Here is a 390,909-nt window from a genome sequence, read left to right on the forward strand (position 1 = left end):
GGGGGTGACGTCTGTCTTCGGGCAGGACGGATCTGCGCCAGCACTGCCACTGGCAAGGAGACGGCCGACCTTGGGATGGAAAGACCTCTGGACAGTGTGACGGACGACCAAGTCGAAACGTGTCCGGCCTATTCGCTTGAGGCTCCCTTCCCATCGCCTTGGGACTTTAATTCGCGATCGGAGCGTTCGTCGAGGCAAAGTGCAAGCAACCGAAAAAACACCGCAGGCGGAACGTCGGGCAATCGCTCGGCGCCTCCGAAAGTCCTGATGCACTCTAGATTGCGGAAGACCGCATCGCATCAGGCCCAAGGGTGCAACGGGCACCCGGCGTTCCGCACGCCCTCTCACAAGGGGCGGGAATGCAAGCGACAACGGCGCCCCCGCGCCGCAAACAATGGGGGCGATGTCGTATGCCTGAAGAGCAGTGGCTGTTTGACAGTTGAATCAGCGATGACGCACAGGCGCCAGAGGCATCCTTCCCCCAAGCGCGGCTACGCCGCGCTTGGGGGAAGGAAAAGATAGAGCGCGCTACTGCTTGAACGGATAGGCCAGTTGGCCGGTGAATTCGGTCGGCAACGGCTCGCCGTCGACACCGTAATTGTCCGGCAGTTCACCCTTCGGCATGCGGAAGGTCCCGAACATGATGTCCCAGATCGGAAACGTGCCGGCGAAATTGGTGTTGCCGCCGCGCTCCTGCGAGGTGTGGTGCCAGCGGTGAAACACCGGCGTCGCCAGCACATATTTGAACGGCCCGAGGGTCCAGTTCAGATTGGCGTGCACGAAAGCCGAGTGGAAGGTCGTGAACGGTCCGACCCACAGCATGATGTTCGGCGAGATACCCGCCATCAATAGCAGCACGTCGACCGCGACGGTGCCGAGAAACAGGTTGACCGGATGAAAACGTGCGGCGGAGATCCAGTCCACCTCTTCCGACGAGTGATGGATCGCGTGGTATTTCCAGAAGCCGCCGCCGTGATACATCCGGTGCAGCCAGTACAGCATGAAGTCGGACACCACGAGGAAGAAGACCGCCTGTACCCAGAGCGGCATCTGCGCCAGCGGCCCGTGGCCATTGTCGTAGAAGGCGATCAGTTCATCGGCATCGTGAATATTGAAGACGACGGCAGCGCCGACCACGAGGAGTCCGATTCGCACGACGCGGGTGATCAACGGCACGAAGAACCAGTAGACCACGTCGGTAACGATCTCCGTCTTGCGCCACCAGTGCTTGCCGGGATTGCAGGCCCAGAAATGCGTCAGCACCGTAAAGACCACGGCCAGAGCCAGTGTGATCGGGACCACCTTCATGATGGTCTCACCGAACATATTCAGGATATCGAAGGGGAGTGTCGTCATCGCGGCCTCGCGGTATTCGAAGGCCAAGAGTTACCGCGGTATGCTTAAGGAGCAATGAAGCGAAAAGGACACGCATGGTGTCATCAAACCCAAGTCATTCTAAAATCGTCTTAAGTAGGTATTTACCGTGCAAAAGAAGAGACAAATGCGACCGACTTTCATCAATCGAATTAACCGCACTGCAATTCCCCACTCCTAGTGTTCCCTCATGGTCACGGTGCTGAGAACGCCGGGGAGACCAGGCATCACGATCGACAGCCACGTGCACATATGGAGTTTTGTATTATGAAGAACCTCGTTTCGCGTTTCATGAAGGATGAGTCCGGCGCCACCGCTATCGAATACGGCCTGATTGCTGCCGGTATCTCGCTGGCCATCATCGCAGTCGTTAACGGCCTCGGCTCGAACCTGAACGGCAAGTTCACCTCGATCAACACCTCGCTCAAGTAAGCGACAGTTACGAGTGCATCAAAGGCTCCGGTGTCCGGAGCCTTTTTTGTTTCGGAATGCTGCTGAGCCGCCGTCGTCAAAAGTGTAATGCGTATGAGACACCCCGACATTCCCCGCTCCGTCCCGCAGGGACTTCAGATCTCGCTCCGCGACCCCGCCGGCCTGGTCTGCGCCGCATTGATCCTCGCGCTGGCCGCCGTCGCGATTCGGATCGCCAGCGTTTGGTAAGTTCTTTCTTGTTGTCCGATTGTTCATTTCTGCTGGCTAGGTTTTCCGTCGTCACCGCTACGGGCCTTTGAAGCCATGATTCTCGATTTGATGCGCCTTCTGCTGTTCCCGGGCCTGATGGCCTATGCGGCGATCAGCGACCTTTTCACGATGACCATTTCGAACCGCATCTCGCTGCTGCTGGTGGCGGGCTTCGCCGTATTGGCGATCTTCGGCGGAATGGGTATTCAGGATGCGCTGTCGCATCTCGGCGCAGGGGCATTGGTGCTGGTGGTCGCTTTCACCTGTTTCGCGTTCGGCTGGATCGGTGGCGGCGATGCCAAGCTCGCCGCAGCTGCAGGGCTGTGGTTCGGCTTCGACCATCTCCTGAACTACCTCGTTTACGCCTCGCTGTTCGGCGGCGCGCTCACGTTGCTGCTGCTCCAGTTCCGGCAGTGGCCGCTGCCCTATGCGCTCGGCGGCCAGGCCTGGCTGATGCGTCTGCATCACAAGGAAACCGGCATCCCTTACGGTATTGCCCTCGCCCTCGGCGCGCTGCTCGTTTACCCCGACACCGGATGGGTGAAGACGATCAACCTGGCGCGTTTCGCGCTTCACTAAAATCGGAACTTTCTATTAACGCGATTTAGATACCGCTCATTAACCATGCTTTGACGAATAACTGGTCAACTCCCGTTACAGCGGCGGCAGCGTCGCGGCGTAATGTGGAAAGTGAAGCGTATGAATACCGCACGCATTGTGGTCCTCGCCATTGCACTCGGCGCTGGCAGTGTGGCGCTATATCTTGCGAGCACATCGGACGCACCGCCGCCTCCTCAGGTCGCCGAAGCCCCGACAACTGACGTTCTCGTTGCCAAGGCCGATATCGCGCTCGGTCAGGCGCTCGGTCCCGATGATGTCCAGTGGCAGTCCTGGCCCGCATCAGCGGCGAGCACTAACGTCATCAGCCGTAACAGCCGCCCGGACGCGGCGACGCAAATCGCCGGCTCCATCGCGCGTTCGGCCTTCATTGCCGGCGAACCGATCCGTGAGCCGAAACTGGTGCGCGCCAATGGCGCTGGCTTCATGGCCGCCGTTCTGCCGACCGGCATGCGTGCCGTTTCCACCGAAATTTCGCCGGAAACCGGCGCCGGCGGCTTCATTCTGCCGAACGACCGCGTCGATGTGATCCTGTCGAAGCGCGAACGCGGCGGTGATCGCGGCGGCATGGAGGTCATAAGCTCCGAGATCATCCTGAACAATATCCGCGTTCTCGCCATCGATCAGGCGCCCAAGGAAAAGGACGGGCAGAATTCAGTCGTCGGCAAGACCGCAACGCTCGAATTGAAGCCCGAACAGGCCGAGTTGCTCGCCCGCGCGCGGCAGAGCGGCACGATCTCGCTGGCGTTGCGGGCTCTGGTCGACGCCAACGCGCCTGCGCCGGTTGAAGATCCCAATGGCGGCAAGCGCGACAGCATTAACATCGTGCGTTACGGCATCCCGTCGACCGCGACCGTGACGAAGTGATCGAGAGGACGCAGGCGATGAAGCGCATCACAACAGGCGGATCGATGCGGGCTCTTGCAGCCCGCGCGCTGTCGCTCACCGCCATCACGGTGCTCACGATCAATCCGGTATTGGCGCCAGTTTTCGCGGCCGACTCCGCGTCCATGCAAGCCGGCAGCGCCGGCGCCTTGAACGCGAAATTCCTGCCGCTCGGCATCGGCAAGTCGATCGTCATCGACCTGCCGCGCGACATCAAGGATGTGCTGGTCGCCGACCCCAAGATCGCCAACGCCGTCGTGCGTTCGGCACAGCGCGCCTACATCATCGGCGCGACCGTAGGCCAGACCAACATCGTATTCTTCGACGTCAACGGCCAGCAGATCGCCGCCTATGATATCGCCGTCACGCGCGACCTGAACGGTATTCGGGCCGCGCTCAAGCAGACCATGCCCAATACGGATATTCGCATCGAAGGTCTCGGCGATGGCGTGATGCTGTCGGGTACGGCATCGAGCCAGGTCGAAGCGCAGCAGGCCGCGGACCTCGCGGCGCGCCTCGTCGGCGGCATGGACAAGGTCGTGAACAGCATCTCGGTGCGCGGGCGTGATCAGGTCATGCTCAAGGTCACCGTCGCGGAAGTCCAGCGCAACATCGTCAAGCAGCTCGGCGTCGATCTGTCGGCATCGATGAGCTACGGCACGTCCGTCGTCAACTTCAACAATAGCAACCCGTTCACGGCGCGCGGCAGCAGCCTGGTCGGCGATAATGCACTCAAAGCATCCTTCGGATCGACGCCATCCGTCACGGCGACGCTGAAGGCGATGGAAAACGCCGGCGTCATCCGAACGCTCGCCGAGCCCACGCTGACCGCGATCTCCGGCGAGACCGCCAATTTCCTTGCGGGCGGTGAATTCCCGGTCCCCGGCGGCAATACCTGCGATCCCACGACGCGGATCTGTACGACGCAGATCACCTTCAAGAAATTCGGCATTTCGCTGGGCTTCACGCCTGTGGTTCTGAGCGAAGGTCGTATCAGTCTGCGTGTCGGCACCGAAGTCTCCGAGCTATCGCAGGAAAATTCCGTCACGATCAGCGGAACGTCGATCCCGGCGATCAAGGTCAACCGTGCGGACACGACGCTCGAGATTCCGTCCGGCGGTTCGATGGTGATGGCCGGCCTTATCAAGCAGCAGACCAAAGCGGCCATCAGCGGCCTGCCGGGCATGTCGCAATTGCCTGTGCTGGGCACGCTGTTCCGCAGCCGGGATTACGTCAACAACAACACCGAGCTGATGGTCCTGGTCACGCCCTATGTGGTCCGCGCCGTCGCGCAGAAGGATCTCTCGCGTCCGGATGACGGCTTCGTGGATGCATCCGATCCGCAGGCCGATCTGCTCGGCAACGTCAACCGCATCTATGGCGCACCGCACCGCACCGAGCCGACCCAACCGACGCGCAGCTATCGCGGCGTTTTCGGCTTCATCACGGATTGAGACGGGGCAAGTATCCGATGACCATGAACAATCACACAGCGATACACTCTTCGCGCACACGGACCGCCACTGGCGCGCTGCTGTTCCTGGCGCTTGCGCTCGGCGGCTGCAAGACCGTTGCGCAGGACACCACGTCGAGCATACCGGACGATTACCGGCTGCGGCATCCCATCGTTGTCGAAGAAAGGGCCAAGACCACCGAGGTCTTCGTCGGCAGCCAGCGCGGCGGCCTGTCGGCCACACAGCGCGCGGATGTCGTATCGCTTGGTCAGGACTGGTTGCGCGAAGGCACCGGCGTCATCACTGCGGAGGTGCCGGTCAATACACCGAATGCACGCGCCGCCAAAGAGTCTTATCGTGAGGTTCATTCACTCCTGATGGCGATCGGCGTACCGCAGAACGGCGTCCTGATGCGCAGCTATCAGCCGAGTGATCCGCGTATGTTGCCGACCATCCGCGTCAGCTACCCGCTGATCGCGGCTTCGGCTGGTCCGTGCGGCACCTGGCCCGACGACCTTGCGTCGTCGATCAAGAACAAGGGCTATCTCGCGAACAAGCCGTATTACAATCTCGGCTGTGCACAACAACGCAATCTCGCCGCCATGGTCGCCAATCCTTCGGATCTGGTTCAGCCGCGCGCCGAAACCCCTGTCTATGCCGGCCGACGTACGTTCGTGTTGGACAAGTATCGCAAGGGTGAGAGCACCGCGACGACCTATCCCGAAGACAAGACCAAAATCAGCAATGTGGGCCAATGATTAGCTACGCGCAGAAAACCGCAGACGAGCAGCCCTCCGCCGCAACACCCGCGGCAGAGGAGCATATTGCGCCGGCACCGCGGGTGTCGGTGCAGGCGTTCTGCGAGACGGTGGAAACCGCTACCGCTGTGCAGGCCGCCGCCGAGGACAGGCGCCTGGGCAAGGCTCACATCAAGATCCAGATGGGCGGCATGCCTGCGGCCATCGAGGCCTATCGGTCGGCACCGACGCCGAACGTCATTGTTCTCGAGACCGAACCGCGCGGCGACATTCTCGCTGGCCTGGATCAACTGGCGACGGTTTGCGATTCCGGCACCCGCGTGGTGGTGATCGGCAAGGTCAACGATGTCACGCTCTACCGCGAGCTCGTTCGTCGCGGTGTCAGCGACTACGTGATCGCGCCTGTTGCGACTATCGACGTCGTTCGTTCGATCTGCGGACTGTTCTCGGCGCCGGAAGCCAAGGCGGTCGGCCGTATCATTGCCGTAGTCGGCGCCAAGGGCGGCGTCGGCGCGTCCACCATCGCTCACAACGTCGCCTGGGCGATCGCGCGCGATCTGGCACTGGACTCCGTTGTCGCCGACCTCGATCTTGCCTTTGGAACCGCCGGGCTGGACTACAACCAGGACCCGCCGCAAGGCATCGCCGACGCAGTGTTTTCGCCGGATCGTGTCGACACCGCCTTCATCGATCGTCTCCTGTCGAAGTGCACCGACCATCTCAGTCTGCTGGCTGCCCCCGCCACGCTGGACCGCGTCTACGATTTTGGCGCCGAGGCCTTCGACTCGATCTTTGACACGCTGCGGTCGACAATGCCCTGCATCGTGCTCGACGTGCCGCATCAATGGTCGGGCTGGACCAAGCGGGCCCTGATCGGCGCGGACGACATCCTGATCGTTGCAGCACCGGATCTCGCCAACCTGCGCAATACCAAGAACATGTACGATCTGATCAAGGCCTCACGCCCCAATGATCGCGCACCGCTGTACTGCCTCAATCAGGTCGGCGTTCCAAAGCGGCCCGAAATCAGCGCCAGCGAATTCGCCAAGGCCATCGAGACACCGCCGATCGTCACGATCCCGTTCGATCCGCAGATGTTCGGCTCGGCCGCCAATAATGGTCAGATGATTGCCGAGATTGCGGCCAGCCATCGCACCACAGAACTCTTTCTGCAAATTGCGCAGCGGCTGACGGGCCGCGGCGAGGCCAAGAAGCCACGAGGATCCTTCCTGGGTCCGTTCCTGGAGAAGTTGCGGTCGAAATAATCCGCCGCATGGAGTGTTGTCGTGTTTGGTAAGCGTAGCGGAACAGATACCGATGTCCGGGCCGTCAAGCCCGCCAGCGCGCCGGAGCCCTCTCCCGGCGCGATGGCTGCGTCTGCGCCACCGGCTGTGTCATCGCCGCCGCTGTCACCCGCTCGCGCCGCACCTGCCCCCGTCATCGCAGAGCGCCGCTCCGAAAATTACTATCAGGTCAAAGCGACGATTTTCGGCGCCCTGATCGAGGCGATCGACCTCGCGCAGCTCGCCAAGCTCGACGGCGAATCCGCGCGCGAGGAAATCCGCGACATCGTCAACGAGATCATCGCGATCAAGAACATCGTGATGTCCATTGCCGAGCAGGAAGAACTGCTCGACGACATCTGCAACGACGTGCTCGGTTACGGGCCGCTCGAGCCGCTTCTGGCGCGCGACGACATCGCCGACATCATGGTCAATGGTGCCGGCACGGTGTTCATCGAAGTCGCCGGCAAGATCCAGAAGACCGGCATCCGCTTCCGCGACAATCAGCAGTTGCTGAATATCTGCCAGCGCATCGTCAGCCAGGTCGGCCGCCGCGTCGATGAATCCTCACCGATCTGCGACGCTCGTCTTGCCGACGGCTCGCGCGTCAACGCCATCGTGCCGCCGCTGGCCATCGATGGTCCTGCGCTGACGATTCGTAAGTTCAAGAAGGACAAGCTGACGCTCGAGCAGCTGGTCAAATTCGGCGCGATCTCGCCGGACGGCGCCCAGATCCTTCAGATCATCGGCCGCTGCCGCGCCAACGTGCTGATCTCCGGCGGTACCGGTTCGGGCAAGACCACGCTGCTGAACTGTCTCACCAACTATATCGACGACGACGAGCGCATCATCACCTGCGAAGACGCCGCTGAACTTCAGCTGCAGCAGCCCCACGTGGTGCGGCTCGAAACCCGGCCGCCGAACATCGAGGGCGAAGGCCAGGTCACGATGCGCGAACTGGTGCGTAACTGTCTGCGTATGCGTCCGGAGCGGATCATCGTCGGCGAAGTCCGCGGACCCGAGGCATTCGACCTGTTGCAGGCGATGAATACCGGCCATGACGGCTCGATGGGCACCCTCCACGCCAACAATCCGCGTGAAGCGCTGTCGCGCTGCGAATCCATGATCACCATGGGTGGCTTCTCGCTGCCCTCGCGCACCATTCGCGAAATGATCTGCGCGTCGATCGACGTCATCGTACAGGCCGCCCGTCTGCGCGACGGCTCGCGCCGCATCACGCACATCACCGAGGTGATGGGCATGGAAGGCGACACCATCATTACGCAGGACCTGTTCGTCTACGACATGGTCGGTGAAGACGCCAACGGCAACATCATCGGACGGCACCGCTCGACCGGCATTGGCCGCCCGCGGTTCTGGGATCGTGCCCGCTATTACGGCGAGGAGAAGCGGCTCGCGGCGGCGCTCGATGCTGCCGAAGTCATAGCGCCGAACTGAGGAGCGAATGATGAACATGCAGGCGCTCGCATTGGCATTCATGGCCAGCATCGCTGTCGGCGGTCTGGCCTGGGTTTTTCTCTATCCGCTGTTGTCCGGCGAGAAGAAGGCCGAAACCCGCCGTGCATCGGTCGCGCGGACGGAGCCCGTGGCGCGCCAGGTCGACAGAAACCAGCGGTCCCGGCGCGAGCAGGTCGAAGGATCTCTCAAGGAAGTCGAAGCACGTCTCCAGAAGGAAAAGAAGATCCCGCTCGGAATCCGGATCGCGCAGGCCGGCCTCGACTGGAGCGACCAGAAATTCATGGTGATCTCCGGCATTCTGGGAGGCGGAAGCTTCCTAATGACCATGATGTTTGGCGGCGGTCTGCTCGCGGCCGCCGGTCTCGGATTCGCCGCCGGCTTCGGCCTGCCGCGCTGGATTCTCAGCTTTCTCAAGAAGCGGCGCGAAGCCGCATTCCTCAAGGCGCTGCCGGATGCCGTCGACGTCATCGTTCGCGGTATCAAAGCCGGCCTGCCGCTGTTCGATTCGATCAAGGTTGTCGCCGCCGACGCGTCCGAACCCCTGCGCAGCGAATTTCTTGCCATCATCGAAACTCAGACCATAGGTATGCCGCTCGGCGATGCTTGTGCGCGGCTCTATGAGCGCATGCCGCTTCCGGAGGCCAACTTCTTCGGCATCGTCATCGCGATTCAGCAGAAGTCGGGTGGCAACCTCTCGGAAGCTCTTGGCAATCTCTCCAAGGTGCTGCGCGACCGCAAGAAGATGGCCGAGAAAATCCAGGCCATGTCGATGGAAGCCAAGGCGTCCGCCGGCATCATCGGCTCGCTGCCGCCGATCGTGATGTTGCTCGTCTATCTCAGCACGCCTGAATATATTTCGCTGCTGTGGACCCATCCGACAGGCCGCCTGATGCTGGCGGCCTGCGTGGTCTGGATGTCCTGCGGCATCTACGTCATGAAGCGCATGATCAACTTCGACTTCTGATGGTGCCAGCATGCTCGATCTCCTGATAGCAAAGCTTCACGACATCCGTTTCATGACGATGCTGCTGGCCGCGATCGCGGTTGCGGCAACGGCCTACAGCCTGCTGACGCCGCTATTCGCCGGCGATGGCCTCGCCAAGCGAATGAAAGCGGTCGCCAGCGAACGGGAGCGGCTGCGGCAGCGCGAGCGGGACCGCATGGCGAAAGGCGAGAGAGTGTCGCTGCGCCAGACGCCGAAGCAGTTGGTCTCCAAGGTCGTGACCGAGTTCAACCTCAGCAAATGGCTGGCGCAGGAAGCCGCGCTCGACAAGCTGGTCATGGCCGGCTATCGCGGCCAAGCGCCCTATATCACCTTCCTGTTCTTCCGCGCCGTCACGCCGATCGTGTTCCTCGTCTTCGCGATCCTCTATGTGTTCGTCATCTCGCGCATGGAACAGTCGATGCCCATCAAGATCGGCATGTGCCTCGGTGCCGCCTATCTTGGCCTGCAGGCGCCGATGATCTTTCTCAAGAATGCAATCACCAAACGCCAGCTTTCGATCCGCCGCGCGTTTCCGGACGCTCTCGATCTGCTGCTGATCTGCATCGAATCCGGCATGTCCATCGAAGTCGCGTTTCGCCGCGTGTCCATCGAGATCGGAACGCAGTCGGTGGCGCTGGCCGAGGAATTCACACTGACCACGGCCGAACTGTCCTATCTGCAGGATCGCAAGGTTGCATATGAGAACCTCGCAAAGCGTACCGGATTGGAGGGCGTCAAATCAGTCTGTCTGGCGCTAATGCAGTCGGAACGCTACGGCACTCCGCTCGGTCAGAGCCTTCGCGTGATGGCGCAGGAAAACCGCGACATGCGCATGAACGAAGCCGAGAAGAAGGCCGCCGCGCTGCCGCCGAAGCTGACGGTGCCGATGATCCTGTTCTTCCTGCCGGTTCTGTTCGTCGTCATTCTCGGCCCAACGGGCATCAAGGTCGCAGCGATGCAGTGAGGCCGGTGAGCTTGGCCTTGCTCAACGCCATTGCGAAATTTGACCTGCGAGAAATTACGACCGACGCGGCGCGTCGTCGTCCCGGGCGCCCAGGCGGGGCTGACCTTTACTGCTCAGCATCTGCTTGAGATAGGCGACATTCGCCGCTGCTTCGTCTGGGGGCAGGTCAGCCCTCACGATAGATTCCGCTTCACCGAACCGGCCCTGCAGGCCAACCACGAGACCGAGATTCTGGCGAACGCGCGGATCGACATTGCCGCGGCCCTGCGCGCGGCGCAGCGTCGCCTCGGCCTGCGGCAGATCCTTCGAGAGCATGTAGGACAGACCGAGATTGGAGAGCACGGACGACTCCTCCGGCCTGATCTTCAGCGCGCTGTCGTAGTAACGGCGGGCTTCGTCATGCCTCCCCATCTGGTCAAGGACGGCGCCCTGTGCCGACAGGATACGCCAGTCCGGATTGGCTGGGCTATGTGCGGTGGTCAGCACATCGAAGGCGCGCTGGAAGCTGCCGGCGTCGGCCAGCGCGCGGCCGTAGCCTGCCAGCAGCGGCCTGTTGCCGGGATTCGTCAGCGTCGCCTGTTCGAACACCGAAACGGCCTGGGCCCGCTGGCCGTTGGCCCGGAGCGCCTGGCCGTAACGCAGGGCAGCGTCAGCATCCTTGGGATTGGCGCGATAGCGTTCGCCATAGACTTCGGCAGCACGCGCGGGATCGGTATCGCTTGGTGCTTCCGCCCGAGCGCCAAGGGAACCGGTGATATCGGACATGCCCGCCGTCTTGCAGCCGGCAAGGCCTGCGGCCAGGATCGCGGTCACCGCCGCGGTCGTCAAAAGCCGGGCAAGACAAGGGGGCTGACGCATGACAGGTTGACTCAACAATGGCGCGAACGGGCGGGCCGGACGCCTTCAGCAATAGAGTGTTAACCCTAATGGCTGGTTAATCGGTGCAGACCGCGCCATATCCTCCCATACCGTCGCTTGACGCCCTTTGCGCTTCGGGTGTCATTGCCGCTCCCTTTCGCGAGATTCCGCATATGCATTCCGCCTTCGAGACCGCTGCCGCCGCATCCGCCATACCGATCACCTTCGCGACCAAGACGACCTGGCCCGAAATCAGCGCGGCACTCCCCGCGCGGGCGAGAGCTTTCGCCGCGGCCAACGGTTTTGCGGCGAAGCCCGGCGCGTGGCTGGCGCTGCCAGCAGAGGACGGCGCCATTGCCCAGGTGATCTTCGGACTGGAAGACGACAGCGCGACCTTCCGTGACCTGTTCCGCCCCGGACAGTTGCCTGGCCTGCTGCCGCCCGGCACCTACCGTTTCGCCAACGCCCCCCACGACACCCGCCTCGCCGTACTGGCTTTTGCGCTCGGCAGCTATCGTTTCGGCCGCTATCGCAAGAATGATGAGCCCAAGGCGAAGCTGGTGCCGCCGGATGGTATCGATGTCGCCGATATCAGCCGCATGGCCGAGGCTGCAGCACTGGCGCGCGATCTCATCAATACGCCGTCGAACGATATGGGACCGGAAGAACTCGCCGCGGCCGCCAGGGATCTCGCCACGCGTTTTGGCGCAGAGTTCAACTGCATCGTGGGCGACGACCTCGTGCAACAGAATTTTCCGCTGATCCACGCCGTAGGCATGGCCTCGACGCGCGTGCCACGACTGATCGATTTCTCCTGGGGTGATCCGTCGCATCCTAAAGTGACACTGGTCGGCAAGGGTGTCTGCTTCGACACCGGCGGCCTCGATCTCAAGCCATCGAGCGGCATGCTGATCATGAAGAAGGATATGGGCGGTGCGGCCAATGTTCTCGCGCTGGCGCTGATGGTAATGGACGCCAAGCTGAAAGTGCGGTTGCGCGTGCTGATCCCTGCTGTCGAGAACGCCGTGGCCGGCAATGCCTTTCGTCCGCTTGATATCTTCAAGTCGCGCAAGGGGCCGACGGTCGAAATCGGCAACACCGATGCCGAGGGGCGGTTGGTGCTGGCCGATGCACTGGCCTATGCCGACGAGGAGAAGCCGGACCTGCTGGTCGATCTGGGCACGCTGACCGGCGCTGCACGCGTAGCGCTCGGACCCGATCTACCGCCCTACTACACCAATGACGAGACGCTGGCACTGGACATCGCGCGCTGTGCGAAGGAGCAGAACGATCCGCTCTGGCGACTGCCGCTCTGGGCTCCCTACGATGCCTGGCTCGACTCCAAGGTCGCCAATATCAACAACGCGCCCTCCGGCGGTTTTGCGGGCTCGATCACCTGCGCGCTGTTTCTGCAGCGTTTCGTCGAAGCCGCGAAGAGCTGGCTTCACGTGGATATCTATGGCTGGACGCCGTCGGCGAAACCGGCGCGCCCCGAAGGGGGCGAGTGCCAGGCCGCACGCGCAATCTATCAGCTCTTGAGCCAACGCTATGGATAAACGAGATCCCAGGCTCACACCCGCGCGACCAGACGTGGCCGCGCGATATCTTGAAGGTCAAGTCGAGGCCGCGCGCTTCGTCGACGGCGAAGAATTCGAGGTTGCCGATGGCGTCGCCTCCATGCGGCTCCAACCATTCTCCGGCGCAGAAATGAATACGCAGGCCTTGAAGGGCGAGCGCTTCACCATCTACGACCGCAACGACGAAGGCTGGGCCTGGGGCCAACTCAATGGCGACGGCTATGTCGGCTGGCTCTCGGATCTCGCACTCTATCCACCCGGGCCGACGCCAACACACAAAGTGACCGCGCTCCGGACGTTCCTTTTTCCTGGGCCCTCGATCAAGCTGCCGCCGACAGATACGCTGCCGCTGGGCGCGAGCCTGGCCATCGTCAAGATGACCGACGCATTTGCCATGACGAGCGCCGGACATTGCGTGCCAAAGCAGCATATCGCGGAGATCGATGCGTTCGAGACCGACTTCGTTGCCGTGGCCGAGCGCTTCATCGGCACGCCCTATCTCTGGGGCGGCAAGAGCAGCCTCGGTATCGATTGCTCCGGCCTGGTGCAAATCGCACTAATCGCCGCGGGAACCGGATGCCCCCGCGACAGCGACATGCAGGAGAGTGGCCTCGGCCGCGCCTTGTCAAACGCCGAGATGCAACATCTGAAGCGCGGCGATATGATCTTCTGGAGAGGGCACGTCGCCATCGTTCGCGATGCCGGCACCATCGTGCATGCCAATGCGCATCACATGGCGACGGCCATTGAAGACACGAAAGGCGCCATTGCGCGGATCAAGGCGGCAGGCAGCGACGTGACCAGCATCAGACGACTGGGCTAGGCACCGCGCGCTCGTAGTAATCCCGCAGTCGGTCACGATGCAGCGCCAGCCATTGCAGGGCGCTAACCATCAAGCCGTTGTAAACTGCGCCGCTATCCAGCGCCGCGATCGCCTCGTCGATGGAGACCACGAAAGGCCGGGTATCCTCCGTCTCTCCGACGAGGCCGCCCCGAACAGGCACCTTGCTGCTGTCGACGAAGCCGAGAAAGAACGTGATATATTCGTCGGTACAGCCTGGCGTCGGCAGCACGCTATAGAGTTCAAACAAACGCTGCGGCGTTACGCCGATCTCTTCCGCGCATTCTCGCGCAGCGGCAGCGAGCGGCGTTTCATCGCCATCGATCCGCCCGGCGACGATCTCGACCATCTCGCCACGCCCCGTGGCTAGATGCGCCGGCAAACGGAACTGGTGGATCAGTACGATCTTGCCGCGCTCCAGATCGATGGGAATTACTGCTGCCACCTTGCTCGCACGCAGCACGTCGCGCTGCTGCCGCAACGTCTCATCGTCCGCGCGAATGATCGCGATATCGTACCGTTCGTAGGTCATGAAGCCGCGTCCGACCACCGTCGGGGCCGAGACAGCGACATCGGCAGCACGGTCCGTAATGGTGGGACGGTGATCGTTGTCTTTCGTCATCGTGTCCTACTGCGCAGCATCCCCGCCCGGTGCCGTTTCGATCCTGAACGCTGCGGCAAACAGCGCGCGGGTGTAGTCGGTCTTCGGATTCTTGAACAGCTCGGCCGCCGGCCCTTCCTCGACCACCTTGCCATGGCGCATCACGATGAGATGGCTGGCCAGTGACGCGACCACGCGCAGGTCATGCGAGATGAACAGATAAGTGAGATCGCGCTTGCGCTGCAGCTCGCGCAGGAGGTCCACCATCTGCGCCTGGAACAGCATGTCGAGCGCACTGGTCGGCTCGTCCAGCACAACGAAGCTCGGCTCAAGCACGGCTGCGCGCGCGATGCTGATGCGTTGGCGCTGGCCGCCGGAGAACTCATGCGGATAGCGGAACCGCGTCTTGGGATCGAGCCCGACATCCTGCAGCGCCTTGACAACACGCGTCTCACGATCCTCCGACGAGAGGGAAGGCTGATGCACGCTGAGCCCCTCGGCGACGATATCGCCGACTGACATACGCGGCGACAGCGCCCCGAACGGATCCTGAAACACGATCTGCATGTCACGCCGGATCGGCCGCATGTCCTTGAACTGCAGGCCCTGGATATCCTTGCTGAGGAACACAATCGGCCCCTGCGAGGAAATTAAGCGCAGTAGCGCAAGACCGAGCGTCGTCTTGCCGGAGCCGGATTCACCGACGACGCCGAGCGTCTCGCCTTGCCGTACCTTCAGGCTGACACCGTCCACGGCCTTCACATGACCCACCGTCTTGCGCAGCAATCCACGCTTGATCGGAAACCAGACCTTGAGATCGTCCGTGGACATCACCACCGGCGCTTCCGGCCGCGGCGGCGCGGGGTCGGGCTTCGGTTCGGCGGCAAGGAGTGCCTTGGTATAGGGATGCTGCGGCGCCGTGAACACCTGCTCCACCGGCCCCTGCTCGACGATCTTGCCGTTGTTCATCACGCACACCGTATCGGCGATACGGCGGACGATGCCGAGATCGTGGGTGATGAAGAGGAGACTCATGCCGAGCCGCTGACGAATGTCAGCCAGCAATGCGAGAATCTGCGCCTGCACCGTGACGTCCAGCGCAGTGGTCGGCTCATCGGCGATCAGGAGATCAGGTTCATTGGCGAGCGCCATCGCAATCATCACGCGCTGGCGCTGACCACCCGACAATTGATGCGGATAGCTAGCGAGGCGTGTTTCCGGGTCGGGAATGCCGACTTGCGTCAGCAATTCCAGCGTTCGTTCGCGCGCCTTGTTGCCGCGGATGCCGTTATGGAGTTGCAGTATCTCGCCGATCTGCGTACCGATCGTGTGCAGCGGGTTCAGCGAGGTCATCGGCTCCTGGAAGATGATGGAGATATCGTTGCCCCGGATGCCGCGGATCTCACGCTCCGACATGCTCAGGAGCTCGTGGCCCTTGAAACGGATATGGCCGGACGGATGTGATGCCGTCGGATAGGGCAACAGTCGCAGGATCGACATGGCGCTGACGGATTTGCCCGAGCCGGACTCGCCCACAAGCGCCACGCACTCGCCCCGTTTGATCTCGAACGACACCCTGTCGACCGCGACCGATGTATTGCCGCCATGGTGGAACGCGACCGAAAGATCGCGCACATCGAGCAGCGGCTGGTTGATGGCATCCATGCTGCGGCCCTACCTGAACGTCTTGCGCGGATCGAAGGCATCGCGCACGCCCTCGCCGATGAAGATCAACAGCGACAGCATGATCGCCACCGCGAAGAAACCGGTGAAGCCGAGCCAGGGCGCCTGCACATTGGCCTTGCCCTGCGACAGCAGTTCGCCAAGCGACGGCGAGCCCGGCGGCAAGCCGAAGCCGAGGAAATCCAGCGCGGTCAGTGTCATCACCGAGGACGAGACGATGAACGGCAGGAACGTCATGGTCGCGACCATCGCGTTCGGCAGCAGATGCCGGATCATGATCTTGGCGTTGGACACGCCAAGCGCCCGCGCCGCCATGATGTATTCGAAGTTACGACCGCGCAGGAATTCAGCGCGCACAAGGCCCACCAGCGACACCCATGAGAACAGCAGCAAGATGCCGAGCAGCACGAAGAAGCCGGGCACCAGAACCGATGACAGGATCAGCAGCAAATAGAGCGACGGGATCGCACTCCAGATTTCGATGAAACGCTGGAACGCCAAATCGACCCAGCCGCCGAAATAACCCTGCACACCGCCTGCGGCGATGCCGATGATTGACGAAACGATGGTGAGCGCGAGGCCGAATAGCACCGAGATGCGGAAGCCATAGATCAGCCGCGCCACGACATCGCGGCCCTGATCGTCGGTGCCGAGCCAGTTATATTCGAGATCGCGGCAGCTCTTGAGGCCCTTCTTTTCAACCACCGGCTTGCACTGTTCCTCGGTGAGCATCCATGTCGGTTTAGACGGTGCCGGCGTCGGCAGATCGAGATTATGCGTATCGTAGGAATAGCGGATCAGCGGCCAGAGGATCGTGCCGTTCTTCTCGGCGATCAGCTTCTGCAGGAACGGGTCGCGATAATCCGCGGCCGTCTCGAAGTCGCCGCCGAAGGTCGTCTCCGAATAGGTGACGAAAGCCGGGAAATACATCTTGCCGTCGAACTTGATGAAGAACGGCCGGTCATTGGCGATCACCTCTGCGAACAGCGAGATGAAGAACAGGGCCATGAAAAGCCAGAACGACCAGTAGCCACGGCGATTGGATTTGAAGTTCTGCCAGCGGCGCTGGTTGAGTGGCGAGATGCCGAGCGGATGCCGCGATGGCGGCACGGCTTCGCCGAACGGCGACTGTGTGGTGCTCTCCACGGGAAGGGGCGCGGTGATGGTCATCAGACTTCTCGCGCCTCAAAGTCGATCCGCGGATCGATCCACATATAGGCCAGATCGGACAGCAGGTTCACCACCAGACCGACCAGCGAGAAGATGAACAACGTGCCGAACACCACGGGATAATCGCGGTTGAGGACGCTCTCGAAGCCGAGCAGGCCGAGGCCATCAAGCGAGAAGATCGTCTCGATCAGCAGAGAACCCGAAAAGAAGGCGTGGATGAATGCGCCCGGGAATCCGGCGATCACGATCAGCATGGCATTGCGGAAGATGTGATTGTAGAGCACCTGCCGCTCATTGCAGCCTTTGGCGCGCGCCGTCATCACATATTGCTTGCGGATTTCATCGAGAAACGAGTTCTTGGTCAGCAGCGTCATGGTGGCGAAGGCGCCGAGCACCATGGAGATCAGCGGCAGCGTCATGTGCCAGAAATAATCGATGATCTTCCAGTACCACGGGAACTGGCTCCAGCCGTCTGAAGTCAGGCCGCGTAGCGGGAAGATGCTCCAGAACGATCCACCCGAAAACAGGATGATCAATAGGATCGCGAACAGGAAGCCGGGAATGGCGAAACCGACAATGATGACCGCCGAGGTCCAGGTGTCGAAGCGCGAGCCGTCCTGCACTGCCTTGCGAATGCCGAGCGGAATCGAGATCAGGTAGGTGATCAACATCATCCAGATGCCGAGCGACATCGAGACCGGCAGCTTCTCCTTGATCAGCTGCAGCACCGTCGTGTCACGGAAATAGCTCTTGCCGAAATCGAAGCGCGCGAAATTCCACAACATCAGCGCGAAACGTTCAGGCGCAGGCTTGTCGAAGCCGAACTGCTTTTCCAGGCTCTTGACGAAATCCGGATCGAGCCCCTGCGCGCCGCGATATTTCGAGTTCACCGCATCGCCTGCGGCACCCGGCTGCGCACGGTTACCAAAGTCACCGCCGGACGAGCCGGAGACGCGTGAGGCACCGGTATCGGCGCCGCTGAGTTGCGCGATCACGCGCTCGACAGGACCACCGGGCGCGAACTGCACCACGACAAAGGAGACGAACAGGATTCCCAGCAGTGTGGGAAACATCAGTAGCACGCGCCGTGCGATATATGCGCCCATGCTATTTGGCCTGCTCACTTGAAGGTTTTGCGGACGCCCACCACAGATCGGGGGCACCGACGCCGATATATTTCGGCAGATTGGCGGGATGGCCGAACACATCCCAATAGGCCACGCGATGCGAGGCCGCATACCATTGCGGCACCCAGTAGCGCCCGGCACGGATGACACGATCCAGCGCTCGCGCCGCGAAAACCAGCTTGGGTCGCGTATCGGCGGCGATGACTTCGTTCATCAGGGCATCGACGACAGGATCGGAAATACCGGCGAGATTGTTCGAGCCTTTGGTGGTGGCCGACTGCATCGAGAAGAACGAGCGCAGGGAATCGCCGGGAATCGTGGAAAAGCTGAAACGCTCGATGGCCGCATCGAAGTCGAAATCGTCGCGGCGTGCGCGGAACTGCACGGGATCGACAAGGCGCACACTGGCCTCGATGCCGAGCGTGCCGAGATTCTTGATATAGGGCATGTGATGCGCCTGGAAAGCAGGCTCATCAAGCAGAAACTCGATCTTGAACGGCTCACCCTGCGACGTCATGCGCTTGCCGTCCTTCATCACGCAGCCGGCGTCGTTCAGGAGCTGGATCGCCTTGCGCAGCAGCGCACGGTCCTGACCTGATCCATCCGATGTCGGTGGCAGATAGGGCGCTCCGAAAACCTCGGCCGGCACCTTGTCGCGGAACGGCTCCAGCAATGCGAGCTCTTCCGGCGACGGCGCACCAGTCGCCATCAGGTCAGAGTTCTGGAACGGCGACACCGTGCGCACATAGGCGCCATACATGATGGTTTTGTTGGTCCATTCGAAATCGAATGCGTTACCGAGCGCCTCGCGCACACGCGGATCCTTGAACTTGGCGCGGCGTGTGTTGAGGAACCAGCCCTGCGCACCGGACGGTGTATCGTCGGGCAGCATCTCCTGCTTGACCCGGCCATCCTTCACCGCCGGGAAATCGTAACGCGTGTTCCAGATGCGCGAGGTGAACTCCTCGCGATACAGATAATTGCGACCGGTGAAGCCTTCGAAAGCCACGTCGCGGTCGCGATAGAAATCGAACCGCACCGTATCGAAATTGTAGCTGCCCCGGTTGACCGGAAGGTCTGCGCCCCACCAGTCCTTCACGCGGTCGAATTCGATGTAACGCCCGACCTCGAAGCGCCCGACCTTGTAAGGCCCGCTACCGAGCGGCGTCTCCAGCGACGTCTCATCGAATGCGCGCTTATCGTAATAGGCCTGCGAGAAAATCGGCATGCCTGCAACGAACAACGGCACGTCGCGGCCGCGTTTCTCGGCGAAGGTCACCACCAGCGTCACGTCATCGACAGCCTCGGCCTTCACCATATCACGCATCTGCTGCGTGATGATGGGGTGGCCCTTAGTCTTAAGCGTCGTCAGCGAGAACGCCGCATCGCGCGCGGTGAGCTTGCTGCCATCGTGGAAGCGCGCTTCCGGCCTCAAAGTAAAACTGTAAGTCAGACCATCGGCAGAGATCTGCACGGACTTCGCGACCAGCCCATACATCGCGTCTGGCTCGTCGCCCGCGCGCACCATCAGCGGGGCGAAGGTCATGCCCATGCCCTGCGCGCCGTCGCCTTTCAGAACATAGGCGTTCAGCGAATTGAAGGTCTGGAACGATTGGTTGAATGCACGGCTCGACGGCACCGTCGAGAAGGCGCCGCCCTTCGGCGCCTTGACGTTGACGTAGTCGAAATTCGGAAAATCGGCCGGATATTTCAGATCGCCAAAGGCGGAGATGCCGTGGGCTTCGCTCGGCGCTTGCGCCAAAGCGGGGCTGAAGCGTGACGCCGCGATAGCGCCGATCCCGAGACCCAGCACGTGCCGACGATTGAGCTGCGCCATGCGCGATGTGCTCCTCAAGAGCGCTTGCCGATCTTTGCGGCCTTGTCGGCGTCGTACCACCAGATGGCTGGGAAACCCGACTGCCCGTATTTCGGCGGCTCAGGCGGACGACCGAAGCGATCCCAGCGCGCGGTGCGGACCTTGTTGTAGGTCCATTGCGGCACCACGAAGTTGTTCCACAGCAGCACACGATCCAGCGCCTTGGTCGCAGCGACGAGATCGTTGCGGTCCTTGGTGAAGATCACGCGATCGATCAGCTTGTCGATCGCAGGATTCTTGATGCCCACGATGTTGCGCGAGCCGGCCATATCGGCTGCCTGCGAGCCCCAGAATTCACGCTGCTCGTTACCAGGCGACAGCGACTCCGGCCAGGACGACACGACGACGTCAAAATCCCAGGTCCGCAGCCGGTTCTCATATTGCGTGGCATCGATGGTGCGGACCGACACGCCGATGCCGAGACGTTCCAGCGACGGCTTGAAGAACAGCATCACGCGCTCGAAAGAGGGATCCTCACCGAGCAATTCCAGCTCAAACGGCGCACCGGTCTTGGCATTGACCAGTTTGCGATCACGGACTTCGTAGCCCGCTTCCTTGAACAATTGTAGCGCTTCGCGAAGATTGCTGCGCACATTTTCAGCACTGCCACCGACCGGATTCGTATAGGGCTTGGTGAAAACCTCCGGCGGCACTTCGGCACGCACCGTCTCCAAAATCTCCAGCTCCTTGCCTTCCGGCAGACCTGACGATGCCAGTTCGGTGCCATCGAAATAGCTGGAGATGCGCTTGTACTGGCCGAAGAAGATCTGCTTATTCATCTCCTCGAAGTCGAACGCATAATTCAGCGCGCGGCGAACGCGCGGATCCTTGAACTTGTCGCGGCGGATGTTGAGCGCGAAGCCCTGCATGATGCCCGACGAGCGGTTGAGGAATTCTTCGAGGATAACGCGCTTCTCGGCAACTGCAGGAAAGTCATAGGCCGTCGCCCAGTTCTTGGCGCTGTTCTCGGTGCGCCAATCGACCTGATCCCCCTTGAAGGCTTCGAGCGCGACGGTGCCGTCACGGAAATACTCGTAGCGCAGCTCGTCGAAATTATTGCGACCGACATTCACGTTGAGGTCGCGCCCCCAATAGTCTTTCACGCGCTCCACCGACACCGAACGGCCCGGCACGAAATCCTTGATGCGGTAGGCGGCGCTGCCGAGCGGCACCTCCAGCGTGGTGCTGCCGATGTCGCGCTTCGCGCCGGAAGCGTTCGTGCCCTCCCACCAGTGCTTGGGCAGCACGGTGAGCTGGCCGACGATCTGCGGCAATTCGCGATTGCCGGGCGCATCGAAGGTGAACTTGATCTCACGCTCGCCGACCTTCTCGGCCTTCACCACATGGCGGTAATAGGCAGAATATTGCGGGTGATATTTCTTGAAGGACTCAAGCGAGAAGATCACATCCTCCGGGGTCACCGGCTTGCCATCATGCCACTTGGCATTCGCCCGCAACCGATAGGACACCCAGGAGTAATCCTCGGGATGGCTGACGGCTTCCGCGAGCAGGCCATATTCGGTCGAGACCTCGTCCAGCGATCCTGTCGTAAGGGACTCGTAGATCAGCCCGACGGCGCCGGCGATGTTGCCCTTCACGCCGGCCACCGCGATGTTGAAATTGTCGAAGGTGCCGATGGCGATCTGGCGGACGGTGCCGCCCTTGGGAGCTTCCGGATTGACGTAGTCGAAGCGCTTGAACTCCGCCGGATACTTGATCTCCCCGAACAGGGACAGCGCGTGGCGCCACTCTGCACCTTTAGCCGTAGACTGGGCACTTGCTGCATCGATGACGGAGAGGCTGCCCGTACCACCGATGACAGGGGCAAGTGCGGCGAAGGCGCTGGTCTGGAGAAGGCGGCGTCGGGAAATCGTCAATGTGCTGAATCCTGTGAACCGAAGCAGTCTATTAGAACGGTCATATAAGGCGAGGGTTCGACCGATTATGCCGGCTTTTCCGCAGGATACCACCCGTCACGCTGGTTGCATCCTAACGCGTTGCGGCCAAACGTCCCGCTTAAGCTTTGGTAATGCAGATACGAAAACGGCCAGGCTGAGCCTGGCCGTTTAATCGATGATAAATTACCAAGGAACAGCGTTACGACACCGTCCTCATTTCGCTGCAGTGGGCAGCGGCACCGGCTTATCGGCGAGAGTTGCCAGATAGGCGATCACGTCGGCGCGCTCGCTATCCTTTTGAATGCCGGCGAAGCCCATGGCCGTGCCCGGTACGGTGCCCTTCGGATTGGCGATGAACTTGTTCAGCTCCTCGAAGGTCCAGGTGCCGCCCTTGGCCTTCATGCCCGCCGAGAAGTTGAACCCGGCCTTGCCTTCGCCCACCTTCTCATTGACGACGCCGAACAGGTTCGGGCCAACGCGGTTCGGGCCACCCTTTTCGAATGTATGGCAGGCAGCGCACTTCTTGGCTGCGGTTGAGCCCTTCTCGACCGAAGCGGTCTGCAGCAGCTTCTCGATCGGTTCGGACGGCGCGGCAGCGGCCTTGGCACCACCGGCAGCCTCTTCCTTCACGGCGATATCAAAGCCGGGCTTTTCCATATGCTTCGGTGAAAACACGGCCTGGGCGGTGAAATTCGTCACCATCAGAACCAGGCAGGTGCCGAGAATGGCGCCCATAATCTTGTTAAGTTCGAAGGAGTCCATAGTCGAAAAGCCCCACGCCGTTTTAGGTCATTGGAAGGCCGCTCCAACGGCCTCGACACACTCAGGAATCACGTTCCTGCGGCCCTCAGGCCTGCCGTTTTGAGATAACGGTTTGCCCATCCTCTGGCAACCCGTATAAACGCCGCGCCCTTTGATGTGCATCATACTTTTCGGGGGGAAGATCACTGGAATCCAAGCCGATTTTGACATGACAGACACACGCACCCTGGTGCTCATTCCCGCCCGCATGGCGGCCACCCGCCTGCCCGGCAAGCCGCTGCTCGATATTGGCGGGTTGCCGATGATCGTGCATGTGGCGCGACGCGCCAAAGAGGCCGGTCTGGGCCGTGTCGCCATCGCCACCGATACGGCCGACATCGCGGACGCCGTTAAAGCCCACGGTTTCGAGGCGGTCATGACCTCCCCGGACCATCCATCAGGGTCCGACCGGATATTTGAGGCCCTGTGCAAGCTCGATCCGGCCGGGCACGTCCAGACCATCGTCAACGTCCAGGGCGACCTGCCCACTATTCCGCCGGGCGACATAAGCGCCGCGGTCCGCCTGCTCGACGACCCCGCGGTCGACATCGCGACCCTGGCGACCGAGATCCACAAGGATGACGAACATACCAATCCGAGCGTGGTGAAGCTGATCGGCTCGCCAGCCGGACCCGACAGGCTGCGTGCGCTGTATTTCACCCGAGCCACGGCGCCCTATGGCGACGGGCCCCGCTACCATCACATCGGGCTTTATGCCTATCGGCGCGCCGCGCTCGAAGGCTTCGTCAAACTCGCGCCGTCGACGCTGGAGCTGCGCGAAAAGCTCGAACAGCTCCGCGCACTGGAAGCCGGCATGCGGATCGACGCCGCCATCGTCGATAGCGTCCCGCTCGGCGTCGATACGCCCGCGGATCTCGAAACCGCCCGCCGGCTACTGGCAAAAACCTGAGTGACTGATACAAGGCCCGCCATGACCATTCCCCAAAATCAGATCATGAAGATCGCATTCCAGGGCGAGCCCGGCGCCAATTCCCATATCGCCATCGTCGAGGCGTTTCCGAATGCCGAGCCGCTGCCCTGCGCCACCTTCGAGGATGCGCTGGCCGCGATCACCTCGGGCGAGGCCGATCTCGGCATGATCCCGATCGAGAACTCGATTGCCGGCCGCGTCGCCGACATCCATCATCTGCTGCCGCAGTCGGGCCTGCATATCGTCGGCGAGTGGTTTCTGCCCATTCACCACCAGATGATGGCGCTGCCCGGCGCGAAGCTCACCGACATCAAGACGGTGGAAAGCCACGTCCACGCGCTCGGCCAGTGCCGCCGCATCATCCGCAAGCTCGGCATCAAGGCCATCGTCGCCGCCGATACCGCCGGCTCGGCCCGCGCGATTGCCGAACGCGGCGACAAGAGCTGCGCCTCGCTGGCCTCCCGCCTCGCTGCCGATATCTACGGACTCGAAATTCTCGCCGAGGACGTCGAGGACGAGGATCACAACACCACGCGTTTCGTCATCCTTTCCAAAGACGCCAAATGGGCGCCACAGGGCTCCGAACCGCTGGTCACCAGTTTTGTATTCCGCGTCCGCAATCTTCCTGCAGCGCTCTACAAGGCACTCGGCGGCTTCGCCACCAACGGCGTCAACATGACCAAGCTGGAAAGCTACATGGTCGACGGCGAGTTCTTCGCCACGCAGTTCTACGCCGATGTCGACGGTCATCCGGATGACCGCAACCTCGCTTTCGCGCTCGAAGAGCTGAAGTTCTTCTCACGCGAATTCAGGATCGTCGGCGTCTATCCGGCGCATCCTTTCCGCGCGACCTTCGGCGAACCGACCTCGTAACTGGCAAGTTCAGGACGACGCCGGCCGGACGTGATCGGTCAGCGCATGCGTCGCCGCCATGGGCGATCCGGGCAGAAATAGCTGAACCGGACGGATTTCATAGACCGCAGTCGGATTGACGCGGCGCAGATCGCGCGCGGTTGCGACGGCGTCCTCACGGGTCGCACAATCGACGACATAGAAGCCGAGCAACTGCTCCTTGGTCTCGGCAAAAGGGCCGTCGATGATCACGCCAGCGCCGGGTCCGCGCAAGGTGAATGCACCCTTGGTACCTCCGAGACGCGCAGCCGGCCCCATCCGGCCGTCGGCCGTCAGCTTCTCGTGAAGCTCATGAAGATTGGCCATCACCGCAGTGTCTTCGTCGGTCGTCCAGGACACGACGACGTCTTCGACGTGATAGGCCAGGATTGCATAGAGCATAGGTTTTACCTCGTGTGGTGACGGCGCCGATCCAAGGACGTTTCGGTAGTCCCGATCCCGACATTGCCTTTCGAAACTTTACGACGCCTCGCAAATTGACGCGTCCACCGCAACCAACTCGACAATATTGCCGTCCGGATCGGTGACGTAAATGGAGCGCCAGCCGATCCATCGGTGTTCGTAGGTGTTCGGCTTGAAACCCGCCTTCGTCAGGGCATCGAGAGCAGGCTGATAGTCCGATAACGCAATCTCCAGCGCAAGGTGATGCAGAGTGGGTGCCCGCAAATCGGGAGCGGACCATTTCGTGTCGTCACGATTGGACGGCTGATCGGCCCTGAAAAGACCGATAATCCGGTGATGGCCTTCAAAGCCATCTTCCACCTTGAGAAACACGATCCGATCGTCGAAGGCGCGCAGCACACTGAGGCCAAGGACATCTCGATAGAAACTGACCGCGCGCGGCATATCGCTGACACGCAGAACAACTTCGCCAAGGCCACGCGGTGTTACCAGAGGCGCCATCATCCCCTCCCATTGTCGCGGCGCTCGCTAACCTCGCTGCGCCTAGGCTGCTGCTCTCTGCAATTGAAATACATCCGCCAACAGATCATAGGACCGCTTCCGCGCCTCATGATCATACATCGCAGTAATGACCATCAACTCATCGGCCTGGCATTCGCTGATGAGCGGCTGCAGCTTCTCCATGATTGCCGATGGACTGCCGACGAACAGCCGTGAACGATTGCGCGCGATCTTCATCTTTTCGCTGTCGCTATAGGGATAGGCCAGCGCCTCTTCGACGCTCGGCAGCGGCGCGTATTCGCCGCGGTCGCGGCGGAGGCGATTGAGGTCGGCCGACGAGGCCAGACGCTCGGCCTCGGCATCGGTCTCCGCACAAATCACCGCGACCGCGAGAATCGCATGCGGCGCCTGCCGCCAGCCGGAGGACTTGAAGCGCGCACGATAATGCACCATCGCGTCGGCGGCGTCGTGGGATGCAAAATGGTGGGCGAAAGCGAAGCCCATGCCGACCTGCGCAGCGAGATCCGAACTGTAGTCGCTGGAGCCGAGCAGCCAGAGCGGCGGCAGTGGCACGTCATTCGGCATCGCCACGACGTTGTTATAGGGATGACCTTCCGGGAATTGGCGCGTCTCCCACAGTACCAGCTCGCTCAGTCGCTCGAGGAAATCATCGCCTTCACGGCCGGCAAGACGGTTGCGTAACGCATAGGCTGTGGCGCCATCAGTGCCCGGCGCACGGCCAAGGCCGAGATCGATCCGGCCGGGAAACAGCGCCTCCAGCATCTTGAAGCGCTCGGCCACCATCAATGGCGCATGGTTCGGCAGCATCACGCCGCCAGAGCCGACGCGGATATGCTGCGTTACCGCGGCGATCTGCCCGATCATGATCTCCGGTGCGGGGCTCGCCACCGAAGCGAGGTTGTGGTGCTCGGCCAGCCAGTAGCGGACATAGCCGAGGCGATCGGCATGTTTGGCCAGATCGATGCTGTTACGGAGCGCGCCCGCGGGCGGCGTGCCTGACGTGACGACCGAGAGGTCGAGAATGGACAATGGGATCATGGCGCCAAGCTAGTGCCTGCGCTGGAGAGCGCAAAGAGCGTTTTGGGCCACCGACGCCTCCCCCAAACGCCGATGGCAGCAAGGGCCGCCCCTCGTGGGACGAATTCTGATATAAGAATAATTACACGACATCTGCCCACATACACCGTCCATAGATCGAAGTGGCTCGATTGGCTATTTAAAGCCATATTATGGTAGTTTTGCGGGAAACCGGCGCTGCCCACTTATATTCTAACGAGGAAAATTACGCGAGATATCTGCCCTTAGTTGGGCCAATTCCCACCCTAAAACCGCTCCAGATGGGCTATTTCAGTCACCGACCATAGCCTATCTTTGTGCAGTGCAGCCAAAGTCCCCAGGGCTTGGCGCCAGAGACAACCGGTACCGCTTCATGCGGTGGAGTTCGACGCGATGACCGAGATCAACCCGGCCACCCCCACCAAGCTTCCCAATATCTCCTTCGAGTTCTTCCCGCCGAAGACCGAGGAGATGGACCGCACCCTGTGGGACACCATTGAGCGCCTGGCGCCGCTGAACCCGTCCTTCGTGTCGGTGACCTATGGCGCCGGTGGGTCGACGCGCGAGCGCACCCACGCCACCATCGTCCGCCTGCTCAAGGAGACCGCCCTCACCCCGGCGGCGCATCTGACCTGCGTCGGCGCGCCGAAAAGCGAAATCGACGATGTCGTGACCCGCTATCATGAGGCCGGCGTTCGCCACATCGTGGCCCTGCGCGGCGATCCGACCACAGGCATCGGCACGGAATATATACCGCACCCCGACGGTTACAAGACCTCCGCCGATCTGGTCGCCAGCATCCGCAACCGCTATCCCGATATCGACGTCACCGTCTCCGCCTATCCGGAGAAGCATCCCGAGAGCGCCGACTTCGATGCTGACATCGATACGCTGAAGGCCAAAGTCGATGCGGGCGCGACCCGCGCCATCACCCAGGTGTTCTTCGATAACGACCTGTATTTCCGCTACCTCGACAAGGTCCGCTCCCGCGGCATCGATATCCCGGTGCTGCCCGGCATCATGCCGATGCATAATTTCAAGCAGGCGAGAACTTTCGTCACCCGCGCCGGCACCACGGTGCCATCCTGGCTCGCCGCCAAGTTCGACGGCCTCGATAACGATGCCGAGACACGCAAACTGGTAGCTACCACCGTGGCCGCCGGCCAAGTGCAGAAGCTCGCCAAACAGGGCGTCAGTGACTTCCATTTCTACACGATGAACCGCGCCGATCTCGTTTTCGCCATTAGTCACCTGTTGGGCTTCCGGCCGAACGGCGCGCAGAAAGCTGCCTGATCTCATGTCCGTACCCGTTTCGCCGAAGCGTACCGAACTGCTTGCCGCCGCTGCCGAGCGCATTCTCGTGCTCGACGGTGCCATGGGCACCATGATCCAGGGTCTGCAATTCGACGAGGCCGCATTCCGCGGTGAGCGCTACAAGAATTTCCACCGCGACCTCCGCGGCAATAACGACCTGTTGATCCTGACCCAGGCCGACGCCATCGAGGACATCCACGCGCAATATCTGCGCGCCGGTGCCGACATCGTCGCCACCAACACCTTCTCCTCGACCTCGATCGCGCAGGCCGATTACGACCTGCAGGACATCGCCTATGAGATGAGCCGCGAAGGCGCGCGCCTCGCCAAGAACGCTGCCATTACCGTCGCTGCCGAGGACGGCAAGCCACGCTTCGTCGCCGGCGCCATCGGCCCGACCAACCGCACCGCCTCGATCTCACCGGATGTCGCCAATCCCGGCTATCGTGCGGTGACCTTCGACGATCTGCGCATCGCCTATAGCGAGCAGATCAACGGTTTGCTTGACGGCGGCGCCGACCTCCTGCTGGTCGAAACCATCTTCGACACGCTGAACGCCAAGGCGGCGCTCTATGCCATTGCCGAAATCTGCGAGGCGCGCGGCATCGACGTGCCCGTGATGATCTCCGGAACCATCACCGACAAGTCCGGACGCCTGCTGTCCGGCCAGATGCCCGAAGCGTTCTGGAATTCGGTGAAGCACGCCAGGCCCGCGACCATCGGCTTCAACTGCGCGCTCGGCGCCGAAGACCTGCGCGCGCATATCGCCGATATCGGCCGCGTCGCCGATACCCTCGTCTGCGCCTATCCGAATGCCGGCCTGCCCAACGAATTCGGCCAGTATGACGAGAGCCCGGAATTCATGGCGGGGCTGATCGGCGAGTTCGCTGCCAGCGGCCTCGTCAATGTGGTCGGCGGTTGCTGCGGCACCACGCCGGACCATATCGCGGCCATCGCCAAGGCCGTCGCGCCGCACAAGCCGCGCGTCGTGCCAGAGATCGCACCGCTCCTGCGCCTGTCAGGTCTGGAGCCGTTCGAACTGACCTCGGCGATTCCCTTCGTCAATGTCGGCGAGCGCACCAACGTCACCGGCTCGGCTAAATTCCGCAAGCTGATCACCGCCGGCGACTACACCGCCGCGCTGCAAGTGGCGCGCGACCAGGTCGAGAACGGCGCACAGGTCATCGACGTCAATATGGACGAAGGCCTGCTGGATTCCGAAGCGGCGATGGTCGAGTTCCTCCATCTGGTCGCCTCCGAGCCGGACATCGCCCGCGTGCCGGTGATGGTCGACTCGTCGAAATTCAACGTCATCGAAGCCGGCCTGAAATGCGTTCAGGGCAAGCCGATCGTCAATTCGATCTCGATGAAGGAAGGCGTGGAGAAGTTCATCCATGAGGCCAAGATCGCGCAGCGCCATGGCGCCGCCGTGGTCGTGATGGCGTTCGACGAGGTCGGCCAGGCCGACACGTTCGCGCGCAAGACCGAGATCTGCAAACGCGCTTACGACATTCTGGTAGGTGAGCTGAACTTCCCGCCGGAAGACATCATTTTCGATCCGAACATTTTCGCCATCGCGACTGGCCTCGAAGAGCACAACAATTACGGCGTCGACTTCATCGAGGCGACGCGCTGGATCCGGCAGAACCTGCCGCATGCGCATATCTCCGGCGGCGTCTCCAACCTCTCCTTCTCGTTCCGCGGCAACGAGCCGGTTCGCGAAGCGATGCATTCGGTGTTCCTGTATCACGCCATCAAGGCGGGCATGGATATGGGCATCGTCAATGCCGGACAGATGATCGTCTATGACGACATCGATCCCGAGCTGCGCCAGGTCTGCGAGGACGTCATCCTCAACCGCGATCCCGGCGCCTCCGAACGGCTGCTCGAACTCGCCGAGAAGTTCCGCGGCCAGACCAAGCAGGCCAAGGAGCAGGATCTCACCTGGCGCGAATGGCCGGTGGAGAAGCGGCTGAGCCACGCGCTGGTGCACGGCATCACCCAATATATCGACGAAGACACCGAAGCCGCACGCCTCACCGTGGCACGCCCGCTGCATGTCATCGAGGGCCCGCTGATGGCCGGCATGAACATTGTCGGCGACCTGTTCGGCGACGGAAAGATGTTCCTGCCGCAGGTGGTGAAGTCGGCCCGCGTGATGAAGCAGGCGGTGGCTTACCTGATGCCGTTCATGGAGCAGGAGAAGGCCGACAATCTCGCCGCAGGGATCACCGGCGATGGCCGCAAGAATGCGGGCAAGATCGTGCTCGCCACCGTGAAGGGCGATGTCCACGACATCGGCAAGAACATTGTCGGCATCGTGCTCCAGTGCAACAATTTCGAGGTCATCGATCTCGGCGTCATGGTGCCGGCCTCGAAGATCATCGATACCGCCAAGGCCGAAGGCGCCGACATCATCGGTCTGTCCGGCCTGATCACGCCGTCATTGGACGAGATGACGTTCCTGGCCGGCGAGATGGAACGGCAGGGTCTGAAGATGCCGCTGCTGATCGGCGGCGCGACGACCAGCCGTGTGCATACCGCGGTGAAGATCGATCCGAACTACCGCGCCGGCGCCGTTGTGCATGTCAACGACGCCAGCCGCGCCGTGGGCGTTGCCTCGTCGCTGCTGTCGCCGGAGAAGAGCGTCGCCTATGCGGCCGAGGTGCGCGCCGATTATGCGAAGATTTCTGCCGCGCATTTCCGCGCCCAGCAGGACAAGAAGCGCCTCTCGCTCATCGCAGCGCGCGCCAATGCGCATGTCGCGGACTTCAGCAAGACGGTGCGCAAGCCGACCTTCCTGGGCATCCGGACTTTCAGCGATTATTCGCTCGAAGAGCTTGCTGCCTATATCGACTGGACGCCGTTCTTCCAGACCTGGGAACTGTCCGGCCGTTTCCCCGGCATCCTCACCGACAGCGTGGTCGGCGAAGTCGCGACGTCGCTCTATGCCGATGCGCAGAAAATGCTCAAGCAGATCGTCGAGGAAAAGTGGTTCACGGCGAAGGCAACCATCGGCTTCTGGCCGGCCAATGCCGTGGGCGACGACATCCGCCTCTATGCGGATGACACCCGCTCAACCGAGATTGCGACGCTCTACACGTTGCGCCAGCAGCTCGAGAAGCGCGAGGGCCGCTTCAACGCAGCGCTCTCCGACTTCATCGCGCCGAAGACCTCGAATGTGCCGGATTATATCGGCGGCTTCGTCGTCACCGCGGGCATCGGCGAGGATATCATCGCCGATCGCTTCAAGAACGCCAATGACGACTATTCGTCGATCCTGTGCAAAGCGCTGGCCGACCGTCTCGCCGAAGCCTTTGCAGAACGCATGCATGAGCGCGTGCGCAAGGAGTTCTGGGCCTATGCGCCGGACGAGAATATCTCGACCGACGATCTGATCCTTGAAAAGTATCAAGGCATCCGCCCTGCCCCCGGCTATCCCGCACAGCCCGATCACACCGAGAAGGCGACGATCTTCAAATTGCTCGATGCGGAGAACACTGCGGGCGTAACACTCACCGAAAGCTACGCCATGTGGCCGGGCTCGTCGGTGTCCGGGCTCTATTTCAGCCATCCCGAGAGCTATTATTTCGGCGTCGGCAAGATCGAGCGCGATCAGGTCGAGGAATATGCCGCGCGCAAGAACATGAGCGTGGCCGAGGTGGAACGTTGGCTGGCGCCTGTGCTGAACTACATTCCGGGTGCCGGTGCCGAGCCTGCGCCGGTCGCCGTACCCGCGCCTGCCAATGACGAACTCGCGACCCATCCGCCGGGATGTAACTGCGCGGTGCATCTGATGTATCGCGGCAAGAAGGTCGGAGCGAAGTAGCGCTTTGCAAGTCGCAGGATGTGCTTGTCAAACAGCCAAGCTCTCGCATTCTCGCGGCGCTTGCGCGTCCGAGGTATGAGCAGTGCCCCTCGAAACATGAGGGGCGGCGGCGCGCCGTGAGGCGCAAAGGGTGGTTTTATCGCGATCCGCTCCACCGGAACGCCGGCAAGCTGCAACCGCGCAACGCCTCACGGCGCGCCACCGCGGCGATTTCTGTCCCCGGGACCGTTCTTCCGGGCAAAGGCGCAGAGCTCCGCACTCCGCTGATCCCGACGGTTTCCCGCCGTTCACCAATGCCACGTCCAGCCAGCATGAGTGGCAGACCCCCGTAGTGGGGTCGGACGGTGACCCAAGGCCTCCCGAGTGCGCGGGGTACGTCACCCCACACCCGCAGGCGCCGCATCCCTGTTCCACTTCAAGACGCCTCTAGAAGCGCCCCTCGCGAACGGGATAGAAGGCATATAGACCTATATAGGATTTTCGTCAATAGGGCGCGAGGGATTATTTTCTCTCTACCACCGCCGCGACGAATTCCGCTCCCGGCAAAGTTATCGTTTCAATCCCGTGGCGACGGAACGATCAGGAAGGCCGCAGCTTGTCGTATGCGCAATATTTGCGTTTGGAGGGTTGAAATGAAACGTACCATGATCGCGACGGCAGCCGCGGCACTCCTGGGTCTGGGCCTGATGCTTCCAGCGAACGCCATGCCGGTCGGTGGGCTTGCACCTGCGAGCACCGCCAGCGACATCATCCAGATTCGTGGCCATGGCGGCGGACATCACGGCATGCACCGCGGCGGGCGTGGACATCATTACGGCTGGGGCCGCGGACGCGGCCATCATTATGGCTGGTCGCGCGGACGGCATCGCGGCTGGCGCTAACAACCAACAACAGGCACGGTCAGCCTGACATGACCATTATAGGAGCCGCCCGCACAGGCGGCTCTTTCTGTTTGGTGAGCAAGCTTTCAATCTTTCCCCGGATCGCTCGCCAATACGCCCTTCACTGCCTGCGCCCAGCCCTTCAGTTTTCGTGTCCGTGTGGCTTCGCTCATGGCCGGCTTGAAGCGGTGTTCGAGCCGCCAGTTGTCGGCGAATTTGGCAGGCTCCGGAAATACGCCGGCCGTGAGACCGGCGAGATAGGCAGCACCCAGCGCGGTGGTTTCCTGGATCATCGGGCGATCGACTGGTGCATTCAGCAGATCCGCGAGACGCTGCATGGTCCAGTCCGATGCGGTCATGCCGCCATCGACGCGCAGCACGACAGTCGCAGCGGAGACATCGGGCCAGTCGGCACGCATCGCCGCATAGAGATCCCTCGTCTGATAGCAGACGCTTTCCAGCGCGGCATGGGCGAGTTCGGCCGGGCCGGTGTTGCGCGTCAGTCCGAACAGCGCTCCGCGCACATCGGGATTCCAGTAAGGCGCACCGAGCCCGACAAAGGCCGGGACCAGATAGACCGATTGCGAAGAATCGTTCTGATCAGCGAGCGGCCCGCTTTCGGCCGCGCTCTTGATGATGCCGAGCCCGTCACGCAGCCACTGCACGGCGGAGCCGGCAACGAAGATCGAACCTTCCAGCGCATAGGTCCGCACGCCGTTGAGTTGATACGCCACGGTTGTGAGCAGCTTGTTCTTCGATTGCACCGGCGTCGTCCCGGTATTGAGCAGGGCAAAGCAGCCGGTGCCGTAAGTGGACTTGATCATGCCCGGCGCAAAACAGGCCTGCCCGATGGTTGCAGCCTGCTGATCGCCGGCAATACCGCCGATGATGATCGTGCCACCAAACAGATCGGTGCTGCCGAAATCGGACGATGAATCCTGCACCCTGGGCAGCATAGCCTTGGGCACGCGCAGCAGCTTCAGCAGTTCGTCATCCCACTCGCCGGTGTGGATGTTGAACAACTGCGTGCGCGAGGCATTGGTGGCGTCGGTGGCGTGCACCCTGCCCGCCGTGAGCCGCCACAGCAGATAGCAATCGACGGTGCCGAACAGCAATTCGCCGCGCTCGGCGCGGTCGCGCGCGCCAGGAACATGATCGAGAATCCACGCCACTTTGGTGCCGGAGAAATACGGATCGATGATCAGGCCGGTCTTTTGCGTGATCAACGGCTCATGGCCGTCGGCCTTCATCTGGGCGCAGATCTCCGCGGTGCGGCGGTCCTGCCAGACGATGGCACGGTGCACGGCCTGCCCCGTGACGCGATCCCACACCACCACGGTCTCGCGCTGATTGGTGATGCCGATGGCGGCAATATCCTTCGCGGTAACGCCCGCCTTCGTCATGGCCTCGTGGCAAACGGCCAACGTCGAGGTCCAGATATCCTCGGGCTCATGCTCGACCCAGCCGGAGGCCGGGAAATGCTGCGGGAATTCCTGCTGCGCACTGGCCGCGATCGAGATGTCGGCGCGAAAGATCATCGCGCGCGAGGATGTGGTGCCTTGATCGATGGCCATCACGAAAGACATGACGTTTCTTCCCGAAAGATTGTGGTCGCGTTGTGTTGGGAGGCGCAGGCAACCGGATTAGCGCGGGCGCGTCAAGCGGCAGCGCCGGCGGTCAAGTCGCCGAGTCGATCATCATGACCAGAGCGGACGCGACCATCGCCAGTTCGCGCGGCAGCGTCTCGCGGGCCCGCCGCACCATGCCCTCGCCCAGCCGGCCGAAGAAACGTGCCCAGCGCTGTGCGCGCCAATACAGCGAATTCTCTGTTGTCACCGAGCGCAGCTTGAACGCCTTGCCGTTGGCCCAGGCGTCGCATTCCAGTTTCAGAGGATCGGCGTAATATTGCGCGATCTTGTCGGCGCCCATGCCATCGGTCGCGAGCCAGTTCGGGATGTGTACGCTGCAAAGCTGCGCGACATCGGTGAACACCTTGTCGGTGCCGGTGCCGCTGCCCGGGCACGGCGAAGCAAAGGCATCGCCCACCAGCACGACGCCAGGCTGGACCACATTGTCGCTCTCATAGAGATCGATGGGGCGGATCTTGATATCGCCGGATATCTTGTAGTCGCCGATCAGCGCGCGCAGTTTCGGCAGGCAGGCATCCAATGCTGCCTCCGGCGTGCGCCGCATCTGGCGAATCCAGGGATCGTCGGTCTCGCGATAGACGAACAGGTTGCCGCGCATGGTCTTGCCAATGGGAAACAGCGTGACATAGGCGGTGCGATGAACCGTGGTTTCCGCGAAATAAGTGAGCGCCGGAAAGGCAAAACGTTCACGGCCGACGGGCGCGATATCGAAACCCACCGAGATCGAATGATTGGCCGAGATGACCGGGCGGCCGATATTGAGTTGATTGCGCAGGCTGACACTGGCGCCATTGGCGAGGACAACGAGACGCGCGGAAATCTCCTCGCCATTGGACAGGCCGACGGTCTGACGGTCATCCGATGTGGCGATCGAGGTCGCCTTGGCGTGAATGGTCTCGACGGTGGATGGAATCTGGCCACGCACGGTATTGACCAGCGTGTCGTAGAGAAAGCCGTGCTGCTGGCTCGGGCGCTTGTCGATCACGCGGCCGAAACGCGCGATCCAGATCTCGTCGTCATGGGTGGCGGCACCGAGCACCGCATCGACGAGACCCGTCTTGCGGAGCCGCTCGAGCTGGACGCCGCCGCTGATCTTCTCGCAGCGGAGTTCGGGCGGATGGACCTGATGCGGCTCGATCAGGATCGCAGACACACCGGCGCGACCGAGCATCGCCGCAGCCGTCGACCCGGCGAGGCCGCCACCAATGATCGCGATATCCGTCTGCCGCACGGGAACTCTCCAGCTGCGGCTATCCGTGCGCCCTAAGTGTTAAAAAACGGGAAAGGATTGAGGCAGGCGGCAAGTGGCTACCGCCGGAGGTTTGTTTCGCGGGATTTCTTACCCTTCCCTGCAGGGGGAGGGTCGGCGATCATCGCGCACAGCGCGGTGAGAGGCGGGATGGGGTGAAGCTGCGGGGGACAGCGTCTGTGGCTTCACCCCACCCCGACGAACGCTACGCGTTCATCGACCCTCCCCCTTCAGGGGAGGGTAAGGACGTCACACCGATGCGGTCGTCACGCCGCCGTCGATGACGATGGTCTGGCCGGTCATGAAGGTGGAGGAATCCGAGCCGAGATAGGCGACGGCACCGGCGATCTCGTGGGGCTCACCGATCCGGCGCAGCGGCGTGGTCGCGGTGCGGCGCTTGAGATTGGCCTCGTCTTCCCACAGCGCTTTCGCGAAGTCGGTCTTCACCAGCCCAGGCGCGATGCAATTGACGCGCACGCCCTTCGGTCCCCATTCGCCGGCGAGGCTGCGACACAGGGAGAAGTCGGCAGCCTTGGAGATGCCGTAGGCGCCAATCACCGTGGACCCGCGCAGACCGCCGATGGATGAGATAATGACCACCGAGCCCTTGCCGCGCTCGGCCATGGCCGGGATCGCCTTGGCGCAAAGCCAGATATTGCTCTTGACGTTGGAGCCCATGATCTTGTCGAAGGCCTCATCCGCAATATCGAGCAGCGGCCCGTAATAGGGATTCACCGCGGCGTTGCAGACCAGAATATCGATCGGGCCGTAATGCTTCACCGTGCCGTCGATCAGGGCTTCGACTTCATCGCGGCGCGAGATGTTGCAGGGAATGACATGGGCATCGCCGCCATTGGCCTTGATGCCATCGACCACGGCCTGACAGGCATCGGCCTTGCGGCTGGAGACGACGACCTTGGCACCGAGTTGCGCCAGCAGTTCCGCGGAGGCCTTGCCGATGCCGCGGCTGGAGCCGGTGATGACGGCGACCTTGCCGGTGAGATCGAAGGGATTTTTCACGGGCGGTCTCCTTGTTGTTGATTGATTTTAGCGATGGCGCATTCCTTCTACCCGCATGCGGGGAGAAGGTGGCTCGAATGCGCGTAGCGCGTTCGAGTCGGATGAGGGGGACTCTCCACGAGTTCATGAGCGCGTGGAGAGTCCCCCTCACCCGGATTGCTTCGCAATCCGACCTCTCCCCGCAAGCGGGGAGAGGTTAAGAGCAGAGTTACTCCGTGATCCCGCCCGCCTGCGCGACGCGGCGCAGGTGATAATCGGCATCGCCGAACTGCTGCTCGATCATGGTCAGCCGCTTGAAGTAGTGGCCGATCTTGTACTCCATGGTCACGCCGACGCCGCCATGCAGCTGCACGCCGCCCTGACCGACGAAGCGCGCGGAGCGGCCGATCTGCACCTTGGCGGCGGCGACCGTCTTGGTGCGTTCGTCAAGATCGGTGAAGCTCGACGCCATCGAGGCCAGGAACGACATGCTGCGCGCGGTTTCCAGCGCGGTGAACATGTCGGCTGCGCGGTGCTGCAGCGCTTGGAACGAGCCGATGGCGACGCCGAACTGCTTGCGCTCCTTGATGTATTCGACGGAGATCTTCAGCGCTTCTTCCATCGCGCCGACCGCTTCGGCGCACAGTGCGATGCGCGCGTCATCGACGACCTGATTGACGATCGACAAGCCATCCTCGGCATTGCCAATCGCAGCATCTGCGCCGACCTCGACATTGTTCAGCTTGATATCGGCGGCGCGGCTGCCGTCCTGCGTCTCATAGCCCTTGATGTCGACGCCCTTGGCATTGGCGGGCACCAGGAACACGCCAACGCCCTTGGCATCGCGCTGGCCACCGGCGGTGCGCGCGGTGACGATCAGCGTATCGGCGGTGTCGCCATGACCGACGACGAACTTCTCGCCGGACAACGTGTAGCCCGAACCGCTCTTCTTGGCCGACGTCTTGATGTCCCCGAGGTCATAGCGTGAATCACGCTCGACCTGTGCGAAAGCCATGGTCTTGGAGCCGTCGATGATCCCGGGCAGATGCGCAGCACGCTGCTCCGCCGAGGCGCGGCGCAGGAAGCCGCCGCCGAGCACCACCGTGTCGAGATAGGGCTCGACCACGAGATTGCGGCCCAGCGCTTCCATCACGATCATGGCCTCGATCGGACCGGCACCGAAGCCGCCGTCGTCCTCGGAGAACGGCAGACCGAGCAAGCCCTGTTCGGCGAACTTGCCCCAGACATCGCGGCTCCAGCCGCCCTTCTCGGCGCGATACTTCTTGCGAGCCTCGAATTCGTAGGACGATTTCAGCAGGCCGTCGACGCTGTCCTTGAGGAGGCGTTGCTCCTCCGACAAATCAAAATCCATGGTCTTTCTCTCTCGGATCGCGCGTAACGCGCGTGTGAATGTGTTTAAGCTCCCTAACCTCTCCCCGCTTGCGGGGAGAGGTCGAGGGCGAGCGAAGCGGAGCCTTCGGGTGAGGGGGACTAACCGCGGGCACCGAGCCGGCGGAGGCTCCCCCTCATCCGGTCCGAATGCGCTACGCGCAATCGGACCACCTTCTCCCCGCAAGCGGGGAGAAGGAAGACATCACAGCCCCAGCACCGCTTTCGCGATGATGTTGCGCTGAATCTCGTTGGAGCCGCCATAGATCGACACCTTGCGGTAGTTGAAATAGGTCGGCGCGATCGGCGAGGCCCAGTCACCCTCTTCGTTCTGCCCCTCGCCTTCCGGCATGAACGGCAGTGCGAACGGCCCGGTGACTTCGAGCAGCAGCTCGGTGAGCGTCTGCTGGATTTCCGAACCCTTGATCTTGAGGATCGACGAGGCCGGATCCGGCTTGCCCTTGCCGTGCTTGCCTTCAGCGGCGACGACGCGCATCTGCGTCAGTTCGAGCGCCTTGAGCTCGATCTCGGTCGCCGCGAGCTTCTGGCGGAACTGCGGATCCTCGATCAGCGGCTTGTCACCGGACATCACGCTGGACGCCAGCTCCTTGATGCGGCGGATGCGCTCCTTCGACATGCCGACGCGCGCAATGTTGACGCGCTCGTTGCCAAGCAGGAATTTGGCGTAATCCCAGCCCTTGTTCTCTTCACCAACCAGATTCTCGGCCGGCACCACGACCTCATCGAAGAACACTTCGTTGACTTCGACGCCGCCATCGATGGTCTGGATCGGGCGGACGGTGATGCCCTTCGACTTCATGTCGATGAGGATGAAGGAGATGCCCGACTGCTTCTTCGCATCGGGGTCGGTGCGGCAAAGGCAGAAGATCCAGTCGGCATGTTGCGCGAGCGTAGTCCAGGTCTTCTGGCCGTTGACGATATAGGTATCGCCCTTCTTCTTCGCCGTGGTCTTCAGCGAGGCAAGGTCCGAACCCGAGCCCGGCTCCGAGAAGCCCTGGCACCACCAGTCGTCCATATTCGCAATGCGCGGCAGGAAGTGCTTCTTCTGCTGCTCATTGCCGAAAGTGTAGATCACCGGGCCAACCATGTTGACGCCGAACGGCAGCGGCGGCGGCGCGGGGGTCTTCTGCAGCTCTTCCAGGAAGATGTACTGCTTGGCGGCGCTCCAGCCGGTGCCGCCATATTCCTGCGGCCAATGCGGGACGGCCCAGCCCTTCTTGTTGAGCGTGCGCTGCCAGTTCACCAGGTCGTCTTTGCTGGTGTGGTGACCTTCCTGCAGTTTCTTGCGCACCGCCGGGTCGAGGCTTTCGCGGAAAAAGGTGCGCACCTCGTCGCGGAATGCTGTTTCTTCTTTGCTGAAGCTCAGATCCATCGGATCCTCCTTGTGAGCAGATTTGTAATTACTGAACGATTTCGAGCAGGCCGGCGGAGCCCATGCCGCCGCCGACGCACATGGTGACGACGGCATATTTCGCCTTGCGGCGACGGCCTTCGATCAGTGCGTGACCAGCGAGACGTGCGCCCGACATGCCATAGGGATGGCCGACCGAGATCGCGCCGCCATTGACGTTGAGCTTCTCCGGATCGATGCCGAGCTTGTCGCGGCAGTACAGAACCTGCACGGCGAAGGCTTCATTGAGTTCCCAGAGATCGATGTCCTCGATCTTGAGGCCATGACGCTTCAAGAGACGTGGCACGGCGAACACCGGACCGATGCCCATTTCATCCGGCCCGCAGCCGGCGGAAACGAAGCCGCGGAAGATGCCGAGCGGCTTAAGGCCCTTCTGCGCAGCGAGCTTGTCGCTCATGATCACGGTGGCGCTGGCGCCGTCCGAAAGCTGCGAGGCATTGCCGGCGGTGATGGTGAAGCCATCGCCGCGCACGGCCTTCAGACCGGCGAGGCCTTCGGCAGTGGTTTCTGGACGCGGGCCTTCATCCTTGGACAGCGTGATGTCCTTGAACGAGACTTCGCCGGTCGCCTTGTCGACGACCCCCATCTTGGTGGAGATCGGCGCCAGTTCATCGTTGAACTTGCCGCCCTGCTGCGCGGCTGCGGTGCGGCGCTGGCTCTCCAACGAATACTCGTCCTGGCGTTCGCGCGAGATGTTGTAGCGCTTGGCCACCGTCTCGGCAGTGTCGAGCATCGGCATATAGACGTCGCCCTTGATCTTCATCAGTTCGGGATCGACGGTGTGGAACTTGTTGGCATGCTCGTTCTGCACCAGCGAGATCGACTCGCCGCCGCCGCCAACCGCGATCTCGACGCCGTCGAAGATCACCGAACGCGCAGCCAGTGCAATCGCCTGCAGGCCCGAAGCGCACTGACGATCGATGGTGGTGCCGCCAACCGTGACCGGCAGACCGGCGCGGAGCAGCGCCTTGCGTGCGATGTTGCCGCCGGTCGCACCCTGCTGCAGGGCTGCGCCCATCACCACATCTTCGACTTCCTTGGGATCGATGCCGGCGCGCTTGACGGCATGCTCGATGGCATGGCCGAGCAGCGTCGCGCCTTCGGTGGCGTTAAGGGCACCGCGATAGGCCTTGCCGATCGGCGTACGGGCGGTGGAAACGATAACGGCTTCGGTCATGGGCGGGGTCCTCCAGAGGCGGTTTGTTGTTGCGAGGTTGTTTCTTGGTTCATGATGGGCGTGGGTTGCAACCCGCGCAAGGCGTGGCGCGAGAGTTTTCCGACCGCAGTGCGCGGCAAATCGTCGACGAAATCCAGGGCGGCCGGTAGTTCATGCTTGCCGAGCTTGCCGGTGAGAAACGCGCGCAGCTCGTCGATGGTGAACGGCGCCGCGCCATTGCGCAGCCTGATAAAGGCCTTAGCCGCTTCACCGCGATATTGATCGACGACGCCGATCACGATCACTTCCTGTACGGAGGGATGTTCGTAAATCGCCTGCTCGATCATCTGCGGATAGACGTTGAAACCGCCGGAGATGATCATGTCCTTCTTGCGATCGACCAGATAGAAGAATCCGTCTTCATCCATGTAGCCGATATCGCCGGTGAGGAAGCGATCGCCGACGAATGACTCGGCACTCTCCTGCGCGCGATTCCAGTAGCCTTTGGTGACGTTCGGCCCCTTGATGCGAATTTCGCCGGTTTCGTTGACGCCGAGCACCCTGGTCGGGTCATCGAGTGACACCACGTCAATGTCGATCCCTGGCAGCATCAGGCCGATCGAGCCCGGCTTGTCGAGGCCACCGGGTGGATGACTGGTGCCGGGCGAGCAGGTCTCGGTCATGCCCCAGCCGCTCTTCAGCGACAGGCCGGTCTTGCGCTCGAACAGACGCGCCACTTCATCGGGCAACGGCGCGCCGCCAGAGGCCGCCGACACCAGCGACGACAAATCGCGGGTCTCCAGCGACGGATCGGCCGCGATGGCGATCCACATGGTGGGCACGCCGGGAAATACGGTGGCCTTCTTCTTCTCGATATCGTCGAGCACGCGGCTGACATCGAAACGCTGATGCAGCGAAATGGTGTCGCCGAGGCTGATGCGGCTCAGCAGGATCACGGTCAGTGCATAGATATGAAACAGAGGCAGCACGCAGATGACGCGCTCGATCCGATTGCGCCCGGCGCGTGCCGGCGCGCCCCATAGATTGTAGATCGAGACCGCCGAGGTGAGATTGCCGTGGCTCAGCATCGCGCCTTTCGGCAGGCCGGTGGTGCCGCCGGTATATTGCAGCAATGCGACGTCATCGGCAGAAATCTCGGGCCACTGCGTCGGCGGCGTGGCGCCTGCGGTAAAATTGCGGAAAGTGACGATGGCGGGATTTTCCGGCAGCGGCAGCTGCGGATTGTTCACAGCGCCCCAGTCGTCGTCCTCGCAGACGATCAGCCTGTCGAGCAGGCCCTTGTCGAGAAACTTGAGCGCCATCGGCAGCAACGCCGCGAGGTTGCTCGTCACGAGCACGCGCGCGCCGGAATCCTTGAGCTTGTGCGACAGCGCGATCTCGCCATCGAGCGGCGACAGATGCACGAGCCGCGCGCCGGCCTTGAGACCGCCGAAGAAATGGACCGGATGATCGGGCGTATTGCCGAGGAAGATACCGATGGAGGAGCCCTTGCCATAGCCGGCGCGCATCAGCGCGGCAGCTACGATATCGACACGCGCCTGCAGATCGTTGAACGAGATCGGCTGATCCCGAAATTCGATGGCGGTGCGGGTGCCATGTTTTGCAACGGAGTCGGCAAGCAGACCCGGCAGCGACCCACGCGCGATCGGCGCGTCCCATGTGACGCCCGGTGGGTAGTGCTGTTCGCCGGGATGGGTCATGGCGTGGCCTGCTTACATAAGGAGCGCACGGCGCCAATGTTCCCTCCCCCCTTGCGGGGGAGGGTCAGGGAGGGGGGTAAGCCACAAGTGACGTCGCCCGGGGACCCCCGCCCCCGGCCCCTCCCCGCAAGGGGGAGGGGAGCACATCGTGCTCGCGTCACCACAACTAGCCCTTCGCCAGCGAAGCAAACGTCTTGCCTTCATCTGCCAGCTTCTTCAGCAGCGCAGCCGGCTCCAGCGACGGATCGTTGGTCTGCTTGGCATAGAACTGCAGGCGCTCGACGATCTGCTTGAGGCCGACCTGATCGGCATAGAACATCGGGCCGCCGCGATAGATCGGCCAGCCATAGCCATAGAGCCAGATCACGTCGATATCGCTCGGACGCGAAGCGACCTTCTCTTCGAGGATGCGGGCACCCTCGTTGATCATCGGATACATCATGCGTTCCAGGATTTCCTGGTCGCTGACGGCGCGACGGGTCAGGCCCAGGCTCCGGCAGGTATCGTCGATGAGCTTCTCGACTTCCGGATCCGGCACCGGCGCGCGGGAGCCGGCTTCATACTTGTAATAGCCCTTGCCGGTCTTCTGACCGAAGCGGCCGGCTTCGCAGAGCGCATCGGCGATCGGCGAGGTGATGCCGCGGTCCTTGCGCGAGCGCCAGCCGATATCGAGGCCGGCGAGATCGCCCATGGCAAACGGACCCATCGGCATGCCGAACTTGGTGACGACGGCATCGACCTGCTGCGGCAGCGCGCCTTCGAACAGCAACTTCTCGGACTGCTTGGAGCGGGCCGCGAGCATGCGGTTGCCGACGAAGCCGTCGGAGACGCCGACCACGGCCGGGACCTTGGCGATCTTGCGGGCGACAGCGACAGCGGTGACGAGCGCGTCCGGCGCGGTCTTGTCGGCGCGGACGATTTCGCACAGCTTCATGACATTGGCCGGCGAGAAGAAGTGCATGCCAAGCACGTCCTGCGGACGCTTGGTGACGGCCGCGATCTCGTCGATGTTCAGATACGAGGTGTTGCTGGCGAGGATGGCGCCCGGCTTGGCATAGGCATCCAGCGCGGTGAACACTTCCTTCTTGATCGCCATGGTTTCGAACACGGCCTCGATCACCAGATCGACATCCTTGACGTTCTCAAGGCCAACGACTCCGTTGATCAGCGCCATGCGCTTGGCCGGCGCATCGGCAGGAATGCCACCGCGGGCTGCAGTGGCTTCATAGTTCTTCTGCATGATGCCGAGGCCGCGCTTGAGCTGCTCCTCGCCGGTCTCGATCAGCGTGACGGGAATACCGGCATTGGCGAAGGACATCGCAATACCGCCGCCCATGGTGCCGGCGCCGATGATGGCGACGCGCTCGACCGGACGCGGCTTGACGCCTTCCGGCACGTTCTGGACCTTGGCGGCTTCGCGCTCGGAGAAGAAGGCATAACGCTGCGCCTTGGACTGGTCGTCGGCGACCAGCTTGAGGAACATCTCGCGCTCCTTCTTGAGCGCCTCGTCGAACGGCACGTCGAGCGTCCAGCTCACGGCTTCGGCGCAGGCCAGCGGCGCATTCATGCCGCGGTTCTTCTTGTTGGCGGCTGCAGCGGCATTGGTGAAGATGGTGCGATCGGCGCGGGCGGCGGCAAGCTTGGAATCGTCGTTGCGCAGCAGGCGCAGCGGACGCTTCTCAGCGATGACCTTGCGCGCAAAAGCTTCTGCGCCCGAGGCCGGACCTTCGACGATCTCTTCGATCAGACCGTTCTTCAAGGCTTCAGATGCGCTGATCGGATCACCGGTGACGACCATCTTGACGCCGAGTTCAGGACCGACTGCGCGCGGCAGGCGCTGCGTTCCGCCGGCACCCGGCAACAGGCCGAGCTTCACCTCAGGCAGGCCGAGCTTGGCTTCTTTTGTCGCCACGCGGAAATGACAGCCGAGTGTGAGCTCGAGGCCGCCGCCCAGCGCGGTGCCATGGATCGCGGCGATCACCGGTTTGGAACAATTCTCGATTTCCGCAATGACTTCGCTCAATCCGGGCGACTGCGGCGGCTTGCCGAATTCGGTGATGTCGGCGCCGGCAACGAAGGTACGGCCTGCGCATGCGATGACGATCGCCTTCACGGCAGGATCGGCAGCGGCCGTTTTGACGTTCTCAAAAATGCCGCGGCGAACCGCCGCACTCAGCGCATTTACAGGGGGAGAGTTGATCGTGACGATGGCGACTTCATCATGACGTTCAAGCTTTACGACATCGCTCACGGCATTCTCCTTGGCTACGTTTACCGGTCTGATTTTCTTAGTTTCGCACTGCGAAATTTAATTCCACATCTTGACACGGAGGGTTATTTTGAAGAGCGTCCCTTGTCAACGAGGGCCGTGGTGCAATCGTATGAAACTGACAAAACCAAATTTTGGGAAGCATGAAACGTCCAGCGAAGAATGTGGCGACAGATCGCAATTTCGTCGTCGCATTGGCTCGCGGCCTGGATGTCTTGCGTGCATTTCGCCCCAATGACGGGCTTCTCGGCAATCAGGAGATTGCCGCCCGCACCAAATTGCCGAAGCCAACCATCTCGCGATTGACTTACACACTCACGAAGTTGGGCTACCTTACACCTGTGCCACGCTTCGAGAAGTATCAACTCGCGCCAGCAGCCATGGCCCTGGGGTATGCTGCACTTGCGAACTTAGGCGTTAAGCATCTCTCGGAATCATTTCGCGACGAATTGATGCGGCAAACCGGCGGTGCCTGCGCAGTCGGCGCGCGCGATCGATTGAGCATGATCTATTTCGGGCAGAGCCGCTCCAGTCTCACTGTCGGCGTTCAACTCGACGTCGGCTCGCGCATCCCCATTGCAACCACGGCGATGGGCCGCGCTTATTTCTGGGCGTTGCCGCCGGAAGAACGTGCCCAATTATTGCGCGAATTCCGCGAGCACTACGGACATCGCTGGTCGAAGATGCGCGACGGGCTTGAGCGCGCAGGCGAAATGGTCGCGCGCCACGGCTTTGTCATCTCGGCAGGCGAGTGGCAGGACGATGTGCACGCTGCCGGTGTCGCGATGACATTGAATGACGGCACCGGTCCATATGCCTTTAATTGCGGCGCGCCCGCGTTCCGTTTCACGGAAGAGCGCTTGCTCAACGATATTGGACCTCGGCTATTGGCGATGGTAAGAAACATCGAAGCGGCGCTCGGGGGAACAGCTGCACCACAATCCAAAAAACTCGACAGCAAAAAAATCAAATCAGGAGGGAAAGTTGCACGCATTGTTGAAGGGCTCTGACAGCCTTCATCGTCGTGACCTGCGCAAGACTTCGCCGCAGCCGACGATCGAGGGGCGCCGCACATGACGCAGGCACAACTCGCAGAGCGCGCGCCCGTCGCATCGACGGCGCCGCTGCTTTCGGTTCGCGACGTCAGCGTTGTGTTCGGTGGCATCATCGCGTTGAACGGCGTCTCGTTCGACATGCAACAGGGCCACATCCTTGGCCTCATCGGACCGAACGGCGCCGGCAAGACCACGCTGTTCAATTGCCTCAGCCGGCTCTACCAGCCGAGCAAGGGCGATATCCTGATGGACGGCCAGACGATCCTGAATCGTCCGGCGCACAAGATTTCCGAGATCGGCATCGGCCGCACCTTCCAGAATGTTGCGCTGTTTCCGAACCTGACCGTGCGTGACAATGTCCGCGTCGGCAAGCATGCGCGCACCAACAGCGACATCATCAGCGACTCGCTGAAGCTGCCATGGGTTCGATCAGGAGAAGCTGCGATCAACAAGGACGTCAACGACATCCTTGATTATCTCGACCTGCATAGCGTGGCCGACACGATCGTCAGCGGTCTTCCCTTCGGCACGCAGAAGCGCGTCGAACTCGCGCGTGCGCTCGCCGCCGAACCGAAGATCCTGCTGCTCGACGAGCCCGCAGGCGGTCTCAACCATGAGGAAGTCTACATCCTTGGCGACCTGATCCGCCGCATCCGCGACGATCGCGGCGTGACGGTGCTCCTGGTCGAGCATCACATGGGTCTCGTGATGTCGATCGCCGACCATGTCGTCGCATTGAATTTCGGCAAGAAGCTCGCTGAAGGCACACCCGCTGCCGTCCAGAAAGACCCTGCTGTGATCAAGGCCTATCTGGGAGACAAAGACTCATGACCGCGATGCTTCACGTAAAAGACCTGCGTGCGTATTACGGCCAGGTCCAGGCACTGCACGGCCTCGAATTCGAACTGCAAGAAGGCAGCCTGACCACCCTGCTCGGCGCCAATGGTGCCGGCAAGACCACCACGCTGCGCTCGATCTGCAACATGATCCGCTCCACGGGCTCGATCGAGTTCGAGGGCAAGAAGCTCGACAACAAGTCGACCGAAAGCATCGTGCGGCTGGGCATCGCCCATGTGCCGCAGGGCCGCGGCACCTTCACCACCATGACGGTGGAAGAGAACCTGCAGCTCGGCGCGATCAGTCGCAAGGATACCAAGGCGATCGGTGACGACATCGAGCGCATGTATGCCCACTTCCCGGTGCTCAAGCAGCGCCATACCCAGCAGGCCGGCACACTCTCCGGCGGCGAACAGCAGATGCTCGCGGTCGCCCGCGCACTGATGCTGCGTCCCCGCCTGATGCTGCTGGACGAGCCGTCCTTCGGCCTTGCGCCGCTGATCGTGCGGGATCTGTTCAAGATCCTCGGCAAGATCAACCGCGAGGACAAGGTCAGCATTCTTGTGGTCGAACAGAACGCGCAGCTCGCGCTCGAACTCGCCGACAAGGCCTATGTCATCGAAACAGGACGCATCGTGATGTCCGGCACTGCCGACGAGATCGCGAACAACGAAGACGTCCGTAAATCGTATCTGGGATATTGAGGGGGCGGCCATGGAACTCTTTACCAACCAAGTCCTGGCTGGCATCGCCACCGGCGCGATCTACGCCTGTATGGCGCTCGCCGTGGTCATGATCTACCAGGCGATCGACCACCTGAACTTCGCCCAGGGCGAAATGGCGATGTTCTCGACCTTCGTCGCCTGGCAGATGATGCAGTGGGGCATACCCTATTGGGGCGCATTCGCGCTCACGCTGATTTTCTCCTTTGTCGGCGGCATCGTCATCGAGCGGGCTTTGTTCAAGCCGCTCGCCAAGGCGCCGGTGCTGACCCACGTCGCCGGTTTCATCGCGCTGTTCGCCATCATCAACAGCGTCGCGGGCCTGACCTGGGACTTCACCATCAAGCAGTTTCCCTCGCCGTTCGGCTCGTCGCCCTTCTTGGGCAGCCAGCTGATCTCGACGCATCAGGCCGGCATGATCGGCGTGACGATCATCCTGCTCGTCCTGCTGTTCATCTTCTTCCGCTACACCCGCGTGGGCCTTGCGATGCGGGCAGCGGCGTCGATGCCTGAATCGGCGCGGCTGGTCGGCATCAACACCTCATGGATGATTGCACTCGGCTGGGGCATGGCAGCTGCGATCGGTTCGATCGCCGGTATGCTGATCGCCCCCGTCGTGTTCCTCGAGCCCAACATGATGGGCGGCGTGCTGATCTACGGATTTGCCGCGGCCGTCGTCGGCGGACTCACGAGCCCACTGGGTGCTGTCATTGGCGGGTTCCTCGTCGGCGTCTTCGAGAACCTCGTCGGCACCTATATCCCGGGTGTCGGCAATGAGCTGAAACTGCCCATCGCCCTGGCGCTGATTATCACCGTGCTGGTCGTCAAACCCAATGGCCTGTTCGGCCGTGCCATCGTGAAGCGAGTTTGATCATGAGCACCGTTCAAGACGTCTCCGCCGCTCCCGCGGTCGCTGCCGTTCCCAAAAAGGCAATGGCGCTCGGCCCGCTCGCATCGCTGATCATCCTGGCGCTGCTCATCGTCACACCACTGTTCGTGAAAAACTTCATCATCTTCCAGATGACGATGTGGCTGATCTACGCCATCGCGGTTCTCGCACTGAACATCCTGACCGGCGCCAGCGGCCAGTTCTCGCTCGGCCAGAGCGCGTTCTACGCCCTCGGCGCCTATACGTCGGCGATCCTCATGGAACATGTCGGCGTCAACTACGCACTGACGCTCCCTGTGGCCGGCCTGGTCTGCTTCATCGCCGGCTTCCTATTCGGCCTGCCGGCGCTTCGGCTCTCCGGCATCTACCTCGCGCTGGCGACCTTCGCCCTCGCGGTGGCGATGCCGCAGCTCCTGAAGCTCGGCGTGTTCGAACACTGGACCGGTGGCGTGCAGGGCCTTGTCGTCACCAAGCCTGATGCACCGGAAATCCTGGCCTCGCTGGGTCTGAAAGTGTCGCAGGACATGTGGCTGTACTTCTTCACCCTCGCGGTCACGATCCTGATCTACATCCTCTCGGTCAACCTGCTGAAGTCGCGGTCGGGCCGGGCCATGATGGCGATCCGCGACAACGAAATCGCCGCCTCGGCGATGGGTGTGGACGTCTCGCTCTACAAGACGCTGGCCTTCGGCGTCAGCGCCGGCATCACCGGCGTTGCTGGCGGTCTCGGTGCCATCGCCGTGCAGTTCGTGGCGCCGGATGGCTACACCATCCAGCTCGCTATTGCGCTGTTCCTGGGCATGGTGGTCGGCGGCGTCGGCTGGCTGCCGGGCTCGCTGGCCGGTGCGGCTTTCATCGTCTTCGTTCCGAATATTGCGGAACACGTCTCGAAGGGTCTGTCTGGCGCCGTGTTCGGCGTCATTCTGATCATCATCATCTTCCTGCTCCCGAATGGGGCCAGGCAACTCGCCTATTTGGCACAGGGCTTGATAGGCAAACTACGTAAACACTGAGGACCTATGAACTGCAGAAACTTTCTGCGCACCGCCGCGCTCTCGAGCGCGGCGTTTGCGTTTCTCGCCTTCTCAACTTCCGCGAATGCCCAGAAGAAATACGATACCGGGGCGAGCGATACCGAGATCAAGATCGGCAACATCATTCCCTATAGCGGCCCGGCTTCGGCCTACGGCATCATCGGGAAGATGGAAGAAGCCTACTTCAAGATGATCAACGATCAGGGCGGCATCAACGGCCGCAAGATCAATTTCGTCAGCTATGACGACGCCTACAGCCCGGCCAAGGCCGTGGAACAGACCCGCAAGCTGGTCGAATCCGACGAAGTTCTGTTCGTGTTCGGTCCGCTCGGCACGCCGTCGAACACGGCGATCCTGAAGTATCTGAACGCCAAGAAGGTGCCGCAGCTGTTCGTCGCCACCGGCGCGACCAAGTTCGGCGAATACAAGACCGCGCCATGGACGATGGGCTGGCAGCCGGCCTATCAGAGCGAAGGCCGCATCTTCGCGCAATACGCGATCACCGAGAAGCCGAACGGCAAGATCGCCGTGTTCTACCAGAATGACGACCTCGGCAAGGACATGCTGAAGGGCCTCAAGGACGGCCTCGGCGAGAAGGCCTCGATGATCGTGGCTGAAGACAGCTATGAAGTATCCGAGCCGACCATCGACTCGCACATCGTCAAGATGAAGGCATCGGGCGCCGACATCTTCGTCTCGATCTCGACGCCGAAATTCGCCGCGCAGGCGATCAAGAAGGTGGCCGAGATCGGCTGGAAGCCGATGTTCTTCCAGAGCAATGTCGGCTCCTCGGTCGGCGCAGTGATGCGTCCCGCCGGCATCGACAACGCGCAGGGCGTGCTGTCGCTGGCCTATGCCAAGGATGCCATCGATCCGCAGTGGAAGGACGATGAGGGCATGAAGAAGTATCTCGACTTCCTGGCCAAATACGCCCCCTTCGCCAATCCCGCCGAAAGCTCGGCTGCTTATGGATACGGCCAGGCACAGACCGTGGTTCAGGTCCTCAAGCAGGCCGGCGACGACCTGACCCGTGCCAACATCATGAAACAGGCCGCCAACCTGAAGGACTTCGCACCCGACACGCTGTTGCCGGGCGTCAAGATCAACACCTCGGCGACCGATTTCTATCCGATCGAGCAGCTGCGCATGATGCGCTTCACCGGCGAGAAGTGGGATGTGTTCGGCCCGCCGATCGACAGCAAGCTCGGCGGGTAATCGTTCACAAAAATGCGACCGTCTTACGCTTCGTCACGGCCGGGCTTGTCCCGGCCATCCACGCCTTCTTAGCTTGTAGCCAAGACGTGGATGCCCGGGACAAACCCGGGCATGACGACTGGGAAGACAGCGACAAAGCGCGTTGCAACAACTCGCGCTGGAACATTAAAACTGCTTAATAAAACAGCCCCTTACGACGAAAGTCGTGAGGGGCTTTTTCTTGCTAGTTGCAGCGGAAAAGTATTCAATCCGACGCGCCGCAGCATTCAATAAAAACAAGAATACGCGCGGTTTATCCAGAGATCAGGGAGATCAGAAATGCCTTCGTTCAGCTCGCGTGCAATGACGTTCACGGTTGCCGCAGCCCTCAGTGCGGCCTTTGGCGGTACTGCCTTCGCCCAGAAAAAATACGACACCGGCGCCAGCGATACCGAGATCAAGATCGGCAACATCATGCCCTATAGCGGGCCCGCATCCGCCTATGGCGTGATCGGCAAGATGGAAGAAGCCTATTTCAAGATGATCAACGATCAGGGCGGCATCAACGGCCGCAAGATCAATTACATCACCTATGACGACGGCTACTCGCCGCCGAAGGCTGTGGAGCAGGCCCGCAAGCTCGTCGAATCCGACGAAGTGCTGTTCATCGCCAGCTCGCTCGGCACGCCATCGAATTCCGCGATTCAGAAATACATGAACGCGAAGAAGGTCCCGCAACTGTTCGTGGCCACCGGCGCCACCAAATTCGGCGACTACAAGGACTTCCCCTGGACCATGGGCTGGCAGCCTGCCTATCAGAGCGAATCCAGGATCTATGCGGCCTATCTGCTGAGAGAAAAGCCCGACGCCAAGATCGCGGTCATGTACCAGAACGACGATTTCGGCAAAGACATGCTGAAGGGTCTGAAGGATGGTCTCGGCGCCAAGGCGGCATCGATGATTGTCGCCGAGGAAAGCTATGAAGTGTCGGAGCCAACCATCGAGTCCCACATCGTCAAGCTGAAGTCGACCAATGCCGACACCTTTGTCAGCTTCACCACGCCGAAATTCGCTGCGCAGGCGATCAAGAAAGTGGCGGAGCTCAGCTGGAAACCAACCTTCATCCAGAGCAATGTCGGCTCCTCGGTCGGCGGTGTGATGAAGCCGGCGGGCTACGAGATCGCCCAAGGCATCCTGTCGGCGAACTACGCTAAGGACGGCGCCGATTCCAGCTGGGACAATGACGAGGGCATGAAGAAATTCTACGCTTTCCTCGCCAAATATGCGCCCACCATGGACAAGAGCGACGGCTCGGTCGTCTATGGCTATGGCCAGGCGCAGACCATCGTTCAGGTGCTCAAGCAGGCCGGTGACAACCTGACCCGCGCGAACATCATGAAGGAAGCAGCCAACCTCAAGGAATTCGCGCCCGACACATTGCTGCCCGGCGTGACCATCTCGACCTCGGCGACCGACTTCTACCCGATCGAGCAGCTGCAGATGCAGCGCTTCAAGGGCGAGAAGTGGGAGCTGTTCGGCCCGATCATCGCGGGCAAGATCGACGGTTGATGTTCTGATCTCTCCCCGCCGGTCGAAGCCAAGCTTCGCCAGGCGGGGAGAGGTCGCGATCAGTAATAATCCCGGAACGCATCCGCGAGACTGTCGGGCTGCCAGTCGATCTGGTCCGACGCGATCGGATCGTCCGAGAGCAATGCGCTCGCCTGCGTCTTGTAGTCCGGCGCCACATAATCCGCCTGCGGCAGGCCACGGCGCACGATATCCTGATAGTTGAGATAGTTGTCGCGATTGCCGACGAAGGTGCACATGCATTTGGCGGGATCGGCATAGAGATAGCGCGGCCCGTTCGGCGTGGTGTGCACGACGAAGCGATAGGCCGGTAATTTGCTTAAGGCCGCCTTCCCTGCGGCATCGTTGGCAAAGCGCGCCTTGAAGCCGGCGGACTCCATGTCGAAGCCGACCTTCTGCAGCACGGGCACGCTCGGCAATTCGCGCGCCACCAGCAGCGTGACATCGAGCAGCGCCAGCACCGCGATAACAGCAAGCGCCGTGCTGCGCGGGCGCAAAGGAGAAAACGTCGTGATCGTCAGTGCGCGCATGTCGCAAAACCCCGGCTATGAGCGCGCATCGCCGCGCTCTGTTGCGGGCGACACTAACGGACCCCGCAGGCGGTGTCACGGTAGCGCTACCGCAGCGCGCGATGCCGGTTAACAAATCCATCACGCCGCCTCGCTGGCGACGAGCGCCTCCAGGATGCGCCAATACATCTCGTCCAGCATCGCTTGCTGTTGCTCTGCATTCAAAACGCGCCGTCGTTGAAACAGCAGACAGATCGGCCGACTGCCTGTGCAATGGTGCGCACGACGACAGGCCTTGATGAAGCAAGTGCGATAGGTGCGAAGGATGTTCGCATTGCCGCGCTCGATCTCCTCGATGCAGGCGGCGACGATCATATCAGACAGCCGCTTGGCCGCCAGGTCGCTCTTGTCCCTGGCGCGCTGCGCGAGATGCCAGGCGTCGTGTTGCGAGATGATCATGTGAACTCCCGTTGTGACGATGATGACTGGATATGAGTGACTTGGGTGACGGTCACGCGCCGTCCTTGCCCGCGCCTGTGCGCGTGCGTGGCGGTCCCCGTGGTCTCCCTCGAAAATGAGGGAGATGAAGCGCCGAAAGGCGCGACTTGGTAACAGTGCCGCAGCGTAGTGTCCGGATCGCCGGACAGCAGAGGCCGCGGAAACGCCTTTCGACGCTCCATCGTGGCGATTTCTGTCCCCGGGACCGTTCTTCCGGGCAAAGGCGCAGAGCTCCGCAGTCCGCTGATCCCGACGGTTTCCCGCCGTTCACCAATGCCACGTCCAGCCAGCATGAGTGGCAGACCCCCGTAGTGGGGCCGGACGGTGACCCAAGGCCTCCCGAGTGCGTGAGGAAACGTCTCCCTCCCGCCCGCAGGCGCCACATCCCGCCCCGCGCTAACAAGCGTCCCTGGCAACGCCCCTCAAAGTGGGACGGGATGCAATGGAATATAATCTCTTCGAAAACAACGTCAAGGATTATTTTCAGAATTCTTCGGAGGCACCCGCCAGAGAGCCCACCTCCTGAGAGAGCGACGCAGGTGTACAGATGAATGTCGAGGCGTGATAGAAAATGGACCCGCTAACGCAGATCATGACGAAATACCTGGTTCAACATCGGGGCGCCGTTACGCCCGACGATATATGTCGCGGAATATACTCCGCCTGGCCAAGGTTCGGTGGACCGCTTTTTTCCGATGAAGAGAAGCGTCTGGGCCTGATTTTGCGCAACTGCAACTGGACCCTTCTCGGCGATGATCCTGCCGTCGGGATCGCGCAGCGTCAGTGACTGTTCGTCGCCCGTCTTCAAGCCAATTGTCCGAACATAAACGACAAGGGCTTCAGATTTCGTAGTTGGCTTGCGCTGAGAGACAGCGTCAACCTCGATCATATCGTTCGTGACTGCTTCGGTAGCGAATCCGAAGTTCAAGACTGCGCGCGGTGAATAGGCCAGACGAACCCGAGCATCGTCCGTCCATTCACTTTCAGTATGACTGCCGCAAGCGCCAGGCATCAAGCCTGCTCCAAAGGGATCGATGACCTTCCCTTCTCGCCGCACAATAAAGTGTAGATGCGGATACTCAGTTAGCCCCGACATGCCGACGGCACCGAGAACTTGGCCGGCGCGGACTGTATCTCCAGCTCTTACCAAGATGCTGTCTTTGGCCATATGGCAGTACTGGGTTTCGCGATCTCCGGAATGTCTGACAACAACGCCATTGCCGCATTCATTTCCTTTGGCTGCATCGCGCCTGTCGCCTTTCACAGGGCTGTCCGCAAGGCCATCGCGAGTTCGCAGCACCGTGCCCTCGGCGGCTACGACGACGTGAACCGGCTTCTGCTGTCCGCCATGTGACGTTAATCGAAAATCGACGCCGTTATGGCCGTCATAGGTCAATGTCCCGCACATGTAGTCCTTGGCCGAGGGACTATCGTCGATGTCTACGTAATTCTGGATGAAACACGTGCGACCAATGTCGCACGATAACGGTATGATCAAATCTCCAGCAGTCGCCGCGTGCGATATTCCTATAACGAGGGGCAGCGCTAACAATATCCCAATCTGTTGCCGATGCGCCATCTGATCACGTCTGGATGCCCGCGGGAACTCCACGATTTTACATGGATGAAGATGTGGTGATGTAGGGTGCCCCGGGCTGTCGCAACTTGAACGGTGAGAATGTTCGACTATGCAGAACGAAAAATTCCGATTGGCGATTGATTCCAACTTTCAGCATGACGCGTTTGATGTAAGTCCGTACGGTTTCTTCCGTGAAACCAAGTTCCAATCCGATGGCGCGTGGACAGCGCCCGCGGAGAATACAGCGAACAATCCGCGCCTCCACCCAACTCAAGCCAAACGCGAGAGCAATGCGCTGGGCACCGGCCTCCTCATTGAATTGAGGAACGTAGATGAGAGCAAGATTGGGATCGGTATTTCCAGGGATTGAACCGATCACAGCAAACAAAAATCGCTGCTCCTCTTGCGAGATGAGCACGGTCGATCCGACGTTCTTTTGGTTTGGATCCGAAATGATAGCGGCTCGAACAGCGTCCCTGAGCTGGGTGGTGATGAGGGGGGTCGATCCCGAGAGCGTACCACCGTCGAGAGTGATGACACCTTCGCCGACAAGTCGCCGAAACCCGCTGTTCATGCTCCGAACGATCAGATTTTCGTCAATGGTCAGGGCGGGTGACTCAATGTCATCCAGCCACATTTGATGAGACTGCAGTGTGGTCTTTGTCAGATCAGCGACCGCATCCCATAGGAGCTCGATCGCGCGCCTAGCGGTAGCGAATTCTGCATCAGGAATCTGCACCTGCCACCATCCCGCAATAAAGATGGCAGTATCCCCAGAGACCGTACATACACGTCCAATGACCGAGTGGTGCCCGTAGACCGGGCGCGTTCCGATCAGCCGGCGTGCAAACCCGTTTGGCGACGTAGACGACTGATATATGAAATTGCCGTCTCCGTTGAAAGTCTCCGAGATGGATCTCGCCAACGCATCCGATGCGGGACTGGGCGCGGGTAATCCAACTGAAGTCTGATCGAGTAGATCTCCTTCTGGAGACAAGAACGCAGCGTAGCAGCGTTTGCATTCGAGCAGTCGGGCTAAGGATCGCGCAAACCACAGGTTTTGTGGCGCACTGGAATTGCGGCTGGGGCGGGGCAATGGATTCGCCGGAGTAGCTCGAAGTCTGAAGGCCAGTGAGCCGATGGTGTCAGAGCGGTCGTTTTCCTGTTGGTATCCTTGCTGCATAAATGCCTCCCAAAGAATTTGTGTGTTCAATATTCCGCCAAGGCGTCAACTCTCCCGGAAGGCACGGTGGACGCGTAGGCGCAGCGGCTGAATTAAGTACTCCGCAAATGTTCTTATGCCTGTTTCAACAAAGACTTCGACCGGAAGGCCGGGCTTCAAAGTCGTGAGATGAGGTTCGACCTCCGGTGATCGCTGCAAATCAATTTCTGCCATGTAGGATGTGACGCCGCTCTTCGTGTCAGTGAACGCATCCGCCGCGACAGCAGTCACCTGGCCTTCCAGCATGGGTCGGCGGCGAATGTTGAGGGCAATGATGCGGATACGAGCGTTCTGCCCCGCCATGACTTCCTCGCGATCCTGCGGCCGCAGCGATGCCTCGATGACGAGGCGATCCTCGATGGGCACGATCTCCATGAGTGTCTCTCGAGGCGCTAACACAGTGTTCAATTCCCTGCTGTTGAGGCGAACAACCCGTCCCGACTCCGGTGCGCGTAAATCAGTCCGCGCCAGTTGTTCACGCAATGCGCCAATCCGATGTCTGAGATCGCCGATCGATTCTCGCGTTGCGTGACTCTGTTTTGCGATATCCTGACTTTGGTTGAGACCCAGCTGTTTTCCACGATCGACGAGTTCTGCGATTTTCCCGCGTGTTTCTGCTTGCTGGGTCAGATTGCGCGTGAGTTGGGCCTGCATGTCCGCTTCCGCCCTCTTCAACGCAAGTACGCGTGGCTTTCGTGCGAGCCCTTTTTCCAATAGCGATGCTGTATCTCGTATTTCTTCCTGAAGAAACTGAAGTTGCTCTTGCAGGCTTGTCCTGCTGTTTTCGAGGCCATGGGCCGTTTCCATGAGTTGTCGGGTCTGCTGATCGATCAATTTCCGCTCGCCGGTCAATGCACTTGATCGCGTCGCGAACTCCGTCTCCTGGGTCTGAATTGCCGTCTTTGCTTCGGAGCGAGGAGAATTCCGTAATTCGTCAGGAAATGAAATAGCGGTGGACTGCATTTGTTCAGCGAGTAACCGTGCATCCAGCGAGAGATCAGCAAACAATTTTGTCTCTAATACGCCAAGGCTTCCCTCAACTTGGGTCGTATCGAGTTTTGCAACGATCTGACCGGCCTCGACTTGCTCGTTCTCGCGGACATAAATGGTCTTCAATATCCCACCGTCGAAATGTTGCACCGCCTTCCGCTTGGATTGGACCTTTATGATACCGGGAGCGATGACGGCGCTGCGCAGCGGGACGAATGTAGCCCAAAGGCCGAATCCGCCGAATTGAATCGCTAAAAGGAAGGCTCCCCATTTTATGAGTCGTCGGGCATCGGACCTGGGTTTCTCCAGGATTTCGTGGCTGCTCGTTGCACCGAGTAAAAGTTCGTGGACGTGAGTTGTCACAATTCCTGCTCCTAGCCAGATAGCAGTTGCGGGCGGTCGGGCTGACGCGGACCCCGGCGTAAAGGGAGCCCCGCTGTGTTGCTGGGTAGAACTTCCGAAACGGGACCGAAGGCGACCTGCGTGCCGTCGCGGAGCAGCAATACGTGATCCGCAATCGTCAGGAGGCGTGGCCGGTGGGTCACGATCAGGAAGGTTGCGCCCTGCGATCGTGCGCTCAATATCGCAGTGCACAGCGCTGCCTCCCCATCCGGATCGAGATTTGCGTTGGGCTCGTCGAGCAGTATCAGTTTACGGTTGCCGAAGAAGGCTCGTGCCAAGCCGATGCGCTGTCGCTGGCCACCAGAGAGGCGATGACCGTCGCGACCGATCTGCGTTTGATACCCGGCCGGCAGTGCCAGAATCATCTGATGCGCGCCAGCCAGAGTTGCCGCCATGACGATATCTTCGTCGCGCGGACTCTCCTCAAATCCCGAGATCGCTTCAGCAACGGTACCGGCGAGCAATTCGACATCCTGAGGAAGATAGCCGATGTAGCTTCCGAGCTGATCGGGGTGCCAGCTCTCCAGCAACGCGTTGTCGAGCCGGATTTCACCGACGCTGGGCTTCTCCAAGGCGGCCGCCATCCGCAAGAGAGTGGACTTGCCCGCGCCGGTCGGACCAACGACCACGACGATCTCGCTGGGCCTGCATCGGAAGGCAATACCTCTCAGGATCGAACGTCTCGCCTGCGGAATGGTGAAGCCGACACCATTGAGTTCCAGTAAGCCATTTGGGGCAGTGAGGCGGGTCCGATGAGGTTGCTTCAACACCCATGTCGCCGCGGCGCTGACGCGTTTCCATGCCTCCTGCGCCGCGGTCACCCCGCGCCAGGCAGAGATAAGGCTCTCCATCGGTTGCAGGGTTCGGCTGACCATGATCGAGCTCGCGATCAGGCTGCCGGCGAGTACCTCGTTTTGCAGTACAAGCCAGGCACCACATCCGATAGATAGTACTTGCAGGGTAGACCTCACCATGCGTGCCGCCGATGCGATCGCGGCGACCCGTTCACTGGCGCGAACGACAGGAGATAACGCCTCATCATTGGCGCGCATGAAGGCGCGGATGGCGCCTCCAGTCCAGCCCATGGCCCTGATGAAGTTGCCGTGTCGTACGATGCCATCCATTAGCATCTGACAACGTGCGGCTGCACCGCTCGCTTCATTGACCTCCGCCCGGGCAATACAGCTACTCACATATCCCATGATCGACAGAACGACCGCGCCAGTCAGCGCAATAGCACCGTAGTAGGGATGGATGAGAAAGAGGATAAGTATGAAGACGGGAAGAAACGGGGCATCGACCAACGTAATGACAGCGCCGCCTGAAAAGAAGTTCCGTAGCTCCCGAACTTTCACCAGATCATGCGTCGAGCCTTCGCGGCGTCGCGCCGGATCGGCAATGGTTGCCTCCAGGATTAGCGGTGCGATGCGCTGTTCGAAGGTGACGGCGAACCGGCTGAGCAATCGAAATCGAATGACGTCGAAGAAGGCGCTGAAGATCAACGCCGCAATTCCGAGGGAGGTCAGGCCGATGAGAGTCTCGATGCTTCCGCTGCTGATGACCCGGTCGAAGACCTCGATGGAGTAGAAGGGTAACACAAGCAGAAGGATGTTGGCCGACACGCTGAAGACGACGACCCACACGAGCGTGGTTCGCCCTGGAACGGCGCTGACAACAGATTCTGCTCGGGCCGAGTGAGCCAGACGCATAGTGACTGCCTAATTGCGCAAAATGCGTAGGGCGGCAACGTGCCGCCCTACGTCGTCAATAATCAGACAACTTCGATAGCGGTGTAACCCGCTGCGTTATTTATGTCCTCGATCGAGGCATAGGGGGTTCCTCCGCCCGTAATGCCATCGAGGGTGATGGTTCCGAAGCCGAAATCCAGCGTGGTATTGGTACCATCGTCGTCGACGACCACCGTTGTCGGGTCATAGCCAGGCGCCGCATCGATGCTGATGGTGTCACCGTCAGCGAAACTAAGATCGGTAACTTCGTCATCACCGAAGTCCGCGCCCGTACCATCGCCAGCGTTGATCGCGTCGGTTCCGGCGCCTCCTGTAAGCACGTCATCACCGATACCGCCGTTCATCGCGTCAGCGCCGTTACCGCCGCTCAGCTCATCGTCGCCCGCTGCGCCGTTGAGCGTGTCATTTCCTGCACCGCCGGCCAGCGTATCGTCACCGTCGCCGCCTTCAAGCGCATCCGCTCCGTTGCCGCCGGCAAGCGTATCGTCGCCTGCATCGCCGTTTAACGTATCGACGCCGGTGCCACCGGACAGTTCGTCTGCCCCGTCGCCACCATTAGCGACGTCATCGCCAGCGCCGCCTTCGATTGTGTCGTCACCGGCGTCACCTGCCAGCAGGTCGTTACCCGCACCGCCATCCATGACGTCGTCGCCCGCTCCACCATTAAGTGTGTCGTTTCCGGCGTCGCCGTTCATGATATCGTTCCCGTCATCGCCATTGAGGGTGTCGATACCATCGCCTCCGTTCATGGTGTCGTTACCGGCACCACCATTCAGCGTGTCATCACCGAGACCGCCATTCACCGTATCATCACCCAGGCCGCCACTGGCGGTATCATTGCCGTCGCCGCCTTCCAGCGTGTCATTGCCGAGCCCGCCGGTCAGGGTATCGTCGCCGGCATCACCATTGATGGTATCATCGCCCACCCCGCCAGACAGGACGTCAGCACCATCACCACCATTCAATGTGTCATCGCCAGCAGCGCCTGCGAGTGTATCATCGCCTGCGCCCCCCGAGAGAACGTCATTTCCAGCACCGCCGTCGACGTTGTCATTTCCGTCGCCGCCATCGATCGTATCCGCCCCGGCGTTGCCGGAGAGATCATCATTCCCTGAGCCGCCATTGATCGTATCGTCCCCCGCGTCGCCGCTAGCCGTATCATCTCCAGCGCCACCGTCGATCGTATCAATGCCAGCGCCGCCACTGATCTGGTCGTTTCCGTCTCCTCCGAGAATGGAGTCGTCTCCCGCGTTGCCGTTCAAGGTGTCGTTGTCGACGCCACCATCGATCGAGTCGTTACCGGCTCCACCGTTGATCGTGTCATCACCGCCGAGGCCTGAGAGAGTGTCATTACCCGGGAGCCCATTGATCGTATCCGCAACTGGGGTTCCGTCCAGAATGTCGTCACCTGGTGTACCATTGATCAGTGCCATGATTGCCACTCCATGATGATGTCGCGCTTCTAACGCGACTACGCTTCGCGCTGAACATAGATGCATGATCCTAGCTATCCCCTCGACAACCGGAGATCGCTGACACCGAGCGTGTCGATCGAGCGAATTTTGCGCAATCCCCATGTGGGGACAAAATGCAGCGCGTGATAGGGAAAGCTATTGCGTAAATGTTCGCTCAGGATTCATCTGAAGGACAGCCCTGCTGCCGTAACTCAAGTTCGACAATAATGCTCCTGAGGCCATGATTAAGCGCGTCGAGCGTGCAATCTGAAGATGAAGGGCAGAGCAAAACTCTAACTATCCGGTATTCTTACGGATTACAGAGTGCTCTCGCGCGTGGCTCGTGACGACTGCTCCATCTAGCCGAGTGCCTTCGTCTACTTCAGCCATAATCTCGTTAATCGTCTCAATAGGTCTTGCAGAAAGGAAGGATGACGCGAAGCTCATGTGCGTGAAACTGGCTTAACGCCAACAATGTGCAACGCCCGTCCCAAGTATATTATCCTGGAATCGATCTATCCTACGAGTGTCACATGTAATCGGCATCGTGTCGCACATCGACGAGCTGCTCGACCGCAACATCGGTGCCGGGTATCCAATTGGTCGATTTGAAGCCGCTCACGCATGCGGCAATCCCTTGCGACATTAAGATAGCTCACGTCCGCTTCTGGTGCCAAACCGACAATCGGTAACGGACGATGTCGGCCGCTTGCCATGAGCGAGACAAGACCTTTGTGGCGGTCAACTTACTCTGAACTACACTTTCGAGAGGTTTTTGCAGCGGCTCCTTTTCGAATCTGCAGCGCTCCTGTCGACAGGTGACATCAATCCAGAGCGACGCAGCCCCTAGAAGCCGCATTTCCCGCGGCATCCGGGTCGCTCTGCACGGTTGATCTGAGAGATCAAGCGCGTACTTCGAAGATCATATTGAAGGGTGTCTCAGTCGCGCGGCGGAAGCGCTTGAATCCTGCCTCAGTCGCGACCTGACGCAATTTGCTTTCACCTGCCTGGGCACCGAGCCCCAAGCCCACCTCCTGAGAGAGCGACGCGGGTGTACAAATGAATGTCGAGGCGTGATAGAAAATGGACCCGATCGGGTTGAGATTATCCTTGAGATTGTCATGAGCAAATGGCTCGACGATCATCCACGACCCGTCTTTGGCCAGTGTTTCCTTGACATGCTTGCCCGCACCAACGGGGTCGCCCATGTCATGCAGGCAATCGAAGAAAGCGACCAGATCGTAGTCTTTTGCCGGAAAATCCTTGGCACTGGCCTGCGCGAATTCAATTCGGTCTCCGACCCCCGCTTCCTGGGCCAGGACCTTCGCGCGATCGATCGAAGGTTTGTGGTAATCAAACCCGAAGAACCTGGATTTGGGGTACGCCTGCGCCATCACGATGGTAGAGGCGCCGTGGCCGCATCCGACATCGGCCACCTTGGCGCCAGCTTTCAATTTGGCTTCGACGCCTTCGAGCGTCGGAATCCAGTTTGAGACCAGATTGGCGTTATAGCCCGGCCTGAAGAAGCGTTCGGTGCCCGAGAAAAGGCACTTCGAATGCTCATGCCAGCCAACGCCCTTCCCTGTTCGAAATGCTTCGGCGACCTTGGGTTCGTCGAGATAGGTGGACTGCACGACATCGAATGCACCGGCGAAGAAAGCTGGCGACCCTTCCTCGGCGAATGCCATCGCTTGTTCGGCCGAGAGCGAGAACGCGTTCTTTTCAGGGTGATAATCGATGTAACCAGAGGCGGCTTGGCCGGAGAGCCACTCGCGGACATAACGCTCATGCAGGCCGGTCTTCTTGGCAAGCGCCGACGGCGTGAAGATATCTCCATCCGCCATTGCCTTGTAGAGGCCGAGACGATCGCCGAGCAGTATACTGGCACCGCCGAGTGAAATGCCGAGGTCGTTGACCAGCTTTCCTACGAGTGCGTTCAGCTTTTCAGGATTTGGTTCACGCATTGCAGCATCCTCCACTTTGTGAAGAACAGCCCTCGTTCTAGTTAAGCACGACTGGCGAATTACAAGTGGGCGCCGAGCGCCACGCGATGTCAGATTGAGAATTATGCGGAATTGTCCGCTGCTGGCGCAATACCCGCGTTCTCTCTAGACTTGCTTCCGCGAAGTTTTGAAATTGCCGCTCAATTTTCACGAATTTTCGGGGGAAATTATCCTTGGCCGAAAGTGGGATTGCGAATATTCGCGCGGTACTGTTGTCAAAGCCCCGCCCGGTCGGGTGGGATCAGCGCCGGCAGCGACTTGATGAAGTCGGGTCGATCTGGCCGGTGGCCGACGATGTCGCGTTGCGGACTGTCGATTGCGGAAATGTCGCGGGGGAATGGTCCTTCTCACCGGGGGCAGATACGACGCGCGTGCTTCTGTATTTTCATGGCGGCGGTTTTTGTTCGGGATCAATCCTCAGTCATCGACGCCTCGTGACAGAGGCAGGGCGGGCTGCTGGCATAAGCACCCTGGCGATTGACTATCGGCTCGCGCCGGAAAACCCGTTTCCTGCCGCTCACGACGACGCGATGAGCGCTTGGCGATATCTGCGCCAGCAGGGCATAGACGCCGGCAATATAGTAGTTGCCGGTGACAGCGCTGGCGGCAATCTTACAATTACCCTGATCAACGCCTTGCGCAGAGCCAATGAAGAGTCGCCGGCATGCGCTTGGCTTATTTCGCCCTGGACCGATCTTTCAATGTCCGGGACGACGCTGCAAAGCAAGGATCAGATCGATCCGATCATCCACCGTGGCTACCTCGAGGAACTGGCTGACGCCTTTGCTCCGGCATCGCTCGACCGCAGGAGCCCGTTTCTGTCTCCGCTGTTCTCGGACCTCATCGGATTTCCACCAACACTCATTCAGGTCGGGTCAGCCGAAACTTTGCTCGCAGACTCGACGCGTTTCGCGGAGGCTGCCGCAATAGCCAACGTCGCGACGACGTTGGAGGTATGGCCCGACATGATCCATGCATGGCCTCTGTGGAATGGCGGTCTTACAGACGCAAGGTTGGCGCTCAGGTCAGCTGGACAATTCATCAAGCATCAATTGTCTGATCTAGTTCAAATCAGTTCCAAGTCTTCGTGATTCATGATTCTTCACTCTGACATCGGAGGGAGTTCGCCGCATCGCAGGACATCAAGGCGCCATTGCCGCCACGACACTACGGACGGCACTGCGTGCATTCGGAAGGCGGCATCGCAACCTCAGCTCTGATGCGGGCCTTGCATGATTTTCATGGCATCCTTCACGTGGCGCCACTCGTTGGCTTCTTCCACCTGCCCCTTTTGCTCGCATGTCAGTGCATTCTGAGCGGCATGAGCGATGGCCACGGCGCCGTGCCGATCAAGCATCTGCCGGGCGATGGTGTGGACTTGAGTTTCGGACATCATTTGCTCTCTCCTGATTTACCCGAGCCAAGGAGAACCGGTGCTGCTGGAACAGAACCGGCCCGGTGTCTCTGAAAACGGTGGAACAGCCAATCTCGTTCCCGGAAAAAACAACCGGCCGCGCGCTGGCATGGGCCGGCCATCTATCGCCACCGCTTTGCCACGAATTTCAAACTCGAATTGCGATCAAACAAAGCATTGTGCACCGCAAATCAATCATCCGATGTTAAACATCGGATGATTGCATTCATTCCAAAAACGTGAGATAGGCCACAGAGGAAACAAGCGGGGAAAGAACACTCGTGGCACGAAGTCCTACGAAATCGTTGGAGCGGGGAAGCAAGCCAGGCCGTATCAATTCGGTCTTGACCACGCTCGGCTGCGAAATCGCGCAGGATATTATCCCGATTGGCGCAACCCTCCCCCCCGAGCCGGAATTGGAGGCGCGCTTCGGTGTCGGGCGCGGCGTCATCCGGGAAGCGATCAAGACCCTTGCTGCGAAAGGAATGGTCAGCGTGCGTCCACGTTACGGTACGCACGTCTTGCCGCGCCGCGACTGGAGTCTGCTCGATCGCGATGTGCTGGGATGGCTGGTCGGCGGCGGCGAACCGGACCGCGATCTTCTGATGGCCATTCAGGAAGTCCGCCTGATCATCGAGCCGGCAGCAGCCGCCCTCGCCGCAACGCGAAGCACCAAGCAGGACAGGTTGCGCATCGAGGCCGCGCTGGTCGGCATGGAAACCTCGCACGATCAGGAAAGCGCCATTAAGGCGGACAAGGCATTCCACCTCGCCATTCTCGATGCGACACATAACCCCGTGTTGCAGGGTTTTCGCGGCGCCATCGATACCATTCTGAGCGCGGTGTTTCTTGTCGCGGTCGGCAGCCCCGGCTGGTTCGAAGACAATCTGCCAAACCACGCGGCCGCTGCGCGCGCGATCGCCGCAGGCGATGCAAAGAAGGCCAAGACCGCCATGGAACAGGTGCTCGGCTACACGCAATTCAAGCTCTCGAAGCGTCGCGCGACTGCGACGCCTGAAGGCATAACGCGGGTCTCAACCGCGGCGACGAAAAAAACAAAGAGGAAGCCCCATGTATCGTGACATGATCGGATCGACGCACGTTCTTGCATCGCCGGAAATCGCCGTCGTCGCCATTCCCGAGGACGAACGGGTCTGGGTGCCGCAGGCGCCGGATGTCTGGTTTCGTCCGCTGATGCTGAACACACGACAAGGGCAGTGGTGCAATCTGCTGCGCGTGCGACGCGCCGGCGTGCTGTCGCGGCATCTGCATCCCAATCCGGTGCATGGCTTCGTGTTGCGCGGCAAATGGTTCTACCGCGAACACCAGTGGGTGGCGACGGAGGGCTCCTATGTGTTCGAGCCTCCGGGCGAGATCCACACGCTGATCGTTCCAGAAGACGTTCCGGAGATGATCACGTTCTTCAACATCCAGGGCTCGATGCTGTATCTCGATGAGAGCAACAAGCACGTCGGCTATGAGGACGTCTTCACCAAGATCGATATGTGCCGCGCCCACTACGAGTCCGTCGGCCTTGGCCGTGACTACGTCGACCAGTTCGTGCGCTGATGGCAGACGGTGCCAACATGATCGAGGAGATGCCGTCGGCCGCATGGGCGTCGATCTGGTACGCAGGAAAACGCGTGCTGGTGACGGGCGGAACGTCAGGGATCGGCGCGGGCCTCGCGCGCGGCTTCGTTGAGGCCGGCGCGGAGGTCATCGCGACCGGCGTGAATGCTGCGGAGATCGAGCGGGCACGTTCGGATTCGGTGCTGCGCGAGGCTCAGGCGCATCAGCTCGACGTCCGCGACGACAGCGCGATCAAGTCCCTTGTCGGCTCGCTCGGCGAACTCGATGTGATCGTCAATTGCGCCGGCGTCATTCGTCGCAGCGAAGAACTCGACCCCGCGGTTTTCCAGTCGGTGGTCGATATCAATCTCAACGGCACCATGCGGATGTGCGCCGCCGCGCGGCCACTGCTGGCACGCTCCAAAGGCGCGATCGTCAATCTGGCATCCATGCTGTCGTTCTTCGGCGGCGGTCTCGTTCCCGGTTATGCCGCCAGCAAAGGCGGTATTGCACAACTGACGAAATCGCTGGCGATCGCCTATGCGAATGACGGCATTCGCGTCAACGCGATCGCGCCAGGCTGGATCGCGACGCCGTTGACGACCGATCTGCAGGCCAGCCCGGAACGTAGCCAGGTCATTCTGGGGCGCACGCCCTTGGGCCGTTGGGGCAAACCATCGGACCTCTTGGGTGGCGTGCTCTATCTGTGTTCGCCGACGGCATCTTTCGTGACGGGGACGATCCTCGTCATCGACGGCGGATATGCCGTGACGTGACTAGGACGGCGGCGAAGTGCCGCCGTTCGCAGACGAGACTTGAGTACTAAACTGCGTAGCCGAGAGCCTCGCAGATAAAAATAAAACGGCCAGAACGCTGGTCAAAGGGAGGTCGCGTGCTCGTTGCGCCCGGTCAAAAAGTGCGGTCCCGCGTCGCCTGGCGCGGCATGAACTCGCTGGTGGGCGCAGCCTTGTTCGTGGCGCCCTTGCTGGTGCTCGTCGCCATCTGGGCGATCGTGGTCCCGCTGTTCAATGTCAATCCGCGGATTTTTCCGTCGGTCGGCTCGGTGGCCGAAGCAGCGATTGCCGCGATCGGCGATGGCTCGCTCATCCGCCATATCGGCGCGAGCATGCTGCGTGTCGGACTGGGCACGTTTCTCGGCGTACTCGTCGCTGTTCCGCTTGGCGTCGCCATGGGCGTGAGCCCTGCGGTCTCGGCGTTCCTGACGCCGCTGTTTCGCTTCTTCTCGGTGCTTGCCGGCATCGCCTGGATACCGATCGCAACGTTGTGGTTCGGCTACGGCTTCGGCGCCATCATCTTCGTGATCTTCAACGCCGTCTTCTTTGTGGTCGCCTACAACACGCTGCTCGGTGTCTCCACCATTCCGATGACGATCCGCAATGCCGCCGCCTCGCTCGGTGCCGGACGATGGGCCTTGCTCACCGAAGTGCTGCTGCCGGGTGCGCTACCCAATATCGTGACGGGCGTGCGCACCGGGCTCGGCTTCGCGTGGCGCGGCCTGATCGCGGCGGAGATGATCGCGACCAATGTCGGGCTTGGCTACATGCTGTTCGTCGCCCGTGACTTCTATCGCACCGAAGTGATCGTGCTCGGCATGATCGTCATCGGCGTGTTGTGGCTATTCATCGACCGGTTGCTGCTCGTTCCGCTGGAACGCGCGACGATCGAGCGATGGGGACTGGTGAGGCGCACATGAACATTGCACTGAAATTCTGGAGCGGTTACGTGCGCGCTACGCATCGGTGGCCGATTATCGCGACCATCGTGCCATTTATTCCCGTGGTGGCGATCTGGAGCATTGTCGCCAATTCAGGCATGTTTCCGCGCGCCTTCTTCCCGGCGCCGGTGGATGTGATGCGGTCGTTCATCTCCCTCACCTACAAGGGAATTTTGCCGGACTATCTGCAGGACAGTCTGATCCGGCTGTTGTTCGGCGCAACCATCGGCGTCGCACTGGGTATTCCGCTCGGCATCCTGATCGGCTCCAGCCGCCTCGCGCATCGCATCTGCTGGCCGGTGCTGCTGTTCTTTCAGGCCATCGGCGATATTGCGTGGCTTCCGATCTTGCTGATCTGGTTCGGCTTCGGCCTCACCACCATGACCTTTGTCATCGTTTACACCGTGCTGTTCCCGATCGTGCTGAGCACCGTGCTCGGCGTGCAGTCGGTACATCGCGATCTGGCCCGTGCGGCGCAGAGCCTCGGCGCATCACCGATGCGGGTGTTGTGGGAGGTGACGCTGCCCGGCGCCTTGCCGAATATCATTACCGGCCTGCGCAACGGCCTCGGCTATGGCTGGCGCGCGCTGATCGCGGTGGAGATCATCGTCGGCACCAGCGGCATCGGATTCATGATGTTCGATGCACGTCGTGCCGGCTCAACGGTCGAGATCCTGCTCGGCATGATCGTTCTCGGAATTCTTTGGTACATCGTCGATGCCTGGATCCTTGCGCCGATCGAGCGCGCAACGGGCCAGCGGTGGGGATTGGTTACGTCATGAAAACACTGTCGCTCAAAAATCTTCGCAAGACCTATTTCGATCCCTATGCGGGATCGCAGGTCACCGCCGTCCAGGACGTATCGCTCGACGTCGAGCAGGGCGAATTCGTCTCCGTCGTTGGTCCCTCCGGCTGCGGCAAAACGACGATCCTGAACATGATCGCGGGCTTCATCCCCTATACGGGCGGTGAGATCCTGATTGACGGCAATCTCGTCAAGGGACCGGGTCCGGATCGCGGCGTGGTTTTCCAGTCGTTCGCCCTCTTCCCGTGGAAGACGGTGCTGGAGAATGTCGGCTTCGGCCCGAAGATGCGGGGCGTGCCAAAGGACGAGCGCGACCGCACTGCGCGGGAATATCTCGCGCTCGCCGGTCTCTCGCATGCCGCGGATCGCTACCCGAACGAATTGTCCGGCGGCATGCAGCAGCGCGTCGGCGTCGTCCGCGCGCTGGCCAACAATCCGGCCGTGCTGCTGATGGACGAGCCGTTCGCCAGCGTCGATGCGCAGACCCGCATGACACTGCAGGAGGAGCTGACGCGTATCTGGCAGGAGCGCAAGCCGACCGTCATTTTCATCACACATGATGTGGCGGAGGCCGTGTTTCTTGCGAACCGCGTCGTCGTGCTGTCCAAGGGCCGCGTGCTCGATCAGATCAAGGTCGATCTTCCGCGTCCGCGCGTCTGGGATCAACTGATCGAAGATGAAACGTTCAAGCGTCTGTCGGCGCAGGTTCTGCAAATGGTGCGGGCCGCATGAGCATCGCGCGAGATGTCATTCGTTCGACACGCGGGCGTGTGGTGCTCGCTGTCGTTGCCGTGTGGGCCGCGTTTCAGGGCTGGCTGAGCATCGAGGCGCCGGGCAAGATTTCCAAGGAGCTCGCCGGCGCGTCCGACAAGGTCAATATCCAGATCGATATGCCGTTTACGCCGGAGCGTTTTCACGTTCTGGCGTTTCAGAAGTATGGGCGGATCGCCGGAGCCGACGATCATTCCATCGGATTAAGGGGTGTGAAACGAACGGACCTCAACGCGGTTGCCCGGCCTTACTGGGTCACGAGCGTGGGGCCGATCAAGGAGGAGGACTGATTTTGAAACGCATACTATGGGCTTTAACTGCCGTGATGCTGGCTTGCGTGCCGGCACAATCGCAGACATTAACGAAACTGAATGTCGGCATGGTCAGCGCCATCGACATGCTGGCGATCCCGGTGGCACTGGAGCGTGGTTACTTCGAGAAGCAGGGCCTCGATGTCACCATTGCGCGCCCCTACGCGACCGGCGTTGATGCGCTGAACGCGCTGCAGGCCGGCGAGACGGAGATCCTGCAGGTCGGCGTTCCGATGATCGGCGCCGTGCTACGCGGCATGGATCTCGTGGCGCTCGGCAATTACAGCGGCAGCGCCACCAAGTCCGGTTCGGACGCGACAATGGCGATCATCGCCCGTGAGGGATCGGGCATCGTCAAGGGCGACCTCAAGAGCCTCAAGGGCAAGAAGATCGCGACCTCCTTCGGCACCATCAACCATCTCTATATCCTGGCACTGCTGGAGAAGGCCGGGCTCAAGCCCGACGACGTCCAGCTGGTCAACACGCCGCCGCCGGATATGACCGTCGCGCTGCTCGCCAAGGGCATCGATGCGTTTTCCGGATGGGATCCGTGGCCGATCATCGCGCAGAAGGACGTCCCCGGTGCCTTTGAAGTGATCCGCGGCGGCGATGTCATCGCCTATCTCGGCTATGTCGTCTCGCTTCGGTCCTGGGTCGAGAAGAATCCGGAATCGACGGAGAAATTCCTGGCCGCGACCTCACAGGCCGACCAGTGGATGCGCAAAAATCCCAAGGCCGCCGCGCAAATCGGCACCCGCTGGATTCCCGGCCTGAAGCCGGAGATCGCCGAAGCCGCAATGGAATTCAATGTCCAGCAACTTGATCGACGTCTTTCGGCAAATAGCTACAAGGCACTCTGGAGCGCGCAAGACCGGCTTCAGCGGCTGGGCGTGCTGAAGGCGACATTCGACGTCAACAAGAACATCGACGCCAAGCCGATGCTGAACGTCATGAAAAAGCATCCCGAACTATTCGCCGATCTACCACCCATTCCGGCTGACGTTGCGCTCGGACCGGACTTCACGTTCAAGCCATGAATAAAGGAGGCGGTCTGCCCAATTGCGGACCGCCTTTTTTCTGATCGATGCATCAATCGAAAACACTAGCTAGCAGCGTCGTGCTTTTGCGACTAGCTCACCTTTATCCGCAACGCCAACTGCGACTAAGCCAGTCCCAGGCCGCCATCGATGGCAACAACCTGGCCCGTCATCCATTCCGAAGCGGGACTTGAAAGCCTCACGATCCATTCCGCCAGGTCGTCAGGAACGCCGCGCCGCCCGAGCGGTATGCGCGCACGCTCCTGTTCCTTGATTGCCGCAGCCTGTTCCGGGGAGAGCCCCATCATGCCAGTCAGCGCGCCTGATTCCGTAGGTCCTGCCGCCACGGCGTTCACGCGTATGCCGAGTGGTGCAAGCTCCAGCGCCCAGCAGCGGGTCAAATGCTCCAAGGCCGCTTTGCTGGCGGCGTAATGAGACAGTCCAGCCACCGGCTTGTGACCGAAAGTGCTCGAGACATTAACGATCGTGCCCCGTGTTGCACTCAGGTGAGGAAGAGCAGCGGAGGCGAGGAGACTCGGGCCGAGCACATTGACGGAGAAAATGTCCCTGATCCGATCGGCTGTCGCGTCTGCCAGCGGAAGGATTGCACCTGCGCCCGCGTTGTTGACCAGGGCATCGACCCTGCCCCAAAGATCGACCGTCTTGGCGATTGTGCGCTTGGCATCTTCGGCGGAGGCTGCATCCGCCACCATGCCGGCTATATTCGCATGCTCGGCAATCGTTTCTTCGATAGGGCCGGGACGGCGGCCGGTCATGAACACCTTGTTGCCTTCCCTTGCGAAGCGCAGCGCCGCCGCCTTCCCTATGCCGGAGCTGCCGCCCGTTACAATCACGACCTTTTCACTCTGCATTTTCAATCTCCTTCTTGCCAAGATGACGCGGCTTGGCTCCACGACTCTGCAGTCCTTCTGAATCGACGCTGCTAAAACCAGGGCGCGCACTCACAAGCGAAGAGAACGCGCCCCGGTCCTAACCCGGCAAACGATCAGTAGTCCCAGGAGATCGGAACCCAGCGAAACGCGTCGCCATCGATCGCCACGTGACCGGCGGACGGGAATGGCAGATGGGTCGCGACCAACAATTCGCCTGTTGCCGCCAGCTCTCGCAACAGGCGGGTCCGCACGCGCGCGGCTTCTTCGGGGTCGTGCTCGAAACCGTTGTGCCAATCGGGTTGGTCAAACCCGACCGTGAACACGGCGTCGCCGGCGAAGGTCAGCGCGTCACCGCCGGATGCCAGGCGGACGACACTATGTCCGGGCGTGTGGCCGCCGGTCCGACGCACGATGACTCCCGGTGCCAGTTCGTGCTCGTCCGTGAATGTCCGAAAATGCTTTCCATATTCGGCCATGAACCGCTTGGCGGTCGCCCGCAGCGCATCCGGGAATCCCGGCGGCATTTGGGTGTGAGAGAAATCGGGCGCTTTCCAGAATTCGACCTCGGCGGCAGCCACGTGGATTCGCAGATCCGAACGTAGTTGATCCTTCACCCCTTCGACGAGCAGTCCGCCGATATGGTCCATATGCAAGTGCGTCAGCACGATATCGGTGACGCATGCAAGATCGATCTCGGCAGCTGCCAATCGCTGGATCAGTTGTCCGGCCCGCGGCAAATGCAGGTCCGGGTCCAATCCCAGCCCGGCGTCGACAAGAATGGTCTGCTCGCCACTCTGCACGACGACCACGTTCAGCGGCCAGTCGAAAGCGTCCGGCGGCAGGAACATGTCGCGCATCCAGGCGGCCCGGACGGCGGGGTCTGCGTTATGTCCCAACATGGAGGTTGGGAGTGGCAACACGCCATCGCTGACCACCAGCACGTCGATGTCGCCGATCTTCACTGCATAGCGCGAGGGGACCAGTTCGTTACGCCCCGACTTGACGGGGGCTGATGTCGTATCAAGGTTCATGTGTTTCTCCTTCTGGGCATTTTGCGGAGTGTCTTTCCGAGTTTTTTGAATCGTCTGTGTCATCTGTGGGTCCTCCTGGTTGATCGATGGTGAGAGCTGGCCGCGCTCCTGCATGGAGCGCGGTCCTTTCTTGTGTGGGGTGGCTAGACTTCGGTCACATGCTCCGGATCGGCCGAGGCGAGAGCGGCAGCACGCTCGGGCTTCGGCGGATAAATCCAGACGGTGTTGATTTCCTGCTTGGTCTTCTTGGCGACGTCGCCAACCATCTCGACCTTGCGGTCCCAGCCGCGCGTGAACAGTGCGCCGGCTTCGCCGAGGTCGAGACAGGTGACGTAGCCCTTCTGGTGATATGGCCTGGTCGCCATGCGCAATAATTCGGCGGCGGCATTGTTGCCGGCAAAGGCGCCCATCCGCGTCGCATGCTGACACGACATCAGCGCGTAGTTACCGACATCGTCGCTGGCCGCTCTGGCGGCGTCACCGGTGGCAAAGACGCCAGGTACCGAGGGTACGCGCAAATCGCGGTCGACCAGCAGCCGGCCGAAATTGTCGCGCTCGGCGGGGATCTGCATGGTCAGCGGCGCAGCGCGAATGCCTGCCGCCCAGATCACGGTCTCGGTTTCGATACGTTCGCCGTCGGACAGTGTGATCCCGGATGCATCCAGCGAGGCAACCCCGGCACCGAGCCGGGTCTCCACACCGAGCTTGCGCAGCGCCTCCTCGATGATGGGACGCGGACCCTCGCCCATGTCGGGAGCGATCGCACTGTTTCGTTCGACAATGATGACGCGCGGCCGGGCGTCCTTGCCGAGGATCGCGCGAAGCCGCGTCGGGATTTCGGTCGCTGCTTCGATTCCCGTGAAGCCGCCGCCAGCTACGACGATGGTGTCGCGTCCGTTCGATGCCGGCCGATCGGCTAGGCCGTGCAGATGCTTGTCGAGCGCGATCGCATCGTCGAGATTGTCGACGCTGAAACCATGCTCCGCGAGGCCGGGAATATTCGGACGGAACAACCGGCTTCCAGTCGCCACGACCAGCCGATCGTAAGACAGCGACTGTCGCTTATTGTTGGCGGTCGCGACCTGCACGATGCGGGATGCGGTGTCGATCGTCTCGGCGCTGCCTTTGATATAGACGACGTCGACGGCCTTGAGGACATCCAGCAAAGGCGCCGTCAAGGTTTCGGGCTTCGGCTCATAGAGCCGCGGGCGAATGACCAGTGTCGGCTCGGGTGCGACCAGCGCGATCTCGAGCTCTTCGGGCGAAACACCCTTGATGTCGCGCAGGCGGGCTGCGGACAATGCGGCGTACATGCCGGCGAAGCCGGCGCCTATGATGACTATTCGCATGTGATGTTCTCCTTGGGTTTAAGTTGCTCGGCAGTACGCGCGTCACCGCCGCCGCTTCTCACCTGCGGCAAATTTGTTGCGATCAACGATGACGCGAAGACGGGAAACGACGAGGTGAGCCCCTATGGAGGGGTACAGTCCAGCATCGACGCCAGTTGCATGGGACGTTCACATTCGGCGCGGCAGATTCGCGGAACCAGCGGCCGGTCACGGTGAAAGATGATCGGCTGTGCGAACGTCAGCGGCCGGTCGTTCAACGCCTGGATGTCATCGCTCACGATGATGGACAACGAAGGGGTGCTGTCTTGGGCGGGCTGCGCTGGCTTCTCGGCCTCTTCGCCCGTCGATGTCGTCAGTCGAATGGTCAGTGAAAGTCCATATATCAGAGAGCTCGTGACGACTCTCCGTCGCGGTATCATTGCAAGTGGGTCGACGAAGGTCTTCCAGGCCATTGTTTGTCTCCGTCCGTTATCGGCGTGGGCACGGTGATGATCTAGCTGATCGGATCTGCAACTGCCCCAGAGCGATTGACGTACCTGTCGAGAGATTGCGGCTAACGCGTCCGTCGGCGCCAATCGCTTGGACTTTCGCCGGTCAGCTTTCTGAACGCCGCTGCGAAGGCTGTCTGCGAGGCATAACCAAGCGCCGCTGCCACCGACACGACCGATGCGTCGGTGTCGCGCAGCATGTTCATGGCCTGCTCGAGCCGGTGTTGGCGCAACCAGGCATGTGGCGAAAGCCCGGTGCTTTCCTTGAAGGCACGGCAGAAGTGAAAGCGCGACAGGCCGGCATCCGAGGCCAGGGCGGAAAGAGAGACGTCCGTATCGCTGTCCGAGCGCAAACGTTCGATGGCACGTAGCAGCGTCTTCGGCGCCAGGCCGCCCATGGTCTGCTGGAACGTGGTTGGCGCGCCGGTGTGCGCAGCCAGCAGGCGCGTGGCCAGTAGATCCGTCACTTGCTGCCTGAACAGGGCATCCAGGGCCGCATTGCCCTCCAGGACGTCCGCCGCACTTATAAGCAACCGCGATGTGATGGGATCGGGATGCGCCGTTCGCTCCAGAAGGTCGCCAGGAGCGGCGATGTCGGCTTCGTGGGCAACGCGCTCGAGTATTTTGTGCGGAAGATAGAGCTGAACGACATCAACAGGCTTTGGAATATCCCATCGGGAGCTTGATCCTTCTGGAATGATGATCACAACACCGGGACGAAACGTTCCGATCGCAACCGATCTTCCTGACCGCCGCTCCATGCGCTGCATCGAACCGTTGTAAGCCATGATGACGTGATGGGTCATGGGCTCGACGACGTCGTGCAATGGCTCGTGTTTCCAGTGGGTGATTCCGGCACCGGAGGAATCCAAAGCCATATGAAATGGTGTGGTCCCGAGCACGCGGGACATCTCCGCACCGGCAGAAGGCCGCTCGGCATGGGACGGAGCTTCCTGGGGCGCCTCTGATGCGGCTGCCGGATCGTTCAAACGATCGTGAGGTTTGGTCATGGACGTGCACCCGCATCAGGCATTCGTGTGCGTCCGATGAGACCTGTACTGCCCATGACGATAATCCTCATGACTTTTCTCCGATCGTTCGGGCCATCTGTGGCCTTGCTCCTGAAAGCACTGCCAGAATGCGCGCGGACGGGCCGGAAAGCCTTGTAGGCACCTTGAATTGCCGTTGAGTTTTCCTTGGCTTCTTGTGCAATCGACGCGCGGACGTGCAGTTTTCATTCAAAAATGATTGCCTGGACGCCGATCAGCGCGAGCTCAAGCGAGGCGCCCGAACTCGTCGCTGCTGGACCGAAGCCGTTCGATCTGCTGCTCTTTCCGGTCCCGAACAATGACCCGAAGCGGAAACCGAGGATCCAATCATCGCTGATGAACTATTTGATCTGCGACCCCGACCAAGGGACAAATGAGCGTCCGGGGAATGGCGGTCGGGTATCCCGGCTGCTCCGGACAACGTGCGGAGACCACATGCGATGCAGATGCGCTTCTCAACATACCGGTTGTTCGCATGCATGGGCGTGGTGCTTCTCGCCGGGTTGCCGGGAGTGGCCGCCGCAGACGAGTCGGATTCTTGCATAAAGCTGTCGGATGACCTCGCGGTCGCGGGGTGCACGCGCACCATCGACTCGCACCAATACACGGGTCGAAGCCTCGCGCGGGTCTATGCGCGTCGCGGCGGGGCGTACCGGGCACAGGGCGACCTCACCCACGCCATGGCGGATTACAACGAGTCGATGCGGATCGATCCGACCTATCCGTCTGCCTACAACAATCGCGGCAACGCTTGGTACCACAGCGGAAAATTCGATCGGGCCATCGCGGACTATAACCAGGCGATCCAGCTCGATCCGAAATCAGGGCTCGCCTACGCCAACCGTGGCAGCGCCTGGGGCGCCAAGGGCGACTTCAACCGGGCCATCGAGGACTTCGACCGGGCGATCCAGCTCGATCAGAAAGATGCTGACGCCTACTACAACCGCGGCAGCGCCTGGAGCGGCAGGGGTGACCTCGATCGGGCCATCGCGGACTACGATCAGGCGATCCAGCTCGATCCGAAACATGGGGCTGCCTACGTCAACCGCGGCAACGCCTGGGGCACCAAAGGCAATTTCGACCGGGCCATCGCGGACTTCAACCAGGCGATCCGGCTCGATCCGAAAGATACCAAAGCCTATTACAACCGCGGCATGGCGTGGGAGAAGAAACGCAGTCTGAAAGAGGCATTGGCTGACTTCAGGATGCACGCGCGACTGGCTCCGTCCGATCCAGAAGGCCTGAAGGCGTTGAAGCGCGTATCGAAAGAATTGAGCGCAATATGACGGGCCGGCGCTGACATGGCTTGATGTCTGGAAGCGGCACATTCCAAGCGTCATGCCTCCGACGTCTCCCATTCCCCCACCACCGATGTCCCGCGTCTCGCGATGCCTGATCGACATCGGGCGCATGATCGTCGGCCTGATCGCGGCGATCATCATCGCGCCTTTGGCCATGGGAATTCTGCTGCAGCTCAGCCTTCGGCCCACCGGCGGACTCGCCGCGCATCTCGGCGCGGTCGTCACGACGGCTCTGCTGACTCTCGTTTTCGGCGTGGCGGGTTCGTTCAAGGCCACCGTTTTCATCGCCCTGCCCGGAATCCTCTTTGCGCGATGGGCCGGCATCATGTCGCCGGTAATGTGCATGATCGGCGGCGCCATCACCGGCGGCGGCTTCTTCGGCATCAGCGCCTCCGTTGGCTCCTCACTGCCGACCGAATGGGGGCTGATCGGCGCAGCGGCCTGCGGCGGAAGCGTTGCGGCGCTCGCTTACTGGTGGCTCGCGGAGCGTCACATCCGGTGACCGTCGCGGCACCGCCAATGAGAACAATTGGCCTGTTTTGGGATCGCCCGACATAGCGAAGCCTGTCGCGCCGCCCATTGCTCACATCACATCTGCTTCCGAGCGATGCATGCCGATCAACGCCCGTCGACATAAGGATGACGCGAGAGGATATCATCGAGTCTGGCGCGGCAGCGATCCGCCCATGCAGGATCAAGCCGGCCCAGCAATGCGAGCTGATGCGCAAAACGCAGGCGCCTGATATCGTCGGCGTTGGAATTGCGGTGCATGAGTTCATAGGTTCCGGCCATCGCCGAGGTGATGGTCTCGAAAGTCCAGTACATCAGCTCATCTAGATCGTCGGTGGTCCGCATGTCGTATCGCTCGCCGCGTTCGACGAACATGTAGTGGAAGTGCCCGTCATGCTCGATCAGCGCACGGCCGGAATCGACATGCCGATACCCCGGCAGCAGCTCCTCGGGCGCATGGATCCGTGCGGCAAGCACGCGCATGCGGTGATCGACTTGCTCAAGGGGTGTCAAGGCAGCGGCCTCGTGATTGGCCAATGCGGCCGTCGGTGGCGATAAGTCGGGATAACTGCGCACCAGGTTCACTCAGACAGAGGGCACCAGACGGCAGCAGCACGCCTGAACCCGATCTTCGTGCGCGCCGACATATGGGACGAGGTGCCGTAGTCGATGTCCGAGCCAAGTCCCCTTCTGGAATTCATCATGCAGGCGCTGGCATCGAAGCCGGAAGAGCGTGGCGGCCTGTTCTACGCCGTGCTGACACTCACCGTCGGCATCGCCATTGCCGCGGTATGGCCGTTTGGCGGCACGCCGGGTGATGTTCTGACCGGCTATGGGATCGTGGTGGTGGCGGTCGGCAGCGGCGTGTTGCTGGTGAAGTGGTTCTTTCACAGTATCAATTAAGTAGTACCGGCACAGCTGCCCTCTCGCACATTCGCAAGCCGTTGCACCAAGGCCTCTACGAGCGCCTTCAGCTCGCCCAGCGCGACGTCGGGAGGCGCCACGTCGATGTCATGTACGTGCCAATAGGTCACGCGATCTTCCCAACCCGGAAAGCGCGTCACCAGCAAGGTGCGGTGCTCGGCCTCCTTCACGGCCACGATCATATCGGACGCTGCAAGCGCATCATGCGTACAGACCGCCGGCATCCGCGACGCGCCAAGGGGCGCAATGCCATCGATGGTCAGAGCGTCGATGGTCTGCCGCGCCATCGGGCCGACATTGTCCTTGCCCCGCTCGATGGCCAGGGCGTGAGACGCCGCCTCCCAGTCCAGACCGGCACGGCGCGCCAGGTGATTGAAGAGTTCTTCCGCATAGCGGCTGCGATAGTAGTTGCCGGTGCAGAGGAAGAGGACGGTCCTGGCCATGGCCGAGGTGTTTGGTGGGGCCTGCATTTGTCAATTGCAGCGCCCTCGCGGCCCGCGCAGCGCCGAAGGCCCATGGACCCCGCGGCCATTTTGCTGAATTGTGCCGGCCTCGCCTTGCGCCAACGAATCATTCCTCGGAGGACATCCCCATGTCGCGCTCGCTTTTCCGCACCACCCTCGTCACCGCCCTCGCCTTGATCGGCGCAAGCCTGTCCTCCGCGGCTTTCGCCGATAGCGGCACGATCCGCATCAATGTGCTGAAGGGCGGCTGGTTCATCGGCGCGTCGGGCGGTTCGGGCACGCTGACCTTTCGCGGGCGGACCTATCCGCTGTCGATCGGCGGCTTGAGCGCGGGCCTCGTCTTCGGTGCGTCGCAGACCTATCTGTCCGGCCGCGTCAGCCGCATCAACAGCCCGGGCGATGTGGCCGGCGTCTATGGCGCAGGCGGCGCGGGGGCTGCCGTCGGCCGCGGCGTCAGCGCCATCGTGCTCACCAACGAGAAAGGCGCGCTGCTGGAACTCAGCGGCCGCCAGACCGGATTGATGGTTAATGCCGATCTCTCGGGCCTCGCCATCTCGCTGAGGTAAGCGGCGAGCCCATAAGCGGAGCGCTACGGCGCGTTTCAAACATGGCGGGCCGTTCTTTTGCGGGATACCGGACCGTGGCCGGCGACCGCGTGCGCTGGCTGCGCGCCGACGGCAACTGCCGCGCAACGCGGATGCTTGATTCGATGGTGGATATCTCGCGGCGGAAGCCCGATCAGCGGGCGACCGTCCGCCAGTCCGTAATCAGCCCGGTCGCCTGTGGCCCGTTCCGAACGCACATGGGCAGGTCAGCTGGCAATACCTTCGCAATATACGGCGCTCCGCCAACCTGTTACTACGGGGAATGACCATTCCCGCGCCGCGGTCGATCGAGAACGAACCCGACTATCTCAAGGAACTGCTGGCCAAAGCCGGCGTCGACGCGCAGGCGCTCGCCCTCGCGGCGAAGCTGCAGGAAGTGGTGATCGGGGAACTGCATCACCGCGTCAAAAATACGCTCGCCATCGTGTCGGCCATTACATCGCAGAGCCTGCGCACAGCCGGCAGCCTCGAAGAAGCTGCCAAGACCATCGGCGATCGCCTGCAGGCGCTGGCGGTGGCGCAGGATTTGCTGATCCGCGAGACCTGGACCGGTGCGAGCTGCCGTTCGCTGATCGAGAGCGCGGTGCGCGCATTCCAATCCAAGAGCCTCGATCAGTTCACGATCACCGGCGACACCCTCGCCATCTCGTCCGGACCTGCCATGTCGCTGTCAATGGTGATCCACGAGCTTTGCACCAATGCCACCAAATATGGCGCGCTGTCCACGCCGGCCGGCCGGGTCACGATCTCGTGGTCAACGACGCAGGATACGCCGAAGCGCTTCATCCTGCGCTGGATCGAAAGCGGCGGACCGCCGGTGATCGAACCGTCACGGAAGAGTTTCGGCAGCCGTCTGATCGAACAGGCGCTGCCCGGGCAACTGCAGGGCGAAGCACGCCTGCGCTTCGATCCCGATGGCCTCAGTTGCGAGGTCAACATTCCGCTCAGCGTCATGCAGGAACGCTAGGCGCGAGTGCCACGCCGCAAGCCTGCGCAAGAATGACCGAGCGTTAGTTAAACACCACATTCAGAAAGCCGCAGCGTCATCGATCGCGCGAATGTGCACGCGATGTCACGCCGGTTTCACAAATCCTGAAGATTTTTGCACTGCGTTTTATTCGAATGCGCAAGTCGTACTGCGCGTGGCGGGATGTCGCGCAACACCGCGTGAAGGTTCACGCCCGCACTTCAAAACAATGTCACCAGCCGTCATCCACGTTTCATCGCACGGGCCAAGATACGCCCCAATGCGCCAGCATGGTCCGCGCAGCTCGAGACGACGGAGTGTATCATGACAACCGACCCGACACCGAAGTTCGACGCAAACTATGTGGCCACGCTGCGCCAGGTGCTGGATATCGCTGTGCAGCAGATCGCCGTGCAGCATCGTACACCGGCGACGAAGGCAATGATGGCGGAGACCATCGTGCGCCATGCGGCCGGCGGCATCACCGATGCCCATGCGCTCGTGTCGCATGCCGTGACCGCAGGCGCCAACGGCGCGCCGTAACATTGCTGCGCAATCTTTCGCAACGCGAAAAGCGGGAACTGCCATGTATTTGATGGCATGCCGCCACGTCTTCGCCAAACCGGACGGCGAAGTTCCATCGAAGCCGATGGAAAAAGATACCGATGATTATGTCAGAAAATTATTTCAGAGACCGCGCGGACGATTGCAACCGCCTCGCCCGCGAGGAGAGCGATCTGGAAATGCGCGGCATGCTCTGCGATCTCGAACTGGATTATCGCGCCAAGGCGCTCCATGCTGCAGCCCATGGCTGGCGCGACGCGCCGCGATATTTCGAATTGGCTGAGGCGTAGGCCTGTCGCGCGCGACAGCAGACCGGCCGAAATCTTTCTCGACCTTACGCTTTCACGAGCCTCACCTGAGTGCCCCATGGATCGGCGATCGCAATGCCATCTGCGATCGACTCGCCTGACAGGCCCGCTGCCGTGAGGCGGCGCTTGCGGTCGGCCATCACGGCATCATCGGCAATACGGAGCGAGAACCAGGCCAGCCCGGTCTCCTGCGCATTGCGCGGACCGCTGCCGGCGCTCTGCCATGTGTTGATGCCTATGTGATGGTGATAGCGACCTGACGACAGAAAGGCGACACCCGGCCGCCCGAGCCGCGTCGGCTCCATCCCGATCAGCCCCTCATAAAAATTGCGCCCGCGCGCGACATCGCCGACGCGTAGATGCATGTGGCCGATACGCAGCGCCTTCGGCGCGGTGTGATACTGATCGCGGGTTGTGTCCGTCTGCGCCACGATGTTGTCGATGTCGAGCTGGTCGGTTCCCATAGTGACCATGTCGCCGGTCCATTTCCACGCCGATGGCGGCCGGTCCGAATAGACCTCGATGCCGTTGCCCTCGGGATCGGTGAGATAGGAGGCTTCGCTGACGTGATGATCGGCAAAGCCATCGAACGGTGTGCGCGCCAGCGCGGCATGGACCAGCCAACGCGCGAAATCGGCGCGGCTCGGCATCAGGAACGCGGTGTGAAACAGCCCGGCGGTGGTCTGCGCCTCCAGCGGTGCATCGGGCCGATGGATCAGATGCAGCAGCGCCACGCCATCGACGCCGAGCACGACTTCGGTTTTGTCCGCGCGGATGGTGTCGAGCTTCAGCAGGTCTGTGTAATAGGTCCGCATCTTGCCGAGGTCGCGGACGCGTAGCGCCGCGGCGCCGATACGCATCGGCGTCTGCTGCGCGAAGGGGAGCTGTGACGATGCGGCCGCGCCGGGATCGACTCCACCCTCGGCACGCACCGCGCCCATCAGCGCGGTCTGGCTGGCAGCAAAGGCGGCGAGCTTCATCACCTGTCGACGCGTGGTCATGCGGGGGTCCATGGCGGCAGAAGGGGTTCAAGAGCGGATCATTGTGGATAGCAGGCGATCGCACGGGGTCAAATCACATCGCTGTAGGCCCAATCCACGGGGCCTTTTTAACATAATGTTACGTTCCGACATCGTTTTGGTAGTTGATCGCAGAGGCGAAGTGAGGAGAACTCACCCCAACTCAAAAATAAAACAGACGGGAAACGCCATGTCGACAGCCCCCCACATCATCCATGATGACAGCCGCACGCGTGCCATCGTGACGGCGATGGCCTTGTTTGCTGCGCTATGCGGCGGCACCGCGCCCGCTTCCGCACAGCAGCTCGCCTGCGACGACGGTATCAAGACTGCATTTCATCCGGATGAGGCCACCACCGTGGTGGCCGTGCGGGCGATCAAAAAGGGCGAGGACCTGGTCGCACAGGATTCGCCCCGCCCGATCACCATGGCGGCGGACATGTGCCTTGTGAAGCTTCTGGTGGGGCCAGGCTTCACGGCGGAAAAGGACAAGACTGCACGCTCCTGGTCCGAGGGCATCGGCATCGAGGTCTGGCTGCCGACACCGTCGAACTGGAATACGCGCATCCGCAATTACGGCGGCGGCGGCTGGGTCGGCGGTGGCCATCGCACTGTCGACAAGATCGGCAGCAAAGTGCCCGCCCTCGTCAACGCCAATATGGGTTATGCCTCGGGCACCACCGATGCAGGACAACCCTGGTATCAGGACGGCTCCTTCACATTCCTCTCCGACGGCAAGGTCAATGCCGAGGCGTTCCGCGACTTCTCGGTCCGCGCCATGGTGGAGCAGGCCGTCAAGACCAGAGCGCTCGTCACGCTCTATTACGGCAAGGCGCCGGCTTACGCTTATTACGATGGCCACTCGCAAGGCGGCCGGCAGGGCATGAAGATCGCCCAGGACTATCCCGAGCTCTATGACGGCTACATGATCGCGCAGCCGGCGCTCAACATCCCGCAATTCGGCACGGCCGCGCTGTATCCGCAGATCGTGATGAAGACCGAACTCGGCTTCACAGCGCTCGACAAGCCGAAAGCCACCGCCTTCGCCGCCAAGATCGACGCCGCCAACAAACGTGCCCTCGCCGCCTGCGACAAAGCCGGGATCGGTTTCCTGCTCGATCCGTTCGCCTGCGATTATGATCCCGCACGCGATGCCGCGACCCTCTGCAGCGGCGAGGCTGGCCAGGGCGTTACCGGCAGCAATGCCGATCCGGCAACCTGCATGAGCATCAAGGAAGCGATGGCACTCGACAGGATCTGGTTCGGCGCAACGCCCGATGGCAGCTATGACGCCGCGCAAAGCTCCGACAGCCGCAGTGGCAAGGTGCTCGGCACGAAACAGGTGTGGTGGGCCTTCACCAGGACCACGGCGATCGGCAGCCAGATCACCGGTACAGCCGCCGGCAGCGTGGCCCTGGCCCTGCAGGACGTCCGCTACGCCGCCGATGCCAGCGCCACCAACCCGTCGGACATTCCGTTCAACAACGGCTCGACCACCGAACGCAACAAGTGGCAGGAGCTCAGCTATGCCGATCTGGCCGATACGGTGAACAAGAACCTTGCCTTGCAGCCCACCCTGTTCAGCAATCTCGGCACAGACAAAGCGGATCTCGGCAAGTTGCGCGATCTCGGCCGCAAGATCATCGTCTATAGCGGCCTTGTCGACGACGCGATCCCTCCAGCGGGCAACGTCAACTATCACGAGCGCGTCGCCGCACAGGTGGGCGGCCATACCGAGGTGCAGAGGTTCATGCGGATGTATCTGCTGCCCGGTTCGGCCCACAGCTCGCAGGGCCGCGCCTATACCGTGGGCGGCCAGAACGACTCCGTGCCGCTGCCGAAACTACCCGGCAATGCCAACCAGACGCCGACGCGTGAGCAGGATCAGTTCTTCACCGCGCTGACGGACTGGGTCGAGAAAGGTGTGGCTCCCGGCGAGATCGCACTGACGTCGCGCGACAGCAAGTTAAGCTATCCGGCTTGCGTCTATCCGTTGCGGACAGTGTGGAATGGTGGAGCAGTGACGCAGGCGGGGAGCTTCGGCTGCAAGTAGCTGTCATTCCGGCGGCGCGAGAGCGAAAGCTCTCGCCTCTCGTTCGTCATGGCCGGACTTGATCCGGCCATCCACAAATTTCCGCTCGGCACACTCCTGCGATTTTAACGGTTCTAGTGTGTAGAGGTTCTAACTTGGCGGGTAATGCCATGCGCGATTTGATGTCCTAGAGACCACGCAGGAATCGGGCTCGGTCAGCTCGAACGACATGCGGGGCGTTAATCGGTGGGGATCGTCGAAAGAAAAGTCACCAAGGCAATGTGTCTTGGTGCAGCGAGTTCTATTGTCTTGTTGATGGGCCTGTCAGCGCAGGCAAGCGCACAAATGCTGGCGCAAGCCACCGGCACGGAGACGCCTTCAGCGCGGGCCACGCAGCTGGATCCCGTCATCGTTCAAGGCAGCGCAGACCGGCGCGCCAAACCCAAGAACACTGCGCGCAGCAGCGCGTCGCGCACCGCCGCGCGGGCGGCGCGCACAGCCACGCGTCAGGGAACAGTCACTCCGAGCAATGTGCCGGGCGCCCGCGCAACGGAATCCGCATGGGGCCCCGTTCAAGGCTATGTGGCCACGCGAAGTGCCACGGGCACCAAAACAGATACGCCTCTGATCGAGACGCCGCAGTCGATTTCGGTGGTGACGCCGGAGCAGATGCGCGACCAGGGCGCGCGAACCGTCGGTGAGGCGCTGGCCTATACGGCGGGCGTGCAAACCCAACCCTATGGCTTCGATCCCCGCTACGATCAGTTCCTGATCCGCGGATTTGCGGCCAACCAATTCGGCGAATACCGCGACGGTCTGCGGCAGGGCAACGGTTCCTTCGCCCATTTCCGCAACGAACCCTATGGCGCCGAACGCATCGAGGTCATGCGCGGTCCGTCCTCGGTGCTATACGGCGCCAACGAAGCCGGCGGCATGGTGAACTTCGTCAGCAAGATGCCACTGGAGACGCGGCTCAACGAAGCCGGGCTCGATATCGGCAATTTCAATCGCTATCAGGGCCGTTTCGATTTCAGCGGGCCGACGCTCGACAACGACAAGCTGCTCTATCGCTTCACCGGCCTGGTGCGTGACAGCGGCACGCAGATTCCCGGCACCTCGGACGATCGCGTGTTTCTCGCACCGAGCTTCACCGCAAAGCTGGGCGAAGACACGACGCTCACGGTGCTGGCCGAATACGAGCGCAGCAAGACGTCGATGTGGCCGTATTATTTGCGCAACCCGGCGACGGGCGTGGTGACCAATATTCGTCTCGGCGATCCGTCATTCGATGCGCTCACGCAGTCGCAGGCCTCGGTCGGCTACAGGCTCGAACATCGCTTCAATGAGGCTGTGACGTTCCGGCAGAACGTCCGGCTCGGGCACCTGTCGTTCGAAGGCAACATGATCGATGCACTCAGTCTCTCTCCCGACGGCCGCACGCTGAACCGTTACGCGTCGACCTATAAGGAAAGCCTGAACACCTTCAATATCGACAATCAGGTCCAAGCCAGGTTGGCGACCGGCCCGATCAAGCATACGGTCCTGGCCGGAGTCGATTACTTCCGGCAGGGAACGACTTTTGGCTACTATGCGGGCGCCGGTCCGTCGCTCGACCTGACAAATCCTGTTTATAGCACTTCGGCGCCGACATTGCCCTTGTCGCTTCTAGGCGCCAACAGCCAGACGCTCGGCCAGCTCGGACTTTACGCACAGGACCAGATGGCACTGGGCGGCTGGCGGCTGACCATCGGCGGCCGGCAGGACTTTGCCGAACTCTCGAACCACGACGACCTGTCAGGCGTGACGACCACGAGCGACCCAAGCAAGTTCACGGGCCGCGCGGGATTGCTGTATCTGTTCGACAACGGGCTCGCGCCTTACGTCAACTACGCGACGTCATTTCTGCCGCAGAGTGGCACGACGGCGCCCGGGCGCGGCGCGACGCCCTTCGCGCCGACGACCGGTGAATCGTTCGAAGCCGGTATCAAGTATCAACCGCTCGGCTGGAATAGTTACTTCACGGCAACCTGGTTCAACCTGACCAAGGACAACGTGCTGACCACCGATCCGGTCTTCGGTTCGCCGTACTCGGTGCAGACCGGCCAGATACGCTCACGCGGAACCGAACTGGAGGCGGTGATGGCGCTGATGCCGGGGCTGAAGGGCATCGCCTCCTACAGCTACACCGACGCGACCGTGACTCGCAGCAATGGCTTCGATCTCGGCAAGGTACCGATCGGCGTGCCCACTCAGCAGGCGGCGATCTTCCTCGACTACACCTGGCAATCCGGCCCGCTCGCGGGCTTCGGTGTCGGCGCCGGCGCACGCTGGATCGGACAGACCTGGGCTGACGACATCAATACGCTCAGAAACCCTGCGATCACGGCGTTCGATGCGGGTGTGCATTACGATTATCGCGGCATGCGCCTGGCCGTGAATGCGCGCAATCTGTCGGACGAGCGTGTTCCGATCTGCAACGGTGGGACCTGCACCTTCACACAGGGGCGCACCGTTCTCGGCAGCGTGGCAGCACGATGGTGAGAGCGCGGCTGCGAAACCTCTGCTGAAGCAGTTCTGGCTGCAGGAATGACGTGAAACGACGGCGCGGTGGCGCAGGCGGGTAGCTTTGAGGGCAAGTAACCGTAGCCTCAACATCGATTTGTTGGTCCAGGCAATGCACTCTCATTCGTCATGGCCGGGCTTGTCCCGGCCATCCACGCCTTCCTTTGGCACGGCTCAAGACGTGGATGCCCGGCTCAAGGCCGGGCATGACGTGGAGAGATCGGTGCAGATCACGAGCGGCTGACCAGCGCGCTTGATCTGTTACTCGCCCCAGGCCGCGAAGGCATCGTTGAAGGCACGCTCGCCGGGCGAGCCCTTCTCGATGGCGATGATGGCGCGGCGCTGGTTGGCATAGACCAGCGGGATATCGAACCATGACCGCTCCTTCAGGAGCTGCAGGTTGCGCGCGCGATCGCTTTCGACATTGCTGAGACCGACCAGGAAGAAGCCGTCGGTGACCTTGACCGCGAGGCCGGCCAGCGGCGTGCCCCGTGCCTGCTCGTTCGACTTCATCAGCACGCCCGGAACATTGGCGATGCCGCCGCCGGCGAAATCGGGCGGCAGCACGAAAGTGAGTTCGGCCGTGTGGCTGGCAGGCAGCGACGTGTCGGTGTTACGGCGGAACGACATGGTCATCTTGAACTTGCGTTCCGGAATCTCGATGTCCGCGCGCACGGCGATGTCACCAGGCTTGCCGCCGGTGCCCTTGATCTGCTCGGTGCGCCAGACCACCGTGCCGACATATTGCCGGCCCTTCGGCTCAGCCGGATCCTCGTCATACAGAACGACGCGCTGCGCGACCGGCGCGATCTGATCCGACGACGACGGCTGACCGACGCGATCGGCGATTTTCGGCCGCGGCGCCAGCGGCGCATCCTTGTTGTCGGTGACGACGGGCGCCGAACCGCCAGCGAAACCGCGCACCATTTTGTTGATCGTCGGCCATCCCAGAATCACGGCGCCGATCAGGATCATCACGATGCCGATGAGGAGCGCAGTCTTGAACGGGAAACCGCCGCTGACGCGCTTCGGCTTCGGAGGCTTGGGCGGCTTCGCCTTCTTGCCCTTGGAATCCTTGATGCGCGACGGCGGCACCTGCGACTCGTCGCCGTCCTGGTCGTCGTAAGCCGTTTCGTCGTAGCCGAAAGCTTCGCTCCGCGCTTCCATGCTGGGTTCGAGACGATCGAATTCCGGCGTCGGAGACGGCACGTTGGCGTAAGTCTTGCGCGCCGCGCGGTTGGCCTGCGCGGCGGCGCGACCGAGATCATCGACATCGGCGGTGACATCGCGGAAACCGCGCATCGCGGCATCGCCCTGGTCGCCGCGGTCGTTGCGGGCCGGCGGGGGTGCCGCCGGATTGTTTTCGAAGCGGCGCGGCGTGCCTGATCGTTCGCGGGTTGGTGGACCGTTCGGATCCTGCGCGCCGGCATTGGGCGACTGCTGCTTCGGAATCGGTGGCGGATCGACGCGCAAGGTGCGCGGCGGGCGCGGCTCTTCCGGCCCGCGGGGAGACGCCGGCGTCGGCGTAATCGGCTGGCGGCCGCGCGGCGACGGCTCGGCCGGCGTGGCACCGGCACGCGGCCCGGCATTGCGGAAAGCATCGCCGGCGCGCGGCTTGCCGTCGCCCGTCGTTCCAGCCGCCGCAGGCCGCGACGCATCGCGGGCGCGCTGGGCCGCTTCGGATTCGACCTTGCGGACGGCCTCTTCGAGCGACAGCCGCTCCCTAGTGATCTCTGACTCGCTGAGCGGCGGCTCGACACTGCGCAACTGGGCAATCAGAGCCGTGCGGGCGCGCTCATAGAGCGCGCGCCGCTGCTCACCGGGAGCACTGGGGTCCAGTCCGGCGATGGCACGGGCGATCAACGGGTAGTAATCAGCCATCTCGACTCAATGTTGCGGGTGCATCAATTTGGAGGCTATCCGGTAACAGTCCGTTAAGCCTCGAACGGGTTTTGCACCAGAATAGTATCTTCGCGTTCCGGGCTCGTGGAAAGCAAAGCAATCGGACAGCCCACCAGTTCCTCGATCCGGCGCACGTATTTAATCGCCTGTGCCGGCAGATCGGCCCAGGAGCGGGCGTTCGCGGTCGGCTCTTTCCAACCCTCGATGGTCTCGTAGATCGGCTCGATCCGGGCCTGGGCGCCTTCACCGGCCGGCAGATAGTCGATTTCCTTGCCGTCGAGCTTGTAGCCGACGCAAACCTCGATGGTGTCGAAGCCGTCGAGGATGTCGAGCTTGGTCAGCGCGAGGCCGTTGATGCCGCAGGTGCGGACAGTCTGTCGCACCAGCACGGCATCGAACCAGCCGCAGCGACGCTTGCGCCCGGTATTGACGCCGAATTCCTTGCCGCGACGGCCGATCTCTTCGCCGATCTCGTTGAGCAGTTCGGTCGGGAACGGACCCTGGCCGACGCGCGTGGTGTAGGCCTTGCAGATGCCGAGCACATAGCCGACCGCGCCCGGGCCCATGCCGGTGCCGGTCGCTGCCTGCGCAGCAACCGTGTTGGACGAGGTGACATAGGGATAGGTGCCGTGATCGACATCGAGCAACGCGCCCTGCGCGCCCTCGAACAGGATGCGCTTGCCTTCGCGGCGCTTGCTGTCCAGCAGCCGCCAGACGGCCTCAGCATAGGGCAGCAGCACCGGCGCGAATGCGGAGAGCTCTTTCACGATGTCAGCCGTGTTGAATTCTGCGAGGCCGAGACCGCGGCGCAGCGCATTGTGATGCGTCAGCAGGCGATCGACCTTGTGCGGCAGCGTGGCGAGATCGGCGAGATCCATCAGACGGATCGCACGGCGGCCGACCTTGTCTTCATAGGCCGGGCCGATGCCGCGCTGGGTGGTGCCGATGGCCGTAGCCTTGTTGGCATTCTCGCGCAGTGCATCGAGTTCGCGGTGCAACGGCAGGATCAGCGTGACGTTTTCGGCAACGCGCAGATTGTGCGGGCCGACATCGACGCCCTGGCCGCGGAGCTTGGCAACTTCATCGACAAAGGCCTGCGGGTCGAACACCACGCCATTGCCGATCACCGAGAGCTTGGACTGGCGCACAACGCCGGACGGCAGCAGCGCCAGCTTGTAGGTCTGGCCATTGATGACCAGCGTATGACCGGCATTGTGGCCGCCCTGATAGCGGGCGACGACATCCGCCTGATCCGACAACCAGTCAACGATCTTGCCCTTACCCTCGTCGCCCCACTGGGCGCCGACGACGACAACATTGGCCATTTGGCGCTAGTCCTCTGAAAATACACGCGTCGAAGCGTGATCAGCGCGGAAAACGGTCTGCCGTTTGCCGGATCACGCCCAGGCATCCGCCTAAACGCGGCCAATGATCTTGGTCACCCAAGTCTTCCAGGACGCTGTCTGCGATGCAAAACGGGAATAAAGGAAGCGCGGGGGGAAAACAAGCACGAACGCCCCGAAAATGGCCTCGTTAGCCTCATGCAAACCTTTGATATCCCCTGAAAATCCGGAGCGTTGTGGCGAGATTGCGGCAGCGCTCGCGGCCCGATTACTGAGAATGCCTCTCAATCTCACATGGTCGTGAGATCGGCCATCCCGGTTGGATCTGCCCTCGTTGTGCCGCTGCGTCGCCCTATATGGGTACCTCCAAGCGTTAATCGCGCCGCTCGCCCGCTGACGTTGAACGGAATCGCCCGCCGCCCGCCTTACCGATGTGGCGTTCAGGAGTAACCAACATGACCCATTCAATCAGGCTGGCGGCGGCCATCGTCGCTGCGGCGTGCCTGTATGGCAGCGCTGCATCGGCGCAGCAGGCCGGCCCGGGCTGTACATCGAGCCAGCCGGTCGGCGGCCCACAAACCCTGCACTGCGGCGGCGTGACGATCATTGCTGAAAACGGCGCGCGTTTCACGCTGCTCGACCGCGACCGCAACGGCCGTGTCGACGGCGTCGACCTGCAAAGCAAGGCCATTTTCATCGAGGCCCCCAAACAGAAGGCCGGCAAAACCTTCGAGGTGATGACACCGCAAGCAATCGCCGCCGTGCGTGGCACCAAATGGGCGGTGGACGCCGAGGGCAGCAAGACCTCCGTCTTCGTCGAGACCGGTCGTGTCGGCGTCAGGCGCGTGACCGGCCCCGGCAGCGTAACCCTCGGCCCCGGTGAAGGCGTCGATGTCGACACCTCGGCGACGCCACTCGACATCAAGCGCTGGCCGGCGCCGCGCGTCACCGCGCTGATGGCAAGGCTTGGACGTTAGCGGCCCGGATACAAACGATGATGAAGGCCAACAGATTGCAGACACCGCTCGCCATGATCCTGGCGGGCGTGTGGGCGGCAGCGCTGGCCTTTGGACATAACCGCGGCGATGTCGGCTTTCTCGACAGGTTAGAGGCGACGCTGACCGACCTGCGCATCCAGATCCGCGGCGTGAAGAAGCCACCCGATCTCGTCACCATCATCGCCATCGACGACCGGGTCGCGCGCGAACAAGGCAGCTATCCGCTGCCCCGCGCCACGCTGACGACGATCATCGAGGAGATCGCACGCTACAAACCGAAAGTGCTCGCTCTCGATCTGCTGCTGGTCGATGCCAGCGCAGCAGAGAGCGATGCCGCACTGGCGCAGGCGCTCGGCAAGACCAACACCGTCATCGCCGCGGCGGCGCTGTTCAGCGAGTCCAAGCAGACCGTGGCCACCAAGGAGGCCGGGCCGCTTGCGGATCTGCCGGTGGCGTCGGGATTTCTGCTGCCGCTGAAAGTCTTCGCCGATCAGGCCACGGTCGGCGTGGTCAATCTCAACACCGATAGCAGCGGCGTGCCGCGCTCGATGCCGATGCTGATGCGCTCGGCCGACCGCGTGATGGTGTCGATGCCGCTACGCGTCGCATCCGCCGCCTCGCGCGACGATGCCCAGATTGGCGAGTATAATTTCTCCCTCGCCGGCAACCATGTCCCGACCGATGTCGGCCATTTGCTGCCGATGTCGTTCTATGGGCCGCGCGGCACGATCCGGACGATCAGCGCGTCGGAGGTTCTGGCGGGCAAACTGCGCCGCGCCGATGTCGAGGATCGCGTCGTCGCCATCGGCGTCACCGTCAGCGGCGGCGGTGACTTCTTCTCCACGCCGTTCGACCCGGTGATGCCTGGCGTCGAAGTCGTGTCGACCGCAATCACGCATCTGCTCGCCAAGGACACCTTGCTACGCAACTCCTCCATACGGCTGTTCGATGCCGGCTTTGCGATCGTCCTCGCGATGCTGTGCATCGCCCTGCTCGCATGGCGGCGCAATGCCGTCGGCCTCATTGCGATTGTCGCCGTCGTCGCATTGTGGGCCGTGATCAACACCGTCGCCTATGCCCATGGCATCTGGATGAGCGCTGCATTGCCGCTGGCCGCGGCTGTGCCGCCGGCCATGGCGTTCGGCGCGCTGCAGATCTGGAGCAGCCGGCGCAGCGTGCAGCATTTCGCCGCCCGCAGCGATCTGCTGCGCCAGTTCCAGGCGCCGGGCCTGCGCGACTGGCTGATCAAGGATCCGGACTATCTGTTGCAGCCGGTGCATCAGCATGCCGCCGTCATCTTCATCGATATCTCGCGCTTCACCGCACTCAGTGAGACACGCGACGCAGATGCGGTGCGCGAATTGCTGAAGTCCTTCCACGCCATGATCGATCAGGTGACCCTCGCCCATGGAGGTGTGGTGACAACCTTCATGGGCGACGGCGCGATGATCCTGTTCGGATTGCCTGTGGTCGCCGATGACGATGCCGCCCGTGCCGTGCGCTGCTGTATCGAACTGACGACGCGCACCGGCACATGGATCGCCGGTCTTCCGCCTGAGATCGCCAGCCAGATCGGATTCAAGATCGGCGCACATTTCGGCGATATCGTCGCATCGCGTCTCGGCGGCGCCAGCTACCAGCACATCACCGCGACCGGCGATACCGTCAATGTCGCCAGCCGGCTCATGGAGGTCGCCGCGAGCCACGGCGCCAAGGTGGCCCTGAGCGACGACCTGCTGCGCGCCGCCGGAGCGGACTGTGCGGTGCGCGCGACGGGGGCGCTGAGCGGCCCGACCGAAGTCCAGATCCGCGGCCGCAGCGGCGCGGTCAGCGCGTGGCTCTGGCACGACGGCAGCGCGGCGGAGGCTATATGGACCTCAGCGTAAATCGACGCACGCGGCATCGCCGCGATTGAGCCGGAACCCGGTCTGGTCTGGCACGTTTGCTCGAAGACCTGTTAGCGTACATCCGCAACCGTATCTGTTTGCGGCCGTATTTCGTTGCAGCGTATTTTTGCGATCGGAGCCGCAGCTCCCGGGGTATTCGTGGATCAATCGTTAGGACCTATTCAGGACGCCAATTCATTCTTGCGAAGTTTGCTCGAAGCATCGGGCGACTGCATCAAGGTTCTCGATTTCGACGGCAACCTCATCTTCATGACCGAGGGCGGCCAGCGCATCATGGAGGTTACGGATTTCGGCGCGATCGAGGGCCGCTCATGGCCGGACTTCTGGCAGGATCAGGGCAATATCGACGCCAAGGCGGCTGTTAGAGCCGCTCAGCTTGGGCGTACCGGACACTTCCAGGGTTTCGCCACCACGATGGCCGGCACGCCGAAATGGTGGGATGTCACCGTCACTGCCATTCCCGGCCCCGATGGGAAACCGCATCAGCTGCTTTCGGTGTCGCGCGATATCACTGCATCGCGTGCCGTGGATGTGGCGCTGCAGGCAAGCGAAAGCCAGCTACGACTTGCACTCGACGCCGCCGACACTGGAACCTGGGATCTCGACCCGCGTACCGGCGTGCTGCAATGGGACCGGCGCTGCTACGAATTGTTCGGCCTCACCTTCGGCAAGCCGATCTCGTTCGACGTCTTCCTGCAAGGGCTTCATCCCGACGATCGCGACGTCACTGAGAAGGCCTGCCTGAACGCCATGAAGCTGGACGGACCGCAGGCCTATGACATCGAATACCGCACCATCGGCCTCGATGACGGCATCGAGCGCTGGTGCTCGGCCAAGGGCCGTGCGGAATTCGAAAACGACGAAGTCAGTCGCTTCATTGGAACCATTCGCGATATCGGCAAGCTGAAGCGCGCCGAAGCGCAACAGCAAATGTTGACGCGCGAACTCGAGCACCGCATGAAGAACACCATGGCGATGGTCGGCGCCATCGCCAGTCAGACGTTCCGGACTGCCGCGACCAAGGAAGATGCGCGCACGATCTTCGATGCGCGTCTGGCCGCGCTCAACCAGGCGCATGACATCCTCACGCAATCGAGCTGGACCAGCGCGTCGATGCCCACGGTGATCGCTGGCGCGCTCGCGCCGCATCGAACGGGCGAAAAGCGCATTCGCGTCTCGGGCCCCGAGGTGGAACTGACGGCCAAGCAGGCGCTGTCGCTGGCGCTCGCGCTGCATGAACTCGCAACCAATGCCACAAAGTATGGTGCATTGTCCGTTCCGGACGGAACGATCACTATCGACTGGGCTTGTCACACCGGCAGCGACGGGCCGGCGTTAGGTTTCGTGTGGCGCGAATCCGGCGGCCCCGTCGTGGCGCCGCCGACGCGACGTGGATTTGGCTCACGACTGATCGAAGGTACGCTGTCTGCCGACTTCGGCAGTTCCGTCAAAATCGAATTCTTGCCCGAAGGGCTCACATGTCGGTTCGAAACCAGATTGAGCGATCTGGCTTCGGTGCCCGACGAAAGGTGACACCAATTTTGATGGCATCACTCCAAGAACTTAATGCACGTGACATGCAGCGGCCCGCCGTCCTCATCGTCGAGGACGAGCCTCTGCTCCGCATTCACGCCGCCGACATCGTCGAGGAAGCCGGGTTCTTCGCCATTGAGGCCAACAATGCCGACGAGGCGGTGCGAATTCTGGAAACGCGCGATGACATCGTTCTGCTGTTCACCGACGTACAGATGCCTGGAAGCATGGACGGGTTGAAACTGGCCCACGCGGTACGCAACCGCTGGCCACCGATCAAGATCGTGATCGTTTCCGGCCATTTGCAGGTCGCCAAGAACGATCTGCCCGACGACAGCCGCTTCTTCGGCAAGCCGTTCGAGACGACGAAGATGATCGCGGAACTACGCGCGCTGATCGGCTAGAGCCGGCGCTACTGGACGGGTTGCTCACCGGTGATGGCGCGATCGATAGCGTCGACCACGTTCTGAATCTCGACAAACTTCATGCGAGCCCGTTCCGCATTATCGCGATTGAAGGGCGCCGCCAGCACTTTTGCGTGCGCATCACGTTCCTCGATCATGCGCATACGCGCCGCCTTGAGCGTATCCAGACGTTCAATCATCTTGATCGATCCTCATATCGGACGCTGAAATCGGGCGTATGATCATGCGTATAGCATGAAGCCCGCCGGTGATGATCACCGACGGGCTTCAGTCATTCAAAATCTATCAGGCGACGCAAAACTTGTTGGTCGAGAAATCCCAGTACATCCGTGGAAATTTCAGGACCTTCAAGCTTAGATCGCGCGGAGATCTTCCGCGCTGGTCTTGCCGCGCATCTTGTCAGCCTTGGCTTCGAAAGAAACCTTCTGGCCTTCATTGAGCGAACCCAATCCAGCGCGCTCGACTGCACTGATGTGAACGAACACATCCTGGCCGCCGTCATCAGGCTGAATGAAACCGAAACCCTTGGTCGCGTTGAACCACTTAACTGTACCGACTGCCATAACTATTCTCCAAGATGTGCGAATGCGCGAGCCCTACGCGACATCGCGTGAGCCCGATCCGATTTCAACGATGTCTTGGGGAATGGAGCCGATTACGGCGCGGTCAACAAGCCAGAGCATATATTCGAATAACTGCGATATAGATGATTTCAGCCGAATTACAAGAACAATGATTCCAGAGCGTGTTTAACGAGCATTTACAACGGTGAACTTCAGATCGAAGCTGGCTGTGGAACTCTGATTTACCGTTGCTGCAGCGGGCACACGAATGGACAGATCGAGGCGACGCACACCGGTTCTGGCCGAACTTCGCTTCGCCGAGCGACGCTGCGAATTCGACGGGCTCGATCTCACCACGCGTTTCGAGCTGATCTATCGCACCAATCTGTGGGGCGCTGAAAAATCGCAATCCGGCCTCGGCTCCGAACTCGACGCAACAACGTCACTCCGCCGCGACCTCACGCAATTGCTGCGACGATCGCGGGTGCAATCCATCCTCGATCTGCCCTGCGGCGATTTCACCTGGATGGCGCAGATGGACCTCGGTGGTATCCGCTATCTCGGCGCCGATATCGTTGCGGATATCGTGGCAGCCAATGCCGCGCACCATGGCAATGCAGGCCATATCCATTTTGCCCGCCTCGATCTCGTCAGCGATACCCTGCCCGCTGTCGATCTGGTGTTGTGCCGCGACTGCCTTGTGCATCTGTCATTCGCCAACATCCACCGCGCCATCGCCAATCTGAAACGCTCCGGCACCCACTGGCTGCTGACCACGACATTTCCCGACGCATCAGCCAATCGCGATATCGAGGACGGTGACTGGCGCGTACTCAATCTGCAGCACGCACCGTTCCTGTTTCCTGCTCCCTTAGCCGTGATCAACGAAGACTGCACGGAAGCCGGCGGTGACTATGCCGACAAGTCGCTGGCCCTGTGGCGCGTGGGAGATCTGCCGGACGCGGCGTGATTCAGCTTACAGGTCGATACGGCCCTGCATCACCGGCACGCAACGGCCAGAAATGCGAACGCTCTCGACATGTCCATCACGCTTCCGCACCTCGACCTCAATGAGGCTGCGGCGCCCCATCTCAACGCCCTGCTCGATGGTGATGCCACAGACTGCATCGCGGCGCGGGTCGAGCGTGACGAGATAGGCCGCGAGCGCCGCCGAGGCGCTGCCGGTGGCCGGATCTTCGGGCACGTTGCTGAGCGGCGCGAACATGCGGGCGCGCAAATGATCGATGCCGTCGCCGGTGCGGACATAGATGAAGGCCGAGAAGCGATCGTCGCGGTGCCAGCATGTCTTTCCCGCTACCTCAAAGGCAGATGTATTCGGACGCGCGGAGGCCAGTGCATCGAGACCCGACAGTTCAGCGACAGCGAAAGGCAGGCCGACGGAAACGATGCGCGGCGGATGCGCGTGTGACACGACCGCATCCGGCGGCAGCGAGATGCAGGCCGCCAGCGTCACCACATCGACGACATCACCGATCTGAACGGATTGCGGCGCGACAAAGCCGGCGCCGATGACCTCCCCGCCATCGCGCAGCAGATCGAGATGGACGAGGCCTGCCTTCTCTTCAAACACCATGTGATCGCCGACAGGCCTGCCGAAGGCCCTGCCCTGGCGGCCAAGCACGAAGGCGGTGCCGACATTGGGATGACCGGCGAACGGAATCTCATTGGTCGGCGTGAAGATGCGAACGCGTGCGGTATGCGCGGGATCACCCGGGGGAAACACGTAGGTCGTTTCCGAATAGTTGAACTCGGTGGCTATCTTCTGCAGCAGCGCATCGTCGATGCCGCGCGCATCGGGAATAACCGCCAGCGGATTGCCGCCGAAGCGGGTATCCGTGAACACATCCACGGTGACGTAGTCGATCATACTGCAGCCCTCACCATTCCGTTACCGCTGGGTTCGCCGACGTAACAGTCGGCGCCGGCCCTGCGTATTCGTAGCCATAAACCTAGGTATGCCGGCTGCACACCACCGTCCGATTCACCGCGGCCTTGCCATCCCATAGACCAGATAATGTCATGCCGATCCGCTCCCGTTCGAGCTGACCGGCGCGAACTCGTCAAGTGCAACATCCATGCTTCCCTTGTCCCTCCGGCCGAAACAATCGCCGGGCAACCGAATGGTGATATCATGCTGATGAACTCCCTCTCCAAGATGACGCTGCGTGCGATGCTGATGGCGACCATGTGTCTGCTGACGGCGCCGATGGCGCAGGCTGCAACCGCAGCGCCCGTGAAAGCCAAGAACGTGGTTCTGGTGCACGGCGCCTGGGCCGACGGATCGAGCTGGGCCGGAGTCATTCCGCTGTTGCAGAAGGCAGGCCTCCATGTGACGGCCGTGCAAAATCCGCTGAGCTCGCTGGACGACTCCAATGCCGCGACCCGCCGCGCGCTCGCCTTGCAGGATGGGCCGACCGTCCTCGTCGCGCATTCCTGGGGCGGCACCGTGATCAGCGACGTCGGCACCGACCCGAAGGTCTCGGCGCTGGTCTATGTCGCGGCCCGCGCGCCGGACGCCAATGAGGACTTCGTCGCGCTGTCCGGAAAGTTTCCGACGGGTGAAGTGCGTGCCGGCATCCAGACCCATGATGGCTACACCCAGCTCTCCGAAGACTCGTTCCTGAAATATTTCGCCAATGGCGTTCCGCGCAAGCAGGCCGAAGTGCTCTATGCCGTGCAGGGCTCGACCGCCGCATCGATCTTCGCAGGCCGCACCACCGCAGCCGCGTGGCATGACAAGCCATCATTCTATGCGGTGTCGAAAGAGGACAAGACGATCAATCCAGATCTCGAGCGTTTCCTCGCCAAGCGCATGAATGCGACGACGATCGAACTCAATGCCGGCCACCTCTCGCTGGTGTCGCACCCGAAGGAAGTCGCCGACCTGATCCTCGCGGCCGCAGGCGTCAAGAAGTAGAGCTGTTTCTTTTTCCCTGACAGCGCGCGTCGGGATACCCGGCGCGCAACGCTTTCATCGATCCGACAATCATGACGCAGATCTGCGTCGCAACAGGAGGACGTCCCATGTTCTCACGGAGAGATCTCATGGCCGCAACAGCATCGGGCATCGTGATGACCGCCGCAGCATCGGCACAGGCCGCGACATTCGGCAATCCGGATCTGCCGCCGCAGGGCGCGATCAACGCCAAGGGGCCGAACAATCTGAGCGATCCCGGCCCGCAGAATCCCGTCATCGCCGGCCAGTTTCCATCCTCGCAATTGCCGCCGGCGACCGATATCGGCGGCATGGCGCTGCCCTGGGCCACGTTCAACAATGCGCCGCGGCGCATCCAGAATGGCGGCTGGGCACGGCAGGTGACGCAAGCAGACTTTGCTATCTCGACCACGATCTCCGGCGTCAATATGCGGCTCACCGCCGGTGGCATCCGCGAGATGCATTGGCACCAGGCCGGCGAATGGGCGATCATGACTTACGGGTCGTGCCGGGTGACCGTGCTCGACAATCAGGGCCGGCCTTATGTCGCCGACGTCAGCGCGGGCGATCTCTGGTACTTCCCCTCCGGCGCGCCGCATTCGTTGCAGGGCCTGGGCCCCGATGGCTGCGAATTCGTGATCTGCTTCGATGACGGCCAGGCCAACGAGTTCAATACGCTGCTGCTGTCGGACTGGATCGCGCATACGCCGCCGGAAATCCTGGCCAAGAATTTCGGCGTGCCGGTCGAAAGCTTCGCGAAAATCCCGCTGCAGAATCTCTGGATCTTCCAGGGCACGGTTCCCGGTTCGCTCGCGGCCGATCAGGCCTCGTCCTATCGCGATGCGGATGTTGCGCTCTATCCGTTCACCTATTCGCTGGGATCGTCCAAGCCGGTCAAATCGACACGCAACGGCGAGATCCGGATTGCCGATACCAGCAACTTCACCGCTTCGGCGACGATTGCGGTGGCGCTGGTGACGGTGAAGCCCGGCGGCATGCGCGAGATGCACTGGCACCCGAATGCCGACGAGTGGCAGTATTATCTTGCGGGCCGCGCGCGGATGACCCTCTTCAATTCCGGCCCGAACGCCACCACCATCGACTTCACGCCGGGCGATGTCGGCTACGTGAAACGCAACTTCGGCCACTATATCGAGAACACTGGCGACACCGACCTGCAATTCATCGAGGTGTTCCGCGCGGCGCATTACGAGGAAGTGTCGCTGTCCGACTGGCTAACGCACACGCCACCGGATCTCGTCGCGCAACACCTCAACGTGGCGCCGGAAGTCATCGCCAAATGGCCGCGCCGGGCGCCAGGCATCATGCCGGCCTGACGCCGCAACACCGCACGGGAAGCGTCCGAGCTTCCCGTGCCTTTCGGCGATCAACCGCCCGACTGTCCGTCGATTGCGACATCGACACCTTCATAGTTCTTGCCGCGAAGACTGACCTTGTCGCCATCGAATGACAGCGTCCATATCCGCGACAGTTCGCTCGCGCCGATATTGATGCGTTCGACTTCGAACGCGCGATCATCCAGCCACCGTCCCTTCACCGCAAGCGGCCCATAGGGCGTGTCCTTTCCCTTGCGATACAGCCCGTCGAGCCCGATGGGGCCGCTGATCATCTCGGGCGGCCGTGCCGAATTGCGGCTGTAGAGTTCGAAATCATAATGCGGGTTCGGGCCGACCAGTGTCAGCGTCAGCGATTTCACGCCCAGCGGATTGCGGGCGAACGCATAGGTCTTGCCAGAGATCGTCGATGCGATCTCCGGCGTCGGTCCGACCTCTGACGGCTTCTCTGTCGATATGGCGCGGAGGGCGCTCGCCAGTAATTCTGTGCCGGCCGTGTCCGGCTGTATTGCAGTCTCGGATTTGATAGATGCCGCGATGGACGGCAGGAGATTCGTCACGGCGCAGCCGTTTCTGCCTGTGGTCACCGCCACGAGATCCAGCGCTGGATAGACCACGATCAACTGACAATGATAGCCACTCGCCCAATAGACGTTGCTGTCGGGAAGAGCCCAGAAGAAATTCGAATAACGCCATGCCGGAGCAAATGAGAGGTGCATGCCCACCGTGGCGTGGTTCACCTTGTCGATCCAGTCCCGCGGCACCAGCGGTTTGCCCTCCCACTCGCCATTGCGCAGGTAGAGATAGCCGAACTTCGCCATATCGCGTGGGTGCAGCGCCAGACCGTATCCGCCGGTCGAGATGCCCTGCGGATCGCGACGCCATTTCCATGCCGTGATACCCAGCGGGCCGAACAGCCGCGCCTTGGCGTAATCCTCCGCGCTCATCCCCGTTACTTTGGTGAGGATCGCGGACAGCAGATGCGGATTGCCGCTATTGTAATTGAAGCCGTCTCCGGGCGTCGCGGCCATCTGTCGGTTGAGGATGAACTCGATCCAGTTCCGGCTTCGCTCCATGTCGATCACCGACAGCGGTGGTCCTTCGCCGAGCCCTTCTTCCCACGTCAGTCCGGAGGTCATGTCCAGCAGACCTTGAAGCGTGATGGCTTTCTTTCTATCATCGAGGTTGAGGATGCTGCGCTCGCCAAAGAATGGCAGCACCGGCTGATCGGTGCCGGTCAGCAGACCATCCTTCAAGGCGAATGACGTCAGCGTGCCGATCACGGCCTTGGTGACGGAGTTGACCACGTGAGGCATGTCCGCGCTGTACGGTGCGTAATAGGCATCCAGTACGATCTGGCCGTGGCGCACGATCAGAATGCTGTCCATGCTTTGACGAGCACCGGACTCAACCAGCCTGGCGAGCGCCGCGGACTCCATGCCCTGCTCTTCGGGCGTGGATGTCTGCCAGCCCTGGGTCGGCCACAAGACAGCCCGTCCCTCCTCTGCGATGACGCCCGCACTGCAAAACGCAACGGCGAATATGCCCAGGCCAAGCACAAACTTCAGAACGGGAATTCGTGAAGATCGCATGACGGCCTCACTGTGAGTTTTAACGCTGCGCGAGAACCATATCTCCAGCTACAGATTGTTCAACCGAATTGCAGCTTCATTCCGTCCGCGGACTTGCAGGTGCGCGATCGCCTACACGGCAACAGGAACAAGCTTCGCGACGGCGCTGAGCAAATCGGTCTGGGTGATCAGCCCCTGAATCATGCGGTCCTGATCGACGATGATGACGGCGTGTGTTCGTCCATCGGTCAGCGTCGGCAGCAAGGTCACCGCGGGCGTCTGCATCGTCGCCGTCGCTGCAGGCGACATGGATTTTCCGACATCGCCCGATTCTTTCATCAGCTCGCGGAGGCCGACCGTTCCGACGAGCTGTCCCTGCTTGCCCAAGACGGGAAGCGTGCGGACATTGTGCAGGAGCAGCCGCGAGCGGGCCAGTTCGGCACTATCCCGCAATCCGACCGTGACGACATCGCGCGACATGATGTCTCCGCACAGGATCGTGCCGTGCGAGCGCAACATGGCTTGCAGTTCGACCTGCCGCAGCAGCGTTTCGAGATCGTCGGGGCTGATATCGAAAGTCTCGCTGAGCGCTTCCAGCGCCTTGTCGATATCCTCGGCGCGAAAGCCGACCCGCAGCTCCGGGCTGATGTCCGACGTCTGATGCGGATTTGCTGATGGCACCGGCGCCCTGTGAGGATAGGTCCGCCGCGAGATCTTGTGGAACAGATAGCCGAGCCCGACCAGAAGCACCGAGTTCAGGCCAACGGGCACGAATGGAAACAGATATCCCGACGCGGTCACGACAGGCCCGCCAATGATCGCCGTCAGCGCCGTGGCGCCGCCGGGCGGATGCAGGCAGCGCGCAAAAGACATCGCCGCGATGGCGAGCGATACGCCGAAGCCGATCGCCAGAATCTGATCAGGAATGAGATGCGCGATAGCAACACCGATCAGAGCCGAGATGGTGTTACCGCCGATGATCGCCCATGGCTGGGCCAGCGGACTCGTGGGAACCGCAAACAGGAGCACAGCAGATGCGCCGAGCGGCGCCACGATCAGCGGCAGGCTGGAGCTGTCGCCCAATACAGATCGGCAGATCAACCCTGTGAGCACGATGCCCAGCAGTGCACCCAGGCAAGCGATCATGCGCTCGCCAAGCCGTGCCCCCGCCAGGATGGGAACGAATAGTCGAATACCTGTCTTGCGAGGTGCAACGTCGCTCGAAACGTTCCTTGGATCTTCTCTTTTTGTCATTGAATCGAGACCGGCGCATGGCCCCGCCAGAATGACGGGCCCCCCTTTGACCACTATGCGCAAGCGCCTGCAATATTGAATACGACACGCAGGCCTGACGATCGCGATCTGGCAGAGCTATCCCTGCTCGGCTACAACGGCACGGCCATTCGCCCGAACGCGCCCCATCAGGAGGGCGCGACGGCGATCTCAAGGGAGGACCCATGGCCCGCATCGACTACAGCGATCCCGCCGCAGCCAGCGAACGCACCCGCGAGATCCTCGGCAAGAACCGCAATGCCAACATCTTCCGCATGATGGCGCATTCGCCCAGCTATCTCGAACAATATTGCCGGCTCGGCGGCGCCATCCGCAACAAGGGCGAGCTCGATCCCGTCATCCGCGAACTGGCCATCACCCGCACCGGCATTCTCTGCGAGGCGCCCTATGAAGTCGCCGCGCACAAGCGCATCGGTGGCTATGTGGGCGTCACCGAGGAGCAGAACGCCGCGCTGGAGAACTGGCAGGCCGCGACTTGTTTCGACGACACGCAGCGGGCGGCGCTGGCCTTCACCGATGAGATCGTCGCGCTGCATCGCCCAACCGACGCGACCTTCAAGGCGATCGCAGCCAAGCTGACGCCGGGCGCGCTGGTGGAATTGCAGCTCTCGGTCGGCTTCTACATCATGACCTCAAAATTCCTCGAAAGTTTTGCTATCGACATGCAGCCCGTGTCCGAGGTCGTCTGAATTCACCACTGCTTGAGCGTCCCAATTCCCTTGAGTCTGACATGTCCAAAACCACCCGTGCCACGCAGACGCTGAGCAAGCTCGGCGCCGCGTTCACTCTGCACACCTACGATTACGATCCCGACGCGGAGAGCATCGGCCTGCAGGCAGCGGAGGCGCTTGGCATTGCGCCGCAGCGCATGCTGAAGACGCTGATGGCCGAGGTCGATGGCAAGCCGGTTTGCGTCGTCGTGCCCTCCGACAAGGAGGTCAGCATGAAGAAGCTGGCCGCGGCCTTTCGCGGCAAGAGCGCGAAGATGATGCGCCCGGCCGATGCCGAACGCATGACTGGCTATCACGTCGGCGGTATCAGCCCGTTCGGACAGAAGAAGCGCGTGCCCGTCGCGATGGAACAGGCGGCATTGTCCGAAAATACGGTCTATCTCAATGGCGGCCAGCGCGGGCTGCAGATCGAGATTGCGCCGGAGGCCGCACGGGCAGCGCTGGATGCGATGGCGGCCACACTGACGGACTGATGCGCATCACCGCGGTTTGAAGCCCCGGCAGGGTGCTGTGATCATGATGCGCTGTCGCAGGCGGGAACGGCCATGTAAGCTGCGCATTATCGATTTCAGACCTCAAGGGAGAATCGACATGCGCTCAATCCTGGCAGCAGCTGCACTTCTGGTCGTGATGGGCGCCACGCCCTCCATGGCCCGCGAATATCCATGGTGCTCGCGCACCTCGGCCACTGGCTTCAATCCGAGCTGTACGTTCACCTCCTATAACCAGTGCATGGCCACCGTGAGCGGCCAGCGCGGCGACTGTATGCAGAACCCGATGCTGGCCTACGGCGACCAGCGCCGCGGCAGCCGCGCTATGCGTGGTCAGCAGGACGGTTGGGACAATGGATGGAACAACGGCTGGAACAATAACTGGGATCGGCGCTGGTAGCCTCATAGGCCAATAACGGATTCGCCGAAGGCGTAATCCGTTATTGGCGTTACTATGCCGGAGACGTGGCAGATTACGCCTCGCTCATCCGCCCTGCTTTCTCGCGTCACTTCCGGCCATACGCCCACACTACGATGGCGATCGGCAGCCCGACGCCGAACCACGCAAAATAGCGACCGGGATCGCCGGCCAGCAGCGCCGACAGCAAGCCTGCCAGCGACAACACGCCGACGACGATCGGCGCACCGAACACGCGCCACCAGCTCGCTCTGTGCTGCGGCGCCTCGCTCATGACGATCGTCCGATTGCTGCCGTCGCGCCGGCAGACAGCCGCGCCCCGCGCCTGACCTTGCTGCGCTTGACCGCCCACAAATACAGCCCGCTGCCGAGCACGATGATGGTGAAGACCGTCAGCAGCGCCCAGATGATCTTCAGCGGCATGCCGCCATAGTCGCCGAAATGCAGCGGCTGCGAGACCAGCACGGCTTTCAGATAGGTCGGCAGCTCACTGGTGTCGGACACCTCGCCGGTCTCGCCATCGAGCAGCACCGGCTTCACCAGCCGCGACGTCAGCGGGGTATCGCCGCGCAGAAAGACGGCGAAGTGATGCGTCGATGTGAACGGCGTGCCGGGGAATGCGATGAAGGCTGGATCCATGCCCGGCGTCGTCTTCATGGCATTGCCGACGACCTTGTCCAGCGAGGCGAGCTGCGCCGGTGTCGGCTTGCCGGCATAGGGTGCGGCCATGGCCGCCAGCTCATTACGCTGCCAGATGCCGAGCATGACTTCGGCATAGGCATTGATGACGCCGGTGCCGCCGACCACCAGCGCCCAGACGATGGTGACCACGCCGAGCAGATTGTGCCAGTCGAGCCACAACACCCGGCGCGATTTCTGTTTGCGGATCGCCGCGAAATTCAGCCGGCGGGTGAACGGCCAGTACAGCACCACGCCGGAGATGATGGCGATCATGAAGAGGAAACCCATGACACCCATAAACCACTTGCCGGGGAGACCGAGATACATGTCGGTGTGTAGCCGCAACATCACCAGCATCGGGCCGGTGCCGAGCAGACCCACCGGCTTCGCCGTATAGGCATCGAATGCCTTCACCACCGTGGTCTGCGGATCGGAGGTCACCGACGTGTTGGTGAAGGTCGAGACCATGCCGGGCTCGTCCTTATCCCAAGCCATATAGAGCAACACACTGCCGGGATGATCCGCGATCGCCGCGCGGCCGATGGCATCGAGACTGAGCTTCGCCGCGCCGGGCACATGCACATCCATCTTCGGCGCATAGCCGAGCGCCTCGTCGATCTCATGATGAAAGATCAACGGCAGGCCCGTGAGGCACAGCAGCAACAGGAAGACGGTCGAGACAAGGCTGGTCCATTTGTGGATCAGCGACCAGATGCGGGCAGTACGCGCTTTCAGGGGATCGATCCTTCTTCAACTACTAAAAATGTCGTCCCCGGCGAGCCGGAGACGACATGAGCAGATCATTTTGACGTGGCGACCGTGCGGCGAGCGTGACGTACAGCGACCTACTGTCGTGTGGTCTCGCTCGCCCGTACCGTTACCACTTGTAGCCGATGCTGCCGGTCACGCGGCGGCGATCGCCGTAGAAGCAGGAGTTCGGATCAGAACAGCTACTAACATAGATCTCGTCCGCGACATTCTGAAGATTGACCGCCAAGCGCCAGTTCTGCCACTCGTAGTGAACTGCAAGGTCACCGAGCACACGCGACGGAACCGCTTGCTGATTGGCAGGATCGGCATAGGACGCACCGACATAGCGTACGCCGCCGCCGAAGCCGAAGCCAGCGAACGCACCTGACTGGAACGTATAGTCCGCCCAACCCGATGCCAGCTGACGCGGCGCAGCGGTCGGGACCTTGCCTATCAGCAGCGGATTGAGATCCTGACTGATGAAGAGATTATAGGACGTGAACGAGCCGACCACCTTGAAGCCCGGCGCCAGATTGGCGACGGCCTCAAGCTCGATACCCCGCGACGTTACCTCGCCAAGCTGCGCTGGCAGGTTCGAGTTGGGAAAGTCAGTCGATGGCGTGTTCTGTCGCTTCAGGTCGAACAGAGCCACGCCGAAATGACCGTTGAAGCCATTGGGCTGGAATTTGACGCCAACCTCGGTCTGCTGTCCGGTCTCCGGCAACCGCAGTGCTCCCGTTGAGAACACCACACCGGTCAGCGGATTGTAACTGGTCGCGTAGGAGACATACGGCGCGAGACCGTTGTCGAAATTGTAGATCAACCCGGCGCGTCCAGTGAACTTGCTGTCTTCGCGGGTTGCGCTGGATCCAGCGCCCAGCCTGCTGACATCGTCCGTCGTGACGAAGTCGTTGCGGCCGCTCAGCACGAGCGTGAAGCGATCGAGCTTGATCTGATCCTGGGCATATACGCCGAGCTGCTTCTGCGTCAGGGTGCCATCGCGATAAGGCACTCCAGCGAACTGGGCGTTCGGCGTGTAGACTGGATTCACGACATTGATCGAGGTGGCAGGAAACAGCGAGGCCTGAAAATCGCTGATCTGGTAGTAGCGCATGTCGAGACCGAACAGTGTCGTGTGCTGCACTGCGCCGGTGTTGAAGCGATATTCAACCTGATTATCGAGGTTGGCCTGGTTAGCGATACCGCGGGTCGCAAAATACAAACGCGATAGATCGCCGGTCGCATTGGTACCAAGTCCCTGCAGCGTCGATAGATTGACGTCCGTGTGTGCGAAACGCGCATTCTGGCGGAAAGTAACACTGTCCGACAAGCGTCGTTCGAACAGATAGCCAAGCATTTCCTGTTCGCGCGTGAAGCGATCGGCGCTCGGCTCGCTGGCGAAGAAGCCGGTTCCGATGCGGCCGTAGGGCGCGGCGACCACGGTCCCGGTATAAGGCAGGAAGCCCTGTACCCGCGAGTCGTTCTTCGAAGCAGATGCCAGAACTGTCAGCGACGTATCCGCGTCCGGCTTCCAGGTGATCGACGGCGCGATGAAGTAGTTGTTGTCGGAAATATAGTCAGTCTGTGTGTCGCCGCCCTTCACCTGCCCGACCAGTCGGGTGAAGATCTTGCCGTTTTCGATCGGCGTTGCGACCGGGCCACCGACATCGAATGACAGATAGCTGTTGCCATAATTATTGACGCCGACCTCCATATAGCGGATCGGCTCGGCCGGCGGCATCTTGCTCACTACGTTGACGATACCACCAGTGCTGCTGCCACCGTACAGCACGGACGACGGCCCGCGCAGAACCTCAACGCGCTCCATGTTGAAAGGCTGCAGCTTCCATGTCGCGAACGCCGTGGCGAACAACTGCATGCCGTCAAGGAACACGCTGTTGTCGTCGGCCTTGAAGCCGCGGATCAGGAACCAATCATTGCGGGTATCGGAGCCGAACGTGCCTGCGAAAACACCAGGCGCGTAGCGCAACACTTCGTCGAGCTTGGTGGGCTTCTGATCGCGGATTTGTTCCGCACCGATGACCGAGATCGACTGCGGCGTCTCGTTGATCGGCGTATTGGTCTTCGTGCCGGTGGAGCTGCGATTGGCGACGTAGCCCTGGATAGGGCCGCGCGGGCTTTCCACGAACACGTTGCTGCGCGGGGGCTGCGCCACCGGGCGCGGCGCGACGGCGGTGCGGGCGCGGGGCGTGCGGCTTGGAGCCGCCGTCGCACGGCGACGCTGCTGCGGTTGATTAACGACCACGGGTGGCAGCGGCTGCGCGCCGCTCTGCGTGGAACTGGACTGCGCCAGCGACGTATCGAGCGTGACAACGCTGAGCACGCAGACCGACGACAAAAGTGCGAAACGCGACAGACGAATGATGTTGTTCAAGGTGATCCCCGAAATCTCATCCGCATCGACATATTCGATGATGGATGCCTCATATGATGGATCGGGGTTAGAGGGACGGCAGCGTCACCGCCAATAGAAGCATTCCAAACAACAAGCATTCTGCGGCAGTGTGACATCACTGCCGCAGATTTTAATGGTTCTAAATTTAGCGGCTATTTCTCAGCGAGATGCAGCCAGGGCGCGACGATTGTCTCTGCCCGGAAACATCTGGGGCGCCGTCGCGCGCGCGATTCTTGTCTTTCCCGGTGGATAGTTACGCGGCGCGCACCGAGCGCAGGAAGTTGCCGACCTCCTGCTTCAGTCGCGTGCTTTCGCTGGACAGCGACTGTGCCGCGGACAGAACCTGCGATGACGCCGAGCCTGCTTCTTCGACGCCGCGCTGCACGTCGGTGATGTTCGCGCTCACCTGCATCGTGCCTGCTGCGGCCTGCTGCACGTTGCGCGAAATCTCCTGTGTGGTGGCGCCCTGCTCTTCAACGGCCGATGCAATGGCGGAGGCGATCTCCGACATCTGGCCGATAGTCATGGAGATCTCCTTGATGGCCGATACCGAATCCTCGGTCGCCTTCTGGATGCCCGAGACCTGCTGGCTGATTTCACCCGTGGCCTTTGCAGTCTGCTCGGCCAGCGCCTTCACTTCCGCGGCAACCACCGCAAAGCCGCGACCGGCTTCGCCGGCGCGCGCGGCCTCGATGGTCGCGTTGAGCGCCAGCAGATTGGTCTGGCCCGCGATATTGTTGATCAGCTCGACGACATCGCCGATGCGTGCCGCGGCCGTCGCCAGTTCGCCGACGCGGTTGTTGGTATTGTCAGCCTGCGCAACAGCCTCGCTGGCAATGCGCGCGGCGCCCTGCACCTGACGGCTGATCTCGTGCACGGACGACGACATTTCCTCGGTGGCGGATGCGACCGACTGCACGTTGGTGGCAGCTTCTTCCGATGCCGCCGACACAGCGATCGCCAAAGCCTGCGAGCGATCCGATGTTGCCGTCAATGTGGTGGCCGAACCTTCCAGTTCCTTCGAGGCGGATGACACGGTCTCGACGATCTGCCCGACGGCGCCTTCGAAATCGGCGGCGAGCTTCATCATATCCGCCTTGCGCTGTTCGGCCGTGCGGCTTTCCGTAGCGATCTGCGCGACCTTCATGCGCTCGACTTCGAGGCCGTTCTCCTTGAATACACTCAGCGCCGTCATGATCTCCCCGATCTCGTCGGCGCGCTTGCTTGCCGGAACGTCGACGGTGAGGTCTCCTTTGGCGAGCTTGTTCATCGTGGCGATGCTTGCCTTCAACGGACGCACCACGCTGCTGCGCGCCACAACATAGCTGACAATGATGGCGAGCAGCATCACGCCGAGCGTCGCATAGATAATGGTCCAGAGCGTGTCGTTGGCGGTTTCGAGAAACTCGACCTTCTTGATGCCCACATAGAGAATGCCGATCACGTTGCGGCTGGCGTCGAAGATCGGATCATAGACAGTCATATACGGCTCACCGAGGATAGCCACTTCACCACGGAACGCGGTCTTGCCATTGAAGACCGCGTCATAGGCCGGCCCTTTCGCCAGCTGCGTGCCGATGGCACGGGTGCCATCCGGCTTCATCACATTGGTGGAGATGCGGGTATCATTCATGAAGATCGTTGCGGTGCCGCCGACCAGCGTCTTGATCTTGTCGACCGCTGCGAAATTGCCGTTCAGCGGCTTGCCATCCGCCAGCAGCTTGCCATCCGCGATACTGTACTTGTCGCCGCTCTCACGCAGCACGTTCCAGGCGACGCGCATATTGGTCTCGACCCGCTCCGTCGCGGATTTGGCAGCGCCCTGTTCGAGCACATATTTGGCGACCAACGTGATGCAGATGCCGAGGATGAGAATGCCGGAGACCGTCATCAACATGATGCGCGGGCCAAGACCGAGACCCCGGCGGCCGGGTTTGGGTTGGGAGGCGGACAATGGCATTGCGATCTCCTGTCGCGCCGACCCCTCGGTCGTGCGCTCAAAGCCGAACGGCTCCAGACACACTCACTGCACAACGTCGACGAGGTATCCGGACCCGCAATTCAAGAAACAAGTTCCATCATTGTGATTCAGTTCTATCGGCTAGCCGTTCGAAAGCAGTTAATGTTCGCCTGGCGGAAAAGGTATAATCGTCTGATTTTGCGTGTTTTTCGGCATCTAAATACCTGAATCGAGGCTCATTCCTGGCGTCCATTCGACGCATCTACCGATGCGCGCTCCGCTGCCGCGCATGGTGCCCGCGCGCCAGCGTGGCTTGTGCCACCCGGCGAACTGCCGCCTATGGAAGGCTGCATTGACCATCGAGCCGATGACCCCTTCCGCTCCGCCGCGACAAACGATCGTCGGCTGGTTCGCCAACCAGCCTTATCTCCTGCTCAGCCTCACCTCGCTGTTCTGGGCCGGAAATATCGTGCTCGGCCGCTATGTCGCCGGCGACGTCCCGCCGGTGACACTGGCCTGCGTGCGCTGGATCGGAGCCTTTTTCCTGTTGCTGCCCTTCGCCTGGACGCATCTGCGCACGGACTGGCCGGTTCTCCGCGCCCAGCTTTCTCTCATGACCATGCTGGCGCTGACCGGCTTCGCCGCCAATACGGTGCTGGCCTATTGGGGCCTGAAATACACGCAGGCCCTGAATGCGCTGCTGATCCAGTCGTCGGGCCCGCTCTGTGTCGCGCTGTGGACGCTGATCCTGTTCGGCGTGAGGCTGACGCTGGCACAACTACTCGGCATTGTGGTCTCCATGGCCGGCGTGCTGATCATCATCCTGCGCGGCGATCTCACCGCGCTGGCCAGTATCCAGATCAATAAGGGCGATGCGATGCTGTTCGCAGCGCTCCTGGTGTTCGGCATCTATTCGGCGCTGATGCTGCGGCGGCCGGTGACGCACCCGATGTCGCTTATTGCTTTCACCACCGCCGGCGGCGCGATCCTGACCCTGCCGGTCAGCATCTGGGAACTCAATTCCGGTTCACCGCTGATCTTCGACACCGTAACGCTGCTGACGCTCGCCTATGCCATGATCTTTCCGTCAGCGCTGGCCTATCTGTTCTTCAATCGCGGCATCGCACTGATCGGCCCGAATCGGGCGGCACCATTTCTGCATCTCATGCCGGTGTTCGGATCGGTATTGGCCATCGCGTTTCTCGGCGAACAGCCGCAACTGTTTCACCTTATCGGCTACGTGCTGGTGCTGTCGGGCGTATTCATCGCATCACGGCGATAGGCCGAACATCCGCTCCGGCCAGCCTGACATCGGGAGTAGAAACATCACATGACCGTTTTCTCGCTCGCCCACCTCACCGTGCTATCGCTGGCGCCGCCAGAGATGATCGACGTTGCCGCGCGCTGCGGCTACCGGAGTGTCGGACTGAGACTGATAGCCGTGACCGTGGAAAGCCCTGGCTACCCGCTGATGAACGACAAGGCGATGATGCAGCAAACCAAGGCGCGTCTCGCCGATACCGGACTGCACGTGCTCGATATTGAACTCGTCAAGATCACGCCCGGGATCGACGTCGCGGCGCTTGAGCCGATACTCACCGCCGGCGCGGAGCTCGGAGCCCGCCATGTCATCGTCGCGCCCTATGATCCCGACTTGTCCCGCCTCGCCGACCGACTGGCGGCCATCGCCGATCTTGCGGCGCGATACGGCATCATGCCGGTGATGGAGTTCTTTCCCTGGACCAATGTGTCGAACCTGCGCAAGGCGCGCGCCATCGTCGAGACCGCAGGCCGCGCCAATGCGGGTATCCTTGTCGATACGCTGCATTTCGACCGCTCCGACAGCAGCCTCGCCGAACTCGACGACATGCCATCGCACTTGCTGCCGTTTTTCCATTTTTGCGATGCTCCGGCGGAGAAGCCTGGCACGGTGGAAGGACTGCTGCACACCGCGCGCGCTGAACGGCTGCCACCCGGCGACGGCGGCATCGACCTCTGCGCCATCGCCGCGCACTTGCCGAAGCATATTCCGGTCGCGCTCGAAGTGCCGATGGATGCGCTGACCCGGGAGCGCGGCCCCGAAGAAGTCGCGCGCCGCGCAATCGCCGGCGCGAAGCGCCTGCTGGGAGATTGAGAATCTAGCGAGTAATCTACGCGCACATGCCACCGCCCGGCATAGCGCCTGTCCCGCGCGCGTTATGCCAACGTATGAACAATAACCGGCCCGGCTATCGCTGTGGCTGGTCCAATCAGCAAGGGCGCCAGATTCTGTTCGCTCCACGCGAGCCCGCGTCGGTTCGACTCCTCGGCGCCCGCGAAATTGTTGAAGATGCTGATCGCCGTCACCGTATCGTCGGACGCATAGACCACATAATAGGCCATGAAACCTTCGACATCACTGATGATCGGAATGGCACCTTCCTTGATCCTGCGCGTCAGTTCCTCAGCCATGCCGGTCTTTGCCTTGCTCTGACGAATGGCAGCATACATGGGACGCTCCTTCACCCGTAAGCTGCCCGCGATCGCACCTGCCGCGATCATGCATCGCACACACTCATCATCGGCGGGACGAGCAGCAGGGTTTCCCGCGCATAGAACCTACGCCATCCCGCGCAACGACGCCATCTGACGCCTCCCTACCCACTACGCGCCTCCGATCAATATTCCCACCGCCAGAACGATGACGCCGCCAAGCACCACCTGAAAGACGGCCTGCAGGAACGGCGTATCCATATAGCGCGCCCTGATATAGGCGATGGCCCAGAGTTCGAAAAAAACGACAACACCCGCGATGGCCGTCGCGATCCAGAATGCATTCGGCCAGCTGTCCGGCACGAGATAAGGCAGAGTATGGCCGAGACCGCCCAGCGTCGTCATCAGCCCGCAGATGCCGCCACGCAACCACGGCGAGCCGCGTCGGGTCATGGAGCCATCGTCCGACAATGCTTCGGCGAAACCCATGCTGATGCCGGCGCCGATCGACGCGGCGAGGCCAACAAGGAATGTCTGCCAGTTGTGATGTGTTGCAAACGCGGCCGCAAACAGCGGCGCCAGCGTCGATACGGAGCCGTCCATCAAGCCCGCAAGACCTGGCTGGACATATTGCAGGACGAACATCCGGTGGCGGGTGTTGTCCTCGATCGTACGAACGTCGGACGTCAGGATGGCATCCGATAATTTGGCCGCGAGATGCTCGTGTCCTTTTTCCAGCTCGGCCAGATCGCCCAGCAACTTGCGAACGCCGACATCCGTCGCCTGCTCGGCAGCCCTGGCGTAAAAACGCTCGGCCTCAAACTCCATCCTCTCGGCTTCCTTGCGGATAGTGTCGAGCGACAGGTTACGCGTGAGCCAGATTGGTCGGCGGCGGATGAAGCCCTTGACGTCTTCGCGCCGGATCGGCGGAAGGTTCGGTCCGAAGCGCTCCTCATACATCTGCAACAGCAGATGTCGATGGCCCTTTTCCTCTTCGGCCATCTCGCTGAAGACTTTCGCGGAATCGGGATAGCGCTCTGCCAGATCCTCGGCGAAGCTGAGATAGATCCGGCTGTCCTCTTCCTCGCTGGAGATCGCAACCGCCAGCACCTCGCGTTCGGTGAGGTCAGAAAACGCTTTCATATCAATATCTTATATAATTTAGAATTATTCTAATTTATATAAGAGCTGCCTTGCCTTTGTCAAAGAGCTTTGTCCCTGGGCGGCGCTGAACCTGTCACTGGGCGGGAAGTAATAGCGGCGACGAGCAGCACCGCGACGAAACGACCGCGCGTGCTCCAGACGCCCCGGCATTCGCATCGACCCCGACGCGGAGACGCTGCGGATCAGCGGCCGTCTGCAGGTGCTGTCGCTCACGAACGCGATAAGGTCGACCCGGTGCAGCAGAAATCGATGCATGGCCTACACCATCGACAGCGCGCTCACCTGAACGGCATACCTTTCCGCTTCCGTGCGTCACCGACCTCCGCTAGTTTGCCCGCAACAAATATGGGCTACCAAGGCCGATTCAGGGAGAAAAGCGGAATGCACGGACTTTCAGTTCTTCGCGGTGTGGCGAGCGCATCGTTTATCGGAGCGCTGCTGTTGGCGACGCCGAACGCCATTGCACAGACCGCGAACTATCCAAACCGGGCGATCACGCTGGTTCTCCCTTTCGCCGCCGGCAGCGGCACTGACACCACGACGCGCCTGATCGCCAAGGAGCTCGGCACCGCGCTGAACGCCAACACCGTGATCGACAACAAGGCCGGCGCCAATGGTTCGATCGCCGCCAGTTTCGTCGCTCGCGCCCCCGCCGACGGTTACACGCTGTTCGTCACGACCAACACGACGCATTCGGCCAATCCTTTTCTGCTCAAGACCATGAGCTATGATCCGATCAAGGATTTCACGCCGATCGCGCGCACCGGCGACCTGCCCTTCATGCTGGTGATCAATCCCGAGATTCCCGCCAACTCCGTGGAAGAGCTGATCGCGCTCGCCAAGAAAGAGCCGGGCAAGTACTCCTACGCATCGGGCAGTTCGTCGGCGATCGTCTCGGGCGCGACCTTTGCCCGCCTCGCCAAGCTCGATCTCCTGCACGTGCCTTACAAGAGCTCACCGCCGGCGCTCACGGATGTCATCGCCGGCCGTGTCAGCATGATGTTCGTCGACGTTCCGACCGGCCTGCCGCATGTCAACGCCAAGGCGTTGAAGTCGCTCGCGGTGACCACCAAGTATCGCTCCAAGCTCCTGCCGGATCTGCCGACCATGGACGAGGCCGGTGTGAAGGGCTTCGACATCACCTCGTGGCAGGGCTATCTCGGCCCGGCCAACATGCCGAAGGACATCATCGTCAAGCTCAACGCCGAAATCCGCAAGATCGTCGAACGCCCCGAGATCCAGAAAGACCTCGCCAACCGCGGCATGGAAGCCTTCTCCGGTACGCCGGAAGAGTTCGACACCTTCCTGAAGGATCAGCTCAAGGTGTGGGAGAAGCTGATCACGGATGCGGGGATCGAGAAGCAGTAGGCGCATTTCAGATAGAACCGCACGGCAGCTATGTTCGTCATACCCGGCGAATGCCGGGTATCTACGTCTCGGTCACAAAGAAGACGTGGATGGCCGGGACATCCAGCGAAGCCGCGCTTCGCGCTTTGCCCGGCCATGACGATGGTTTTGCGTGGGTTGAACGAAGAGGAACCGCGCCTAACCCGCAGACTCGGCGACTGCATGTCGCAGGGTTTTCCCCTCTCGTCATTTTCTTGTCACGGAACTGTCAGCGCAGCGTAACGCCCGCGCCCCAGAACACGCCGCATGGTCACCACAAAGGAGACAACCATGCGCAGCACATTCCTCTGCTCCGTCGCTTCCCTCGTCATGCTTTCTTCCGCAGCCTTTGCGCAGTCGGAAGGCGAATTTCCAGCCAAGCTCGCCGGCCATGCCGTGCTGCCGGCGACGTCGACCATCGATGCGCCTGCAGATGCGCCGAACGACCTGAAGACCTCGGGCAAATACACGACCGGCAAGCGCGTCTACGCGCTCGGCACCGTGATGGGCAAGTCCTATGAGCGCGCCACCGGCATCTCGCTGCCGATGAAGGGCCAGCCGCTGCAGGGCCATTCCGGCATCAAGGTGATGCCCGACGGTTCGTTCTGGGTGCTGACCGACAATGGCGCCGGCTCGCGCTACAATTCGGCCGACTACATGATCTATCTCAATCATCACAAGATCGACTGGAAGAACGGCAAGGTCGAGCGTCAGGCCACCGTGTTCCTGCACGATCCCGACAAGAAGGTGCCGTTCCGCATCGTCCATGAAGACACCGCCAAGCGCTACCTGACCGGCGCAGATGTCGACACCGAAGGCTTCCAGATCGTCGGCGACAATTTCTGGATCGGCGAGGAATTCGGCCCCTACATCATCAAGGCCGACAAGACCGGCAAGGTGCTGGCTGTGTTTGACACCGTCGCCGACGGCAAGCCGGTGCGTTCGCCGGACCATTGGTCGGTGCAGTCGCCGGGCGCGCCGGGCGCCACCTACACCACGGTCAACCTGCGCCGCTCCAAGGGCTATGAAGGCTTCGCCTCCTCGAAGGATGGCAAGTTCCTCTACGGCCTGCTCGAAGGCCCGATCTGGGATGCCGAGAAGAAGGATTGGGAGAAGGTCGACGGTAAGGAAGCTTCGCGCATCCTGGAATTCGACGTCGCCAACGAGAAGTTCACCGGTCGCTACTGGCAGTACGTGTTCGAACAGAACGGCAATGCCATTGGCGACTTCAACATGATCACCGCCGACAACGGCCTGATCATCGAGCGCGACAACGGCGAAGGCACCAAGGACAAGGCCTGCGCCGACGGCAAGCGCGGTGAAGACTGCTTCCCGGATCTCGCCAAGTTCAAGAAGGTCTACAAGATCGAACTGAACGACGCCAATGTCGGCAAGCCCGTTCGCAAGATTGGTTTCATCGACCTGATGAAGATCCAGGACCCGAACAAGCTGGCCCGCAAGCCGCTGAACGACGGCGTGCTGACCTTCCCGTTCTTCACCATCGAGAACGTCGACCAGGTTGATGCCACCCACATCATCGTCGGCAACGACAACAACCTGCCGTTCTCGTCGAGCCGCGAGCCGAACAAGGCCGATGACAACGAGTTCGTGCTGCTCGAAGTCGCCGACTTCCTGAAGGCGAAGTAAGCAACGCGAGCAGGCATCAGCCTGAACGACGAAAGCCCTCCCGCAAGGGAGGGCTTTTTACGTTCGAGCGCGATCTACTTTCCTCTCCCACAAGGGGAGAGGGGAAGAAGAGCCTCTACGCAGCCCGCACCTTGGTCAGGAACTCGTCCACCGCCGTCCGCAACATGCCGGACTGGGTGTCAAGCTCCCTGGCATTCGACAACACCTGCGAGGCCGCCGTCCCGGTCGCTTCTGCTGCGCTGCTGACGCCGCCGATATGTTCGCTGATTTCACTGGAGCCCGCCGCAACCGACTGAATGTTGCGCGCGATTTCCCGCGTGGCCTCGCCCTGCTCCTGGACGGCCGTGGAGATGCTGGTGGTGATCTCGCTCATCTGCGCAATGGTGCCTGTAATGGCGCTGATCGAAAGCACGGCTTCGCTGGTGGACGCCTGCATGGCGGCGACCTGGGCGGAGATCTCTTCGGTAGCCTTGGCGGTCTGGCTCGCCAATGCCTTCACTTCAGAGGCGACGACCGCAAAGCCGCGGCCGGACTCGCCGGCGCGCGCCGCTTCGATGGTCGCATTCAGCGCGAGCAGATTGGTCTGGGAGGCGATGCTGTGGATCAACTGAACTACTTCGCCGATCTTCTCCGCGCCGCTGGACAGCAGCTGAACGGTCGCATTGGTGCGTTCCGCATCGCCGACTGCCTTGCTGGCAATTTGGCTCGACTGCGAGACCTGCCGCAAGACTTCGCTGACCGAAGCCGACAATTCCTCAGCGGCGGCTGCAACCGTGCTGACATTGTCAGACGACCGCTCCGACGCGGCTCCGACCGTCGATGCACGCGAACTGGCATCGCTGGCGGTCGCCGTCATGGATTGCGCGGTGGTCTGCATCCCTGCCGCTGCCGTCGATACCGAGCGAACAATCCCGTTGACGCTGCGTTCGAAATCATCGGCGATGCTCTCCATGGTCGAACGCCGTTCGGCAGATGCACGCGCCTGCGTCTCGGCTTCGATCTTGTCGAGCCCGCGAATCCGGACCGCATTGTCCTTGAAGACCTGAACGGTCGATGCCATCGCACCGATCTCATCGCCGCGCCCGGACCCGGGAATGTCGTCTTCGAGCGCACCATCGGCCAGCGTGCGCATCCGCGCACCGAGCTGACCGAGCGGGCGGCTGATGCTGCGACCGATCATCCAGGCGATGCCGCCCGCGACCGCACCAATAGCAAGGATCGCCAAACCGAGCGCCCAGACGATCGGCTTCAACCTGGCGTCGAGGTCTTCCAGATAGGCTCCGGCGCCCACATACATGTTCCATCCGGGGATCGCAGCGGCATAAGCAACCTTGCGCAGCGGCTCTGTCTGGCCAGGTTTGACGTAGTCGTAGAACATCGTGTGCTCGCCCTTGGCAGCAACACTGTCGCGCCACTCGCGACCGATCGCCTTGCCATTGGTCACCACATCGAGACGGTTCTGACCGATCTGCTTGGCATCCGGCGACAACACCGTCACGCCGTCCATCATGGAGCCGAACAGGTAGCCCGCGCCGTTGTCGTAGGTCATCGTGTTTGCACGACGACCGAATTCAGCCATCGCGGCTTCCTTGGTGAGCTGGCCAGCGTCGACTTGTTTTTGCAATCCGATCGCCACGCTGCGCGCGGCATCGACGAAGTGGCGAAGCTCCTCGATCCTTGAGGTCATCATCTCGCGCTGAACGAAATATCCCGCGAGAACGCCAGACGCGCACAGACCAAGCAACATGACACCCACCAGAATACCTAGCTTGGGCGTGATCGTCAGATTACTTATCTTCACAATGAGTTCTCCAAAAAAGGTCGCGGGTGCAAATACCAATTGAGGAGAAGAATACCGACCAGACCTTTTTTTGTTCTTTACAAACCAAACCCGCAAATCATCGAGCCTGTGATACTTGATGATGAGCAACGATTGTAGCGCTACAAGAGCTCGCTCTCCGCGAGAGAGAGGAAAGGCCTTACGCTGCTCGAACCTTCGCGAGGAATTCATCCACCGCCTTGCGCAGGATGCTCGACTGGCCGTCCAGCTCTTTCGCATTCGACAGCACCATGCCTGCCGCCTGCCCCGTTGCCTCCGCCGCTGCGCTGACGCCGCCGATATGAGCGCTGACCTCGCTCGAGCCAGCGGCAACCGACTGGATGTTGCGCGCGATCTCCTGCGTGGCCGAGCCCTGCTCTTCCACTGCCGACGAGATCGTCGTGGTGATCTGGCTCATCTGCGCGATCGTACCCGTGATGGCGTTGATCGAGTTGACAGCCTCCTGTGTCGACGCCTGCATCGCCGCAACCTGCGCCGAGATTTCCTCGGTCGCTTTGGCCGTCTGGCTCGCCAGCGCCTTCACTTCCGACGCGACGACCGCGAAGCCACGGCCGGATTCACCGGCGCGTGCCGCTTCGATGGTCGCGTTGAGCGCAAGCAGATTGGTCTGCGAGGCGATGTTGTGGATCAGTTGCACGACCTCGCCAATCTTCTCGGCGCCGCTGGAGAGCTGCTGCACCGTCGCATTGGTGCGCTCCGCATCGCCCACGGCCTTGCTGGCGATATCGCTGGAGGCTGCGACCTGACGCAGCACTTCGCTGACCGATGCTGATAATTCTTCAGCCGCGGCGGCAACCGTGCTGACATTGTCAGATGAGCGCGCCGATGCCGCACCCACCGTCGATGCGCGCGAGCTCGCGTCGCTTGCTGTCGCCGTCATCGACTGCGCGGTGCTCTGCATACCAGCCGCGGCGGTGGAGACGGAACGCACGATGCCGTTGACGCTGCGCTCGAAATCATCGGCGAGGCTTTCCATCGTCGCACGGCGTTCGGCAGCAGCACGGGCCTGCGATTCCACCTCGATCTTGTCGAGCCCGCGAATGCGCACCGCGTTGTCCTTGAACACCTGAACCGTTGCGGCCATGGCGCCGATCTCGTCGCCGCGGTCGACGTCGGGGATCGCTTCATCCAGCGCGCCATCGGCGAGACCGCGCATGCGCGCGCCGAGCCGGCGAAGCGGGATGGTGATGCTGCGGCCAATCATCCAGGCAAGCGCGCCGAGAATGACAATGACCGCGAGTGCCGCGATCATCACGGTGCGCGCACTCTCCCAGAGCTGTACCTGCAAGTCGTCGATATAGACGCCGGTGCCGATGACCCAGCCCCAGGGCTCGAAACCGACGACATAAGAGAGCTTCGGCTGCGGTGCGTCCTTGCCGGGTTTCGGCCAAAGATAATCGACGAAGCCGGCCTTCTGCTTCTTCACGACATCGGAGAATTCGACAAACAGCCGCTTGCCGTTCGGATCCTTGTTGCCGGAGAGATCGCTGCCGTTCATCTCGGGCTTGATCGGATGCATCACCATCCGCGGCTGCAGGTCGTTGATCCAGAAGTAATCGCCATTGCCGTAGCGCAGTTTGCCGATACGCGCCGCTGCGGTCTTGCGCGCGGCTTCGTCCGACACACCGCTGCGCTGGATCGTCGCGTATTCTTCCTGCGCGATGCCGAGCGCCAGCTCCGTAAGATGGGTCAATTCGCTCTGGCGCTGCTGCTTGAGCGAGTCGCCGAGGGTGTTCAGCTGCATCCAGGCCAGCCCGGCGAGGCCAAGAAAGCTCAAGCCAATGATGCTGTAGAGGCGAAGGCCGATCGAAATTTTCAAACGATTCATGGGAAGTATCCCTGTAAGGCGCGCTGAAATAAGCGAGTCACCATCGCAGGGTGTAGTTTCGAGTTCGTGAAGTGGTGTGTAGTTCCGCTTTTGCAACCGCGGTTATAGGTTACCTCGAATGCGCCAAAAATCCCGCCACAGGTAGCTGCGCACCACCATGAACTATCATTGTGCAGATTTAAATTTGGTGGTGCCGCGATACGACGCAGCGGCCGAAACTCAATAGTTCAGGCAAGTCCCAGCCCTGTAGCTCCCCGAGCGCAGCTAAGCCGCGCTCGGGGAAGGATTTGACTCAGGCTGCTCTCACCTTGGCGAGGAATTCATCCACGGCGGTGCGCAGCATGCCGGACTGGCTCTCCAGCTCCTTTGCATTCGACAGCACCTGTGACGCCGCCGAGCCGGTGGCCTCGGCTGCGCTGCTGACGCCGCCGATATGATTGCTGATCTCATTCGCGCCGGCCGACACCGACTGAATGTTGCGGGCGATTTCCTGCGTCGCCGTGCCCTGCTGCTCCACCGCCACAGAGATCGTGTTGGTGATCTGGCTCATCTGGGCGATGGTGCCGGTGATGGCGCCGATCGATGCAACGGCCTCGCTGGTCGATGCCTGCATGGCGGCGACCTGCGCCGAAATTTCCTCGGTGGCCTTGGCGGTCTGGCTGGCCAGCGCCTTCACCTCGGATGCCACCACCGCGAAACCGCGGCCGGACTCGCCGGCACGTGCGGCTTCGATTGTCGCGTTCAGCGCCAGCAGATTGGTCTGGGAGGCGATGCTGTGGATCAGCTGCACGACTTCGCCGATCTTCTCAGCGCCGCTCGACAGGATCTGAACAGTCGCATTGGTGCGCTCGGCATCGCCCACCGCCTTGCTGGCTATCTCGCTGGAGGCCGATACCTGACGCAGCACTTCACTGACTGACGCCGACAATTCCTCCGCAGCCGCCGCAACCGTGCTGACATTGTCGGACGAGCGCGTCGAAGCTGCACTGACCGTCGCGGCGCGCGAGCTTGCATCGCTTGCCGTCGCCGTCATCGACTGCGCGGTGCTCTGCATGCCGACCGCGGCGGTCGAGACCGAGCGGACGATGCCCGTCACGCTACGCTCAAAATCCGTGGCCATCGCCTCCATGGCAGCGCGGCGCTCCGCAGCGATACGGCCCTGCGCATCCGCCTCGACCTGTTCCAGCGAGCGGATACGCAGCGCATTGTCCTTGAACACCTGAACCGTCTTGGCCATCGCACCGACTTCATCGCTACGGCCAACGCCGGGAATTTCCTCATCCAGCGCACCATTGGCGAGCGACTCCATGCGCGATCCCAGCATGCCGAGCGGCTTGGTGATGCTACGGCCGATCAGCCACGCGATCGCACCCGCCACTGCGGCAATGGCCAGCATGGCCAGGCCGAGCGCCCAGATGATCGGTTTCAGATGAGCGTCGAGGTCATCGAGATAGGCGCCGGTGGCAATGAACATGTTCCAGCCGGGAAGCGCCGCGGCATAACCCATCTTGCGCGACGGGACCTGCTCATTGGGCTTCTGGAATTCGTAGGTCAGAATCTTCGTGCCGTTGGCTGCGACGCCGTCGCGGAATTCACGCGTAATGGCAACGCCACTGACCTTGACGTCCAGCCGGTTGGATCCCGGCTTGAAGCCCGGCAGATGAACCACCTCACCGTCCATCGTGTAGATGAACAGATAGTTGCCGTTGTCATAGGTCATCGGCTCGATGCGGCGTACCAGCTCGGCGGTCGCGGCTTCCTTGGTGAGCTTGCCTGCTGCGACATCCTTCTGGATGCTGGCCGCTACGTTGGTCCCGATTTCGACGATCGACTTCAGCTGCTCGGTTCGCGCGGAGAGCATCTCGCTCTTGACCATATAGGCGGCCAGAATGCCCGCGGCGCAGAGGCCGATCATGGTGACGGCCACCAGAACGACGAGCTTGTACGTAATACGGATATTGGCGAGCTTCACGGCTGTATTCCCCCGGGCGTGCGATTTTCGATCGCTGATTCCTCGGAGTAAAATGTATCGGGGTAGTGTTCCCAAATCCTTACACGTGCGGGGCGGGGGCAAACCTGCCGCGCCGACCTGAATGTGAACATTTTCCGCAAAACGAAAAAATCCCCGCCTTTCGGACGGGGATTTCGGCAATGTCAGTTCGGGTAAGAGACACTCAGAATGTCAGCGCCTTGGCCTGTTTCACCTGCGGCAGCGCCTGCACCTTGCTCAGCACATCGGCCGGCACAACGCCGTCGATCTCCACCAGCGCGATGGCGTCACCACCCTGTTCGTTGCGGCCGAGATGGAAGGTTGCGATGTTGACCTTGGCATCGCCGAGCAGCGAGGCAAACTTTCCGATGAAGCCCGGCTTGTCCTCGTTGGTGACATAGATCATCGACTTCCCGAATTCGGCATCGACGCGGATACCCTTGATATCAACCAGCCGCGGTTTGCCGTCATGATAAACAGTGCCGGACACCGAGCGTTCCTGCCGTTCGGTGATAACAGTGACGGTGATCAGGCTTTCGTAATCGCTCTGCGCCGCGCGTACCACTTCATCGACCACCATGCCGCGCTCCTTGGCAACGGCCGGCGCGGAGACGACGTTGACGTCGCCGAGCATCGGCCGCAGCAACCCGCTCAGTGCTGCAGAGGTCAAGGCCTTGATTTTCATTTCGGCCACCGCGCCTTCATAGGTGATCTGCACCTTGGCAATGCCGGTCTCGGTGAGCTGGCCCGCGAACGAGCCAAGCTTCTCGGCGAGTTCGATGAACGGCTTCAGCTTCGGTGCTTCTTCCGCGGTGATCGACGGGAAGTTGACCGCGTTTGAGATCGCGCCCGACAACAGATAATCCGACATCTGCTCGGCGACTTGCAAAGCGACGTTCTCCTGCGCTTCGGTGGTCGATGCGCCCAAATGCGGCGTGCAGATCACATTGGGATGGCCGAACAGCACGTTCTTGGTGGCCGGCTCCTCGACGAACACGTCGAAGGCAGCGCCGGCGACATGCTTGCTATTCAGCGCATCGACCAGCGCTTGCTCATCGACCAGACCGCCGCGGGCACAGTTGATGATGCGCACGCCGGGCTTCATCTTGGCGATGGCAGCGGCATCGATGATGTTCTTCGTCTTCTCGGTGAGCGGCGTGTGCAGCGTGATGAAGTCGGCGCGCTTGAGGAGGTCGTCGAGCTCGACCTTCTCGACGCCGATGTCCTTGGCACGCTCCGGCGACAGGAACGGATCGAAGGCAATGACCTTCATGCGCAGGCCGAGCGCGCGGTCGGCGGCAATGGCGCCGATATTGCCGCAACCGATCACGCCCAGCGTCTTGCCGGTGATCTCGACACCCATGAAGCGGTTCTTCTCCCACTTGCCGGCCTGCGTCGACGCATCGGCCTGCGGGATCTCGCGGGCGAGCGAGAGCATCAGTGTGATCGCATGTTCGGCGGTGGTGATCGAATTGCCGAACGGCGTGTTCATCACGATGATGCCCTTGGCGGTCGCCGCGGGAATTTCGACATTGTCGACGCCGATGCCGGCGCGGCCGATCACCTTCAGGCGCGTCGCCTTTTCAAGGATCTTCGCGGTCGCCTTGGTGGCCGAGCGGATGGCGAGGCCGTCATAGTTGCCGATGATCTCGGCGAGCTTGTCCTTGTCCTTGCCGAGGTTCGGCTGGAAGTCGACGTCGATGCCGCGATCCCGAAAGATCTGCACGGCGGCGGGAGAGAGAGCGTCGGAAATGAGAACTTTGGGGGCGGTCATGGATGTGATCCTCGAAATGGGAGCCGGTGTAGGCGCGACAAACGCAGCAGGCTCCTTCTCCCCGTTCTTACGGGGAGAAGGTCGGGATGAGGGGCCGCTTTCGACCCGAGAATGCAGGAGTGAGGAGAGTTGAGTGCCATGCCCCTCACCCGAACATCGCGCTCGCGCGATGTCCGACCTCTCCCCGCCCGCGCACAGCGAAGCTGTGCTAGGCGGGGAGAGGTTAAGAGCAACTACGCCGCCTTGGCGAGCGAAGCCTTGGTCTCGGCAAAGGCCCAGTCGATCCACTGCGTGAGGATCTCGACGTCCTTGGCTTCAACTGTGGCACCGCACCAGATGCGCAGACCAGCCGGCGCATCGCGATAATGCGCGAAGTCGAAACCGGCATTTTCCTTCTCGACAGCCGCGACCAGCTTCTTGGCGAAGTCAGCCTGCGCGTCCGGCGATAGCGCGGTGATCGCGGGATCGATCACCTTCATGCACACCGACGTGTTGGAGCGGATCGCCGGATCAGCTGCCAGGAAGTCGATCCACGGCGTCTTCGCTTTCCAGTCGGCGAGCGCCTTGGTGTTGGCATCGGCACGCGCAATCAGCGCCTTGAGGCCGCCAACCGACTTGGCCCAGCCGAGCGCATCGAGATAGTCCTCGACACACAGCATCGACGGCGTGTTGATGGTCTCACCGACGAAGATGCCTTCATTCAACTTGCCGCCCTTGGTCATGCGGAAGATCTTCGGCAGCGGCCACGGCGGCGTGTAGCTCTCCAGACGCGCCACAGCGCGCGGCGACAGCACGAGCATGCCATGTGCGGCTTCGCCGCCGAGCGCCTTCTGCCAGGAGAAGGTGACGACATCGAGCTTCGCCCAGTCGAGCGGCTGCGCGAAAGCGGCCGAGGTCGCGTCGCAAATGGTCAGGCCTTCGCGGTCAGCCTTGATCCAGTCGGCATTCGGTACGCGCACGCCGGAAGTGGTACCGTTCCAGGTGAAGACGATGTCCGAGTTCGGATCGGCCTTCGACAGGTCGGGGAGTTCGCCATAGCCGGCATGCAGCTTGGTGACGTCCTTGAGCTTCAGCTCCTTGACGATGTCGGAGACCCAGCCCTCGCCGAAGGATTCCCAGGCGATGGTGGTGACGGGACGCGGCCCGAGCAGCGACCACAGCGCCATCTCGACAGCGCCCGTATCCGATGCCGGCACGATACCGATGCGGTAATCTGCGGGCACTTCAAGCACTTCACGCGTCAGATCGATCGCGAGTTTGAGCTTGTTCTTGCCGATCTTCGCACGGTGCGAACGGCCAAGGGCTGCGTCGGTGAGTTTTTCGGGGGTCCAGCCGGGGCGCTTGGCGCAGGGGCCGGAGGAGAAATGCGGCACGTTGGGCCGCGAAGAAGGCTTCGCTGCAGTCATAATCTATCCTTCCAGATAGCTAGCCTCCCGTTGGGGGGAGGTGTCCCGCTGGCGTGGATATGGGAACCGACCCGGAGCGTCAAGCGACTTCCGGGCTATCACGCGTGATTGATGGCCGGATGACGTCGCCCGTCCCGGCGTACCACCGCCGGTTTTGCTGATGCCTTGCAACGAACGGCGCCGCGCGGCGTCCGCCGGACGACATGATGATGACGCGTTCTAGAACCGCAACGTCATGCCTACATGGCTGTCAGCAAAACCGAGCCGCTTGTAGAAGCGCTGGGCATCGACCCGGGTCTGATGCGTCAGCAGCTCGACGAGTTTGCATCCACTCGCCTGTGCCTCGCCAATGGCCCATCGCACCAGCTGTTCGCCGGTGCCCTGGCTGCGCAGCGTCGTCGACACACGAACATCCTCGATGAGCGCTCGCGAGGCGCCCTGCGAACTCAAGCCCGGCAGGATGCAGAGCTGCAGGCATCCGACCACGCTGCCGTCGCCGCCTTCTGCAACCATCAACCGGATATTTGGATCATGCGCGAGTTTATCGAAGGCCTCGTAATAAGATTGCGGCAGCGGATCCTCGATACGCTCGCGGCCACGGCCGAGCGCATCATCGGCCAACATCGCCACGATTGCAGCGACGTCCTGGCGCTGCGCCGGCCGCAGTACGACCTTCGTGCTCATACGAGGCCCAATGCCTTCTCGCTGTCGGCGATCCAGCGCCTGATCGACGCGTAACCGTCGAGATGGAAGCCCCCCTCATGGGCCACGCGCGTATAGGCCAGCAACGATGCGTCAGCCAGCGAGACGCGATCTCCCACAAGGAAACGCGATGTCGTCAGGTGATGCTCCATACGCACCAGTGCGAAATAGCCGCGCTTGAGCTTCTCAGGATCGAGATCCGAAATCGCCCTGCCGAGATAGACGATCTGATAGCGGCACACCGCGATATAGGGCTCGTGGCTGTATTGTTCCCAGAACAGCCATTCATCCATCTTGGCGGCATCATAGGCATCGGTCGGGATCAGATCGCTGCCACGGGCGAGATAGCGGATGATGGCATTGGACTGCGCGAGCGGACGGCCGTCATCGAGCACAACGGTCGGCACCTGGCCGGCGCCGTTAAGCGCCAGAAACTCCGGCGTCCGGCTCTCGCCCTTGCTGGTGTCGATATCAATCCACGTATAGGGAAGTTTAAGGTGATCGCTCACCCACTTCACCTTCAGGCAATTGCCGGAATTCAGATCGCCGTAGATTTTCATGATGACTGCCCCGCATCCTCAGACACGGTAAGGCAGCATTCGTCAAACGGCATGTCAACAGAGATCAAACTCGTGCCAAACGTGCGCGACCTTGGCCGGTCAGAACTTGTAGCCGACGCCGGCTCGCACGGTATTGATATTGGTATCGACCGTTGAGGTGAAGCGGATGTATTCCCACTCGGCGCGCATGAACAGCCCACCGATCAGGTTCACGTCAACGCCGAGGCCAGCAGAGTAGCCGTAGATGAGATGGCTGTATTGGCCTTCGGTCTTGCTGTAGTCGAACGGGAGGTTCTGGAAGCCCGGTGCTGCGGCTACATTGACGGCGACCCCGTGAATACGTGCTGACCGAACGATATCGGCCTGTCCGAGCGCGAGACCTCCGAACATGTAAGGCAAGAACGATCCCACGGCATAGCCGGCGCGGGCACGCAGCGTGCCCATATCCGTAATCGACATCTTCGCAGCGGCATCGTAGGTGACGCCGTTGGTATAGCCGAGAGCATCGATGAAAGAGCGCCCCATCGAACCGCTTGCGTCGCCGCCGAACTTGCCGTGCATGTAGCTCATTTCGACGCCAATCACGACGTCGTCCCACTGGCTATTGTAGCCGATGAAGCCACCCCAGCCCTCGCCTCGCCGCGACGTCTTGCCGAGCAATGGCCATTGCGAGACCTGGCCGGCTGATTCCATTGCAAGGCCATCCAGCAGGCTGCCTGCGAGGGTACGTGTCGCCCCGGTGAAATTCATGTCGGACTGTCCGACGCCAGCTTGGGCGCCGATATAGTAGCCCTCCCAGACCGAGCGCGTTGAGCTTAGTCCTTCGGGGAACGAGCCGCGCAGCGCCGGGAATTCTGGCATATCGGCGGCTTGAGCGGTTTGCACTGCGCCCAGCAGCGCTGCAGCGATCAGAAGTCTACGCATCACGACAATTCCTCAACTCACCGAACTGTCCCGATCATCCGCTGTTAACCTTAATCATTGGTTGCGATGATACTACCCGTGCAAAACAAAACGGCGCGGGAATCTCCCGCGCCGTTAAGGTCTCTTAAGATAGTTGAGGCAATCCGCTTAGCTTTAGCCCTTGCGGATCAACGGCGGCGGCGCATAGGCCGGCGGGCTGTCGAGGTTCCAGCGCACGCCGAGCTTCAGGTCATGCGAGGTGATGTCCTTGAACTGCATCGCCACGCCGCGGGTGAAGCCGTCATAGGTCGAGACCGGTCCGGTCTGGCCATCGCCGAGGTTCATGTAGCTGTAGCCGAGTTCGACGGTCATTGCCGGATTGACCTTGTAAGCAAGACCGGTGTGCAAGGCCCATGCGAAGTTCCACTTCGATGCTGCCGGCGCGCTGGCATAGCTCGGGAACGGGCCGCCGATGAATGGCACGCCGCCGGCGGAGCCGACATTGATCGCACCGTTATCCGTGTAGTTCCCGATATTGACGCGAGCCATGCCGACGCCGGCGCCGACGAACGGGGTCACGCACCACCAGGTACCGAGATCGACGTAACCATTGGCCATCACCACCCATTCGGACTTGGTGGCGTTGTAGTTGTTCACGCCGGTACCAACGAGGCCGCTCGACGGGAACGTCACGTGATCGGTGCCCTTGAAGTTCGAATTGCCGCGATATTGGCCGGTGATGTCACCGCGGAACCAGTTGTTGAACTGATAACCGACGCCGAGCTGGAAGATGCCAGCCGTATCAAAGGCAGTGGTCTGCTGAAGCGAGAGGAGATTGGCGTTGCGACCGTCACCCATCTCGATGTTCTTGACGCGCTGGTTGCTGAAACCAATATCGCCGCGCAGGTACCAACCGCCGAAGTCTTCGACCGGCGGCGGCGCGTACATCTGAGGCGGTGGAGCAATGGGCATGTCGGCAGCGAGAACGGCGGTCGACATCAGGGAAGCCGCGCCCGCGGCCAGAATGAATTTAACGCTACGCATTGGCTTCGTCCTTTTGGGCCAAAGAGGCAACTAATGGAGGCCTCACACTCGGAAACTCACAAACGGACGATGACACCAACTCCTTAAGCGGCGCTTAACCCTAACTTTTAAGGTTGATATTTGGTGACGAAAATGCACGCAAATTCCTTCACGCCACTGCGTCGCCACAGTTACTAACAATGTCTTGCTATCAAAACGCGCTGCAATGCACCGGCATCGCCAGGTGTTAACGAGGACTTACCTGCCCGGAGATTTCGGCTCTGACCGGATCAGAACCGAGGCTCCGGCTTTTTTGAGACGCGTTTCCTTGATGCGAACCGGTGCCCACTTCGCTCGAAAGCGCTCCAACGCGAACTATCAAAACGCAAAAAGAGCCGCCTCGCCCGATCAAATTCGGACAAGACAGCTCTTCATGTCAGCTCGGCAGTCATCGTGCTGGCGCCTTGGCCAGAGCGAACGAACAGGAATCTTACGCGGCGGCTGCGTGGCCCAGCGCGTCAACGATGGAATCCACCACTTCCTCGACCATCACGCGGTCATCGCCCTCTCCCATCACGCGGATGACCGGCTCCGTGCCCGACGGGCGGATCAGGAGACGACCATGGCCGTTGAGGCGCTGTTCACCGGCAGCGATGGTGGACTTCACTTCCGCATCATCCAGCGGCTTGCCGCTGCGATAACGGACATTCTTCAGAATCTGCGGCAGCGGATCGAACAGGTGGCAGACTTCCGACACCGGCCGACCGAGCTTGGTCACCACGGCCAGCACCTGCAGCGCAGCTACGAAACCGTCGCCTGTCGTCGCATGGTCCGACATGATGATATGGCCGGAGGGTTCGCCGCCGACATTGTAGCCGTGCTGCAGCATCTGCTCGAGCACATAGCGATCGCCCACCGCCGTACGGATGAGATCGATGCCCTGCGCCTTCAGGAAACGCTCCAGACCGAGATTCGACATCACGGTGGAGACAATGCCTGGCTTGGCGAGCCGTCCGTCTTCCTTCCAGCTCTGCGCGATAACGGCGAGCAACTGATCGCCATCAACCAGATGGCCACGCTCGTCGACCATGATCAGCCGATCGGCGTCGCCATCCAGCGCAATGCCAATATCGGCGCGCATCTCGCGCACCTTGCGGCTCAGCGCTTCCGGTGCGGTCGATCCGCATTCCTTGTTGATGTTGAAACCATCCGGCTCGACACCGATGGAGATGACGTCCGCGCCGAGTTCCCAGAGCGCCTCCGGCGCCACCTTGTAGGCGGCGCCATGGGCGCAATCGATGACGACGCGCAAACCATCGAGGCTGAGATTTCGCGGCAGCGTGCGTTTGGCAAATTCGATGTAGCGATCATGCACCCCGTCGATGCGGCGCGCCCGACCGAGGCTGGCGCTCTGCGACAGTCTCTTGTCGAGATTCTCGTCGAGCAATTCCTCGATCTGCTTCTCGACATCATCCGACAGCTTGTAGCCGAGCGGTCCGAACAGCTTGATGCCGTTGTCCTCGAACAGATTGTGCGATGCGGAAATCATCACGCCGAGATCGGCGCGCATCGACTTGGTCAGCATCGCCACGGCGGGCGTCGGCATCGGCCCGACCAGCAGCACATCCATGCCGACCGACGTGAAGCCTGCCACCATCGCATTTTCGATCATGTAGCCGGACAACCGGGTGTCCTTGCCGATCACGACACGATGACGATGTTCGCCGCGCTGAAACACCAAGCCTGCCGCCTGCCCAACCTTCAGTGCCAGTTCCGGCGTGATCAGACCATTGGCGCGGCCGCGAATGCCGTCTGTCCCGAAATATTTACGGCTCATGGTAACCCCCAATGCCCTCACGCTTCGCGCGAGGGCTCAAAACCCTGTCTCAGGCGACTGACCCATTGGCAGCGCCATATATGTGACGGACTTATAAGGCTCGGGCCCCTAAAATCGCTTCAAAAAATATGATGAATCATTACCAAGGCCCGGAACACGTAATTAACGACAAGCCATTGATATTACTTATATACCTTACCTTCCATGTAATGCCTTCGATGGAGCATCGACTGACCGGAACCCGGCCCGCTCAGCCCTTTCGCTTGATATGCGCGTCCGCCTTTGAATGGGCAGGCTGGGTCACACTGACCGGATCGGAGCCCGGAAAAGTCTCCTCCAGTCCTTCGTCCAGCGCAACTTCCAGCTGTCGCTTTTCTTCGTCCTCGGCTGCCTTGCCGGGAGCCTTGCCGGCCCCGTGGCCTGCTGGATTTGTCTTGGAGCCGGACATTCTGGCCTCCTTCAATTTCGACGACATTCCAATGACAAGGATGATATGGCGGACCGCCTAACCATGCTAGATGACACCGAAACAAGCAAATACAAGCAAAGACAAGAACGGCTGGGACATCTCATGAAGCATATCACCTGCATCGAAGATCTTCGCCTCGAGCACAAGCGCAACGTGCCGAAGGCGTTCTTCGATTATGTCGACCATGGCTCCTATAGCGAAGACACGTTCCGTGCGAATTGCGAGGATCTGCAGAAGCTGAAGTTCCGCCAGCGTATTCTGGTCGACATCGCCAATCGCGACACCTCGACGACCATCCTCGGTGAGAAGGCCACCATGCCGCTGATCTGCGCGCCGGTCGGCTCAACCGGCTTGCAATATGGCGACGGCGAAATTCACGCCTGCCGGGCGGCGCAGGCGGCGGGCATTCCCTATACGCTCTCGACGATGTCGATCAATTCCATCGAAGACGTCGCCGAGAATGTCGAAAAACCGTTCTGGTTTCAGCTCTATGTCATGAAGGATCGCGGCTTCATCAAGGAATTGATCGAGCGCGCCATCAAGGCGAAGTGTAGCGCGCTGGTGCTGACCGTCGATCTGCAGGTGATCGGCCAGCGTCATGCCGACATCAAGAATGGCCTGTCGGTGCCGCCTCAGATCTTGAATGTGAAGAACCTGATCGATTTCATGAGCAAGCCCGGCTGGCTAATGCGGACGCTGAAAGCCAAGCGGCGCAACTTCGGCAACATCGCCGGCTTCGTGAAGAACACCAACGATCTCGGCTCAGTGGCGGAGTGGACGGCATCGCAATTCGATGCGTCGCTGAACTGGAAGGATCTCGACTGGATCCGCAGCATCTGGCCCGGCAAGATCGTGATCAAGGGCATTCACGATATCGAGGATGCCCGCGAAGCCGTGAAGGTCGGCGCGCAGGCGATGGTCGTCTCCAACCACGGCGGACGTCAGCTCGACGGCGCGCCATCGTCAATCTCGGTGCTGCCGGGGATCGCCGATGCCGTCGGCTCGGAGATCGAAGTGATGTTCGACAGCGGCATCCGCTCGGGGCAGGACGTGATGCGTGCGCTCGCCCTCGGCGCCAAGTCCTGCATGATCGGCCGCGCCTATATCTACGGTCTCGGCGCCTATGGCGGCCCCGGCGTGACCAAGGCGCTGGACATCCTGCGCAACGAACTCAGCGTGACCATGGGCCTGTGCGGCGTGAATTCGATCGCCGAGATCGACAGGCACGTGCTGGTGCAGTGAGGACTCGTCAGATCGCCGCGTCGATCCACGCGGCGATCGTATCGACGACTTTTTGCTCGATGCCGTAATAGCCGTGCGGAGACAGCGATCCGCAATCCGTGGACGAGCGCTGATCTCCGCCTCTGACCCTGAGGACCTTGACGCGCGGCGCGCCGCTCATCGCTGCTGCGATCTTGTCGGCGTCTTCCGGCGGTGCGACATTGCAGCGATCGTCTGAATTGGCAACGACGAGTGCGGGCACATTGACTCGTTCAGGATGCGCGTCGAACACCGTCTCGTGGCTACCACCAAGGCGCGACACCGACTCAGTGAGCACGATACCTGCGATCTGACCGTCACGCAGATTCGCTGCGCCGTTCATCGCCGCAATCGAGCCTTGGCTGGTCCCGAGCAGGAAGACCGGTCCCGGCGCCTGCGCGTGAGCCGCAGCGACGAGATCGCCCACAAGTGCTGCATATTGCGGCGAGCTGCGCAGCCCGCGCAAGTTCTGACTATCGACGGCGTCGGGGATCAGCACCGCGAAACCCGCAGCATTCCAGAGCATGCGCGAGCGGACGACGAAGTTGTTACCGTGCGCTATTTCGCCATCCCGGGCGATACCTACATCGCCTGCTCCGCCGGGCAGCATCACGATGGTCGCGCGTGGATGCGATGGACTGACGTAGAGCGCGCGCTGCTGATCGCCGCCATGAACAGGTAGGTTCAGCACGCGCTCTGTCGGAGCAAGTGTCTGCGCAGCAACGAATTGCAGCGCAGAGAACAACAGAGATCCGAGGATTAGGCACGGTGTGAGGAATGGCCTGCGCAAGAGCTCCTCCGCTGTTTCGACTTCCTACATCGGCGGCGTCAACCCATCCAGCCCAACATTGACCCGCGCCGTCTCGAAGGTGCCGTCATCCTTCTTGGTAGCGCCCATGATGATGATCTTGGCGCCAGGCTTGAGTTCATCCTTGTTGCCCGGCACGAATGTCACGATGGGTGTGTCAGGCGTCACGGTCACTTTCTTTTCCCCGTCCTTGTACTTCACCGTCACCGTCTGGCCATCGGAGGCCTGGACCTTCTGATCGACGGTGGCATTGGTCATGCTGCTGTTGGGGCGCAGATCCCAGGGGCGCGAGCCTTCGCCGGTGCCGCGCATCGCTTCTGGAAAGATATGGATCGCGATGGCCTTCTGCGACCCATCGGCCTGGGGCATGCCGGTCACGCCGATATAGGAGCCGGGCTTCACCTCGGCCATTGTCGTTCTGGCAATGCCGGTGACGGTGACATTGTCCGTCATCTTCACTTTGCGCTCATCGCCTTCGCGCGTCTTGATCGTCAGCACAGCGCCATCGACGGCTTCGATGGCACCACGGATGCGAAGGGGTTGCGACTGCTGCGCCGATGCGGCGGAAATCAGCAATGAACCAGCAAGAAGTGAGCCCGCGAACAAGCGAGCCGAAGTCGATACGATCTGAACCATAGGGGAATTTCCTTTGAAGGCAGCGCCCACCGCTGCAGATGGAAACCCCAAGGCCAAATAGCTATTCCCCGCTCACGCCACTGTGAGGTCGGCCTCGACGAGGCGACGCAGTTCCGGCGTCACGTCGGGGCGCTGCCCGAACCACAATTCGAAGCCACGCACGGCCTGATACAACAGCATGCCGAGACCATCAGCGGTGCGGAGGCCCCTCGTGCGGGCGCCGGCGAGCAGCGGCGTATCGAGCGGCACGTAAACGAGATCGGCGACGACCGCCTGGTCAGGCAGCTGATCGAGATCGATGGTCAGTGGCGGCTGGCCGCTCATGCCGAGCGACGTGGTGTTCACCAGCAAGGATGCGCGCGGCAACATGCTGGCGACATGCTCCCACGCCAGCGGCACGACCCGCGACCCGAATTGCGCAGCCATCGCCTCGGCACGATCGAGACTGCGATTGGCGACATAGATATGCTTGATGCCGCGTTCCAGCAGCCCGAACACCACCGCGCGTGACGAACCGCCGGCGCCGAGCACCAGTGCATCGTCCGTGTGGTCCCAATCGTGAGCTGCATGATCGAGATTGTCGATGAAGCCTTCTATATCCGTATTGGTCGCGCGTAGCGTGCCGTGGTCGTACCATAACGTGTTGGCGGCCCCGACCGCGCGCGCGCGGCGATCCGGTGAGGTCAGCTTCAGCACACGCTCCTTGTGCGGGATCGTGACATTGGCGCCGATGTAACCGTGCTTGGAGAGGTTCATCACGAATTCGGCTACGCCTTCCGGCGGGATCGACTCGATGCTGTAACCGCCCGGAATATCCATGCTGCGCAGCCAGTGATGGTGGATCAGCGGCGAGCGCGAATGCGCGGCAGGCCAGCCGATCAAACAGGCGGCGCGGGGCGTGGTCTCGTTCGGCATCATTCATCCTTCGCTTCAAGCGGAAGCGTGCGTAGCATAAAAATCATGCAGGGGCTCTTAATCATCAGACAGTTTGCAGCGCACAGCAAGTCCGACAACCATGCAGACGATCAATACTGCAGCTGCGAGCAATTGCCGATGCCATCAGCTCGACGCCTCCTGGATCGCTGCAGCGCGTCGGGTCTTGATCTCGCTGACGGCCGCTGCAACATCAGCACGGTATTTGACCAGTGGCGGTCGCGCGCCGTGGGTCAGCAGCGCCCGGCGCACGCCCTGCGAGGTGCCGGTGAGAATCACGCGGACGCCCTGTCGCTTTGCCTTCTCGGCAATGCCCTTGATCGCATTCGCGGCAGTGGAATCCAGGAAGGGGACCGCGGCAAAATCGATCACGAAAGCCTTGTGGCGATCCGAGAAGCCGTCGAGCACCGAACCAATGGTCGAGGCCGCGCCGAAAAAGAACGCACCGGTGATGCGATAGACCAGCACGTCCGGATCGCTCGCCAACATCGCATCGTATGGTGCGCGATCGCCATTGGCATCATCCGCGCGATCGGCAGCGACCAGCGGCCCATCAGCCTCTATCCCCGTGATCTCCGCCATGCGGTTGATGAACAGCACGGCGCCAAGCGCGAAGCCGACCAGGATGCCCTCGGTGAGATCACGGAAAATGGTCAGCAGGAACGTCGCCAGCAGGACCAGCGCATCGCCCCATGACGAACGCAGCAGCGTGATGAACTCATGCTTCTCTGCCATATTCCACGCCACTACCGCCAGCACGGCGGCCAGCGACGCGAGCGGAATGTAGCTCGCCAGTGGCGCTGCGATCAGGATGAACGCCAGCAGGAACACAGAATGCAGCATGCCCGAGACCGGCCCATGCGCGCCAGCCCGGACATTGGTCGCGGTCCGCGCGATGGTGCCGGTCACGCAGATTCCTCCAAACAAGGCTGAGCCGATGTTGCCGACGCCTTGCGCCACCAACTCGCAGTTCGACCGGTGCCGCCGCCCGGTCATGCCATCGGCAACAACCGCCGACAAAAGCGATTCGATGGCGCCGAGCAGCGCGAAGGCAATGGCATCGGGCAGGATGGCCTGCAATTTGGCGAAGGACATCGCGGGCAGCGTTGGCAACGGAAACGATTGCGGAATGCCCCCGAAGCGGGTGCCGATGGTTTCCACGGGCAACGCCAACGAAGCTGCCGCGACGGCGCTCACGACCACCGCGATCAGAATGCCGGGCCATGATGGCCGCAGCGTCCGAAGCCCGACAATGATCGCAAGCGAGACGATGGTAACGGCAACGGCCGCAGCGTTCACCGTCGGCAACGCTGCACCCAGTGCCTCCAGTTTGGGAATGAGATCTCCCGGCTCCTTGCCAGTCAGCGTCAACCCCAACAGATCCCTGATCTGGCTGGCGAAGATGATGACGGCAATGCCCGCTGTGAAGCCGACCGTGACCGGATAGGGAATGAACTTGATGTAGGTGCCAAGCCGGAGATAGCCGGCCGCCATCAGAAAAACGCCCGACATCATGGTCGCGAGGATCAGTCCGTCGATGCCATGGCGGCTCACGGTGGCAGCCACCAGCACGATGAAAGCGCCGGCTGGACCGCCGATCTGAAAGCGGCTTCCACCCAGCGCAGACACGAGGAAGCCGCCGATCACAGCGGTGATGAGGCCACGATCCGGCGACGTCCCCGAGGCTATGGCAATCGCCATGGACAACGGAAGCGCGACGATTGCCACCGTCAAGCCGGACAAGATGTCGGCGCGCAGATCGGCGATGCCGTAGCCTTCGCGCAACACCGTGATCAATTTCGGCGTGAACAGTTCGGCGAAGGTCGGCTGATGCGGCCCCCACGCGCGATTTCTGGACATGTCCATTCCCGACTCGCCCCTGTCACCTGCCGCGGATCTCGATCGAGGCCGCGGCCCGTTCTCAATCCGTCAGCTTTGGCTCTTCAAGTTTCGGTGGTGGACCGGGCTGTTTCAGCCTCACCCCTCGTCCGCCGGAATCGCTGCGGACGTTCTCGCCGATCAAATCGACGCCTGAGCGATCGAGGGCATCGACAACCTTGATCAGCGAATCCACCACGCCCCTGACATTGCCTTCGCTCGCTTCCATCCGCTGGATGGTCGGTAGCGACACGCCGGCCATTTCGGCCAGCCGTTTTTGATCGATACCCAGCAGCGCACGGGCGGCCCGCATCTGAAACGATGTAATCAAGGGCGGTTTCCAGTTTCACGAGTCTTATATCATATTTGAGATATCTTCAATGATGTATAAAACATCACTCGATCGGCGAAGCCGCCATGGTCGCCATGAACTGGGCGACAGCGGCGCGCGATGTCAGGCGTCGTTTGACGCCGCCGAAGTCGTCGAACAGCGCCAGGTGGCCAGCGAACGAACTCGACGTTTTGCGCTGCCAGTAGGCCTCGGCCCAAGCCAGAAAATCTGCATGTTCCTCGGCCGTCGCGCCACGCCAAGGGCCCCGGAGAGCGAGGCTATCACGACAAACCTCCGGGCTCATGTCGAGCCAGATCAATGCTGTGGCGCGCGGCAATGCCGCTTCGACCAGCCAGCCGTAAACGCCTTCGATGATCCAGTTCGACTTCACGGCAAGGGCGGCCACCAGTTCTTTGGCCTGCCCCTCGTCGCGCTTCACACCGACCCTGTCCAGCCAATGGATATGATCGAGATCCGTGCGTTCGCCGCCGACGCGGCTTTCAAGCTGCCGCGCCAGCGTGCTCTTGCCCGAGCCGCTATTGCCAATGATTACAACCCGCGGTCCAAGCGTCATGGGCCACTGTACTAAGCCGCCACCCGATGCGCCGCAACGATCTGGTCGGCGGCGCGGCCCGAGACTTCGGCCATGTGGTCGAAGCTGCGGGTGAAGCTGCCGGCACCCGCGGTGGCCGAACGTAGTTCGACGATCAGGTCGCCGATCTCCGCTTCCGGCAACATCGCGCGCACCGTATCCCAGCCCGGCCAGTTGTCACGGGTATCGAAGCCGAGGATCTGGCCGCGCCGTCCTGACAGGATGGCGTTGACCTTGGCCGTGGCCTCGGTGGGACAGACGATCTCCACCGTATGGATCGGCTCCAGCAGCACCGGCTGGCATTGCGGCAGCGCCTCGGTGAAACCGATCCGGGCAGCCGTCCGGAACGCCTGATCGGAAGAATCCACGCTGTGATACGACCCGTCGGTGAGCGTCACCTGCACGTCGATGACAGGAAAACCAAGCGGGCCACGCTGCAACCCGTCGACGACGCCCTCCTGCACCGCGGGAATGTAGTTGCGCGGCACCGCGCCGCCGACCACCTTTTCCTGGAATGCAAAGCCCTCGCCGCGCGGCAACGGGCCGATCTCCAGCACAACGTCGCCAAACTGGCCGTGACCGCCGGACTGTTTCTTGTGCCTGCCGCGCTGGGTGATCGGTTTACGGATGGTCTCCTGATAGCCGATCACCGGCGCATGCGATTTGACGTTGATGCCGAAGCGTTCGTGCAGGCGCTCCATCGCCACGCGCAGATGCATCTCGCCCTGCCCCCACAACACCACGTCATGGGTCTGCGCATTATTGACCACCGCAAGCGACGGATCTTCCTCGGTCAGCCGCAACAGCGCCTGCCCGAGCTTGACGTCGTCCTTGCGATCGGCGGACGCTAGCGCCATCGCCAGCACGGGCGATGCAGCTATGACACTCACGACAGAGGCCGGCGCAGTCTTGCCGGTCGAGATCGTGTCGCCGGTCCTGACATGATCGAGCTTGCCGAGCGCGACGGTCTCGCCCGCTTCGGCCGATGCGCGCTTGCTGTCATGTCCGCCGCTCGCCGCAAGAATGCCGGAGACACGCCCGCTTTCGCCCGACGAGGACAGCAATGTTGCGCCATCATCGAGATGACCACTCAGCACGCGCGCGTAAGACAGCTTGCCGCCATGCTGTAGATGGCTGCTCTTGAACACGTAACCGATCGCATCCTTGCTGTCAGGCACGCCGAGGCGCTTGGCCGTCTCGGCCACGCCGGGTGCCTCGTGGCGTAGCGCCTTCATCAGCCGCAGCACGCCATTCTCGCGCATCGCCGAGCCCAGCAGCACCGGACAGATCAGACCTTCGCGCAATTCGCGCGCGAGATCGTCGAACACGGCGTCGGCCGGCGGCGCGATGTCGTCAAGCAACTGCTCCATCAGCGCGTCGTCATGATCCGCAAGCTTCTCCAGCATGGAGAAACGCGCCTCTTTCTCGCGATCGAGATCGCCGCCTTCGAGCTTGATGACTTCGGACGCCTTGTGCTCGCGATAGACGAAAGCGCGCTCCAGCGCGAGATCGACGAAACCGGCGACCAGATCGCCGTTCCAGATCGGGATCTGCCGCAGCACCAGCGGCACGCGCGAGGCCGGCTGCAATGTCGCCAGCGTCTCGCGCACGCGCTTGTGGGCGCGGTCGATCTTGTTGAGAAACAGAAATCTGGGAATGCCGAGGTCTTCGAGTTCGCGCAGGATCAATTGCAGCTGCGGCAATTTTCGCGCATCCGCCTCGCAAACCACGATGGCTGCATCGACGGCGGGTAATGCCGCGCGCATGTCATGCGCGAATTCCACCGAACCCGGACAGTCGATGAATGTGTAGCTGTCGCCCATGAAGGTGGTGGTCGCCGCCGTCAGGCCGACGCCCATCTTGTGGGCTCTGGCTTCCGCATTGGCATCGCCGATGCTTGTCCCATTGTCGACGCTGCCGGCCCGCGGGATCGCCCCGGTGCGGGCCATGATCGCTTCAAGCAGTGTGGTTTTTCCGCTCTGGAAAGGGCCCACCAGCGCAATGCACTTTGCGGCATTGCCTTGTGGACCGCGGGGACTTCTCAGGTCTTGTCCCATTGCCGCCTCCTCATGTGGAGCTCGGCCCATGATTGGGTCGGCGGTCAATGCTCCGCCCGGTCCGGATATTTGGCAAGATGGAAAAGTTGCTGCGCTGCGATGAACGTGATCGGATTGCGCCATAAAAAATCCGGCTCCGCCATGGGCGAAGCCGGATGAATTTGTGCGAGCGATCGCCGCGGGATCAGCGACCGGGGCGCAACTCCAGGCTCTGCAGGCCGGCGGCGACATTCAGTCCCACCGACCCCTGCAGACTGAGCGGCTGCAGGGAGAAGGCGTTTTGCGAACCGCCAACCAGGACATTCGCGCCGACGCCGACACCAACCGACGCGCTGCCCTGCGCGCCCGCATAGTTGCCGGACAGATCGCCGGGACCGCTATAGTTCACCGGCACGAACACGGCCCAGGATAGCGCGGTCTGTTCGGTAATACCAAGATCGATGCCCACCTTGCGGATCGTGGCGACATAAGGCTGATCCGGACGACCGGTACCGGTGAGCACGCAGCCGAGATTGGTCACCGAGCCCACGACGAATCCGACGCTGGCTCCGCCCCGGCAATTCAAGACACCGACCTGCACGCCTTGCTGCGACTGCGCTTGCGATGCAGTGAAAAAGGCGGCGGCAGCGATACCGAGAACGAGCGATGAGAGGCGGACCATCAGGAATCTCCGGGTGATGAACGGAAGTAAGGATGTGGATCGACTATCCATAGCTAATGATACCGCCCAATGACAGCGGCGCACGCGTAGCGCGCGCAACAAAAAAGGCCCGCTCGCGCGGGCCTTTTCGTTAACCTTGCCGGATCGCTTACGCGATCACAGCGATCGCTGGCGATCGTAGCGATCGCTTAGCGATGGCTGCGATGACGGCGCTTCTTGTTGTAGCGATGACCGCTGACCGGACCGGTCGCTTCCAGTTCGAGCTGAACGATGCCGCTGGCGACGTTCAGACCGGTCTGGCCCTGCACCGAGATCGGCTGCAGCGAATAGGTGTTGCCCGGACCGCCAACGAGGAAATTGCCGCCGAAACCGAGGCCAACCGATGCGTTGGTACCGACGCCGCCGTAGCTGCCGGCCAGCGCGCCACGTGGCACGCGGGTGGTCGGAGCGAAGGCAGCCCACTGCACCGTGGTGTTTTCGGTGAAGCCGAGATCAAGGCCGAAACGGCGGATGTTGGCGACGTAACCTTCGGCGCGGCCACCGGCGCTCTGGAAGACGCAGTTGAGGTGCGCATTCGAACCGACCACGTAGCCGACGTTCTGGCCGCCACGGCACTCCAGCACGCCAACCTGAACGCTGCCAGGCTGCTGTGCATTTGCGGTCGCAACCGACGCCGCAAAGGCCACGGCCGTCAGGCCGAACATCTTGGAAAGTCGCATAGTGTTACTCCACCTTGGGGATTTTGATAGCGAGGGGACAAGAAGGAAGCGCCGTGTCGAAAACAAGGCGCTTCCCGGAATAAGCCCCGAAACCGTCAAAAGTTTCGGAGCGGGTTTTGTTACCGAAGATTTCCGCAGAAGCGCTGGATGCGCTTGCAGGCATCTTCGAGATCGGACGTCTTCGTCGCGTAGGAGATGCGGAATGCCGGGCCAAGGCCGAAGGCCGAACCCTGCACCACCGCCACGCCTTCGGTTTCCAACAGTTCTGTGACGAAGTCTTCGTCATTGGCGATAACCTTGCCCGAAGGCGCAGTCTTGCCGATGGTGCCGGCGCAGGACGGATAGACGTAGAATGCGCCTTCCGGACGCGGGCAGTTGATGCCCGAGGCCTGATTCAGCATTGCCACCACGAGATCGCGGCGCTCCTTGAACACGGCATTGTTCTTCGGGATGAAATCCTGCGGACCGTTCAAGGCTTCCACCGCCGCCCACTGCGCGATCGACGACGGGTTCGAGGTCGACTGCGACTGGATCGTCGCCATTGCCTTGATGAGCTCGGCGGGACCACCGGCGTAACCGATGCGCCAGCCGGTCATGCAGTAAGCCTTGGAGACGCCGTTCACGGTCAGCGTGCGATTGAACAGGGACGGTTCGATCTGTGCCGGCGTGGTGAATTCGAAGTCGTCATAGACGAGGTGCTCATACATATCGTCGGTCATCACCCAAACGTGAGGATGCTTCACGAGGACATCGGTGAGCGCCTTGAGCTCCGACTTCTTGTAGGCGGCGCCCGTCGGGTTCGAAGGCGAGCACAGGATGATCCACTTGGTCTTCGGCGTGATCGCTGCTTCCAGCGCGGAAGCCTGCAGCTTGAAGCCGAATTCTGCGGTGCAGACCACGGACACGGGCGTGCCGCCGGCCAGCGCCACCATTTCCGGATAGCTCACCCAATACGGCGCCGGGATGATGACTTCGTCACCCGGGTTCAGCGTCGCCATCAGCGCGTTGTAGAGCACCTGCTTGCCGCCGGTGCCGACGATGATCTGGTTCGGCTTGTAAGTCAGGCCATTCTCGCGCTGAAACTTGCCGATAATGGCTTCCTTCAGTTCGGGAATACCGTCCACGGCGGTGTACTTGGTCTTGCCGGCCTCGATGGCGTGAATCGCTGCCAGCTTGATGTTCGCCGGGGTGTCGAAATCGGGCTCGCCCGAACCAAGACCGATGACGTTGCGGCCGGCTGCTTTCAGCGCACGTGCTTTATCCGTCACCGCGATCGTCGCGGACGGCTTCACACGGTCGAGCGCAGCGGACAAAAACGACATCATCTTCTCCTGAGAAAGGTCGCGGACCCGCGGTCGGCGACGTCAAAATGGCTGATCCTGCTGGGATCGGCGCACCCTAGTGCGTGCGACGTTGCATCGCAAGAAGCTTGGGCAAAAACACATCTGGAAGTGATGCAATTCAGCAAGCGTTAAACGGGGGACGGTAGCGTCAACCGCACGTCGCAATCGACGATTTGGGCCAAAATGCACCCTTAAAATGATCTGGATCTGGCAGCACATTGAAAGCGGCGCATGGCTGACCCTCGAACGCGTGCGGGCTTACAGCCTGATCGTGCTCGCTTTGGGCACATTGGCCTTCGCCGGCTGGATTGCGGTCTCGGACGGCGTGATCGACCGCAATGGCAAGCCGATCGGGACCGACTTTTCCAACATCTATGCGGCGGGCCGGCTCACCCTCGAAGGCAAACCCGCCGACGCCTATGATCCCGCCCTGCAACATGCCGCAGAACAGAGGGTGTTCGGCCGCGTTGTGCCGTTCTACGGCTGGCACTATCCGCCGTTCTTTCTCGGAATTGCCGCGCTGGTGGCCACGGTACCCTATGGATGGGGGCTCGGTCTGTGGCTCGTCGCCAGCTTCGCCGCCTACCTCGCCGCGATCCGCACGATCCTGCCCCGCCGGGAAACGCTGCTGGTGGCCGCCGCCTTTCCTGCCGTCTTCATCAATGTCGGTCACGGCCATAACGGATTTCTAACCACCGCACTGCTGGGCGGCGCATTGCTTCTGCTCCATCGCCGGCCGTGGCTGGCCGGCGTGTTGATCGGGCTATTGGCCTACAAGCCGCAATTCGGTGTGCTGATTCCTCTCGCCCTGCTCGCCGATAGACGCTGGATCACGATGGTATCGGCCGCGCTCACCGTCGCTGTCCTCATCGTATTGAGCACGGGGTTATTCGGCGCCGGCATCTGGCAGGCCTTTGCCGACTCCACTGCTTTCACTCGCGATGTCGTACTCGAACAAGGCGGCACCGGGTGGCAGAAAATCCAGTCGATCTTCGCCGCGACACGGATGTGGGGCGCCGGTCTTCCTGTCGCTTATGCCGCACAGTTCGGTCTCGCAGCCGGCATTGCCATCAGTTTGATGTGGCTATGGCGCAGCCATGCAGCGTTCGAACTCAAGGCAGCAGCACTCGCGATCGGCAGCCTTCTGGCGACGCCCTATGTGCTCGACTACGATCTCATGGTGCTCGCCATCGCCATCGCCTTCTTCGCGCGGCATGGACTCGATCATGGCTTTCACGCGGGCGAGATCAGCCTGCTCACATTGACCTGGATCATGCCGCTGCTGACGCGCAGCATCGCTGGCGCCATCGAACTGCCGCTCGGCTTTCTGGTGATGATCGCTTTTTATATCATCGTGCTGCAGCGCGCACTCGCTGATAACAGCACATCGCGGCACCTTCACACACAGATCGCGGCAGCGTGATCTTCCATTGCCGAATGCTGCCTGACATACATTTTTCTCAATCCAGACTGCCGCAGCCGTTTTCGACTTTTTCCATTCCGTGGGCCTTGCGACAGGCTCGCATCAGCATCATTGTCTAACCGCGATCTGCGCTGGCCAATCGCGCAGTTGCCTTGACCTGAAATGAATTGAACATCTGCGAATGTACAAACTCTATTCGATGCAGCGCTCTGGCAATAGCTACAAGGTTCGCCTTGCGCTGGCGTTCCTGGACGCGCCTTATCGCGCCATCGAAGTGGACATTCTGCGCGGCGAGAGCCGTACCCCGGAATTTCTGGCCAAGAACCCCAGCGGTCAGGTGCCGCTGCTCGAGATCGCCGAAGGCCGCTATCTCGCCGAATCCAACGCCATCCTGTGGTATGTCGCCATCGGTACATCTCTGGCGCCGGAATCGCGGATGGACCGTGCCGAAGCCATGCAGTGGATGTTCTTCGAGCAGCACGCGCTGGAGCCGAATCTCGGTGCCGCCTATTTCTGGCTGTGCCTGGTGCGCGGCGGCCGCGACCTGCAGACCCACGCGCTGGAAGACTGGATGGAGCGGGGCTATGCCGCGCTGCAGGTGATGGAGAATCACCTCAAGATCCATGACTTCTTCGCCGCGGGCCAGCTGACCATCGCCGACATCGCGCTATACGGTTACACCCACGTCGCCGAGAAGTGCGATTTCGACCTGTCCAGCTTTCCGTCGATCCGCCGCTGGCTGCGTCTGGTGGAAACCCAGCCGGGCTTTATCTCCATGGACTGGCACCCGACGTCGTCGGAATACGATACTTTGGACGTGGTTGCCGACGCTTAAGTCCTGAAATAGCGGGCATAAGCGCTGTGAATGCCATTTTCCCGCCATAGTTACGGCCAATCCCGCCCAAATCTCGCCTGCCGCAGCTGCGAATTTGTAGCACGCGGGTGATTCGCCCGCGATTTGAAGGATTTACGGCCATGATACGGTCGCTTCGCGTGGGTGCAGGATTTCAGGCGGGCCCCACGTCCATCGCATCCACCCGGTTGACCCACGCCGTCGCGGCGTCGCTCGCGGTTGGCTGTCTGTCGCTCTGCGTCATCCTCGCCCTCACCGTGATGTCGATCCCGGTGGCGAGTGCGATGCCGCTCTGACGGTCCCCACAACTCATAAACACTCAGCCGCGATGCCGCGCATCGCTTATGCAACCTGCGACTCCGTGATGGAGCCATACCGATGAAAAGGCCCGTGATCTGGGTCACTGTCACGTTGACGGCGGCTATCGTCGTGACCGCGACCCTTCTGATCGCCACGACCACCCGCGGCGAAAACACCTCGTTCGGCTCGTCGGCCGGCAGGCTCGAAGTACAGACTGTCGCCTCCGGTCTCGCTTATCCATGGGCATTGGCCTTCCTGCCCGAGGGCCGCATGCTGGTCACTGAACGGCCCGGCCGCATCCGTATCGTCTCGCCGCAGGGACAGTTGTCGCCTGCGGTGAAAGGCGTGCCCGAGGTGATGGCCATCGGCCAGGGCGGTTTGCTCGACGTCATCACCGACAAGAACTACGCGCAGAACAACACGATCTACTTCTGCTACTCGGAACGTTCGGGCAGCGGCGGTCGCACCGCCGTGGCGCGCGGCAAGCTCATCGACGGCACTGCGCCGCGTCTCGACGACATGAAGGTGATCTTTCGCCAGGACGGCCCGCTGTCGTCGGGCAATCACCACGGCTGCCGTATTGTTCAGGCGCCTGACAGCAACCTGTTTGTTACGCTCGGCGAACACTATAGCGGCCGCGATCAGGCACAGAATCTCGATAATCATCTCGGCAAGCTGATCCGCATCGCGCCGGATGGATCTGTACCGAAAGACAATCCGTTTGTCGGCCGCGACGGCGCCAGGCCGGAGGTCTGGAGCTACGGTCATCGCAACCAGCAAGGTCTCGCCATCAATCCGGCGACCGGTGAGTTGTGGGAGACCGAGCACGGGCCGCGCGGCGGCGATGAAGTGAACATCATCGGCAAGGGCAAGAATTACGGCTGGCCTGTGATCGGCTACGGCATCGACTATTCCGGCGCGAAGATCCACGAAACCACGTCGAAGGCAGGCATGGAGCAGCCGGTGAAATACTGGGTGCCGTCGATCGCCCCGTCCGGCATGACGTTCTATACCGGCGATCTCTTCCCGCGCTGGCGGGGCAGCCTGTTCACCGGCGCGCTGGCAGGCCAGATGCTGGTGCGGCTACAGCTCAACGGAAACACGGTCACGTCCGAAGAGCGCGTCCTGCAAAATCTCAACGAACGCATCCGCGACGTCCGGCAAGGACCGGACGGCGCGCTGTGGCTGCTGACGGATAGTTCGGCAGGACGAATCTTGCGGATTACGCCAGCCGGGAAGTAAGCGGTCGCTGCTACGACCACTTGTGGAAAATGAAGAACGCCCCGAGCGCGATGAAGGCAAAGCCCAGCGCGTGATTCCAGCCGAGCGGCTCCTTCAGATACAGCACCGAAAATGCAGCAAACACGACCAGCGTGATGACTTCCTGCATCGTCTTCAACTGGGCGGCATTGTAGACCTCGCTGCCCCAGCGATTGGCGGGCACCGCCAGCCAATATTCGAAGAAGGCAATGCCCCAGCTCACCATGATGACGAGGGGCAACGAGTGATCCTTGAATTTGAGATGGCCATACCAAGCGAAGGTCATGAAGATATTCGAGGCTAGCAGCATCAAAATCGGCAGCAGCAGCGGCGGAATGGTGAAGGGCATTCGATCGGGGTCCTTTTTAAATCCCGGCGCTAACATTCAGGGGCCGGCGCCGGTTCCGGTGGCATCGATAGCATTTGAAGCGAACAAGGGGAAAATGATGCCGGGCTCTTCACGCGCCGTTAGCTATACCGCCGGGAAATTGTGGGCCTTTTTGCAACCAGAGGCCAACCTGCGTTTCTTACCTTTGTACGGACACAGGTACGACCGATGCAGTACGATTGGCGACTGATTCTCGATCCGGGAATTGAAACGGCGATCATTGTGATCGCAGCCGTCGGGATTACTTTGGCAATCCGCCTCTTCCGGCTGCGACGCGCGGCACGGGCCCGCGAGAACGAGCAGCACGCCACTGCCCAGCGCCTTTCGGCTGCACTTGACCAGATCGATATCGGTGTCGTGCTTCTCAATGCCGACACCCGCGCCGAATTCATCAACCGCGCCTTCCGCGACTACTTCACGCTCCCCGATGAGAAGGCCGACAGCAAGCCGCCGCTGATCGCGCTGATGTATCACGCGCGCGATATCCACGCTTACGCCCTCCCCGACGACGAGGTCGACAGCTTCATCGCCAGGCGCGTCGAGATGATCCGCGCCGGCACTTCCACGCCGACGACGTTGCGCCTCGCCAATGGCCGGGTGCTGCGGATGAGTTGCGCCGTGCTGCCCGATGGCGGGCGGATGCTGAGCTACACTCCGGTGACCGACCTCATTCGTCACACCGACGAGCTCTCCGAGCGCGACTACTATCTGGCGCTGCGCGAGGGCGACGTGTTCAGCTCCCACCGGCTGGACGCCGCCGAATAGGGCACAACGCCGCCTGTGGATATCCCGGGTTGTCATGGCGATGTCACTCGCCCCGGCTAGGCTCCTCATGCAGCCGGTTGCTTCCCCCCGTCGCCAATCGGGTGCTTCCCCAGCGGTCTCCGTCAGTTGCCGCGCTGACCGGGACCGCTTCTTTTTGCCGTGGTTTCTCTTAATTCATGCAACTGACTTTGCCTGCGGAAGTCGGCCCCGGTATAATAAACCCATGATCCGTTTCGCCGCCGTCCTGATCTCCTTGACCATGCTGACGCTGCTGCTGGCGCCGTTTCAGCTGATCGCACTGGCCTTCGGCCTGCGCTGGCAGCAGAGCATTCCGCATCTGTTTCACCGCGTGCTTTGCGCATTGATCGGGGTGCGCATTCACGAGGTCGGCAAGCAGACGACGGACACGCCGGTCCTGATCCTCTCCAATCACGTCTCATGGCTCGACATCATCATCATCGGCGCCAGGGCGCCCGTGGTGTTCGTCGCCAAGAGCGAAGTTGCCAAATGGCCGGTGTTCGGCTGGCTTGCCAAATTGCAGCGCACGATTTTTGTCGAGCGCGAACGCCGGCAGAAGACCGGCGCGACGGCGCAGGAAATCGGCGACCGCATGCTATCCGGCGACGCGGTGGTCCTGTTCGCGGAGGGTACCTCCAGCGACGGCATGCGCGTGCTGCCGTTCCGCTCGGCGCTGGTCGGCTCGGTGCATCACGCGCTCGGCGATTCCACGCATCACAAAGAGATCACGGTGCAGCCGATGTCGATTGCTTATGTCGGCTTCGGTGGCTTGCCGGTCGGCCGCGCCTTTCGCGAAAACGTGGCATGGTATGGCGACATCGATCTGATCCCGCATTTCATCGGCATCCTGTCGTCGGGCGCCATCGACGTCGTCGTAAGCTGGGGCGAAGCCGTCGCCTATGACATGTCCGCTGATCGCAAGACCATCACGCGTAACGCGGAAAACGCTGTGCGGCGCATGACGTCCACAGCCTTGCGCGCCGGGCCGCCGCGGAAGACCCCGACCGCCCTGCCCGCGCCCGAAGTTCAAACGCCCGAGTCCGCTTCCGCCATCGCCTGAGCGCCCGCGCGACTGCCATGATGCAGAGCGTCTTGCTGCGCGACGAGGTGCGCGCCATAACCTTGGTCCGCGCTTCCCTCACAAGGCACACTCATCATGGAAACCCGCAATCTCGGCCGCTCCGGCCTTCGCGTCTCCGCCGTCGGTCTCGGCTGCAACAATTTCGGCCAGCGCACCGATCTGGAGACCGCGCGCAAGGTCATCCACAGGGCCATCGATCTCGGCATCACGCTGTTCGACACCGCCGACATCTATGCCGGCATGGGTGGCTCCGAGACGGTGCTGGGCGAAGTGCTGGGCGATCACCGCAAGGACATCGTGCTGGCGACGAAATACTGCAAGCCAATGAGCAATGACGGCAGCAAGCAGGGCGCCTCGCGCCGCTACCTCATGAGCGCCGTCGAAGCCAGCCTGAAGCGGTTGAAGACCGACTATATCGATCTGTATCAGCAGCACGATTACGACGCGCTGACGCCCATCGAGGAGACGCTGCGCACGCTCGACGACCTCGTCCGCCAGGGCAAGGTGCGCTATATCGGCAATTCCAACTTCCCGGCCTGGCGCATCGCCGAAGCCGAGATGGCCGCGCGCCAGATGAGCGTTGCGCCCTTCGTGTCGTGCCAGGACGAATACAGTCTCGTCGTCCGCGACATCGAGAAGGACCTGCTGCCAGCCGCGCAGCATTTCAATCTCGGCCTGCTGCCGTTCTTCCCGCTCGCCGGCGGCATGCTGACCGGTAAATATGCCGGCCTGAAGAACGTCCCCGCCGATACGCGCTTCGGCAAGACCCCCTATATGCAGGAGCGCTATCTGAACCCGCGCAACATCGCCTTGGTCGATCAACTGCAGGCCTTCGTCAGCGCGCGGGGCCATTCGATGCTTGAGCTCGCTTTCTCGTGGCTCGCCGCCCGCCCGCAAGTCTCCAGCGTCATCGCCGGCGCATCATCGCCCGAGCAGATCGAGCAAAATGTGAAGGCGGCGCAGTGGAAGCTGACGGCGGAGGAGATGAAGGAAATCGACGGGATTACGCTGGGGTAGGAAGCGCACAGACTCTTCCCCTCTCCCCCAGCGCGGCAACGCCGCGCGCCGCGGGAGAGTGTGGATCGACCGCGACAGCGGTCGAGACGGGAGAGGGCCCTGTCGTGCTTGCGGCCAGACCCTCTCCCGCCTTCGCTTCGCTCAGGCACCCTCTCCCACTGCGCGCAGCTTCGCTGCGCTGGGGGAGAGGGGAAAGTAAGAGCTCCCTCTAGCCGTCGGTTAAGCCACCAATCCCTTCGCCGGCTTCACCAGCGCACTGTCAGGAAACACCTGCTCAGCCAGTGCACGCTCGCTGATGCCGAGATGATCGTGGAGCACGCCCTTGAAGATCGCGCGCAGATCCGTGGTGGGGGCGAGATCGCGGGCTTCATAGAGTTTGCCATTCGCAAGGCCCGGCCAGTCCGCAATCACACAGCCGCCTTTGACCGCGCCACCCGCAAGCAACGCAATCGTGCCGGTGCCGTGGTCGGTGCCGGCCGTGCCGTTGATCTTGGCGGTGCGGCCGAACTCCGTGGCCACGACCACCACCGTGTCGCGCCAATGCGGCCCAAGCCCGCTCTCGAATTCCGCCAGCGCGCCATCGAGACCGCCGAGCAATTGCGCGAGACGCCCGACCGGCCCGCCTTCCTGCGCATGGGTGTCCCATCCATCGAAGGCGAGCGCCGCGATGCGCGGTCCGTCATCCGCGGCCATCAGCTTCGCTGCGCCGCGTGCGACCTGGCGCATCGCCGCTACGGCATTGCCGCCGCCCTTCGGTTTCATCTCGTCGCCAACGGCAATCTTGTCGAGCTTCAGGCCCTGCGACAGTGCCGTCGCCAAAGCGGGATCGCGGTCCTGATAGAGTTGCATCAGCCGCATCGCCGTATCATCGGCCGCATTGGGCAGATTGACCGGCGCCCAGCCAACCGTTGGCGCGGCGCCGCGCAGCACCAGCGGCGTGGTCGGTCCGATCGCAAGACCGGACGAGACGCGTTCGCCACGCGGTAGCGCTTCGATGGCGCGATTGAGCCAGCCCGACTGCACGCGGCCGGGGCCGGCATAGCCGCTCTCCAGTACGTCCTGGCCGTCGAAATGCGAACGTTCGCGATAGGACGTCGCCACCGCATGGACCACGGCAGCTTTCTTGTCGCCATACATCCGCGCAAATTCCGGCATCGCTGGATGCATGCCGAAGAACGAGTCCAGCGCGATGGCTGCGTTCGGGCCATCCTTCGCCAGCGCGATCGAGCCGTGCAGACCGGCATAATCGGGGTCGCCGAGCGGCGCGACGGTGGCCAGACCATCGAGCGCGCCGCGCAGGATCACCACGATCAGGCGCGGATCGCGCGCGTCGGCGGCCCTAGCGAATTTCGGCAGATAGGCCCAGGCGGCAAAGGCCGCGCCTGATAACAGAAGCGAGCGGCGTGTGGGGCCGAGCATGCGGCTTTCACAGCAGTCCATCGTCATCTCCTCTGAAATTCCGGCGACATCAGCAGCAGCGTCAGTGCCTGCTGCCGCGTCTCCGCGCGCGCGATCGTCTGTCGTGTTTCGGATGAGGCCGCCTCGCCGGCGACCACGTCGAGCATCTCGCGCGGATCGATACTGTCGGGAATGCGCGACGAAACCTGTGCGGCGAGATCGAGCCGCAGCTTCATGCCTTCGGGCACGGCCCAGGCGGCATTGCCGTCCGGAAAGCCGTTCGGCCCCGGCGGTGTCCAGAGTGGCTGGCCAAGCGTCTGCAGTCCCGCAAAGTAACGGCCGGGATCTTCGGGGATGCGCGCCAGCAGGCGGCCGGTGGAGATCAGATATTCATAGGGCGTGCGGAGCTTGGCCATCGGCATCTGCCAGGCTTCATTGGAATCAAGCAGCGCCAGCGCCAGCGCCTTCAGATCGCCGTCGGTCTTTTTGAACACCCCTTCCAGCCGCGCCAGCAGTGCCGGCGGCGGCGCATCAGCCACGAAATGCTGCGCGAATTTCCTGGCGATGAATGTCGCCGCCGATGGATGGCGTGCGAGATCGGCGAGCGCGGCTTCGCCTTGCGCCACGCCGGTGTCGTCATAGGTCTTGCCCAGCAATTGCTGCGGCCCCGGTTCATGCGCATTGGCGTTGAAGGCAAAACTGCCGGGCGTGCCGATCTTTCCTTCGCGGCCGGCAAAGGTCCAGCCGGTGATGATGCGCGCCAGCGACGTCACATCGGCCTGCGTGTAACCACCGCCGACGCCGAGCGTATGCAGCTCCATGATCTCGCGTGCGAGATTTTCATTGAGGCCGCGCTTGCCCCTCTCACCGGCTTTTGAATTCGGGCCGATCGACTGCTGGTTGTCGAGAAAGAACAGCATCGCCGGATGCTGTTCGACGGCTTTCAGCATGTCGGCAAATTTGCCCAGCACATAGGGGCGGATCGCCTCGCGTTCGAAGGAGCCAGCCCACATCCGCGCCGGGTCGCCCTTGCTGGCCGAGATGCAGAAATGGTTCGACCAGAACACGACGAGGCGTTCGACAAAGCCACCCTCGGTAATGGTCGCGCGCTGGATCCGCGCCAGCGCTTCTGCACGATAGGTCTTCTGCACCACATTCGGCGGCAGCGCGACGGCCGGCGGCGGCTTCGGTGCGTCAGGCTGCACTGTCATGGTGGTGTTGCCGGTCATCGCGGGAGCTTCCGGCTTCCTGTCCATCGCAGCCGGCGGCGCTTCGACCGGCACCAGCCCCGGCGTCTTCAGCGCCGCCTCGCGTGCCGTTTTCACTTCGAGCTGATAGGCGAACATCGCCTGCCCCAGCTCGGTCGTGGATTGCAGGCCAGGCAATTCCAGCAGCGCCGCATTGGGGCGCGCCAGCTCGGCCTTCACGAAGCCGCGGGGATCGGAGGCCGCATTGACGATGTCGCCGGAAGCGCCACCCCGCGCGCCAAAACCGAATCGGTTCAGCGCGATCAGCGCACCTTGCGGGTCGCGGGCCATCGGGTTTCCCTCACTCTGCCTTCGTCCTATGATGCATTGGAACATCAAAGGCGACACCCCAGATATACGGGTGGAACAGATGAACCCGGCATGAAGATCGCGCTGAAATTTGGGCTGCTTTCATGAATTATCGGACAGAAACTGCACAGCCGCTCAGCCGCCGCCTCACCTGTTCGGACTGCGGGACTGAATTCGGCTGCGACCTGTCCGGCAATTGCTGGTGCGCCGAGGAGACCGCGAAACTGCCGATGCCGACCACAGGCGGCGATTGCCTGTGCCGCGACTGCCTGCGCGCGAAGGCAGCGGCAGCGCACGCCACGACCTGACGGACGTGGTGCCCCGGCGCCACCCGTTCGTTCAAACTTGAGCGGAACGGTCACGAGACGATTAAGCCTGAGAACATCGCAAGGCACGCGGTTACCTCACATTAAAGCCGCCTCGGTCTATGCAATTTCCGATTGAAACCCGTGCGGGATTGCCATGAACCGTATTGCCCTTTTCGTGGGCGTCGCCGTCAGCACCTTCGTCATCGGCGTCTGGGCCGCGCGCGGATTTCCGACGCGCTCCCCGTTCACGTCGCCCGCCAAACCCATGGCGGCGACGGTCGATGCCACATTCGGCAACGACAAGACCGAGCAGGTACCTGAGCGGCGGACCCAGGAAGCGATCAACGATCCGGACAACGCCAAACGCAATCCGTTGCGTATGGAAGCGCTGCAGGCCGCCACCGGCTATGCGCTGTCCCCCTGTGATGCCAGCATGAAGGCCAATCTCGTGGCAGCCACTACGGCCTATGCAGCGGGCTATGCTTGGCGGGACAAATGCAATCCCATGTTCGGCAATTGCGAGGCCGTACTGGAGCGCGCCAATGTCATGTACTCCTCGCCGCTCGATCAGCGCGTACGCGCCGCCCTCAACGAGGCCTTCGAGAAGGGCGGAATCAGCAAAGACGACTTCCCACCGAAACTGCAAATGGAGGTGATGACGCTGGCAAGCAGCCAGGGCAATCCGGTCTCCGCCTGTACACGGCCGACCGAACGGCCGCGCCGATGAAACTCCTTTACGTCATAGCGGCCATTGTCCTCTGGCAGATCGCCGGCTGGGCCTTTACGCCCGCTCGGCCGCCGAAACAGTTGCCGAACAGCGACCGTGCTTACGGCTCCGACGAGAAATACCTTGTCGAGGGCCGCGAGAAACAACGGCAGAGTGCTTTCCGGGCCCTCGCGCGGCCGACCGGCAGCCTGTGCATCGAAGAAAGCCGCAAGGAGTTCATCAGTGGTCTCGGCGAATACTACTATCACCGGCAGAACCAGATGGAGCGTTATCCTGAGAATTTCGGGAAACTCGGCGCCGACTACATCGCCAAGCAATGGGCCAGCACAGATGACAAGCGCATCGATCGCCTGACCCAGGAAGCCTATAGCAAGGGCTATTTAAAGCCAGACGAGTTCCAGGCCGTTGCCCGCAAGATGATCCAGACCGTGGTGAAGGGCGAGCGCGTTATCGCCAAAGGCTGCGCCTGAGATCACCGACCGAGGTAACGCGAACGCAGTGGCGTCTGCGTGGTGCACGACGAAATCATCGTTCCAGTCGCGATGTCACCGACACAAGCGCGCCGATTGCCGCGATTGCCTACACCATGCCCGCGCTGCGCCGGTCACGATCGGGTTGCGCATAGTAGCTGCGCTTGGCTTGCAGCATTTCCATATCGGCGCGCTTGACCACGGCTTCGAGTCGCTCGCCGGCCCGGCTGGTGGCAATCCCGGTGGAGAGGCTCAGCGTCAGATCAGGATAGTACTGGTTGTTGACCTCGATCAGCCGCGCCAGCGAGGCAAGCACAGCTTCGCCGCCGGCGGCATCCACTCCGGGCAGCAAGATGGCGAATTCGTCGCCGCCGATGCGCGACACCGTCGCCGGCTTTTCGACCAGTTCGCCAAACACTTCACCGGCCCGGCGCAGCAACCCGTCGCCGGCGGCATGGCCAAGATCGTCATTGGCAGTCTTCAGCGCGTTAAGATCAGCAACGATCACGGTGACCGGTTGCGATCCCTTGCGTTCGAGCCGGTTGAGTTCGTCCACGAAGAACGAGCGGTTCGTGGTGCGCGTCAATACGTCGTGGGTGCCGAGATATTCCAGATAGGCTTCCGCCTTCTTGCGCGCGGTGATGTCGGTCAGCGCGACCTGCACCTGTGACCAGTCGCGCTCATGCCCGGGCAACACCGAGAACTGCAGCAGCAGATGCAGCTTGGTGCCGTCGAGCGCGTAGTTGACGACCTCGCGCTGCTGGAACAGCTTGCCCTCCCACAGGTCGATAAGTTGTTCGCGGAAATGCGGCTCCATCTCGTCGCGAAACACATCCGACAATTGACGGAGCAACGTGTCCTTGTCGGGCGCTCCGAACAATTCCAGCGTACGGCTGTTGACATCGAGCACACGGATCTCGCTCATGCAGCGCAAAACGAATTCCTCGTGCACATCCGTGAACACGCGAAAATCCTCGATGCCCCGCGCGCGAACGTCGTCCACCAGGCGCTTGACGCCGCTGAAATCCTCGACCCACAGCGACACCGGCGAATGCGCGAACAGGCCGAACGCATAATTCTCGCTCTCCGCGAGGCGACGACGCGCGCCTTCGCGTTCGGTCACATCCTCAATGGCGATCATTACGCGATCCCAGCGCTCTTCATGCCCGGGAAGAACAATGCCGTGCAGCTGGATGTCGAGGCGCTCGCCCTTCAGCGTGTAGTTGACCGTATGGCTGGAAAAATGATTCCGGCCGCTCCAGAGCTGGGCCAGTTCCGACACATGGCTCTTGAACGTATCGTCGCGCATCACCAGACCGAGACTAAGCGTCAGGTGAGACAGGTCGCGCGCGCCGAACAGTGACAGCGTCTTGCGATTGACCTTGAGAATGCGGATGTGCTGCGAGCACTCACGGACCCGTTCAGGATTGGCGAGCAGGAATGTCTCGATGTCGTCGACGCCCTGCGCCTGCCACTGCTCGAACAGCGCCTTCACATCGCTGTAGTCCTCGATCCAGAGCGAGACCGGGGCAAGATCGAACATCACGGCATCGTCGGCGAGATTGGTAGGCGGAACGGACATAGAGACCTTGGCGCGTGAGACAGCGTGAATCGTTGAGGTATTCCCTTATAGCGAGAGTTACAGGGAATATCCTCGGATTTTCACGAAGACACCAAGCACCATCGAGAACAACGCTGGTATGCGGACATGAATACCAGCGTTGCTCAATTCATCGCCCGTAGAGAGTGGAACTCAGACCGGATAGCCCGCCGAGTTCCGCGCCATGCCGTTAAAAGCATCAAGCATTCTTTCGCGCCATGCATAGATCGCGTCGTCTTCCGCCAGCAGCTTGAACGGCGAGATCGCGCGCGCCCACTGGAACGGACCGAATACGATGTAATCGGCATAGTTTGGCGCGGCGCCACCAAGGAACGGCTGCGTCTTCAGGGTAAGGCGCATCGGATCAAGCGACTTGCGGAAGGCATCTACGCCCGTGTCGCGATTGGATGCGACCTCTTCCAGCGACTTCTTGAACCGCGCCTCGCGGCTCTCGCGGAAATAGGCCTGATCGACCGGACGCAGATGACCATGAATATCCGCGACGATGAACGGAAACATGCCGGCAACCACAACCGTGTCGCCCCACCAGTTCAGCATCCGCCCCATGGCGCGGCCGCCCTCGCCGCCGAACAGTGACGGGCGATCCGGATAGGTGTCTTCGAGATAATTGGCGATCGCCCAGGAGTCGTTGACCGCGCGCTCACCATCGAGCAGCACCGGCACCTTGTCGGATTTGTGCTTGTTGATCGCGTCCTTCTCGGTGAAGCGCCAAGGGATCGATGTGGCGTCGAGGCCCTTATGTGCCAGCGCCATCCGGATGCGCCAGCAGAACGGGCTGAAGGGACGATCTTCTTCGGTGCCGACCAGTTCGAACAGTTGCAGCGCCATGATTGCTTCTCGTAACTCTGAGCTAACTCTTCACCACAGCCGAGGTCTGGCCGAACAGCAGCTTGCGCTCTTCGTCGGTCCGGATCGGCGGCTGGCCGAAATTGGGGTTGACCTCTTTGGCGATCTCGTAAGCACGCTTCACCGCCGGCCGCTCGGCGATGGTTTCGAGCCAGCGCTTGAGATGCGGGAAGTCGTTGATGTCCTGGCCCTGGTTCTTGTAGGGCACGATCCAGGGATAGCTCGCCATATCGGCAATCGAATAGTCGCCGGCGATGAACTTGCGATCTGCAAGGCGCTTGTTGAGCACGCCATAGAGCCGGTTGGTCTCGTTCACATAGCGGTCGATGGCGTAAGTGATCTTTTCCTGCGCGTAATTGCGGAAGTGATGGTTCTGTCCGGCCATCGGGCCAAGGCCGCCCATCTGCCAGAACACCCACTGGATCGCATCATAGCGCACAGCGAGATCATCGGACAGGAACTTCCCGGTCTTCTCGGCGAGATACATCAACATCGCGCCGGACTCGAACACCGAGATCGGCTTGCTGCCACTCTTGGGCGCGTGATCGACCAGCGCCGGAATGCGGTTGTTCGGCGCGATGGCCAGAAACTCGTCCTTGAACTGGTCACCCTTGCTGATATTCACCGGAATGATCTTGTAGGGGAGCCCCGTCTCCTCAAGAAAGATCGTGATCTTGTGGCCGTTCGGCGTACTCCAGTAATAGAGATCGATCATCGTTCAATCCGTTTTGCGTGATGAGGCAACCCGCAAACCCGACCGAAGGCCGATTGAATGCGACTGCATGAAATGTTGCCGGATCATCGGATCAAGTCAATGCAATTTGCTCCGCCTCCGATGATCTTCGAAAGATCATTCCCTGCCAGTGGCGCATCCGGTCTGTTATCAAACGGAAACTCCGCACAGGCGGATGATTTCCGGGAGACATGCCATGACCGCAGATATCCGCCGCCGCGACTTTCTCAAGACCTCGGCAGCCTTTGCTGGCATGGCTGCGGCCGGATTTTCCTGCGTGGAGGTTGCCAACGCGGCGCCGATCCAGGTGCCGACGGTCGATCGGCTCTCGATCCGCGTGCTCGTCGATCAGCAGCACGATCAATTCCTGCGCGGCAGCACGGTAAATGGCGTGGTGCATGAGGGGCCAGGACCGGCTCGCAGCGCGGATGCGCGCAACGTGCTGCACAATGAGTGGGGCCTGTCGCTGTTTCTGGAATCGCAGCGTGAGCAGGACAAGCGTAATATCCTGCTCGATTTCGGCTATACCTCGCCGGCGATCATCAACAATATTGGGCTGCTTAAGGTCGATCCGGCCTCGCTCAACGCGCTGATCGTCAGTCACGGACATATCGATCATTACGGCGGACTGATCGGCTTCCTCGAGCAATATCGCAGCGTATTGCCACCCGACATCAAGCTCTATGCCGGCGGCGAGGATAATTTCTGCCACCGCGTCAGCCGCGCATCGACCGGTCAGTTCGGCGAAGGCGGCATCCTCGACCGCAAGCAGATCGCCGCGCAGAAGGTGCAGACCGTACTCTGCGAAACCCCGACGGTGATCGAGGGCCATGCTTTCACAACAGGCAAGATCAAGCGTAACAGCGTCGAGCGCGTGCTGCCGAACACCTTCGTGGACTACAAGCCGGACAGCGCAGGCTGCGACTACGGCCACTATACGGCTGCCGAACTGCAGGGCAATTTTGCACCGGACGAACACGTCCACGAACACGCCACCTGCTTCAACATCCGCGGCAAGGGGCTGGTGGTGATCAGCTCCTGCGGCCATGTCGGCATCGTCAATTCGGTCCGGCAGGCGCAGGAGATATCGGGCGTGCAGAAGGTACACGCCGTCGTCGGCGGCTTTCACCTCGGTCCTGCCCCTGCCGACTACCTCAAGCAGATCGTCGGCGAGATCAAGAAGCTCGAGCCCGATGTGGTCATCCCGATGCATTGCAGCGGCCTGAACTTCCTGCTCGAGGCGCGCGCGCAGATGCCGGACAACGTCATCAACGTCTCGACTGGCAGCCGCCTGACCTTCAGCGCGTGACCTCGCGCGCCGCACGCGCCTTCTGGTATCGGACCGGCATAGCTGCCATGGCTGCGCTGTGGCTCGGGTGCTGGAGTGCGGTGCCCGCTTCAGCGCAGGGGTCGTCCCGTTCGGCAGCCGAATTGATGGACGCAGTGATGTGGAATCGCGAGCCGATCGGCGGCGCGTTCCAGCTTATCGACCAGTCGGGCTATGCCCGCAGCGACCGCGACTATCGCGGCCGGCTGTTGCTGGTGTATTTCGGTTTCACCTATTGTCCGGACATCTGCCCGACCGACCTGCAGGCCATCGGACTGGCGATGGACCGGCTTGGCGCTGACGCCGCTCATGTGCAGCCCCTCTTCATCACTCTGGATCCCGAGCGCGATACACAGGAGCAACTGGCGCAATATGTGCCGATGTTTCACCCGAAGCTGATCGGCCTGACCGGCAGCACTGCCGCGATTCATGCCGCCGCCGAAGCGTATCGCGTTTATTACAAGCGCATCGACTTCGACGACAGACCGGCCGACTACACCGTCGATCACTCGGCCTTCGTCTATCTGATGGACCGCGACGGAAAATATCTCGGCTTCTTTCCGCCCGGCATCTCTGCCGAGAAGATGGTCGATATGATCAGACCGTATCTGGGAATCGGAAAATAGAGATGCCGCGCCCTTGCGAGCGCAGCATCGTGATAGAAGTGATCGACTGAAGCTTACATGCCCATGATCGCGATATCCGTCACCTTGCCGGTGACGCCGGAGATTCTGGCAGCTTCGGTGGCCTTGCCGGTGGCGAGATCGACCGAATAGAGCGTACCATCGGCCATCAGCCAGGCTTCGTTCCTGCTGCCATCCGACCAGATATCGAAGGCGATAGCCGCCGGCTTGATGCCGAGCTTGCCGACGGCGCCGAGGATGCCGTCATTCGGTGGCGCCTGCTTGACCAGCGCACCGATGGTGCCGTCGATGTTGAACAGCGCCGTCTCCTTGGTACCCTTCACCGAATTGGTGTAGGCGCCGGCAATGACATTCGGTTTTTCGCCCTTGTGCATGTCGGTCTCGGCATATTTGTGATCGCCGTCCTTCGTCACCTTGCCGTCGTCGACATTGGCGCGCAGGCTCATGCCGTCCGAGCCCATCACGCGCAGACGATCGGCCACGGGGTTGAAGTCGACGGTGGCGGTGACGCCCTTGGCCAGCATGGTGTCGAGCTTCGACTTCACCGTCGCCTTGCCGTCGGCGGCAATGGTAACCACGGTGCCGTCATCGACCAGACCGTAGAGCATGCCATCGGCCGGACGGACGTCGATGCCGACCAGCGCACCGGAAATGCCGGTGACCTTGACGGACCCGGTCGCCTTCTTTTGCGCGGTATCGACGGTCGCAATGGTGTCGCTACCAACCAGGGCTGCGACCTGGGCAGCATTGGCGGCGGCGGATGTCAGCAGCAGCGCAGCGGAGGCGGCGAAAAGCGAACGAAATGACATGAGTGGCTCCCTGTGTGTCCGCGGTCCCCTCGGGACCGACACAAGGACTACCGGCGGGCCCTCCCGACTGGATGCACGCCCCTGAAAATAAATTCATTTGGGTGCATCCAATTGCGCGCAGCAAAGGTAGACTGACCATGCAAGGGCATGGACATGACTGGGAATGGCACCATCACCGAGACCCGGCGCGACGAGGCGGGCCTCGACCACGCGCGCGAGGCGCAGCTGTCGGCAGCGCTGGCGCGATGCGCCGCCGGCGATCGGGCGGCTCTGCAGATGATCTACAACAGCGAAGCCCCCAAGATGATCGGCGTCGCCCGCCGCATCCTGTTCCGGCAGGATCTGGCGGAGGAAGCCGTGCACGATGCCTTCGTGCGTATCTGGGGTTCGGCCGCGTCGTTCGATCCGCATCGCGGCTCGGCGCGCGGCTGGCTGTATGCCGTCGTGCGCAACCGCGCGCTCAGCATTCATCGCAACGAGCATCGCTATGACGCGTCCGACGACAGTGCGCTCGATATCGACTGCGAGGCGACCGTGACGCGGATGCCGGAGACATCGGCGCTGCGCAAATGCCTGGAGCGCATCGACCGTCCGCGCCGCGATGTCGTGGTGCTGGCCTATGTCCACGGCATGAGCCATGGCGAGCTGGCCGGACGGCTGAAGGTGCCGCTCGGTACAGTGAAGAGCTGGGTCCGCCGCAGTCTGTTCTCGCTGCAGGAGTGCATGGGATGAGCATGCACGACGACAACACGCATTCCACCGACGATCTCGCCGCCGACTATGTGATGGGCCTGCTGGAAGGCGCAGAGCTCACCGCTGCCGAAACGCGCATGACCGACGATGCCGATTTCGCCAGGGCCGTCAGTACCTGGCGCGAGCGATTGGCCGATCTCGACGCCACAGCCGAAGCGCTCGCCCCCAGCGCTGCACTGTGGGACCGCATCGCCGACTCCACCAAGGTGAAACCGGCGATCCCGCTGCCCGGCGCCCGCGCTGCGCTGCGGGGCGCGACGCTGTGGGACAATATCGGCTTCTGGCGCGGCACCGGGATCGGCGGGGTATTCGCGGCCTTGATGCTTGTGGTGATCCTGATCGGCGCGCTCGCGACCTCGCGCCAGCTCCGCCGCGAACTGATCGCGCTGGCGCAGCGCAAGCCGATCTATGTCGCCGTGCTGGTCAACGACGCCACCAGGGAAACCGGCGCCATCGTCAACACCTTCTCCGACGGCCGCGTCGAACTGATCCCGCTGCGCCCGATCGACGTGCCCGCCGGCCGCACGCTGCAGGTCTGGACCCTGTGGGATCGCGACATCGGCCCGAAGTCCATCGGTCTCACCGGACAGTCGCGGACATTGCAGCTCGATCTGGAAGCATTGCCGGATACTGTGGCAGATCAGTTGTTCGAGATCACGCTGGAGCCAGAAGGCGGCTCGCCGATCGGAAGACCGACGGGGCCGATCCTGTTCAAGGGCAATGCGGCAAGGGCGTTGTAAGTCCGAGGGGCCATCTTTATTGCGCCGGTGAAGCCGGGACAGATGAACGCCCGATCGCGCCTGTAGACGTTGGATCTGAGAGCGGCGGCCCTGCCTTTGCCGGCTTTGGCTTTGTGAGTGCGAACATGGTGCGCGGAAACAAGGAGGCTGTGAATTTGCCAGGAGGCTTCGTGTATGCATTGTTGGTAAAGAGATCGGTTTTCTCAACCGCGTACCTCAGAACCAGCTTGCATTCCTGCTCGTTCAGGATCGCGAGGCACGACCGGCCGATCAATCGGCTTACAACATAGAAATGAGGTCGATAGGCTTCAACCTTCACCGGCACTTGGTACATGAAGTGGATAAACGCCCTGAGATTAGCAGGTTCTGCATTCCCTTCTTGAGCCATATAGACTGCATAGCGATATGCGTCACACGGATTTGTCTTATCAAAATCCAATGCTCCCGATTTGGGAATCGCAGGCAGCGCAAGCGATCCGTTTTGATTGGCTAACACGCAAGCCCTTGCCATTGAGTCGATGATGATCCAGGTATTCAACTCCAGAGCATCGCGATATAGTGGAAGCAATGTTGTTACCGGTCCAAGGCTCGCAAAGCTGAGATTTAGGAGATCGTCTATCAACGTCGACGTTTGGTTGATCACGCGATTGGCCGAGATTGCGGTTTTCAGCGTGTCGCTGAGCACAGGCAATCGTCCGACCATACGGTCTCTGATTTCAGCAAACTGATTTCGATCTTGCTGTCCGAATAACGTGACCGTCGCAAGTCTAAAAATAGCATGATCGAGACGGGCCATCTTTTCGTCGAAGAATTGGCACCATCTCGGATACATGTGAGTAGTCGTCAACGCGGCCGGACTAGCATTCCAATCTATTATCTCCAACTCTGGCGTCTCCGAAACATACTCGCTGTCGAATGTGCCAGGATACAAGCAACTGAATGCTTCGTTTGCGACGCGCAATGCTCCTTCAAGGCTGCCTTTGATGGCGCCACGATCGACGTCGTTCACGCCCTGGCGCTGCGCAACAGCCAGCAACGCACCGACCAAAAGATACGACCTCAACAGACGATGTGATTTGCTATCGGCTTTAAACAAGTAATCTTCTATCTGATCAGCAATTCCGCCTCTCCGATCGATCTCCGCACACCCCGTCAGCATCGACGCCACTAGAACAAGCGCCGTCATTCGCGCAGTAAAGCGCGTCGCGAATCCTGAAAACATGATCGCCCCCAAGCAAATCTTCGATTTGTAATGAGGTGAAGCTCGCCAGATTCGCGGCACATCCCGTAGTTGATATTTATCAGGGCATTTCCTTTGATTGATTTATCCACATCAATCGCTTTTGGGTTGAGTGTCCATTCGCGCACCTGGCGCAGCACGGCGGCGCCCGTCGCTTCGTCGAGGTCCCGACTGTCGCCGGAAATCGTCGCCGACCAGCTGTTCGAGATCACCCTGGAGCCCGAAGTCGACTCGCCGACCGACCGTCCGACCGGGACTGTACTGTTCAAGGGCAATGCCGCGCGGGCGTTGTAGTGTCGCGGCGATCGGTTTTGGCACTTGAACGCTTCGGCCCGTGTAAGCGACAAAGGGCCAGTGTTCGGCGTCGAATGGCGCGTTGCGGAGAGAGTGCATGCGATATTCGACCGATGATCTGCGCGCGGCTGTCACAGCCGGCGTGCTTCCTTCCACGCAGCTCGACGCCCTGCTGACTTTCCTCACGGCGCGGGTGCCGGAGCAGCCGGCGGCCGGTCCCAAATTCGATGTCGTCCACTTGCTCTGGTATGCCGGCGCGCTGGTGGTGATATCAGCCATGGGGCTGTTCTCGACGCTGGCGTTTTCGCAAATGGGCGGGCCGGCGCTGACCGCCACTGCCCTTGTCTATGCCGGCCTGTTCACCGCCGCCGGTCACTATCTCTGGACGGTCAAGAAGCTGCGCACGCCGGGCGGACTGCTGATTGCGGTGGCCGTGGCGATGACGCCGCTCGCCGTGTTCGGCATACAGGATGCCTACGGTGCATGGACCGAATTCGGCAAGCCGGCGGCGATGCGCGATTTCTATGTCTGGATCAAAGGCAGCTTCGTCTTCATGGAGCTTGCGACCATCGCCGCGGCGATCGTGGCACTGCAATTCTATCGCTTTCCCTTCATCGTCTTCATCATGGCGGTCGCGCTGTGGTTCCTGTCGATGGATGTCGTGCCCTGGATCGCGGGCACCAGCTACGGCAACTGGGAACTATCGCGCAAGGTGTCCATCTGGTTCGGCCTTGGCATTCTGGTTGCTGCGGTGATCGTCAACCTGCGCCAGCGCAGCGGCGATTTTGCATTCTGGCTTTACCTGTTCGGCGTGCTGACATTCTGGGGCGGCATCACCGCCACATCGAACGGCACCAATTTCGACAAGGCGCTATACTGCCTGCTGAACGTCGGCTTCCTGCTGATCTCGGTCGCGCTCTCACGACGGGTGTTCGCGGTGTTCGGCACCATCGGCATTGCGATCTATCTCGGCGACCTCGCCGAGAAGATCTTCAAGGATTCGATGCTGTTCCCGTTCGCGCTGTCGCTGATCGGCATCGGCATCATTGCGCTGGGGCTATATGTCCATCGCCACCAGCGCGACATCGGCACCTGGGTCGATGCGCGCCTGCCCGAATCGCTCAAGCGCCTGCGGGCGGAACCGATCGCCGGACAGGCGTGATGAAGCCGGCCCCCTGCAGGCGGGAAGCAGGACAGCAACTCTCGTCCCTTGAATCGACTATCCCCTTCAGGCATCCTTGCAATCAAGGATAGTATTCAAGGGAGGCTGCCATGGCGTTGTCGCGTCGGACCGTTCTGTTGTCGCTCGCCCTGTCGCTCGCCGCGGTGCCGGCTTGGTCGGCCTCTTTCCTGGCGCAGCTCGATCCCGACAAGGATGGCACCGTCGACCTCGCCGAGGCGAAGGCGGCCGCCGGCAAACTGTTCGACAAGCTCGACCGCGACAAGGACGGCACGCTGGACGCCCGGGAGCTGCGTGGCCGCATGAGCAAGAGCGAATTCGCTGCCGCCAATCCGGACAATGACGGCACGCTCGACAAGGCGGAATATCTCGCCGTGGTGGAAACCCGGTTCCGCGCGGCAAACCCCGATAATGACGGCACCATCGACGCCAGGGAATTCGCCACGCCGGCGGGCAAGAAGCTGTTGAAGCTGCTGAAATAGGGCCCTTTTATCGCCACCGGACTCGCCCCATATTCCGCCCATGGCGAAGAAACCCGACTCTCCGAAAAAGCCCGCAAAATCAATCAAGACCCCCGCCGCCAAGCCTGGCGCCGGCCGTCCCGACGTCAAGCCGATCGGGCCTGCGCTGGCGGAACTGCTGAATCCCGCGATCAATCGCGGCGATGCCGGCATGGGCTCGGGCACCGGGTTGCAGCCGCCGCCGAGTAATTCCTTCGAGCGTCGTTCCGGCGGCGAGGCGGCGGTGCATCGCGCGCGCAAATCGACGCCTAAGAAGTTCGAGGGCGATGAAGGCATGCGCCCGACGCCGCTGCAGCCGTTTCCCCAGCCGGTGGTCGCGCCCTATGCGCCGCGGCTGAGCGAGCAGAAGGGTCTCGAGGAAGCGCCGCAGGCCAATTACAACACCTCGGCCTCGATCCCGACGCTGGATCCGGAACTGGCCAAGCAGCTCGGCTTCACCACCGAGGAAGAAGACGCCGAGGCACTGACGGCGCGCCCGCCGCGCAACAAGATGGAAGCACTCGGCGTGCAGGCCACCGCCGACGCGCTGGAAGCGCTGGTGCGCGACGGCCGTCCGGAGTTCAAGGACCAGAAGGTGTGGACGCCGCACCGTCCGCCGCGCCCGGAGAAATCCGAAGGCGGCGTGCGCTTCGAGCTGAAGTCGGAATATGAGCCGAAGGGCGACCAGCCCACCGCGATCAAGGAACTGGTGGAAGGCATCGACCGCAACGACCGCACCCAGGTGCTGCTCGGCGTCACCGGCTCCGGCAAGACCTACACCATGGCCAAGGTGATCGAGGCGACGCAGCGCCCGGCGATCATCCTGGCGCCGAACAAGACGCTGGCCGCGCAGCTCTATGGCGAGTTCAAGAACTTCTTCCCCGACAACGCCGTCGAATATTTCGTCAGCTATTACGACTACTACCAGCCGGAAGCCTACGTCCCGCGTACCGACACCTATATCGAGAAAGACTCGTCCATCAACGAGCAGATCGACCGCATGCGCCACTCGGCGACGCGTGCGCTCCTGGAACGCGACGACGTCATCATCGTGGCCTCGGTGTCGTGCATCTACGGTATCGGCTCGGTGGAAACCTATACCGCGATGACCTTCGCGTTGAAGAAGGACGAGCGCATCGACCAGCGCCAGCTGATCGCCGATCTCGTGGCGCTGCAATACAAGCGCACCCAGCACGATTTCACCCGCGGCACATTCCGCGTGCGCGGCGACGTCATCGACATCTTCCCGGCCCACTATGAAGACCGCGCCTGGCGCGTGAACCTGTTCGGCGACACCGTCGAGAGCATCGAGGAGTTCGATCCGCTCACCGGCCACAAGCAGGACGAGCTCGAATTCATCAAGATCTACGCCAATTCGCATTACGTGACGCCGCGGCCGACGCTGATCCAGGCGATGAAGTCAATCAAGGAAGAGCTGAAATGGCGGCTCGACCAGTTGCACAATCAGGGCCGCCTGCTCGAAGCCCAGCGGCTGGAGCAGCGCACCACCTTCGATCTCGAAATGATGGAAGCCACGGGTAGCTGCGCCGGCATCGAGAACTATTCGCGCTATCTCACCGGCCGCCGGCCCGGTGAGCCGCCGCCGACCCTGTTCGAATATGTGCCGGACAATGCGCTGGTGTTCGCCGACGAGAGCCACGTCTCGGTGCCGCAGATCGGCGCCATGTTCAAAGGCGACTTCCGCCGCAAGGCGACGCTGGCGGAATACGGCTTCCGCCTGCCCTCCTGCATGGACAACCGGCCGCTGCGCTTCGAGGAATGGGACATGATGCGCCCGCAATCGATCGCGGTGTCCGCCACGCCGTCCGGCTGGGAGCTGCAGGAATCCGGCGGCGTGTTCGTCGAGCAGGTCATTCGCCCCACCGGCCTGATCGATCCGCCGATCAACATTCGCCCGGCCCGCACCCAGGTCGACGATCTCTTGGGCGAGGTCCGCGCCACCGCGGCCCAGGGCTATCGTTCGCTGATCACCGTGCTGACCAAGCGCATGGCGGAAGACCTCACCGAGTTCCTGCATGAGCAGGGCATCCGCGTGCGCTACATGCACAGCGACATCGACACCATCGAGCGTATCGAGATCATCAGGGATCTCCGCCTCGGCGCCTTCGACGCACTGGTCGGCATCAATCTCCTCCGCGAAGGCCTCGACATTCCCGAATGCGCGCTGGTCGCCGTGCTCGATGCCGACAAGGAAGGCTTTTTGCGCAGCGAAACCTCGCTGATCCAGACCATCGGCCGCGCCGCGCGTAACGTCGACGGCCGCGTCATTCTCTATGCCGACCAGATGACCGGCTCGATGACGCGCGCCATTGCCGAGACCGATCGTCGCCGCGAGAAGCAGGTCGAATACAACACGTTGCACGGCATCACGCCGGAGAGCGTGAAGAAGTCGATCGGCGACATCATGAACTCGGTCTATGAAGGCGACCGCGTGCTGGTGGATATCGGCGGCGGCATGGCCGAAGATGCCATCACCATCGGGCACAATTTTGAAGCCGTGCTGGCCGATCTGGAAGTGCGGATGCGCGAGGCCGCCGCCGACCTGAACTTCGAGGAAGCCGCCCGCCTCCGCGACGAGGTCAAGCGCCTGCGCGCCACCGAGCTCGCCGTGGTCGACGACCCCACCGTCAAGCAGCGCGGCGTTGCCGCTCGCGGCGGCGGTTACAAAGGCGAGAAGAAATATGGCGATGCCGCCAACCTGCCGGCGCGTCTCGACAAGGCCGCGCAAGGCAAGGCGCGCGGCAAATACGGCAAGAGTTCATCAGCGGGCGGCGCGTCGTCGAAAGTGCACAAGCCCGGGCTCGACGAGATGGGCATCGCGAACTGGCATGAAGTGAAGCCCGCGCGCGGCAAAGAGGTGGAACGTCCGCGCAAGCCGACGCTGGACGAAATGGGACCGGGCACCGAGAGCAAGATCTTCCAGCCGAAGAACAGCCGCGAGTCCGGACCGGAGTTTGGCCCCGCGCCAAGGTCAACCGGCGGTGCGCCGGGGCATCGGGGTGGGTGGAAGAAGAAATAACAGAGCCGCTGTACATAACTTAAAGAAGCTGTGACGGTGAATGTACACAAGCGATCTGCTGCATCCCACGAGACACACGGCAATAGTGGTTTAATTTGTCAAAGCTCGTCCATAATTTCCCGGAGATCTGAATTCAACGGGCCCAGCAACAACTTTATCAGCAGCTGCCTTTCGCTGTCTCGCTAGAGCATTCTGCAGGATTTCCCGTTGTAAACGAACGAAGCCAATATCCCCCCGCGCCACCGAAATAACCCGTGTCGGGATCCACACTATAAGCACGCCAAGAAGACCAGAGCAGATACTTGCAACAACGGTATAGTAACCGAAGATGGAGCCTTTGTACGAAGACACGACTATCGCAGCCAACGTAATGAATATCGCTACGATTGACTGAAGAAATATCCAGAAAAGTCGTCGGTTCAGTTCCTCGAGCACATCGAAGAATCGTTTTAGGTCCTCTTCATCGAAAGCTGTTGGGGCGGTAATCGGCGCATTTCGCGCTAAGCGAACGAGTACGGCTGCGCCTAACATCGATAGAGCAACGAGCATGCCGGAAAATACCGGCTGCCACACTGAGAGCGGAATATATCGCGCCACAATCCAGCCAACCGCCAGCGCAGCAAGAAGACTGCCGACGGAAACGGGATTTATGGCCCTCAGCTTCACTCGATCTTTCCATCTTCAATAAAGCGCTGATAAACGCGCATCAATTGCGTGCGTGCGTCTTCCAAGTCTAACAGAGCGCCATGTTCGCGAAGCAACTCAAACGGCATGGTCATACTAAGCCGTAGATCGTCACCAATTTGCTTACCATCTTTGCCAAAAGCGGTCACTTCACCATCCGGTAAATTCCGGGCTGATCGCGCAATATCCGCCAAGGCTGCCCTCGAAACACCGCGCCTTCGAGTCTTATAACCAAACCGAACATCAACCTCGAGCTCGGCTTCTTTAGGGATATCCCGAAGGATTCTTTCGGCGTCAGGCTCACCGAATACCGCCTTCAAGACATCAAGCGCCTTGTCAAATCGACTAGTCGTGCGACCTATCGTCTCTTGCTCTTCGACGATCTTAGCTTCGGTGGATATAATCTCGGGCATTCCCTGACTCAAGATGCCGCCGACTTCCACCACCATGATCTCTTCTAGATCACCGCCAACGATCGCTTTATTGAATATTGCTTTTAGCCCGAAGGTCTCAGCTTCGGTCGTTATGCCAGTAACGTCGAAAAGAGCCTTAAAGTATTCTTCGAACGCTTTGGTCTGTATTGAAGTGTGTTGAACGACGAACAAATGATTCCCAGCGACTAGCCAATAAGCCACACCGCGCAGATAATCTTCTCCATCAAGTGGCGGGCGCTCCGCGATCTCGACGGCACGCAACGCGTCGTCGAGCGATTGATGCGTACCGTTTGCCTCCTCCCGAATAAGTACGGGAGCCCAATCATTCGGCGAGAACAAACACATTGTTCCAGCGATATCTGTAGCGGCAGAGGTGATATTGTGAGCAAAGCGCTTCAACTGAGGCTCACCAGGTACAGCAAGAGTTCGAGCGCTCCAATCATTGCCCACTGTGAGACCGGATGCCGCTCCGCGCCCAAGCGCTGCGGCCAACATTGATTGCAACGTGCCTTTCGACCAATCGTCGATCGTCGGATCAAAACGACGATAGTGAACCCTCTTGGTAACTTTTGGCATAGCTTCCCCCATTTGTGCTCCCCGCCATAAGTCAACCAACGGTAAATAACAACACGCCACACAACCTTAGAACAAAATAGGAACAAATGCAAATTGTTCAAGGGCTATCCAACAATGAACAAACCGCGCACAGCCCGTTGACATCATTCCTATAAGATTATATACCTCCTCTCGTCCTGTTCGCGAGGGGCGCTTCTCGAGGGCGTCTTGAGAGTGGAACACGGATACGGCGCCCGCGGACGTGCCTCGCAAGCACGGACTCGGGAGGTCCGGGGTCACCGTCCTGGCCCACTACGGGGCTGCGCCGGAAACGGCTGGACGGGTGCGGGTGAAGGCAGGCGAAAGCCTGTCCGGAACGGAGGGCTTTCATTAGCCCTGCCCAGTACCCGGAAGCACGGTCCCTGGAACAGAAATCGCCGTGATGGAGCGCCGCAAGGCGTTGCGCTGTGGACGGAACGGTGTCGCAACCGGACTGGACGCAGCGACTGACTATCAAGGTGCGCCTTGCGGCGCTCCATTCCCCTCACTCTTCGAGGGGAGAACGACAGCTCACCTCGGGGCTTTCGCCCGCGAGAACGATGTCATGTGGCTGTTTGACAATCACATCCGATCGAAGACCGCAGGCTACAGCCGCGGCACTACTTCCCCGCCGGCGGCGCGACGTCGGCGACCTGGCCGCTGCGCTTCAGGGCGTCGGCGACGAAGCCCGAGGCCTTCATCTCCTCGACGAAGGCGGCAAGATAGACAACGCCAGCCGTGCGCGGTCTGTCGGCAATGCGCGGCATAGCCATCGCCTGCTGGATCTCCTGGAAATGGCCAGACATCACGCGCATCTCCGGATGGTCCTTGGCATAGGCATCGAGCTGCTGGCGCACGCCGGCGGCGGCATCGAGCTTCTCGTCGAGAAACTTGCGGATCATCGCGCTGCCGCCGCCGGCATCGGCGCGCAGCACGGTGGCGTGCTTGATGGTGCGGGTGAGATAGAGGTCATAGGCCGAGCCGAGGCCGACCGACATTCTGACGCCGTCCTTGTCGACGTCGTCGACACTCTTCAGCGGCGAATTCACGGGCACCATGTAGGTACCCTCGATGATCACATAGGGCGCGGTGAAGATGATCTCCTGCGCGCGCACCGGCTCGATGGCGATGAAGCCGACATCCCAGGCGCCGGCCTTGGCGCCTTCGAACACCTTGCCCGCGGCGTCATAGGGTACATAGTCCAGGGGCACGTCGAGGCGCTTGGCGAGTTCGGCGGCGAGATCCGCCGAGACGCCGCGCGGCGCGCCGTCGGGACCCTTCTGGGCCAAGACGCTATTCCCGTAATTGATCGCAGCGCGGAGTTTGCCGGTGGGGGCGAGATCGCGCAGCACCTCGGGCGACGGCGCAGGCTGGGCGAAAGCCGGGAGTGCAGCGGTCATGAACAGCACCATCCATCGTAAAACACGCATCATAGGCCTCCCCGATTTCGGCGCGACCATGCCCGCAAACCCGCCGCGCGACAATCGGCGACCAGGGGCTTCGACGAGAGCGTGATCAGCCCGGCGCGACCAACCTCCGTTCGTCACGCGGACGGGATGGCTGATATGCCCGGCCGGGAATGCCTGTTATCGCGTTGCGCGAACGTCTACACTGGTGCCCGTTGGCGCAGTGGGTGGCTTAAGGTGTTCGACGGTTTTTACAAATGTGACTACCGGGCGGGCGACGTGGTCGGCCGCAGTGTCATGTATTGCAAGGACGGCCGCATGCTGGGCGGCAATACCGCCTTCGCCCATATCGGCACCTATGAGGAAGCCGACGACGGCATCCATGCGGAGATCCATGGCCAGCGCCATCATATCGGCTCGCAGTTCCGTACCCTCTATGGCGACGACGACGGCGCGATCCGGGTCCGCGGCATCCACGACGGCAAGAACTACAGGTTCACGGGCGGCGACGCGCAGGGCAAGGGGCCGGCCTTCGAGTCCGTGATGACACGGCTCGACGAAGAGGATTTCCCGGACACCGGCACCGTGGGCGATGGCGGCATCGCCAACGGGCTGTATTCGCTGCACATGAAAACCCTCGACGGCGTCGAGGATGGGCTGACCGGCGTGATGCTGCTGTTCGACGGCCGCATTCTGGGCGGCGACGCACGCTTCTATTATCTCGGCGCCTATGGCTCAGCCGGCGGCCGCTGGAAGGGCGAGATCGTCAATCAGGAACACACGCCCGCAGCCGGCGGAAGTTCGCTCTTCGCCGGCTATGAAGTGGGCATCGGCTTTTCCGGCAGCTGCAGCGACGGCTGCGCGGCATTCGAAGCCACCGCCCTCGCCGGCAAGCGCAGCCTGCGCCTGAAGGCCGAACTGTCGCTGCTGCACAAGGCCTGATGGTTAGGCGCGCGCCAGCACCTTGCGTTCGACGGGATGAATGTCGATGGCGCGCAAGCGGCCCATCCGCAGCACGTCGATCTCGATCGTCCGATCGATACGGTCGCGATCCAGAATGCGGATCAGATCGTCGACGCCATTCACCGCCACGTGATCGAGACTGACGACGACATCGCCAGGCAACAGACCAGCCTTGAACGCCGGACCATCGGGATCGATCTGGTCGAGCAGCGCGCCCATGGTGTTCTCGATGCCGGCGAGCACCGCATGGCGGCGCGGGATCGGCGCGGTCTGGCCGGACACGCCGATGAAGGCGCGGCGGACATAGCCGTGCCGGATGATCTCCGACAGCACGAATTGCGCAGTGTTGCTGGCGACCGCAAAGCAGATGCCCTGCGCGCCCTGGATGATCGCGGTATTGATGCCGATCACCTCGCCGCGCGACGACACCAGCGCGCCGCCGGAATTGCCGGGATTGAGCGCGGCATCAGTCTGGATCACATCCTCGATATTGCGCCCGCTCACCGAGCGGATCGAACGGCCAAGCGCCGAGACGACACCGGCGGTGACGGTGGATTCGAAGCCGAGCGGATTGCCGATGGCGACCACGAGCTGGCCGCGCTTCAGGTTCTTTGAATTGCCGAGACCCGCATAGCGCAATTCGCGCGCGCCATCGGCCCGCAGCAGAGCGAGATCGGTATCGGGGTCGGCGCCGAGCACACGGGCATCGGTGACAACGCCTTCGGTGTCGCGCAGGCGAATATGCCTGGAATCGCCGACGACATGGCTGTTGGTCAGCACGAGACCGTCCGGCGAGATGACGATGCCGGAGCCCAGCCCGCCGCGTTCGCGGGCATTCGGCGTCCTCGCTCCGGTCTCGACCCGCACGACCGCGGGGCCGACGCGTTCGGTGACATCGATGACGGCGTTCGAATAGGCATCAAGCAGCGCAGTATCGTTCGGCACTGCGGCAACGGCGGGTGTCGCGGGATCGTCATCTAAGGGATGTGCGGTGATATCAAGCATAGCGATGCTTCCTTTGTCATTTAAATGGCCCCGGCGCGCACCACTGCAAGTGCAGCATGCGCGGTGGACATGGCGGGGCTGCGCCGCGGTTTAACCGTAGCTCTGTTCAAACCGTGACTTTACGCCGCAGCTCAGCGCACCTATGTTTTGCGCGCGGCTGTCGATGGTGATGAGCGCTTTTCAAGGGACGAAACCACGATGGCCAAGCAACCCTGGTATCGCATTCTCTATATCCAGGTGCTGATCGCGATCGCGATCGGCGTCACCGTCGGCTACTTCTACCCGGATGCCGGCAAGGCCCTGAAACCGCTCGGCGACGGCTTCATCGCACTGATCAAGATGATGATCGCGCCGGCGATCTTCTGCACCGTGGTGCACGGCATCGCCTCGATCGGCGACATGAGCAAGGTCGGCCGCATCGGCGGCAAGACGCTGCTGTATTTCGAGACGGTTTCCACCCTGGCGCTGCTGATTGGCCTGCTGGTCGGTCACTTCCTGCAACCCGGCGCCGGCTTCAATATCGATCCCTCCACATTGGACGCGAAATCCGTCGCCAGCTATGTCAGCCGCGCCAAGGAGGAAAGCTTCGTCAGCCATCTGATGGGAATCATTCCGACATCCTATTTCGACTCGCTGGCCAAAGGCGATCTGCTGCAGGTGCTGCTGGTGGCGATCCTGTCCGGCTTCGCGATCTCGCATATGGGAAAACCCGGCGAAAAGATTGCTGAAGGCGTTGATCTCGCCGGCAAGATGTTCTTCCGCATCATCGGCATGATCGTGCAGCTCGCGCCCATCGGCGCCTTTGGCGCGATGGCTTTCACCATCGGCTCGTTCGGCCTCGGCGCCCTCGTCAATCTCGGCTATCTCATCTTCACCTTCTATCTGGCGTCGCTGCTGTTCGTGCTGCTGGTCCTCGGCGGCATCGCGCGTGCCTTCGGTTTCTCGATCCTGCGCTTCATCGGCTATATCAAGGACGAGCTGCTGATCGTGCTCGGCACTTCGTCGTCCGAGACCGTGCTGCCGCGCATGATCACCAAGATGGAAGCCCTCGGCGCATCGAAGCCGGTGGTCGGCCTCGTGATCCCGACCGGCTACAGCTTCAATCTCGACGGCACCAATATCTACATGACGCTGGCCACGCTGTTTCTGGCGCAGGCCACCAACACGCATCTCACCGTCGGCCAGATGGCCGCGGTGCTCGGCGTGGCGATGCTGACATCGAAAGGCGCATCGGGCGTCACAGGTGCGGGCTTCGTGACACTGGCGGCGACGCTATCGATCATCCCCGATATTCCGATCACCGCACTGGCCATCATCGTCGGCATCGACAAGTTCATGAGCGAATGCCGCGCGCTCACCAATCTGATCGGTAACGGCGTCGCCACCATCGTCATCAGCCGCTGGGAAGGCGAACTCGATCGCCATCAGCTCCACGAAGCGCTGCTGCATCCGATCGATTTCGGCGAAGAGATGGAGCGCCGCCCGCTGGAAGAACTGCCGGCAAAATCCGCCGCCTGAGCCGCGCGCGCCTAACGCGTCTCCTCCGGCATCAATGCCATCGCAGCCTCTGCGCTGGCGTCCGCACCTGACAGCAACAGATACTTCCCGTCCTGCAAAGTCGCGGCGCTCGCCACGACGACGGCGCGCTTCGGGCAGATGCCAAGGCAGCTCGTCAGCACTACGCGTGGACTTTTCACGTCCTGCTTCGCGCTGCGGCGTTTCAAGTCCGACTTGAGCGATTTGCGCAGCGCCTTCCCATCATCAATGCGACCAAGGCATTTCTTGCAGACGAGAACAGGCGACGCGCGGCGCAAGCGCGCGGTGACGACGGGTTTACTGGCCATTCCCCTATATAGACACCGCCCGCTGCATTGCGATCACCCCGACCGGCGGTTGCTGGTGTTCTGCGTGAGATTGCCGTGCGCCGCCTGCTCGCGAATATTGTGCTTCTCGTCGTCGCGATGACCCTTGGTGTTATCGAGCGTGACCTTCGGCGCGCTGCCGGGTCCCTTGTCGCTACAGTTATCCTCGGGTACGGGCTGGATGTGCTTGGTCATCGGGAATCTCCCCTTGCAGGTCGAGAGCAACGCAGCCGCTCAAACTGCGTTCCTTAACCAGGCTCCAGCACATGAAATCCCCACCCGCCGTTGAACCTTCTGGCGCCGTTGTTTGACGCATAAAATGTTGAGTGGGGGCGCTGCATGAAAATCGCGTTGCTGATCTTGCTGGGTCTGGTTCTGGGGTTGCTCGGTGGAGCGGCTGTGGGGATCGGCGCCGGCGTTGCCTGGGTCGAATTGTTCAAGACCAGCAATTTCGAGGGCTATAGCGCCATGCTGGTGTTTTTCACCTTCATGCCCATTGGCGCACTCCTCGGCGCCGTCGGCGGGGCCCTTCTGTTTGGCATCATGGCCGCCCGCAACGGCGATGTCGCCGTCGAACGACTGCCCCTGCAGGACCGCGACCAATCCTACCGGTAAGGTTATGCCGGCCGCATAATGCAGCTTAACGTTTTGGTGAGCAGCTCCTCACCACGAACATTTGTGCATTGCAAAATAATCCATTGAATTTTAGCGAAATTATATTACTTCAGGTCTCAAGCAATTTGTGCAGACCGCCCGGGCGACGTTGCCCCGGCGCGCAAGTGTTTTCAGCCATTTTCAGGACAATCCCAATGACAGAGCACAGCCTCTGGCGTTTTTCGCGCGCGTTGCATCGCGCCATCAATGAACGCCAACTCGACCACCTCGCTGACATCATCGACGACAATATCGAATGGGCGGTCTACGGCCCGATCGACATGTTTCCGTTTCTCGGCGCACGCCACGGCAAAGCTGCCGTGCTCGATGTCTGCAAGCAGATCGCCGACAATGTGCGGGTGCATCGCTTCGAGCGGGAGTCGATGATCCTTGGTGATGAGTCTGGCTCCGCAATGATGCGCTTCTCGCTGACCGCGCTGGATTCGAACCGCCCGATCAGCCTCCGCCTCGCGCAATTCGCACAGTTCAAGGCTGGCCGCCTGACCAGCATGCGGGTGGTCGTGGATACGTTCGACCTGGTCGAGCAGGCATTGGGCCGGCCTATCCATCTGCCGAAGATCGCCTGAGCAGCACGGCGATTGCCAATCGCCAACATCCATCCCCAGCGAAATGTTGCGACGCCACAATTCCGCCGGGCCTGATGGTATTATGTGCCAATCGATCCGCGATCTTGCTGGGCGGTGGCACGATGGCTTCAATCAAACCGACATATTGGGCGCTCATCACAGCACTCGGCGGAGCCGCGTTGGCCTTTCCGGCTCACGCGCAGAATCCGTGGCGTGGTCTCGTCGATATTGCGCCGCCTCCCGGTGAAATAGAGTCGGTCGACACGGCAGCCATTCCTCCTGCAAACACCCCGGAACCCGACTGGAGCCTCTTGAACGCCGACGATTCGCCGACGGCGAAGGCATCGCTCCGCGAGAAGCGCTCGTCGCTGATCGTCGGCAGCCCGTCGTCCAGCTGGACCAACAATGAGAGCAACGGCGCGTCCGCCCTCTCGGTCAAGCAGTCGGTTACGCCGTTCTGGGATACCCGCGTCGGCGCCGACATCAATGTCGCGCGGCAGACCGCACCACGCAGCGCAGCCGATGCCTATCGCAATCAGTTCGGCGACGGCACGGCGCAGGCCCAATCAGGCGGCGCCGCCTGGGCGGCAGCGACTGCTCCCGGCGTGGGTTCGATCTGGGACAAGACGGCGATCGAAGCGCGCGTCGATCCGGGCGCGGATCAAACCAAACTGGGCACTTCGCTTAGCAAGTCGGTACCCATTGCCGGCGATCAGTATTCACTGACGCTGCAGAGCGGCTACAACGTGATCCAGCAAGGCAACATTCCGGCCATTGGCTACAACGGTCGCCCGACGCGCAGCTATGAGACCGACCAGCTCGCGCGCTTCAACATCACCGATACCGGCACCAGCTTCATCGCCGGGCAATCGCTCGCAACCACCGACGACAAATGGCTGCGCAAGTTCGGCGCCGAGCAAAAGCTGTTTGGCGGCGTCAACGTCTCCGGATCGATCAGCGAGACCGTTCAGGGCGTGACCAACAAGACGTTCTCGGCCGGCTTCAAGCATAGTTGGTAAAGTAAGTTTTAATACACTTTGCCAGACGATTGCCGGCAAAGATCGGCGCCTTGCCGCATATTCGCCGCGATCTCGTCAAAATCCACTGCGCAGATGTACACGTAAATTTGTCATGCGGGGGACCGCGCTCGCTCATTGTGAAGTTCACTTCACACAAACAAGGAAGAGCTGATGAGTGCCATTCGTTCAGAACAGACAGAAGCCAAAGATGACGACAGCAACCTCGCCGCTGTGTCTGAAGTCGAAGCGGGCATCCGCGACTTCGTGCGCAACGATATCGCTTACCTCCGTCGTCCGGTGCCTGGCATGGTGAACAATTCAAGCGAAACCACCACGAGCAGCACCGATGCGCTGCTGGAAACAACCACCGAAGCGACCGTCAACAGCGTCAATTCGCTGATCCAGCGCGTCGCCGGCACCTCGCTCGGCGAGATCGAGAAACTGGTCTCCGAACTGGAGAGCCTGCGCGACCTGCTCCACGCCGAAGGCCAGCGCGTTCAGCGCGAGATTTCCGGCTACGCCCAGCTCAGCCAGGCCGCGATGAAGTCGACCCGCCTGATCGCCGACAATGTTGCTCAGTGGAAGCGTACCGCTGACGGCCTGCGTCACGATTGATCGGCACTAGACTGCCCGAATCGAAAGCCGCCGCCCTTTCGGGCGGCGGCTTTTTCGTGAGCCCGTTCAATTGAACTTTATTCGTTTTGTTCCCGACCAACGGTTACGCAGCACCTGTGGACTGCTTTTGGGGGAATCGATCCGTGGAGACCATTCGGCCGAACAAAACCGATCCTATTCCGGCGCGCAACAACGCGCCCAGGATGGGGACCATTATCTTGCGTTTTGTCGGATTGCTGTTGGTGACCGTGGCGTTGCTCGCCTGGGCCTGGAGTCGCTGAGGTCGCGGTCATCGACCCCACTCACGAAAAACCCGCGCAGTTCGGCGCGGGTCTGGTTAGCAAATCGTAAAAATTACTGGCTGACGACTGCGCTGCTCTCGAGCGTATAGGCGCCATCGGCATAACCCTTGACCACCATGCAAGTGGCCAGCATCACCGCAAGCGTCACGCTTGCAAAGATGAAGCCCACAAATTTCAATCCGGTGCGGTCAGCCATTGTCGTCCCCAAAATCGTCCTGCGAAGTGTCGTCTCAGTCGTCATACCCGTGAGTCGCAGATCACGCTCACAAGGTTCAGAACCCCTTAACACCGCCGGGGTTCCATCGATAAAATTTGAAATGGTTAAGCCGCGTCGCCCCGTTGCGGCAGGAAGACCGAACCGAGGAAGCTGTAGACCTCCTCGCCGCGCTGATTAACGGCAACGTTCTTCGACTGCAAGATCCCCCAACCCGGACGCGTCGCGGTCGCGCGCACGGACACGACCTCGCTGCGATAGGTCAGCGTATCGCCGGCGAGAACAGGCCGGGTCCAGCGCAAATCACGAAAACCGGGAGATGGGCCGCCGACTGGAGGCTCTTCGCCACGCGCCTCTGCCTCCGCCTTTGCGCGCTGGCCATCGGCGACCAGCAACTTCATGCACACCGACGCCACGTGCCAGCCCGACGCAGCGAGACCACCGAATAGCGATTTGCGGCCGGCCTCTTCATCGAGATGGAACGGTTGCGGATCGAATTGCCTGGCAAACGCCTTGATCGACTCCGCCGTGAACGTGAACGAGCCGAGCTCACGGCGCATACCGATTTGGATGTCTTCCAGATAGCGCATGCTGCGACCCTAGTTCCCGGGGGCGGGTTCACGCACCCCGATCATGATCGGGGTGATCATCTCGGAAATCGTCTGCCCCTTGGCATTGCGTGTGCTGAACTTGAATTTGACGATGCCCAAGGTTGGCCGGCTTTGCGAAGCACGTGCCTCGATCACTTCGACATCCAGCGTCAGATCGTCGCCGGGGCGAAACGGCGCGAGCCATCGCATCTGATCCACGCCCGGCGAGCCCATCGATGCGGTCTTGTGCAGAAATCCGTCATAGATCATCCGCATCATCAGCGAGCACATGTGCCAGCCGGAGCCGGAAAGTCCTTTGAGCATCGATGCGCTTGCGGCAACTTCATCGAGATGCATCGGCTGCGGATCGTATTCTTTCGCATAAGCGATAATCTCGTCGCGCGTAATATAGCGCGGCCCGAAGGTCCCGAAGTGGCCGGGCTTAAAATCTTCAAATGTCAGGGTCATAATGGGGAATGCCGTCGAGGAAGCCTGATTGTGGCCGTTATTTGCAGCAATCTCAACCCGGTCGCTTGCATGGCTTTCCCGCGATCCTGCCCGTCAATGTGGTCGGGCCGGGATATTTGAAGCCGTTTCTCAATGCAATTGAATTTGTCACTCATCTACACGGCGGGGGATTTCACCGATGTTCGAATTTCGCGATCTGTTTCAGTGGGACCGTTTCATCACACCCACCATCATCAAGACGTTCTACTGGCTGGTGATCGCACTGATCATTCTGTTCGGCATTTCCGGGATCTTTTCGGGTCTCGCCGCAATGGCCATCAGCCCGTTCGGCGGTTTCGTCCTCGTGATGTCGAGCCTCGCCAGCGTGATCGTCGGCATCATCTTCGCGCGCATTGCGGCTGAGTTCGTTCTGATCGTGTTCCGCATCAACGAACACCTCGGCGCGCTACGGGATCAGGGGCAAAACCTCGGGCAGGATCACGGCCACGGCCAGCAGTACTGAGAACTACCGCGCTCTCAACCGTCATTGCGAGGAGCCCTTGCGACGAAGCAATCCAGTCTTCGCTTGTGGCTGCTGGATTGCCGCGTCGCTTCGCTCCTCGAAACGACGGGGAGAGGACTGAGAATATCTTACGTGTTGAACCGGAAATGCAGCACGTCGCCGTCAGCGACGACATATTCCTTGCCTTCCAGCCGCAGCTTGCCGCCATCGCGCGCGCCGGCTTCGCCGCCGAGCCTGACATAGTCTTCATAGCCGATGGTTTCCGCGCGGATGAAGCCCTTCTCGAAATCCGTGTGGATCACGGCTGCAGCTTGCGGTGCCTTGGTGCCCTGGGTGATGGTCCAGGCACGAGCTTCCTTGGGGCCGACGGTGAAGTAGGTGATGAGGTGCAGCAGCGAATAGCCTGCACGGATCAGGCGATCGAGGCCCGCTTCTTCAAGCCCGAGCGTATCCAGGAATTCCACGCGTTCGGCACGTGACAGCGTCGCGATCTCGGATTCGATCTTAGCGGAGATGGCGACCGCAACAGCGCCCTCCTTCGCAGCATGTTCAGCAACCCGCTTCGAGTATTCGTTGCCTTCGCCCGCCGCACCTTCTTCGACGTTGCAGACATAGAGAACAGGCTTGGAGGTCAGCAAGCCGAGCATGCCGAACGCGCGCTCTTCCTCGGGCTTGCGCTCGAGAAAACGCGTCGGCTTGCCGTCGCGCAGCAGCACCAAAGCGCGCTGGACCAGATCGAGCTGCTCCTTGGCGTCCTTGTCGTTGCCCTTGGCCTTCTTGGTCAGGTTGTCGATGCGCTTCTCACAGGAATCCAGATCCGCGAGCATCAGTTCGGTCTCGATGATCTCGATGTCGGCGAGCGGATCGATCTTGCCTTCGACGTGGGTGATATCGTCATCGATGAAGCAACGCACCACATGCGCGACGGCATCGACTTCGCGGATCGTAGCGAGGAACTGGTTGCCGAGGCCTTCGCCCTTCGACGCGCCTTTCACCAGGCCCGCGATGTCTACGAAGGTCAGGCGCGTCGGAATGATCTGCTGCGACTTGCCGATCTCGGACAATTTGTCGAGCCGTTTGTCCGGCACCGCGACTTCACCGACATTCGGCTCGATGGTACAGAACGGATAGTTCGCAGCCTGCGCAGCCGCGGTTTCCGTCAGTGCATTGAACAGCGTCGATTTGCCGACATTCGGCAATCCGACGATCCCGCATTTGAATCCCATGACCCTGTCCTAATTCTTCGACGGCTTCTCAGCGGAGCCGTTGTCGTCCTTCGACGTGAAACCCTTGGCCTGCATCGTCAGATGCACCTTGTTCTGAAACGACGAGTCCTGACCACCGACCAGCAGGCCGACATGGTCGGACACCGCATCATTGAACGCTTCGAGCTGAGGTCGTTCGGCCTTGGCGAAATCGCTCAGCACGTGATTATGCACCAGCTCCTTGGCACCGGGATGTCCGATGCCGAGGCGCACGCGCCGATAGTCGTTGCCGATATGCGCGGAGATCGAGCGCAAACCGTTATGTCCGGCAATGCCGCCGCCGATCTTCACGCGCACTTTCGCGAATGGCAGTTCGAGCTCGTCGTGAAACGCGGCGATGTCGCCGAGTGAAATCTTCAAATAGGCGGACGCTTCCTGCACCGAGCGGCCGGAGTCGTTCATGAAGGTCATGGGCTTCAGCAGGATGACGCGCTCACCAGACAGCGTGCCTTCCGAGGTCTCGCCCTGAAAGCGACGGCGCCACGGTCCAAAACCGTGACGCCGCGCGATATCATCGAGAACCATGAACCCGATATTGTGCCGGTTGCCCTGGTATTTGGCACCAGGGTTTCCGAGTCCAACAAAGAGAAGCATGACGCGGAGCTCCGCGCCGGATTACTTCTTCTTCGCCGGAGCGGCGGCAGCAGCCGGAGCCTTCGCGCCAGCGGCGGGGGCCTTGGCGCCGGCAGCCGGAGCCTTGGCACCAGCAGCGGCGGGAGCCGCAGCAGCAGCCGCAGGGGTCGCAGCTTCTTCACCGTAGCCCGACGGAGGCACGATGGTGACCAGCGTCAGGTCGGCATCGCGCGCCAGCGTCTTCACGCCCTTCGGCAGAACAACGTCGGTGATGTGCAGCGACGTGCCGATATCGAGCTGGCCGACATCAACTTCGAGGAACTGCGGAATGCTCTCGGCTTCGGCTTCCAGTTCGATCGTGTGGGTCACGATGTTGATGGTGCCACCACGCTTCACGCCCGGAGCGCCTTCAGCGCCCTTGATGTGCAGCGGAACGCTGACGCGGATGGTCGCGCCTTCGCCGAGGCGGAGGAAGTCGACGTGGAGCGGGAAGTCCTTGACCGGGTCGAGGTGGAAGTCGCGCGGAATCACGCGGTGCTTCTTGCCCTCAAGCTCGATGTCGTAAATCGTGGTGAGGAACCGGCCTGCCAGAATGCGCTGACGCAGTTCGGCATCATTCACCGAAATCGCCACCGGGGGCTTGTTGTCACCATAGATCACTCCGGGCACTCGGCCGGCGCGACGCTCTGCCCGTGCGGCCCCCTTGCCGCCGACCGGACGTGAGGTCGCCTTCAATTCCTTGACGGTCGCCATCGTTTAAGTCCTTGTTTTCTAAAAGTTAAAGGCCGCAATGCGGCCCGTTTTCACGCTGCAGCAAGCCTCCAGGGGTGCGGGGGCTGCGGACGTGGGCGGCTTCTACCGCCGAAACGCCAAAAAGACAAGGAAATGACAGGCTTTTTCTTCGTCGGCGGGCCCCTTCCAGGGGCTTATTTTGGTCGTCTATGCATGGGTAGCCGATGTCCGGCGCGCCGTGCAGGGCACCGACAGGGCTTCCACTCAGCCGCCGAGCTTGGCTTCCAGCGCTGCGATCCGAGCCTTCAGCGCCTCGTTCTCCTCGCGGGCGAGCCGGGCCATATCCTTGACCGCCTCGAACTCCTCACGCTTCACGATATCGAGGTCGCGCAGGATCTTCTCAGCCTGGTTGCGCACAACCGTATCGACCTCGCGCTTGACGCCCTGGGCCGCGCCGGCGGCATCGTTCATCAGGCGGCCGATCTCGTCGAAGAACCGATTGTTGGTCTGGGTCATGGCAAGAACTCCGGTCGGATGAACAAACACGCTAGATTGATGTGTAGATCGACAATGGCGATCCCGGGCGCGCAGTTCAAGTATCGCCTGCGTTTCGCGTTCACAACTGCTCAGGTCCCTTAATTCGTCACAAGCCAATGCTTTACTGGCGGCATCGGGAGCCGTAAGCCCACCACATGCCATTCCTGACCATCGCCTTCCCCGTTTTCGATCCGATCGCCATCGCGCTCGGCCCGATTGTCATTCGCTGGTACGCGCTGGCCTATATTGGCGGCATCGTGCTCGGCTGGATTTATGCCCGCGCACTGATCAAGAGCACGAAACTGTGGGGCGGCCCCTCACCGATCTCGCTTCTCGATTTCGACGACTTCATCCTCTGGGTGACGATCGGCATCATTGTCGGTGGCCGCACGGGCTATGTGCTGTTCTACAATCTCGATTTCTTCATCGCCCACCCCGCCGAGATCTTCGAGCTCTGGAAGGGCGGCATGTCGTTCCATGGCGGCTTCATGGGCTGCGTCTTTGCCGTGTTTCTGTTCTGCTGGAAGCGCGGATTGTCGGTCCTGTCGCTCGGCGACATCACCTGCGCAGTCGGCCCGATCGGCCTGCTGCTCGGACGCCTCGCCAATTTCATCAACAGTGAATTGTGGGGCCGCCACGCCGACGCCAGCGTGCCTTGGGCGATGGTGTTCCCCAATGGCGGGCCGCTGCCGCGCCATCCCAGCCAGCTCTATGAAGCCGGGCTCGAGGGCATCGTACTGTTTCTGATTCTGGCCCTGATGATCCGGGCCGGTGCGCTGAAGCGGCCTGGCCTGATCCTCGGCGCCTTCATCTTTTTTTATGCGCTGGCGCGTATTACGGGAGAATTCTTCCGCGAGCCGGACCCGCAACTCGGATTTCTGTGGGGTGGGCTCACCATGGGCATGCTGCTCTCCGTGCCGATGATATTTGTGGGACTCGTTTTGATGGTGCGCGCCTGGCGAAAGCCGCAGGAATCGCTCGAATTGAGCCCGGGCAAGAAGGCCTGATGTGACCGACCAATCGCCGCTGCAGGATGAAATCAAGCGCCTGATCAAGTCCACCGGACCCATGCCGGTGTGGCGCTACATGCAGCTGTGCCTGACCCATCCGCAACACGGCTACTACATTTCCCGCGATCCGCTCGGTCGCGAGGGTGACTTCACCACGTCGCCGGAAGTCAGCCAGATGTTCGGCGAGCTGCTTGGCCTTTGGTCGGCCTCGGTCTGGCGCGCGATCGGCGCGCCGCCCTTCGTGCACCTGATCGAACTGGGCCCCGGCCGCGGCACCATGATGGCCGACGCGCTCCGCGCCCTACGCGTGCTGCCGCCGCTGTATCAGGCGCTCAACGTGCATCTCGTTGAAATCAATCCGGTGCTGCGCGAGAAGCAGAAGGCGACGTTATCCGGCACCCGCAACATCACCTGGCATGACAGTATCGAAACCGTCCCCGCGGGCCCGTCGATCATCCTTGCCAATGAATATTTCGACGTGCTGCCGATCCATCAGGCCGTGAAGCGCGAAGGCGGCTGGCACGAGCGCATGGTGGATATCGACAGCGACGGCCAGCTGATGTTCAGCGCGTCAACCGATCCGCTGCTGCGTTTCGATGTGCTGCTGCCACCGCTGGTGCGTGCAGCCCCTGTCGGCGCGGTGTTCGAATGGCGCCCCGATACCGAGATGATGAAGATTGCCAGCCGCGTCCGCGACGAAGGCGGCGCAGCTCTGATCATCGATTACGGCCATGTCCGCAGCGATGCCGGCGACACCCTGCAGGCTATCGCACAGCATAGCTATGCCGATCCGCTGAAGAATCCCGGCATGGCCGATATCACCGCGCATGTTGATTTCCAGGCGCTCGGCCGCGCGGCGGAGGATGTCGGCGCACGCGTCCACGGGCCGGTGACGCAGGGCGAATTCCTCAAGCGCCTCGGCATCGAGACGCGCGCGCTGACCTTGATGGCCAAGGCCACGCCGGAAGTTTCCGAAACCGTCTCGGGCGCACTGAAACGCCTGATCGACAGTGGTCGCGGCGGCATGGGCTCGATGTTCAAGGTGGTCGGCATCTCCGATCCCAATATCGACACGCTGGTGGCGCTGAGCGACGACACCGGCATCGAGGCCCCGACATCATGACTTTCACATCGCCTTTGCTGTCAGCCATTCCCGGCCTGCGCCACGCGTTCTTCACGCGCGACGGCGGCGTCTCCGAAGGCATCTATGCCGGCCTTAATGGCGGGCTCGGATCGAACGACGATCCTGCGCATGTGGCCGAGAACCGCCGGCGCATGGCGGCGGAGATGGGCGTCGCCCCCCTGCACTTCCTCACCGCCTATCAGGTCCATTCGCCCGATGTCGCCGTCGCCACGGCACCGTGGAATGGAGATTCACGACCGCGCGTCGATGCGATGGTGACGAAGGTCGAGGGCCTGGCGCTCGGCGTCACGACGGCCGATTGCGGTCCCGTATTGTTTGCCGACCCCAAGGCGCGCGTCATCGGCGCCGCCCATGCCGGCTGGAAGGGCGCCTTCACCGGTGTGCTCGAAGCCACCATCGCAGAGATGGAAAAACTCGGCGCCGATCGTTCCGACATTGTGGTCGCGATCGGTCCGCTGATCCGCCAGCCAAGCTATGAGGTTGGTGCCGAATTCGTCGAACGCTTCACCCAGGCCGACGCTGGCTTCGCCCGGTTTTTCATTCCCTCGACCCGCGCCGGTCATGCCATGTTCGATCTCGGCGGCTTCATCCGGATGCGGCTGGAGCGCGCCGGTATTGCCATTGTCGATGACACCGGCATCGACACCTATCCCGACGAGAATCTGTTCAGCTATCGCCGGTCAGTCCACCGCAAGGAGCCTGACTACGGCCGCCAGATCCACGCCATCGTGCTCGAAAGCTAACCTGCGCGTTAACGCACCGGTATCCTTAACGCAGCCGAACTGCCTCAAACTGAACGCGAATTGTCGGGGAGCGGTGACCGTTTCGGTCACCCTGGAAAGACCTGTGGCCGCGCTGCCCTAGACCTTAACGCATTTTAACGATATCGCTCGACCTGTCCGGCGCCGCTTGCGGCAAACGGACGGAAGTCGGGACGCCCTATGCGATTTTCTGCCCTTACGACCGATCGAGCCAGACCGCGCCTGATCCAGGCTGCGCTGTTGCTGACCGTAGCGTTTGGGCTTGCCGGCTGCGCCAATGTCCCCAATTCGGGCGGCGCCATGAACGCGCAGGCCAGCCTTTCCACCGCCTCCGGCCCGACGATCGCGTTCGAATCCATCGACGGGCCGCCGCCGCAGGTCTTCGACCGCATGGTCAACCTTCTGGATAGTGAAGCGCGCCTGCGCAACCTCGCGGTTGTATCGCGCAAGGACAGCGCGGCTTTTCGGGTCCGCAGCTACCTCTCGGCCCAGGTTCGCGGCGGCCAGACCTCGATCGCCTGGGTGTGGGATGTCTATGACCGCGACCAGAACCGTGCTCTGCGCCTGAGCGGCGAGGAACAGGCCGGCAAAGGCGGCCGTGACGCCTGGGCCACTGCCGACGACCTTGTCTTGCGGCGGATCGCGCAAGCGGGGCTCACCGGCCTCAACGGCATGATCAACGGCACCACGCCCGGTGAGCAGCCGCCTGCGCCACGTGGCAACGGACCCGCCATCGCCAGTACCGATGAATTGCCCGTGCAGGCCACCGCATTTGCCGAGACGCGCTGACTTCAGTTCACGTTAAGCAGAGGCCCGTTTTTACGCAGGAAAACAGCGGCCCACGGGTTGCCAGCGGACGGCCGTCCTTGATATCACCTCGCTCAGCTAGACGAGTTCTTGTGGGTAATCCGATATGCTGAACGTTGTATCCACCAAGCCGCGGGGAGACGCGTCGATGTCGGCCAAGAACGGTTCGATCAAACTGGTCGCCGGTAATTCCAATCCTGTCCTCGCGCAGGAAATCGCGACCTCGCTGAATATCCCGCTGACCAAGGCCAGCGTCCGGCGCTTCGCCGATATGGAAATCTTCGTCGAGATCCAGGAAAACGTCCGCGGCTCCGACGTCTTCATTCTTCAATCCACGTCGTTCCCGACCAACGACCATCTGATGGAACTGCTGATCATCACTGATGCGCTGCGCCGCGCTTCCGCGCGCCGCATCACCGCGGTGATCCCCTATTTCGGCTACGCTCGCCAGGACCGCAAGGCCGGTGGCCGCACCCCCATCTCGGCCAAGCTGGTCGCCAACATGATCACCCATGCCGGCGCCGACCGCGTCATGACGCTCGACCTGCATGCCGGCCAGATCCAGGGCTTCTTCGATATCCCGACCGACAACCTCTATGCCGCGCCGTTGATGGTGCGCGACATCAAGGAGAAGTTCGATCTCGCCAATGTGATGGTGGTGTCGCCCGACGTCGGCGGCGTCGCCCGTGCCCGCGGCCTTGCCAAACGCATCAACGCGCCGCTCGCCATCGTCGACAAGCGCCGCGAACGCCCCGGTGAATCCGAAGTGATGAACGTGATTGGCGACGTCGCCGGCTACACCTGCATCCTGATCGACGACATCGTCGACTCCGGCGGCACGCTGGTGAACGCCGCCGATGCGCTACTCAAATACGGTGCCAAGGACGTCTCCGCCTATCTCACCCATGGCGTGCTGTCCGGCGGCGCCGCCGCGCGCATCGCCAATTCCAAGCTCAAGGAATTGGTGATCACGGACTCGATCCAGCCCACGGAAGCCGTCAGCAAATCGCCGAACATCCGCGTGCTCTCGGTTGCCTCGCTGATCGCCGAAGCGATCGGCCGCACCGCATCGGAAGAGTCGGTATCGAGCCTGTTCGACTAAGGCTCGCGCCTCTACACGATCCCGGCCGCGACCTGACCGCGCAGACGTTCCAGACTGAGCAGCGTCTCGGCGCAGGCGGCGGCAACCTTGAGGCCGCTCTCCGCAAAGTGCTTGCGGAAGAATGCCACGCGCTCTTCGGTCTCGTGGAAATCCTCCGGCGCCGTCACGGCCGAGAATACAGGGATCTCGGTACGTAGCTGCACATCCATCAGCGCACGGATGACCGTGTCCGCCACAAAGCCGCGGGTGCCGCTGTCGACCACGAGGCCGGCCGCGACGATGGCCGTATAACGCCGCGTCTTGGCCAGCACCTGGACATGCAGCGGGATCTCGAACGAGCCGGGCACTTCGAACAGATCGACCTGCGACGGGCCGATATGACGCGCCTCGATCTCGCTCAGAAACGATTCCCAACACGGTGCAACGATGTCGCGATGCCAGGATGACTGCACGAAGGCGACGCGCTGCGGCTTGGCGAAGCGCGGATGCCGGACTGCGGATGACTCGGAGGTGGTGTCGTTCATGGCCTGATACTTTCGTTACGGCCAAACTATGCCGAAACCGAACCAGCCCAGCAAGGCCGTCCACAGGCTGTATCGGGCCCCAACAGGACTCCTGCGAGGCCGGGAAAGCTTTCGGGCCCCGCGGCGGAATCAATAGTTACCACCCCAACCGGACTCGCGGCGCGCGAGGGCGCACCGCACAGACTCTCAATCCGGGAATCCGATTCCGGTTTGTTCTCATTGCGGCGAGATGACCTGTGGATGAGGGCCGGTTTGTCTGTGGATGGATTCGTGGTGCCGTTGCGCAGATTCAGCAAATCACATCACTTCAAACTCGCAAGGTCTGGACGAATAGAACTTGCAGCCTGCAGCGACGCTCCGACATTTTCGCGTACCGGCCAGCTGTTTGCATCATCACATTTCAAGAGCAAGGTCGCGACGGCATGTCACTTCTCGAAGGTACTATCGATTCACGGCTCAACCCGCTCGCCGTTGTCGAGGATATTGCCGCCGATCATAACTGGGCCTTCGAGCGCTCCGGCGAAGACGAAGTCACAATTGTTTCTAAAGGTGACTGGATCGATTACCAGCTCTCCTTCACCTGGATGAACGAGATCGAGGCCCTGCATCTGGCTTGCGCCTTCGACATGAAGATTCCACCCGCTCGCCGCGCGGAAGTGCAGCGCCTGATCGCCGCGATCAACGAACAGATGTGGGTCGGTCATTTCGATATCTGGACTCACTCAGGCATGGTGATGTACCGGCAGGCACTGGTGCTGCCCGATGGCCTCACCGCAACGACCGCGCAGTGCGAAGCGATGCTGGTATCGGCGATCCATTCCTGCGAGCGCTACTATCCGGCATTGCAGTTCGTGGTGTGGGCCGGCAAGACCGCAGCCGAAGCGATGTCTGCTGCGATGTTCGACACTGCCGGCGAAGCATGACCGACGCGCCGGTCATCACCGTGCCGGATGCGCCCGGCGAGGCCGAACGGCTGGTGGTCGCAAATGCGTTGCTGGCCTACAATACCAAGACCGTTGGCCCCAACAATCACCAGCCGCTCTCGATCCTGATCCACGATCCTGCGACCGGCGAGCCGATCGGCGGCATCTGGGGCAAGACCGCGTTCAACTGGTGTTTCGTCGAACTGTTCGTCGTGCCCGAGCAGTTTCGCGGCCAGGACATCGGCTCGAAGGTCCTCGCCAAGGCGGAAGAGATCGCGCGTGAACGCGGCTGCATCGGTCTGTGGCTCGATACCTACTGGTTTCAGGCGCGGAGCTTCTACGAGAAGCAGGGCTATGAAGTGTTTGGCGAAATCCCGGACTATCCGCGCGGCGGTCCGCGCTACTTCCTGAAAAAAAGCTTCGTCTAGGTCCGTTCGGGCTGTGCGGCCTGCCCCGCAATGTTATGGTCCCGGCCGTTCTGACAGCCGGGATTTTGCGATGACCTCCTCCACGACCTCACGCGCGCTCAACACCATCGACGGCCATATCGTGCTGGCCGGCGCCGGCAAGATGGGCGGCGCAATGCTGACGGGCTGGATCGCCGGCGGCCTCGATCCCAAACGCGCCATCGTGATCGACCCGTATGTCTCCGACGAGATCAAGGCGCTCGCAGCCAAAGGCGTCCGCCTCAATCCGGATGTGAAGGACATCGGCGCCGTCGCCGCACTGGTCCTCGCCGTGAAACCGCAGATGTTCGCCGAGGTCGGGCCGACACTGCGCACAATCGCGAGATCATCCCTCGTGGTCTCGATCATGGCGGGCACAACCATCGCCGGCATCGCCAAGGCCTGCGGCGGCAAGGTGGTTCGCGCGATGCCGAATACGCCGGCCGCCATCGGCCGCGGCATCACCGTGGCGGTTGCCGCGAGCGACGTATCGCCGGAGCAACGCGGCCTGACCGACGCGCTGCTGCGCGCCACCGGATCGGTGGAATGGGTCGAGGACGAGAGCCTGATCGATGCTGTGACGGCCGTCTCCGGCTCGGGTCCTGCTTATGTGTTCCTGCTGGCCGAAGAAATGGCCCGCGCCGGCATCGCTGCAGGTCTTCCGCCTGAACTCGCGATGAAACTTGCACGTGAAACCGTATCCGGCTCAGGCGAATTGCTGCGCCAGTCCGATCTCGACGCGGCAACGCTGCGCAAGAATGTCACCTCGCCCGGCGGGACCACTGCAGCGGCGCTCGCCGTGTTGATGGCCGATGACGGCTTCGAGCCGTTACTGACTCGCGCAATTGCTGCGGCAACCGCGCGGTCGAAGGAACTGGCGAAGTAACTAGACGGGCACCCGCACCACCGCCCTCAATCCGCCCATCGGACTCTCGGCCAGCGTGATATCTCCGCCATGGGAGCGCGCGATATCGCGGGCGATGGCGAGGCCAAGACCCGTGCCGCCTTCGTCCTGATTGCGGGCGTCGTCGAGCCGCAGGAACGGTTTAAACACTTCCTCGCGCATGTCGGCGGGGATGCCAGGGCCGTCATCATCCACAGTCACCGTCAGATAGCGATGATCGCGATGGCCGGTGATGGCGATGTCGTTGGCATGGCGCGCGGCATTCGAGACGAGATTGCCGAGGCAACGCTTGAACGCGGCTGGCTTCACCGTGACGATCGGCAGGCCGTGGAACGTGACCGTCGCCTTGTGTCCGTTGCGCTCGGCATCGCTGCGCAATTCTTCCAGCGCAGCCGCCATGTCTGTCGGCTGGGCCTGCTCGCCGCTGTCGCCGCGTGCAAAAGCGAGATAGGCCTCCAGCATGCCCGACATCTCGTCGATGTCCTTGCGCATGCCATCGATTTCCGGACCGTCCTCGATCAACGCCAGTTCGAGCTTGAAGCGCGTCAGGATGGTGCGCAGATCGTGCGAGACGCCGGCCAGCATGGCCGTGCGCTGCTCCATTGCGCGTTCGATACGCGCCTTCATCTCGATGAAGGCATTGGCGGCACGACGGACCTCGCGTGCGCCGCGCGGCCGGAAATTCGGCGCTTCGCGGCCCTTGCCGAAACTTTCGGCGGCGTCAGCAAGTTTGAGGATTGGGCGGATCTGGTTACGCAGGAACAGGATCGCGACGATCAGCAGGATCGAGGACGTCCCCACCATCCAGAACAGGAAGATTTCCGAATTCGATGCATAGGCTGCGCTGCGCTGGGCGAAGATGCGCATTACGGCATCATCGAGCTGGATGCGGATTTCCACGAGATTGGAGCGACCGACCGTATCGATCCAGAACGGCCGCGTGATCTGCCGACCGATCTGGACGGACAGCGCCTGATCAAGCAGTGAGAAGAACGGCTTCGGACCGGGCGGCGGCATGTCGCCGAGCGGCAGAAAATCCACCACGAGGCCAAGGCGCTGCTGCGCGATGGCTTTAATCTGCGTGCGGTCCTTATCCTGCGGATAGACCTTGTAGACGTCGATCAGCGTTGCGATGTCCTGTACCACGGCCTGCGACAGGCGCCGCGTCACCGTGTTCCAGTGCCGCTCCATGAACACGAAGGCGACCACCGACTGCAGCAGCACCATCGGCACGATCATGATCAGCAGCGTGCGGGCATAGAGGCCCGTGGGCATCACACTCTTGAAGCGCCGGCCCATCAGACTGTGCGCCGCAGAGACGCGGCCCGCCGCAGAGCGGAGGATGGTGATGCCGGTGTCGAGTGTGGTCATCGTGCAAACTTCATCGAACTATGGCGACGCGACGAGGCGATAGCCGATGCCACGCACGGCCTGCAGGAAGAGCGGATTGGCCGGATCGGTCTCGATCTTGCGACGCAGGCGATTGATCTGCACGTCCACCGCACGCTCGTTCACGGTGCCACCGCCGCCGGTGAGTTCACCGCGTGGCACGGTCTCGCCGGGCGCTGCGGCGAGCACGCGCAGCATGTCACGCTCGCGGTCGGTGAGATGGATGATCTCGTCGCCCTGGCGTAGTTCGCCACGCGCGAGGTGATACACATAAGGCCCGAACTGCAGCGACTCCGCGCGCTCGACCGGGACCGGCGCACTGCGCTTGAGAATGTTCGCGATGCGCAGCACCAGTTCGCGCGGCTCGAACGGCTTGGCAACATAGTCGTCGGCGCCGATCTGCAATCCCTCGATCCGGCTTTCCGCCTCGTGCCGCGCCGTCAGCATGATGATCGGCACGGCCGAAGACGTCCGAATGAAGCGCGCGAGCTCGAAGCCGGTCTCGCCTGGCATCATCACATCGAGGATCAGGAGGTCGAAATGCAGACCGAGCAGCTTGGCGCGCGCTTCCTTGGCGCTCGGCGCCGTGGTGACGCGGTAGCCCTCGCCCGAGAGAAAGCGCGAGAGGAGATCGCGGATACGGCGGTCGTCATCGACCAGCAACAGATGTGGCGCATCGTCGGCCAATGGCACCGGCATACGTTTGGCGGCCTGAGCTAACATCATGTCTTGTTTGTCCTGCCGTCAGTTTTGGCTGATGCCTGTCCCAAGATGACCTGCAGCACCTTGTCGGGATCATTGCGGTCAATCATCGCCGAGAGAAACCTGCCGATCGCTTCAATTTCGACCGGCGTAAAATCCTTGAGCGCGCGGTTGATGCGATCGGTCTGCAAACCCGCGAGCTGCGCAACGAGAGCTTCGCCCTTGGCCGTGGCGAAAAGAAGCCGTTGCCGCCGATCGGCCTCGCCGGATTTCTGAACGATATACCCTTCATCGAGCAATTGCTTGAGGACACGGCCCAGCGACTGCTTTGTAATACGCAAGACATCGAGCAGATCGGCAACCTTCAGGCCGGGATAGCGATGCACAAAGTGTACGACCCGGTGATGGGCGCGCCCGAAACCGAACTGATCGAGCACATCGTCGGGATCGCCCACAAAGTCGCGATAGGCAAAGAACAACAGCTCGATGATGTCCCAGCGGGGCGGTTTCGCAGGATCGCCGCTGGATTGCCGCTGGATCGTCTCAAGCGATCGTGACGCCGCGTCCTTGGAATTTACGTCAACCATATTGACATATCTTGGGTTCAATCTTACAAAACTGACCATCGCGACGAAACATTAGAACTCTCGCCGCATGGCCCAATAGGGCCGATCTGAGAACCATACCGGACTTCGGCATGGCGCTAAAGCCTGTCCTCGGTCATCCACCGGGGCCGGAAACGCTTTTGCCGTGGGTCCGCTTGACGTAGAACAACATCGACGCTGCCGCCCCCAGGAGCTGCGCCGTAAGCAGGAGTGAGGTCCATGGGAGTTTCGTTTGATAAAATCGATGGCGCAGCTTTGCTGAAATTCGACATTCAGCCCGCGGCGAACGCAGTGTCCGAGGTGGACCGCGCAGCAAAGCTCAAGGATCCGGGCTTCGGCCGGGTTTTCACCGATCACATGGCCATCGTCCGCTATAATCAGACCGACGGCTGGCATGGCGCGCGCATCGAATCCCGCGCGAATTTCCCGCTCGATCCCGCAGCAGCCGTCCTGCATTACGCCCAGGAGATTTTCGAAGGGCTCAAGGCCTATGTGCGTGAAGATGGCGGCGTGAATCTGTTCCGCCCCGATGCCAATGCAAGGCGCTTCCGGAATTCTGCCGATCGTATGGCCATGGCCCCGCTGCCCGAGCCCGTGTTTATCGATGCGATCGAGCAACTCGTGCGCATCGACCGCGCCTGGATTCCATCAGGCGAAGGCAGCCTCTACCTGCGCCCCTTCATGGTTGCGAGCGAGATCTTCCTCGGCGTGAAGCCCTCCGCGGAATACATTTTCGCTGTAATCGCCTCGCCGGTTGGCTCCTATTTCAAGGGCGGACCCGCCCCGGTGTCGATCTGGGTGTCGGAGAACTACACACGCGCCGCGATCGGCGGCACCGGCGCCGTCAAATGCGGTGGCAACTACGCCGCAAGCCTCCGTGCGCAGGCCGAGGCCATCAGTCACGGCTGCGATCAGGTCGTGTTCCTCGATGCGGTCGAGCGCCGTTACATCGAAGAACTTGGCGGCATGAACATTTTCTTCGTGTTCGAGGACGGCTCGCTGCTGACACCGCCACTCGGCACGATCCTGCCGGGCATCACGCGCGATTCGATCATCGCGCTGGCGAAGGACAAGGGCACGCAGGTGCGCGAAGAACCCTATACGCTCGACCAATGGCGTGCCGACGCTGCCAGCGGCAAGCTGAAGGAGGCTTTTGCCTGCGGCACGGCGGCGGTCATCTCGCCGATCGGCCAGGTGCGCTCTGCGAGCGGTGATTTTACCATCAATGGCGGCGCCGCAGGCCCCGTTGCGATGGGACTGCGCAAACAGTTGGTCGACATTCAGTACGGCCGCGCGCCAGACCAGCACAACTGGATCCGCAAGGTTCTGTAAGCGCAGGCGCTTCAAGGCGACAAATGCCGCAGCCTTTCGAGGCTGCGGCATTTTTATTTGGCTCAAGTCGCCGGCACGAGCCCGAGTTGCTCGCGCCGGGTCCAACGCCAGAGCATGACCGGTGCAACGACCGCGAGACCCGCTGCCAGCCCAATCCAGATGCCGACGCCGCCGAAACCCAGCTTGAATGCGAACAGCAGGCTGAGGCCCATGCCGAAGCCCCAATAGCCTAATGCGGCAAAGATCATCGGCACCCGCGTATCCTGCAATCCGCGCAGCATCCCTGCTGCAACCGACTGCGCGCCGTCCGCAATCTGGAACACCGCCGCACAAAACAGAAACGACATTGCCGTATCGATGACGACGGCATTGGCGGGATTGCTGAGATCGATGAAGGCGCCAATCAGGAGACGCGGCGCAGCCAGCAACAACATGCTCATCGACGCCATGAATGCCACCGCAAGGCCGAATGCAGTCCATCCTGCTCGCGTGATGCCATCGCGATCCACGGCGCCTTTGGCCAATCCAACGCGGACAGTTGCCGCCTGGCTCAGTCCCATTGGCACCATGAAGGAGATCGATGCGATCTGGATTGCAATCGCATGCGCCGCGATGGCGGCCGTTCCGAACTGCCCCATCAGGAACACCGCCACATTGAAGACGGTAATTTCGAATGCGAGCGTCGCGCCGATCGGCAGACCGATGCGCCATAGCTTTGCGAGGCGTGGCCAATCGGCGCGCCACCAGTTGCCGAATAGACGATAGCGCCGAAACTTCGGATGCCATGCGACGACGAATGCAAAGACAGTGAACAAAAAGACGTTCGACAGCGTGGTCGCAAGACCGGAGCCGCGCAAACCCATCTCCGGAAACCCGAGATGACCGAACACCAGAACACAGTTTGCAGCAGCATTGAACAGAATGGTGACGCCCGTCACCACCAGTGCCCAGAGTGGGCGTTGCACGGCGGCAACGAATGAGCGCAGCACGATGAAGCCTAGCGCGGGCAGGAAGCCCCATTGCAGCATATGCACGAAGCTCTGGGCGTCGGCAGCCGCCTGTGCCTCCTGACCGAACAGCAACAGGATCGCTTCGGTATGCCAGAGGAAGATCCATGCCGGCACTGAGACGATCAGCGCTGTCCACAAACCCTGCCGGAATGTTCGCCGGACATCGCGCGCGGCATGCAGTTTGCGACCAATCGCTTCCGCCATCATCGGCGATGTCGCCGTAACGAGGCCGATGGCGAAAATCAGAAACGCGAAATAGAGATTCACGCCGAGCGCCGACGCAGCCAATGCCTCCGCGCTCACGCGGCCGAGAATGATTACGTCGGTCGTCGTCAGTGCGATCTGTGCCAGATTGGTCAGGATCAGCGGCCAGCCGAGCGCCAGCGTCGCTCGCAATTCGGCGAGCCATTGGTTGCGCGTGAGACTGCGACGTGATTCATTTGCGGACATTACGAGCTTGTAAGACGGGATGAACGGCTGTGAAACCCGTCAAACGTCAAAATGCGCGTAACACAGCTGAATCCATCCATATCTTCGCAAAGCATGCATCATTCAGCATCGTAGCGCCATCAGAGCAGGGCTCGGCAGACTGCACTGCGATCTCAGCGCAGCCTGCTGCGCCTCGCTCATGTCTTGAATCCTGCGGACTTGTCTTGGACCACCTTCACCCAAATCAATCGCTGGCCGGTAATGCCGCCCCTTTGCATTCCCCATTCGACGACCTTGGATATCGCAAAATCAAATCCCGTCCTTCCCGGAATTTGATCGTGGGCCGCAGACAATGCCTCGTCGAGCGTCGTACCGAGGCCTTCGAAGATGACTTCCGTGGGTCGTGGCTTGGCGTTCGACATCGTCGTCTCCGTCTTACCTATCGGCACGTGCCATCACGCACCCATCGTGCATTCGCAGTCTCGGCGGCGCACAAGGATGGATAGGTGCGCGGATAGCCTTTGACGGGATCGATTGCACAGACGGGATTCAAGTTGAAAATACATATGGGTCCAAGGCACATGCCTGGATGCAGAACGCGGGCATGGTCGAGCTTCGCCCAGCAAGCGTTCGAATAGGTCTGCCGTGATCCGTCCTTCTTCACAGCACAAACTGGTATGACATCGGTCGTACAAATCGATGCTTGTGCCCGCGCAGAGTCGGTAGCTGAAGCCGCGACGGTGAGACCAAAAAGAAAAATCCAGAATACGCGCATCTGCAAATCCTTCTGCCTAAAATCAATGGCTGAAGGATTGCACAACTATAGATTGAAAACAAGAATTTTGAGGCTGCCCTGCTTGCTGCGGCTCAACTAGCCGGCGCCGCGACCTTGCAGCGCAGCAGCGGACACCCAGAACACCTCGCCTTCGGAGTCTTCGGTGTCCAGCCAGATCAGCGGCAGATCGGGAAAGGCTTCATCGACATTGGCGCGGCCGCGACCGATTTCACACAACAAACCGCCATGCGGGTTCAGGTGATCGCCAGCCTGTTCAATGATCTTCCTGACGATGTCGAGCCCGTCATCGCCGCCATCGAAAGCCATAGCCGGTTCGGCCAGGCATTCATCCGGCAAATCCGCCATGCCCTGCGCATCGACGTAAGGCGGATTGGTGATGATGAGATCGTAACGGGTATCCCCGAGCGGTTCGAACAGATCGCCCTTGTAAAGCGTCAGTCGCTCGTCGAGACCGTAGTCAATGACGTTGCGCATGGCGACGGCGAGTGCCGCGGGCGACAGATCGACGGCATCGACCTGCGCGTTGGGGAACGACTGGCTGGCCAGGATCGCGATGCAGCCGGAGCCGGTGCAGAGGTCCAGCACGCTTTCAACGTCCATGGGATCGTCGATCAGCGAGCCGCCTTCACCGTCATCGCCGCTGAAATGAGAATCCAGCAATTCGCCGATGAAAGACCGCGGCACGATGGTGCGCTCGTCCACATAGAACGGTAGGCCGCGCATATAGATCTTGTTGAGCAGATAGGCCGCCGGTTTGCGCGTCGTCACGCGGCGATGAATGATGTCGAGGATCTGCTTGCCTTCGGCCGCAGTTACCCGCGCCATGGCGAAATTCTCGAACTGGTCGGGATGCAGATGCAGGACTTCGCAAACGATGAAGGCGGCTTCGGCCACGGGATCGGTGGTGCCGTGCGCAAAAGAGAGCCGGGCCTCGATGAAACGGCTGGTAGCGTAGCGCACATAATCGAGCAATGTCGCTAGCTCGCCCGGCGCCACCTTCGGCAGGGTCGCAGTCGCGATCTTCTTCACGGAAGTCTTTGCCTTTGCAGGAGCCTTGCTCGCAGATTTCCTGACCACCTTCTTCGCGGTTGTCTTCACAGTCTTCTTTGCCATCAGTTTTTATCCCAGCGCGCCGCGGCGTCGTCATCGTCGGTCTTCGCAGCAATCCAGCTGCTGCCACCGGCGGTTTCCTCGCGCTTCCAGAACGGAGCATGCGCCTTGAGGTAATCCATCAGAAACTCGGCGGCCTGAAACGCGGCCTGGCGATGTGCCGACGCGGTTAGCACCACCATGATATTCTCGCCGGGCAGGATGCGGCCGACGCGATGAACGATTGTCACGCCTGTCAACGGCCAGCGTGTCATCGCTTCCTCGGCGTGGCGCGCAATCTCGGCTTCGGCCATGCCCGGATAGTGCTCCAGCGTCAGCGCCGTGGTCGCGTCGCCACTGCCACTTAAGTTTTCTTGGCCGCCACGGCAGATACCACTGAACGTAACGACCGCGCCGATGTCCGTACGGCTTGCCGTCAGCGCCGCGATTTCGCTGGAAACGTCGAAATCGGCATCCTGGATGCGGATGGTCACGTTGGAGGTCATGAGATCAACGCAGTCGTTGCTAGAATCAGCCGCCGGTCATCGGCGGGAAGAATGCAATCTCGCGGGCGCCAGCAATCACGGTGTCGGGCCGCACATGCGTGTGGTCGATGGCGGCGCGGATCACTTTCGGCGTTTCGAACGCATAGGCATATTCGTCGCCGCGCGTGCTCAGCCATCCGATCAGATCGCCGACGGTGCGCACGGCTGCTGGCGGCTCGACCGTCTCTTCGGCCTTGCCGATGCGCTCGCGCACCCAGGCGAAGTAGACGACCTTCATGCATCCTCCGCAATGAGGTGGTGAATGCCAGCCCTGAAATAGTCGTAGCCCGTATAAATGGTGACGAGCGCGGAAATCCACAGCAGCAACAGACCGAGCTGCGTGGTGATCGGGATCACCTGATCGCCGGCCTCGCCGGCCAGCAGGAAGCCGATGGCGATCAACTGGGCCGTCGTCTTCCACTTCGCCACTCTGGAGACCGGGACGCTGACACGGAGTGCGGCGAGATATTCACGCAGGCCCGAGACCAGAATTTCGCGGCACAGGATCACGATGGCGGCCCACAGGGTCCAGCCATGGATGATGCCATCGGCCGCCAGCATCAGCAGGCAAGAGGCCACCAGCAGCTTGTCGGCGATCGGATCAAGCATCCGGCCAAAGGCCGACTGCTGATTCCAAATCCGGGCGTAATAGCCATCGAGAAAATCCGTGACCGCGGCGCCGATAAACACGGCCAGCGCGACCCAGCGCAGCCATAGCGGGCCATCCATGATCGACTGCGAATAGATGCAGCCGACCACCACCGGAATGGCGGCAATGCGGGCCATGGTCAGGATATTTGGCAGGGACATCGCGGAATTCGCGGCCCGTCTCGTGGTCACTGTCATCCGTCTTACCAATACTGCCAGAGAGCAGAGGTCAACCGCCAGCGAAGCGGCGCGGCTTAGTTTACCGCAAAACTGCCCCAAGGCATGCGACAGCCAGATTACGTCTCGTCCATCTTTGCGGTCATCTGGCCACCGGCTGGGGGTGAAAAAAGTCGAAAATCTTGCGGGCGCTCTCGGCCGAGATGCCGGGAACCTTGCCGAGGTCGCCTACGGAGGCCCGCTCGATCTCTTTCAGCGTTCCGAAATGGTGCAGGAGTGCCCGCTTGCGGGTTGGGCCGATCCCCGGGATTTCCTGCAGTCCGGCCTCGCGGATGTCCTTCTTGCGCAGTGTGCGGTGCGATCCGATGACGAACCGATGCGCCTCGTCGCGCAGCCGCTGGATAAAATACAGAACGGGATCCCGCGGCTCGAGCTTGATAGCCTCGCGGCCGGGAATGAACATGGTCTCGCGGCCGGCGTCGCGATCCGGCCCCTTGGCCACCGCCATCAGGGTCACATCGGTCAGTTTCAGCTCGTCGAAGATCTCCTTGACTGCATTAAGCTGGCCGCGGCCGCCATCGATGATGACCAGATCCGGCCAGAGCGGCACGTCATCGTCCTTCGGCTTGACCACCTCGCCCTCAACCGGCGGCGCCAGCAGACGCTTGAAACGGCGCTGCAGCACCTCCTTCATCATCCCGTAGTCGTCACCGGGCGTGAGCCCTTCGGACTTGATGTTGAACTTGCGGTACTGGTTCTTGATGAAGCCATCCGGCCCCGCCACGATCATGGCACCGACCGCGTTGGTGCCCTGGATATGGCTGTTGTCATAGACTTCGATGCGCTTCGGCACGGTGGACATGCCCGCCATCTTTGACATGCCTTCCAGCAGACGCGTCTGCGTCGCCGTGTCGGCGAGCTTCCGGCCGAGCGCCTCCCGGGCGTTGGTCAGCGCGTGGACGACCAGCTCTTTCTTTTCGCCGCGCTGCGGTGTCAGCACCTCGACCTTGAAACCTGCCTTGACGCTGAGCGCGCTGGCCAGCAGCTCGCTTTCCTCGATAGCGTGCGACAGCAGTACCATCTTCGGCGGCGGCTTGTCCTCGTAGAACTGCGCCAGGAACGAGCCGAGCACTTCCTCCGGCGTGTATGATTTCTCGGCTTTGGGGAAGTAGGCGCGGTTGCCCCAGTTCTGGCCGGTGCGGAAGAAGAACACCTCGACGCAGGAATAACCGCCTTCCTGATGGATGGCGAAGACATCGGCCTCTTCCACGGTGCGGGGATTGATGCCCTGCTGCGACTGGATGGCAGACAGGGCTGCAAGGCGGTCGCGATACAGCGCCGCGCGCTCGAAGGCGAGCTCATCCGACGCCTTCTCCATTTCACCAGCCAATAGCTGCTTCACGGCGCGGCTGCGACCGGACAGGAAGTCCTTCGCTTCACGCACCAGTTCGGTATAGCCGGGAAAATCGATCTCGCCGGTGCAGGGGCCAGAGCAGCGGCGGATTTGATACAGCAGACACGGGCGCGTGCGGCTCTCGAAAAAGGAATCCGTGCACGACCGCACCAGAAACGCGCGCTGCAGTGCCGTGATGGTGCGGTTGACCGCGCCCACCGACGCGAATGGACCGAAATAGCGACCGGGCCGCGATTGCGCGCCACGATGCTTCAGAATCTGGGGCGCCCAGTGATCGCCTGAGATCAGAATATACGGAAAGGACTTGTCGTCGCGCAGTTGCACGTTGAATCGTGGGCGCAGCTGCTTGATGAGATTGGCCTCAAGCAACAATGCTTCGGTCTCGGTCGCAGTCGAGATGATTTCGACCACCACGGTGGCCGCGATCATGCGTGCGATGCGCATCACCTGCCCGGTCGGCCTTGCATAGGACGACAGCCGCTTTTTCACATTCTTGGCCTTGCCGACATACAGCACGTCGTTGGCCGCGTTCAGCATCCGGTAGACGCCGGGCGAAGTCGGGGCGTGGCGTACCGCATGTTCGATCGCCGCGCGGCCGAGCGCCAGTGGGCCCTCGGCAACCACGTCGCCGACATCGTCATCGCCAGCATCCGGGAGCGCGCCGTCTTCCTCGTCGTCGGCCGCCGCGGGTTCCGGTTCGATGTCGGGTGGTGCCTGCAAGGTGGCCTGGGTGTCCTGCCCGGAACTAGGGCTGTCGGAACCTGGCTCTGCTGCGGGCTCGGATGATGTCTCGTGCAGCGGCTCGGTGGGGTCTTGAATCATGAGGTCAATTTAAGCGCTGCAGCGGGTCATCGCCAGCATTCGTGCGACCGGAAATGCCCTCGCAACGGCCGGTTTTCCGGCTGCTCGCGGCAGGCCACAGGATTTTGGCCGCCCGCCCGGGAAACTCGCGGATTGCCAAAAGTAAGACTCTTTTAACGTCAATACGGCGCCGCAGCGGCCCGTTAAGGACCGCTTAATCTAAAACTCTCGATAAATCGTCTCGATAAAAGATGGAATTCCGTAACCCTAAGGCTTCGTTCGGCAGATCCCGGGCGCGCTCCCATGGGCCGGCAGTAACGCGTATTTTGGAGAGTTGAGATGAGTAAGTTTGCGTTCGCAGCAGTCGCCCTCGTGGCTGCAGGTGCGACAACAGCACATGCGGCGGACATGCCTTACCGGTCGCGCGCGCCCTATACCGTCGCGCAGCCGCTCAACGCCTATAGCTGGGCCGGCCCGTATCTCGGCGCCACTCTCGGTTACGAATGGGGCAGCGTCTCCAACACCGGTGCGAAGCCCTCGGGCATCGCCGGCGGCGTGACGGGCGGCTACAACTGGCAGAGCGGCAACATCGTGTTCGGTCTCGAAGGCGATCTGCAGGGCACTGGCGCAGATGACCGCTTCGCCACCTACAAGTTCTCGAACCCCTGGTTCGGCACCGCGCGCGGCCGCATCGGCTACGCCTTCAATAACGTATTGCTCTACGGCACCGCCGGCCTCTCCTTCGGCAGCCTCGAAGCCGAGCTCAACGGCCTGCAGCAGTCGCAGACTTCGGTCGGCTGGACCGCGGGTGTCGGCGCCGAAGTCGGCATCTACCAGAACTGGACCGCCAAGATCGAATATCTCTATGTCGATCTGTCCAAGAACACCTACACGCTCACCGGCACCGACAGCGCGCTCAGCTTCGGCACCGTGCGCATCGGCGTGAACTATCACTTCTAAGTCCGGCTCCGGACGCCTCGCGTCCGGACTTCGTCTTCAAGTACTTCATCTCCAAGTACTTCATCTCCAAGTACAAGAAACCATCGCCATCCACTCCCGGCCGCGCTGCGGCCGGGATTTTTTTATGGCCCACTCCCAAGCTGGATCCGCCGCTATCCTGTGATGACCAGATTGACCGCTTTGGGGCCCTTGCCCTTCTTGTCGGGCTCGACCTCGAAGGTGATCCGCTGTCCTTCGATCAGGTCCTTCAGGCCAGCGCGCTCGACTGCGGTAATGTGCACAAACACGTCCCGTCCGCCATCGTCCGGCTTGATGAAGCCGTAGCCACGCTCGCCATTGAAAAACTTGACCGTACCGCTCATGCCCATCGGGTCCCTCCCCGCAATGCTCCGCCGCGGCGCTTTCGCGCTGCGACCGACCGGACATTCACTCCACGGAAGCTAGGCCTTGTTTCAATATCGATTTGGGCCACGTCACTCCGCCGCAACCATTCGCGGAAGCGGAACGTAAAGCCAGTCATAATGCCAGCAGCTTAATACGGTTCCGCCGGGATTGACTACCGTTTTTGGCGGCGCCGTTTGATAGTTGGAGTTTGCGTAGTTCAGCGCAGGCCGTGCGACGTCAGGGTTTGGCCGTCTCAAGCCGGAAGCGTCCGGCACCGCCAAGGCCAAGCGGCTTCTCAAGTTGCGGCAGGATTTCCTTGAGCTCCGTAGCGAGCTTCCACGGCGGATTGACGATCAAAAGTCCCGTCGAGGTCAGCGGACCATCCGCCGTTTGCGGTGCAACGCTGAATTCGAGGCGCAGACATTTACCGGGCGTGGCGGATGCAGCAGCCGTCGCGGCGACGTGCTGCGCCAGCTCATCGGTGGCGCGGCGGCTCTTGGCGGGATACCACAGCATGTAAATGCCGGTCGCCCATTTGGCATAGACCTGCTCGAACACCGCCGCCATCCGCGCGAACTCGTTCTTGTCTTCATAGGGCGGATCGATCAGCACCACGCCGCGTCGTTCCTTCGGCGGCACATAGGCCGGCAGACCGATCCAGCCATCGATATCGACGACGCGCGCCTGCTCGTCCCTGCGCAGCGCGGAGATCAGCTTCTTGCGCGCCTGCGGCTCGACCTCGCAGCACACCATGCTGTCCTGCGGCCGCATCAAGGCGCGCGCGATCAGCGGCGAGCCGGGATAGGCTTTGAGTTCGCGCGGCGCATTGAATGACCGGACAATGTCGAGATAGGGCGCGACCAGCGGCACACTGGCTTCGCTGAACCGCGCCTGCAGGGCGCGCGCGATGCCGGTGGTCCATTCGCCGGAGCGCGTGGCTTCATCGCCGGTCAGGTCATAGAGCCCGGCGCCGGCATGACTGTCGATGACGCGGAACGGCGCCGGCTTCTCCTGCAGATGGGTCAGGATGCGGACCAGCACGATATGCTTGATGACATCGGCAAAGTTGCCGGCGTGAAAGGCGTGTCGATAATTCATGCGCCAGCAGTACGCTAGGAATGCCGGTTGAGCTAGCCGCCTCGCATCGGCGGCATCACCACCTGATCGCGGCGGCAGGCGCGGCGATCGATCTCCTCGCAAGCGCGGAACTGGAGATCCTTGCTCATGCAGACCCGGACCTCGGTCAGGCGGTTACGATCGCAGGTCACGGCGATGGCCGAATTACTGAGACCCGGATTGACCTTGATGAAGGCTTCCTCGATTGCGTCCGGCGCAATCGTCTTGGCCTGCTGCAGATCGAGAAATTCGTCGGGAATTTTGACGCCGGCGCGCGCCTTGCGGATGGCTTCGAAATAGGCGCGCTGGCCGAGGCCGGAGCAGGTGCCGTGCTTGTCCCATTCATTGAAGATCAGGCCGGGCGCCGGCATCAGGTCGAGCATCGACTGCATGATATTGCGTGCCAGCCGCGGGGCCGGACGCTCGCAGTAATTCGGGAAGCCGCGGTCATATTGCGGCCACAGGCCATGAACCACGAAAGAGTAAGGCCGGCCGCCGCATTGCATCTGGGCCGAGCGGTTGTTGCCACCGCGCTCCTGGGCCGCCTCGCAGAAACTCGGCGACCATGACAGCGACAGCACGTAAAAATCGAATTCGCCCGGCGCATTCTGCCGGCGGTCCTGTGCTGAGGCCGGATCGACGCTCAGCGCCGCGAGCACCAAAAACCCAAGCGAAATGACAAGTCGAAATGCCTGAAACATGACGCGCCCCACCCCTGAGAAGGGCAAACCTAATCAGGCATCAAGAACAATTCAAGAACAAAATGGGTTGGATCCGCAAACGGAGCTTAGTGCTTCGCCGCCCGGCAACGCGGGTTATAGGCCCAGTCGCGGTCAAGACCGACGACGCACCATTCCACGCCCTGGCCGTAACCGGCAAAGCCGCCATCCTCGATGATCGAGTAGTGCACCTGGCGCGTCTTGCCATCGGTCAGCATCGCGTCGGCGGTGCAGTAGCGGCGCGGAATGTTGTCGGAGGTCCAAGGACGGAAGGCCGTCTCATGAACGCGGCTGAAACCGGTGATCTGCAGCGCAGAATTCCAGAAGGTGCTTTCCTTGTCCTGGAACTGCGACGAAATCGTCGAAAGACCAGCCTCGCACTCCGCCAGGCGGCCCTCGTAATTCGGCCCGGACAGCCAGAAGTTCAGCTCGAGCAGGTTCGCAGCCTGTGCGCCAGGAGCCAGGGTCATAAGCCCGAGAACGGCGCCGGTGACGGCAGCCAGGACGGCTTTCTTCCAGGATGAAATGAGGTCGCGCATGGGGAATCCGCCGTCTGATGATTGTTCCCGGAACGTGCCGCGAAGCCCGTGCAGGGTCAAGTGCATCGCGGCCACACCCAGCGCACAACTCTGTCAGAACCTGGACGGCGTTCTTTTCAGCGTCGCCGATGCCCTCTAAGGTGCCCATAACGACGATGGAGACGGTGATGCGAATGATTCGGTTGGCGATTTTGGCTGCAGGTCTGAGCGGTGCGATCATGAGCAGCGCGGCCAAGGCCGACTGGGTGCCGCCATTCAAGGGCAACGACACCGGCGGCATCATCTCCACATCCCTGATCAGCCAGACCGACATTCGCGCCCTGGCGATTGATCATTGCGCGCGTTACGGCAAGGTCGTGAAGTTCCTGAGCGCCCCGCAGGAATATGGCGCCTACGTCTCGTTCGCCTGCCGCTGGGTGCCCTATGGCGCCTCGGATCGGCCGCTCCGCGTTCGCTACTGAACCTCTTTACGCGACACAGCGTCTCATCGGCTTGGGGAGAACCAGGCATGATGCGACGCTATGTTTCACTGTTGAATGTTTCCGTTTTGAGCGCGACTGCGATGTTGTGGGCAATCCCCGCCATCGCCGATCCCATCGAGTTGCCGGCACGCAAGGCTGGGCTTTGGGAAATGAAGATGCAGGGCAGCGCCGGGATGCCCGGCATGACGATGCAGCACTGCACGGACGAGACCACCGACAAGTTCATGAACACGACCTTCTCGCCGATGGCGAAGGACATGTGTTCGAAGAACGAGATGAAGAAGACCGCGACGGGCTATGTCACGGATTCGGTCTGCAATATCGGCGGCACCACCAGCACGTCGCATGCCGAGATCACAGGCGATTTCAATTCTGCCTATACGATGAAGATCACGTCGCAGAGCTCGGGCGCCGCCAAGGCCAATGCGGGCGACAACACCACGCAGCTGGAAGCAAAATGGCTCGGCGCCTGCAAGCCGGACCAGAAGCCCGGTGACATCATGATGCCCGGCGGCATGAAGATGAATGTCAAAGACATGGAGAAGATGAAGGGCATGCACCGGCCGCAATAGAGCCGCGCGCCCGCTGACTGGATGTTTCCCGCCGCAGCGTTCCCCGCTATAGATGATGGTAATCATCCCAATGGCGTGCGCAACGCAGCGACAGGAAACTCCGAAGGGCAGCTCCATGACCGAATTCACCGCATTGATGTCGTCCATGACGCGCTCCGGCGACGGCTGGGCCGCCCATGTCAGCGACGATTGGCTACAGGGCCGTACCGTCTATGGCGGTCTGGCCGCGGCACTGTGCATGCAGGCTGCGCTCAATGAATTCGGCGCCGTGCCGCCGCTTCGCTCGGCGCAGATCGCCTTCGTCGGCCCGGCCCCCGGTCCATTGCAGTTGCGCGCCAGCGTTCTGCGCAAGGGCAAATCGACCTTGTTCGCCAGCGTCGATCTTGTCGGCGAAGCAGGCCTCGCGACCCGCGCCATGTTCTGCTTCGGCGCCGCGCGTGAATCGGCTTTTGCCCATGTGGTGACCGGAACGCCGGAACTGAAAGCACCGGAGGACTGCCCGGACTTCTTTCACCGTGCGCCGCCGACGCTGCGTTTCCTGGAGCATATCGAAGGCCGGCATATGGGGGGCTCGACGCCGTTCAGCGGCAGCGAAGATCCGCAGATGATGCTGTGGCTGCGCCACCGCGAGCCCGGCATCCAGCCGTCGCTGGTGGCGTTGCTGGCCTTGGCCGACGCGCCGCCGCCGGCAGCTTCCGTCCGATCCACAAAGCCCTCGCCGATCAGCACGATGACCTGGTCGATCGACATGCTCACCGACGAGATCACCACCGATGACGGCTGGTGGCTGATCCGCAATGTCGCCGAGCAGATCGCCGGCGGTTATTCCAGCCAGGCGATGACGCTGTGGAATCAAAACGGCCGGCCCATCATGGCCAGCCGTCAGAATATTGCAGTGTTTGGATAGAGGCTTACTTCTTCGCCGCGGCGGCTGCGCGCTCGACGAAGGTCTGGCCACCCTTCATCTTATTGTTGAGCGGCGCTTCGTTGATCTGGATGACGACGGCATCGGCGGTGACGCCGAGATTCTTCACCAGCGCCTGGGTAATGTCGAGCATCATGCCCTTCTTCTGCTCGTCGGTGCGGCCGGCCGCCAGGTTGATCGTGATCTCAGGCATTGATGTCTCCTTTTATGATTTCACTCTCGTCATGGCCGGGCTTGTCCCGGCCATCCACGACTTCGTATCGACCGCATCAAACAAGACGTGGATGCCCGGGACAAGCCCGGGCATGACGATCAACTGATGGTTATGAGCTCCACTTCACGCCGTGCTTGTCGAGAATCTTGCGGACCTCGCTCACGAGATCGTTTTCCGCGATTTTGGTCTGCGCCTCTGCCTGCTTCTGCAGATAGGCGTCGCGATCGCCTTCCAGATCCGACAATCCGGCACCGAGGATCAGATCCTTCAGCATCACTTCGCCGGTCGCCTTTTCGTCGGAGCCTTGAATGATCACACAGGGTGAATTGCGCCGGTCGGCATATTTCAGCTGGTTGCCCATGCTCTTGGGGTTGCCAAGATAAAGCTCAGCGCGGATGCCGGCATTGCGCAGGCTCGCAACCATCTTCTGATAATCGGCGACACGGTCGCGATCAAACACGGTGACGACGACCGGGCCGAAATCCGGCGTGGTGTCGATCTTGCCGAGCAGCGTCAGCGCCGCCTGCAGGCGCGAGACGCCGATCGAGAAGCCGGTTGCGGGCACCGGCTCGCCGCGGAAGCGCGAGACGAGACCATCGTAACGACCACCGCCACCGACGGAGCCGAAGCGAACGGGACGGCCCTTTTCGTCTTTGGTTTCGAGCGTGAGTTCAACTTCGTAAACGGGGCCGGTATAGTATTCGAGGCCGCGCACGACAGACGGATCGATCTTGATGCGATCGGTTTGATAGCCCGCCGCAGTGATTAGCTTTTCGATCTCGGCAAGCTCGGCGCGTCCCTGCTTGTATGCATCGGAGCTATCGAGCTTCGCAGTCGGCTCGCTCGCTGCGTCGAGACTGCGCAGTACTGTCTCAGAATCGTCCGGCGAGAGTCCCGCACCCTTAGTGAAATCGCCCTTGCCTTCCTCGCCGCCATCCCAGCGGCCGGGGCCGAGCAGCTTCTTGATCTCGTCGACCGGAAACTTGTCCATCTTGTCGATGGCGCGCAGCACCGTGAGGCGACGTCCGACGTTCTCGTCGCCGCCGAGGCCGATGCTCTCCATCACCCCATCGAGCACCTTGCGGTTGTTGACGCGCACCACATAGCTGCCACGCGGAATGCCGAGCGCTTCCATCGCATCGGCCGCCATCATGCACATTTCGGCATCCGCCGCCGGCGAGCCGGAGCCGACGGTGTCGGCGTCGAACTGCATGAACTGGCGGAAGCGACCGGGGCCCGGCTTCTCGTTGCGATAGACGTAACCTGCACGGTAGCTGCGATATGGCTTCGGCAGCGCGTCCCAGTGTTCGGCGACATAGCGCGCCAGCGGCGCCGTCAGGTCGTAGCGCAGCGAGATCCACTGCTCGTCATCGTCCTGGAACGAGAACACGCCCTCGTTCGGCCGGTCCTGATCGGGCAGGAATTTGCCGAGCGCATCGGTGAATTCCATGGTCGGGGTCTCGACCGGCTCGAAGCCGTAGCGCTCATAGACCTCGCGGATGGTGTCGGTCATACGCCGGGTCGCGGCGATATCGGCCGGTCCGCGGTCGCCAAGGCCGCGCGGCAAGCGCGCGCGCAGTTTCTGGGGTTTTTTGGGCTTTTCAGACTTTTCGCTCATAGCGGCGTGGTACCAGCGCAGGCAGGAACCGGCAAGCGTTCGGCCCCGCGATCACTTGAGGTTGGCCACGCGCGACGCCACAAGGTTCGCCACGGCGGAACCTTCGTCATGCCTCCCCGTTCAATTTCAAATGCCGGCCGCGATACCATTTCAGACATCTGCCGGCGCAGAACGAGGCTTTCCATATGCCACCGCTCGCAAGCGCCCTGGTGCGAACAGGGCTCGCGCTCAAGCTCAATCAGGTCAAGCGCGCCACATCGTCCTATATCCGTGACCGCAGTGAGCAGACCCAGGGCATCGCGGTCTCTTATGCGGTCGCTGCCGGACTTTATGCTGCCGCAGGCGTCTTTCTGATCGCCACCCTGCTCGTCGGCGCTGCCGCGCTGTTTCGCTGGGTCGAACTGCGCTACGGGCTGTTTCAGGCCTTTGGCGCAACCGGCGGATTGCTGCTGGTGCTCGCTGCCCTGTTCGCTGTCCTTGCGGCAAGCCGGCTGAAACGTCCCTCGAAACAGTTTCCCAGTCTCGGCAGCCGTTTGCGCGTCGCGATCAATGCGAGCCCCGGCAAGCATGAGCAGGTCACGTCGGCCGCACCGCATCGCGCGCCCGCGCCGAACGAATTCAGGCCGAGCACACGCTCCGCACAGCCCCCGCAGAGCAGCGGCCCGGTGAAAGCCGGACTGGTGCTCGCCGCGACGCTTGCCGGCTGGGCTTTCGCCCGGCGCCGCAGCCTTGCGCAGCCGGCCCCTGCCCGCAGACCCGCGAGCAAAGCGAACGCCTGATGGTCGTCCGCCGATCCGACACGGACAGTCTGCTGCTGGTGGCAGCGACGACCTTTGCCGTACTCGCGTTGCAGAGCTTTTTCTCGGCACGCAACACCGAGAGGTCCGTTGTCGATGAGCCGCAACCGATCGGCGACACCGACGTCCCGCCACCAGCGACATTCACCCGCGAACTCGCTCAGTCCGGACGCGGCCGCCATTCGTCCAGCCCGCTGCAGATTCCATGGACGGGCTGGAAGGACGTGCTGTGGCGCACCTACGAGCAGATCAACGAGGATCGGCTGCTGGCGATAGCGGCCGGGGTCGTGTTCTTCGGCCTACTCGCCGTGTTTCCGGCAATCACCGCACTGGTCTCCTGCTATGGCCTGTTTGCCGATGCTTCCACGATTTCGGACAATCTGCAGACGCTGGCGCTGATGCTGCCGGATGGCTCGTTCCAGATCGTGCAGGACCAGATCGCGCGCGTACTCGCCAATGGCCAGGCCAAACTCGGCCTCACCTTCCTGTTCGGCCTTGCGCTGGCGCTGTGGAGCGCCAATGCCGGCGTGAAGGCCGTGATCGATGCGCTCAATGTCGTTTATGGCGAACGCGAGAAACGCAGCTTCATCAGGCTCAATATGCTCTCGCTCACTTTCACCGCCGGTGCCATTGCCGCCCTGCTGCTGATGGTCAGCGCGGTGGTCGCTTTGCCGCTGACGCTGGACCGGATCGGTCTCGCAACCGACAGCAAGACGATCATCAGCCTCGCCCGCTGGCCGCTCTTGCTGCTTGTGGTCGTGCTGGCGCTCGGCATTCTCTACCGCTTTGGTCCGAGCCGCCCCGGCGCGCGCTGGGAATGGCTCAGCATCGGCACCCTCGCTGCGGCACTGCTCTGGCTTGCCGGCTCGGCGCTGCTGTCTTGGTACCTGTCAAATTTCGGCAATTACAGCGTCACTTACGGCTCGCTCGGCGCCGCCATCGGCCTGATGATGTGGATGTGGATGTCCGCGATCATCGTTCTGTGCGGGGCCGAGCTGAATTCCGAGATCGAACACCAGACCGCCGTGGATACCACCGTCGGACCTGGACGGCCGATGGGCGCACGTGGCGCCGCCATGGCCGATACGCTCGGCCGCGCCAGCGCCTGAGGTGCAAAAGCACCGGTGGGCAAGTTCTCCCAGCCCTGCTTTCCGAATCAACAATAATGCTAAGGTTGGCCGGGTACTTAGCGCCGGGAGCGCTCGCGGCCGGACCTTTGTCGTGCCGTGCAGGAGTTTGGATTTGAGGATGTTGCGCGCGTTATGATCCGCATCTCCACGATTTTTGTCGGCATTTGCATGGTGCTGGTCTCAGCCTCGCTTGGCCTGGTGCTGTATGCGATCGCCGGCATCAGCGGCTACGAATCGGCCATCGTCGCACTGACTGCGCTGACCGTGATGATCCTCTACAACGCGGTGTCGATGCGCATCAAAGACCGCGCCGAATCCACTGGCCAGATCACCGATCTGTCGCGTGGCACCGCCGACCTCGCCCGGCAGGTCGCCGAGTTCGGCCGCCGGCTCGCCGTGGTCGAAAACAAGATCGCATCCGCCGGCACAGCCAATCAGGACCGTATCCAGACCGTCGCCGGGGAGATCGGCGAATTGGGTGCGCTGGTGAAGCAACTCGCCACATCGGTCGCCACCCACGAAGACATGCTGACAGCGATGCCTGCGCCGGCGACTGCTTCGGCGGCGATCGCGCCGCCATCGCCACCGGTCAAACCCGTGACCGCTGCCGATGTGCCGCTCGCTGTCGAGGTCGCTGAAGACACCGTGACGCCGACGGCGCCTGCGATCATCGTCAAGCCGGAGGCAGCGCCAGCGCGCGATAATGCGCAGTTCACCGCCATGGTGAAGAGTGCCATCGCCGACAACCGTATCGACATCTATCTGCAGCCGATGGTTACGCTGCCGCAGCGCAAGGTGCGCTTCTACGAGGCGATGACGCGGCTGCGCGACGACAAGGATCAGGTGATCACCGCCGACGAGTTCATCGGCCCCGCAGAAGCCGCCGGCCTGATGGGCCAGATCGATCACATCGTGCTGCTGCGCTGCATGCAGGTGCTGCGCCGCCTGATGGTGCGCAACAAGGATGTCGGCGTGTTCTGCAACATGGCTGGCGCGACCCTGTCGAATGCCGAGACCTTCGCGCAATGCATCGATTTCCTCGAAGCCAACCGCGCGCTGGCGCCGTCCTTCGTGCTGGAATTCAAGCAGAACGTGTTCCGCAATCTCGGCCCGATCGAGAGCGAGCATCTCGCCGCCCTCGCCCAGCGCGGCTACCGCTTCTCCATCGATCACGTCACGGATTTGCGGATCGAGCCGCGCGACCTCGCCGATCGCGGCGTGCGCTTTATCAAGGTACCGGCAGCACTCCTGCTCGACCCCAAGCAGACGTCGAATTCCGACATTCATCCCGCCGATCTCTCCGACCTGCTCGGCCGGTTCGGAATCGATCTGATCGCCGAGCGAATCGAGGGCGAACGGGCCGTGGTCGACCTGCTCGACTTCGACGTCCGGTTCGGGCAAGGCTTCCTGTTCGCGGCGCCCCGCCCGCTCAGGCCGGAAACGCCGGCCAATGGCGGTGCGCCAAATCCCTCCGCCAAGGACCCCGCAAAGGCAACCACGGACCCCAATGGCCTAGCGAGATCCGCCCCAACCACGCCTGCGCGGCCTGAGCCGCCGCGCACCACCGGCAATGCCGCGCTGGCGCGCCGCGCCACCGGCCCGAACTGATCGGCACTCAATTCATGACCACACTGCGTTTCGTCGAGCGCTTGCGCGACCTCACCGAACATGTCGACGTCGTCCTCAGCGACATCTGGGGCGTCGTCCATAACGGCCTCGAATCTTTCCCCGAAGCCTGCGAGGCGTTGCATACGTTTCGTGCCAAGGGCGGCACGGTGATCATGATCACCAATGCGCCGCGCCCCGCCGACTCCGTGCAGCGCCAGTTGCGCAAGCTCGGCGTCGCTGACGACACCTATGACGCCATCGTCTCGTCCGGCGACCTCACACGCAATTTCGTCGCCGGCCGACCGGGTCAGGCGATGTATCTGATCGGGCCGGACCGCGACAGTTCGATCCATCGCGGCCTCGATGTGAAGCTCACCCAGCTCGAACAGGCCGACTACATCGTCTGCAGCGGATTGTTCGACGACGAGACCGAATCCGCCGACGACTATCGCGACATGATGAGCCAGGCGCTGGCGCGCAAACTGACGCTCGTATGCGCCAATCCGGACATCATCGTCGAGCGCGGCGACCGCTTGATCTACTGCGCCGGCGCGGTCGCTGAACTCTATCGCGAGATGGGCGGCGAGGTGATCTTCTACGGCAAGCCGCATCGGCCGATCTACGATCAGGCCATGGCGCTGGCCAAGGCGAAGCGCGGCAAGGACACGGCGCTGGATCGCGTGCTGGCGATCGGCGATTCCGTGCGCACCGATCTCGCCGGCGCGCATGCCTATGGCATCGACCTGCTGTTCGTCACCCGCGGCATCCATGCCGGCGATTTCGAAGGCATCGAACAGATGGGCGCCTCGGAAGTGAAGGAACTGTTCGGCCATCCACCGAAGGCGCTGATGCGTGAATTGAAGTGGTGAGCTGACGTAAGGTGCGATCGTAGGATGGGTAGAGCGCAGCGAAACCCATCGCTTTCTTCGTCTGCAATTGATGGGTTTCGCTCCGGCGCAAGCGCGCCTGCGCTCTACCCATCCTACGATACTCATCACTCTCCACCGTCATGGCCGGACTTGTTCCGGCCATCCACGCCTTGCTGTGGACGTCGCCAAGGCGTGGATACCCGGCATGCGCCGGGCATGACGGCAGTGTTTGGGACGTCCACGTCGCGCCATCGCAGATTCAACTGTCAAACAGCCACGGCTCTTCAGACATGCGTCATCGCCCCCATTATTTGCGGCGCGGGGGCGCCGTCGTCTGTCGCATTCCCGCCCCCTGTGAGAGGGCGTGCGGAACGCCGGGTGCCCGTTGCACCCTTGGGCCTGATGCGAATGCGGTCTTCCGCAATTGAGAGTGCATCAGGACTTTCGGAGGCGCCGAGCAAGTGCCCGACGTTCCGCCTGCGGTGTTTTTTCGGTTGCTTGCACTTTGCCTCGACGAACGCTCCGATCGCGAATTAAAGTCCCAAGGCGATGGGAAGGGAGCCTCAAGCGACTAGGCCGAACGCGTTTTGACTTGGTCGTCCGTCACACTGTCCAGGGGTTTGTCCATCCGAAGGTCGGCCGTCTCCTTGCCAGTGGCAGTGCTGACGCAGATCCGTCCTGCCCGAAGACAGACGTTCCCCCATGAACCGCGTGACGCCGCATCTCCGGCGTCCACCGCATCCAGCCCCGCGAACGTGACGATCGCGATCGCCCCTCTCGGTGGGGCAGGACGTGGGGGGAATATAAACCTGATGGGGATGGTGTCAACGAGATATAGGAAAAAATGTTTGGGCGCTGTCTTGCCGCCCCAAGCTCGTCATTCCGGGGCGGGACCGACGCCGGAGGCGACGGGACCGAATCCGGAATCCCGACCTGTTTTGCGCTGAACATGTCGGGATTCCGGGCTCAGTCCAGCCCGCTCCGCGGCCCGTCCTGCCCCGGAATGACAGGGGGAGCCGAAACGCAAAATGCCCGGCACGAGGCCGGGCATTGCGAAATTCGAAAGCTCTGAGCGAAGCTGCGCGGCTTACGCCGGCACGGTGTCCGGGAACACGGCTTCGATCTTGGTCTTCAGCGTCGCCGCGTTGAATGGCTTGACGATGTAATTGTTCACGCCGGCCTTCTTGGCGGCAATCACGTTCTCGGTCTTGGATTCTGCCGTGATCATGATGAAAGGGGTCTGCGACAGGTTGGGGTCGGCGCGGACTTCCTTGAGCAGGTCGTAGCCCGTCATCGGCTCCATGTTCCAGTCGGAAATCACCAGCCCATACTTCTTGGTGCGCATCTTTTCCAGCGCCATCGAACCATCGCTGGCATCGTCGATGTGTTCGAAACCAAGCTGCTTCAGAAGATTGCGAATGATGCGGATCATGGTGTTGTAATCGTCCACCACCAGCACCGTCATCGACAAATCAACCGCCATCTTCATTCCCCCTGAGGCACGATACGCAAATGCAAAAAATGATATTTGCCGTCAGGCAAACCGTTCCAACCGGGATTGGCGAGTATTGCTGTCCGCGGCTTGGGCCAAGAATTAGCAGGGTGGGTTAAATTTCCAGTTAACCGCCCCATGGCGCGAAATTCGTCAAATTCGAGAAGAAAGCCGATTTTACCTTCGCTTGACTTCGACGTGGTGGGCGCGCCACGGTCCCTCACCCGCCAAAACCACCAACGAATCCAATCATGACGACTGCTTTCAGCGTGATCCGCGACACAACGCCTGCCAATGCCATCCCGCGCGGATGCGTCGTGGCAATGGGTAATTTCGACGGTGTCCATCTCGGCCACCGCGCCGTCATCGGTGCTGCGTTACGCATGGCGGAACTGCATAAAACAAGCGCTTTGGCGGTGACCTTCGAGCCGCATCCGCGCAGTTTCTTCAGCCCCAACACGCCGCAGTTCCGGCTCTCCGACGAAGCCGCCAAGCTGCGCCTGCTGGCAGGAACCGGCCTCGCCGGCGCCGTCGTCATGACCTTCGACAAGGGACGCGCCAGCACCACGGCGCAAGACTTCATTCACCACGATCTCATTGAGCGTCTCGGCATCAGCGGCATCGCCGTCGGCTACGACTTTCATTTCGGCAAAGGCCGCGTCGGTTCGCCCAGCCTGCTGGCCAACGAAGCGCCGCGCCTCGGCATCGAGGTCGACATCCAGCCGCATGTCGATATCGATGAGCGCCCGGTGTCTTCGACGGCCATCCGCATGGCCTTGGCTGAGGGCCAGGTGACCGAGGCCACGGAGATGCTGAACGGGCCGTGGTTCATCACCGGCGAAGTGATCCACGGCAAAAAGCTCGGCCGCGACCTTGGCTATCCCACCGCCAATATCCGCCTGAATAACAATTGCGGCCTCAAGCACGGCATCTACGCCGTGCGGGTCGGCCGCGGAAACGAGCGCTTCGACGGCGTTGCATCCTTTGGCCGCCGCCCGACCTTCGATAACGGCGCGCCCTTGCTCGAAGTGTTCCTGTTCGACTTCAAGGGCGACCTATACGGCCAGGCACTGGACGTCGCCTTCATTGCCTTCATCCGCGATGAAATGAAATTCGAGGGCATCGAACCGCTGATCCGCCAAATGGACGACGACAGCGCCAAAGCGCGGGCCGCGCTGGCGGCTGCGCCGGATGCGTTTCCGAAACTGGGAGACATCGACTGACCAGGACCGAAAAGCAGAAAATGCTCGCCGGCGAACTCTATCGCCCCGGCAGCCCCGAACTGGTCGCTGACGAGAAGGCCAACAAGGCCTGGCTCGCGAAATACAACGCGCAGCTGGACCGGCCCGTGGCCGAACGACGGACGTTGCTCGCCGAGCATTTCGGCAAGGTCGGCGCCGACTGCGTGATCCGGCCGCCGTTCTTCTGCGACTACGGCTACAACATCCATCTCGGCGACAACGTTTTCCTGAATTTCAACTGCGTGATCCTGGACATCGTCGCGGTCTCCATCGGCGACCGGACGCAAATCGGCCCGGCCGTGCAGATCTACGCCGCCGACCATCCCCGCGACGCCGAGACCCGCCGCAACGGACTGGAATTCGGCCGGCCGGTCAAAATCGGCGCCGATGTCTGGATCGGCGGCGGGGCCATTATCGTGCCCGGCGTGACCATCGGTGACGGCGCCGTGATCGGCGCCGGCAGTGTCGTGACCCGGGACGTTCCGGACGGCGCCACCGTGGCCGGCAATCCGGCCCGGGTGATTGGCAAACGGGGCTAATCCGACCCTTTGCGATCGTCTCCCCGGCTGCTATTGAGTGCCGGATGTCTGCACGGCGCCCCATCATAAGCATTATCGGCCCGGCTTCCGCCTGAGCTTTGCTCGGCGCAAGACCGGGACCGTCCAGTTTCATCGCGTTTTCACGCGTTTCAGCGCCATTCGAGCAAGCCAGAGCCATTATGTCCGACAAGCCCGCCAAATCTGACACCCACGACTATTCCAAGACCCTCTATTTGCCGCAGACCGAATTTCCGATGCGCGCAGGCCTGCCGACCAGCGAGCCGAAAATGCTGGCGCGGTGGAACGAGATCGACCTCTACGGCAAGCTCCGCGAGACCGCCAAGGGCAAGCCGAAATTCGTGCTGCATGACGGCCCGCCCTATGCCAATGGCAACATCCATATCGGGCATGCGCTCAACAAGATCCTCAAGGACGTGGTGACCAAGAGCCAGCAGATGCTGGGCTTTGACTCGAACTACGTGCCGGGCTGGGACTGTCACGGCCTGCCGATCGAGTGGAAGATCGAGGAAGAGAACTACCGCTCCAAGGGCAAGGTCAAGCCGAACTTCAAGGACGGCGCGGCGATGATCGCGTTCCGCCAGGAATGCCGTGCCTATGCCAACAAGTGGCTCGACATCCAGCGCGAGGAATTCAAGCGACTCGGCATCATCGGCGACTGGGCCGGCCGCTACGCCACCATGGACTATTTCGCCGAGGCGCAGATTGCACGCGAGCTGATGAAGTTCGCGGCCAACGGCACGCTGTATCGCGGATCGAAGCCTGTGATGTGGAGCGTGGTCGAGAAGACCGCGCTGGCCGAAGCGGAAGTCGAATATGAGGACTACACATCGGATGCGGTGTGGGTGAAATTCCCGGTGGCCGCCGAATTCGGCCGGCTCGCCAAGGCCGCAGTGGTGATCTGGACCACCACGCCCTGGACGCTGCCGGCCAATCGCGCCATCTCGTTCTCCAGCAAGATCTCTTACGGCCTCTATGAAGTCACCGAGGCGCCGGCGGATAACTGGCTGAAGACCGGCGATCTCCTGGTCCTCGCCGACGCGCTGGCCGTGAGCGTGTTCAAGCAGGCGCGCGTGGCCTCCTGGAAGAAGAGCAGCGAGCTGTCCTCCGACATCCTCGAGGATCTCGAATGCCGTCATCCGCTCAAGGGTCTCGCCGGCGGTTATGATTTCATCGTGCCGCTGCTCGACGGCGATCACGTCACCGACGATACCGGCACCGGCTTTGTGCATACCGCGCCGAGCCATGGCCGCGACGACTTCGATATCTGGACGTCGAATGGCCGCCAGCTCACCGAGCGCGGCATCGCGACCACGATCCCCTACACGGTTGATGAGAACGGTGCGCTGACCGAACAGGCACCGGGCTTCGCCGGCACCCGCGTAATCAACGACAAGGGCGAGAAGGGCGACGCCAACGAGGCCGTCATCAAGGCGCTGGTCGAGCGCGGCATGCTGGTGGCGCGTGCGCGCCTGAAGCATCAGTACCCGCATTCCTGGCGCTCGAAGAAGCCGGTGATCTATCGCAACACGCCGCAATGGTTCATCGCGATGGACAAGGACATTTTGGAAGTGAACGCTCCCGGCAAGCCGGGAGCTATGGCGGACGACGGCAAGGCGAAGCCCGGCGACACGCTGCGTCACCGTGCCCTCGAAGCCATCAAGGTCACGCAATGGGTGCCGGCCACCGGCCAGAACCGCATCAACGGCATGATCAACACCAAGCCCGACTGGGTGATCTCGCGCCAGCGCGCCTGGGGCGTGCCAATCGCGGTATTCGTGCGCGAGAAGGGCGACGGCTCCGCAGAGATCCTGCAGGACGAGGCCGTCAACAAGCGCATTTCCGACGCGTTCGAGAAGGAAGGCGCCGACGCCTGGTATGCCGAAGGCGCGCGCGAGCATTTCCTCGGCTCGCTTGCCAATGAGGAGTGGAAGAAGGTCGACGACATCTGCGACGTCTGGTTCGACTCAGGCTCCACACATGCCTTCGTGCTCGAAGACCCCGTGCACTTCCCCGGCCTTGCCGGCATCAAGCGCAAGGCCCAGGGCGGTGCGGACACCGTCATGTATCTGGAAGGCTCCGACCAGCACCGCGGCTGGTTCCAGTCGTCACTGCTGGAGAGCAGCGGCACCCGCGGCCGCGCACCGTTCGACATCGTGCTGACCCACGGCTTCACGCTCGACGAGAACGGCCGCAAGATGTCGAAATCGATCGGCAACACCATCGAGCCGCAGAAGATCATCAAGGACTCCGGCGCCGACATCCTGCGCCTGTGGGTCTGCGCCACCGATTACGCCGACGACCAGCGCATCGGCGCGGAGATCATCAAGAATACCATCGAGACCTATCGCAAGCTGCGCAACAGCGTGCGCTGGATGCTCGGCAGCCTCGCGCATTTCCACGACGAGGATCGCATCAAGGCCGACGATATGCCGGAGCTCGAGCGGCTGATGCTGCATCGTCTCGCCGAAGTCGATGCGGTGGTGCGACAGGCCTATATCGATTTCGACTACAAGACGGTGGTGGCCACACTCGCCGCCTTCATGAACACCGAACTGTCGGCCTTCTACTTCGACATCCGCAAGGACACGCTGTATTGCGACGCGCCGTCGTCGGTGACACGCAAGGCGTCGCTGACCGTGATCGATTACCTGTTCCGTTCGATCGTGACCTGGTTCGCACCCATTCTGAGCTTCACCGCCGAAGAAGCATGGCTGTCGCGCTATGGCAGCAGCTCCGTGTCGGTGCATCTCGAAACGTTCCAGAAGACGCTGCCGGCATGGCGTAACGAGGCGCTCGCCGCGAAGTGGGAAACCATCCGCAATGTGCGCCGCGTCGTCACCGGCGCGCTGGAAGTCGAGCGCGCTGCCAAGAACATCGGCTCGTCGCTGGAGGCCTCACCGCTGATCCATGTCACAGACCCCGCGATCTTTGCCATACTGGCCGACGTCGATCTTGCGGAGATCTGCATCACCTCGAATGCGATGCTGACCAATGCCGAAGCACCCGCAGGCGCCTTCGCGCTGAACGACGTGCCCGGCGTTGCCGTGGTCGTGGAAAAGGCCGTCGGCACCAAATGTGCGCGGTCGTGGAAGATCCTGCCGACCGTGGGTGAGGACAAGGAGTATCCCGACGTCACCCCGCGCGACGCGCAAGCACTGCGGGAGTGGAAGGCGCTGGGAGTGGCTGTTTGAAACCAGCCGTCCGCTCCGGGCTGATCGCAGCCATCGTCATCCTGATCCTCGATCAGGCGACGAAGCTGTGGCTGCTCTATGCCTTCGATCTCGGCCATCGCGGCGTGGTCCCGGTCACGCCGTTCTTCGATCTCGTCCTGGCCTGGAATACCGGCATCAGCTACGGCTGGTTCTCCGATTCCGGCCCGACCGGCCAGGTCGTGCTGGTGGCCATCAAGGCGATCGCGGTGGTGGCGCTGGCCGTCTGGATGGCGAAATCGGAGACCAAACTGGCCACGATCGGGCTTGGACTGATCATCGGGGGCGCAATCGGCAATGCCATCGACCGCTTCGCCTATGGCGCCGTGGTCGATTTCGCGCTCCTGCACGTCGAGATCGCCGGCAAGACCTACAACTGGTACGTGTTTAACCTTGCCGATGTCGCCATTGTTGCCGGTGTAGCGGCCCTGTTGTATGACTCTTTCTTCACGGTACCCGCCGCAAAAGCGCCCTGATCCCAGCCGATACGCAAGGCCAAGGGCGATACCAGCGGAACCGCACCAGGATTCTCGGATTCTTGCCGATCCGCCAGATATTTGAACAGGATGAACACGATGCGCGAGACCGAAACCGGTTGGGCTCTGCACACTTCATCGGGCGCCTGGACGCGCGCCCTGCGGCTCACCGCCGTTGCCCTTAGCGTTGGTCTCGTGATGTCGGCAGGCGCTGTACGCGCGGCCGATGACGATGACGATGACTCCACCGTCGAACAGAAAGTGATCAAGCAGATCATGACTGGCCTCGGTGGCACCAACATGGAAAACACCGGCATCGACTACCGCGAGCGCTCGCCGCTGGTGGTCCCGCCGCGGATCGACCTGCCACCGCCGGCCGCCGCCGGTCCCGCACCGGTTGCGAACTGGCCGAAGGATCCCGACGTGCAGCAGCGCCGGGCGGCTGCCGTCGCTGCGCAGCGCGGGCGCCCCGAAGAAGTGCTGGAAGCCGCGCGTCCGTTGACCCCGCGCGAGATGGCGCCGAAGCGCGCACGCGGCGCGTCTGCTGCCGTCGACAATTCCTCGCCGGGCGATCCGAACAAGAACATCGTGTTGAGCCCGAAGCAGCTCGGCTATGAAGGTGGCCTGTTCAAGAACATGTTCGGTGGCAACAAGGGCGAGACCGCCGAGTTCAAGGGCGAGCCGACACGCGATTCGCTGACCCAGCCGCCTGCCGGTTACCAGACCCCCGCCGCCGGCTATGCCTATGGCACCGGGCCGAAGGAAGTCATGAAGAACGATTACAACCTGAACCCGATGACGGGTAAGTTCTGATCGCAGCGCTCCCTTTGCGCTGCCATTCCAAAGACGTCCTTTCACTGCGATCAGCCTGTACGCGCGGATGTGTTCCGCGCGATGGCTTGGTCACGCCTTTCCCCATGCTTTGGAGCTGCTAGCCCCGCCATGACCTCATCATTCCGACTTGCCGCACGATCCGTCGCAGTCGTCGCTCTACTGCTGGCTCCTGCCCTCACAATATCGGGCGCCCGTGCACAGACTGTGACGGCGAAGCCGCCGACCACGTTCAAGCTCGATAACGGCATGCAGGTCGTGGTGATCGAGGATCACCGCACGCCCGTGGTCACGCAGATGATCTGGTACAAGGTCGGCTCGGCCGACGAGACGCCTGGCAAATCGGGCCTCGCGCATTTCCTCGAACATCTGATGTTCAAGGGCACCGCGAAACATCCGGTCGGTGAATTCTCGCAGACCGTGCAGCGCGTCGGCGGTGAGGAGAACGCTTTCACCTCAACCGACTATACCGGCTACTACCAGCGCATCAGCAAGGACCAGCTCGGCAAGATGATGGAATTCGAGGCCGATCGCATGACGGGCCTCGTGCTGAAGGACGAGAACGTGCTGCCCGAACGCGACGTCGTGCTGGAAGAATACAACATGCGCGTCGCCAACAGCCCGGATGCAAGGCTGTCCGAGCAGATCATGGCCGCGCTCTATCTCAATCATCCCTATGGCCGCCCGATCATTGGCTGGCATCAGGAGATCGAGAAGCTCGACCGCGAGGACGCGCTCGCCTTCTACAAGCGCTTCTACGCCCCCAATAATGCGACGCTGATCATTGCCGGCGATGTCGACCCGCAGGAGATCCGCCCGATGGTGGAGCGCACCTATGGCGTGATCCCGGCGCAGCCGGCGATCCCCGAACGCCGCATGCGTCCACAGGAGCCGACGCCCGCCGCGCCGCGCACGGTGACGCTGGCCGATCCGCGCGTCGAACAGACAAGCGTGCGCCGCTATTATCAGGTGCCATCGGCTACCACCGCTGCGGCCGGCGAAAGCCAGGCGCTCGATGTGCTCGGCCAGCTGATCGGCGGCGGCGCGAACTCATATCTCTACCGCGCCCTCGTCATCGACAAACAGCTCGCGATCAATGCCGGTGCCAGCTATCAGGGCACGGCCCTCGACAGCGCACAGTTCATGATCTCGGCCTCGCCGAAGCCCGGCGCCGAATTCGCCGATATCGAAAAGACCATCGACGCCGTGATCGCCGACCTCGCGACCAACCCGGTACCGGCTGCCGACCTCGAACGCGTCAAGACGCAGCTCGTCGCCGAAGCCACCTATGCGCAGGACAGCCAGGCCTCGCTGGCGCGCTGGTACGGCGCCGCACTCACCACGGGCCTCAGCGTCGAGGACATCCGTAGCTGGCCCGACCGCATCAAGGCGGTTACCGCCGAACAGGTGCGCGCAGCCGCACAGACCTGGCTCGACAAGAAGCGCTCGGTCACCGGCTATCTCATCAAGGATACATCTGCGCCGAAGCGCGAGGAGAAGCGGTCGTGAGCATCATCTTCAACGCCGGCCGCCTCGGCATTGCCGTCGCCTTCTCGCTCGTCACCCTGACGGTGACGCCATCCTTCGCCGCAGCCAAGGTGCAGCGGCTCGTGACGCCAGGCGGTATCGAAGCCTGGTTCGTGCAGGATGCGACCGTTCCCCTGATCGCGATGGAATATGCGTTCGGCGGCGGCGCGGCACAGGATCCGAAGGATAAATCCGGTACCGCCAACATGGTGGCCAGCCTGATGGACGAAGGCGCGGGAGATCTCGATTCCTCGGCCTTCCGCGATCGCATGGAACGCCGCGCCATCGAGCTCAACTTCAACGCCCAGCGCGATTACCTGCGTGGCTCGCTGCGCATGCTGAAAGAGCATCGTGACGAGGCGTTCGACCTCGCCCGCCTCGCCCTGACGTCACCACGCTTCGACGCCCCCGATGTGGAGCGCATCCGCGCGCAGATCATGTCCGGCCTGCGCCGCGAAACCTCGAACCCGAATTCGCTGGCGACGCGCAAGTTTCTGCAGGTGGCGTTCGGCGACCATCCCTATAGCCGGCCGTCCAATGGCAACCTGACCGACGTGCCGACCATCAATGTCGACGACATCAAGGCCTACAAGCAACGCATCGTCGCGAAGGACACGCTGAAGATTGCCGTGGTCGGCGACGTCGATCTCGACACGCTCGCGACATTGCTGGACAAGACCTTCGGTGCCCTGCCCGCAAAAGCCACGCTGACGCCAGTCCCTGAAGTCACAGCGGCCAAGCCGCCGCAGAAGGAATCCGTGACGCTGGACGTGCCGCAGACGGTCATCACCTTCGGCAGCCCCGGCGTCAAACGCGACGATCCGAACTTCATGGCCGCCTATATCGTCAATCACATCCTCGGCGGCGGCACGCTGTCGTCGCGGCTGTATCACGAAGTGCGCGAGAAGCGCGGCCTGGTCTATTCCGTCAGTGGCTCGCTGCTGTGGATGCAGCATTCCGGCATCTATATCGGCAGCACCGCGACCCGCGCCGACCGCGCCACCGAGACGGTCGATACCGTGACCAGCGAAGTGAAACGCATGGCCGAGCAGGGTCCGACCCAGCGCGAGCTGGACGAGGCTAAATCCTATCTCAAGGGTTCGCAGATGCTGGCGCTCGACACCTCGTCGAAACTGGCCGGCGCGCTGCTGCAATACCAGCTCGACAAACTGCCGATCGATTACATCGAGAAGCGCAATGCCATCGTCGATGCCGTGACGCTGGACCAGGCCAAGGCTGCAGCGAAGAAGCTGTGGGCGGACGGGCTCCTCACCGTGGTCGTCGGCCGCGCGCCGCAGGCAGCCGCAGCGCCTGTGGCCCCGGCGCCGAAGGCGAACTGAGGCCATACCTCCGGGGGCACGATGCAGATCGCAGTGATCGGGGCCGGCGCAGTCGGCTGCTACTACGGCGCCAAGCTGCTGCGCGCCGGCCATGACGTGACATTGGTCGGACGCCAGATCCATGTCGATGCCATCAATACACGCGGCCTGAGGTTCGAGAGTGCCGAGTTCGACGGTTTCATTCCGGCGAAGGCGGTGACGCAGATCGCCGATCTCGCGCCACCTGACCTCGTTCTGTTCGCCGTGAAGTCCGGCGATACCGACAGCTCGGCAACAGCGCTGAAGCCTGTGCTCAAGCCCAACTCCATCGTGCTGAGCCTGCAGAACGGCGTGGACAATCCGCAGCGCCTGCGCGCCATTCTCAGCCAGCCGGTGATCGCAGCAGCGGTCTATGTCGCCTCCGAAATGCCGGGTGCCGGCCATGTGAAGCACAATGGCCGCGGCGAGCTGATCATCGGCGTATCGCCGCATAGCGGCGCACTGGCGAAGCTGCTGTCCGATGCGGGCGTGCCGACCACCGTCGCCGACGACATCGACGCGGTGCAGTGGTCGAAGCTGATCAACAACTGCGCCTATAATGCATTATCAGCCGTGGCCGGCATCGCCTATGGCGAGATGTTCAAGGTCGAGGGCGTGCCTGATATCGTCACCAATGCCGTCATGGAATGCATGGCAGTGGCAGGGGCCTGCGGCGTATTACTGCCGGCCGACCTCCTGGCCAAGACGCTCGCCCTCGCCGCCAGCATGCCGCTTCAGCAATCCTCGACATCGCAGGATCTCGCCCGTGGCAAGCCATCGGAGATCGACTTCCTCAACGGCTTCATTGTCCGCAAGGGCGCAGAACACGGCATCCCGACGCCAACCAACCATGCCTTGCAGGTGATGGTGAAGCTGGTGGAGCGCAGCGGATCGCGCCGCGCCTAGCGGCGTTTCACGGGCTTCGGTGGATCCCAGAGCCGGAAGCCGCCTTTGAACGCATTCGCGTTGTCGCCGCGCCGGGTCTTGCGCGGGAGTTTGTCGAGCATCTCCACATTGCCACCGCCGAGCACCGTATAATCGGGCTCAAGCGCTGCCGTGAGATCGGCAATGACCTCGGCCACGCAATGGCGCCACTTCTTCTTGCCCAATCGCTTGAGGCCGGCCGCGCCGACATAATCCTCGAATGTCTTGTGGCGATACGGCAGATGGCCCAGCTCCATCGGCTCCAACACGCCATCGATGATCATGGCCCCACCGAGCCCGGTGCCGAGGCCGAGAAACAGCATGCGCCCGCCATCGTAACTGCCGACGGCCTGCATCATGGCGTCGTTTACGAGTTTGACGGGCTTACGGAATGCCCGCTCGAAATCGAACCCTTTCCAGCCCGCACCGAGATTATGTGGCTCCTTGAGCGGACGATTGCCGGCCACCGGACCGGGATAGCCGGCGGAGACGACGTCATAGCGCCAGTCTTTGGTCAGTGCCTTGACCTTGCGCACCATTTCCTTCGCGGACAGGTCCGGGCCGGATTCGAATTCGCGTTTGATCCCTTCACGGCTGGTCATCACCTTCACATGGGTACCGCCGATATCGATGGTGAGAATATTGCGGGGGGTCTTGGTCATGAGACGTCCGGATTGACTGATGGTGCAACGATAAGCGTCGGCAGGGCGCCAGTTCCAGCATTGCCGCTATGTCCCGGGCATATCTTTGCGATCTGCGGTCAAGCGCACGGGGGCACCAAGCAAAACGCGGTATCCTGTGCTACGGAGACAGAATGCTGCTCCGGATCACCCGCTCCATCGCCATCGAGGAAGACGATATCGAGATCGTCTATGTGCGCGCGTCCGGTCCCGGCGGTCAGAACGTCAACAAGGTCTCCACCGCCGCGCAATTGCGCTTCGACAGCAAGAGACTGACGATCCCCGAAGACATGGAAATCCGGCTGCGCACCCTCGCCGGCCAGCGCATGACCAAGGACGGCGTGATCGTGATCCACGCCCAGCGCTTCCGCACCCAGGAGCGCAACAAGGCCGACGCCATCGAGCGGCTGGTGGAGCTGATCAAGGAGGCCGCCTATCGCGAGCCCCCGCGGCGGCCGACCAAACCGACGCTGGGCTCGAAGATGCGCCGCCTCGACGGCAAGAAGCGCCGCAGCGAGGTCAAAGCCGGCCGCGGCGGTCGCTTCGACCACTGAGCCGCGCCCTGCACAACAAGCCAGACCACTTCTTCAAGGAATTTCCCGATGGCCAAACCCGTTCACTCCATGATCCGCGTGCTGGACGAGGCGCGCTCACTGGACTTCTACAGGCGCGCCTTCGGCCTCGAGATCGCTGAGCGCTTTGCATTTCCTGATTTTGCGCTGATCTATCTGCGCCACCCCTCCTCGCCCTTCGAGCTCGAACTGACGGTGAATTTCGACCGCACCGAGCCCTATGTGCTGGGTGACGGTTACGGCCATCTCGCTGTCGTGGTGGACGACGTCGCTGCCGAACATGCCCGCTTCGAGGGCGAGAATCTGGCGCCCGGGCCGCTGCGCGATTTCAAGCATGAGGGCCGCACGCTGGCGCAGTTCTTCTTCGCCACCGACCCCGATGGCTACAAGATCGAGGTGATCCAGAAGGGCGGCCGATTCGCTTAAAAGCGTTTTCGAGCAAAGTGGATACCGGTTCGCGTCAGGAAAACGCGTCAAAACGAAAAGCCAGAACCGGGGAAAAGCGGGTTGCGGCGGGGACATCAGGCGCCCGGGGCCATAGAATGGCGCTTCCGGTTCCCTACATAATCCCGACCCGTCACCGCGCCCCGAGATCCATGCCCGTTCGCCAGCTCCCAGAAACCATCGTCAACCGCATCGCCGCCGGCGAAGTGGTGGAGCGGCCGGCCAGCGTGGTGAAGGAGCTGGTGGAGAACGCCATCGATGCCGGCGCCTCCAGGGTCGAGATCTTCACCGATGGCGGCGGACGGCGAAAGATCGCCATCACCGACGACGGCGGCGGCATGACCCATGCCGACCTGCAACTGGCGGTGGATCGCCACGCCACCTCGAAGCTCGATGACGAAGACCTGCTGCAGATCCGCACCCTCGGTTTTCGCGGCGAGGCGCTGCCCTCGATCGGCTCGGTCGCGCGGCTGAGCATCACCACGCGCCACGCCTCCGAGCCGCATGCCTGGTCGCGCACGGTCGATGGCGGCGAGAAGTCGCCGATCGCGCCCGCTGCGCTGTCGCAGGGCACCCGCGTCGAGGTCAGCGATCTCTTTTACGCGACCCCTGCCCGGCTCAAATTTCTCAAGACCGACCGCACCGAAGCCGAAGCGATCCGCGAAGTCGTCCGCCGCCTCGCCATGGCGCGGCCGGACATCGCCTTCACCATGGCCGGCGAGGAGCGCGCGCCGGTGACATGGGCGGCGGCCCTGCCCGGTCCGGCCGGACAGTTGACGCGGCTCGGCGACATTCTCGGGCCAGAGTTTCGTCTCAGCGCCATCGAAGTGCGCAGCGAGCGCGAAGGTGTGGTGGTCGAAGGTTTTGCCGCCGCGCCATCGCTGACCCGCGCCAATGCGCTCGGGCAGTATCTGTTCGTCAATGGCCGCCCGGTCCGCGACAAGCTGATCATCGGCGCCGTGCGCGCGGCCTATTCCGACTATCTGCCGCGCGACCGCCATCCGATCGTCGCGCTGTTCGTCACGCTCGATCCGCAGGAGGTCGATGCCAATGTGCATCCGGCCAAGACCGAGGTGCGTTTCCGCAATGCCGGGCTGGTGCGCGGGCTGATCGTGCATGCTTTGAAAGAAGGCCTGGCCCGCGAAGGACGCCGCACCGCGGCCAATAGCGACGGCGCCGTGCTGGACTCGTTCCGCCCCAACTTCGCACCCAATTTCGCGCCGCGCACGAATGCGAACTGGGATTGGCAGCGCTCGCCGGCCTATCCCGTCAATCCAATGCCGGGCTTCGATGGTTCGGCGGCGTTTGCCGAACGCAGCCAGGCGGCTTTCGATGTCGGCACGCCCACGGCCGATGTGCGTTTTGAAGAGACGCCGCAGACCGATCTGGTCGACCGGCCGCTCGGTGCCGCGCGCGCACAGGTGCATGAGAACTACATCATCGCGCAGACCCGCGACGGCATGATCGTGGTCGATCAGCATGCCGCGCATGAGCGCATCGTCTATGAACGGCTGAAGGCATCGCTGGCCGCCAATGGCGTACAGCGCCAGATCCTGCTGATCCCCGAGATCGTCGAAATGGACGAAGCCATCGTCGAGAAACTGTTCGACCGCGCCGAAGAACTCGCAAGCTATGGCCTCGCCATCGACAGTTTCGGCCCCGGCGCCGTCGCCGTGCGCGAGACGCCGTCGCTGCTGGGCAAGACCAATGCGGCATCGCTGCTGCGCGATCTCGCCGAACACATGGCGGAATGGGACGAAGCGCTGCCGCTGGAACGCCGGCTGCTGCATGTGGCCGCGACCATGGCCTGCCACGGCTCGGTGCGCTCAGGCCGACGGCTGCGGCCCGAGGAAATGAACGCCCTGCTGCGCGAGATGGAAGACACGCCGAATTCCGGCCAGTGCAATCACGGCCGGCCGACTTATGTCGAGCTGAAGCTCAGCGATATCGAGAAGCTGTTCGGGCGACGATAGACCCTCAGCCGTCATTGCGAGCGCAGCGAAGCAATCCAGAGCCGCAAGCGAAGACTGGATTGCCGCGTCGCTTCGCTCCTCGCAATGACGTGGACGGGCTGGTGCTCGACTCACGTATATTTCGGATCGCGTTCCAAAAGCTCGATCGACACGCCCTGCGGCGCGCGGATGAAGCAGATGCGCAGGCCGGGCTTGAGCGTATGGGGCTCCTTGGTGAATTCGACGCCCTTGGCCTTCAGCGACGCGGCCACCGCATCGATGTCTTTCACCTTCAGGCCGAAATGATCGAGGCCCTGATAGGGCGTGACCGGCGGCGGGTTGACGCCCATCTCCGGCGTCACGGGGGCGAGGAAGATCATGCCGCCGCCAAGCCTGATATCGATGCGGCCAGGGGCACGCAGGATCTCGGCGCCGAGCATATCGGCAAACCACTGCGCGGTCGCTTCGGTGTCCGGCGTGCGGATATGGACGTGATCCCAAGTGTATTCGATTGCAGACATCGGCGGCTCCTTTTGAAGTCTTTTTACACAGATCGCAGAAACGTAAACTCGGTATCGTCATAGGCGCGGCGCTCGAGTTCTTCGAACCCTTCCGGCACCGCAAAGCCAGCATCCTTCGCCTCTTCCACCACCAGCAAAGCGCCCGGCGTCAGCCAGCCACCATCGCGCAGCGAGGCCAGCGCCTTTTCGGCAAGCTTCATGCGATAGGGCGGATCGAGGAACACCAGCGAGAACGGCTCGACCGGATGCGCGGGGCCGAGATCGGCAGCATCGCGGCGATACACTTTGGTCACGCCGCCGAGGCCGAGCGCCTCGACATTGTTGCGGAGCAAGGCGCGCGCCTCGGACCCGTTGTCGACGAACAGCGTGAACTTTGCGCCGCGCGACACCGCCTCGATGCCGAGCGCGCCAGTGCCGGCAAACAGATCGAGCACGCGCGCGTCCTCGATCGGACTTTCGTAAGCGTGGATCAGGATGTTGAACAACGACTCGCGCAGTCGATCCGCCGTGGGACGGATCGCCTGCGTCGTGGGCGACGCGATGTTGCGGCCCTTCAGCCGGCCACCGACGACACGCATGGCTTACGCGTCCCGCGGCTTCAGATCGCGCTTGCCGTGATAGCCGCGCTTCGGCTTCTTCGGCGGGCCACCGAACGTGGCCGCGTCTTCATTGCGGGCACGCGACTCTTCCGAGCCGGCGCGCTGCACCAGAATGCGACGGCCCTTGCGGTCTTCCACCGTGGAGCGCTTCAGAACCGGCTTCTTCACGATCACCGGATCGAGCGAGACGTCACCCTTGCTCGGCAGTTGCCGGCCGAAATCGGCGCCCGAGGCATCCGCTATCTTCTCGCCGAGCTGCTCGCGCAGCACGCGGGTCTTCACCTCGTCGACCTGGCCTTCCTCGATCTCGCCGAGCTGGAACGGACCGTAGGAAATTCGGATCAGGCGGTTCACCTCGAGACCGAGATGCGCCAGCACGTTGCGCACTTCGCGGTTCTTGCCTTCGCGGATCGCGAACACGATCCAGACATTGGCGCTCTTGTCGCGCTCCAGCGTCGCATCGATCGAGCCATATTTGACGCCGTCGACCTCGACGCCGTTCTTGAGCTCGTTGAGCTGCGCCTGCGTGACTTCGCCATGCGCACGCACGCGGTAGCGCCGCAGCCAGCCGGTCTCCGGCAATTCCAGCGTGCGCGCGAGGCCACCGTCATTGGTCAGCAGCAGCAGGCCTTCGGTGTTGAAATCGAGCCGGCCGATGGAGATCAGACGCGGCAGGCCTTCGGGCAGATGATCGAACACCGTCGGCCGTCCCTCGGGATCGGCATGGGTCGTCATCAGGCCGCGCGGCTTGTGATACAGGAACAGGCGCGTGCGCTCCGGCGCCGGCAACGGCTTGCCGTCGACGGTGATCACGTCGTTGGTGCTGACGTCCAGCGCCGGCGAATTGATCACGCGGCCATTGACGGCAACACGGCCCTGCGTGACCCATTCCTCGGCATCGCGGCGCGAGCACAGGCCCGCGCGCGACACGACCTTGGCGATACGCTCGCCGGCCTTCTTGGCCGCGGGAACGCGCGCCGGGCGGCGCGCTTCCGGATCGCGCTCACGATATTCACCGCGACCGCCGAATGCAGGACGCTTGGCGAAAATCCTGCTGTCGTCCTCATTCTCGCGACGCGGACGCTCGTCGCCGTCGCGAGCCTCGCTGCGACCATGCTCCTGCCAGTCGGTGCGGCCACGCGGCTCGCGCGGACGATCGAAGCTTGGACGGTCCTCACGCGGACGCGAGAAACGCGGACGCTCGCTGTCGCTGCGCTCGGGGCGATCATCGCGCGGACGCTCGAATTTGGGCCTGTCGAATTTCGGCCGGTCGAAATTGCGCGCGCCATCGCGCGGCGGACGCGCGCTGCGGCTGCCGCGATCATCCGACCCGCCTTCGCGCTTCTGCCAGGGCTTCTGCTCGCTGCGATCAGGGCCGCGCTCGAAATCACGCCCACCACGATCGGGACGATCGCCAAAGCTCTTGCGCGGGCCGCCGCGATCCGGCGCACCGCGGGAGAATTTCTTGTCGCCGCCAAACTTCTTCTCGGCGCTGAAGGGCCGGTCACCGCGCGGACGATCGCCGTCGCGCGACGGGCGCGGGCTGAACGGACGATCGTTGCGATCGCCATCGCGCGAGGGACGCGGGCTGAATGGGCGATCGCCTTGCGGACGATCACTGCGATCACGCTGTGGGCGATCGTTGCGCGGACGCGGACGGTCACCATCGCCGCCTCGGAAACCTTCGCCGCGCGGCGTATAGGGGCGCTTCTCGCCGCCGCCATCGCGCGACGCGTAGGGCTTCTTGTCGCCAAACTTCTTGTCGGAGAAGCGTCCGGCCGGACGCGCATCGCCGCGGTCGCCACGCGGGGCGCGGTCATCCCTGTTGAAATTCGGACGGTCGCCGCGCGGTGCCTCTCCGCGCGGGCTATAGGGACGCTTGTCGCCGCCACCGGCGCGCGGTGCATAGGGCCGCTTTTCGCGGTCACCGAAATCCTTGCGCGGCCCACGGTCTGGACGATCGCCACCACCGCTGCGCGCGGGACGGTCGTCGCGGTTGAAGCGGGCCGGACGCGCATCGTCACGATCGCGGCGCGGCGCTCGGTCGTCATCGCGCTTGCCCGCGTAAGGCTTGGCGCCAAAAGATTTGCCGCCAGAAGGCTTGCCACCGAAAGATCGCTTCTCGCCGCCACCAGCACCGGGCGGCTTCGGGGCATATGTGCCGTCGCGCTTGGCGAATTTCTTGTCGGGTCCACGTGCGGCGCCGGAGCGGCCCTTGCCGGCTCCGCCTTTGCCACCGGGTGGCCGGCCGCGCGAGGGGCCGTTGTTTTTGTCGTTGTCGCGGGGCATGAAGGGTCTCACTGCAGCGGAAGCTGAATTGGGTTGAGCGGTGCGGACAGGGTTCGCGGGCCGAAAATGCGCGCTCATTGGGGCGCATTCTCACGCAAAACCAGTATCCACTTTTGCTGAATGCAACTCCGTAGCAGAGTTTTGCGCAGGAAACGAGCCGTTGACCGCACCTTCTTTCATGGATCTGGCGCTGAAAGCGGCCGAAAGCGCCGGAAATGCCGGTGAAGTCCCCATCGGCTGCGTCATCGTCGGGAATAACGAGGTGATCGCCACGGCCGGCAACCGGACCCTCCGGGACCGCGACCCGACCGCCCATGCCGAAGTCCTGGCGATCCGGGAGGCCGCCGCCAAGCTCGGCAGCGAGCGGCTGATCGACTGCGACCTGTATGTGACCCTGGAGCCCTGCACCATGTGCGCGGGCGCAATCTCCTTCGCCCGGATCCGGCGGCTGTATTACGGCGCAGCCGATCCCAAGGGCGGCGGGGTCGATTCCGGCGTGCGCTTCTTCGCTTCGCCGACCTGCCACCACGCGCCGGAGGTCTATCCGTCCGTGGGCGAAACCCAGTCCGCCGCGCTGTTACGAGAGTTTTTTAGAGCGCGGCGCTGAGGCTTTGCTGACAGCCAAGTCAACGGGAACGCGGGTCACTTCGTGCCCGTCTTCGTGGATGACGCAAATATGGCGCTCATGCTCCTGATGCGTCGCCGGCCGGGCGCTGACTTCGTCGGCGATCACATAAGCCTGTGCAATCGCTTCGGCGTCACTGCGTAGCTCCCGACCAGCGTGGTCTCGCTGCGTCGTGCCGTTCTTGAGGTCGAAATAATAGTGCGCCATGGGTACCTCACAGCCCCATCAACGCGTTCCACAACCTTCGGTTCCCCAAGAGGATCACCCGAATACCGTTACTTGCCTTTGCGTTCCCGCGCCACCGCCTGCCAGCCGATATCGCGCCGACAAAAACCTTCGGGCCAGTTGATCAGGCCGATGGCCTCATAGGCGCGGCGCTGGGCCTCAGCGACGGTCTTGGCGGAGGCCGTCACGTTGAGGACACGCCCGCCATTGGCGAGAATCCAGTCGCCGGATGCCTTGGTGCCCGCATGGAAAATCTCGATGCCCTCGATCTTCTCGGCGCGGTCCAAGCCGGCAATGCGCGTACCCTTGTCGTAGTCGCCGGGATAGCCCTTCGTGGCCATCACCACCGTAAGCGCCGGATCCGGGAACCAGCGCAGATCGAAATTCTTGAGCTGCCCGTCACAGCAGGCAATCAGCGCCGGCAGCAGATCCGACATCATACGGACCATCAGCACCTGACACTCCGGATCGCCGAACCGGGCATTGTATTCGACGAGTTTCGGCCCCTGCTCGGTCACCATGACGCCGGCATAGATCACGCCCTTATAGGGCGTCCCCATCGCGCTGAGCGCGCGCAGGGTCGGCATGATCATCTCGTCCATCACCTGCGCGCAGAGCGCCTCGGTCATAACAGGCGCCGGCGAATAGGCGCCCATGCCACCTGTGTTCGGGCCCTTGTCGCCGTCGAAGGCGCGCTTGTGGTCCTGCGCCGTTGCCAGCGCCAACGCGTGCTCGCCATCGCACAGCGCGAAGAACGAGGCTTCCTCGCCCTGCATGAACTCCTCGATCACGACTTCCGCACCGGCCTCGCCGAAGCCGCCATCGAACATCATGTCGACCGCGTCCAGCGCCTCGGCTTCAGACATCGCCACCACAACGCCCTTGCCAGCGGCGAGGCCATCGGCCTTGACCACGATCGGTGCGCCCTGGGTCCGGATATAGGCCTTGGCAGACTCTGCATCATGGAAATGGCCGTAGGCCGCAGTCGGGATGTTGTTGGCCCGGCACAGTTCCTTGGTGAAGCTCTTCGAGCTTTCCAGTTGGCCGGCGGCTCTACTGGGTCCGAATGCCTTGATGCCGACGGCAGCAAGATCGTCGACGATGCCTGCCGCTATCGGGGCATCCGGGCCGACCACGACGAAATCGACCTTGTTCACCTTACAGAAATCAATCACGGCCGCATGGTCGGTGATATCCACCGCCACGCATTCGGCCTCCCGGGCGATGCCGGCATTACCTGGCGCGCACCAGAGTTTGGTCAGCAGCGGAGACGCGGCAAGTTTCCACGCCAGCGCGTGTTCGCGACCACCGGAACCGAGGAGGAGAATGTTCATAACGAGCCAGACCAATTGCAATCAAACACGCCCACCGTTTAGCACGGCGCGTCGGGACAGCAATCAGTGGTCTGAGTAATCAACCGGCCAGGCGGCCAACCCGTCAAGCGACGGCGACACGTGTTTCCGCGCGATAGCGGCGGATCAAACCCACCGTCCAGCCAAGGAAATAGCCGGCGCATGCCCCCGACACCAATTGACCGATCAGCGGGACCCCAGCACCCGAACCCAGCTTCATCGCAGTTGCGACCGCCACGGCATATTGCAGGAGGAAGACCGACAGGTTGCGGATCAGGGGCAGCCAACTCCCGGGGCGCAGAATGGTGCCGTCCTGCCGATCGACCGTCATCTCGCCGGGACCGATCCACAGAGCGACGGCCGCCATCACGATTGCCGCTGCCAGCCAGACTCCGATCAGATGCAATTGGCCGCCGGCAAAGATCAGCCGCGACAACCCCATCAGGAGAAACACCATCGGAACGATCAGCAAGCGGCGCAGCTCTGTCTTTCGCGGCCGGAGCGACAGGCTTCCCAGCCAGATCAGCAATGCCAGCAACGCGAACACCCAGATCGGCGTGTTGGTCAGAATGCGCCACGCGATGTCCATGACAATCTCCCAGGCTTTGCTCTACTTGCCTTCCGCAGTTGCGATGATCTCACGCAAGGTGGCGACGTGCCGCGCGAAGGCACCACGCCCGGTCGCGGTGGCCGTCACCGTTGTCTGCGGCTTCTTGCCGACAAAGGCCTTTTCGACGCTGACATAACCGGCTTTCGCCAGTGTCTCGATATGAGCGCCGAGATTGCCATCGGTGGCGCCGGTCAGTTTCTTCAATCGCGGGAAATCCAGCCCCTGTGTCGGATGCAGAGCGTTCAGCGCTGCCATGATCTTGAGCCGCAGAGGCTGATGGATGATGTCGTCGAGTTCAGCCATGTCAGCTGCGCCGCATCCAGAGGCCGCCGAGCAACAGGCCGCCGCCATTGACGACAGCCATCCAGAGCGTGAACCACGGTCCGGCGAAGAAGTAACCGAGCAACGTCAGCGCGATCACGCTCATGCCGATCACGACAAAGACGCGGCCGAACCAGAACCCTGTCATCACGTAAGGCAACATGAAGTAAGTCGTCCAGAACGCGCCGATCTGCCGCGGCGCCATATTCCCGAAAACGATGCTCCACAGACAGCCGAAAGCCACGAACGCGATAAACGCTGCCGTTGCGCGAGCATCGAAGGTGCTGACGCCTTCCCGCTTCTTGTTGAGGGCCCCGATGATGATCGCGCAGATGACACCCGCGACAATGACGACCGACCAGATGACGGGAGCCGCAGCAGGCGCGAAGAACGAGAGCAGATAACCGATAAAAGTCGCAACGCCCCATAGAATGAGCATCGTGCTGGCGTGCCGATAGAACACCGACTGCCGGACCAGCCGACTGAGGCTCTCGATCTCCATCAACGCAGCACTGGCTTCCTGGCTGTTGATCACGGTGTCACCTCGTTGCGAGATCGTCGGCAACGACGGCGACGAAACTTGCCGTGCTGACGACGTCCATATGATTTGCGTTGTCGAGGACACGCACGTCGATATTGGCTTTCGACTGCATCGCCTCGCGATATTTGTCGGCGAACATCAGCTCGTCATTGCGCCCGGCGATGACCGATATGGGCCCGTTCGCCGGATCGAGATCCAGACGGTAGTCGCGATGCGTGCCGAAATTCTGCAGCAGCCGAAACGAATATTCGGACGTCAGAATGCGTGTCGAACCCGGTTGCACGGCAAAGGCAACCACCGGGAGCTGCGAACAGCATGTCACCCCGAACGACTGCAGCACACTGAGCGCGATGATGCGCGGCACACTCGGACTGGCCCATCCGCCTGCATTCTCGCGTGTGGATGGCGACTTCAGGCCGAGATAGGGTGACAGCAGAACGGTGCGCGCGAAAAGCCCCTGATTGATGGATCCCGCCACGCGCAGCGCAAACCCGCCGCCCGACGAATGCCCAGCGAGCGTCAGTGGCGACGCCAGCCCCTGCCCGCGCAAATGGCCGACGAGATCTGCGAGATCATCGTCGAGCTGGCCGAGATAGGCGATATCGCCGCGGGTCCCCGACGCGCCATGGCCGCGCATGTCGGGAGCGATGCTTTCGACGCCCCGCGCGGCAAGCGCTTTCGCCAGGGCGTGCACCGCGATGCTCGATCCCGACGAGCCATGAATGAGCAGTGCGGCACGGTTCACGGACGGTCCGGATGGCGTGTAGCGCCGGTAGGCCAGATTCGAGCCGTCTCTCGCCTGGAAATACTGCAGTGGCGGAACGTCCCCGCGATACGCACTGCGCGCCGTGTCCGCAATGGAGGCCAGTGCCTTGGGCCGGGAAACCGGCACCGCAATCATGCCGGCCAGCACCAGGGCCGCCAGACCCACCGCAGCAAGGAGCCAAACGATGCCACGGACCGCGAAGGTCAATATCGACGCCATAATACCCGCCATTCTCTGAATACAGACTACTCTGTATAACAGAGTTATCTGTAAATCAATATCTGATTGGCGTTTTGCGACCGACATCCCTACTTTGCGACGATCCTGAAAGCCGAGATTCGATGCCCAAAGCCGCTGCCCCCCTTACCAATTCCCCCGAATTCACCGTCTCCGAGCTGTCCTCAGCCCTGAAACGGACGGTGGAAGACACATACGGGAACGTGCGGGTGCGCGGCGAAATCTCGGGTTTTCGCGGGCCGCATTCGTCCGGCCACTGCTATTTCTCGCTCAAGGACGAGAGCGCCAAGATCGAGGCGGTGATCTGGAAGGGCGTCCATGGCCGGATGCGGTTCAAGCCGCAGGAAGGCCTCGAAGTCATCGCCACCGGCAAGCTGACCACCTATCCAGGCTCGTCGAAATACCAGATCGTCATCGAGGCCATCGAACCCGCCGGCGTCGGCGCGCTGATGGCGCTGATGGAAGAGCGCAAGCGCAAGCTTGGCGCCGAAGGCCTGTTCGACGAAGCGCGCAAGCAGCTGCTGCCATGGCTGCCGGAAGTCATCGGCGTAGTGACATCGCCCACCGGCGCTGTCATCCGCGACATCCTGCATCGCCTTGAAGACCGCTTCCCGCGCCGCGTGCTGGTCTGGCCCGTCAAGGTTCAGGGCGAAGGTTCGGCGGAGCAGGTCGCGGCCGCGATCCATGGCTTCAATGCGCTGCCGGTGGGCGGCGCAATTCCGCGGCCGGATCTGCTGATTGTGGCGCGCGGCGGCGGCTCGCTGGAAGACCTGTGGTCGTTCAACGAAGAGATCGTGGTGCGCGCCGCGGCCGAGAGCATGATCCCGCTGATCTCGGCCGTGGGCCACGAGACCGACATCACCCTGATCGATTTCGCCGCCGACAAGCGCGCGCCGACGCCGACGGCGGCCGCCGAAATGGCGGTGCCCGTGCGCGCCGAACTGATGGTGGAGATATCCGGCTTCGAGCGCCGCATGATGCTCTGCTGGCAGCGCGGGCAGGAATCCCGCCGCAACGAACTACGCGCCGCGGCGCGTGCCTTGCCGGATCTCAGCGAATTGCTCGCCATTCCGCGCCAGCGTCTCGATGGCGCAACCGCATCGCTGCCGCGTGCGTTGAAGGCCAATACGCATGCGCATCATCGGCGCTTCGCTCAGGCAAGCTCGGGTCTCACGCTGCGCGTGCTGCGCGCGCAGATCGCCCATGCGACGCAGCGGCTGACGGTATCGGGCGAACGCCTGAGCCTCTCCGCGCGCGCCCTGCTTCGGCAGCGCCGCGATCGCTTCACTGGCCTTGAAGCACGATTGAAGGCCTCCAAGCTCGCCAATGCGCAGGCACAGCGCAATGCCATCACGCGCGATCGGGAGCGCGCTCTGCGCCTCACTGAGCGCGCGCGCCGTGCATTGACGACACTGGTGCAGCGCCAGCAGGCGCGCGTACAGGCGTCGAGCCAGTTGCTCGGTGCCCTCTCCTATCGCAGCGTGCTGGCCCGCGGCTTTGCGCTGGTGCGCGACGAGCAAGGCGCCGCGCTGCATGCCGCCGCCAACATCGGAGCGGGCGCGCGCCTGAGCATCGAATTCGCCGATGGCCGCGTCGGCGTGACTGCCGATGGCGACCGCCCGGCACCTGCCCCGCGCGAGGCCAAGCCTGCGTCGCCGGCCGCGCCGAAAAAGGCGACGAAAATCGATCAGGGCAGCCTGTTCTAGAGGTTGCGCGGCCGCCTTTATTGGGCGACGCCGCGGCCCTATTTATGCTACGAGATGACGACATTCAGGGCCGGTGACCGATCCGGCAAGACGACTTAGTGACGATCCAGGAGACCAGCCGTGCTGAACAAATTTGGCCCCTCGGGCCACGGCGAAGCCCAGTTGCAATATCTCGACGGCGATTTCCGCGTGGTGTCGCCCGGCACCTATGTGACTTGCGCCATCACAGGCGAACGCATTCCGCTGGATGAGTTGAAATACTGGAGCGTCGATCGGCAGGAAGCCTATGCGGTGCCGAATGCGGTGCTGGCGCGGCATTATCCGGACGCCGTGAAGGGTCAGAAATAAGCTCGTATCGGTCGTTCCGTAGGTGAGCACGCTTCGCTTTGCCCACCTTACATTCTGAGCGTCTTCACTCTTGCCCGATTGAGCTTCTCGACCACGAAAGCCTGCAGCGCCGCCTTGTCCTCGAAGGCCAGCGTGACGGCGAATGGCACGATCTCCACTGCCGCCGGCATGTTGCCGATCTTGACGAAATCCTTCTCCGTCGTCGCCAGCGTCAGGCCATCACGCTTCGCTCGCAGCGCCAGCGCATCGATCTCATTGGACGTATACGGATGATGGTCGGCGAAGGCCTTCTCCACAGCCACGTCCACACCTGCATGACGCAACGTCCGGAAGAAGCGTTGGGGATCACCGATTCCCGCAAAGGCCAGCACGCGCTTGCCGCGCAAGGCTGCCACTGACGCCTCATCCGGCACAAGGCGCGCCGTCAACACCGGACCGCCCCGGCCCGCGACCAGCGCCGCCACGCCCGTCGCTGCAACACCATCGCCAATCACGACGAGCGCATCGGTGCGTGCGATCTGCAGATCGAGCGGCGCGCGCAAAGGTCCCGCGGGCAGCACACGGCCGTTGCCGAGACCGCGATTGCTGTCGATCACAATGAACGACGCGTCTTTGGCGATGGCCGGATTCTGGAAACCGTCGTCCATCACGATGACGCTGGCGCCGGTCGAGCGCGCCAGCGCGGCGCCCGCCACACGATCCCCGGAGATCACGACCGGCACCTGCCGTGCCATCATCAGCGGTTCGTCGCCAACATCTGCCGCCACATGCCGCGACGGATCGACTTTCACCGGGCCGCGCAATCTGCCGCCATAGCCGCGGCTGAGCACCACCGGCGTCTCGCCGAGATCGCGCAGCACTTGCACCAGCGCTAACGTGGTCGGTGTCTTGCCGGCACCGCCGACGTGATAATTGCCGACGCAGAGAACGGGAATGCCGACATCGACGCCCTTGCGCGCCATGCGGCTGCCTGCGACTTCGCCATAGATGGCGCCAAGCGGCATCAGCAAACGCGACAACCATGTCGATGGCGGCCGCCAGAACGCCGGCTCACGCATCCTGCGCTCCCGCTTCGAGCCGGAGCTGCATCAGATAAGGCTCCAGCGCATGCAGGGTGCGATCGAGCGCACCGCCAAGCCGTTCAACCACGCGACGCCCAGACTCGATCGCAGCATCGCGCGCTGCCTCGTTGCCGAGCATCTGGCCGAGCTGTTTCACCAATTGCTCGGAGGAGTCGGCAAGCTTTGCACCGCCGGCGCCATCCAGCGCCTCGTAAACGTCGGTGAAATTGAAGACATGCGGACCATGCACCACGGACGCACCGAGCTTCACGGCTTCAATCGGATTCTGCCCACCATGCGGCACCAGCGAACCGCCCATGAACACCACCGGTGACAGGCGATAGAACAGGCCGAGCTCGCCCATGGTGTCGGCGACATAGACGTCAGTGCCTGCATGCGGCAATTCCTCGCGCGAGCGCAAGGCAACCTGCGCACCTGCCACTGTGATCATCTGCGCAATATCGGCGCCGCGATGGGCGTGGCGCGGCACGATGACCGTCAGCAATTTCGGGAAGAAACTTGTCAGCGTCTTGTGGGTCTCGAGGATGATTTCTTCTTCGCCGGGATGCGTCGAGGATGCGACAATGATGGGGCGACCGCGCGTCACCGCAATGAGCTTGTCCAGCTTCACGGCGTCACCGGGCGGCGCCTGCACGTCGAGCTTCAGATTGCCCGTAACGACGACGCTGCGCGATCCCAATGCGCTGAAGCGCTCGGCGTCGGTTTCGGACTGCGCCAGGCAGATCTCGAAACGGCCGAGCAAGGCGCCGATGGTTGCCGAGAATTTCTGCCAGCGCGGGAACGAACGCTGCGACATGCGCGCATTGATCAGCACCATCGGCAGCCGACGCTTGGCGGCGGAGATGATCAGGTTCGGCCAGAGATCGCTTTCGATGAACAGTGCCAGGCTCGGCTTCCAGTGATCGAGGAAGCGCGCCACGAAGCGCGGTGAATCATAGGGTATGTATTGATGGATGATATCGGTCGGGAATCGCTTGGCGATGATCTCTGCGGAAGTGACCGTGCCCGACGTCAGCAGGATGCGCATGCCCAGCGCGCGCAGCCGCTCGATCAGCGCTGCCGCCGCCAGCACTTCGCCGACGCTGGCGCCGTGAATCCAGACCAGCGGCCCGGCGGGGCGCTCGATCTGCGAGATGCCACGGCGCTCGTCGAGGCGCGTGGGATCTTCCTTGTTCTTCTTCAGCCGTTGCCTGATCAGGACCGGCGCAAGCGGCGTCAGCGCCGCCGACAATCTGCGATAGGCGCGCAGCGTGATCGGCAGCGCGTTAGGCACGACGCGCACCTTCCGGCCGACCTACCGCGTCATAGGCACGCTGCGTGGCCTCGTTCAGCGTGGCTTCGAGCTGCAGGCGCAGCGCCTCCATCGTGGCAGCGTCGGCATCGGCAGGAACGCTCAGGGGTTCACCGCCGACCAGCACGCCGCGACCGAAAGGCAGATTGATCGTGGTGCGGTCCCAGTTGTTGAGCTGCACGTAGCGGCTGGTGGCCATGGCAAACGGCATGATCGGCCGGCCGCTTTCGCGCGCCAGCATGATGATGCCCATGCCGGCGACACGCGAGCGCTTCGGCACGTCGGCGGTCAGCGCCATATTGATACCGCGCTCCAGCACCCGCACCATCTCCTTGAACGCACCGACGCCGCCCTTGCGGTGAAACGCGCCGCCATGATCGCCGGAGCCGCGAACGGTGGCGATGCCAAGGCGCTCGGCGGCCAGCGCATTGAACTCGCCGTCGCGATGCTTCGAGATCAGCACCGCGCCGCGATAGTCCTTCTGCCGGATGAACGGCGTCATGAAGTGCTGGCCATGCCAGAACGCCAAGATGACCGGCATCTGCGGTTCGACAATGTCATAGACATCGACGGGATCGAAGGTGAAGGTGTTGGTCTTCCAGACCAGACGCAAAAATTCGGCCGCGAGAAACCCCGCGGCGCGCTGAACCCAGCTGCTGCGCAGCGTGTTTCGGAGCAGTCGTTTCAAGCGGTCGGCTTCGCGTCTTGACCCGGATCGAGCAGCCGATGGAGATGGACGATGAAATAGCGCATGTGGGCGTTGTCGACGGTCTGCTGCGCCTTGGCCTTCCAGGCGACAAATGCCGTCGCGTAATTCGGATAGACGCCGACGACTTCAACCTGGCTGAGATCCTTGAACGTCGTCTCTTTCAGGTTGGTCAGCTCGCCCCCGATGACCAGATGAAGCAGTTGCTGTGGTGTGTCCGACATGAATCCTGTTCCTGCAGCGACCGGCTGCGATCCGATAAGTCAAAGATAGTGGTGCAGCCGGTTAAACCCGGCGGTTCTGGAATTGCTCGACGATGTAAGCATGGCGATCGGCCCCCGCTGCCACCAGCAACCCGTGCGTGACTTCCCGGCGATTATAGAGGATGGGATCGCCCGAAAGCTCGGTCATCCTACCATTCGCTTCGTGCACGATCAAATCTGCGGCGGCCAGATCCCAGTCCCGGCTCTGCCCCCCGGCAAAGGCCGCATCCAGCCGGCCATTGGCGATCCAGCACAGCCGCAGCGCCAGCGAGCCGATTCGCGGATAGAGGGTAATGTCCTGCCCGGGATGGACCATCCGCTCGACCAGAGGCTTCGGGCCCGCCACGCGCGAAAAGTCCATCGCGGAACCGGTCGTGGCCCGAACCGGGACGCCGTTGCAGGTGGTGCCCTGCCCGCGGATCGCCAGAAAAAATTCATCTGTGGATGGCGCGAATACCGCGGCCATCACCGGCCGGGCGTCCTCGACCAGCGCGACACAGACACACCAATCCTCGCGACCGGCGAGATAGCTGCGGGTGCCGTCAATCGGGTCGATGATCCAGGTCAGGCGCTTGCCGAGACGGGATTCATCATCGGCGCTCTCCTCCGAGAGCCAGCCGTAATCGGGCGTCGCGGCGCGAAGCCGCTTCTCGATCAGATCGTTGACGGCGATATCCGCTTCGGAGACGGGCGAGGATTCGCCCTTGGTCCATTTCTTGAGTTCTGTACCGAACATTGCGAGGCCGAGCTCGCCGGCCGCCCGCACCGTGTCCGCCATCAGGGCAACATCGTGCGCGAGCCGTTTGTCGATGTCGAGATCAGCGTCCGGCAATCGTCAGTCCCTCGACGCGCACGGTCGGCGCGTTGACGCCGTATTTGAACGTAAGGTCGTTGGCCGGGATCATCGACTTGAAAATCTCGAACAGATGACCGGCGATGGTGATCTCGCTGACGGCATAAGTGAGCTTGCCGTTCTCGATCCAGAATCCGCCGGCGCCGCGGCTGTAGTCGCCGGTCACGCCATTAACGCCCGAGCCGATCAGATCGGTGACGTAAAAACCTTCCTTGATATCGGCGATCAGGTCTTCGGGGCTCACGTCGCTCGCTTCCATATGCAGGTTATACGCGCCGGGCGATGGTGACGACGACACCCCGCGATGCGCGTGGCCTGTCGTGGTCATGCCGAGTTCGCGCGCGGTCGCGCAATCCAACAGCCAGGTGGTGAGCACGCCGCCGTCGATGATGGCCTGCTGCTTCGTCGCGACACCTTCGGCATCGAAGGACTGCGAACGCAGGCCGCGCACGCGCAGGGGATCATCGATGATGCGGATATTGCTGCTGAACAGCTGCTTGCCGAGACTGTCCTTGAGGAAGGTCGTCTTGCGCGCGACGGACGCGCCATTGGCGGCACCGATGACATGACCGACCAGCGAGTTCGAGACGCGCGGGTCGTACACCACCGGCACCTTGCAGGTCGGCACCTTGCGCGGATTGGCCCGCGCCACCGTGCGCTCGCCCGCGAGCTTGCCGACGCTGGCCGGCGAGTCCAGATCGGATGCATGCAGCGCCGAGGTGAAGGCGTAGTCGCGCTCCATCTTGGTGCCGTCGCCGACGATCGCGGTCATGGACACGCCCTGGCTCGATCGCAGATAGGAGCCGTGGAAACCGGTCGAGGTGACGAGCACCATGCCGCCGATGCCGGTCGAGGCCGATGCGCCGCCGGACTTGGTCACGCCCTTCACCGCGAGCGCCGCCGCTTCGGCTTCCACTGCGCGGCGTTCGAGCTCTGTGACCGATGGCACGACGGGATCGAGCAGATCGAGATTGGCAAAGTCGCGCGCAAGCAGCACTGGGTCCGCAAGGCCGACATATTGATCATCGGGTGCGACGCGCGCCATCGCGACTGCTCGTTCGGCCAGTTGCGCGACATTGTCGCCGGACATGTCATTGGTGGAGATCACCGCCTGACGGCGACCGACGAACACGCGCAATCCCATATCGTCGCCTTCCGAACGCTCGGAGGCTTCGACCTTGCCGTCACGCACTTCGACGCCATGCGACACGCCGCGCACCGCGACCGCATCCGCGGCATCCGCACCGGCCTTCCTGGCAGCCTCGACGAGACGCTGCGCCAGCGTGGAGAGTACGGACTGATCGAGCAGATCGGAATTGTCGGATTTCGTGGAGACAGACGACGATGCGTTTGGTGAAGAGTTCACGAACAAAATCCCAACATTGAGAGACGATTTCAACAGGTCCGAAGCGGCGATGGCCGCTGTTAGAGATGTGCTTATTTCGCAGGGACTTCAAGCATTTGCCGCGCCGAAAAGGAAAGAATTTCAGGGCTCTCGCAACGGTTCGTCAATCATGCCTGCCAAGCTTCTGTCAATCATGAAGGGCAGTCGGATTCGATTAACCAGCCTTTTTAAGCCGATTCCGAACCGGCTCTGGCAAGGTCTCCCCATCGACCGGGAACATAATTCCGGCGGGGAGATAAAAGGCCGTGAGGCATCAAACAGCGACAGGTGGGGCCCATGCCCCGGGATCGGGCAGCGCATTGCGGCTCGATCCCCATTCACTTCCGGTTCGTTTCGAGGCGCATGACACCCGCGCCGACGGAGCGATCCGCCATATCGAACTGCATCGCACCCGCGTCGTCCTGCATCGTGCCGTCGGCGGCATGCGTATGGCGATCAATGTGCGCGTCAGCGATTTTCTCGGCGTCACCTTGCGCGGTCTCGACGACGGCAAGATGCTGATGCTCGCGCATCGCGATCCTTCACTGTCGATTCCATTGCTGGTCAGTTCGGATCGCGAGGAAATCGACATGGCCTGGCAGATGTGGAGCGAGATCTTCGCGCTTCCGCAATTGCCGGAAGAGAAGACTTACGAACCGTCTCAGCGCCGCCGTCGCCGCAATGCGATTCGCGAACGTCGCCCGAAATTTCTGGTACGTCGTCGTCCGGGCGCTTTGCTCGGCGAAGCCGGCAGCTACAAGGGTGAACGCGAGATCATCGCGCGACACTAAGAAGACAGGCAGGAGCCTCCTGCCGTCTTACTCTCCCGGCAACCGCAACACCTTGACCGGATTCATCATCCGGTCGGGATCGAGTGCGAGTTTCACGCGCCGCATCAGATCGAGCTCGACTTCCGACGTGTAGAGCGGAAGCCGGTCGATATGCATGCGGCCGATGCCGTGCTCGGCGCTGATACTGCCGCCACAGGCGACGCTTTCCTGATGCACAATGGTGTTGGCCTCGTGCGCCGCAGCCTCGCGGACCTGCGCATCGCCGATGTCGTAGGGAAACACGACGATCACATGCACATTGCCATCGCCGACATGCCCGCAATGCGCGACCTGCGCATTGGGCAGTTCGCGCTGCAGCCGACGCGTGACGCGGTCGATGAATTCCGGCAGCGCCGAGATCGGCACCGACGTATCGTTCGACACCGTAAAACCCTCGCGCTTGTTGGATTCAGAAATCGTGTGACGCAGGTTCCAGATCCGCTCGGCCTTGGCCTGATCGGTCGCAATCACCGCATCGCCGATGAGCCCTTCCTCCATCGCTGCGGCCAGTGCGGTCTCGAGGCTTTCCACGGCATTCCAGTCCGCGGCGCTGTCGGCCAGTTCGAGCAGCACATACCATGGCGCTTCGCCCGCCATCGGGCTGCCGCTCGCCGCGCCATGGCGCAAAACGATCTGCAATTGGCTCTGCGACATCAGTTCAAAGGTTTCGACACGACCGCCGGTGGTGCGCTGGAGATATTGCAATAGCTCAACCGCCTGGCCGACCTCGTCCATCGACACCATCGCCGTCGCTGACACCATGAGCTTTGGATACAGTTTCAGCACAGCGGCGGTGACGATGCCGAGCGTGCCTTCCGCGCCGACGAAGAGCTGCTTGAGATCGTAGCCGGTATTGTCCTTGCGCAGCGCCCTGAGGCCATTCCAGATGCGACCGTCTGCCAGCACCACTTCCAGCCCGAGCACCTGCTCGCGCATATTGCCATAACGCAGCACACCGGTGCCGCCGGCATTGGTGGATATCAGCCCGCCGACCTCGCAACTGCCGACGCTGCCGAGCAACACCGGAAATTGCCGGTCGTGCTGGTCTGCCAGTCCGCGCACATCCGCCAGAATGCAGCCGGCTTCCAGCGTCACCGCATTGTTGAGCGGATCGACATTGCGCACGCGGTTGAGCCGCGAGACATTGACGATCAGACAATCCAATTCATCCGGTGCGATCGCTCCGCCGGTGAGCCCGGTATTGCCGGCTTGCGGCACGACGGCCACACCGAAGCTGCGGCAGACGCCCATCAGTGCCGCAACTTCCTGCGTACTTCCCGGCAGGGCTACAGCGACAGCAGCCCCGCGATAACGGGCGCGCCAGTCTTGCTGATAGGAATCGGCATCCGCACCAGTACGCACATATTTGCCGCCAATAACTGCGGCCACGGCAGCAAGAAATGCAGCAGGATCGGCTTTCAGAGACCTCAACTCGCTATCCTTCCGCAGAGCTACTCAGCCTTCAGACCGGCGGCCTGGATGATCGGGCCCCACTTCACGCCCTCGGCCTTGACCTGTGCCTCGAGCTCGGCGCCGGTCGAGCCCACCGGATCGCCGCTCAGCTCGCGCAACTGCTTCGCCACCTCCGGATCGGCGACGGCCTTGCGGAACTCTGAACTCAACCGCTCGGCCAGCGCCGGCGCCATGCCGGGCGGGCCGAACACGGCGTTCCAAGTATAGGTTTCGTAGTCAGGCAGGCCGGACTCTGCAACGGTCGGGATATCAGGGAAGGACGGCGACCGCTTCTTGGTCGTGACGGCCAGCGTGCGGATCGAGCCCGCCTTGATGAACGGCGCCGCACCACTCAGCACGTCGAATAGAACCGGGATCTGTCCGCCCATCAGGTCGTTCATGGCCGGCGCGCCGCCGCGATAGGGCACGTGCTCCATCTTCACGCCGGCCTGCACCTTGAACAACTCGCCGGACAGATTTGGTGGCGTTCCCACGCCGGACGACCCGTAACTATATTTGCTCGGGTCGGCCTTGAGCAGCGCGATGAGTTCCTTCACGGTGGTCGCTTGCACCTGCTTGGACACCATCAGCACATTGGGCACCGTGACCAGCATCGAGATCGCCGTGAAATCCTTGACGGGATCGTAAGGCGGCACCTTCGCCATTAGAGGATTGATGGTGTGGGTGGAGATCGTGCCCATCAGCAGCGTCAGCCCGTCGGGCTTCGCGCGCGCGACCCGCGTGGCACCGACCACACCGCCAGCGCCGCCGACATTTTCAATGAGGATCGTTTGCCCTATCTGATCGGAGACCTTCTTGGCGACATGCCGACTGACGATGTCGGTGGCCCCGCCAGCCGCGAAAGGCACGACCAGCGTAATCGGGCTTTTCGGCAGGTCCGCCTGGGCCCAGACACTGGTACCTGGAATCATCATGCTGGACGCCGCGACGGCTGCCGAGCGGCAGAACGTGCGGCGCGTGATCTTGCTCGCCATTGTTTCCCTACCCTTGATGATGTTTTTGTTTCCCACACTGGTTTTCCAGCATTGGGTCTCCAGACGATCGTCAGAAGGGCGCCGCATCCACATGGATGAGCGCCCTTCCGTTTGTTCAGAGCGGCGCGTGTCCCAGCGCTGCACGGAATCGGTTCTTCACATAGACACCATCACGCGGCGGCAGCACGCGGGGCGGGTTTTCCGCTTTCACTTTGATCGTCGCGAGCTTGACGCCATCGCGCGACGACAGGCGAGTGCGCAGATCGTCCACGCCCGCCATATCGCGAATCTCGCGCGTCCAACCAAAACCGCAGGCTTGCGCCACGCGATCGAGATTGACGCCGAGCCCAGCGTGGCTGACCTGCATGCCGGTTTCGCCGAAATGCCCGTTGTCGAGAATGGCGATGGTGAGATTGGCAGGTTTGCGGGTAGCGATGGTCGCGAGTCCACCCATACCCATCAGCATCTCGCCGTCGCCGGTGATGACCAGCACCGAATGATCGGGCTTCGCCGTGGCCAGCCCGAGGCCGACCATGGCCGCGCTGCCCATCGCCGCCCAAAGATAGTAGTTATTGTCGTGATCACCGGCAGCCATCACATCATAGGACGGTGAGCCAAGGCCAGTGACCACGAGCAGATCCTTGCGGCCGGCCAGCAGCTTCTGCACGACCTCACGACGATCGAGCGCGCCGCTTGCGTTTACTTGACCCACTGCTTCTCTCCGATCAAACGCTGCCCCAGGAGCAATGCACAGGCTGCATCGCCATTGAATGCCATCGATGCCGCACCATGCAACAGCGGTGCGACATCCTGCGGCTCATCGGCGCGCCAGGTCAGCACGCCCATCAGGTTGAGTGCCTTCTCGGTCGCCTGCCCCATCGGGTTCTGCCACGCATTGAACTCCGCCCAGTCGCCGCGCATGGTCACGACCATCAGAAGCGGGAAGCGCGTGCAGGCCTGCAGCGCCAGCGTGTTGATACAGTTGCCGACGCCGCTCGACTGCATCAGCAGCGCGCCGCGCTCGCCGCCGAGCCAGGCGCCTGCGAGATAGCCGATACCTTCTTCCTCGGTCGTCAGCACAACGGAATTGATCGCATTGTCCTCGTCGGCGAGACGGATCGCCGTGGAGTGTCCGGCATCGGGCACATAGACGATGTGCTTGACGTCGGCCTCCTTCAGGATGCGGAACACATCGTGCCGCCAATCCACCTGTGAACCGGGCGTGGGCCCTGCATCTGACATTCCAGTCTCCGTTGCTTGCAGCATAGCGCTGACTCACGCTTAGCCCAAAGCAGACGGCCCGACGCATACCGATTTGCTCGAAGAGATATGCCGAGATTTGATCTCTGGCGTTGCAACATCAGCAGCGCGCGAATGGTGCGACGCAGCTACGTTTTTCTGGGATCGATCATGTGTCCAACCCAGATATTCCGGGCGACGAGATCGGCGGCGATCTCCGTGAATGTATCGCCGACGAAGCGCGCCGCCGCGCTGACCGAACGGTCTGCCGGATAGGCCAGCACCAGCTTGCGCGCCGGTGTGGGATCGATTAGCGGCGCCGCACAGAGCACGCCGCTCTCGACCAGCGCGTGGATCGGCGCGAGCGGCAAAGCAGTGGAGCCAACACCGTTGCGCACCAGATCGATCATCGCACCGAAGGAGTCCGCTTCGACACTGCCACGTAACTGGATGCCGGCTTGTCGCGCGCATTCCTCCATGATTCCGCGCAAGCCATGGCGGAGGCTCGGCAGAACCAGTTCTTCATGGGCCAGTGCCGCGAACGGAACGGGCCGATCCATGCGCAATCCCTTGCTGCCGGCGCTGACGAACAGCAGGTTCTCCATCATCACCGGCACGATGCGCAGTGAACGTAGCGGCTGCGGATCGTAGGACACGGCGAGTTCAAGCTCGCCGCGCTGCAGCCAGTCGAGCAAATGGCCCGTGAAGGCCGATGACAGCCGGATTGAGAGCTGCGGATGCACTTCCTTGATCTTCTTCACCAGCGGAACGGTGACGATCTCCGCCACGGTCGGCGTCGTGCCAATGGAGACGAGCCCCTTGAACGACGCGCTCTCCTCCGAGGTGACATTGCGGATGGCATCGAGCTCGGTCATCACGCGGGTCGCGTGGTTGAGAACGTCGCGGCCGATCTCAGTGATGACCATGCCGCGCCCGTGCCGTTCAAACAGCACGGCGCCGAGCTCCTTTTCCAAAAGTCTGATCTGCCGGCTCAAGGCCGGCTGCGCGATGCGCAGGCGATCGGCGGCCTTGCTCAGGCTACCCAGTTCGGCCACGTGGATGAGTGTCTTGAGCTGCGCGACGTCCATCTCTGTGGTCCACCAGTGCTTTGGAAGGCGCGATTACGCCGCCCGCATGATGGCATCCACAAGCAATCCTGCAAACAGCAGCAGCCCCGCGTCACGGTTGGACTTAAACAGCCGCAGGCATAATGCGGAGTCGCTGATATCGATGCGGGTGATCTGCCAAGCCAAGTGCGCCGCGAACGCCGCGAGGCCGAGCCATGCCGGCCAGCGCGCGCCAGCCAGTGCTAGCGCCGCGCCGATCAGCAACACGGCAAGCCCGTAAAACAGCGTCAGCGCGGCCTGCGTGCGTTCCCCAAACAGCAGCGCCGTCGACTTCACGCCGATCAGCGCGTCGTCCTCGGTGTCCTGATGAGCGTAGAGCGTGTCATAGGCGATCACCCAGCAGATCGAACCCGCGTACAAAGCCAGCGCTGTTGCATCGATGCGGCCGAACACGACAGCAAAGCCCATCAGCGCGCCCCACGAGAAGGCGAGGCCCAGCACGCTCTGTGGCCAATAGGTGATGCGCTTCATGAAGGGATAGGCGGCAACGATGCCAAGCGAGGCGATACCGGTGGCAATGGCGAAAGTGTTAAACTGAAGCAGCACCACGAGACCGATGAGGGCCTGCAGCACCAGAAATGCAAAAGCCTGTTTCGCCGTGACCTGCCCGGCCGGAATCGGCCGCGAGCGTGTGCGCTCCACCTTGGCGTCGAGGTCGCGATCGGTGATGTCGTTCCAGGTGCAGCCGGCACCGCGCATGACAAAAGCGCCGATGAAGAACAGCGCGATCATCTTGGGCAATTGATGGATATCGTGCGCCATGCCGGAGGCGAGCGCCGCCGACCACCAGCACGGCATCAGCAATAGCCATGAGCCGATCGGACGATCGAAGCGCGACAGCCGCAGATAGGGTCGCGACCACAACGGCGCCGAGCGATCGACCCAGTTGCCGGTCGCATCCGCAACGCGGGCGGCCGCGTCGCTCATTGGACCAGAATGATCTGCCACCCGATCATCGGGTGAGCACGTTGCCGTTCAGCGTATCGAAGGTGGTGCCGCCGCTCTTGCGCGCATTGTTCGCTTCCGGCAGCGATGCCGAGGAGCCCAGCACGTCGCTGAGGCGCGGCGCTGCCACCGGGCCGCCACCACCGCCACCCCGTTGCTGCTGCGCGACGCTGCAGACCTTCTGCCGCATGCCTTCAGTGTTCTTGTGGCCGGTCTTCATCTGTTCGCCGACATTGGGCGGAATGCCGCACTTCTGCGCATTCGCCTCGATGTATTTGATCATCTTGACTTCGGTCTGCGAGAAAGAGGTGATCAGCTTGCAGGCCTCGTCCGGAGGCGCGCGACGCTCGCTCGCAGCCTTGATGGCAGCGCCCTTCTTTTCGGCGTCCTGACGCAGGGGCAGAAAGCCCTTCATGCAATCTTCGCCGCCGGGCGGGCCCGCCTGTTGCTGCGGAGGAGCGCCGAAGCCGCCACCACCGATCGGCGCAGCGCCATTGGAGGGAAACGCGCTGGGCGCAGCCGCCGCACCATTGACCGGCGGAAATGGCGATGCGCTGGCAGGCGCACCGTTCACCGGCGGAAACGGCGACGAACTCGCAGGCGCAGCCGAGCTGTTGCCCGGCAGCGGCGCGGGAAACGCGCCCTGGGCATGAACTTCGATAGCCTGCATGGCGAACACGGCCATGGACAGCGGCACAATCAAACGACGGATGATCACAGATATTCCTCCGGCAGCTCAGTGCCCCGATTGATCGGGGGCGAAGCCCATCCTGATTCAGGACTTTCTACGATTCCTGCCAAGCCTTAACAACCCACCAACAGCACGCGGATTCGGGCGGCAGCGCGGCGCAAACCCGCGTTCTCGCATGATAATTCGTCGCAGTTGGGCTAAAGCTCGCCCTCTGAATGGAACATGAACGATGCCGCAAGCCGATTTCCGCAGTCCCCGCCTGTTTGTCGATGCGCCTTTTGCAGCCGACGCAACCATTTCGCTCGACCGCAACCAGAGCAATTACCTCGGCAATGTGCTGCGGCTGGGCTCCGGCGCCTCGGTGCTGGTGTTCAACGGCAAGGACGGCGAATGGCAGGCCGCCATTTCCGGCGGCAAGCGGGCAGACCGCCTGACCCTGCTGACCCAGGTCCGGCCGCAGGACCGCTTGCCCGACGTGACCTATGTATTCGCACCGCTGAAACACGCCCGGCTGGACTACATGGTCCAGAAGGCCATCGAAATGGGCGCGGCGGCACTGCAGCCGGTGATGACGCGCTTTACCCAGGCCAGCCGGGTGAATACCGAGCGGATGCGCGCCAACGTGGTCGAGGCGGCCGAACAATGCGGAATTCTGAGCGTGGCCAGCGTCGCCGAGCCGCTGAACCTGCCCAAATATCTCGACCAGCGGGATGCCAAACGGCTGCTGATCTTCTGCGACGAAGCCGCCGAGGTGGCCGATCCCGTGGCCGCGTTGACCGGTGCCCGCACGGCCGCCTCAGCCGGAATCGATGTGCTGATCGGCCCGGAAGGCGGCTTTGCCGAGGAAGAACGGGCTTTGCTGCTGAAACAGGCCAATATTCTCCGGCTGGCGCTGGGTCCGCGGATCATGCGCGCCGATACGGCGGCGGTGGCTGCGCTGGCACTGGTGCAGACGGCCCTTGGTGACTGGAATGGTAACCAAGTAGGCAAATAGCCCGCTGCCATGACCCGACATTAAGGCCACCGGGTGATGGTGGTCGAAACGTCGCAACCGCCATGCTATGGGCTGCGCCAACGACCACTCTGTTGAGATTGCTGGACTTCGAGATGACCAAACCCGCCGCCCCTCGCGCGACCGGATCCGCCGCCTGGGCGGATGCGCTGCTGTTGTCGTTTGCCGAGGCCGGCTACGCCCATGCCGAGCCGGCGATCCTGCAACCCGCCGATCCGTTCCTCGATATGTCCGGCGAAGACATCCGCAAGAGCCTGTATCTGACGACCGACGCGTCGGGCGAAGAGCTGTGCCTGCGGCCGGATCTCACGATCCCCGTGGCGCGCGATTATCTCGCCTCACCGCAGGCTGGCCAGCCTGCGGGCTTCAGCTATCTCGGCCCGGTGTTCCGCTATCGGCAGGGCACGCCCAGCGAATTCCAGCAAGCCGGCATCGAATCCTTCGGCCGTCAGGATCGCGCAGCCGCCGATGCCGAAATGCTGGCGCTCGGCCTCGAGGCGACGGCTGCCTTTGGCCTCAGCGATATCGAAATCCGCACCGGCGACGTCGCCCTGTTCGCGGCGCTGATCGAGGCGCTCGACCTCTATCCGGTGTGGAAGCGCCGGCTGATGAAGGACTTCAACCGCAAGATCAGCCTGACCCACGATCTCGACCGGCTCACCCTCGCGGAGTCGCCGGTCCGCAACGAATATGAAGGCGTGCTCGCCGCGCTCGCGGGCTCCGACCGCAAGGCAGCGCTGGCACTGGTCACCGACCTGATGTCGATCGCCGGTGCCACCAATGTCGGCGGCCGTTCGGTGGCGGAAATCGCCGATCGCTTCCTCGAACAGTCGACGCTGAAAGGCGGCGCACTGCCGCGCGATGCGCTGGTGCTGATCAAGCGCTTCCTCGCGATCTCAGGCGATCCCGACGATGCCCTGCAGCAACTGCGCAAGCTCGCCTCCGATGCCAAACTCACCATCACGGCCGCCATCGACGAATTTGAAAGCCGCATCGGCTTCATGGCGGCGCGCGGTATCGATACCACCAGGACGCGTTTCTCGACCTCATTCGGCCGCGGCGTCGACTACTACACCGGCTTCGAATTCGAACTGCACCGCAAGGGCAATGGCACCGAGCCGCTGGTCGCCGGTGGCCGGTATGACGGACTGCTGACGCAGCTCGGCTCCGCTACGCCGATCCCTGCGGTCGGCTTCTCGATCTGGATCGAAGCCCTCACTCAGAACGCGTCCTCGGCGCTGGTTTCCGGGAGCGCGTCATGACCACACCATTCGTCCTTGCCGTTCCGTCCAAGGGACGCCTGCAGGAAAACGCCGAAGCCTTCTTCACCCGCGCCGGCCTGACGTTGGCGAAGCCGGGCGGCGTGCGCGATTACCGCGGCACCATTGCCGGCTTCGACAATGTCGAAATCGCCTATCTCTCGGCCAGCGAGATCGCCTCGAACCTGGCGCGCGGCGCCGTGCATCTCGGCATCACCGGCGAAGATCTTTTGCGTGAAAGCATCCCCGACGCCGACAAGAAGGTCGCTTTGATCGATGGCCTGGGCTTCGGCAGCGCCAATGTGGTCGTTGCCGTGCCGCAGGCCTGGATCGACGTCCGCACCATGGCCGATCTCGATGACGTCACCACCGGCTTCCGCGCGCAGCACAATCGCCGCATGCGCGTCGCCACGAAGTATATCAACCTGACGCGCAACTTCTTCGCGTCTCACGGCGTGGTCGACTATCGCATCGTCGAAAGCGCCGGCGCCACCGAGGGCGCACCGGCCACCGGCACGGCCGAACTGATCGTCGACATCACCACCACCGGCGCGACCCTCGTCGCCAACGGCCTCAAGGTACTCGATGACGGCGTCATCCTGCGCAGCCAGGCCAATCTCGTCGCCTCGCGCGCCGCCGACTGGTCGGCGCAGTCTCTGGAAACTGCGCGCATCATTCTCGACCACATTGCCGCGCGCGCCCGCGCCAGCAAATACAAGGAAGTGCGCACCCGCTTCGCCGGCTGCAATCAGGCGCTCCTCACCGAGGCCCACAACCGCTTCGGCGTGGTGTCACCGTTTGGCGGCCCGACCTCGTCGGGCATGATCACGCTGCACTGCCCGCCGGCGCAGCTTTACGCGCTGAGCAGCTTCCTGCGTGCCAACGGCGCAGATACCGTCTCGGTCGCCTCGCTCGACTATGTGATGGATCGCGAGAATCCGCTATTCGCCAAACTTGAGGCGTTCTTGCGGCAGTAACGCGCAGCGCGGCGTTTCGCCTTGCTGGCGGACGCACTGGCTGATTACCATATGATTCATGAGCATATTTTGGATATCGGAATCTGATCGATGATGCTGGGCAGCGACGTATCGAGCCTGTCGACCGATGCCGCGACCGCCGCGGCACAAGGCCTGTCGATCGTTGTGCCTGTTTACAACGAGGCGCCCGGCCTTGCTTTGTTTCATGAACGGCTGGCGACGCTTGCGACGACACTGAAAGAACGCCACGGCCTCGCCTGCGAAGTCGTCTATATCGATGACGGCAGCGCCGATGGCACGCTGGCGGTTGCGCGCAGCCTGCAAGCCACGTCGCTCGACGTTCAGGTCGTGTCGCTGTCGCGCAATTTCGGCAAGGAAGCCGCGCTGATGGCGGGGCTCGACCATGTCACCAAGGGCGCGGTGCTGTTCATGGATGGCGACGGCCAGCATCCGCCGTCACTGGTCGAACAGTTGGTGCGTCACTGGATCGTCGAAGGTTATGACGTCGTCTATACCGCCAAGGCCCATCGCGACAACGAGTCCTTCCTGCGCCGCCAGGCTGTGCGCGGCTTCTATGCGCTGATCAACTGGGGCGCGCGGCAGAAGATCCCGGAAGACGCCGGCGACTTCCGTCTGCTGTCACCGCGTGCGGCTGCGGCGTTGCGCCAGTTGCCGGAGCGCAACCGGTTCTTCAAGGGACTGGCGACCTGGATCGGCTTCCGCCAGCTCCGCGTCGACTACGAACCGGCGGCACGCGAGCACGGCGTGACCTCGTTCAATCCGAAGCAGTTGATCGGCCTGTCGATCGAAGGCCTGACCTCGTTCTCGGTGGCTCCGCTGCGTTTCGCCAGCCTGCTCGGTCTTCTGCTCGCCTTCGGCGCGTTCCTGTTCGGCCTGTCGATCCTGTGGGAGACATGGGTCTCCGGCAAATCGGTACCGGGCTATCCATCGCTGGTCGTCGGCCTGATGACCCTCGGCGGCGTGCAGCTGATCATGATCGGCGTGCTCGGCGAATATATCGGCAAGATCCTGTCCGAACTGAAGGCGCGGCCGATCTATTTCGTCGCCGAACACAGCGTGAAGCGCAACACCCCCGATAGTGTGACGCAAACCACCGACCGGACCGCTGCCGAATGACCGGCGCAGCCCTGCGCCGCATCACACTCTGCGCCGACGATTACGGCATCAGCCCCGGCGTCAATCAGGGCATCCGCGAACTCATTGCGCTCGGACGCCTCAACGCCACATCCGTGATGGTGGTCGGTCCTGCAATTTCGCGCGATGATGTGAGCGCGTTGCAGGACGCCGTCGCCAAGAATCCGAATTGCGAGATCGGGCTACACGCGACGCTGACCGCCCCGTTTCATCCGCTGACGATGCATTACCGCCCGCTGCTCGACGAGCTGTTCCTGCCGCTCGGCAAGATGCTGCGCTTCAGCCTGTTGCGAAAACTCGATCGCGAGGCGATCGAAACCGAGCTGACGACGCAGATCGCGAAGTTTGTGGCCCTGTTCGGGCGCGCCCCCGACTATATCGACGGACACCAGCACGTGCAGACCTTCCCGCAGGTGCGCGATGCCCTCCTCGCCGCAGTGAAGAAAAATGCGCCGAAGGCCTGGGTTCGGCAATCCGGCCGCGTGCTGCCGTTAGGCCAACGCCTCGATAATCCGAAGGCGCTGTTGCTCGACACGCTCAGCGCCACGTTCCGCCGACGTGCGACGCGCGCCAGCGTGACGTTCAATCCGGGCTTCGCCGGCGCCTACGATTTCACGAAGCACGCCGACTTCGGCACGCTCATGGCCGGTTTCCTCAACGACCTTCCGGATGGCGGACTCGTGATGTGCCATCCCGGCCATGTCGACGATATTCTGATCGACCTCGATCCGTTCACCGACCAGCGCGAGCGCGAATATCAATATCTGGCAAGCGATGCCTTCGCGCAGTTGCTGGTGGCAAATAACGTCACGCTCGCACGCTAGTCCGCGAACTGTCCGCTCGCCTTGATGATCGGCGCCCAGCGATCGACCTCGCTGTCGAGCTGCTTCTTCAATGCCTGCGGCGTCGCCTGATCCTGTGGCACCGGATCGGTGTTGATGTCGTTGAAGCGCTTGATCAGCTCGGGATCGCGCAACGAATCCTGCAGCACCTTCGCCAGTTTCTGCACGATATCGTCAGGCGTTCCCTTTGGCGCATAGATGCCGTGCCAGGCGCCAGCCTCGAAACCCTTCAATCCAGCTTCGTCCGCAGTGGGCAGATCCGGCATCGACGACAGGCGTGTCTTGGTGGTGATGGCGTAGCTCTTCACCAGCTTGGCTGCGATCGGGCCGGTGGTGTTGGTGGTCTGGTCACAAGTGAGATCGATCTGGCCGGCGATCAGGTCGTTCATGACGGGGCCGTTGCCCTTGTAGGGTACCGACAGGATCTGCTTGTCGATGGCATTCATGAACATCAGGCCGCACAGCTGCGAGGCCGCGCCGAGGCCGGCATTGCCGAAGGTCATCTTGTCGCCGTTGGCCTTGATATAGGTGATCAGCTCGGCGAGCGTGTTCGGCGGCAGGTTCGGCCTGGAGATGATGGTCATCGGCGCATTGGTGACGAGGCCGATCGGCGCGAAGGCGGTCTTGGTGTCGTAAGGCAGTTTGCGATACAGCGTCGCCGCGGTGGAAATCCCGATGTGATGGATCAGGATCGTGTAGCCGTCCGGCTCGGCACGGGCTGCGCGGGCCGCCGCGATGGTGCCGCCGGCGCCCGTGGCGTTTTCGATGATGATGGTCTGGCCGAGGATCTTCGACATTGTCGCAGCGGTGACGCGCGCGACGGTGTCGGTGGCACCGCCGGCCGCGAACGGCACCAGCATGGTGATTGGCCTGTTGGGATAGCCCTGTGCGAAGGCAGCGGAGCTTGCCAGCGTAATCGCAAACGCAAGTGTAGCTGTGACTTTCATGAGATCCTCCCTGAATATTGTTTTGATTTATTGAAAGCGAACGCCCCGGTGAGGCCGGGGCGTTCGGAAATCGCGTCAGACGTTCGAACTATGGATCGCGTCTACCACGGCGTCGGTCACTTCTTTCGTCGTGGCCTTGCCGCCGACATCCGGCGTGATAATGCCGGCTTCGCAGACCTTCTCCACCGCACGCATCAACCGCGCCGAGGCATCGGGTTCGCCAAGGTGATCGAGCATCTGCGCTGCGGTCCAGAAGCTGGCCACGGGATTGGCGATGCCCTTGCCGGTGATGTCGAAAGCCGAGCCGTGGATCGGTTCGAACATCGAAGGGAAGCGGCGCTCCGGGTCGATATTCGCCGTCGGCGCGACACCGAGGCTACCGGCCAGTGCGCCGGCGAGGTCGGAGAGAATGTCGGCGTGAAGATTGGTGGCGACGATGGTGTCGAGGCTCTGCGGCTTCAGCGTCATACGCACGGTCATGGCGTCGACCAACATCTTGTCCCAGGTGACGTCAGGGAAGTCCTTCGACACTTCGTCGGCGATCTCGTCCCACATCACCATGCCGTGGCGCTGCGCGTTCGACTTGGTGACGACGGTGAGCAGCTTGCGCGGACGTGACTGCGCGAGCTTGAACGCGTAGCGCATGATCCTGATCACGCCGACGCGGGTGAACACCGAGACCTCGGTGCCGACTTCCTCCGGCAGCCCGCGATGTACGCGACCGCCGCAACCGGCATATTCGCCTTCGGAATTCTCGCGCACGATCACCCAGTCGAGATCGCCGGTTTCGACACCGCGCAGTGGCGAGGTGATGCCGGGCAGGATCTTGGTCGGGCGTACATTCGCGTATTGATCGAAGCCCTGGCAGATCGGCAGCCGCAGGCCCCACAGCGTAATGTGGTCGGGCACATCAGGCGCCCCGACGGCGCCGAAATAGATCGCGTCGAACTTCTTCAGCTTCGGCAGACCGTCGGCCGGCATCATCACGCCGTGCTTGCGGTAATAGGCTGAGCCCCAGTCGAAGGTCTCGACATTGAAGGTCACGTCGCCGACCCGCTTCTGCAGGGCTTCGAGCACACGGGTGCCGGCGGCGATAACTTCGGGGCCGATCCCGTCGGCCGGAATGGCCGCGATGGAATATTCGCGCATGGTGAGGTCTCTGCTGGGCTGAACTGGCTCTCCCCACCCTGCAGGCGAGCTACGCCCGGCTCAATCGAGGTTGTTTATATAAATAAATGATATAATAACTTCCGAGGCGGCCGAAGGGCGCCATCGGGAGGCTTGATGGATCTGCACCAGTTGCGCTGTTTCGTGACGGCGGCGGACGAATTGCATTTCGGCCGCGCGGCGCAGCGGCTCGAAATGATGCCGTCCGCACTCGGCCGCTACATCCGCCTCCTCGAGGACGATCTCGGCACACGCCTGCTGACGCGCACGACGCGCAGCGTCGCCCTGACCGATGACGGCGTCGAGTTTCTGAAACAGGCACGCGACCTGCTCGCCCGCGCAGATCAGATCGCGTCGTCCTTCCGCGCACGCGTGCGGGCCCGTGCAGCCACGATCCGGGTCGGTGCAATCGACAGCGCCGCCGCTGGGCTTCTGCCGGCGCTGCTTCACGATCTTCGCGAACGCGCCCCTGACCTTGCCATCAAGCTTGATGAGGACAAGACGATCCGGTTGCTGCCGCGCCTGCTGTCGGGCCGGCTTGATCTCGCTTTTGTCCGGCCGCCCGAGAGTGCCGACAAGCGGTTGGAATTCATGTTTCTGTTTCACGAGACAGCCGTCGTGGCCGTCTCCGAGCGCCATCCGCTGGCCTCGCGCGCGCATCTGACGATCGCAGACATCGCCGAGGAGCCTCTGATCGTGCCGGAGCGACGGTCGCGGCCGCACAGTCACGACCTGACGATGAAGCTGTTTGCGGAATCCGGGCTACAGGCGAATGTCGTGCAGATCGCCGACGAGAAGCAGACCATCGTCAATCTCGTCGCCGCCGAAATCGGGCTGGCGATCGTGCCGCGCTGGACGTCTCGCATGCCCGCACGCGGCGTTCGCTATATGCCGCTAGGCATGGCGGCAATGAACAGGCTTCCGCTCGCCGCGGCGTGGGTCAGAGGGACCCGCGATCCGGCACGGGATCAGATTCTTGACATGCTGAAGGCCAATCTGGCGCGCTACGCGCTGGAAGCATGACAAGAGGAAGCACGACAAGGCCTGCCGGTCGTTTTGTCGCATAACTAAATTTAATCCAGGCGGCACTTATTGCGACACAAAGCGTCACTACATCTCCAGCGCGCAAAGCAAGCGCGCTTTGAAGACAGAGGACGCCATGACACCGCAAGAACGCCAACTGGTTGACGATCTCTTTGACCGGCTCAGCAAGGTCGAAGGCGCGCCACGCGATCCAGACGCGCTCGACGCCATTGCGCAGGGCCAGCGCCGCGCCCCCAATGCGCTGTATGCGCTGGTGCAGACCGTATTGCTGCAGGACGAAGCGCTGAAGCGCGCCCATGAGCGCATCCAGCAATTGGAAGGCAACGGCGCCCCCGAACAGGCCGCTCAGGGCGGTTTCCTCGATTCGATGCGGGACGCCCTGTTCGGTCAGGGTCAGAACCCGAACCAGCCGCGCGGCTCCGTGCCGAGCGTTCGCCCGCCCGAGCCGAGCCGTCCTGCCTGGAACACCGGGCAGGTCATCGGCCAGCCACAGCCACAGGGTGGCTATGGTCAGGGCGGATACGGCCAAGGTCAGGCGCCGGGTCAGTTCGGCCAGCAGCAACCTCAGGCTGGTGGCGGCGGTTCGTTTCTGGGCACCGCAGCGGCAGCCGCAGCCGGCGTGGTCGGCGGCTCGCTTCTGCTCGGCAGCATCCGTTCGATGATGGGCGGCAGCCATCAGCAAGGTTTTGGCGACGCCGCCAATGCCAGCGAGAGCAAGAACCCGTGGAGCTCCGGTTCGGATTCGTCCGGCGGCAACCTGGGCAATCAGGCCGGCGTCAATGATATCGGTTCGTCCAGCGGCTCCCGCGCCGGATCCTTCGATCAGGCGCAGGCCGATGCCGACCAAGACCAGGATCAAGACCAGGACGACGGCGATTACGACGCCATGGACATGGATTCCGACGACAGCGATTTGGCATAATTGTCGGGCGACGCAGCCTTAACCTCTCCCCGTTTTTTACGGGGAGAGGTCGGCCGGCGAAGCCGGACGGGTGAGGGGCATCGCGCGATATGAGCCTCGGTCGCTCAACTATCGGATCGGATTTTAGCAGCAAAAGATGGCCGGCCGCGTAACGGTGGGATTCGACAGTCCCTTCGTGATGAGAGCGCATGCCCCGCCCCTCACCCGGCGCTGCGCGCCGACCTCTCCCCGCACAGCGGGGAGAGGTTAAGTAAGATCAGATCACGACGACCCGGGCGCCGACGCCGACGCGGCCATAGAGATCGATGACGTCCTCGTTGCGCATGCGGATGCAGCCTGAGGAAACGTTGGTGCCGATCGTCCATGGCTCGTTGGAGCCGTGAATACGATACAGGGTCGAACCGAGATACATCGCGCGTGCACCGAGCGGATTTTCCGGACCGCCTTCCATGTAACGCGGCAGATCAGGACGGCGCGCCAGCATTTCCTTTGGCGGCGTCCACGACGGCCATTCCTTCTTCGCCGTGATCGTCTTCACACCGGACCAGGTGAAGCCTGGACGGCCGACGCCGATGCCATAGCGCATCGCCTTGCCGCCACCCTGTACCAGGAACAGAAATTTGTTCGGCGTATCGACGACGATGGTGCCCGCACTTTCGCTGCCCTGATACTCGACCATCTGCGGCTGATATTTGGGATCGAGCGCGGGGCGCGCGGCATCTGCCGTCTCCTCCTGCTGATAGACACGCTGTTGCGGATCCATGGGCGGCAGCAGCGAACGTCGCTGCTCGTAAGAGTAATCCGGCTGTTGCTGATAACGCTGACCCTGCTGCGCCGGACCATCGCTGAACAGAAACTCGATGAAGCCGCCGCCCATGCGCGAGCGTTCGGCGTAAGCCGTCCGCTGCATGGGGCGTTGCGGCTGCTGCGCGTACACCACCGGAGGCTCGGCGAATTGCGCCGCGGCTTCCACCGCAAGCGTCTGATGCGATCCAGCGGCGATGAAAGATGCGCTGGCAAGAAGCGTGAGAGAGAACTTTTTGAACATCGACGTACTCTGCACTGTTTCGTCGTGCGCGTTCTCACCTGAGAAGCGCTTTGCACACTCCGACTTAAGGTTAAAATCGCCTCGGTTTGGTAAACACAATCGCCGTTTGGATTCACCACGTCGTCAAACGGCTCAGTTCTATTTGGTAGCGTTTATTTTGAATGAACGCCAAAGCCCCATGGTTAACTAACAGTTCTCTCGCGGAAATTTCGACTATAGGCGCGATGTTCCCGCGTGAACTTCACGTTAAACTCATGGGTATACGAATGGGGGATTGATTGAACGTTGGGGGACCTGATGTCTGTTCGTCGCAAGCGATTTCGCATTGAAGAAGTTTTCGGTACCGCGCCTATGCCCAATGAAGTGGTGGGCAGCAGCGAGCCGATGCCAATGCATCGCGAAATCATGGCTGAGCTCCGCGCGATCCGCGCGCAGATGGGAGCGCCGGCCCGCAACGCCGTGACAGATCAGGTCGGCGCCGCCGCCGATCAGCAGGTTGCGGAAGCACAGGCGCTGCTGGCCACCTACCGCGCTCAGATCGAGCAGTGCGAAAAGCTCAAGATCGAACTCGATCTGATCCACGACGCCATTACGCGCACCAAGATGGAAATCGCAGTTCTTCACGGCAAGAGCTTTGAAGGCGACGAAATGGCGAAGGTCAACGGTGAGCTCGGCGCCGTCGTCGGCGGCACCGAAGAAGCCACGCAGCAGATTCTCGCCGCAGCCGAAGCCATCGATAATGCATCGACAGCGCTCGGCAAGGTGACCTCACCCGATCAGCAGAAGCAGATGCTGGAAGAGATCGGCGATAACGTCGTCGCGATCTTCGAAGCCTGTAACTTCCAGGACCTCACCGGCCAGCGCATCAGCAAGGTCATGACCACGATGAAGTTCATCGAGAACCGCATCACCGCGATGATGGACATCTGGGGTGGCGTCGATGAGATCAAGGCGCATGCGCCGGCCAAGGTCGATGACCGCAGCGAAGACGACAAGCTACTCAACGGCCCGAAGCTGGACGGCGACGTCGGCCATGCTTCGCAGGACGATATCGACGCGCTGTTCGGCTAAGATAATTTTCGACCACAGTTAGAGATCGTTTAACGCCGGGCAGCAATGCCCGGCGTTTTTATCATCACGAAACAGAGCAGCACCGCGAGTGCCAGCACGGTCGCAAGCAGCAGCACCATGCGGTCCGACAGCGTCTCGACCGCGGAAGCCACCACGAACGGCGCAAAGGCCTGCACGAACAAAGCCGGCCGCGCGATACGGCCGATCACACGGCCATACCCCACCGGGCCAAACATCAGAAGCGGCAGCGCACCGCGCGCGATGGTCATGACGCCATTGGCGGCGCCGAATCCGATAGCGAACAAGGCCGCCAGCGGAAACGAAATCCCTGCAAAGGCCAGCATTGCGAAGGCCGATACTACAAGCACCACCGCCCCGCGCGCGATCCACAGCGGATGGGTGCGCCCCGCCAGCATGAAGTCCGCCAGCCGCGATGCCACCTGCGCCGGTCCGAACATCGCACCGATGGTCACCGCCGTTGCAGCACTGAGCCCGCCGCGCTCCAGCAGCGCCAGCAGGTTCGAGGTCACGCCCGACAGAATGAAGCTGTAAAGCGAGAACGCCGCCGCCAGCAGGATGAACGGCCAGCCTTCCGGGCGCTGGGTTGCCTGCTGGGGGACGACAACGGCGTCCACCACGGGCAGAGGCGCGACGGCGACGTGGCGCGGCAATGCAAAAGCATGAAGCGGCGCAACGACAAAGGCGAAGATCGCTGCGAAGGTCAGATAGGTCCCGCGCCAGCCGACAGCCTCAAGCAGAAGATGGGTCGCCGGCCAGCCGACCGTCGAGGCGAAGCCGCCTGCAAAGGTCACGAAGGTGATCTGCCGCCGCGCCGAGGCACCGAAGATACGCGTCAACGTGGCGAAGGCGGGATCGTAGAGCGACGCAGACATTGCAGCGCCGAGCAACAGCCAGCAGGCCAGATAGGTCGCGGGATGATCGGCGACTGAAAACAGAGCGAGACCCAAGGCACCGGCCAATGCGCCCGATGCCATGACGACATTGCCGCCGTGGCGGTCGATCAATCCACCAACCACCGGCGACAGTAGTCCCGATACGATCAACCCCAGCGAAAAGCCCGCCATGCCGAAGGCCAGCGACCAGCCATGCGCCGCCGTGATATGCGGCATGGTCAGCACAGGTGGATAGATCAGGATGCCCCAGGTCAGGATCTGGGTGAATGCCAGCACAAGGACCGCGCGGCCCGGTCCGAAAACAAGGTCGCGCAATCGGTGCATGGGCTCACGTCTTCAAGGGAGTGGCGGGACCCGCGTTACGCCTCAGGTCGGGCCTTGTCAGGTCAGGCCTTGGGTGCGCAACGGACATAGACCATGTTGCCGTAGCGAACCGCAGCGTCCTTGTCGATGAAGCGCGTGACGAGAATCCGGCCGTCGAAGGAGACGATCTCGCGATCCTTCTCGCCACCGGCGGGACCGGGCGGGCCGATATAGTTCTTGCCGCTCGGGCTACCCTTCAGGCGCAGTTCCTGCGGCGTCGCCTCGTCGGCGAGATGCATGATGACCCCTCCGGTGGCGCCCTGGCCGATGATATAGGGCTGCTTGCACTGGCCGCGCGCGGCGTTCTCGGTGCGAACGCGATCGTTGGGATTCATGTAGGACGCCAGACCCCAGCGGCCGACGAGTTCTTCCGAGCGGATCGAGGCTGGCAGTTCCGGCGCCGGCGGGGGCTCCGGCGGCGGTGTCGGCTGCGAGTTCCCAAAGCTGAACCCGCCCAATCCACCAGACGTGCCGCACCCGCCCAATGACAGCGCCAAAGTTGAAACGATCGCCAGATGGGCAACCGTGCGGGCGTAGCGTGACCTGATCATATTATCCCCTAGAGCAAATTCCCCGGCTGCCCGTCCCGGCAGCCAAGCGCAAAACACCTGACGGCGCAATGAGGTCGGCAGAATTACGCCGACTCTCCATTATGGTTTCCAGATCATCCTATATTGGCCTCACCAAGGCCTTAAGGCCTCGCTTGACTCAAAAAGCGTCTGGCCATATTTCCCGGACGCTCAATTAGCACTCCCGGAGCGCGATTGCTAAGGGAATGAGCCGGCCGCCTTGAGCGTTCCGGCTGGATTCCCGCCCGCCTCCGAGATGGCAACCAGATCGCAAACCCTAAAGGGACACTCCCATGGCCAAGACCAAATTCCGCCCGCTGCACGACCGCGTCGTCGTCAAGCGCATCGTCGCCGACGAGAAGACTAAGGGCGGCATCATCATCCCGGACAGCGCCAAGGAAAAGCCGTCTGAAGGCGAAGTCGTCGGCGTGGGCCCCGGCGGCCGCGACGAAGCCGGCAAGCTGATCCCGATCGACATCAAGGTCGGCGACAAGGTTCTGTTCGGCAAGTGGTCGGGCACCGAGATCAAACTCGACGGCGAAGAACTCCTCATCATGAAGGAGTCGGACATCATGGGCGTGATCGCCTAAAGGCGGTCCGCTCTCCAAACACTCGGACGTCATGCCCGGACTTGATCCGGGCATCCATCTGGCTTCTTCGCAGGAAGATGGATGGCCGGGTCAAGCCCGGCCATGACAGCGTTTTAATTTCAAATTCCCATCACTTGGAGCACCATCAACATGGCAGCCAAAGACGTTAAATTCTCCGGAGACGCGCGCGATCGCATGCTGCGCGGCGTCGACATTCTCGCCAACGCCGTCAAGGTCACGCTCGGTCCGAAGGGCCGCAATGTCGTGATCGAGAAGTCGTTCGGCGCTCCGCGCATCACCAAGGACGGCGTCACCGTCGCCAAGGAGATCGAGCTCGAGGACAAGTTCGAGAACATGGGCGCGCAGATGCTGCGCGAAGTTGCCTCGAAGACCAACGACACCGCAGGCGACGGTACCACCACCGCCACCGTGCTGGCCCAGGCCATCGTCCGTGAAGGCGCCAAGTCGGTTGCCGCCGGCATGAACCCGATGGACCTCAAGCGCGGCATCGATATCGCCGTCGCCGCCGTCATCAAGGACATCACCAAGCGCGCCAAGCCGGTTGCGTCTTCGGCTGAAGTCGCCCAGGTCGGCACCATCTCCGCCAACGGCGACGCTGCCATCGGCAAGATGATCGCCCAGGCAATGCAGAAGGTCGGCAACGAAGGCGTCATCACGGTTGAAGAGAACAAGTCGCTCGAGACCGAAGTCGACATCGTCGAGGGCATGAAGTTCGATCGCGGCTACCTGTCGCCCTACTTCGTCACCAATGCCGAGAAGATGACCGCCGAGCTCGAGGACGTGTACGTCCTGCTCGTCGAGAAGAAGATCTCCAGCCTGCAGGCCATGCTGCCGGTGCTCGAAGCCGTGGTGCAGTCGGGCAAGCCGCTGCTGATCATTGCTGAAGACGTCGAAGGCGAAGCGCTCGCCACCCTCGTGGTCAACCGCCTGCGCGGTGGCCTCAAGGTTGCTGCCGTCAAGGCACCAGGCTTCGGCGATCGCCGCAAGGCGATGCTGGAAGACCTTGCGATCCTGACCGGCGGTCAGCTCGTCTCGGAAGATCTCGGCATGAAGCTGGAAAGCGTCACGCTCGCCATGCTCGGCCGCGCCAAGAAGGTCGTGATCGACAAGGAAAACACCACCGTCGTCAACGGCGCTGGCAAGAAGCCGGCGATCGAAGCCCGCGTCAACCAGATCAAGGCGCAGATCGAGGAAACCACCTCGGACTACGACCGTGAGAAGCTGCAGGAGCGTCTGGCCAAGCTGGCTGGCGGCGTTGCCGTCATCCGCGTCGGCGGCGCGACTGAAGTCGAAGTGAAGGAAAAGAAGGATCGCGTGGATGACGCGCTGAACGCCACCCGCGCGGCCGTTCAGGAAGGCATCGTCCCCGGTGGCGGCACTGCGCTGCTGCGTGCCAAGAAGGCCGTCGGCCGTCTCACCAACGAGAACGCCGATGTGCAGGCCGGTATCAACATCGTGCTGAAGGCGCTGGAAGCTCCGATCCGCCAGATCGCCGAAAACGCCGGCGTTGAAGGTTCGATCGTGGTCGGCAAGATCCTGGACGAGAAGTCCGAGACCTTCGGCTTCGACGCGCAGACCGAAACCTATGTCGACATGGTCGCCAAGGGCATCATCGATCCGGCCAAGGTGGTGCGTACTGCACTGCAGGACGCCGCCTCGGTTGCCGGCCTGCTGGTCACCACCGAAGCCATGGTCGCCGAACTGCCGAAGGAAGCTGCACCGGCGATGCCGGGCGGTGGCGGCGGTATGGGTGGCATGGGCGGAATGGGAGGCATGGGCTTCTAAGCCCTGCTTTCACGCTCAACTGCATTGTGATCGAAGGCCGCCTCCGGGCGGCCTTCTTTTTTGCCCTGATACAATGCACCTGCGACTTATGGCCTTTCGCCTTGGTCGCGGTTCTGATTCAATCCCGTGATTAATCTCGCATGGGCGGAATCAGATAAATCCGCCCGGAGACACGTCGATAACGTCCAGGGACTTTTGAAATGCGCGCGCTTCATCTTTGTCTGCTCGGCCTTACGGTCACCGCCTCGGTTGGGACCGTCCACCACGCCTTCGCGCAGGTGAAAGCCGCGCCGAAGAGCCAGCCCGCAGGCCCCGAGACGCGCTATTTCACCTCGATCGACGGCGTCATGAACGGCAACGCCGACGTCATCCTGCGCGAGACACGGCAGGGCAAGGCCGTCACGGCCGCGACGCTTGATGTCTGCTATCCCGCCGAGAAGGGCAGCGACCGCAAGGATCGCTTCGTCGCCAATCTCACGGTCAGTGGTTCGACGCTGACCGGCGCAACGCAGACCCAGGTCGACAAGCTGCCGGTGACCATCAAGCTGAACCGCCGGCCGACCGGCGACACGTTCGAATTCAAGGGACAGATCTCGGTCGGTCAGACCAACAACAACGTGACGTCTTCGGACAATTCCGATCAGAGCGAGAAGGAATTCCAGGACAATCAGTCCACCGACGACAATATCGCGCCCGCACCGAAGGACTTCACCGAAGTGTCGCCCGAAGCCATCGCGGTCAAGATCAAGCTCGAAGCCGCACTCGATTTCGTCCGCACGCTGCGCGGGCAGAATGTCGAAGTCGCGTTGAACAGTCTGACCGTGTCCTGCGATGCGCTCCGCGCCGGCGAGCAGGTCATCAGCCTCGCCATCGATCCGGAACGCGCCGCGGCGTTCGTCGCTAAAACCAAGACCTATCCCGGCGTCGTCAATGTCGGCTGGACCACGGGCGCTATCGACATGGATCGTACCGTGCGCTTTGCAGCCGCCGATTGGCGCGATGGCGACAAGATCAATCGCGACAAGGTTGCGACGGCGCTGGCGAATGTGCTCGCCAGGACCATGTCGGGCAAACCTGCCGCTGCGTCATGGGACGACGAGACCGGAAAGCTCAAGCTGACCTTCAAGCGCCCGAGTCAGGTTCTGCCCGCGCTCGAATTGACGGAGACGGTCGAGGTCAACGCGATCATCGCTCCCGACAAGCCCGGCACGACGGATAAGCTGATCCTGTGGGTCAGCACGCCGTCAGTAACAACCGCGGATGAGAACTCGGGCGCGAAGCTGGCTCTCGCGGATTCGCCGACCGCCGATGAAGAGAGCGATCCGCGCGATGACAACGGCGCGGTTGCAGCTGTCGCGGCGGAGTTCAAGGCACAGCGTTGGGATGCGGACAATTCGAACTGGAAGTAGCACGTAAGACTACGCTCTTTCTTCCCCTCTCCCCCAGCGCAGCAAAGCTGCGCGCCGCGGGAGAGGGTGCCTGAGCGCAGCGAAGGCGGGAGAGGGCCGGAGTTCGTGGCGCCCCCTCTCCCGTCTCGAACCGCTTTGCGGTTCGATCCACCCTCTCCCGCCTGGCGGAGCTACGCTCCGCGGGGGAGAGGGGAAGTGGAGCGCCTTCGCAGCTTAAGCTATCAATTCGTATTCAGCCGAAACCGCAGCGACTTCGGCCCGACGAACGTCACTGCATCACCGCGCCGCTGCCAGTTGGTGGCCGCGCCGAGATCGGCGATCAACTGATCGTCCATCGCGGCCTGTGCGTCCGAGCAACTGCGGTTCTCCATCGCGCCGGCGACGAAGACGACGGTGTTGCCAGCGACCGAGAACTGACCCTTGCCGCCCTTGCACCACAACTCCACCCGCGCCTCGCCGGCCTCGCCGATTTCCAGATTTGGAATCCGCTTCGAGCCGGGCTGACGCTGTGCATCCAGAGTCATTTCCATGCCGAATGGAAACTCGTCGGCAGCATGCGCAGGGACTACAATCAGAAACGCAGCACTTGCAAAGGCGGCCCGCAGCAAAGTGGTCATGGCAGTCATATGAATTCTCGGCGTGATCGTGGATGGCGACAATGGCCGCGGTTCTACGCGCGGCCGCGACGGTTGACCAGAACCGTCGGGAAACAATATGGCGCGACAACGAAAAATCCCCGCGGCCTTGCAGCCGCGGGGATTCGTCATTGGTTCGTTGCGTGCACCCTACGGCGCCAGGACCATCACCGTGAACGGATAGACATAGGCCTGCAGCATCACGAGCAGGCCGACCATGCAGGCCAGCACGATCGAGTGCCAGAACACGAAGCGCAGGATCGTGCCCTCATGCCCGAACCAGTTGGTTGCGGTGGACGCCACAACGATCGATTGCGCGTCGATCATTTTGCCCATCACGCCACCGGACGAGTTCGCCGCGCTCATCAGGATCGGCGACAGACCGAGCTGTTCGGACGTGATCCTCTGTAGGTTGCCAAACAGCACGTTCGATGCGGTATCCGAACCGGTGAGCGCCACGCCGAGCCAGCCAAGCAGTGTGCCGAAGAACGGGTACAGCACGCCGGTGGCAGCGAAGGCCAGACCGAGCGTCGCGTCGACACCCGACAGACGCGTGAGCGTGCCGATGGCCAACATCGCCGAGATGGTGATCAGCGAGTAGGCGCAGATCTTGATGGTGCGGCCATATTCCACAATCATCTTCGCAGGCGAGAAGCCCATGATGAAGCCGGAGATGATCGCAGCCAGCAACATGCCGCTGCCGGTATAGGAAACGTAAGTGAACGCGAACACCGCGCCTTCCGGCGTCGGCTTGGCGGCCACCGGCGGCACCTTGTTGATCATGTTGTGCAGCTCAGGCACTGGAAAATTCCAGGAGAAGATCGGATTGACGATCCCCTTGAACCAGTTGGTGCCCCAGACCAGCAGGATGACGCAGAGGATGATCCATGGCGTCAGCGCGCTCCAGACCTGAGCCGAGGTCAGCTTCTCCGTGCTCATCGGTTTCACCGGCGGCACGGTGGACGCGGAATCGTCGTGCTGGCGCAGCGCGGCCGAGGTCCAGATCGTCTTGGGCTGCCAGACCTTTAGGAACAGGATCAGCGCGCCCATCGAGATCAGCGAGGCGCCGATGTCGACGATCCACGGATTGATGAAGTTCGAGATTACGAATTGCGGGATCGCGAAGGATAGTGCGGTAACGAGGATGGCAGGCCAGACTTCCTTCATGCCCTTCCAGCCGGCAAAGGCCCAGACCACCCAGAATGGGACGATCATCGAGAAGATCGGCAACTGGCGGCCGACCATCGCGCCCAGGATGAAGGGGTCGAAGCCGGTGACGGTGGCGAGGCCCTGGATCGGCGTGCCGAGTGCGCCATAAGCGACGGGCGCAGTATTGGCGATCAGCGACAGGCCGGATGCTGCCAGCGGCGAGAAGCCGAGGCCGATCAGCACGGCGCCGGTGACGGCCACCGGCGTACCGAAGCCCGACGCGCCCTCGAAGAATGCGCCGAACGAAAACGCGATCAGCAGGATCTGCAGACGGCGGTCATTGGTGACGCCGCCGATGGCGCGCTGCAGCACCTCGAAGCGGCCGCTATCCACCGTGAGGCGATACATGAAGATGACGTTGAGGACGATCCAGCCAATCGGGAAGAAGCCGGTGACGACGCCGAGCGCCGATGCGCGAAGCGACATATTGGCGGGCATCGTGAATGCGTAGATCGCCACAAGATTGGCGAGCACCAGCGCAATGATCGCTGCGATATGCGCCTTGACCTTGTTGGTGGCGATCAGCACCAGCAGGACGACCACCGGTATCGCGGCCACAAGCGTCGAGATCGTCGAGCTATTGAATGGATTGTAGACCTGATTCCACATGGCCGTTTTCCCCCTTTATATTATTGCAGCGGCTCGATCGTTATCGATCGGCAAATTGCTGATTGTTCACTTGCGAGGGCATCCACGATCGGTCAAAGCCGATAGCGCCCATAGGCTACGCGAATGCGAGGCCCCCATGCCTCGCTTTTCGTCATGCTAGGGTGAATCACAGTTTCGCGACAAGCTGCCGCAGGCCATCAAACCAGCTACTTTAGTCTAAACGCTGGAATTCATTTTTGATCTTAAGGGCTTAGGGCCCTCCTCCCGGAGACGACCTGTGAATAACATCCGCTCCACGCTCGCGACCGTCTGGCGGATCGCGGTTCCTTATTTTCGTTCCGAGGACAAATGGGCGGGACTCGGACTCCTCACGGCGGTGATCGCCATCGAGCTGGCGGTGGTCGGTCTCAGCGTTTTGTTCAATCGCTGGAACAATACCTTCTACAACGCACTGCAGGACAGAAACCTCGACGTCTTCACCTATCAGCTCGCTTACTTCAGCGTGCTTGCGGCGATCAACATCGCACTCAAGGTCTATCAGCTCTACCTCAACCAGTGGCTCCAGATCCGCTGGCGGCGCTGGATGACCGAGCGCTATCTCGGCAACTGGCTCGCCGACGCCAACCACTATCGCATGCAGCTGCAGGGCGACGCTGCCGACAACCCGGATCAGCGCATCGCCGAAGACGTGAAGCTGTTCGTGGAGAAGACGCTCGACATCGGCATCGGCCTGTTGAGTTCGGTCGTCACACTGTTCTCTTTCGTGATCATCCTGTGGGGCCTGTCCGACGCGGCGCCGCTGCATGTGTTCGGCCGGGATATCCCGATCCCCGGCTATCTCGTCTGGGGCGCGCTCGTCTATGCCGTGATCGGCACCGCGCTGACGCACTATATCGGCGCTCCATTGATGGCACTGAATTTCCAGCAGCAGCGCTATGAAGCGGACTTCCGCTTCAATCTGGTGCGTGCGCGCGAAAATGCCGAGCAGATTGCTCTGCTGCGCGGCGAACCGGTCGAGCGCCAGCGACTCTCGACCCGCTTCCAGCTGGTCGTCGGCAACTGGATCGACATCATGCGCCGCACCAAGAAGCTGACATCCTTCACGGTCAGCTATCAGCAGATCGCGATCATCCTGCCCTATGTTCTGGTCGCGCCAGCCTATTTTGCGGAGAAGGTCCAGCTTGGCGCCGTGATGCAGACCGCGGATGCGTTCGGCACCGTGCAGGGTGCGCTTTCATTCTTCGTCACGGCCTATCGGACACTGGCGGAATGGCAGTCCGGCGTGATGCGCCTTGATGGCTTCGAGACAGCCATTGCCAACGTACAGGCGCTGACGACCAAGCCCGATATCGTTCACGCCACCGAGACCGGCACCAGTGACATCGCGCTGAGCGATCTGACACTCAGCCTGCCCAATGGCGCTCCCATGGTGCAGACGCCGGGCTTCAGCTTCCGCCGCGGGGAACGCACGCTGTTTACGGGCCCATCGGGCTCCGGAAAATCTACGCTGTTCCGCGCCATCGCCGGCATCTGGCCATTCGGCAAGGGCAAGATCTCGATCCCCGCGGATGCGGCGATCATGATGCTGCCGCAGCGGCCGTACTTCCCGGTCGGTACATTGCTGGATGCGGTGGCTTATCCTGCCGGGACCGACGCGTTCAGCCCACAGGAGGTCGCCGATGCCGTCAGGGCCGTGGGTCTGCCTGCGCTGGCGACCCGACTTGACGAAGATGGCCACTGGAATCGCATGCTGTCGCTCGGTGAACAGCAGCGCCTCGGCGTCGCCCGCGCACTGCTGCAAAAGCCGCAATACCTCTTCCTTGACGAGGCTACCGCATCGCTCGACGAACCATCGGAAGCGGCTTTGTACCGGCTGCTGGAAGACAAGCTGCCTGGCACGACCATCGTTTCGATCGGCCACCGCAACACGCTCGATGACTTGCATCAGCGCAAGGTGTCGCTAACGCGGTCCGGCGATCACTTCGCGCTGGGAGATGCAAAGGCCAGGACGGAAACTGCCTGAGGCGTGACACGCCCCCCGCTAAAGCCAGTGCCGCGGCCAGTCGCGGCCTGCCGCATAGCGATGCCAGACAAACGTGAAACTCGCGAGCAGCAGCGCGCCGACCAGCACCGGCGCGAGCAGGAACGTCCACGGTAGGGCGTGAGACACGACCAGCAGCGGGTTGATCCCGGCGGGCGGGTGGAATGTGCCGGTGACATACATCGCCAGCACAGCGAGGCCGACTGCCATGGCGGCGGCCCAGGCATGGGGGCCGGTCAGCTTGAGCACCGCGAGCCCTACCAGCGTCGCGACGATGTGTCCGCCGACCAACGCGCGCGGCTGCGCCGGCTCGGCTTCGGGTGAGCCGATCACGAGGACGATCGAGGTCGCAAAGGGGATGATGACCAGCGGATAATGCGCAACGGCCGAGAAGAACTCCATCACACCGATGGCAATCCCCGCCCCCAGCCCGGCAACGGCACCAGCCAGCGCATTGCGATGATTGTTGCGACGGATCGTCTTCGCTGCCCGTCGCAACCAGTCCCGATTCATGGAAGCTCTATCCCAAAAGAAAAGGGGCGGCAGATCGCTCTGCCGCCCCTTCGATCTCAGTCGAAGTTCTTACTTCAGGTTGGTCATCGCGGTCAGGTCAGCCGACAGCTTGACGATGCCGGTGGCGCCGCACCAGCTCGAGCCAGCGCCCGACGGGTTGATCGCGGTGAAGTTGGTGCCGGCGGCAGGAGCCGTGAAGTCCGAAGTGAAGGCGTTGCAATCACCCTTGGACAGGTTGGTGTCCGAGTAGCGCAGGTCAAGCGTGAAGACCTTGTAGGTGAAGCCGATGCCGATGTTCCAGGTGTTGTAGTCGGCGTACTTGATGCCGTTCGGGAAGGCGACGGTACCGTAGAAGGAATCCGAAGTGCCGAGCCACTGGCGACCGAACTCGCCCGAAACGTAGGAGCCGATGCCGGTCGAACCGAACCAGGTCGACGGCGCGATCACCTTACCGGTGATCGAAGCATAGGTACCTTCGGCGCCGGTGTTCAGGAAGTTCGGTGAGTAGAACGCGTTGCCGCCCAGCGAGAAGTAGTCGTTGAAGGTGTAGTTGAGCTTGGCATAGCCTTCGTAGAAGCTTGCGTTCTTCTTGGCGACGCTGCCGTTGGGCAGCGCGACAGCGGAGAGATCACCACCGCAGAAGGCGGGGGTGTTGAAGCACTGGCCGCCCGGATAGCCGTAATAGAAGAAGCCGAAGTCGAACGCTGCTGCGCCCCAGGTCGGGCGGATACCGAAGTAGCCATCGAGTTCCATCGACGCGCGGTTCGGGAAGGCGATGCTCTCACCGGAGACACCAGCGTAGATCTGGACGTCCTTGGTGATGTTGTAGCGCGGCTCGAAATAAGCTGCGACCGAACCCTTGTTGCCGTTCGACTGGGTGATACCGCGGAACACGTAGTTGCTCATGACGGCAGCGCCGAAAGCGATGTCCCAAGGATCGTAGGCAGCCACGATCGGCGGCGCCTTCTTGTACATCTTCGCGCCCAGATCGGCTGCGGAAGCCGAGCTCATCCCCATGGCGAGCACCGCAGCAGAGGCGACAACAATCTTCTTCATGACATTCCCCATCACTTTTGAAACCAGAGGCAGTTCCGTGTCCGAAAGACGGCGAGACCGCGAAATTCATCGACTGAACGCAACTTTGAGGCGCAAAGCCGGAGTGGTGAAGGAAAAAAAACGAGCAACTGCCGCCTAAATAGGCGTTCTGACGTTTCCGTGAGAGGTTGTGGCGCGGTGTTGCAAAAGCACAACGTTTTTGGAGGGATTCCAGCCCGAAAATACCACCACGGGGAATTACCACTGACTGGGAATTGTGGATTGCCGTCCGTGGAGCGGTTAACAGCTGCCCGTCAGCGCCTCCGGGCCGACGATCACTCGAATCGCCTGCAAATTCAGGACACCCGGGCATCGGTGGAAATACGCATGCGCGACAGAGCCTGACCAAGCAAAAACCGCAGCGGCGAGCGCTGCGGTTTTCCGGAGTTTATTGGCGTGTCAGGAACGCGGACTTGATCCGGTTCGACTATCTGGTTTCGTCGTGATCGGGCGACGTATCGCCAGGAGATTCGATTGCCGTCGTCTCGCCTGAAGAATGCCCTTCGACCGGTGACGGATCAGGCTCCGGCGTCGCCCAGCTCGGTGTCTCAGCGATTGCCGGTGCGACCGGCTTGGGCTTGGGAGCACGCGGCTTGCGCGGCGGCTTCGGCGGCAGCGCAACCGGCGCTGGAGCTTCTGTTACAGCGGGCGCGGGCGCCGTGCTCGACAACAGCGTAGAAGGAACCTTCACGGACTTCTTGGCAGCTTTCTTCGGTGTTGCTTTCTTGGCGGCCTTTTTCGGCGCCGCCTTCTTCACTGCCTTCTTGGCGGGAGCTTTCTTCGGCGCCTTCTTGGCAGACTTCTTCGCGGCTTTCTTGACAGTCTTCTTGGCCGCCTTCTTCACCGTCTTCTTGGCTGATTTCTTCGCAGCCTTCTTGGCCGCTTTCTTCACAGACTTCTTCGCGGATTTCTTGACTGACTTCTTGGAGGACTTCTTCGCGGGTTTCGCCGCCGTCAAAAGCTTCTTCTGCTTTTTCTTGTCCTTCTTCGACTTCTTGCCTTTAGCCATCGTGGTCCTCCTGTTGGCGCCGATCCAAAAGGGACCGGCGTTTCAAGTCTTCCGCGCCAGCGCGGGGCCAGTTTAACGCGGGGCCGTTGTCACAATTAGATCAGTTCAATCCTGGCCTGGGACCGCCTGTCGCCCAATCGAGTAGCTCAATCGTATGTACGACCGGGACTGACGTCCCTCCGGCGATCTGAACCATGCAGCCGATGTTGCCGGCAGCGATGATATCCGGCTTGACCATCGCGATGTTGGCGACCTTTCGATCGCGCAACCGGCTCGCAATATCAGGCTGGAGAATGTTGTACGTCCCCGCCGAACCGCAACACAAATGGCTCTCTGGGATATCTTTCACCACGAATCCATTCTTGGAAAGCAATTCTTTGGGAGCCTGTGTGATTTTCTGCCCATGCTGCAGCGAACACGCCGAGTGATAGGCAACGACAAGGTCGCTTTGTTTGTCAGGCTTCGGCAGATCCATGGCGCTGACATACTCGCTGATATCCTTCGCCAGCGCAGAGACCTTGGCGGCCGGCGCGGCGAACTCCGGGTCCTCGCGCAGCATGTAGCCATAGTCCTTGATGACGGTTCCACAGCCGGACGCCGTGACCAGGATGGCGTCGAGACCGCCCCGGTCCGCCTCCCCGAGCCAGACGCCGATATTGGCCCTGGCCCGCGCCAGCGCATCCCCGTCGCGGCCGAGATGATGGGTCAGCGCACCGCAGCACTGTTCGTCCCGGACCAGCACGACCTCGACGCCATGGCGGGTCAAAAGGCTGATGGCGGCCTGGTTGATCCGCGGCGCCAGCACCTGCTGGGCACAGCCCTGCAGCAGTGCGACCCGGCCCCGGCGAGCGCCAACGGCGGGAAAGACGCTGCCACCTGATGGACCGGCGGCGGGTAACTGCTTCGGCGCCATCGTCAGCATCGCCTTCACGCGGCTAAGCAGGTTCGGGGTGGATTGCTTGCTGGTCGAGGGCAGCAGCGCCGCCAGCGGCCGCGCCAGCCGGGCCATGGTCATGCTCAGGCGAAACAGACCGGGGCGTGGCAGTACCCAGGCCAGCACGTCACGCAGCAATCGCTCGGAGAGCGGCCGGGTGTAGTCCTTCTCGATCTTGACCCGCGCCTGATCGACCAGATGCATGTAGTTCACGCCGGACGGGCAGGTCGTCATGCAGGCGAGGCAAGAGAGGCAACGATCGACATGCTTGACCACCTCCTGAGTCGGCTTCTGATCCTTCTCCAGCATATCCTTGATCAGGTAGATGCGGCCGCGCGGACTATCGAGTTCGTCGCCGAGCAGCACATAGGTCGGACAGGTCGCCGTGCAGAATCCGCAATGCACGCATTTGCGCAGGATCTTGTCGGCCTCGGCAATATCCGGATCGGCCAGTTGGGTCGGAGTGAATTCGGTTTTCATGTCGCAAGTCTTTCAAGTACCAAGGCCACGCGACATCCGGCCGCGATTGAGAATGGTCTTCGGATCGAAACTGTGACGCACACGCTCGCCGAGCGCCGCGATGCCTTTGGGCTGCGGATGAAACACATCAACGGCACGGCGCACATCTTCCGGCGCGCGGATCAGCGTCGCATGGCCACCGGCTGCATTGACCAGCTTGCGGAGTTGCGCTGCCTGCGCATCGGCCGATGGCGGTAGTGCCGCCCAGATCAACCCGCCGCCCCAGTCATAGATGACCTCGCCTTGCGAGCCCTGGGCGATAGCTTGGCCAAGCGCACCGCCGGATGCCGGCGGCGTCACGATGCGCCATACCGGCCACATCGCGCGCGGACCGCTGGCTGCGAATGGCGTTACATCACGGACAGCCGCCCACAATACCGCGGACGCAGCGTCTTCAAGTATCTCGGCCACGCCGAATGACTTCAGCGTCGCGCTCAGTGACACCGCGCGCTGCGAAGCGGACGCGGTGATACCTTCAAGGCGGATCAGCGTGACCGACTGGTCGGGCGATGCTATTTCGCCAAGCGCGCCCTGCGTAGTGCGCAACGCCGAGCCCGGCAAATGCGCGGCACCTGAGACATCGAAGGGCGAGCCAAGTGCCGCCGTCATCGCCTTGTTGGCTGCGATATCATCGAGCCCGCGCAGCACCAGCGTGCGCTCGCTCTCCGCCCGCGGCATGACCTTGAGGGTCACCTCCGTCATCACGGACAGCGTGCCCCACGCACCGGCGAGCAGCTTGCAGACATCGTAACCGGTGACGTTCTTCACCACCCGGCCGCCGGCCTTGTAGCTGTCGCCGAAGCCGGACACCGCATGCACGCCGAGCAAATGATCGCGCGCGCCGCCGGCCTGAATGCGCCGTGGTCCGGCGAGCCCGGCGGAAATCATGCCGCCAATGGTGCCGATATCCGGCGTGCCCAGGAGCTGTGACGTGTTCATCGGCTCGAACGAAAACTGTTGATTCTTGGAATCGATCAGCGACAGCACGTCGGCCATGGGAGCGCCGACCTGCACGGTGAGGATCAATTCGTTCGGCTCATAGGACGTCACCGCATTCAGCGCCGACAGATCGAGCACCGCATTGGTCGCAATGGGCTGGCCGACCATGCGCTTGCTGCCATGACCGATGATTTCCAACGGCTGCTCGCTGGCAATTGCCGCGCGCACCGCCTGCTCGACGTCCTGAGCGTCTCTGACTTTCAAAATATCCACGGATGCGTCCAACTAAAATCGCGGCAGATCGGGAAACGCCAGCTTGCCGCCATGCACATGTACGCGGCCAAGTTCGGCGCAGCGATGCAGTGTCGGAAACACCTTGCCCGGATTGAGCAGACCCTGCGAGTCGAAAGCGCATTTGATACGCTGCTGCTGATTGAGATCGACCTCGCTGAACATCTCCGGCATCAGGTCGCGCTTCTCGATGCCGACGCCGTGCTCGCCGGTCAGCACGCCGCCGACCTCGACGCACAGCCTCAGAATATCTGCGCCGAAGTCTTCAGCTAGCTGCAACTCGCCGGGCTTGTTCGCATCGTACAGGATCAACGGATGCAGATTGCCATCGCCGGCGTGAAACACATTGGCGACGCCAAGACCGTATTTGGCTGACATCTCCTTCATGCGGCGCAGCACCAGCGGCAAGGCCGCGCGAGGAATGGTGCCGTCCATGCAGAGATAATCCGGCGAGATACGACCGACGGCAGGGAAGGCCGCCTTGCGGCCGGACCAGAATAGCAGGCGTTCCTGTTCGGAGGTCGATATCTGGCAGGTGGTCGAGCCGCAGCCGAGCGCGATTTTCTCGACGCGCTTGATGAGTTCGTCGACTTCGACGCCTGGGCCGTCGAGTTCGATGATGAGCAGTGCTTCGACATCGAGCGGATAGCCCGCATGGACGAAGGCTTCGGCCGCATGGATCGCCGGCTTGTCCATCATCTCCATGCCGCCGGGAATGATGCCGGCGCTGATGACATCGGCAACGCACTGGCCGGCCTGCTCGACCTCGGCAAAGCCGATCATCAGCGCGCGCGCCGTTTCCGGCTTCTGCAGGATGCGCACGGTGATTTCGGTGATGACGCCGAGCAGACCTTCGGAGCCGGTAATGATCCCCATCAGGTCGTAGCCCGATGTCTCTGCGGTCTTGCCGCCAACGCGAATGACTTCGCCCGACATCAATACAATCTCGCAGCCGAGCAGATTGTTGGTGGTCATGCCGTATTTGAGGCTGTGCACGCCGCCGGAATTTTCCGCGACATTGCCGCCGATCGAACAGGCGATCTGGGACGACGGATCCGGCGCGTAATAGAAGCCGGCATGCGCGACCGCCTGGCTGATGGCGAGATTGGTGACGCCGGGCTCGACAACAACGGCGCGGTTGTCGAAATCGATCTCGCGCACGCGCTTGAACTTGCCGAGACCAAGCAGTACCGCGTCGGCCAGCGGCAGCGCGCCGCCGGACAGCGACGTGCCCGAACCGCGCGGCACCACCTTGACGCCGTTCTCGTGACAATATTTCAGAACTTTGGAGACTTGCTCAGTCGTATCGGGCAACACGACGACCATCGGCGGTTGGCGATAGGCCATCAGCCCATCGGACTCATAGGGCAGCATTTCCGCAGCACTGGAAATCACGCCCTCGCCCGGCACCAGCTTGTGCAGCGCAGCGACAATGGCCTCGCGCCTTGCGAGGACAGCCTGATCCGGCGCGGGCATCATGATGGTCATTGAACGCGCACTCCCGAAGATCGCAGCGATTACTCGGCTGCTTTGCCATGAATCAACCACGTCCGTGTGGCTTTGGGTAGCTTACCAAAGCATGACGCGTCGCCTGGTGCCGGGACGCGCGGCAGCCGCCATCGCACTTGTGGACTACTCGGAGCGTGTGCAACAAACTAAGCTGGAAAGCCAACCAACAAAAAGAGCCATCCATGAAGTCTGTCACTTTCGGCGCCCTAATCGTCCTTGCCGCCTCGACCGCCTCCTCCTTCGCACTTGCACAGGACGTCGCCGCCGGGAAATCCTCCTTCAACAAATGCCTCGCCTGCCACGCCGTCGGCGAAAACGCCAAGAACAAGGTCGGTCCGGAACTCAACGGGTTGAACGGCCGCAAATCTGGAACCGCCGAGGGCTATTCCTATTCGGACGCCAACAAGAATTCCGGCATCACCTGGGATGAAGCGACGTTCAAGGAATACATCAAGGACCCGAAGGCCAAGATCCCGGGCACCAAGATGGCCTTTGCCGGCATCAAGAAGGAATCCGAGGTCAACGACCTCTGGGCCTTCCTCGCGCAGTTCGACAAGGACGGCAAAATCAAGCCGTAAGCGCTGAAGCCTTTTGGTTTGGCGCGTTTTCTTGATGCGAACCGGTGCCCACTGCGCTTGAAAACGCGCTAGGCGCCGGCCGCCATCTTGGTCGGCAGCACGGCCTGCACCACAAGCCCGCGTGCGCGGGCATCCATCACGCCGACGGCGCGCAGCGCCAGCAGCGTGACGGTCTGCACCGCGTCGCGCAGCTTGGCCTGATCTTCAAGATTGTCAGGCGCCATCGGCCCGACCAGCGCTTCATGCAACGCGCCGAGCAGTGCGGCGGCTGCGAGCGCCGTATCCTGCGCCGGCAAATGACCGGCGCGAATGGCTGCCGCGATGCGGGATTCGATCTCTCCAGCGATCTCGCGGCGACTGGCCAGCCGCGATTCCGTCACATCGACCTCGACCGGCTCGGCCAGGATGCCCCACGACAATTTGCGGTGTGACACGACATGCACGGCGACCGTGGTCACCGCAGCGGCGAGCGCCGATGACGGACCCGGCGCGGCATCCGCAGCCCGGCGGATCGCGGCGAGTTCGTCGCGCGAGACGTCAGCGATGAGTTCGGAAATCAGGTCGGCCTTGGACGGGAAATACCGATAAACCGTGCCCGCCGCGACATTGGCGCGAACCGCAACCGGCGCAATCTGAACCGCCGCCATGCCACCTTCGGCACAGGTTTCGCGTGCCGCCGCCAGAATGGCGCTGCGCCGCGCCGCAAGCCGCTTCACGACTTGATGGGTCCGTCGGTAAACCATGAGCGTCTCATCCCCGGCACCCCTTGGCCAACCTGACGGCTGTCACAAATAAGGCGCGTAACTTCAAGGTTTTGAGCGAGCTTGAGGGTGCCCGCGATAAGAACTGAACACTAGTTCAGACTCGTTGACAAGGTGTTTTGCGCATGGCGGGATTCAACTTTTCGGGTAGATCTAGCCGCCAAAACCGAGCGCGCGGGCGGCCGCGGCTACCGCCATGCCGGTGATGACGGCAATGAAGTCGTTGCGGCGGATGATGGTCACCGCCATCGCGGCGAGGATCGCAAAAACCACCACCGGCCCGCCATTGACGGCCACGGGCAGCGCGGCGGCGACGATGATCGAGCCCGGCAATGCATCGAGCATCCGGCGAACCCGCGGCGTGACGTTGACATAGCCCATCAACCAGTAGCCACCGAGGCGCGAGGCCACTGTGACCGCGGTCATGACCGCGAAGGCGATCATCACGTCGCTGCGCAAAAATTCCGTCATGCGGACACGCCCGCCGGATGCTGCGGTTCGGGTTCGTCCATGAGCCCGGCACTGATCGCTCCCGATAGCGCGCCGGCGATGATGAACCACCAGCCCGGCACCAACCAATGCACCGCGAGAGCAACGATGCCCGACACAATCCAAGGAATGGCACGGCGGGGGCCCTTCCATGCGGGCACCAGCATCGCGGCATAGAAGGCCGGCATCACCAGATCGACGCCATACTTTCTCGGGTCAGTGAGTTGTTCGGCCAGCAGGAAACCGGGGATGGCCGAGAACAGCCAGGTAAAATACAGCACGATACCGCCGCCGAGATAGAACGACGCATCGGCCCCGCCATGATCGCGATAGCGCATCGCGGCGAGCCAGCCGCCATCGGTGACCAGCAGCATCGACGGATAGGCCTGCCATGCGGGCAACGTGCCGAACCACGGGCGCAGTGTCGCGCTCATCAGGAAAAAACGGATGTTCACGGTGAGCGTCAACAGCGCCAGCGTCGCGATCGCACCCGGCGTCAAAACATCAGGCCATGATTGCACCGCAACAAATTGCGATAGCCCGCCATAGACCGTCGCCATCATCACTTCGACTTCGGCAAGCGTGAGGTTCTTCTGCGCACACAGCGCACCGAATGCCATGCCGAAAGCGAGCGTGCCGGGCAGCATCGGACCGATGGCAATGATGCCAGGCACGATGGCGGCCTTCGACCAATAGGCTGGTGCTTTCGGGATGTGGCTGGAATGCATCGACTGATCCGCGTGACGCCCGCAGGCCAATCATGCCTGCGGGTCTCACGCGATCAGGTCAAGCGATGCGGATTCATATGCGCCATGCAGCGGCGGATATGAGACCAAAGACTACTCCCAATTCAGCGCGCCGCCATTCTGGTACTCGATCACCCGGGTCTCGAAGAAGTTCTTCTCCTTCTTCAGATCCATGGCTTCTGACATCCACGGGAACGGATTTTCCGTCTCGTTGAACACCGGCGCGAGACCTATCTGCGCGCAGCGGCGGTTGGCGATGAAGTGCATATAGGTTTCGCACAGCGCCGCATTCAGCCCGAGGAAACCGCGCGGCATGGTGTCCCGCCCATAGGCGGCTTCAAGCTCGGCCGCAGTGCGGATCATGTCGCGGATTTCCTCCTGGAACGCTTTGGTCCAGAGATGCGGATTCTCGATCTTGATCTGGTTGATGACATCGATGCCGAAGTTCAGATGAATCGATTCATCGCGCAGGATGTACTGATACTGTTCGGCGATCCCGACCATCTTGTTGCGGCGGCCGAGCGACAGGATCTGCGCAAAGCCCGTATAAAACCACATGCCTTCGAAGATCACATAGAACGCCACGAGATCGCGCATGAAGGCCTGATCGGTCTCCGGCGTGCCGGTCTTGAAGTCGGGATCGTCGAGATGCTGGGTGTGCTTGAGCGCCCAGGCGGCCTTCTCGGTGATCGACGGCACCTCGCGATACATGTTGAACAGCTCGCCCTCATCGAGGCCGAGACTCTCGACGATGTACTGGAAGGTGTGCGTATGCACCGCCTCCTCGAACGACTGCCGCAGCAGATATTGCCGGCATTCCGGATTGGTGAGGTGGCGATAGATCGCCAGCACGATATTGTTGGCGACGAGGCTCTCTGACGCTGCGAAGAAGCCGAGATTGCGTTTGATCGCACGGCGCTCGTCTTCGGTCAGGCCATCGCGCGACTTCCACAGTGCGATATCAGCCTGCATCGAGACTTCGGTCGGCATCCAGTGATTGTTGCAGCCGGCGAGATACTTCTCCCACGCCCATTTGTACTTCAGCGGCAACAGCTGATTGACGTCCGCGCGGCAGTTGATCATGCGCTTCTCGTCCACCGAGACGCGGCCGCCAGAGCGATCGATGGTGCCGAGACCGGTGGCGTCGGTGGGAGATTGCGGGATCGGGATGAAGGCGGGGGTTTTGGGAGCGGATGAGGTATCGGACCAGTCGAGCATGGGTGTTCCTTGCGTATTTGTTCGGCCCTCATGGTGAGGAGCCCGCTTCTTCAGCGGGCGTCTCGAACCATGAGCGTGGGGCCATCCTTCGAGACGCGGCCAAGAAGCCGCTCCTCAGGATGAGGTCAGTGTGTTTGGCGCACCCTTACTGGCACGCCTCGCATTCGGGATTGTCGATCGAACAGGCCATCGCTCCGGACAGATCCGGTGCAGTGACGGCGGAGGACTGAACGAGGATCGGCGCACCCGCCGTCTTCGCCGCAGCGACTGTCGCTGACACGGCATTGAGCTTGCCGTCAGTCCCCTTCAGCGTCGACTTCTCCACATGCGTCGCGCTGCGCGAGCGCAGGTAGTAGGTCGTCTTCAACCCCAGCGTCCAGGCCAGGCGATAGAGCTGATCGAGCTTCTTGCCGGATGGATTGGCGATATAGAGATTGAGCGACTGCGCCTGATCGATCCACTTCTGACGGCGCGAGGCCGCTTCGATCAACCACGCGCTGTCGATCTCGAACGAGGTCGCGTAGAGCGCCTTGAGATCGTAGGGCACGCGATCGATCGATCCGACGCTGCCGTCGAAATATTTGAGGTCGGAGACCATCACCTCGTCCCACAGGCCCCTCTTTTTCAGATCGCGCACGAGGAAGGCGTTCACCACCGTGAAATCGCCCGACATGTTCGATTTCACATAGAGGTTCTGATAGGCCGGCTCGATCGACTGCGCGACGCCGCAGATATTGGAGATCGTCGCCGTCGGCGCAATCGCCATCACGTTGGAATTGCGCATGCCGGTGGACTTCACGCGGTCACGCAGGCCGTTCCAGTCGAGCGTGGTCGAGCGATCCATCTGCACGCCACCGCGTGCCTCCGCTAGTATCTCGATGGAGTCGATCGGCAGGATGCCGCGGCTCCACAGGGATCCCTCGAAGGACGGATAGCGGCCGCGCTCGGCGGCGAGATCCACCGATGCCGAGATGGAATGGAAGGCAATCGCTTCCATGCTGGTGTCGGCAAACGCCACGGCCGCATCCGACGCCATCGCGATGCCCTGCGCCTGCAGTGCATCCTGAAAGCCCATCAGACCCAGACCCACCGGACGGTGCTTGAGGTTCGAGCGGCGCGCTTCCGGGATGGTGTAGAAATTGATGTCGATGACATTGTCGAGCATCCGCATCGCCGTGGTCACGGTGCGCTTCAGCTGTGCGTGGTCGATGCCATCCTTGCCGATATGATTGAGCAGGTTGACCGAGCCGAGATTGCAGACCGCGACTTCGTCGTCCGACGTATTCAGCGTGATTTCCGTGCAGAGATTCGACGAGTGGATGACGCCGGCATGCTGCTGCGGCGAACGCAGGTTGCAGGGATCCTTGAAGGTGATCCAGGGATGGCCGGTCTCGAACACCATGGTCAGCATGCGACGCCACAGATCGGTGGCCCGCACCTTCTTGAACACGCGGATCTCGCCGCGCGCGGCCTTTTCCTCATAGACCGCGTATCGTTCGGCAAACGGCTTGCCATAGAGATCGTGCAGCTCAGGCGTCTCGTCCGGCGAGAACAGCGTCCATTCGCCATCGGCCTCGACGCGCTGCATGAACAGATCCGGCACCCAGTTGGCGGTGTTCATATCGTGCGTGCGGCGGCGATCGTCGCCGGTGTTCTTGCGGAGATCGAGAAACTCCTCGATGTCGATGTGCCAGGTTTCCAAGTAAGCGCAGACCGCGCCCTTGCGCTTGCCGCCCTGATTGACGGCGATGGCCGTATCGTTGGCAACCTTCAGGAACGGCACAACGCCCTGGCTCTCGCCATTGGTGCCCTTGATATGCGCGCCGAGACCGCGCACGCGAGTCCAGTCATTGCCGAGACCACCGGAATATTTCGCCAGCAGTGCATTGTCCTTCACCGACTTGAAGATGCCGTCGAGATCGTCGGCCACCGTGGTGAGGAAGCACGACGACAGCTGCGGCCGCTGCGTACCCGAATTGAACAACGTCGGCGTCGAGGCCATGAAGTCGAACGACGACAACAGATTGTAGAATTCGATGGCGCGGGCTTCGCGGTCGATCTCGCGCAGCGCGAGGCCCATGGCAACGCGCATGAAGAAGGCCTGCGGCAGTTCGATGCGATTGCCCTGCACATGCAGGAAGTAGCGGTCATAGAGCGTCTGCAATCCCAGGAACTGGAACTGAAGGTCCCCTTCCGGCTTCAGCGCGGCAGCGATTCGCTTGAGATCGAAGCGCGCGAGTTCGGGATCGAGCAGCTCGGCCGCAATGCCGGTCTTGATATAGGCGCCGAAATATTCGGCGTAACGCGTGGTCATGTCGGCCTGCGACGCGTGGGTCGGCGTGCCCCCGACAAAGGACAGGACTTCGGTACGCAGTTTGTCGAGGAGCAGGCGGGCGCTGACAAAGGTGTAGTTCGGCTCCTGCTCCACCAACGTGCGCGCGGCCATGATGCCGGCCAGTGCCAGCTCATCCAGCGTGATGCCGTCATAGAGATTGCGTCGGGTTTCCTCGAGCACCGGGGCGGCATCGACGCCATCAAGGCCGGCGCAGGCCTCGTTGACGATCAGCGCGAGACGCGCCGAATCGAGCGGGGCGCGGGTGCCGTTGGCGAGCGTGACATGCAGCACCGGTGCCGTGGAGACGAGCGCCGGCTTGGCTGCCAGTTCCTCGGCGCGGGTGCGAGCGCGCTCCTCGCGGTACAGCACATAGGCGCGGGCGACCTTGTGGTGCTCGCTGCGCATCAGCGCCAGCTCGACCTGATCCTGGACGTCCTCGATATGGAAGGTGCGGCCTTCACCGACGCGGCGCGTCAGCGCCGCCGCGACTTCGCCGGTCAGCTGTTCTACCGCCTCATGCACGCGGCGCGACGCCGCTGCCGTGTGGCCCTCGACCGCGAGGAAAGCCTTGGTCATGGCCACGGAAATCTTGCCCGCATCGAACGGCGACACCGTGCCGTTGCGTCGGATGATCTGCATCGAGGGTTCGCGCGCAGGCGCAGCGAGCGTTTCCGGCGACAGTTGAATCAGCGGCGCATGAGCCGCATCGCGTCCGTTGGACAAAACAGAAGATGAAGTAGGCATCGGCAAGACCCCGTGTGATGCATCAAGCAATGGGGGCTGGGGCCGAAAGGACGCTGCAAAATACACGGCGGAGATCCGCCGGCATTGCCTGCAAGCGACCGCTGGGACACCCCGCCCATGGACGTTCTGGTGTCGCGGCAGGTCTCCTGGCTCGCAGGTCAATGTCTGTTTCAGCCTTCCCGATGCTTGCGCATCAGTGACTTCAATCGAAACAGACTCACTGCTTACAGTTGCGGGGGCAGCGCCGGAATATGACGAAAAACAACGTCTTTACCGGCTTCCCTCTTAGCCACCAAGTCTTGCGACAGGGCGGACCGTGACATCTACATTTGGTGTGACCCGCGGTGTAGTGTCAAGCGGGCATTGGAGCCGAACGCAACAAATTCGGTAGGGCTGTTGGTTCAGTGGACAACCGCTTGCGTGGCGGAAACCGCGGGGTCGTTGACGGTTTCTGCACGATGCGATTCGTTGCCGCCGAGCACCGCGAAGCGCAGAACATCGTGATCAACCGATGGAGGATGCGATGCGCGACCTGATGACGACCACTGAAAGGATCAACTTCAACGCTTTCGTGGGGCACGCAGGCGCGGTCACGGCGTTCGAGACGACGGATCAGATCGCCCGGCGCCGCCTCGACGAGATGCTGAACGAAGCGCTGATGGACAGCTTTCCTGCGAGTGATCCGATTTCTTCGCTGCAGCTCGCCTGAGCAGAATCAGACCGCGCGAAAGCTGGCCCGATAGTGGCTGGGCGTCAGGCCCAGGCGTCGCACGAAGACCTGACGCATATGTTCGGCGGTGGTGAAACCGGATTCATAAGCCACCACCTTGAGCGGCAGATCGCTGCCTTCGAGACGGTTACGCGCCGTGTCGATCCGGGCGCCCTCGACAAAATCTGCCGGCGTCATCTTTGTTTCCTGCTTGAATGTCCGCGCGAAGGTGCGCGCGCTCATGCCCGCCACATCGGCCAGTTCATCCACGCTGTGTGCGTCACGCAGATGCGCCATCACATGGGCATGGACTCGCGCGATCGGCGAGTCCGGCTCGGCCGGCGGTACCAGATACGGACTGAATTGCGACTGGCCACCCTGGCGCTGCGCCACCACGACCAGACGCTTGGCCACAGCCAACGCAACGTCCGCGCCATGATCTTCCTGGACCAGCGCGAGACCCAGATCGATGCCTGCGGTGACGCCGGCTGACGTCACCAGCGCACCGTCACGACTGTAGATGCGATCGAACTCCACATGCGCTTTGGGAAAACGCAGCGCCAATAGCGGCGCGTTCTGCCAGTGCGTCGTCACCGTCTTGTCGTCAAGCAAGCCTGCATGGCCGAGCGCGAATGCCCCGGTGCAGACCGAGCCATAACGCTCCGCATGGAGCGCCGCATTGGCCAGCCACTCTGTAAGCTGCGGATCCGCCTCTGCCGTCGGCAGCCCAGGCCCGCCGGCCACCAGAACCAGATCCCAGGGTTTGTTCGCATCACTGAACGCCAGATCGGCAGATATCCGCAGGCCGTTCGATGCACGCAGCGGCGCGCAGTCTGCAGCGACAAGTGTAATGTCGTAGCCGTCGCCCGGTGCAACGAAGCCATTGGCCTCCATGAACACATCAAGCGGACCGGCTACGTCCAGCGACTGGACGCCCGGAAAGATCGCAAGAGCAACGGTCTTCATGGTGATGCTTCATTCCGACGGCGAGGACAGGCCCAAGTCATTCTGAATAGATAGTCGTCTTGCGGCAGGAAATCACGGGCGAATGGCAGCTTTGCAGGGCGCGGCGCGATTGCGAGGACACCGCCCGCCGGCGACAACGGATGCATCACAACACCCCCGCAAGGAGCATCTCATGAGCAAGACCATTGCCGGCATCAAAGTCCCTGACAGCGCCCTCGCCCGCCAGGTCGATCAGCTGGTGCGCGATACCGAAAGCGATCTTCTGTATCATCACTCCAATCGCGTTTTCCTGTTCGGCGCGCTCGCCGGGCAGCGCAAGGGTCTCAAGGTCGATTCCGAGTTACTTTATGTCGGCGCGATGTTTCACGACCTGGGCCTGCAGGCGCCCTATGCGAGCAAGGATGAACGTTTCGAAGTCGATGGCGCGAATGCTGCCGCGGACTTTCTGCGCAGCCACAGTATCGATGAGCGCGACATCGACGATGTCTGGGACGCCATCGCGCTTCACACGACACCGGGCATTCCCAAGCACAAACGGCCTGTCGTCGCGCTGGTGACCGCAGGCGTCGAGATGGACGTCTTGGGTCTGGAGTATGAGGCCTTCACCGAACACCAGCGCCACGAAGTGTGCACGTGCTATCCGCGTGGCCATGACTTCAAGAACGGGATCATCGATGCGTTCGCTGCGGGGACGATCCACAAGCCGGACACGACCTTTGGCAACGTGAAGGCTGACGTGCTCGACCTCCGCGACCCCACCTACAAACGCGGGAATTTCTGCAGCATCATCCTGAACTCGGCGTGGAGCGAATAGACTCCCGGACGCGCATGGCGATCAACGCTGCCACCAGCAGCGTTGCGCCAAAGCCCGTGGGAGCGCCGAAGAATGGATAGGAAATCAGGAGCACAGCTGCGAGGCCGAGCACCGGCAGTTCGTGACGGCGAAAGCCTTCGGCGAGACCGATACGGGCGATGAAGCCGATGGCAATCGCAAGCACCATCACGTCGTACAGGAAAAGGTAGGGCGTCGTGAGCAAGGCGCCGACCGCCAGTGCAGCGGCTTTCAATTCATAGCGCACGCTGCTGCGCCAAAACGGCACCAGCACCGCTACGACGGCACCAATCATGATCCACTGAAACGTCCAGGCCAGCGGCTCGCTGCCGTCAAAATAGCGCACCAGTGCGAAGATGCTCTGCATCTTGCCCCATGGCGCGCGGCCTTCGGTGAGGAAGGCCTGCGAGAACATCGGCATCCAATGAATAAAGGCCTGCCAACTCTCGGTGCCGAAAGCGAGCCACGACACCGCGGCCAGCAGCACGGTGGTGATGCCTGCGCTGACAAACGCCTTCCATTGCGACGCTGCGATCAGCATCAGCGGAAACAGGAAACCATATTGCGGCTTGTAGCTGAGCAGACCCAGACAGATTCCCGACAGGATCGGCCGCGTCGGCAGCAGCACCAGCATGCCGCCGATCAGCGCCGCGGTCAGAAATCCATTCTGCCCGACAAGGCCGTTGGTCATCACCACCGGAAAAGCCGCAGCCAATAAAAGGCCGAAGGGACGACCGACGATCGCACGCATCGCCGCCAGATACGGCACGAAGCTGACCGCAGCCCAGCCGGCAAAAGCTACAGCATAAGGCAGCTTTGCGAGCAGTGCCGCGATGAACAGGAACGGCGGCGGATAATGCCAGGCGAAATTGCCGGGATAGCTCTGACCGAGAACCGCAATCTGGACCTTTTTCTGGATGTCCCAGTCATAAGCCCACGCCGGATGACCATCGAGCACCAATCGCCCGGCAGACCACACATTGACGAAATCGGTGGGCGAGCCGAGGCCGTCTTCATAGATCCAGCCGCGACCGTAGAAGGTCGGGAAGAAGGCGAGATGCAACATCGCCAGGATGATGCAGACAATCAGCAGCGCCGGCGGAATTGGGCCACGCTCGGGTGTCGAAGTCATGGTGAGCGGCGCTGGCATAGGGTCCCCAATGCGCATCAAGGGCGCCGGGCGACAGTGCCGAGGGAAGTTTGAGGAAGGTTTAAGTGGGACGTGGTCCCCAGATCGAGCCTCGCTCCATTTGAGCTACAGATAACAAAAAACGCGGCCTTTCGGCCGCGTTTTGCATATTTGCGTGTGAACGACTTTACGCCTGCGGCTGCGGCTCCAGGCCACCGTCCGGACGCGGGCGCGGCTTGCCAGCGGGCGGCACAGCCGAAGTGCGCGGACCCGACGGCTCCAGCACCGACTCGCGGTTCGGCTTCTTGCCGTTCAGCAAATCCGTGATCTCGTCGCCCGAGAGGGTTTCGAATTCGAGCAAGCCCTTGGCCAGCGTTTCGAGGTCATCGCGCTTCTCGGTGAGGATCTTGGTCGCTTCGTCATAGCCTTCGGCGACCAGACGCTTCACTTCGGAGTCGATCTTCTGCGCCGTGGATTCCGAGACCGCCTGGGTGCGGTTCATCTGCATGCCGAGGAAGACTTCGTCGTTGTTCTCGCCATACGACACCGTACCGAGTTCTTCCGACAGGCCCCAGCGCGTCACCATCATGCGAGCCAGCCGCGTGGCCTGCTCGATATCGGAGGACGCACCCGAGGTGACCTTGTTGCGGCCGAAGATCAATTCTTCAGCAACGCGGCCACCCATCATGATGGCGAGGCGCGAGGTCATCTGCTCCAGGGACATCGACATCTTGTCGCGTTCCGGCAGCTGCATGACCATGCCGAGCGCACGGCCGCGCGGAATGATAGTCGCCTTGTGGATCGGGTCGGTGGCGACGACGTTGAGGCCGACGATGGCGTGGCCGCCCTCGTGATAGGCCGTCAGCATCTTCTCTTCCTCGGACATCACCAGCGACTTGCGCTCGGCGCCCATCATCACCTTATCCTTGGCCTCTTCGAACTCGCTCTGCGTCACCATGCGCTTGTTACGGCGCGCGGCGGTCAGGGCGGCCTCGTTGACGAGGTTCATCAGGTCCGCGCCGGAGAAACCGGGCGTGCCGCGGGCAATGGTCTTGAGGTTGATATCCGGCGCCAGCGGCACCTTGCGGACATGGACCTTGAGGATCTGCTCGCGACCGACGACGTCCGGATTCGGTACCACGACCTGACGGTCGAAACGGCCCGGACGCAGCAGCGCGGGATCCAGCACGTCAGGACGGTTGGTGGCGGCGATCAGGATCACGCCTTCATTGGCTTCGAAGCCGTCCATCTCGACCAGCAACTGGTTGAGGGTCTGTTCGCGCTCGTCATTGCCGCCGCCGAGACCGGCGCCACGATGACGACCGACGGCGTCGATTTCGTCGATGAAGATGATGCAAGGCGCATTCTTCTTGGCCTGCTCGAACATGTCGCGGACGCGGCTGGCACCGACGCCGACGAACATTTCGACGAAATCCGAACCCGAAATGGTGAAGAACGGCACATTGGCTTCGCCCGCGACAGCACGCGCGATCAGCGTCTTACCGGTGCCGGGGGGGCCGACCAGCAGCACGCCGCGCGGGATACGTCCGCCGAGGCGCTGATACTTGCCGGGGTCGCGCAGGAATTCGACGATTTCCTGCAGATCCTGCTTGGCTTCGTCGACGCCGGCGACGTCCTCGAAGGTGACGCGGCCGTGGGCCTCCGTCAGCATCTTGGCGCGCGACTTTCCGAAGCCCATCGCCTTGCCGGCGCCGCCCTGCATCTGGCGCGACAGGAAGATCCACACGCCGATCAGCGCGATGAACGGCAGCCATGACACGAGCAGCGACACGAACCACGGCACGTTGTCGCCCGGAGCCTTCGCGGTGATCGAGACCTTGGCGTCATACAGACGCTTGATCAGGGTCGGGTCGCTCGGGGCATAGGTCTGGAAGCTGGAGCCGTTGGTGAAGGTGCCGTGAATCTCGGGACCCTGGATTACGACATCGCGAACGTGATTTTGATCAACTTCGGTGAGGAGCTGCGAGAACGAAATGTCCTGCGAGGCGGTGCGCTGACCAGGATTCTGGAAAAGCGTGAACAGCGCCAGCAGCAACAAAACGATAATGACCCAGAGGGCAAAATTGCGCAGGTTCGCGTTCATCGATCTTCCTTCGTCGCCGCGCGAAATCGCGGCCTTATTCCCTTGTGGGTCGCCACAAGGGTTCACCCTGGGTCGGTCGGATACAATCTAGGTGCGACTGAGGGCGCTGCCAAGGGAACTGGGATGGACTATTTAACGCATCTACGCGCATTTCCGGTTCAAATAATGGCAGTGCTGACAGGGTTTTCCCACGGTGGTTAAGGTACTGTGGGGCCACAGGTAGCTCTTTGCACTCAATCGGCGCGACGACGCCTGGGCGGCGCCGGAACGATTCTCAGGCGGTCCTGCGTCAGCGTGATCATGGCACCGGCGAGCGTCTGCTTCAGCAGAGTACCTTTCCCGCCCGATCGCGTGGCCTGAACCATGGCGAATACAAGCGTTTCGACCTTGCCGAGCTCGGCCGGCCCTTCGTGCCCGACCTGATCGATCATCCGCAGCAACAACCGAACGCGAATTTCCTCCGCCAGCCCCGCAAATGCTCCCGCATCGATGGCTTCGGGCACCCTGCCTGGGCTGTGCAGTGCCAGAAACCGCTCTGCCCCGTCGACCATCAGTTCCAGCGCAGCATCGGCACGCCGGAGCCGCGTCGCCAGCCGGGCGAGGTTGCGCGAATCGAAGCCCTCGGACGCCAGCGCCGGCATCAGCGCCCGCAGCCGCGGGCGGGTGTAGCTTGGGTCGGAATTACTGGGATCGGTCGCGAAGTCGATTTTCGCTTTGGTCAGCGTAGTAACAAGCTGCGCCTTCGCGATGTGCAAAAAGGGACGCGCGAGCTGGATGCCGTCACGCTCGGTCAGCCGCGCCATGCCCGCGAGGCCGGCAATGCCGCTGCCGCGCGCCATCCGCATGAGGAGGGTCTCGGCCTGATCGTCGCGGGTATGGGCAGTCAGTACATGGAATGCTCCGACGCTGCGCGCGGCCTTGGCGAGCAGCAGATAGCGCGCATCGCGGGCCGCGGCAGGCAGTCCGGTTTTCGGCTTGGCGCCAGTCCAGCGGAGAGTGCGGTGAGGAATATCGAGAGATGCCGCGAGCCGCTTCACGTCGCGGGCCTCGCGGGCCGCTTCCGGCCGCAAACCATGGTCGATGGTCACCGCAATAAGGTCGGGGCCGCGTTTGAGCGCACGCCGCCAACGCGCGGCGAGCCACATCAGGGCGACGGAATCAGGACCGCCGGACACGGCCAGGACCAATGCTGGCGCGGACGCCCAGTCAGCGAATAGCTGCTTCGCCATCTGGACCGAAATCGGCGACTGGTCGTCGTCGGACATGCGCGTCAGAACCGGTTGCGACCCAGCTGATTGTCCGGGTCGATTTGCCAGGGCGTGATCTTGTCCGAAAACCGGGCTCCACTTTTCGGGATCATGCCTTAGCACTTAACGCGTTTTTGCTCGCGGTCCACGCCCTGTTTCACGCCGGCCGAGGCACGGGGATATTTCCGTGTCACTTCACCGAAGGCGGCACAGGCCGCTTCCTTTTCCTTCAGCGCGGCCAGCGACTGGCCAAGCCGCAGCAAGGCATCGGGCGCCTTGGCGGAGGTGTCGTATTTCGTGGTCACGCCCAGGAATGTCTCGGCGGCATCGCGATATTTCTGGCGCTGGAAGAAGCTCTCGCCGAGCCAATACTGCGAATCCGCAATCATTGGATCGCCGGGATATTTCTGGGCGAAGTTGCGCATGGTCTCTTCGGCCAGCGCGTAATCACGACGCTGCATATAGCCGATGCCGAGATCGAACTCGTCCTTCGGGGTCGCGCCCGGCGGTAAGGTCGTCAGTGCTGGCGCTGCTCCGCCCGGGGCGGCATTGCCCAGCGGGAGCGGCTCGCCGGCCCCACGACCGCCCTGCGCACCGACCGGTGCGTTTGCGGGCATCGGCTGTTGGCCACCGCCGAGTGCACGCGGCACGCCCGGCGCGTTCGGGTTCGCATTGGGATCGAACGCATCGTTACGACGGCCAGCGCGAGGAGCTGGCGCGGGATCCTGAGCAATTGGTGCAGGTGCCGTGATCTGCGGCTGTTGCTGATTGTAGCCCGGCTGCTGCACGGGAGCCTGCTGCATCGGCGGCTGCTGGACCGGCGCGGCAGCGACATTGGGACGGCCTCCTGCGCCCGCTGGGGCGCCGCCGGCCTGCAACTGCCGGAGCTGATCCTCAAGCTGCCGATTGCGGAACTGCAGTTCTTCATTCTGGCCGGTGAGCTGCCGCAGCTGGTTCTGCAACCGCTCGATCTGCAAGCCCTGATCGGCATCGTCGTCGCCCGACTGCTGGCCGTAGCCCTGCTGACGGGGAGCCGGTTGACCGAACAACTGCGCCCAAACCGGCGAAGCCGTGACGAGCAGCATGGAGACGAGTGCAGCGCCGGCGAGCGAATGAGATCTGGATGACATTTGAGCCTGAAAATGACCGGTTTCGCACCCCATTGGCGCGCATCACGATGAGGATTTCACTACGCCAAAAATGTGACTTTCGACAGCGACAAAGGCGCCCGTTGAAAACAAAAACGGCGCCTGCCCCGGGGCAGACGCCGTTTTGTTTGATATCAGACGTCGCTTACGCGCCGGCGTTCAGCACGGTGACCGCACGGCGGTTCTGCGACCAGCACGAGATGTCGTTACACACTGCGACCGGACGTTCCTTGCCGTAGGAGATGGTGCGCATCCGGCTGGCATCGATCCCGCGCGAGGCCAGGAAGGTGCGAACCGACTGGGCACGGCGAGCGCCGAGCGCAATGTTGTATTCGCGGGTGCCGCGCTCGTCCGCATGACCTTCGATGGTGAAGGAATAGCGGCTGTACTGCTGCAGCCACTGCGCCTGCTTGTCCAGGGTCGCGATCGCCTGCGGCGACAGTTCGGTCTGATCGCTCTCGAAGAACACGCGATCGCCGACATTGACGACGAAGTCCTGCTGGCTGCCCGGCGTGGCGGCATTGGCCATCGCGCCATCGGCACCCAAACCATTCTTGTTGGCGCAGGCGCCCATCGACAGCGCCACGGCCAGCACTGCAGCCAGTTTTAATCCCTGGAGGATACGCATCTGATGCTTCATTCCCGGAGCCTCCACGCTCACGCTTTACCCAACTGTCATTCGGTCTACAGGGCGTTGGTTAAGCGAACGTTCCGTCAACCTTGATGAGGTGTTGCCAAAACCGATCAAAAGCCACAGGCCGCGAAAAAGCAACGACGTGGTTAATGGTTGGCAAATGTGGCGCGACGGTGAAGGTTCTGAGAAAGCAGCTGGTTTTAGGCAGAATCCCGCTGCAGGGACTGCGGAGAAGTCAGCAATGACCGACGACGGGACTGTCGCCCCCTTCCCCCTCAGGTGCGGGGCAACACCGCGGCCTGGGCGATATGGAACTCGGATGAATGGAGATCCGGCGCCAGAGGCTCGCTCTTGCGCTCGAACAGAGCCCGCTGCTCGAAGAGACTGGAGCGGAAATGTGGGTAGCGCATGAAAATGCGTTCGCGCACCGCGGCGTAGTCGGCCGCCATCAGGCATAGCGGCTTGGTCAGCGTCGGATAGGGCCGCGGCTCGCACATCGGCGTCTGCAGGAAAACCTTGCGATAGAACGCGCGATGCTCGGCGCGCACGGTCGCCGTCCCGATATCGGCTTTGAAATAGCCGCAGGCGACATAGCCCAGCCGAACCGTCATATAGGGCAGTTCAGGAAACTTGGTGCGGTTGTTCGGGTCGGCCACGAAGCGGTTCGGGTCGACGATGATCTTCCCCTTGTCCAGCTCGGGACGCAGCAAGTCTCCGAATGCATCGACGGCAGGCGTTTCCGGATTGTCCGGCGTCGCTACGCTAACGCGCAGCGAACTGGCGAGCTCGCCATCAACGAATATCCCGAAAGTCCATGAATTCGGCAAATCGTCGAAACGGTCGGCGAGACGGCGATCCGCGCGAGGCTCGATGGCTCCCTCATGGAGATAGGCTCTATAGCGCAGGCTATAGATCGCCTCTTTCTCAGCTTCGGTTTCGGCAAGACGGTAGTCAACCCGGTCGAGAATATCGCTGCGCTTCGAAGCTTCAGTCGCTTGATCGGCCGAAGCCATCATTCCGTCTCCTACGCACCAACGCCATGACTACGCGAGTAAGGAAAGGTTAAAGCTTTCTTAAAAGTTGTCAAAGGTTCTGCCACAATGTGGTTAACCCTTTTGGCCTATTCGGCGTGCGAAACGAATGGAAATGGAAATTCGAGAGTGTGGCCCGCGGCTGGTCAGGCCGGCGCGCGCGTGGCCTCGACATTGGCGCCGGGCTCGATCACGCGACGTCCGTGGGATGCGTCCAGGAGCTGCCTGATCCGGGTCGCAGGCACCGGGCGGCTGAACAGATAGCCCTGCGCCTCGCTGATCGTGCCGTCGGCACTGATCAGCTCGAGTTGCTCGTTGGTCTCGATGCCTTCGACGACAACCGTCATTCCCAGATCGGCACTGAGGCGCGCGACGCCGCGCAGCAGCGTCAACGGACGGTCCGTATCGATCCCTTCGAGGAATGAGCGATCGATCTTCACCTTCTGCAGCGGGAAATTGTGCAGATAGCTCAGGCTCGAATAGCCGGTACCGAAATCGTCGAGCGAAATCCGGCAACCTGCTGCGTGAAGCTGCGCGAGGGCATCGTGGGTCCACTGCGTATTACGCAGCAGCGACGATTCGGTGATCTCGATCTCGAGACGACGCGCCGGCAGCCCGGACACATCGAGGGCGTAGCGCACCTCGCTCAACACATCGCGCTGATGAAACTGCTGCGACGAGAAGTTGACGGCGACGCTGACCGCGTCCGGCCACTTCATGCATTCGATACAGGCCTTGCGCAAAATCCAGCGGCCAAGATCGACGATCAGGCCCATGTCTTCTGCGACGGGAATGATATCGACCGGCGAAACAGTGCCGCGGACAGGATGATTCCAGCGCAGCAGCGCTTCGCAGGTCGAGATGCGTCCCGACTTCAGGTTGACCAGCGGCTGGTAGTAAATCTCGAATTCTTCATTGGCGAGCGCCTGGCGCAGATCCAGTTCGAGCACGCGGCGCGCCTCGACCGTCTGGGCCATCTCGTCGCGGAAGAAGCAGAAGGTGCCACGGCCGGAGGCCTTCGCACGATACAACGCCATATCGGCGTTCTTCAAAAGGTTGTCAGCGCTGACGTCGGGTTCCGTCAACGCGATGCCGACGCTGGCGCCGATCTCGACCTGATGATTGTCGACCTCGTAGCGCTCACTAAGCCGTTCGACGATGCGACGCGCCAGATCGGCTGCATCATGATTTGTCTTGATGGCACGTTGGAACACGACAAATTCGTCACCGCCAAAACGGGCCACGAAGTCGTCCGCGCGCAACATTTCGCGCAGCCGATCGGCGACCATGCACAACAGCTGATCGCCGCATGGATGACCAAGCGTATCGTTGACCTGCTTGAACTGATCGAGATCAACGAACAGCAGGGCCGACAGCGTGGATTGGTCCGAGCTCTTCAGCATGCGGCCGATTTCGTTCCGGAAACTGACCCGGTTCGGCAGCCCCGTCAATTCGTCGAAACGCGCCATGTGGCTGATACGCGCTTCGGAATTGCGGCGCTCGGTAATATCTTCAAGCAGAACGACCGTGCCGCCGCCGACCATCGGCTGAAACTTCCACGACAATGCACGTTCACTCTCGTGGGCATGATCAAGGGTCGTGATTTCGGCTGCCTTCGAGCTTTCAATCTCGGTGATGATGGTCATCGCGCTGGCCGATGACACTGTCCCTGCATTGACGCAGAGCGAGACGACTTCGCGAGCAGTCACGCCGCGCTGCACGAGATCCTCTGAAATCTCCATCATCGCGGTAAAGCGATTGTTGAGCACCGCCAACCGACCATCGGCGCCGAACATGCACAGGCCGTTGGGCATATTGTTCAGCGCCGTATCGAACTGGCCGGCGATGGAGCCGACCCGCTCGGTGGCCAGCAGCGCTTTGACGTAGACGTCATGCAGACGAAGCGTGATCCGGCGCAGGCCGACAAAGAACAGGACGTTCAGAAACGCAAAGCCGATATAGTAGAAGTCACCGTGGATAATCAGCGCCAGCGCCATCGGACCGCACGCCAGCAGCACCTGCAACTGCGCGATCTTCGGACGGCCATAGGTTCGGCCGGCACCGGCCGCGATATAGGCGACGGTGACTGCCGTACCCAGCATATGCGCGACCGGATCATCGCTGCCGAGCAGAACGACCCAGCACCACAGGCCCAACGCGGCTGCATAGAGCGAGCCGCCAACCATGTAATTGAATTCCCAGCGGATCGCCTCGTCAGGCGTCAGCGCGGTCTCGCGCTTTTCATAGCGGCTAAGCTGAAGGGCCCGCAAAGCGCCAATGACGATGATCAGGGCGGCGCATGGCCACAGCAAAGGGTTGCCGGTCTTCACCGCAGTCATGACTGCGCCGGTCCCGGCGCAGACCGCACCGGCCAGCATCGGAATCGGGTTTTCGAACAAGGAATCGACGAGCGCCGTGTAGATCGACGGCGACATCGATTTGCTGTTCGTCCGGTTGTGGTCGGCGAGCTGCATCGGGCGTAAATGCGTCCTGTTCAGGCGCACATTGGTACCGGGTCCTGATGAAGTCTTTCTGAGGGAACATCGTTAGCGAACTGTTTACGCATTCGCATAAACAGCAAATCTGCTCGTGATTTCAGCGCGGTGGGCAAAGTTTGCCGGGAATAGCCGGTAATCCGCCGGTCGCCGCCAATCGTTTGTTTACGATAGCAACGGCGACCAGGCCGGGTCGGACGCGAAGCCGGGCGTCGGGACCTTGAGTTCGTTACGACCCGAAACGTCGACCGTAAACAGGGACGGGCCCCCGCCCGTATCGCGGAAGAACATGATCACGCGGCCATTGGGCGCGAAGGTGGGACCCTCATTATGATAGCCGGACGTCAGCAGCCGTTCGCCGGAGCCATCGGGCTTCATGATGCCGATCGAGAACTGACCACCACCCTGCTTGGTAAAGGCGATATAGTCGCCGCGCGGCGACCAGACCGGGGTCGAATAGCTGCCTTCGCCGAACGAGATGCGCTGGGCACCGCCGCCGGTTGCCGCCATCGTATAGATCTGCGGTTTGCCGCCGCGATCGGATTCGAAACAGATCCGTGCCCCGTCCGGCGAATAGGACGGCGAGGTATCGATCGCCGGCGTATCGGTGAGCCGCGTCGTGGACTTCGACCGCAGGTCCATGACGAAGAGGTTGGAATTGCCGCCCTGCTGCAGGCTCATGATGACGCGCTGGCCATCCGGCGAGAAACGCGGCGAGAACGACATGCCCGGGAAGTTGCCGACAACCTCGCGCTGGCCTGTCTCGATATTGAAGAGATAGACCTTGGGATCACCCTGACCGAATTCCATATAGGTGATCTCTTGCGTGGACGGCGAGAACCGCGGCGTCAGCACCAGATCCGCCCCGCGCGTCAGGTAACGCACATTGGCGCCGTCCTGATCCATCAGGGCCAGTCGCTTGACGCGGCGCTCCTTGGAGCCCGTCTCGTCGACAAAGACCACGCGGCTATCGAAATAGCCCTTCTCGCCGGTCAGGCGCTCATAGATTTGGTCGGAAATGATGTGGGCGATACGACGCCAGTATTCCGGCGAGGTGAAATATTGCTGGCCAGCCAATTGCTGACCGGTGGCGACGTCCCACAGCCGGAATTCGGCCTTCAGGCGACCATCGCCCTGTCGGGTCATGCGGCCAGTGACCAGCGCCTGCGCATTGACGGTCTTCCAGTTCACGAAGTTCGGCGGCGCGTCGATATTGATCGCCTTCTCGACGAAGGCGGCCGGATCGATCGGCGCGAACAGACCGCTGCGCTTGAGATTGTTGGTGATGACCTGCGAGACGCCGACGCTCACCTCATTGTCCGCGCCAGTGCCGGCGGAGAAATTGGGGATTGCGATGGGCAGCGGCGCGACATTGCCTTCCGTGATCTGCACGCGCGCCTGCCCGAAGGCGGTTCGCGCGCTGGTGCCCATCAGCAGACCGGTCGCCGCCATTCCTGTGATGATCTGTCGGCGGCTTGGGCGAAACAACATCGGGGGCAATCCATTCTTGTCGGTCATTATTGCGGGCTTTGCTCGGTATTCGTGATCGTCAACAGGAGTGACGTGCTCATGACCGTCGTTCGGTGAAAACGGGTTCGAAAAACTTCCACTCGTCAAAAAACGCCGTGGGCAGCTTATACGGCGCACATTCGATGATCGCACGCAGTGCGCTCTCCTGATAGACGCGGAAATACGGCGTCGATGGATTGCTGATGGCAACCGGCGTCGTTTCCAACGACCCATCACGCCTCAGCTTGACGCTGAAAATCGACTCGGTCATCTGCGCTTCGATGCCGCCATAGGGCTTCTTCCAGCAGCGCTCGACCTGCGACTTGAACATTGCGCCCCAAGTGGCAACGTTGTTGCTCGCATTGCCTTTCGCCAAACCCAGAGCCTCGTTCGGATTGAGGTCGGACCCCGTCACCGAATTCCGGGTCGGATCGCGCTTGTCGATCAGCGCCGCGATCTTTGACTGATCGAACACGCGCTCGGCCTTCTTGGCCTCTGCTGCCTTGGCCTGTGCTTCGGCCTTGGCTTTCGCTTCGGCGTCAGCCTTGGCTTTGGCCTCAGCCTTCGCTTTGGCTTCTGCTTTAGCCTTGGCTTGCGCTTCGGCCTTCGCCTTGGCTTCTGCCTGCGCCTTGGCGTCAGCCTCGGCCTTCGCTTCAGCCTCTGCCTTGACGTCGGCAACCGCCGCCGCTTTGGCTTCTGCCTTTGCCTTGGCATCGGCCGCGGCTTTCGCTGCAGCCTCGGCTTTTGCCGCAGCCTCCGCCTTCGCTGCTTCGGCCGCCGCTTTCTCGTCAGTCTTCGGCTGTTCCTTCGGCGCCGTCTCGGTGATCACCGGCGGCTTCTTGTCGTCGATCTTGCCGACGGTATCCTCGACCGGCGGCTTGGCCTCGGCGACCTTCTCCACCTTCGGCTTCGGATTTTCCTTCTTGCCGGTCTTTTGACCGACCATGGACTGGCTTTCGACGCTGATGTCGACCCCGACGGAATCCTCGGGCATCACTTCCAATGCCTTGGAAGAGAACGTGAGAAGTCCCCACCCGATCACGATGACGTGCAGGGCTACCGATGCGATGAGTGTCTTGTCGACCTTCACGATCAGATTTCCAATCCTGCTCCTGCCCAGATCAACCGGCTGTTCCACGAGCTTACGTCCCCTGCTCCGGCAGGATCACGATATTGGCCTTGAATCCGGCAGAGCGAACGGTGCCGAGCAATTTCATCATGTCCGTGTAACAGACGTCCTTGTCACCACGGAGAAACACGGTGTTGTCTGTCTCCGAACGCGTCGCCCGGATCGCCTTGATCTTGGCGTCGAGCTCACTCACCGGCACCAGGGCGTCGCCGACATACATTTCGACCGCCGAATTACAGCCACCGCCGGTGCGCTTCACCGACACGGTGAGTGGCGGAGCATTCTGCGATATCGACTTGCCGCCGCTCGCGATCGGCAGGTCGATATCGATGGTCGAGGTCATCAGCGGCGCCGACACCATGAAGATGATCATCAACACGAGCATGACGTCGACCATCGGGGTGACGTTGATCTCGGCCATGACGGCAGCACGCCGGCGCCCGCGCCGACCTCCGCCACCACCGCCCGAGCCCATATTCATCCCCATGACAGGGTGCTCACTTCAAGGTTCAATTCGTCACCCATCAGACGCGCTCGTCGATCTGGCGCGACAGGATCGCTGAAAACTCGTCGGCAAACCCCTCCAGGCGCTGGGCCTGTTTGTTCACTTCTGACGTGAATTTGTTGTAGAAAATAGTCGCCGGGATGGCGGCGATAAGGCCGATGGCCGTGGCAAACAGCGCTTCCGCGATGCCTGGTGCGACCACCGCCAGCGATGTGTTCTTCGAGGCGGCAATCGCCTGGAAGCTCGACATGATGCCCCAGACGGTGCCGAACAGACCGACGAAGGGGCCGGCCGAACCGACCGTTGCTAGCACCAGAAGCCGGCGCTCGAGCCGCTCAACCTCGCGGGCGATGGAGACGTTCATCACCTTGTCGATGCGCATCTGCAGACCGGTGAAGGAGCGCGCCTGGCTTTCGAACGACCGCTTCCACTCGCGCATCGCCGCGACGAAACACGCCGCCATCGACTGCGTCGGCTTGGCGGACAGCGCGCGGTACAGATCCTCGATGGACTCGCCGGACCAAAAGGCCTGCTCGAACCGGTCCATGGCGCGGCGTGTGCGCGCATACAGGAACATCTTGTCGATCGCGATCGCCCAGACCCACACCGAACAGCCCAGCAGTCCCAGCATGACCGCTTTCACGATCCAGTGGGCCTGCAGGAACAGCGCGATCAGCGAAACGTCGGATGAAGCCAGCGGCAGGGCTGACTGCGCCACATCGGCCGGGTTCATGAACGGTATCCTCTCAACGCAAAAATCCTCAATTTGCCAGCGACTTGCTCATCGCTGGTGTCGCGGCCACGCATCGCGCGCGGCGCGGAACGCCAGTGCAATGTTCTTGTTGTGTCGCATGGAGGGCTTGTCCGAAGCCGGGCCCTAAATTCCCTGCCAACATGTCAAAACAAGGGCTTGCACGCGTTTCTGCGGCTTTTACCAGACGCCAGTCATGGTTAATGCGGAGTTACCAAAGCGTGTTTTGGCCGAGAAATGAAGCGGTATTCGCTTGTTCGTGAAGGGCCCGTGACAAAGCAAAACCGCCCGCCTGAATGATCAGACGGGCGGCGATGTCGGCATCGGGCGAAGGGCGCGCTACCGCCTGACGCCTATCAGTTCCGGGCTGTTAGCCCTGCGGCTGATTGTTATCCGATGGCGGGGTCGGCTTTGGACGGTGTTGCGCCATGAACTGGTCGAACTCTTCCTTGTCCTTGGCGTGACGCAGACGATCGAGGAAGTTCTTGAACTCGTGCTGCTCTTCCTCAAGGCGGCGCAGGGTTTCGACGCGATATTCGTCGAAGGCGCGGTTGCCCGAGGTCGGCGGGCCGAAGCCGAAGCCCGACCCGAAGCCTGAGCGCTCCATGCGGTTGCGCATGCGCTCCATCTTGTACTGCATCCGCTCCATCTTGTTCTCGAAACGGCCGTTACGATCCCAGCAACCCATTTTTCTGCTCCCGAGTGTGAAGAAGAGAAGTGCGAGGCCAACCGGCCACCAGATGATAAAACCGAGCACGATCAATACGATGTGCCATGGTGAGCGCATCTGGTAGGACACCCGATCATCGGCGGGTGGACCCCATCGATTGTAATCTGCAGCGTTGGCCATTTTCCTCTCCATCAGCGGCACCATGCCGCTTGTGAATGTAAATAACATTTACATACCTAGCTCACAGCCGGATTTTGTCAAGACGACCGCAAGGGGAGCGCCGCGAATTATTTTGGGGCGGTTCCCCAAGGACCCGATTTGGGCGATGTAGATGTGTCGGACTTGTGGACGTTTTGGTCGGTTGGAAAGCCCAGTCCGCGCAAATAAATCAGCGCACCGGCCTCCAGCAGGTCGTCCGGCGACATCGGCAATTTGCGCCGCGCGGCATCGCCGCGGCCGAACAGCGAGGCCACGCCATGCGCCAGCGACCAGATATGCAGCGCCATCATCATCGCCGGCGGACGCGTCACACCGGGCGGCGTCAAGGCGGCCAAACGTTCTGCCGCCGCACGGATCACACCGAAGGCACGTTCTCCCGCCGCGGCCAGTTCAGGACTGGAATCTACGGGGATTCCGGATTCGAACATCGCCGAATAGAAGGCCGGTTCAGTGCGGGCGAAAGCGAGATACGCCTTGCCGATCCGCTCGAAGGCCGTGACCGTATTCGGCCGGCCATCGTCCCACGCCGCCGTCAGCACCAGCTCGAACTGCTCGAAGCCACGCTGCGCGATGCTGGCGAGGAGGTCGTCGCGATCGCGGAAATGGCGATAGGGCGCGGCCGCGCTGACGCCGGCCGTGCGCGCGGCATCGGCGAAGGTGAAGCCCGCAGGCCCCTTCTCCGCAATCAGCCCCAGCGCTGCCTGCAGCAGGGCCTCTTTCAGATTTCCGTGGTGATAACCGCGCTCGCCGCGGCTGTCTTTGCGCCAGCTCATGTGAAGGGCTTTAACATGAGCCGGGCCAAAAGGTCACACCAAAACGGTGTGACCGGCGCAAATTCCCTCAACAAATCAACGCCCGCCGCATGCGGAAATCCTGCGGCAGGCATGCGGCCGTGTTGCGACACGACCGTTTCATCCCCGTCGCAGTGATTTTGCCTCAGCCGAGCCGCTTTGCGGTGGTCTGCATCTCCTCAAATCCCGAGGCGACGGCCTGCACGTCCTCCGGATAATCGGCCATTTCCTGCACCTGGCGGATCTCGATCACCTCGTTGGGCGTCGCCGGGCAGCGACTGGCCCAGGCGATGGCCTCATCGCGCGAGGCGACGTCGATCATCCAGTAGCCGCCGAGCACTTCCTTGGATTCCGCAAACGGCCCGTCGGTCACCACCGGCTTGCCGGATGGAAAGGACACCCGCGCGCCCATCGATGGCGGGTGCAGTCCATCGCAGGTGATCAGCACACCGGCATCCATCAGCGCCTTGTTATAGGCCATCATCGCGGCGACGCGCTCGACATCCTCCGGCACGGTGCCCGGCGCCGCAGTCTCATAGCCGCCGGGGATCATCAGCATCATGAATCGCATGGTCACTATCCCTATTGATCTCTTTGCTTATTTCTTCGCGGCTTGCGCGCGCAGACGCTCTTCCTTCTCGCGCAATTCGGGCGTGAGGGCGTCGCCGAAATCCTCGGCCGCAAACACCTGACGGATCTTGATCTCGTCGCCGGCCGCAAACGGCGCGCGCTTCATCCACGCGATCGCCTCGTCCTTCGAGGCGACGTTGATCAGCCAGAAGCCCGCTATCAGATCGCGCGTCACATCGAACGGCCCCTGCTTCACCACTGGCTCACTGCCGGTAAAAGCGATGCGCGCGCCCTTTGAGGTCGGATGCAGCCCCTCGCCGGCCTGCATCACGCCGGCATTGCACATCTCTTCATTGAACTTGCCCATCGCGGTCAGCAGTTCCGTCGTCGGCATCACGCCGGCTTCGGTGTCCTTGTTCGCATGCACAATCACCATGAAACGCATCGGTCTCTCTCCGTTGGAAGGTTCGACTGCAAATATGACGATTGGCTCTTTGCCTGACCGACATGACCGGTGAAATTATTTCAGACGTCATGACCAATGGATTTTTTCCTTCAACCATGGTCAGCGGCAATCCCGCTGCGAAGTTGGGCTATGCCGCTGCCCAATCGGCCTGGTCCAGGCTTCTACAATTACAGGATCAAAACTGGCCGCCCGTGTGGCTCTCCCGGAAACGCAATTATCGCTCAACAGCATTTCGAATGATCGACTAGCGCGACGCCCGATCATCTTTCAGCGCATCTGCGAATTCGGTCACGATTGCCTTTATCAGGCGGCCGCTGAATCTATCCTTTTGCCACAGCGCCGTCATTTCGACAGGAGATGGCTCCCAACCTGTCAGGACGCGGACAAGCGCACCGGATGTCAGTGCGGCTTCAACCAAAAAGAATGGCAGGTTGGCAATCCCGAGGCCCGCAATTGCGGCGTCCACCAATATCGTCTGCCGGTTGGCCGCAAAGCTGATTTTGGGATGGATAGTCGCGGTCACGCCTTTGTCGTTTCGCAGATCCCATTCGACCAGATCGCGACGGATCGCAAGCGCGGGAATTTCCCTGAGGTCCTGCGGCTCGTTCAAACCGGGGTGTGCCGATAAAAAGCCCGGACTCGCGACCAGCACTCTCGGCAAGGTGGCAATTCTCCTGAAGATGAGTTCGGAGTCCGCGACCGGCCCCATCCGAACCACCAGATCATATCCTTCCTCAATCAGCGACACTCTGCGATCGGCAAGCGTTATCTCAATCGTGACATCGGGATGTCTGACTCCGAACCGGATCAACGCAGGCGCAAGCACTGCAGTGGCGATATCGGGCGGCAAGGAAAGACGAATGTTGCCCGACAGGGCTGCGCGCTCGTCCTGAACCTCGGCTACGGCCTCTTCAGCGAGCGAGAAGGCCGCACGGCTTCGTTCGAAAAGTTGCTGCCCCTGCTCTGTGAGCACGACGCCCTTTTTCGTCCGCCGGACGAGTCGGACGTTCAAGGTATTTTCCAGCACCGACAGTCGCCGGGACAGCGTCGCTTTCGGAATGCCCGTCGCACGCTCGGCCGCCGCGAGCCCTCCCGCCTGGACGATGCGGGTGAATAGCGCAAGGCCGTCGAAATCTCCGAAGACTGTCATGTTCCATTTATGAAACATGATGAGGTCATTTTTCAAGTCTGCCGCGGGCTTTGTTTCATTTCTACACTTATGGACGAGCAATGACGCTCTTTGAGCCAAACGAGGTCAGATCATGCCCAATTACTTCACCCCGGAAAATTCCGCGCTTCTGCTTATCGATCATCAGATCGGCACGATGCAGTTGATCAAGAACATCGACGTCGCCCGGGCCAAGCGCATGTCGCTGGCACTGGCGAAAACAGCGAGCATCCTGAACATTCCGACCGTCCTGACGTCGAGCCAGGAAGATCGCCTGCAGGGGCCGCTGTTGCCGGAGCTGCAGGAGATCCTGCCAGACGCCTTCAAAGCGCGCGTCAAGCGCGAAGGCATCGTCAATGCCTGGACCGACGTCAACTTCAAGGCGGCGGTGGAAGCGACGGGACGAAAGAATCTGATCATGGCCGGTGTCACGACCGACGTCTGCCTCGTCTTCCCAGCGATCGATGCGGTGACCGAAGGCTACAGCGTCCAGGCGGTCATGGATGCTTCGGGGTCTCCATTCGAGCTCTCCGAGGATATGTCCCGCCGGCGCATGCAGGATGCTGGCGTTGTTTTAACAGCGACCAACACGATGATCGCCGAGCTCGCTCAGAACTGGGGAACGCCCAATGGGCAAAAACTCATCCAGTTGCTGTTCACCGAAGTGCTTCCGCCGATCAATCCGTAACGCCGTCGCGCCCGCCGAAGCTGGAGCCTCATTGGTTCTGATTGAAGCAGAACCGGGCTCCAGCTTTTTGTTTGACGCGTTTTCTTGACGCGAACCGGCATCCACTTCGCTCGAAAACGCGATAAGGAGAAAAAACATGACCTCAGTACCAACCATCGAAGGGATCGGCGTCGTCTCGCCCGAAAGCCATCAGGTGCGGTCGCAAGGGCCATTCCAGTTGCGTCGAATCCATCCCGGCATCTCTCTGGGACAGCCAAATGACGCAGGCTTCGGCGGGCTTGGCGTTATCGACCACGCCCGGCTGCAACCCGGCCTCGTCGTGAGGATGCACGAGCATCGCAATGACGAGATCATAAGCTACATGCGCGCAGGCCGCATGCAGCACACCGACTCCGCCGGAAAGAGCGAACTTATATCGCCCGACCGGTTGATGGTGATGAACGCAGGCCGCGGCTTTCATCACGAAGAGCGAGTTGTCGGAGACGACCAGATCGAAATGCTGCAGATTTTCGTTCGGCCTGAGGCCGCAGACGAAGAGCCGATCGTTCAATTTGTTGAACTCGATAAAATCAAGCGCAACGATCAATGGCGGTTGCTGACCGGACCGAAAGGATCGGGCGCGCCGACCTTCGTACGTCAGGCCATCTATTTGTACGATACCCATCTATCGGCAGGTCGAAGTATCGACCTCCCGTCCAAACCCGGGTTTGATCGTTGGCTATATGTTTTTCAGGGCAGAATATCTGCGGGACAGCACGACGTCGGAACGCACACCGCGCTGATGCTTGCCGCGGATCAGGCCGAGATGAATGTTACCGCTGTCCAGGAAACAGATCTTGTTGTTTTCCTCGTTGATCGGAGCGCTAAGTTCTCGCGTGGAGGAACTATCAGTGGCTGATCCGAATGGATGGTTCGGATCTTGTCCGCACTCGTATGATTACGCCCTTACGACGCCTGCTTCTGAAACACCCCGTTCTTGTAACTCGCGCCGAAATACACATCGATCGACCGGATGAGATCGCCCTCGAAGCCGAAGACTTCGGTGTTGCGAAAACTCTTGCCGTCCTTCGCCACGCAACGATAGGTCACGAAAGCCGTATCGCCATCGACGGCGATACGCTCAAGATCATGCTGCGCGATCCAGTCGGCGACACGCCAGCAGCGGGCGAAATAGGTAGGCTTGTCGATCCCATCATCGAACGGGCTCGTAAAGGTGAAGTCGTCCGTGAACGCATCTTCGACGGCCCCGCGGTCATTGCGCAGATAGGCTGCAAACAGGTCTCGAATGATCCCCGCCTTGTCGGCACTCATAATGCTCACTCCTCCGGAAACATGTGCGCGTACGGCTCCGCCTCCTTCACCACCCGCGCGAATGATGGACGCGCCAGCAACCGGCCAAGATAGGCCGAGACGTTGCGATGTGCGTCTCCGAACGGATGCACCTTGTTCGCGTAGTACAACGCCGGAGCCGCGGCGCAGTCGGCGAGCGTGAACGCTGCGCCCATCGCCCACGCGTTCGTCGCCATCTGCTTGTCGATCATGCCGTAGGATGTGGTGAGCAACGCACGCGCCATGGCCACACCATGCGGATCCTTCTTGTCGGCCGGCACCAGACGGTCGCCGACGATCTTCTGCGTCGGCGTGTGCACATAGAGATCATAGAAGCGGTCGCGTAACCGCATCTGCAGGCCGGCGTCGCCATCGGGGATGAAACGCGTGCGGCCGGGAAAATGCCGGTCGAGAAACTCGATGACAATGGAGGACTCCGGCACGATCGCGCCGCGCTCATCATCTTCCAGCACGGGGAATTTGCCGATCGGCCACAGTTTCAACAGCGCCGCGCGCTCAGCTTCGTCGCCGAGATTGACCATATGCGGCGTAAACGGCGTGTCGTTCTCGTACAGCGCGACCAGCGTCTTCCAGCAATAAGACGACAGCGGATGGAAATGCAGTGTGAGGGACAAGGGAACCTCCTGTCGGGATGGATGAAATACATCGCCGCTGCATGAGCCTGGCGAATGACGTCGACCAAGGACGAATGAGCTCTACGCGTTCCGACAAGTATCGGCCCATTTTCGCGACAGGGGAGCCAAAATCCTTCCATGCGGGCCTTGGACATATTCAGAGCTCGAAAAGTAGAACGATACTAAGCTGGCAACCTGTGGAAATGGCCATTTGCCGTTCACACCGCTTCACGCGCGCGTTACCGACTTAGCTGAAAATTAGCTAAGGAGCGTAAGCGTGGCCATTTCCCAAACCTCACAGCGACTCTTCGGAGCGTCTATCGCAGTTCTTATGACCTTCGCGATCGAAGCTCCGGCGCAGGCGCAGAGCCAGCTTCCGCCCGTCGTTGTAGAGCAGGCCAAACCGCGTGCCACGCCGGCACGTCCGCAGCGGTCGCAGGCGGCGCGCTCCGCCGCCAGCCGTCGGACTGCCGCCCGGGGACCGGCAGCGCCGGCCGCGACCGCCGCTCCGGCTGCTGCAGCTTTCGAATCCGGCACGGGTCCGGTCCAGGGCTACCTCGCCGGGCAGAGCACCACTGGCATGAAGACGGACACGCCACTGCGCGAGACGCCGCAGTCGATCACGGTGGTCACGACCGATCGCATGGCCGATCAGGGCGCGACGAGTGTTCAGGATGCCCTGCGCTATATCCCGGGCGTCTTCGCCGACGCCTACGGTGTGGACTCACGCGGCGACTATCCGCGCATCCGCGGTCAGGACCCCAATATCTATCTCGACGGTACACGCGCGGCGGACGCCTATCGGTTCAACGAATGGCGGCCCGATCCCTATACGGCCGAGCGCATCGAGGTGATGCGCGGACCGGCGTCCGTACTGTACGGCGACACGTCCACGGCGGGCCTGATCAACCTGATCTCGAAGCGCCCGCAGGCGGAAGCGGCGAGCGAGATCGGCGTTCAATTTGGCAGCTTCAACCGCAAGCAGGTGCAGATCGATACGACCGGCAAGCTGACCAAGGATGGCGAGTGGTTGTATCGCTTCGTCGGCGTCTTCCGCGACAGCAACATGCAGACCGACTTCACCAAGGACGACCGCATCGTGCTGGCACCGTCGCTGACCTGGCGGCCGACCAACAACACCAGCTGGACTGTGCTCGGCACCTATCAGAAGGACACGAGCGGCAGCTCTACGGCGTTCCTGCCGCATGAAGGCACGCTGTTCGCGGGGCCGAACGGCTTCGTTCCGGTGAATCGCTTCGCGAGCTATCCCGGCTACGACAAATACCAGACCGAGACCGGTGCTTTCAGCAGCCTGTTCGAACACAGCTTCAACGATGCCGTGAAAATCACCCAGAACCTGCGCTTCACGCATGTCGAAGGCATCTATCGGACGGCCTACCCGGATTCCTACTCAAATCCCTCGAATCCGTTTCTGGATCCCGAGCACCGAACGGTGGCGCGCTACATTTCCAGCCAGGAAGTGGCCAAGGACAGCCTGACCATGGACAACAATGTCCAGCTCAAGCTGCTGACCGGACCTGTTTCACACAAGATGCTGTTCGGCCTCGATTATCGCGACCTGAACCAGCGCACACGTTCAGGCGGTGGCTTTGATCCAACACCGTTCGATCTCTATGCTCCCGTCTACACCAGTCTTACGGCGCCTGTGTTGTCCGACACCCCCGCGGTGCGGCAAAGCCAGCTCGGCCTGTACGCGCAGGACCAGATGCGGCTCGGCCCCTGGCTCGCCACGGTCGGCGTTCGACAGGACTATGTCAGCAACCGCGTCGCAGGCAGCCCCGACGAAGACACCAAGGCCACAACGGGCCGCGTGGGCCTGATGTATGAAACGCCTGTTGGCTTCAACCCCTACGTCACCTACGCGCAGTCGTTCAATCCGATCTTCGGCGCCAATGTCTGCGCCGAGATCTGCAAGGCGCAGCGCGGCGAGATCTACGAGGTCGGGTTCAAGTACAATCCATTCCCGGGCACCGCGATCAATGGCGCTATTTTCGACACAGTTGAGAAGAACCGGCTGGCCTCGGGATCCGTGCCCGATGCAAATGGTTTCATCGCTTCGATCCAGACCGGACAGGTGCGTATCCGTGGCGTGGAGCTCGAGGTCATCACCCAGGTGACGCCCGACCTCAGACTGATTGGCAGCTACTCCTATCTCGATGCCAAGGTTGAAAGCGGCGACAATGTCGGCAAGCATGTGGAAACCGTGCCGGATCACCAGGCATCGCTGTGGGGCACCTATCGCTTGACGTCGCTGGGTCTGCGCGACGTCACCCTCGGCGGCGGCGTGCGTTATATCGGCCAGTCCTGGGACGGCACGGATACGCTCCGCACGCCGGACTACACGCTGTTCGACGCCATGATCAAATACGAGACAGGCCCTTGGCGTTTCCAGGTCAACGCCAGCAACATCACCGACAAACGGCACCTCGCCACCTGCCTCGCGCGTGGCGACTGCTTCTACGGCATCGGGCGCACAGTGTTGGGGTCAGCGACCTACCGGTTCTGAGTGGTCAGACCTGCCACAACCAGTTCGCGGCCGGGCTTGTCCCGGCCGTTGTCGTTCTCTAAACAGCCCTGAAGTGATCAAGACACAGGGCAGGACATGACCAAGGCTGACGGCAAGGAACAGATTCGCAAGGTTGCACTCGTCACCGGCGCCGCGCGCGGCATCGGCCTTGCCGTGGCCAAGCGCTTTCTTGGCGAAGACTATCGTGTCGCGCTGCTGGATATCGAACGCGAGCTGCTCGACGCCAGCGTCAAGGCGCTGAACGATCCCGACAACACGCTGGCGCTGCATACGGATGTCTCCGACGCTGCTGCTGTCGACAAGGCCTTTGCTGCCACGCAGGCCCGCTTCGGCCGGCTCGATGCACTGGTCAACAATGCCGGCATCGCGAATTTCAAGCCTCTGCTCGAGACGACGCTGGAGGAATGGGAACGCATCATGGCCGTGAACCTTACCGGCCCGTTCCTGTGCACCAAGGCGGCGGCCCCCTTGATGCGCGAGCATGGCGGCGGCGCCATCGTCAACATCGCCTCGATCTCGGCGCTACGCGCGTCCACGCTGCGCGTCGCCTACGGCACCAGCAAGGCCGGCATCATTCACTTCACCAAGCAGTCCGCTGTCGAGCTCGCGCTGCTCGGCATCCGCGTTAATGCGGTGGCGCCGGGCCCGGTGGAAACCGCGATGGCCAAGGCCGTGCATACGCCGGCAATCCGCGCCGATTATCACGATGCGATTCCGCTCAATCGCTACGGCGGCGAGGACGAACTCGCCGACGCCATCTTCTTCCTGTGCAGCGACCGGTCGAGCTACATCACCGGCCAGATGCTGGCGGTCGACGGCGGTTTCGACGCCACCGGCATCGGCCTGCCGACGCTGCGGCGCGAGGGCATCAACGGCTAGCGAAGGTCCGTGCCCGGATGACGTGCAGCATCATCCGGATTGCGCGGCTGCCGATTCGATCGCGCAGCTTTGCCAACTTAGAGAGATACTAATTCCAGACTAATTGTATGACGCCCCGGACGTCTTTCGGCTGCGTCGCTGCGTGATAAGTCGCCTGCATCACTTGGTAATGGGGGTGCGGGCAAATGACATTCAAATCTTCCACACATCTGGGATGGCTGGTCGGGACGGCACTGCCGATGCTGGCGTTGATCACGACGCCATCGCAGGCTCAATCGCCGCAAGGCAGCACCGCATTGCCAGCCGTGGTGGTGGATCAACCCGTTCGCCCGGCCGCGCGTGCGCGCGCGACCCGCCCATCGACCGCTCGCGCGCGTGCAACACGCCAGGCTGCGGCACGCAACAATGCGCCGGTTGCGGCCGTCACCGCGGCTCCCGGGGTTCGCGCGGAAACCGCCACCGGCCCGGTGCAGGGCTATCTCGCCAATCGCGGCATGGGCGGCACCAAGACGGACACGCCACTCCGCGAGACTCCGCAGTCGATCTCGGTCGTGACAGCCGATCGCATCACCGACCAGGGCGGCCTGTCCGTCCAGGAAACCCTGCGCTATGTGCCAGGCGTGACCGCCGATCCGTTCGGCGGCGATGCCCGCGGCGACTACACGTTGATCCGCGGCCAGGAGCCGAGCCGCTATCTCGATGGCATGCAGGGCTCGCGGCTCAGTCAGGTGCTGGAATGGCGCCGCGATCCCTACGCGCTGGAGCGCATCGAGGTACTGCGCGGGCCATCGTCCGTGCTGTATGGCGGCTCGTCCACTGGCGGCGTGCTCAACGAAGTGTCGAAACGCCCGCAGGCCGAATCCCGCAACGAGATCGGCGTGCAGTATGGCTCCTTCGACCGCAAGCAATTGCAGATGGACTCCACCGGCAAGCTGACCAAGGACGGCGAGTGGCTGTATCGCTTCGTCGGCGTGCTACGCGACTCCAACTCGCAGGTCGACTATGTGCCGAACGACCGCATCCTGCTGGCGCCGTCGCTGACCTGGCGCCCGACCAATGACATCTCCTGGACCGTGCTCGGCAACTACCAGAAGGACAGTTCCAGCTCGTTCAGCGCCTTCCTGCCCATCGAGGGCGTGCTGAAGCCCGGCCCGAACGGCTATATCCCGGTTAACCGCTTTGCGGGCGAGCCGAATTACGATCGCTACAACATCACCACCGGCGGCGTCACCAGCCTCTACGAGCAGAGCTTCGGCGATGCGCTGAAGATCAAGCAGAGCTTCCGCTACAGCCACACCGACGGCGATTACGCCATCATGTATCCGGACCTGTATTCCAACCCCACCAATCCATTCCTCGACGCCGGCCGGCGTACCGTGCAGCGGATCTATTATGCCCGTCAGGCCGCGAAGGACGCCTTCACCTCCGACAGCAATGCCGAAATCAAGCTGCAGACTGGCGCGGTGTCGCACAAGGTGCTGGTGGGCATCGACTATCTCGGCCTGCACGAGAAAACCCGCAGCGGCAGCGGCCTCGATCCGCGGCCATTCGATCTGTATGCGCCGGTCTATAGCAGTTTCTCCGCGTCGCTGACCGACGATCCCCAGGCACAGCAGGGCCAGACCGGCTTCTATGCCCAGGACCAGATGCGGCTGGGCCCGTGGCTGGCGCTGCTCGGCGTGCGGCAGGACTATGTCAGCTATAGTGTCGAGGGACTGCCCACCCAGAACGACAGGGCCACCACCGGCCGCGCTGCGCTGATGTACGAACTGCCGTTCGGCGTGACGCCCTATGTGTCCTGGGCGCAATCGTTCAACCCGGTATTCGGCGCCAACACCTGCGAAAGCGGGTTCTGCAAGCCGGTGCGCGGCGAGCAGTTCGAGGTCGGCTTCAAGTACAATCCGTTTGCCGGCACTGCGATCAATGCGGCGATCTACGACACCACCGAGCGCAACCGGCTGTCCTCCGGACCCGGCGTCTTCTCGATCCAGACCGGCCAGGTGCGGATCAAGGGCCTTGAGCTGGAAGTGCTGACCAGCGTCACACCCAATCTCGACCTGATCGGCGCCTATGCCTATACGGACGCGCGGATCGAATCCGGCGACAATGCCGGCAAGCGCGTCGCCAGCGTGCCGCAGCAGCAGGCCTCATTGTGGGGAAAATATCGCCTGGCATCGCTCGGCCTGCCCGACGTCACCGTCGGCGCGGGTGTGCGCTATATCGGCGAATCCTGGGACGGCATCGACGTGCTGCGCACGCCGGACTACACGCTGTTCGATGCCATGGTGCGCTGGGACAACGGCCCGTGGCGGCTGCAGTTCAATGCGACCAATATTGCCGACACCCGCAACATCGCCACCTGTCTGTCGTTCGGCGACTGCTTCTACGGCATGGGCCGCACGCTGCTCAGCACCGCGACGTATCGGTTCTGAGGCCTGGCACCCGCTTCGCTCGAAAACGCTCTAGAGAACGCGGAGCCCCAGCATAAAAAAGGCCAGCGCGCCGGTGGATGCCACCGTGCGCACGTGGTTCCAGCCGGTCCAGACCGACAGATAGCGCGTCCACAGACTTGCAGTCCCGGCGCTGTCGGCGGGCGCGGCAGCGAGCGCGTCGTTCAGCGGCACGTTGAAGACAACGGTGACGAGGAAGGTACCGACGGTATAGAGCAGCGCACCCGTGACGAGATAGGGTGACGCCGGATGCGACCAGTTCAGCACCGCAATCACAGCGATGATGACGCAGAGCAGCACGGTGCCCATGAAAGCGGTGAGGAACGGCGGGCTGAGAATCGTGCTGTTGATCGACTGCATCGCGGCAATACCGGCCGGTGCCGGCAACTTGCCGAGCGCGGTCATCACCGTGACCGAGAATACGAAGAACAGCCCGGCCATCAGGCCGGAGCCTATCGCTGCTACAAATGTCAGGCCGAACGACATTCGTCCCACCCTCACCTCGACCCTGTCGGTGCTCAGCCTAGCAGTTTTACTACTCCGCGAGCTGCGACGAAAGTTCGCGCGGGCGTAGCGTGGCGATACTGACGGCAAGCGCACCAACCGCCGTGCAGGCGATGGTCGCAACCATCGGCAGCGAGGTGCCGTCGAAGAACAGGCCGGACACGCCGATCATCAGACCACCGGTGACCATCTGCAGCGTACCGCCCAGGGCGGAGGCGATGCCGGCGATGGGGCCGTGGTTCTCCAGCGACAGCACCATGGTCGACGGGATCACCAGACCGAGGAAGGCGAAGGACACGAACAGCAGCGGAATCAGCACGGCAAGGCTGGTGAAACCGGCCAGCGTGAGCGCCAGCAGCACGACTGCGAAAAACGCATAGGCCGACACCGCCGCCATCACCACGCGGCCCATGCCGAAGCGGCCGCCGAGGAAACCCGCGAATTGCGAGGCGCCGATGAAGCCGATGGCATTGACCGAGAAGGCCAGGCTGTACTGCGTCGGCGTCAGGCCGTAGTGCCCGATATAGACAAAGGACGATGTCGCAAGAAACGCGAAGAAGCTCGCCATGCCGAGGCCACCGATGAAGGTGAGCCCGAGAAAGTGCCAGTCGCGCAGCAGCTCGCCGAAGCTGCCGAGCACATTGCGCACACTGCCCGAGATGCGCTCATGCGCGGGGCGCGTCTCCGGCAGCAGCGAGGCCACCAGCACAAGAGCAATGACGGCTGCGATGGTCGTTGCAACGAACACGGCGCGCCAGCCGAATGGCACGATCAGCGCACTTCCGCCGAGCGGCGCGAGGATCGGTGATACCGAGAATACCAGCATGACCAACGCCATCAGCCTGGTCGCCTCAGGGCCGGTGTGCAGATCCCTGATGATGGCACGCGGGATCACGCCCATGGCGGCGGCGCCGAGACCCTGGACAAAGCGGAACGCAATCAGCCAGGCCACACCCGGTGCCAGCGCGCAACCGATCGAGCCGGCGATGAACAGCGTCAGACCTGCATAAAGCGGCGCCTTGCGGCCATAGACGTCGGACAGCGGTCCATAAGCGATCTGGCACAGGCCGAAGGCGATGAAGAACGCAATCAGCGTCATCTGCGTCGCCGAGGTCGTGGTTTGCAAATCGGCGGTGATCGCGGGCAGCGCCGGCAGATACATGTCGATGGCGAAGGGACCGACGGCGGACAACAGGCCGAGCACGACGGCGTTGCGGGTAAAGGCGGACATGGGATCTTCTTTTCTTATTCAACGTGGCCGCGACGCATCTTCGATCGCTGATCGTGACACGCCGGCTGAGATGAGGAGCAAGGCACAGCCTCTCACAACACCAATGATCTGACGGGGCGCCTTGTAGCGGAAGAGAACCCTACACGCCAATCAAGCGGTTGGCATCGTGCCCCGCCCCTCACCCGCCGCGACCTCTCCCCGCGCAAGTGCGGGGAGAGGTAAGAAAGCGGCGTACGCCTCACATCACTCCATCGCGCAGTTGATCATCCAGGGCGCACCGAATTTATCGACACACATGCCGAATCCCTTCGACCAGAACGTGGGCCCGAACGGCATCTTGATGGTGCCGCCCTCGGACAATGCCGCGAACACCTTGGCGCCATCAGCAGGATCCTTGATCTGCAGCGCTACCGACATGCCCTGCATCTTCTCGAAATAATCCGGCGGCGCGTCCGAAGCCATGATGACCTCGCCATCGACCGAGATCTGGCCATGCAGCACCTTCTTGGCCATCGACGGCGGCATCTGTTCCGCCGCGGGCGAGCCTTCCACATGCATGATGACGTCGATCTTGGCCCCGATTGCCTTCACATAGAAATTGAGGGCCTCTTCGCAATTGCCGTTATAGTGAAGATAGGGATTGACCTGCATCGTTCTTTCCTCCGGTTAAAGACTCTGGTTTCGGATCGGGATCATCGCGCGCATAGCGGGATCGCGCAGGTACAGCCCACCCCATGCCATCACGCCGATGTAAAAGCCAAACAACAGATGCGTGAACAGCGGGCTGTCGACGCGCAGATGTGTCGCCATCGCGCCACCGAGCAGCCCGGTGAGCAGAATGGCGCCGAAAACGGACGTGCGCGGGGTCGCGTAAAACAATGCGCAGAGCAGCGTGAGAACGCCAAGGCCGCGCGCCTGCGCCATACTGCCGCTATAGCCGAGCTGCTGCATGGTCTCGGTAACCTCCTTGATCGGCACCAGCTTGATCCCGCCATCCATCACAAGAAAGAGAATGACGAGGCCGCTGAGAATGCGGCCGATCCAGAGCGCGGTACGGGAAACGGGCATGAAATGGGTCCTGTGGTTCGAATAGAGAGCGCTGTCTCCAAGACGAACGGCATCGGCGTCATCCGACAGCGCCATAAAAACTATTTTGGAGCAGCCGCCTTGTTCTTCGCCTGATTCTTGGCCTTGTTCGTGACCTTCGGTCGCGGCTTGCTCTCCAGCATCAGCCGGTCGAGATGCATCCGGATGTGATCCGCCTCCGTCGAGGTATTAGCCAAAGCGATGGCGCGGTTGAAGCTTTCTCGCGCTTCATCGTTGCGGCCGAGTTGCATCAGATATGCGCCTTGCACGCCGAAAAAGTGGAAGTAATTTGAAAGTTTCGCGGCCAGCGGCGCGATCATCTCCAACGCCGCTTCGGGACCGCGCACTTTCGAGACCGCTACCGAGCGGTTGAGCGTGATCACCGGCGACGGCTGCAGGATTTCCAGCGAGCCATAAAGCAACTCGATCTGCGCCCAGTCGGTGTCTTCCGGCTTGGCCGCGCGGGCATGCAACGCGGCAATGGCAGCCTGGATCTGATAGGCGCCGGTGCGGCGATGCCGCATCGCCTTGTCGATCAACGCCAGGCCTTCGGCGATCATCTTGCCGTTCCACAGCGTACGGTCCTGATCGTCGAGCAACACGAGCGCGCCATTGGCATCGAAGCGCGCCGCCGAACGGGCATATTGCAACAGCATGAGCGCTGCGAGGCCCATGATCTCCGGTTCGGCCGGAAACAGCTTGAGCAGCAGCCGTCCCAGGCGGATCGCCTCCTCGCATAATGGCGCGCGCAGATCGATGCTCTCGCCTGACGCCGAATAACCCTCGTTGAAGATCAGATAGAGCATGGCGGCCACGGCAGCGAGACGCTCGCTGCGTTCCGGCGCGCCGGGCGTCTCGAACGGCACATTGGCCTTGGCCACTGCCGCCTTGGCGCGCGTGATGCGCTGTTCCATCGCGGCATCCGAGACGAGGAACGCGCGGGCGATCTGCTTCACTGTCAGGCCCGAGACGATGCGTAGTGCGAGCGCGATCTGCTGCGTCGCCGGGAGCTGCGGATGGCAGCAGATGAACAACAGCCGCAGGATATCGTCGCGATAATGCGATCCATCGAGACGCTCGGCGAGCTCGCTCTCGGCATCGTCCAGATCGGATATCGCGTGGTCGTCCTCCGGCAGCGGCTGCTGCTTCGCGCCGCGGCGGATATCGTCGATAGCCACATTGCGACCGACCATGATCAGCCAGGCGGCGGCATCGCGCGGCGGGCCATTTTGCGGCCAGGTCTTCAGCGCGCGCAGGCAGGCGTTCTGGAACGCCTCCTCCGCGGTGTCGAGGTTACGGAAATAGCGCAGCAACGCACCGAGCGCCTGGGGACGCGCCGAGGTCAGCGCCGCATCGATCCAGGCGACATCGGTCATGGCTGGAACGCTCCGTGGAAGACGCCGATCGGGCGAATTTCATAGGCGCCGCCGGGATTGGCGCGGCCGAGGTCCTGCGCAATCTCCAGCGCGCCGTCGAGATTTTCTGCCTCGACCACATAGAAACCGAGCAACTGTTCCTTGGTTTCAGCGAAGGGGCCGTCCAGCACCACCGGGGGCTCGTCCTTACGCAACGTTGTCGCCGCGGTGGTCGGCAGCAGTCGCGCCACGGGACCGAGCCGGCCCTGCTGCGCGAGCTTGCCGTGCACAACGGCAAGCTTCGCCATCACGGCGTCGTCTTCGTCCTTCGACCAGCCGCCGACAACGGCTTCATCATGGTAGCAGAGGATGGCGTAAAGCATGGGGTCTCCTTGGATGAAAGACGGTCGACATCGTGCGATCCCGACAGGTTAGCGGAAATTATTGTTGGGAGCGCGGCGACGTGGAACACGTCATGCGGAGGACCGGCATAACAGGCCGACCGCCTTCTGCACGAACGCCTCCAGCTCTGCGCGCGGAACACCGGCACGGGACCGGATCGAGAGCATATTCAGTATCGCAGACGCCATCTGCGACAGCGTGGGAACATCGATCGTCTCCGGCAATTCGCCGCGCGCGACGGCGGTCTTGAAACACCAGCCAAAGGCGTCATCGAGCTCGACAAAATTTTCGCGCATCATCGCGCCGATCTCCGGATCGGCGATAGCGTCGGACGCCACCGTCATGACAGCAAAACAGCCGCGCGGCGCGGTATCGCCTGTGGTGTAGATGTCGAGTGCCGCATCGAAGAACCGGCGCAGCCGCTCCCGGACGTCGATATCGGCCTTGAAGATCGCGATGACCCGGACGGTGTAGTCGTCGCGATAGCGCTGGTAGCTCTTGATATAGAGCGCGCGCTTGTCGCCGAAGGCGCCGTAGAGCGACGGCCGGTTCATGCCGGTCACTTCGCTGAGATCGTCGAGCGACGTCGCCGCATAACCGCCTTTGCGAAACAGCGCCAGCGCCTGCCCGATCGCCACATCGGGCTCATAGGCGCGTGGCCTGCCGCGGCGCTTCGGCTCGGTGGCCACCTCCGGCTTCGCCACGACGACGGGCTTTTTCTTTTTTTGTACCATTTCGCATTAAATTCCTTGACCGAATTTATATTATGCGAGACGGTACGAAAATCAACCGGCGGACCGGTCGTAACAGTCCGCTATCTCAAGGAGGCTTCCATGGATCTGTATTTCTCCCCGATGGCCTGTTCGATGGCCACTCGCATCGCGCTGTATGAGGCCGAAGCCGGCGCCGACGCGCGATTCTTCGAGGTCGATCCACTGAACAAGGAAGTGCGCAACGACGGTTCGGATTTCCGCGACGTGAATCCGCTCGGCCTGGTGCCGACACTGCGCACCGACGATGGCGTCATCCTCACCGAGAATGCCGCGATCCTGCAGCATGTCGCCGACTGGTTTCCGCACTCCCCCATCGCCGCGGGTTCGGGCATCGACCGCAGCCGGCTGCAGCAGTGGCTCTGCTTCATCGGCACGGAACTGCACAAGGGGCTGTTCGTCCCGTTGCTGGCCAAGAAGGCGCCCCCGGAGATGAAGGCCTATGCACTACAAAGCGGGTTGTCGCGGCTGACCTATCTCGAAAACCATCTCACCGGACGCAACTTCCTGCTCGACAGGTTCAGCGTCGCCGACGCCTATCTTGTCACGGTGCTGAACTGGACGATGGTGTTGCCGGAGATCGATCTGAACAACTGGCCGGCGATCAAGGCCTATCACAAGCGCCTGCGCGAGCGGCCGAGCATCGTGCGCGCGGTTGCCGAAGAGTTCGAACTGTTCAAGGCCGAACAGGAACGTCACAAGGCGGCGGCGTGATCACGCCACCGCGCGGCGGCCGATGATGGCAAAGCGCAGTCGGCTGGAAATCCAGTCGATTGCCGCCACCGCGACCAGGATCATCAGGATCAGAAACGAGACCTTCTGCCATTCCAGCACGCGGATCTGCTCGGCGAGCTGAAGACCGATGCCGCCCGCGCCAACGATACCGATGATGGTGGCGGAGCGGGTGTTGGACTCGATGAAATACAGCACCTGACCGGCAATCACCGGCAGCACCTGCGGCATCAAGCCGAAACGAATCTCGTGCATTGCGCTGCCGCCGGAGGCCCGAATGCCTTCGACCTGCTTCTTGTCGGCGGCTTCAATGGCTTCCGAAAACAATTTGCCGAACGCGCCAAAATCCGAAATCGCGATTGCCAGCACGCCGGCAAACGGGCCGAGACCGACGACATTGATCCAGACCAGCGCCCAGATCAGCGTATCGACGCCGCGAATCGAATCCAGAAAACGCCGGACCGGAAAGCGAAGCCACGCGGACGGAATGACGTTGCGTGCCGCGAGCAGACTGACCGGCAGCGCGAACACTGCAGCAAGGGTGGTGCCAAGCAGCGCGATCGACAGCGTCTCGCCCATCGCGTGCAGATAGGCAGGCAGTGACGAGCCGGGATCCGGCGGGATCATCATCATCGTGATCCAGCCAAGTTCGCGCAGGCCGGTCCACATCCGCGCCGGCGAGAAATCGAGTTCATTGAGCCCGAAGATGAAAAGCGCCAGCGCCGCGACCAGGATGGCGGGCACACCGGCGCGCGACGCCATCGGGCGGTTGAAGACATCAGGATAGCGCCCGCGCAACGCGGGGGTATTGACGTCAGGCTGCCTGCTCATGATCTGGCTTCCTTGCCGAACAGACGGCCGCGCAGCCAGCCGGTGCCGATATCGATGATGAACACGGTAACGATGATCATCAGCAGGATCGCACTGACGTCGGAATAATAGAACTTTCTGACAGCAACGACGAGTTCCTGGCCGATACCGCCGGCGCCGACGAAGCCCATCACGGAGGCACCACGCACATTGATCTCGAAGCGCAGCAGCGTGTAGCTCGCAAATCCGGCCGCGACCTGCGGCAGCACGGCAAAGCGCATGCAGTCGACCCAGCCTGCACCAGTGGAGCGGATGCCTTCCACCGGCTTCATATCGATATTCTCGACGATCTCGCCATAGAGCTTGCCGAGCGCGCCGATGCAGTGGATCGCAATCGCCAGCACGCCTGCCATTGGGCCGAGACCAAAGGCGATGACGAAGATCAGCGCGAACACGATATCCGGCACGGTGCGGCAGAATTCCATGAAGCGGCGCACGGCAAAGCGCAGCGGCACTGAGGGCGCAGTGTTCTCGGCCGCGAGAAAATTGAGCCCGAAGGCCAGCACGGCACCGATCAGCGTGCCGACATAGCTAATCAGCACGGTCTCGCCGAGCAGCGACAGCCACTTCTTCCAACCCCAGAACCATTCATTGACGTCTGTCCAGACCCGGGCGCCGGCTTCGAGCGTGAAGATGCGATCGAAATAGCTGCCGAAGTTGCCAATCTTCTCGATGAAGGTCCTGAGATTGACCTCGGCGCCGAGCCCCGCGACGAACAGCGCTGCAAAGCAGGCCACCACGACGAACAGCGTGCGCAACCGCCGGCGTGCCACCGCCTTGCGGTAGGCATCGTTCAGCGCAGCAAGCTGCGGAGCCGGAAGAATGGAAACGGCGGCGGACATGATGTGCGGGCCTATCTGGGATCAAACACAGAAAAGGAGCCGGACCATTTCTGATCCGGCTCCCTTCAATGGTCGGGCAATCAGGACGCCTTCTTCTTGCGAAGCGCGTCGACGAACTTGATCAGGTCGATGGTAGCGTCCCAATCCTTGGTGGTCGCGGCATGGAAGCCCTTCTTCTGGCCGTCCGACAGGCGATCAAAAGCCGCCTTGTCCTTGGTCGGTGCATCGACGAAGGCCTTGGCGATGGCGACCTTCAGCTCTTCCGGCAGGTCGGAGCTATAGGCATAGGGGCCGTTGATGATCGGGGCCGACTTGTGGATGATGCGGAAGTCTTCCTTCTTCATCGGCGTGCCGTCGGCATTCTTCAGCATGCCCTTGGTCAGCATTTGCTGCAGCGTCGAGTCGTTGTCGTTGGTCCACTGGTTGGCGGCGACATCCACCGTGCCCTGCGACAGCGCCAGCAGCGCATTTTCGTGGCTGCCAGTGAACACGACCTTGCTGAAATAGGTGTCGGCATCCGAGATGCCCATCTTGTCCAGCTCGAAGCGCGGCACGTTGTTGCCGGAGGTTGAATTCGGATCGACCAGACCGAGATTCTTGCCCTTCAGATTGTCGACCGACTTGTAGGGGCTCGACGCTTTGACGAAAAACACCGAGTAGTAGCCCGTCGAGCCATCGATGTTGATGTCGTTGGCGAAGGCATCGGTCTTGACGCCGGTGAGGCGGGCGCGCGCGAACGAGGCCGAACCATAGCTGGCGATGTGGATGTTGCCGGAGCGCTGGCCTTCGATGACGGCTGCGTAGTCATTGGCGATGCGCAAATTGACCTTCACGCCGAGTTCTTTCGACAGATAGGCGACGAAGGGCGCCCAGCGCTCGGTAACGCCCGAGGCGTTTTCTGCCGGGATGATGGCGAAGGTCAGTTCCGGATACTTGGCCTTGTAATCCTGGGCCGAGGCCGAGGTGGCGGCGAAAGCCAGCGCCGCAGCGCTGAGCAGAATGGAGCGACGGTTGATCATGACAGTCCCTGTTTTGATCTGAGGTGAAACGTTTTTTCTTGGTAGAAGGCGCGTCTATCGCGGCGATGCCATCGTTACGATGACGTCACCGCGATAATTTCAACGCACTGCAATCACGCGACGGCAGCAACACCGTATTCGGGAACGCGGACAGGCGTCGGCATATGCGCCGATCCCATCACCTCATCGGCTTCGAGATCGTAGAGTTCACGGGCGATATGCTCGGTGAGCGCGGACGGCGCGCCATCGAACACGACGCGGCCGGCGGACATGCCGATCAGGCGATCGCAATAGGTGCGCGCCAGATCGAGCGAATGCAGGTTGCACATCACGGTGATGCCGAAGTGCTTGTTGATCCGCAGCAGCGCATCCATGACGATGCGGGTGTTGCGCGGATCGAGCGAGGCGATCGGCTCATCCGCGAGAATAATGTCGGGCTGCTGCACCAGTGCACGGGCGATGGCGACACGCTGCTGCTGACCGCCGGAGAGCTGATCGGCGCGTTGCGAAGCATATTGCGCCATGTCGAACTGTTCCAGCGCCGACATCGCCAGCGCGCGGTCGTCCTCGGGCCACATCTGGGTCAGCGAGCGCCACTGCGGCATCTCGGCCAGACGGCCCATCAGCACATTGGTCAGCACGTCGAGACGGCCGACGAGATTGAACTGCTGGAAGATCATCGCCGAGCGCGCGCGCCACTTGCGCAGATCGCGGCCCTTGAGCGCGGTGACATCCACGCCATCAAATACGATACGGCCTTCGGTCGGCTCGCACAGGCGATTGATCATGCGCAGCATGGTCGACTTGCCGGCACCGGAACGGCCGATCACGCCGACGAATGCGCCCGGCTTGATCTCGAACGACGCATTATCGACGGCAGCCTTGGCGCCGAAACGGCACGTCAGCTTATCCACCACCAGCATGAGGCACTCCAATGACAATAGACATCGCCACCGGTAACGCCCGCGTTTAACAATGATGTGACATGTGCCCTGCGCATACGGGTTATCGTCGTTGCGGGAAAAGGACGCCCGAATTCATGTGAACGTCACGACATCGTCACGAAACCGACCGAAGAGGTGCCCGCGCGCCAGCGCACACTCTAATATATCACCCACCGATTCCTCTTCCGTCGCACGAGCGTCACATGGCCGGAAAACAACTCTCGCTCACGCCAGCGGTCGATCCCACCGCGAAACTCGTCGATACCGAGCTCGGCGCCTATACCGAAGTCGGCGCGCGCACGATCCTCAATGAAGTGACGATGGGCGACTATTCATATGTCGTGAATGACGGCCAGATCACCTACACGACGATCGGCAAGTTCTGCTCAATCGCGGCGATGATCCGGATCAATCCCGGCAATCACCCGATGCACCGGGCGACACAGGCGCACTTCACCTATCGCGCCAGTGCCTACTTCCCCGGCGAAAGCGACGACGCCGACTTCTTTGCCTGGCGACGCGAACATCATTGCACTATCGGCCACGATGTGTGGCTCGGCCATGGCGCCATCGTGCTGCCCGGCCGCAATATCGGCACCGGCGCGGTGATCGCCGCCGGGGCCATCGTGACCAAGGACGTCGCCCCCTATACGATCGTCGCCGGCAATCCGGCGCGGCCGGTGCGGCGACGATTTTCGGAAGCCGTGGAAGACGGGCTGATGGACCTCGCCTGGTGGAACTGGGACCACGAGATGCTACGACAGGCGCTACCGGATTTCCGCAAGCTCCCGGTCGAGGATTTCCTGAGCAAGTATAAAGGCGTCAAGGCGCCCAGGCAGATGGCAGTGACATGACTGGACTTTTCATCGACGGCGGACGCACTTTGCTCGGCCAGGACATCGCCGAGACTTCGCTGCAGATTGGGGATGGCGTGATTGCGGACATCGGATCGGATGCGCCCCATGGCGCGCTCGGCCTCGATGCCTCCGATCTGCTGGTGCTGCCGGGAATCGTCGACCTGCATGGCGACGCCTTCGAGCGGCAGTTGATGCCGCGCCCCGGCGTCGACTTCCCGGTCGATGTCGCCTTGATCGACAGCGACCGGCAGGCCATCGCCAATGGCATCACCACAGTGTTTCACGGCACCACGTGGTCCTGGGAGCCGGGCCTGCGCGGCGCGGAGAACGCCCGCAAGCTGCTGGATGCCATCGAGACGCTGCGGCCGAAGCTCGCCTCCGACACGCGCTTCCATCTGCGGCAGGAAACGTTCAATCTCGACGCCGAAGATGAGATCGTCGGCTGGCTGCAGGCCGGCCGCATCGATCTGCTCGCCTTCAACGATCATATGGACATCGCCGGCATCTCAAAGCCGGCAAAGCGCGCGCGGATGGTCGAACGTACCGGGCTCAGCAGCGATGCCTTCGACCAGCTGGTCGATCGCGTGCTGTCGCGCGCCGATGAGGTGCCTGCCTCGATTGCCCGCCTCGCCAAAGCGGCGAGCGCTGCCGGCGTGCCGACGCTCTCGCATGATGACGCAACGCCTACGATGCGCGATGACTTCCGCAGGCTCGGCGTCAATATTGCGGAATTCCCGATCAACGAAGAGACCGCGAAGGCCGCGGCGGCGGCCGGCGATTTCATCGTGTTCGGCGCACCCAATGTGGTGCGCGGCGGCAGCCATACCGGCTGGACCAAGGCGTCCGACATGATCGCCAAGGGCCTCTGCTCGGTGCTGGCGTCGGACTATTACTATCCCGCGCAATTGCTGGCCGCGTTCCGGCTGCTCCATGATGGCATTCTGTCGCTGCCGCAGGCCTGGGCGCTGATCTCGTCCGCACCGGCCAAGGCTGCCGGGCTCACCGACCGCGGCGAGATCGCGGGCGGGCGCCGCGCTGATTTGCTGCTCGTCGATGACAGCATCGCAATGCGTCCCCGCATCGTCGCCGTGATCGCACAGGGCAAGCTCGTGCATCTCACCGATGCCACGCGCCTGCAGCCGGCGCGTGCCGCGCAACGCAAAGCTATTGCCGCAGCGTGACGCGGCTTTATGGTGCGGCCATGAATGAATTCCCGCGCTACGCGATCTATTACGCCCCCGACACCGACAGTGCCCTCTCCCGCTTCGGCGCCGAAATCCTCGGCTACGATCCTTTCACCGGCAATGACGTGCTGGTTCCCGGTGACCTCATCATACAGGCGCCGGACTGGCCGGCTGTCATCAAGGACCCACGCAAATACGGCTTTCACGCCACGCTGAAGGCACCGTTCTCGCTAGCACCAGAAGCCACCGAAGCCGACCTGATCGCAGCCTTCGATGACTTCGCGCGAATGCCCCGCGCCATTCCGAAAATCTCGCCGGTGGTTCGTATCATCAGCGGCTTCACGGCTGTGGTGCCGGATGCGCCCTCTGCTGAACTTTCCATACTGGCTCAGGCCTGCGTTGAGGGATTCGAGGTGTTCCGCGCACCGATGACGCCCAACGATCGCGCGCGCCGCAAACCGGAGAACCTGACGCCGCGGCAGGTCGAGCAGCTGGATCGTTTCGGCTATCCCTATGTGCGCGACGACTTCCGCTTTCACATGACGCTGACCGGACGGCTTGCACCCGAGCGCAGCGCCGCGGTACTGGCGATGCTGCAGCAGCGGTTCGCTACACTTGATCTCACCTCACTGCGGATCGACCGCATCGGCCTATTTCACCAGACATCTGCGACGTCGCGCTTCCAGGTGCTGTGCCACGCGCCGCTGACGGCGACTTGACGCGTCACGAGAACGCCATCTCGTCCGTCCGCTTCCATGCCGGAAACGGATCGACCAGCGCAGCCCAGCCTGCGATATCCATGCCGGGCTTGCCGGGCACGAGGCAGGCATCGAGCCGACGACGGATATCGCTCTCATCCATGTCGGAACCGATGAAGACGATCTCCTGACGCCGGTCGCCATAGATCTCGTTCCAGTTCTTCTTCAGGGACTGCCGCCAATACGGATCGTCCGGCCAGCGATCGACGGGGACATTGGCCCACCAGAATCCCATGCCCTCGGTGCGCACGATGGCACCGGCCTGGCTGAGCTCCCCGACCCATTGCGGCCGCGTTGCCAGCCAGAAATGCCCCTTGCTGCGGATCACGCCGGCCCAGCTCTCGCGCAGGAAGGCCTGAAACTTCATGGGATCGAACGGCCGCCGCGCGCGATAGACGAAATTCGTCACGCCATATTCTTCGGTCTCCGGCACGTGGTCGGCGAAGCCATACAGCTCCTTGTGCCAGAGCGGATGCTGCTGCGCCTTTTCAAAATCAAAACGGCCGGTATCGAGCACGCGGTCGAACGGCACATTGGCAAAGTTTGCCTCGATGATATCGGCATCGGGATTGAGCGCACAGATGATCTTGCGCGCGCTGTTGCATTGCTCAAGCGTGGCGTCATTGACCTTGTTGAGCACCACGACATCCGCGAATTCGATCTGCTCCACCAGCAGATCCACCAGCGTCCGCTTGTCACCGTCGAGGGCCTCGCCGCGGTCCTGCAGGAAGTCGGTGGAGGAATAGTCCTTCAACAGGTTCACCGCATCGACCACCGTCACCATGGTGTCGAGCTGTGCCACGTCCGACAGGCTGTCGCCGTTCTCGTCGCGGAAATCGAAAGTCGCGGCCACCGGCAGCGGCTCTGCAATTCCGGTGGTTTCGATCAGCAGGTAATCGAACCGCCGGCTTTCGGCGAGCGCCCGCACTTCCTTGAGCAGATCGTCGCGCAGCGTGCAGCAGATGCAGCCATTGGTCATCTCGACCAGCTTCTCATCCGTCCGCGACAGGTTGGCACCGCCATCGCGAACCAGGGCCGCATCGATGTTCACCTCGCTCATGTCGTTCACAATCACCGCCACCTTCAGGCCGTGACGGTTGTTCAGCACGTGGTTCAGCAAAGTTGTCTTTCCAGCCCCGAGGAAGCCGGACAAGACTGTGACGGGGAGTTTTTGCATCGAGATCGAACAGTCTTTTGAGGGTACGGGACATCAGGCTCTTCTTATTTGTAATGTTATAACATTACAATCTTCATGCCTGTCAACCCCGCGCCCACCGATCCCGTCGGTGCGCTGTCAGCTTTTCTGATCTGCCGGAAATTCGTCTGGCGCGGGTCAGCCCACGCTCATTGCCTCGACGTTAGCCTGCCCGCGCGATTGTCTCGGCATCCACCGGCTTGGCAAAGGTCACGCGGTTTCGGCCGCTGGCTTTCGATGCGTAAAGTGCCCGGTCCGCGGCAGGTGTGAGATCGCAGGGATCGTCACCCTCGCGGCCGATGGCTATACCGACGCTGGCGCCAACGGTCAGTTCCAGGCCATCGATGATGAACGGCTCCGAGAGCGTCCGAATGATGCGGCGGCCCAGCAACATGGCCTCCTCGCGATTGCCGACGACGGATTGCACCACGACGAATTCATCACCGCCCATGCGCACCGCGAAGTCGCCGTCGCGCAAAATTCCGCTGAGCCGGCTCGCGACCGCCTGCAGCAGCGCATCGCCTACGGGATGGCCATGCACGTCGTTGACCTCCTTGAACCGATCGAGGTCGACGCTGTGAACGGCAATGAGACAGCCCACCACCCTGGCGCGCGCGGCGATGATCGCGAGGCGTTCCTGAAAGCCGAGCCGATTGGCCAGACCCGTCAGCGCATCGTGCCGCGCGAGGGTCGAGAATTCATGCTTGAGCGAGATCTGCTCTATATTCTGCCGATAGATGAAACGCACGGTCTCGAAGCTGCCGAGCAGGAACGCTATCAGGATCACCGCATAGAAAGCCAGATTGCTATCGACGCGGGCGAGCGCCGCGAACGCCGTCGGCAAGGCGACCAGCATCAAGGCAGGCAATGCGATCCCCGGCCGGACGGAAATCCGGCAGACGATGCCGGCCGCATAGCCGAAGACCAGCGCCGTTGCGAGGAGTTGATGCGCAGGATTCTTCGCCCAGAAAGTCGCTGCGCCGAGTATTCCGATCAGCCCTGCGAAGACGTAGCTGCTCCACGCGTAAAGCCGCTCCCATCGCTCGGCCGCGGCGATTGTGAAGCTGCGTTGACCCTTACTGCGATGATAGACGCCTTCGGTGGCCACGCGGAAGATCGTGACGATCGCTCCGGCTGCACTCAACCCGTAGAACCATGGATTTGCAGAACTAATAGCGACGTGACACGAGACGATGGCCAGTGTGAAGCCGGCGATCGAGAGCGGCACACGCGTCTGGAAGAGCATGTCGATGAGTTCGATCCGGACATGGTCCGGAACGCCTACGAAAATTGATCTCCAGAATTTGACCACGTCGCTTCTCCCCGAAGCACCCGATACCGCCAAAGTCTGAAATTTTCATCGGCGAACTCGGTCAAAATCTAACTGAGTTAACCGGCAGTTACCAATCGCACGCTTGTCCGCCAGGCGCAGAGCCTCTTCCGCTGGATGCAGAGAATTCGAGCTTATCGGTAGAAGACCGGCGAACTCCGGACCAGTCACGGCGCGATGGGACCTGAAGTTCGCCATCGCGCCTTGTCCTGATCGATCAGAAGCCGAGCGCGAGGCCGTCCTTGCGGTGGTCCGAGGCGCCGAGCAGCACGCCACGCTCGTAATCGATCTGGATGGCCTGGCAACCGCCGATGCCGGTATCCATCATCTGCAGCGTATGGCCGCGGGCGGCCAGATCGTTGCGCACCGCTTCCGGGATGGTCTTTTCAAGCTGCAGCAGGTTGTTGGTCGCGAACGAGCGCGGCGCCTCGGCAGCGGCCTGGATGTCCATCTTGCGGTCGATCACATCGGATATGAACTGGGCATGGCCGGTGGCCTGATAATGGCCGCCCATCACGCCGAACGGCATGACCGCGCGACCGTCTTTCATCAGCATGCCCGGGATGATCGTGTGCATCGGCCGCTTGCGCGGGCCAAGCGAATTCACGTGGCCGGGCCTGGCACGGAAACTCCAGCCGCGGTGATGCAGCAGGACGCCGGACTTCTTCGCATAGATGCCGCTACCGAACGGGCCGAACAGCGAATTGATCAGTGACACGGCGTTGAGATCGCGGTCGACCACGGTCAGATAGACGGTGTCCTTGTGGATGACCGAGTCCCAATGCTCTTCCGGCGAAGCGTGCTTCATGTCGATCTTGGCGCGGAGGTCGCCGATGAATTTGTCCGACAGGAAGCGCTCAACATCGACCTGCCCGTAAGCAGGATCGCAGAAATAGGCATCGCGCGTGCGATAGGCCGCCTTGGTCGCCTCCGCGAGAACATGGATACGGTCGGCCTCACTCAGATTGGCGATGTCATAGCCGGCCAGCACGCGCAGGATCATCAGTGCGGCGAGTCCCTGGCCGTTTGGCGGGCATTCGGCGACATCATAGCCGTGATGATTGGCCGAGATCGGCGTCACATAGTCGGAGCGCTGCTCGTTGAAATCATCGGCCTCGTGCGCGCCGCCAACGGCACGCAGCGCGGTGATGATGTCGTCGGCTACCTGACCCTGGTAGAAGCCGTTGCGGCCTTCGCGCGCGACCCGGCGCAGCGTGGCAGCGAGCGCCGGCTGGACGCGCTTGTCGCCGACCGCGGGGGCATGGCCGCCCGGCAGGTACTGCGCGGTCGCGTCGGGATGCAGTTCCAGCTTGCGGCGCCATTTGGCCCAGTCGGCCGACACGCGCGGGGTGATGAGGAAGCCGTTCTCAGCGGCATCGATGGCTGCAGCAAACACGTCGGCCAGCGGCTTCGAGCCATGATCCTTGCTGAGCGTGCACCAGGCATCGATGGCGCCAGGCACGGTAACGGTCTCGACACAGGTCTCGGGAATGTCGCGGTCACCGGACGCCGCATATTTCTCGGAATCGATCTTGGCCGGCGTACGACCGGAGCCGTTCAGCGCGATCGGCGCGCCGCCTTTCGGCGAATAGAGGGCGAAACAATCGCCGCCGATGCCAGTCATCGCGGGATCGGCCACGCATTGCACGGCGACCGCCGCCAGCGCCGCATCGATGGCATTGCCGCCCGACTTCAGCATCTCCACAGCAGCCAGCGTCGCCAACGGATGTGAGGTTGCGGCCATCCCGTGCTCGGCAACGGCGACGGAACGGGCAACGGCCATGAAATCACGCATGAGAGTCCTCTATCGGTACGAAGCCGCCTGGCGCAGATCGCGCGATGAGGCGGGAGAGATGCGGTCGAGCGCCGAGCAGATCGGCCCCCAGGCGCGCGGGGATGGCGTGTGGTTTAGCGTGTGAATCGGCAGTGCGGTAGCCGTTATGACAACAATGAGACTGGCAGCCGCTACTGCGAATACGATATCCCGCCGCAACCCAGCCGTGCAAATTTGAGCACAATGCCCCCGCCGTCCGAAACCCTGCGCCGGGTGCGGATGCTTCACCCCCGCGTGTTAATTCCCGAGTGGATGACGCGCCGTTGTCCGCACAGCCTCATATTCATCACGCGTGCGGGCAACCAGCCTCGCTACGGGCTCGATTGCAGCAACACCAGAGACAGAGTGGCCTGCGCTCCAGACGTCGCGCCATCGCTTGACCCCGGACGTCGCCTGCCGGCCATAGAGCGCATCGGCGCGTTCTTTGGTCATGTCCGTCGGCAGATCTTTCGGATCAAGGCCCGCGGCGACAATCGAGGGGACCAGTGTATTGGTTTCCAGGCCTGTGAAAGCCCGTGACAGCAGGACATCGTCGAGCTCGGACGTGACGAGCATCCGCTTGTACTCGTCCACTGCCATGCTCTCCTCGGTGGCAATGAACTTGGTACCCATATAGCTGAGATCGCAGCCGAGCACCTCGGCGGCAAACACCGCCTGCCCGTCCGACACACCGCCGGCCAGCACGACCGGCCCCTCCCAGAACGAGCGAACCGCACGCACGAACGAAAAACCGTTGACCCAGCCGGTCTGCCCGCCGGCACCCGCCGTCAGCAAGACGAGCCCATCGACTCCCGCTGCAATGGCTTTCTTCGCATGCCGGATCGAAGCGACATCGGCAAACACCATACAGCCTGCCTCATGCAGCGGACCGACGACCGCATCCGGCGGTCCGACGCTGGTGATCACCATCTCGCAGCCATGCCGGATCACCGTGGCAAGATCATCCTGCAAGCTCTCACGGCGGATGATGAGATTCGGACAAAACGGCGCGTCGTCCGGCCCGAGCGCGCCGAGAATACGCGCTATCCAGCAATCGAGTTCATCGTCGGTTCGGCAATTGGCCGTCGGAAACGAACCGATCACGCCAGCCTTGCACGCGGCAATGACGAGTTCCGGGCCTGACACCCGAAACATCGGCGCTGCGACCAAAGGCACCGACAGCCGCGGCCGAATTGTTTCCGTAAAGCGCGCCGCACTCGCTTTGCCGCTGGGGTCGTCGATCACGCGGCGGTCACCCGAAGGCAGCGGCATTTGTTTCCATCCCTCTCATTTTGCCAGAAGGATAGCCGGAATTCCCTGGCGACCGCTATAAGCCGGACGGAATGTCCGGCATGACGCGGCTACTGCCCGGCATGGTGTTCGCCAATGATCATTTCAGGCTGATGGCGGATAACAGCTATCGCCTCAACCGGCGCATGCTCAACACGCGGATCGAGTTGGCGATCGCGATGTTCTGCAAGCCAGCCTGATCACGCATCCTATTTCTTAACCGATTGATCACCATAATCGGCCAAGCTGCGCCATTGCGCGGCATACCGCTGCGCGCGCTTGGACCGGATACGGCATGTTCCAGATGTTCCTGCGGGCTCGTGCCCAGAACTATCTTCGCAGCCTTGTCGGCGAGCGTGAGTTCAGGGCGCGTTCGGCTGAACGCGATGCCGAAACTGATCGCGAGCGGCTCGATTACGTCCTTTCGGCCCTCGATAGCGCACTCAGCAATGCCGAAGCCGAGCAGGCCGGCCTCACCCGCCGCGTCGACGATGTGCTGGCGCGCGCGGCTGTAACCTTCGGCAATGGGGACGATGAGTATCTGACGCGGGAGAAGCTCGACAGCGATCACCTGGACCTGTTCGAGACCGAAATTTCAAACGGCCAGCGCCGATTGCGCGACCTTGCTGTCAGCATCTCGCACTTCAAGTTCCTGAAGACCGCCATGCTGTCGCGGTTTCCGGATTACAAAGGCCCTGGGTCGCGGGCATCATCGTAACGGCAGACGCCTATTCGCTCCGGGCGGAATCCTTGGCATCGCTCCAGCGCCGCTTGAAGCCCGCCGCATCCGGCGAACTGCCATCGCGACTGCGCCGCCGCTCACCGCTGAATGTCCGCATGTGATCGTTCACGAATGACATTAATTCATTGCGGAAACGCTCGGCCGAGAATTTCTCGGCTTGCATGCGGCAGTCGGCACGCGAAAATGAGCTTTCATTCGCCACGAAGGCACGGACACATTCCGCAATCGCTTTCGGTTCGTTGGAATCGAAAAACATGCCGGTGCGCAATTCCGGAGAGGCCGAGACCGTCTCGCGCGCGCCGCCGCGGCCGAACGCCAGAACCGGCGCCCCCTCGGATTCCGCTTCGACAACGATGATCCCGAAGTCTTCCTCGGCAGCAAAGACGAAGGCACGCGCCGTCGCCATCAATTCGCGCAGCTTCTCATCACTGACAAAGCCGACAAATGTCACGTTCGGGCCGGCGATTGCCTTCAACCGCTCCGCATCCGGGCCGTCGCCTGCAACGATCAGCTTCTGATCCGGCAGTTCGGCAAAGGCCTGGATCACGGCTTCGATCTTCTTGTAGGGCACCAGACGACTTGCCGCGAGGAAGTGGTCCCCGGTGGGGAGATCAGCCGGTAACTTCGACATGGTCACCGGCGGATAGATGACCTTGGCGTCACGGCCATAGACCTTCTTGATCCGCTTGGCGACGAAATTGGAATTCGCCAGCATGGCGTCCGGCCCATGGGCCGTGCGCACGTCCCAGATCCGGATCCGGTGCAGCAGCGCCCGTGCCAACGCGCTCTTGATGCCAGCGGTGTAACCGCTTTCATTCAGATAAGCGTGCTGCAGATCCCACGCATAACGCATCGGCGAATGCACATAGGACACGTGAAGCTGGTTCGGGCCGGTGATCACGCCCTTGGCCACCGCATAGCTGCTGGAAATAACCAGGTCGTAACCTGACAGATCGAACTGCTCGATCGCGATCGGCATGAGTGGCAAATATGACCGATGACGTTTGCGGATGAACGGCATCTTCTGCAGGAAGCTGGTACGCGCCTTCTTGAAGCCAATCTTGGCGCGATCTTCCGGCGTCAGCACATCGAACAGCGTGAAAACGTCCGCTTCCGGATAGCACTGCAATATCTCGCGCAGCACCTGCTCGGCACCGCCCAGCGTGTAGAGCCAATCGTGGACGACAGCGACGCGCATAGGACCTCAACGGCGGAAACGACGAATGTGGGCTGACCTGAAAATAGACCAATGCGCCCCTTCTACAATCCACTCCTACAACTTGCGTTAATTCGATTGCGAACTGTCGGTAAAAATTGAATCAATTCAGATGTGTTCTGATAATCTCTGGGGAAGATGCTACCCGGTTCGCAGGACGCGGTCGGTACCATGTCCATCCAGGGCAGACGAGCGCGCATTCTGGCGCACCATCCGCGCCATTCAGCATAACGAGAGTTCTTGCGCATGATGACGTTACGCCAGGTTGAAGTGATCCGCGCCGTCATGGTGACGGGCACCATTGGCGGCGCTGCCAAACTCCTGAATGTGTCCGCGCCCGGCATCAGCCGCCTGGTCAAATACACCGAGAAGTCGCTCGGCATCCGCTTCTTCCAGCGCCAGAACGGACGCTACTTCCCGACCCCTGAAGCGCAGAATATTTTCGAGCAGATCAACGGTGTTTACAAGAAAGTCGACGATCTCACCGAGATCATCTCGAAGATCGGCCACGGAACACTGTCGGAATTGCGCATCGGATCGGTTCCCAGTATCTCGCAGGTGATGGTGCCACGTGCCATCGAGCAGGTGCGGCGGCGTTATCCCGGTCTGCGGATCGACATCAACATTCTCAAGCTTGAGGAGGCGATCGACTATCTGCTGCTCGGTCGCGGCGACTGCGTCGCCATGAGCTATCGGCTCGAACATCCCGGGCTCGACTTCATGCCGCTGGCGTCCGGCGAATTGTTCTGCATCGTGCCGGAGGGACACGAACTCGCAGGTCGCAAGCAGGTGTCGGCCAAGGAGATCATCCGGTATCCCCTCATCGGCATCGACCCCAACGACCCCTACGGTCGGATCATGGCCGAGATCTTCGCCCGCAATAAACTCAAATACGACATCACCATTCGAGCGAGATTTGGCACCACGGTCTGTGCCCTGGTGAAGGCAGGGTTGGGCATCGCGGTCATCGACCAGTTCACGGTGGCCCATGGCGGCTATCCCGGCGTCGAGGTGATCCGCATCGTCGAACCCACCCGGTTCGATACCTATGTCGCCGTGAAACGCGGCGCGCCGCTGTCACTGCATATCGAGCATTTCATCGACTGCCTGCGCACCGAGATGCGTGCAGTCGGCTCTCACAAAATTGCCGCTGCAAAGCCGGCCTCGCGCGTCCGTAAAAAATAACATCATGTTATGTTTGCTGTATAACAGGGTAATTGTGTTAGATCGCCGCCGCGCTATCTTCTGTCCCGTTTCTGATGATGATTGAAAGTATTGGCCATCCGTTCATGACCTCTTCGACGCCCCATACCCCGGCGACGGGCCAACGTTTCCTCACCGGCCTGCTCGGCGCGCCGATCGCGCATTCGGCGTCGCCGGCAATGCATGAGCGGGCCGCCGAGGCCATGGGTGCGCGCTGTCACTATCAGCTGATTGAAATCGCCGGTGCCGACCGCGGCGATTTGCGCGCCGTTCTGGACGGCGTCCGTCGCCTCGGTTTTGCCGGCATAAACGTGACCTTCCCCTATAAGGAAGCCGTGGTCGATCTGCTCGACGAGCTCTCGCCGGGGGCCAAGGCCATCGGCGCCGTCAATACGGTCGTGGTCCGCGACGGCAGGCTGACTGGCCACAACACCGACACCACGGGCTTTGCACGGGCCGCCAGGCAACTGGTCGCCAATTCCAACCACGGCCCGGTCGCGGTCATCGGCACCGGCGGCGTCGGCAAGGCCATCGCCTTTGCGCTGGCCGATCTCGGCGTTTCCGAGATCAGGATCTTCGATACGGACGCGGCCAAGGCCCGGCATCTCATTTCGCTGCTCCACAACAAGCAAAGCATCCGCGTGGCGGACAGCGTCGATGACGCCGTTCGCGGCGCGGTCGGCATCGTCAACGGCACACCCATCGGCATGTTGCCCAATCGCGGCACGCCAGTGCCCGATGCGCTGCTGCATGCGGAAGCGTGGGTTGCGGATGCGGTGTATTCCCCGCTGTGGACGCCGCTGCTCAACGCGGCCAAGGCGAAGGGCGCGCCGGTCATGACCGGCCGCGATCTGGCGATCTACCAGGCCGCCGATGCCTTTGAGTTGTTTACAGGATTTGCGCCTTCACCGACTGAAATGGGAATTGCTTTCGACGCCGTCATGGTCAAAAGGTACCCGACACCAAACGCAGCCTGAATGAAGCGGCCGCTCATAAGGCCGCACCCACAAACACAACAATAGCAACAGGAGGATTCCATGAAGCCAGTGTTCTTGGCGAGCGCCCTGCTCGCGACTGTATTGACCGGTGCTGCCATCGCGCAGTCCGGAGCCCCTATTAAACTCGCCAATGTCGCCGAATTGTCCGGCGGCGGCGCCACCGTCGGCACCAACTGGAAGAACGGCATCGATCTCGCGATCGAAGAAATCAATTCCAAGGGCGGCGTGCTCGGCCGCAAGCTGGAAGTGACCCATGCAGACTCGCAGTCCAACCCCGGTGTCGCCCGCGCCCAGGTTCAGAAGGCACTGGACGCCGAGCCTTATGTGCTGCTCGGGCCCGGCTATTCCGGTTCGGTGAAGGTCACCGCGCCGCTCGCCGCCGAAGCCGGCATCGCACAAATCATGGGCGGCGAAGCCGCTGAACTCACGACAACCGGCAACAAGTTTCTGTTCCGGACGTCGTTCGGCCAGCAGTCGTCCATGCCCAAGGTCGCCAAATACATCAACGACGAATTGAAGGCGAAGTCGGTCGCCATCGTTTGGGTCAACAACGACTTCGGCAAAGGCGGGCGCGATTCCATCAGCAAGGAATTCGCCAAGTACAATATCAAAGTCGCGGCCGATCTCTCCACCGAAGCCGGCCAGGCCGACTTCGCGGCCGATGTCAGCAAGATCAAGTCGGCAGCGCCGGATGCAGTCTTCGTTTACGTCAACGAAGAAGAGAGCGCGCGCATACTCAAGGAGTTGAAACGCCAGGGCATCACTGTGCCGCTGGTCGGCGAAACCACGCTGGTCGGACAGAAGGTCGTCGAACTCGCCGGCGACGCGGCCAATGGCGCGCGCGGCCATGTCGGCCTCACCACCGACGCGCCGGTCGAACTGATCAAGGCGTTCCGCGACAAGTTCGTGAAGAAGTACAACTACGTCCCGGACCATAACGGCCTCAAGGGGTGGCTCGCGATCTACATGATCAAGGCCACCACCGAGAAGATGGGCAAGGTCGATTCCAAGGGCTTCGCCGACGCCCTGCACGGCTTCACCATCACCGCCGCCAAGGAGCCGGGCATCCTGATGGACGCGACCTTCGACGCCAATGGCGATATCGATCGACAGGGTTTCCTGGTCGAGATCGTCGAGGGCAAGCAGGTCGTCAAGCAGGTGCTGCCAAAGCTCGGCAACTGAGGCCTCGCGTACTTAACCTCTCCCCGCTTGCGGGGAGAGGTCGGAGCCGAGCGGAAAGTGAGGCTTCGGGTGAGGGGGAGCGAGTGTTTTACTTGCAAGAACCCCTCACCCCAGCCTTCTCCCCGCAAGCGGGGCGAGGGAGCGCGCGGCCGGTGCTTTAGCTGCCGGCCATTTGGAGAACCACATGTCCAACCTTCTCGATCTCCTCATCGCAGGTCTTGCCACCGGGGCGATCTACGCGATCGTCGCCGTCGGCTTCACGCTGCTGTGGCAGACCTCGCAGACCATCAATTTCGCGCAGGGCGAATTCGTCATGCTACCGGCCTTCCTGATGCTGGCGGTGATGCATGCCGGTGCACCGTTCTGGCTGGCGATCCTGATTGGCATTGCGCTGTCGCTGCTGCTGCTGGGCCTCGGCTTCAAGATGCTGCTGGTCGACCCAATGCTGCGCCATGGCGTGCTGCCGCTGGCGATTGCGACCATGGCCCTGGCCATCGGCATCAAGGAAGCCGCCAAGCAATTCTGGAGCGCCGAAGCCTCACCATTTCCATCGGTCATCCCGGGCGGTGACGTCACGATTTTCGGCCGCGTCGTCGCCCTGCAGAGCATTGGCGTGCTGGTGCTGGCGATCCTCGCCGTACTCGGCCTGACAACGCTGCTGAACCGCACCTCCATCGGTCACCAGATGCAGGCTGCCGCGCAGAACCCGACCGTCGCGCGCATCATCGGCGTGCCGGTTGAACGCATGATCCTGCTGACCTTCCTGATCAACGCGTTTCTGGTCGCGCTGGCCTCGCTGCTCATCACGCCGATCTATCTCGCTAAATTCTCCAACGGCGAAGTGCTGGGCCAGGCCGCGTTCATCGCCGCCATTGTCGGCGGCTTCAACCAGGTCCGCGGCGCCATTGCCGGTGGCCTGCTGATCGGCGTCGTCGACAATCTGTCGGCCGCCTATGTCTCCACCCAGTATCGCGCCGCCGTGCCATTGGTTCTGCTGATCGCGATCATTCTGTTTCGGCCGCAGGGCATGCTTGGCCGACCTGAGGAGCGCACCGTATGACCGCGGCCAAGTATCTCAAGATCGGCTTCGGCATCGTTGTCATTGCCGCGCTGATCATCGTTCCGATGAACTTCAACCGCTACGGCCTGTTCATCCTGAGCCAGTGGGCCGTGATGACCATCGCCGCCATGGGGCTCAATCTGACGCTGGGCTATGCCGGGCAGGTCTCGCTGGCGCAGGGCGCCTTTGTCGGCATCGGCGCCTATACCGCGGCGATCATGACCACGAGCGGCATGCCGCTGATTGGAGCGCTCGGCGTTGCCATCGTGCTGTGTTTCGCCATCGGCTGGATCCTCGGCTATCCCGCCCTGCGCGTGCAGCATCACTACCTGGCTTTTGTCACCCTCGCCTTTTCGACACTGGCCTTCCTTGTCTTCCGCAACGAGGACTGGCTGACCAAGGGCATCTACGGCATCAGCAACATCCCTCGCCCGGAGATCTTCGGGTATCCGACGCGGCGACCGTTGCCGTTCTATTATGTCTGCCTGGGCTCGCTCGGCATCGTCTCACTGGCCGTCTGGTGGCTGATCCGTTCTCCCTGGGGCCGTGCTTTCATTGCACTGCGCGAAAATCCCGTTCGTGCGCTCTCGCTCGGCATCGACACACGGCGCTATACGCTGATGGCCTTTGCGATCGGTTCCGCACTCGGCGGTGTCGCCGGCACGCTCTATGCGCCGCTGACCCAATATGTCGATCCCGTACCGTTCCACCTGTCGCTGTCGCTCGATCTCTTGATGATGGTGATCGTCGGCGGCTCCGGTTTCTTCTTCGGGCCCTTCCTCGGCGCGATGATCGCCGTGCTGCTGCCGGAATGGCTGCGCTTCACGCAGGGCTACTATCTGATGCTCTATGCCATCGCGGTGATCCTGCTGCTGATCTACTCACCCACCGGCATTCTCGGCATTCTCGATCGTTACATCTCCGAACGCCGCACCAAGGCAGCGTCCGCATTGCGTGCGGTCGCCAAAGCGAAACTGGAAACGGCGCCATGACCGCAGTTCTCGAAGTCAACAATATCCGCAAGAGCTTTGGCGGCATCACCGCCGTCAATGGCGTCTCGTTCGATGTGCAGGAAGGCGAAATCCTCGGCCTGATCGGTCCGAATGGTTGCGGCAAGTCCACTCTGTTCAACTGCATCCTCGGCCAGCTCACGCCGAGCGCCGGCGAAGTGAAGGTCGACGGCAAGGTGGTCACCGGCATGCGGCCGTCAGAGCTGAACGGCCTCGGTGTCAGCCGTACGTTTCAATTGCTGCAGGTATTCCCAAAGCTGTCGGTGCGGGAAAACCTGATTCTCGCCGGTCAGGAACACCAGGGCAACATGCTCTCGCGGCTGCTCGGCCCATCCGACGCCGGTCTGACGGAGGCCGCCAACCAGATGATCGGCTTCTTCAAGCTCGACCATCTCGCCGAAGAGCCCGCGGGCGGCCTCTCTTATGGCCAGCAGAAACTGCTCGATGCCTCGATGGCCTTCATGGGCGGACCGCGCCTCGTGCTGCTCGACGAGCCTGCCGGCGGCGTCAACCTGACCATGCTCGCGGATCTCAAGGACCGCCTCGCGGCGATCAACCGGGAGAAGCGCGCCACTTTCGTTGTCATCGAGCACAACATGGAATTCGTGATGTCGCTCTGCACACGCGTGATGGTGATGGCCGAAGGCAAGGTTCTTGCGGTGGGGCGACCGGACGAAATCCGCGCCAATCCTGCCGTGATCGAGGCCTATCTGGGACATTGAGGATAGTACCATGAGCGATGCAATCCTGGACGTTCAGAACCTTGTCGGCGGCTACGGCAAGATGACGATCTTGAATGGCACCACCTTCTCGGTGCCGGCTGGGTCGATCACCACCATCATCGGGCCAAACGGCGCCGGCAAGTCCACGGTGTTCAAGGCGATCTTCGGTCTGCTGAAGCTGCGCGAAGGCAAAGTCGTATTCAAAGGCAAGGACGTCACCGGTCTGGGCCAGCGCGCACTGCTGACGGCGGGCATCTGCTATGTCCCGCAAGGCCGCAACATCTTCCCGGAACTCACGGTCCGTCACAATATCGAACTCGGTGCCGTCGCTGCCGGTCGTGACATCACCGATCTGCCGGCCCGTATCGAGGCCGCTCTCGACAAATTCCCAGTACTCCGCACCAAAGCCAAGCAACAAGCGTCAACCTTGTCCGGCGGCGAGCAGAAACAGCTCGAAATCGCCCGCGGCCTGCTGCTCAATCCGCAGCTGGTGCTGATCGACGAGCCCTCCATCGGGCTGTCGCCGCTGATGGTGTTGCAAACGTTCAATATTCTGAAGGAGCTGCGTGACCGCGGCGTCTCGATCCTGATGATTGAGCAAAATGCACGCTCGGCACTGGAGATTTCCGATTTCGGCATCGTGCTCGAACTCGGCCAGACCCGCTTGATGGACAAGGCCGACCGTGTGCTCAACGATCCGCGCATCGGACAGTTGTTCCTCGGCGGCGCCATGACGGAGACCACGGCATGAGCAAGCTCTCGATCGCTACCGTCTCGCTATCAGGCGCACTGGATGAGAAACTCCGCGCTATTGCGGCTGCCGGCTTCGACGAGGTCGAGATCTTTGAAGCGGACCTTCTGTCCTTCAATGGAAGCCCAAGGGACGTCGGCCAGATGTGCCGCGATCTCGGCCTGACCATCTGCGCCTTCCAGCCGTTCCGCGACTTCGAGGGCATGCCGGAGCCGCAGCGCAGCCGCAACTTCGCGCGCGCGGCGCGCAAGTTCGACCTGATGAAAGAGTTGCAGACGGACTTGATGCTGATCTGCAGCAACATCTCGCCGGCCTCGCTTGGCGGTATCGACCGAGCCGCAGCGGATTTTCGCGAGCTTGGGGACCTCGCCGCGAAGCACGACATGCGTGTCGGCTTCGAAGCGCTCGCATGGGGCGCTCATGTCAACGACTATCGCGATGCCTGGGAGATCGTGCGCCGCGCCAATCACCCGTCCATCGGCGTGATCCTCGATAGCTTCCATGCACTGGCCCCGGCATTTCCCGTCAGTGCCATTGCATCCATCCCGGCGGACAAGATCTTTCTGGTGCAGCTCGCCGACGCGCCGAAGCTGGGCCTCGATGTCTTGTCCTGGAGCCGGCATTTTCGCTGCTTCCCCGGTCAGGGCGACCTGCCCGTGGCTGAGTTCATGGAAGCGGTGCAAGCCACCGGCTATAGCGGCGCGTGGTCCCTCGAGATTTTCAACGACCAGTTCCGCGCAGGCTCTGCCGTTCGCACAGCCACTGACGGATTGCGCTCACTGATCCTGTTGCAGGATCAACTGGCAAAGACACCGGCCGACGCCCTGCAGCCAAAGACATCCACCCGCGGCGTCGGCTTCATCGAGTTCGCCGTCAATGAGACCAAGGCGACAGGCCTTGCGACGCTGCTCAGCCAACTTGGCTTTCGCAAGACCGGCGCTCATCGCAGCAAGGACGTCGAACGCTGGTCGCAGGGCACCATCGAACTCGTGATCAATTCAGAGCCGGACGGTTTCGCGCATTCGCATTACGTGACGCATGGCCCCGGCGTGTGCGCCATCGCACTGGACGTCGGCAATACCAAGCAGGCCATGGCGCGCGCTGAAGCGTTGCAGGCGCGGACATTCTATCAGCCGGTCGGACCGGGCGAACTGGAAATCCCGGCGATCCACGGCGTCGGCGGAAGTCTTCTCTATTTCCTGGAAGCCGCCGGCAAGAACTGGGACGTAGATTTCGAGCCGCTGCAGAGCAATGCCGGTACAGATCATCTCTCCGTCGTCGATCACATCTCGCAATCGATGCCCTATGACGAGATGCTGTCATGGCTGTTGTTCTACACCGGCATTCTCGACCTGCAGCGCCTGCCGCAGATGGAAATTCCGGACCCGGTCGGCCTCGTGCAAAGCCAGGCGCTGATATCAGCCAATCAGTCGCTGCGCATCATCCTGAACGGATCATCCGCAACGCGCACGCTGTCGAACCGCTTCATCTCGGAGTTCTTCGGTTCCGGCGTGCAACATATCGCGTTCTTGTGCGACGATATCTTTGCAGCCGTGGCCGATATGCGCAAACGCGGCGCCAAATTCCTGCGTATTCCCGACAATTATTACGATGACGTGGAAGCCAAATATGGGCTCGATGCCGAGCTGATGGCTGCGCTGCGTGACAACCAGATCCTGTATGATCGCGAAGGCGACGGCGAATTCTTCCAGATCTACACGCCGAGCTTCGATGAGCGCTTCTTCTTCGAGATTGTCGAGCGCCGCAACTATCAGGGATTTGGTGCGGCTAACGCCGGTATCCGTCTCGCAGCTCAAACGCGTGACGCGCGGCCTGTGTCCGTGCCGCGCGCCTGACGAACTCGTTAAGGCTTACTTCGGCCGAACGCTTTGATCGCCACCGGGACTGCCGGGCGGGGGAATCACCGGCGTATTGCTACTATCTGAATTCGGCGCGCGTGCCCGCATCGCGGGATCGACATTGCTCGGCGGGCACAGAACGCCATCTGATTTCGCGAGTTTATCGCCCAACGGCTCCGGGCTCTGGCCCGTTGTCGTCCCGCTGGGAGCAATCGTCCCCTGCGGGGTCGTTTGTGTCGGCGCACAATTGGCATTTGTACGCTCGGCCGATGGCGGCGCGGTCCGTGCGGGAGGCGTGGCAGGCGTCGGCGGCGCCTGCGCGAAGGCAGCGCTGGAACCGGCGACGACAAGAGCTGCGATGACAAGCGACTGTTTGATCTGCATCCGGAGCAAACCGCGGGCGCGAATGGAGGTTCCGGCCTCGCGCTGCAACAGTCAGGATTTAATGTAGCGGATCAGCGAAAAATGCCCCATCGGCGGCATCGGCCGGCGCTCGGCCAGCGTGATCCCGCCATGGACCGTTGCCCAGTCCACCAGCCGCTTCCACGGAAATTCCGGTCGCCAGCCGAGCCGGCGCGCCAGCGGCGCAAAGGCCAGTTCGAAAATCTTGCGCGGACCGCTTTCGGCGCCGATGTGATTGACGAGAATAAGCTCGCCGCCTGGTTTCAACACGCGGATGAAATCGTCCAGCGTCGCTTCCGGATCGGGTACGGCTGTGATGACATATTGCGCCACGACGGCATCGAAATGATTGTCTGGGAATGCGAGATTCTTCGCATCCATGACCGCCAGCGTTTCGACATTGGTGAGATTGTGGGTGCGGACGCGCTCATGCGCCTTGCGCAGCATCGGCTCGGAAATATCGACGCCGCAAATCTTCGTGGTGCGGGCGTAATCGACCAGCGACAGACCTGTGCCGACACCGACATCAAGGATGCGGCCGCCGATGCGATCGGCCTCGATGATGGTCGATTGCCGACCGCTATCGAACACCTTGCCAAAAACGAGATCGTAAATCGGCGCCCAGCGCCCGTAAGCCTTCGCGACCCCCGCGCGGTCGATATCGCCAGCCATGCCCCTACCCTGAACTCTTACACACGCATCGCTGCGACGGCGGGGACATTAGCATCGCGGGGGGAGGTGCTGACAGGGCTTTTCGCCGCAGCGCTCTTGATGAAGCCGCCGCCGAGCACGCGGGCCTGACCGCCCGGCGCGTCGTAGAACACACAGGCCTGACCGGGCGACACGCCCTCCTCGCCGCCGACCAGTTCGATCTCGTAGCCGCCATTCACAGCACGCAGCCAGGCCGGCTGCGGTCCACGCGTCGAGCGCACCTTGACGAACAGTTCGAGACCACTGCCCACGGCGCTTTCCAGCATCCCGCCGCCGATCCAGTTAACGTCGCGCAGCACAATGCGGTGCATCCGCAAGGCCTCGCGCGGGCCGACCACCACGCGCCGGGTGACGGCGTCGAGTTTGATCACATAGAGCGGCGCGCTCGCTGCAATACCGAGGCCGCGGCGCTGGCCGATGGTGAAATGGATAATGCCATCGTGGCGGCCGATGACATGGCCATCCATATCGACGATCTCGCCCGGTTCGAGCGCATTCGGCTTCAGACGTTCGATCACGTCGGTGTAGCGGCCGGACGGCACGAAGCAGATGTCCTGGCTGTCCTGCTTGTCGGCGACCGACAGATCGAACTGCCGAGCCAATTCGCGGGTCTGCGGCTTGCTCATATCGCCGAGCGGAAAGCGGAGATAATCGAGCTGTTCCTGCGTGGTGGCGAACAGGAAATAGCTCTGGTCGCGATCGGCATCGGCAGCGCAGACCATGGCACGCGAGCCGTCAGCAAGGCGGCGTGAGGCCACGTAATGCCCGGTCGCCAGCGCCTGCGCGCCGAGATCGCGCGCGGTCGCCAACAGGTCGCGGAACTTGACGGAACGATTGCACTCGATGCACGGCACCGGCGTTTCGCCGGAGGCATAGCTCGCGGCGAAATTGTCGATGACGGACTCGCGGAACCGGCTTTCGTAATCCAGCACATAATGCGGGATCCCGATCCGCTCGGCGACGTCGCGGGCATCATGGATGTCACGGCCGGCGCAGCAGGCGCCCTTGCGATGGGTGGCGGCGCCGTGATCGTAGAGTTGTAGCGTAATACCGACGACGTCGTAGCCCTGCGACTTCAACAGCGCAGCCGTCGCCGAGGAGTCGACGCCGCCGGACATGGCGACCACAACCCTGGTGTCCTGCGGACGGCCTTCGAGATCGAGACTGTTGAGCATGGTTTCGGTCACTGATGCGACCGCGCTGGCTGCAAACCGTCGCGATCAGGAAAACGGAGCCAAATCCCGGAACTTAAGGTCGGTCCGACAATGGGTTGGGATATGGCACTTTAATATAGGCCGCCTTGCGCTCAATCAATCACGGCGCCTCGCCGGAAACGGCAATTCTTGCCGCCGGGCAGAAAAGATAATGCCGCGACGGTCCCCACGGAGGTTCCATCCGAATTACAACATACTGATTTATATAGATATTTTTATAAAACGAGAGGTGGCCCGGTCCTTGCTGAAAGGAGGATAGAACTCTTCTGGAAAGGCCGCCCGTGGTTAGCGTCACGTCCGATATCGTCTCAAACGTCTCGTTTCAGAACGCACGATCGAATTCGTCCCGCGACGATCAGCGGTCGGACGCCGACAGCTTCGGCTCGCTGGTCGACAGCAACACCGTTGCCAGCGCCAATAGCGACCGCGCCGCGGCAGCCCAGCCTGATCTGCCAGCACCCGCACGGCGCGACGACACGCGCTCCTCGAGCAATGACCGCACACGGCAGGCCGACGATCGCGCCGACACCGCGGCCGCCAATGCACGTGACCGCGACACCCAAGCAGCCGATGCCGCGCAGGACTCCCGCAAGGCGAAGAAGAGCGACCCGAGCGACACGAAGGCCGATTCCAAGGCCGACGCGAAGACAGGCGACAAGACCGACACCAAGGACGCCTCGTCCAAGGATACCGACAAGACCGCAACGACCGATGTCGATGCAACGGGCTCAACCGAGAAGCCCGTCGCGGTCGCCGCCGTCGCCGTTGCGATCCCCGTGCCCGTGGCCACGACCGATGTTGCAGTGGCTCCAACAGCGCCCGAAACCACCGGCGTTGCACAGCCTCTCGCCATCGCTGCAGCCGTTTTGAAAGCCCAGACGGCAGTGACTGAAGCTGCAACGGTTGACGCCGAAGCGGCGCCTGCATCGACGGCCCCGGAAGCCGAAGCGAATTTCGCGGCACTTATCGCATCCGCGACACCCGCGGGCGGCAAAGCCGGCGCGAAGAAGACCAGCGCAGCCGATGCCGCAACGGCATCAACGGCTGAGGTCAAATCAGAAGACAAGACGAAGGCGGCCACGACGACGTCCACGCAGCCAGTCGACGCTGCCGCAGCGGCAACAGTCGGCAAGGACGCCAAGCCGGGCGACAAACTCGTCGATGGCGCAGCAACTGACGCGACCACTGTTGCACCGGAAGCTGCAAAGCCTGCGGCTAGCGCTGCCCACGAGCGTCGCACCGAACACACCGCTCAGGCTGCAGTACCGGATGTGACTGCGCCGACCACCAATAGCTTGCAGCAGCAGCCGTTGCAGACCGCAACGACGCCGATTGCAGCTGCGACCCCGCAATTGACCGCCACGGTCGCGACCAATGCGCCAGTGCCTTTGAATGGCGTCGCCGTCGAGATCGCGCAGAACGCCAAATCGGGCAAGAGCAGCTTCGACATCCGGCTCGACCCTGCCGAGCTTGGCCGTATCGATGTCCGCCTCGAAGTCGACAAGCATGGCAATGTCACCTCGCATCTCACCGTCGAGAAGCCGGAAACCCTGACCATGTTGCGCCAGGATGCACCGCAACTGCAGCGCGCACTCGAACAGGCTGGTCTCAAGACCAACGACAGCGGACTACAATTCAGCCTGCGCGATCAGTCGCAAGGCCAGCAACAGAACAGTGGCGAGAATTCGGGTCGCAACGCCCAGCGCCTTGTGATCCACGAAGACGAGTCCGTGCCTGCGATTGCTGCGGGCCGCGGTTATGGCCGCATGCTGGGATCCAGCAGCGGCGTCGACATCAGTATCTGAGGAGTGAACCATGGCAGTTGAAGCAACGACTCCAAGCCCTGTCGTATCCGGTACCACGCCGGTATCGAACTCGAGCAGCAGCTCCGGCTCGACGACCACCGGCATTGCCGATAATTTCCAGACGTTCCTGACGCTGCTGACGACGCAGCTGCAGAACCAGAACCCGCTCGATCCACTCGATACCAATCAGTTCACGCAGCAACTCGTGCAGTTCGCGGGCGTCGAACAGCAGCTCAAGTCGAACGATCAGTTGAAAGCCCTGGTCGATCTCGGCAAAGCTACAGAAGCGACGCAGGCGCTCATCTATGTCGGCAACAACGTCGCTGTCGATGGCAGCACGGCGCAATTCAAGACGTCGGCGACATGGAATCTGCTCGCCGACAAGGACTCGACAGCCACCGTCAACATTACGAATTCCGCTGGTAACGTTGTCTACACCGGCAAGTACACGTTGAAGTCCGGCAACGGCACTTTCGTATGGGATGGCAAGGGCAATGATGGTGTTCAGTATCCCGAAGGGGCCTATACGCTGACTGCAACGGGCAAGGATGACAACGGCCGCGACGTCGCCATCTCCACGGAAGTCCAGGGCGTTGTGGATTCCGTCGATCTGTCAGCGAGCCCCGCCCTGCTCTCGATCAACGGCACCAACTATACCGTCGACAAGATCAAGCGTGTGGTGCGGCCGACGACGCCGACGACGCCAACCACACCGACAACCTGACGCTGCGCCGCGTCATCTCCTCGGGACGATTATTTCGAACCAAATCCAGTTCTATTCGCATTGGAGTTGTAGGCTTAGGCAAATTTTAAGTCGCTGGGCGTAGATTGTTGAAGTGAGTTCAGTGGTTGAGAGTTTGTGAGTACGCCATGACAGAACCCCATCGCCCGAGGGTCAAATACGTCATCGGGCCTGACGGCAGTCCGTTAACAATTGCGGATCTGCCCGCGCCCGGAACCAAACGGTGGGTCATCCGCCGCAAAGCCGAAGTTGTCGCCGCCGTCCGCGGTGGCCTTCTGTCTCTTGAGGAAGCCTGCAGCCGCTATACGCTGACAGTCGACGAATTCCTCTCCTGGCAGTTCTCGATCGACCAGCACGGTCTGGCAGGACTGCGGACCACCCGCATCCAGCAGTATCGTCAGTAAACGAATCGTTAATATCTCCAATTCGATGAAAACCGGCTCCCTCATGGGAAGCCGGTTTTCGTCATTTGGCCATATTTTTGCCACCCGTTAACCGCCGTTAACCATATCGAAACCATACCCCGGCAAAATTTGCCCAGTCGGTCTTTGAGGCCGAATCTCAGGGGCTGGTTCGTGCAGAGTCTTCTAAGTTTCCTTAAAGGTCTCGGCGCGGCGCGCCTGATGGCGATGGTTGCGGTGACGGCCGCGCTCATCGGCTTCTTTGCTTTCGTCATCATGCGGGTCACCACACCGCAGATGACCACCCTTTTCACGGATCTGAGCGTCGAGGACTCCTCGGCGATCATCAAGGACCTGGAACGTCAGGCCATCCCTTATGAGCTGAAGAACGACGGTGCCGCCATCATGGTGCCGAAGGACAAGGTAACTCGCCTGCGCATGAAACTGGCCGAAGGCGGCCTGCCCAAGGGTGGCGGCGTCGGCTACGAGATCTTCGACAAATCCGACGCTCTCGGCACAACAAGTTTTGTCCAAAATATCAATCACTTGCGCGCTCTCGAAGGTGAATTGGCGCGAACCATCCGGGCGATCGACCGGGTACAGTTCGCCCGCGTTCACCTCGTCCTGCCGGAACGCCCCCTGTTCTCCCGCGAAGCTCCCGAGCCTTCGGCCTCGATCGTCGTCCGCGTCCGCGGCGCCCTCGACCCGCAGCAGGTCCGGGCGATCCGCCATGTCGTCGCCTCGGCCGTCAACGGCCTTAAGCCGGCCCGGGTTTCGATCGTCGACGAAGCGGGACAGCTGCTCGCCGACGGCGCCGCTGACTCGACCATGGAAGGCGCCACCGGCGACGAACGCCGCGCCGGCTTCGAAAAGCGGATGCGGAGCCAGGTCGAAGCGATCGTTTCCTCGGTGGTGGGCGCAGGCCGGGCCCGGGTCCAGCTCACAGCCGACTTCGACTACAACAAGGTCACGCAGACCTCCGACAAATTCGACCCGGAAGGCCGGGTCTTGCGCTCCAGCCAGAGCCGCGAAGAATCCTCCGCCGTCGGCGAGCGGGATGGCCAAGTCACCGTCAACAACGAACTGCCAGGCAATCAGGCGGCCGGCAACACGGGGACGGCGAAGGATCAAAGCAAGAAGTCGGAAGAAACCAACAATTACGAAATTTCCCGCGTCACCAAGACCGAAGTTACCGAAGCAGGCCGTGTCAATCGCATCTCGGTCGCGGTACTGGTCGACGGCAGCTACAGCAAGAACGAGAAGGGCGAGCAGGTCTACGCCCAACGCCCCAAGGAAGAACTCGATCGCATCGCAGCGCTGGTCCGTTCGGCCATTGGCTTCGACCAGAAGCGCGGCGATCAGGTCGAGGTCGTCAACCTGAAATTCGCCGAGGGCCCAACTGTCGTTCCGACGCCGGAGCCGACCGGTCTGCTCGGCATGATGCAATTCACCAAGGATGACGTGATGCACGTCATCGAACTCGCGGTCATGATGCTGCTCGGTCTGGTCGTGATGTTCATGGTCATCCGCCCGCTGGTCCGCCGCGTCCTCGCCTCTGAACCCGTGCCGGCGCTCCCTGCAGCCAACGCTCTCGTTCTTCCCGACGGCGTCGCTCTCAGCGCTGACGGACAGACCGTCATTCCCGCCAGCGGCCCCAACATGATCGACGTCGCCACCATCCAGGGTCAGGTCCACGCGCAATCCGTGCATCGCGTGGGCGAACTGGCCGATCGTAACCCTAACGAAACCGCAGCCATTGTTCGCGCATGGCTGCAGGAACCGGCGTGATCTGAATGGCATCCGTTCCGCAAACCACCGGCGACAACAGCAGCGACATCGCCAGCGTCGTCGCTTCGCTCGCACAGCGCCAGGGCGGCCGCGCGCCCGCGAAGCCGCTCAGCGGCCCGAAGCGTGCAGCCATCCTGATGCTGGCGCTGGGCGAACAGTATGGCGGCAAGGTGTGGGCGCAGCTCGACGACGACGAAGTGCGTGAGCTTTCACTTCACATGTCGTCGCTCGGAACCATCGAGCCGGAGACGGTCGAAGATCTGCTGCTCGAATTCGTATCGCGGATGTCCGCCTCCGGCGCCCTGATGGGCACTTTCGATGCCACCGAGCGTCTGCTGACCCAGTATCTGCCGTCCGAGCGCGTCAGCGGTATCATGGAAGAAATCCGCGGCCCCGCCGGCCGCAACATGTGGGAAAAACTCTCGAACGTGCAGGAAGAGGTTCTCGCGAACTACCTGAAGAACGAATATCCGCAGACCGTCGCTGTGGTGCTGTCGAAGCTGAAGCCGGAGCATGCGGCACGCGTGCTCGGCATCCTGCCCGAGGATCTTGCGCTCGACGTCATCAACCGCATGCTCAAGATGGAAGCGGTGCAGAAGGAAGTCATCGAGCGCGTCGAACAGACGCTGCGCGTCGAATTCATGTCGAACCTCTCGCAGACCCGTCGCCGCGACGCGCACGAAGTCATGGCGGAAATCTTCAACAATTTCGACCGCCAGACCGAGACGCGCTTCATCACCTCGCTGGAAGAAGACAATCGCGAGGCGGCCGAGCGCATCAAGGCGCTGATGTTTACCTTCGACGACCTGATCAAGCTGGATGCCGGCTCCGCACAGACCCTGATGCGCAGCATCGACAAGGACAAACTGGGTATCGCACTGAAGAGCGCCAACGAGGAAGTGCGCGCCTTCTTCATGGGCAACATGTCGTCCCGCGCCGCCAAGATGCTGACCGACGATATGGCCGCGCTCGGCCCGGTCCGTCTGCGCGATGTCGACGAGGCACAGGCACTGCTGGTGAATTTGGCCAAGGATCTCGCCGCCAAGGGCGAAATCGTGCTGACCAAGAACCGCGCCGACGACGAGCTGGTGTATTGATGGCCGCCCCCGCAAAATTTCTGTTCGATATGGACTTCGCAGCGCCCGACAAGACGCGTGCGCCCGCGATCACGCCGGCCGAGATTGCGGAGAAGGTCGCCAACGCCGAAGCTCAGGCCTATCGCGCAGGCTTCGATGCGGCCCAGCGCGAGGCGAAGGCCGAAAGCGACCGTCGCGCCGCATTGGCGCTGGAACAGATCGGCGTTGCGATTTCCTCGATCTCGTCGCGCTTCGGGGCCATCGAAGAAAAGATGGAAACCGAAGCTGTCGATGTCGCGGTGTCGGTGGCACGCAAACTCTGCAGTGAATTGATCGCCGTTGAGCCGCTCACCGAAGTCATGGCCCTGGTCCACGACTGTTTCAAGAATCTGGTGTCGACACCGCATCTCGTGGTGCGCATCAACGACCAGCTCTACGACGAAGCACGCGAACGCATCGAGAAACAGGCCAAACAAAGCGGCTTCGCCGGTCGCCTCGTCATCCTCGCCGAGCCGGATATCGAGAACGGCGACTGCAAAATCGAATGGGCGGATGGCGGCGTCGTGCTCGAACGCTCAACCATCGACGCCAAGATCAACGAACTCGTCGGACGCTACATGGCGTCGCGCAATCAGGCCTGACAGGGCTGTGAGGACTAGAATATGAGCGATCCACAGGTGCCGCTTCCCGATCTCAATGCCACCGATCCCGGCGCAATGGGGGACGTGGGCTATGCTGACGAAGAACAGGTCACGCGTATTGCCGCCGATCTCGAAGCGGTCTTCGACGTTCCAGTCCAGGTCTCGGCCGTGCTCGGCCGCTCCAAGATGGGTGTGGGCGAATTGCTGAAGCTCGGGCCCGGCACCGTGCTCGAACTCGACCGCCGCGTTGGCGAAGCGATCGACATCTACGTGAACAACCGCCTGGTGGCGCGCGGCGAAGTCGTCCTCGTCGAAGAAAAGCTCGGCGTCACCATGACTGAAATCATCAAGGCTGAACGCAGCTAATTCGAGACAAACGGCGCCTCAAGGGCGCGACCAGGATATAACAGGAGATCACCATGCGGCTTCTCATCGTTGGTACCCTCAAGGGCCAACTCACCACCGCCACCAAGATCGCCATGGATAACGGCGCCTCCGTGGTTCATGCCGAAGGCCACGATCAGGCGATGGGCGTGTTGCGCGGCGGCAAGGGCGCGGATCTCCTGCTGGTGGATGTCGCCCTCGACATCCGCGACCTCGTGATGCGGCTGGAAGCCGAACACATCCATGTACCGATCGTCGCCTGCGGCATCACCACCGATGCCCGCGCCGCGGTCGCCGCGATCCATGCCGGCGCCAAAGAATACATCCCGCTGCCGCCGGATCCGGAACTGATCGCCGCCGTTCTCGCTGCTGTCGCCAATGACAGCCGCGACCTGATCTATCGCGACGAGATGATGGGCAAGGTGGTCAAGCTGGCGCAGCAGATCGCCGGCTCCGATGCGTCGGTGATGATCACGGGCGAATCGGGCACCGGTAAGGAAGTGCTCGCGCGCTACGTCCACACCCGCTCCAACCGCGCCAAGAAGCCGTTCATCAGCATTAACTGCGCTGCAATCCCCGAGCATCTCCTGGAGTCCGAACTGTTCGGCCACGAGAAGGGCGCCTTCACTGGCGCGATCGCACGCCGCATCGGCAAATTCGAGGAAGCCACCGGCGGCACGCTCTTGCTCGACGAAATCTCGGAAATGGACGTGCGGCTGCAGTCGAAGCTGCTGCGCGCCATTCAGGAGCGCGTCATCGACCGCGTCGGCGGTACCAAGCCGGTGCCGGTGGACATCCGCATCATCGCGACGTCGAACCGCAATCTGTCCGACGCCGTGCGCGAAGGTACGTTCCGCGAAGATCTGCTGTTCCGCCTCAACGTCGTGAACCTGAAGATCCCGCCGCTGCGCGATCGCCCGGCCGACATTCTCGAACTGGCGCAACATTTCGCCAAGAAATATGCCGACGCCAATGGCGTGTCGGTGCGTCCTATCTCCGCCGAGGCGCGGCGCGTACTCACCGCCAATCGCTGGCAGGGCAACGTCCGTGAACTCGAAAACACGATCCACCGTTCGGTGCTGATGGCCAACGGCGACGAGATCGGCGCGGATGCCATCCTGACCCCGGATGGCGATCGTCTCGATCTCGCCAAGACCCCGCCGGCCGTGGCGCATGCAACCATGGCGGCAGAAACCGTGACCCGCGCACTGGTCGGCCGTACCGTAGCCGATGTCGAGCGCGATCTGATCCTGGAGACGCTGAAGCACTGCCTCGGCAACCGCACCCATGCGGCCAACATTCTTGGCATCTCGATCCGCACGCTGCGCAACAAGCTCAACGAATATGCCGATGGCGGGCTGCCGATCACACCGGCCGGAGCAGGCGCCGGCGACTATCGTGCGGCCATGGGCGCGATGTAATTACGCGAAGAACGACAACGACGCGCCCTGCGAATAGCTCGGCGCGTCCTGCTTGCGAAAAATCTTGATCGGATCGCCCGGCGTCAGCTCCTGCCGGGTGAACATCGCATAGGCGTAGAGCGCGAGATAACCGATCGAAATCGCGCCGATCACATAGACGATCCCAATTCCGATCCGCTTCATGCGACCGCACCCCGCCGCACGAGATGGCGAAGCCACAGCCAGATCATCGGGACGACCACCAGTTCGCCGATCAGGCTGATCAGGAGTCCCACGGTCGGAAAGCCATGACTGAGCACCGCTAGCAAACGCGCAGCCGCACCAAACACGAGAATGAAGGTTACGATCGAAATCCGCTCAAAGCGTTTTTCGATCTGCGGGATCGCCGACCAGTAGATCAGCCCGACCGCCACCAGCACGCCTTTGATGAAGCGCACATAGCCTTCCATCGTCACGCCGAGCCTGACGCCCGAGAGGCTGGTGCCGAACAGCACGCCGGTCAGGCCGAACAGGATGGCCACGAGGCCGACAATCGCCAGTGCGATCTGAAGCAGTCTGCGTTCCAAAATGGGCTCCCTGGGCTCAAGCAGCCTAATAACTGCGTCATGGAACGACAATGAGCAACCGGCCACGTTGGCGCACACGACTTGGGGGTCTCCGGCTTGCGTCAAACGCCTGAATGGTTAGCTTTCCCCGCTGAGTCGCGGCAAAATGGCCGTGCACCGCTTTCCAGAGACGCAATGCCGACCTTTACCCCGCATCAGGATGCCGCGCTGAAAGCCGTCGACGACTGGCTGAAGGCGAAGCCAGGCCGCAACGGCACACCGCAGGTGTTCCGGCTGTTCGGCTTTGCCGGTACCGGCAAGACGACATTGGCGCGGCACGTCGCCGACAATGTGGACGGCGAGGTGAAATTCGCAGCCTTTACCGGCAAGGCCGCGCTGGTGATGCGCAACAAGGGCTGCGACGGCGCGTCGACGATTCACTCGCTGATCTATCGCGCCCGCGAGAGCGGCGAGGAGCAGCCGAATTTCGAACTGTGGGACGATGCACCAGCCTCGAAGGCCAAGCTGATCGTGATCGACGAATGTTCGATGGTGGACGCGGAGCTTGGCCGCGATCTCCTGTCATTCGACTGCCCTCTGCTGGTACTCGGCGATCCCGCGCAGTTGCCGCCGATCCAGGGTGGCGGCTTCTTCACCGAGACCGAGCCCGACGTGATGCTGACCGAAGTGCATCGTCAGGCCGAACACGATCCGATCGTGCGCATGTCGATGGATGTCCGCGAGGGTCGGTCGCTGCAGCCCGGGCAATACGGCCTCAGCGAAATCGTGTCGCGCAAGGCGCTCGATCCGGACCGCGTGATGGCCGCCGATCAGGTGCTGGTCGGCCGCAACAATACGCGGCGCGCCTACAATATGCGTGTGCGACAGAAACTTGGCATCGAGGACCTGCTGCCGGTGGCCAATGACAAGCTGGTCTGCCTGCGCAACAACCGCAAGAAGGTGCTGTTCAACGGCGGTCTGTGGCGTGTGAAGGCGCGCGCCGCCTCGAAGTCGCAGATCATCACCATGCGAATTTCCCCGGATGAGGATTTTGGCGGCAAGGTCACCAAGGTCTCGGTACGCGCAGACTGTTTCTCCGGCGGTGTTGAGACGCTGCCGTGGGAGCAACGCAAGCCTTACGACGAATTCGACTATGGCTACGTGCTGACCGTGCACAAAAGCCAGGGCTCGCAATGGGACGACGTCGTTCTGTTCGACGAGAGCTTTGCATTTCAGGAGAGCCGCGCCCGCTGGCTCTACACCGGCATCACCCGCGCCGCGAAGCGCTTGAGCATCGTGGTTTAACGCGCGTATTTTGCAATCCATCGCATGCGCTGATCTGACGCGCCTCGGCTCACTAGGCCTCGTGGAACAAGATGCCCGCCCGAACGTTTGGGCCACTTACGCATAATAAGGAGCTCGATATGCATCCCGCAAAAATCCTGACGATGGCCACGATGATCGGTGCGAGTGCGTTGGCGTTTTCGGCGCCGGCAACATCAGCACCACTGCTTAGTCAGCCCGGCCTCGCCAGTGCCGTACCGTCGGCCACCGAGAACGTGCAGTATTATCGCCGCTACGGTTATGGCCCACGCTACGGCTACGGTCCTGGCTACTATCGCCGCGGACCCAGCGCTGGCGCCGTCGTCGGCGGCCTCGCAGCGGGCGCCATCATCGGCGGCGCGATTGCGGCCAGCCAGGCCAACGCGGCAGCCCAGCAGAACGCAGCCTATTGCTCGCAGCGCTATCGTTCCTACGATCCGGCGTCAGGCACTTATCTGAACAACGACGGCAATCGTTATCCCTGCCCATAAGCGGACAGCGCCGTCTCCAAACAAAAGCCGCGAGACTCACGTCCCGCGGCTTTTTCGTGCCTTCGTCAGATCCTCACGAATTCGTGTGCGGCATCGCGTAACAACCGGCACCCTCTTCCGTATCTCGGATGTGCCCACCGGAAATGCCGATTGCGAACCACGGGCTCCGGTCTAGACTGCCGGTCATCCGGCCATCGATCATCCAAGAGGACCTGCTATGCGCCGCTCCCTGTTCAGCCGCCTCTCCCTCTGCGCCTTTGCCGGCGCATTGGCGATTTCGACCGCCCTCGTGGCTCCTACTTTTGCCGCCGAAGAGGCTGTCATCATTCCCGCACCCGCCGCGGACACACCGGCCGCGACCGGCATTCAGACTGCGGTGATTGCGGGTGGGTGCTTCTGGGGCGTCCAGGGCGTATTCCAGCACACGGCAGGCGTCGTTAACGCTGTGTCCGGCTATGCCGGCGGCTCCAAGAGCTCGGCCAATTACACCGCGGTCAGCACCGGCTCGACCGGGCACGCCGAAGCGGTCGAGATCAAATACGACCCGCAAAAGATCAGCTACGGCAAGATCCTGCAGATCTATTTCTCGGTGGCACACGACCCGACCCAGCTGAATCGCCAGGGCCCGGATTCGGGTACGCAATATCGGTCGGAAATTTTCGCGACGACGCCGGAGCAGAAGAAAGTAGCGGAAGCCTATATCGCCCAGCTCAACGCTGCGAAGGTCTACAAGAAGCCGATCGTCACCAAGCTCGGAATGCTCGAAGCCTTCTATCCGGCGGAAGCTTATCATCAGGACTACCTGACGCTGCACCCGAACCAGCCCTATATTGCCTATAACGATATTCCGAAGGTCGAGAACCTGAAGAAGATCTTTGCCCAGAACTATATCGAGAAGCCGACGCTGGTGAGCGCGTCGAAGGTCACAAACTGACCTGAGCGCTCGCAGCCACGGCCAATCGGGAAGGAGAAAGAATGACCGATACCAAGACGACACCCGGCAAGGTCGAAAAGAGCGAAGCCGAATGGCGCCGCGAACTGACCCCGATGCAGTATGCGGTACTGCGCGAAAAGGCGACGGAGCGTCCGTTCACCGGCGAGTACGAACATGACCACACGCCGGGCACCTTCGTCTGCGCCGGCTGCGGCCAGACGCTATTCGAGTCCGACGCCAAGTTCGATTCCGGCTGCGGCTGGCCGAGCTTCACGCAGCCCTCACGAGAAAGTCATATCGACGAAGAACGCGATGTGACCCACGGCATGATCCGCACGGAAGTGCTGTGCTCCAAGTGCAATGGTCATCTCGGACATGTGTTCGATGACGGCCCCGGCCCCACGGGATTGCGATACTGCATCAACTCTGCGGCCTTGAAACTTCAGCCTAAATAAATACGTATCCGGTATCGAACTGTTTCAGTGCCCCGTGCGACTCATCGAAGTCTCGCGGGGCATTTCTGTCCAATACTTGTCCGTAAGCGGCTTCGCCTATTGCCTGTTACTTGAACATGCCTCAGCGGCATGCACGTTTGCGAAGAAGAATAAGAAAGTACCAAGATGTCTACCCGTTCAAACCGTTTGTTGCTCGGCATTGCCCTTGCGGGTCTCATTCTCGAAAGCTTGGTGTCCCACCCCGCACTGGCGACCGACAAGGTGTCGCTGTTCAAGGTGATCACGGCCAAGGACGAGATCATCATCGGCATTAACGATGATCAGCTCTCCACTTTCGAAGCCAAGAACGCCGGCGGTGTCGCCAAGCATCTGGTCCAGAAGGGTACGCTGACGGCCTGGCAGTACGCCGTGCGCAAGGCTGAGGCCGGGGCGCTGGAGCAGGCGCCTTTGCGGCAGGTGGGGCTTATGTCGACTGAGGCACTGCGGGTCGAGCCCTATACCACCCCCCTGAAAATCGTGCCGCTGCCGGACGTGACCGGACAATAGGCAAATATTGCGCCGCGCGCGCCGCTGCCCATGCCTTAAGCGCGCGCTAAGCTCTTTAAATCACAAAGCTATTACGGCAATACCGTCCGCGGCCGGCGATTCATCATGCTGTATCGCAGGTGTCGCAATCGGCCAAAACGTGCTTATATTGGGGTCTGTCCTGAAATGATGTTCCGCGCGCCGCCGGATCGGCTGCATTGCGAATGAAGCGTCGTTTCGTTGCGTATTCAGATGAGGTCCCCGACCATGGCAGCTTTCAGCTACAACACCGCAGCCGAACTCTTCCCCGCCGCGATCCGCAAGAAAAAGCGTGCCGGTTTCGCCTATCGTCGTTTCGATACGGCCGCCGCCGCCGTCCAGTTCGCGATCGAGGAGCTGCCGGCTGACTCGCTGAACGGCGCCTATCTGCAGGTCGAGGAAGCCCGTTTCGACCAGAGCGGCATTCGCTCGCTCTATGAGAGCCAGGACTTCCCGCTCGAGCGCCGCGTGCGCGCCGAAGAGCCTGCGACCGACGACGCCGACGCTGCTTGAGCTTTACGAATTGAGACGATCGCAGCCCTGACTCTGAACTAGAGTCTGGGCTGTTTTTCGAGCCACTTGCGCAGCATTCTGACGTTGCGGACATTGGCCCGGAACATCACGTCGAACGCATCGCCGATAAACGGCACGATGCCGACAGCGCCGTCGACAGCAACATTGCCCAGCATGCGCGCCGTCAGATGCCACGGCGCACCGAGCGCCCGTGCCTCGCGCACCACCCATAGCGAGATCGCCGTGGTGATGATGTCGCCCACGATCGGAATCAAGCCGATCAGACCATCGATGCCGTAGCGGATCTTGGTGCCCGGTACGATGAAGGCGACGTCGAGCAGTTTCGCCAGCGCATCCAGCCGCGCCAGCCGTTGCTCGCGCGTGAGATTTGCAAACGGATTGGCGCCCGCTCCGAAGTCGAACCGAAAGCCCTGCATATCCGGCCGAAGTTGCTCGGGCCGAACCTCAAAACCATCCTGATCGATGATCGGACCATGCGCGGACGCCGCCTTGCGCGGGCGGCCGGCGTCGTAAGTGGTTGATTGACCTGTGCTCATCATGGCCATGACATGGGGGACACGCGCCAACTCTGCAAGCGGCATCGCGTCACGCCTCATCGGGCGATCCACCGCGATCCCCATATTTGCTGCGCAGAAATTCTCCAACCACCGGTTGAATTGCAGGGAGCCCGCTATATTCTGGCCCCGCCGGGAACGGGTGGGGATGAGCGATGCGACGACCCTTGGGTGACGTGTGCCTCGATATTGCAAGCTTCGCCCGGGAGCGGAAGCACGAATTTCTCTCCTACATCCTGCGGCTCGCGGCAGCAGAGGCCTACCAGACCACGGCCGAGGACGACGCGTTCGAGATGCCGATGCCGCGCCGGCTCGCCGCCCGTGAACTGATCGCCGGTTTCTGGGATTGGGACATCAGCAACGACCGCAACTATCTCGATGCCGGGGCTGCCCGCTTCTTCAATGTCGATCCCGAAACGGCCGCGCGCGGTCTGCCGAACATGGCCTATCTCGCGGCCGTCCATCCCGATGACGTTGATCGGGTGCACGCGGCGGTCGCGGCCGCGATGCGATCGGGCGGCATCTTTGAGTGCGAGTGTCGCCTGATCAAGAACGACCGGATCAGCTGGGTTCTCGCGCGCGGCAGTTGCACGCTGGACGGACATGGCCGCCCCGTCCGCCTGCCCGGCGCGATCATCGACATCACCCACGACAAGACGATGAACTGAGGCGATCAGGCCAGCTTGCGGGCGCGGTCGATGGCTTCGTCCATGTTGAGAGCCGGCACCATCGACGGCGCTTCGAGATCGCATAGGGCGAAGCGGTTCTTGCCGTCGTTCTTGGCGGCATAGAGCGCCTGGTCCGCAGCCGCGATCAGTCGCTCCGGATACTGCCCGACCTGCGGGTGCCACTGCGCCACGCCGATGGATGCCGCAATCGGAATCTCGCCGGGCGCACAGCCCGCGGCGTCGATGCGGCACACATCCAGAATGCGGCGCGCGATGTTTGCCGCTTCATGCAGAGTCGTCGCCGGCAGGATGATGCTGAACTCGTCGCCGCCGGAACGCGCGAGCAGATCGCCGGGGCGGAGCTTGCTCTGGGTCATCAGCGTGAAGTGACGCAGGCAATCGTCGCCGGCCGCGTGGCCGTGGCCGTCATTGATTTCCTTGAAGCCGTCGAGATCGATCGCCAGCAGCGCGAACGGCTTTTGCGTGCGGCGCGCCAGCGCGCATTCCTCGGTGAGGCGCTGTACCAGATGACGGCGATTGGCGACGCCGGTGAGATCGTCGACCAGTGCGAGTTCGGCGACCTCGCCGCGCAGGCGATCGATGGCCATCAGGAGGAATCCGAAATTCCACGACATCGCCAGGAACACCAGCACCAGCACCATCATGGCCTGGAGATTGTTGAAATCGGCAAAGGTCATATTGCCGCCGATATTCGCCAGCGCCGCGGCCGAGCGCACGGCATGCGCAGCAACGAGCGTGATGGCGAGCCAGCCGGCGAGACGGGCGCCGGCATTGCCGCCGCCATCCTTGCGCGACAGCAACAGCGGCACGGTCATGACAACGGTGACCGACTGGCCGGCGGAATAGATCAGCACGCGCATCGTCACGTTGTCGTGCCACAGCGTGAACAGCAGCAGGCCGGCCAGGCTGGCGGCGATGATGACGGCTTGCGCGCGCCAGCCCGCCGGGCGGCCGTAAAACTGATTCATGCCGATGGCGGCGAGGCTGGTGGCCAGCAGCAGCAGGCCGTTGCCCAGCACGATGGCGATGAGCGGATCGACGCCGACGCCGCGCAGCACCGAGATGCTGTTGCCGAGCGCCGCGGCGAACGCGGCGGCTGTCCAGTAACGCGCGGCGTGCAGGTTGGGATAGCTGGTGGCCACATAGGCCCAGACCACGCCGAGGGCCAAAAAGTTGACGGTGAACACCGTGAACAGCGTGCCGACGTTCAACATCGGCGGCACCCGCCACGTTGCGCGTCGCGCTTCTGCGCGCTGCTGTCGATCCCCGCCATCACTCTCACCACTCGTTCCCAGCGGGTGGTAAAATGCGTCGGCGACGCTTAACGGAATCTGACTCGCGGCGGATAATCCCCAGTGTGGTTTTGAAAGAGTGAAAGGGAATGAGTTAATCCGACTTTCACCATCGGGGTTCCCAACGTTCGCCCGGCGGCCGCGCGGCTTAACAAAAGTTTAAAACCGCGCGCGCCCTCGCCTTGCCCATCGCCCCGTGACCTATCGGCCGGCCGCGAGACGGTCGGCGAAATAGCCGATGGTCTTGCGATAGATCGTGGCCCTGTTCCACTCGCGCATCGCCTCGAAATTCGCCGTGCCCTCGCCGTAGGGCTGGCCGCCCTTGAAGCCCGCGGTCTTCAAGAGATTCGCGGTCGAGGCCAGCACGTCCGGCACCGAATGGCGGAGATCGACATGGCCGTTGCCGTCGAAATCGACGCCGTATTTGATGTAGCTCGACGGCAGGAATTGCGTCTGGCCGAGCTCGCCGGCATAGGCGCCGATCAGGTCGCGCTGCGGCAGGTCGCCGCGCTGCAGGATCTTCAGCGCCGCGATCAGCTCGCCCTGAAACAGCTCGGTGCGGCGGCAGTCATGCGCCATGGTGGAGAGCGTGCGGATCACCGGCATCTTGCCGATATCGCCCTTGCCGAAATCCGACTCGAGGCCCCAGATCGCCACCACGATTTCAGGCGGCACGCCGAAGCGTTGCTCGATGCGCGACAGCAGCGAGGCGTGACGCTGCATCATCTGCAGGCCCATGGAGATGCGGCCCTGGCCGACGCGGGTCGAGACATATTGCTCGAAACTCTTGTTGAAGGTGCCGCGCTGGCGGCGATCGAACGACAGCACCGCGGGGTCCTGCGTCACGCCGGCAAAGGCCTGCGAGATCACGCCCTGCGACACGCCGGCGGCGGCCGCCTCCTGCGACATGGCCGCGATGAAACCCTGGAAGTCGCCGCCGCATTTGGCGGCCTGCGAGGATGTGGCCGTCAGCGCAACCGAGACGAAGGACACAGCGGCAATGGCAATGGCGGTGATACGATTGGTCATGAAAAACCTGTTGGGTTGGCGATACCGGAGTGTGGCATGACCGGTGTGTCCGAACAACGGCGCGCCTTGTTCTCGTCATTCCGGGGCGCGCGCGACGCCGAAGGCGGCAAGCGTGAACCCGGAATCCCGACATGGCCTAGCGCTATCTGAGCCTCCCATGTCGGGATTCCGGGCTCGCGTCCGGCAAGCGCCGGCCGCGCCCCGGAATGACGTGCGTGGGATCTTCAGACATGCGTCATCACCCCTGTTGTTTGCGGCGCGGGGGCGCCGTCGTCTCTTGCATTCCCGCCCCCTTGTGAGAGGGCGTGCGGAACGCCGGGTGCCCGTTGCACCCTTGGGCCTGATGCGAATGCGGTCTTCCGCAATTGAGAGTGCATCAGGACTTTCGGAGGCGCCGAGCAAGTGCCCGACGTTCCGCCTGCGGTGTTTTTTCGGTTGCCTGCACATCTGCCTTGGCGAACGGCCCCATCACCAAAATTAGTGTCCCAGGGCGGAGGGACAGGGTAGCCTCAAGCTCTTGGCCGAACGCGTTTCGATTTGGTCGTCCGTCACACTGTCCAGGGCTCTTTCCATCTCAAGGTCGGCCGTCTCCTTGCCAGTGGCAGTGCTGGCGCAGATCCGTCCTGCCCGAAGACAGACGTTCCCCCATGAACCGCGTGACGCCGCATCTCCGGCGTCCACCGCATCCTGCCCCGCGAACGTGACGATCGCGATCGCCCCTCTCGGTGGGGCAGGACAGAGGGGATAATAATCCTTACTCCTGAAACGTCAAGAACAAATCGTGAACTTTCGGTCGCGGGCCGGGCGGCGCGTCCCGCCGGTAACCACTGCCCGCTTTTGCCCACAGATGCATGCACGCTTTGCGCGCTAAGGCTTTGACTTCGCCTGCGCCATCCCCCACTTAACCGCCATGGCCAAGAAACCCGGTACCAATCCCAAAGGCGAATTCGCCTTCTTCAACGTCTTCTATGAAGACGGCTCGCAGCGCTCCAACCGCCGCGTGCCCTCCGAGCTGCTGGGGGGACTCGACGGCGATGAGCCGGCCAAGGCCGCCATCGCCGAGCAGGACCGCGAGATCGCCGAAAAGTCCGGCCGTCCGGCGCTGGAGATCAAGAGCGTCGAACGCGTGGGCGCGAAGAAGAAGTAATCTGCTTTCTTTTCCCTCCCCCGCCCTTGCGTGGGGTCTGGCGGACGAATTCGTCCGCCATGGGTGGCTGGCCCCTTTGGCCGGTCGGGTGGGGGTGGTGCCGCAAGCTCCCTCGTCCGCTGAAACACTCCAGCCCGGCTTCCACTTCGTCGATGCTATGCATCGTCTCGTTCAGCCGACCCTCCCCACTGCGCACGGCTTCGCCGCGCTTGAGGGCGGGATATCGCGACCGCCAGCGCGTCGTTGCTGACACAACATTCAACAGCCACACCTCAGCCATCCCGCTGCGCCTGACTTTGGCGCGTCGCGCATCAAGTCCGGAGTATCGTGATGGTTGCGAGCTGCTTGTCTCAGCAGATCGCAACTCTTTTGCTCAGATGACGAACTCTGCTTAACTAGCATTGACTTTGAGAGCGAGGGGGAGCGTGCCATGGGCAACTACATTGAAGCGAGCCACCATCAATCGCCAAATAACGAGATAATCGCAAACCGGGCGGCTTGCGACGAATTCTTCCTAGCTATTTCGAGATTCGAAGAAGCCTACACCCATATCGCCTTCAACTATTTAGCTGTCCGGGTTGGTGACGATTTTGAGATCCGCCACGCTCGCCTATTCTTAAATACTTCAGAGCCAAAATCGCCAACATTTGAATTTCGATCGGATAACGTCCATGCGGGACGATACGTACTTCAAGGTGAAGAGACAAAAATTTCTTCCTTCGTTGAGGCGATAACTACCGGGACCCTATCGACACCGCATGGCCCGTTGAAATTCAGTCCCCCACATGAGGGAAAGCACCTCGCATCTTTCACATCATTTCACGGTGACGGGCTGCAAAATCAGACCAGATATAATGTCTTATCAATCATGGGAGCCGCACTCACATTTATCCGCCAACCGGACATCGACTGGGAGCTGAAGGCTGCCGCACGGCCATATGACGGTCTGCAGGAAATTTTCAACGAACTCTCTTTAGGCGGCATGGGCGGCCCGACTGCTACGGTAGAATTGGTCGCATTTAACGTTGCTTCGATAGACGGACAGAATTCGCGCGTTTCGGGCGAGAAAGCTGAAATTAGTATCCGTCTTTCCGGCCGACTTGATAAAAACCATTCAACTCTAGGCTACCGCTTATACGCACCTGGATCGGCTACAGCTCGCTCGATCATCCGCGGATCAGAAATGACTTGGAAGGAAACACCTGAATCTCTTGAGGGAAAAATAGAAATCTCAGTGCCTAAAGCATCCGTAATCAACTGCACTGTGAGCTATCGCGGCATTGCGCAAAGCCACCTATGGATAGATGACCCGGATAGATCACAAAATCCTCGACGCGCCATCTATGAGACATTCGACCCAAAGCTCTCCAATCTGACTGCCATTGTCGAGAATCCGACAGCAAGGGGCCAAGATGCTCGTCAGCTAGAACCAGCGGTTTCTTGGATTCTTTGGCAGCTTGGTTTTAGCACAATGCACCTCGGCGGAACGCCGCGCACGCGTGATGCCGCAGACCTATTGCTAGGGACCCCTGCGGGACATTTTGCAATTGTTGAATGCACAACCGGTCTTCTTAAGGCAGAGAACAAACTCGCCTTACTTCATGCTCGTGCAGAAATCGTACGACAAAATCTAAAAGATTCGGGTAATTCGTTTCAGCGGGTTCTTCCAATCATTGTGACGTCTAGAACACTACCTGAAGTGAAGGCGGATATCGAAGCGGCAGAACGATTGGGAATCCTGGTGATTACGCGGGAACGCCTAAGGGACGCTATCTTGCGAACCCTGTTCCAGCCCAATGCCGATATCATTTTTACTGAAGGAGAGCAGGCGGTTGCCGCGGCGTTGGCGAAATACAGCCACCAACCCGATGTCGCGTGAATCGGATACGATAAAGCCGGCGAGGCCCTGTCCGCCGACCCGCCTCATTTTTCACTTTCCGTCTCTTCGGGCCAATTCTCAACTATCGTGTTCAACAACAAACCATAGATATCTTTCTGAGAATGGCATGTGATGGTACGAAATCCATCTTGACCGACTTCGGATTGATAAAAGGGCACACCAACTAAACGAACTCCCGAATACTCCGTCTTTCCATCGTTTTCCTTGAAATAGATTTGCCAAAGCCCGCCGCCGCTTGTGCCACCAAATCCGTTCGGCAATGTAAAGTCCGGATACACTTTGGGCTTTATAGCGATAAGAGAGACGTTCTCCGTATCCCTCTCCCACATGATGTTGCCATCAGTCATGATCGCCTCGAATCCCTTACGTCTCTCGCCTGGACGTTCACCTGGCAAGTCCTTAGTGCGCTCGTCTATCGCTCCAACCATGCAATAGACGGAATTTGGCGCGGGCGGGTCTTTGGAAGAATCGTCTTGGTGCAAGCCCAAATTATAAAACGACTGAATTGCCTCCAACCACCCAATATCCTTGTCGGGCAATCGTAGGAACGCTATGTCCGGGCCATCGGACGCGGCCCCTTTCCCCCTGACGATCAATTTCTTGGAGTAGTCCATCTCAATTGTTTGTTTGCGGTAGTGCACCTCACTACCGAAGAACTTTGCCAGTCCAACCCTTCCTTGCGATGGGAGATCTTCTAGCACATGGGCTGCCGTCAGAATTCCATGGACCTTCCCCAGCTTCACCAGCGTGCCAGATCCTGCGCACACTGCATCTTCAACTCCTCCTTCATCGATTAGCTTCACGAAGCCTATTGCGTAGTTCGTAATGTGATCGCTGAAAGTTGCTGTGGGCAATATGACCTGTCGTAACTTGGCGCCATTCTCCGGCGGCTTCCAATCCTCGGCAGCCGTAAATACCAGCCACTTCTCTTGTTCGTTCGTGCACTTTTCGGAATGGCTACCTTCAACAATAACCGCACTGGTAGCTACCTTCTCAACGCGCCCGCACGTCTGACACCTTCGAAATTCGACATTCACTTTCATGTAGAGGCCCTTTCCGCGTTCTCTCGACGATCTAAGCTTTCCTGCCGCGACACGATTCAGCGCATTTTGCAGCGCCACGCGAATTAAATGGACGCGCTCCGCCATTTGATGCGGTTGGTTTACGACCCTACACCCCTCACCCCGCCCCGCCCGCCATCTGCCTGTTCGTCATCACCTGCGCCGCGATGATGATCCACGGGAGCACCAGCTCCGGCACGAGATAGGTGATCCACAATGCGTGCGGTTCGGGCAGGCCGACTTTCGAGATCGACAGCACGCGGCCGAGGCCGCCGACGAACACCGTCGCCGCCATCAGGAAGACCAGCGTGTTGTGTTCGCGAATGGTCGATGCCGCCCACAGGCCCATGACGCCCGACATCAGATAGATGCCGCCCATGAAGCGATGCACGTTGTCGAGCCGCGGCGCGGTCTCGGGCTGTCCCATATACATCTGCAGCGAGCCACCGAAGATGGCGATGGCGCCGACCAGAAACAGGCAGACCTGGGCAACGCGCTGGCTGAGCAGCATCGGCGCGAGTGACGTCATGGCAATGTCCTCGGGTGAAAATGTGCTTCGAGACAATTGATCGGGCAATGCGTGACGCTAGCGCGGGACGCAGTACAATCAAAGGGTGTAGCGGAGTTATCAACGTGGGCGACAGCATGTGGGGCGCCCCTCTCCCGCTCCCGCGCACAGCGAGCTGTGCCAGGCGGGATGCGGACATTCTCCCGGTTCGAGACGGTGCGACCCGAAAGGTGGTGATTGCGGCTGCGTTGGTGACGGCCCCTCACCCGACCGGCTCCGCCGGTCGACCTCTCCCCGCATTGCGGGGAGAGGTTAAGAGCGCGCACGATAAAAAAGGCGGACGTTGCGGTCCCAGCCAGTAGCTTAAGTGTGGAATCTCAACTCCACCTTCATCGGCATCCCTTATTTCATAAGGAATTCGGGTGGCCGACCATGCCGGAGATATCTTCGGGAGGAGCCAAAAGGCTTCGTCTCCCTCCCCCTTTCGAAGGGGTCGAATACCCGTTCATCAAGCAGTCCGAGCCGGGCAAGAAGGTGCGGCTCTACACCGACGACGGCACTCGCACCGCCGTCGATATTGCCGGCGTCCTGCATGACACCTCGCTGCACCAGGTCGATCGGTTCTTTATGCAGGTCAGGAGAAGCCTCGCCGGGCTGGAGCGGGCGCCTGCGTATCCGCGTCGAGCCTCCCGAAAGTGGTACCTGTACGGCTTCTATTCGCCGGAGATGGTCGAGAAGGCGCTGGTGATCTACCGCACCTACTTCAACTTCATCGCTAAAGGGCAGGACGGGAAAACGCCTGCAATGCGCATCGGGCTGGCCAAAGGCGCCATCCGCTTCGAAGATATCTTGTATTTCAGCTAGTTCGTACACCTATGAGCATGCCGTTCGCCCGGCATGCTCATAACTACTCTGCACCGATAGCGCCCGAATATGGTGTGATAGGCTAACAACGTGATATTGAGTGGCCTGGTAAATTTGGATGGGCGATGGACACGGTCACAAAAGTTTTCGCGGGTCCTGCGGTTGTCTGGACAACAGCCGTGAGCATTGTGGGACTGCTCACGATTGGACTTGGAGTCTTCTGGCTTTTTAGCAAGAAAGCTCGATTGAAGCACTTAGCGGAGTTGAGAAAGAAACTCGATGAAACAAGGCCTTCTGATCCTGAATACAACGGTGTCAGGACGCTTTATACGTCGATGGTGATCGATGCAGAGCGCTGGGGCTTCCTCCACTCTAATACTTCATCTGGCAACTCTGGAATTACGAGCTCCAGTAGGGGTGATCACGTCAGCGACGATAGTGCTGATAGTGGTCATCACTAACGTTCGGTTAGAACGATCGGCCGAAGAATTTTGCCCGCAAAAACAGTGTGGAATCGCTAGATTAGCGATTCCACACTTAAGCTACTGGCTGGCGTTGCGGTCCGCCTTTTTATTCGGTCACCCCGCTCGTCGCGGAGAAGTATCTCTGACCCCGCGTCACGCCAGCCTGAGCGTGAGCTGCTGCTCGCGGCCGGCGTGGCGCTGGACGAAGTCGTCGAGCGACGAGGTGACGTCCTCGTAATTGCGGTCGGCGCGGCGGCGGATCTCGCGGGCGACGTCTTCCGACACGTCGTCGGCCCAGCGCTCGGCCGTGTTGAAGGCGATCACGCGCTGCGGATCGTTGTACTGGCCGGACATCAGGTCGGCGATGACGGTTTCGAGATCGGTCGCCGCGACATCGGCCTCGCGCCAGGCGCAGCCGGCGCGGTCGAAACAATCCAGCACGAGATAGACGGTCTGCTCGCCGGCATCCGGCACCAGCGACGGGGTCCAGGCGCGCGTCATCCAGCCCTCCTTCCCTTGGTCACCCCTTTGGCCACCGGCCGCGCCGCCTTCTTCGCCGGCGCGGCCTCCTTCTTGCCCGTGATCGGCAGCAGCATTTCCTTCTGGCCGGTGGCGCGCTTCGGCGGCTTCTTCGCCTTTGGCGTCGGCGCGGCGCCGCCGCCCTTGAGGCTCTGCTGCAGGGCGGTCATCAGATCGACCACATTGGTGCCGGGCCGCGCCTTGCCATGCGGCTTGAGGGCGACGCCGCTGCGCTTCTGGTTGACGAGATCGACCAGCGCGGACTCGTAGCGATCCTCGAATTTGCCGGGCTCGAATTCGGCGGCCTTCTGCTCCACGATATGCCGCGCCAGATCGAGCATGTCCTTGGTGACCTTGACGTCCTGGATGTCGTCGAAATACTCCGCCTCGTCGCGCACCTCATAGGGATAGCGCAGCAGCGTACCCATCAGCCCGTTCTTCAGCGGCTCCAGCGCGATGATGTGCTCGCGATTGGTGAGCACGAGCCGGCCGATGGCCACCTTGCCCATGTCGCGGATGGTCTCGCGGATCACCGCATAGGCGTCGTGGCCGATCTTGCCGTCGGGCACGAGGTAATAGGGACGGATGGCGTAGCGCGGGTCGATATCGGCCTTCGGCACGAATTCGTCGATCTCGATGGTCCGGGTGGAGTCCAGCGCAATGTTGTCGAGTTCGTCTTTCGACACCTCGACATAGGTATCGGTATCGACCTTGAAGCCCTTCATGATGTCGTCTGCGGCCACCTCCTCGCCGGTATCCGCATCGACCTTGAGATATTTGATGCGATGGCCGGTGTTGCGGTTGATCTGGTTGAAGCTGATCTTCTCGGAATCCGACGTGGCGGGATATAGCGCGACCGGACAGCTCACGAGGGACAGGCGCAAAAAGCCCTTCCAATTGGCACGCGGGGCCATGGCAATACTCCAACTCACACGACGCGACACAATCCCGACTCAAGCGGGACCCGCCCGATTTGTTCCCGGTGCCGGAACCAGTTCGGCAAGCCGACCTTCGAACAGCACGCGGCCGAGGCGCCGACGCGCACCGCAGGTGCGCGCGCCCATCTCGACAAGGAGCCGACGAAGCAGCTGTCGGGCGAACCAAATCCAGGCCGCGACTACAGCGCCCGTGCAAAGAACGCGACGATGTCGCGATCGAAGCGCTCATGAAATGCAGCGCGGTCGAACCCCGGTCTGCTGGTGCAGATCGCCGGCACGCGTGTTGCCAGTTGCGCGGAGCATGGCGTCAAAAAATCGTAGTGCCCGGCATTCGCCACGACATGCACCTCGGGCAACGTCGGCAAAGCGAGGCGGACGGCCTCCGCATAATAGGGATGTGGCAGGACCTGGTCGTCCTCGGCCCGCCAAAGCTGGACCGGCTGACGGACCGCCGCCAGGCCCTTGCGACCGAAGGCAAAACCAAGGGCGGGCGCCGCGGAGACGACCGCCTTGATGCGCGGATCGTGGGCCCAGACGATAGCGGCATCCAGCGGAAGCGGGTGCCGGTCGACGATCTGGCAATCTTCGAAAGCGGGATGCGCCCTGCAGTGATCCCCGAGAGCCCGCAGGTCCGGCTCGCCACCGGCCACCGCGAGCACCGTGAATCCGCCGGCCGAGAAGCCGAACGCGCCGACGCGCGTCGCATCGATACGCCCATGGTCACCCCATGCGTCCAGCATATAATCCGTGACCAGCTTGAATTGGCGCGGCCGTTCCCAGATCGCGGTGGGGTTGCCCGGGTCGCGCCAGCTATCGCCGTTATGCGTGAGGGCGGCGACGACGAAACCTGCATTGGCCAGGGCCATGGCGGTGTCGAGATGCCCGGCATAGGAGCCGCCGTGACCATGGGATATCACCACCAGCGGCAGGCGGTCGCCCGCGAGTGCCGCATCGCGGGCAACCATCTGTTGATCGGACTCAATCGCCTGCAGCTTCGGCGCAGCGCCGGTGGGATACCAAACGCCGACCTCGATGGGTGGCCCTTGTGGATCGCTAATGCTGAAATGCTGGAAGCCGACCGCGGCGTCGGCCTGGCTGGCGGCGGCGATAGCGATGAATGCGACGAAAACCTGTGCGATGATGCTGCGCATGGAACCTCCTGCGGATTGGGATGACACGCGAGTTCTGCAAGCGGCGCCACCCTGCGCCAACCGTTGTTCGCCAATGGGCGAACGGGTTCGCCGGTGGGCGAACCGCTACGATGAGACGTCATGAGCAACGCTCGGCAACGTGATTTTCTGCGGGATTGGGCCATCGACCTGGCGATCGCGACCGTCTGCGCCATCTTCCTCGGCCTGATCGGACCATTCGGCAGCTATCTGAATGGACCGGCATGGCAGCGCGTGGCGTTTCAGCTTGCCTGCTTCTGGTCGGGAATCCTGCTGTATGGGTCCCTGATCCGCGTGGTGCTGCGATTCCAGTTGAGGCCGTGGATGACGTGGACGGCGATCGTCCTCGGCGTCGCCATCCTGACCGTCCCATTTCAGATCTGGACCGCGTGGATCGGCGTATCGATATGGCCGTTCCTGAGAAGGCTGGGCCCGCTCGACTGGTATGTGCAAGGACTGATCACCGCCTTGCCAGTCGTGCTCGGCTTCACCCTGTTGCTTCAGGCACGACGACACAAGCGGCACCAGGCCAAGGAAGCCGACGACGCGCCGCCAACGGCTTTCGGCCTGCTCGGTGCGCCGCCCTTCGCGGTGCTTTGCCTGCAGATGGAAGATCACTATGTCCGCGTCCACCATATCGCCGGCCACTCCCGGTTGGTGCTGGCAACGCTCAATCAGGCCATGACGGCTCTCGGCACCGCTGACGGCCTGCAGGTGCACCGGTCATGGTGGGTCGCGCGGAAGGCCGTTGTGCGCGTCGTGACCGAGGGCCGCAATCTGCGCCTGCAACTCGTCAACGGGATCACCGCCCCTGTCTCCCGCTCGGCCGTGGCCATGGTGCGCGAGGCCGGCTGGCTCACGACAGAGACCGCGCCGGACAACCGCGGCGTCGAACCAGCGCGCGCAGGACCGATTGGCGACACCTAATCCGCCTCCGCTCCGCGGCGGGTGAAGGACACGCGACACAAAGCCTCTTGACGAAAAGAACAAATCATGAACATATTTGCAGCCACGTACCTTGGCAACGAGCGCGTGAAAGCGCGGCACGCACACACGAAAATGCCCGGCGCGAGGCCGGGCATCATCAGAAGGATCGAGTGATCGACAGCGACCGTTAGTTATCCAGGAACGACCGCAGCTTGCGCGAGCGCGACGGGTGCTTCAGCTTGCGCAGCGCCTTGGCTTCGATCTGGCGGATACGTTCGCGGGTCACCGAGAACTGCTGGCCGACTTCTTCCAGCGTGTGGTCGGTGTTCATGCCGATGCCGAAGCGCATGCGCAGCACGCGCTCTTCGCGCGGGGTGAGCGAGGCGAGCACGCGCGTGGTGGTTTCGCGCAGGTTGGACTGGATCGCCGCATCGATCGGCAGGATCGCGTTCTTGTCCTCGATGAAATCGCCGAGATGCGAGTCTTCCTCGTCACCCACCGGGGTTTCGAGCGACAGCGGCTCCTTGGCGATCTTGAGAACTTTTCGAACTTTCTCCAGCGGCATGCCCAGCTTCTCAGCCAGTTCCTCAGGAGTAGGTTCGCGGCCGATCTCGTTGAGCATCTGACGCGAGGTGCGCACGATCTTGTTGATCGTCTCGATCATATGCACGGGAATGCGGATGGTGCGGGCCTGGTCGGCGATCGAACGCGTGATCGCCTGCCGAATCCACCAGGTCGCATAGGTCGAGAACTTGTAGCCGCGGCGATATTCGAACTTATCGACGGCCTTCATCAGGCCGATATTGCCTTCCTGGATCAGATCCAGGAACTGCAGGCCGCGGTTCGTATACTTCTTGGCGATCGAGATCACGAGACGGAGGTTGGCTTCCACCATCTCCTTCTTGGCCTGGCGGGCTTCGCGCTCGCCCTTCTGCACGCCGTGTACGATCTTGCGGAATTCGCCGATCTCAAGACCCGTGAGCGCCGCGAGCTGCTGGATTTCGCCGCGCAGTTCCTTGATGCGGTCCTTCTCGATGGCAACGAAGTTCTTCCAGCCCTTGGCCGAGAGTTTCGAGACGCGGTTGAGCCAGCGCGGATCGAGCTCCGAGCCCTGATAGTTGCGCAGGAAATCCTCGCGCGCGACGCCGTGGCTGTCGCCGAGACGCAGCAGGCGGCCTTCGAACGAGACGAGGCGCTTGTTGATGTCGTAGAGCTGCTCGACGAGTGAATCGATACGCGCCTGGTTGAGGCGCAGCGACTTCACCTCGACGATGATCTCGTCCTTGAGCTTCTTGTACTTGCGCTCCTGCGACGGCGACAGCGAGGGGCCCTGCGAGGCGCTCTCGAGCTGGTTCGCGATGTCCTGTTCCTGCAGCTTGCGCAGCTTCTTGTAAGAGTCGGCGATCTTGTCGAAGGTCTCGACCACCTTCGGCTTCAGCTCGGCCTCGATGGCGGCGAGCGACATCTGGTTCTCGAACTCGTCGTCGTCCATGTCGCCGTCGGCAGCGCCTTCCGACGTGCTTTCGCCGGCGGGGGCCGCAGCAGGCGCCGAACGCGGCGGCGCCGGACGGAACGGGGTGGCGGACGGCGGCGCCGCAGGCGGAGCCGCAACGGCTTCGGCGCCTTCGGCCACAGCTTCGCCATCGCCCGTGGGCGGGGCGATCAGCGCCGGGTTCATGTTGTTCTTGGCGTCGGGGCCAGCGTAGGTCGCTTCGAGATCGATGATGTCGCGAAGGAAGATCTTTCCTTCGTTGAGTTCATCGCGCCAGATGATGATGGCCTGGAAGGTCAGCGGGCTCTCGCAGAGGCCTGCGATCATCGCCTCGCGGCCGGCCTCGATGCGCTTCGCAATGGCGATTTCGCCTTCGCGCGACAGCAGCTCGACGGTGCCCATCTCACGCAGATACATGCGGACGGGATCGTCGGTGCGCTCGCCGGGCTCCGACTTCTTGACTTCGGTGACGGCCTTCTGCGTGACTTCGACGAGTTCGTTGTCGGTATCGTCGTCCTCGTCCTTGCTCTCTTCCTCGCCATCGCTGTCTTCGTTTTCGGAAACGTTGATGCCCATGTCGGAGAGCATCGACATGATGTCTTCGATCTGTTCAGGAGAGGTGGTATCGGACGGCAAGACGTCGTTGAGCTGATCGAAGGTCACGAAGCCGCGCTTCTTGGCCTGCTTGATCATCTTCTTGACGGCAGCGTCGGACAGGTCGAGCAAAGGTGACGGCGCGTCTGCGGAGTCCTTCTCCGGCGTGTCAGCTGCCTTGTCGTCTTTTTCCTTGTCCTTGGTCTGCAGCGTCTTTGCCTTGGTGGCCATTCAATGCTCCTGAAACGCGCTCACGCCGGGGGCGTCACCGCCCCGCTATCAATCCAGGGGGCGCAAGCGCCCCGATCCAATCATCGTCACCACTTGACGCACAAAGGGCGGCGCATATCCATCGCCACCCCCGACGTCGTCTTCGCGGTTTTCACTACTTAAGCCCAGACCCTTAACGTGGAGAGCCTTAAGCCCGGATTAACCCTGTTTTTGCAGCCAAACCATGGGTTTGGCGAGTCTTTTCGCGGTTTGCCCGGGCACCATCCGCAGCAAAGTTGCTTCACGAACTGCGCTGGAACCGCCCCGAGGATTCTCCGAACCCCTCGATCAGCGCCTCGATCCCGTCGACCTCAGCCAACCGGGCCTTCACATCGCGCAACCAGCCGTAGTTCGTTTCGCTCGCTTCTGCGCCCAGAGCAAGCTCCGCGTCTTTAAGCTCCCTAAGTAATGAGTGCCACTGGCGATGCAAGGCAACGAGCTGCGTCCAGGTGGAAAGAACATCCTCGCGGGCCGCACCAGGCCGCGCCGCCCACACCGCCTGAGTGGTAACTGCCTGCTCAACGTGTTGTAATTGCTCGGAATATCCAGCTTTAACCAGATCTGAACGCATTTGTTCACTTTGCTCGGCCTCATCGCCGTGATGATGCTCATGGGCGAAGGCCGCGATGATCCCGGCACGCAGCCGGTGCATCTCGGGATGGGCGAGTTCCAGCGCCGCCACCTCCTCCAGCCGGTCATGCAGCAGCCAGGGGTGGTTGATCAGCGACTGCACGATCAGCGCTTCGCGCCGGGAAATGGCGCTGCGCTGGCCGCGCATGATCGACGAGGTCGCAAGCTGTGGACTGACCACCTGATAGGGCCCGCGCTGGATGGTCTGGGGCCCGGCATTGGCCCCGCCCCGCCCGCCGCCACTGATTCGCCCCGCTGGACCGGGGGTAAACGGACGCGGACTGCGCGCAAAACCGCCGCCTCCGCCGCCCTGCTGGAAGCCGCCGCGGCCGCCGTTGTTACCGCCGTAGTTTTTTGGGCCGGTGCCGAAGGCGCGCTGCAGCCGCTCGGTCATGTCCTGGCGGTAGTATTTCTTCACGACATCGTCGCGGATGCCGTTCGACAATTCGTTGATGCGCGCCTCCAGCGCCGCACGGCGCTCCGGCGTCGCAAACGTGCCGCCGGCGATCTCGCGCGCCCAGATCAGATCCGATAGCGTGCCCGCCGCCGCCATCACATCCTCGATCGCCGCGCGGCCGCCAGAGCGGGCGAGGTCGTCGGGGTCCTGTCCTTCGGGCAGCAGCGCAAAGCGCAAACTCTTGCCGGGCTTGAGATGCGGCAACGCCAGCTCCGCCGCGCGCCATGCCGCCTTCTGGCCGGCCTTGTCGCCGTCGAAACACAGGATCGGCTCGTCGGCCATCTTCCAGAGCAGTTGCAACTGGTTCTCGGTCAGCGCGGTGCCGAGCGGCGCGACGGCACCGGAGAAGCCAACGCCGACCATGGCGATGACGTCGACATAGCCTTCGACCACCACCAGCGGCGCGCCGTCATGCGCGGCCTTTCGCGCCATCGGCAGGTTGTAGAGATTGTCGCCCTTGTGAAACAGCGGGGTTTCCGGCGAGTTCAGATATTTCGCCGGCGCATCTTTCTTCAGCGCGCGGCCGCCAAAGGCGATGATGCGTCCGCGCACATCGGAAATCGGAAACATCACGCGATCGCGGAAGCGATCATAGGGCACCGGGATGTCCTCGCCGCCGATCAGCAGGCCCGCTTCGACCATGTCGGGCACCGGCACGCCGGCGGCGCCGAGATATTCCTTCAGCGCGAACCGATCTTCGGATGCAAAGCCCATGCGGAACTGGAGCTGCACCGCGGGCGTGATACCGCGATCGGCGAGATAGCCGCGCGCACGGGCGCCTTCGCGCCCCACCAGCGTGTCCGCGAAGAATTTTGCGGCGAGATCCATGACGTCATACAGCGTCTTGCGGCGCTGCTCGTGGCGCGCGGCATCCGGCGTCGCCGCCGGCAGCGCCACACCCGCCATCTGCGCCAGCCGCTCGACCGCCTCCGGGAAGGCGCAGCCGTCGGTTTCCATCACGAAATTGATGATGTCGCCGTGCTTACCCGACGAGAAGTCGTGATAAAATCCCTTCTCGTCATTGACGAAAAACGACGGCGACTTCTCCTGCTGGAACGGCGATAGGCCTTTCCATTCGCGCCCGGCCTTCTTCAACTTGACGCGCTTGCTCACGACTTCCGAAACCGGAAGCCGGGCGCGCAGATCGTCGAGGAATTGGGGCGTGAAGCGCATGGGGCAGTTATCGTGCGATCGGGTTAGGTAAGTGTTGCGGGCTCGGATGTGAGCCTTTTGGGCTTTAGCCCATGAGCCTTGGCCCAGCCGACCATGGATATAGGTTTTCCGGGAGCAGATTTGAACCTGCGGTTCTTGCGCCCGCTATTCACAGGCGAAAATAAAGCTGGTCATTCCGGGGCGCGCGCGCATCTTTTGCGCGGGCGAACCCGGAATCCCGTTGTGTTCATCGCGACTGGACACCGGGAAGCGAGCGACGATGAACATCTCGGGATAATTGGAATGGCTGAGGTTCGCGTGCGGCTGTCGCCGCGCGCGCCCCGGAATGACGAGTTTGTGTCAATTTGCTTGAACTCACCCCGGTTCCACGCTCTCATATTCCATGTTCACGACATTCCGCGGCGGAAATACCGGTGCATGGCAGGTGATCTCGATCTCGCCCGTCAAGGGCGAGACGCTCAAACCCGTTGCGGCGCTGTCCATCACCCATGCCGACGCCATCTCGCTGCCGCTGCTGCCGTCGCAGACATCCTGGCGCCTCGCCGGCGTCGCCAGCCACGTCCGCTATGTCGAGCGTACCGAGAAGATCGCACTGGTTGCGGCACAGGCCGGGCTCGGCCGACCTGAGGCAACCCATGGCGCGCTGATCCCTATCAGGAAGAACGCGGCGTGGTGGGACATGACCCAGAACGAGCGGCGCCGTATTTTCGAGGACAAATCCCGCCACATCGCCGACAGCCTGAAATACCTGCCCGCCATCGCGCGCCAGCTCTACCATTCGCGCGACCTCGGCGAACCCTTCGATTTTCTCACCTGGTTCGAATATGCGCCGGAACACGCGCAGGAATTCGAGGATCTCGTCGGCGGCCTGCGCGAGACGGAAGAATGGAGCTATGTCGAGCACGAGGTGGATGTGCGGGTGGTGAAGGCGGCTTGACCAGCAGCATATACAGTCGCCGTCGCGTGCACGATCCGCGGCACATTCTGTCACATCATCTCGGCGCGCCGCGCGCGAAAAGACGAGCGAAGAAAATATTACGATCGTCTCTAGATACGAACCTGTTCGAGGCAGGACCGATTGGGCCGCACTCGACGCACTGACCGACGAACAGATCGAAGAAGCGGTTCGCAATGATCCCGACGCCGTGCCTCTCGATATCGACTGGTCGGATGGCGTCGTCGTCATGCCCGCCAAGAAGAAGGCCATCTCCATCCGCATCGACGAAGACGTGCTGGATTTCTTCAAGAGCGAGGGCGATGGCTATCAGGGCCGAATGAACGCGGTGCTGCGGTCTTACATGCTGCAGAAGGCCAAGCTGAAGACCAAGAAACGGGCATAGTTCTCCCGTCATTGCCCGCCGCTCCATAGGAGCGGCTGAGGGCGGGACCGGCGCCGAACATCCAACCTGCATGGCTCCCATTCAAGACGCCGCACTTCTGGCATGGCATCATATGCGCCATATCTCTCCCACCGCCCCGCCCGCCTGAAAGCCTCCATGCCCTCATCGTCCGAACACGCCGCCCGCGACTCCGGTCCCGGCGGCTGGCTGATTTTTTCCTTTGCCGTCGCCTGCGGCGTCACCGTCGCCAATATCTATTACGCGCAGCCGCTGGTGGGGCCGATCAGCGAGAGCTTCGGGCTCGACCTGTCGTCGGCAGGCATCATGCTGACCATGGTGATGTTCGGCTATGTGCTGGGCCTGCTGTTCCTGGTGCCGCTCGGCGATCTCGTCGAGAACAAGCGGCTGATCCTGATCACGCTGGGCAGCCTGATCGTGAGCCTGCTGATCGCCGCAGCCGCACCCACGGCAGCGATCTTCATCGCCTCGACCTTGCTGCTCGGTATCGCCGCCGTGGGTACGCAGATGATCTTGCCGGTGGTGGCGCATCTGGCGCCGGAGCAACGGCGCGGGCAGATCGTCGGCACCGTGATGAGCGGGCTGCTGTTCGGCATCCTGCTGTCGCGGCCACTGGCCACCATGGTGGCCGGTTCGTTCGGCTGGCGCGCGGTGTTCGTGATGTCCGCGGTGCTGATGTGCGGCGTATTCGCACTGATGGTGATCGCGCTGCCGCGCCGGCAACCGAAGCATGAGCTGACCTATGCGACGCTGATCCACTCGCTGTGGGACCTGATGCTGACCACGCGGGTGCTGCAGCAGCGCTCGGCCTATCAATGCCTGCTCTATGGCTCCTTCAGCCTGTTCTGGACGGCGATGCCGCTGGTGCTGGACCAGGCGCCGTTCTCGTTCGGCCATATCGCCATGTCGGCCTTCCTGCTGTCCGGCGCCGGCGGCGCATTGGTGGCCCCGCTTGCGGGACGCCTCGCCGATCGCGGCCGCGGCGATCTCGTCACCGTCACCGCGATGCTGCTGGTGTTGGTGAGTTTCGTACTGACCTGGATCGGCGGCCACACCGGCGGCGCGACGGCCGTGACGCTGTTCGTCATCGCGGGCATCCTGATCGACGCCGGCACGCAGGGCAATGTCGTGGCTGGACAACGCGCGATCTATGCCCTCGCCGGCCATATCCGCAGCCGGCTCAACGCGCTGTTTCTCGCTTGCGCCTTCTTCGGCGGCGCGATCGGCTCGGGCTTCGGTGGATTTGCCGTGGCATCGGGCGGCACGTCGATGATCGCCTTGATCGGCATCGGCGCATCGCTGATTGCGCTGGCTTTGTTCGGCCTTGAGGTCGCCAGCAGACGCAAAGTGAGCTAGGGCGCGAGGAAACGCCCGGACATGATGCGCTTCGTTTCATCGACCGGCTTGTTGTAGATATAGGTCCAGGCCTCACTCACGCTGCCATCGGCGAGCGTCACAGCGATCCGCTCGCGCAGATACAACATCGGCTGCGGATGGCCGGGGCCGACGCTCTCATAGTCGTCGAGCGCGGCCATCAGCTCAACCGGCTTGCGCAGCCGAAACAGCTCGCCAAACACGACATCATTGGCATCGTCGGAATGCAGCAGGCCGGGATAATGCGCGACCATATACAGCCTGCCGCGGCAGGAGGCTTCGCCGAGAAAATCGGCGCCGGACGAGAGCAGCTTCGACATCGGATGATCGAAACCGCGCATCAATGTGCCATAGACGAAGACGCGATCGGGCATGCGGCGGCTAGACTTTCTCGGCCAGTGCAGCGGCGACATCGTCGCCCGCGGACACCACATTGATACTCACATCCATGCCGAGAAACGCATCGGCCGAGCCCATATAGGTGCCGTGCAGTGGCACCGCCTGACGCGGATCGCGCGCCACGGCGACGCGAATGAGATCCTTGCTGCCGATGATGCCATTGGTCGGATCGAATTCGATCCAGCCTGCGGCCGGCAGATAGACCTGCACCCAGGCATGGGTCGAGCCGCCGCCCACATAATTGTGCTCGCGATCGCCATGGATGAACAGATAGCCCGACACGAAACGTGCGGCGATGCCGAGCCGGCGCAGCGCCTCGATCATGAATAGCGCAAAATCGCGGCAGGTGCCGGATTTGGTCTGCAGCGTATCGAGCGGATGCTGGGTGCCGTGTTCATAGCGCTTGCGATAGGCGAACTGCTTGCGGATGCCGAGCGTCATGCCGGTCAGAATATTGACGGTCGGCGTGCGGCCCTGCGGGTCGAGAAATCCGCGCGCCCATGTGGCGAGTTCACCATCGGGATCGCCATATTGCGGCCGGATGAATTCCTGCAGATCGGGCAGTTCTTCGCCGTCATACAGGAACGGATAGAAATAGGCCTTGTCATCGGCGGTCAGCGCGAACTCGTCCGACGGCAGATGTTCGATGGTCGCGGTGGAGACGAAGGTGAGCTTTCGCGCGTGCTCGTCGAAGGTGGCGATCGCCACTGAATTGCCGAACACGTCGTGGATCCAGCGCAGCGACAGCGGCTCCGGCGTGATCTCGAGCTTGCCGTTGAGCATGCGCAGATCATGGCCATCGCGCGGCCGCAGCATGATCCGGTGTTCGCCGAACGCGACGGGATGCGCGTAGCGATATTCGGTCTTGTGATGAATCGTGAGCAGGGGCATCAATGGTTCGTTCATGCGTGATTTGTCCCGTGTAATTTATACGGAAGCCTGCAGAATCACAGGCCGGGATGCCGCATCGTTAGGCAATATCGGGAAAAAGCCTTGGACAGAATTTTGGACAGAGCCTTGGATAGCAATCAGGACACATCCCTACGTCTCGGCCCCCAGGAGGTTCCGCCCGTTCTGGAACTCAATACCGCCGGAAACTCCCCTTTTCTCCTGACCTGCGATCACTACGGCCGGCTGATTCCCGAGATGCTCGGCGAGCTCGGCCTGCCCGAGAGCGAGCTCGTCCGCCACATCGCCTGGGATGTCGGCATCGCCGGCGTCGCCGAGCAGATGGCTCGGGCGCTCGATGCGCATCTCGTGGCGCAGCGCTATTCGCGGCTGGTGATCGACTGCAACCGCCCGCCGGACGCCGTAAGCGCGATTCCGCTGATCAGCGAGGCGACCACCGTGCCCGGCAATGACGGTCTCACGTCCGATGCGAAGGCGCGCCGGCGCGAGCTGATCTTCGATCCGTATCACCGGCGCATCGACGAGGTGATCGATGCAAGGCTGGCAAAGGGCCAGCCGACAGTGCTGGTGTCGCTGCACAGTTTCACGCCTGTCTATGCCGGCATTCCCCGCCCCTGGCATATCGGCACACTCTATCAGCACGACAGCAAACTGCCGCCATTGCTGCTGCATCATCTGCGCGCCGAAGCCGATCTGGTAGTGGGCGACAACGAGCCCTACGCGGTCTCCGATGCCACTGACTACACGATCCCCGTGCATGGTGAGAAACGCGGGCTGATGAATACAGGCATCGAGATCCGGCAGGATCTGATCACCGATGTCAGCGGCCAGACCGAATGGGCGGAGCGGCTCACGCGCATCTTCAGCGAGATCGAGGCGACGCTGATCACGCCGCGCGCGTCGCATCTGTAGCCTTTGATGCCGGCGTAGCTGCCAATGCGCCTGCGCGGCGTGAAGTGCCTAGCCGTGCGTCCCGATGAAATAAGCCACCACCACAAATCCCGCCGCGACCGCCCACAGGAAATAGGCCGCGCGACCACCAGGGCTCAGCGTCGAGTCAGACGGGTTGTCCGGATTGACGAAGACCTTCACAGCGTCACCGTTCTTGTAGTCCATCCCGAACAGCCGCAACTGCCATTGCGGCGGGTTCGGGTTGCTGGTGCTCAAGCTCCCGGCGGACCCGATATAGGCGACGTGCTTGAAACGATAGTTGTATTGCACGTTCCGGGTCTGCATCACCGGCCCGCTGCGACCGGTGTCGCTGTCCCTGCTCACATAGGTCTCGGGCGCGCCCAGTTTGACGGTGCCGGGCACCACCGGCCACTTCTTGGCCAGAGACCCCTGCCGGTGTAGCGCCAGGCCGAACAAGGCAACGAGGAAGCCGAACCCGCAGAGCGCCGTCACAATCGGCGATCGCTTCGGATCGGCAAGATGCTCTGCGATGAATTCGTTGATGCGGGCGCCACCAAAGATGCCGCCAACCACGATCGCCAACACGATGACGGCAGCGATGCCAAGACAGCCGCCGATACCCTTCGGCATCTCGCGATCGAGCACGGCGTCGCGCGGGTGCCGCGGGTTGTAGTAGACCATCACCGCGGTACCGACCGGATAGCGCGCGATTGTCTCGGCGACTTCGAAATTGCCGCGGTCCTCGCCGATGCTGACGCGGTTGTTCGTAAGTTTCTGTCCGCTCACGGTGTATTCGTAGACGATATTCGCAAAATTGCGCTTTTCGGTGCGCTTGCGCTCCTCGCGCGTGTCGTCGAGCACCTTGACGTCTCGTACTTCGGAGGTCGAGACGATCACCTTGCCGAAGGTGGACGGCCAGTCGCTGGCAGCGCGGACCTGCAGATATTTATAGCCGGCCGCGACCAGGATCAGGCCAAACGGCGCCAGCAGCATGGCATAAACGAACCAGGGAATGTCGGGCACGGCGAAACCTCATGGCACGGCGCGGCGCGCCCCGAAGTTTGACGTGACGATGCGGCGAAAGGTTCAGCGCGACAAAAGATTCACCGCGCTCGGGTCAGCGCCAGCCAGACCCCGCCGCCGATCATGAAGCCGCCGGAGATGCGCGACAGCAACCGCGTGCGCCGTGCCGAGAAGAATTGTCGCGCACGGCCCGCGGCCACCGCATAGACGATATCGGTGAGCGCGGCCGTCACCATGAAAGTCGCACCAAGGATTCCGACCTGCAGGATGTGGTTCTTCTCCATATCAACGAATTGCGGAATGAAGGCGCCGAAGAACACCAGCACTTTCGGATTGCTGAGCAGCACCATCATGCCCTGCAGGAAGAAGCCGCCACGCGGCGGCGCCGGCGGCGTATCCGCATCGATACCCTCGACCGGCGCGCGGACCATCTTGATGCCGAGCCACACCAGATAGGCGGCGCCGGCAAAGCGCACCCAGTCGAACCAATAGCCCATGGTGGCCATCAGCGTTGCCAGTCCGAGCGCGACGATGCCGATCACCACGGCAAGCCCCGCTTGCGTTCCGGCGATGCTGATCATCGCCGCGCGCGTGCCGTAGCGCAGCCCGTTGGCAATCACCAGCGTGACGTTCGGACCGGGTAGCAGCGCCAGCGCGATGCAGGCGACGACAAAGGCGAGATAGACTTGCAGCGACATCGGCACGCTCCTATTCCGATTTTATCTACGTCATGCCCGGCCTTGTGCCGGCCATCCACGCCTTCACTGCAGGCTAAGACGTGGATGCCCGGCACAAGGCCGGGCATGACGACGGTGTGTTGTCGTCTTAACACTAGCACTCGTATTGCTCGCAGCAAAACACACTTGCCCGGCAGGGCGCCATCTGGTTGCCTGTCACTGCACGCATAGAGCAACGGCCATGATCGATATCAACAGGTTCCGGCCCGCGATCGTCTACACGATCTACATTGCCGCCACGCCCGAAAAAGTGTGGCTAGCACTGACCTCGGCGGAGTTCAGCCGGCAGTATTTTTCCGGCTTCGCGGTCGAGCTCGAACAGAAGATCGGCGGCGCGTTCAAGGTTCTCGCGCCGGATGGATCGTTGCATGTTTCGGGCGAGGTGATCGAACACGATCCGCCGCGCAAACTTGTCATCACCTGGGACGTCAACTGGCCCGGACTTGTCGAAGCGCTCGGCTCGACACTCGTCACCTATGATCTCATGCCGTCGGCCGAGACGGTGAAGCTGACGATGACGCAGGCGCATGATCGCCAACTCAGTGACGACATCCTGTCCGGCGGACGCGCAGGCTGGCCGGCTATCCTTTCCAGCCTGAAGAGTTTGTTGGAAACAGGCAAGGTCCCCGCGATCCAGATGGAGCCGCCGCTGAAGCTGCTGGCGGCGCTGAAGGAGATGGGGATCAAGGTGCCAGGGATGTGAGCGGCACGCGCTGTCGCTCCCTCTCCCCGCTCTGCGCGGGGAGAGGGGTGGGGTGAGGGGCTGGGGTACGTCGACCCCACGAAGCTTCACTCTCGGGTCGGTGAGATTCGAGAGTGGCGTGGCTGGTACGAACTGTGTGCCCTGCCCCTCACCCGCCGCGAAGACGCGGCGACCTCTCCCCGCGAAGGGCGGGGAGAGGTTAAGAACTACCCCAGCGCCCGCAATTCCCGCCTGAGCACCTTGCCCGTTGCCGTCATCGGCAGGCTCTCCGCGAACTGCACATGGCGCGGATATTCATGGGCGGCGAGTTGCGATTTGACGAAATCCTGCAGCTCGCGCGCCAGTGCATCGCTGGGCACGAAGCCCGGGCGCAGCACGATCCAGGCCTTCACAGCCTCGGTGCGGATCGGATCGGGAATGCCGACCACCGCCGACAGCGCCACCGCGGGATGCTTCAGCAGCGTATGCTCGATCTCCGACGGACCGATACGATAACCTGCGGATGTGATCACGTCGTCTTCGCGTGACACGTACCAGAAGTAACCGTCATCATCCTGAATGCCGAGATCGCCGGTGAGCAGGAATTCGCCGGCGAATTTCTTGGCGGTACCTTCGGGGTTCTGCCAATAGCCGAGCATGGTGCAGGGATTAGGCTGTCTGATACCGACAATGCCCCGCTCGCCGCGCGGCAGTTCTTCGCCCTGCTCATTGACGATACGCACATCGAAACCCGGCGTCGGCTTGCCCATGGAGCCCGGGCGGATCGGAAACAGATCGGCATTGTTGCCGACCACGAGATTGCACTCGGTCTGGCCGTAGATTTCATGGGCATCGATACCGAACGTATTGCGCACCCAGTCGAGCAATTCAGAACCGAGCGACTCGCCGCCGGTGAGCATGCTACGCAGCTTCACGCCATCATGTTTCACGTTTGCCTGCCGCATCAGCTTCAGCGCCGTCGGCGGCAGGAACACATTGCGTATCTTGTGATCGGCCATCAGCTGCATCGCGGCGTCAGGTTCGAATTTCCTGGCGCGATAGCCAACGATCGGCACGCCGTGATACCAGGCCGGAAACAGCGCATCGAACAGCCCGCCGATCCAGGCCCAGTCGGCCGGCGTCCAGTAGACGTCGCCCGGCTTCGGAAAGAAGCTGTGCACCATCTCCACATTGGGCAGATGGCCGAGCAGCACGCGATGGGCATGCAGCGCGCCCTTGGGATTTCCCGTGGTGCCCGAGGTGTAGATGATGATGGCGGGATCGTCGCAGGACGTATCGACCGTGGTGAAGTCTTCGGACGCCGCCTCGATCGCCGACCAGAACGATTTGGCGCCGGCATGCGGTGCACTGTCCGTGACGTAGATATCTTGTAAATGAGGCAGCCGCTCGCGGATTTTCGACAACTTGTCCCAGCCGCTCGCGTCGGTGACGATGGCCTTGGCCCCGGAATTGGCAAGGCGGAATTCCAACGCGTCCTCGCCGAACAGCGTGAACAGCGGCACCGACACCAGCCCGGACCGGAACGCCGCGAGATGCGCCACCGGCAATTCCACCGATTGCGACAAAAACACCGCAATGCGGTCGCCGCGCTGCAGGCCATCCGCCTTTAGCACATTGGCGAAGCTGCGCGAGAAAGCCTGCATCTCGTCGAAGGAGAAACGATGCGTGCCGTGGTCCTCGTCCACATAGATCAGCGCCAGCCGCCCGCTACCGTCTGCATGACGGTCGCAGGCCACCGTCGCGATGTTGAATCGCTCCGGCACATCCCAGCGGAAATTGCGGGCGAGCGTCTCATAATCCGTGGTTTCGACCAGCATGGCAGGCGGCTCCCTGCGGCGTTGCTTGCTTCTTCTCGTTATACCAGGGGAGAAGTCTGAACGGCCGCGGCCCCATTCTTAAACGAGGAGTCCTGTCCGCCAAAGTGCCTTGAAATTCCCGGCCCGGCATGGTCTCAAGCACCCTATTCGGAACCCGGCGCTATCAGCGCCTTCGCAAGCTCAATCCGGCAGAAATTCCCCATGGCACGCAGGTTTTCGGCCGCTTATCAGTCGGAGCCAGTATCCAGCCTGGCGCTGTGGGCGCGGCGCCTCGCGGTTTTCGCCGCCATTGCAGCCCTTACCTCGATCATCATCGTCCGCTTCGGGTTCCTTGAAGTAAAACCGGCGCTGATGACCTTCTTTGGCGCGTTGGGATTCGCCGGCCTCTCGATCCTGGTGGCGCTCGCCGGCTTTGCCGCGATCTGGCAGAACGGCTCGCGGGGCATGAGCGTGATCATGGTGGCGCTGATGCTCGACGTGGTGATCCTGGCGTATCCCGGCTACCTTGCGTACCAGTACCGCAAGCTGCCGAAGATCCACGACATCACCACCGACCCGGTCGACCCGCCGCGCTTCGAGGCGCTGGCGCGGCTGCGGACCGGCGACGGTACCAATTCAGCCGTCTATTCCGGCCTCTACTCCGCGGAGCAGCAGCGCACGGCCTATCCGGATATCGAGCCGGTGGAGCTGGAGGTGCCCGTGCAACGCGCCTATGACGTGACGCGCGCTTTGGTCGAAAAGCGCAAGTGGATCGTCATCGACGAGCGTCCGCCGCAGCCGCCGCGCCGCATTGGCCGTATCGAGGCGGTGGCGCGCACCCCTATCATGGGTTTTCGCGAGGACGTCTCGATCCGTTTCACCCCCGACGGCGAAGGCTCACGCGTCGATATCCGCTCGTCGTCGCGCTATTTCGAAGGCGACCTCGGCAGCAACGCCGCGCGCATCACCAAGCTGATCGACGACATCAACACCGCCGTCGACAGCGCGCCGGCGCCGAAGAAGGCAGCGACGCCGGCGAAGGCTGCGGCAAAGGGCGCGAAGAAGTAGGCTCCCGCCCCTCCGCGACAAGCTCTCACCCCCGCGCGCGTTTCTCCACATTCGCGATCCGCTCTGGCACGCCGAACTCCTGCCGGCAGACATCAGCGAGGACCGCGATCCCTTCGCGGATTTCGTCATGCGTGGGGCTGGCAAAGCAGATGCGAATGTGGCTGTGCGCATAGGCCTTGTCGACAGACCATTCCGGGCCGGGATTGATCGACACGCCGGCCTTGAGCGCGGCCTGATAGAGCTTCATCGCATCGACATTGGCGGGCAGTTTCACCCACAGAAAGATGCCACCTTTGGGTTCGTCGAATTCCGCCGCCGTGCCGAACTGCTCGTTGAGCGCGTCCATCAGCGTCTCCAGCTTGGCGCGTAGTCCGCGCGTCGCCTTCGGCACATGGGTGGCGAAATGCGGCACGCAATATTCGGCGAGGACCATCTGCTCCAGTGCGCCTGAGCCGGCATCGGTCTTCAGCGCCAGCATGCGCGACATGATCTGCCAGGGCGCGACGATGTAGCCAACGCGGAGAGCAGGCGCGATCGACTTGGAGAACGAGCCGATATGGATCACGCTGCCGGTCTTATCCATCGCGTGAATCGCCGGCGGACGCTCGCCGTTCCAGATCAGGTCGGCATAGCAATCGTCCTCAAAGATGGGGACGCCATATCTGGCCGACAGCGCCAGCAACTCGCGGCGACGGCTTTCCGGCATGATGGTGGCGGTCGGGTTCTGCACGGTCGGGATCGTATAGATATATTTCGGCCGGATGCCCTTCGCCTTCAGATCTTCCAATGCTGAGGCCAGCGCGTCCATTCGCATGCCGTCGTCATCCAAGGGGATGCCGACGATATTGACGCCGAGACGGGTGAGCCGGTTGATGGAGCCTTGATAGCAGTCGCGCTCGATGATGACGGTGTCGCCCCTGGCGAGCAGGCTGTGATTGACGAGGTCGAGCGCCTGCAGCGAGCCGGATACGACCAGGATGTCATCGGCGCTGCAATCGATGCTCGCATCGCGCTTCAGCTTGGTAGCAATGAAATCCCGCAGCGGCAGATAGCCCTGCGGACCGCTCGCCAGACCGTAGGTTGCCAGCGTGCGTCCCTCGCGCAGCATGACGGCATTGGCGGCAGCAGTCAGACCCTCCACCGGCACCTGGTCCATATCGTTGTTCCCGCCGACGAAGCTGTATTTGGCGAGACCGGTCCATTTTGCCGCAGCCGCGGGCAGGCCCGGAGGCAGCAATGGCGCGTAGTCGAACCGTGCAGTGGTCATGAACGTCGTCTCCCTGAAGCTTTTTATGATGAAGGCTGCCTCGTTGGACCGCCCCCCGCGTGTATCGCGCGCCGAATGCCGGATATTACCCCTTTGCCCTCACGCGGCGCACCATTAGAGTGCCGCCGAAATGTAAGGCTTTTCCGGCAGGGGCATGCACGACTTAATCCGCGATATCACGCTGTGTATCCTGTTTGCGTGGGGCATCGGGCTTATTGCGCATTTCACCCGTCAGCCGTTGATTCTTGCTTATCTGATTGCCGGCTTCATCATTGGGCCATTCGGCATCGGCTGGGTCAAGTCGGACGAATCCATCAGCACGATCTCCGAACTCGGCCTGATCTTCATGCTGTTCATGATCGGTCTCGAGATCGACCTGAAGAAGATCATCCGCGCCGGCAAGGTCATTCTGTTCGCCGCGGGCGGCCAGTTGATCGCAGGCTGCGTGCTCGGCGCGGCCTTCTTCATGGCGCTCGGGCTCAAGCTCGGCGGCGGCGGGTTCGATGCGCTCTATCTCAGCGTCGCCTGTGCATTGTCCTCGACGGTGGTCATCGTCAAGGTGCTCTACGAGAAGCGCGAGCTCGACACACTGCCCGGCCGCATCACGCTCGGCATCCTGGTGCTGCAGGACATCTTCGCGATTCTATTTCTGGCGGTGCAGCCGAGCCTCGCCGACCTGCAAGTCAGCGTTGTCGCGTTGTCGATCGCCCGCGTCGGCGTGCTGGTCGCCACTGCGCTGATCCTGAGCCGCTATGTGCTGCCGGCGCTGTTCCACCAGATCGCACGACGACCGGAACTGGTGCTGCTGGGCGCGCTGGCCTGGTGCTTCCTGATTGGCGAAATCGCCGAGCGGCTGCATCTGTCGCGCGAGATGGGCTCGCTGGTGGCCGGCGTATCGCTATCGACCTTCCCCTACGCGCTCGACGTCACTGCCAAGGTGACGACGCTGCGGGATTTCTTCATCACGCTGTTCTTCGTCGCCGTCGGCATGACGATCCCGATCCCGAACGGCGCCACTATCGGCCTCGCCCTGATCATCGCCGTGTTCACCGTGATCAGCCGCATGCTCACGACCTTCACGCCGCTGTATCTGATGAAGCAGGGCCTGCGCGCCAGCCTGCTGCCGGCGCTCAATCTGGCGCAGATCAGCGAATTCTCGCTGGTGGTGCTGCAAACGGGAATTGCCGCCGGCCATATCACCACGCAGACCTCCAGCGCGGCATCCTTCGCCTTCGTGATCCTGGCGGTCCTCTCGACCTTCGCGATGATGCGCAGCGACCAGATCACGCGCCTCTTGATCGGCCCGATGAAGCGCATCGGGCTGCGCGACCTCGATCACGGCCAGGGCCGCGAGGGCGATCATGCCGAGGGCCATGGCGACGCCCGCCGCATCGTCATTCTCGGCTTCTTCCGCACCGCGTCCGCCCTGCTCGCCGAGATCGAGCGCCAGAACGCGTCACTGCTCGACCAGATCAGCGTCGTCGACTTCAATCCGAACGTCTTCCGCACTTTGGTCGGGCGCGGCCAGCACGTGATCTATGGCGACATCAGCAATGTCGACACGCTGGTCCATGCCGGCGTCGGCAAGGCCGAGATCATCATCCTCAGCGTGCCGGACTCGCTGCTGAAGGGCGCGAATAACGAGAAGCTGGTCCGCCATGTCCGCTCGATCAACCCGACCGCCAAGATCATCTCCACGGCGGACGTGCTCGGCGACGTGAGCGATATTTACGCCGCCGGCGCCGACTACGTCACCGTGCCCCGGCTCAGCGACGCCCATGCGCTGTATGAGGTGATCGAGGCCGCCGATCAGGGCCTGCTGGACGATAAACGCGCCGAAATGGACGCGCAGCTGGCGGAGCGGCGAGAGGTGCTGCCCTGACCGGTGGCTGAGTGAAACTACAGAATCAGAAAATGACTAGCTTGGAGATCGGCAAGATGCACGTTCGCCAGCGTGAGACTGTCGTGATCACCGAGGTCGATCAGGGTGTCCTGACCGTTGTTGATCGACTGGAACAGCGTTTGCGGTTGGCCGGCTTGCGCCTCGTGCAACGCGGCGGTCAGTTCCTGCATGCTGGAGACCGCGGCGAACCCCTCCAGCGCGATGCTGCTGCTGTCCGATATCAGCTCTGCGCCGATGCCGGGCCGGAACGCAAATGATTGGTTGTTGAGTCCACCGTTGAAAATACCGGTAAAGCCGTCGCCATTCAGGTCTTGATGGAAACTGGGCTCGAATGCTTGCAGCCTTGGGCTGGCGCCTGTCGTCGTGCCGTTGAAGGAGAGGTAGTTGCCGTTGCTGTCGGTCGTCCAGATCGTGTACTGGTCGGCRCCGGCCATCTTCCAGGCGACTTGGTAGCCGCTCGATGTCTGTTCCGCCCCGATCGGTGTCCAGTCGCCGAACTGCCCCACTGTCACGTCGGCGCCCGACTGCTTCAGCGAAGGTCCCGCTCCGCCGCTCGCGAGATAGAACGCATTGCCGATGGCGATCAGGCTGGTTGCGCCGTTGGCCTCGATCACGGTGCCATGCAGCCCGGTGAACCCGTCGCCATTGAGGTCCTGGTAGAGGCTTGCTTCGAGTGATTGCAGTGTCGCGCTACTGCCGGGCATCACGCCGCTAAAGGAAATATAGTTGCCGCTGCTGTCAGTGGTCCAGATCGTGTACTGGTCGGCACCGGCCATCTTCCAGGCGACTTGGTAGCCGCTCGATGTCTGTTCCGCCCCGATCGGTGTCCAGTCGCCGAACTGCCCCACTGTSACRTCGGYGCCSGACWGCTTCAGCGARGGTCCSGCYCCGCCGCTGAGGAGCAGGAACGTATTGCCGGCGGCGACAAGGCTGGTCG

382 protein-coding genes, 1 pseudogene and 1 riboswitch are annotated in these 390,909 nt (G+C 62.0%); of the genes and pseudogenes, 175 read left to right on the forward strand and 208 right to left on the reverse strand.

Annotated elements, in window-relative coordinates:
• Positions 1-528 precede the first annotated feature (528 nt).
• Positions 529-1,356 (reverse strand): sterol desaturase family protein, encoded by an 828-nt coding sequence (locus AC1DUY_RS19390; protein ID WP_441231788.1) that lies wholly within the window; start codon positions 1,354-1,356, stop codon positions 529-531.
• Positions 1,357-1,641: 285 nt separating this feature from the next.
• On the opposite strand from AC1DUY_RS19390, the gene AC1DUY_RS19395 reads away from it, so the two are divergent.
• The 9 genes from AC1DUY_RS19395 (at position 1,642) to AC1DUY_RS19435 (ending at position 10,481) form a co-directional block, all read left to right on the forward strand.
• A complete protein-coding gene (locus AC1DUY_RS19395) occupies positions 1,642-1,806 on the forward strand; it encodes a Flp family type IVb pilin (protein WP_092152065.1) in 165 nt (54 codons plus the stop codon).
• A 303-nt stretch (positions 1,807-2,109) separates the two neighbouring features.
• Positions 2,110-2,634 carry an A24 family peptidase gene (locus tag AC1DUY_RS19400; RefSeq protein WP_478116352.1) on the forward strand — a complete coding sequence of 175 codons (525 nt, stop codon included), beginning with the start codon at positions 2,110-2,112 and terminating at the stop codon, positions 2,632-2,634.
• Between the two features lie 120 nt (positions 2,635-2,754).
• Positions 2,755-3,540, forward strand: coding sequence for a Flp pilus assembly protein CpaB (gene cpaB / locus AC1DUY_RS19405; protein WP_441231786.1), 786 nt, complete (start codon positions 2,755-2,757; stop codon positions 3,538-3,540).
• 17 nt (positions 3,541-3,557) lie between these two features.
• Positions 3,558-5,012, forward strand: a complete 1,455-nt coding sequence (locus tag AC1DUY_RS19410; RefSeq protein WP_441231785.1) for a type II and III secretion system protein family protein — start codon at positions 3,558-3,560, stop codon at positions 5,010-5,012.
• Between the two features lie 23 nt (positions 5,013-5,035).
• Entirely contained in the window at positions 5,036-5,770 is a 735-nt protein-coding gene (locus tag AC1DUY_RS19415; RefSeq protein WP_439080049.1) for a CpaD family pilus assembly protein, read from the forward strand.
• Entirely contained in the window at positions 5,767-7,035 is a 1,269-nt protein-coding gene (locus tag AC1DUY_RS19420; RefSeq protein ID WP_478116355.1) for a CpaE/TadZ family protein, read from the forward strand. The genes AC1DUY_RS19415 and AC1DUY_RS19420 overlap by 4 nt, the downstream gene beginning before the upstream one ends.
• 21 nt (positions 7,036-7,056) lie before the next feature.
• Entirely contained in the window at positions 7,057-8,511 is a 1,455-nt protein-coding gene (locus AC1DUY_RS19425) for a TadA family conjugal transfer-associated ATPase (protein ID WP_093759229.1), read from the forward strand.
• A gap of 10 nt (positions 8,512-8,521) precedes the next feature.
• Entirely contained in the window at positions 8,522-9,496 is a 975-nt protein-coding gene (locus AC1DUY_RS19430; RefSeq protein WP_309947396.1) for a type II secretion system F family protein, read from the forward strand.
• Positions 9,497-9,506: 10 nt separating this feature from the next.
• Positions 9,507-10,481, forward strand: coding sequence for a type II secretion system F family protein (locus AC1DUY_RS19435; protein ID WP_175365649.1), 975 nt, complete (start codon positions 9,507-9,509; stop codon positions 10,479-10,481).
• A 54-nt stretch (positions 10,482-10,535) separates the two neighbouring features.
• Here AC1DUY_RS19435 and AC1DUY_RS19440 read toward each other — a convergent pair whose 3' ends face one another.
• The gene (locus AC1DUY_RS19440; RefSeq protein WP_120288694.1) at positions 10,536-11,339 is read right to left on the reverse strand and encodes a tetratricopeptide repeat protein; all 804 of its coding nucleotides are present in this window, start codon (positions 11,337-11,339) and stop codon (positions 10,536-10,538) included.
• A gap of 173 nt (positions 11,340-11,512) precedes the next feature.
• On the opposite strand from AC1DUY_RS19440, the gene AC1DUY_RS19445 reads away from it, so the two are divergent.
• Together AC1DUY_RS19445 and AC1DUY_RS19450 are read left to right on the forward strand one after the other, a co-directional pair.
• Positions 11,513-12,895, forward strand: a complete 1,383-nt coding sequence (locus AC1DUY_RS19445; protein WP_439057440.1) for a leucyl aminopeptidase family protein — start codon at positions 11,513-11,515, stop codon at positions 12,893-12,895.
• Positions 12,888-13,739, forward strand: coding sequence for a C40 family peptidase (locus tag AC1DUY_RS19450; RefSeq protein ID WP_478116359.1), 852 nt, complete (start codon positions 12,888-12,890; stop codon positions 13,737-13,739). The genes AC1DUY_RS19445 and AC1DUY_RS19450 overlap by 8 nt, the downstream gene beginning before the upstream one ends.
• Here the strand turns inward: AC1DUY_RS19450 and AC1DUY_RS19455 are convergent.
• The 7 genes from AC1DUY_RS19455 to AC1DUY_RS19485 all read right to left on the reverse strand — a co-directional run bounded on the left by AC1DUY_RS19455 (position 13,723) and on the right by AC1DUY_RS19485 (position 22,874).
• Complete coding sequence (locus AC1DUY_RS19455; RefSeq protein ID WP_439057438.1) at positions 13,723-14,379, reverse strand: NUDIX domain-containing protein; 657 nt, start codon at positions 14,377-14,379, stop codon at positions 13,723-13,725. The two genes, AC1DUY_RS19450 and AC1DUY_RS19455, sit on opposite strands and share 17 nt — an antisense overlap.
• A gap of 6 nt (positions 14,380-14,385) precedes the next feature.
• Positions 14,386-16,023 carry an ABC transporter ATP-binding protein gene (locus AC1DUY_RS19460; protein WP_478116361.1) on the reverse strand — a complete coding sequence of 546 codons (1,638 nt, stop codon included), beginning with the start codon at positions 16,021-16,023 and terminating at the stop codon, positions 14,386-14,388.
• A gap of 9 nt (positions 16,024-16,032) precedes the next feature.
• Complete coding sequence (locus AC1DUY_RS19465) at positions 16,033-17,211, reverse strand: ABC transporter permease (RefSeq protein WP_175365655.1); 1,179 nt, start codon at positions 17,209-17,211, stop codon at positions 16,033-16,035.
• Complete coding sequence (locus AC1DUY_RS19470) at positions 17,211-18,317, reverse strand: microcin C ABC transporter permease YejB (RefSeq protein WP_068736211.1); 1,107 nt, start codon at positions 18,315-18,317, stop codon at positions 17,211-17,213. The genes AC1DUY_RS19465 and AC1DUY_RS19470 overlap by 1 nt, the downstream gene beginning before the upstream one ends.
• Before the next feature lies 1 nt (position 18,318).
• Positions 18,319-20,175 (reverse strand): extracellular solute-binding protein, encoded by a 1,857-nt coding sequence (locus AC1DUY_RS19475; RefSeq protein WP_439057436.1) that lies wholly within the window; start codon positions 20,173-20,175, stop codon positions 18,319-18,321.
• A 14-nt stretch (positions 20,176-20,189) separates the two neighbouring features.
• Positions 20,190-22,091, reverse strand: a complete 1,902-nt coding sequence (locus tag AC1DUY_RS19480) for an extracellular solute-binding protein (RefSeq protein ID WP_478116365.1) — start codon at positions 22,089-22,091, stop codon at positions 20,190-20,192.
• Positions 22,092-22,325: 234 nt separating this feature from the next.
• Positions 22,326-22,874: a c-type cytochrome gene (locus AC1DUY_RS19485; RefSeq protein ID WP_068736206.1), complete on the reverse strand. Its 549-nt coding sequence runs from the start codon at positions 22,872-22,874 to the stop codon at positions 22,326-22,328.
• Positions 22,875-23,082: 208 nt separating this feature from the next.
• Between AC1DUY_RS19485 and AC1DUY_RS19490 the strand changes: the two genes are divergently transcribed.
• Together AC1DUY_RS19490 and AC1DUY_RS19495 are read left to right on the forward strand one after the other, a co-directional pair.
• Positions 23,083-23,823 carry a 3-deoxy-manno-octulosonate cytidylyltransferase gene (locus AC1DUY_RS19490; RefSeq protein ID WP_089261562.1) on the forward strand — a complete coding sequence of 247 codons (741 nt, stop codon included), beginning with the start codon at positions 23,083-23,085 and terminating at the stop codon, positions 23,821-23,823.
• A 45-nt stretch (positions 23,824-23,868) separates the two neighbouring features.
• The gene (locus AC1DUY_RS19495; RefSeq protein ID WP_068736325.1) at positions 23,869-24,717 is read left to right on the forward strand and encodes a prephenate dehydratase; all 849 of its coding nucleotides are present in this window, start codon (positions 23,869-23,871) and stop codon (positions 24,715-24,717) included.
• A 9-nt stretch (positions 24,718-24,726) separates the two neighbouring features.
• Here AC1DUY_RS19495 and AC1DUY_RS19500 read toward each other — a convergent pair whose 3' ends face one another.
• The 3 genes from AC1DUY_RS19500 to AC1DUY_RS19510 form a co-directional block, all read right to left on the reverse strand.
• The gene (locus AC1DUY_RS19500) at positions 24,727-25,137 is read right to left on the reverse strand and encodes a YciI family protein (protein WP_478116367.1); all 411 of its coding nucleotides are present in this window, start codon (positions 25,135-25,137) and stop codon (positions 24,727-24,729) included.
• Between the two features lie 78 nt (positions 25,138-25,215).
• Positions 25,216-25,662 carry a VOC family protein gene (locus AC1DUY_RS19505; protein ID WP_093759238.1) on the reverse strand — a complete coding sequence of 149 codons (447 nt, stop codon included), beginning with the start codon at positions 25,660-25,662 and terminating at the stop codon, positions 25,216-25,218.
• 39 nt (positions 25,663-25,701) lie between these two features.
• Positions 25,702-26,718: an LLM class flavin-dependent oxidoreductase gene (locus AC1DUY_RS19510; protein ID WP_478116370.1), complete on the reverse strand. Its 1,017-nt coding sequence runs from the start codon at positions 26,716-26,718 to the stop codon at positions 25,702-25,704.
• Between the two features lie 411 nt (positions 26,719-27,129).
• Between AC1DUY_RS19510 and metF the strand changes: the two genes are divergently transcribed.
• From metF to AC1DUY_RS19525, 3 genes are all read left to right on the forward strand, one after another.
• The gene (metF, locus tag AC1DUY_RS19515) at positions 27,130-28,029 is read left to right on the forward strand and encodes a methylenetetrahydrofolate reductase [NAD(P)H] (protein WP_441228834.1); all 900 of its coding nucleotides are present in this window, start codon (positions 27,130-27,132) and stop codon (positions 28,027-28,029) included.
• Positions 28,030-28,033: 4 nt separating this feature from the next.
• Positions 28,034-31,879 (forward strand): methionine synthase, encoded by a 3,846-nt coding sequence (gene metH / locus AC1DUY_RS19520; protein WP_439079636.1) that lies wholly within the window; start codon positions 28,034-28,036, stop codon positions 31,877-31,879.
• A 632-nt stretch (positions 31,880-32,511) separates the two neighbouring features.
• Complete coding sequence (locus AC1DUY_RS19525) at positions 32,512-32,760, forward strand: hypothetical protein (RefSeq protein WP_089261574.1); 249 nt, start codon at positions 32,512-32,514, stop codon at positions 32,758-32,760.
• 86 nt (positions 32,761-32,846) lie between these two features.
• Here the strand turns inward: AC1DUY_RS19525 and glpK are convergent, their stop codons facing one another.
• The 8 genes from glpK to AC1DUY_RS19565 form a co-directional block, all read right to left on the reverse strand.
• Positions 32,847-34,346 carry a glycerol kinase GlpK gene (gene glpK / locus AC1DUY_RS19530; RefSeq protein WP_320447127.1) on the reverse strand — a complete coding sequence of 500 codons (1,500 nt, stop codon included), beginning with the start codon at positions 34,344-34,346 and terminating at the stop codon, positions 32,847-32,849.
• A gap of 91 nt (positions 34,347-34,437) precedes the next feature.
• A complete protein-coding gene (locus AC1DUY_RS19535; protein ID WP_478116374.1) occupies positions 34,438-35,640 on the reverse strand; it encodes an FAD-dependent oxidoreductase in 1,203 nt (400 codons plus the stop codon).
• Between the two features lie 267 nt (positions 35,641-35,907).
• A complete protein-coding gene (locus tag AC1DUY_RS19540) occupies positions 35,908-36,678 on the reverse strand; it encodes an SDR family NAD(P)-dependent oxidoreductase (protein WP_441228831.1) in 771 nt (256 codons plus the stop codon).
• A 208-nt stretch (positions 36,679-36,886) separates the two neighbouring features.
• Entirely contained in the window at positions 36,887-38,029 is a 1,143-nt protein-coding gene (gene pimD / locus AC1DUY_RS19545) for a pimeloyl-CoA dehydrogenase small subunit (RefSeq protein ID WP_478116376.1), read from the reverse strand.
• 222 nt (positions 38,030-38,251) lie between these two features.
• A complete protein-coding gene (gene pimC / locus AC1DUY_RS19550; protein WP_089261586.1) occupies positions 38,252-39,439 on the reverse strand; it encodes a pimeloyl-CoA dehydrogenase large subunit in 1,188 nt (395 codons plus the stop codon).
• A gap of 28 nt (positions 39,440-39,467) precedes the next feature.
• Positions 39,468-40,655, reverse strand: coding sequence for an acetyl-CoA C-acyltransferase (locus AC1DUY_RS19555; RefSeq protein WP_478116379.1), 1,188 nt, complete (start codon positions 40,653-40,655; stop codon positions 39,468-39,470).
• Positions 40,652-42,355 (reverse strand): dicarboxylate--CoA ligase PimA, encoded by a 1,704-nt coding sequence (gene pimA / locus AC1DUY_RS19560; RefSeq protein WP_478116381.1) that lies wholly within the window; start codon positions 42,353-42,355, stop codon positions 40,652-40,654. Before pimA ends, AC1DUY_RS19555 begins: the two co-directional genes overlap by 4 nt.
• Before the next feature lie 166 nt (positions 42,356-42,521).
• Entirely contained in the window at positions 42,522-44,606 is a 2,085-nt protein-coding gene (locus AC1DUY_RS19565) for a 3-hydroxyacyl-CoA dehydrogenase NAD-binding domain-containing protein (protein WP_441228828.1), read from the reverse strand.
• Between the two features lie 161 nt (positions 44,607-44,767).
• Here AC1DUY_RS19565 and AC1DUY_RS19570 point away from each other — a divergent pair, with 161 nt between their 5' ends.
• From AC1DUY_RS19570 to AC1DUY_RS19600, 7 genes are all read left to right on the forward strand, one after another.
• Entirely contained in the window at positions 44,768-45,634 is an 867-nt protein-coding gene (locus AC1DUY_RS19570) for an IclR family transcriptional regulator (RefSeq protein ID WP_120288678.1), read from the forward strand.
• Positions 45,635-45,697: 63 nt separating this feature from the next.
• Positions 45,698-46,510: an ABC transporter ATP-binding protein gene (locus AC1DUY_RS19575; RefSeq protein ID WP_089261596.1), complete on the forward strand. Its 813-nt coding sequence runs from the start codon at positions 45,698-45,700 to the stop codon at positions 46,508-46,510.
• Positions 46,507-47,220, forward strand: a complete 714-nt coding sequence (locus AC1DUY_RS19580) for an ABC transporter ATP-binding protein (RefSeq protein WP_116663743.1) — start codon at positions 46,507-46,509, stop codon at positions 47,218-47,220. Before AC1DUY_RS19575 ends, AC1DUY_RS19580 begins: the two co-directional genes overlap by 4 nt.
• A 10-nt stretch (positions 47,221-47,230) precedes the next feature.
• On the forward strand, positions 47,231-48,109 hold the full coding sequence (locus tag AC1DUY_RS19585; RefSeq protein ID WP_089261600.1) for a branched-chain amino acid ABC transporter permease: 879 nt from the start codon (positions 47,231-47,233) through the stop codon (positions 48,107-48,109).
• Positions 48,110-48,111: 2 nt separating this feature from the next.
• Positions 48,112-49,140, forward strand: coding sequence for a branched-chain amino acid ABC transporter permease (locus tag AC1DUY_RS19590; RefSeq protein WP_093759247.1), 1,029 nt, complete (start codon positions 48,112-48,114; stop codon positions 49,138-49,140).
• A 6-nt stretch (positions 49,141-49,146) separates the two neighbouring features.
• Positions 49,147-50,376: an ABC transporter substrate-binding protein gene (locus AC1DUY_RS19595; RefSeq protein WP_478116385.1), complete on the forward strand. Its 1,230-nt coding sequence runs from the start codon at positions 49,147-49,149 to the stop codon at positions 50,374-50,376.
• A 342-nt stretch (positions 50,377-50,718) separates the two neighbouring features.
• Positions 50,719-51,924, forward strand: a complete 1,206-nt coding sequence (locus AC1DUY_RS19600) for an ABC transporter substrate-binding protein (protein WP_478116800.1) — start codon at positions 50,719-50,721, stop codon at positions 51,922-51,924.
• 59 nt (positions 51,925-51,983) lie between these two features.
• Here AC1DUY_RS19600 and AC1DUY_RS19605 read toward each other — a convergent pair whose 3' ends face one another.
• From AC1DUY_RS19605 to AC1DUY_RS19640, 8 genes are all read right to left on the reverse strand, one after another.
• Positions 51,984-52,472: a hypothetical protein gene (locus tag AC1DUY_RS19605; RefSeq protein WP_478116387.1), complete on the reverse strand. Its 489-nt coding sequence runs from the start codon at positions 52,470-52,472 to the stop codon at positions 51,984-51,986.
• 120 nt (positions 52,473-52,592) lie between these two features.
• The gene (locus AC1DUY_RS19610) at positions 52,593-52,910 is read right to left on the reverse strand and encodes a hypothetical protein (RefSeq protein ID WP_478116389.1); all 318 of its coding nucleotides are present in this window, start codon (positions 52,908-52,910) and stop codon (positions 52,593-52,595) included.
• Between the two features lie 619 nt (positions 52,911-53,529).
• The gene (locus AC1DUY_RS19615) at positions 53,530-54,528 is read right to left on the reverse strand and encodes a M23 family metallopeptidase (RefSeq protein WP_120288674.1); all 999 of its coding nucleotides are present in this window, start codon (positions 54,526-54,528) and stop codon (positions 53,530-53,532) included.
• A 37-nt stretch (positions 54,529-54,565) separates the two neighbouring features.
• Entirely contained in the window at positions 54,566-55,711 is a 1,146-nt protein-coding gene (locus AC1DUY_RS19620; protein WP_147421612.1) for a helix-turn-helix transcriptional regulator, read from the reverse strand.
• Between the two features lie 45 nt (positions 55,712-55,756).
• The gene (locus AC1DUY_RS19625; RefSeq protein ID WP_439063000.1) at positions 55,757-57,103 is read right to left on the reverse strand and encodes an HlyD family type I secretion periplasmic adaptor subunit; all 1,347 of its coding nucleotides are present in this window, start codon (positions 57,101-57,103) and stop codon (positions 55,757-55,759) included.
• 11 nt (positions 57,104-57,114) lie between these two features.
• Positions 57,115-58,785 carry a type I secretion system permease/ATPase gene (locus AC1DUY_RS19630; RefSeq protein ID WP_199712027.1) on the reverse strand — a complete coding sequence of 557 codons (1,671 nt, stop codon included), beginning with the start codon at positions 58,783-58,785 and terminating at the stop codon, positions 57,115-57,117.
• A 128-nt stretch (positions 58,786-58,913) separates the two neighbouring features.
• Positions 58,914-60,323 carry a calcium-binding protein gene (locus AC1DUY_RS19635; RefSeq protein ID WP_120288671.1) on the reverse strand — a complete coding sequence of 470 codons (1,410 nt, stop codon included), beginning with the start codon at positions 60,321-60,323 and terminating at the stop codon, positions 58,914-58,916.
• Between the two features lie 923 nt (positions 60,324-61,246).
• Entirely contained in the window at positions 61,247-62,308 is a 1,062-nt protein-coding gene (locus tag AC1DUY_RS19640) for a class I SAM-dependent methyltransferase (RefSeq protein ID WP_175367537.1), read from the reverse strand.
• 212 nt (positions 62,309-62,520) lie between these two features.
• On the opposite strand from AC1DUY_RS19640, the gene AC1DUY_RS19645 reads away from it, so the two are divergent.
• Complete coding sequence (locus AC1DUY_RS19645; RefSeq protein WP_478116393.1) at positions 62,521-63,438, forward strand: alpha/beta hydrolase; 918 nt, start codon at positions 62,521-62,523, stop codon at positions 63,436-63,438.
• A 119-nt stretch (positions 63,439-63,557) separates the two neighbouring features.
• Here AC1DUY_RS19645 and AC1DUY_RS19650 read toward each other — a convergent pair whose 3' ends face one another.
• Positions 63,558-63,743 (reverse strand): hypothetical protein, encoded by a 186-nt coding sequence (locus AC1DUY_RS19650; RefSeq protein ID WP_170849737.1) that lies wholly within the window; start codon positions 63,741-63,743, stop codon positions 63,558-63,560.
• Positions 63,744-63,780: 37 nt separating this feature from the next.
• Here AC1DUY_RS19650 and AC1DUY_RS19655 point away from each other — a divergent pair, with 37 nt between their 5' ends.
• The 9 genes from AC1DUY_RS19655 to AC1DUY_RS19695 all read left to right on the forward strand — a co-directional run bounded on the left by AC1DUY_RS19655 (position 63,781) and on the right by AC1DUY_RS19695 (position 69,989).
• Positions 63,781-63,981, forward strand: a complete 201-nt coding sequence (locus AC1DUY_RS19655) for a hypothetical protein (RefSeq protein ID WP_478116395.1) — start codon at positions 63,781-63,783, stop codon at positions 63,979-63,981.
• A gap of 61 nt (positions 63,982-64,042) precedes the next feature.
• Positions 64,043-64,843, forward strand: a complete 801-nt coding sequence (locus tag AC1DUY_RS19660) for a FadR/GntR family transcriptional regulator (RefSeq protein WP_478116397.1) — start codon at positions 64,043-64,045, stop codon at positions 64,841-64,843.
• Complete coding sequence (locus tag AC1DUY_RS19665) at positions 64,833-65,330, forward strand: 2,4'-dihydroxyacetophenone dioxygenase family protein (RefSeq protein ID WP_478116399.1); 498 nt, start codon at positions 64,833-64,835, stop codon at positions 65,328-65,330. Before AC1DUY_RS19660 ends, AC1DUY_RS19665 begins: the two co-directional genes overlap by 11 nt.
• Positions 65,330-66,106: an SDR family NAD(P)-dependent oxidoreductase gene (locus AC1DUY_RS19670; protein WP_315840925.1), complete on the forward strand. Its 777-nt coding sequence runs from the start codon at positions 65,330-65,332 to the stop codon at positions 66,104-66,106. The genes AC1DUY_RS19665 and AC1DUY_RS19670 overlap by 1 nt, the downstream gene beginning before the upstream one ends.
• A gap of 116 nt (positions 66,107-66,222) precedes the next feature.
• Positions 66,223-67,044 carry an ABC transporter permease gene (locus AC1DUY_RS19675; protein WP_478116402.1) on the forward strand — a complete coding sequence of 274 codons (822 nt, stop codon included), beginning with the start codon at positions 66,223-66,225 and terminating at the stop codon, positions 67,042-67,044.
• Entirely contained in the window at positions 67,041-67,847 is an 807-nt protein-coding gene (locus AC1DUY_RS19680; RefSeq protein ID WP_439086221.1) for an ABC transporter permease, read from the forward strand. The genes AC1DUY_RS19675 and AC1DUY_RS19680 overlap by 4 nt, the downstream gene beginning before the upstream one ends.
• Complete coding sequence (locus tag AC1DUY_RS19685) at positions 67,844-68,602, forward strand: ABC transporter ATP-binding protein (protein WP_092138834.1); 759 nt, start codon at positions 67,844-67,846, stop codon at positions 68,600-68,602. Before AC1DUY_RS19680 ends, AC1DUY_RS19685 begins: the two co-directional genes overlap by 4 nt.
• Positions 68,599-68,931, forward strand: a complete 333-nt coding sequence (locus AC1DUY_RS19690; protein ID WP_478116405.1) for a hypothetical protein — start codon at positions 68,599-68,601, stop codon at positions 68,929-68,931. Before AC1DUY_RS19685 ends, AC1DUY_RS19690 begins: the two co-directional genes overlap by 4 nt.
• A gap of 2 nt (positions 68,932-68,933) precedes the next feature.
• Positions 68,934-69,989: an ABC transporter substrate-binding protein gene (locus AC1DUY_RS19695; RefSeq protein ID WP_093759258.1), complete on the forward strand. Its 1,056-nt coding sequence runs from the start codon at positions 68,934-68,936 to the stop codon at positions 69,987-69,989.
• Positions 69,990-70,114: 125 nt separating this feature from the next.
• Here AC1DUY_RS19695 and AC1DUY_RS19700 read toward each other — a convergent pair whose 3' ends face one another.
• The 5 genes from AC1DUY_RS19700 to AC1DUY_RS19720 all read right to left on the reverse strand — a co-directional run bounded on the left by AC1DUY_RS19700 (position 70,115) and on the right by AC1DUY_RS19720 (position 74,760).
• A complete protein-coding gene (locus tag AC1DUY_RS19700; RefSeq protein ID WP_478116407.1) occupies positions 70,115-70,861 on the reverse strand; it encodes an SDR family NAD(P)-dependent oxidoreductase in 747 nt (248 codons plus the stop codon).
• A gap of 134 nt (positions 70,862-70,995) precedes the next feature.
• Positions 70,996-71,913: an MBL fold metallo-hydrolase gene (locus AC1DUY_RS19705; protein WP_120288666.1), complete on the reverse strand. Its 918-nt coding sequence runs from the start codon at positions 71,911-71,913 to the stop codon at positions 70,996-70,998.
• A gap of 143 nt (positions 71,914-72,056) precedes the next feature.
• Positions 72,057-73,262 (reverse strand): NAD(P)/FAD-dependent oxidoreductase, encoded by a 1,206-nt coding sequence (locus AC1DUY_RS19710; RefSeq protein WP_478116409.1) that lies wholly within the window; start codon positions 73,260-73,262, stop codon positions 72,057-72,059.
• Positions 73,263-73,384: 122 nt separating this feature from the next.
• Positions 73,385-73,714: a hypothetical protein gene (locus tag AC1DUY_RS19715; protein WP_139285859.1), complete on the reverse strand. Its 330-nt coding sequence runs from the start codon at positions 73,712-73,714 to the stop codon at positions 73,385-73,387.
• Between the two features lie 101 nt (positions 73,715-73,815).
• A complete protein-coding gene (locus tag AC1DUY_RS19720) occupies positions 73,816-74,760 on the reverse strand; it encodes a helix-turn-helix transcriptional regulator (protein WP_478116412.1) in 945 nt (314 codons plus the stop codon).
• A gap of 479 nt (positions 74,761-75,239) precedes the next feature.
• On the opposite strand from AC1DUY_RS19720, the gene AC1DUY_RS19725 reads away from it, so the two are divergent.
• Positions 75,240-76,085, forward strand: a complete 846-nt coding sequence (locus AC1DUY_RS19725) for a tetratricopeptide repeat protein (protein ID WP_478116414.1) — start codon at positions 75,240-75,242, stop codon at positions 76,083-76,085.
• An 85-nt stretch (positions 76,086-76,170) separates the two neighbouring features.
• The gene (locus AC1DUY_RS19730; protein ID WP_478116416.1) at positions 76,171-76,602 is read left to right on the forward strand and encodes a hypothetical protein; all 432 of its coding nucleotides are present in this window, start codon (positions 76,171-76,173) and stop codon (positions 76,600-76,602) included.
• Positions 76,603-76,718: 116 nt separating this feature from the next.
• Here the strand turns inward: AC1DUY_RS19730 and AC1DUY_RS19735 are convergent, their stop codons facing one another.
• The gene (locus tag AC1DUY_RS19735; protein WP_478116418.1) at positions 76,719-77,093 is read right to left on the reverse strand and encodes an Imm63 family immunity protein; all 375 of its coding nucleotides are present in this window, start codon (positions 77,091-77,093) and stop codon (positions 76,719-76,721) included.
• 186 nt (positions 77,094-77,279) lie between these two features.
• Between AC1DUY_RS19735 and AC1DUY_RS19740 the strand changes: the two genes are divergently transcribed.
• Entirely contained in the window at positions 77,280-77,513 is a 234-nt protein-coding gene (locus AC1DUY_RS19740; RefSeq protein ID WP_478116420.1) for a hypothetical protein, read from the forward strand.
• Here the strand turns inward: AC1DUY_RS19740 and AC1DUY_RS19745 are convergent.
• Positions 77,510-77,977, reverse strand: coding sequence for an arsenate reductase/protein-tyrosine-phosphatase family protein (locus AC1DUY_RS19745; protein ID WP_478116422.1), 468 nt, complete (start codon positions 77,975-77,977; stop codon positions 77,510-77,512). The two genes, AC1DUY_RS19740 and AC1DUY_RS19745, sit on opposite strands and share 4 nt — an antisense overlap.
• A 149-nt stretch (positions 77,978-78,126) precedes the next feature.
• On the opposite strand from AC1DUY_RS19745, the gene AC1DUY_RS19750 reads away from it, so the two are divergent.
• The 4 genes from AC1DUY_RS19750 to AC1DUY_RS19765 all read left to right on the forward strand — a co-directional run bounded on the left by AC1DUY_RS19750 (position 78,127) and on the right by AC1DUY_RS19765 (position 80,424).
• Positions 78,127-78,564 carry a lipid-binding SYLF domain-containing protein gene (locus AC1DUY_RS19750; RefSeq protein WP_441231751.1) on the forward strand — a complete coding sequence of 146 codons (438 nt, stop codon included), beginning with the start codon at positions 78,127-78,129 and terminating at the stop codon, positions 78,562-78,564.
• A gap of 301 nt (positions 78,565-78,865) precedes the next feature.
• Positions 78,866-79,570 (forward strand): sensor histidine kinase, encoded by a 705-nt coding sequence (locus AC1DUY_RS19755; protein ID WP_441231750.1) that lies wholly within the window; start codon positions 78,866-78,868, stop codon positions 79,568-79,570.
• 324 nt (positions 79,571-79,894) lie between these two features.
• Positions 79,895-80,113, forward strand: a complete 219-nt coding sequence (locus AC1DUY_RS19760; RefSeq protein WP_068731389.1) for a hypothetical protein — start codon at positions 79,895-79,897, stop codon at positions 80,111-80,113.
• A 122-nt stretch (positions 80,114-80,235) separates the two neighbouring features.
• Positions 80,236-80,424 carry a hypothetical protein gene (locus AC1DUY_RS19765; protein WP_068731284.1) on the forward strand — a complete coding sequence of 63 codons (189 nt, stop codon included), beginning with the start codon at positions 80,236-80,238 and terminating at the stop codon, positions 80,422-80,424.
• Positions 80,425-80,468: 44 nt separating this feature from the next.
• On the opposite strand, the gene AC1DUY_RS19770 is transcribed toward AC1DUY_RS19765, so the two are convergent.
• A complete protein-coding gene (locus AC1DUY_RS19770; protein WP_478116425.1) occupies positions 80,469-81,443 on the reverse strand; it encodes a VOC family protein in 975 nt (324 codons plus the stop codon).
• 208 nt (positions 81,444-81,651) lie between these two features.
• On the opposite strand from AC1DUY_RS19770, the gene AC1DUY_RS19775 reads away from it, so the two are divergent.
• Together AC1DUY_RS19775 and AC1DUY_RS19780 are read left to right on the forward strand one after the other, a co-directional pair.
• Complete coding sequence (locus tag AC1DUY_RS19775; RefSeq protein ID WP_478116427.1) at positions 81,652-83,514, forward strand: tannase/feruloyl esterase family alpha/beta hydrolase; 1,863 nt, start codon at positions 81,652-81,654, stop codon at positions 83,512-83,514.
• 324 nt (positions 83,515-83,838) lie between these two features.
• Positions 83,839-86,034: a TonB-dependent siderophore receptor gene (locus AC1DUY_RS19780; RefSeq protein ID WP_478116429.1), complete on the forward strand. Its 2,196-nt coding sequence runs from the start codon at positions 83,839-83,841 to the stop codon at positions 86,032-86,034.
• Between the two features lie 282 nt (positions 86,035-86,316).
• Here AC1DUY_RS19780 and AC1DUY_RS19785 read toward each other — a convergent pair whose 3' ends face one another.
• Entirely contained in the window at positions 86,317-87,936 is a 1,620-nt protein-coding gene (locus tag AC1DUY_RS19785; RefSeq protein ID WP_231077880.1) for a hypothetical protein, read from the reverse strand.
• A gap of 53 nt (positions 87,937-87,989) precedes the next feature.
• Positions 87,990-89,282 carry an adenylosuccinate synthase gene (locus AC1DUY_RS19790; protein ID WP_089261652.1) on the reverse strand — a complete coding sequence of 431 codons (1,293 nt, stop codon included), beginning with the start codon at positions 89,280-89,282 and terminating at the stop codon, positions 87,990-87,992.
• Positions 89,283-89,755: 473 nt separating this feature from the next.
• Between AC1DUY_RS19790 and AC1DUY_RS19795 the strand changes: the two genes are divergently transcribed.
• From AC1DUY_RS19795 to AC1DUY_RS19810, 4 genes are all read left to right on the forward strand, one after another.
• Entirely contained in the window at positions 89,756-90,277 is a 522-nt protein-coding gene (locus AC1DUY_RS19795; protein ID WP_478116432.1) for a FecR domain-containing protein, read from the forward strand.
• Positions 90,278-90,294: 17 nt separating this feature from the next.
• Positions 90,295-92,184, forward strand: a complete 1,890-nt coding sequence (locus AC1DUY_RS19800) for a CHASE2 domain-containing protein (RefSeq protein WP_478116434.1) — start codon at positions 90,295-90,297, stop codon at positions 92,182-92,184.
• 201 nt (positions 92,185-92,385) lie between these two features.
• Positions 92,386-93,738 carry an HWE histidine kinase domain-containing protein gene (locus AC1DUY_RS19805; protein WP_478116436.1) on the forward strand — a complete coding sequence of 451 codons (1,353 nt, stop codon included), beginning with the start codon at positions 92,386-92,388 and terminating at the stop codon, positions 93,736-93,738.
• An 11-nt stretch (positions 93,739-93,749) separates the two neighbouring features.
• A complete protein-coding gene (locus tag AC1DUY_RS19810; RefSeq protein ID WP_231077883.1) occupies positions 93,750-94,142 on the forward strand; it encodes a response regulator in 393 nt (130 codons plus the stop codon).
• An 8-nt stretch (positions 94,143-94,150) separates the two neighbouring features.
• On the opposite strand, the gene AC1DUY_RS19815 is transcribed toward AC1DUY_RS19810, so the two are convergent.
• A complete protein-coding gene (locus AC1DUY_RS19815) occupies positions 94,151-94,342 on the reverse strand; it encodes a hypothetical protein (protein ID WP_175367555.1) in 192 nt (63 codons plus the stop codon).
• Between the two features lie 174 nt (positions 94,343-94,516).
• Complete coding sequence (locus tag AC1DUY_RS19820; RefSeq protein ID WP_068731259.1) at positions 94,517-94,726, reverse strand: cold-shock protein; 210 nt, start codon at positions 94,724-94,726, stop codon at positions 94,517-94,519.
• 268 nt (positions 94,727-94,994) lie between these two features.
• Between AC1DUY_RS19820 and AC1DUY_RS19825 the strand changes: the two genes are divergently transcribed.
• On the forward strand, positions 94,995-95,696 hold the full coding sequence (locus tag AC1DUY_RS19825) for a class I SAM-dependent methyltransferase (RefSeq protein WP_478116439.1): 702 nt from the start codon (positions 94,995-94,997) through the stop codon (positions 95,694-95,696).
• A 6-nt stretch (positions 95,697-95,702) separates the two neighbouring features.
• On the opposite strand, the gene AC1DUY_RS19830 is transcribed toward AC1DUY_RS19825, so the two are convergent.
• Positions 95,703-96,614 (reverse strand): PhzF family phenazine biosynthesis protein, encoded by a 912-nt coding sequence (locus AC1DUY_RS19830; RefSeq protein ID WP_478116441.1) that lies wholly within the window; start codon positions 96,612-96,614, stop codon positions 95,703-95,705.
• Positions 96,615-96,902: 288 nt separating this feature from the next.
• On the opposite strand from AC1DUY_RS19830, the gene AC1DUY_RS19835 reads away from it, so the two are divergent.
• Complete coding sequence (locus AC1DUY_RS19835; protein ID WP_439062716.1) at positions 96,903-97,664, forward strand: alpha/beta fold hydrolase; 762 nt, start codon at positions 96,903-96,905, stop codon at positions 97,662-97,664.
• 107 nt (positions 97,665-97,771) lie between these two features.
• Positions 97,772-99,019, forward strand: a complete 1,248-nt coding sequence (locus AC1DUY_RS19840) for a cupin domain-containing protein (RefSeq protein WP_478116443.1) — start codon at positions 97,772-97,774, stop codon at positions 99,017-99,019.
• Positions 99,020-99,069: 50 nt separating this feature from the next.
• Here AC1DUY_RS19840 and AC1DUY_RS19845 read toward each other — a convergent pair whose 3' ends face one another.
• Together AC1DUY_RS19845 and AC1DUY_RS19850 are read right to left on the reverse strand one after the other, a co-directional pair.
• On the reverse strand, positions 99,070-100,629 hold the full coding sequence (locus tag AC1DUY_RS19845; protein WP_478116445.1) for a serine hydrolase domain-containing protein: 1,560 nt from the start codon (positions 100,627-100,629) through the stop codon (positions 99,070-99,072).
• 111 nt (positions 100,630-100,740) lie between these two features.
• On the reverse strand, positions 100,741-101,862 hold the full coding sequence (locus AC1DUY_RS19850; RefSeq protein ID WP_478116447.1) for an HPP family protein: 1,122 nt from the start codon (positions 101,860-101,862) through the stop codon (positions 100,741-100,743).
• Positions 101,863-102,065: 203 nt separating this feature from the next.
• Between AC1DUY_RS19850 and AC1DUY_RS19855 the strand changes: the two genes are divergently transcribed.
• From AC1DUY_RS19855 to AC1DUY_RS19865, 3 genes are all read left to right on the forward strand, one after another.
• Positions 102,066-102,590 (forward strand): carboxymuconolactone decarboxylase family protein, encoded by a 525-nt coding sequence (locus tag AC1DUY_RS19855; RefSeq protein WP_478116449.1) that lies wholly within the window; start codon positions 102,066-102,068, stop codon positions 102,588-102,590.
• Positions 102,591-102,631: 41 nt separating this feature from the next.
• Positions 102,632-103,105, forward strand: a complete 474-nt coding sequence (gene ybaK, locus AC1DUY_RS19860) for a Cys-tRNA(Pro) deacylase (protein ID WP_478116451.1) — start codon at positions 102,632-102,634, stop codon at positions 103,103-103,105.
• Positions 103,106-103,223: 118 nt separating this feature from the next.
• Complete coding sequence (locus tag AC1DUY_RS19865; protein WP_315840895.1) at positions 103,224-103,523, forward strand: DUF3551 domain-containing protein; 300 nt, start codon at positions 103,224-103,226, stop codon at positions 103,521-103,523.
• Between the two features lie 106 nt (positions 103,524-103,629).
• Here AC1DUY_RS19865 and AC1DUY_RS19870 read toward each other — a convergent pair whose 3' ends face one another.
• The 4 genes from AC1DUY_RS19870 to AC1DUY_RS19885 form a co-directional block, all read right to left on the reverse strand.
• The gene (locus tag AC1DUY_RS19870; protein ID WP_478116453.1) at positions 103,630-103,815 is read right to left on the reverse strand and encodes a hypothetical protein; all 186 of its coding nucleotides are present in this window, start codon (positions 103,813-103,815) and stop codon (positions 103,630-103,632) included.
• On the reverse strand, positions 103,812-104,966 hold the full coding sequence (locus AC1DUY_RS19875) for a PepSY-associated TM helix domain-containing protein (RefSeq protein ID WP_478116803.1): 1,155 nt from the start codon (positions 104,964-104,966) through the stop codon (positions 103,812-103,814). The genes AC1DUY_RS19870 and AC1DUY_RS19875 overlap by 4 nt, the downstream gene beginning before the upstream one ends.
• Positions 104,967-105,099: 133 nt before the next feature.
• Positions 105,100-107,367 carry a TonB-dependent siderophore receptor gene (locus AC1DUY_RS19880; protein WP_478116455.1) on the reverse strand — a complete coding sequence of 756 codons (2,268 nt, stop codon included), beginning with the start codon at positions 107,365-107,367 and terminating at the stop codon, positions 105,100-105,102.
• Between the two features lie 274 nt (positions 107,368-107,641).
• Complete coding sequence (locus tag AC1DUY_RS19885) at positions 107,642-109,348, reverse strand: methyl-accepting chemotaxis protein (protein WP_478116457.1); 1,707 nt, start codon at positions 109,346-109,348, stop codon at positions 107,642-107,644.
• Between the two features lie 367 nt (positions 109,349-109,715).
• Here AC1DUY_RS19885 and AC1DUY_RS19890 point away from each other — a divergent pair, with 367 nt between their 5' ends.
• Together AC1DUY_RS19890 and AC1DUY_RS19895 are read left to right on the forward strand one after the other, a co-directional pair.
• Positions 109,716-110,630 (forward strand): DMT family transporter, encoded by a 915-nt coding sequence (locus AC1DUY_RS19890; protein WP_478116805.1) that lies wholly within the window; start codon positions 109,716-109,718, stop codon positions 110,628-110,630.
• 48 nt (positions 110,631-110,678) lie between these two features.
• Positions 110,679-111,482: a sugar phosphate isomerase/epimerase family protein gene (locus AC1DUY_RS19895; RefSeq protein ID WP_478116459.1), complete on the forward strand. Its 804-nt coding sequence runs from the start codon at positions 110,679-110,681 to the stop codon at positions 111,480-111,482.
• A 62-nt stretch (positions 111,483-111,544) separates the two neighbouring features.
• Here the strand turns inward: AC1DUY_RS19895 and AC1DUY_RS19900 are convergent, their stop codons facing one another.
• Positions 111,545-111,838: an antibiotic biosynthesis monooxygenase gene (locus tag AC1DUY_RS19900; RefSeq protein WP_089263582.1), complete on the reverse strand. Its 294-nt coding sequence runs from the start codon at positions 111,836-111,838 to the stop codon at positions 111,545-111,547.
• 153 nt (positions 111,839-111,991) lie between these two features.
• Positions 111,992-112,963 (reverse strand): iron exporter MbfA, encoded by a 972-nt coding sequence (gene mbfA / locus AC1DUY_RS19905; protein WP_478116461.1) that lies wholly within the window; start codon positions 112,961-112,963, stop codon positions 111,992-111,994.
• Between the two features lie 402 nt (positions 112,964-113,365).
• On the opposite strand from mbfA, the gene AC1DUY_RS19910 reads away from it, so the two are divergent.
• Both AC1DUY_RS19910 and AC1DUY_RS19915 read left to right on the forward strand, forming a co-directional pair.
• Positions 113,366-114,352 (forward strand): Bug family tripartite tricarboxylate transporter substrate binding protein, encoded by a 987-nt coding sequence (locus tag AC1DUY_RS19910; RefSeq protein ID WP_478116463.1) that lies wholly within the window; start codon positions 113,366-113,368, stop codon positions 114,350-114,352.
• Positions 114,353-114,661: 309 nt separating this feature from the next.
• Positions 114,662-116,017 carry an esterase-like activity of phytase family protein gene (locus AC1DUY_RS19915; RefSeq protein WP_478116465.1) on the forward strand — a complete coding sequence of 452 codons (1,356 nt, stop codon included), beginning with the start codon at positions 114,662-114,664 and terminating at the stop codon, positions 116,015-116,017.
• A gap of 115 nt (positions 116,018-116,132) precedes the next feature.
• Here the strand turns inward: AC1DUY_RS19915 and AC1DUY_RS19920 are convergent, their stop codons facing one another.
• The 11 genes from AC1DUY_RS19920 to AC1DUY_RS19970 form a co-directional block, all read right to left on the reverse strand.
• Positions 116,133-117,818, reverse strand: a complete 1,686-nt coding sequence (locus AC1DUY_RS19920; RefSeq protein ID WP_478116467.1) for a methyl-accepting chemotaxis protein — start codon at positions 117,816-117,818, stop codon at positions 116,133-116,135.
• Between the two features lie 178 nt (positions 117,819-117,996).
• Positions 117,997-119,685 (reverse strand): cache domain-containing protein, encoded by a 1,689-nt coding sequence (locus tag AC1DUY_RS19925; protein WP_478116469.1) that lies wholly within the window; start codon positions 119,683-119,685, stop codon positions 117,997-117,999.
• A gap of 292 nt (positions 119,686-119,977) precedes the next feature.
• Complete coding sequence (locus tag AC1DUY_RS19930; RefSeq protein ID WP_231077898.1) at positions 119,978-121,657, reverse strand: methyl-accepting chemotaxis protein; 1,680 nt, start codon at positions 121,655-121,657, stop codon at positions 119,978-119,980.
• Positions 121,658-121,859: 202 nt separating this feature from the next.
• On the reverse strand, positions 121,860-123,449 hold the full coding sequence (gene serA / locus AC1DUY_RS19935) for a phosphoglycerate dehydrogenase (protein WP_089261694.1): 1,590 nt from the start codon (positions 123,447-123,449) through the stop codon (positions 121,860-121,862).
• A gap of 233 nt (positions 123,450-123,682) precedes the next feature.
• Positions 123,683-124,855, reverse strand: coding sequence for a phosphoserine transaminase (locus AC1DUY_RS19940; protein ID WP_320447052.1), 1,173 nt, complete (start codon positions 124,853-124,855; stop codon positions 123,683-123,685).
• Between the two features lie 219 nt (positions 124,856-125,074).
• Positions 125,075-125,539, reverse strand: a complete 465-nt coding sequence (locus tag AC1DUY_RS19945) for a GNAT family N-acetyltransferase (RefSeq protein WP_439057386.1) — start codon at positions 125,537-125,539, stop codon at positions 125,075-125,077.
• Positions 125,536-126,117, reverse strand: a complete 582-nt coding sequence (locus AC1DUY_RS19950) for a glutathione S-transferase family protein (RefSeq protein WP_439057385.1) — start codon at positions 126,115-126,117, stop codon at positions 125,536-125,538. The genes AC1DUY_RS19945 and AC1DUY_RS19950 overlap by 4 nt, the downstream gene beginning before the upstream one ends.
• 99 nt (positions 126,118-126,216) lie before the next feature.
• Positions 126,217-127,041 (reverse strand): outer membrane protein, encoded by an 825-nt coding sequence (locus AC1DUY_RS19955; protein WP_439057384.1) that lies wholly within the window; start codon positions 127,039-127,041, stop codon positions 126,217-126,219.
• 153 nt (positions 127,042-127,194) lie between these two features.
• The gene (locus AC1DUY_RS19960) at positions 127,195-128,064 is read right to left on the reverse strand and encodes an outer membrane protein (RefSeq protein WP_068731233.1); all 870 of its coding nucleotides are present in this window, start codon (positions 128,062-128,064) and stop codon (positions 127,195-127,197) included.
• A gap of 469 nt (positions 128,065-128,533) precedes the next feature.
• Positions 128,534-129,880, reverse strand: coding sequence for a phosphoglucosamine mutase (gene glmM, locus AC1DUY_RS19965; RefSeq protein WP_068731229.1), 1,347 nt, complete (start codon positions 129,878-129,880; stop codon positions 128,534-128,536).
• Positions 129,881-130,130: 250 nt separating this feature from the next.
• Positions 130,131-130,328 carry a hypothetical protein gene (locus AC1DUY_RS19970; protein ID WP_141137017.1) on the reverse strand — a complete coding sequence of 66 codons (198 nt, stop codon included), beginning with the start codon at positions 130,326-130,328 and terminating at the stop codon, positions 130,131-130,133.
• Between the two features lie 123 nt (positions 130,329-130,451).
• Here AC1DUY_RS19970 and AC1DUY_RS19975 point away from each other — a divergent pair, with 123 nt between their 5' ends.
• On the forward strand, positions 130,452-131,591 hold the full coding sequence (locus AC1DUY_RS19975) for an alpha-hydroxy acid oxidase (protein ID WP_478116474.1): 1,140 nt from the start codon (positions 130,452-130,454) through the stop codon (positions 131,589-131,591).
• 7 nt (positions 131,592-131,598) lie between these two features.
• On the opposite strand, the gene AC1DUY_RS19980 is transcribed toward AC1DUY_RS19975, so the two are convergent.
• The 10 genes from AC1DUY_RS19980 to AC1DUY_RS20025 form a co-directional block, all read right to left on the reverse strand.
• A complete protein-coding gene (locus AC1DUY_RS19980; RefSeq protein WP_478116476.1) occupies positions 131,599-132,354 on the reverse strand; it encodes an alpha/beta hydrolase in 756 nt (251 codons plus the stop codon).
• Between the two features lie 69 nt (positions 132,355-132,423).
• Positions 132,424-133,053, reverse strand: a complete 630-nt coding sequence (locus AC1DUY_RS19985) for a hypothetical protein (protein WP_478116478.1) — start codon at positions 133,051-133,053, stop codon at positions 132,424-132,426.
• Between the two features lie 72 nt (positions 133,054-133,125).
• A complete protein-coding gene (locus AC1DUY_RS19990) occupies positions 133,126-133,971 on the reverse strand; it encodes a shikimate dehydrogenase (RefSeq protein WP_478116480.1) in 846 nt (281 codons plus the stop codon).
• Between the two features lie 141 nt (positions 133,972-134,112).
• The gene (locus tag AC1DUY_RS19995) at positions 134,113-135,846 is read right to left on the reverse strand and encodes a SulP family inorganic anion transporter (RefSeq protein ID WP_478116482.1); all 1,734 of its coding nucleotides are present in this window, start codon (positions 135,844-135,846) and stop codon (positions 134,113-134,115) included.
• A gap of 61 nt (positions 135,847-135,907) precedes the next feature.
• Positions 135,908-136,195 carry a helix-turn-helix domain-containing protein gene (locus AC1DUY_RS20000; protein ID WP_089261718.1) on the reverse strand — a complete coding sequence of 96 codons (288 nt, stop codon included), beginning with the start codon at positions 136,193-136,195 and terminating at the stop codon, positions 135,908-135,910.
• A 64-nt stretch (positions 136,196-136,259) separates the two neighbouring features.
• Positions 136,260-136,769: a P-loop NTPase family protein gene (locus tag AC1DUY_RS20005; protein ID WP_478116484.1), complete on the reverse strand. Its 510-nt coding sequence runs from the start codon at positions 136,767-136,769 to the stop codon at positions 136,260-136,262.
• An 11-nt stretch (positions 136,770-136,780) separates the two neighbouring features.
• Complete coding sequence (locus AC1DUY_RS20010; protein ID WP_175367574.1) at positions 136,781-138,844, reverse strand: elongation factor G; 2,064 nt, start codon at positions 138,842-138,844, stop codon at positions 136,781-136,783.
• A 184-nt stretch (positions 138,845-139,028) separates the two neighbouring features.
• Positions 139,029-139,505 (reverse strand): DUF992 domain-containing protein, encoded by a 477-nt coding sequence (locus tag AC1DUY_RS20015; RefSeq protein WP_068731211.1) that lies wholly within the window; start codon positions 139,503-139,505, stop codon positions 139,029-139,031.
• A 188-nt stretch (positions 139,506-139,693) separates the two neighbouring features.
• Positions 139,694-140,224 (reverse strand): DUF992 domain-containing protein, encoded by a 531-nt coding sequence (locus AC1DUY_RS20020; protein WP_068731210.1) that lies wholly within the window; start codon positions 140,222-140,224, stop codon positions 139,694-139,696.
• Positions 140,225-140,343: 119 nt separating this feature from the next.
• Positions 140,344-141,546 (reverse strand): pyridoxal phosphate-dependent aminotransferase, encoded by a 1,203-nt coding sequence (locus tag AC1DUY_RS20025; RefSeq protein ID WP_068731379.1) that lies wholly within the window; start codon positions 141,544-141,546, stop codon positions 140,344-140,346.
• 217 nt (positions 141,547-141,763) lie between these two features.
• On the opposite strand from AC1DUY_RS20025, the gene AC1DUY_RS20030 reads away from it, so the two are divergent.
• The 4 genes from AC1DUY_RS20030 to AC1DUY_RS20045 all read left to right on the forward strand — a co-directional run bounded on the left by AC1DUY_RS20030 (position 141,764) and on the right by AC1DUY_RS20045 (position 145,385).
• Complete coding sequence (locus AC1DUY_RS20030) at positions 141,764-142,990, forward strand: glycosyltransferase family 87 protein (protein WP_478116487.1); 1,227 nt, start codon at positions 141,764-141,766, stop codon at positions 142,988-142,990.
• Positions 142,991-143,171: 181 nt separating this feature from the next.
• The gene (locus AC1DUY_RS20035; RefSeq protein ID WP_089261726.1) at positions 143,172-143,825 is read left to right on the forward strand and encodes a glutathione S-transferase family protein; all 654 of its coding nucleotides are present in this window, start codon (positions 143,172-143,174) and stop codon (positions 143,823-143,825) included.
• A gap of 140 nt (positions 143,826-143,965) precedes the next feature.
• A complete protein-coding gene (locus tag AC1DUY_RS20040; RefSeq protein WP_478116490.1) occupies positions 143,966-144,139 on the forward strand; it encodes a hypothetical protein in 174 nt (57 codons plus the stop codon).
• Between the two features lie 82 nt (positions 144,140-144,221).
• Positions 144,222-145,385 carry a PQQ-dependent sugar dehydrogenase gene (locus AC1DUY_RS20045; RefSeq protein ID WP_478116492.1) on the forward strand — a complete coding sequence of 388 codons (1,164 nt, stop codon included), beginning with the start codon at positions 144,222-144,224 and terminating at the stop codon, positions 145,383-145,385.
• Positions 145,386-145,395: 10 nt separating this feature from the next.
• Here AC1DUY_RS20045 and AC1DUY_RS20050 read toward each other — a convergent pair whose 3' ends face one another.
• The gene (locus tag AC1DUY_RS20050; protein ID WP_068731204.1) at positions 145,396-145,752 is read right to left on the reverse strand and encodes a DMT family protein; all 357 of its coding nucleotides are present in this window, start codon (positions 145,750-145,752) and stop codon (positions 145,396-145,398) included.
• Positions 145,753-145,959: 207 nt separating this feature from the next.
• On the opposite strand from AC1DUY_RS20050, the gene AC1DUY_RS20055 reads away from it, so the two are divergent.
• The 3 genes from AC1DUY_RS20055 (at position 145,960) to AC1DUY_RS20065 (ending at position 148,672) form a co-directional block, all read left to right on the forward strand.
• On the forward strand, positions 145,960-146,556 hold the full coding sequence (locus AC1DUY_RS20055) for a PAS-domain containing protein (protein ID WP_089261730.1): 597 nt from the start codon (positions 145,960-145,962) through the stop codon (positions 146,554-146,556).
• Positions 146,557-146,779: 223 nt separating this feature from the next.
• The gene (gene olsA, locus AC1DUY_RS20060) at positions 146,780-147,634 is read left to right on the forward strand and encodes a lyso-ornithine lipid O-acyltransferase (protein ID WP_478116494.1); all 855 of its coding nucleotides are present in this window, start codon (positions 146,780-146,782) and stop codon (positions 147,632-147,634) included.
• A 96-nt stretch (positions 147,635-147,730) separates the two neighbouring features.
• Positions 147,731-148,672: an aldo/keto reductase gene (locus AC1DUY_RS20065; RefSeq protein ID WP_478116496.1), complete on the forward strand. Its 942-nt coding sequence runs from the start codon at positions 147,731-147,733 to the stop codon at positions 148,670-148,672.
• A 219-nt stretch (positions 148,673-148,891) separates the two neighbouring features.
• Here the strand turns inward: AC1DUY_RS20065 and AC1DUY_RS20070 are convergent, their stop codons facing one another.
• Both AC1DUY_RS20070 and AC1DUY_RS20075 read right to left on the reverse strand, forming a co-directional pair.
• The gene (locus tag AC1DUY_RS20070; protein WP_478116498.1) at positions 148,892-150,118 is read right to left on the reverse strand and encodes a DUF1501 domain-containing protein; all 1,227 of its coding nucleotides are present in this window, start codon (positions 150,116-150,118) and stop codon (positions 148,892-148,894) included.
• A complete protein-coding gene (locus AC1DUY_RS20075; protein ID WP_184513854.1) occupies positions 150,115-151,608 on the reverse strand; it encodes a DUF1800 domain-containing protein in 1,494 nt (497 codons plus the stop codon). Before AC1DUY_RS20075 ends, AC1DUY_RS20070 begins: the two co-directional genes overlap by 4 nt.
• A gap of 122 nt (positions 151,609-151,730) precedes the next feature.
• Here AC1DUY_RS20075 and AC1DUY_RS20080 point away from each other — a divergent pair, with 122 nt between their 5' ends.
• The 3 genes from AC1DUY_RS20080 (at position 151,731) to AC1DUY_RS20090 (ending at position 153,131) form a co-directional block, all read left to right on the forward strand.
• Positions 151,731-151,934 (forward strand): hypothetical protein, encoded by a 204-nt coding sequence (locus AC1DUY_RS20080; protein ID WP_315840855.1) that lies wholly within the window; start codon positions 151,731-151,733, stop codon positions 151,932-151,934.
• A gap of 154 nt (positions 151,935-152,088) precedes the next feature.
• Positions 152,089-152,661, forward strand: coding sequence for a hypothetical protein (locus tag AC1DUY_RS20085; RefSeq protein ID WP_478116500.1), 573 nt, complete (start codon positions 152,089-152,091; stop codon positions 152,659-152,661).
• Positions 152,658-153,131, forward strand: a complete 474-nt coding sequence (locus tag AC1DUY_RS20090) for a hypothetical protein (RefSeq protein ID WP_478116502.1) — start codon at positions 152,658-152,660, stop codon at positions 153,129-153,131. The genes AC1DUY_RS20085 and AC1DUY_RS20090 overlap by 4 nt, the downstream gene beginning before the upstream one ends.
• A 109-nt stretch (positions 153,132-153,240) precedes the next feature.
• Here the strand turns inward: AC1DUY_RS20090 and AC1DUY_RS20095 are convergent, their stop codons facing one another.
• The 3 genes from AC1DUY_RS20095 to AC1DUY_RS20105 all read right to left on the reverse strand — a co-directional run bounded on the left by AC1DUY_RS20095 (position 153,241) and on the right by AC1DUY_RS20105 (position 156,313).
• The gene (locus AC1DUY_RS20095) at positions 153,241-154,713 is read right to left on the reverse strand and encodes a sensor domain-containing diguanylate cyclase (protein WP_478116504.1); all 1,473 of its coding nucleotides are present in this window, start codon (positions 154,711-154,713) and stop codon (positions 153,241-153,243) included.
• 171 nt (positions 154,714-154,884) lie between these two features.
• A complete protein-coding gene (locus AC1DUY_RS20100) occupies positions 154,885-155,580 on the reverse strand; it encodes a glutathione S-transferase family protein (protein ID WP_089261744.1) in 696 nt (231 codons plus the stop codon).
• 22 nt (positions 155,581-155,602) lie between these two features.
• Positions 155,603-156,313, reverse strand: a complete 711-nt coding sequence (locus AC1DUY_RS20105) for a glutathione binding-like protein (RefSeq protein WP_478116507.1) — start codon at positions 156,311-156,313, stop codon at positions 155,603-155,605.
• Between the two features lie 214 nt (positions 156,314-156,527).
• Between AC1DUY_RS20105 and AC1DUY_RS20110 the strand changes: the two genes are divergently transcribed.
• Positions 156,528-157,640 (forward strand): MBL fold metallo-hydrolase, encoded by a 1,113-nt coding sequence (locus AC1DUY_RS20110; protein WP_089261748.1) that lies wholly within the window; start codon positions 156,528-156,530, stop codon positions 157,638-157,640.
• A gap of 47 nt (positions 157,641-157,687) precedes the next feature.
• Positions 157,688-158,284 (forward strand): SCO family protein, encoded by a 597-nt coding sequence (locus tag AC1DUY_RS20115; RefSeq protein WP_478116807.1) that lies wholly within the window; start codon positions 157,688-157,690, stop codon positions 158,282-158,284.
• A 53-nt stretch (positions 158,285-158,337) separates the two neighbouring features.
• Here AC1DUY_RS20115 and AC1DUY_RS20120 read toward each other — a convergent pair whose 3' ends face one another.
• Positions 158,338-159,111, reverse strand: a complete 774-nt coding sequence (locus AC1DUY_RS20120) for a DUF4394 domain-containing protein (RefSeq protein ID WP_478116509.1) — start codon at positions 159,109-159,111, stop codon at positions 158,338-158,340.
• 153 nt (positions 159,112-159,264) lie between these two features.
• On the opposite strand from AC1DUY_RS20120, the gene AC1DUY_RS20125 reads away from it, so the two are divergent.
• Complete coding sequence (locus tag AC1DUY_RS20125; RefSeq protein WP_478116511.1) at positions 159,265-159,843, forward strand: sigma-70 family RNA polymerase sigma factor; 579 nt, start codon at positions 159,265-159,267, stop codon at positions 159,841-159,843.
• On the forward strand, positions 159,840-160,604 hold the full coding sequence (locus tag AC1DUY_RS20130; protein ID WP_478116513.1) for an anti-sigma factor: 765 nt from the start codon (positions 159,840-159,842) through the stop codon (positions 160,602-160,604). Before AC1DUY_RS20125 ends, AC1DUY_RS20130 begins: the two co-directional genes overlap by 4 nt.
• Before the next feature lie 16 nt (positions 160,605-160,620).
• On the opposite strand, the gene AC1DUY_RS20135 is transcribed toward AC1DUY_RS20130, so the two are convergent.
• Positions 160,621-161,826, reverse strand: a complete 1,206-nt coding sequence (locus AC1DUY_RS20135) for a hypothetical protein (protein ID WP_478116515.1) — start codon at positions 161,824-161,826, stop codon at positions 160,621-160,623.
• A gap of 126 nt (positions 161,827-161,952) precedes the next feature.
• On the opposite strand from AC1DUY_RS20135, the gene AC1DUY_RS20140 reads away from it, so the two are divergent.
• The 4 genes from AC1DUY_RS20140 (at position 161,953) to uvrB (ending at position 166,858) form a co-directional block, all read left to right on the forward strand.
• Positions 161,953-162,138: a hypothetical protein gene (locus AC1DUY_RS20140; RefSeq protein ID WP_478116517.1), complete on the forward strand. Its 186-nt coding sequence runs from the start codon at positions 161,953-161,955 to the stop codon at positions 162,136-162,138.
• A 97-nt stretch (positions 162,139-162,235) separates the two neighbouring features.
• Complete coding sequence (locus AC1DUY_RS20145; protein WP_478116519.1) at positions 162,236-163,300, forward strand: hypothetical protein; 1,065 nt, start codon at positions 162,236-162,238, stop codon at positions 163,298-163,300.
• Between the two features lie 110 nt (positions 163,301-163,410).
• A complete protein-coding gene (locus tag AC1DUY_RS20150; protein ID WP_478116521.1) occupies positions 163,411-163,800 on the forward strand; it encodes an EF-hand domain-containing protein in 390 nt (129 codons plus the stop codon).
• A 40-nt stretch (positions 163,801-163,840) separates the two neighbouring features.
• Positions 163,841-166,858, forward strand: a complete 3,018-nt coding sequence (gene uvrB, locus AC1DUY_RS20155) for an excinuclease ABC subunit UvrB (RefSeq protein ID WP_478116523.1) — start codon at positions 163,841-163,843, stop codon at positions 166,856-166,858.
• Positions 166,859-166,948: 90 nt separating this feature from the next.
• On the opposite strand, the gene AC1DUY_RS20160 is transcribed toward uvrB, so the two are convergent.
• The 3 genes from AC1DUY_RS20160 to AC1DUY_RS20170 form a co-directional block, all read right to left on the reverse strand.
• Positions 166,949-167,524, reverse strand: coding sequence for a hypothetical protein (locus AC1DUY_RS20160; protein ID WP_478116525.1), 576 nt, complete (start codon positions 167,522-167,524; stop codon positions 166,949-166,951).
• A complete protein-coding gene (locus AC1DUY_RS20165; protein WP_478116527.1) occupies positions 167,521-168,552 on the reverse strand; it encodes a hypothetical protein in 1,032 nt (343 codons plus the stop codon). Before AC1DUY_RS20165 ends, AC1DUY_RS20160 begins: the two co-directional genes overlap by 4 nt.
• A 638-nt stretch (positions 168,553-169,190) precedes the next feature.
• Positions 169,191-170,000 (reverse strand): transporter substrate-binding domain-containing protein, encoded by an 810-nt coding sequence (locus tag AC1DUY_RS20170; RefSeq protein WP_478116529.1) that lies wholly within the window; start codon positions 169,998-170,000, stop codon positions 169,191-169,193.
• Positions 170,001-170,213: 213 nt separating this feature from the next.
• On the opposite strand from AC1DUY_RS20170, the gene AC1DUY_RS20175 reads away from it, so the two are divergent.
• Positions 170,214-170,918 carry a GrlR family regulatory protein gene (locus AC1DUY_RS20175; RefSeq protein ID WP_478116531.1) on the forward strand — a complete coding sequence of 235 codons (705 nt, stop codon included), beginning with the start codon at positions 170,214-170,216 and terminating at the stop codon, positions 170,916-170,918.
• A 3-nt stretch (positions 170,919-170,921) separates the two neighbouring features.
• Here AC1DUY_RS20175 and AC1DUY_RS20180 read toward each other — a convergent pair whose 3' ends face one another.
• On the reverse strand, positions 170,922-171,944 hold the full coding sequence (locus tag AC1DUY_RS20180; RefSeq protein ID WP_478116533.1) for a S1C family serine protease: 1,023 nt from the start codon (positions 171,942-171,944) through the stop codon (positions 170,922-170,924).
• 198 nt (positions 171,945-172,142) lie between these two features.
• Between AC1DUY_RS20180 and AC1DUY_RS20185 the strand changes: the two genes are divergently transcribed.
• Entirely contained in the window at positions 172,143-173,462 is a 1,320-nt protein-coding gene (locus AC1DUY_RS20185; RefSeq protein ID WP_478116535.1) for a dicarboxylate/amino acid:cation symporter, read from the forward strand.
• Between the two features lie 11 nt (positions 173,463-173,473).
• Here AC1DUY_RS20185 and AC1DUY_RS20190 read toward each other — a convergent pair whose 3' ends face one another.
• Complete coding sequence (locus tag AC1DUY_RS20190) at positions 173,474-173,788, reverse strand: (2Fe-2S) ferredoxin domain-containing protein (RefSeq protein ID WP_478116537.1); 315 nt, start codon at positions 173,786-173,788, stop codon at positions 173,474-173,476.
• A gap of 33 nt (positions 173,789-173,821) precedes the next feature.
• Positions 173,822-174,001: a hypothetical protein gene (locus AC1DUY_RS20195; protein WP_089261775.1), complete on the reverse strand. Its 180-nt coding sequence runs from the start codon at positions 173,999-174,001 to the stop codon at positions 173,822-173,824.
• A gap of 144 nt (positions 174,002-174,145) precedes the next feature.
• Between AC1DUY_RS20195 and AC1DUY_RS20200 the strand changes: the two genes are divergently transcribed.
• The 4 genes from AC1DUY_RS20200 to AC1DUY_RS20215 all read left to right on the forward strand — a co-directional run bounded on the left by AC1DUY_RS20200 (position 174,146) and on the right by AC1DUY_RS20215 (position 176,681).
• Positions 174,146-174,421, forward strand: a complete 276-nt coding sequence (locus AC1DUY_RS20200) for a hypothetical protein (protein WP_439086279.1) — start codon at positions 174,146-174,148, stop codon at positions 174,419-174,421.
• A 194-nt stretch (positions 174,422-174,615) separates the two neighbouring features.
• Positions 174,616-175,047, forward strand: coding sequence for a nuclear transport factor 2 family protein (locus AC1DUY_RS20205; protein ID WP_371421185.1), 432 nt, complete (start codon positions 174,616-174,618; stop codon positions 175,045-175,047).
• Between the two features lie 122 nt (positions 175,048-175,169).
• Complete coding sequence (locus AC1DUY_RS20210; RefSeq protein WP_478116540.1) at positions 175,170-176,066, forward strand: hypothetical protein; 897 nt, start codon at positions 175,170-175,172, stop codon at positions 176,064-176,066.
• 171 nt (positions 176,067-176,237) lie between these two features.
• Positions 176,238-176,681 carry a hypothetical protein gene (locus AC1DUY_RS20215; protein ID WP_478116542.1) on the forward strand — a complete coding sequence of 148 codons (444 nt, stop codon included), beginning with the start codon at positions 176,238-176,240 and terminating at the stop codon, positions 176,679-176,681.
• A gap of 354 nt (positions 176,682-177,035) precedes the next feature.
• On the opposite strand, the gene AC1DUY_RS20220 is transcribed toward AC1DUY_RS20215, so the two are convergent.
• From AC1DUY_RS20220 to AC1DUY_RS20230, 3 genes are all read right to left on the reverse strand, one after another.
• Positions 177,036-177,179 carry a hypothetical protein gene (locus AC1DUY_RS20220; protein WP_172980332.1) on the reverse strand — a complete coding sequence of 48 codons (144 nt, stop codon included), beginning with the start codon at positions 177,177-177,179 and terminating at the stop codon, positions 177,036-177,038.
• Between the two features lie 125 nt (positions 177,180-177,304).
• The gene (locus tag AC1DUY_RS20225) at positions 177,305-177,787 is read right to left on the reverse strand and encodes a MaoC family dehydratase (protein WP_175367600.1); all 483 of its coding nucleotides are present in this window, start codon (positions 177,785-177,787) and stop codon (positions 177,305-177,307) included.
• A gap of 9 nt (positions 177,788-177,796) precedes the next feature.
• On the reverse strand, positions 177,797-178,255 hold the full coding sequence (locus AC1DUY_RS20230; protein ID WP_478116544.1) for a MaoC family dehydratase: 459 nt from the start codon (positions 178,253-178,255) through the stop codon (positions 177,797-177,799).
• Between the two features lie 178 nt (positions 178,256-178,433).
• On the opposite strand from AC1DUY_RS20230, the gene AC1DUY_RS20235 reads away from it, so the two are divergent.
• On the forward strand, positions 178,434-178,757 hold the full coding sequence (locus AC1DUY_RS20235; RefSeq protein ID WP_068731168.1) for a DUF4282 domain-containing protein: 324 nt from the start codon (positions 178,434-178,436) through the stop codon (positions 178,755-178,757).
• 128 nt (positions 178,758-178,885) lie between these two features.
• Here the strand turns inward: AC1DUY_RS20235 and ychF are convergent, their stop codons facing one another.
• The 4 genes from ychF to AC1DUY_RS20255 all read right to left on the reverse strand — a co-directional run bounded on the left by ychF (position 178,886) and on the right by AC1DUY_RS20255 (position 181,843).
• A complete protein-coding gene (ychF, locus tag AC1DUY_RS20240) occupies positions 178,886-179,983 on the reverse strand; it encodes a redox-regulated ATPase YchF (RefSeq protein WP_175367602.1) in 1,098 nt (365 codons plus the stop codon).
• Positions 179,984-179,992: 9 nt separating this feature from the next.
• The gene (gene pth, locus AC1DUY_RS20245; RefSeq protein ID WP_478116547.1) at positions 179,993-180,616 is read right to left on the reverse strand and encodes an aminoacyl-tRNA hydrolase; all 624 of its coding nucleotides are present in this window, start codon (positions 180,614-180,616) and stop codon (positions 179,993-179,995) included.
• Positions 180,617-180,637: 21 nt separating this feature from the next.
• Complete coding sequence (locus AC1DUY_RS20250; protein WP_068731165.1) at positions 180,638-181,348, reverse strand: 50S ribosomal protein L25/general stress protein Ctc; 711 nt, start codon at positions 181,346-181,348, stop codon at positions 180,638-180,640.
• 243 nt (positions 181,349-181,591) lie between these two features.
• Entirely contained in the window at positions 181,592-181,843 is a 252-nt protein-coding gene (locus AC1DUY_RS20255) for an accessory factor UbiK family protein (protein WP_089261793.1), read from the reverse strand.
• A gap of 176 nt (positions 181,844-182,019) precedes the next feature.
• On the opposite strand from AC1DUY_RS20255, the gene lgt reads away from it, so the two are divergent.
• The 5 genes from lgt to AC1DUY_RS20280 all read left to right on the forward strand — a co-directional run bounded on the left by lgt (position 182,020) and on the right by AC1DUY_RS20280 (position 186,688).
• Positions 182,020-182,871, forward strand: a complete 852-nt coding sequence (gene lgt, locus AC1DUY_RS20260) for a prolipoprotein diacylglyceryl transferase (RefSeq protein ID WP_478116550.1) — start codon at positions 182,020-182,022, stop codon at positions 182,869-182,871.
• A 1-nt stretch (position 182,872) separates the two neighbouring features.
• Positions 182,873-183,997: a class I SAM-dependent methyltransferase gene (locus tag AC1DUY_RS20265; protein WP_478116552.1), complete on the forward strand. Its 1,125-nt coding sequence runs from the start codon at positions 182,873-182,875 to the stop codon at positions 183,995-183,997.
• A complete protein-coding gene (pgeF, locus tag AC1DUY_RS20270; protein ID WP_478116554.1) occupies positions 183,994-184,761 on the forward strand; it encodes a peptidoglycan editing factor PgeF in 768 nt (255 codons plus the stop codon). The genes AC1DUY_RS20265 and pgeF overlap by 4 nt, the downstream gene beginning before the upstream one ends.
• A 198-nt stretch (positions 184,762-184,959) precedes the next feature.
• Positions 184,960-185,568: a hypothetical protein gene (locus AC1DUY_RS20275; protein WP_478116556.1), complete on the forward strand. Its 609-nt coding sequence runs from the start codon at positions 184,960-184,962 to the stop codon at positions 185,566-185,568.
• Positions 185,569-185,734: 166 nt separating this feature from the next.
• Positions 185,735-186,688, forward strand: coding sequence for a ribose-phosphate pyrophosphokinase (locus AC1DUY_RS20280; RefSeq protein WP_089263589.1), 954 nt, complete (start codon positions 185,735-185,737; stop codon positions 186,686-186,688).
• 11 nt (positions 186,689-186,699) lie between these two features.
• Here the strand turns inward: AC1DUY_RS20280 and AC1DUY_RS20285 are convergent, their stop codons facing one another.
• Complete coding sequence (locus AC1DUY_RS20285; protein ID WP_478116558.1) at positions 186,700-187,212, reverse strand: 6,7-dimethyl-8-ribityllumazine synthase; 513 nt, start codon at positions 187,210-187,212, stop codon at positions 186,700-186,702.
• 422 nt (positions 187,213-187,634) lie between these two features.
• Between AC1DUY_RS20285 and AC1DUY_RS20290 the strand changes: the two genes are divergently transcribed.
• From AC1DUY_RS20290 to proC, 3 genes are all read left to right on the forward strand, one after another.
• On the forward strand, positions 187,635-188,135 hold the full coding sequence (locus AC1DUY_RS20290; protein ID WP_089261805.1) for a type III secretion system chaperone family protein: 501 nt from the start codon (positions 187,635-187,637) through the stop codon (positions 188,133-188,135).
• On the forward strand, positions 188,132-188,563 hold the full coding sequence (locus AC1DUY_RS20295; RefSeq protein WP_092139018.1) for a GNAT family N-acetyltransferase: 432 nt from the start codon (positions 188,132-188,134) through the stop codon (positions 188,561-188,563). The genes AC1DUY_RS20290 and AC1DUY_RS20295 overlap by 4 nt, the downstream gene beginning before the upstream one ends.
• Before the next feature lie 70 nt (positions 188,564-188,633).
• Positions 188,634-189,467 (forward strand): pyrroline-5-carboxylate reductase, encoded by an 834-nt coding sequence (gene proC, locus AC1DUY_RS20300; RefSeq protein ID WP_478116561.1) that lies wholly within the window; start codon positions 188,634-188,636, stop codon positions 189,465-189,467.
• Here the strand turns inward: proC and AC1DUY_RS20305 are convergent, their stop codons facing one another.
• Genes AC1DUY_RS20305 through AC1DUY_RS20315 form a run of 3 tightly spaced genes read right to left on the reverse strand, consistent with a single transcriptional unit; the run spans position 189,468 to position 192,163 of the window.
• Entirely contained in the window at positions 189,468-190,856 is a 1,389-nt protein-coding gene (locus AC1DUY_RS20305; RefSeq protein WP_478116563.1) for an ATP-binding protein, read from the reverse strand. It lies immediately after the preceding gene.
• Positions 190,857-190,874: 18 nt separating this feature from the next.
• Positions 190,875-191,600, reverse strand: coding sequence for a response regulator (locus AC1DUY_RS20310; protein ID WP_089261813.1), 726 nt, complete (start codon positions 191,598-191,600; stop codon positions 190,875-190,877).
• Entirely contained in the window at positions 191,597-192,163 is a 567-nt protein-coding gene (locus tag AC1DUY_RS20315; RefSeq protein WP_089261815.1) for a MarR family winged helix-turn-helix transcriptional regulator, read from the reverse strand. The genes AC1DUY_RS20310 and AC1DUY_RS20315 overlap by 4 nt, the downstream gene beginning before the upstream one ends.
• Positions 192,164-192,400: 237 nt before the next feature.
• Between AC1DUY_RS20315 and AC1DUY_RS20320 the strand changes: the two genes are divergently transcribed.
• Complete coding sequence (locus tag AC1DUY_RS20320; RefSeq protein ID WP_439062931.1) at positions 192,401-193,513, forward strand: branched-chain amino acid aminotransferase; 1,113 nt, start codon at positions 192,401-192,403, stop codon at positions 193,511-193,513.
• Between the two features lie 62 nt (positions 193,514-193,575).
• Here the strand turns inward: AC1DUY_RS20320 and AC1DUY_RS20325 are convergent, their stop codons facing one another.
• The 7 genes from AC1DUY_RS20325 to uvrC form a co-directional block, all read right to left on the reverse strand.
• Complete coding sequence (locus AC1DUY_RS20325; RefSeq protein WP_478116566.1) at positions 193,576-194,973, reverse strand: MATE family efflux transporter; 1,398 nt, start codon at positions 194,971-194,973, stop codon at positions 193,576-193,578.
• 176 nt (positions 194,974-195,149) lie between these two features.
• Positions 195,150-195,374 carry a hypothetical protein gene (locus AC1DUY_RS20330; RefSeq protein WP_184513794.1) on the reverse strand — a complete coding sequence of 75 codons (225 nt, stop codon included), beginning with the start codon at positions 195,372-195,374 and terminating at the stop codon, positions 195,150-195,152.
• 449 nt (positions 195,375-195,823) lie between these two features.
• Complete coding sequence (prmB, locus tag AC1DUY_RS20335) at positions 195,824-196,861, reverse strand: 50S ribosomal protein L3 N(5)-glutamine methyltransferase (RefSeq protein WP_478116569.1); 1,038 nt, start codon at positions 196,859-196,861, stop codon at positions 195,824-195,826.
• The gene (locus AC1DUY_RS20340; protein ID WP_175367611.1) at positions 196,861-197,343 is read right to left on the reverse strand and encodes a molybdenum cofactor biosynthesis protein MoaE; all 483 of its coding nucleotides are present in this window, start codon (positions 197,341-197,343) and stop codon (positions 196,861-196,863) included. The genes prmB and AC1DUY_RS20340 overlap by 1 nt, the downstream gene beginning before the upstream one ends.
• Before the next feature lie 25 nt (positions 197,344-197,368).
• On the reverse strand, positions 197,369-197,620 hold the full coding sequence (moaD, locus tag AC1DUY_RS20345; RefSeq protein ID WP_068731149.1) for a molybdopterin converting factor subunit 1: 252 nt from the start codon (positions 197,618-197,620) through the stop codon (positions 197,369-197,371).
• Positions 197,617-198,228 carry a CDP-diacylglycerol--glycerol-3-phosphate 3-phosphatidyltransferase gene (gene pgsA, locus AC1DUY_RS20350; RefSeq protein WP_089261825.1) on the reverse strand — a complete coding sequence of 204 codons (612 nt, stop codon included), beginning with the start codon at positions 198,226-198,228 and terminating at the stop codon, positions 197,617-197,619. The genes moaD and pgsA overlap by 4 nt, the downstream gene beginning before the upstream one ends.
• 121 nt (positions 198,229-198,349) lie before the next feature.
• Positions 198,350-200,443, reverse strand: coding sequence for an excinuclease ABC subunit UvrC (uvrC, locus tag AC1DUY_RS20355; RefSeq protein ID WP_478116572.1), 2,094 nt, complete (start codon positions 200,441-200,443; stop codon positions 198,350-198,352).
• A 318-nt stretch (positions 200,444-200,761) separates the two neighbouring features.
• Here uvrC and AC1DUY_RS20360 point away from each other — a divergent pair, with 318 nt between their 5' ends.
• Positions 200,762-201,382 carry an outer membrane protein gene (locus AC1DUY_RS20360; protein WP_068731146.1) on the forward strand — a complete coding sequence of 207 codons (621 nt, stop codon included), beginning with the start codon at positions 200,762-200,764 and terminating at the stop codon, positions 201,380-201,382.
• 152 nt (positions 201,383-201,534) lie between these two features.
• Here AC1DUY_RS20360 and AC1DUY_RS20365 read toward each other — a convergent pair whose 3' ends face one another.
• From AC1DUY_RS20365 to AC1DUY_RS20380, 4 genes are all read right to left on the reverse strand, one after another.
• Positions 201,535-201,750 (reverse strand): cold-shock protein, encoded by a 216-nt coding sequence (locus AC1DUY_RS20365; protein WP_068731145.1) that lies wholly within the window; start codon positions 201,748-201,750, stop codon positions 201,535-201,537.
• 253 nt (positions 201,751-202,003) lie between these two features.
• Entirely contained in the window at positions 202,004-202,864 is an 861-nt protein-coding gene (locus AC1DUY_RS20370) for a 23S rRNA (adenine(2030)-N(6))-methyltransferase RlmJ (protein WP_478116575.1), read from the reverse strand.
• A gap of 32 nt (positions 202,865-202,896) precedes the next feature.
• Positions 202,897-203,583 (reverse strand): ribonuclease T2 family protein, encoded by a 687-nt coding sequence (locus tag AC1DUY_RS20375; RefSeq protein WP_478116577.1) that lies wholly within the window; start codon positions 203,581-203,583, stop codon positions 202,897-202,899.
• Positions 203,584-203,669: 86 nt separating this feature from the next.
• Positions 203,670-204,140, reverse strand: coding sequence for a hypothetical protein (locus tag AC1DUY_RS20380; RefSeq protein WP_175367615.1), 471 nt, complete (start codon positions 204,138-204,140; stop codon positions 203,670-203,672).
• A gap of 167 nt (positions 204,141-204,307) precedes the next feature.
• Here AC1DUY_RS20380 and AC1DUY_RS20385 point away from each other — a divergent pair, with 167 nt between their 5' ends.
• The 3 genes from AC1DUY_RS20385 (at position 204,308) to AC1DUY_RS20395 (ending at position 206,101) form a co-directional block, all read left to right on the forward strand.
• On the forward strand, positions 204,308-204,601 hold the full coding sequence (locus tag AC1DUY_RS20385) for a hypothetical protein (RefSeq protein WP_068731365.1): 294 nt from the start codon (positions 204,308-204,310) through the stop codon (positions 204,599-204,601).
• Between the two features lie 101 nt (positions 204,602-204,702).
• Positions 204,703-205,194, forward strand: a complete 492-nt coding sequence (locus AC1DUY_RS20390; RefSeq protein WP_478116809.1) for a DUF3617 domain-containing protein — start codon at positions 204,703-204,705, stop codon at positions 205,192-205,194.
• 115 nt (positions 205,195-205,309) lie between these two features.
• Positions 205,310-206,101: a thioesterase family protein gene (locus AC1DUY_RS20395; RefSeq protein WP_478116579.1), complete on the forward strand. Its 792-nt coding sequence runs from the start codon at positions 205,310-205,312 to the stop codon at positions 206,099-206,101.
• A gap of 4 nt (positions 206,102-206,105) precedes the next feature.
• Here the strand turns inward: AC1DUY_RS20395 and AC1DUY_RS20400 are convergent, their stop codons facing one another.
• The gene (locus AC1DUY_RS20400; RefSeq protein WP_093759344.1) at positions 206,106-206,312 is read right to left on the reverse strand and encodes a tautomerase family protein; all 207 of its coding nucleotides are present in this window, start codon (positions 206,310-206,312) and stop codon (positions 206,106-206,108) included.
• Positions 206,313-206,442: 130 nt separating this feature from the next.
• Entirely contained in the window at positions 206,443-207,951 is a 1,509-nt protein-coding gene (gene hisS / locus AC1DUY_RS20405) for a histidine--tRNA ligase (protein WP_478116581.1), read from the reverse strand.
• Positions 207,952-208,136: 185 nt separating this feature from the next.
• On the opposite strand from hisS, the gene AC1DUY_RS20410 reads away from it, so the two are divergent.
• From AC1DUY_RS20410 to AC1DUY_RS20425, 4 genes are all read left to right on the forward strand, one after another.
• Positions 208,137-208,730: a phage holin family protein gene (locus AC1DUY_RS20410; protein ID WP_478116583.1), complete on the forward strand. Its 594-nt coding sequence runs from the start codon at positions 208,137-208,139 to the stop codon at positions 208,728-208,730.
• Complete coding sequence (locus AC1DUY_RS20415) at positions 208,730-209,857, forward strand: YihY/virulence factor BrkB family protein (RefSeq protein WP_478116585.1); 1,128 nt, start codon at positions 208,730-208,732, stop codon at positions 209,855-209,857. Before AC1DUY_RS20410 ends, AC1DUY_RS20415 begins: the two co-directional genes overlap by 1 nt.
• 153 nt (positions 209,858-210,010) lie before the next feature.
• A complete protein-coding gene (locus AC1DUY_RS20420) occupies positions 210,011-211,486 on the forward strand; it encodes an EAL domain-containing protein (RefSeq protein ID WP_478116587.1) in 1,476 nt (491 codons plus the stop codon).
• 14 nt (positions 211,487-211,500) lie between these two features.
• Positions 211,501-212,355 carry a TIGR01459 family HAD-type hydrolase gene (locus tag AC1DUY_RS20425; protein WP_478116589.1) on the forward strand — a complete coding sequence of 285 codons (855 nt, stop codon included), beginning with the start codon at positions 211,501-211,503 and terminating at the stop codon, positions 212,353-212,355.
• A gap of 1,087 nt (positions 212,356-213,442) precedes the next feature.
• Here the strand turns inward: AC1DUY_RS20425 and AC1DUY_RS20430 are convergent.
• The gene (locus tag AC1DUY_RS20430) at positions 213,443-213,838 is read right to left on the reverse strand and encodes a response regulator (protein ID WP_089263591.1); all 396 of its coding nucleotides are present in this window, start codon (positions 213,836-213,838) and stop codon (positions 213,443-213,445) included.
• 260 nt (positions 213,839-214,098) lie between these two features.
• On the opposite strand from AC1DUY_RS20430, the gene AC1DUY_RS20435 reads away from it, so the two are divergent.
• From AC1DUY_RS20435 to AC1DUY_RS20470, 8 genes are all read left to right on the forward strand, one after another.
• Entirely contained in the window at positions 214,099-215,070 is a 972-nt protein-coding gene (locus AC1DUY_RS20435; protein WP_093759349.1) for a bifunctional riboflavin kinase/FAD synthetase, read from the forward strand.
• The gene (locus tag AC1DUY_RS20440; protein ID WP_093759350.1) at positions 215,067-215,627 is read left to right on the forward strand and encodes a sugar O-acetyltransferase; all 561 of its coding nucleotides are present in this window, start codon (positions 215,067-215,069) and stop codon (positions 215,625-215,627) included. Before AC1DUY_RS20435 ends, AC1DUY_RS20440 begins: the two co-directional genes overlap by 4 nt.
• A 179-nt stretch (positions 215,628-215,806) precedes the next feature.
• Positions 215,807-218,839: an isoleucine--tRNA ligase gene (gene ileS, locus AC1DUY_RS20445; protein ID WP_478116592.1), complete on the forward strand. Its 3,033-nt coding sequence runs from the start codon at positions 215,807-215,809 to the stop codon at positions 218,837-218,839.
• Entirely contained in the window at positions 218,836-219,333 is a 498-nt protein-coding gene (gene lspA / locus AC1DUY_RS20450; RefSeq protein ID WP_441279587.1) for a signal peptidase II, read from the forward strand. Before ileS ends, lspA begins: the two co-directional genes overlap by 4 nt.
• A 99-nt stretch (positions 219,334-219,432) precedes the next feature.
• Positions 219,433-220,146 (forward strand): hypothetical protein, encoded by a 714-nt coding sequence (locus AC1DUY_RS20455; protein WP_478116594.1) that lies wholly within the window; start codon positions 219,433-219,435, stop codon positions 220,144-220,146.
• Between the two features lie 129 nt (positions 220,147-220,275).
• A complete protein-coding gene (locus AC1DUY_RS20460; protein ID WP_478116596.1) occupies positions 220,276-221,673 on the forward strand; it encodes a M16 family metallopeptidase in 1,398 nt (465 codons plus the stop codon).
• A 2-nt stretch (positions 221,674-221,675) separates the two neighbouring features.
• Positions 221,676-223,031, forward strand: a complete 1,356-nt coding sequence (locus AC1DUY_RS20465) for a M16 family metallopeptidase (RefSeq protein WP_478116811.1) — start codon at positions 221,676-221,678, stop codon at positions 223,029-223,031.
• 21 nt (positions 223,032-223,052) lie between these two features.
• A complete protein-coding gene (locus tag AC1DUY_RS20470; RefSeq protein WP_478116598.1) occupies positions 223,053-223,955 on the forward strand; it encodes a ketopantoate reductase family protein in 903 nt (300 codons plus the stop codon).
• On the opposite strand, the gene AC1DUY_RS20475 is transcribed toward AC1DUY_RS20470, so the two are convergent.
• Positions 223,952-224,635, reverse strand: coding sequence for an ROK family protein (locus tag AC1DUY_RS20475; RefSeq protein ID WP_478116600.1), 684 nt, complete (start codon positions 224,633-224,635; stop codon positions 223,952-223,954). The two genes, AC1DUY_RS20470 and AC1DUY_RS20475, sit on opposite strands and share 4 nt — an antisense overlap.
• 155 nt (positions 224,636-224,790) lie before the next feature.
• On the opposite strand from AC1DUY_RS20475, the gene arfB reads away from it, so the two are divergent.
• The 3 genes from arfB (at position 224,791) to mutL (ending at position 227,642) form a co-directional block, all read left to right on the forward strand.
• Complete coding sequence (arfB, locus tag AC1DUY_RS20480) at positions 224,791-225,207, forward strand: alternative ribosome rescue aminoacyl-tRNA hydrolase ArfB (RefSeq protein ID WP_478116813.1); 417 nt, start codon at positions 224,791-224,793, stop codon at positions 225,205-225,207.
• A 48-nt stretch (positions 225,208-225,255) separates the two neighbouring features.
• Positions 225,256-225,651: a VOC family protein gene (locus AC1DUY_RS20485; protein ID WP_478116602.1), complete on the forward strand. Its 396-nt coding sequence runs from the start codon at positions 225,256-225,258 to the stop codon at positions 225,649-225,651.
• Between the two features lie 170 nt (positions 225,652-225,821).
• On the forward strand, positions 225,822-227,642 hold the full coding sequence (gene mutL, locus AC1DUY_RS20490; RefSeq protein ID WP_478116604.1) for a DNA mismatch repair endonuclease MutL: 1,821 nt from the start codon (positions 225,822-225,824) through the stop codon (positions 227,640-227,642).
• Positions 227,643-227,752: 110 nt separating this feature from the next.
• Here the strand turns inward: mutL and AC1DUY_RS20495 are convergent, their stop codons facing one another.
• From AC1DUY_RS20495 to AC1DUY_RS20505, 3 genes are read right to left on the reverse strand one after another with little or no spacing between them, the layout of a single operon-like run.
• Positions 227,753-228,142, reverse strand: a complete 390-nt coding sequence (locus AC1DUY_RS20495; RefSeq protein ID WP_089261869.1) for a VOC family protein — start codon at positions 228,140-228,142, stop codon at positions 227,753-227,755.
• A 23-nt stretch (positions 228,143-228,165) separates the two neighbouring features.
• Complete coding sequence (rsmD, locus tag AC1DUY_RS20500) at positions 228,166-228,720, reverse strand: 16S rRNA (guanine(966)-N(2))-methyltransferase RsmD (protein ID WP_309947204.1); 555 nt, start codon at positions 228,718-228,720, stop codon at positions 228,166-228,168.
• A gap of 3 nt (positions 228,721-228,723) precedes the next feature.
• On the reverse strand, positions 228,724-231,030 hold the full coding sequence (locus AC1DUY_RS20505) for a pseudouridine synthase (protein WP_478116607.1): 2,307 nt from the start codon (positions 231,028-231,030) through the stop codon (positions 228,724-228,726).
• Positions 231,031-231,190: 160 nt separating this feature from the next.
• On the opposite strand from AC1DUY_RS20505, the gene AC1DUY_RS20510 reads away from it, so the two are divergent.
• A complete protein-coding gene (locus AC1DUY_RS20510) occupies positions 231,191-231,637 on the forward strand; it encodes a nucleoside deaminase (protein ID WP_478116609.1) in 447 nt (148 codons plus the stop codon).
• On the opposite strand, the gene AC1DUY_RS20515 is transcribed toward AC1DUY_RS20510, so the two are convergent.
• The 6 genes from AC1DUY_RS20515 to AC1DUY_RS20540 all read right to left on the reverse strand — a co-directional run bounded on the left by AC1DUY_RS20515 (position 231,608) and on the right by AC1DUY_RS20540 (position 235,689).
• Positions 231,608-231,862, reverse strand: a complete 255-nt coding sequence (locus AC1DUY_RS20515; protein ID WP_478116611.1) for a DUF6894 family protein — start codon at positions 231,860-231,862, stop codon at positions 231,608-231,610. The two genes, AC1DUY_RS20510 and AC1DUY_RS20515, sit on opposite strands and share 30 nt — an antisense overlap.
• A 68-nt stretch (positions 231,863-231,930) precedes the next feature.
• Positions 231,931-233,214: a phosphoribosylamine--glycine ligase gene (gene purD, locus AC1DUY_RS20520; RefSeq protein ID WP_478116613.1), complete on the reverse strand. Its 1,284-nt coding sequence runs from the start codon at positions 233,212-233,214 to the stop codon at positions 231,931-231,933.
• A 103-nt stretch (positions 233,215-233,317) separates the two neighbouring features.
• Entirely contained in the window at positions 233,318-233,821 is a 504-nt protein-coding gene (locus AC1DUY_RS20525; RefSeq protein WP_478116614.1) for a DUF6622 family protein, read from the reverse strand.
• A gap of 21 nt (positions 233,822-233,842) precedes the next feature.
• Positions 233,843-234,145: a winged helix-turn-helix domain-containing protein gene (locus AC1DUY_RS20530; RefSeq protein ID WP_120288568.1), complete on the reverse strand. Its 303-nt coding sequence runs from the start codon at positions 234,143-234,145 to the stop codon at positions 233,843-233,845.
• 1 nt (position 234,146) lies between these two features.
• Positions 234,147-234,698 carry a hypothetical protein gene (locus tag AC1DUY_RS20535; RefSeq protein WP_231077957.1) on the reverse strand — a complete coding sequence of 184 codons (552 nt, stop codon included), beginning with the start codon at positions 234,696-234,698 and terminating at the stop codon, positions 234,147-234,149.
• A gap of 4 nt (positions 234,699-234,702) precedes the next feature.
• Complete coding sequence (locus AC1DUY_RS20540) at positions 234,703-235,689, reverse strand: alpha/beta fold hydrolase (RefSeq protein ID WP_478116617.1); 987 nt, start codon at positions 235,687-235,689, stop codon at positions 234,703-234,705.
• 122 nt (positions 235,690-235,811) lie between these two features.
• Here AC1DUY_RS20540 and xseA point away from each other — a divergent pair, with 122 nt between their 5' ends.
• Positions 235,812-237,413 (forward strand): exodeoxyribonuclease VII large subunit, encoded by a 1,602-nt coding sequence (gene xseA, locus AC1DUY_RS20545; protein WP_478116619.1) that lies wholly within the window; start codon positions 235,812-235,814, stop codon positions 237,411-237,413.
• Positions 237,414-237,533: 120 nt separating this feature from the next.
• A complete protein-coding gene (locus AC1DUY_RS20550) occupies positions 237,534-237,761 on the forward strand; it encodes a DUF2093 domain-containing protein (RefSeq protein WP_089261889.1) in 228 nt (75 codons plus the stop codon).
• Positions 237,762-237,808: 47 nt separating this feature from the next.
• On the opposite strand, the gene lpxK is transcribed toward AC1DUY_RS20550, so the two are convergent.
• The 6 genes from lpxK to AC1DUY_RS20580 all read right to left on the reverse strand — a co-directional run bounded on the left by lpxK (position 237,809) and on the right by AC1DUY_RS20580 (position 243,322).
• Positions 237,809-238,819: a tetraacyldisaccharide 4'-kinase gene (lpxK, locus tag AC1DUY_RS20555; RefSeq protein WP_478116621.1), complete on the reverse strand. Its 1,011-nt coding sequence runs from the start codon at positions 238,817-238,819 to the stop codon at positions 237,809-237,811.
• Positions 238,812-240,116 (reverse strand): 3-deoxy-D-manno-octulosonic acid transferase, encoded by a 1,305-nt coding sequence (locus AC1DUY_RS20560; protein ID WP_478116623.1) that lies wholly within the window; start codon positions 240,114-240,116, stop codon positions 238,812-238,814. The genes lpxK and AC1DUY_RS20560 overlap by 8 nt, the downstream gene beginning before the upstream one ends.
• Positions 240,109-240,822 (reverse strand): lysophospholipid acyltransferase family protein, encoded by a 714-nt coding sequence (locus AC1DUY_RS20565; protein WP_089261893.1) that lies wholly within the window; start codon positions 240,820-240,822, stop codon positions 240,109-240,111. Before AC1DUY_RS20565 ends, AC1DUY_RS20560 begins: the two co-directional genes overlap by 8 nt.
• The gene (locus AC1DUY_RS20570) at positions 240,819-241,064 is read right to left on the reverse strand and encodes a DUF4170 domain-containing protein (RefSeq protein ID WP_068733639.1); all 246 of its coding nucleotides are present in this window, start codon (positions 241,062-241,064) and stop codon (positions 240,819-240,821) included. Before AC1DUY_RS20570 ends, AC1DUY_RS20565 begins: the two co-directional genes overlap by 4 nt.
• Positions 241,065-241,125: 61 nt before the next feature.
• Complete coding sequence (locus tag AC1DUY_RS20575; RefSeq protein WP_478116815.1) at positions 241,126-241,881, reverse strand: 3'(2'),5'-bisphosphate nucleotidase CysQ; 756 nt, start codon at positions 241,879-241,881, stop codon at positions 241,126-241,128.
• Positions 241,882-241,921: 40 nt separating this feature from the next.
• Positions 241,922-243,322 carry a TldD/PmbA family protein gene (locus tag AC1DUY_RS20580; protein WP_478116626.1) on the reverse strand — a complete coding sequence of 467 codons (1,401 nt, stop codon included), beginning with the start codon at positions 243,320-243,322 and terminating at the stop codon, positions 241,922-241,924.
• 284 nt (positions 243,323-243,606) lie between these two features.
• Here AC1DUY_RS20580 and AC1DUY_RS20585 point away from each other — a divergent pair, with 284 nt between their 5' ends.
• Complete coding sequence (locus tag AC1DUY_RS20585) at positions 243,607-244,131, forward strand: DUF6101 family protein (RefSeq protein WP_439057293.1); 525 nt, start codon at positions 243,607-243,609, stop codon at positions 244,129-244,131.
• Between the two features lie 27 nt (positions 244,132-244,158).
• On the opposite strand, the gene AC1DUY_RS20590 is transcribed toward AC1DUY_RS20585, so the two are convergent.
• The 7 genes from AC1DUY_RS20590 to AC1DUY_RS20620 form a co-directional block, all read right to left on the reverse strand.
• Positions 244,159-245,601, reverse strand: a complete 1,443-nt coding sequence (locus AC1DUY_RS20590; RefSeq protein WP_478116628.1) for an FAD-binding oxidoreductase — start codon at positions 245,599-245,601, stop codon at positions 244,159-244,161.
• A gap of 20 nt (positions 245,602-245,621) precedes the next feature.
• The gene (locus AC1DUY_RS20595; RefSeq protein WP_478116630.1) at positions 245,622-246,617 is read right to left on the reverse strand and encodes a Bug family tripartite tricarboxylate transporter substrate binding protein; all 996 of its coding nucleotides are present in this window, start codon (positions 246,615-246,617) and stop codon (positions 245,622-245,624) included.
• A gap of 115 nt (positions 246,618-246,732) precedes the next feature.
• Positions 246,733-247,329, reverse strand: a complete 597-nt coding sequence (locus tag AC1DUY_RS20600; protein ID WP_478116632.1) for a thiamine pyrophosphate-dependent enzyme — start codon at positions 247,327-247,329, stop codon at positions 246,733-246,735.
• On the reverse strand, positions 247,317-247,859 hold the full coding sequence (locus AC1DUY_RS20605; protein WP_089261903.1) for a thiamine pyrophosphate-binding protein: 543 nt from the start codon (positions 247,857-247,859) through the stop codon (positions 247,317-247,319). Before AC1DUY_RS20605 ends, AC1DUY_RS20600 begins: the two co-directional genes overlap by 13 nt.
• A 146-nt stretch (positions 247,860-248,005) precedes the next feature.
• Complete coding sequence (locus AC1DUY_RS20610; protein ID WP_478116634.1) at positions 248,006-248,944, reverse strand: LysR substrate-binding domain-containing protein; 939 nt, start codon at positions 248,942-248,944, stop codon at positions 248,006-248,008.
• 33 nt (positions 248,945-248,977) lie between these two features.
• Positions 248,978-249,910, reverse strand: coding sequence for a 4-hydroxybenzoate octaprenyltransferase (gene ubiA / locus AC1DUY_RS20615; protein ID WP_439057285.1), 933 nt, complete (start codon positions 249,908-249,910; stop codon positions 248,978-248,980).
• 25 nt (positions 249,911-249,935) lie between these two features.
• Positions 249,936-250,646, reverse strand: coding sequence for a hypothetical protein (locus AC1DUY_RS20620; RefSeq protein ID WP_374725691.1), 711 nt, complete (start codon positions 250,644-250,646; stop codon positions 249,936-249,938).
• Between the two features lie 202 nt (positions 250,647-250,848).
• Between AC1DUY_RS20620 and AC1DUY_RS20625 the strand changes: the two genes are divergently transcribed.
• The 5 genes from AC1DUY_RS20625 to AC1DUY_RS20645 all read left to right on the forward strand — a co-directional run bounded on the left by AC1DUY_RS20625 (position 250,849) and on the right by AC1DUY_RS20645 (position 255,846).
• Positions 250,849-251,613: a 16S rRNA (uracil(1498)-N(3))-methyltransferase gene (locus tag AC1DUY_RS20625; protein WP_478116637.1), complete on the forward strand. Its 765-nt coding sequence runs from the start codon at positions 250,849-250,851 to the stop codon at positions 251,611-251,613.
• A gap of 113 nt (positions 251,614-251,726) precedes the next feature.
• Positions 251,727-252,893 (forward strand): ATP phosphoribosyltransferase regulatory subunit, encoded by a 1,167-nt coding sequence (locus tag AC1DUY_RS20630; protein WP_441252303.1) that lies wholly within the window; start codon positions 251,727-251,729, stop codon positions 252,891-252,893.
• Positions 252,890-253,867, forward strand: a complete 978-nt coding sequence (hisG, locus tag AC1DUY_RS20635; RefSeq protein ID WP_441252302.1) for an ATP phosphoribosyltransferase — start codon at positions 252,890-252,892, stop codon at positions 253,865-253,867. The genes AC1DUY_RS20630 and hisG overlap by 4 nt, the downstream gene beginning before the upstream one ends.
• Before the next feature lie 90 nt (positions 253,868-253,957).
• Positions 253,958-255,004 (forward strand): glycosyltransferase family 2 protein, encoded by a 1,047-nt coding sequence (locus AC1DUY_RS20640; RefSeq protein WP_089261913.1) that lies wholly within the window; start codon positions 253,958-253,960, stop codon positions 255,002-255,004.
• Complete coding sequence (locus AC1DUY_RS20645) at positions 255,001-255,846, forward strand: ChbG/HpnK family deacetylase (protein WP_441252301.1); 846 nt, start codon at positions 255,001-255,003, stop codon at positions 255,844-255,846. The genes AC1DUY_RS20640 and AC1DUY_RS20645 overlap by 4 nt, the downstream gene beginning before the upstream one ends.
• Here the strand turns inward: AC1DUY_RS20645 and AC1DUY_RS20650 are convergent.
• Complete coding sequence (locus tag AC1DUY_RS20650) at positions 255,843-256,811, reverse strand: tripartite tricarboxylate transporter substrate-binding protein (RefSeq protein WP_089261917.1); 969 nt, start codon at positions 256,809-256,811, stop codon at positions 255,843-255,845. The genes AC1DUY_RS20645 and AC1DUY_RS20650 overlap by 4 nt on opposite strands.
• A 75-nt stretch (positions 256,812-256,886) precedes the next feature.
• On the reverse strand, positions 256,887-257,960 hold the full coding sequence (locus AC1DUY_RS20655; protein ID WP_068733612.1) for a tartrate dehydrogenase: 1,074 nt from the start codon (positions 257,958-257,960) through the stop codon (positions 256,887-256,889).
• Between the two features lie 135 nt (positions 257,961-258,095).
• Here AC1DUY_RS20655 and AC1DUY_RS20660 point away from each other — a divergent pair, with 135 nt between their 5' ends.
• Both AC1DUY_RS20660 and AC1DUY_RS20665 read left to right on the forward strand, forming a co-directional pair.
• Positions 258,096-259,001, forward strand: a complete 906-nt coding sequence (locus AC1DUY_RS20660; protein ID WP_478116641.1) for a LysR family transcriptional regulator — start codon at positions 258,096-258,098, stop codon at positions 258,999-259,001.
• Positions 259,002-259,137: 136 nt separating this feature from the next.
• Positions 259,138-259,944: a DUF2076 domain-containing protein gene (locus AC1DUY_RS20665; RefSeq protein WP_478116643.1), complete on the forward strand. Its 807-nt coding sequence runs from the start codon at positions 259,138-259,140 to the stop codon at positions 259,942-259,944.
• 256 nt (positions 259,945-260,200) lie between these two features.
• On the opposite strand, the gene AC1DUY_RS20670 is transcribed toward AC1DUY_RS20665, so the two are convergent.
• Positions 260,201-260,992: a L,D-transpeptidase gene (locus tag AC1DUY_RS20670; protein WP_441252298.1), complete on the reverse strand. Its 792-nt coding sequence runs from the start codon at positions 260,990-260,992 to the stop codon at positions 260,201-260,203.
• Between the two features lie 297 nt (positions 260,993-261,289).
• Between AC1DUY_RS20670 and AC1DUY_RS20675 the strand changes: the two genes are divergently transcribed.
• Positions 261,290-262,063: a protein phosphatase CheZ gene (locus tag AC1DUY_RS20675; RefSeq protein WP_089261924.1), complete on the forward strand. Its 774-nt coding sequence runs from the start codon at positions 261,290-261,292 to the stop codon at positions 262,061-262,063.
• A 29-nt stretch (positions 262,064-262,092) separates the two neighbouring features.
• Here AC1DUY_RS20675 and AC1DUY_RS20680 read toward each other — a convergent pair whose 3' ends face one another.
• Together AC1DUY_RS20680 and AC1DUY_RS20685 are read right to left on the reverse strand one after the other, a co-directional pair.
• A complete protein-coding gene (locus AC1DUY_RS20680; protein WP_478116646.1) occupies positions 262,093-263,301 on the reverse strand; it encodes an MFS transporter in 1,209 nt (402 codons plus the stop codon).
• A 62-nt stretch (positions 263,302-263,363) separates the two neighbouring features.
• Positions 263,364-263,891: a hypothetical protein gene (locus AC1DUY_RS20685; protein WP_068733601.1), complete on the reverse strand. Its 528-nt coding sequence runs from the start codon at positions 263,889-263,891 to the stop codon at positions 263,364-263,366.
• Positions 263,892-264,202: 311 nt separating this feature from the next.
• Between AC1DUY_RS20685 and AC1DUY_RS20690 the strand changes: the two genes are divergently transcribed.
• The 3 genes from AC1DUY_RS20690 to AC1DUY_RS20700 all read left to right on the forward strand — a co-directional run bounded on the left by AC1DUY_RS20690 (position 264,203) and on the right by AC1DUY_RS20700 (position 267,714).
• The gene (locus AC1DUY_RS20690) at positions 264,203-264,499 is read left to right on the forward strand and encodes a co-chaperone GroES (protein ID WP_089261928.1); all 297 of its coding nucleotides are present in this window, start codon (positions 264,203-264,205) and stop codon (positions 264,497-264,499) included.
• A gap of 150 nt (positions 264,500-264,649) precedes the next feature.
• The gene (gene groL / locus AC1DUY_RS20695; RefSeq protein WP_068733597.1) at positions 264,650-266,305 is read left to right on the forward strand and encodes a chaperonin GroEL; all 1,656 of its coding nucleotides are present in this window, start codon (positions 264,650-264,652) and stop codon (positions 266,303-266,305) included.
• A gap of 200 nt (positions 266,306-266,505) precedes the next feature.
• Positions 266,506-267,714, forward strand: coding sequence for a hypothetical protein (locus AC1DUY_RS20700; protein WP_478116649.1), 1,209 nt, complete (start codon positions 266,506-266,508; stop codon positions 267,712-267,714).
• A gap of 221 nt (positions 267,715-267,935) precedes the next feature.
• Here the strand turns inward: AC1DUY_RS20700 and AC1DUY_RS20705 are convergent, their stop codons facing one another.
• Both AC1DUY_RS20705 and AC1DUY_RS20710 read right to left on the reverse strand, forming a co-directional pair.
• Positions 267,936-268,331: an META domain-containing protein gene (locus tag AC1DUY_RS20705; RefSeq protein WP_478116817.1), complete on the reverse strand. Its 396-nt coding sequence runs from the start codon at positions 268,329-268,331 to the stop codon at positions 267,936-267,938.
• Between the two features lie 168 nt (positions 268,332-268,499).
• On the reverse strand, positions 268,500-270,167 hold the full coding sequence (locus tag AC1DUY_RS20710) for an L-lactate permease (protein ID WP_478116651.1): 1,668 nt from the start codon (positions 270,165-270,167) through the stop codon (positions 268,500-268,502).
• A gap of 277 nt (positions 270,168-270,444) precedes the next feature.
• Here AC1DUY_RS20710 and AC1DUY_RS20715 point away from each other — a divergent pair, with 277 nt between their 5' ends.
• Entirely contained in the window at positions 270,445-272,190 is a 1,746-nt protein-coding gene (locus AC1DUY_RS20715; RefSeq protein ID WP_478116653.1) for an ABC transporter ATP-binding protein/permease, read from the forward strand.
• An 18-nt stretch (positions 272,191-272,208) separates the two neighbouring features.
• On the opposite strand, the gene AC1DUY_RS20720 is transcribed toward AC1DUY_RS20715, so the two are convergent.
• The 6 genes from AC1DUY_RS20720 to AC1DUY_RS20745 form a co-directional block, all read right to left on the reverse strand.
• A complete protein-coding gene (locus AC1DUY_RS20720; protein ID WP_089261937.1) occupies positions 272,209-272,721 on the reverse strand; it encodes an HPP family protein in 513 nt (170 codons plus the stop codon).
• A gap of 69 nt (positions 272,722-272,790) precedes the next feature.
• Complete coding sequence (locus AC1DUY_RS20725) at positions 272,791-273,777, reverse strand: TorF family putative porin (protein WP_089261939.1); 987 nt, start codon at positions 273,775-273,777, stop codon at positions 272,791-272,793.
• A gap of 466 nt (positions 273,778-274,243) precedes the next feature.
• Positions 274,244-274,825, reverse strand: coding sequence for a hypothetical protein (locus tag AC1DUY_RS20730; RefSeq protein WP_478116656.1), 582 nt, complete (start codon positions 274,823-274,825; stop codon positions 274,244-274,246).
• A 100-nt stretch (positions 274,826-274,925) separates the two neighbouring features.
• Positions 274,926-276,239 carry a glycolate oxidase subunit GlcF gene (gene glcF / locus AC1DUY_RS20735; protein ID WP_478116658.1) on the reverse strand — a complete coding sequence of 438 codons (1,314 nt, stop codon included), beginning with the start codon at positions 276,237-276,239 and terminating at the stop codon, positions 274,926-274,928.
• A 12-nt stretch (positions 276,240-276,251) separates the two neighbouring features.
• Positions 276,252-277,490 (reverse strand): FAD-binding protein, encoded by a 1,239-nt coding sequence (locus AC1DUY_RS20740; RefSeq protein WP_478116660.1) that lies wholly within the window; start codon positions 277,488-277,490, stop codon positions 276,252-276,254.
• Positions 277,491-277,502: 12 nt separating this feature from the next.
• A complete protein-coding gene (locus AC1DUY_RS20745) occupies positions 277,503-278,996 on the reverse strand; it encodes an FAD-linked oxidase C-terminal domain-containing protein (RefSeq protein WP_478116662.1) in 1,494 nt (497 codons plus the stop codon).
• Between the two features lie 203 nt (positions 278,997-279,199).
• Here AC1DUY_RS20745 and cycA point away from each other — a divergent pair, with 203 nt between their 5' ends.
• Positions 279,200-279,595, forward strand: a complete 396-nt coding sequence (gene cycA, locus AC1DUY_RS20750; RefSeq protein ID WP_115034028.1) for a cytochrome c-550 CycA — start codon at positions 279,200-279,202, stop codon at positions 279,593-279,595.
• Between the two features lie 68 nt (positions 279,596-279,663).
• Here cycA and AC1DUY_RS20755 read toward each other — a convergent pair whose 3' ends face one another.
• The 5 genes from AC1DUY_RS20755 to AC1DUY_RS20775 all read right to left on the reverse strand — a co-directional run bounded on the left by AC1DUY_RS20755 (position 279,664) and on the right by AC1DUY_RS20775 (position 285,888).
• Positions 279,664-280,338, reverse strand: a complete 675-nt coding sequence (locus AC1DUY_RS20755; RefSeq protein ID WP_092139147.1) for a TetR/AcrR family transcriptional regulator — start codon at positions 280,336-280,338, stop codon at positions 279,664-279,666.
• Positions 280,339-280,509: 171 nt separating this feature from the next.
• On the reverse strand, positions 280,510-280,827 hold the full coding sequence (locus tag AC1DUY_RS20760; RefSeq protein ID WP_068733575.1) for an AzlD family protein: 318 nt from the start codon (positions 280,825-280,827) through the stop codon (positions 280,510-280,512).
• A complete protein-coding gene (locus tag AC1DUY_RS20765) occupies positions 280,824-281,573 on the reverse strand; it encodes an AzlC family ABC transporter permease (protein WP_478116665.1) in 750 nt (249 codons plus the stop codon). The genes AC1DUY_RS20760 and AC1DUY_RS20765 overlap by 4 nt, the downstream gene beginning before the upstream one ends.
• Positions 281,574-281,684: 111 nt before the next feature.
• On the reverse strand, positions 281,685-282,809 hold the full coding sequence (locus tag AC1DUY_RS20770; protein ID WP_439057260.1) for a ribonucleotide-diphosphate reductase subunit beta: 1,125 nt from the start codon (positions 282,807-282,809) through the stop codon (positions 281,685-281,687).
• Positions 282,810-282,954: 145 nt separating this feature from the next.
• Positions 282,955-285,888: a ribonucleoside-diphosphate reductase subunit alpha gene (locus tag AC1DUY_RS20775; protein WP_478116667.1), complete on the reverse strand. Its 2,934-nt coding sequence runs from the start codon at positions 285,886-285,888 to the stop codon at positions 282,955-282,957.
• A gap of 119 nt (positions 285,889-286,007) precedes the next feature.
• Positions 286,008-286,222: riboswitch (cobalamin riboswitch) on the reverse strand.
• A gap of 189 nt (positions 286,223-286,411) precedes the next feature.
• Here AC1DUY_RS20775 and AC1DUY_RS20780 point away from each other — a divergent pair.
• Positions 286,412-286,597 carry a hypothetical protein gene (locus AC1DUY_RS20780; RefSeq protein ID WP_231077974.1) on the forward strand — a complete coding sequence of 62 codons (186 nt, stop codon included), beginning with the start codon at positions 286,412-286,414 and terminating at the stop codon, positions 286,595-286,597.
• A gap of 6 nt (positions 286,598-286,603) precedes the next feature.
• Here the strand turns inward: AC1DUY_RS20780 and AC1DUY_RS20785 are convergent, their stop codons facing one another.
• Positions 286,604-287,569, reverse strand: coding sequence for a GlxA family transcriptional regulator (locus AC1DUY_RS20785; RefSeq protein WP_478116819.1), 966 nt, complete (start codon positions 287,567-287,569; stop codon positions 286,604-286,606).
• A gap of 166 nt (positions 287,570-287,735) precedes the next feature.
• On the opposite strand from AC1DUY_RS20785, the gene AC1DUY_RS20790 reads away from it, so the two are divergent.
• A complete protein-coding gene (locus AC1DUY_RS20790; RefSeq protein WP_478116669.1) occupies positions 287,736-288,377 on the forward strand; it encodes an HD domain-containing protein in 642 nt (213 codons plus the stop codon).
• Here AC1DUY_RS20790 and AC1DUY_RS20795 read toward each other — a convergent pair.
• From AC1DUY_RS20795 to AC1DUY_RS20870, 16 genes are all read right to left on the reverse strand, one after another.
• Entirely contained in the window at positions 288,349-289,545 is a 1,197-nt protein-coding gene (locus AC1DUY_RS20795; RefSeq protein WP_478116671.1) for a glycosyltransferase family 87 protein, read from the reverse strand. The genes AC1DUY_RS20790 and AC1DUY_RS20795 overlap by 29 nt on opposite strands.
• Before the next feature lie 166 nt (positions 289,546-289,711).
• Positions 289,712-291,628, reverse strand: a complete 1,917-nt coding sequence (ftsH, locus tag AC1DUY_RS20800) for an ATP-dependent zinc metalloprotease FtsH (protein ID WP_093759402.1) — start codon at positions 291,626-291,628, stop codon at positions 289,712-289,714.
• Between the two features lie 233 nt (positions 291,629-291,861).
• A complete protein-coding gene (gene tilS / locus AC1DUY_RS20805; RefSeq protein ID WP_478116673.1) occupies positions 291,862-292,893 on the reverse strand; it encodes a tRNA lysidine(34) synthetase TilS in 1,032 nt (343 codons plus the stop codon).
• Between the two features lie 98 nt (positions 292,894-292,991).
• Positions 292,992-294,005 (reverse strand): tol-pal system protein YbgF, encoded by a 1,014-nt coding sequence (gene ybgF, locus AC1DUY_RS20810; protein WP_478116675.1) that lies wholly within the window; start codon positions 294,003-294,005, stop codon positions 292,992-292,994.
• A gap of 163 nt (positions 294,006-294,168) precedes the next feature.
• Positions 294,169-294,663: a peptidoglycan-associated lipoprotein Pal gene (gene pal, locus AC1DUY_RS20815; RefSeq protein ID WP_089261973.1), complete on the reverse strand. Its 495-nt coding sequence runs from the start codon at positions 294,661-294,663 to the stop codon at positions 294,169-294,171.
• A gap of 269 nt (positions 294,664-294,932) precedes the next feature.
• Positions 294,933-295,673: an N-acyl amino acid synthase FeeM domain-containing protein gene (locus tag AC1DUY_RS20820; protein WP_374725695.1), complete on the reverse strand. Its 741-nt coding sequence runs from the start codon at positions 295,671-295,673 to the stop codon at positions 294,933-294,935.
• 161 nt (positions 295,674-295,834) lie between these two features.
• A complete protein-coding gene (locus AC1DUY_RS20825; RefSeq protein ID WP_089261975.1) occupies positions 295,835-298,162 on the reverse strand; it encodes a putative bifunctional diguanylate cyclase/phosphodiesterase in 2,328 nt (775 codons plus the stop codon).
• 186 nt (positions 298,163-298,348) lie between these two features.
• The gene (tolB, locus tag AC1DUY_RS20830) at positions 298,349-299,674 is read right to left on the reverse strand and encodes a Tol-Pal system beta propeller repeat protein TolB (protein ID WP_093760005.1); all 1,326 of its coding nucleotides are present in this window, start codon (positions 299,672-299,674) and stop codon (positions 298,349-298,351) included.
• Between the two features lie 76 nt (positions 299,675-299,750).
• Positions 299,751-300,782, reverse strand: coding sequence for a cell envelope integrity protein TolA (gene tolA, locus AC1DUY_RS20835; RefSeq protein WP_478116679.1), 1,032 nt, complete (start codon positions 300,780-300,782; stop codon positions 299,751-299,753).
• Between the two features lie 52 nt (positions 300,783-300,834).
• Positions 300,835-301,308: a biopolymer transporter ExbD gene (locus AC1DUY_RS20840; RefSeq protein WP_093759405.1), complete on the reverse strand. Its 474-nt coding sequence runs from the start codon at positions 301,306-301,308 to the stop codon at positions 300,835-300,837.
• A 37-nt stretch (positions 301,309-301,345) separates the two neighbouring features.
• On the reverse strand, positions 301,346-302,059 hold the full coding sequence (tolQ, locus tag AC1DUY_RS20845) for a protein TolQ (RefSeq protein WP_089261977.1): 714 nt from the start codon (positions 302,057-302,059) through the stop codon (positions 301,346-301,348).
• Positions 302,060-302,447: 388 nt separating this feature from the next.
• Positions 302,448-302,927, reverse strand: a complete 480-nt coding sequence (locus tag AC1DUY_RS20850) for a DUF2852 domain-containing protein (protein ID WP_089263604.1) — start codon at positions 302,925-302,927, stop codon at positions 302,448-302,450.
• A 107-nt stretch (positions 302,928-303,034) separates the two neighbouring features.
• On the reverse strand, positions 303,035-303,739 hold the full coding sequence (locus AC1DUY_RS20855; RefSeq protein ID WP_478116682.1) for a TetR/AcrR family transcriptional regulator: 705 nt from the start codon (positions 303,737-303,739) through the stop codon (positions 303,035-303,037).
• Between the two features lie 163 nt (positions 303,740-303,902).
• Entirely contained in the window at positions 303,903-304,328 is a 426-nt protein-coding gene (locus tag AC1DUY_RS20860; protein WP_089261981.1) for a YciI family protein, read from the reverse strand.
• Between the two features lie 27 nt (positions 304,329-304,355).
• Positions 304,356-304,772, reverse strand: coding sequence for a YciI family protein (locus AC1DUY_RS20865; RefSeq protein WP_478116684.1), 417 nt, complete (start codon positions 304,770-304,772; stop codon positions 304,356-304,358).
• Between the two features lie 265 nt (positions 304,773-305,037).
• Complete coding sequence (locus tag AC1DUY_RS20870; protein ID WP_439065886.1) at positions 305,038-305,979, reverse strand: LysR family transcriptional regulator; 942 nt, start codon at positions 305,977-305,979, stop codon at positions 305,038-305,040.
• 76 nt (positions 305,980-306,055) lie between these two features.
• On the opposite strand from AC1DUY_RS20870, the gene AC1DUY_RS20875 reads away from it, so the two are divergent.
• Complete coding sequence (locus tag AC1DUY_RS20875) at positions 306,056-306,649, forward strand: isochorismatase family protein (RefSeq protein WP_120288533.1); 594 nt, start codon at positions 306,056-306,058, stop codon at positions 306,647-306,649.
• A gap of 136 nt (positions 306,650-306,785) precedes the next feature.
• The gene (locus AC1DUY_RS20880; protein ID WP_120288532.1) at positions 306,786-307,547 is read left to right on the forward strand and encodes a pirin family protein; all 762 of its coding nucleotides are present in this window, start codon (positions 306,786-306,788) and stop codon (positions 307,545-307,547) included.
• Positions 307,548-307,594: 47 nt separating this feature from the next.
• Here AC1DUY_RS20880 and AC1DUY_RS20885 read toward each other — a convergent pair whose 3' ends face one another.
• Both AC1DUY_RS20885 and AC1DUY_RS20890 read right to left on the reverse strand, forming a co-directional pair.
• On the reverse strand, positions 307,595-307,960 hold the full coding sequence (locus AC1DUY_RS20885) for a nuclear transport factor 2 family protein (protein WP_120288531.1): 366 nt from the start codon (positions 307,958-307,960) through the stop codon (positions 307,595-307,597).
• Positions 307,961-307,965: 5 nt separating this feature from the next.
• Positions 307,966-308,613 carry a glutathione S-transferase family protein gene (locus tag AC1DUY_RS20890; protein WP_120288530.1) on the reverse strand — a complete coding sequence of 216 codons (648 nt, stop codon included), beginning with the start codon at positions 308,611-308,613 and terminating at the stop codon, positions 307,966-307,968.
• Between the two features lie 331 nt (positions 308,614-308,944).
• Between AC1DUY_RS20890 and AC1DUY_RS20895 the strand changes: the two genes are divergently transcribed.
• The 3 genes from AC1DUY_RS20895 (at position 308,945) to AC1DUY_RS20905 (ending at position 314,472) form a co-directional block, all read left to right on the forward strand.
• Positions 308,945-311,140, forward strand: coding sequence for a TonB-dependent siderophore receptor (locus AC1DUY_RS20895; RefSeq protein WP_478116689.1), 2,196 nt, complete (start codon positions 308,945-308,947; stop codon positions 311,138-311,140).
• 96 nt (positions 311,141-311,236) lie between these two features.
• Positions 311,237-312,040, forward strand: coding sequence for an SDR family NAD(P)-dependent oxidoreductase (locus tag AC1DUY_RS20900; protein ID WP_478116691.1), 804 nt, complete (start codon positions 311,237-311,239; stop codon positions 312,038-312,040).
• 185 nt (positions 312,041-312,225) lie between these two features.
• Positions 312,226-314,472 carry a TonB-dependent siderophore receptor gene (locus AC1DUY_RS20905; protein WP_478116693.1) on the forward strand — a complete coding sequence of 749 codons (2,247 nt, stop codon included), beginning with the start codon at positions 312,226-312,228 and terminating at the stop codon, positions 314,470-314,472.
• A 30-nt stretch (positions 314,473-314,502) separates the two neighbouring features.
• On the opposite strand, the gene AC1DUY_RS20910 is transcribed toward AC1DUY_RS20905, so the two are convergent.
• The 7 genes from AC1DUY_RS20910 to AC1DUY_RS20940 form a co-directional block, all read right to left on the reverse strand.
• Complete coding sequence (locus tag AC1DUY_RS20910) at positions 314,503-314,976, reverse strand: anthrone oxygenase family protein (protein WP_478116695.1); 474 nt, start codon at positions 314,974-314,976, stop codon at positions 314,503-314,505.
• A 49-nt stretch (positions 314,977-315,025) separates the two neighbouring features.
• Entirely contained in the window at positions 315,026-316,225 is a 1,200-nt protein-coding gene (locus AC1DUY_RS20915; protein WP_478116697.1) for a multidrug effflux MFS transporter, read from the reverse strand.
• 243 nt (positions 316,226-316,468) lie between these two features.
• Positions 316,469-316,876 carry a VOC family protein gene (locus tag AC1DUY_RS20920; protein ID WP_175366413.1) on the reverse strand — a complete coding sequence of 136 codons (408 nt, stop codon included), beginning with the start codon at positions 316,874-316,876 and terminating at the stop codon, positions 316,469-316,471.
• Between the two features lie 15 nt (positions 316,877-316,891).
• The gene (locus tag AC1DUY_RS20925) at positions 316,892-317,293 is read right to left on the reverse strand and encodes a DoxX family protein (RefSeq protein WP_231077992.1); all 402 of its coding nucleotides are present in this window, start codon (positions 317,291-317,293) and stop codon (positions 316,892-316,894) included.
• 80 nt (positions 317,294-317,373) lie between these two features.
• Positions 317,374-318,687, reverse strand: coding sequence for an RNA polymerase sigma factor (locus AC1DUY_RS20930; RefSeq protein WP_231077993.1), 1,314 nt, complete (start codon positions 318,685-318,687; stop codon positions 317,374-317,376).
• Positions 318,684-319,049 (reverse strand): YciI family protein, encoded by a 366-nt coding sequence (locus AC1DUY_RS20935; RefSeq protein ID WP_092139199.1) that lies wholly within the window; start codon positions 319,047-319,049, stop codon positions 318,684-318,686. Before AC1DUY_RS20935 ends, AC1DUY_RS20930 begins: the two co-directional genes overlap by 4 nt.
• A gap of 90 nt (positions 319,050-319,139) precedes the next feature.
• Positions 319,140-319,802: a TetR/AcrR family transcriptional regulator gene (locus AC1DUY_RS20940; RefSeq protein WP_478116701.1), complete on the reverse strand. Its 663-nt coding sequence runs from the start codon at positions 319,800-319,802 to the stop codon at positions 319,140-319,142.
• A gap of 99 nt (positions 319,803-319,901) precedes the next feature.
• Between AC1DUY_RS20940 and AC1DUY_RS20945 the strand changes: the two genes are divergently transcribed.
• Entirely contained in the window at positions 319,902-320,552 is a 651-nt protein-coding gene (locus AC1DUY_RS20945) for a glutathione binding-like protein (protein ID WP_478116703.1), read from the forward strand.
• Here AC1DUY_RS20945 and phnE (AC1DUY_RS20950) read toward each other — a convergent pair whose 3' ends face one another.
• The 4 genes from phnE (AC1DUY_RS20950) to phnC all read right to left on the reverse strand — a co-directional run bounded on the left by phnE (AC1DUY_RS20950) (position 320,553) and on the right by phnC (position 324,224).
• Complete coding sequence (phnE, locus tag AC1DUY_RS20950; RefSeq protein ID WP_478116705.1) at positions 320,553-321,401, reverse strand: phosphonate ABC transporter, permease protein PhnE; 849 nt, start codon at positions 321,399-321,401, stop codon at positions 320,553-320,555.
• A complete protein-coding gene (phnE, locus tag AC1DUY_RS20955) occupies positions 321,398-322,282 on the reverse strand; it encodes a phosphonate ABC transporter, permease protein PhnE (RefSeq protein WP_478116707.1) in 885 nt (294 codons plus the stop codon). The genes phnE (AC1DUY_RS20950) and phnE (AC1DUY_RS20955) overlap by 4 nt, the downstream gene beginning before the upstream one ends.
• Before the next feature lie 80 nt (positions 322,283-322,362).
• On the reverse strand, positions 322,363-323,301 hold the full coding sequence (gene phnD, locus AC1DUY_RS20960) for a phosphonate ABC transporter substrate-binding protein (protein WP_309947466.1): 939 nt from the start codon (positions 323,299-323,301) through the stop codon (positions 322,363-322,365).
• A gap of 113 nt (positions 323,302-323,414) precedes the next feature.
• A complete protein-coding gene (gene phnC / locus AC1DUY_RS20965; RefSeq protein ID WP_089262019.1) occupies positions 323,415-324,224 on the reverse strand; it encodes a phosphonate ABC transporter ATP-binding protein in 810 nt (269 codons plus the stop codon).
• Positions 324,225-324,448: 224 nt separating this feature from the next.
• Here phnC and AC1DUY_RS20970 point away from each other — a divergent pair, with 224 nt between their 5' ends.
• Genes AC1DUY_RS20970 through AC1DUY_RS20980 form a run of 3 tightly spaced genes read left to right on the forward strand, consistent with a single transcriptional unit; the run spans position 324,449 to position 327,005 of the window.
• The gene (locus AC1DUY_RS20970) at positions 324,449-325,099 is read left to right on the forward strand and encodes an LbetaH domain-containing protein (RefSeq protein WP_089262021.1); all 651 of its coding nucleotides are present in this window, start codon (positions 324,449-324,451) and stop codon (positions 325,097-325,099) included.
• Positions 325,096-326,283, forward strand: a complete 1,188-nt coding sequence (locus tag AC1DUY_RS20975) for an alpha-D-ribose 1-methylphosphonate 5-triphosphate diphosphatase (RefSeq protein ID WP_478116710.1) — start codon at positions 325,096-325,098, stop codon at positions 326,281-326,283. The genes AC1DUY_RS20970 and AC1DUY_RS20975 overlap by 4 nt, the downstream gene beginning before the upstream one ends.
• A 20-nt stretch (positions 326,284-326,303) precedes the next feature.
• Positions 326,304-327,005 carry a DUF1045 domain-containing protein gene (locus AC1DUY_RS20980; protein WP_184513635.1) on the forward strand — a complete coding sequence of 234 codons (702 nt, stop codon included), beginning with the start codon at positions 326,304-326,306 and terminating at the stop codon, positions 327,003-327,005.
• A 4-nt stretch (positions 327,006-327,009) separates the two neighbouring features.
• Here the strand turns inward: AC1DUY_RS20980 and zigA are convergent, their stop codons facing one another.
• The 4 genes from zigA to AC1DUY_RS21000 form a co-directional block, all read right to left on the reverse strand.
• Entirely contained in the window at positions 327,010-328,221 is a 1,212-nt protein-coding gene (zigA, locus tag AC1DUY_RS20985) for a zinc metallochaperone GTPase ZigA (protein WP_478116712.1), read from the reverse strand.
• A gap of 181 nt (positions 328,222-328,402) precedes the next feature.
• Positions 328,403-329,551 carry a diguanylate cyclase domain-containing protein gene (locus AC1DUY_RS20990; RefSeq protein ID WP_478116714.1) on the reverse strand — a complete coding sequence of 383 codons (1,149 nt, stop codon included), beginning with the start codon at positions 329,549-329,551 and terminating at the stop codon, positions 328,403-328,405.
• Between the two features lie 235 nt (positions 329,552-329,786).
• Positions 329,787-331,364 (reverse strand): gamma-glutamyltransferase family protein, encoded by a 1,578-nt coding sequence (locus tag AC1DUY_RS20995; protein WP_478116716.1) that lies wholly within the window; start codon positions 331,362-331,364, stop codon positions 329,787-329,789.
• Between the two features lie 276 nt (positions 331,365-331,640).
• Positions 331,641-332,654, reverse strand: a complete 1,014-nt coding sequence (locus AC1DUY_RS21000; protein ID WP_478116718.1) for an NAD(P)H-dependent flavin oxidoreductase — start codon at positions 332,652-332,654, stop codon at positions 331,641-331,643.
• An 80-nt stretch (positions 332,655-332,734) separates the two neighbouring features.
• Here AC1DUY_RS21000 and AC1DUY_RS21005 point away from each other — a divergent pair, with 80 nt between their 5' ends.
• Positions 332,735-332,872: a hypothetical protein gene (locus tag AC1DUY_RS21005; RefSeq protein WP_165826762.1), complete on the forward strand. Its 138-nt coding sequence runs from the start codon at positions 332,735-332,737 to the stop codon at positions 332,870-332,872.
• 95 nt (positions 332,873-332,967) lie between these two features.
• A complete protein-coding gene (locus AC1DUY_RS21010) occupies positions 332,968-333,390 on the forward strand; it encodes a hypothetical protein (protein WP_116661170.1) in 423 nt (140 codons plus the stop codon).
• A 10-nt stretch (positions 333,391-333,400) separates the two neighbouring features.
• Here AC1DUY_RS21010 and AC1DUY_RS21015 read toward each other — a convergent pair whose 3' ends face one another.
• A complete protein-coding gene (locus AC1DUY_RS21015; RefSeq protein ID WP_478116721.1) occupies positions 333,401-334,612 on the reverse strand; it encodes a glycosyltransferase in 1,212 nt (403 codons plus the stop codon).
• Between the two features lie 264 nt (positions 334,613-334,876).
• On the opposite strand from AC1DUY_RS21015, the gene AC1DUY_RS21020 reads away from it, so the two are divergent.
• The 8 genes from AC1DUY_RS21020 to AC1DUY_RS21055 all read left to right on the forward strand — a co-directional run bounded on the left by AC1DUY_RS21020 (position 334,877) and on the right by AC1DUY_RS21055 (position 343,412).
• Entirely contained in the window at positions 334,877-335,815 is a 939-nt protein-coding gene (locus AC1DUY_RS21020; RefSeq protein ID WP_068733475.1) for a LysR family transcriptional regulator, read from the forward strand.
• 104 nt (positions 335,816-335,919) lie between these two features.
• The gene (locus tag AC1DUY_RS21025; protein WP_441252263.1) at positions 335,920-336,810 is read left to right on the forward strand and encodes a shikimate dehydrogenase; all 891 of its coding nucleotides are present in this window, start codon (positions 335,920-335,922) and stop codon (positions 336,808-336,810) included.
• Between the two features lie 60 nt (positions 336,811-336,870).
• Positions 336,871-338,013, forward strand: a complete 1,143-nt coding sequence (locus tag AC1DUY_RS21030; protein ID WP_089262041.1) for an ABC transporter substrate-binding protein — start codon at positions 336,871-336,873, stop codon at positions 338,011-338,013.
• Between the two features lie 184 nt (positions 338,014-338,197).
• Positions 338,198-339,073: a branched-chain amino acid ABC transporter permease gene (locus AC1DUY_RS21035; protein WP_478116724.1), complete on the forward strand. Its 876-nt coding sequence runs from the start codon at positions 338,198-338,200 to the stop codon at positions 339,071-339,073.
• Positions 339,070-340,065, forward strand: coding sequence for a branched-chain amino acid ABC transporter permease (locus tag AC1DUY_RS21040; protein WP_478116726.1), 996 nt, complete (start codon positions 339,070-339,072; stop codon positions 340,063-340,065). The genes AC1DUY_RS21035 and AC1DUY_RS21040 overlap by 4 nt, the downstream gene beginning before the upstream one ends.
• Positions 340,062-340,805 carry an ABC transporter ATP-binding protein gene (locus AC1DUY_RS21045; RefSeq protein ID WP_478116728.1) on the forward strand — a complete coding sequence of 248 codons (744 nt, stop codon included), beginning with the start codon at positions 340,062-340,064 and terminating at the stop codon, positions 340,803-340,805. Before AC1DUY_RS21040 ends, AC1DUY_RS21045 begins: the two co-directional genes overlap by 4 nt.
• Before the next feature lie 10 nt (positions 340,806-340,815).
• Positions 340,816-341,556, forward strand: a complete 741-nt coding sequence (locus AC1DUY_RS21050; protein ID WP_478116730.1) for an ABC transporter ATP-binding protein — start codon at positions 340,816-340,818, stop codon at positions 341,554-341,556.
• Positions 341,553-343,412, forward strand: a complete 1,860-nt coding sequence (locus AC1DUY_RS21055) for a bifunctional sugar phosphate isomerase/epimerase/4-hydroxyphenylpyruvate dioxygenase family protein (RefSeq protein ID WP_478116732.1) — start codon at positions 341,553-341,555, stop codon at positions 343,410-343,412. Before AC1DUY_RS21050 ends, AC1DUY_RS21055 begins: the two co-directional genes overlap by 4 nt.
• A 15-nt stretch (positions 343,413-343,427) precedes the next feature.
• Here AC1DUY_RS21055 and AC1DUY_RS21060 read toward each other — a convergent pair whose 3' ends face one another.
• Genes AC1DUY_RS21060 through mnmA form a run of 3 tightly spaced genes read right to left on the reverse strand, consistent with a single transcriptional unit; the run spans position 343,428 to position 345,703 of the window.
• Entirely contained in the window at positions 343,428-343,799 is a 372-nt protein-coding gene (locus AC1DUY_RS21060; protein WP_478116734.1) for a hypothetical protein, read from the reverse strand.
• Between the two features lie 51 nt (positions 343,800-343,850).
• The gene (locus AC1DUY_RS21065; RefSeq protein ID WP_089262053.1) at positions 343,851-344,489 is read right to left on the reverse strand and encodes a class I SAM-dependent methyltransferase; all 639 of its coding nucleotides are present in this window, start codon (positions 344,487-344,489) and stop codon (positions 343,851-343,853) included.
• Positions 344,490-344,506: 17 nt separating this feature from the next.
• Positions 344,507-345,703: a tRNA 2-thiouridine(34) synthase MnmA gene (gene mnmA, locus AC1DUY_RS21070; RefSeq protein ID WP_478116821.1), complete on the reverse strand. Its 1,197-nt coding sequence runs from the start codon at positions 345,701-345,703 to the stop codon at positions 344,507-344,509.
• Positions 345,704-346,023: 320 nt separating this feature from the next.
• On the opposite strand from mnmA, the gene AC1DUY_RS21075 reads away from it, so the two are divergent.
• The 8 genes from AC1DUY_RS21075 to flbD all read left to right on the forward strand — a co-directional run bounded on the left by AC1DUY_RS21075 (position 346,024) and on the right by flbD (position 354,000).
• Positions 346,024-347,547 carry a flagellar hook-length control protein FliK gene (locus AC1DUY_RS21075; RefSeq protein ID WP_478116737.1) on the forward strand — a complete coding sequence of 508 codons (1,524 nt, stop codon included), beginning with the start codon at positions 346,024-346,026 and terminating at the stop codon, positions 347,545-347,547.
• Between the two features lie 10 nt (positions 347,548-347,557).
• Entirely contained in the window at positions 347,558-348,271 is a 714-nt protein-coding gene (locus tag AC1DUY_RS21080; RefSeq protein WP_175366389.1) for a flagellar hook assembly protein FlgD, read from the forward strand.
• Between the two features lie 146 nt (positions 348,272-348,417).
• Positions 348,418-348,693 (forward strand): CtrA inhibitor SciP, encoded by a 276-nt coding sequence (gene sciP, locus AC1DUY_RS21085; RefSeq protein ID WP_002714638.1) that lies wholly within the window; start codon positions 348,418-348,420, stop codon positions 348,691-348,693.
• Positions 348,694-348,864: 171 nt separating this feature from the next.
• Positions 348,865-350,478 (forward strand): flagellar basal-body MS-ring/collar protein FliF, encoded by a 1,614-nt coding sequence (gene fliF / locus AC1DUY_RS21090; protein ID WP_478116753.1) that lies wholly within the window; start codon positions 348,865-348,867, stop codon positions 350,476-350,478.
• Between the two features lie 5 nt (positions 350,479-350,483).
• On the forward strand, positions 350,484-351,575 hold the full coding sequence (gene fliG, locus AC1DUY_RS21095) for a flagellar motor switch protein FliG (protein ID WP_089262059.1): 1,092 nt from the start codon (positions 350,484-350,486) through the stop codon (positions 351,573-351,575).
• Positions 351,575-352,195, forward strand: a complete 621-nt coding sequence (locus AC1DUY_RS21100; protein WP_175366387.1) for a FliH/SctL family protein — start codon at positions 351,575-351,577, stop codon at positions 352,193-352,195. The genes fliG and AC1DUY_RS21100 overlap by 1 nt, the downstream gene beginning before the upstream one ends.
• Positions 352,196-352,216: 21 nt before the next feature.
• Positions 352,217-352,561 carry a flagellar motor switch protein FliN gene (gene fliN, locus AC1DUY_RS21105; RefSeq protein ID WP_089262063.1) on the forward strand — a complete coding sequence of 115 codons (345 nt, stop codon included), beginning with the start codon at positions 352,217-352,219 and terminating at the stop codon, positions 352,559-352,561.
• Between the two features lie 53 nt (positions 352,562-352,614).
• Positions 352,615-354,000 (forward strand): sigma-54-dependent transcriptional regulator FlbD, encoded by a 1,386-nt coding sequence (gene flbD / locus AC1DUY_RS21110; RefSeq protein ID WP_478116756.1) that lies wholly within the window; start codon positions 352,615-352,617, stop codon positions 353,998-354,000.
• Here flbD and AC1DUY_RS21115 read toward each other — a convergent pair whose 3' ends face one another.
• Entirely contained in the window at positions 354,001-354,183 is a 183-nt protein-coding gene (locus AC1DUY_RS21115; RefSeq protein WP_093759441.1) for a hypothetical protein, read from the reverse strand. It lies immediately after the preceding gene.
• On the reverse strand, positions 354,180-354,566 hold the full coding sequence (locus AC1DUY_RS21120; RefSeq protein ID WP_158596755.1) for a DUF4345 domain-containing protein: 387 nt from the start codon (positions 354,564-354,566) through the stop codon (positions 354,180-354,182). Before AC1DUY_RS21120 ends, AC1DUY_RS21115 begins: the two co-directional genes overlap by 4 nt.
• Positions 354,567-354,740: 174 nt before the next feature.
• Between AC1DUY_RS21120 and AC1DUY_RS21125 the strand changes: the two genes are divergently transcribed.
• The 6 genes from AC1DUY_RS21125 (at position 354,741) to AC1DUY_RS21150 (ending at position 358,825) form a co-directional block, all read left to right on the forward strand.
• Positions 354,741-355,850: an ATP-dependent DNA helicase gene (locus AC1DUY_RS21125; RefSeq protein ID WP_093759443.1), complete on the forward strand. Its 1,110-nt coding sequence runs from the start codon at positions 354,741-354,743 to the stop codon at positions 355,848-355,850.
• Positions 355,851-355,969: 119 nt separating this feature from the next.
• A complete protein-coding gene (locus AC1DUY_RS21130; protein ID WP_120288506.1) occupies positions 355,970-356,359 on the forward strand; it encodes a BA14K family protein in 390 nt (129 codons plus the stop codon).
• Between the two features lie 217 nt (positions 356,360-356,576).
• Positions 356,577-357,293: a peptide-methionine (S)-S-oxide reductase MsrA gene (msrA, locus tag AC1DUY_RS21135; protein WP_120288505.1), complete on the forward strand. Its 717-nt coding sequence runs from the start codon at positions 356,577-356,579 to the stop codon at positions 357,291-357,293.
• 41 nt (positions 357,294-357,334) lie between these two features.
• Complete coding sequence (msrB, locus tag AC1DUY_RS21140; protein WP_120288504.1) at positions 357,335-357,748, forward strand: peptide-methionine (R)-S-oxide reductase MsrB; 414 nt, start codon at positions 357,335-357,337, stop codon at positions 357,746-357,748.
• Positions 357,749-357,913: 165 nt separating this feature from the next.
• Entirely contained in the window at positions 357,914-358,294 is a 381-nt protein-coding gene (locus tag AC1DUY_RS21145) for a hypothetical protein (RefSeq protein ID WP_139285870.1), read from the forward strand.
• Between the two features lie 246 nt (positions 358,295-358,540).
• Complete coding sequence (locus AC1DUY_RS21150; protein ID WP_068733430.1) at positions 358,541-358,825, forward strand: hypothetical protein; 285 nt, start codon at positions 358,541-358,543, stop codon at positions 358,823-358,825.
• A 38-nt stretch (positions 358,826-358,863) separates the two neighbouring features.
• Here the strand turns inward: AC1DUY_RS21150 and AC1DUY_RS21155 are convergent, their stop codons facing one another.
• Positions 358,864-359,382, reverse strand: a complete 519-nt coding sequence (locus tag AC1DUY_RS21155) for a DUF4112 domain-containing protein (protein WP_478116823.1) — start codon at positions 359,380-359,382, stop codon at positions 358,864-358,866.
• Between the two features lie 194 nt (positions 359,383-359,576).
• On the opposite strand from AC1DUY_RS21155, the gene AC1DUY_RS21160 reads away from it, so the two are divergent.
• Positions 359,577-360,068 (forward strand): PAS domain-containing protein, encoded by a 492-nt coding sequence (locus tag AC1DUY_RS21160; RefSeq protein WP_176454471.1) that lies wholly within the window; start codon positions 359,577-359,579, stop codon positions 360,066-360,068.
• Positions 360,069-360,073: 5 nt separating this feature from the next.
• Here AC1DUY_RS21160 and AC1DUY_RS21165 read toward each other — a convergent pair whose 3' ends face one another.
• Together AC1DUY_RS21165 and AC1DUY_RS21170 are read right to left on the reverse strand one after the other, a co-directional pair.
• Positions 360,074-361,303, reverse strand: a complete 1,230-nt coding sequence (locus AC1DUY_RS21165; RefSeq protein ID WP_478116759.1) for a GGDEF domain-containing protein — start codon at positions 361,301-361,303, stop codon at positions 360,074-360,076.
• A gap of 279 nt (positions 361,304-361,582) precedes the next feature.
• Complete coding sequence (locus tag AC1DUY_RS21170) at positions 361,583-362,410, reverse strand: lytic murein transglycosylase (RefSeq protein WP_309947500.1); 828 nt, start codon at positions 362,408-362,410, stop codon at positions 361,583-361,585.
• A gap of 910 nt (positions 362,411-363,320) precedes the next feature.
• Between AC1DUY_RS21170 and AC1DUY_RS21175 the strand changes: the two genes are divergently transcribed.
• Both AC1DUY_RS21175 and AC1DUY_RS21180 read left to right on the forward strand, forming a co-directional pair.
• Positions 363,321-363,557 carry a hypothetical protein gene (locus AC1DUY_RS21175; protein WP_068733419.1) on the forward strand — a complete coding sequence of 79 codons (237 nt, stop codon included), beginning with the start codon at positions 363,321-363,323 and terminating at the stop codon, positions 363,555-363,557.
• Positions 363,558-363,987: 430 nt separating this feature from the next.
• Positions 363,988-365,436, forward strand: coding sequence for a hypothetical protein (locus AC1DUY_RS21180; RefSeq protein WP_478116762.1), 1,449 nt, complete (start codon positions 363,988-363,990; stop codon positions 365,434-365,436).
• A 44-nt stretch (positions 365,437-365,480) separates the two neighbouring features.
• Here the strand turns inward: AC1DUY_RS21180 and AC1DUY_RS21185 are convergent, their stop codons facing one another.
• Positions 365,481-366,500: a hypothetical protein gene (locus AC1DUY_RS21185; protein WP_478116764.1), complete on the reverse strand. Its 1,020-nt coding sequence runs from the start codon at positions 366,498-366,500 to the stop codon at positions 365,481-365,483.
• 136 nt (positions 366,501-366,636) lie between these two features.
• Positions 366,637-367,047 carry a DUF4345 domain-containing protein gene (locus AC1DUY_RS21190; RefSeq protein WP_478116766.1) on the reverse strand — a complete coding sequence of 137 codons (411 nt, stop codon included), beginning with the start codon at positions 367,045-367,047 and terminating at the stop codon, positions 366,637-366,639.
• 411 nt (positions 367,048-367,458) lie between these two features.
• On the opposite strand from AC1DUY_RS21190, the gene AC1DUY_RS21195 reads away from it, so the two are divergent.
• Together AC1DUY_RS21195 and AC1DUY_RS21200 are read left to right on the forward strand one after the other, a co-directional pair.
• Positions 367,459-367,890 carry a hypothetical protein gene (locus AC1DUY_RS21195; protein ID WP_478116768.1) on the forward strand — a complete coding sequence of 144 codons (432 nt, stop codon included), beginning with the start codon at positions 367,459-367,461 and terminating at the stop codon, positions 367,888-367,890.
• Positions 367,891-368,015: 125 nt separating this feature from the next.
• Positions 368,016-368,351 carry a hypothetical protein gene (locus AC1DUY_RS21200; RefSeq protein ID WP_478116770.1) on the forward strand — a complete coding sequence of 112 codons (336 nt, stop codon included), beginning with the start codon at positions 368,016-368,018 and terminating at the stop codon, positions 368,349-368,351.
• 156 nt (positions 368,352-368,507) lie between these two features.
• Here AC1DUY_RS21200 and AC1DUY_RS21205 read toward each other — a convergent pair whose 3' ends face one another.
• The 3 genes from AC1DUY_RS21205 to AC1DUY_RS21215 all read right to left on the reverse strand — a co-directional run bounded on the left by AC1DUY_RS21205 (position 368,508) and on the right by AC1DUY_RS21215 (position 370,962).
• Positions 368,508-368,855, reverse strand: a complete 348-nt coding sequence (locus tag AC1DUY_RS21205; protein ID WP_089262085.1) for a hypothetical protein — start codon at positions 368,853-368,855, stop codon at positions 368,508-368,510.
• Positions 368,852-369,787 carry a non-homologous end joining protein Ku gene (gene ku / locus AC1DUY_RS21210; protein ID WP_478116772.1) on the reverse strand — a complete coding sequence of 312 codons (936 nt, stop codon included), beginning with the start codon at positions 369,785-369,787 and terminating at the stop codon, positions 368,852-368,854. The genes AC1DUY_RS21205 and ku overlap by 4 nt, the downstream gene beginning before the upstream one ends.
• A 203-nt stretch (positions 369,788-369,990) precedes the next feature.
• Positions 369,991-370,962 carry an alpha/beta hydrolase family protein gene (locus tag AC1DUY_RS21215; RefSeq protein WP_478116774.1) on the reverse strand — a complete coding sequence of 324 codons (972 nt, stop codon included), beginning with the start codon at positions 370,960-370,962 and terminating at the stop codon, positions 369,991-369,993.
• A 120-nt stretch (positions 370,963-371,082) separates the two neighbouring features.
• Here AC1DUY_RS21215 and AC1DUY_RS21220 point away from each other — a divergent pair, with 120 nt between their 5' ends.
• Positions 371,083-371,907: a LytTR family DNA-binding domain-containing protein gene (locus AC1DUY_RS21220; RefSeq protein ID WP_478116776.1), complete on the forward strand. Its 825-nt coding sequence runs from the start codon at positions 371,083-371,085 to the stop codon at positions 371,905-371,907.
• Positions 371,908-372,094: 187 nt separating this feature from the next.
• Here AC1DUY_RS21220 and rpoD read toward each other — a convergent pair whose 3' ends face one another.
• Positions 372,095-374,224, reverse strand: a complete 2,130-nt coding sequence (gene rpoD, locus AC1DUY_RS21225) for an RNA polymerase sigma factor RpoD (RefSeq protein ID WP_089262093.1) — start codon at positions 374,222-374,224, stop codon at positions 372,095-372,097.
• Positions 374,225-374,504: 280 nt separating this feature from the next.
• Positions 374,505-376,523, reverse strand: a complete 2,019-nt coding sequence (gene dnaG / locus AC1DUY_RS21230; RefSeq protein WP_478116778.1) for a DNA primase — start codon at positions 376,521-376,523, stop codon at positions 374,505-374,507.
• Between the two features lie 382 nt (positions 376,524-376,905).
• On the opposite strand from dnaG, the gene AC1DUY_RS21235 reads away from it, so the two are divergent.
• The 3 genes from AC1DUY_RS21235 to AC1DUY_RS21245 all read left to right on the forward strand — a co-directional run bounded on the left by AC1DUY_RS21235 (position 376,906) and on the right by AC1DUY_RS21245 (position 379,237).
• Positions 376,906-377,460, forward strand: a complete 555-nt coding sequence (locus AC1DUY_RS21235; protein ID WP_478116781.1) for a chlorite dismutase family protein — start codon at positions 376,906-376,908, stop codon at positions 377,458-377,460.
• A 160-nt stretch (positions 377,461-377,620) separates the two neighbouring features.
• Positions 377,621-377,863, forward strand: coding sequence for a BrnA antitoxin family protein (locus AC1DUY_RS21240; RefSeq protein ID WP_478116825.1), 243 nt, complete (start codon positions 377,621-377,623; stop codon positions 377,861-377,863).
• A gap of 156 nt (positions 377,864-378,019) precedes the next feature.
• Positions 378,020-379,237 (forward strand): MFS transporter, encoded by a 1,218-nt coding sequence (locus AC1DUY_RS21245; protein ID WP_478116783.1) that lies wholly within the window; start codon positions 378,020-378,022, stop codon positions 379,235-379,237.
• Here AC1DUY_RS21245 and AC1DUY_RS21250 read toward each other — a convergent pair.
• Complete coding sequence (locus tag AC1DUY_RS21250; protein WP_478116785.1) at positions 379,234-379,629, reverse strand: gamma-glutamylcyclotransferase family protein; 396 nt, start codon at positions 379,627-379,629, stop codon at positions 379,234-379,236. The two genes, AC1DUY_RS21245 and AC1DUY_RS21250, sit on opposite strands and share 4 nt — an antisense overlap.
• A 7-nt stretch (positions 379,630-379,636) precedes the next feature.
• Positions 379,637-380,545, reverse strand: a complete 909-nt coding sequence (locus AC1DUY_RS21255; RefSeq protein ID WP_093760029.1) for a transglutaminase family protein — start codon at positions 380,543-380,545, stop codon at positions 379,637-379,639.
• Positions 380,546-380,671: 126 nt separating this feature from the next.
• On the opposite strand from AC1DUY_RS21255, the gene AC1DUY_RS21260 reads away from it, so the two are divergent.
• Positions 380,672-381,475 carry an N-formylglutamate amidohydrolase gene (locus AC1DUY_RS21260; protein WP_478116787.1) on the forward strand — a complete coding sequence of 268 codons (804 nt, stop codon included), beginning with the start codon at positions 380,672-380,674 and terminating at the stop codon, positions 381,473-381,475.
• A 48-nt stretch (positions 381,476-381,523) separates the two neighbouring features.
• Here the strand turns inward: AC1DUY_RS21260 and AC1DUY_RS21265 are convergent, their stop codons facing one another.
• Both AC1DUY_RS21265 and AC1DUY_RS21270 read right to left on the reverse strand, forming a co-directional pair.
• Positions 381,524-382,498 (reverse strand): DUF3592 domain-containing protein, encoded by a 975-nt coding sequence (locus AC1DUY_RS21265; protein ID WP_478116789.1) that lies wholly within the window; start codon positions 382,496-382,498, stop codon positions 381,524-381,526.
• Between the two features lie 80 nt (positions 382,499-382,578).
• A complete protein-coding gene (locus AC1DUY_RS21270) occupies positions 382,579-383,196 on the reverse strand; it encodes a LysE family translocator (RefSeq protein WP_175368816.1) in 618 nt (205 codons plus the stop codon).
• A gap of 220 nt (positions 383,197-383,416) precedes the next feature.
• Here AC1DUY_RS21270 and AC1DUY_RS21275 point away from each other — a divergent pair, with 220 nt between their 5' ends.
• Complete coding sequence (locus tag AC1DUY_RS21275; protein WP_478116791.1) at positions 383,417-383,938, forward strand: SRPBCC family protein; 522 nt, start codon at positions 383,417-383,419, stop codon at positions 383,936-383,938.
• A gap of 206 nt (positions 383,939-384,144) precedes the next feature.
• Here the strand turns inward: AC1DUY_RS21275 and AC1DUY_RS21280 are convergent, their stop codons facing one another.
• The gene (locus tag AC1DUY_RS21280; RefSeq protein WP_478116793.1) at positions 384,145-385,755 is read right to left on the reverse strand and encodes an acyl-CoA synthetase; all 1,611 of its coding nucleotides are present in this window, start codon (positions 385,753-385,755) and stop codon (positions 384,145-384,147) included.
• Between the two features lie 201 nt (positions 385,756-385,956).
• Between AC1DUY_RS21280 and AC1DUY_RS21285 the strand changes: the two genes are divergently transcribed.
• Entirely contained in the window at positions 385,957-386,802 is an 846-nt protein-coding gene (locus AC1DUY_RS21285; protein WP_089262113.1) for a DUF1499 domain-containing protein, read from the forward strand.
• Positions 386,803-386,827: 25 nt separating this feature from the next.
• Here the strand turns inward: AC1DUY_RS21285 and AC1DUY_RS21290 are convergent, their stop codons facing one another.
• Entirely contained in the window at positions 386,828-388,069 is a 1,242-nt protein-coding gene (locus tag AC1DUY_RS21290; protein WP_478116795.1) for an aminotransferase-like domain-containing protein, read from the reverse strand.
• Positions 388,070-388,223: 154 nt separating this feature from the next.
• Between AC1DUY_RS21290 and AC1DUY_RS21295 the strand changes: the two genes are divergently transcribed.
• Positions 388,224-389,951, forward strand: coding sequence for a cation:proton antiporter (locus AC1DUY_RS21295; RefSeq protein ID WP_478116797.1), 1,728 nt, complete (start codon positions 388,224-388,226; stop codon positions 389,949-389,951).
• A 17-nt stretch (positions 389,952-389,968) separates the two neighbouring features.
• Here the strand turns inward: AC1DUY_RS21295 and AC1DUY_RS21300 are convergent.
• Positions 389,969-390,909, reverse strand: a pseudogene (locus AC1DUY_RS21300) (NF038122 family metalloprotease); the annotation flags it as partial.

The sequence above is a fragment of the Tardiphaga sp. P4_G1 genome (assembly GCF_056401215.1).

Coding starts and splice junctions, on each gene's coding strand:
- AC1DUY_RS21065 (WP_089262053.1), bottom strand. CDS start 344,489: ATGGCTGGCGATATCGACCGCGCGGGGGTCGCGAAGGCTTACGGGCGC.
- lgt (WP_478116550.1), top strand. CDS start 182,020: ATGCCATTCCTGACCATCGCCTTCCCCGTTTTCGATCCGATCGCCATC.
- AC1DUY_RS20390 (WP_478116809.1), top strand. CDS start 204,703: ATGTTGTGGGCAATCCCCGCCATCGCCGATCCCATCGAGTTGCCGGCA.
- AC1DUY_RS19410 (WP_441231785.1), top strand. CDS start 3,558: ATGAAGCGCATCACAACAGGCGGATCGATGCGGGCTCTTGCAGCCCGC.
- AC1DUY_RS21290 (WP_478116795.1), bottom strand. CDS start 388,069: ATGACCACTGCACGGTTCGACTACGCGCCATTGCTGCCTCCGGGCCTG.
- AC1DUY_RS19780 (WP_478116429.1), top strand. CDS start 83,839: ATGCTGGCGCAAGCCACCGGCACGGAGACGCCTTCAGCGCGGGCCACG.
- AC1DUY_RS19435 (WP_175365649.1), top strand. CDS start 9,507: ATGCTCGATCTCCTGATAGCAAAGCTTCACGACATCCGTTTCATGACG.
- ftsH (WP_093759402.1), bottom strand. CDS start 291,628: ATGAACGCGAACCTGCGCAATTTTGCCCTCTGGGTCATTATCGTTTTG.
- AC1DUY_RS21175 (WP_068733419.1), top strand. CDS start 363,321: ATGGCCAAGAAACCCGGTACCAATCCCAAAGGCGAATTCGCCTTCTTC.
- AC1DUY_RS20680 (WP_478116646.1), bottom strand. CDS start 263,301: ATGCACCGATTGCGCGACCTTGTTTTCGGACCGGGCCGCGCGGTCCTT.
- AC1DUY_RS20080 (WP_315840855.1), top strand. CDS start 151,731: ATGAATTATCGGACAGAAACTGCACAGCCGCTCAGCCGCCGCCTCACC.
- AC1DUY_RS21115 (WP_093759441.1), bottom strand. CDS start 354,183: ATGAAGCGGATCGGAATTGGGATCGTCTATGTGATCGGCGCGATTTCG.
- AC1DUY_RS20770 (WP_439057260.1), bottom strand. CDS start 282,809: ATGCTCGACTGGTCCGATACCTCATCCGCTCCCAAAACCCCCGCCTTC.
- AC1DUY_RS21195 (WP_478116768.1), top strand. CDS start 367,459: ATGCCGGAGATATCTTCGGGAGGAGCCAAAAGGCTTCGTCTCCCTCCC.
- AC1DUY_RS19390 (WP_441231788.1), bottom strand. CDS start 1,356: ATGACGACACTCCCCTTCGATATCCTGAATATGTTCGGTGAGACCATC.
- AC1DUY_RS20540 (WP_478116617.1), bottom strand. CDS start 235,689: ATGGCGTCGATATTGACCTTCGCGGTCCGTGGCATCGTTTGGCTCCTT.
- AC1DUY_RS20180 (WP_478116533.1), bottom strand. CDS start 171,944: ATGCTTGATATCACCGCACATCCCTTAGATGACGATCCCGCGACACCC.
- mutL (WP_478116604.1), top strand. CDS start 225,822: ATGCCCGTTCGCCAGCTCCCAGAAACCATCGTCAACCGCATCGCCGCC.
- uvrB (WP_478116523.1), top strand. CDS start 163,841: ATGGCGAAGAAACCCGACTCTCCGAAAAAGCCCGCAAAATCAATCAAG.
- AC1DUY_RS20090 (WP_478116502.1), top strand. CDS start 152,658: ATGAAACTCCTTTACGTCATAGCGGCCATTGTCCTCTGGCAGATCGCC.
- AC1DUY_RS21040 (WP_478116726.1), top strand. CDS start 339,070: ATGACCGCGGCCAAGTATCTCAAGATCGGCTTCGGCATCGTTGTCATT.
- AC1DUY_RS19665 (WP_478116399.1), top strand. CDS start 64,833: ATGTATCGTGACATGATCGGATCGACGCACGTTCTTGCATCGCCGGAA.
- AC1DUY_RS20255 (WP_089261793.1), bottom strand. CDS start 181,843: ATGACCCAGACCAACAATCGGTTCTTCGACGAGATCGGCCGCCTGATG.
- AC1DUY_RS19895 (WP_478116459.1), top strand. CDS start 110,679: ATGACCGTTTTCTCGCTCGCCCACCTCACCGTGCTATCGCTGGCGCCG.
- AC1DUY_RS19465 (WP_175365655.1), bottom strand. CDS start 17,211: ATGACCATCACCGCGCCCCTTCCCGTGGAGAGCACCACACAGTCGCCG.
- AC1DUY_RS19620 (WP_147421612.1), bottom strand. CDS start 55,711: ATGCAGCAAGGATACCAACAGGAAAACGACCGCTCTGACACCATCGGC.
- AC1DUY_RS20280 (WP_089263589.1), top strand. CDS start 185,735: ATGTCGGCCAAGAACGGTTCGATCAAACTGGTCGCCGGTAATTCCAAT.
- ileS (WP_478116592.1), top strand. CDS start 215,807: ATGTCCGACAAGCCCGCCAAATCTGACACCCACGACTATTCCAAGACC.
- tolQ (WP_089261977.1), bottom strand. CDS start 302,059: ATGAACCCGGCCGATGTGGCGCAGTCAGCCCTGCCGCTGGCTTCATCC.
- AC1DUY_RS20170 (WP_478116529.1), bottom strand. CDS start 170,000: ATGCGTGTTTTACGATGGATGGTGCTGTTCATGACCGCTGCACTCCCG.
- AC1DUY_RS21055 (WP_478116732.1), top strand. CDS start 341,553: ATGAGCAAGCTCTCGATCGCTACCGTCTCGCTATCAGGCGCACTGGAT.
- AC1DUY_RS19450 (WP_478116359.1), top strand. CDS start 12,888: ATGGATAAACGAGATCCCAGGCTCACACCCGCGCGACCAGACGTGGCC.
- purD (WP_478116613.1), bottom strand. CDS start 233,214: ATGAACATTCTCCTCCTCGGTTCCGGTGGTCGCGAACACGCGCTGGCG.
- AC1DUY_RS19400 (WP_478116352.1), top strand. CDS start 2,110: ATGATTCTCGATTTGATGCGCCTTCTGCTGTTCCCGGGCCTGATGGCC.
- AC1DUY_RS20360 (WP_068731146.1), top strand. CDS start 200,762: ATGAGTAAGTTTGCGTTCGCAGCAGTCGCCCTCGTGGCTGCAGGTGCG.
- AC1DUY_RS21100 (WP_175366387.1), top strand. CDS start 351,575: ATGGCCGCCCCCGCAAAATTTCTGTTCGATATGGACTTCGCAGCGCCC.
- AC1DUY_RS21170 (WP_309947500.1), bottom strand. CDS start 362,410: ATGACCAATCGTATCACCGCCATTGCCATTGCCGCTGTGTCCTTCGTC.
- AC1DUY_RS20285 (WP_478116558.1), bottom strand. CDS start 187,212: ATGAACGACACCACCTCCGAGTCATCCGCAGTCCGGCATCCGCGCTTC.
- AC1DUY_RS20325 (WP_478116566.1), bottom strand. CDS start 194,973: ATGTCCGCAAATGAATCACGTCGCAGTCTCACGCGCAACCAATGGCTC.
- serA (WP_089261694.1), bottom strand. CDS start 123,449: ATGACCGCCCCCAAAGTTCTCATTTCCGACGCTCTCTCTCCCGCCGCC.
- AC1DUY_RS20015 (WP_068731211.1), bottom strand. CDS start 139,505: ATGGTCCGCCTCTCATCGCTCGTTCTCGGTATCGCTGCCGCCGCCTTT.
- AC1DUY_RS20825 (WP_089261975.1), bottom strand. CDS start 298,162: ATGCAGCTCGCCGACCACAACCGGACGAACAGCAAATCGATGTCGCCG.
- AC1DUY_RS21180 (WP_478116762.1), top strand. CDS start 363,988: ATGGGCAACTACATTGAAGCGAGCCACCATCAATCGCCAAATAACGAG.
- AC1DUY_RS19430 (WP_309947396.1), top strand. CDS start 8,522: ATGAACATGCAGGCGCTCGCATTGGCATTCATGGCCAGCATCGCTGTC.
- AC1DUY_RS21190 (WP_478116766.1), bottom strand. CDS start 367,047: ATGACGTCACTCGCGCCGATGCTGCTCAGCCAGCGCGTTGCCCAGGTC.
- AC1DUY_RS20720 (WP_089261937.1), bottom strand. CDS start 272,721: ATGAATCGGGACTGGTTGCGACGGGCAGCGAAGACGATCCGTCGCAAC.
- sciP (WP_002714638.1), top strand. CDS start 348,418: ATGACAGAACCCCATCGCCCGAGGGTCAAATACGTCATCGGGCCTGAC.
- AC1DUY_RS20610 (WP_478116634.1), bottom strand. CDS start 248,944: ATGGACGTCGCGCAGCTCAAGACACTCATCCACGTGGCCGAACTGGGT.
- AC1DUY_RS21130 (WP_120288506.1), top strand. CDS start 355,970: ATGCATCCCGCAAAAATCCTGACGATGGCCACGATGATCGGTGCGAGT.
- pimD (WP_478116376.1), bottom strand. CDS start 38,029: ATGGATTTTGATTTGTCGGAGGAGCAACGCCTCCTCAAGGACAGCGTC.
- groL (WP_068733597.1), top strand. CDS start 264,650: ATGGCAGCCAAAGACGTTAAATTCTCCGGAGACGCGCGCGATCGCATG.
- AC1DUY_RS19825 (WP_478116439.1), top strand. CDS start 94,995: ATGGACAGATCGAGGCGACGCACACCGGTTCTGGCCGAACTTCGCTTC.
- pth (WP_478116547.1), bottom strand. CDS start 180,616: ATGCTTCTCTTTGTTGGACTCGGAAACCCTGGTGCCAAATACCAGGGC.
- olsA (WP_478116494.1), top strand. CDS start 146,780: ATGATCCGTTTCGCCGCCGTCCTGATCTCCTTGACCATGCTGACGCTG.
- glmM (WP_068731229.1), bottom strand. CDS start 129,880: ATGAGCCGTAAATATTTCGGGACAGACGGCATTCGCGGCCGCGCCAAT.
- AC1DUY_RS20145 (WP_478116519.1), top strand. CDS start 162,236: ATGCGATATTCGACCGATGATCTGCGCGCGGCTGTCACAGCCGGCGTG.
- AC1DUY_RS20840 (WP_093759405.1), bottom strand. CDS start 301,308: ATGGGGATGAATATGGGCTCGGGCGGTGGTGGCGGAGGTCGGCGCGGG.
- AC1DUY_RS19925 (WP_478116469.1), bottom strand. CDS start 119,685: ATGAATCGTTTGAAAATTTCGATCGGCCTTCGCCTCTACAGCATCATT.
- AC1DUY_RS20650 (WP_089261917.1), bottom strand. CDS start 256,811: ATGAAAGTCACAGCTACACTTGCGTTTGCGATTACGCTGGCAAGCTCC.
- AC1DUY_RS19800 (WP_478116434.1), top strand. CDS start 90,295: ATGATGAAGGCCAACAGATTGCAGACACCGCTCGCCATGATCCTGGCG.
- AC1DUY_RS20045 (WP_478116492.1), top strand. CDS start 144,222: ATGAAAAGGCCCGTGATCTGGGTCACTGTCACGTTGACGGCGGCTATC.
- glcF (WP_478116658.1), bottom strand. CDS start 276,239: ATGAAAACCGAATTCACTCCGACCCAACTGGCCGATCCGGATATTGCC.
- AC1DUY_RS20370 (WP_478116575.1), bottom strand. CDS start 202,864: ATGAATTATCGACACGCCTTTCACGCCGGCAACTTTGCCGATGTCATC.
- AC1DUY_RS20645 (WP_441252301.1), top strand. CDS start 255,001: ATGACCGGCGCAGCCCTGCGCCGCATCACACTCTGCGCCGACGATTAC.
- AC1DUY_RS20670 (WP_441252298.1), bottom strand. CDS start 260,992: ATGTTCAAAAAGTTCTCTCTCACGCTTCTTGCCAGCGCATCTTTCATC.
- hisG (WP_441252302.1), top strand. CDS start 252,890: ATGACCACACCATTCGTCCTTGCCGTTCCGTCCAAGGGACGCCTGCAG.
- AC1DUY_RS20115 (WP_478116807.1), top strand. CDS start 157,688: ATGGCTGCGCTGTGGCTCGGGTGCTGGAGTGCGGTGCCCGCTTCAGCG.
- AC1DUY_RS19990 (WP_478116480.1), bottom strand. CDS start 133,971: ATGATGCCGAACGAGACCACGCCCCGCGCCGCCTGTTTGATCGGCTGG.
- AC1DUY_RS19575 (WP_089261596.1), top strand. CDS start 45,698: ATGACGCAGGCACAACTCGCAGAGCGCGCGCCCGTCGCATCGACGGCG.
- ychF (WP_175367602.1), bottom strand. CDS start 179,983: ATGGGATTCAAATGCGGGATCGTCGGATTGCCGAATGTCGGCAAATCG.
- AC1DUY_RS20895 (WP_478116689.1), top strand. CDS start 308,945: ATGACCTTCGCGATCGAAGCTCCGGCGCAGGCGCAGAGCCAGCTTCCG.
- AC1DUY_RS19900 (WP_089263582.1), bottom strand. CDS start 111,838: ATGTATGCTGCCATTCGTCAGAGCAAGGCAAAGACCGGCATGGCTGAG.
- AC1DUY_RS21000 (WP_478116718.1), bottom strand. CDS start 332,654: ATGCCGCTGCCTTCGGGTGACCGCCGCGTGATCGACGACCCCAGCGGC.
- AC1DUY_RS19680 (WP_439086221.1), top strand. CDS start 67,041: ATGAACATTGCACTGAAATTCTGGAGCGGTTACGTGCGCGCTACGCAT.
- AC1DUY_RS20195 (WP_089261775.1), bottom strand. CDS start 174,001: ATGACCAAGCACATCCAGCCCGTACCCGAGGATAACTGTAGCGACAAG.
- AC1DUY_RS21035 (WP_478116724.1), top strand. CDS start 338,198: ATGTCCAACCTTCTCGATCTCCTCATCGCAGGTCTTGCCACCGGGGCG.
- AC1DUY_RS21150 (WP_068733430.1), top strand. CDS start 358,541: ATGGCAGCTTTCAGCTACAACACCGCAGCCGAACTCTTCCCCGCCGCG.
- mbfA (WP_478116461.1), bottom strand. CDS start 112,963: ATGAAAGCGTTTTCTGACCTCACCGAACGCGAGGTGCTGGCGGTTGCG.
- AC1DUY_RS19755 (WP_441231750.1), top strand. CDS start 78,866: ATGACCATTCCCGCGCCGCGGTCGATCGAGAACGAACCCGACTATCTC.
- AC1DUY_RS20790 (WP_478116669.1), top strand. CDS start 287,736: ATGAGCAAGACCATTGCCGGCATCAAAGTCCCTGACAGCGCCCTCGCC.
- AC1DUY_RS20515 (WP_478116611.1), bottom strand. CDS start 231,862: ATGGCGCACTATTATTTCGACCTCAAGAACGGCACGACGCAGCGAGAC.
- AC1DUY_RS21185 (WP_478116764.1), bottom strand. CDS start 366,500: ATGAAAGTGAATGTCGAATTTCGAAGGTGTCAGACGTGCGGGCGCGTT.
- xseA (WP_478116619.1), top strand. CDS start 235,812: ATGCCCAAAGCCGCTGCCCCCCTTACCAATTCCCCCGAATTCACCGTC.
- AC1DUY_RS19975 (WP_478116474.1), top strand. CDS start 130,452: ATGAAGCATATCACCTGCATCGAAGATCTTCGCCTCGAGCACAAGCGC.
- AC1DUY_RS20575 (WP_478116815.1), bottom strand. CDS start 241,881: ATGGCGGACACGGTGCGGGCGGCCGGCGAGCTCGGCCTCGCAATGTTC.
- AC1DUY_RS20005 (WP_478116484.1), bottom strand. CDS start 136,769: ATGACGCTTGGACCGCGGGTTGTAATCATTGGCAATAGCGGCTCGGGC.
- AC1DUY_RS19725 (WP_478116414.1), top strand. CDS start 75,240: ATGCAGATGCGCTTCTCAACATACCGGTTGTTCGCATGCATGGGCGTG.
- ybaK (WP_478116451.1), top strand. CDS start 102,632: ATGTCCAAAACCACCCGTGCCACGCAGACGCTGAGCAAGCTCGGCGCC.
- AC1DUY_RS20110 (WP_089261748.1), top strand. CDS start 156,528: ATGACCGCAGATATCCGCCGCCGCGACTTTCTCAAGACCTCGGCAGCC.
- AC1DUY_RS20295 (WP_092139018.1), top strand. CDS start 188,132: ATGACCGACGCGCCGGTCATCACCGTGCCGGATGCGCCCGGCGAGGCC.
- AC1DUY_RS20605 (WP_089261903.1), bottom strand. CDS start 247,859: ATGTCAGATGCAGGGCCCACGCCCGGTTCACAGGTGGATTGGCGGCAC.
- AC1DUY_RS19685 (WP_092138834.1), top strand. CDS start 67,844: ATGAAAACACTGTCGCTCAAAAATCTTCGCAAGACCTATTTCGATCCC.
- flbD (WP_478116756.1), top strand. CDS start 352,615: ATGCGGCTTCTCATCGTTGGTACCCTCAAGGGCCAACTCACCACCGCC.
- AC1DUY_RS19795 (WP_478116432.1), top strand. CDS start 89,756: ATGACCCATTCAATCAGGCTGGCGGCGGCCATCGTCGCTGCGGCGTGC.
- AC1DUY_RS21060 (WP_478116734.1), bottom strand. CDS start 343,799: ATGCAGATCAAACAGTCGCTTGTCATCGCAGCTCTTGTCGTCGCCGGT.
- AC1DUY_RS20755 (WP_092139147.1), bottom strand. CDS start 280,338: ATGGTTTACCGACGGACCCATCAAGTCGTGAAGCGGCTTGCGGCGCGG.
- pgeF (WP_478116554.1), top strand. CDS start 183,994: ATGACTTTCACATCGCCTTTGCTGTCAGCCATTCCCGGCCTGCGCCAC.
- pimA (WP_478116381.1), bottom strand. CDS start 42,355: ATGACCCATCCCGGCGAACAGCACTACCCACCGGGCGTCACATGGGAC.
- AC1DUY_RS20525 (WP_478116614.1), bottom strand. CDS start 233,821: ATGGACATCGCGTGGCGCATTCTGACCAACACGCCGATCTGGGTGTTC.
- AC1DUY_RS20065 (WP_478116496.1), top strand. CDS start 147,731: ATGGAAACCCGCAATCTCGGCCGCTCCGGCCTTCGCGTCTCCGCCGTC.
- AC1DUY_RS20705 (WP_478116817.1), bottom strand. CDS start 268,331: ATGACCACTTTGCTGCGGGCCGCCTTTGCAAGTGCTGCGTTTCTGATT.
- AC1DUY_RS20165 (WP_478116527.1), bottom strand. CDS start 168,552: ATGCCAAAAGTTACCAAGAGGGTTCACTATCGTCGTTTTGATCCGACG.
- AC1DUY_RS20095 (WP_478116504.1), bottom strand. CDS start 154,713: ATGTCCGTTCCGCCTACCAATCTCGCCGACGATGCCGTGATGTTCGAT.
- AC1DUY_RS19455 (WP_439057438.1), bottom strand. CDS start 14,379: ATGACGAAAGACAACGATCACCGTCCCACCATTACGGACCGTGCTGCC.
- AC1DUY_RS20745 (WP_478116662.1), bottom strand. CDS start 278,996: ATGACCATCATGATGCCCGCGCCGGATCAGGCTGTCCTCGCAAGGCGC.
- AC1DUY_RS21270 (WP_175368816.1), bottom strand. CDS start 383,196: ATGTCGCTGCAAGTCTATCTCGCCTTTGTCGTCGCCTGCATCGCGCTG.
- AC1DUY_RS20230 (WP_478116544.1), bottom strand. CDS start 178,255: ATGACCCTGACATTTGAAGATTTTAAGCCCGGCCACTTCGGGACCTTC.
- rpoD (WP_089262093.1), bottom strand. CDS start 374,224: ATGGCCACCAAGGCAAAGACGCTGCAGACCAAGGACAAGGAAAAAGAC.
- AC1DUY_RS19830 (WP_478116441.1), bottom strand. CDS start 96,614: ATGATCGACTACGTCACCGTGGATGTGTTCACGGATACCCGCTTCGGC.
- AC1DUY_RS20380 (WP_175367615.1), bottom strand. CDS start 204,140: ATGCGCGACCTCATTTCATCCTGGAAGAAAGCCGTCCTGGCTGCCGTC.
- AC1DUY_RS19445 (WP_439057440.1), top strand. CDS start 11,513: ATGCATTCCGCCTTCGAGACCGCTGCCGCCGCATCCGCCATACCGATC.
- fliN (WP_089262063.1), top strand. CDS start 352,217: ATGAGCGATCCACAGGTGCCGCTTCCCGATCTCAATGCCACCGATCCC.
- AC1DUY_RS20975 (WP_478116710.1), top strand. CDS start 325,096: ATGACTGGACTTTTCATCGACGGCGGACGCACTTTGCTCGGCCAGGAC.
- AC1DUY_RS20200 (WP_439086279.1), top strand. CDS start 174,146: ATGAAAATCGCGTTGCTGATCTTGCTGGGTCTGGTTCTGGGGTTGCTC.
- AC1DUY_RS19850 (WP_478116447.1), bottom strand. CDS start 101,862: ATGACAAAAAGAGAAGATCCAAGGAACGTTTCGAGCGACGTTGCACCT.
- AC1DUY_RS20190 (WP_478116537.1), bottom strand. CDS start 173,788: ATGGCCAGTAAACCCGTCGTCACCGCGCGCTTGCGCCGCGCGTCGCCT.
- AC1DUY_RS20395 (WP_478116579.1), top strand. CDS start 205,310: ATGACCGAATTCACCGCATTGATGTCGTCCATGACGCGCTCCGGCGAC.
- AC1DUY_RS21280 (WP_478116793.1), bottom strand. CDS start 385,755: ATGCTGGTCGAAACCACGGATTATGAGACGCTCGCCCGCAATTTCCGC.
- AC1DUY_RS20050 (WP_068731204.1), bottom strand. CDS start 145,752: ATGCCCTTCACCATTCCGCCGCTGCTGCTGCCGATTTTGATGCTGCTA.
- AC1DUY_RS20530 (WP_120288568.1), bottom strand. CDS start 234,145: ATGGCTGAACTCGACGACATCATCCATCAGCCTCTGCGGCTCAAGATC.
- AC1DUY_RS20085 (WP_478116500.1), top strand. CDS start 152,089: ATGAACCGTATTGCCCTTTTCGTGGGCGTCGCCGTCAGCACCTTCGTC.
- AC1DUY_RS20665 (WP_478116643.1), top strand. CDS start 259,138: ATGACACCGCAAGAACGCCAACTGGTTGACGATCTCTTTGACCGGCTC.
- AC1DUY_RS20855 (WP_478116682.1), bottom strand. CDS start 303,739: ATGAGCTGGCGCAAAGACAGCCGCGGCGAGCGCGGTTATCACCACGGA.
- AC1DUY_RS19855 (WP_478116449.1), top strand. CDS start 102,066: ATGGCCCGCATCGACTACAGCGATCCCGCCGCAGCCAGCGAACGCACC.
- AC1DUY_RS21165 (WP_478116759.1), bottom strand. CDS start 361,303: ATGTTGAACGTCGGCACGCTGTTCACGGTGTTCACCGTCAACTTTTTG.
- AC1DUY_RS19995 (WP_478116482.1), bottom strand. CDS start 135,846: ATGTCCAGAAATCGCGCGTGGGGGCCGCATCAGCCGACCTTCGCCGAA.
- AC1DUY_RS19775 (WP_478116427.1), top strand. CDS start 81,652: ATGTCGACAGCCCCCCACATCATCCATGATGACAGCCGCACGCGTGCC.
- lpxK (WP_478116621.1), bottom strand. CDS start 238,819: ATGCGTGAGCCGGCGTTCTGGCGGCCGCCATCGACATGGTTGTCGCGT.
- AC1DUY_RS20025 (WP_068731379.1), bottom strand. CDS start 141,546: ATGTCGTTTTTGTCCGCTGCGCTCGACCGTGTGAAGCCGTCCGCGACG.
- AC1DUY_RS19745 (WP_478116422.1), bottom strand. CDS start 77,977: ATGGCCAGGACCGTCCTCTTCCTCTGCACCGGCAACTACTATCGCAGC.
- AC1DUY_RS19940 (WP_320447052.1), bottom strand. CDS start 124,855: ATGACTGCAGCGAAGCCTTCTTCGCGGCCCAACGTGCCGCATTTCTCC.
- AC1DUY_RS19475 (WP_439057436.1), bottom strand. CDS start 20,175: ATGGCGCAGCTCAATCGTCGGCACGTGCTGGGTCTCGGGATCGGCGCT.
- AC1DUY_RS20485 (WP_478116602.1), top strand. CDS start 225,256: ATGGCCAAACCCGTTCACTCCATGATCCGCGTGCTGGACGAGGCGCGC.
- AC1DUY_RS19785 (WP_231077880.1), bottom strand. CDS start 87,936: ATGGCTGATTACTACCCGTTGATCGCCCGTGCCATCGCCGGACTGGAC.
- AC1DUY_RS19865 (WP_315840895.1), top strand. CDS start 103,224: ATGCGCTCAATCCTGGCAGCAGCTGCACTTCTGGTCGTGATGGGCGCC.
- AC1DUY_RS20075 (WP_184513854.1), bottom strand. CDS start 151,608: ATGGCCCGCGACCCGCAAGGTGCGCTGATCGCGCTGAACCGATTCGGT.
- AC1DUY_RS20925 (WP_231077992.1), bottom strand. CDS start 317,293: ATGCCCGTTTCCCGTACCGCGCTCTGGATCGGCCGCATTCTCAGCGGC.
- AC1DUY_RS20040 (WP_478116490.1), top strand. CDS start 143,966: ATGATACGGTCGCTTCGCGTGGGTGCAGGATTTCAGGCGGGCCCCACG.
- AC1DUY_RS21025 (WP_441252263.1), top strand. CDS start 335,920: ATGACCTCTTCGACGCCCCATACCCCGGCGACGGGCCAACGTTTCCTC.
- AC1DUY_RS19670 (WP_315840925.1), top strand. CDS start 65,330: ATGGCAGACGGTGCCAACATGATCGAGGAGATGCCGTCGGCCGCATGG.
- phnE (WP_478116705.1), bottom strand. CDS start 321,401: ATGAGCAGGCAGCCTGACGTCAATACCCCCGCGTTGCGCGGGCGCTAT.
- AC1DUY_RS20215 (WP_478116542.1), top strand. CDS start 176,238: ATGAGTGCCATTCGTTCAGAACAGACAGAAGCCAAAGATGACGACAGC.
- AC1DUY_RS19715 (WP_139285859.1), bottom strand. CDS start 73,714: ATGGCCTGGAAGACCTTCGTCGACCCACTTGCAATGATACCGCGACGG.
- AC1DUY_RS21285 (WP_089262113.1), top strand. CDS start 385,957: ATGGCACGCAGGTTTTCGGCCGCTTATCAGTCGGAGCCAGTATCCAGC.
- AC1DUY_RS20455 (WP_478116594.1), top strand. CDS start 219,433: ATGCGCGAGACCGAAACCGGTTGGGCTCTGCACACTTCATCGGGCGCC.
- AC1DUY_RS20595 (WP_478116630.1), bottom strand. CDS start 246,617: ATGGCGAGCAAGATCACGCGCCGCACGTTCTGCCGCTCGGCAGCCGTC.
- AC1DUY_RS21015 (WP_478116721.1), bottom strand. CDS start 334,612: ATGCGCGTCGCTGTCGTCCACGATTGGCTCTACACGCTGGGCGGTGCC.
- AC1DUY_RS21205 (WP_089262085.1), bottom strand. CDS start 368,855: ATGACGCGCGCCTGGACCCCGTCGCTGGTGCCGGATGCCGGCGAGCAG.
- AC1DUY_RS20820 (WP_374725695.1), bottom strand. CDS start 295,673: ATGATGGCTTCGGCCGATCAAGCGACTGAAGCTTCGAAGCGCAGCGAT.
- AC1DUY_RS20310 (WP_089261813.1), bottom strand. CDS start 191,600: ATGATGTTAGCTCAGGCCGCCAAACGTATGCCGGTGCCATTGGCCGAC.
- AC1DUY_RS19605 (WP_478116387.1), bottom strand. CDS start 52,472: ATGCGCGCACTGACGATCACGACGTTTTCTCCTTTGCGCCCGCGCAGC.
- AC1DUY_RS21255 (WP_093760029.1), bottom strand. CDS start 380,545: ATGCCCCTGCTCACGATTCATCACAAGACCGAATATCGCTACGCGCAT.
- tilS (WP_478116673.1), bottom strand. CDS start 292,893: ATGTCCGACGACGACCAGTCGCCGATTTCGGTCCAGATGGCGAAGCAG.
- phnC (WP_089262019.1), bottom strand. CDS start 324,224: ATGCTGGTGGTGGATAAGCTGACGTGCCGTTTCGGCGCCAAGGCTGCC.
- AC1DUY_RS21235 (WP_478116781.1), top strand. CDS start 376,906: ATGTTCACGACATTCCGCGGCGGAAATACCGGTGCATGGCAGGTGATC.
- AC1DUY_RS20775 (WP_478116667.1), bottom strand. CDS start 285,888: ATGCCTACTTCATCTTCTGTTTTGTCCAACGGACGCGATGCGGCTCAT.
- AC1DUY_RS20330 (WP_184513794.1), bottom strand. CDS start 195,374: ATGTCGAACGCCAAGCCACGACCCACGGAAGTCATCTTCGAAGGCCTC.
- AC1DUY_RS20135 (WP_478116515.1), bottom strand. CDS start 161,826: ATGTTTTCAGGATTCGCGACGCGCTTTACTGCGCGAATGACGGCGCTT.
- AC1DUY_RS19750 (WP_441231751.1), top strand. CDS start 78,127: ATGTCGCGCTCGCTTTTCCGCACCACCCTCGTCACCGCCCTCGCCTTG.
- metH (WP_439079636.1), top strand. CDS start 28,034: ATGTCCGTACCCGTTTCGCCGAAGCGTACCGAACTGCTTGCCGCCGCT.
- AC1DUY_RS19915 (WP_478116465.1), top strand. CDS start 114,662: ATGCGCAGCACATTCCTCTGCTCCGTCGCTTCCCTCGTCATGCTTTCT.
- AC1DUY_RS19460 (WP_478116361.1), bottom strand. CDS start 16,023: ATGGATGCCATCAACCAGCCGCTGCTCGATGTGCGCGATCTTTCGGTC.
- ybgF (WP_478116675.1), bottom strand. CDS start 294,005: ATGTCATCCAGATCTCATTCGCTCGCCGGCGCTGCACTCGTCTCCATG.
- AC1DUY_RS19690 (WP_478116405.1), top strand. CDS start 68,599: ATGAGCATCGCGCGAGATGTCATTCGTTCGACACGCGGGCGTGTGGTG.
- AC1DUY_RS19510 (WP_478116370.1), bottom strand. CDS start 26,718: ATGATCCCATTGTCCATTCTCGACCTCTCGGTCGTCACGTCAGGCACG.
- AC1DUY_RS20905 (WP_478116693.1), top strand. CDS start 312,226: ATGACATTCAAATCTTCCACACATCTGGGATGGCTGGTCGGGACGGCA.
- AC1DUY_RS19640 (WP_175367537.1), bottom strand. CDS start 62,308: ATGCGTGAACCAAATCCTGAAAAGCTGAACGCACTCGTAGGAAAGCTG.
- AC1DUY_RS19415 (WP_439080049.1), top strand. CDS start 5,036: ATGAACAATCACACAGCGATACACTCTTCGCGCACACGGACCGCCACT.
- AC1DUY_RS20420 (WP_478116587.1), top strand. CDS start 210,011: ATGATCCGCATCTCCACGATTTTTGTCGGCATTTGCATGGTGCTGGTC.
- AC1DUY_RS21050 (WP_478116730.1), top strand. CDS start 340,816: ATGAGCGATGCAATCCTGGACGTTCAGAACCTTGTCGGCGGCTACGGC.
- AC1DUY_RS20655 (WP_068733612.1), bottom strand. CDS start 257,960: ATGCGCGAATATTCCATCGCGGCCATTCCGGCCGACGGGATCGGCCCC.
- AC1DUY_RS20205 (WP_371421185.1), top strand. CDS start 174,616: ATGACAGAGCACAGCCTCTGGCGTTTTTCGCGCGCGTTGCATCGCGCC.
- dnaG (WP_478116778.1), bottom strand. CDS start 376,523: ATGCGCTTCACGCCCCAATTCCTCGACGATCTGCGCGCCCGGCTTCCG.
- AC1DUY_RS20320 (WP_439062931.1), top strand. CDS start 192,401: ATGGGAGTTTCGTTTGATAAAATCGATGGCGCAGCTTTGCTGAAATTC.
- AC1DUY_RS20340 (WP_175367611.1), bottom strand. CDS start 197,343: ATGACCTCCAACGTGACCATCCGCATCCAGGATGCCGATTTCGACGTT.
- AC1DUY_RS19985 (WP_478116478.1), bottom strand. CDS start 133,053: ATGGTTCAGATCGTATCGACTTCGGCTCGCTTGTTCGCGGGCTCACTT.
- AC1DUY_RS20865 (WP_478116684.1), bottom strand. CDS start 304,772: ATGCGTTTCATGGTGATTGTGCATGCGAACAAGGACACCGAAGCCGGC.
- AC1DUY_RS20795 (WP_478116671.1), bottom strand. CDS start 289,545: ATGCCAGCGCCGCTCACCATGACTTCGACACCCGAGCGTGGCCCAATT.
- AC1DUY_RS20570 (WP_068733639.1), bottom strand. CDS start 241,064: ATGTCGGACACACCACAGCAACTGCTTCATCTGGTCATCGGGGGCGAG.
- AC1DUY_RS20630 (WP_441252303.1), top strand. CDS start 251,727: ATGACCAAACCCGCCGCCCCTCGCGCGACCGGATCCGCCGCCTGGGCG.
- AC1DUY_RS21030 (WP_089262041.1), top strand. CDS start 336,871: ATGAAGCCAGTGTTCTTGGCGAGCGCCCTGCTCGCGACTGTATTGACC.
- AC1DUY_RS20185 (WP_478116535.1), top strand. CDS start 172,143: ATGGCCAAGCAACCCTGGTATCGCATTCTCTATATCCAGGTGCTGATC.
- AC1DUY_RS20760 (WP_068733575.1), bottom strand. CDS start 280,827: ATGACGGAATTTTTGCGCAGCGACGTGATGATCGCCTTCGCGGTCATG.
- AC1DUY_RS19815 (WP_175367555.1), bottom strand. CDS start 94,342: ATGATTGAACGTCTGGATACGCTCAAGGCGGCGCGTATGCGCATGATC.
- AC1DUY_RS19635 (WP_120288671.1), bottom strand. CDS start 60,323: ATGGCACTGATCAATGGTACACCAGGTGACGACATTCTGGACGGAACC.
- AC1DUY_RS19585 (WP_089261600.1), top strand. CDS start 47,231: ATGGAACTCTTTACCAACCAAGTCCTGGCTGGCATCGCCACCGGCGCG.
- AC1DUY_RS20130 (WP_478116513.1), top strand. CDS start 159,840: ATGAGCATGCACGACGACAACACGCATTCCACCGACGATCTCGCCGCC.
- AC1DUY_RS19600 (WP_478116800.1), top strand. CDS start 50,719: ATGACGTTCACGGTTGCCGCAGCCCTCAGTGCGGCCTTTGGCGGTACT.
- AC1DUY_RS19470 (WP_068736211.1), bottom strand. CDS start 18,317: ATGGGCGCATATATCGCACGGCGCGTGCTACTGATGTTTCCCACACTG.
- AC1DUY_RS19735 (WP_478116418.1), bottom strand. CDS start 77,093: ATGCGCGTGCTTGCCGCACGGATCCATGCGCCCGAGGAGCTGCTGCCG.
- AC1DUY_RS20070 (WP_478116498.1), bottom strand. CDS start 150,118: ATGACGATGGACTGCTGTGAAAGCCGCATGCTCGGCCCCACACGCCGC.
- AC1DUY_RS19730 (WP_478116416.1), top strand. CDS start 76,171: ATGTCCCGCGTCTCGCGATGCCTGATCGACATCGGGCGCATGATCGTC.
- AC1DUY_RS19760 (WP_068731389.1), top strand. CDS start 79,895: ATGACAACCGACCCGACACCGAAGTTCGACGCAAACTATGTGGCCACG.
- AC1DUY_RS20910 (WP_478116695.1), bottom strand. CDS start 314,976: ATGTCGTTCGGCCTGACATTTGTAGCAGCGATAGGCTCCGGCCTGATG.
- AC1DUY_RS20945 (WP_478116703.1), top strand. CDS start 319,902: ATGGATCTGTATTTCTCCCCGATGGCCTGTTCGATGGCCACTCGCATC.
- fliG (WP_089262059.1), top strand. CDS start 350,484: ATGGCATCCGTTCCGCAAACCACCGGCGACAACAGCAGCGACATCGCC.
- AC1DUY_RS20020 (WP_068731210.1), bottom strand. CDS start 140,224: ATGCGACTTTCCAAGATGTTCGGCCTGACGGCCGTGGCCTTTGCGGCG.
- AC1DUY_RS19790 (WP_089261652.1), bottom strand. CDS start 89,282: ATGGCCAATGTTGTCGTCGTCGGCGCCCAGTGGGGCGACGAGGGTAAG.
- AC1DUY_RS20875 (WP_120288533.1), top strand. CDS start 306,056: ATGCCCAATTACTTCACCCCGGAAAATTCCGCGCTTCTGCTTATCGAT.
- AC1DUY_RS19580 (WP_116663743.1), top strand. CDS start 46,507: ATGACCGCGATGCTTCACGTAAAAGACCTGCGTGCGTATTACGGCCAG.
- prmB (WP_478116569.1), bottom strand. CDS start 196,861: ATGGCAAAGAAGACTGTGAAGACAACCGCGAAGAAGGTGGTCAGGAAA.
- AC1DUY_RS19720 (WP_478116412.1), bottom strand. CDS start 74,760: ATGACCAAACCTCACGATCGTTTGAACGATCCGGCAGCCGCATCAGAG.
- moaD (WP_068731149.1), bottom strand. CDS start 197,620: ATGAAGGTCGTCTACTTCGCCTGGGTGCGCGAGCGCATCGGCAAGGCC.
- AC1DUY_RS19950 (WP_439057385.1), bottom strand. CDS start 126,117: ATGAAAATCTACGGCGATCTGAATTCCGGCAATTGCCTGAAGGTGAAG.
- AC1DUY_RS20315 (WP_089261815.1), bottom strand. CDS start 192,163: ATGGTTGACGTAAATTCCAAGGACGCGGCGTCACGATCGCTTGAGACG.
- AC1DUY_RS20150 (WP_478116521.1), top strand. CDS start 163,411: ATGGCGTTGTCGCGTCGGACCGTTCTGTTGTCGCTCGCCCTGTCGCTC.
- AC1DUY_RS20505 (WP_478116607.1), bottom strand. CDS start 231,030: ATGCCCCGCGACAACGACAAAAACAACGGCCCCTCGCGCGGCCGGCCA.
- cpaB (WP_441231786.1), top strand. CDS start 2,755: ATGAATACCGCACGCATTGTGGTCCTCGCCATTGCACTCGGCGCTGGC.
- AC1DUY_RS20690 (WP_089261928.1), top strand. CDS start 264,203: ATGGCCAAGACCAAATTCCGCCCGCTGCACGACCGCGTCGTCGTCAAG.
- AC1DUY_RS20700 (WP_478116649.1), top strand. CDS start 266,506: ATGCGCGCGCTTCATCTTTGTCTGCTCGGCCTTACGGTCACCGCCTCG.
- AC1DUY_RS20105 (WP_478116507.1), bottom strand. CDS start 156,313: ATGATCGATCTCTATTACTGGAGTACGCCGAACGGCCACAAGATCACG.
- AC1DUY_RS19595 (WP_478116385.1), top strand. CDS start 49,147: ATGAACTGCAGAAACTTTCTGCGCACCGCCGCGCTCTCGAGCGCGGCG.
- AC1DUY_RS21275 (WP_478116791.1), top strand. CDS start 383,417: ATGATCGATATCAACAGGTTCCGGCCCGCGATCGTCTACACGATCTAC.
- AC1DUY_RS20375 (WP_478116577.1), bottom strand. CDS start 203,583: ATGTTTCAGGCATTTCGACTTGTCATTTCGCTTGGGTTTTTGGTGCTC.
- AC1DUY_RS19615 (WP_120288674.1), bottom strand. CDS start 54,528: ATGGCGCATCGGCAACAGATTGGGATATTGTTAGCGCTGCCCCTCGTT.
- AC1DUY_RS20675 (WP_089261924.1), top strand. CDS start 261,290: ATGTCTGTTCGTCGCAAGCGATTTCGCATTGAAGAAGTTTTCGGTACC.
- AC1DUY_RS21220 (WP_478116776.1), top strand. CDS start 371,083: ATGAGCAACGCTCGGCAACGTGATTTTCTGCGGGATTGGGCCATCGAC.
- AC1DUY_RS19570 (WP_120288678.1), top strand. CDS start 44,768: ATGAAACGTCCAGCGAAGAATGTGGCGACAGATCGCAATTTCGTCGTC.
- AC1DUY_RS20940 (WP_478116701.1), bottom strand. CDS start 319,802: ATGGTACAAAAAAAGAAAAAGCCCGTCGTCGTGGCGAAGCCGGAGGTG.
- AC1DUY_RS20035 (WP_089261726.1), top strand. CDS start 143,172: ATGTACAAACTCTATTCGATGCAGCGCTCTGGCAATAGCTACAAGGTT.
- AC1DUY_RS21245 (WP_478116783.1), top strand. CDS start 378,020: ATGCCCTCATCGTCCGAACACGCCGCCCGCGACTCCGGTCCCGGCGGC.
- AC1DUY_RS20725 (WP_089261939.1), bottom strand. CDS start 273,777: ATGAAGAAGATTGTTGTCGCCTCTGCTGCGGTGCTCGCCATGGGGATG.
- AC1DUY_RS21010 (WP_116661170.1), top strand. CDS start 332,968: ATGTTCCAGATGTTCCTGCGGGCTCGTGCCCAGAACTATCTTCGCAGC.
- AC1DUY_RS20470 (WP_478116598.1), top strand. CDS start 223,053: ATGCAGATCGCAGTGATCGGGGCCGGCGCAGTCGGCTGCTACTACGGC.
- AC1DUY_RS20970 (WP_089262021.1), top strand. CDS start 324,449: ATGGCCGGAAAACAACTCTCGCTCACGCCAGCGGTCGATCCCACCGCG.
- AC1DUY_RS19765 (WP_068731284.1), top strand. CDS start 80,236: ATGATTATGTCAGAAAATTATTTCAGAGACCGCGCGGACGATTGCAAC.
- AC1DUY_RS19740 (WP_478116420.1), top strand. CDS start 77,280: ATGTCCGAGCCAAGTCCCCTTCTGGAATTCATCATGCAGGCGCTGGCA.
- AC1DUY_RS20850 (WP_089263604.1), bottom strand. CDS start 302,927: ATGGCCAACGCTGCAGATTACAATCGATGGGGTCCACCCGCCGATGAT.
- AC1DUY_RS20055 (WP_089261730.1), top strand. CDS start 145,960: ATGCAGTACGATTGGCGACTGATTCTCGATCCGGGAATTGAAACGGCG.
- AC1DUY_RS21145 (WP_139285870.1), top strand. CDS start 357,914: ATGTCTACCCGTTCAAACCGTTTGTTGCTCGGCATTGCCCTTGCGGGT.
- AC1DUY_RS19835 (WP_439062716.1), top strand. CDS start 96,903: ATGACGCTGCGTGCGATGCTGATGGCGACCATGTGTCTGCTGACGGCG.
- glpK (WP_320447127.1), bottom strand. CDS start 34,346: ATGTCTTTCGTGATGGCCATCGATCAAGGCACCACATCCTCGCGCGCG.
- AC1DUY_RS21200 (WP_478116770.1), top strand. CDS start 368,016: ATGGACACGGTCACAAAAGTTTTCGCGGGTCCTGCGGTTGTCTGGACA.
- AC1DUY_RS20930 (WP_231077993.1), bottom strand. CDS start 318,687: ATGACCGATGTCGCCTGGATCGATGCGGCGCTGACCTCGGCGCGTCCC.
- AC1DUY_RS19870 (WP_478116453.1), bottom strand. CDS start 103,815: ATGAGCGAGGCGCCGCAGCACAGAGCGAGCTGGTGGCGCGTGTTCGGT.
- phnD (WP_309947466.1), bottom strand. CDS start 323,301: ATGATCAACCGTCGCTCCATTCTGCTCAGCGCTGCGGCGCTGGCTTTC.
- AC1DUY_RS20460 (WP_478116596.1), top strand. CDS start 220,276: ATGACCTCATCATTCCGACTTGCCGCACGATCCGTCGCAGTCGTCGCT.
- AC1DUY_RS20765 (WP_478116665.1), bottom strand. CDS start 281,573: ATGCATTCCAGCCACATCCCGAAAGCACCAGCCTATTGGTCGAAGGCC.
- AC1DUY_RS20625 (WP_478116637.1), top strand. CDS start 250,849: ATGCCGCAAGCCGATTTCCGCAGTCCCCGCCTGTTTGTCGATGCGCCT.
- ubiA (WP_439057285.1), bottom strand. CDS start 249,910: ATGAGCGACGCGGCCGCCCGCGTTGCGGATGCGACCGGCAACTGGGTC.
- ku (WP_478116772.1), bottom strand. CDS start 369,787: ATGGCCCCGCGTGCCAATTGGAAGGGCTTTTTGCGCCTGTCCCTCGTG.
- AC1DUY_RS19590 (WP_093759247.1), top strand. CDS start 48,112: ATGAGCACCGTTCAAGACGTCTCCGCCGCTCCCGCGGTCGCTGCCGTT.
- AC1DUY_RS20475 (WP_478116600.1), bottom strand. CDS start 224,635: ATGACCAAGACCCCCCGCAATATTCTCACCATCGATATCGGCGGTACC.
- AC1DUY_RS20415 (WP_478116585.1), top strand. CDS start 208,730: ATGGTCGTCCGCCGATCCGACACGGACAGTCTGCTGCTGGTGGCAGCG.
- AC1DUY_RS20435 (WP_093759349.1), top strand. CDS start 214,099: ATGACGACTGCTTTCAGCGTGATCCGCGACACAACGCCTGCCAATGCC.
- AC1DUY_RS20935 (WP_092139199.1), bottom strand. CDS start 319,049: ATGCTTTACGCCATCCTCTGCTACCATGATGAAGCCGTTGTCGGCGGC.
- AC1DUY_RS20400 (WP_093759344.1), bottom strand. CDS start 206,312: ATGCCTGAGATCACGATCAACCTGGCGGCCGGCCGCACCGACGAGCAG.
- AC1DUY_RS19495 (WP_068736325.1), top strand. CDS start 23,869: ATGAAGATCGCATTCCAGGGCGAGCCCGGCGCCAATTCCCATATCGCC.
- pgsA (WP_089261825.1), bottom strand. CDS start 198,228: ATGACAGTGACCACGAGACGGGCCGCGAATTCCGCGATGTCCCTGCCA.
- AC1DUY_RS19845 (WP_478116445.1), bottom strand. CDS start 100,629: ATGCGATCTTCACGAATTCCCGTTCTGAAGTTTGTGCTTGGCCTGGGC.
- AC1DUY_RS20385 (WP_068731365.1), top strand. CDS start 204,308: ATGCGAATGATTCGGTTGGCGATTTTGGCTGCAGGTCTGAGCGGTGCG.
- AC1DUY_RS19555 (WP_478116379.1), bottom strand. CDS start 40,655: ATGACCGAAGCCGTTATCGTTTCCACCGCCCGTACGCCGATCGGCAAG.
- AC1DUY_RS20430 (WP_089263591.1), bottom strand. CDS start 213,838: ATGGCGGTTGATTTGTCGATGACGGTGCTGGTGGTGGACGATTACAAC.
- AC1DUY_RS19420 (WP_478116355.1), top strand. CDS start 5,767: ATGATTAGCTACGCGCAGAAAACCGCAGACGAGCAGCCCTCCGCCGCA.
- AC1DUY_RS21005 (WP_165826762.1), top strand. CDS start 332,735: ATGACGCGGCTACTGCCCGGCATGGTGTTCGCCAATGATCATTTCAGG.
- metF (WP_441228834.1), top strand. CDS start 27,130: ATGACCGAGATCAACCCGGCCACCCCCACCAAGCTTCCCAATATCTCC.
- AC1DUY_RS19395 (WP_092152065.1), top strand. CDS start 1,642: ATGAAGAACCTCGTTTCGCGTTTCATGAAGGATGAGTCCGGCGCCACC.
- AC1DUY_RS20660 (WP_478116641.1), top strand. CDS start 258,096: ATGGATCTGCACCAGTTGCGCTGTTTCGTGACGGCGGCGGACGAATTG.
- AC1DUY_RS19840 (WP_478116443.1), top strand. CDS start 97,772: ATGTTCTCACGGAGAGATCTCATGGCCGCAACAGCATCGGGCATCGTG.
- AC1DUY_RS19955 (WP_439057384.1), bottom strand. CDS start 127,041: ATGCGTAGACTTCTGATCGCTGCAGCGCTGCTGGGCGCAGTGCAAACC.
- AC1DUY_RS19705 (WP_120288666.1), bottom strand. CDS start 71,913: ATGAACCTTGATACGACATCAGCCCCCGTCAAGTCGGGGCGTAACGAA.
- AC1DUY_RS20495 (WP_089261869.1), bottom strand. CDS start 228,142: ATGTCTGCAATCGAATACACTTGGGATCACGTCCATATCCGCACGCCG.
- AC1DUY_RS20780 (WP_231077974.1), top strand. CDS start 286,412: ATGCGCGACCTGATGACGACCACTGAAAGGATCAACTTCAACGCTTTC.
- AC1DUY_RS19910 (WP_478116463.1), top strand. CDS start 113,366: ATGCACGGACTTTCAGTTCTTCGCGGTGTGGCGAGCGCATCGTTTATC.
- AC1DUY_RS20900 (WP_478116691.1), top strand. CDS start 311,237: ATGACCAAGGCTGACGGCAAGGAACAGATTCGCAAGGTTGCACTCGTC.
- AC1DUY_RS19500 (WP_478116367.1), bottom strand. CDS start 25,137: ATGCTCTATGCAATCCTGGCCTATCACGTCGAAGACGTCGTCGTGTCC.
- uvrC (WP_478116572.1), bottom strand. CDS start 200,443: ATGATTCAAGACCCCACCGAGCCGCTGCACGAGACATCATCCGAGCCC.
- AC1DUY_RS19770 (WP_478116425.1), bottom strand. CDS start 81,443: ATGACCACGCGTCGACAGGTGATGAAGCTCGCCGCCTTTGCTGCCAGC.
- AC1DUY_RS19525 (WP_089261574.1), top strand. CDS start 32,512: ATGAAACGTACCATGATCGCGACGGCAGCCGCGGCACTCCTGGGTCTG.
- AC1DUY_RS20120 (WP_478116509.1), bottom strand. CDS start 159,111: ATGTCATTTCGTTCGCTTTTCGCCGCCTCCGCTGCGCTGCTGCTGACA.
- AC1DUY_RS19710 (WP_478116409.1), bottom strand. CDS start 73,262: ATGCGAATAGTCATCATAGGCGCCGGCTTCGCCGGCATGTACGCCGCA.
- proC (WP_478116561.1), top strand. CDS start 188,634: ATGACCTCCTCCACGACCTCACGCGCGCTCAACACCATCGACGGCCAT.
- AC1DUY_RS21045 (WP_478116728.1), top strand. CDS start 340,062: ATGACCGCAGTTCTCGAAGTCAACAATATCCGCAAGAGCTTTGGCGGC.
- AC1DUY_RS20860 (WP_089261981.1), bottom strand. CDS start 304,328: ATGCGATTCATGATGCTGATGATCCCCGGCGGCTATGAGACTGCGGCG.
- AC1DUY_RS21295 (WP_478116797.1), top strand. CDS start 388,224: ATGCACGACTTAATCCGCGATATCACGCTGTGTATCCTGTTTGCGTGG.
- AC1DUY_RS20235 (WP_068731168.1), top strand. CDS start 178,434: ATGTTCGAATTTCGCGATCTGTTTCAGTGGGACCGTTTCATCACACCC.
- AC1DUY_RS20730 (WP_478116656.1), bottom strand. CDS start 274,825: ATGGCTAAAGGCAAGAAGTCGAAGAAGGACAAGAAAAAGCAGAAGAAG.
- AC1DUY_RS20915 (WP_478116697.1), bottom strand. CDS start 316,225: ATGTCCGCCTTTACCCGCAACGCCGTCGTGCTCGGCCTGTTGTCCGCC.
- mnmA (WP_478116821.1), bottom strand. CDS start 345,703: ATGCTCAACAGTCTCGATCTCGAAGGCCGTCCGCAGGACACCAGGGTT.
- AC1DUY_RS21080 (WP_175366389.1), top strand. CDS start 347,558: ATGGCAGTTGAAGCAACGACTCCAAGCCCTGTCGTATCCGGTACCACG.
- AC1DUY_RS20305 (WP_478116563.1), bottom strand. CDS start 190,856: ATGACCACACTCGACACCGGCATCACCATCCTCCGCTCTGCGGCGGGC.
- AC1DUY_RS20030 (WP_478116487.1), top strand. CDS start 141,764: ATGATCTGGATCTGGCAGCACATTGAAAGCGGCGCATGGCTGACCCTC.
- msrA (WP_120288505.1), top strand. CDS start 356,577: ATGCGCCGCTCCCTGTTCAGCCGCCTCTCCCTCTGCGCCTTTGCCGGC.
- AC1DUY_RS20290 (WP_089261805.1), top strand. CDS start 187,635: ATGTCACTTCTCGAAGGTACTATCGATTCACGGCTCAACCCGCTCGCC.
- AC1DUY_RS20410 (WP_478116583.1), top strand. CDS start 208,137: ATGCCACCGCTCGCAAGCGCCCTGGTGCGAACAGGGCTCGCGCTCAAG.
- AC1DUY_RS19960 (WP_068731233.1), bottom strand. CDS start 128,064: ATGCGTAGCGTTAAATTCATTCTGGCCGCGGGCGCGGCTTCCCTGATG.
- AC1DUY_RS19650 (WP_170849737.1), bottom strand. CDS start 63,743: ATGATGTCCGAAACTCAAGTCCACACCATCGCCCGGCAGATGCTTGAT.
- AC1DUY_RS20010 (WP_175367574.1), bottom strand. CDS start 138,844: ATGGGACAAGACCTGAGAAGTCCCCGCGGTCCACAAGGCAATGCCGCA.
- AC1DUY_RS19970 (WP_141137017.1), bottom strand. CDS start 130,328: ATGTCCGGCTCCAAGACAAATCCAGCAGGCCACGGGGCCGGCAAGGCT.
- AC1DUY_RS20275 (WP_478116556.1), top strand. CDS start 184,960: ATGCGATTTTCTGCCCTTACGACCGATCGAGCCAGACCGCGCCTGATC.
- AC1DUY_RS19485 (WP_068736206.1), bottom strand. CDS start 22,874: ATGGACTCCTTCGAACTTAACAAGATTATGGGCGCCATTCTCGGCACC.
- hisS (WP_478116581.1), bottom strand. CDS start 207,951: ATGAGCGAAAAGTCTGAAAAGCCCAAAAAACCCCAGAAACTGCGCGCG.
- AC1DUY_RS20885 (WP_120288531.1), bottom strand. CDS start 307,960: ATGAGTGCCGACAAGGCGGGGATCATTCGAGACCTGTTTGCAGCCTAT.
- AC1DUY_RS21020 (WP_068733475.1), top strand. CDS start 334,877: ATGATGACGTTACGCCAGGTTGAAGTGATCCGCGCCGTCATGGTGACG.
- AC1DUY_RS19885 (WP_478116457.1), bottom strand. CDS start 109,348: ATGCCATTGTCCGCCTCCCAACCCAAACCCGGCCGCCGGGGTCTCGGT.
- phnE (WP_478116707.1), bottom strand. CDS start 322,282: ATGTCCGCCGCCGTTTCCATTCTTCCGGCTCCGCAGCTTGCTGCGCTG.
- AC1DUY_RS21215 (WP_478116774.1), bottom strand. CDS start 370,962: ATGCGCAGCATCATCGCACAGGTTTTCGTCGCATTCATCGCTATCGCC.
- zigA (WP_478116712.1), bottom strand. CDS start 328,221: ATGCAAAAACTCCCCGTCACAGTCTTGTCCGGCTTCCTCGGGGCTGGA.
- AC1DUY_RS20640 (WP_089261913.1), top strand. CDS start 253,958: ATGATGCTGGGCAGCGACGTATCGAGCCTGTCGACCGATGCCGCGACC.
- tolB (WP_093760005.1), bottom strand. CDS start 299,674: ATGTTGTTTCGCCCAAGCCGCCGACAGATCATCACAGGAATGGCGGCG.
- msrB (WP_120288504.1), top strand. CDS start 357,335: ATGACCGATACCAAGACGACACCCGGCAAGGTCGAAAAGAGCGAAGCC.
- AC1DUY_RS21125 (WP_093759443.1), top strand. CDS start 354,741: ATGCCGACCTTTACCCCGCATCAGGATGCCGCGCTGAAAGCCGTCGAC.
- AC1DUY_RS20880 (WP_120288532.1), top strand. CDS start 306,786: ATGACCTCAGTACCAACCATCGAAGGGATCGGCGTCGTCTCGCCCGAA.
- AC1DUY_RS19945 (WP_439057386.1), bottom strand. CDS start 125,539: ATGAGCACGAAGGTCGTACTGCGGCCGGCGCAGCGCCAGGACGTCGCT.
- AC1DUY_RS19890 (WP_478116805.1), top strand. CDS start 109,716: ATGACCCCTTCCGCTCCGCCGCGACAAACGATCGTCGGCTGGTTCGCC.
- pimC (WP_089261586.1), bottom strand. CDS start 39,439: ATGGATCTGAGCTTCAGCAAAGAAGAAACAGCATTCCGCGACGAGGTG.
- AC1DUY_RS20685 (WP_068733601.1), bottom strand. CDS start 263,891: ATGATCAGGTCACGCTACGCCCGCACGGTTGCCCATCTGGCGATCGTT.
- AC1DUY_RS20125 (WP_478116511.1), top strand. CDS start 159,265: ATGACTGGGAATGGCACCATCACCGAGACCCGGCGCGACGAGGCGGGC.
- AC1DUY_RS20920 (WP_175366413.1), bottom strand. CDS start 316,876: ATGCAGGTCAATCCCTATCTTCACTATAACGGCAATTGCGAAGAGGCC.
- AC1DUY_RS20710 (WP_478116651.1), bottom strand. CDS start 270,167: ATGTGGAATCAGGTCTACAATCCATTCAATAGCTCGACGATCTCGACG.
- AC1DUY_RS20995 (WP_478116716.1), bottom strand. CDS start 331,364: ATGCGTGATTTCATGGCCGTTGCCCGTTCCGTCGCCGTTGCCGAGCAC.
- AC1DUY_RS20220 (WP_172980332.1), bottom strand. CDS start 177,179: ATGGCTGACCGCACCGGATTGAAATTTGTGGGCTTCATCTTTGCAAGC.
- AC1DUY_RS21250 (WP_478116785.1), bottom strand. CDS start 379,629: ATGCCCGATCGCGTCTTCGTCTATGGCACATTGATGCGCGGTTTCGAT.
- AC1DUY_RS19820 (WP_068731259.1), bottom strand. CDS start 94,726: ATGGCAGTCGGTACAGTTAAGTGGTTCAACGCGACCAAGGGTTTCGGT.
- AC1DUY_RS19610 (WP_478116389.1), bottom strand. CDS start 52,910: ATGATCATCTCGCAACACGACGCCTGGCATCTCGCGCAGCGCGCCAGG.
- AC1DUY_RS19490 (WP_089261562.1), top strand. CDS start 23,083: ATGACAGACACACGCACCCTGGTGCTCATTCCCGCCCGCATGGCGGCC.
- AC1DUY_RS20980 (WP_184513635.1), top strand. CDS start 326,304: ATGAATGAATTCCCGCGCTACGCGATCTATTACGCCCCCGACACCGAC.
- AC1DUY_RS19810 (WP_231077883.1), top strand. CDS start 93,750: ATGGCATCACTCCAAGAACTTAATGCACGTGACATGCAGCGGCCCGCC.
- AC1DUY_RS20250 (WP_068731165.1), bottom strand. CDS start 181,348: ATGGCGACCGTCAAGGAATTGAAGGCGACCTCACGTCCGGTCGGCGGC.
- AC1DUY_RS19440 (WP_120288694.1), bottom strand. CDS start 11,339: ATGCGTCAGCCCCCTTGTCTTGCCCGGCTTTTGACGACCGCGGCGGTG.
- AC1DUY_RS20100 (WP_089261744.1), bottom strand. CDS start 155,580: ATGGCGCTGCAACTGTTCGAACTGGTCGGCACCGAAGAAGATCGTCCC.
- rsmD (WP_309947204.1), bottom strand. CDS start 228,720: ATGCGTGTCGTCGGTGGCCGGCTGAAGGGCCGCAACATCGCGTCGCCC.
- AC1DUY_RS20365 (WP_068731145.1), bottom strand. CDS start 201,750: ATGGGCATGAGCGGTACGGTCAAGTTTTTCAATGGCGAGCGTGGCTAC.
- pal (WP_089261973.1), bottom strand. CDS start 294,663: ATGAAGCATCAGATGCGTATCCTCCAGGGATTAAAACTGGCTGCAGTG.
- AC1DUY_RS20225 (WP_175367600.1), bottom strand. CDS start 177,787: ATGCGCTATCTGGAAGACATCCAAATCGGTATGCGCCGTGAGCTCGGC.
- AC1DUY_RS19700 (WP_478116407.1), bottom strand. CDS start 70,861: ATGCAGAGTGAAAAGGTCGTGATTGTAACGGGCGGCAGCTCCGGCATA.
- AC1DUY_RS20210 (WP_478116540.1), top strand. CDS start 175,170: ATGGCTTCAATCAAACCGACATATTGGGCGCTCATCACAGCACTCGGC.
- AC1DUY_RS20425 (WP_478116589.1), top strand. CDS start 211,501: ATGACCACACTGCGTTTCGTCGAGCGCTTGCGCGACCTCACCGAACAT.
- AC1DUY_RS21155 (WP_478116823.1), bottom strand. CDS start 359,382: ATGAGCACAGGTCAATCAACCACTTACGACGCCGGCCGCCCGCGCAAG.
- cycA (WP_115034028.1), top strand. CDS start 279,200: ATGAAGTCTGTCACTTTCGGCGCCCTAATCGTCCTTGCCGCCTCGACC.
- AC1DUY_RS19505 (WP_093759238.1), bottom strand. CDS start 25,662: ATGATGGCGCCTCTGGTAACACCGCGTGGCCTTGGCGAAGTTGTTCTG.